We start from the raw sequence: 458005 nt of genomic DNA, 5'->3' as shown, positions 1-458005 counted from the left end.
ATGGGCGGAGGCAGCCCGTGAGCGCTACGAGCACGGAGGCCGGACATGTCAGAGCCGTTGGAGGGCAAGGTCGCGTTGGTCGCGGGCGCGACCCGCGGAGCAGGTCGCGGTATCGCCGTGGAGCTCGGTGCGGCCGGTGCCACCGTCTACGTCACCGGGCGCAGCACACGCGAGCGGCGTTCGGAGTACGACCGCCCGGAGACCGTCGAGGACACGGCGGACCTCGTCACGGCGGCGGGAGGCCGGGGCATCGCGGTCCCCACCGACCACCTCGTCCCGTCCGAGGTCGAGGCCCTGGTCGCACGCATCGCGGACGAACAGGGCCGCCTCGACATCCTCGTCAATGACATCTGGGGCGGCGAAAAACTCTTCGAGTGGGACACTCCGCTCTGGGAGCACGACCTCGACCACGGCCTGCGGCTGCTCCGCCTCGCCGTCGAGACGCACGCGATCACCAGCCACCACGCGCTGCCCCTGCTGCTGCGCCAACCGGGCGGCCTGGTCGTCGAGATGACCGACGGCACCGCCGAGTACAACCGGAACACCTACCGCGTCTCGTTCTTCTACGACCTGGCCAAGTCGTCAGTCCTGCGCATGGCGTTCGCCCTCGGGCAGGAGCTGGGCCCGCGCGGAGCCACCGCGGTGGCGCTCACCCCCGGCTGGCTGCGCTCCGAGATGATGCTCGACAACTTCGGCGTGACCGAGGCGAACTGGCGCGATGCCCTGGAGCGCGTCCCGCACTTCGCCATCTCCGAGACCCCGTACTACGTGGGCCGCGCCGTCGCCGTCCTCGCCGCCGACCCGGACGTCGCGCGCTGGAACGGGGAGTCGCTCTCCAGCGGCCGGCTCGCCCAGGTGTACGGCTTCACCGACCGCGACGGCAGCCGCCCGGACGCCTGGCGCTACCTGGTCGAGGTCCAGGACGCGGGCAAGCCGGCGGACACCATGGGCTACCGCTGAGGTCAGGCGCGTACCTGGGGCGGCGGGACCTCCCAGCGCGCCGAGTGGCCGGGCGGGAGCGCCAGATCACGGCGGACCGCCGCGTAATACTCCTCGCGCCCGGCCCGCTGGCGGTCCAGCAGGACCTGCCATGCCCCCGGATCGTGGACGCGATCGCTCAGGAACCGTTCCATGTCGATGACCGAGAGGACCCAGAGCCGCGCCTTGTCCACCACCTCCTGCGTGCCCAGCAGCAACAGCGCCTCGCCGGCCGGGTCCCGGCCGACGGTGGCCTCCGCCAGGAGAGGGGCGGCCTCCTCGGGGGACAACGGGTGCGGGTGAGGGTCGTTCCCGAGGTGGGCGGCGACGCGGTACGTCAGGGTGATGGCCTTCTTGAGGGACCTCGCGTAGTCGGAGTACACCGCGAGTCTGCGCTCCTCCCAGCGGGTCGCCTGTTCGCGACGGAACCGCACCTGCTCGCCCCGCACGATCGCCAGATACGAGCCGAGGGCACCGATGACCACGCCGATCAGCGCCGGGAGTTGTTGTATGAACGCGGACATGGGCGCACGGTATCTGTCCCCGGGACGATCACGGCAGTACCGTCCCCGCCATGACTGCGATGAGGCGCTTCGAGGGACACGGGGTTCTGATCACGGGCGCGGCCCGCGGTATCGGCGCGGCCACCGCGCGACGACTGGCCGAGGAAGGCGCCCACGTGCTCGTCACCGACGTGGACTTGGCCGAGGCGGAGAAGACGGCCGCCTCGATCCGTGAACTCGGCGGGCGCGCAGAGGCGTTCCGCTGCGATGTGGGGGACCGTACGACGGTCGAGGCGGCCGTCGCGTACGCCGTGGACGCCTTCGGCTCGCTCGACGTCCTGGTCAACAACGCGTACGGCTGCACCCCCGACGCCCCGCTCTTCGAGGACGAGCCCGACGAGGTGTGGGCCCGCGACCTCGACCTCACCCTGACCGGCGCCTACCGCTGCGCCCGCGCGGCGCTCCCGCACCTGGTGGCCTCGGGCCGCGGAGCCATCGTCAGCATCGGCTCCGTCAACGGCATCCAGTCCTTCTCCAACCACGCCTACAGCGCGGCCAAGGCGGGTCTCATGTCGCTGACCCGCACCCTCGCCGGGCACGCCGCCCCGCGCGGTGTGCGCGTCAACCTGGTGGCACCGGGCACGGTCCGCACCACGGCGTGGGAGGGCCGCGAGGCCGACCTCGCACTGGCGTCGGAGGTGTATCCGCTCGGCCGGGTCGGCGAGCCCGAGGACATCGCGGCCGCCGTAGCCTTCCTCGCCTCCCGGGACGCGGCCTGGATCACCGGGACGACGCTGAGCGTGGACGGGGGCCTGCTGGCGGTCAACACCGGTTTCCAGCAGGCCATCAAGCGCCATGGTGATGTTGAGGGGGGTTAGTGGAACCGGCGGATATCAGGGGCGTCGAAGGGCACAGTGGCGCGCGACGGCTTCGTACACCCGGTCCGTATCCGCCTCGGTCGTACGCCAGTTGCTGAACGCCGCCCGCAGCGCATGCGTGCCGCCGTAGAACGTCGGCGTCACGTAGCCCTCACCCGAGGCGGCGATCTCCCGCGCCAGCGCCTGCACCCGCTCCTCGCCCGGATCGTCGGCGAGAGTGAAGCAGACGACGTTGAGCCGGACCGGTGCCAGCAGCCGCAGTTGAGGAACCTCCGCGATCCGCTCGCCGAGACGCCGGGCGAGCGCGACATTCCGCTCGACGATCTCGCGATGCCCGTCGCGTCCGTACGCCGTCAGCGAGAACCAGGCCGGGAGCGCGCGCAGCCGGCGGGAGTTCTCCGGCGTGAGGTGCAGGAAGTCGGGGTCGCCGGTGGGGAGTCCGAGATACGGCGACGCGTTGTGGAAGACCCGGACCTGGAGGTCCTGGCGGCGGGTGAACTGGACGGCCGCGTCGTAGGGGACGTTCAGCCACTTGTGCAGGTCGACACAGACGGAGTCGACCGCGTCGAGGCCCTCGACGAGATGCGCGTACGACGGTGACAGCGCGGCGAAGCCGCCGAACGCGGCGTCCACGTGCAGCCAGAAGTCGTACCGCTCCTTGAGGGCGGCGATGGCTCGCAGATCGTCGAAGTCGACGGTGTTCACGGTCCCGGCGTTCGCCACGACCACGGCCGGGCGCCCGTCGAGCGCGTCCAGGGCGGCGGCGAGCCGCTCGACGTCGACGGCCTCGCGGTTCCCGGACAGCACCGGCACCGGACACAGCCGGTCCCGCCCGATGCCGAGCACGGACAGTGCCTTGGCGACGCTGGAGTGCGGGCTGCCGGACAGCACGTCGACCGGACCGAGCGCCCCGACCCCCTCCCGCGAAACCGACACGCCCCGGCGCTCGCCGAGCCACTCCCGCGCGATCGCCAGGCCGACCGTGTTGGAGACGGTCGCCCCGCTCACGAACGCTCCGCTGTGCGCCTCGCTCAGCCCGAACAGTTCGCGCAGCCAGCCCAGCGTCTCGCGCTCCAGGGCGGCCGCGGACGACCCACCGCTGCCGGACACGTTCTGGTCGTACGTGCTGGTCAGCCAGTCCCCGGTGAGCGAGGCGGGAGTGGCGCCGCCGGTGACGAAGCCGAGGTAGCGCGGGCCGGCCGAGCCGGAGAAACCCGGCGACCAGCGTTCGGCGAACCGGGCCAGAGCGCCCTCGGCGCCCGTTCCGCCGACCGGAAGGGGTTCGGGGCCGGGCGCCTTGCCGAGGTGGGCGACCGGACGCCCGTCGAGACCGCTCACCTCCCGCGCGGCGAAATCGCGGGCGGACTGCAGCAGTTCGGGGAGCCGGTGGAGGTCGTCGGCGAGCGTGGGGTGCATGGCGGCAGCGTAGGCGGGCGGCGGGCGGAAGTCCTGGTCCAGTTGAGGGAAACTGGACCAATGCAGAGGGGATTCGCCGCCGCGCTCGGCACCTGGCGTACGAAAGAGGGCCCGCTCGCGCGGTCGCTGTCGGCGGCCGTGCGCGAGGCGGTGGTCGACGGCCGTCTCCCGGCCGGGACCCGGCTGCCGTCCGAGCGCGAACTCGCCCGCACCCTGGACCTCAGCCGCGGCACCGTCGTCTCGGCCCTCACCCTGCTGCGGGACGACGGCTGGCTGCACACCCGGCACGGCAGCGGCAGCGTCGTACGGCTGCCCGCGCGCCTGACGGAACGCACCACGCCGTGGTCGCTGGACCGGGGCGGCGCGGGCGACGCGGACCTCGACCTGACCCTCGCCGTCACGGCGGCACCCCACGAGGCCTACCTCGCCGCCGTGGGCCGTGCCGTCGAGCGCAGCGCGGCCCTGCTCGTCGACTCGGGAGTGGCGACACCGGGACTGCCCCGACTGCGCGCACTGCTCGCCGAGCGGTACACCCGCTCGGGCCTTGCCACCCGCCCCGAGCAGATCCTGGTCACCTCCGGCGCGCAGGCCGCGCTGACACTCCTGCTCGACCACCTCCACCACGACCGCGGAGCGCCGGTCGTGGTGGAGAGCCCCACCTACCCGGGGGCGCTGGCCATCCTGCGACGGCGCCGGGCCCGCCTGCTGCCGGTGCCCGTGACGGCCGCGTACGGCTGGGACACGGAGCACCTGGCCGGGACCGTACGCGGGAAGGGGCCCCAACTCGCCTATCTCATCCCCGACTTCCACAACCCCACCGGCGCGCACATGACCGCCCCGGCCCGGGCCGCGGTCGCCGCCCTCGCCGAACGCCATGCGCTGACCGTCGTCGTCGACGAGACCATGCGCGACCTGGACCTGCGGACGCCGCCCCGACCGGAGCCCCATCTCTGTGGAACACGAGTGATCCAGATCGGCTCGGCGAGCAAGGTGCTGTGGAGCGGCCTCCGGGTCGGCTGGATCCGGGCGGGCGCGGCCCTCGTACGCGAGCTGGCGCGCAATCCGCTGCAGGCTCAGCTCTCGCCACCGCCACTGGAGCAGCTGATCGCCGCCGAGCTGCTGCACGAAGGAGAAGGCGACGGGCTCGACGAGGTCCTCGTCGACCGCCGGAGCCGGCTGCGCGCCCAGCGCGACCACCTCGCCGGACTCCTCACGGAGACGGACTGGACGTACACCCTCCCGGACGGCGGACTCTCGCTCTGGCTGCACCTCGGCGGGGACACGACGGCCACGGGGCTGGCGGCACGCGCCGCGAAACGGGGGCTCGCGGTGTCGCCGGGTCCGCTGTTCGCCGTGGACCGGGCGACGCTGACACACCACCTGCGGCTGCCGTTCACGGCGACGCCGGACGTGCTCACGCGGGCGGTGGGGCTGCTGCGGTAGCCGCCGGCGCCAGGGACAAGCCCGTCAGGACGGGCCAATGTCACCGTTTCGTCGCAGCGTCGCCAGCCCTACAACTCATACCCCCCGATGCGGGTCTAGCAGGCAGAAAACGGAGAAAGCAAGGAAGGGAAGGCCCGCCATGGGGGACATACGCCGACGAGGAGCCGTCGCGCTCGGGATCACCGGACTGCTCGCACCGCTGACCCTCGCGCTGGGCACGACGCCCGCGCAGGCCGCGAGCTGCACGACACAGACCGGCCCGTACCAGAAGCAGGTGGAGAAGTTCCTCGGCCGTCCGGTCGACGGCCGCCAGTCCACCGCCGACTGCAAGGCGATCCAGGCCTTCCAGACCAAGCACGGCATCACCCCGAACATCGGGTACGCGGGACCCGTCACCTGGGGCGTGATGGACCTCATGAACAAGCAGAAGGCCGTGGGGAACAACCCGAACAAGGACGGCAAGTGCCCGGTCAACAAGGGCCGCATCGCCTGCGTCAACCTGACACTCCAGCTCAGCTGGGTCCAGGACGGCGACAGGCTCGTCTACGGTCCGGTGCCGGTCCGTACCGGACGCGACGGATACGAGACCCGCACCGGCCTGAAGAAGATCTACTGGCGGGACATCGACCACGTCTCGGACATCTACAACGTGCCCATGCCCTACAGCCAGTTCTTCGACGGCGGCGAGGCCTTCCACTCGGTCGGCCTCAGCATGTGGAACCCGCCCGGCTCGCACGGCTGCGTCAACATGACCAAGGACACGGCCAAGAAGTACTGGTCACTGCTCAAGACCGGCGACGACGTCTTCGTGTACGGCCGCAAGCCGGGCACCTGACGGCACCCGGCCGCAGGCGCCGATCCGGAGGTCCAGCCCGCCCAACTCGTCGAGGACACCGTGCTCGTGAGTGATGAGCTTCACGGTCCGTAATGTCAGGGGGCGCACCTTTACTCACATCACCTTCACGCCAGGACCCGTATGATTCACACCATGTCCACCACTCCTGAAAGCGACTCTGAGCGCTCAGCCGCCGAGGTCAACGAGGAGATCCGGGCCCTCTGGTTCCGGACGGGCGGGACGCTGAACATGGAGCAGCGGCGGGAGTACCAGCGGCTCGTCCTGGAGTGGGCGGAAGCCTCCCTGGAGTCGCCCACGCAGGCGGCGTGACCACCCGGATCTCAGCCCCAACTCTGCGAATACTGACGCCGATAGGCTTTGCGGTCCTGTTCCGTGCGGATGTACCGCGTCGCCACCAGAGCGATCAGACTTCCCGCGATGATCAGTAGGCCCGGACCGACGTTCTGGGGGTTCGTGAGCCGGGAGACGAGCGTCTGGGCGTTGCCCGTCGTCCCCACCGGCTCGACGGCGCCCGGCGCGGCCGACCCGGGCGCGACCGCCGCGCCCTGAGACGCCGAGGGTGATGCGGCCGAAAGCGAAGGAGCGGGGGAGGCCTGGGCCGCGCCGCCGGCGGAGGCCTGCGGCTGCCCCGCGAGCTGCACACCCAGCGCCGTCAGCGCCTTGGTGACCGGCTGGAAGAACGTCGTACCGCCGGCGGTGCAGTCCCCGTTGCCTCCCGAGGTCACTCCGAGTGCGATGCCCTCGGAGAACATCGGGCCGCCGCTGTCGCCGGGTTCGGCGCACACCGTGGTCTCGATGAGTCCGGTGACGGTGCCCTCCGGGTAGTTGACCGTGGCGTTGAGCGCGGTCACCTTCCCGTCGTGCAGCCCGCTGGTGCTGCCGCTGCGGAAGACCCGCTGGCCGACCGTCGGATCGGCGGCGCCCGTGATGCGTACGCCGTTTCCGCCGCCGATGGCCACGACATTGCTCCCGGCCGTGGTCTGCTGACCGTTGTCGTACTGCACGAGGGAGAAGTCACTGCCGGGGAACGCCGTGGTGATCGTCCGGCCCACCTGCTGAGTGCCCCGGTTGTCGGCGAACCAGACGGATCCTGCCGGGCCGCAGTGCCCGGCCGTGAGGATGAACTCGCTCTGCCCGTTGGTCACGTTGAAGCCCGCCGAACAGCGCCCGCCGGTCGAGAAGATCGGCTGCGCGCCGTTCAGCCGCGTGGTGAACGCGCCCTGGGTCCGCTGCATGCGTACGGAGTCCCCGATGCCGTCCGCGAGTTGCGTCATACGCGACCAGTCGGAGGCGGAGACCGTGCTGTCGGCCTGCACCACCACCTCGTTCTTCGTGTAGTCCACGGCCCAGGCGGTGCCCGGCACCCGGGGCGCCGAACTCAGGCTCGCAGTCGCGGACTTGAGGTCCCGCATGCTGTGCCGCACGACCTTCGCGCGGGCACCCGCCTCCTTCACCTCGGCCGCCGCGGCCGAGTCGGTCACCGCGACGACCGGGCGCCCGTCGGCGGCGATCCAACTGCCGGCGGTACGCGAGGTGCCGAGGCTCGAGACCAGGGAGGCGCCCGTATCGGCGGCTGCCTGCGCCGAACTCTCGGTGGCACGCGACGTGTCGGACGGTTCGCTCGCCATCGCGTGCGTCACCATCAGCCCTCCGCAGAGCAGCCCGCCGACGGCCGCGAGTCGCGCCCCCCGTCGGACGATCCGTCGTCGTGCGTGCCTCATCCATGGGCTCCCGAAGCCGAACGGCGCGGCGTCACCACCGCCGAGGGCCCCGGTCGAGAGCCCTCCCCTCATACGTGCGCCCAGGCCCCCGCGTTCACCGCGGCGCACGAAGCATTCGCGGGGCTCGGCCCCGGGCCCTCTCGCGTGGTGAACAGCCCTGTCATGATGAGTGGATGCGCGTGCTCATGCCGGTCCCCGACCGAGACTTCGACGTCACCGAAGTAGCCGTACCCTGGCGGATCCTCACGGAGGCGGGGCACGAGGTCGTCTTCGCGACCGAGCGTGCGGGTACCCGGCCCGAGGCGGACCCGAAGCTGCTGACAGGCGTGCTCTTCGGACAGCTCGGCGCCGAGGCGGAACCCCGGCGGTGCTATCAACAGCTCACCGAATCCCCGGAGTTCGACGCCACGGTCTCCTGGGCGGACGTCGATGTCGAGGAGTTCGACGGGCTGCTGCTGCCCGGCGGACACGCGCCCGGCATGCGGCAGTACCTGGGCTCGTCGGCGTTGCAGCAGCGGATCGCCCGCTTCTGGACCCTGGAGCGGCCGGTCGGCGCGATCTGCCACGGCGTCCTCGTGCTCGCCCGGGCCCGCGACACCGCGACCGGGCGCAGCGTGCTGGCCGACCGGCGGACGACCTGTCTGCCCAAGTACATGGAACGCACGGCCTACTTCACCACCGCCTGGCGTCTCGGCCGCTACTACCGCACCTACCCCGCCTACGTCGAGGACGAGGTCAGAGCGGCCCTCGCCGACCCGGCCGCGCAGTTCGAGCGGGGGCCTCGCACGCTCACCAGGCGGGGCACCGCCTCCGACGACACGCATGCGTTCGTCGTGCGGGACGGCCACTACCTCTCGGCCCGCTGGCCGGGAGACGCCTACCTCTTCGGCCGCCGCTACCTCGACCTGCTCACGAGTACCGCCGAGCGTTAGACACGGGTGCGGGCGGCGACCTCCTGCGGAGTCAGACAGACGTCGGTCTTCTCGAAGTCCCGGAGGGTTCCCTTCTTGTCGGCGAGGAACCCGGTGCGGACGAAGTCGTCGCCGGCGACCGCGTTGAGCAGCCAGTTGGCACTCGTACGGAACCGGGCCGCGCCGGTGCGCAGCGCGTACAAGTGGTAGCCGCGGGCCACGACCTGCGCGGGCACGCCCTTGAGACCGATACCGAGCGGCTTGGACACCGCGTCGTGGCCGCCGAGGTCGACGACGAGACCGAGGTCCTTGTGCTTGTACGGCGTCGTCGGCTCCCCGCGCATCAGCGCGGTCAGGGTCTTCGCCGCGTGCCGGCCCTGCCGGGCGGCGTGCTGGGCGGTGGGCGGGCAGTACGAGCCGTCGCCCTTGGCCAGGTCGGGGACGGCGGCCGCGTCGCCGAGCGCGAACACCCCGTCCAGGCCCGGCACCCGGAAGTCGGGTTCGGTGGCGATCCGGCCGCGTACGGTCTCCGCGCCCAGCGAGTCGACCAGCGGGCTCGCCGCGACACCGGCCGTCCACACCAGCGTCCGCGAGGGCAGCACCCGCCCGTCGGTGAGGGAGACCTTGTCCTCGGTCACGGAGGCGACGGACGTCTCCAGCGAGATCTGCACCCCGCGTTCGCTCAGCATGCGCAGTGCGCTCCTGCCCAGCTTGTCGCCGAGCTCCGGCAGGAGTTTGGGGGCGAGGTCGACCAGATGCCAGTTGATGAGGCGGGGGTCGATCCGCGGGTGGTAGCGCTTCGCCGCGGCGGTGGTCAGGCGTTGCAGACAGGCCGCGGTCTCGGTGCCCGCGTAGCCGCCGCCGACCACCACGAACTGCAGTCGCGCGGCCCGCTCGTCCTCGTCCGACGTGGCCGCCGCCAGGTCGAGTTGGGCGATCACGTGGTCGCGCAGATACACGGCCTGGGCGAGGTTCTTCATGCCTCGCGCCTCGTCCAGCAGCCCCGGGATGTCGAAGGTGCGGGTCACGCTGCCCGGGGTGAGGAGCAAGTAGTCGTACGACAGGTCGACGACGTCTCCGGTGATCTTGCGGACGACGCACACCTTGGCCCCTGGATCCACGCCGATCACCCCACCCGGCACCAGCACGGTGCGGTGCAGGATCCGGCGCAGCGAGGGCGCCACGGACTGCGGGGTGACGACACCGGCGGCGACGTGCGGCAGCAGCGGCAGATAGAGCTGGTAGTCGGTGGGGCTGACCAGGGTGATCCGGGCGTCGCCGGGAGCGAGGATCCGTTCGAGGCCCCGCGCGGCCTCGACGCCGGCGAAACCCGCGCCGACGATGACGATCTTCGGAGCGTCCATCCGAGCAGCCTCTCTCCACGAGCCGACACCGCGGCCCGCCGACCGCGAGCCCAGGCTCACACGGGACGCCCGCGTCTGCCACCGCGCGACCGGAGCGGGGGAGGGCGGCGGCGACATTCTCTACCGAGCAGTAACTCTTCCTTCTCCTTTCGTACATCCGTGCACGCGATCATGTCGGGCGCGGCGAGACCGGCTTAGGCAGCTCGCCGCTCCGACGTGTACAGGCGTGAGAAGGGGACGGGCATGACAGGACGCGGTGTGGGGCGCAGGATAGGCGCGGTCTCGGCGGTCGTGGCGCTGGGGATCGGAGGGACGGTCACCGCGGCCGGGTCCGCCGCCGCGGCCCCGGTCCAGGCGGCGGTGAGCACCACCGCGGCCCAGGCCGACGTCGACTACGCCACCTGGCAGGGTGACGTCCAGGCCGTTATCGACCAGGCGCTGCCGTACGTCGAACAGCGCACCGCGAACGCCGGCGGACAGAAGCTCGCCCTCGTCTTCGACATCGACAACACCACGCTGGAGACGGACTTCCACCCCTGGTACGCGCTCCCCACCCCGGCGGTCAAGGCCTCCCTGGAACTGGCTCGCTACGCGCACTCCCGGGGCGTCGACATCTTCTTCGTCACCGCGCGCCCCGGCATCATCGCCAGCGAGACGAAGTGGAACCTGAAGACCGTCGGCTATCCGGTCTCCGGCCTCTACGTGCGTGATCTGCCGGATCTCTTCGACGAGGTCAGCGCCTACAAGACCAGCAAGCGGGCGCAGATCGAGTCCCTGGGTTACACGATCATCGCCAACGTCGGCAACAACACCTCCGACCTCGTCGGAGGCCACGCCGAGCGCACCTTCAAGCTGCCCGACTACGACGGCCAGTTGTCCTGAACCGAGCGGTCCGGGCGCCCTGCGGCGCCCGGACCGGCCGCTTAGACTTCCGCCATGGACGAGGCTTCGCTGGACACGCTCGGTTCGGGCAAGTACCTGCTGATCACGAGCTACCGCAAGAACGGCACGGGAGTCGCCACGCCGGTGTGGGTCGTGCGGGACGGTGCGGCGCTCGGCGCCTGGACCCCCGCGGACAGCTGGAAGGTGAAGCGGATCCGCAACCGCGCCGACGTTCTGGTGGGACCCTGCGACGTGCGGGGCAATCCGACCGGCGAACAGGTCCCGGCCACCGCCGAGGTGGTCGACGCGGCCGCGACCGCCCACTACCGGCAGCTCGTCGCCCGCAAGTACGGTCTCGTCGGTCGCCTCACCCTCTTCGGCAGCCGCCTGCGCCGGGGCGAGCGCGGCACGGTGGGCATCCGCATCACGCTGACGCCCTGACGCCCCGACGTGCCGCGTACCGCTAGGGGTCATGCCGTCGGGGCAATTCACCGGTGCGCGCGGTGTCCGCGTATGCCGTGAAGTAGCCGCCGGCGCTGGTGAGTTGCGCCAGAACGAGAACGGCCCCCGCGAGTAACGCGAGGGCCAGGCGACCCAGAACTGCGGGCGCGCGCGTCTTCCCCAGGGGAACTTCCCCCTTGTGCACGTGGTGCACCTTCACCTGAGTAATGACAGGTGCACGCTAACTTCTCTGGCCCTCGTCGGTGGTGTCTCACCCAACAACCAAGCCCAGGCCATGACTTCACCTACAGCGGTCAGGCCATGGATAAATCTTCAACCAAGGGTCTCCCGGTCGAGTCAAAGGGTCTACCCGCATAGAAGTTCCCGGTGCTGTCATGCCCACGACCGCCCGGAATTCTGCCGGGCACCACATCGGGAGACCCCCACGATGTCCCGCATATCCCGTCCCCTCGTCACCAGTCTGTCCGCGCTGGCCCTCGCCGCCGCCGGGCTCACCGTCACCGCCGGCACCGCGCACGCCGCCAGCTGCAGCCAGGACTACCTTCCGCTGCCCGACCCCAGCTGCCAGCCCGGCGACCTCAACCCGGACGTCACCCAGGACACCATCGACTCCACGATCTGCGTCTCCGGCTGGACCGCGACGGTACGGCCCTCCAGCTCGTACACCACTGCTCTGAAGAAGAAGCAGATCGTCGAGTACGGCTACACCGACACCTCCACCTCCGACTACGAGGAAGACCACTTCGTCCCCCTCGAGCTCGGCGGTTCCCCCAAGAGCGCGCTCAACCTCTGGCCCGAGCCCGAGTACGGCACGAAGACCGCCGCCAACAAGGACACGGTCGAGAACAAGCTCAAGAAGGCCGTCTGCGCCGGCACCGTCAGCCTCACCGACGCCCAGGACGCCATCATCACCGACTGGACGACCGCCCTCTCCGACCTCGGCCTCAGCTGACGCGTCGGCATCGGGCCCGGTCCCCTCCGTGGGCCGGGCCCGATGTCAGGCCTTCTTCAGGAAGGTGGTCTTCAGGACCAGGCCCTTGACCTTCTTCGTGTTGCACTCGATCTCGTCGGGCTTGCCGGTCAGGCGGATGTTCTTCACCAGCGTCCCGCGCTTGAGGGTCTCCGAGGTGCCCTTCACCTTCAGGTCCTTGATCACCGTGACGGAGTCGCCGTCCGCCAGGAGGTTCCCGTTGCTGTCCTTGGTCTCGCTCACCGCTGCTCCTTGATCCATGTCCGGGGTACCAGGATCCTCGACAGATGCGTAATTGCAAAATTTCGCAATTGCTTAGATGCTGTGTCGGCTGCAACCGCAGCGAGTCCCGGTGCCGCGACCGTGTGCCCGGGGCAGGCGCTCGCATGGGGAAGTCGAGGAGTCGTGTCGGTACCGCTGTACCAGGCCAAGGCGGAGTTCTTCCGCATGCTGGGGCATCCCGTGCGCATAAGGGTCCTGGAGCTCCTGCAGGACGGACCGAAGCCGGTGCGCGATCTGCTGGCCGCCATCGAAGTGGAGCCGTCCGCGCTCTCGCAGCAACTGGCGGTGCTGCGCCGTTCGGGCATCGTCACCTCCAAGCGCGACGGCTCCACAGTGGTCTACGAACTGGCCGGCGGGGACGTCGCGGATCTCATGCGGGCGGCCCGGCGGATCCTGACCGAGATGCTCTCCGGGCGCGACGAACTCCTGGCCGAGCTGCGAGAAGCTGAGGTCGGCACACGATGAGCGGGGCGTTCGACCGGGCCCGGACCCGGATCTCCGCGCTGTTGCCTGCCCGCGCCGACCTGGCGGAGATGGCGCGCGCCCCCCGGCGTGATCTGCTCGCCGGGCTCACCGTGGCCGTCGTCGCGCTGCCCCTGGCCCTCGGGTTCGGGGTCTCCTCCGGTCTCGGCGCGGAGGCGGGGCTGGCGACCGCGGTCGTCGCCGGGGCGCTCGCCGCGCTCTTCGGCGGGTCGAATCTTCAGGTGTCCGGACCGACCGGCGCGATGACCGTGGTGCTGGTGCCGATCGTGGCCGAGCACGGGCCGTCGGGCGTGCTGACGGTCGGCCTGATGGCGGGCGTGATGCTGGTCGCCCTGGCAGCCCTCAAGGCCGGCAGGTACATGCAATACGTGCCCGCGCCGGTCGTCGAGGGCTTCACGCTCGGCATCGCCTGCGTGATCGGGCTGCAACAGATGCCGAACGCGTTGGGTGTGGCCAAACCCGACGGCGACCGCGTGCTGGTGGTCACCTGGCGTGCCGTCGAGGAGTTCGTACGGCAGCCGAACTGGACGGCCGTGGCCCTCGCGGCGGCCGTGGCTGTGGTCATGCTGGTCGGGGCGCGATGGCGGCCGGCTCTCCCCTTCTCCCTCATCGCCGTCGTCGCGGCCACGCTCGTGGCCCGGCTCGCCGGGCTCGACTCGGCCAAGGCGATCGGCACCCTCCCGTCCGGGCTGCCCGCTCCCTCCCTCGGGTTCCTCGACCTGAGCGCGTTCGGCACGCTGCTCGCCCCCGCCGTCGCCGTGGCATCGCTCGCCGCCCTGGAGTCGCTGCTCTCGGCCTCGGTCGCGGACGGCATGACGGTCGGGCAGCAGCACGATCCGGACAGGGAATTGTTCGGACAGGGGCTGGCCAACATCGCGGCGCCGCTGTTCGGCGGAGTGCCCGCGACGGGGGCGATCGCACGGACCGCGGTCAACGTCCGTACGGGCGCGGGCTCCCGGCTCGCCGCACTCACGCACGCCGCGATCCTCGCGGTGATCGTCTTCGCGGCCGCGCCCCTCGTCTCGAAGATCCCGCTCGCGGCGCTGGCGGGTGTGCTGCTGGCCACGGCGATCCGCATGGTCGAGGTCGGCTCGCTCCGGGCGATGGCGAGGGCCACCCGCTCCGACGCGCTGATCCTCGTCCTCACCGCCGTCGCCACGCTCGCCCTCGACCTCGTCTACGCCGTGATCATCGGCCTGGTCGTGGCGGGCACCCTGGCCCTGCGCGCGGTCGCCCAGCAGGCCAGCCTCGACCAGGTGCCGCTGGACCGCGGTGACCACAGTGCGGAGGAACACGCGTTGCTGGCCGAACACATCGTGGCCTACCGCATCGACGGTCCGCTGTTCTTCGCCGCCGCCCACCGCTTTCTGCTGGAGCTGACCGATGTCGCCGACGTCCGGGTCGTCATCCTGCGCATGTCCCGGGTGAGCACCATGGACGCCACCGGTGCCCTGGTCCTCAAGGACGCGGTGCAGAAACTGCACCGGCGGGGCATCGCCGTCATGACCTCCGGCATACGCCCGGGCCAGCGCCAGGTACTGGACTCCGTCGGAGCGCTCGACCTGCTGCGCCTGGAGGGCCGCGAGTACGCCACCACCCCCGAGGCGATCCGTGGCGCCCGCGAACACCTGGAACTGGCCGGCCTGCTGCCCGCCGTACCCACCCCGAAGACCCACCCGGATCCCCGGGCCGCGAGCGAGGAACGAGCCCGATGAGCACCACCCCCGCATCACCGCGCATGGTCGAGGTCTCCGGTGCGGAGGCTTTGTGGCTGCTGGAGGGGGCCGCGCTGGGACGACTGGTGTACGTGCGGCGGGAGCTGACCGTCGTCCGTCCGGCGCGGCACGTGTGGGAGTTCGGGAACCTGGTCGTGCGCACCCCGGTCCAGGCGGCCGCGGTCCCGCCGACAGCGACGTACCACGTCGAGGAGATCGACCCCCGGACCGGCACCGGCTGGAGCGTCACCGCCACCGGGCATGCCGAAGTGATCACCGACCGCGACGAAGCCGCGCACTACCACCGGACGCTGAGCGGCTGGGCCCACGGCCCGCACGACGCCGTCATCCGGATCCATCCCCGGTCCCTCGCGGGATTCCGCCTGGGCGACAGCTCGGAGCGCCGATGAGCACGCGGCTGGAGGCCCTGCCCTACCGGCATGTCCTGACGTTGCCCGCCATACCGTCGGCCGTGCGCACGGCCCGCGAGACCGCGGAGGAAGCCCTGATCGAGTGGGGGATCAGCCGCCGCCATCCCGCCGTCGACCCCGCCTTGCTGATCCTCGGCGAACTGGTCACCAACAGCGTCCGGCACGCCGCCGCGCTCTCGCCGCAGATCACCATCGTCTACGCGGCGGGCCGGGACTGTCTGGCGTTCGCCGTCCACGACCGTCACCCGTTCCGGCCGGCCCTGGACGCGAGCGTCGCGGCGTCCGGCACCGGCGGCCTCGCGACGGTCATGGAGGTCACTCTCGGCCTCGGCGGTTCAGCGGTGGTTCGCGGCGACGCCGACGGCAACGGCAAGAGCATCTGGATCACCCTGCCGCTGTGAAGGGGGGTCCCGCGCAAAAAGGGACGCGAATTGGGTCCTGCCTGCCCGGCAGGCGAGGATGGTCCGCATGGGTGTGACGAGTGGGCGGGTGCGAGGCGCCGAGGAGCGGTCGGTACGTCCGTGCCGGCGGGTCGGAGAGGGGACGGCAGCATGAGTACGCCGCTGTACCAACTGAAGGCCGAGTTCTTCAAGACGCTCGGGCATCCGGCACGTATCCGCGTCCTCGAGCTTCTGAGCGAGCGGGAGTACGCGGTGGCGGAGATGCTGCCCGAGGTGGGGATCGAGCCCGCGCACCTGTCCCAGCAGCTGGCCGTGCTGCGGCGGGCGAACCTGGTCGTCACCCGCAAGGAAGGCTCGACCGTCTACTACTCGCTGACCAGCCCGCATGTGGCGGAGCTGCTCAGGGTCGCGCGGACCATCCTCTCCGGAGTGCTGGCGGGGCAGGCCGAACTGCTCGCCGACCTGAAGGCCGCTCAGGGAAAGACGAAGCCGACCGCATAACCGTGTCGCCGCCCTGAGCGCCGCCGCACCGGGCTCCAGGGCTCCGCTCGAGCACCGCGGCACCGGGCTCCAGAGCTCCGCGGGAATCCGCGTGATGCGGGAGTTGGCCGGATGTGTTCTGTGTGAAGCGTTGACTAGAAAGCGCTTGCCCCTTACGTTTCCCGTTCAGCAGCGTGACCCGCGTGTGACATCTCGTATACGAGACACCAGATCTCCGAGCCGCACCACCTGGGCAAGTGAACGCACCAGGGCCCCATGAGTCCCCGTACGAGTATTGCCGCGCGCCACATGCTGTTCCGTATGAAGTACGTCGTTCGCGTACATGACCCACGGATGCTCCCGAAGGGACACACCCGCATGCGTACTCGCCCCCCACGAAGGCGCGCCCGCCAACTGGCCCTGGCGGCGGCCGCGACGGCCTCCCTGGCCGTCACCACGGTTCTCGTTCTGCCGCAGTCCGCCGGCGCCGCCGAGACCTCGCCGGTCGGCTTCGGCGCCGGGACCACCGGCGGAGGCAGTGCGACCGCCGTCACCGTCACCACGCTCGACGCCTTCAAGACGGCGGTCACCGGTGACGCGGCCAAGGTGGTCAAGGTCAACGGCCTGATCTCGCTGACCGGTCAGGTCGACATCGGCTCCAACACCACGGTCCTGGGCGTCGGTTCGTCGTCCGGGTTCACCGGCGGCGGACTGCGCCTGAAGAAGGTCACCAACGTCGTCGTCCGCAATCTGAACATCAGCAAGCCGCTCAAGCCCGCCGACGGCATCACCGTGCAGGCGTCGACGAAGGTGTGGATCGACCACAACTCCTTCTCGTCCGACCTCGATCACGGCAAGGACTACTACGACGGTCTGCTCGACATCAATCATGGCTCCGACTACGTCACCGTCAGCTGGAACACCTTCAAGGATCACTACAAGGGCTCGCTCGTCGGCCACAGCGACAACAACGCGAGCGAGGACACCGGGCATCTGCGGGTGACGTACCACCACAACTGGTTCAACAACGTCAACTCCCGCATCCCGAGCCTGCGTTTCGGCACCGGGCACTTCTACGACAACTACGTCGTCGGGGCCGAGACCGCCGTGCACTCCCGGATGGGCGCCCAGATGCTCGTCGAGAACAACGTGTTCCGCGACACGGAGGTCGCCGTCACCACCAACCGGGACAGCGATGTGGACGGCTACGCCAACCTGACCGGCAACGACCTCGGCGGAGCCGCCACCGAGGTCTCGCAGGTCGGCAGCTTCACCACCCCGCCCTACAGCTACACCGCCGAACCCGCCTCGACCGTCGTCGCGTCGGTCACGTCCGGCGCGGGCGCCGGGCAGCTCTGACCACCCCCCACCTGGAAGAAGGCAACGGGACATGACTTCACCCGTACGTGCGCGCGCCCGCCGGCGCGCTCTGACCGGCACCCTGGCCGCACTCGGCCTCTCGGTTGCCATGATCATGACAGAAGGCGCGCTGACGCCGGCGAGTGCCGCCACCTGGCCCACCGCGAGCGGCAGTCAGGCGGTCTCCTCCACCATCTCGGTCTCCGGAACCAAGGACTACGGGATGCTGCGGCTCTACGGCACCGGTGACCTGGGCAGCGGCAGCCAGGAGGAGGATCAGGGGCCGATCCTGGAACTGGCCGCCGGCACCGTTCTCAAGAACGTCATCATCGGTTCCCCCGCGGCGGACGGCATCCACTGTCTGGGCAGCTGCACGCTGCAGAACGTCTGGTGGGAGGACGTCGGCGAGGACGCGGCGACGTTCCTTGGCTCCTCGTCCTCCAACGTCTACACCGTGTCCGGCGGTGGGGCGAAGGAGGCCAGCGACAAGGTGTTCCAGTTCAACGGCGCCGGAACGCTGAACGTCTCGAACTTCGCGGTGCAGACCTTCGGCACCTTCGTCCGGTCGTGCGGCAACTGCAAGACCCAGTACAAGCGGACGATCAACCTCAACACCATCGAGGCCACCTACAAGGGAGGCCGGATCGTCGGCATCAACACCAACTACGGCGACAGCGCGACCCTGAAGGGCATCAAGATGGTCGGGGACACCAGCAAGAAGATCATCCCCTGCCAGAAGTACATCGGCAACAACACCGGGGCGGAGCCGACCAAGAACGGCACCGACGCCGACGGCACGTACTGCAAGTACGCGGCGTCCGACATCACCTACAGCTGACGGTCCCTTCCCCGGCGGCTGAACGAACCGGTCCCCCGCACGCCGGTTCGTTCAGCCGCATTGCTGTCTTCGGGCGGGGGTGCGCCTCACCGGACCTCGCTCGCCAGCGCGGCCAGGTCCTCGTCGGTGAGCAGGCGGCCGCCGTCGGCCATCAACTCCCGGGAACGGACCAGTACTTCCTCGACCTGGGCCTGGGTGAGCTCGAAGCCGAGCGCCGTCAGCTTGTCGGTCAGGGTGTACGGGCCGCTGTCGGGGGTGAACGGGACCTTGCGGCCGTTGCCGACCAGGGTGGGCTCCAGGCAGTTGTGCAGAAGGGGGTCGACCTCCGTCTCCTGGGTGATGAGGTCCATGCCTCCCCAGCAGAAGGCGTGGGTGCCGGTCACCGGGTGATTCCACGCGGTGTGATAGCCCGTCAGGGACTCGCCGGCCCTGGCCAGTTCGGTCAGCCGCTCGGTCCTGATCCCGGTCCGTACGCCGTACAGCGCCTCGAAGGCCAGAGCCGTCGCGGCCAGGTCGGCGTTGCCGGGCCCGCCGCAGTAGCCGTTCACCGAGAGCTCGACGGCCGCGGCGCCCGCCCGTACGGCGGCGACCGCGCAACCGACCGCCAGGCCGAAGGTGTTGTGCGGGTGCAGCCCGACCTCGACGTCCGGAGCGAGGGTCCGGGTGCGGCGGACCAGGTACGCGTACGCCTCCGGGCTCATGGCGCCGGGTCCGTCGAACAGGGTGAGTTCGGTGGCGCCGGCTCCGGCCAGCACGGTCACCGACTCCTCGTGAGTCTCCTCGGTCAGGTACGAGACCATCAGCAGCGGCACGATCACATCGAGGCCGCGGCCGCGCGCGTGCTGGATCAGCCGGGTCGCGCGGGCCAGTACGGCGGCACGGTCGCGCGGAGTCCCGGAGGTACGCCACTCCTCGCCGCGCCATGCCCGGCCGTAGATCATCGGCTGGTAGATGAGGGACATCTCGCCGAAGCCCTGCACCCAGACCTGTACGGCGTCGTAACCGGCCTCGGCCGCACGGTCGATGTCGTCCGTCGAGCGCATCAGCGGACACACGATCCGGCAGTCGGGGTTCTCGCCCTTGACCAGGCTCACCTCGGACTTGAGCGCGGTGTCGTCACGGCCGCCGATGCCGGCCGTGACGACTTCGGGAACCCCGCTGCCGACGAGCCCGCGCAGAAACGTCTCCTTCGCCTCGGCGGAGGCGACGACGCCCGGCAGTGTCTCCACCGAGCGCAGGGTCGCGTCCCGCAGCCGGACAGCCGGAGGAAGTGAACCCACCACGTCCGGGCGCCGGTTGAGCGGACTGACCGACCAGTGGCCGGGCTCGTGGGCGCCGGGCGCGCGCCGTGCCGCCAACTCCGCGCGGAACCGGGCGATTTCCTCGGCGGTGAACACGGGCGGCTTGTCCATGGCGTCCTCCGGGCGTGGATCGGTCGGGCGTGGATCGGCGGGGCGTGGATCCGTGGTGCGTGGATCGGCGGGGCGTGGATCCGTGGTGCGTTCCCGAGCCCATCCAAGCCACCTGTCGACACTAAAGGCAATAGATGTGCTTCAGATGCCTCGATGTTTACTTTCTGTCGACACCTGGCTAAGACTGTCGACAGGCTCGACGGCTCGCCCCGCGTGCGCGGTCACCGTCCGCCGTAGACGCGTCGACCGGTTTCGCAGCCTGTCCCATCGCTCCGACCGAGGGAGTTCCCGTGACCCAAGACATCCCGCATCAGCGGCCGGGCCGGCTGGCCGGCCGGATCGCGGTCATCGGCGGCGCCGGCAGCGTCGGTCCCGGCTGGGGCAACGGCCGCGCCACCGCCGTGATCTTCGCCCGGGAGGGCGCCACCGTCTTCCTGACCGACCGGGACAAGGAGTCCCTGGAGGTGACCGCGCGGCACGTGCGTGAGGAAGGCGGCACCGCCCACACGGCCGTCCTCGACATGACCGAACCCTCCGCCGTCCAGGGCTTCTTCGCCGAATGCGAGGAGCGGGCGGGGCGGATCGACATCCTCGTCAACAACGTCGGCGGCTCCCGCGCGGGCGGCGCCGTCGACCTGAGCCTGGAGGACTGGGACAGCCAGCTGCGCACCAACCTCACCAGCGCCTTCCTCGCCTGCAAGCACGCCATCCCGGTGATGCGGCGCGGCGGCGGAGGCGCGATCGTCAACACCGCGTCGGCGTCCGGGCTGCGCTGGACCGGCGCCGCCCAGGTCGGCTACGCGTCGGCGAAGGCGGCGGTCATCCAGCTGTCCCGGGTGACCGCCGTCGAGTACGCCCCCGACAACATCCGCGTGAACACCGTCGTCCCCGGGCAGTTGCACACCCCGATGGTGGAGGCCCGCCTCGCCGGCCAGCGCGCGGGCGGTGACGTGGCGAAGCTGCTGGCGCAGCGGCAGGCCAGGATCCCGCTCGGGTTCATGGGCGACGGCCGGGACACGGCGTACGCCGCCCTGTTCCTCGCCTCCGACGAGGCCCGATTCGTCACCGGCACGGAGATCGTCGTCGACGGTGGAATGACGGCGCGCTGTGACTGAGCCGGCGGTGACCCAACCCTCCGCCCAGGCACCGGAGTTGACTCAGCCATCCGTCCAGGCGCCGGAGTCGACCCCCTCGCCCGGCTGCCCGCCCCCGCACCCGGCGCCCCGTACCCCCACGCTGGTGCTCCCGCCGGACAGCTGCGACGCCCACTGCCACATCTTCGGCCCGGCCGAGGTCTTCCCGTACGCGCCGGAGCGCACCTTCACCCCGCTCGACGCACCGAAGGAACAACTTCGCGCCCTGCACGCCCACTTGGGGCTGACCCGGGCCGTCGTCGTGCAGTCCTCCTGTCACGGCCACGACCATCGTGTGCTGCTGGACGCGCTGGCCTCCGGTGCCGGACGGCTGCGCGGAGTGGCCCTGATCGGCAAGGCGACGAGCAGAGCCGAGATCGAGGAACTGCACCGCGCGGGAGTACGGGCCTTCCGGCTGAACTTCCTGCCCCATCTGCGCACCCCGCCCACCCGCGCCGAGATCGACTCGGTGCTCGAACGCGTCGACGGACTCGGCTGGTCGGCCCAACTCCACGTCAGGGACGAGGAGATCGTCGGCCTGGAGCAGCTGGTGCGCGCGCTGCCCGGCAGGGCCGTGATCGACCACATCGGGCGCGTCGACGTCAGCGCCGGACGGGGCGGCCCCGCCCTGCGCAGCCTGCGCGCCCTCCTCGACACCGGGGACGTGTGGGTGAAGGTCAGCGGGGTCGACCGGGTCTCCCGGCAGGGGCCGCCGTACGCCGACGCCGTCGCGGTGGCCGCCTCCCTGGTGGCGTACGCGCCCGAACGGGTGCTGTGGGGGACCGACTACCCGCATGTGAACATCACCGGCCCCGCACCGGACGACGGGCTGCTCGTGGACCTCCTTGAGCAACTGGCTCCGGACGCCACGCACTTGCGGCGGCTGCTCGTGGACAACCCGGCGGAGCTCTTCGATTTCGAAGAAACTCACTAGTGTCGGCAGAGATGGCAACTATTTCGCCGTCACACCCCTTGAAGGCCGAAAGTGTCGACAGTACTGTCGCGTGTCGAACCCCGCGTGAGGAGACGTCCATGCACGACCTGCCTCAGGGCACCCTCATCCGTCGCGGCGACGAGGCCTATGAGCATGCCCGCCTCGACGCCGTCTGGAACGAACGCAAGCCCAGCCGCTTTCCCGAGGTGATCGCCCTCGCCGAGGACGAGCGGGACGTCGTCGCGGCCGTCCGTCTGGCCCGCCGGGAAGGACTGCCGATCGGCATCCGCTCGGGCGGTCACAGCTGGGTGGGCAACGGGGTGCGGGACGGCGGAATGCTGCTCGACCTGTCACGGATGCAGCAGGCTTCCGTGGACCCGGTGGCCCGCACGGCAGCCGTACAACCCGCCGTCAAGGGACCGGCACTCGACCAACTCCTCGCACCGCACGGCCTGTTCTTCCCCACCGGGCACGCACCGACGGTCGGCCTCGGCGGCTTCCTCCTCGGCGGCGGCTACGGCTGGGACTCACGCAGGCTCGACCCCGCCTGTCTCAGCATCGAGGCGATCGACGTGGTCCTCGCCGACGGCAGCCTGGTGCACGCCACCGACGCCTCGCACCCCGACCTGCTGTGGGCGGCGCGGGGGAGCGGCCCCGGCTTCTTCGGCGTGGTCACCCGCTTCCACCTCCGCCTCCACGAACGGCCTCAGCGCATCCTGCGCACCGTGCACAGCTACCCGCTCGAACTCCGCGACGAGGTGCTGAGCTGGGCGTACGACACGCTCGAAAGCCTGTCGCCCGCAGTCGAGTTCTCGGCGAAGGTGGGCTTCACTCCCGGCCTCGACCGTAAGACCGCCTCCCTCACGGCGACCGCCTTCTGCGAGACCGGCGACAACCCGCTCGCCCCGCTGGAGGCCGCCCCCTTCCGCGACCGGGCCGTGCGTGCGGTGATCGCGCAGGAGACGAGCATGGCCGAGCTGTACGACGCCGCCGACCGGCTCACCCCGGCCGGGATGCGCTGGGCCCTCGACGGGATCTGGGCCGACGGCCCCGTCGACAAGATCCTGGCCGCGGCCGGGCCGCTGTTCGACTCCATCCCGGACACCACCAGCCATGTGCTGTGGATGCTCTGGGGCCACTACCCGCCGCGCACCGACGCCTGCTGGTCCAGCCAGGCCAAGGTCTACCTCTCGCCCAACGCGGGCTGGACCGACCCGGCCGAGGACCTCGCCCACGAGCGGTGGGCGCACGGCGAACTCGCCGCGATCCAGCACCTGTCGAAGGGCCTGCAGTTCTCCGACAACAACCTCGCCGACCGCTTCGATCACGGGCTCAGCCCGAGCAACTCCGCACGCCTGGAGGAGATCCGGGCCGCGTACGACCCGGCGGGACTGTTCCGGACGTACATGTCCCCGCTGGAATCCACCACCGCCTACGCCGCCGCGGCACCCGCCCGGACGCACTGAAGCCCGTACTGAAGGAGAGCCGTTCCATGGAGACTTCGAGAAGCCCGCGGCGCCGTACCCTGCTCGCCCTCACCGCGGTGATCGCCACCCTGTCCCTCGCGACCACGGCCTGCGGCGGCGACGCGGCCGGCGAGGCCAGGAGCGCCGACGGCAAGGCCAAGGTCACCGTCCTGCGCTCCAACGGAGCCATCTTCGAGCCGCTCTACATCGCCGAGCAGCAGGGCTACTTCAAGGACGCCGGCCTGGACGTCACCATCAAGGCGGGCGCGCAGGACACCTCGCAGAACGCGCCGTCCGTCCTCAACGGCGAGGCCCAGTTCGCGATGACGGACAGCTCCGGCTTCCTCAAGAGCGCGGCCCAGGACATGCCGCTGCGCATCGTCACCGGTCTGCAGTCCGCGACGACGAAGACCGCCCCCACCGACGGACTGCTGGTCAAGAAGAGCAGCTCCATCGAGTCCTTCTCCGACCTGGAGGGCAAGACCGTCGGGATCTCCGCGCTCGGCGGCACCATCCAGTTCATCTGCGAGTACCTGGTGCAGAAGGACGGCGGCGACCCGAAGAAGGTCAAGTTCGTCGCGCTGCCGACGACTTCGCTGACCGACGCCGCCACCTCCGGCAAGACCGACGCCATCTTCTCCTTCGGCCCGTTCTACGCGGCGGCCAAGGAGAGCGGACTGCGCACCATCGGCAACGGCATGAACGACCTCCCCGGCATGGTCCAGGGCGTCCTCTTCTCCAGCCAGAAGTACCTGGCATCGAACGGCGACACGGCGAAGAAGTTCATCGACGCCGTCGCCAAGGCCATCACCTACGCCAACGCACACCCCACGGCCGTCAAGGCGATCGACAAGAAGTACACCCAGGTCCCCGCCGCGTACATCGACAAGCACGACACCAACTACTACGACAAGAACCTCGACACCACCGTCATGCGCACGGTCGTCACGAAGATGCACGAGTTCGACCTCCTCGACAAGGAGCCCAAGGACTCGGCCATCTACTGGGACCAGGCGCCGACCTCCGGTGGGGAGTAGCGGGCATGGTGAAGGTCCGACTGCTTCAACTCGGGGCGCTGGCCGCCGTCCTGGGGCTCTGGGCGCTGATCGCGGCGATCGGCGTGGTGAGTTCGACCGCGCTTCCGGGCCCCGGCTCCGTCGCCTCCGCCCTGTGGCAGCTCGCCGGCAGCGGCACGTTCTGGCAGGCGGTCGGCGACACCCTGCGCGGAGCGGTCACCGGGCTCGTGGTGGCGATCGCCGTAGGGATTCCTGTGGGCCTGGTGACCGGGGTGTACGCGGCGGCCGAGGAGTCCTCACGGCTGCTCATGGAGATCCTCCGCTCCTTCCCGGTCATCGCCCTGCTCCCGGTCTTCCTCCTGGTCCTCGGCTCGACGCCCGGCATGAAGGCGACCGTCGTCTTCATCGCCTGCGTCTTCCCGGTGCTGCTCCAGGCCCAGTACGGCGCCCGCAGCGTGCCCCCGGCCGTGCACGAGACCGTACGGTCCTACCGCATCCCCAGGCTGCTGCGCTTCCGGCGGGTCGTCCTGCCGGGCGCGGTGCCGTCCATCATGACCGGGCTGCGGCTCGCCGCGACCACCTCCGTCCTGGTGTCCATCGGCGTCGAAGTGCTCACCACGCTCCCCGGCATCGGCCACATGATCATGGAGTCGCAGCAGGCGGGGGCGTCGGCGCGGGCGTACGCCTACATCTTCTCCGCGGGCGCGATCGGCTACTCGATCACTCTGCTGGCACAGTTCGCCGAGCACCGGCTGCTGCGCTGGCGGCCGCCCGTGCACACAGGAGGCGAGTAGACCCATGAACCGCGGCCGTGTGCCCTGGAAACCGATCCTGCGTCAACTCTGGCTGCCCGCCCTGGTGTTCGCGATCCTGCTCGTCGCCACCGCGGGCAACACCAGCTTCTACTTCCCGCCCCTGACCGAAGTCCTGAGCACCCTGTGGTCCGAGCTCGTCCACGGCGGCCTCGTCGGCGACCTGCTCTACAGCCTGCGCAACATAGTGAGCGGACTGGCGCTCGCCACCGTCGTGGGGGTGGGCGCGGGCCTGGTCATCGGCGAGATACGCACCCTGCGCCTGGCGACCGCGCCCCTGCTCGACTTCGCGCGCGCGACACCGACCGTGGGATTCGTGCCCGTCATCATCCTCACCCTGGGCATCGGCTCGGGCCCGAAGATCTTCCTGATCTTTCTCGGCTCGCTGTGGCCCATCCTCCTCAACACCGTCAGCGGAGTGCAGGCCATCAGCCCGGCCGTGCACGAGACCGCGCGCGGCTACCGCATCCCGTGGCGGCTGCGGCTGCGCCGGGTGATCCTGCCGGGCGCGCTGCCGCAGATCCTGGCGGGCATCCGTGTCTCCCTGTCCATCGCCGTCGTCCTCATGGTCGTCAGCGAGATCTACGGTTCGCCCGTCGGCCTCGGCAACTTCATCCTGCAGAGCGGATCGAGCTTCCACGTCGCCGAGACCTGGGCCGGCACCATCCTGATCGGCATCCTCGGATACGGCCTGAGCGTGTTCCTCCTGCTGTGCGAGCACCGCCTTCTCGGCTGGTACCACCAACGCGCCCCGCGCGCCCGTCCGTCGAAGCCCGTGACCATCGAGAAGAGCAACGGAGTCGTCGTATGACACGCGGATCCAGCCTGCACGTCGAGGAACTCCGCATGGCCTTCGGGCACGGTCCCCAGGAGCATCTGGTCCTCGACGGCCTGTCCCTGCGGGTCGACCCCGGAGAGGCCGTCTGCATCGTCGGCCCCTCCGGCGCGGGCAAGACGACCCTGCTGCGCTGCCTCGCCGGACTGACCCGCCCGACCTCGGGAGCGGTCCGCTACGGCGATCAGTCGCTCACCGAGCCGCACGCGGACATCGCCGTCGTCTCCCAGGACTACCGCGGCTCACTGCTGCCCTGGCTGAGGGTGTGGGACAACGTCGCCTTCCCGCTCCAGGGACGAGGCGTACGGCGCGCGGAGCGCAAGCGCCGCGCGCTCGACTGCCTCGCCGCGGTCGGGCTGCCGGACGTCGGCGACAAGTACCCGTGGCAGCTCTCCGGAGGCATGCAGCAGCGCGTGGCCATCGCCCGCGGACTCGCGTACGACGCGCCGGTGCTCCTCATGGACGAACCCTTCGGCTCGGTCGACGCCCAATCCCGGTTCGACCTGGAGGACTTGACGCTGGAACTGCGCAGACGGCTCGGCATCACCGTCGTCGTGGTCACGCACGACATCGACGAGGCCGTCTACCTGGGCGACCGGGTGATCGTCCTCGGCGGCAAGCCGACCGCCGTCCTGGAGACGCTGGCCATTCCCCTGGGGACCGATCGCGATCAGCTGTCGACACGGGCCGACCCGCGCTTCGCCGAACTGCGTACGCGGGTGCTGTCCCTGATCCGCGGGGAGCGCGCCCCGGGCACGGGCACGGACACGGACACGGACACGGATACAGACCGGGACCCGGCCCAGTCCCCGGACAAGACCGTCGGGGCCGACCGTACGGGGGTGGCCTGACCATGCGATTCGATCATGTGGGCTTATCCGTACCGGAGTTGCAGGCCGCGACCACCTGGTACCGCGAGGCCCTGGACCTCGTCGAGGAGCACACGTTCTCCGTCCCCGGCACGGATCTGAGCGGAGTGATGCTCCGTCATGACAGCGGCTGGCGCATCGAGTTGCTCCACCGCCCTGAGGCCCGGCCGGGACTCGCCGCCGACAGCCCGCTGGAGGCGGCGGGCACGCTCGGCCTAGGTCACCTCTGCCTGTGCGTCGGCACACCGTACGAGGTCGACGCCACGTTCGACCGACTCGTCACGGCCGGCGCGGGCGTACGAATGAGCCCGCGCCCGGCACCGCGCCCCGGCGCCCGAATGGCGTTCGTGTCCGACCCGTTCGGCAACCTGATCGAACTCATCGACCGCGCCTGAGAGCCGGCGCACCCACCGCGCCCCCACGACCGGGGCGCGTCCGAAGACCCCGTCCCACTCCCTGGCTCACCCCTGCCCGAAAGGCAGCTCACCCCTGCCCCGAGCAGGTCGACCCTGCCCGAAAACACCTGAAGACAAGGAAGTTCACGGTGGATCACAAGAAGTCTCTTGGCGAGCGCGAGGTCACCTTCAGAGCTCGTCCCCGCGCCCTGCTCGTGGCGGTCGCCGCCGCCTTCGCCCCCACTCTCGCGGCCCCCGCCGTCGCGCACGCCGTCGGCACCAAGGCGACGCTCACCGTCGGCTCCGGGGAGACCGTCGAGGTCACCGCGACCACCAAGCTCAGCTCGCTGACCATCGAGGAGGGCGGCATTCTCGCAGCCCCCGACGGCTACAGCATCAGCCTCACCGTGAACAGCGTGGAGACCGGCAGCGAGCTGGCCCTGCTCACCGACGGCTACGGCGGAGCGGCCACCGCGATCGCCGCCGGCACCTACACGGGCACCGTCGTCATCACCGTCGCCGAGGCCAACGAGGTCGCGTACAGCACCCTCACCTTCCCCTTCCGCCAGGCGATCTACGTCGACTCCGACGGCGTGGACAAGTCCAAGTCGGTACTGGCGAACGTGAAGGGCGGGTCGGCCACCAACACCGCCGCGACCGGCATCCGGCTGACCTCGACCGGCGAGGCGTTCAACGGTGTCTATGTCACCGGCGGCGGCACGTACACGCTCAAGAACGCGAAGATCGCCTTCACCGGCAACGGCCGCTGCGACTTCATCGGCTACGGCGCGTCCGTCGTCGGCACCGGTGACGGCACCACCCTCGTCGTCAACGGCGCCACCATCACCAACCAGGGCGTGGTCCGCACCGCCGTCATCGCCGACGCCACCGCCCATGTGATCGTGAAGAACTCCACGATCCACACGGCGGACGGCACCGTCCCCGACGAGTACCCCGCCTCCGGCACCGGCGACACCAAGTACATGATCACCGTGCCGTGGATGCTGGGTCTGTCCGGCAACGTCCGCGCCACCAACCTCCTCGGCGCCAACACCCGTGCCGCGTACATCAACTCCTCCGTCTCCTCGGAGAACTGGGGAGCACTGTCCGTCGACGGTGGCAGCAACTGCACACTCACCGTCATCAACAGCACCATCGCCAACACCGGCGGGGTCGGCTACGGGTCGTACGCCATCGGCAACGTGACCGAGCACATCCTCGGCAGCACCTACGACGTCGGCGACTACGTCCTGATCACCTGGAGCGGAACCGTTCACTACGGCGACAGCGTCGCGGGCACGGTCTCCGACCTGAACGACTCGCTGGAACTGGGGCTCACCAGCACCGAGCTGTCGGCCCTCAGCGAGAAGTCCTGCGCCCTGAACTCCGGGCGTTTCGGCTTCATGTGGTACGGCGCCTCGACCGTCACCATCGACGGCGGGACCCAGGTCAGCACGGAGAAGACCACGTTCCTCTCGAAGGCCTCGGCGGCGACCGTCGTCGTGGACGGTTCCGAAGGGGCCACCATCGAGGCCGGCAACGGCGTCATCTTCCAGCTGATGGACACCGACCGTCCCAGCAGCGTGTCGGTGTCGGGCGAGCCGTGGAGCAGCGAGACGATCGGCACCTACACCGAGCCCACCGGCAGTGCCACGAAGTCGTCCAGCTGGGTCACCACCAGCGCCCAGACCGGCGACTCGACCGCCACGTTCACCGACATCGCCCTGACCGGCAACTTCTACAACTCCGTATGGGGCGGCGGCAACGCGAGCATCCAGGGCCAGAACCTGGTGCTCACCTTCGACGGCTCCACCGTCGAGGGCGTCATCTCCGCCTCCGCGGCCAAGCACAGCGTCTCCACCATCACCTCGGCGGAGTACCTGCAGATCGGCGAGGTCACCAACACCGCCCAGACGGTCGTGAACAACGGTGTCATCGTGACCCTGAAGAACGGCGCCGACTGGACGGTCACCGGCACGTCCTACCTCAGCGCCCTGACCATCGCCTCCGACGCCTCCGTCAGCGCCCCGAGCGGCAAGACTGTGACCCTGAAGGTCGGCGGCACCACCACCACGATCACCCCGGGCAAGAGCTACACCGGTGCGCTCACACTGACCGTGGCGTAACCCCATGAAAAAACCGGCCCCCGGGAGGGGAGGATGCGAACCGTTTTCCCGGGAGCCGGAGCTTTTCCATTTCTAGAGGGCTTCTTTGTCACTTGGGCGAGCTGGAGCGCCCCGAAAGGGGCGCGGGGAACTGCGCGACCAGCCCCCACGAACCCGCAGCCGAAAACCGCACCCCTCAGCGGAGCGCCTACGCCCCGATCATGTTGTAGCCACCATCAGCAACAAGGAACCCACCGGTGATGTGCTGCGCATCCTCCGTCGCAAGGAACAGCGCGGCCCCCGCAAGCTCCTCAGGCCCGGGTATCCGCCCCATGGGCGTCGCCGCACGCAACTGCTCCCCGCGGCCGTTCTTCCAGTCCTGGCGCCCCAGCGTCGCCGGGGTCTCGATGAACCCGGGCGCGAACACGTTCACCCGAACCGCCGGCGCGAACGCATGGGCGTACGACTTGGTGAGGCCGATGATGCCGTACTTGGCGGCGGCGTACTGCGGGGCCCGGGCGCTGCCCCGTACGACCACGGTGGAGCCGATGTTGACGATGGCCCCGCCCCCCTCCTGCTCCAGCATCCGCGCACCGAACTCATGGGTGCACAGCAGCGTGCCCTTCACGTCCACGGCGAGGACGTGATCGATGGACTCCTCCGTGATGTCACGCCAGGACATCTGCTCGCGGGCCACGTCGCCGACGTTGTTGACGGCCACGTCCAGGCGGCCGAAGCGGGCCCACACCTCGTCGGCCAGACGCCGGATCTGGGCGCGCTCGGCGATGTCGGCCTGCACGATGAAGGCCTTGCGGCCGAGCGCGGTGACCCGCTCTGCGGTGGCCTCGGCGCCCGCGCTCGAACTGCGGTAGTGGATGGCGACGTCGGCGCCCTCCCGGGCGGCCCGCACCGCGATCTCGGCGCCGAATCCGGTGCCCGCTCCGGTGACGAGGACGGTCTTGCCGGTGAAGCGTTCGGGGACGGCAGTCATGTGATCTCCGTTCGAATGAGCAGAAGAGGCAGAAGAGGCAGAAGAGGAGGTGGAGAGGTGCGGACGCAACGCGGTCGTCCGTGGGTGGAGAGAGCGCGCGTCATACGAGGGTCCGGCCACCGTCCGCGTACAGCACCTGACCGGTGACGAACGCGGCCTGGTCGGAGGCGAGGAAGAGCACCGGCCCCGCCAGGTCTTCGGGGCGACCGAGTCGTCCGGCGGGCACGAGCGCCTCCAGGGACGCGCGGATCCCGGGTTCGGACAGGTAGGCGCGGGTCAGGTCCGTCTCGGTGTAGCCGGGCGCGACGGCGTTGACGGTGACGCCGGCCGCGGCCCATTCGCGGGCCATGACCCGCATGAGCTGGTTGACGCCGCCCTTCGTGGCCGCGTACGGCGCATGGTCCTTGTGGGCGAGCAGACCGGACACCGAGGAGAGGAAGACGATCCGTCCGTGGCAGGCCGGCACCATCACCGCGCCGATGGCGCGGCCCAGCCAGAACGCGCTGTCGAGATTGACGGCGCGCAGCCGCTCCCACACCTCGTCGGGTGTCTCCAGCACCGGCCTGCGGTCATTGACGCCGACCGCGTGCACGAACACATCGATTCCGCCCAGGAGCTGCACGGATCTGTCGACGGCCGCACGGCAGGCATCCGCCGAAGTGAGGTCGGCGGTCAGGCCGTTGACGGAGTTCGCACCCTGGCAGACCTTGTCCACCTTCGCCTCGTCCACGTCGAGGACGAGTACGTCGGCGCCCGCCTCCGCGAGCGCGCTGGTCACCGCCGCGCCGATCCCTCCGGCGCCGGCGACCAGTGCGCGCGCCCCGGTGAAGTCCCATGTCGTCCGCATGCTCGGACCGTAAGCCACCGCCGCATTTTGTGTCCACACTTTGCGCGACTCTTGACGCCAAACCCACCTCTGGGCAGGCTGACTGTCGACAGTTAAGGAGTGGTTCGATGAAACTGGTGACGTTCGACGACGGGCTCGTGGGCCGTCTCGACGGTGAGACCGTCGTGGAACTCGATGTCCCGACGACCCGCGCGTTCTTCGAGCGCGACGGCCAAGTGGGGGAGACCGGGCGGACGTTCGCGCTCGCCGATGTGCGGCTGCGCGCTCCGATCGTGCCGAAGAAGTTCTTCCACACGGCCGGCAACTTCCGTGAACACCATGAGGACCTGGTCCGGGTCGACTGGTCCCATCCGGTGAACAAGGGCATCGTCTTCTTCCAGAACGTGGACGCGATCATCGGCCCGGACGAACCCGTCGTGTACCCCGCGAACCTCACCCGAGAGCTGGACTACGAACTCGAACTCGCCGTCGTCATAGGGAAGCCGGGCCGGTTCTTCTCCGCCGAACAGGCCGCCGAGCACATCGCCGGATACCTGGTCTTCAACGACATCACCGCGCGCGACATCCAGCGCAAGGAGATGGAGTCGGGCGTCTTCTCCTTCTCCAAGGCGATCGAGACGTTCTGCCCCATCGGCCCGTACATCGTCACCGCCGACGAGATCGACGACCCGCACGACCTCGACATGGAGCTGCGGGTCAACGGCGACGTCCGCCAGAAGTCCCACACCTCCCGGATGTCGGTGTCGATTCCGCAACTGGTCGCCTATCACTCGCCGCAGATCTACAGCGCGGGCGACCTCATCACCACCGGCACCATCGCGGGCGTCGCGGCGAGCACCGCCGACCCGTTCGCCAACTACCTCCGCCCGGGCGACGTGGTCGAGGCCGAGATCGAGGGCCTCGGCATCCTGCGCAACCCAGTGGTCTCCTGGCAGGACGCGTACGGGACCGCGGAGCCGCCCGCCGAGTGGGGGCACTCCCTCTGGGGGAGGGGCTGAGCCGCCATGACCGCGACCCTCTTCACCGACGTCCGGGTCTTCGACGGCACCGGACGCGATCCCTTCCCCGCGGAGGTCCTCGTCGAGGGCGGCCGCATCACCGCTGTGGCGCCCAACATCCCCGCCGGCCAACGGCGTTCGGCCCGCGTCATCGACGGCGGCGGTGGCACCCTGCTCCCCGGGATCGTCGACGCGCACGCCCACCTCGGCTTCGGCTCCACCGTCGAGCACCGCTCCCGGCGCCGCGACGAACCGGACGAGGAGAAGGCCCTGCTGGTGGCGCACGCAGGCCGCGTCCTGCTCGACCACGGCATCACCAGCGCCTACTCGGGCGGCAACCGGCTGCCCCGCACGGAGATCGCGGCCCGCAAGGCGTTCGCCGAGGGCTGGATGCCGGGGCCGCGTCTCAAGGCCGCGTCCTGGGAGGGCAGCGCGGGCATGGTCGAACCCGGGGTGTACGACTTCCCGGGCATCGACGGCCGTGCCTCGGACCCGGAGTCGGTCGCCCGGTTCGTCGAGGGCATGGCCGAACTGGGCGTCGACATCGTCAAGTTGTCGCTCTCCGGCGAGAGCGCGGTGGTCGCCGGCAGCTCGCGGATCGTGCAGTTCACGGAGGAGGAGGTGGCCGCCGCGGCACGCGCCGCCCAGCGGCGCGGTGTCTGGCTGACCGCGCACGCGCACGCCGCCGAGTCCGTCAAGATGGCCGTACGTCAAGGCATCCGCGCCCTCTACCACTGCACCTTCGCCGACGAGGAGGCCCTCGACCTCCTGGAGGCCGCCCGCGACCGCGTCTTCGTCGCCCCGACCCCCGGCATCATCCACGCCAACCTGTACGAGGCCGACAGCGAACCCGAGCCCGGCATGGAGGTCGAGGCGACCGCCAAGGCCGTACGCCAGGTCGTGCCCGAACTCGTGAGGCGCGGGATACGCGTCGTCCCGGGCGGAGACTACGGCTTCGCCTGGAACCCGGTCGGACGCAACCTGCGGGACCTGGAACTCTTCGTCGAGTGGTTCGGCTTCACTCCCGCCGAAGCACTGCGCGCGGCCACCCAGTACGGGGGCCAGATCATGGACATGGAGGACGAACTCGGCCTCATACGGGAGGGTTTCCTCGCGGACCTCGTCCTCGTCGACGGTGACCCCCTGACCGACATCCGCATCCTCCAGGACCGCGACCGCCTCGTGGCGATCATGAAGGACGGCGTGTTGCACAAGGCGCGGGCGTGATCCGCGCGCGCACCACGGGCGGGCGGCTCGTGGGGGAGTGGGACACCGGCATCGCCGTCTTCCGCGGCATCCCGTACGCCGAGCCACCGGTCGGCGAACTGCGCTGGCGGCCGCCCCGGCCCGCCGCCGGCTGGGACGGCGAGAGACGCGCGTACGACTTCGGCCCTGCCCCCTTGCAGCCACAGCCGCCCCGCGACTCGATCATGTACCACACCAACTTCGCCGACCGGCGGGCCCTGGTGATGAGCGAGGACTGCCTCTACCTCAATGTGTGGACCCCCGACCCGGCCGGGCGCGGGCTCCCGGTGATGGTGTGGATCCACGGCGGCGGCAACCGCTACGGGCACGGCGGGCTGGACCTGCACGACGGTCGCGCCCTGGCCCGCCGGGGTCTGGTCGTCGTCACCCTCAACCACCGCCTCGGCGCCCTCGGCTTCCTCGCCCACCCCGAACTGGCCGCGGAGGACGACCTCGGGGCATCCGGCAACTACGGCCTGCTCGACATGGTCGCCGCCCTTACCTGGGTCCGCGAGAACATCGCGGCCTTCGGCGGCGACCCCGACCGGGTGACCCTCGCGGGCAACTCGGCAGGGGCCGCGCACATCTGCCACCTCATGGCATCGGCGGCGGCCCGGCCCCTCTTCCGCGCGGCCGTCGGGCAGAGCGCCTCGGGCATCGGCCGCGCCGAGGGGCCGCTCCCGGACCAGAGCGCGGCACAGAAGCAAGGGCTGTGCTGGGCGGGGGAGTTCGGGGACCGGGACATCACCGGACTGCGGCGGACGAGCGGCGTGGAGCTGGTCCTCAAGGGCCACTTCGGCCCGGTCGTCGACGGTCGCCTGCTGACCGAGCCCACGGACGACGTCTTCGCCTCGGGCCGCCAGCACGCCGTACCGCTGCTGGTGGGCACCAATCTCGACGAGGGATCGGTGTACACCTCGCTGGACGCCCTGAGAAGGCTGCCGGTGGAACCCGGTTCGGACGAGGTGTACCCGGTCCGTGACGCCGGCCAGGCCCGGCGCACCGTACGGCAGTTCACCGGTGAGAGCCGCTTCACCTACCCCGTGTGGCGCTGGGCCACGGCACACCGGGCGAGCGCCCGGACGTGGATGTACCGCTTCACCCGGACACCTCCGCTGCCCGCCGGACTCGACCTGGCCGCCCCACCCGACGGTCTGCCGGGATACGGCGTGCACCACACCGCCGAACTGCCCTACGTACTCGACAACTTGGACCAGCGCCCCTGGCCCTGGAGCGAGCTGGACCGCGAGCTGGCGCGCACGATGGCCGACGCGTGGGCGCGGTTCGTGCGGACGGGGGACCCGAACGGGGGCGCGCTGCCCGCGTGGCCGGTCTTCACCGGCCCCGAAGTGATGTTCTTCGGCGACACCGTGGAGGCGGGGGTCTTCGACCGCCTGGAGGCGATGAATCTCTTGGCGCGCACAGCTCGCCCTCTGTGAAAGGAGTGCTACGTGGCACGACTGCCGGAGACCGACGGCACCGGCGAGATCGCCGAACGCATCCGCGAGCGGCGGGGCGGGACCCTGCGCCCGCTCGACCGCATGCTGCTGCACAGCCCCCAACTGGCCGACGGGTGGAACAGCCTGCTCGGCGCGGTCCGGCAGCGTATCGCCCTGTCCGCCGACATCCGCGAACTCGTGATCCTGCGGATCGCCGTCCTCAACCGGGCCGCGTACGAGTGGACGGCACACGAGCCCGAGGCCCGCCGCGCCGGCCTCGACGACACCCAACTCGCGGCGGTGCGCGCCGAGAACGCCGCCGAGCACCCGGAACTCGACGCACGCCACCGGCGGGTCATCGCCTACACCGACGCGATGACCCGCGACGTCCATGTCCCGGAGGGGCTCTTCGACGCCCTGCGGGCCGACTTCAGCGACATGGAGCTGGTCGAACTGACCGCCACCGTCGCCGCGTACAACATGGTCTCCCGGTTCCTGGTCGCCCTGGACGTACAGCCGAGCGAGCCCTAGCCGAGGCCGTCCGGTGCGGCGGGGCCGGGACCGGGACCGGTGAGGTGGGCCTGGGCGTACTTGCGGAAGGCCGCCACCAGGCGGCCAGGGTCGCCGGCGCGGGTCGCCAGCACGACGTGGCTCGGCTCGACGCCGTACAGGGGGACCGTGGTGAGATCGGGGCGGAGACTGTCGACGCGCGGATCGGCCGGGACGATGGCCACGGCCTCCCCGGTGGCGATGGCCTCGAGTTTGTCCTCGAAGGCCGCCACGAAGGGGCCGTCGGGTGCCCGGCTCCCGTCGGGTCGTGGATCGACGCGCCAGAAGGCGTCGAAGGCCGCGTCGGACACCCGGGGCAGGGGTTCGTCGGCGATGTCGTCGAGGGTGACGGACCCCTTGCCGGCCAGCCGATGGCCGCGAGGGACGAGGAGCGCCCGCGGCTCGTCGTAGAGGACCGTCACGTGCAGCTGGCCGGTCGGGAACGGCAGCCGGGTCACCGTCGCGTCCACGCGGTGATCGAGCAGAGCCGCGCGCTGTTCGTTCCAGGGCAGATGCAGGGTGTGTACGTCGGCGTCCGGGTGCCGGCGGCGCAGCTCACGCACCGCCGGGGTGACGATGAGGTTCGCGGTGTAGCCGATGGTGATGCGGCTGGGCTGGGCGGCGGCCCGGGTGCGCGCCGAGGCCTGGGCGGCCGACCGCAGCAACGCCTTGGCGTGCGGCAGGAAGACCTCGCCGGCCTCGGTGAGCCGGCTGCCCTGCGGGGTGCGGTCCAGCAGGCGGGCGCCCAGTTGCTGTTCGAGGCGGCGGATCTGCCGGCTCAGGGACGGCTGGGCGATGTGCAGGGCGGCAGCGGCGCGGCCGAAGTGCCGGTGCTCGGCGACGACGGTGAAGTACCTCACCAGGCGCAGATCGAGGTCCACCGGAGGCGGCGGAGAGTCGGACATGCTGCGAGCGTAACCCCTCGTGCGCGCCAGTTGACACCAGACTGACACCTTGACCTGTGGCGATGCCTGAAGCGTATGGACTGATGCGGAACAAGTCTTGGACGTGGAACTCCCTGCGGTCGCACCGTGGAAGCACCGGCCCGGCACCACCTGAGTGGCGCATCGGGCCGGCCTCAACGTTGTGTCATAAGGAGTGCACCATGCGTGTGTTCGTCACCGGGGCGACCGGATTCATCGGCAGCGCCGTCGTCCGCGAGCTGCTGGGCGCGGGGCATCAGGTCGTCGGCCTCGCCCGCTCGGAGAAGGCCGCCGCGTCGCTGGAGGCCGCCGGGGCCGGGGTGCACCGCGGCGCCCTCGACGACCTGGACAGCCTGCGCGCCGGAGCGGCCGCGGCGGACGGTGTGATCCATACCGCGTTCATCCACGACGACTTCACCGATTACGCGGGCGCGGCCCGGACGGATCTGCGCGCGATCGAGACGCTCGGTGAGGCGCTCGCGGCATCCGGCCGGCCCTTCGTCGTCACCTCCGGCACCGCCGGTCTCGTGACGGAGGAGGACGAGCACGAGTCCACGTCGCCCGCGCCGGCCCGCCTCCCCTCCGAGGCGGCGGCGCTGTCGTTGGCCACGCGCGGTGTACGCGTCTCTGTGGTGCGACTGCCGCCGTCGGTGCATGGCGAGGACGACCACGGCTTCGTCCCGCAGATCATCGCCGTCGCCCGCGCGAAGGGCGTCTCGGCCTACCCGGGTGAGGGGTCCAACCGCTGGGCGGCCGTCCACCGGCGCGACGCCGCGCGGCTGTTCCGGCTGGCCCTGGAGACGGCGCCCGCGGGGGCGCGGCTGCATGCGATCGGCGACGAGGGCGTACCGGTCCGCGACATCGCCGACGTCATCGGCCGGCACCTGAAGCTGCCCGTGACCGCCATTGCCCCGGAGGAGGCTCCCGGCCACTTCGGCTGGCCCGGAGCCTTCTTCGCGAGGGACGTCCCGGCCTCCAGCGCCCTGACCCAGAAGCGCATGGGATGGCATCCCGAGGGGCCCGCGCTCATCCCGGACCTCGACGAAGGCCATTACTTCAGTTAGAAGTCACTCGTCCTCGCGCGGGAGTTGCTCGTCCATACCTGGGACTTGCTCTTCCCGCGCGCTACCGGCTGTGCCGCTTCATGAAGCGCACCAGCAGCCGGTTCCACGCGGCGGGCTGCTCCCAGTGCGGATTGTGGCCCGCCTCGCGGACGACGTGTGTCTCGCCGCCGCTCACATGCGCCGCGTTCAGCCGCATCACGGAGGGCGGGCTGTACAGGTCGGCGTCGCCGGTGATGAGTTGGACCGGCAGGGTCAGCGTCTCCAGAGCCGCCCAGGTGATCTCATGGGCCAGTGACTGCGCGAACGCGTCCGCCGTCCTGGCCCGGGCGTTGATGGCGAGCCAGGCCGCGACACCGTCCCGGTCGCCTCCCCGGTACGAGGGCCCCAACTCCTTGAAGTCGACGGGCATGTCGCCGAACGGGTCGGGCTGCAGGGTCGAGGTGAGTTCCTGGTACTCGGTGTCCTGGATGCCCATCACACTGCCCGAGACGGTGAGGCTGCGCAGCCGGTCCGCGTACGAGAGGGCGTAGTCGAGGGCCACCGGGCCACCGGCCGCCGACCCGGAGAGGTGGAAGCGGTCCAGGCCGAGGTGGTCGGCGAGGGTGTTGAGGTCCCCCGAAGCGGTGTCGGCCTCGGCCCGGGTCCCGGCCACCGAGCCGTACGCACCGCGCCGCGAGTACCCGATCACCCGGAAGCCCGCGCGGGCCAGGACCGGCTGCTGGTACGGCCAGCTCTCACCGCTCCCCGAGCCGGGGTGCAGCAGGACGACGGGCTGCCCGCTGCCACCGGTGTCCCAGCACCACAGGCTGCCGCTGCCCGAGACGGGTATCTGATACTCGGTCACCGGCAGCTGCTCCGGAACGGGCACGGGCTGCCAGGGGTCCTCGGTGGATCCGGAAGCCGCGTGGGCCGCGCCCTGTCCGGCGCCCGTCGCCGCGAACGCGGCCAGCGCGGCGCCGCCGACGACCGCGCGTCGGCTCGGCCCCGGACCGGGGGTGGCCGTCGTACGTTCTCTCCGCATGGTTCCTCCTGAACTCTCGTACTCCGCCGGAACTCTTGTGTGTCGACTTCTGTGTCGCTTCTGTGTCGACAGGTAACGCTGGACCGGGATGTGTATCAGCCATACGGTGAGATAGTGTCGACACCGTTGGATTGCCTGTGCGTTTGGACCAGACCTGCCAGCGCGGGCCGGACAGGGAGAATCGCCGCATGACCGATCAGGACACGCACCTCGTGCTCGGGCGCCTCCTGCGGCTGCGGGACCGTCGTGAACCGCTGGTCGCGCAGATCGCCGAGTGGGTGGGGGCGGGCATCATCGAGGGCCGCCTCGAACCGGGCCAGGACCTCAACAGCGTCGACCTGTCACGCCGGTTCGACACCAGCCGCACGCCCGTGCGCGAGGCGCTGATGCTCCTCGAACAGGAGGGCCTGGTCGAGATGAAGGCGCGTCGCCGGCCCCGGGTCGCCGCGCCCTCCCTCCAGGACATCCGCGACATCTACCAGGTGCGGCGCCAGCTCCTTTCGATGCTCGCCGGGCTGCTGGTCGAGCGCGCCACGGACGAGGAGCTGGCCGGGCTGCGCACCCGGGTCGAGCGGATGCGGAAGCTCGCCGACGACGGTGACGTGGACGCGTACTTCTGGAGTCATGTGCAGCTCCAGGAGCGGATGACCGAGATCGTCGGCAATGCCACGCTGAAGCAGATCCTCGACTCGCTGGCCCTGCGCACCCTGATGCTGCGGCACCTGAGCCTGACCCGGGCGGGCCGCCTCGCCTACAGCGTCGACGACCAGGAGCGGCTCCTCCAGGCCTGCGAGGAACGCGACGGCGAGCTGGCCTCGGCGCTGATCGCGGGGGCGACGGTCCGTGCGCTGCGGGCGGTGGAGGAGCAGGTGGAACAGGACACCGCGGGCGCCCGCAAGCCCACGCGCAGACGCCGCACCGCGTCCTGACGTGCGGGCGTACCCGGGGGCGTTCACTTGGCGAGCACTCCGCCGTCCACGGGGAAGTTGCCGCCCGTGACCCACCCGGACTCGTCGGACGCCAGATAGACCGCGCACCAGGCGATGTCCTCGGGCCTGCCCACCCGGCCCAGCGGGATCCGGGCGAGGAGCGCGTCCCGGGCCGCGCCGTCGTGCGCTCCGGCCGACTCGGTGGCGGGGGTACGGACCATGCCGGGCGAGACGGTGTTCGCCCGGATGCCCAACGGGCCGCCTTCCACAGCGAGTTGGCGCGTCAGCCCGAGGACGGCCGACTTCCCCGCGCAGTGCGCGACCATGCCGAAGGTACCGCTGCCCCGAAAGGCGTTCACCGAGGCGAAGTTGATGATCGAGCCGCCGCCGGACGCCTCCATGTGCGGCCAGACCGCTCGTACGGGCAGGAAGACCACATCGATCTCGCCGCGCAGCGTCGGCGTCCACTGGTCGTCGAAATCCATCGTCGCGGCCGGTGCCATGTGCGGGGCGATGGCGCCCGCGGTCACCAGGACGTCGACACGGCCGTGCCGGATGTACGCCTCGTCCGCGAACCGGTCGGCGTCGGCGGGCTCGGTCATGTCCAGGGGCGCGAGCACATCGAGATCCAGGCCCCTGTCGTGCGCGAGTTTCCGGGTGCGTTCCGCCGCGCCCTCGTCGATGTCGCAGCCGACGACCGTCGCGCCCTGCTCGGCGAAGAGCAGGGCACATCCCTGACCGATCCCGGCGCCCGCGCCGGTGACGAGAGCGACTTTGCCGGAGAGCCTGCCGGTCACGTGGACCTCCCATGTCAGGGGCTGCCGATCGAGGCCGGAACGGGCCCCGCACTCCTTCCTAGTGTCGACACAATGGCGCGGTCAAGGGTTGTGACGTCACCAATGGGCCTAACTGTCGACAGTCTGCCGATGATGACCGGAAATCGAGTGGTGCCCGGAGGCACTTATGGAAATGACAGCCGAGTGACACCTGGGCCATAGGAGGCGCCCCTACGTTCCGGCGTCCATGACTGAGAACTCTCCTGCCGAGCAGCAGGACGAAGCGACCCACCAGGCTCCCGGCACAGTGAACCGCCGTCATGTCATCGCCGCGGGCGGAGCGGTCGCGGCCGCCGCCGGCCTCGGCCTCGCGGCGACGGCCTCCGCCACCCCCGCGACCTCGGCCGCGGCCGCGGCGGCGCGGCCGACCAGGCCCACCCGTTCCGCGTCGGCCTCCGCCACGGCGACCGCCACCGCGACCGCGTCCAGCGGCGTCTGCTCGCTGACCGCCGAGGTCACCGAGGGCCCGTACGCCCTGGAAGGCGCCCTGATCCGCACCGACATCACCGAGAGCAAAACCGGCGTACCGGTGAAGTACACCTTCACCGTCGTCGACGAGGACAACAGCTGCGCCCCGCTGGAGGGCGCGCTGGTGGAGATCTGGCACGCCGACACCCTCGGTGAGTACTCCGGGTTCGTCGGCGGCAACGGTCACTCGGAGACGGACGACGGGACCTTCCTGCGCGGCGGGCAGATCACCGACTCCAACGGCCAGGTCTCGATCACCTCCATCTGGCCCGGCCACTACGTCTCCCGCGCCGTCCACGTCCACATGCGGGTCCACACCGACGTCACGCTCACCGACGACTCGTACACCGGCGGCTCGATCATCCACACCGGCCAGCTGTTCTTCGACTCCACCCTCAACACCAAGGTCCAGGCGCTGTCGCCGTACTCCTCCAACACCACCAAGGAGACCGCGCTCGCCGACGACACCGTCTACGACGACGGCGGGGCCTCCTCCGGCCTGCTGACCCTCACCGCGCTGGGCAGCTCCGTGTCCTCCGGCTACGCCGCGACGCTGACCGTCGGCGTCAGCACCAGCTGAGTCCGCCTCCCCCGACGGCCGGTCACGCGGTTCTCCCCCTGTCGCCGCGTGACCGGCCCCACCCTGCTCGTTCCCTCTCCCCAAAGGTCACGCCATGACCGGTACACACACGCGCCAACCCCTGCTCAGCAGACGCAAGTTGTTCGCACTCGGCGGCGCGGGCGCCGCCGGACTGCTCGGCACCACCCTCGCCCTCCAGGCCACGGCGAAGCCGGCCCACGGGCGCCGCCCCCGCCCCGCGGCTTCCCCTTCGGCCTCTTCCTCCACCACGGCGAGTCCGTCGGCCTCCGCCTCCGCGAGTGCCTCGACCGACGCCTCGGCGGCCACGACCGTCGCCGGACAGACGCTCGTCGAGATCCCCGCCAACCTCTCCTTCGTCTTCGCCACCGACCTGTCCAACAACGAGGGCGCGGGCGAGGCCTCCGCCATCGCGTCCGCGTACTCGCTGGGTGCGTACGAGGTCACCAACGCCCAGTACAAGGCGTTCCTGGACGACAGCTCGCGTACGGCCCCCAGCTACTGGGACGGCGACGACTTTCCCTCCGGCAAGGACGAACACCCTGTGCTGTACGTCTCGTTGGAGGACGCCGAGGCCTACTGCGACTGGCTCACCGGCCGGGCGGACGGTTGGACCTTCCGGCTGCCCACCGAGGCCGAGTGGGAGAACGCCGCGCGCGGCCCCGACGCGTACGCGTACCCGTGGGGCGACACCGCCGGCACGACGTACGCATCCGGTGTCCTCACCAGCAAGTACAACTACAACGCCGTCTGCGCGGCGTACTACCTGGCCAACTACGGCTCCACGGAAGCGACCTACAACAACGAGAACTCCACCCGCTACGGCGAGAGCGAACCGATCTCCGACATCATCGCCGTCACCTCGACGGGCGGGGTGAGCGGCTGGATCGACCACACCACCTGGACCGGGTTCGTCTACACGGACGTCTTCGACGAGCTGACCGCGAGCGGCGGCAACACCTCGGCCGTCGGCGCCTATCCGGACGGAGCCGGCTCCTACGGTGCGTACGACATGGCCGGGAACTGCTTCGAGTGGACGTCGAGCATCATCACGGCCACCAATGGCGGCGAGGCCGGACAACAGGTCAACGCCGTGCGCGGCGGCTCCTGGTACGCCACCGGCAGGAGCTGCGCCACGAGCTATCGCGGAGAGGGCCGTGACGGCAGCGGCGGTTATCTGACTGTCGGCATCCGGGTCGCGGCCGATCAGTCGTAGCGCTGATGACGCGGCAGCCGACCGGTCGCCGAGGCCGCCGACCTCGTAGCCGATCGAAGTCCAGGGCGGCGCAGGCCGGTTGAGGCCGCGGATGCCCCATTCACGACGTACGCAAGGCACAAGGAGCCGCATGAAACGCAAGAAGCACCAACGCACCCACCGTGTTGCCCTGGCGGGCGCCGCCGGGTTGGTCCTGGCCTGCACGGGCGCCGCGGGGCCGGCCGTGGCGGCGGGCGGTCCCGGGCACGGTCACGGACAGGGGTCGACCCGTCCCAGCGCGTCGGTCACGACCGGCGACGTGTGCGAGGGCACCCTCTCCTACACCCAGCTCGGCACCTCCGCGACGGCCTCGACCAACACCCGGCACGTGGCCGTCGCGGATCTCGACGGCGACGGTACGCGGGACGTCGTCGCCGCCAACCTCGACGACAACTCGGTGACGGTCCTGCTGGGGCAGGGTGACGGTACGTTCGCCACCGGCACCACCTACGCGGTCGGCACCCGCCCGTACCAGACAGCCGTCGCCGACTTCGACGGCGACGGAAGCCTCGACCTGGCGACGGCCGACTTCGGGGGAGCGCAGGTCAGTGTCCTGCTGAACGACGGGGCCGGCGGCTTCGGGGCGGCGGGCGCCCTGGATGTCGGCGAGGCCCCGCGTGCCCTGGCCGCGGGTGATCTCGACGGTGACGGGAACGCGGACCTGGTCGTGGCCGAGCAGGGACCGAGCGCCGTACGCGTCCTCCTCGGCAACGGCGACGGCACCTTCGACGACCAGGGCGACACCTCGACCGGCGGTCAGCCGCACGGAATCGTGGTCGCCGACTTCGACGGCGACGGGGCCGCGGACGTCGCCACCGCCAGCGTCGGCAGCGACGGGGTGAGCGTCCTGCTCGGCGACGGCACGGGCGCTCTCGGCACCGGCACCGACTACGCCACCGCCTCCCGGCTCTACTCCCTCACCCAGGGCGACTTCGACGGCGACGGCACGACCGACCTGGCCGCCGTCAGCAACGGCTCCAACACCCTGGACGTCCTGCTGGGGGAGGGGGACGGGACCTTCGGGACCGCCGCCGCGTACACGACGCCGGGTCTGCCCGTCGCGGTCGCCGCCGGGGACCTCGACGGCGACGGCGCCTCGGACATCCTGGTCTCGTCCCTCAAGGGCAACTCCGTCACCCTCTTCCAGGGCTCGGACGACGGCACCCTCACCCAGCTCGCCGAGCTGTCCGCCACCGGTGCCTATGACGCGGCGGCGGCCGACCTCGATGGTGACGGGGTGCGGGACATCGCCGTGGCGAACAGCACCGGGGGGCAGGTGGACGTCTTCAAGGGCGCCTGTTCGTAGCGGGAGTCCTGCCCTCCGGCGGCCGCGGCCGCGCCGGGACCGTCAGACCCAGCTCCGGTAGGGCCCGTCGACGAGCTGGAACACGGGCTGTCGGCGCACCGGGTCCTGGGCGGTGGCGAGTTGGACCCGGTCGCCGCTGTGGACGTCGGAGGGCGAGCCCATGACCCGGCCCCGGACGGTGAACCCCTCGGCCATCTCGATGAGGGAGACGTTGCGCGCCGCCGGGGTGTTGCGGTGGATCACGGTGGAGTGGCGCACGATGCCCGTCCCCGCGCTCGCCTCGGTCCGCAGGTCGCTGCCCGCGCAGACCGGGCAGAGGAGGCGCTGGTACATCGCGGTGCCGCACCAGTGGCAACGCTGGAAGAGGAGGGCGTCCGCCTTGTGTTCCGCGGGGGCCGCGTCGAGCATGTCCGGCGCGGCTCCGAGCCCCGGATGAAGGGCGATTCCTGGGTGGTACACGATGTCATCTCCCTGCGCTCGGCCGGAGTCTGAAGGTGCCCGGATCGCCGTGCACGACCACAGAGTATGGCACTCAGTGCCACTCGTAAAGGCACTCGGTACCCTCAATCTGGCCGGAGCGGGGGAGTGGTCAGTCCCGTCCGAGCGTGGTCTCGATCTCCTGGACGACGCGCCACATCGGCACTCCGCGCCGGGAGACGACGACCACCACGTCCTCCCGCTCCTCGTCCGCCGCGTCACCGGGCGGGCTCCCGAAGGTGTCCCGGACATACCCGAGCGCGTGGTCGACCGCCGCCGTCGCGTCGCCCTGCCCGTCCGAGCGCAGCCAGGAGCGCAGGGCGTTGTTGTGCGCGGCGACCACGGCCGCGGCGATGACGTCGGCCTGCAGCGTGCCGTCGCGCCGTCCGGCGAAGCGCCCGCGCAGATACTCGGCGAGGGCGCGCTCGTACCGCCAGACGACCGACAACTCGTACGCGCGCAGGCCGGGGACCTTCTTGGTGAGGCGGTAGCGCTGCACGGAGAACGTCGGGTTCTCGGCGTACATGCGCAGCACGAGCCGGGCGGCGCCGCAGACCCGCTGCACCGGGTCGTCCGCGTCGGCGCCGCCGCTCAGGAACGCCGTCATGTCGGCCAGGCAGCGCTCGTGGTCCGGGAAGACCACGTCCTCCTTGGACGGGAAATAGCGGAAGAACGACCGGCGGCCCACCCCGGCGAGCGTCACGATGTCGTCGACCGTGGTCTGCTCGTAGCCACGCTCTAGGAAGAGCTGGAAGGCCGCCGCGACCAGGGCGTCCCGCATCGGCGGCTTCACGGTCGTCGCGTCGGCGGGCTCGCGGCGCCGGGGTCCCTCGTTCATGAACGGGAAACTAGCATCGAAGCGAGAGCGATGGCACTCAGTGCGCACCCAGGAGGGAACTGAGTTCCTTGTGGTGTTCGCCGGCGTGACCGGCATGGTGCGCGGCCATGACGAGAGCCGGTGCATGCCCGCTCGGAGGTGTGGCCGACCGCTCCGGACCCTCTGATTCCTCATGTGCTCCAAATGTGATCGACCGTGAAGTCATCGTGTATTCAACGAGGTTGACAGCGTCTGCGCGGTGATCGACTATGTGGTCGAGCTGTGACCCATGTGACCAATGGGTTCAGTGTTTCTTCGACCACTTCCCCCGGTGCGGCCCCCGGCTGCCGCGTGCTGCCCTGCTGCCGTCGACCGGGGTTTCGCATCATCAAGATGGGATCTGCATGTCCATAGCGAGACGTGTCACCCTTCGCTGCCTGCTGGGGACGGGCGCGGCGGCGCTCGCCCTCTCAGCGGCCACGACCACCGCCTTCGCCACCGACAAGCCCGGTGGCGACGGATGGGACAAGGCCGCCGGCGGTTACGCCCCCGGACAGGGCGCGGGGACGGCGACCGCGACCGATCGCTGCCAGTTCTCCCTGGACGGGACGAACTTCTACGACTCGGTCCGCGTCGACGACGAGAACCTCAAGCCGACCGACGACGGCAAGGTCCACATCAAGGTCCGCACGGCGAGCGACGCGAGCACCTGCACCGCCTCGCTCGCCGCGTACCGCACCCACGGCGCCACCTTCAAGACCTCGGGTGTCCAGGTCTTCCACGACTTCGACTCCGTCACGGTCAAGCCGGGTGCCACCGACTCGCTCGACATCTCGGTGCCGGACGCCGGCTGCTTCGCGCAGATCGACCTCTACCGTGGCGCCGTCAAGTTCGACGGCAAGTACGACGCCAATGACGGCTTCGAGCACGGTGACCTGCCCGCGGGCCCGGACCACGCGGTCATCAAGGACAAGCTGATCATGGCGTGGAACGGCGGCAAGAACGACTGCACGTCGCAGCCGACCACTCCGGAGACGACGCCGCCCGCCTCGACGACGCCCGCTGAGACGCCCGGCACCCCGACCGAGTCGACGCCCGCGACCACGGCCACGCCCTCGGCGTCCGAGTCGTCCGCGACCCCGTCGGAGTCCGAGTCGAGCGCCTCGTCGGTTCCCTCGCCCAACGGCGGCTCGTCGACCACGCCCGGCGACCTCGCGGAGACCGGCGGCGGCAACACCCTGCCGATCGCGGCCGGCGCCGTGGCGGTCCTCGCGGCCGGTGCCGCGATCACCGTCGCCACCCGCCGTCGGCGCTCGACGGGCACCCGTTCCTGACGATCGTCGTCATCGGCCCTCGATGACCTGTTGACGAGCCCCGGCACTCGCCGCGTACGTGAGTGCCGGGGTCTCGTCTTTCGGCGCGGGCAGCCAGGGCGGCAACCTTCGCCCCGCGTGCGACCACTGACCGGGTGACCAGCAGTCGGGCACCGCAACGGGAGGTCGTATGAGAGCCGCAGGCAGGTTCAAGAGGGCAGCGCTGGGGGCAGCCGCACTGGCAGTGGGGGCGGTGGTGGTGCCGACGCAGGCGTCCGCCGCCGCGGTGCCGACCATCGTGGTGGCAGTGAACGGCGACGACGCGGCCGCCGGCACGCCGGATCACCCGTTACGGACCATCCAGAAGGCAGTGGACAAGGCGAAGCCCGGCGATGTCATCGCCGTACGCGGGGGGACGTACGCGCTCACCGACAACATCACCATCGCCACGTCGGGCACCGCGTCCCAGCCGATCACCCTGGGCGCGTACCCGGGCGAGCGCGTGGTCGTCGACGGAGAGGCGCTGCCGGCCAGCCACACACCCGTCGGCGGCAGCATCCCGCGTGCCGAGCGCGGTGCCCTCCACCAGGAGGCCTCGTACTGGCGGATCTCCGGCCTGGAGATCGTGAACGGCCCGTACGGCGTCTACTGCGACAGCTGCGGCAACAACGTCTTCGCACGGCTCGCCACCCACGACAACTACGAGTCCGGCTTCCAGCTCCAGGGCACGTCCAGCAACAACCAGATCCTGGACCTGGACAGTTACGCCAATCGCGACCCGCGCAAGAACGGCGAGAGCGCGGACGGCCTGGCCATCAAGGAAGGCAGCGGGACCGGCAACGTGGTGCGCGGCGCCCGGCTCTGGAACAACGTCGACGACGGCTTCGACGCCTGGAAGTTCACCTCGCCGATCCTCATCGAGAACACCATCGCGTACGGCAACGGCTTCAACCGCTGGAACTTCCCCGACTTCGCGGGCGACGGCAACGGTTTCAAGCTCGGTGGCGGCAGCCCGGCCCCGGCGGTGGCTCATACCGTGCGCAACTCGATCTCGTTCAAGAACGCGGCGCACGGCTTCACCGACAACGGCAATCCGGGTGCCCTCGCCCTGTCCCGCGACACGGCGTTCGGCAACCAGGGCACGGGCTTCGACGCCGACGTCCCGGCCTCGAAGGCGGTACTCACCGCCAACCTGTCCCTCGCGGACGGCCGCGCGGTCGCCCTCGCCTCCACCGCCACTTCCAGCGGCAACTCCTGGGACCTGGGCGGCACGTGGAACGCCGCCTCCGTCCTGAGTACGGATCCGAGCGCGATCACCGGCGCACGCGGCTCCGACGGCTCCCTCCCGTCCGCACCGGCCTTCCTCGTCCCGCGCGACGGCACCGAGATCGGCGCCCGCTTCTGAGTGCCGATGCCGATGATCGAGGGGCTCACTGGTCGTTGCAGCTCGCCGACGGCGTATCGACGGGAACCGGACTTGTCTGGTGGGCCTGGAGCGCGAGGCTCACCAGGGTCAGCAGAAGGTCGATGTCCGTGTCGACTTCGAGGTGAATCGTCACCCACCGCGAGCCGGGCACCATCCGGACCGCGGTCGCGCCCTTGAGGTGGTCCTCGAAGCGGCGGATGGCCCGGACCGTGAGGTGCAGGTCGACGTCGTGGTCCGTATGGAAGTGGACGATCTCGCTCTGGGCCGAGCAGAGCGCTCGGCCCGTGCCGCAACTCGGCTGGGCCTCCGCGAGGTCCGGCCAGTTCGCCAGCCGCGTCATGGCTCTCAAGGCCAATGTCATGCTGCCATCATGACCAGCTCACCACACGGCCACCAGGGATTGAGGAAGACGTAACCAGGCCGTAGCGCCCGAATGTCCGGATACGGACTCGGAATCAGCGGGCGCTACGGCGTCGGACCCCCTGGCCCACCGGGTCAGGCCGGGGTGACCTCGAACGGCAGCCGCTTGATGCCGTTGACGAGATTCGAGCGGACGCGCGGTACCTCGCCGGCGACGCGGATGCCGGCGAAGGTGACATGGCAACTCCGACCACGACCACCCCCTCCGCCGTCCCGAGGGGCCGTGTCGGGTACAAGGTCTGCGTCGTGAGGGCGGAAAAGTTCTGTGTGCAGACCTTTCGGAGAAGACCGCGAAAGAGACGGCGGTGGAGTTCGCCGCCGCTGACGAAGTGGCCGCGTGGCGCGGTGTCGACGTCTCCTCCAGCGTCGAGGCCCACGCGAAGACTGACGCCGTGGCCTCCCGCTGGGAAGGGGTAGATGCCCTGGTCACAAAGCCGGAGTCAATCTGCCGGGGCTGCCGCACGAAGTCCCCGACGACATCATCGACAAGACGCTCGATGTGAATGTGAAGGGTCGATTGTACGGCTGTCGCGCGGTCGTCCCGCACATGCTTGCCATGGGCGGCGGCTCGATCGTGAACATCTCCAGCGTCAATGGTCTGGTCAGCGAGCCCTTTCTCACTGTTTACTCTGCGTCCAAAGGTGCCAGTGTGATGCTCACCAAAGGGGTGGCGCTGGACTACGTCAAGCAGGGCATCCGCTGCAACGTGATCTGCCCTCTTCCTCGCTTCCGACGAGGCGAGCTTCATGACCGGCAGTGTCGTCGCGGTCGACGGCGGCATGACCTCGCAGTAACCGCCGCACACCGTCCGCGCCGTACACCCTCCCAACCGGCCCAGCAGACAAGGGGATCACCCGTGGCTTCGGACAACACCCTGGACAAGGCCGGATCGCCCGATCCGGTCGACACCGCAGCACCCAAGATGACCGAGGACGAGGCCCGGCTCCACGAGCTCGGCTACGCGCAGGAACTCGAGCGCAGCATGTCGCCGTTCTCGAACTTCGCCGTCTCGTTCACGATCATCTGCATCCTCTCCGGCTGTATGACGCTCTACGGCTTCGGCATGAACACCGGCGGTCCGGCCGTCATGGTGTGGGGCTGGCCGATCGTGGGTCTCCTCACCCTCACCGTCGGCCTGGGCATGGCCGAGGTGTGTTCCAGCTATCCGACCGCGGGTGGCCTCTACTACTGGGCGGCCAAGCTCGCCAAGAGCAATGGCCCGGCCTGGGCCTGGTTCACCGGCTGGTTCAACTTTCTCGGCCAGGTCGCGGTCACCGCGGGCATCGACTTCGGGCTGGCGCAGTTCCTCAACGCCTTCCTGGACCTTCAGTTCGGCTTCACCGCCACCCCCGGCCACACGGTGCTCCTCTTCGGCATCACCCTGCTGGTCCACGCGCTGCTCAACGTGCGCGGCGTCAAGCTCGTCGCCCTGCTCAACAACATCAGCGTGTGGTGGCAGGTCATCGGTGTGGCGGTCGTCGTGCTCGCGCTGGTGTTCCTCCCCGACCACCACCAGTCGGCGGGCTTCGTCTTCGGGCACTTCGTCAACAACACCGGCTGGGGATCCGGCCTGTACGTCTCCCTGCTCGGCCTGCTGCTCGCCCAGTACACCCTGACCGGCTTCGACGCCTCCGCCCACATGACCGAGGAGACCCACGACGCGGCCCGCTCCGGCCCGCGCGGCATCGTCAACTCGATACTCGTCTCGCTGGTCGCCGGCTGGATCCTGCTGATCGGCGTCACCTTCGCCATCCAGAGCTACGACGGCGCGCTCGGCAGCAGCACCGGAGTACCCCCGGTCCAGATCTTCCTCGACGCCCTGGGTGACACCGGCGGCAAGCTGCTGCTCCTCATCGTCATAGGGGCCCAGTTCTTCTGCGGGATGTCCTCCGTGACCGCCAACTCCCGCATGATCTACGCCTTCTCGCGGGACGGCGCACTGCCGGGCTCGAAGATCTGGCACCGGATCAGCGACCGCACCCGCACCCCGTCCAACGCGGTGTGGCTCGCCTCCGGCGGCGCCTTCCTCCTCGGCCTTCCCTATCTGATCAACCCCACCGCGTACGCCGCCGTCACCTCGATCGCCGTCATCGGCCTCTTCATCGCGTACGTCATCCCCATCTACCTGCGGCTGCGTCAGGGCGACGACTTCGCCGCCGGGCCCTGGAACCTGGGCCGGTGGAGCAAGCCCATCGCGGTGATCGCCGTCGGCTGGGTCGCCTGCGTCACCATCCTGTTCATGCTGCCGCAGGCAAGCCCGGTCACGGCCAAGACCTTCAACTACGCGCCGGTCGCGGTCGCCGTGGTGGTGGGCTTCGCCGGCGCCTGGTGGCTGCTCTCCGCCCGCAAGTGGTTCAACGGCCCCAAGGTCCAGGGCAGCGCGGCCGAGCTGGCCTCCATCGAACGCGAGCTCATGGGCGGCTGACACGCGCTCATGAAAGGCGGCCGAAGCTCGCACGCGACGCCGAGCGGCCCCGGACTCAAAAGTCCGGGGCCGCTCGGCGTCGCGGGCCATCCCTACGGGATACGGGATCAGGCCATCCAGAAGAAGACCGCGGTCATCCGCTTGTCCTCCATGGTGCTGCCGCAGTACTCGGTGGCGCTGTGCATCAGGTTGGCGTTGTAGAGCAGCAGCCGGTTGTACCGGTGCGGTACGCGGATGTCCTCGACGAAGGAGTCCGGCGGGACGAAGCGCGTACCCAGCGCCTCGACCAGGTTGTTGTGCGGCGCGGTCACCACGTTCCCGCCCAGTCGGCCGCCGGGCAGGTTCTGCCGGTAGAAGCTGGTCCCGCAGTCCTTGGGAACGTTCGGGTTCAGATAGAGCACCGCGGCGTAACGGCAGAGCGCGCGTGAGTCGGTGTGGGGACGCGGCTCTCCCTCGTCCTTGCCGACCACCTGGATGCAGTTGTGGTTGAGGGTGGCGCCGGACGGCGTTGCCTGCTGCCACAGCTTCTGGGCGCCGGTGGCCTTCTTCACCAGTCGCTCTACGCGCGTCAACTCCTCCGGTTCGAGCCCGGGCATCGTCCGCAGACCGGGCCAGCTCTCCGAGGTGTACGGAAAGCCCTTGACCCAGTCGTCCTTGGCGACGCACCGGGCCCGGACGGCATCCATGTCGGGCAGCACGTTGTCGAAGACCCAGTAGTCGCGATCGCGGGTGGGTTTCCGATAGGGGAGGACCGGGAGTGCCGGTGTTCTCGGAGGTTGTGGGGGCATGCGCCAGACCATATAGACGCGTGCGTCAGTGATCGCCAGCGATTTGGTCAATCTTCCGTCAACTCGGCGTGTTCGCCCCAGCTCGCGCCGGTCACCGTCGACGGCTCCTCCTACCTCGTCCCGCAGCGACTGGCCAAGGCCTACGAGCGCGGGCTGCTGCGCCCGGAGGGCTGACGTGCGCGCCGCCTTCGTCGGTAAGGGCGGCAGCGGAAAGACCCTCTAGCGACAGGACCGCCTTCCTCATGTCACTCGACGTCTCCCCGAAGCTGCTCGCCGAAGCCGAACACGGTCAGGTCCGCGAAGAGGACTTCGTGGAAACCGTTCGTACGTCCCTGCCGTACGCGTACGACCTCATCGCCGGCCTGGTCGGCGAACTCCGTGGCGGAGTGAGGGAGTTCGCCGACAACCACACCCCGCCGCCCTCCGAGAAGGAGCGGGGGCAGCTGTTGCGGGCGCTGGCCAGTGACGCGATCCGCGGCAGTCTGGAACGGCATTTCGGGGTGACCTTGGCCTTCATGAACTGCCACCGGGTCGCGGTCTTCCGTCCCGAGGCCCAGGGCGGAGACACCCATGCCCGCTTCATCTCCCTACGTTCGCAGATCCTCAACCAGTCACCCGAGTTCCGCGACTGCTGACTCCCGCGAGCCACCGGTTCGTCGCCGGAGACGTCAGCCGTCGCCGGATACGTCAGATCGGTGGCTCAGTGAGGGACTGCTCGGCCCAGATGATCTTCCCCTCCGGGGTGTAGCGGGTGCCCCACCGCTGGGTGACCTGGGAGATCAGGAACAGACCCCGGCCGCCCTCGTCGGTCGTCTTCGGATGGCGCAGATGAGGGGCGGTGGCGCCACCGTCGGACACCTCGCAGATCAGGGTCTGTTCGGTGATCAGTCGCAACCGGATCGGGCCGGAGGCGTGCCGGATGGCGTTGGTGACGAGTTCGCTCACGACCAGTTCGGTGGTGAACGCCAGCTCGTCCAGGCCCCAGACGGAGAGCTGCGCGGTCGTCGCCTTCCGGGCATCGGCGACCACGGCCGGGTCGAGCGGCAGGTCCCACGTCGCGACCTGTTCGGTTCCCAGACGCCGGGTGCGGGCCATCAACAGCGCCACGTCGTCGTACGGACGCGTCGGCACGAGATCGTCCACGATGGTGCGGCACAGTCCGTCGAGCGGCTGCGGGTGCGCGGCCAGCGCGCGGCGCAGCCGCTCCCGGCCCGCCTCCGGATCCCGTCCGGTACGAGGAGTGGCGATCAGACCGTCGGTGTGCAGGGCGAGCACACTGCCCTCCGCCAGGGTCAACTCAAGCGATTCGAAGGGCAGTCCGCCCACACCGAGTGCGGGACCGTGGGGGAGGTCGGCGAACGTCACGGTGCCGTCGGGGCTGACGATCGCGGGCGCGGGATGGCCCGCGCCCGCCATGGAGCACTGTCCGCTCACCGGGTCGTACACCACGTACAGACAACTCGCGCCCACCGCCTGCATGCCGCTCGTCAGGGTGTCCGCACCCGAGCCCTCCTCCCGGGCGGCGCGGCTGACCAGATCGTCGAGGTGGGCGAGCACCTCCTCGGGGGGCAGGTCCAGGTCGGCGAGGGTCTGCACGGCGGCCCGCAGCCGTCCCATCGCGGCGGCGCCGTCGATGCCGTGCCCGGCGACCTCGCCGACCACCAGGGCCACCCGCGTGCCGGACAGGGGGATGACGTCGAACCAGTCGCCCGCGAGTCCCGTCAGTTCGTCGGCGGGCCGGTAGCAGGCGGAGACCTCCACCGCGCCCTGCTCGGGGAAACGGTGGGGGAGCAGATTGCGCTGCAGGACAAGGGCGGCGTCGCGCTCGCGGGTGTACCGGCGGGCGTTGTCCACGCACAGGGCCGCCCGGCCGACGAACTCCTCGGCCAGGCCCAGATCGTCCTCGTCGAACGGGTCCTGGCGGCCGCGCCGGAAGAACGTGGTGATGCCCAGGGTGATTCCGCGGGCGCGGAGGGGCACGATCATGACGCTGTGCAGCCCCAGCTCGAGGAAGGAGGCGGCCCGCCCTTCGAGGGCGCCCGTGGCCCACTCCCTGGCCAGCGGGTCCAGCCGCTCCTCGCGCCAGGACTCGCCGTCGGCCAGACACCGGATCGGGGGAGACCCGGCAGGGTAGCGGGCCACGTCGCCGACCTTCACGACGCTCTCGGGAACCCCGCCCCGCACCGACTGATGCCCGGCGCGCCGCAGCGGCACCGCGTCCGTGTCGTCCTGTGGACCGGGCGCGGGTTCGACTCCCCGGAGGACGGAATCCAGCAGGTCCACGGCGACCAGGTCGGCCAGCCCCGGCACCGCCACGTCGGCCAGTTCCTGCGCGGTCTGCAGAACGTCCAGGCTGCGGCCGATGTGCTCACCGGCCCGGTCGAGGAGAGCGAGCCGCCGCCGGGCGCGGTAACGTTCCGTGACGTCGACGACGGTGTAGTAGACGCCGATCGGGTTGCCGCGGTCGTCCTCCAGCCGGATGAACGACAGCGAATGGGCTGTCTCGCGGTGCGGCGCGGACCGTATCCGGCCCACATGCTCGTAGGCGACCACCGGATCACCGGTCTCCAGAGCCCGGCGCATCTGCGCCTCGAGCCGCTCGGCGTCCAGGCCGGGCTGCACATCGGCGAGTCTCCGGCCCAGCCGCTGCTGCGGCGGGCCCCCGCCGAACTGCTCCAGCGCCGCGTTCGACCACACATACCGCAGGTCCGTGTCCACGATCGCGATGCCCACCGGCGAGCGCGTGGCCATCCGCTCCAGCACCGACCGGCTCATGTCCCAGCCGGGACCGCCCGCCAGATCCGCGAGCAGCACCACCCAGTGCGCGGGCCCGTCGCTGCGCTGGACCGGAACGACCCGCACCATCAGCAGGACCGCGTGCCCGTCCCGGTGCCGCGCGGACATCAGTCCGGTCCAGCCGCTGCCTTCGTCGCACCCCTCGGCCAGCTCCGGGATCCGCGCCGCGTCCTCGGGGAGCAGCAGATCGGCAGCGCGCCGTCCCAGCACCTCGGCGGCCGGGTACCCCAGCAGCCGCTCGGCGTCCGCGGTCCAGCTGGTGACCGCCATCCGGGCGTCGAGCAGCAGTGGCGCGGCGTCCGCCATGTCGAAGCGCCGACGGGCCAGCACATCTCGTTCCTCGCTCGCACCCACTGCGACCCTCTCCGCTCCCCGAAGGTGGTCTTACCCCGTGGCGCCCATTCTTCACGTTGTATGACCAACGCGAGGGATGTCCGGGCTTGTCTGATCGTATCGATCGAAATGATCGATACGATTGTGGGCGTACAGTGAGCACACGGGATCACGCTCCGCGATCGCCCGTAGTTCGTCCGTCCGGCCTTGCCTCAGGGGGAGCCCATGCGACTGCACGTCGACCAGCGCCATGAGCGGGTGCTCGAACTCGTCCGGGAACGCGGCAGCCTCCGGGTCGCCGACCTCGCGGCCGAACTCGGCGTCTCCGCCGTGACCTTGAGGCGTGACGTGGAGGCGCTCGCCGCACAGGGCCGGGTGCGGCGGCTGCACGGCGCGGTGGTGTGGCCGGGCGACGCGGCCGCCGAGGCCCAGCCCCGGCAGGAGTCCGCCGAGGGTGCCGTGATCGGAATGATCGTCCCGACCACCACCAACATCTTCGCCGACATCGTCCGCGGGGCCCGCGAGGCCATCGGGGCCCAGGGCGGCCGCCTGGTTCTCGGGATGACCGGATATGTCGACTCCGAGGACGCCGTACAGGCGGAACACCTGATCGCGGGCGGTGCGGAGGGGCTGCTCGTGGCGCCCAGCTGGTTCGGCGGCGTGCCCCTGGGCGGCCAGGAGAAGTGGCTCCTCGAATGCACGGTGCCGACCGTCCTGGTCGAGCGTTCCGCGCCGGCCGGGAACCCCGCGGCGGGCCTCGACCGGGTGCGCACGGACCGGGCGCACGGCGCCGCCGTGGCCGTCGGTCACTTCGCGTCCCTCGGACACCACAGGATCACCGCGGTGCTCCAGGAGGGCCCGCACGCCACGCAGATCTCGGCGGGCTATCTGGCGGCCGTGCAGTCCCTGGGGCTGGACGTCGACTCCGGTGCGCCGTCGGTCCGCGAGCACGGGGACTACGAGGCCAGCATCGACTATCTCGTCGAGGCCGTGGAGAAGCGCGGCGTGACGGCGGCGCTCGTACACAGCGACGAGGACGCGATCGTGCTGGTGCCCAAGCTCCAGGCGCGCGGTATCAGGGTGCCCGAGGACCTCGCGCTGATCGCGTACGACGACGAGGTGGCGGGCCTCTCGGACGTCCCCCTCACGGCGATCGCCCCGCCCAAGCGCTCGGTGGGGGAACTGGCCGCGAAGCTGCTGCTCCAGCGGCTCGCGGAGCGCACGAGTGGGCGGCGCCCGGCGCCCCGTCAACACCTCGAACTTCTTCCCGAGTTGAGAATCCGTTCCTCCTGCGGCGGTGAAGCGCTCGACTCATGAGCGTTGCGCGATCGTTTTGATTGTCTCGGTCGAACGCTCTTGACTCTGATCGTATGCGCACAAAAGATGTCCTGCGTCCACCTCTTCCGCACGAGGTCTCGTAGGAGCCGTGCCATGTCGCGCACTTCTGAGGGAATGCCCTTGCCTTCCTCTGTCGTCCCCCGCGTTCTGGTCGTCGGCATCGACGGCGTCCGCCTCGATACGCTGCGCCGCCTTCCGACCCCGCACCTGGACGCCCTCGCGGCCGACGGCTTCCTCGCGCCGATCGAGGTCGACGACCGCACGCCCACGATGTCGGGCCCCTGCTGGGCGACGATCCTCACCGGAGTGGGCGTCGAGAAGCACGGCGTGTGGAGCAACGACTTCACCGGCCACCGCCTCGACGTCTTCCCCGAATTCGCCACCCGGCTCGCCGCGCAGAGCGGCCGGCGCACCTTCGTCGCGGCGGGCTGGCAGCCGCTCATGCAGGTTCGCGACGGTGGCCCGCTCTTCCGCGCTCCGTCCAGGAGCACCTACGTCTCCCCGGTCGCGGACACCCCCGAAGCATGGGAGACCTGTGACGAGCGGATCACCGAGGAGGCGGTGCGCGTCCTCGGGGGCGACGACATGGACGCGTCGTTCGTCTACCTCGGTTCTCCCGACGAGACCGCGCACTTCGTCGGCTGCGGCGACGCGTACGAGGCGGCGGTGCTGCGCGCCGACGAACGCGTGGGGCGCCTGCTGAACGCCGTGCGCTCGCGGCCCGCGTACGACAGTGAGCGGTGGACGTTCCTTGTCGTCACCGACCACGGCCATGTCGACGCGGGCGGCCACGGCGGCCGCTCCGAGGAGGAACGCACCGCCTGGCTGATCGCCACCGGCCCCGGCCTCCGCGCGGCACCCGAGCGGATACGCCATGTCGACGTCGCCGCCCAGGTGTTCGCGTCCCTGGGCGTCGACGCCGACCGGCACTGGACGCTCGACGGCCGGCCGTTGCAGCAGTACCGCCGAGCCTCACACGAGTTCGGCTCGGCCGATTCCCTTCGGCTCAGCCGAGCTTGACGGTGATCTTCTGGGTGACGCCCGCGGTGGTGCTGAGGTCGCCGAAGGTGAGCGTCAGGGAGGAGCCGGTGGTCGCCGAGGTGACCGTGGACGGCTTCGAAGTCACCGAGGAGACCGCCCTGTTCCAGGTGAGGGTGAGGCTGGTCTGCATGCGCATCGGGTCGCTGACGCAGATCACCGCGGTGCCGTCGCTCTTCTCGTTGATCATCACGCAGCACGGATTGCTCGCCGTGAGATCGCCGACCGTGCCGCCGAACCAGAAGTTGACACCGGTGAAGCCGAGCGAAGGAACGCTCACACCCTGCTGGCTGTCCGTGTTGGCGAGGATCGTCAGCCAGCTCGTCGCGGCGGCGCGGGTCTGGGTCTCGGCGGCGGTGGCGCCCGGCATGACCAGATAGCCGTACGTGGCGGCCGTCGGGTCGGTGCCGTGGTCGACGTACATCGTCAGGTACTTGCGGTTCAGGACGGTCGTCGCGCCGCCCTTGTTGATGGCGCTCCATGTGCCGTCGCGGGCGTCGCGCAGCGCCTTGACGGTGGCCCCGCCGGGGAAGACATAGCCGCCGTGGCCGCCGATGTGCGCCCAGGTCGCGCCGGTGAGCGTCTCCGACCAGGGGTAGGCGGTGGACTTGACGGTGCCGTCCACCGTGAAGGCGCTGCTTCCGGTGGGCCCGAGGTTGCGGTTCTCGACCGTCGACTCCACGGCCGTGCCGTCCGTGCACTTGATCCCCGCGCCGAGACACACGATCGAGTCGTCCAGACAGAACCACGACTTCTTCGCCAGCAGTGTGCTCTGCAGGCCCTTGAGGTACTGGCCGATCGCGGCCCGCTGCCCGTCGGTGGTGCCACCGACCCAGTTGACGTCCGGCAGGGAGGCGCCCCAGTCACCGCCCGCCGCGTCCGCGAGGACCTTGCGGGAGGCCGTGATGCCCGGCAGACGATACGGGTCGACGGTGGGCCAGAACGCGTCACTGTACTGGCCGTTGCAGAAGGTGTCGCCCCACCAGTAGAGCACTCCGGAACCGGTGTGCCAGCCGTGCAGATTCTCGCCGTTGCCCGTCTCGTAGTACGTGATCCGCCGGTCCGCCATGCTGATCGACGCGGCCCAGCCGGGGCGGCGGTGGGTGGCCCGGGACATGTTGGTGAACAGCCGGTGCCCGGTCGGCTCGGCGATCGCGGAGACCGTGGTGTCGTCCTGAACTCCCTTGAGCCGGGCCAGATGTGTGAGGCCCAGCGAGGGGTCACTCATGGGCGGGCTGTAGTAGTCGCGCTGCATCCAGCCCTTCACCAGACCGCGCCAGCGGGCGTTCTCCGTGCTGCTCGCCCCCTGCCCGAGCAGCACGATCGACGCGAGGATCGGATGACCGCGCCGGTGGTCGTCCTGCTGGATCTGCTTGGCGTCGGACGCGGACAGGCCGCGACTGATCGCCCGCCCGGACACGCCGTCCATGACGAGACCGTTGTAGAGGAACGGCGCCCAGGCGTTCTCCACCGCGTCGAACACGATCTGCCGGCCCGAGTCGGTGACTTCCCACGTGGACCCGGCAAGCAGCGCGAAGAGCATCCCGAGCCCGCCCAGCAGCACCGAACCGTACGAACCGGTGTAAGGGACGGTGGTGTGCTGGACGAACGAGCCGTCGGTGTACAGCCCGTCCCCGCTGCTGACGTACGGGAAGACGGGCGAGAGCGCGTCCCGGGCCAGCGCGATCTTCGCGGAGCTCGCGCCGACGACCCCGCGCAGGGCCAGTACCCGGCACAGGTCCACCCGGTTGGCACCCGTGCTCGTGCCGCTGTAGCTGGAGACCGCGGAGTCCGGCACGAAGTGGTCGACCGCGTTGACGTAGTTGGCGAGCTGCGCGGCCGACAGCTGGTCGTACATGAGCACGCACACGTCGAGCAGCGCCTGCGGTGCGCCGATCTGCCAGCTGTACCAGTTGCCGTAGCGGGTCTGGTTCTCGTTGTAGACCTCGGAGTAGAGGTGATCGAGACCGGTCAGGATGTCGTCCCGCAGGCCGCTGTCGCCGGTGAGTCCGGTGCCTGCCTGGGAGTAGGCCTGGGCGAGCGTGCTCAGCCGGTTGTAGCTGGAGTTGAGGTTGCCGGAGTAGCCGTACGACTCCTGGTCGGTGTCGGGCTCCGGATCGGCGTACACCAGATCCGGCCAGAGCGAGCCGGTCGTCGGTGCCATCGTCGACTGCAACTGGCTTGCGGTGGTGCCCAGTTCGGTGAGCCGGGTGGTGAAGGGCTCGGCGGTGGGACTGAATCCCTCGCCCAGGATCAGCGTGCGCCACTTCGCCCGCAGGGTCGCGAACTCGTCCGCGGCCTCAGCGGTCTGGGCGCTCTCGGCGGACGCGAGGGGTAGGGCATCGGCGGTGGTGTGCATCCCGAGCGCGAGCGCGGTACCGCTGCTTGCGGCCAGGAAGCCACGGCGTGACCAACGAGTCGTCATGACGGCGGTTTCTAGCACGCGGACGCTCAAACGCTCAACTACTCTTACCGAATTGAACGTATCGATCATTTGATGAGGTGTGGTCTCCGCTGAACCACTGGGCGCACACCCGCGTATCACTCCACGGGGATGGAGGGAGACCGCGCGCACGGAAGGAACGGAAGGAGAAGACCGTGTCGATACCGACCGAGCCCGGGCAGCCGGTGCGGCGCCCGGCGCTCGAACCCACCCACGTCCAGCGCCGCCGCCGCTCGCAGGCGCTCGCGGAACTGGTGAGGCAGGTGCGCGAGGACGACGGTGGAGCCGACTCGGACGAGGGGTACGAGTCGATCGCGGTCCCCTCGACCGCGACGAGGCTTCTGCCGCCCCCGGAGGAGTACGAGACGCAGGAACTGCCGCCGGTCCTGGCGGGGGAGAACTACGCCGGGGGCACAGCGGGGCAGTTCCCCGCGCCCGGGAGGCGGTACGGCGGCGGTCACGGACCCGGGCGCGGCTTCGGCCTGCGGCGCGCCGCGATCGCGGTCGCCGTCACGGCGGCGGCCCTGGTCGGCTTCGCCCTCGCACTCCTGCTGCCGGGCGGCGCCCAGGACGACGCACCCGCGACCGGGGCCCAGCCATCGACCACGCCCGCGGCCCGAGCCCCGTCCGGGGCAGCCGACCCGGACGGTACAGGCACCCTCCGCGAAGGAGACAGCGGCCCCGAGGTGACGGAGCTCCAGCAACGGCTGCTCCGCATCCCGAACGTCTACGACAACGGCACCACCAGCGGCACCTACGACGCCACCCTCACCGCCGCCGTCGCCCGCTTCCAACTCTGGTACGGCATCCGGGGCGACGAGACGGGCGTCTACGGCAACGACACCCGGGCCGACCTCGAATCCCGGACGGGGCAGTAGCGCCACCACGGTGTGACATGGCCTCTATGGGGGACGTCCTCGTCGTCAGGCGCTCCGGCCCGCGGCGAAGTCCACCTCCGAGGCGGGCAGCACACGGATGCTCCGCCCGGGGTAACCGATATGCCGGAAGAGCTCGTTGTGATGCGCGATCGACCGCTCGGGCGAGGCGAGCTCGCCCGTGTCGGGCCGGACGGACGTGGTGTGTCCGTCGGCGACGAGTACCAGGTCGTACCGGTGGCTCAAGGCCTGTCGTGCCGTGGTGTCGACGCACATCTCGGTGGCGAACCCGGTGACGACGACCTCGGTGACTCCCAGGGCCTTGAGGGTCTTGTCGAGGTCGGTGTCGAGGAAACCGTCCACCGCGGTCTTGTGGATGACCGTCTCGTCGTCGGCGGGGGCGAGAGCGGGCGCGACCCGCCAGCCCTCGGTCCCGGCCTCCAGACCGTCACCCCGGTGCTGGATCGTCACGATCGGCACACCGGCCGCCTTGGCGCGTTCACGCAACCCGGCGATCACGGTGACGGTCTCGGCGGCCCGGTGCGCGATGGCCACCAGCGTGTTCTGCATGTCGATGACGAGGAGGGCGGTGGTGTGAGGCATAGCGCCACGTTGACGTCCTCTCCAGCCCGAGGGCTGGAGATTCCGGTCCGTACCGCTTCGCGGTACCACCTTGGGTTCCTGCTTCACGGGTCCGCGCCGGTCCGTGAGGACCGGTCTTACCAGACCTCCACAGGCCTGACTTCCCGCCCGTCCGGCGGTAGGTCCGACAACTGCGTTGTCGGACAAGGCGATAGTGCCATGGTTCTGCGGCCCTCCGGGCCACCAGGGCGAGGATGCCCTACACCTCCACCCTGAAGGGTGGAGCACTGGGCAAGCGTTCGGTAGCGGCGCTCTACTCAGGGCGAGGTGCTCGGGAGGGGAACGGCCGGATGTCGTGGGCGTGATGGTCAGCCGGTGTGCGGTGCGCGGGTGAACTCCCGGATCAGCCTGGCGAGTTCCGCCGGCTGGTCCAGTGGGACGAGGGTGTAGCTGTCCGCGACCTCGGCCAGCCGGCCCTGCGGCAGGAGTGCGGCGAGGCGTCGGCCGTGCTCGGGCGGCATCACCCGGTCTTCGGCGGCCCAGACCACCAGGGCGGGACGCTTGAAGCCGGGCAGGCGTGCGGCTGTGGACAGCAGGAGGCCCGTGTCGGCCGCCGCGGCACGCAGGACGCGTACGGCGTCGCGGCGGATGTCGGGCTGCCGCAGGACCGGCCCGATCCAACGCGCTGTCGCCGCGTCCCCTCGTCGGGTCAGCCACCCGAAGGCGATCGGGAGCCGTCGGAGCATCCGGAGCCGCATCTGCTGCATGAAGAGCCCGAACAGCCGGGGCGGGAGCCTGCCGGAGAGCACGAGCGTTTTGCCCGTCAGCCCGGGCGGGAAGTTGTCGAACGCGTCGCACGAGACGAGAACGGCCCGGCCCACGCGATCCGCGCCGTCGCACATCAGCAGCTGGACGAGCGCCCCGCCGGTGTCATTGCCGACGAGGACGACATCCCGCAGGCCGAGACGGTCGAGGAACTCGGCGACCAGACGGGCCACCCCGGGCAGTGAAAGATCGGCGTCCGCGCGCATCGCCCGGCGATGGGCGCCGAGGGGGAGCGTCGGGACGACGCAGCGATGGTCGGCGGCGAGGTCCGCGACAGGCCCGTCCCACAGCGAGGCGTCCATCATCAGACCGTGCAGCAGCACCAGCACGGGACCGTCACCGCCGGTGTCCTCGTACTCGATCGTCCCGGCGGACAGCTCGATCGTGGCGCGGACCTTCTCCTGCATACGGGCCTCCTGTGAGTGTCTCCAACCAAGAGGACCCCAAGCGGCCGAAGTGTGACATCACTTCAGGACGGCGAGGCCTCATCGAGTCCGGAGTCCTTGGGGAGCGGCCCGGGCTGGAACAGCCGGGCAGGGACGGTGTCGGCGAGGAGCTGGTAGCCGGCCGGGTTGAGATGCAGATGATCACCGTCGTCGATCGTCGCCAGGAGCCGTACGGGTTGCAGCGGGTCTCGGGCCGCCTTGTCGAAGTCGACCACGGCATCGAAGCGGCCGCTGGTGCGAATCCACTGGTTGACGGCCTGCCGGGACGCCTCGCGGTACCCGTCCGCGTCGTCGTAGAGCGCGTTGCCTCCAAAGGGAGTCAGCGTGGCCCCGTACACCCGGATGCCCTGCGCGTGCGCCCTGACGACGATCTGGTCGTAGGCCGCGATCAGGTCGTCCGTGACCTGCTTCTGGGCGGCTTGCGTGGGCTCGGCGGTCCCGATGTCGTTGACGCCTTCGAAGACGAGCAGCCAGTTGACCCCGCTCTGCGCCAGCACGTCACGGTCGAGGCGCGCGAGCGCGCTCGGGCCCAGACCGTCGTTGAGCATCCGGTTGCCGCCCGCCGCCTGATTGAGGATCGCGGTGCCCGCCGTGTCTGCCTGGGACCGCAGGCGTTTGAGCAGCTGGTCCGGCCAGCGGTTGTTCCCGTTGGTCGTGGAGCCGCGGCCGTCCGTCAGCGAGTCGCCCAGCATGACGGCCGCCGCGGTGCCGGCCCTGGACCACGTCTCGACGCCGCTCAGGAAGTACCAGTGGTTGGCCGGCGTGGCGCCGGCCAAGTCGTCGTCCATGACGTGGTTCCCGGCCTGCAGGTAGGAGGTGGTTCGGGAACCGGGATGGGACGTGATGTCGTTGGACGCCTGCCCTTGGGCCAGGTACGTCGTCACGGTGAGATTGGAGCCCGGCTCCAGGTCGAAGTCCAGTGGATCGGAAACCATCTGCGCTCCGACCGGCACCACCACCGAGGACCGGCCGTGGAACGTCACCGACCGGGAGGTCCCCGGCCGGATCGCACTGACGCCCGCCCGTCCGTCGACCGGTAAGGCCACCGAGACGGCGGTGATCGGCAGCACCGCACCCCCGAACGCGTTCGAGAAGCGCAGTCTCATGTGCCGTCCGCCGACCGACACCTGGACGGTCTGCCGCACCGTGGCATCGGCCAGTACGAGCTTGTCCTGTGTGAACGGGCCGGGTGGCATGTTGCCGGGCTCCGTGAGCTGCGGCATGGACACCCAGGTGTTCACCCAACGCGCGTTCTCGCGTGGGGAGTCGGCCGTCTCGGCCGAGTGAGGAGTGGAGGTCGTGTGAGGAGCGGAGGCCGAGTGAGGAGTGAGGCCGGAGTGAGAAGTCAAGGCGGCGGAGGCCGCGAGAATCCCCGCGACCACGAGGCTCACTAGCGACGGTCTTCGATTCATGGATGGTGCGCCCTCCCTGTTTCCCGGGATTCCGGCGATGACACTGAACCGGTTCAGTGGCGCACCGTAAGGCATCTCGGCGGGGTCGGACGAGCGGAGAGACGAGATCGGCCGAATGTGAGCCCCCGCCTCGGATCAGTGCCCGTCACGGCTGCGCCCTCAACGTTGACCGGATCGGTCCGCTGCCGGACCCGATGCGGCCTGTCGCCGCCCCGTCCGCGCGGCTCAGGCTTGGGGCATGACCCGAGCACTGATCGTCATCGATGTCCAGGAGTCCTTCCGCGCCCGTCCGCTGTGGGAGACCACCTCCGACCTGAAGATCGCCGACCAGGTGAACCGCCTGGTCCGGCTCGCCCGCGAGGCCGGGGAGCTGGTGGTGTGGGTGCTGCACTCCGAGCCCGGCAGCGGCGATGTCTTCGACCCGGCCCTCGGCCATGTCCGGCTGATGGAGGAGCTGGAGCGGGCGGACGGGGAGCCGTTGATCCACAAGACCTCGCACAACGCCTTCACCACCACCAACCTCCAGCAACTCCTCACCGAACACGGCATCCGCGAGCTCACCGTCTGCGGTATCCGCACCGAGCAGTGCGTGGAGACCACCACCCGCGTCGCGAGTGACCTCGGCTACCGGGTCACCTTCGTCGTCGACGCGACCGCGACCAATCCCATCCCGCACCGTGACGCTCCCGCCGGCCAGAGCGTCGCCGAATTGCTGGCCGACCCCCGCACCCTGGCTGCCGACGAGGTCATCAGGCGCACCGAGTACGCCCTCGCGGGACGCTTCGCCACCATCGCGACGGTCGACGAGCTGGAGGCCGCGGCGGAACCTCGGGCATGATGACCGGATCGTGAGCCACATCGTCTTCTTCCTGGTGCCCGGAGTCCATTTGCTGGACCTGGCCGGTCCCGCGCAGGTCTTCTCCACCGCCGCCGACTTCGGGCACCCCTACACGCTCTCCTACGTCGCCGAGCAGCCCCAGGTCTCCACCGCCCAGGGGCTGCCGCTGGTGGCCGGGCTCGACTGGCCGGAGCTCGGGCCGGAGGATCTGATCGTGGTGCCCGGCTGGCGTTCGGTCGCGCTGGCCGACAGTCCCGCCGTCGGCGCCGCCGCCCTCCAGGTCCTCCGGGACCACCACGCCAGGGGCGGGACGGTCGCCAGCGTCTGCGCCGGAGCCGAGGCGCTCGGCCAGGCCGGTCTGCTCGACGGCCGCCACTGCACCACCCATCACGACGTGCAGGACGAGCTGGCCCTGCGCCACCCCAATGCGCTGGTCGTCCGCGACGTCCTGTTCACCGCCGACGACCGGGTGATCACCTCGGCCGGCATCGCCAGCGGCATCGATCTGGCCCTGCACCTGGTCGCGACCCGGCACGGCCCGGCCGTCGCCGCCCAGGTCGCCCGCGACATGGTCGTCTACGCCCGCCGCAACGGCCATGAACCGCAGTCCAGCGCGATGCTCCGGCACCGGTCCCACCTCGACGACACCGTGCACCGCGCCCAGGACCTCATCGACGCCCGCTTCGACCAACCGCTTCCCCTGCCCACCCTCGCCTCGGCCGTCGGCGTGAGCGAACGCACCCTCACCCGCCTCTTCAGCCGCGCCACCGGGCTCACCCCACTGCGCTACCAGCAGACCCTCCGCTTGGAACGCGCCCAGCACCTCATCAGCCACGGCGCGACGATCGACGCCGCCGCCCGCTCGGTCGGTTTCGAGGACCCGCGCATGCTGCGCCGCCTCCGCGCCCGCACGGCCTGACCCCTGGCGCGGCGCCCCAGTGGGGCTGTTCCGGCGGCGCGACGGACGGCGGCGTCCTCAATGACTCGATTGTCATGGGTTCAGGTAGATGATTCCTGCCCGCACATGACAGACGCCGACAGTCGAGGGACGTCCACGATGCACACTCCGCACATCCTCCGCCGCGGCGGTCGCGCCCTGCGCCGCGAGGCCACGCGCCCCAACGTGCTGTTCGGCGGCGTGTACGGTGCCGTGCTGGCCAGCTCGATGGTCGCCGCGCTCACCCAATACGGTCCGACGGCACGTGAGGTTCGGCTGTACGACGCCCAGTGGCTGCTGTTCACCGCGTTCGCCTCGGCGTCGGCACACGGGTACGCGCACATCATCGCCCGGCGCGGCGAGGGGTCCCACCCCGGGCTGACCGGCGCGCTGCGGCTGCTGCTCGACGAATGGCCCCTGGTGATGGCCACCCTGCCCACGGTGGTGATACTGCTCGGCGCGGGCTGGGGCTGGTGGCCGTCCGAGGACATCGAGTACGAGGCCTTCGCGTTCAACATCGTGTTCCTCTTCGGCTGGGGCCTGACCGCGGCACGCGCCGCGCGGCGGCCCTGGCGTACGGCGCTGGTGATGGGCAGCCTCGACGCACTGCTGGGGGTGATCGTCGTCGTCGCCAACGCGCTCATCAAATAGCCCCCGCTCGGCGGAAACACCAGGATCGCGGAGCGTCTGCGCTGAGGCGCCGCGTGCCGATCACGAAGGCACATGCTCCAGATCAAGGAGCTGCCGCTTGCGCTCCAGCCCCGCGGCGTAGCCGGTAAGGGCTCCGTTCGCACCGATCACCCGGTGGCAGGGGCGCACGACCAGCAGCGGGTTCGCGCCGATCGCCGTGCCCACGGCACGCACCGCGGCCCTGGACGCGCCGATCCGCGCGGCGATCTCGCCGTAGCTGAGCGTGGTCCCGTACGGGATGGTCTCCAGGGCCTTCCAGACCCGCTGCTGGAAGTCGCTGCCGCTCGTGACGTACTCGATGTCGAAGTCGGTGAGCGTGCCGTCGAAGTAGGCGCGCAGCTGGGAGGCGATCTCCGCGAACGCGTCCGCGTCCTCGACCCAGCCGTCCTGGACGACGGCCCCGCGCTTCTGGCCGGGCATGGACAGTGAGGCCAGCGCCGTGCCGCCCTTCGCGGAGACCGACGCCTCGCCCACGAGCAGCAGCTCGCCCAAGGGGCTGTCGATGGTCGTGCAGACCGTCATCGGAAGTGTCCTTTCGAGAGTCCTCAAGCGTTGCCGGCATCGCTTCACCAGCCATTTTGCCGCTTCCCCGAGGCTCCGTCCGGCGGGATTCGGACACCGACCTGGCGCAGGAACAGGTGAGGGGCCCACGGCGTCCGCCGTCGGCCCCTCACTCACGCCCCTGTGGGGATCAGCGCTTGATCAGTCGTACGGACAGCCCCTCGCCCGTGTACACGGGCACTGCCCGGTATCCGTCGGCCTGCACGGTGATGCCACCGAACTGGCCCCGCAGCGCGGGCGCCCAGATCACCGGAACCGTGGTTCCCGAGGCCGGCGGACGGTCGGCGTCCAGCCGCAGCGAGAGCACGCTGTCCCGGCCCAGCAGCACCCGTCGGTCCACCACCAGCGCGGGTATGCGGCCCTCGCGGAGCGTCACCTCAAGGGTCGCCCCGGACGCCTGCGCGTAGGCGCCGCGCACCCGGGCCGCCGTGCCCGGAGCCACCCGCAGCGTGCCGCCTTCCACCCGGACGTCACCGTGGCCGAGCGCGCCCGCGGAACCGGCCGTCAGCGTGCCCTGCTCCAGCACCGTGCCGCCCGTGTGACGGTTGGCTCCCGTCAGGGCCAGCGCACCGCTGCCGCGCTTGACCAGGCCACCGCAGCCGGAGATGTCGTTGCGCCAGGTGTCGGCCGCGTCGAAGCCCCCAGCGGCCGCGTCCATGGTGACGGTCACGTCCGAGTCGAAGGCGCCGTACCCGTCGGCGGCGGCGAACAGGTTGAGGCGCCCCCACTGCTCGAAGCCGTCGAGCAGCACGTACCCGGAGGGGAGCGCGGTCGTGCGGAGCACCTCGCGGCGCTGCGCGGCGTCGAGGTAGGGCAGCCGCGTCTCCAGCAGAACCTCGGCGCCCTTGGGCACGGTCAGGTCCTCGGAGCGGCCGTGCCGGGTCAGGACGTACGTCAGCCGGGGCGTGAGCGCGCGGGCGTTGGCGGCCCGGTCGGAGTACGGGTCGGCCTCGACGCCCGCCGAGTGCGCGTAGGCGTACAGGGTGTCCGCCGTCGTGCCGGTCTGCTGCTGGAAGTACGCGGCGGCCTGGGCGCGCGCCGCCGCCTTGAGGGCGGCGTTGGCCGGGTCGGCCAGCGTGGCGGCGGCCAGCGCGGTGGCCATGATGCGGCCGCCGAGGACGTCGACGGTGGAGTGCATGCCCGCCATGATGCGGGTGTGGCCGAGCTCGAAGGCGCGGGTCACCAGCTCCTGGAAACGCTCCGGAACGGCGTACGCGTACGCCAGCGCCGCCAGATGGAAGGCGTTGGTGTGCCCGCTGGGGAAGCCGCCGTCGTCGACCGGGGCCGTGCTGCGCTGCCACAGCAACTGCGGGGCGACGACCACGGCGGAGTCGTACACCGGGTAGCCGAGCGCGTCGACCTTGCCCGTGTCGACGACCTCGCTGTCCTCGTTCATGCGCCATGGACGCGGGTACTGGTAGGCGTACTTGGACGGGTTGCCCGAGGCGTAGTTGCCGCGCACGGTGTCGACCAGCTCGGCCACCTTGCCGAGCGCCGAGTCGTGCGAGCCCGCGCCGAGCGTGGAACCGGCGGGAGCGTCGGACGGCACGGCGTCGTTGATCTTCCCGGAGGGGGTGCCGTCGGGTGCGCTGGTGATCGACGTGACCGCCTGGGAGCCCGACTTGTAGAGGTCGGCCAGCGGTCCCAGGCCCGCGATGATCGCGTAACTCTGGTGCTGCCGGTCGTAGATGAACGCCTCCTTCGCCTGTGCGTCGGTGCGGGCGGCCGTGATCCGGGCGCAGTAGCGCATGTTGGCGCGCAGCACCTCGGGCATGAGCGGCGTGCCCGTGTTCCACGCGCCGCCTGTCTTCCACACCTCGGCCATGCCGCCGAGGATCCGGACCACCGCGTTGGTCTCGGGCGTCAGGTTGGTGAGGACGTTGGTCGTGTAGTCGTCGACGAACGCGGCGGGGCTCGTGGCGGCCTTCGCGTCCGCGGCGGCGAGCCAGGTGACGAGGGTCGGCGCGGCCAGCAGACCGGCCGAGGCGCCCAGCGAGGTTCTGAGGAACCCCCGCCGGTTGACGGTGAGTCGACCGGCCGACGAGGTGGTGTGGTGCCCGGCTGGTGACGGCATGGGTGTGCCTCTCTTGAGTTCTTCGGCCGTGCGGCCGGTAGGAGGTCGTTCGAGCAACCGAACGCCAGGAGGCAGGTGAGACGCGTGAGTCGCAGGTGCCCCGTGGCGAGGATGTGTCGTACGAGCGAAGATCTACGGCCGAGTCATGTCGGGCTGGGTATGGCTCGGCGTCCGAGACGTGTCATACGAGTGAACGGGCCAGCGACACGGCCCCTTCGACCGGCGGCACCCGCAGGGGCCTCGGTCGCGCCCCCGGGACGGCCTCGGCCAGCCATGCCGCGAAGGCGTCGTACAGGGCGGGTTGGGCGAGCACGGTACTGCCGGCCACGACGACGTCGTCGACGGCGACCCCGCGTTGGGCGAGTCGTACGACGAGCGTGGCGAGGGATCGTCCGCCCTCGGCTATGACCTGGCGGGCGAGGGCCGAGCCCGCCCCGGCGGCGGCGAACACGACCGGCGCGTGCCGGCCCCACTCGGCCGAGACGTCCGTGGCGCTCTCCAACGCCGCGCCGAGGGCGGGCACTTCGCTCACCCCGAACGCGGCGATGAGTCCCAGGGCCAGCTCGTCCGGGTCCTCGCCGCGATCGTGCGCGGCCCACGCGGTGCGCGCCGCCTCACGGACGAGACCGGCCGAGCCGCCCTCGTCGCCGAGCACCGCACCCCAGCCACCGACCTGAACGGGGCTGCCGTCGGAGAGCCGGCCCACCGCCACCGAGCCGGTACCGGCGACCAGACCGACGCCCTTGTCCAGGCCCGCGGCGGGGACCAGGAGTTCGGCGTCGCCGACGACGAGCGCGGGCACATCGAGAAGCTCCCGGAGCGCGACACGGATCCCGGCGCACTGGCGGGGTGTCTCGCAGGCGTGCCCGCCCACGGCGACGGCGGACGGACGGGTGCCGGCCGGCAGGGCCTCATGGACCAGCGCGGCCAGCCAGGCGGCGGCGGCCTCGGGGTCGTGCGGCCGCCAGCCGCTGCTCGTACGGAGGTGATCGGTGACCGTGCCGTCCTCGGCCACCGCGCGGAGATGGGTCTTCGTGCCGCCCACGTCGATACCGACCACGATGGGGCACGAGGGGGGTGCGTCCTGCACGGATCCTCTTTCGTCGTTGCAGTGAGCCGCGACGGCGGGCGAACCGTGTCTGGACAGGGGGCAGAAGAACTAGGGAAGCCCCGGGACGGGCCTCTGACGGAGCACGGCAGGCGAGTACCGTGAAGTTCGTTAGGAAACTAACTAACGAAGTATGGTGCGTCAAGAGGCATCGCGCACTCGACCACCGGGACGACCGTCCGGGCCGCCGTGGGGCGGGAAACGCGTGACGTCAGGGCAATCCATCGCCGCATCCCCGGAGCCGATCGACCTGGGAGCGCGGCCCTCGACCCGTGTGGGGGAACTGTGGAACATGGCGTGGCGGAAGCCACCCGCCTGACCGAGAGCGCGAGCACGGTCTTCGCCGTGCTGGCCCAGGCGGGCAGTGCGACCCGGCCGCAGCTCGCGAGCCTGGCGGGCCTGTCCAAGCCGACGGTGTCCTCCGCCGTCTCGGAACTGGAGAGCGCCCGGCTCGCCGCGCATTCCGGCACCGCGTCCAGCGGCACGGGCCGCTCCGCCGCCGTCTACCGTCTCGGAGCGGCCGCCGGGGCCGTGCTCGCCGTCGACCTCGGCCCCGCGCTCACCCGGGTACGCGGCTGCGCCCTGGACGGCACCCTGCTCGCCCAGGCCACCGGCTCCCGCGCGGACGCCGCCGCCGTCGTACGCGAGGCCCTCGTCGCGCTGCCCGCCGACACCCCGCTGCGCACCATCGTCGTCGCCGTCGGCGACGTCACCGGGCAGGAGGAGGGCGCCCGTGTGCGCCCCGCGACCGCCAAGGCCGGCCCCGTCTTCGACGCCATGGCCGTCGCGCTGCCGCCGGGTGTTCCCGTCCACCTAGAGAACAACGTCAACTGCGCGGCGCTCGCGGAGCTGCACGAGGGTGCCGCCCGCGGCCGCCACACCTTCGGCTATCTGCGGATCGGCGTGGGTATCGGCCTCGGCATCGTCGTCGGGGGTCAGGTGCTGCGCGGGGCGAACGGCGCCGCCGGAGAGCTGGCCCGTCTGCCCTACCCCTGGGACGAGGGCCGCGAGCCGCGCCAGGAGGCCCTGGAGGAGTACATCGGCGCACGCTCCCTGCTGCGCCGGGCCGCGGAGGCCTGGCAGAACGCCGACGGGCCGTGCCCCCGCACGGCCGAGCGGCTCTTCGCCCTCGCCGGAGAGGGCCGGGCCACGGCCCGGGCTGTCGTCGGCCGCCATGCCGCGGACATCGGCCGGCTCGCCGCCGCCGTGGTCGCCGTGCTGGACCCGGGACTGATCGTGCTGGGGGGCAGTACCGGCGCGGACCCGCAGCTCCTGCCGGGTGTGCGGGCCGAACTGGAGCGGCTGAGCTGGCCCACCGAGGTGGTCAGCAGCACGGTCGGGGACTTCGGCACCGTCGTGGGCGCCGCCCGGCTCGCGGTCGCCCGGGGAGTCCAAACCGTGACCGAGGCCGCGCAGACGAAGGATTGACGGCCTCCGACTCGGTCTGCCAATGTCCGGACAAGCGCTTTCTAAGTTGGCCGGGACGCCGACTTGGGGTGAGCGTCCCGCCCGTACGAGACGTACGGCAGCCACGCGAGGGCGTGCTCGCGTGACGACGGCCATGGTGGCCGGGGATCCCACCCGTCAGGATGGTGCGGCCGGGCGAGGCCGTGCCCCGGGAGGCGCATTCCGAGAAGGACGCACCCGTGCCCGCAGCGACTGGCCGGGAATTCCATCACGCACATCCAGGGAGGACCCGGTGGGTCACCAGATCTCGCGCAGAACCCTTTTCCGCACCGCGAGCGGACTCGCCGTTGCCGGCGCGCTCGGCGGCTCGCTGAGCGCCTGCGGCGGAGGCACCGGCGCCGGCAGCACCAGCTCCAAGCTGACCATGACGTGGTGGGGCAGCGACGACCGTCACAACGCCTACAAGAAGGCGCTCGCGACGTTCCAGAAGAGCAACTCGAAGATCAAGATCGAAGAGCGCTACTCCGGCTACGACGGCTACTTCGACCGGTTCAACACCAACGTGGCCGGCGGCAGCGCCCCCGACCTGCTCCAGATGGACACCGCGCTGGTGGCGCAGTACGCCCGCAAGGGTGTCCTCGCCCCGATCGACGAGTACGTCGGCAAGTCCCTGGACCTGACCGGCTTCTCCAAGACGCTCCTCGCGGCCGGCACGGTCGACGGCAAGCTGTACGGCGTGCCGTCCGGCATTGGCGTCAACATCCTCACGGTCAACGTCACCGGCCTGAAGAAGCTGGGCCTGGAGCTGCCGGACCGCGAGTGGACCTGGGCCGACCTGAAGAAGGTCGCGGTCGACGTCAACAAGAAGAGCGGCGGCAAGCAGTTCGGCGTCGACGACGGCGGTGGCGGCACCCTCCAGGCGTTCGAGGTGTTCGCCCGGGAGAAGGGCCAGACCTTCTTCGCCACGGACGGCAAGAAGCTCGGCTTCACCGCGGACACCCTCCAGGAGTGGTGGGAGTTCTGGGCCGAGATGCGCAAGGACAAGGCGTCCCCGCCGGCCGCGATCACCTCGGCCGCGCACAACGACCTCACCAAGAACGGCGTGGTCATCGGCAAGACCCTGTTCACCTTCGACTCCGGTGTCTACGGCGCGGGCGGCGCGATCACCGACGCGGTCCTGGACTTCCTGCCCACCCCGAAGGGCGACTGGTCCGGCGCCCGTGAGGGTAACTTCGTCAACGGCGGTGTCCTGCTGAGCGCCACCAAGGCCAGCAAGCACATCGCCGACTCGGTGAAGATCATGAGCTACTTCGCCCAGGACGCGACGGCTATCAAGGACATGCAGCTGCTGCGCGGCATCCCGCCGACCGAGAAGGCCCGCTCCCTCATAGCCGCCGGTCTGTCGGACACGGACAAGAAGTCCATGGACATCGCCGACTACATCTCCAAGCGGGTCGCCAAGGCGACCGACGCGCTGGCCGCCCCCCAGCCGCCGCCGAACGGCGCCGACCAGATCTGGGACCTGCTGTTCCAGTCCAACCTCGCCATCGCCTTCGGCAAGAAGTCCATCAAGGCGCAGCTGACCGCGTTCTTCGACCAGGCGGGATCGATTCTGTCGCAGTAGGCGTCGGCGCGGCTGTGGGCCGCGGTGCACAGAAGGACCGGGAAAGGGCCAGGGAGATGAGCATGACCACCACCGAGACCGACGCGGTCGTCAAGGAGCCGACGGCTCCCGCGACCCCGTCCGACCAGCGCGAGCGTGAACGGATGCGTCGCCGCGCTGCCAGACGGCGCGGTGGAGGCTGGTGGCCGTACCTCTTCCTGGCCCCGTGGTTCGTCGGCCTGTTCGGGCTGACGATCTACCCGATGCTCGACTCCCTCTACCTGTCGTTCACCGACTTCGACCTGCTGTCTCCCGCCAAGTGGGTCGGCACCGAGAACTACACCCGGATGTTCACCGACGACCCGGTGTTCTGGGACTCGGTGCACGCCACGCTCCTGTACGTCGTGGTCTCCGTTCCGCTGAAGCTGGCGCTCGCCCTCGGCGTCGCGATGCTCCTCAACCGCGACCTGAAGGGCATCGGCCTCTACCGGGCCGCCTTCTACCTGCCCTCGCTGCTCGGCGGTGCGGTGGCCATCGCCATCGTGTGGCGGCAGGTCTTCGGCGGCGACGGGCTCTTCAACGACTTCCTCGGCTGGTTCGGCATCAAGGGTCAGGACTGGATCTCCAGCCCCGACACCGCGATCTACACCCTCATCCTGCTGGCCGTCTGGCAGTTCGGCACCCCGATGGTCATCTTCCTCGCCGGTCTGAAGCAGCTGCCGAAGGATGTGTACGAGGCGGCCGAGATCGACGGCGCCAGGCCCGTCACCCGGTTCTTCCGCATCACCCTGCCGCTGCTGACCCCGATCGTCTTCTTCAACGTCGTCCTGCAGATCATCGACGCGTTCAAGACGTTCACCCCGGCGTACGTGGTCAGCAACGGCACCGGCGGGCCGCTCAACTCGACCATGCTGTACTCCCTCTACCTGTACAAGAAGGGCTTCACCGACCTCCAGATGGGATACGCCTCGGCCCTCGCCTGGGTGCTGTTCCTGGTCATCGCAGGCTTCACGGCGGTCAACTTCATCGCCAGCCGCTACTGGGTCCATTACGACGACTAACGCCGCCTGACGTCTGAGCGAGGAGTCCTTCCCACCATGTCCGCCATCACCCCGCCCCGTTCGTCGCTGTCGCCGCTTCAGAAGCTGCGCTCGGCCACCGGCTCCCGGCGCATCCTCATCCACACCCTGCTCATCGGCGTGGCGATCGTCATGCTGTATCCGCTGCTGTGGATGCTGAGCAGTTCGCTCAAGCCCGACACCGACATCTTCACCCACCCGGGAATCATCCCGGCCAAGCTGCGCCCGGAGAACTACTCCGAGGGCTGGAGCGGCTCCGGCAACTCCTTCTCCCTCTACATCACCAACTCGCTGATCGTCACGATCGGCGCGGTGATCGGAAACGTGATCTCCTGCTCGCTGGCCGCCTACGCCTTCGCGCGCTTCGAGTTCCGCGGCAAGAAGATCTGGTTCGGCCTGATGCTCGGCACGCTGATGCTGCCCACGCAGGCCGTCCTGATCCCGCAGTACACGATCTTCTACAACCTGACCTGGATCAACACCTACCTGCCGCTGATCGTCCCGAAGTTCCTCGCGGTGGACGCCTTCTTCATCTTCCTGATGGTCCAGTTCATCCGCTCCATCCCGCGCGAGCTCGACCACGCGGCCATGATGGACGGCGCCAACCCCTTCCAGATCTACTGGAAGATCATCCTGCCGCTGATGAAGCCGGCTCTGATCACCACCACGATCTTCACCTTCATCTGGACGTACGACGACTTCCTCCACCAGCTCGTCTACCTTCAGCAGAACGACAAGTTCACCGTCCCCCTCGGCCTGACCCTGTTCCTGGACCAGACCAGCGGCTCCTCGTACGGCGCGATGTTCGCCATGTCGACACTCGCCCTCCTGCCCACGCTCATCTGCTTCCTCATCTTCCAGAAGAGGCTGGTCGAGGGCCTGGCGACCTCCGGCATGAAGGGCTGACATCCGGTGCATCTTCCCCACCAGCGCGATCCGCTGCACGATCTCCCGGACGACCCGGCCGCGTACGACACCGTCCTCGCCGCCGTCACCGAGGAGGCCCTGGCCCGCCTCACCCCCGAGGGCAACCTCGAACACCCCGCAGCCCTCGACGACATCGGGGACACGTCACTGGGCATCACCTCCCTCCTCGCACTCGCCTGGCAGCGTGCGAAGGACCCGCGCCTGCCGGCGGCCGTGCACCGCAGCCTCGCCTTCCATCTGCGCGAACGGGTCTTCACCGAGGACAACCCCGGCTACCCGAACCTCCGGCGACGCGACACGCGTGAGCCGTACGCCCGATACGTACTCGAAGCGGGCGCGCACCCCATCGGCGACTGGCCGAGCACGGTGTGGGCCCTGCTCCAGGCGGTGAACGTCCTGGACGCGGCGGACGGACTCATCGACGACGAACAGCGCCGTGAACTCGTCGAGCTGGCGGGCGGTTACTGGCACTGGCTGACCGAGTCGACCTTCTTCAACCCGCAGGAGGCCGGAAACCAGGCCATCGGCTGCGTCGTCGGCGGCCTGATGCTGGCCCGCCATCTCCCGCCCGCCGACGGGGAGCTGGTCCACTCACGGGCGATGCGTCTGTACGTCGACGAAATCCGCGCCCGTCGCGTACGGGACCGGGGCGCCCTTCTCCCCCCGGAGCACGGCGGCGCCTACGACAACAACTACGGCCCGATCTCCCTCTCCTTCCTCGCGCAGGCCCACCGGATCAGCGGCGAGGAGATCTTCGCCGAGGACGGCGACGCGCTGGCCCGCTACATCGACGCGCGCCTGACCGCCGGCGGCTACGACAACGGCGGCCCCCGCTACAGCGAGCAGCACTCGGGCTTCGAGTCCGTCCTCGGCCTGCGCTACTTCGGCCACCGCATCGGCGCCGACCTCGGCCGCTACCGGGGAGACACCCGCTGGGGCCGGCACGCGGTCAACCAGGACGGCGGCATCGACGGCCACTTCGCCTTCATGCTGGTCTGGCAGATCCAGGACGCCACGCGCTGGCACCGCACCCCGTCGAAGGACCCCGTACGCCATCAACTGCGCGCGGGCATCGTCTCGGTGGCCTTCGACGACCGGATGACCCCGTCGCTGGTCGAGGCGGCGGGCACCTACTACCTGCCCGCCGCGGTCAACCGCCAGCACGGCTTCGGACCGGTCACCGACGGCTTCCTGCTGTGCCGGCCCATGGGCGAGACCCGGGTCCGTGATCTGCGCACCGACGCCCTGACGGCCAAGCTGGTCACCAAGCCGGTCGTCGGCCGCGATCATGTGCTGCGCCACATTCGGTCCCTGTACGTCACGGACGGCACGAGCCTGTGGGTGACGGTCGTCGTGGAACGCCTCGACGGATCGCCGTATCTGCTCGCCGGGATGCCGTACGCCGAGGACGACGGCGACCGGGTACGCAGGACCGCGGAGGCCGACGTGACCGCCGCCGGTGCCCTCCGGCTGACCCACCCGGCGACGGAGGGCGCGGACCACTTCGACGCCCGCTCGGAGACGACCCAGCAGCAGGCGGCCTTCGCCCTGGCGGCGGACCCGCGCGGCTACGGCAACCCGGACGAGGGCTGGCGGCACCTGGTCGCCTCCACGGCCTTCGAAGCGGACCCGGCTCCCGGCGCCCCGGAGGACCTGCACGTCTTCGCCGTCCGGCATGGCCCCGGCGGCCCGTTCACCCCGGCCTTCGCGCGCACCCCGGCGGGACTGACCGTCCGCACCGAGGAGTTCACCGCACTGATCGGTGATCCCGCGGGCGATGCGCGCGGGGAACCCGAACTGGAGCTCCAGCCTCGCTGACCGCCGCCTCGACGACCAGGTCGGCGCGGTCCCGTGTCGCGGCGACCAGGTCGGCGTTGCGCTGGTCCGTGCCGAGCACCCACGCCACCGCCGTGTCGTGGTCCTTGCCGAACTCCTCGTGCCGGGCGACGAGCCGCCGCAGACGTTCGGCTTCGTCGACCTCGCAGAACCAGACCTCGTCGAGCTGCGACCGCGCGCGAGCCCAGCCGTCGTCGCGGAGCAGCAGATAGTTGCCCTCGGTGACGATCAGACGGGCGGTGCGGGGCACGGGAACGGCACCCGCGATCGGCTGCTCAAGAGTCCGCTCGAAGCCGGGCGCGTAGACGAGGTCGTCCTCGTCCTCGCGCAGCCGGCGCAGCAGCGCGGCGTAACCCGCCGCGTCGAACGTGTCGGGGGCGCCCTTGCGGTCGCGGCGGCCGAGGCGGTCCAACTCGACATCCGCGAGATGGAACCCGTCCATCGGCACATGCGCGACCCAGGCGGGCCCGTCCCCGTTCAGCTCCCGCACCAGGCGCTCGGCGAGCGTCGTCTTGCCCGCACCCGGGCCGCCGGCGATACCGAGCAGGGCGCGCCGCCCCGGACGCACGAGCGACGCCGCGCGCTCCAGGAGATCGTCGAAGCTCATGCCCGCGGCATCCGTACGACGGCGCGCCCGGCCCGCAGCAGCGGCTGATCCGCGAAGGCCACCAGGGTGAGCAGGATGACCAGTCCGGGCAGAGTCATGCAGACGGCGAATTCCATGCGACCAGTATTGGGGCATGCATGGACCATGAGCCAAGACGAGGACCAGATCCGCACCCTGATCGAGCACTGGGCCGCCGCCGTGCACCGCGGCGACCTCGACGGTGTGCTGGCCGACCACACGGACGACATCGTGATGTACGACGTGCCGCCGCCCTACGCGGGGGTCCGCGGTATCGAGGCGTACCGCGAGGCCTGGCCGCCGTTCTTCGAATGGCAGGCGCAGGGCGCGACGGTCGAGATCGAGTCCCTCGACATCACCGCGGGCGACAAGGTGGCGTACGCGCACGCCCTGCTGCGTTGCGGAACGCCGAAGGAATTCGCCGAGAAGCCCGCCCGGCGCCTGCGGCTCACCCTCGGACTGCGCAAGGAACAAGGCCGCTGGACGGTCGCCCACGAGCACCACTCGTTCCCGCACGACTGACCCGGCGTACGACCGGTGGTGTTCCGTCCGGACCCGAGGCTGCGCCCCGCCCCGGACCAGCCGCCACGCACCGGCGGCCGACCCTCAGGAGCGAGGCGCAGCGCGAGAGGTCAGTCGCGGGCGATGCCGGGGGCGATGTCCTCGTTCCGCTCCAGGGGCGCCGCGCTGCGCGTGGCGGCCTTGGTCGCGGACTTGCCGCAGAACGCGGATTCCAGAGTGCCGTACATGGTGTTCAGCACATTGGTGTTGTTGGAGGTGTTCGCCAGCGCGCTGACGCTGCGCTTACCGTCCTTCGAGGTGAACGCGTACGTGTAGAAGCCCTGCACGGTGCCCGTGTGCCCGTAGACGGAGACCCCGCACGACAGGGTGCGGCGGCGCAGACCGAGGCCGTAGCTCGTGGTGCTGTTGACCGTCGTCCACTTCTGCATCTGCGTCAGCTGGGTGCCGGACATGAGCTTTCCGCGGATCAGCGCCGAGAAGAAGGTGTCCAGGTCGTGCGTGGTCGAGATGATCGCGCCGGCGCTCTGCGCCCAGGAGGCCGTCTGCTTGGTGGAGTCCACCAGCGCCGCGCCGGCCTCGTCGGGGGTGAGATATCCCTTGGCGTGGGTGCCCGGGATCGCGGTGCCGGGGTGGACGTAGAAGGTGTTGGTGAGGTTGAGCGGTGTGAAGATGCGCTTCTTGTACTCCGTGCCCACGGAGTGGCCGGTGAGCTTCTCGATGAGCATGCCCGCGACGACGAAATTGGTGTTCGAGTACGCATAGGCCGCGCCCGGCGCGTTGGTGCGCGGCTTCTTCAAGGACAGCTTCACCAGGTCCCGGTAGCTGAACACCTTGTTGCGGACGGCCTCGAAGCCCGGGACCGTGTGCGCGAACATGTCGTTGGTGTAGTCGTACAGGCCGCTGCGGTGGCTCAGCACATGGCGCACGGTGATGCCGTTGTCGGGCAGCAGCCCCGGCAGATAGCTGTTGACCGAGTGGTCCAGCTTCAGCTTGCCCTCGTCGACCAGTTGGAGCAGCACCACGGCGGAGAAGCTCTTGGTGACGCTGCCGACGCGGAACCGGTCGTTCGTGCTGATGGCCCGTCCGCTCGCGCGGTCGGCGACTCCCTCGGTCAGCCGGTGCACCGTGCCGTTGTCGTCGATCCTCGCCATCGCGCCGGGGGCTCCCTGCGTCAGCGCCGCGCGCAGCACCTTGCGCAGTCCCGCGTCGTCGGGCGCCGCCAACGCCGCCGAGGCCGCGACCTGTTCGCCGTCGGCGCCGTCCGTGGCCGCGGGTGCCGCGGCCTGCGCGGGGGCTGCCAGGAGGGACACCAGAACCGCGCCCAGCGCCGTACCCGTGCCCACCGTTCCTGAGACCATCTGATTCTTCTCCCGAGTTCCGTCCGCCGGTGCGGGTGCCCGGCACGAGCCGCGCCGCGGATGCGGGCGTCGGCACCATCTGTACGCGCCGGAGGGGCACGTGGGTTGCATTGCCCGGGGAAGAATCAGAAACGGTGAATTCGAATCGGTGAATTGGCGGAAAGGCAGCAGTCGAGGCGGGTCGGCCGCTGCGGGGTCGGCGGAGGAGGGTCAGCCGCCGAAGAGCTGCGTCCAGTACGTGCCCGCCTTGCCGCCGCCCGCGAGGCCGATGCCTATGTGGGTGAAGTCGGGCTTCAGGATGTTGGCGCGATGGCCGGGGCTGTTCATCCAGCCGAGTACGACCTCGGCCGGGGAGCGCTGCCCGCAGGCGATGTTCTCGCCGATGGTCCGGCGGGTGCAGCCCGCGGCGGCGGCCCGGTCCCAGGGCTGGCTGCCGTCGGGGGAGGTGTGGGAGTAGAAGGCGCGGGCCACCATGTCGGCGCTGTGCGCCTGGGCCGCGATGGTGAGCAGAGGGTCGCCGGACAGGGGCGGCAGACCGGCCGCCCTCCGCTCGGCGTTGGTGAGAGCGATGACCTCACTCGCCGTCCGCGTCAGGCCCGCGGAGCTGAACGGGTGCGCCCACAGCGCCGTCCAGTACAGGTCGCCGGAGCGATCGTCGGCGACGTACGCCAGACCCGCCTGGCTGAAGACGGGATCGCACAGCGTGCGCCGGGACTGCTCGGCGGAGAGGCAGTACTCCACGAACTCGCCGGGTGTGCGGGGGCCGGAGACCAGGTGCTCGCCGACGGTGAGATACGGGTATCCGGCCGAGGTGACGCGCTGGTAGACGGAGGTGCCGTCCGGACTCTCCGAGCTGAGGAGTCCGCGCACGGCCATGGCGGAGGCGTGGGCCCGGGCCGCGGCCGCCAGCCGTGCGTCGAGGGACACCGGTGGGGAACCGGCGGCGGCGCGGGCGGAGTTCACCAGCCCCAGGAACCCGTCCGTGTCGGGCGCGCCACGAGGCATCGCACCGGGGGCCGCACCGCGTGTCGCACCCGGAACGGCACCCGGGACAGCACCGGGCGTGGCGTCGTCCTCGGTGACATCGACCCCGAAGTCCCGCGCGATGCCCGCCAGTCCGTCCGCGTACCCCTGGCCCAGGGCGCGGAGTTTCCACCCGGTGCCGCGCCGGTACAGCTCGGCGAGCAGCAGCAGGGTCTCCCGCTGCGGACGTGGTGGGGTGAACCGGGCGAGGGGACGACCGTCCGGCGCGGTGACGTGCAGGGTGGGTGCGGGCAGGCGGCCCAGGGGCGTCGCGGGGTCGGCGGGGCTGACGACCACGGTGACGCGGCTCGCTCCGGCCCGCAGTCTCGGCGGATCGACGGTGAGGCGCTCGCCCTGGAGACGGGCACCGGGCGCGGTCGGCTGGTTGTAGAACACGAAGTCGCCGTCCCCGCGCACCTTTCCGCTGTCGTCGGTGATGAGCGCGGACACGTCGAAGGGGCCCGGCACCCTGAGGGTCAGGATGCCGCCCGGCAGGGGCATGTTGCCCCCGGGAACCAGCTCGCTCATGGTGCCGCCCGTCGACGTGGTGCTCGTTACAGGCATCAACGTCCCGTCGGAGCGCGCGGGTTCCCGCGCGCTCCGGGCAGCGCTTCCTTCGGTGTGTCACGCAGCGAGCGCAGGGCCAGCAACAGGACGCCGATGTCGTCCAGGTAGATGGGGTCGGGCAGCAGATCGGTGGGGAGCACGAGATAGACGACGGCGCCCCAGAAGATCCAGCGGGGTCCGGACGGAAGTCCGGCGCGCCGCAGATCACGGCGGGCGCGGACCAGCCGGACCAGGAGCGCGAGCGCCACCGCCAGCGCGGCGGCTCCCACGACGGCGACGATGAGGATCACTGTCCACACGGTGGAATCCATGAGTCCGTCCCGGGGCACGTAGGGCTGCTCTTCCCCTTCGTGTTCCCGCCCAGGGGACACCTACCACCCCGGTTCGGCCGTGCGAGGGGAACCGGGGCCCTAATCGCTCCCGTGCGCGTCGAGGCGGCAGATGACGAAGTCGTCGAACACATGCCGTCCGGGCTGCTCGCCGACGGACTCGGCCGCCCTCCGGATGTCCCGCAGCTGATCCGTCGTCATCTGCAGCGGCGGCTCGTCGGGCTGGTACGTCGTGCGGACGGGATAGTCCTGGCCGGGCTTCCGGCTCATCTCGATGTGACAGCCGAGCACATGTGTGACCGGCCGGTCGGCGCAGAAGCCGACCAGCCGGTCGAGGGTGCGTGTGAACGCCCGCCAGTCATCGACGTACAGACGGCCGGGGTAGACCGTGTCGCCGGTGAGCAGGAACCCCGTCCAGGGGTCGAAGAACGTCACCGCCGCCTTGTGGTGCCCAGGGGTGGCGAGGCATTCGAGGACCCGGCCGCCGAGATCGACCTCGGCGACGCCGTCGGGGTCGTCCCGGAACCCGAAGAACTCCCAGGCGCTGTCGAGGGCCGCGTCCACGACCCTCGTGCCGGGGCGGCCGGCGAACTGGCCGTCCCCCGCGATGTGGTCGCCGTGGGGATGGGTGTGCAGCACCAGCAGCTCGTAACCCTCTCGGGGATGCGCCGCCAGCCACCTCTCCATCACCTCGTCGACCACTCGCCGCAGGGGGAAGAACTCGGCCGAAGCCGTGGCGCCGGTGTCGATCAGAACGGCCTGTTCCTCGCCGAACAGCAGGAACAGGAAAGGCGCTTCGTAGTTGATCGCCATGTTCTGCCGCAGGACGACCGTGTGCTCGTCGTACGTGTGGACCTGGATGTCGGGATCCGTGTTGTGCTTGGCCGACGGCGAGCCATGGATCCACCGTACGTCGAGGGTCCCGTCCACCATGTCTCCTTCGGTCACGGTCCGCCGGGACCACGACCTGGGCCCGGGACCTCAGTTTCGCGCGACGTTGCTGTCCACGAGAGCCTGGGTCACCGCGCGGATGCTGCGGGCGATGTGCTGGAGCTGCATGACCTCGGCGGCGTACAGCTTGATGGTGTGCTCGATGACGCCCTCGTGCAGGCCGAGCGCGGGCAGCTCGGCCCGGGCGGTCTGCAGGGCGGTCCGGGCGACCCGTATCTCGTGCTGCACCTGGATGTGCGCGTGACGGGCGAGGAGCACGGGGTGCTTGAGCAGGACGGGGTAGCTCGCGTAGCGGGTCGGGACCAGTTCGCGCAGCCATTTGACCGCCGATCGCTCCCAGTCGTAGCTGCCGGGTGTCTTGACCTGGCACGGCCAGTCCGAGGTGATCGGTGAGTAAGTCAGGGCCATGTTCATCGCTTCCGGGTTACGTCGGCGGGAAGGGGTCGTGGGGGTGTCTGGGGGCGGCCCCGGTCTAGGGGATTGGCCGGGGCCGCCACCACGGACCCCGCGCGAGCGGGGCCCGTCTGAACACCCGGGGCCCGATGCGGGTAGGAGCGGACGGCCCCGGGTGGTCGTGGGACGTGACCAGGAGGCCTCCTGGTCACGATCCGCGAGCAGTATTTATATATACCGCCGGTAGCGCAAGAACATGAAAACATTCATGCGTGAAATGGTGTGAATGATCCCGTGATGCCGTGGTGACAGGCGGTACGGGGGAGGGGGTTCCGCAAGGGCCAGGCGGCCTCGGTCCTTGGGGGAGACGGCCTCCGGCCTTGCGCGGGAAAGCGTCAGTCCTTGAGGAAGAACTGGTGCTGCTCGGCGACCTGCTCGTACTCCTCCAGGCGGGCCTGCGTCCGCTCCGGATCGGCGTCGGTCATGGCCTGCAGCAATGCCGCCGACAGCACGACGGGCGCGGCGTAGGAGTCGAAGACGAGACGCGACCCGGTGCCGGTGGCGAACGAGACGTCGGCCTCGTCCACGAGCGGCCCGAGCCCCAGGTCGGTGATCAGCGCCACCTGCAACCCCGCGCTGTGCGCGACCCGCAGCGCCGTGAGCGTCTCCTGGGCGTGCCGGGGCATTCCGAAGGCCAGCACCCAGGTGCCGCCGGCCTCGCGCGACTGGAGCAGCGAGTCGTAGGCGACGCTGCCGCCCCGGGTCACCAGCCGTACGTCCGGGTGGATGCGCCGCGCGGCGTACGCGAAGTACTCGGCCAGCGACACGGAGATCCGCAGCCCCAGGACCGTCAGCGGCGTCGACTTCGACAGCGCCCGGCCGACGCGGATCACCTCGTCCGGATCGGCGAAGTCCCGCCGCAGGTTCTCCAGGTTCGCGATCTCCGCGTCCACCGCCGCCTGCAACTCGTTGCTCGTGGCCTCCGCCGGCGTGCCCGGCGCGCTGCCGAGGGTGCTGAGCGCGATCGACTGGAGCTTCTCCCGTAGCGCGGGGTAACCACTGAAGCCGACCGCCGCGGCGAAACGGGTCACCGAGGGCTGGCTCACGCCCACGCGCTCGGCGAGATCGGTGATCGACAGGAACGCCGCCTCGGTGATGTGCTCGATCAGGTACTGCGCGATACGCCGCTGTCCCGGGGAGAGCCGGGGGCCGTCGAACAGCTCCCTGAGCTGGGACATGGGTGCCGCACCCGCCTCCGGGGCGGTCTTCCCCGAGGTGATCGCAGATGCCTGCGCGCGTGCCTGCTGCGGCGATGGCACCGGTGCGCCTCCTTCATGCCCCATGAGAACTCAACATAGCTCACGGACCGTGTTGACCTGGGCGTGTATCGCCGCATGCAATGCGTGCGGTCTCGTTTCGCCCGCATCCGCGGGGTATCGGCAGGCCAGCGCGCGGCCGAGCCGGCCTGCCGACAAGTCGGCGACGGGCCATGGACACCGCGTGAGGCGGGAGTTGAGGATGAGAGTCCCCATCCGTAGGAGTTGTTCACATGCATAGACGACACCTGCTCTCCGGCGCGGTCGCGCTCACGGCGTCCGCATCCCTGCTGCCCTCGTTGACGGGCACCGCACAAGCCGCCCCGCGTGCCGCCTCGCCCGGGCTGCCGTCGAGGGCCGAGATCACCGCTGTCCTGCGGCGTGTCGCCGACCAGTGGATCGGCGCCCACACGGATCCCGGCGACAACGGCTGGGCCAACGCCACCTTCTTCAGCGGGCTGCTCGCCCTCCAGCGTCTCACCGGCAGCGCCCGTTACCTCGCCTACGCGCGCGGCTGGGCGGAGAAGCACGCGTACGGCCTCAACGGCGGAGTGACCACACGCCACGCGGACAACCACAACGCCGGGCAGGCCTACCTCGACCTCTACGAACGCGAACCCGACGAGCAGAAGCTCACCGCGATCGAGACGTCCCTGCACCGCATGGTCTACGAAGACCAGCCGGACAAGAACGACGACTGGTGGTGGGACGACGCCCTCCACATGGCCATGCCGCCCTTCGCCCGCTTAGGCGTCCTGCGCCAGGACCCCCAGTACGGGGAGAAGCTGTACGCCCTCTACCACCACACCAAGCGCGTCGAGGGCGGCCCCGGCCTGTACGACGCCGCCACCGGCCTGTGGTACCGGGACAAGCGCTTCCTCCCCGGAGGGATCACCTCCCCCACGGGCAAGCCGGTCCTCTGGTCCCGCGGCAATGGATGGGTGACGGGCGGACACGCCAAGACCCTCAAGGCCCTGCCGCCCGGCGAACCGCACACCGCCGAATACCGCGACACCCTGACGCGCCTGGTGACGGCCGTGGCCGGCGTGCAGCGCGGCGACGGCTTCTGGAACGTCAACCTCGCCGACGCCACGCATCTGCCCGGACCCGAGACCAGCGGCACCTCCTTCTTCCTCTACGGCACGTCGTACGCGATCGGCGCGGGCCTGGTCGACCGGTCCACCTACCTCCCGGTGGCGGCCAGGGCCTGGAACGGCCTGGTCACCACCGCCGTACACCCCGACGGCTTCCTGGGCTACGTCCAGAACGTCGGCGACCGACCGGAGTCCAGCCAGCCCGTGACCTACGACACCACCGCCAACTTCGGCGTCGGCGCCTTCCTGCTCGCCGGCACGGAAGTCGCCCGCCTGTCCCGCACCTGACGGCCACGGACCGGTGCCCCCGTCGCGGGTCGCGGCGGGGGCACCGTGGGGTCGGCCGGTCAGGGCTGCGCGGTGAGCGTGAAGCTCTGTGCCGCGGAGCCGTCACAGGTGCGCTGGGTGAGCTGGACGCTGTTCGTCGAGGCGCTCGCCGCGGTCAGGCACTTGCCGCTGTGGCGGGCCGTGAAGTGGTAGCGCCCGGTGCTCTCCTTCACCGGCAGCCACTGCTGGTTCTGTCCACCCGAGTAACTCCACAACTGGAGTGGCGCGTTGTCGGCCGTCGAGACACCGGTCACGTCGATGACCTGCTGGGGATTGGCGCGGATGGCGGCCTGCCGGTACCCGCTGTCGGTCGGGCGGAGCTGGAACTGCTGGGCCTGAGTGCCGTTGCAGGCGTACTGCTGGATCACGGTCCCGTTCGCCGTGGCGGCCGAACGGGCGTCCACGCAGGTGCCGTTGCCGGCATTCGTCAGCGAGTACCAGGCGGTCTCGGAGGGGGAGTCCGCCGGGGGCGTGCCGGTGTCGGCCCCGCCGAGCCACTTCAGGCCGTCCAGCAGGAACTGATTCTGTGTCGCGCTCGCGAACGTCGACGACAGACGCGTGTTGGTCGAGTAGTCCATCGCGTTGTGGCCGAAGTTCGCGTACAGCATCTTGTACTGCGTGTTGGTCCACAGGATCGGGTAGTAGCCGCTGTACCAGGACTGGTTGGGGTCAGTGCCCACCGGGAAGCTGCTGGCGTCGATCGAGGCCAGGATCTTGATGTTCGGGTTCTGCCGCAGATCGTTGGACCAGCTGTACCACTCGCTGACCGACGAGGTGAACGTGGCCGGCAGATTCTTGGTGGCCGGGTGTGTACGGTCCTCGGCCTTCAGGGTCACCGACGTCGGACCCCAGGTGTTCGACTGGAAGTTCCCGGAGCCGAGGAACTGGTTGTGGTACCAGGACCAGCTGGCCGCGTCGGTCGTGAAGGCGGAGACATGGAATCCCATCCAGGCACCGCCACCCCGCATGTACGCCTCGAAACCGGCCCGTTGGGCGGACGTCTGCGGCAAGTCGTCGAGGAACAGGACGACTTGGTAGGCATTGACGCCGCCGTTGCTGAGCAGGTCCCAGTTGGTACTGGCCGTGTAGGTGAAACCGTTCGCCGCGGCCTGCTGCGGGAACCAGGCGTTCGCCTCCTTGTCGAAGTCGATGTGGGCCGCGTCCCAGGTGCCGCTGTAGAGCGCGAGCACCTTGAACGGTGTCGCCGCGGTGGTCGCCTGCGCGGCGGGCGGTACCGCGAGGCCGAGCAGCGCCGCCAGCAGCAGGAGGACTCGTAGGGTCGCGCGGGCGGATCCGGATCTGATGATGTGCATCTGGTGATCGATCCTTTCCGTGCTGTCTACGGGTAGTTGGTGAGGTAGGCGACGTTGGTGCTGGAGTTGGAGGGTCCGCCGGTGCTGTTGATGATGTGGCTGATGGTGCCGACGCCGCCCAGCGAGACGGTCACCATGTCGTGGAACTTGACCCCTGACACGCTCGGCACCTCGAAGGCGTGATCGGCGACCACGCTCGAGTTGGCGCTGAAGTAGCAGTAGCTGCCCAGACCCCACGCCTCGTGGTTGGTGACGGAGGAGGCGACCTTGTAGGCGGGATAGCCCTTTCCGGTGCCGTTCATCCAGGAGGCCTGGTTCGGCGGGTCGTAGGGCATCTCGTTCTGGAAGAAGTACGTTCTGCCGCCGTTGCCGTTCCAGGTGACCTGGGTCTTCTGGAAGTGCTCGACGAACAGGCCGTACGCGGTCACGTTGGTGCCGTTGACGGTCAGGCCGTTGTCCGCCGTGTTGGTCGTCCAGCCGACCGTGCCGGAGTTGCCGTGGTCGGCCCGCCAGATCCACGTGTGGTCGATGATCGTGTTGGCGCTGTTGATCACCAGCGAACTGGTCGCCTTGCCGACGGTCGCGCCGCCGATCCGGATGAAAACGTCGGACAGCTGCGTCGGGTCGGCCGCGTGGGTGGCGGACGAACCGGCCGGGCCGATCTGCATCAGCGTCGGGGAGTTGGTGGTACCCGCGTCGATCAGCAGGCCCGCCAGCTCGATGCCGTCCACGTCTGCGGTGGTGACGGCGGTGATCCCGCCGTCCGGCACGAAGGTGGCCAGGCCCATGCCCAGCACCACCGTGTCGGGGCGCGTGATGTTGATCGTCTGGTTGAGGTGGTAGACGCCCGGGGTGACCAGCAGGTTCTTGCCGGCCGCGAGGGCCGCGTTCATATCGGCCGCGGTGGCGCCGGGCTTGACGATGTAGAACTGGTCGATCGGCAGGGACTTGCCCGCCGGGGTCTTTCCGCTCCACGTGGTGCCGACGGCGTTGGACTGCAGCCCGGGCACGAACACCTGATAGGCGCCCGCGCTGTCGACGTACAGGAACGGCTTCTCACGGATCGTCGGTGAGCTGGCGACGTTGGTGTACGTCGGGAAGGACTGGGCGGGCGCGCCCTGGTCGCCGACGAAGACCATGTTCCAGTTGGAGCCGGACCAGCTGCCCATCTGCGAGTTCCGGGTGAGGAACTGCTGCTGGGAGCCGGACTGGATCTGCCCGTCGACCTTGGTGTCGGAGATGAAGCCGCCGCTGGACCAGCCGCCGTCGTCGAGCGCGAGGTTGCCGCGCACGTGCATGCGCCGGTACGGGGCGGCCTGGGAGACGGCCCAACGGTCGGTGCCACCAGTCGGGTTGACCGACAGGTTCTCGGCGTCGCGCCAGAAGTTCTGGGTGGCGTTGCCCTGGAACCAGTCGGCCTCCGCGTGCACGGAACCGTTGATGGTCACGTCGTCCGGCGAGAAGCCGAGGCCTGCGACCTGCGTGTAGAAGCCGACGTTGGCGTTGGCGCTGTAGGTGCCGGGCTTGAACAGCAGGGCCTGGCGGGCCGAACCGAACTGGTTGGTCTCCTGCTGGGCGAAGACCGAGTCCAGCTTGGACTGGATGCTGGAGGCCGACATCGAAGGGTCGAACACCGTCACGTTGGGACCGAAGTCCGGGGTGCCCGGCGGGTTCGTCGTGCCGCCGCCCAGAGTGAAGGACTGCGCGCCGGTGCCGTTGCAGGTGTACTGCGCCAGCTGCACGCTGTCCGCGGTGGAGGCGCTGGGGACGTCCAGACACTTCCCGCTGTTGCGGTTGACGAAGTGGTAGGCGCCGTCGGACTCGGCGACGGGCAGCCACTGCTGGTTGTTGCCGCTGGAGTACGTCCACAGCTGGACGAGCGCGGAGTCGGCGGTGGAGACGTCGGTGACGTCCCATGCCTTTGTGGTGTCGAGGTTGCTGTTCACGCGGTAGTAGCCGTCGCTGGTGGCGACCAACTGCCAGTTCTGGGCGGTGCTGCCGTTGCACGTGTACTGCTGGACGGCGGTGCCGTCGGCACTCGCGGCCGAGCGGGCGTCGACGCACTTGCCGCTGCCCTTGTTGACCACGGTGGTGTACCCGGTCGGGATGGCGGCGGCCGCCGCGGTCTGCGCGTTCGCCGAGCCCTGTGAGGCGAACTCGATGCCGGTCACGGTGGTCGCCACGAGCGCGGCCACGGTCAGAACCCTCGGTATCCGGTGGTGGCCGGACAGTCTCTTCCGTCTGAGCACGGATTTCTCCTGTGGTGGTGGGGGGTGAAGGGCGGAGCGCGTCCGTCAGCCGGTGTACTGGGCGAAGATGCTGGTGAACTGCCAGTTGCTCTGGGCCACGCCCGAGCAGGTGTCGTCGTTCGGGTAGGCGCCCGGGCAGGGACGGTCACGGTTGGCCGACCAGAACGTCAGCCGCGCGAGGTGGTGCGTCTGCGCGTAGCCGAGGATGGTCTGGAAGTCGGCGGTGGTGACGGTCTCGTTGTTGTCGGTGATCCCGTTCATGGAGGAGATGCCCATGTCCCGGTACGCCTGGTCGTCGCTGTAGCCGTACGCGTTCTTCAGCGCGGTCTTGAGGCCCTCCGCGGCCCGCTGGGTGAGCGTGCCCATGTTCTGGCCCGCGCCGCCGAAGTCGAACGGCATGATCGTCCAGGCGTCCACGGTCAGCCCGGACGCCGCGGCCCGGTTGATGAGGCCGGTGTCGGGCCCGCTCTGCCCGGTGCCGATGGTGACGTACACCTTGATGCCCGGGTTGTTCGCCTTGATCGTCTTGAGCGCGTCCACGGTGCGCTGCTGCACCGTCGTGTTGCTGTAGGCGTCGGCCTCGATATCGATGTCAATGGCCTTGAGCCCGTAGGCGTTGATGACCTTCTGGTACGCGGCCGCCAGCTCCCCGGCGCTGGAGCAGGAGCTCTCCAGCTTGTTGCCGCTGTAGCCGCCGAACGAGGGGACGATGTCACCGCCGTTCGCCCGCACCGTGTTGACGGTCTGCTGGTCGACGCCGCCGGTCAGCGCGCGGCCGCCGTCCCACTGAGGGTTGCAGTAGCCGTTGCTGAGCACGAAGGCCAGCGTGAACCACTTGACGCCGGTGGCGTTCATGACGGTGGTGGGGCTGGGCGGGTTGCCCCAGCCGTTGTACAGGTACGGGGCGACGGCCATCGGCGCGGAGGGGGTCGTGCCCCCGTCCGCGGCGGGCGCGGTCCACTTCTGGTTGGCGGCGCCGGTGCAGCTCCAGATCTGGATGGGTGTGGCGTTGGCCGAGGTGTTCCCCGTGACGTCGGCGCACTTGTTGGCCTGCGGATTGACGATGTCGCGAGCCGAGGTGACCGTCCACTTCTGGTTGGCGCCGCCCGAACAGTCCCACAGCTGGAGCCTGGCCCCGTCCGCGGTCGAATTGCCGGTGACGTCAAGGCACTTGCCGAGCGCCCGTATCGTCCCGTCGGAGCCGACCGTCCACTGCTGGGCGGCGGTGCCGTTGCAGTCGTAGAGCTGTACGGCCGTGCCGTTCGCGGAGTTCGCCCCGGCCACGTCGAGGCACTTGCCCGCGAGACCGGTGATCGTGCCGGTGGCGGCGGAGGCCGGCGTCATGCTCAGAGCGCTTGCCGAGAGAGCGAGTACGGCGGTGGTGAGAGTGCCGCGCCATGCGGTGGAACGCGCAAGGGAATGTCTGGCCATCAGAGGGATCACAGCCCTTCACAGGTGGCTGGTGGGGGGTCCACGCGAGTTCACGTCCGTGAACAACAAGTGCATTCATGGGACGCTGGTGATCGGTGAACCTAAAGGTCTGAACCAGACACGTCAAGATGTGAAGCAGTAACACCCTTCAAATGCTCCATCGGTACAAGGAGTTGAAGGCATGATCCCGTGGCGCGGCTCTCTCGTCTCAGGCGAACAGCCTCCCGAGCAGGGTGTTGTCGTACACCCGATGCGGATCGAGCCGCTCCAGGACCGCGGCCGTCTCTCCCCAGTCCGGACCCACGCCGTCGTCGAACGTGCCGGGCACCTTGGTGCCCAGGACCTCCGTGTCGGTCCAGGCGGCCTCGTCCGTGTAGCCCCAGCCCTTGGACCACTCGACACGCGTGAGCGCGAACCCGCCGTCGTACGTCGTGAGCAGGAAGCGCTCCAACTCCCGGTAGAACGCCTCCGCGTCGGGAGTGCCCGGCAGGGTGAGCACGTCCAGCCAGACGGCCGTGTCCCACTCGGGGTGGTCGGCGCGGGGCCGCAGCGCTGACAGCAGGGGGGCGCGGGCGCCGGACGACTCGACGTCGGAGGGGTCGTCGAGTCCGGTCACCCGGATCTCGACCTGGCCGTTGACGGGATAGCTCCCACGGAGGGCGTAGGCGGCCAGTTGTTCCTGGAAGTAGGCGGTGAACTCGGAGACGACACGCTGCACTTCGGCCCGCGAGGTCAGCACCGCGTAGCCGTTGGCGGTCACCCGCAGGGTGGTGGGCTTGATGTAGAGCAGCGTGTTCTTGGACGGCCCCCAGATGTCCGCCGACAACGTGGCCGTCAGCCCCAGAGTGGCCGCGGTGAGCTGCGCGGTGCCCAGGGCCGGAGCCAGGTACCAGGCCGCGTCGGACACCATTCGCCCGGCGAGATCGGCCACGGCCGTGGGGATGTTGTCGGAGAAGGGATAGTTGTACGGCGCGGTCACGCGGCGCGAGGTGAGCGGCCGGGTGGGGGCGACGCTCCACACCTTCAGCCAGGGGAATTCGGTGAACGCGAACCAGATCGCCTCGGCCCGCCCGGACTCGTCGAGGAAGCTTGCGAAGGTACGGCCGTCACCGCCCGGCGCGGCGAACAGTTCGGTGGCGGGGATGTCGACGCGGCTGACGCAGCGCAGATTGGTGTTCACGCCCACCCGCAGCACGACCTCGGTGATGAGGGCGCGGCCCAGATGCGTGAGGAGCGCCGCGCCGTCCGCGTCGGCACGGTCGTAGGTGCGCAGCACATAGGCGTCCGAGTCGGCGTCCCAGACCACCGCCGTCAGCGACAGCACGAGATTGCTGAGCGAGCCGTAGGTGTGCCCGGGCAGCCGGCTCTCGCCGTCGGCCGGTACGGCGGTGCCGTGCGCGTCGATGGCCAGCGCGCCGCCGAGCGTCAGGTCGCCCGGCGCGGGTGTCGCCGTGAGACCCAGGCCGTGGTCCTCCAGGAAGCCGAGCAGCGCTTCGAGGGTCACGCCGGCGCCGGCTCGTACGGCGGCGGGCTCCGTCGACTCCAGTGACACACCGGTCAGCCGGGTGGCCGTGTCGACCAGCAGCACGGGGGCGTCCGCCCCGGTCCCGGCGGGGATCGTCAGCGGCGACCAGCCGTGCGAGCAGCCCCGCGCGCGGACCGTCCAGCCCTGCTGCCAGGCCCAGTTGACGACCTGCACGACCTGGTCCGCGTCGCGTGGAGCGCAGGCCCACAGTCCGTCCGCGGTGATCTCTCCGACCCAGTTGCGGTACGCCGACCGGTAGACGTCGACGCCCTCGGGGAACCCGGGCAGATCGGCCGCCGCGGCACTGCCCGCCACCACGATCGGTGGCCCGGCGAGGAGCGCGGCGGCGCTCAGCAGAAACCCACGGCGCGACCAGGCGGGTCGCCCTTCACTTCTTAGAGGGGCGGTCATGTGCTGCACGCTAGGCGGCAGTTGACACGAATCAACCTTTCGTCGAAGCGCTTCACCCATACGAGTGACAAACCCTCACAGGGAGCTCTTTGCAGACGCACAGACAAGACCGGGGGAACGGCGCCCGGCACCGGGCGGCGGGTGGCGTCCTGTGCGACGGCGGGGAAGTGTCAGACTGACGGCATGGACGAGCGCGAATTCGGCAGGTCAGGTCAGCATGCTTCGGTCATCGGTCTCGGCACCTGGCAGTTGGGCGCCGACTGGGGCGATGTGAGCGATCGGGACGCCCTGGCGGTGCTGGAGGCGGCGGCCGAGTCGGGGGTGACCTTCTTCGACACGGCGGACGTGTACGGCGACGGGCGGAGCGAGGAGACGATCGCCACGTTTCTGCGCGGCCGGCCGGACCTGCATGTCCTGGTCGCGACCAAGATGGGCCGCCGCGTCGACCAGATCCCGGAGAACTACGTCCTCGACAACTTCCGTGCCTGGAACGATCGTTCCCGCCGGAACCTGGGCGTCGACCGCATCGACCTGGTGCAGCTGCACTGCCCGCCCACGCCCGTCTACTCCTCCGACGAGGTGTTCGACGCCCTCGACACCCTGGTCGAGGAGGAGCGGATCGCCGCGTACGGCGTGAGCGTCGAGACGTGCGACGAGGCCCTGACCGCGATCGCCCGCCCGAACGTGGCGAGCGTCCAGATCATCCTCAACCCCTTCCGTATGAAGCCCCTGCGCCAGGTGCTCCCGGCGGCCCAGGAGGCGGGCGTCGGCATCATCGCCCGCGTCCCGCTGGCCTCGGGCCTGCTCTCCGGCAAGTACACCAAGGACACGGTCTTCGCGGAGAACGACCACCGCACGTACAACCGCCACGGAGAGTCCTTCGACCAGGGCGAGACCTTCTCCGGGGTCGACTTCGTGACGGGCGTGGAGGCGGCGGCCGAGTTCTCCGCCCTCGCCCCGGAGGACAGCACCCCGGCCCAGCTCGCGCTGTGCTGGATCACCAGGCAGCCCGGCGTGACCACGGTGATCCCGGGCGCCCGCTCACCCGAGCAGGCCCGCGCCAACGCGGCGGCCGCGAAGCTGCCCGAGCTGTCGCAGAAGACGCTGGACGCGATCGACGACCTGTACGAGCGGCGGATCAAGGAGCAGGTGGAGGGCCGCTGGTAGGCGTTCACAGCGCGGCGAGTGCCTGTTCGGCGCGGTCGAGCGCGTCGTGGACCTCGGCGTCCGTCAGGTTCCCCATCGTCCAGGGCAGGTACTGGACGGGGATCTGCAGCGCGGCCCACCGGTAGCCGAGTTCGGCCGAGTGCGCGCCGTACGGCGGGATGGGTGGCGGCACGGCTGATCAGCGTGTCCGCGCGGGTGAAGGTGCCCGCGGGATGGCGGCCGCGATGTCGGCCCACCTGCGGGAGGACCCAGTGGTGGCACAGCCGCTGCCACCACTGGGGAGTCACGCGGGGTATGGCGCCCGGTATGTTCGCCGCGCCGTGGAAGTGGGCGTGCAGCCGGGCCGGCGAACCGAAGAGGTTGGCGGGTACCGGCGTGTCCCGGTCGGGCAGGGGCGTTCCCGGGAAGAACGGGGTGATGAGCCACACTCCCTCCGCGTCCTCGCCGAAGGCGATCAACTCCGGGACGGCGGTCGCGGCCGGCCGGAGTACCTGAGCCGCCCGCAGCCCGGCCGTCTCGTGCGGGAAGGCGCGCTTGCGCACGACCTGGATGTCCTGGGCGCGCCCGCCGCCGGCACCCGGGACATCGACCACGTGCAGGGTGAACCGCTCGACCAGGCCGGAGACCGCGCCGCCGGTCAGCGGATGAGTGGTGAACCGCTCGACGCGCCCTCCTCCTGTCGTCTCGGCCACCCACGCCGACAGTGCGGGCAGCGCGGGCCCGGTCACCGAATGGGCCCCGCCGCACGCGGCGAGCTCTCGGCCACGGGCCCGGGGACGCGTACCGGCCGCTGGACGGGAACACCCACCGGTCCGAGCCGTTCCGTCCCCACGCCGCCGAGCGCCGCAAGCTGCCGGTCGTGCAGGCGGCTGAGAAGAAGGACGGAGACGGTGGCCCCGATCAGGGCGCAGAACATGTCCCACTGGGTGTCCCACACATCGCCCTGGGTGGCGAGGAAGGCGTCCGCGGAGTGGCCGCCGATCACCGCGGCCGCCCACTCGAACATCTCGAAGACCGCGCTGAAGGCGAGACAGGCGCACACGGTCAGCGGCGCCAGCCAGCGGCTGCCGCGCAGCGGTGAGGTCCGGCTGAGCAACTCCCGTACCAGGACGGCGGGTACGAAGCCCTGCATGAGGTGTCCGAACCGGTCGTAGGGATTGCGGTCGAGTCCCAGCCCGTCCCGCACCCAGTCGCCCAACGGCACCTGCGCGTAGGTGTAGTGGCCGCCCACGGCGAGCACCAGCGCGTGCGCCGCGAGCAGACAGCACAGCAGATTGGTGAGCGGGAACCGCCGTCGGCTCAGGACGACCAGCGGCAGGCCCACCAGCACCCACACCGTCTCCAGCAGCCATGTCGTCGGGTCGTGCGGATGCCAGGCGGAGAGCGCCATGCCCGCGATCACGATGACGAGGAGTGCGGTCGGGAGCGTCCGGTGCGGGACGCGATCCCCGGATGCGGGGTGGCGGGCGGGCGGGGCGAGGCCAGGTCCGGGCATGGGAAGGGCTCCTTGGTCCAGGTGGCCCCATCGTGCTGGAGCGCGGGAACGAGGACATGAGTACGGCTACTCACCCGGGGAGCGTGCAGATTTTCACGAACACGTTCGTGGCGTACTTGTTCGTAACGAACATGTTCGTTACCTTGGAGGAGTGACAGCACACCCCACTCCCCGCCCCAGCCGTCGCGAACGCCCGGCGAAACCGGCCCTGACCAGGGACGGCATCATCGAGACCGCCGTCGCGCTCATGCGGGCCGAAGGCCTCCAGCGCGTCACCATGCGCCGCCTGGCGCAGGAGCTCGACACCGGTCCGGCTTCGCTCTACGTCTACGTACGCAACACCGCCGAACTGCACGCGGCGGTGCTCGACGACCTGCTCGGTGCCGTCGACCTGAGCCCGGCCGGGGCGAGCGGCGACTGGCGCGATCGGCTCGTACGGGTGCTCGGCTCCTATACGGACGTTCTCTTCGAGCATCCGGGCCTCGCCCGCTCCGCGCTGGTGGCCCGCCCGTCAGGCGAGCGCTATCTGAACCTGCTCGAAGCGTTGCTGTCCCTGCTGAGCGAGGGCGGTGTCCCCGACGCGCGGGCGGCATGGGCGGTCGACCTGCTGCTGCAGTTCGCCACCGCGACCGCCGCCGAGCACGCGGCGGGGGAGAAGGACCCCACGGACGCCGAGGGCGAGTGGGCGGAGCTCGCCGCCGCGCTGCGCGGGGTTTCCGGGCACCGGCACCCGCACATCGCCGCGCTGGGCACCGAACTGCTCTCCGGCCCCGGCGAGGCCCGCCTGAACTGGGGCTTCCACGTCCTGATCAACGGCGTCCTGCACACGCCCAGGCCGGAGGCACCCGGGCCGGACACACCCGGGACGTCTTGATGGACGCCCCGGCCGCCGCCAACCCTCGACCGTTATCGATCCATATATGGATCCACATATCGATCCGTATGTCGATCCACAAGGAGAATCTGCCATGTCGACACCTCCCCACCACCCCATAGCCGTGATCGGCGCCGGTCTCGGCGGACTCACGCTCGCCCGCGTACTGCGTCTGAACGGCATCGAGGCCGCCGTCTTCGACCTCGACGCCTCACCGACCGCCCGTACCCAGGGCGGCATGCTGGACATGCACGAGGACTCCGGCCAGGCCGCACTGCGGGCCGCCGGGCTCTACGAGGAGTTCCGCGCGGTCATCCACACCGGCGGCGAGGCCATGCGCATCCTCGACAAGGACGCCACCGTCCGGATGGAGGACGACGGCGACGGCGGCACGCGCCCCGAGGTCTCCCGGGGCGCCCTGCGCGACCTCCTGCTGGGCTCCCTGCCCGAGGGCGCCGTCCGCTGGGGCGCCAAGGTCACCGGCACACGGACGCTCGACGCCGGCCGTCACGAGGTGACGCTCGCCGACGGGGAGACGTTCACCGCCGATGTGCTGATCGGTGCCGACGGCGCCTGGTCGAAGGTGCGGCCCCTGGTCTCGGACGCCACCCCGGTCTACTGCGGGATCTCCTTCGTCGAGGTGCACCTCCTCGACGCCGACACCCGCCACCCCGAGAGCGCCGCCGTCGTCGGCGGAGGCATGCTGTTCGCGCTCGGTGAGGAGAGGGGCTTCCTCGCCCACCGCGACCCCGACGGCTCGCTGCACGTCTACGCCGCCCTGAGGACGCCCGCCGACTGGGCCACCGCCGGCGCCATTGACTTCGCCGACACGGAAGCGGCCAAGGAGAGCGTCCTGGACTACTTCGACGGCTGGGACAAGCGTCTGCGGTCGCTCATCGCCGACGCCGACGGCGCGCTCGTCGCCCGGCCGATCCACGCGCTGCCCGTCGGCCACCGATGGGACCGCACCCCCGGCGTCACCCTGCTCGGCGACGCCGCCCACCTGATGTCCCCGTTCGCGGGCGAGGGCGCCAACCTCGCCATGCTCGACGCCGCCGAGCTCGCGACGGCGATCGCCGCCCACCCCGACGACGTGGAAAAGGCCCTGGCCGAGTACGAGGGCGCACTCTTCCCGCGCGCCGAGGAGGCGGCGACCGGTTCCGCGGTCAACCTCGACATCTGCTTCAGTACGGACGCCCCGCAGAGCCTGGTCGACGTGATGGCCGGCTACCGCGCCGAGTCCGCCTGAGGGAGGGCGGCCGTGCGGCGGCACGAGGCGGCGGGTGTGTGTGCACCGCCCACCGCCGAGGAGGGCGCGCCGCCCCTGGTCACTGCTGGGGAGCCGCCCCGCGCAGCGCCGCGATGGCGGAGCCGATCGCCTGCTGGAGGTCCTCCAGACGCTGCACCATGTCGTCCTCGTAGATGTCGTCGGCGTCGTCGAAGGTCAGCTCCTCGAAGACCTTCGTGGCCTTCTGGAGGCTGTTGTAGAACTTCGTCCGCCGTTCCTGGACGCGCAGTTCGGGGTCGGCCTCGACGGTCTCGACGACGAGGTGCTTCATGGTGTCGTACGCCTCCGTCGCCCACTCACCCGAGTCCTCGCCCTCGTCCAGCTCGTCGAGCAGGGACAGATGGCGCTCGGCCTCGGAGCGGAGCCCGGCCGGAGCGTCCAGGGTCTGCCCGGCAGGCGTCCTGATCTGACCCTTCTCCGCGATCTGGCGCACATAGCCGATGCGGTCGGCCGCCCTGCTCTCGGTGGCGACCGCCTTCTTCAGTTCGTCGGTGCGGGCGATGTCCCGGGCCAACTCGGCCTGCAGCGCCGGGTCCTCCTTCACCCGGTCGAGCAGTGCGTGCCGCGCGGCCTGGGCGGTGGAGGGGTCGGCGAGGATCGCGGCGCGCAGTGCGGTCGGGTTCTCGGCGACCTCCAGAGCCTTCGTGGGACGAATGCCCTCGGCCTCCGCGGCCTGAGTGATGGCGGTGCCGCGCTCCGAGGCGGCGCTGGAGCGTGAGACGTAGTAGGTGTGCCACACCTCGGCGTCCGGAAGCTCGATGTCCGCACCGGGGACCAGGAGTTCGAAGTGCGGGACGAGACCGTCGTCGGCGGCCCGGTCCCACGCCTTGTAGTACCGCATCACACGCTCGGGCGAGCATCCGGCCAGCTCGGCGAACTCCTTCGCGGACACCTTCGGCGTCTCGTCGGCGGACTGCCCGCCGGGACGCACACTGCGCGCCACCTTCAGCGCGAAGGCCCAGCCGCCGGTCCGCGCGTAGGCCCCGAAGTCGCGTGCGTCCCTCGCGACGGGGTCCAACACGCCCTGGCGCGCGGTGGATTCTTCGGATGGAGCGATGGCTACGGTCACCGGGAACTCTCCTGGGATGGTGCGGCGTTCATGTCACTGAGGGCGAAGCGTTGGCCGAAGGTCTGGTCGGAATCAGACAGAAAAACGAGTGGACCGGAACCAAGCGGACACCCCAGTAAACCGGAAACGAGCAAGCGGGAAACGACGCGATGTGATGACCTTCACCCCGATGTGGCGGAAAGTGATGAATTCCTTACGGTCATGACACGTACGGGTGGGCGTCGAGCATCGTGAGACCGCGGGAGGATCTTTCGTGCGACCGTTCACTCTCAACTACGCCTTGCCTACGGGGCAGTCGGCCGCAGTACCCCCGTACCACTTCGATGTGTCCCTGCAATTGAACGTGCTGCCCGATGGCCGCCCGGCCGTCAGCGACCGCGCGCTGCTGATGGCCACCGGCACCACGACGTCCACGGCCGGCTCCCAGACGCATTTCGACGACTGACGGCCGCCCGCGCACATGACTGTCCTCATTCTCACGGCCGAGCAGGACGTCACCGCCGACATGGTGGTGGCCAAACTGCATGAGCGGGGCGTGCCGATGGTGCGCCTCGACCCCGCCGATCTGCCGGGCAAGGCGGTGCTGTCCGCCGACTACGCCCATGGTGACTTCGACGGCTATCTGTCGGTCAACGGCCATGTGCTCAGCATGGGCGGCCTGCGATCCGTGTGGGTGCGGCGGCCGGGCGAGCCGGCCGCCCACGCCGCCGAGCCCTCGCCATGGCTCACCGCCGAGACCCGGCAGGCCCTGTTCGGCATGCTCTACTCCGCGTCGACCCGCTGGATGAACCACCCACGCCGGGCCGAGCAGGCCCGGCACAAGCCCTGGCAGCTGCGGGTCGCCCACAGCAGCGGCTTCGCGGTGCCGCCCACCATCATCACGACCGCTCCGCGGGTGGCCCAGCAGTTCGTCGAGGAGTACCGGGACGTCGTGGTCAAATCGGCCTCGGGGCCTCCGCCCGGCGAACCGACGGCCGCCCTGCCCACCACCCTGATCGGACCCGGCGCGGACTTCTCGGGCGTCGCGGCCGGTCCGGCGCTCCTCCAGCAGTACATTCCCAAACGCGCCGACATCCGGCTGACCGGCATCGGCAGCCGCCTGTTCGCCGCCCGGAAGGCCGCCGTGCCCGGACAGATCGACGGACGGTTCGGCGACACCGGACACGGCTGGGAGATCACCGCGGTGCCCGACCGCATCGCCCGCGCGGTCCATGACTACCTCGTCTACACCGGACTCGCGTACGCGGCCTTCGACTTCGCCGAGGACGAGGACGGCGTCTGGTGGTTCCTGGAAGGCAATCAGGGAGGCCAGTTCGGCTTCATCGAGCTGGAGACCGGACAGCCCATCGCCGAGGAGGTCGCCCTGTGGCTGTCGCAGCGAACACCCGAACTCCGCGTCCGCGAGAGGCATTGAGGCCGGCATCCACCGGCGGGCGGCCCGGCATCACCGCGAAGCCGGCTGAAAGGACTGGAAGAAGACGTCCAGCGCCCGCCGGTTGGCGGAGGTGTTCCAGTCGTCGGCCGGGGTCGTCCAGCGCAGGGAGAACCCCCGGTGGTCCCCGATGAGGAAGCCCCGGCCGTACGTGTGCTCGCGGACCCCCTGGGACGCGGACAGCCACTCCATGTCGGCACCCTTGTGGCCGAGATAGTTCACGGCGCGGATGTCACCCACCCGCTCGTAGCCGGTGGACTCGCTGCGCAGGGACGGCTCCAGCGCGCTCCAGACCGCGACGGGGTCCGGTCCCAGTTGCGTGCTGTAGGTGACGGCCAGCGTGCGCGGGTCACCGCTCGCGCCGAAGGTCACTCGGTAGGACCCGTCGGCGGAGCTCGTGGTCCGGACGGGTGTCCAGCCCTTGGGCAGGTCGACGGAGAAGCCTTGGGGAGCCTTGTAGCGGAAGAAGCCGGACGGCACCTTCTCGCCGACGGTGAACGAGGGGGAGGGGGAGGGGGAGGGAGAGGAGGACGGGGAGGCCGTGGGCGACACCGACGGAGTCCGCTGGGGGAGCGTGCCGGGGTCGGTGGGGCCGGCGGACGGGCTGCCGGAAGCGGTCCGTCCCGGAGCCGCGCCGGATGCGGACGTGTCACCGTCGGGCAGTCCGCCCGCCGCGGTGAGCACGGCGAAACAGACGACGGTGACGGCCAGCGCCCCGCCCAGCACGACCGGCCGGCTCACGTGCCGCCCGCCCCAGGTCCGTCCCGCGCGCCGGGCGGCGACATCGATGTCCTGGAAGGGCGGCAGCGGCTCCGTGGGCGTCGCATTGTCGAGGTCGTCCTTGAGGATGCGCGTCAAGGCCTCGCGTACGACCGGCTCGGGCACCCGTTCCAGGGGATCCCAGCGCAGCAGACCCTGAATGGCGGGTCCGAGCGGTCCGGCGTTCAGCGGGGCCCGGATGGGCAGCCGGTCCACGGCGCGGAGCGTGGCGTCGAGCCGTCCCCGGTCCCGGATCGGCGGCCGGCCCTCGACCATCGCGTACATGATCGCGCCCAGCGCCCACAGGTCCGCCGCCGGTCCGGTGCCCTCGCCGCGGGCCTGCTCCGGTGAGGCGTACGACGGCGCGGTGACGCGTGGCGAGGAGGTGGCCCCCATGAGGCCGAATCCGCTCACGAGGACCGCGCCCCGCTCGTCCACGGACACCTGGCCGGGGCTGAGATCGCCGTGCGTCACCCCCGCGAGATGGGCGGCCGCGAGGACATCGAGGAGGCCGAGCCCGATGCGGGCCGCCCGGACGTAGTTCACGGGACCGCGCCCGAGAAGCTCGGTCAGCGGGGCGCCCGGGGGCCGCTCCGTGACCGTCCAGACGGCGTCGTCGTCCTCGATCACGTCGAGGACGGTGGCCACGCGGCCGGGGCAGACCAGCGCCAGACGCTCGGACGCGCGCAGGATCCGGGCCGCGGTACCGCGTTCCGCCTCCTCGCGCCGACGCTCCGGGAGCCGCGACCGGATCAGGGAGACCGGCCGCTCGACGCCGACATCCTGACCGAGCCAGCCGTCGCGGCCCTCTTCCCGATGGACGACTTCGGACAGCCGGTATCTTCCGGCGACCAACTCGCCCGTGGGGTCCTGCACCTTGACCATGGTCATCCCTCGCTGCGCACCGGGCTCTCACCTTTCCCGGAAGTACGGAGGGTGTGACGTTGTGTGTTCAACGTGCGGCGGTTCCAGGGGCCTGTTTTTCCTCGGCTCCGTCGCCGTCGCCCAGGAGTGCGAAAGGTTCAGGCCAGCGGTCCACGGTGGTTCACCTCACGGTGCCCTGCCTATGTAGGAGTCCGCGAAGGTGGCCGCCGCGGCGGGTGAGCCGAGGATCCGCCGCAGCCGCGCGATCGCGGACCCCGCCCGGTAGGGATCGCCCGACGAGGGCCCGTGCAGCAACTCCGCGAACCACTGGGAGAATTCCTGGTACTCCCACACACGCCGCAGACAGGCCGCCGAGTAGTCGCGCAGCCCGCTGCCGTCACCCGTCCCGAAGTAGGCGACGAGGGCGTCCGCCAGGAGCAGCGCGTCGTACAGCGCCAGGTTCATGCCCTTCGCGGCGATCGGCGCCACGAGGTGGGCGGAGTCGCCGGCCAGGAACAGCCGCCCGTACCTCATCGGCTCCACGACATAACTGTGCATGTCGAGCACCCGCTTCTCGATCAGCCGTCCCTCGGTGAGCGGTGGGGCACCCGTCACCGACAGCCGGGCGTGGAGCTCCGACCACACCCGTTCGTACGGCCAGTTCTCCGGGTCCTCGCCCGGCGTCACCTCCAGGTAGTAGCGGGTGACCTGGGGGCTGCGGGCCATGTGCGCGGCGAATCCGCGCGGATGGACACCGAAGACGACACAGTCGGAGGACGGTGGGGCCTCGGCGAGCAGCGCCAGCCAGCCGACGCCGTAGTCGTACCGGGCCGTCGAGCCGCGCTCCGGCGGCACATAGGTGCGGGTCACTCCGCGCGCGCCGTCGCAGCCGGCGATCACCTCGCACTCGATGCGCCGGCGTTCACCCGTCACCGGGTCCGTGTACAGCACCGAGGGCTGGTCGCCGTCGATGGCGTGCAGGGCCACGTCCCGTACGTCGAACCGGATGTCGCCGCCCCGCACGTCGGCGTACTCACGCACCAGATCGGTCACCAGCAGCGGCTGCGGATAGACGAAATGGCGGTCCCCGGTCAGTTCGGCGTACCCGAACCGGTGACGTTCGCCGTCGATCCGGAACTCGCACTCGCTGTGCGGCTGCCCCCGCTCGCCCAGCCCGTCGGCCAGCCCACGCTCCCGCAGCGCGCGTACCGCCCACTCCTCGATGAACCCCGCCCGGGGCCGCTGTTCGATGAACTCCCGGCTCTCGGTCTCCAGGACCACGCAGTCGACGGACGCGGCGCGCAGGATGTTGCCGAGGGTGAGACCGGCCGGTCCCGCGCCGACGATGACGACGGGGACGCGCTGTACGGGTGTGGGGGAGGGGATGATCACCCGAGCATTATGGCGGTGCTCCGTCAACACCTGACATCCGCCCGTGTGCTGACGTCCAGTCGGCGCGCACGCCCGCGTGCACCACCACTTCACTCCCGCCGAGCCCCCATGGACGCGCGGCAGCCCGAACGGGAAGGATGGTGCATGCACATGGTGTCCGTCCGTCGCGTCACGGCCACGGCCCGAGCGCCGCCGGTACCACCGCACGCCACCCCGAGCCGCCCGGAGGCCGCCCGTATGAGCGCACGTTCCCTGCCCGCCAGCTCGCCCGGCGAACAGGGCGTCGACGCGTCGGGCGTTCACGCGTTCCTCGATGCCGTCGAGGCCGCCCCGGACATCGAACCGCACAGCCTGATGATCCTGCGCCATGGCCACGTCGTGGCCTCCGGCTGGTGGGCGCCGTACACCCCCGAGGGCCTCCAGCTGCTCTACTCGCTGAGCAAGAGCTTCACGTCCACCGCCGCGGGATTCGCCGCCGCCGAGGGGCTGTTGCGTCTCGACGACCCCGTGATCTCGTACTTCCCCGAGTTCGAGGCCGACATCACCGACCCGCGCAGCCGCGCCATGCGCGTACGGCATGTCGCGTCGATGGCCAGCGGTCATCTCGCCGAGACCTACGCCGAGGCGTTCCGGCTCGACCGGAAGGAGGCCGTACGCGGATTCCTGCTGATCCCGCCGGACCGCGACCCCGGCACCGTGTTCGCGTACAACAACCCCGCCACGTACACGCTCGCCACGATCGTGCAGCGCGTGACCGGCCAGTCGCTGACGGCGTATCTGCGGCCCCGGCTGTTCGACCCCCTCGGCATCGGCGAGACCGCCTGGCAGCAGCGCCCGGCCGGACGCGACCTCGGCTTCAGCGGCCTGCACGCCGCGACCGACGCGATCGCCCGGCTCGGCCAGCTGTATCTGCGGGACGGCGTCTGGGAGGGCCGGCGGCTGCTCGCGTCCTCGTGGATCGCGGAGGCCACCCGCGCGCACATCTCCAACGCCGACGGTACGGCCGAGGGGGCGCTGTCGGACTGGCAGCAAGGGTACGGATTCCAGTTCTGGAGGTCCCGGCACGGATACCGGGGCGACGGGGCCTATGGGCAGTTCTGTGTCGTCCTGCCCGAGCACGACGCGGTGATCGCGACCACCGCGGCCACCGAGCAGATGCAGGACCTCCTGAACCTGGTGTGGCGTCACCTGCTGCCCGCGTTCACTGCCGCTCCGCTGCCGGGCAGGGAGGACGACGGGCTGCGGCGACGTCTCGCCGGGCTCGCCCTCCCGCCGGTCAAGGCGCATCAGGAGCCCCCGGCGCGCGGCGACGCCTGGGCGGGCGCCGAGTTCCTTCCGGAGGGCGGCGTCTGTGCGGCTCAGCGGACACTGACGGGAGTGACGGTCGCGGCGGGCGACCAGGGCTGGCGGGTGTCGCTGGCCGAGGGGGACGGGCGTCTGGACCTGCGGCTCGGTGAAGCCGACTGGACCGTCGACCCGGGGCCGGTTCCCACGGCGGTGAGCGGGGGCTGGACCGACCCGGAGACCCTGCACGTCGACGTGCTGTTCCTGGAGACCCCGCACCGCCTGACGGTGACCTGCTCGCTCCCGGACCGTACCTTCACGGCGCGGTGGCACACGACCCCGCTGCACGGCGGCCGACTGCGCTCACTCCACGCTCCGCGGCACGTGCCGTAACGGCCGCCGGAAAACGCCAGACCGCGCCACCCCTTCCGCCGCCTAGAAATATCTACCAACATGCATATGCCTAGGGGGTGATGGGCAATCGCAGTCCCCCGCCGGCCGTGTCTTTCTCCGCGCCTGTCGCGGAGTGGAATATCCCAGGGGTGGGCGATGACGAACGCGATGTGGATGCAGAGTGTGGAGTGGCTCGCCGCGGCCGCCACGAACCCCCGGGCGTGCAAACGGGAGTGGGACCGGGGGAGCGGGGGTGTGCTCCTGGAGGCCGGGCGCTTCTGGGACGTGCTCAGCGTTCCCGAACAACTGGGTCTGCTCGCCCTGGACATCCTGTGGTGCGATCCGCTTCAGGTGCCGGGGCCCACGCTGGTGGACTGCGCGGCCCATCGCGTCGGCTTCTTCCTGCCGCCCGATCCGGCCAGCCGCTGGGTGGGGTCAGGACTGCGCCACCTCGGCAGGGGCTCATGGGTCGCCGTGCCGCCGCCGTACCGGTCCGCGGGGTTCCTGGAGTGGATCATCCCTCCGGACGGGACGGGCGCTCTGCATCCCGCCGTCCCGTTGGAGCTGGCGCTGCGTCAGGCCAATGGAACACTGGCCGTCCTGGCGCCGCTCAGCGCGGAGTAGTCCTCACCAGCCGGGGAGGCCACGGGGCACGGGCACCGCCGGCACGGGTTCGTCTTCGTGGGTCTCCGGAGCCGGTGCGGCGAAGGAAGCCCACAGCACCTCACGGACATCACGACGCTCCGGAACCCCACGTCCCTTGGCCCGCCACTCCACGACGAGCTGCGCGTAGATCGGGGGATGGCTCCGGTAGTCGTTGGTCAGTTCGGCGAACGGGCCGCCCGTGATCGCGCGGCCCGGGACGGGTCGCAGTGCTGTGTGAGTGCTGTCCATGCCGGGGCAACGTCTCCGTGCGCGCCGGTGGTACGTGTGGGGGCCGCCGCCCACCAGGTCGAGTGAGCGCGCCCCCCCGATCGGAGTAAAGCGGTCGCCCCGCGGCCGTCCCCGTCGGTGGCCCGCCCGCCTCGCTACTATGCGGCACCGTAGTAGTGGGCCTGCCCCCCGCGCCACTTCACCCATGCCGGATCGTCCAGGAGATCCTCCGCGTCCGGCAGCCCCGCCCGGCCCAGGAACTCGAGCAGATCCTCGTCGGAGAACGCCACGCCGAGGTTCTCGCCCCGTGCGGTCACCTGGCGACCGCCGGTGCCGAGCGATGGATGAACGATCAAAGGAGCCCGTCCGGACATGTCTCCAGCATCGTCCTGAGCGCGGCAACGCGCATCCGGACGGGTAACCGCTCGGCAGGAGCCTCCTTTCCTCCCGGACGAGGAACGCCGGATTCCGCGTCCTTTCCGGCATGTCCTCAAGGCGAGCGGCGCGGAGAAAGGGCGCTGAAGAGCCGCCGCCCGACCGATGGGCAGGCGCCCGGGTCCGGGGGATGCTGGGTGGGTTCACGCAACGGCGGGCCCGGCCCCGCGTTCCTCGCGCCGGGCCCCGAACTCGGCGTGTTCCCTCGGAGAGGCGGGAAGCCCATGAGTTCCTCCGGCACACCGCATTCCCTCCCGGCGGGGGAGCGGGCCCCCGGATCCCGACGCGTACCCCGGCGTGCTGGGCCTCCTCGCCCGTGGCGCCTGGCAGCGGCAGGTGGCCATGGGCGTGGTCACGCTCGCACTGGGCGCACCGACCCTGGCCCGGCCCGGCGCCACTGTGCTGGTGGGCGGCGTGCTGTTCGGGATCTATTCGCTGGTCTGCTTCCGCGGCGCGGCCCAGTCGATCCTGCTGCCGGCCCTGTGGATCGGCTTCGGCCGGCTGATCCACGGATCCATGACGACGGCGGGGGCGATCTCCGCGGAGGACCTGCCGACCCGCGGCCGGCAGGCCGCCCTCGGCGTGCTGGAGATCGCGCACGGCCTCCAGGTGCGCACGCACCTCGTCAACTGACCTGAACCGGGGGAGAGATGGACGAACGCACCGAGAGCGCCGAGCGTCGGCGGCTGGCCGACGCGGACGGCTCCGGGGTGCCCTGGCGCCGCTGGGGCCCCTATCTGAGCGAGCGTCAGTGGGGCACCGTCCGGGAGGACTACAGCCCGGACGGCGACGCCTGGTCGCACTTCACCCACGACCAGGCACGCTCCCGCGCCTACCGCTGGGGCGAGGACGGCATCGCCGGCATCAGCGACGACCAGCAGCGGCTCTGCTTCGCCGTGGCACTGTGGAACGGCCGTGACCCGATCCTCAAGGAGCGCATGTTCGGCCTGACCAACGCCGAGGGAAACCACGGCGAGGACGTCAAGGAGTACTACTTCCACCTGGACAACACGCCCACCCACGCCTACATGAAGTACCTCTACAAGTACCCGCAGGCGGCATACCCGTACGAGGACCTCGTCACCACCAACGGCAAACGCGGCCGCCACGAGGGCGAGTACGAACTCCTCGACACGGGAGTCTTCGACGACGACCGCTACTTCGACGTGTACATCGAGTACGCCAAGGCAGGCCCGGAAGACCTGCTCATCCAGATCACCGCGCACAACCGCGGCCCCGACGAGGCGACCCTGCACGTGCTGCCCACCCTGTGGTTCCGGCACACCTGGTCCTGGGCCGGCGGCACCGCCGTACCGAGCCTGCGGCAGGAACCGGGCGGCCGGATCCGCGCCGAGCACGAAGAAATCGGGCGGCGATGGCTCCACGGCGCCACCGGCACCCCGGCCCTCTTCACCGAGAACGACACCAACGACGAGCGCGTCTTCGGCGGCCCCAACCCCTCCCCGTACGTCAAGGACGGCATCGACCGCTGCGTCGTCCACGGCGAGAGCGCGGCCGTCAACCCCGAACGGACCGGGACCAAGGCGGCCGTCCATCACGTCCTGTCCATTCCCGGCGGGAGCAGTACCACCGTGCGTCTGCGCCTGAGCGACACCGAACTCGCCGACTGGGAAGCCGAGTTCGACGGCATCATGGACCGACGCAGGGCCGAGGCCGACGAGTTCTACGACGAGCTCGGCGCCCCCGGGATGAAGGACGACGAACGCCTCGTCGTACGGCAGGCGTTGGCCGGCATGCTGTGGAGCAAGCAGTACTACGCGTACGACGTCGAACGCTGGCTCGCGGGCCATGGCGTCGACCCGCTCGACGCCGACCCCACGGTCCGCAACAGCGGCTGGTACCACATGGTGGGCGGCGACATCCTGTCGATGCCGGACACCTGGGAGTATCCGTGGTTCGCCGCCTGGGACCTGGCCTTCCACACCATCGCCCTGTCCATGGTCGACATCGCCTTCGCCAAAGGGCAGTTGGACCTGCTGCTGCGCCGCCTGTATCTGCATCCCAACGGGCAGATCCCGGCGTACGAATGGAACTTCGGCGACGTCAATCCACCCGTGCACGCCTGGGCGACCCTCTTCGTCTACGAGCTGGAGAAACAGCGCACAGGCCGCGGTGACCGCGTGTTCCTGGAGAACGCCTTCCAGAAGCTGATGAAGAACTTCACCTGGTGGCTCAACCGCAAGGACCCCGACGGCAACAGCGTCTTCCAGGGCGGTTTCCTCGGCCTCGACAACATCGGTGTCTTCGACCGCAGCGCGCCCCTGCCCACCGGCGGCACCCTCGACCAGGCCGACGGCACCGCCTGGATGGCGCTGTACTGCCAGAACTTGCTGGAGATCGCCATCGAGCTGGCGCTCGACAACCCCGTCTACGTCGAGCAGGCGCAGGCCCTCTTCGAGCACTTCGCGTGGATCGCCGTCGCCATGAACCGGATCGGCGCCGCCAACGACAGCCTCTGGGACGAGGAGGACGGCTTCTTCTACGACCTGCTGCGGCTGCCCGACGGGACCGCGACCTGGCTCAAGGTGCGCTCCCTCGTCGGCCTGATCCCGCTCGCCGCCACCACCGTCATCGGCGACTGGGCCGATCAGCGATTCCCCCAACTGATCGCGGGGGCCCGCGAGTTCATCGAACGCCACCCGGCCGTGGAGGCGGTCGTCGCCTCCCACCGGCCCTTCGACGACAGCGCGGGCGGACGGCACCTGTTCGCACTGTTCGGGGAGGACCGGCTGCGCCGGGTCCTGTCCAGGATGCTGGACGAGGAGGAGTTCCTCGGCCCGTACGGCATCCGCTCGCTCTCACGCCACCACGCCCTGCACCCGTACACGTTCGACCTGCACGGCGAAGTCCACCAGGTCGCCTATCTGCCCGCCGAGTCCGACTCCGGGATGTTCGGCGGGAACTCCAACTGGCGCGGACCGGTCTGGTTCCCCATCAACCTGCTGATCGTCCGTGCCCTGCTGAACCTGTACGCCTACCACGGTGACCGCTTCACCATCGAGTGCCCCACGGGCTCCGGCCACGAGATGAACCTGTACGAGGTCGCCCGCGAGATCTCCACCCGGCTCACGGACACCTTCCTCGCGGACGACACCGGCCGCCGCCCGGTGCACGGAGCACAGCACAGGTTCCAGACGGACCCGCACTGGCAGAACCTGCCGCTGTTCTACGAGTACTTCCACGGCGACAACGGCGCAGGCATCGGCGCGAGCCACCAGACAGGCTGGACGGGTCTCGTCGCGGTCACCGCCACCCTCTTCCACCTGGTCGACCCCGGGCAATGGCCGACACGTAGCCGCGACGGCCTGCGAATGTCGCCGGATCAGGAGGAACCACTGTCCTGAAGTGGTTGGATTACATACCAACCGTGTCACTACTTCCCTACTTGAGGAGATTCCCGATGGGTGCGGTGGACCTTGCAGCGATCGAGGCGGAACGTCAGCGGATCCGGGACGCGTATCTGCACCAGGAGAGGCCGGCGAGCTCCGCCCGCGGAGTGCACCATGTCGCGCTGCTCTCCTCGGACGTCGAGCGGACCGTGCGGTTCTACCAGGGAATCCTGGGGTTCCCCCTCACGGAGATGATCGAGAACCGCGACTACAAGGGCTCGACCCACTTCTTCTTCGACCTCGGCAACAACAATATGCTCGCCTTCTTCGACTTCCCCGGACTCGACCTCGGCCCGTACGCGGAGGTGCTCGGCGGCCTGCACCACCTGGCCATCTCGGTCGACCCCACCACCTGGCGGGGGCTGCGCGACCGGCTCGACGCCGCCGGGGTCGAGTACATGGAGGAGAGCGGCACATCCCTCTACTTCCGGGACCCCGACGGCGCCCGCGTCGAACTGCTCGCCGAACCGCTCGGCGAGATGTACGGCAGGTCGGTGCGCTGACGGCGCGGCTCCTGGCCGACGCCGGCCGGGCGCACACCAGGAGCCGACGCACGCTCAGCGCAGATCGAAACGCTCCGCCCAGTTCATGACGTCCCGGGTGGTCGCGTTGCCCCCGCACAGCACCAGCCCGATCCGGGCCCCGTCACCCACGCGCTCCAGCACCCGCCGGGCCGCGGGCAGCAGACAGCCCGCGGCCGGCTCGGCCCACACCTTGGCGTGGTCGGCGAGATCGAGGGTGCCCCGTACGGCCTCGCGGTCCGGGACCACCAGTACCTCGTCGACCAGGGCGGACACATGGTCGTACGTCAGCCGCGAAACGGCCGGCGCGCTGAGTGTGGTCACGATCGAGGACAGCGCCACCGGCACCGGACCGCCCGCGGCCAGCGCCTCCGACATGGCCTGCGCGCCTTCCGTCTCCACACCCCAGATCCGCACCCCGGGCCGTAGCGCGCGCAGGGCCGCGGCGACACCGGAGATCAGGCCGCCGCCCCCGATGCTGACCAGCACATCGGTGAACTCGCCCGCGTCCTCGGCGAACTCCAGGCCGACGGTGCCCTGCCCGGCGATCACCAGCGGATCGTCGAACGGGTGGACGAGCGTCAGCCCCTCGGCCCGCAACCGCGCCATGAGCGCGAACGCTCCGTCCATGTCATCGGTCAGCCGCAGTGAGGCGCCGGCCGACTCCACGATCTCGGCAGCACGGGCCGACGCCGACCGCGGCATCACCACGGTCGCCTTCACATCCAGGGCCGCGGCCATCACCGCGAGCGCGATCCCGTGGTTGCCGCCGCTCACCGCCACCACACCCGCCGCACGCTCGGCCTCGCTCAGCGCGAGCAGCCTCGCCGTCGCACCCCGCGCCTTGAACGACCCGGTGCGCTGCAGCAGTTCCAGCTTCACGGTGACCGGCACGCCCAGCAGCGAGGACAGCCCCGGACTCGTCACCGTCGGCGTCCGCACGACATGAGCGCCGATCCGCTCGGCCACGGTCCGGATCTCCGGAATGCCGATCAAGGCAGCCGACCCTTGCAAATCTTCCAAATCTTCCAGCCCTTGCGGCCCTTCCAACCCTTTCCCATCCTTTCCGTCCACAACTGCCGTCGCGAGAAGGACAGTTCCCCTCAGCGCAGTGTCTCGGCCCAGTTCGCGGGGACCCGTCCGGCGGGCCCGGGTGTGGGCTGGTCGGCCGGGTGGCTCACCGGGGGAGCGAGGTCGGGCCCGGACTCGTACAGCTCGGAGGTGTCGTAGTTCCAGAACCAGCTCTCGCCCGGTTCGAAGCTGCGGATGACGGGATGCCCGGTGCTCTGCGCATGCGCGGTGGCGTGCTTGGACGGTGAGTCGTCGCAACAGCCGATGTGACCGCACTGGGCGCAGCGCCGCAGGTGGAACCACCAGCCACCGGCGGCGTCGCACTCGGTACAGCCGGTGCCGCTCGGCGGAACGGCGGGGTCGATTCCGGTCGGCGCGGTCATGACGACTCCTCGGAGGTGTCCGTGGCGGTCAGTGGAAGACGTACCTGGAAACGCGTGTCACCCGGCACGGACTGCACCTGGAGGCTCCCGTGGTGCTTGTTGACGACGATCCGCCACGAGATGTCCAGGCCGAGCCCGGTGCCCTCACCCACCGGCTTGGTGGTGAAGAACGGGTCGAAGATGCGGCCCTGGATCTCCGCGGGCACCCCGGGACCGGTGTCGCGGAACTCGACGATCAGGTGGTCGTGGTCGAGCGCGGTGCGCACCGTGAGCACACCCTCCCCGGCCATCGCCGAGACGGCGTTGTCGATGAGATTCGTCCACACCTGGTTCAACTCGCCCGGATAGGCGGGGATGTTGGGCAGCGCCCGGTCGTACTCCTTGACGACCGAGATCCCGGAGCCGATCTTCCCGGCGAGCATCATCAGTGTGCTGTCGAGCAGTTCGTGCACATCGGCGACCTGGTAGGGCGCGCGGTCCAGCTGCGAGTACTGCTTGGCCGCGTTCACCAGGTTCGAGACGCGGGTCGTGGAGTCCTCGATCTCGTTCATGAGGAGCTCGGTCTCCACCGTGTAGTTGAGCCAGCGGATCGCGCCTTCGAGCGTCTCCTCGTCGACGGCCCCCGCGATCTGGTCCAGCCAGTCCGTGTCCAGCCCCGCCTGCACGAACGTCGGCGCGAGCTGCCAGCCGCCAGCGATGCCGTGGTCGTCCAGCCAGTCGGCGAGCGCGTCCTCCCGGTCGGAGGCCTCCAGCGGGCTGAGCGGGGTGGCCTTGGCGACCTGTTCGGCCGTACGTTCCTGGAGCTCGACCAGGGTCTCCATGGCGTCGCGCGCGTACCGGCCCGACGCGATCATGCCGAGCTTGTGGCGCATCCCCGCCACCCGGTCCCGCAGCGCGGACGTGGCCCGCACCGCCGCGGCGGCGGGGTTGTTGAGCTCGTGTGTCAGCCCGGCGGACAGCGAGCCGAGCGCCAGCAGCCGCTCGCGCTGCCCGATCATCCGCTGGGTGTTCTGGCTGCCGAAGAACATCCCCTCCAGCAGATGCACCGCCATCGGGAACCAGTCGCGCAGGATCGAGGCGAACGTCTCGGCGGGCAGAATGAAGAAGCGGGACGGCTCGGTGACCCGCGCGGAACCCTTGTAGCTCGCCTGGCCCGATCCGGGGAGATAGGCCTGCATGGCGCCCGCGTACACCCCGCGCTGCGAGGTGCGGCTGATCTCCACCTCGTCGCCGCCGACCCGGCGCGACATCACGATCGTGCCGTTGAGGAGCACGAAGAAGCAGGTGGCCGGTTCGCCCTCCTGATAGATGTATCCGGGCTCGAACAGCTCCACCCGGCCCTCCCGGCACAGCCGTTCGAGCTGCTCCGTGTTCAGCTTCTCGAACAGGAACAGCGTGCCGAGCTCCGCCATGTCGCAGGGCATCGGCCGCCCGCTCATGACTGCTCCAGATAACGGTGGACGAGCATCACGGCCATGGCTCCCTCTCCGACGGCGGAGGCGACACGCTTGGCGGACTCGGCGCGCGCGTCCCCGGCCACGAACACGCCGGGCACATTGGTCTCCAGGTGATACGGCGGCCGGTCCAGCTCCCAGCCCGCGGGCGGCTGCCCGTCGGGGGTCATGTCCGGGCCGGTCATGATGAATCCGCGCGTGTCTCTGAGCACGGTCCCCTCCAGCCAGTCGGTGAGCGGGGCCGCGCCGATGAACACGAACATCCATTGCGCGTCGACGAGTTCGGTGTGCCCGCTCGCCACATCGCGCAGGGTGAGCTGCTCCAGATGGTCCGTGCCGTGCGCCGCCTCGACGACCGTACCGGTGCGCACGCTGATGTTGGGCGCGTCGCCGATCTGCTGGATCAGATAGTGCGACATCGACGCGGACAGGGACGAACCCCGGACCAGGATGGTGACGGACTTGGCGCCCCGCGCCAGGTACATGGCGGCCTGCCCGGCCGAGTTCGCCCCGCCCACGATGTACACGTCGTGGCCCTGGCAGGCGGCCGCCTCGGTCAGCGCCGACCCGTAGAAGACCCCGCATCCCGTCAGATCGGCCAGACCTGGAGCCTCCAGCTGCCGGTACGACACACCCGTCGCCAGGATCACCGAGTGCGCGGAGATCGCGGAACCGTCGGAGAAGTGGATGGTGCGCGACGCGCCCGTGACCTCGAGACGGGTCACCTCGCGCGCGGTGAGGATCTCGGCGCCGAACTTCGCCGCCTGCCGCCGCGCCCGGTCGGTGAGCTGCGCCCCGGACACACCGTCGGGGAAGCCGAGATAGTTCTCGATGCGTGAGCTCTGCCCCGCCTGTCCACCGGTCGCCTGGCGCTCCACGAGAACGGTCCGCAGCCCCTCGGACGCGCCGTACACGGCCGCTCCGAGCCCCGCCGGACCGCCGCCGATGACGACGAGGTCGTAGAACTCCTCCGTCGGCGTCGTCGCCAGCCCCACCCGCGCCGCGAGATCCGGGTCCTCGGGCTCCACCAGCGGCGTACCGTCCGGGGTGATCACCAGCGGCAGCCGCTCACCGTCCTGCCCGGCGGCGGCCAGCAGCCGCAGCCCCTCCGGTGTGTCGGACGAGTACCAGCGGTAGGGCACCTGGTTGCGGGCCAGGAACTCCCGTACGCCCGAGGAACGCGCCGACCACCGGTGCCCGACCACCTTGCAGGTCGCCACGGGCCGGTAGTCGCTGGCCCGCCACGCGTCCAGCAGATCGTCCACGACCGGATACAGCTTCTCCTCCGGCGGATCCCACGGCTTGAGCAGGTAGTGGTCCAGATCGATCACATTGATCGCGTCGATCGCCGCGTTCGTGTCCGCGTACGCGGTCAGCAGCACCCGCCGCGCGCCCGGATACACGTCGAGGGCCTGCTCCAGGAACTCGATGCCGTTCATCTGGGGCATCCGGTAGTCCGCGAGGATCACCGCCACCTGGTCACCGCGCAGCTTCAGCTCCCGCAGCGCGTCCAGGGCGGTCTCCCCGGACTCGGCGCGCACGATCCGGTGCGCCTCGCCGTAGCGGCGTCGCAGGTCGCGGGCGACGGCGCGCGACACTCCGGGATCGTCATCGACGGTCAGAATGACGGTCCGCGCTGGACTGGCGGCCTGTGCCATACGTCTCCCACCCCGAGCAGGTCAGTTTCGTTCCGGCCGCACGGACGCATTCGGGCTCCGCTCGGCCGGTACAGGCCCAATCGTATGTACGATCGGTCGCTTTTGCTCAGAAACCGGCTTCTCAGGCGGGCGACGCGGGGGCGTCCGCCCGGGGCGGCAGGGTGTCACGGACCTTGGGCAGGATGGTCGTGACGTAGTCCTCGACGGCCGTGTCCAGGCCGATGTCGTGCTGGGCCTGCTCGGACAGGAACCAGCGGTGTTCGAGGAGCTCGTGGTAGACCTCGGCCGGGTCCATGGACCCGCGCAGGTCCAGCGGCACGGCCCGGACGGTCGGCCGGAACACGTCCCGCACCCAGCGGTGGGCGAGGACCTCCGGGCGGGCGGCGAGGGGGTCGCCCGGCGCGTAGTCGTCCTGGGTGGCCATCCAGCTCTCCAGGTCGTTCAGGAGCCGGCGTGCCTGGTTCTCCTCGGTGTCGAGCCCGGTCAGCCGCAGCAGCTGACGCTGATGGTGGCCCGCGTCGACGACCTTGGGGACGAAGGTGACGGTGTCGCCGTTGGCGGAGTGCGCTATCTGCATCTCGGCGACATCGAAACCGAGGTCGTTGAGGCGGCGTATCCGGCGGTCGATGTAGTGGTACTTGCCCGCCGGATACACCGACGTACGGGTCAGCTCCTCCCACAGGCCCCGGTAGCGCGCGCAGATCTCCATGCCGAACTCGATCGGGTCCACCGAGGGGTGCAGGGCTCCGGCCGCCTCCAGGTCCAGCAGTTCCCCGCTGATGTTGACCCGGGCGAGATCGAGATCGTACTCGCGCTGTCCGCTGCTGAGCTGAGGGTGCAGGTCCCCGGTCTCGGCGTCCACCAGATACGCCGCGTACGCCCCGGCGTCACGCCGGAACAGCGTGTTCGACAGCGAGCAGTCGCCCCAGGCGAACCCCGCCAGATGCAGCCGCACGAGCAGCACCGCGAGCGCGTCCATCAGCCGGTGCATGGTGGCGGGCCGCATCGTCGTCTCGAACATCGACCGGTACGGCATCGAGCCGCCCAGATGCCGGGTGATCAGTACGGGCTCCAGCGGCTCGCCCGTGCCGTCGGTGCGCCCGGTCACCACGGCGAGCGGATCGACCGCCGGGATGCCGATCCGGTCCAGGCTGCGCAGCAGCTCGTACTCGCGCACCGCGGGCCGCTCGGCGAGCTCCTTGACGGCCACCACCTCGTCCCCGGCGCGCGCGTAGCGCACTACATGCCGGGAGATGCCGCGCGGCAGCGGCACCAGGTAGTGCTCGGGCCACTCCTCCAGGGGCAGCTGCCAGGGCAGTTCGAGCAGGAGCGCGGGATGCTCCGGGTTGGTGGCGCTGATCTGCAAAGCCATCGCTGGGCTGCCCTCACCTCAGGGTCGAACGGTGTCGGGCTCAAGCATCTACGAATGATCCGGGAGGCGGAAGACGGATCGGGCGTTGCCCGACAGGAACAGCTCCGTCGTCTCGTCGTCGAGGCGCAGGTCGGCGAGGTGTTCCAGCGCCCGAGCGGGCGTGATCATGGGGTAGTTGGTGCCGAAGAGGACCTTGTGCCGTCCCCGGCCGCGCAGATACTCCACCAGCTCGGGCGGATAGCGGCGGGCGGTGTACGCGCTGGTGTCGATGTGGACGTTCGCGTGTTTGTCGGCCACCGCGATCATCTCGGTGGTCCACGGGTAGCCGATGTGCCCGCAGACGATGGTCAGTTCGGGGAAGTCGAGCGCGACCTGGTCGATGTACGGGATGGGCCGGCCGGTCTCGGAGGGGCGCAGCGGTCCGGTGTGCCCGACCTGGGTGCAGAAGGGGACGCCGAGCTCGACGCAGGCGGCGTACAGCGGATAGTAGAGCCGGTCGGTGGGCGGCAGCTGCCACAGCCAGGGCACGATCCGCAGGGCGACGAAGCCCAGCTCCTCGACGGCCCGCCGCAGCTCCCGGACGGCCGCGACGGGCTTCGTGAGATCGGCGCCCGCGACGCCGCGCAGCCGCCCGTCTGACCGGGCGACGAACCCGGCGACCTCGTCGTTGCTGATGAGGGCGCCCTGGGGCCCGTACCAGGCCGCCGAGAGGCCGATCTCCACGTCGGCCTCCGCCATCGCGGCGACGGTGACCTCGACCGGCAGCGGCTCCTTCAGCAGTTCCATGCCCGTCCAGCGGCGCAGCGACTCGAACATCTCGTGGTTGGAGTGACGGAGTGTGGGGTGCTGCATCCACGCGTCGACGACCGGCATGGTCCCGTGCCTCCCCTGGGTCGGACACCCTGACTAAGCGATTGCTTACCCCGACCCTAGGGGTGATCGCGCCGGAGGGCCACCTCCATGTGATACCTCCCAGCGGCTACGTCGACACGGCATCGACGAGCGCGGTCAGCGCCGCGGCCAGGCGCGCGAGCCCCGGACCCGCCGGACCGCCCGGTTCGGTCATGTACGTGTCCCGCCGGATCTCCACCATCAGGGCCGCGACCCGCGGCTCCCGTTCGTAGAACCGCAGGGGCACGTACGCGCCGGAGAACGGGCTGTCGATCCCCACGCCCCCCACGCCCGCGAACGCCTTCTCCGCGAGGGCGACCAGCTCGGGCGGCGTGTGAAAGGAGTCGGTCCCCACACAGACCGGCGGCCGTGGACCGTCGCCGTGCAGCTCGTAGGGCAGCCGGGCCGTCGGATACGAGTGGACGTCGACGACCACGGCCCGCCCGGTGGCGGCCAGCCGGTCGGCCACCGCCGCCGTCATCGCCCGTGCGTAGGGGTGGAAGTAGCGGTCGATCAGCGGCCGCGGATCGACGTCCGCGGGCCGCAGCGGCGCGCGATGCGTGGTCCGGGTGTAGACCGCGCCCATCCCGACGGCCAGCATCTCCTCCCGTTCGTCGGGAAAGCGCTCGGGATCGATCACCAGCCGGGACAGCCGGTTCACGAACCGCCACGGCGTGACGTCGGCCGCCTCGGCGACGGCCGCGGCCAACTGCGCGGTGTGCGCGTCCGTGATGTGGTCCAACTCGCGCTCCAGCCCCGCGTCGTCGAGCACGATGCCGTCGCGCAGAGATACCGGTATGTACCGCGAGGAGTGCGGCACATGCAGGATCACGGGCGAGTCGGCCGCGCCGGGCAGAAGCTGGAAGGAATCACGGGCGTCCGGGGAATCCAGGGTGTCGTCCATACGAGATTCCTATCCCAGCCCGGCCGGCCCGAGGGCCCGCCCTCACCGACTGCCACCGTGGCGCGCGTAGTGCTCGATCAGCGCCGCCCGCGTCGTCTCCAGCCGGTGGGCCAGGATGGCGCCGATCGTCCGGGTCAGGGACAGCTCCAGCGTCGGATCCTGGTCGCAGAGAGTCCGCACCTGCGCCGCGTCGAATTCATAGGCGCGTACGGGACTGAAGGCCTCGGCGCCGAAATCCCAGGTGTGTGGCGGGAACAACCACGACCAGCCGAGCAGATCGCCGGGGCCCAGTTGCGCGACGGAGATACGTCTGTCCGCGACGACCTGCTGGTACAAGGAGACCGTCCCGGAGCGGACCACCCAGAAACGGTCCGCGGTACCCCCTGCCTCGAAGATCCTTCCGTCCGCGGGGAACGAGACCTCGCGGGCCACGCTCATCAGCCGTTCGCGATGCTCGGGAGCGAGGGCGGGCAGAAGCCGGAGAGCAGTGGACATCGCGGACCTCCATCGCACCGCCGCGGAGAAGCGACTCGTTCCGCGGATGTCGTGCCGGTCGTATCCCGTCAGTCTCTATTGGAGCCGGTTCTACGGGATCCGGCGCGTCGGGGCAGGAATCCGTAGGAATGGGCTCAGGAACCGCGCCCACCATGCTGCCGCGGCGATGGGGCCTTCGCGCCCCTGAAGGACGGTGGGCGCCGGCCGGGCCGCTCATCCGGCAGGGGCCCCGCGAACAGCGCCACCACGTCGGGGGGCGCGCCCGAGGACACCGGGCCGTCTTCGAGCGACCGTAGGCAGGCGGCGACCAGCTCCGTCATCGCGGCGCCCACCCGCGCTCGCCCTCGCCCACCGCGGACAGGGTGCCGACCGCGTGACACCCCTCGGTGATCGGTGGCGGACAACGACTGTGGAACTCATGGCAGCCGGCGTGCAACCAGGGAGCGGGCCCGATCGTCATGGGCATGAGGGGTGAGGGGGAGCGGATGGGTGTGGTGCGGATCCTGCTGCCCCTGCCGCGCGCGCTGGCCCGGGTCAGCCCGCGGGTGGGTCGGCCGTTGCTCGGCGCCGCGCTGCTGCGGTGCCTCACACCCGGGTGGGTGTGGATGCGGCCACAGCCGCCGGCACGACGCCTCGCATGGAGCGCGGAGGCCGTCGCCGCGTACCGCGTCCTTCTCGCGGGTGAGCACCCTCGGCGACGTGACCGGGACGGCTTGGCCCGCGCCCTTGCCCTGTACGCCGGCGCGCTGCTCCTGGCCGGCCGTCATCAGGACGCGCTGATGGCGGCCGACGAGTCCCTGACGGTCCCTGGCGCCCGAACGTCCCGGGCCCAGACCGCCTCTGTCCTGCACACCCGAGCTCAGACGCTGACCGAGGCCGGCCCGCTCGAGGAGGCTTTGGAGGCGGCCCGGGAATGCGTGGCGGCGTACCGGCATGCCGTGTCCCGGCGCCGGGACAGGTCACTGGGAACCCTTGCCGGCGCCCTGCGCACCTACGCCTTGGTGCTGGGCGGCCTCGGTCGTGCGGAGGAGTCCGTCGCTGTCTACGAGGAGTGCGCCGGGCTGCTTCGGGACATGTCGTTCGGACAGCAGCAACGCGTGCAGCTGGTGAAGCCCCGCGTGCTGGCCGAGCTGACCGGCGGACTGCGCGCGCTCGGTCGGTACGGCGAGGCCGTCGAGGTCGGAGCCGAGGCCCGGGAAGCGACGGACGAGTTCCCCGCGTGGATCTACCCGGAGATCATGCTGCCCCTGCGTGCCCGGCTCCTGACCGACCTGGCCCGGTGCCAGGACGTGACCGGTGACCATCCCCGGGCGCGCGAGACCGCGGAGCAGGCCGTCGCCGTGAGCCGCACGCTGGCCGAGCGGAATGCGGCCATCGGCGAACCGTGGCTGGTCGAGGCCCTGGAGTGCCTGGCCCACCGCCTGGGCCGGCTGAAGAAGACCGGCGAGGAGCGCTCGGCGCTGCGGGAGTTGGCCGATCTGTGCACCCGGCTCGCCGTAAGCAGCCCCGAAGTCTACGAACCGAGACTCGCCCAGGCCCTGGACGACCTGGCTTTCTGCTGCGAGGCGGAAGGCGCCGACCGTGAGGCCGTCGAGGCGGGCGAACAGAGCGTGGCCGCGTATCGCAGCGCCGCGGAGCGCAGTCCCCAGACCTACGAACCGGAACTGGCCCGGGCGCTGGCCAATCTCAGCATTCGGTACTACGGCACGGGCAGCCCGGACGCAGCCGTGGCCGCCGGCCGCGAGGCCCTGGCCATCACCCGTCGGCTGGCCGAGTCCGACTGGGACACCTATCAGCCGCTGACCCCCCGCCGTCTGCGGGTCCTCGCCCGCGCACTGCGACACGCCGGGGACGACGCGGGGGCACTGGCCTGCTACGAGGAGGCGGAGACGATCCTGCGGGAGCTGATGGAGGGCACCGACCCCGAGCGGTACGAGGCAGGGCTCGCCGTCACCCTCTCCGCCCTCGCCACCACCCTCCGCACCGCCGCCAAGGCCCACCTCACCGGTGACCGCGTCGACGAGGCGGTCACCGCCCTGCGCAGTCTGCTGGCCCTGACCCGGCGCACCGACCAGACCGACGTCCATGCCGCCTGCCTCACCGCCTTCGCCGTGGCCCGCGCGCAGGCTCCGGATGAGGTCAGGTCGGCCTGGCAGCGGGTCACCGCGGACCCGTACCCGTCGTTCGTCTACCGGATTCCCGCGGCGCACAAGGCCTCCGCCACCAACTGAGGCCCGGGGGAGTGGCCTTCGAACCGGCGGTCAGCGCTGCGGGCACGGGCCACGTCAGCACCGCCAGCGCCCCGACGGTCAGCAGCCCGCCGATCAGGAACGTTCCGCGCACCCCCACGGCGGACAGCAGGGCGCCTCCGGTCAGAGCGCCCGCCGCCACCCCCGCGTTGAAAGCGGCCGAGTTCGCCGCCAGGGCCAACTCGGTGCGCCCGGGAGCGACATGGAGCACCTGGCTCTGCGTGGCCATGAACACGGGTCCCACGGAAGCGCCGAGCAGCATCAGCATGGCGACGGTCACCGGCTGGCTGCCACCACCCGCGTACAGGCCGAGCAGGGCCACCGCCTGGGCCGCCACCGGGACGCACAGTGTCCCGCGCGGGAAGCGGTCGAGGAGCGGCCCGGCCGCGGTGACGCCCGCGATCCCCGCCACCCCGAACACCATCAGCAGCGCGCTCACCGAGCCCTCCGAGAACCCGCTCACCTCGTCGAGGAAGGCGACCACATACGTGAATCCCGCGAAGGCTCCGGTCACCGACAGCGCGGTCGTGGCCAGCACCACGGCGAACCGGCGGGCGTCGGGAGCGGCCCCGTACGCGGCATGCCCCTCCTCCGGACGCGAGGTCGGCAGCAGGACGGCGATCGCGACGAGCGATACGAGACCGATCGCGCCCAGGACCAGAAACGGCGTTCGCCAGCCGCTGTGCCCGCCCAGCCAGGTACCGGCCGGAACCCCGAGCACCGTGGCGAGGGAACCCCCGACCGACAACAGCCCGATGACCCGGCCGCGCCGCTCGGGCGGGAACAGCCCCACCGCGACCGGACCCATCACCGCCCAGAACAGCGCCTGGGCCAGCGCGGTCGCCACGCGTGCCCCGAGCAGGAGCCCGTAGGAGAGGGCACCCAGTGCCGAGACCCAGCTGGCCAGCACGAGCAGCGCCAGCAGGCCCGACAGCACATGACGGCGCGGGATCGACCGGGTCAGGTGCGCGAGGGGCAGCGAGACGACGGCCACGGTCAGGCCGTAGCCGGTGACCAGCATTCCGACGGACGCCAGCGACACACGCAGGTCGTCCGAGATGAGGGAGAGCAGCCCGACCGGCAGATTCTCCGTGGTGTTGAAGGTGAAGGCGGCCAGCATGAGCGCCGCGACGACGGCGGCTCTGCGCCAGGCGGTGAGGCGTTCGCTCCCCATCAACGAGCCTTTCTGCGATGGGTTGTTGAGAGTGGCCGATTGCGGCCACGGGCAAGCGTGCGGGGCGCTCGCCCGGCCTTCTACTCTTTCGCCTGGAGCCGAATCACTCGTGGACGGCTCGTCGAAGGCTCATTGAGGCTCACCGGAGGCCGTTTTGCCGCTGACCCTGCGCCTGGGCACCGACGACCTGACCCGGTGCCGGTTCGCGGTGTCCCCGCTCTGCCAGACGCACGAGGCGCTGCGCATGCTGCGGCGACCGGCTCGGCACGCCTTCCACCGGGACTGGCTGCGGTGGGTACGCGATGTCGTGGCGGGCCTGGACCTGTCGGAGCTGTGGCTGTTCATCCCCCGCAAGGGCGGCTACACCCCGGACTTCCTGGGGCCGCCGCCCCGGACGCCGAACGCCCCCTTCGAGGAGGAACTGGCGCGGATGCGGGCCACCGACCCGGCCATGGCCCATGCGGAGCTGGCGCGTTCGCTCGCGTGCACGCCGGGCGCCACCGAATCGCCGTACGGGCGCGCTGCGTTGGATGATCCCGCGGCCACCGTGCGACGGCTCGCCGACCTCACCGAGCGGGCCTGGCAGGCGCTGCTCGCACCGGACTGGCCGCGCCACCAGGCCGTACTGGAGGCCGATATCGCCCACCGCACACGGCAGTTGGCGGACGGCGGCCTCGAAGCGCTCTTCGGCGACCTGCACCCGGGGATCGACTGGGCGGACGACACCCTCACCCTGCGCATGTACGCCGACCACAAGGAGGCGCAGGGCGCCGACGGCCGGGGCATCCTGCTGATGCCCAGCGTCTTCGTGCGGCCGGACGTGGTGAGCGGCTTCGCCCGGCCCTGGCAGCCGACGGTCATCTATCCGGCGCGCGGCCCGGCCGGCCTCCCGTACGCCCCGGCCGCCGAGGCGCCCACGGCTCTGGCCAGGCTGCTGGGCCACCATCGCGCCGCCATCCTCACCGGCCTCCACACGCCCGCTTCGACGACGGCCCTGGCCGACCGCCACGGCCTTGCTCCCTCGTCCGTCTCGGCCCATCTGTCGGTGCTGCGCGAGGCGGGGCTGCTGGTGTCGCACCGGCGGGGCCCGTACGTCCTCTACGGGCGCACGGCACTGGGGGAGGCGCTGGCAGCAGGGGCCTGAGCCCCTACACGTCGGCCTTGGAGGTCACGGTGAAGTGCGCCCCGTCGGGGTCGATGAGGACCGCCTCCGTGGAGCCGACCCCCTGCTGGTGAGCCGTGCCGCCATGGGCCCGCGCGGCCCGGGCACAGGCCTCCACGTCGGAGACCGCGAAGTGGATCTGCCAGTGCGGCCTGATCGTGGGATCGGGCGCCGCCTCCACCGCGCCCGAGTGGATCCGGGCCACGATGTCCCCCTGGCTGCGCAGCACGACCTCGTTCTCCTCGTAGTGGACCTCGCAGCATCCGGAGGCCTTGGACGCCCAGCCCAGGACCTCTCCGTAGAACATGGCGGCGTCGAAGGCGTCGCGGGTGTGCAGCCGGATGAAGGCCGGTGCCGCGCGGCGCCACGCCTCCCAGCCGGCCACCAGCTCGCCCTCCCAGATACCGAAGACCGCTCCGTCCCGGTCGGCCAGCAGAGCCGCCCGCCCCGGCGGCAGCGAGATCGGCCCCACCGCGGTCGTACCCCCGCGTTCCTGGCTCCTGGAGACGGTCTCGTCCGCGCTCGACACCGCGAAGTAGGGAGTCCAGGCGACGGCCGTCTTCGCCACGAAATCCACCTCGGAGACCCCCGCGACCGGGACTCTGTCCACGCGCGCGATCCTGTACTGATCGCCCATTTTGGTGTCCGAGGCCCACTCCCAGCCCAGCACGGCGTGGTAGAAGGCCTCCGCGGCCCGCAGATCGCGTGTGGTCAGACTGACCCAGCACGGCGCGCCGAACACCGAGTGACTGGTGACGACCTCATGGTGGAGTGTTCCGTCGCTCTTCATCGCCGTACCGTCCTGACATTACTGGCCGGCAGCGGTCGCGGGGTGCATGCCAGACCCTCGGCATCAGCCCAGCCATAAGAGGCCTCCCGTGCCGGAAGGCCTCCGACGGCGTCAGTAGCACCTGCGGATCCGCTGTCCCATCAGCTCCAGCATCCCCCGCCTCGGCGCCTCGCGCACTCCGCGCGGGCTATCCGCGCGGCCGCTCCAGCGTCAGCAGCAGCCCCTCGACCGCGCCGGGGCCTATGCGGCCCTTGACGTCGGCGGAGGTGATCGCCTTGAGCTGCCACCCGTCCTCGGCGTGCTTGTTCAGGACCTTCTCCAGCTTGCCGCTGTCCAGCGCGTCGCCGATCAGCGACTCCCGGAAGGTGACGACCTTGTACTCGTACGTGTAGGGGCTGCTCATGGCTGCGAGGCTCTCCTGCGTTTCGTTGGGCGTGGCCGGGCCCACCCAATCACTGTTCTCCGGCGCGGCACAGGGGCGGGTCCCTCCTGACACAAGGCTTTGTTGAAGCTTCAGGGATTGTTGGCACCAACACGCTTCGGCGGAAGGTGACGCGGACGCGGATCGGGGTTCCTCGGCGTTCGTGTCAACGACGGGCATGGCTTCTGGGCCCCGTAGCGTGGCGCACCCCAAGGCGGGATCTTGTGACGGCGGACCCAGGGTGACGCGATGTGCTGGAGTGCGACGGCCGATCTGGCAGCAGGTGCCGGTATCGCCGCTGTCGGAGTGGCCTGTGTGACGCGGGTGCGCAGGACAGGGGATCTCCCGCTGGCCGCGCTGCCGTTGCTGCTCGGGGCCCACCAGATCGTCGAGTCCGTGGTCTGGGACTCCGGTGGAGGAAGCGGTCCCGCCACTGTCGTCTGGGCCGTGATCGCCCTTCCGCTGCTGGCGGTGTGGGTACCGGTGGGCGTGCTCTGCGCGGCGCCGCGGCACGCCCGGCGCCGGTTGACGCTCCCGCTCGCGTCCGGTCTCGCGACCGCGGCGGCACTCGCGTACGCTCTCGCCGCCCGTCCCGTCACGGCCGAGATCCGCGGCCACACCGTCGGCTACGTCGTCGACCTGTCCCACGCGGAACTGCTCATCGCGGGCTATCTCCTCGCCACCGTGGGCGCACTGCTGCTCTCCGGTGATCGCGGCCTGCTGCTGCTCGGTGGCCTGGTCGCCGTGGGGGCGGTGATCTGCTGGGCGCTGTGGCAGCTGGAGTTCGTCTCCACGTGGTGCGCGTTCGCGGCGGTGAGTTCGGTGGCCCTGCTCGGGTGGGTGTGCAGAAGGGGTGCGGTCGCCCGGGTGGCCTGACCTGACGCGTTCCTCATATCTGTTGGTCAGGGTCGACACATGATCGATCCCGTACAGCGTGTTCCGGCGGTGCTTCTGGCCGCCTGGTTCCTGCTCGTCGGCTGCGGAGCCGGCGGCACGGTGGAAACGATGGGACAAGGAGCCGGTGGCCCCTCGGTGAGGGAACGCGTGGCAACCCCCGCTCCCGCGCCCACCGCATCCCTGGAAGTGGCACCTCAGCAGCTGCCCGGTCTCGGGCCCAAGACTTTGGCCGCCGTCCCGTCGACGACCCGTCAGGCCGTCGTGGTGACGGGCCGGGGCAGGAACTCCCCCATATCCACAGTGGTGTTGTACGAGCGCACGGAGGCGGGCCGGCGGGCGGGACCGAGCTGGCCCGCGCACAACGCCCTGAGGGGATGGACCGACCACCACCGCGCCGGTGACCTCCACTCGCCCATCGGCGTCTACACCCTCACGGACGCCGGCGGGCTGCTGTCCGACCCCGGTACCCGGCTCCTTCGACTATGTGATCGCCATCAACTACAACCGCAGGCCCGGCACCACACCCCGGGACTGGACCCGCCAGGGAGCTGCCGCGCGCTGTGGATCCCGACCGCGACCCCGTCGTCGTGATGGGCGACGCCGCCTCCCTCAGACGCTGAACCACCCGGCGCGGCAGGCCGGCGGGGTCCGCACATGAGGGTCTGCCCGCGAGCGTCGCAGGCAGTTGTGAGGAAGGTGTCAGGGTGTGGCAAGCCCCTCTCACCCGCACTTTTCCCGTCCTTGTGCGCTTAGCATCGGCCGTGTGTGCGCATATGTGCTGGTCGCGGAGGACGACGAGAAGCAGGCGGAGCTGATACGCCGCTCACTGCTGAAGGAGGGACACACCGCCACCGTGGTCCATGACGGCGGGGCGGCTCTCGACGAGGTTCGGCGCCACCGTCCGGATCTCGTCGTCCTGGACCTGATGCTCCCGGTGGTCGACGGCTTCGGGGTGTGCCGGGTGCTGCGGCAGAACGACGACATTCCCGTTCTCATGCTGACCGCCCGCTCCACGGAGGACGACGTACTGCTCGGCCTGGAGCTCGGCGCGGACGACTACATGACCAAGCCGTACAGTCCGCGTGAGCTGATGGCCCGCATCCGCACCGTACTGCGGCGCAGCGGACGCCCCGCCGCCGAACAGCGCGACGATCCGGTCGTCCACGCCGCCGGAATCGCGGTGGACCCGGCGCGGCACGAGGTGGTCTGCGACGGCTCGCCCGTCGAATGCACCCCGGCCGAGTACGAGATCCTGCTGGCGATGGTGACCGAACCCCAGCGGGTGTTCTCCCGCCGGCAGTTGCTGCACCGCACCAGGGGCATCGACCGGGCGTCGACCGAGCGGGCCATCGACGTGCACATCATGAACCTGCGCAGGAAGATCGAGGCGGACCCCCGCAGACCGGTCCGCCTGCTGACGGTCTTCGGCGTGGGATACAAGCTCAAGGGAGACCGGGCGTGAGCCGCGGAACGCCTCGGGGCAGGAGCCGCGCCATCCCGCTGCGCAAGAGCCTTCTGGTCCGGCTGCTGATCACCTCCGTGCTCATCGCCGTGTGTTCCGTGGCGGCGACCGCCTGGCTCGCGATGCAGATCACCACCCGCGCCCTCCAGGAGGAGCAGGGCCAGGTCCTCGCCGACGACATGGACATCCTCCGGCAGCTCAGCGGATACGCGGCCACCCATCCCGACTGGTCCGGCGTCGAGAAGACCGTACGGACGCTGTCGGACAGGACCGGGCGGCGTATCGCGCTGACGACCTCGGACCGTACGGCGATCACGGACTCCGCGGTTCAGAAGACCGCCCTGCCGCCCCGTGCCGCCGCCACGGTCGACCCGTTGCACACCGACACCTTCACGGAGCCCGGAGCACAGCTCAGCGGCATTGATGCGCGGGCGGTGGGCCCCTACCGGCTGACGGCCACCGAGCGCCTCCGCGTGGCCAAGCTGGCCCTCGTGCGGCACGACTGCCTCGCGCGCCACGGAATCGACACCGACATCACGCGTACACCCAGCGGCCGTTCCGTCCTCACGACCGCGGACGGGAGCCCCGAGTCCGGATATGTGCCGGATGAGTGCGCGGACGGGAAGCTCTACACCCCCACCCCGACCGAGAAGAAGGCGCTGGCCGCTCTGACGAAGGGCACGGAGGCGTGTCTGAACCGCCACGATATGCACCTCGCCTCGCCCACGGCCATCACCGTCGACTTCACGGGCACGACCATGAGGCCCCTCTTCCTGGCGAAAAAGGCCCGGAGCGAGCAGCACGACACGGCGACCGCGACGACGAACAAGTGCGTCGACAGCGCACGCCGGGAACAGCTCGCTCCCTATGTCGCCCCGGCCGCCGAGCTGTTCCTGGGCACGGGGGACAGCGCCGTCCCGCGCTTCAACCTGTCCACGGCCAACAAGGCCAAGGTCGTGGGTGTCGCCGGTCTCGTCCTCGCCCTCACCGTGGCCGTGACCGCGCTGGTCGCCACCAGGCTCGTACGCCCCCTGCGCGCGCTGACGCAGGCCGCACAGCAGCCGCCGGAGCAGCATGCGCGGGTTCCCGTCACCACGCGGGACGAGACCGGCATCCTGGCTCTGGCGTTCAACGAACTGACCGAGCGCCGCGAACGCATGGAGGCCCAGCGCAAGGCGATGGTCAGCGACATCGCCCATGAACTGCGCACCCCGCTCACCAACATCCGGGGCTGGCTGGAAGTGACCCGCGACGGCATCGTCGACCCCGACCCGGAACTGCTCGCCTCCCTGCACGAGGAGGCCGTGCTCCTCCAGCGCGTCATCGACGACCTGCAGGACCTGGCCGCCGCCGACGCGGGGGCCCTCGGGCTGCACCGCGAGGAGGTCCGCGCCGACGAGCTTCTCGAACAGGTCGCCGCGGCACACCGCGTGGGGACCGAGGCGGCGGGCATCCGCCTGCTCACGCGAGTGGACGGCACGCCGTGGCTCGACGCGGACCCGGTGCGGATGCGGCAGGCGCTGGGCAACCTGGTGTCCAACGCGACACGCCACACTCCCTCCGGCGGCACGATCACCCTGTCCGCCCGCAGCCAGGACGGTCAGGTCGTCCTCGAGGTGGCCGACACCGGCAGCGGTATCGCTCCTGAGGATCTGCCCAGCGTCTTCGACCGGTTCTGGAGGGCCGAGAAGTCCCGCAGCCGGCGCACCGGCGGCAGCGGACTCGGGCTGCCCATCGTCCGCCAACTCGTCGCCGCCCACGGCGGAACCGTCACCGTGACCAGCGACCTCGGCGCGGGCTCGGTCTTCACCCTGCGGCTACCCTGCACGATGGAGCCCGCCTCCTCCGCCGCCGGGCCGACTGACCTGTGACGGGCGCATTCCCGCCGATCGTGGTGGCGTCGCTACCAGGACCAGCAGTCCTGCTCTCCGGAGGGATCTGGTTGCCCCGACCGCCTTCGCGCAAGGTGTCCGTATGAACACCACCACCAAGCAGCCGGAAGTCAGGAGCCGTGTGACGCCTCTGAGGTCCCTCCTGGGAGGCACATACGTCCCGCACCGCGACGGCGCCCGCCCCTTTCACCTTCACCGGAATACGTTGTCCGAGTCCTCCCAGATCGAGGAGTCACTGGACGCGTACTCCCGCGGAACCCGCGACGACGTCTGATACATCGCCTCGATCTCGGCGGCGAACCGCTGAGTAATCGCGTCCCGGCGCAACTTCATCGAGGGCGTCAGCAATCCATTGGCCAGATCGAAGGCCTCCGGGAGGACACGGAACACCCGAATGGATTCCGAGCGGGACACGGTGCTGTTGGCCGCGGCGACCGCGCGTCTGACCTCCTCCCGCAATTCGTTCTCCTCGCGCGCGTCCCGGACCGGTGTTTCCCCCCTGGACCGGGACGCGCGCCAGTGCGCGACGAATTCGGGATCCAGAGTGATGAGGGCCCCCACGCAAGGGCGGTTGTCACCCACCACCACGGCTTGGTGGATGAGCGGGTGGACCCGCAGGCGCTCTTCGAGAGCCGCGGGAGCCACACTCTTTCCACTACTCGTGATGATGATCTCCTTCTTGCGCCCGGTAATGGTCAGATATCCCTCGAAGTCGAGACGCCCGACGTCGCCCGTGGCCAGCCAACCGTCCAGGAACGAGTCCTGAGTGGCCAGGGCGTCGTTGAGGTATCCCTGGAACACCGAGGGCCCCGACACGAAGATCTCCCCGTCGTCGGCCACATGGATGTCCGTGCCCGGCAGCGGGCGCCCGACCGTTCCGAACTTCTCGCGTCCCACGGGCTGCGCGGTAATTCCTCCGGCTGTCTCCGTGAGCCCGTATCCGTCGTGCACGAAGATTCCGATTCCCGCGTAGAAGAGGGTGAGTTCACGGTTCAGGGGCGAGCCGCCCGACACCGCGCCACATACCCGTCCGCCCAGCGCGGCGCGCAACTTCTTGTACACCGTCTTCTCGTAGAGCGAGTGCTGCAGTCGCAGGTCGAAGCCGGGGCCCGAGCCCTTGCCCAGCCGATGACGTTCTTCGGCGAGGGCGAAATCCTGCGCGGTGCGGACGGCACGCTCGAACAGTGAGGCGCGGCCCGATTGCTGGGCCGCCCGCAGGAAGTTCTTGTAGATCTTCTCGAAGACGGACGGAACCGCGTACAGGTAGGTCGGCCGGAAGGACAGCAGCGCCGCGGAGAGTGCCCCCTCGCCCAGATCGGGCTCGTGCCCCATCAGGATGCCGCCACGCAGACAGAGCCCCTGGATCATCAGGCCGTACACGTGGGAGAAGGGCAGGAAGGCGAGGACGGCGGGCTGCTCTCCGGGAGGAGCCGCCGTATGTCTCCAGCCTTCGAGCAGCGTGTCGCAGGGGCTCGCCAGGTTGCGGTGCGTCAAGGCGCAGCCCCTCGGGTGGCCCGTCGTGCCGGAGGTGTAGGCGATGACCGCGGTCGAGTCGGGCAGCACGATCCGGCGCAGCGAGTCGACCGCCGTCGCCGGTATCGCCCGGCCCCGCTCGACCAGCTGCGTCAGCGCCCCGCTGTCCAACTGCCAGACGTGGCGCAGGAATGGGAGCGCGGCGCACGCCGAGCCGACTGTCATGACCCCCTGCTCGTCCTCGACCACCACGGCGACGCAGTGCGCGTCCTTCAGAATCCACGCGACCTGCTCGTGCGACGACGTCGGATAGATCGGCACGATTTCGGCGCCCACCGACCACAGCGCATAGCTGAGCACGGTCCACTCGTAGCGCGTACGCGCCATGATGGCCACGCGGTCGCCCGGGCGTATGCCCGAGCTGACAAGCCCCCGCGCCAGGTCGACCACCTCGCCCCACAGTTCCGCCGCGGTCACGGGCGTCCAGGCCGCGGAGGAGACATCGGGGCGGCGCGCCAGCTGCGGAAGGTCAGGGGTGCGGTGTGCCGCTTCGAAGAGGCTGTCGGCGAGTCCCCCCTGCATCAGTGCTGTGGCCGGTGGAGGAAGTTCGGACTGGTGCATTCGCCGCTCCGGAATTCTCCTCAACGTGGCCTCACCCAGAGACGCCGGTGTCGAGGATTCCCGAATGTAGCCCACACCGGCGACAACCGTGCACGATTCACCGAGCAGTTCGCCCGAGGCCGAGTTCCCGGCCCACGGACCGTCGCTCGCACGGGACGGTTCTTCATTTCCAGCCCCTCCCCAAGGCTCCCCAAGGCGCGCTCCCCGAGGCTCCATCCTGTTCGTCACGGACGGTCAGGACAGAGCGGATCGTCCGCGCGGCGGTGGGAGTGCCCGCAGCAGCTCCCACAGCGGTTGCGATCCCGCCGCCCAGGTGGCGAGCAGCCGGCGGTCGACGAGGTGGAGCCGCTGCTGCTCCGCGAAGTCCCGCGCGGGGCCCGTTATCCGGCCATTGGTCACCATGACCGCCACATCGGCCCGGTGCACGGGTCGCGCCGTGCCATTGAGGACCTGCAGATCCGGTGTGCCCACCGCGGACCCGCGATCCCCGTCGCGGCGGTGCTTGCACTGGATCACCCAGCGCCGCCCGAACGGGTCCGTCGCCTTCACGTCCGCGCCCAGATCCCCACGGCCACCGACCCGCGCGGAATCCGGGCAGCCGTCACGGCGCATCAACTCCCGTACCGCCTGCTCGAACTCCTGGTGGTGCAGCCCGTCCAGCTGCGCCAGCGCGTACCGCAGCCTGCGCGACCGCACTTCCTCCCACCGCGCCCGCTGCCGACTCCGGTACAGCCACCCGGCCCCCGCGAGACCCGCGAACACCACAGCGGTCACGACCACCCACCAGTGGTCCGCGAGCCATCGGACCACCAGGACGGCCGCGCCGGCGACCACCAGGATCACCAACAGTCGTGCGTCCGCCTCCCGTTGCCGCCTGCTGGGCCTCCGCCCGAGCCACCGGACGGGCGGCCGACGGCGCGTCACGGGGCACCGCCCGGCCGACACGCTTTGCCGCTCTTCCCGCACACGTCGATCGAAAGCACCCGTACCCCCCGTAGTCGTGTGATCGCTCACCGTGCCATCACCCATCATGGCAAGGACCACTGACAATGGGTCACGAACGACCGCGGGACGTGATCGACGCAGGCCGAAATCCGGTCAGGCGGCGGCGATTCAACCAGGGGGGCGTCACCCCTAGCTGCTCGTGGCGCGTCCTGGGTCAGCTGCTCCAGTAGTCCCGCTCAGGCAGTTCAACCCATGCGTCGGGCGGCCCGGCGACGGCGCGGGCGTCCGTCGGCCGCAGTCCCGCGTAGGAGCACGAGTAGGCCACCGCGCTGCTTTGGAAGAGGTAGGCGGCCAGGACTTCCCCGGATGTGGCGTCGAGGTCCGGTGCGCCGCCCGGGTGGAGGTCCCACGCCTCGATGACTCCGTCGCGGGCGATGCTGCCCTGGTTACCGCTCTTGGGATTGGCGTACAGGCCTTGACTTGCTCCTCGGGCTGAAGCCCGAGGATTCTGGCCTTCCCTACCGGTTGCTGTGCCGCTACGCGGCACGGGGTTCGGTGGAGAGTCCGTGGCTTCCTGTTTCGTCGCGCTGTGCCGGGACGAGTCCTGGTCTTAACTGCGCTCCGCAGGCTGTAACCGCCAGTCCGGCGGCCGTTTTGACGTTCTTCGCGGCGTTGTGGTCCCGGTCATGGACCGTGCCGCAGGCGGCGCAGGTCCATTCCCGGATGTGGAGGGGTTTGGGGCCGTCCCTGGCCCCGCACGCGGAGCAGGTCTGGCTGGTCGGCTCGAACCTGCCGATCTTCACCAGGGTCCGCCCGTACCTGACCGCTTTGTATTCCAGCATGTGTGCGAACTGTGCCCAGCCCGCATCGTGCACACTCTTCGCCAGTCTTGTGCGTGCGAGTCCTTTGACCGCCAGGTCTTCCACGCCGATCGCTTGGTTGTCGCGGATCAGCTGGGTGGAGAGCTGGTGGTGGAACTCCCGGCGGGCGTCGGCCACTTGTGCGTGGGCGCGGGCGACCGTCAGGCGGGCCTTCTCACGGTTCTTGCTGCCTTTCTGCTTGCGGGACAGCTCCCGCTGGGCCTTCTTGAGTTTCTTCTCCGCGCGGCGCAGGAACCTGGGGGAGTCGATCTTCGTGCCGTCGGAGAGGACGGCGAAGTGGGTGAGTCCCAGGTCGATGCCGATGGTCTGGTCGGTGTCGGGCATCCGGGTGGCGTCGGTGTGCGGGTCGGTGTCGATGACGAAGGAGGCGAAGTACCGCCCGGCCGCGTCCTTGATCACGGTGACCGAGGAGGGCTGGGTGGGCAGGGTCCGTGACCACTTCACCTTCACCGCGCCGACCTTGGGAAGGTTCAGCCGCCCGCTGTCGGTGATCGACCAGCGGGCGTTGGCCGTGAAGCGGATCGACTGCCGGGTGTCCTTGCGGGACTTGAAGCGGGGCGTACCCGCCTTCGGGCCCTTGCGTGCGCCCTTGAGGGAGGCGAAGAAGTTCTGGTAGGCGGCTTCCGCGTCGCGCAGCGCCTGCTGGAGGATCACGGCGGAGACCTCGCCGAGCCAGGACCGTGCCTCGGTCCGTTTCGCCTCGGTGATGAGCTTCTTCGACAGCTCGCCTGCCTTCGGGAAGGCTTCGCCCGCTGTGCGGGCGTGTTCGCGGGCGCGCACGGCGTCGTTGAACACGACGCGGGCGCACCCGAACGCCCTCGCCAGCGCGACACGCTGGCCGGAGTCCGGGTACAACCTGAGGGCGTACCGGAGCTGCATGGCGGCCACGCTAGACACTTGGGTCATGGGCGGGATACAGAAGATCAGAACTGCCCGGCACTGTGTTTTCGTGATGCACGTGCACGCGAACTTCCCGACCAAGTTCCGGCACAAGGTGTTCATCCATGCTCATCTGACACGCATGGAGGAGATCATGCGGTCGGTGTGCGCGGACTTCGAGTGTGAGCTGGTGGAGTTCAACGGTGACGACAACCACGTCCACCTCCTGGTGAACTTCCCGCCCAAGGTCGCCGTGACCAAATTCGTCAATTCCCTCAAGGGCGTCTCCTCCCGCCGTCTGCGTCAGGAGTTCCCCGACCTGGTGCGCTACTACTGGCGGGCCAACAAGCTGTGGTCCGGTTCCTACTTCGCCGGGACCGTGGGCGGCGCCCCGCTCTCCGTGGTCAAGCAGTACATCGAGCAGCAGAACCGGTCGGCGTGAGCAGCACCCGGCTCCGCCGGGCACGCATCCGCGACACTCCGCGTCGCGACCACCAGATTCGCTTCACCACCGTCCTGAAGGCCGGTGCACTGCGAATGAATCCCGGTAGCAGACGGTGCCGAGGGACAGCCGGCTCAGCACGCCCGGCATCTGTGGCGCGTACCCCCACGGCTGGGTGACGACACAGCCGCCCGGCACGGTCGTCACGCCGATGATCTGCAGGGTCTCGTCCATGTCGTACGCGTACGGATCCTCGACCAGTTCGTCCAGTTCCTCGCCTTCCGCCGGTGTCGCCTCCAAGCGGCGTATCGCTTCCTTGGCGTCGATCCCGGCCACGCATGCCAGGCCCGTGCCGTCGTAGTCGATGCCTCCCAGCGCCGTGACCAGCCGTCCGCCCTCCTTGGCCACCGCGCGTTCGGCCTCGGTCAGCGTGCGTTCCCCCTCGGGTACCGCGAACAGGTCCGGCGTCGGCCCGGCCAGGCTGAGCCGGCCCGGCGACCAACCGCCGATCTGGGGGCGCCAGAGATCTGCTCCGGCGGCCGCGAGGGCCCGCGCGTTGTCCGGTCGGCTGGTGAAGAGGGCCTCCCACAACGCGGTCGTCCCGTTCTCCAGCGCGTCCACGTCCGCGACCCGTCCGGCCAGCTCCGCGACGACCTCCGGCGAGCCGAACCCCGCCGCCCGGTGCAGAGGCCGCCCTCCGCTCCAGGCCTCCGGATCGGCGCCCTGATCGAGACGCCGCCGAATGCCGTCGTAGTCCCGCCAGTCTTCCCAACTCACGCCTGCCCAGCCGCCAACCCGACCTGCCACCATGCCCCCTCCGGTCCCCATCAGGGCGACTCCTCATGGCGCCCGTACACACACCCTCGCAGACGGGTGTGACAACGCCCCGTCATGCCGCTTCGCGAGGACCGAGCTGGGACTCCAACCGCCGTCATCTCAGCCGGAAATGAGGGATACCTTCCGGGCCGGACACCCCGGCGGCGCGTCCCGCCCGTGCGCTGCGCGCCCCCGCCTCCCGCGAGGTCACCGACCCCGGTGACCGTCGCCCGAGCGCTCCTCGGATCGACGGCGAATCCCCGCGAGCAGTCGCCGCACGCCCACTCCGTGCCCACCCGTCCCGATGACGAGCCGCCGGTAGAGCCCGCCGGTCAGGCCGGGGAAGGAGGCTCTCGTTTCGGCCCGAAGGCGCGTTCGGTCCGGCCCGAGTTCTTCGAGGCGGAAGGTCAGGGCGTACGTCGAGAATCGATGGCGCCCTTCCAGGACCAGCTCACGTCCCGGTAGCGCCGCCGTCACCCGGAAGCCCGGGAACGTCGAACCCTCGGCAAGGGGGCGTGGTCCGGACGCCGTCCGGTCCGCGCAGTTCACCAGCCTCGCGTAGCCGACCGCGCCGGGACGTGAGGAAGACCGGTCCAGCGTGTTGCCCAGCACCTGCCAGACAACCTCGGTTCCGGCCGCGATCGCCGTCGTGTGTTCATCGACGTACGGCAGGAGATCGCCCATGTTCACCACGCCCTTCCTGGCCGATGTGTGCGCCTGTTGCTCGGTACCGTAGGCGACGGCGGCCGGGCACGGCGGCGGTGCCGCCCCGGGCGTTCACCCCCAACTCCGCCCGGCCCGGCCGTCCCTGGCGGAGGCCCCCGGGACAGGTTCGGCGTCCATGCTTTGCGAATGATCCCCCGTTCACCCTTTCGACGGAGGGCTCGCGACTGACAGACTCCGGAGGGTGCCTGACTTCGACATGCTCGTCATCGGATCCGGCCCGGGCGGCCAGAAGGCTGCCATCGCTGCGGCCAAGCTCGGCCGCCGGGTCGCCGTCGTCGACCGCCCCGACATGGTCGGCGGGGTCTCCATCCACACCGGGACCATCCCCTCAAAGACTCTGCGTGAGGCGGTCCTGTATCTCACCGGCCTCACCCAGCGCGATCTGTACGGCCAGAGCTACCGCTTGAAGGAGGACATCACCGTCGCCGATCTGACCGCGCGCACCGAGCACGTGGTCAGCCGCGAAGTCGACGTCATCCGCAGCCAACTGTCACGCAACCACGTCTCGCTCTTCGCGGGCACCGGCAGCTTCCTGGACGACCACACCATCGCCCTGCGCGAAGTGAACGGCCATGAACGGCAGTTGAGCGCCGAGCACATAGTGATCGCCACCGGCACCCGTCCGGCCAGGCCCGCGACCGTCGAGTTCGACGGGCGGACGATCATGGACTCGGACAACGTGCTGAACCTGGAGCAGGTGCCGCGCTCCATGGTCATCGTCGGGGCCGGTGTGATCGGCATGGAGTACGCCTCCATGTTCGCCGCCCTCGGCAGCAAGATCACAGTCGTCGAGAAGCGGCCCGGGATGCTCGACTTCTGCGACGTCGAGGTGATCGAGTCGCTGAAGTACCACCTGCGGGACCTGGCCGTCACCTTCCGCTTCGGCGAGACCGTCGCCGCGGTCGAGCGCCACCCCCGAGGCACCCTCACCATTCTGGAGAGCGGCAAGAAGATCCCCGCCGACACCGTCATGTACTCGGCGGGCCGGCAGGGTCTGACCGACGAACTCGACCTGGACAAGGCCGGATTGTCCGCCGACCGGCGCGGCCGGATCACGGTCGACGAGCACTACCGCACCGAGGTGCCGCACATCTACGCCGTCGGTGACGTCATCGGCTTCCCCGCCCTGGCGGCCACCTCGATGGAGCAGGGGCGCACGGCGGCGTACCACGCCTGTGGCGAGCCGGTGAACCGGATGCACGACCTCCAGCCGATCGGCATCTACACCATCCCGGAAATCAGCTTCATCGGGCGGACCGAGGACCAACTCACCGAGGAATGCGTGCCTTTCGAGGTGGGCATCTCCCGTTATCGCGAACTGGCCCGGGGTCAGATCATCGGCGACTCGCACGGCATGCTCAAGCTGCTGGTCTCGCCCGACGACCGCAAACTGCTCGGCGTCCACTGCTTCGGCACCGGCGCCACTGAACTCATCCACATCGGCCAGTCCGTCATGGGTTGCGGCGGCACGGTCGACTACCTGGTCGACGCGGTGTTCAACTACCCGACACTCGCCGAGTCCTACAAGATCGCCGCCCTCGACGCCACCAACAAGATCCGGCAGATCGACCGTCTCAAGGACTGAGGGACTGAGGGACTGAGGGTCTGAGGGTCTGGTTGAGCGGCAGCCGGACCCCGAAGACGGCCGTGCGGTACTCGTTCGGGTGACCCCGGGCCGGGGCGCAGATCGTTCGGACCCGGTACGAGGGCCGCGTCCGCCGGCTCTCGCAGCTGATCGAGGCCCTGACTCCCGAGTAACGCCGCGCCATCGGCGTCGCCCTGCCCGCGCCGGCACGGATGGCCGCGCTCATGGACACTGAGCGCTGACCGGCAGCGCGGTGCCTTCTCCCGACCGACCCGGAAGGAATCCTCATGGCAGCCACAGCGCGGTTCCCGCTGGAGCCCGTGCCCATCCATGTGCCCGACGCCGTCCTCGACGACCTCAAGACGCGTCTGCGGCTCACGAGATGGGCCGACGACGCGGGCAATGAGGACGGGTACTACGGCGTCAGCCGTGGCTACCTCCAGGAACTCGCCGACCACTGGCTCCATCACTACGACTGGCGCAAGGCCGAAGCCGCCATCAACGTCTACGAGCACTACAAGGTCGACGTCCAGGGCGTTCCGGTCCACTTCATGCGCAAACCCGGCGTCGGCCCCGACCCCACGCCACTCATCCTCACGCACGGCTGGCCCTGGACGTTCTGGCACTGGTCCAAGGTCGTCGACCCGCTCGCCGACCCCGCCGCGTTCGGTGGTGACCCGGCCGACGCGTTCGACGTCATCGTCCCCTCCCTTCCCGGCTTCGGCTTCTCCACCCCGCTGCCGGACCACCCGGACATGAACTTCTGGAAGGTCGCCGACCTCTGGCACACCCTGATGACCGGCACGCTCGGCCACCAGAAATACGCCGCCGGCGGATGCGACGTCGGCGCCCTCGTCACCGGCCAGCTCGGCCACAAGTACGCCGACGAACTGCACGGCATCCATATCGGCTCCGGACTGAAACTCACCTTCTTCAACGGCGACCGGGCCTGGGACCTCAGCGGCGGGCACCCGATCCCCGAAGGCCTGCCCGAGCCCGTACGCCGGCAACTGGTCGCCTTCGAGCGGCGCTTCGCCGTCCACCTGGCCGCCCACCTCCTCGCCCCCAGCACCCTCGCCCACGGGCTCTCCGACTCACCGGTCGGGCTGCTCGCCTGGATCCTGGAACGCTGGGCGAGCTGGAGTGACGATCACGGCAATGTGGAGAACGTCTTCTCCAAGGACGACCTCCTCACTCACGCCACGATCTTCTGGGCCAACAACGCCATCGGAACCTCGATCCGCTACTACGCCAACGCCAACCGCTACCCCTGGACGCCCTCCCACGACCGTCGGCCGGCCATCGAGGCCCCCACCGGCATCACCTTCGTCGGCTACGAGAACCCGCCGGGCGTCACCACCACCGAGCAGCGCGTCCAGAACTGGCTCTCCAGCGACCGCGCCGACTGGTACCACCACGTCAACCTCACCGCTCACGACAGCGGCGGCCACTTCATCCCCTGGGAGACCCCGGACGCCTGGGTCGACGACCTGCGCCGTACCTTCCGCAACCGACACGGAGCCGCGCCGTCGGCAGGGTGAGGCGACCAGGCCGGCCCGCTCCACCGGTCAGCGGCGTCGGCCTTCAGGCCGACGGTCGCCAGCCGAGCGCCGGGCCGAGCCTGGTGGCGATGTCGGTGAGGATCTGGACGTAGTCGTCGTGGTCGAAGGTGAAGGGCAGTGCGAAGGCGACCTCGTCGATCTCGCGGAACGCGACGTGGGAATAGAGCCGTTCGGCGATCTGATCGGATGTTCCCACGAGATCGGGCGCGAACATCATGCGCGCCGGCCCCTGCGGCGTCGCGGTGCGCGGCATCCGCTTGCGGGCGTACTCCTCGTACTTCGCGCGCTGCTCGGGAGAGGCACTGTCCGTGGGAATCACGACGAGTCCCTGGGAGACACGGGCCCGGTCGCCGTCGGGATGGTGGGCGCGGAAGGCGCGTACGTGGGAGAGCTGGACCTCGGCGAAGTCCTCGGACTCCTCCGCCTTTACGACGCTGCTGGTCAGGAAGTTCATTCCGTGCTCACCGGCCCACTGCGCCGACCGCAGGCTGCCGCCGCCGTACCACATACGGCGGCCCAGACCGGGGGAGTGGGGCTGGACGCGGTCGGAGAACACCTCGAAGCCCTCGACCCCGCTGAAGTCGGTGGCCGACTTGCCGCGTACGAAGTCCAGCAGCCGCTCCACACGCTCGTAGCCGAAGTCCTCGGCGTCCGCGGTGTCGGGATAGAGGGCGTGTTTGACCTGCTCGTAGTGCATCGGCGGGCCGACGCTGACGCCCGGATTGAGGCGGCCCGCGGACAGGATGTCCACGGTTGCCAGGTCTTCGGCCAGCCGCAGCGGGTTCTCCCATCCGACCGGGATGACCGCGGTCCCCAGTTCGATGCGGCGGGTGCGCTGGGAGGCCGCTGCCAGGACCGCGACGGGGGAGGAGATGCCGTACTGGAGATGACGGTGGCGCACCCACGCACTGTCGAAACCGAGCCGTTCACCCAGTTCGATGATGTCGAGTGTCGACTCGTGGCCGCGGCCGGGGTTGTCCTGGTCGAACAGCCCGATGGTCAGGAATCCCAGTTTCCGCAAAGGGTCTGAGGGCAGTGGCACAGGGCTCCTCCATCGTCCGCGGCAAGCTCTGCCGCACACCAATGCTGCCCCAATTCTGGCAGGCGATCACTGTGGGCAGACCGGGAGGGCCCCGTGTCCGGTGGTCTGCGCTCACAATGGCGCTGATCCACCAGGAGCACGGGCGGTCTTCCGTGGTCCATGAACCGCGAGGGACCGGCTTCGGCCGGGCCACAGTTCACCCGAGAGGCCATGATGAGCAGCGCAGCACCGATCGACCTGCGATCCGACACCGTGACCCGCCCCGACGCGGAGATGCGTGCCGCGATGGCCGCGGCCGAGGTCGGGGACGACGTCCTCGACGGCGACCCCACCATGCGCGCTCTGGAGGAGCGAGCGGCTGAACGGCTCGGCGTGGAAGCTTCGTTGTGGGTGCCGAGCGGCTCCATGGGAAACCTCGTGGCTCTCTTCCTCCACCTGCAACGAGGTGACCGCTTCTTCGCATCCCAACAGGCCCATGTGCTGGACAGCGAGATCGGTACGGCGGCATGGCTCGCCGGCGGCATGCCGCAGCCGCTGCCCTGGGCGGCCGGTCCGGGCAGGATCACCGCACAGGCCATCCGCGCCGCGGCGTCCGGCCGCGGCCCGTACTTCGCCCTGCGCAACAGGCTCCTGTGCCTGGAGAACACCCACAACACGGCCGGCGGCACGACGACATCGCCTCGGGAGCACGCCGAACTGGTTTCCGCGGCAAGGGAGACGGGCCTGCTGGTCCATCTGGACGGCGCCCGGATCTGGAACGCGGCTGTGGCACAGAAGACCACCCCGGCCGAGCTCACCCGGGGTGTGGACACCGTCCAGGCATGTCTGAGCAAGGGGCTGGGGGCACCGGTGGGTTCGGTCGTCGGCGGGAGCGCCGACTTCGTGCGCGAGGCCCGGCGGGTGCGCAAGATGCTCGGCGGGGGAGTACGCCAGGGCGGCGTGCTCGCCGCGGCCGGGCTGGTGGCACTGGAACGCGTCGACCGGCTCGCGGAGGACCACGAGAACGCCGAACTGCTCGCCGGCGGTCTGCGTGAACTCGGTTGGGACGTAGCGGTACCCGAGACGAACATCGTCATGGTCCACGTTCCCGATGCGGCAAAGGCGGTCGAGGAATGCGGACGAGCGGGAGTACTCGCCCTGTCACTGGGCGGCCGCCTGCGCCTGATCACCCACTGCGACGTCTCACGCGCCGACGTGCGGCGGGCGCTCGACCGTATCGCCGCCGTGGCTCGTCGGTAGGGATCCGGCTCCGGCTCCGTTCATGAGCCCGACAGGCCCTGGCCGCACGCCGCTTCGTCGACGAAGAGATCCTGGAGACAGCAGCTGTCCTCCAGCCAGAGCGTCGCGTAGAACAGATAGGTGGAACAGATAGTGCGCGATGCCCACGAGCTTCCCGTCCGACCAGGCGCCGATTCCTGACCAGAGCATGTTCCGAGTTCAGATCTTCATTCGCGGCCGCGAGCCCGGACTGGCGCGAGGCCGTCGAAGACGATGGCGAGCATCCGGTCTCGTACCTCCTCCTTGAGGTGGGCGTGTGCGGATGTCTGTGATGTGGCCACGAGCAAGGCGTACACCTCGGGCAGTTCGACGTCGTCTCGGACGGCGCCTGCGCGTTGGGCGTGCTGAAGCAGCGCACCGACGGCTCGACGCAGTCCGTCCGATGCCTGAGCGGCGTCGCCGCCGTGGTCGCCACCGGCTTCGAGCAGGGCCTCGGCTATGGCGATTTTGCCGGCCGCGTCGGTGACGAGGTGGCTGAAGAAGTCGAAGAACGCCGCACCCGGGTCAGTGGCGTGAAACAGCGTTTCGGCCTGTTCGCGCAGGTGATCGAACCGCTGTACGAGAACGGCCTGCAGCAGCGCCGCTTTGGTGGGGAAGTGCCGGAAGACTGTGGCGATGCCGACGTTGGCCCGGCGTGCCACCTCCTCGGTGGACGCGGACTGGCCGCCCATGTCACCGCCGCCCGAGTCCGCGGGCAACTCGACGCACTTGTCGCGGCCGTGCAGGCGAGCGGTGCCGCCTCGGCCTAGAGCGGGGTACGCCTGTCCCGCGGCCACGCGGTAGGACGGGTGCGGGGCCGGCCGGACGGGCCGCGGACCTTGACGCGTTCCAGGCCGGCGGCGCCGAGCCGGTCCGTGTGCCGCCGACGCTCCTCATCCGTGGGTCAGTGGTAGGCGAAGGTGATGCAGTCAGGGTTCGGCACGGGTACGGACGTGCCGGTGTCTGTCAGGCGACCGGAGCGTGGGTCGATACTGAAAAGGTTGACCGTGCTGCTCGCCTCGTTCGCGACGAACAGCCACCGGCCGCCGCGGTGCACTGAGAAGCTCCACGGTGTGGTTCCCGCGCAGGGGATGCGCTGTATCTCCGTGAGGAGGCCGGTCCTCCGGTCGGTCGAGAAGACGACCAGGGCGTTCTCGCCGCGGTTGGAGACGTAGAGGAAGCGGCCGTCGCGGCTGATGGCCAGTTCGGCGGCGCTCGTGGTCCCGGTGTGGCCGGGCGCATTGGTCGGCAGAGTCTGGCGGTGTGTCAGCAGGCCTTCCTCGGCGTTCCAGCACAGGGTCTGGATGTCCGCGGTCAGCTCGTTCAGCAGGTAGACGGTCGTGCCGTCGGGGTGGAAGACCAGGCGTCGCGGACCCGACCCCGGTGCCGTCGCGTAGGAGCGCGGGCCGTCCGGCGCGCCCGCGGACAGGGCGCGCGTGGCACCGTCGAAGCCGTAGACGAAGACCCGGTCGGCGCCGAAGTCCGCGACCAGCGCGAACCGGCCGCTCGGGTCGACGACCACGTGGTGGGGGTGTGGACCCTGCTGCCGTGGGCTGGGTCCGGAGCCGGTGTCCACTACGAGGGACGCCGGCGCTCCGAGCCCGCCGTCCCTGCCCAGGGGAACGGACACCACGGTGCCCGCCGCGAAGTCCGCGACCATGAGGGTGTCCGAGCGGCGGTCCACGCCGATGTACGAGAGGCCGCCGCTGCCGGCCGGTACGGTCTCCGTCTCGATCTCGCCGAGCTGCCCAAGACCGCCCGTGGCCCTGTCGATGTGGAAGAAGCGGATGAACCCTCCCTGCTCACTGCCGGCGACGTACAGGACTGGGCGCGTCGGATGAACGGCCACCCAGTTCGAACTGACCTGCGCCACGGGTCCGATCGGTGTGAGGGTCGCCAGGGCCGGGTCAAACCGGACCGCGTACACCTGGCCCCGGCCCCAAGTGCCGATGTAGAGGAGGTCCGTTGTCCGGCTCCGTGCCGCCGCCTCGGCCGGCGCGGCGGCGAGCAGCGGAACCGACGCCGCGGCCGACGCCGCCACGGCACCCAACACGGTTCTGCGGGACGGCGGTCTGCTCGGCGCGTCGGGCCGGGCAGCGGTGGGGACTCGCGGTGCATCGCTCATCTCGGGGCAAGCCTCTCTCAACGTGGGGATTCCGTGGCCCGGGTGCGACGCGGCGCCTGACGGCGGGCCGCGAGACCGAGGCGCTTGAGGGCGTAGGTGTCGAGTGCCGTCAGGACGCCGTTCAGGGCGAGCGTCATCGCCACGAGGATGATCAGGCCGGCGAACTCGCCGGCCGCGTCGAGGTTCTGCGCCGCGGTGAACAGCTCGTGGCCCACGCCCTCGGAGGAGGCGATGAACTCGCCGCCGATGACGCCGAGGATGGCCAGCGGCCCGCCCGTCTTGAGCGCGGCGAAGAACGGCGCGGCGAGCGTCGGGATCGTCACATAGCCGAGCACGTGGTGTCTGCGCCCGCCCATCACCTGGACGACCTCGACGAGTTCGCGCTCCCTGAGGCGCAGGCCGAGATAGACGTTGTAGAAGACCACGAAGGCGACGCCGGTCATGGCGATCGTGATCTTCGACCAGGCTCCGATTCCGAAGAACAGCAGGAACAGCGGCGCGAGCGCGATCTTCGGGATGCCGTTGAGGGCCGCGACCAGCGGTTCGAGGACCCGGCCCGCGAGCGGGAAGGAGCCCAGCAGCAGGCCCATCACCGTCCCGGCGGCGACGCCCAGGCCGAAGCCGGCCAGCACCTCGACGGCCGTCACCCTGACGTCCGTCCACCCGGACGCCGAGCCGAGCAGACGGGTCAGGGCATGCGCCACGTCGGTCGGATTGCTGACCGCGTACTCGGGGACGACAGGGCCGCTCATCACCTGCCACAGGACGAGGGCGACCACGATCACCGCGATGCGCAGCAGCACCACGACGGCTGCGCCCCGCCACCGGTCGTTCCTGCGCTTGGCCTGCCTGGCCGCGGTATCGGGCTCGGGCTTGATCACGGCGTTTTCGGTTGTGGTCGCCATCGCCTGCTCCTTGCGGTTGGGGTCGGCCGTGTCATGGCAGGTACTTGTTGGTCCAGTCGGTCGTGGCGGCCTTCGCGTCCGGGACGGCTCCGATGCTCTTGACGAACGCGATGGTCTTGTTCATGCCGGCGTCGGTCAGACGGTCGTCCTTGGGCCATTCGACCTGCGCGATGCTCGCCTTGAGGACGTCGTCGGACGCGCCCGTCATCGTCTTGCGCGCCACGCTCAGCACCGTCGTGTCGTCCTTGTGCGCGGCGATGTAGGCCGTCGCCTGCTGGACAGCCGTGGCGAACCCCTGCACGGTGGCCGCGTTCGAGTTCGCGTAGCTCTTCTTCACCACCACGAGCTGGCCGTATCCGGCGTCCTCGTAGGACCACTGGGGGACCTTCAGCGGGTCGGCCACGACCATCCCGTCACCGTCGTGCTGGACCTGCAGCGGGATCGGCTCGGAGGTGACGAACCAGTCGATCTCACCTTTGGTGAGGGCGGCCTTGTCGGCGGCGGGGCTCGGCAGCGAGACCCACTTCAGCTTGGTCGGGTCGACGCCGTTGGCCTTGAGGAACAGCCCCGCCTCGGCCTTGGTGTTGGCGGAACTGGCGCCGGCCGTCGAGTCGGCCAGGGCCTTGGCCACCTCCGCCGCCGGGGTGCCGGCGGTGAGGTTGTGCTTCTTGGCGAACTCGTCACTGGCGACCAGACCGAGCGGGTTACCGCCGCCGTTGGTGCCGATCGCCAGCTCCGGAAGACCCTTGGAGAGGGCGGAAAGGAAGTTCGTCGGGCTGTCGTTGAGGAACTGTACCGAGCTCGACTCCAGGGCCGAAGTGCCCGTCGAGGCGGTCAGCGTCACGTACTTGACCTTGATGTTCTGCTGGGCGAAGTAGCCCTTCTCCTCCGCCACGCGGATGGACAGGTCGAAGATGTTCCCGCTGATGCCCACCGAGACGGTGGTCTTCCCGTCCGAGCCGACCGAGGAGGAATCGCCGCCGCAGCCGGTCAGCAGTGCCGCGCCGAGCACCGCGGCGGACGTCAGCGCGAGGGTCCGGGCGCTGGTGTGGTGTCTCATGGGAACTCCTGTTCACCAAGCCTGTTGGGTACGGAAGAAACGGGTCCAGAAGTCGGTGCGGTCCGGGTCCGCAACCGGGATCGGCCGGCAGCGCGCGCCGATCTCCATGACGGTGCCCGCGTCGGGGGAATAGGCCGGCCAGTGGGGCAGGCCCGCGCCGTTGGGGTCGCCGGTGGCGGCGAAGTTGACCCAGTACGAGGAGACGGTCTCCGCGATCTCCCGGTCCTCGTCGGTCCACCGCGCGGTGCCGGGAGCGGGGTTGCCGAAGAGGAAGTCGATCTCACAGCCGTGGGCGGCGCGGCGCGGGCCGCTCCCCGGTACTGGGGCGCGGTGGGTCCAGAAGTAGGTGTGGACGGGACGGGTGGTGTGCCGGGTCCACTCCGCGCCCCACAGGTGGGTGGAGATACGCGAGTTGTCGCGCACCGCCGCGCTGCTCGCCCGCGCCGCCTCGTCGTCCGTGGCGGCCGGGTACAGCCGCAGGAACTCCTCGGCCAGCGCGCCGAACTTCCGCCGGGCCGCCGCGCGGTGGGCGTCGAGCGTGAGGTGGACGGGTGGGGCACCGGGCCGGGTCGCCCGCCGTGCGGTACGAAGGGCGGTGACCGCGGCCTCGGGGACGGCGCCGCTCTCGTCGAGGTTGTTCCCGGTGAGATAGTCGACGTCGTTCTGCAGGCCCTTGGCGTAGGTCTCGTCGTAACCGGCGGGAATCACCCAGCCGTCCACGACCGGGCGGAACAGTGGTGGTCCGGCCGTGCTGCCGGTCTGGACGGCGCCGTCGACCGGGTGGTGGCCGTCGACCAGCTTCCGCCAGGGCAGCGCCCGGAGTTCCCGCGGGGTGCGGGCGCCGTGCTCCCGGGCGTATGCGGCTCCGGCGGTCTCGGCGTCGTGCGGGAGGCGGTAGGAGGTGGCCAGGTAGCGGAGTTCGGGGTCCCGCGCGTACCGGGCGTGGCTCTGTGCGACGGCGCGGTGGAACAGGCCCTTGGCGAGCGGGGACATGGCGAGGAAGTTGACCGTGCCGGCGCCGGCGGACTGGCCGGCGATCGTGACCCGGTCGGGGTCGCCGCCGAAGTGCGCGATGTTGTCGCGCACCCAGCGCAGCGCGGCGACGCAGTCGAGCAGCCCGTAGTTGCCGCAGGCGTGGTGCCCGGACTCGCCGCTCAGTTCGGGAGTGGCGAGGAAACCGAACGCTCCGAGCCGGTAGTTGAAGGTGATCACGACGAGGCCCCTGCGAGCCAGGTTCGCACCGTCGTAGCGGGGGTGCGCGCCCGTGCCCTCGCGGAAACCGCCGCCGTAGATCCAGACGAGCACCGGGCGGCGCTCCGCCGAAGTGGCCGCGCCCGTCCAGATGTTGAGGTTCAGGCAGTCCTCGCTCATGGGGACGTCGACGCCGGTCGCGGCCGCGTCGGTGGGTGCCTGCGGGCACATCGGGCCGAAGCGGTCGGCCCGCCGCACCCCCTCCCACCGCAGTGGCGGGCGGGGCGGGCGCCAGCGCAACTCCCCGACGGGCGGGGCCGCGTAGGGGATACCGCGGAAGACGGTGACGGAACGGTCCCGGCCCAAAATGCCCTCGACCGGGCCCGATTCGGTGTCCACGGGGTCGCGCATGGGGTCCCTCCCGCCCCGGCGGGCCGTCAGGTGACCTACGGCTCTGGGGGCTTGTCCAGCAGCAGCGCCCTGCGGGCGGAGCCGACGTGGTGGCGCATCGCGGCGACGGCCGCGTCGGGGTTGCGGGTGACGATGGCGAGGAAGATCGCCTGGTGCTCCTCCAGCGACCCGGACCTCGGGTGCTGGGCGGCCAGGTTGCGGTACTGGCGCATCACGAGCGGGTAGAGCAGCGTGTCGTAGGCGCGGGCCAGGGTGGTCTGGTGCGCGGCCTGCTTGACCTGCTGGTGGAAGCGCCGGTTGAGTGGCGAGTAGGCGTCCTGGTCGCCGCGGGACTGCGCGTCCTCCATCTCCGCGAGGGTGCGCCGCAGTTCGGCGATCTCCTCCTCGGTGGCCCGTTCCGCGGCCTTCCCGGCGAGGGCGGACTCCAGCGTCTCGCGGGCCTCCAGGATGTCCACCGCCTCCTCGACGGAGAAACTCCTCGTCCGTACGCCGCGGTTGACCTCGCTGAGGACATAGCCCTCCTGGGCCAGGCGCACCAGCACCGCGCGCATGGTGCTCCGCGACACGTTGAACATCCTGGTCAGATCCGCCTCGGTCAGCCGCGTGCCGGGCGCCATGCTCCCCGACAGCAGCAGCGAGCGAAGCCCCTCGTACGCCTGGCTGTAGCGGGTGGTCGACGTCCTCGCCCCGCCCTCGACCTCGTCGCCGTCGCTCTGCTGCACCTTGACCGCCCCTGTGTCCTGTGAGGATGAGAACCGCGGCGGGAACCCTAGCCGACCGCACGTCAGCCCCCTGATCCGGCGAGCGCCGGATACAGCCGCCGGGCCGTTCCCGCGAAGATCTCCTCCCGCGCCGCCGTCGGCAGCGGCGCAAGGACACTCCGCGCGAGGCCGAGGAGGTCCGGCAGCGACTGCTCGGCGGCCGGGCAGTTCGAGCCCCAGGCGATACGGCCGGCGCCGAACGACTCGACGACGGGCGTGAGGAACTCCACGGCCTCGTCCCCGACATCGCGCAGCGGTTCGAGATTGCGGTGGGTGAGCTTCAGATACAGGCCCGGATGGGCGGCGAGCTCGGCCACCTCCTTGCTGGCGCGCCCCGGGGAGGACGCGATGTCGGGGTATCCGATGTGGTCGAGGAGTACCCGTACGGTGGGGAACCGCTCCAGGACCTCCACGAGCTGCCGCGTCGCCGGGCCGAGCCGCATCTGCAGGCACACGGTGACGCCCAGCTCGCCGGCGGTCCGCCAGAACTCGTACGTCTGGGGTGCGGCGAACCACTCGCCCTGGGTGGGGACGGTGCTGCCGCTGGTGAACAGCCGCACTCCGGCCAGCCCACCGTCGCCGACGGCGGCGGCGAGGCGCGAAGCGGCGTCCGGGGCGAGCGGGTCGAAGGTGCCGACGGCGAGGAAACGGTCCGGTCGCCGGCGCCGGCTGTCGAGGACGTAGGAGTTGTCGTAGCCGTAGGCGGTGGTCGCCTGGACGAGGACGGCCTGCCGGACGCCCGCCTCGTCCATGCGGGCGGCCATGCCCTCGGCGGTGACCGGGCGGGAGGCGGCCCAGGCCGATGGCTTCCCGCCGATCGGCGACCACGGGTACCCGACCCGGTCCTCGGAGATGATGTGGCAGTGCGTGTCGACGATGTCCATGGCTTCGGCTCCTGTCAGGCGTCCGGGTAGTCGCCGTCGGCGAACAGCGCCCGCGGCTCGGCGGGGAAGTCCGCGTCGAGCAGGCCCTGGTCGCGGGAGTAGCGCACGATCGCGGCCAGGCTCCGCTCGTTGGCGGCCACCCCGTAGGGGACGGGATCGCCGCCGATCTGCTCGGCCTGCCGGGCGAACCGCGGCAGTGCCGTCCACTCCGGGTCGACGGCCAATTGCCGCTGCTTGGCCTCGGCGAACGCCGTGTACAGCGCGGTGGGCAGCCCGGGGTCGCGGGCGACGAGCTCCGTGCGCAGGGCGATCAGTGAGTGGAGCGGGTAGGTGCCCGTGCGCAGGTACCAGTCGGCGGCGACCACGTCGCCCAGCGGGAACAGCGGGTAGGGCGCGTCGCCCTCGGCCGCTCCGGCGTCGGCCGTCGCGGTCCAGCCGGCGCGGGGTGTGCCCGCCCGGCCGGTGCCGGCGTTGCCGGTGAACGCGGCGTCGATCTCCCCGGCCCGCAGCAGCTCGCCCAGGGACCGTCCGTCGGTGACCCGTTCGATGTTCGGCCGGAGGTGGCCCTCGACGTGGTCGTCGTCGTCCACCACCCAGGTGATCTTGTCGAGGTCGACGCCGTACTCCTCGGCGAGAATGCCGCGCACCCACACACCGGTGCTCACCGAGTAGGCGCGGACCCCCACCCGACGGCCCTCCAGATCGGTGGGGATCCGGATACCGGAGCCGACGCCGCACTGGATGTCGCCGTGATGGAAGCGGCGGTTGAGGAAGACGGGTACCGCGGTGAGGGGGACGCCGGCCTGCCGGGCCATCAGATAGGACACCGGTGCCAGTTCGCACACGTCGAATTCGAGGTCGCGGATCATCCGGCGGTAGGCGCTGATGACCGGCCTGACCTCGACCTCCTCGACGAGGTGGCCGGCCACGGCGGCGGTCCCGTCGAGCAGAGCCCGCGCGTGAGGGTAGTCGCCGACGACCACCGAGAGCTTGTCCATCTCCTGCCTTTCGCTCGATTTCGATGCGTCCATGGCGTGTGCTCAGCCGCCGAGGCGGGCCGGGGGGACTCCGAGAGCCGCGCAGGACCGCTCCACCAGGTCGTCGAAGTCGACAGGGCGGGGCAGCACTTCCTGGTCCAGCGCGTAGGCGGCGACCTGGGTGACCGGGCCGCGGAGCGCCGCGAAGCCCACCGGGCCGAGGCCGGCGGACCCGGCCGTGGCGCGCATCGCGTCGTAGGCGGCGAGAATCGCGGCGGAGTGCTCGCGGGCGGCCGCCTCGGTGACGCCGACCACGTGGTTGACGGGGGTGAAGCCCTTACGCGCGGACCACTCGGCGGCCACCTCGCGCGCGTCCGTGACGGCGGTACGGATACGGTCGTCCGCCGGCAGCTCATTGCCCATGATCCCGAAGTCGAGGCCGCCGTCGAGGAACTCCGCCTGGAGACGGGCCCCTTGGGGCGCACGAGTCACCCAGGCCGGGTCCTCGGCGCCTACGACGTGCGCGTCCTCGTAGGTCCGCCATGCGACCTTGCGCAGGTCGACCCCGTACTGCTCGGTGAGGAACCCGCGCACCCACACGCCGGTGGTCTGGCTCCAGGAGCGGACGCCGACGCTGCGGCCCTCGACCTCGCCCACCGTCAGATCGCCCAGGGTGACGAGCGTCTGGTGCTGATGGCGCCCGAGCGTGGTGACGGGCAGCAGCACCACGGGCCTGCCGTGCGCGACCGCCTGGAGGAGGGTCACGACCGCGAGTTCGCACACGTCGACGGCCGCGTCGTCGACGAAGCCGCGCGAGGCCTTGTGGACCGGCTGGACATCGAGCCGTTCGATCCGCGCCCCAGTCTCGCGGACGGCCGTTTCGGCCGCGGTCGCGAGGTCGTCGCGGCCCAGGACCCATTTCATGACTGACTCCTCCTGGAGTGGAAGCGCTCGTGGTGCTGCCGCACAGGTCGACGCCGTAGTCGTTGCCGTTCGGTGTGCGGACGACGGTGTGGATGTGGCGCCGCGACGGCACGTCGTTGTCGAACATCACCCCGGCCTGGTGCTCGAACTCGATGAGCAGCACGGGACTGTGGACGCGGTAGTAGAAGACCCCGTCCGGATCGCCGTCACCGATCCACGCGAAGTACGTGTCGGCCTCGTGGGCGAGGACCTCGGCCATCCGGACGCGGGCGTGACCCGCGTTCGCCCGGCCCGTGTACAGCGCGGTCAACTCCCGGGCCAGGGCCCGCTGACCGGTGGTCAGCGCTCCGAACGGCAGGCCCTGGTAGTCCAGTTCGTAGTTGTCGCGGAAGGCACCGACGAACAGATCGTCCGGTAACTCGTCGGCGATCACCGCCCGTGCGCGACGGCGGGCGTCCAGGGCGGCGAACAGCTCCTGTCCCACCGCCTCCTCGCGCCGGAAGACGGTGGTTCCCGCGTACGCGCCCGACTCCGCGACCACCGGTTCGGCGCCCAGGAAGGTCGGGGTGAGCACCATGTGGTCCCCGACGAGCACGCAGTTGACGTTCACGTGGTGGCCGTCGAGCTGCCAGCCGAAGGGGCCGCCCCGCTCGGGCTCCCCGTAGACGCTGAACCAGTACAGCCACTCGTTGAGCAGGTCCGTCTCGCCGCGCAGTTCGCCGATCGTCAGGTTGAGGTGCATCAGATCGACGACCTGCGTGAACCCGGCCTCGCTGAGGCTCGCGCGGATGACGGCGAGGGCGAGCCGCCGCCCGGTGTCGTCCAGGTCCGCCAGGCACAGACCGTGGCGCAGGAAGTAGCGGGCCCCGTTGGCCCAGTGCCGCCAGGACACGTCGTCCATCGGGAAGCGGCCCTCGGCCAGCTCCTTCGGGGACAGCGTGGCCAGGTAGTCCTCGGCCGCCCGGCGGATGCCGGTGGTGTCCACGCCGGTGCCGGTCAGGGGGAACAGTCCTGGCCGCACTCCGCCCGGTGCGGCCACCCCGTGGAAGGGTTCGTCGGCCGCCCGGCGGCGCCACGCGACCTTCGCTTCCAGCTCCGGCGTCCACTCGCGCGGTGTGCGGGTGGGCGCCGCCCCCCGTATCCGAAGTCCCATCTCCTTCTTCCTCCTTCCGGTCTGCCGGGCCCGGTTCAGGCGGCGAGGAACGCCGCGTCCTTCTCGATGCGGGTGAGGTCGACGGGTGTGCGTACGACCCGCTGCTCCAGGGCGTATCCGGCCGCGGTCTCCAGGCACCGGGCCAGGGCGTCGCTCCAGCCGGCGGCGACCGCGCGGCCGGCCGGAGTCGCGTCACGCTCTCCCGCGGTGTCCGCGATGGCCCGCGCGAGGGCTCGGTACAACGCGGTCACCGCGTCCGGCGAGGACTTCAGGACGTCGTCACGCACCACCAGAAGGTGGTTCGCGGGCACCGTGCCGTGCCGTTCGATCCACGCGTGGCCCGCGGCCTCGGCGTCCTCGAGGACTGGGACGAGAGGCGTGCCCCGGCTCCCGATCGCGCGGGGGCCGAGCACGGCCGCCGCCACGTCACCGCCGCGCAGCAGTTCCGGGACGCTCGCGCCCGCCGACCGCTCGACGCAGGAGGGTTCCCGGTACGACGCGACGTGCGGCTCCTCGGTGGTGACCCAGGTGACCTCCGAAGCGTCGACGCCGTAGTCCTCACGCAGGATGCCGCGCACCCACAGACCGGTGGTCTGGCTGTAGGAGCGCACGCCGATCCGCTTGCCGCCCAGCCGCCACGGGTCGAGTGCGGGGCCGTCCGGCAGCCGGGTGAGCGAGTGGTGGTGGGCGGCACCGATCATGACGACCGGGAGGAGCGTGACCGGCACACCGGCCTCCCGCGCCTGGAGGTAGGTCGCCAGAGCCATCTCGCAGACGTCGAACTCCAGGTGCCGGACCATCCGCGGGAAGGCCGAGTACAGCGGGGTGGCGGTCGCGAAGCGGCAGTCGGTCCCCTCGAACGGGATCGTGCCGTCCTTCAGCGGGCGGGTGTGCGGGTAGTCCCCGAGCAGGACCGAGAGCGGCCTCTGCGCCGTCTTCCGTGGGAGCTTGGTCATGGTTCTCCTCACACGTCCTCGCCGTGCCAGAGACGGCGGTACGGGACACTCAGCACGCGGCGGGTGATACGGACGTCGACGACCGTGGGGCCGGGGTCGCGCACGTACCCGGCGAGAGCGGCGCGCAGCTCGTCGGCGGTGCGGACCGTGGCACCGGAGCCGCCGAGCGCCACCGCGACCGGGCCCAGCTCCGGGGTCGGGATCACAGCGAGTTCCGGATCGAGGCCCTTCGCCGCCGACTTGTGGTACTCGGCGCCGAGGCCCTCGTCGTTCATGACGACGACGAGCATCGGTATGCCGTAGCGGCAGGCCGTCTCGAACTCGGGCAGGTGCATCAGGAAGCTGGCGTCGCCCTCGACCACGAACGAGGGCCGCCCGCCGTCCGCGACGATCTTCCCGATGGTCAGCAGGGGCGCCTGTCCGATGGCGCCGAACATGCCGTAGTTGGAGACGACCTCGCGCGAGCGCTGGAAGAGCATGGTGCCGAAGTCGGTCTGGTGACCGCTGCCGAGGACCAGACCGATCTCACCGGGGAGTTCGGCGTCGATGACACGGATCGCCTCGCGCGGGTCGAGACGGCCCGGCTCGTTCACGTACCCGCCGGACTCCTCCGGTGGGGCGGCCAGTCGGCGGCGCACCTCGACGGTGTGGAAGCCGTCCGTCCCGGCGGAGCGTCGGCCGAGCTCCCGCTCCAACTCGGTGAGGGCGGTGACCGCGTCCGCGCGGACGTAGCAGTCGGCCGCGGCCCCGTTGCCCATGACCAGGTGCTCGGTGGTGTCGATCTGCACGTACTTCGCTTCGGGGAACAGATAGCCGTGCTCGGTGGTGTAGTGGTTGAGGCTGGCTCCGACCGCGATCACACAGTCGGCCTCCTGCAACAGCTCCATCGCCGTCCGGTTGCCGAACAGGCCGGAGATGCCGACGTGGTACTCGGTGCGGTCGCACAGCCAGTTCTTCGCCTGGAGGGTGGTGGCCAGCAAGGCGCCGGTGCGCTGCTGGAGACGGAGGATGTGCTCACCGGCGTCGGCCTCGCGCGCCCCACGCCCCACGACGATCACGACCCGTTTGCTCGCCTGCACGATGTCGGCGGCGCGTGCGATTCGGGTCGGGTCGGGCAACGGCCGCTGGTGGTCGATCAGTTGGGTGGACGGGGTGTACGGGCTCAGGTCCGCGTCATCGGCGTACGCGTGCTGCTGGATGTCGATGGGGGCGCTGAGCATCACCGGGCGGGACTCGGTGCGCGCGAGGTGGAAGGCCCGCTGGACGGCATCCTCCGCCTGGTCCGCGCGGGAGAGGTGAACGAACCCGCACTCGATCGCCGCGGCGAAGCGGCCCTGGTCGAGGTACTGGGCGGCGCCGAGGTCGCCCCAGGCGGTCTCGCCGCAGAACGCGACCAGCGGGGTGCGTGCCCGCGCGGCGACGACCATCGAGGTGGCCAGCTGCGTGACACCCGGCCCGCTGGTGGTGGTGAGGACTCCGGGCCGGCCCGCGGCACGCGCCCACCCGTCGGCCATACCGAGGCCGGAGCCCTCGTGGCGCACCTCGTACAGTCGCACCCCGCGCCGGGCCAGGGCGTTCATCCAGTGCATGTTCGCGTCGCCCATCATGCCGAAGACGTCGCTGGTGCCCTCCTGGACGAACGCCTCGGCGAGTGCTTCGTAGACCTTCACTTCCGGACCTCCTCCGCCTGGTCGAGGTCCTCGACGCCCAACACGTCCTTCAGGCGCGGGAACACGCGCAGCGCGTTGCCGGCCTGAATCAGACGGCGGTCCTCGTCGGCGAGGGTGTCGATGGAGTCGAGGAGGTATTTCGTGTCGTCGAAACGGTGGCCGGTCTCCGGGTCGATGCCGCGGACGGCGCCGATCATCTCGGAGGCGAACAGGACGTTGTGCGCGGGGATGACGTCCACCAGCAGTTCCAGGCCGCGTCGGTCGTAGACGCAGGTGTCGAAGAAGACGTTGTCCAGCACGAGTTCTTCCAGCGGGGGGCGGCCCAGGTCCTGCATCACGCCCCGGTAGCGGCCCCAGTGGTAGGGGACGGCGCCGCCGCCGTGCGGGATGATGAACCTCAGGGTCGGGAAGTCGGCGAACAGGTCAGACAGGCACAGCTGCATGAACACGGCGGTGTCACCGGCCAGGTAGTGGGCGCAGGTGCCCTGCAGGGCCGGGTTCCGCGACATCGCCACATGCAGCATCGCGGGGACGTCGAGCTCAGCCATCTTCTCGTAGAGCGGGTAGTAGACCTTGTCGGTGAGCGGCGGGGCCTGCCAGTAGCCGTCGGACGGATCCGGGTTGAGCAGACAGCCGACAAACCCCAACTCGGTGACGCAGCGCTCCAGTTCGGCGACAGAGTTGCGGACGGACGACGCGAGGGCGTCGCCGGGGGACTGGGGCAGCTGGCACACGCCGACGAAGCGGCCGGTGAAGAGCCCGCAGACGCGGGCGATCAGGTCGTTGCTGACGTGGGACCAGACCAGGCTGGTCTGCTCGTCGCCGTAGTGGTGGGCCATCTTCCCCGCGCCGGGCGAGAACAGCGCCACATCGACGCCGCGTTCGTCCTGGAGGGCCAGCTGGCCCTGTTCGACGGCGGTCCTGATCTCGTCGTCGCCGATGCGCAGTTCGTCGGGCGAGATGCGTGCGCCCGACGCCCCCTTTTCGTAGAACGCCTGTATCTGCCGTTCCCGCCATCTGCCGAGGGCGGGAGGGGCCGTGGTGAAGTGGCCGTGGCAGTCGATGAGCATAGGGGTCTCCGGGGTTCGCGTGAGCACGGGTGAGGTCGCGGGGACGGAGGCGTGCGGCCGGTCCGGGCAGGAAAGAGGCGGCCGGTCGGGCACAGAAGGGTCAGGAGCGGCCGGTCAGGGCACGGCCCAGGTCCAGGCCCGGGTGGCTGCGCACGGGGGCGGACATCAGGAAGCGGTAGCCGTCGCCGAGTACTTGCTCGACGTTGTCGGCGGTGACGTGGGGGTGGCCTACGGCGATGTCGCGTGCGTGGCAGGTGTCGAGGACGCGGCGCTTGCTCTCGGTCATGCGGGGGTGGTCGTACTGGCGTGGGACACCGAGCTCCTGGCTCATGTCGCCCTCGCCGACGATGACGAGGCCGATACCCGGGACCTCGTCGAGCATGCGGGGCAGGTTCGCGACGCCGAGCTGGTCCTCGATCATCAGGGCGACGAGGATCTCCCCGTCCGGGTCGAGCGGCCACACGTCGCTCTTCACGTAGTACTCCTGCTGGGAAAGGCCCCAGTAGCGGGCGGCGGCGGCCGGGCTGTCGCCGCGCAGACCGGCGGGTTCGTGGCGGGGCGCGCCGGGCAGCGAGGGGTAGCGGCAGGCGGCGACCGCGTTGCGGGCCTCCTCGACGGTGGAGATGTGCGGCCAGACGACACCGTACGCACCGAGATCGAGGACCTGTTTGGCGTGCCACTGGGCCTTCTCGCCGCCGTTGGCGGGGATGCGGACCAGCGGGGTGAGTGCCGGGGTCAGGCCGTCGGCGGTGAAGATCTGACGCCGGTTCAGCAGGTACTGCAGGCTGTCGCGGAGCGCGGCCGCGTCCCACGGCTTGTGCTCCGTCTCGAAGACCAGGGCGTCGTACGGGGTGGTGGAGAACTCGATCGCGGCGGTCGGCTCGGCCGGGGCGAAGGACGCGAAGACGTGCTGCCCGGCCGCCAGACCGGCGACGACCCGGTTGAGCCGTTGCGCTGTCACAGGCTCTCCTTGCTCGGTGCGGGGTGAGGTGGGCCGGGGCGTGGTGGTGCGGGAGGTGATGGCGCGGAGCCCGGTGAATCGGAGGGTGGTGAAGCGGAGGGTGGTGGCGCGGAGGGTGGTGGCGCGGGGTGCACCGGCGCGGCGTGCGACGGCGTGGTCCGCGCGGCATCGGCCACGCGTCGCCCGCGCAGCAGCCGCGACCACCAGGCTCGGAGTCGGGTCAGTCGGCCGCGCCGGGTCGGTGTGCCATCAACTCGCCCGGTCGGTACGGCAGTTGATGCTTCCCCGGGTTCGATGCACCGCTGGACCAGCTCGGCCGAGAACTCCTTGGCCATCCGTGAGACCATGACGCCGGCGCCCGACTCGATGAGCTGGGCGAGCTTTCCGGAGAGGGTCACCTCGCCCTTGATGGTGACGCGTGAGCAGCCCGTCGCCGGCTCGTCGGCCACCCGGAACACGGCGGTGCTGCCGAAGCGGGTGGCGCCCTGACCGTCCCTGCCGCGGGCCGTGATGCGGCCCTCGTGCTCCGACTCGTCCAGCTCCAGAGTGACCAGGGCCGCGAATCTGACCCGGATTCCCCCGAACCTGACGACCAGGACGCCGTCGAAGGAGCCGTCGTCGTGGGACTCGCCGAGTTCGGCGCCGCGGATGCAGGTCACGACGGCGGAGGGGTCCGAGACGACGTCCCAGACACGTTGTGGCGGGCTCGGTACGGTGATCTCTTCCGCGATCGATATCAACGCTGTGATCCTCGCTTCGCGATCTGCCAGGCGGCTGGGCGGCTAGGCGGCGTCCGACGTGCGGAGGTCCGCCTTGAACAGGCCCCAGAGGTCGTTGTAGAGCTCCGCGAACTCGCGTGACTCGATGAGGGAACCAATGGTGCGGGGGCGCTCGAAGGGGACCGGGAGGGTGCGGCGGATGGTTCCGGGCCCGTCGGACATCACCATGACCTCGTCGGCGAGGTAGATGGCCTCGTTGAGGTCGTGGGTGACGAAGACGAGCGTGCCGCGCTGTTCCTCCCACAGGTTGAGCAGTTCCTGTTGGAGGTTGAGCCGGGTGATGGCGTCCAGTGGTCCGAAGGGTTCGTCCATCAGCACGATGGAGGGGTTGTAGATCAGCGCCCGCGCGATCGCGCAGCGCTTGCGCATACCGCCGGACAGCTCCCGGGGGTAGTGGTTCTCGAACCCGTCGAGGCCGACGAGTCCGACCCACCGGGCGACGCGTTCCTCCCGCTCCTGTTTCGGTACGTTGCGGAACTTCAGCGCCAGTCCGATGTTGGCCCTGACGCTCAGCCAGGGCAGCAGGTTGGCCTGCTGAGTCACGTACGCCGCTTCGGAGTTGACGCCGGCGACCTGCTCGCCGCCGAACGAGACCCGCCCGCCGGTCGGAGTGAGCAGGCCGGCGGCCAGGTTGAGAAGGGTGCTCTTTCCGCAGCCGCTGGGCCCGATCACGGCGACGAACTTGCCGCGGTCGATCTGGAACGAGACGTCCTCGATCGCGGGCCGGTGGCTGCCCGGGAACTCCAGAGTGACGTGCTCGAAGCGGAGGGCTTCCGTCTGAGGGGTGCGCTGATTGGTCGACATCCATGTCTCCTCGACCGCTCCAGGGATGGGGTCGGGCGGTCCTGCGCTGGTGTCTGTGTCCGGCTGTCGGCGTGAGATTGTCCGACAAGAACTGCAGGAAACGTAACGCCGCTGACCCACGCCTGCAAGATGTCTGCAGGAAGAAGAGACACTTCTCAGAAAGCCCAAGTCCCGGGCCAGGCAAGATTGTTGGACAATGTTCGGCCGACCGGAGATTGTCGGAAGTTTCGTCAGGTGTATTGCTCACAATATTGCCGCGCGTTACGTTCTCGTACACATCAGCAGCACACGCAGCAGCACGCCCAGCTGACACACGCCACCCGTGACGCATGCTCCGCAGTGAGCCGCCGGGCCGCGATGGCCTGTTCCGAAGCCACCGACCGCTTCCCACGCCCGCCCACCCTCCGGGGGGTTCCGCCGCCATGTCCCGCCCCGCAACCCGCCCAGGACCAGCCGTACTTCACACCCTCGTGGCCCTGGCCACCGTCCTTCTCCTGGTCGCGGCCGGCAGCACCGCACACGCCGGCAAGCGGCCCGGCAGCGCACCCCGCCTCTCCCCGCGGGTAGTCCACACCGGCACCGGTCCCACCGGCTACCGGGTCACGTTCCGCTACAAGGACCCCAGCGCCACCCGTGTGCAGATCAAGGGCGAGTGGTACTTCGCCAACCCCTACGAGCTGTCGGCGCTCACCACCGACGACGGCACCGCGCTCGAAACCCCCGGAACACCGCCCACCCGCTGGCGGCCCGGCGACATCCCCCTCGCCTACCCCAACTCCCCGGCCGCCAACTGGCCCGTCGTCGACATGAAGAGGGGCCCCGACGGCATGTGGACCTACACCACACCCCTGCCGTCCGGGGTCTTCACCTACTCCTTCTACGTCGACTGCGACGACGACACCCAGACCACCTGCACCGCCGTCTCCGACCCGGGCAACCCGCCGTGGAACGAGAGGAACGGCAAGGTCTCCGGAACCGTTGAGCGCACCAGCCAGGTGTACGTGCCCTCGGACCCGTCGTTCGGGACCGCCGGCTACGCCTGGCAGGGCCCGAGTCCGACCGGCGAGCACGGCACGCTCACCCACGTCACGTATCCGGCCCCGACCTCCGTCACGCCGTCCGGCGAGAACTACCTCTCCGTCTACACCCCGCCGGGCTACGACCCCGGTCGCGCGAAGCCGTATCCCACCCTCTATCTCTTCAGCGGTGACGCCACCGAGATGGACTGGAGCACCCAGGGCGACGCGGGCGACATTCTCGACAACCTCATCGCCACCGGGCAGATCGCCTCGATGGTCGTCGTCATGCCCAACACGGCGGGCTTTCCCGACTCCACCGGCTACGAGTCCTTCGACCGGAACCTCACCGACACGCTCGTCCCGTACGTGGAGTCCCACTACCACGTCTCCCGGGCTGCCTCCGGCCGCGCCGCCGCCGGGCTCGGCTACGGGGCCTCCCTCACCAACTCCCTTCTCTTCGGACACACCGCTCAGTTCGGCTCGTACGGGGTCTTCAGCCCCGGCCGGCGCGGCAACTACACGCTGCCCGACGCGTCGACCCTCACCGGCACCCAGGTCGCCGCGCTCGAAGAGGCGCGGATCTACGTCGGCGGCGGATGGCAGGACCCGAGCCACGACTACCACGCCGGCGAGGTCGCTCTGCTGACCGGCCTCGGCGTCCCGGTGACGCCGGGCTTCGTCAACGGCGGCCACAACTGGTTCGCGTGGCGTCTCAACCTCAAGGCCTTCCTCACGAGCACCGCGTTCTTCCCGCCCGTGACGGACTGAACCGGCGTACCCCGGTCTTCGCAGGGCCGGGCTCCGCGCACCATCCCTCCACCGAGTGATCGGGAGATTCCCATGACCGTGCCAGAGAGCCACCGTCCCTGCCCGGCAGGACCGGCGCTGCGCCGCCGGGATTTCCTCGGCCGCACCGCGGGCGTCGCCGCGGGGGCCGCCCTCGTCGACGCCCTCGGGGCCCACGCCTCGTCGGCGGCGGAGTCGCCCGGAAACCGGCCGGTGCGCACCGAATCCGGCCTCGTGTCCGGTGTGCCCGCCGCGGCGTCCGGCGTCACCGTCTTCAAGGGAATTCCCTACGCGGCCTCCACGGCGGGGAAGAACCGGTGGCGCCCGCCGCAGCCGGCGCCGTCCTGGACGGGCATCCGCAAGGCCGACACCTTCGGCGACGCACCCCCACAGGCGTCGAGCACCCTCACGATGAGCGAGGACTGCCTCAACCTCAACATCTGGACCGGCGCCAGAAGCAGCTCGGAGCCGCGTCCGGTCTACGTGTGGATCTACGGCGGCGGGTTCTCCGCGGGAAGCGGCTCGGACCCGGGTTTCGACGGTTCCGTCCTGGCGAGCAAGGGCGTCGTCGTGGTGACCTTCAACTACCGCCTCGGAGCCCTGGGATTCCTCGCCACGCCCGAACTGAGCGCGGAGTCCGGCCACGGCGTGTCCGGCAACTACGGCCTGCTCGACCAGATCGCGGCCCTGAGGTGGGTCCGGCGGAACATCGCCGCGTTCGGTGGTGACCCGCGCCGCGTCACCGTGGGCGGCCAGTCGGCCGGTGCGGGCTCGACGGACATGCTGTCGATGTCCCCGCTCGCCACGGGACTCTTCCGGCGTGCCCTTGCCGAGAGCCAGGTGCGTTACCCGAGCGATCCGGAGCTGCGCTATCTCGGGGTGTCGCTCCGCACGATGGACACCGCCCTCCAGCAGGGCCCCGCCTACGGGGCGGGGAAGGGCGCGACCACGCTGGAGGAGCTGCGCGCCCTGCCGTGGCAGGACCTCACGGACGGCGCCTCGCTCAAGGACGAGACGGTCGACACCAAGTCCGTCGCCAAGCCGCCGCTGTTCAGGCCGGTCGTCGACGGCTGGGTGCTGCCGGCCGGCTACATGGCGACCTACGAGGCCCGTGCGCAGAACGACGTCTGGTACCTGGCCGGCAACAATCTCGACGAAAGCGGGGCCGTGCCCGAGACCGCCTTCGAGTACTGGCGCGAGGCGGGCTACCCGGACCGCCCCGGCGCCCCGCCCGTCCACGTCACCCTGGACGACTATGTGAGCGCCGCGCGCCAGAAGTTCGGCACGATGGCCGATGAGTTCCTCGCGCTCTACCCGGCCGGCACGGACGACGAGGCGGCCGTCGCCAGCAACGACGCGATCCGCGACAACTCGCGGGTCTCGACGTACCTGTGGGGCACGGAGTGGACCAAAGGCGCCGACAGGCCGGTGTACACCTACTTCTGGACACACCGCCCGCCGGGCTCCGGCCACGACATCCGGGGGGCGTACCACGGATCCGAGATCGTCTACTTCTTCGGCAACCTCTACCCGGACACCCAGGGCTGGACCGACCAGGACCGTGCGATCGCCGACACCCTGTCCTCCTACCTGGCGAACTACATCGCCACCGGCGATCCGAACGGTCACGGTCTGCCCAAGTGGCCCGCCTACAGCCCCGGTTCACCCACCGTGATGGAAATCGGCGAGCACTACGGACCGATGCGCGTGGCATCCCCCGAGAAGCTCGACTTCTGGAAGCGGTACTTCGCGACGCAGGATGCCTGGTAGGTGTGGAACGGTCAGTCCACGGCGCCGCGGTTCGCCGCCGCCACTCGGTGAGTTGAGGTGACCCAGTCGCGGATCGCCTCGGCCGTCGCCGGGGCGTGCTCCTCCAGCACGCCCAGGTGATGGCCGGGGACATCCACCGTGTCGTGGACGACCGGCCACGACGACCGCTCCGGCATGTCCGGCAGCGGCTCGGTGGCGCGCACCAGCAGAGTGGGCACACCCGTGGGCTCCGGTTGCCAGCCGCGGAACATCCGGGTGTACGCGCCCAGCGACAGGAGCGTCAGATCGTCCACCGCGGTGTCGAACCGCTCGCGCAACGCCAGTGGAATCCGGGCGGGCAGCGCCAGCAGCCACGACTCGGCCTCCCGGTCCGGGGTGACGTGGTACGAGTCCACCAGGACGAGCCCCACCGGGGGAGTGCCGTCGGCCGCCAGACGCGCGGTCAGCGCATGCGCGACCGAACCGCCCATGGAGTGGCCCAGGACGACGTACGGGCGCTCACCGAGCCGGCGCCGCACCGTCGTGGCGTGCAGTTCGACCAGCGTCTCCAGGTCCCGCGCCACGGCGTCCCCGTGGTCGACCCCCGGGTGCCGCAGCTCGAAGACGTCCCGCTCGCCGTCGAACCGGGGCGCGAGCCCCGCGTGCCACGGTCGGCCGAGGGTCGTGGCGAAGCCCGGAACGCACACGAGCGCCGGGCCTTCCCCGCCGGTGGCCAGCCGCAGCGGGGACAGCGTGTGCCGGGCGCTGTCATCGCGACCGAAGGAGGGCGCGGCGACCGACGCGGTCACCAGCAGGTGCATCGCCGAGACCACGTCGCCCGTCTCGCAGACCTGCCGGTAGAGGCTCGGCAAGGACTGACCCGCGCGTGTGCCGCGTGTGCCGCCCGGCTCGGGCGAGGCGAACGGTGACGGAGCGGGGTGAGCGGGGTGAGCGGGGCGAGCGAGGTGATCGGCGTGAGCGGTGCGTGGGGGAGTGGAGGGGACAGCCGCGGAGAAGGCCGGAGCCGCGGTCTCCCCGGAAGCGGGCAGCGAGGTCTCAGCGGGCTCGGAAGGAACGGCCTCGGCGGCCTCGGAAGGAACTGCCTCGGCGGCCTCGGAAGGAAGGGCCTCGGTGGGACCGGACAGGGCGGTGTCACCAGGATGATCCCCGTGCACCCTCTCCCGATCACCCGCCCCCGAACCGGCGGTACCCGCCCCCTCGGACAGCACCCCGCGCATCTCCCCGTACACGTGATCCGCCAGCTCCTCCACGCTCGGCCAGTCGTATGCGACGGTGGCCGCCAGCGGGACACCCGCCAGCAGGTTCAGCCGGTTGCGCAGCAGCACGCTCATCAGCGAGTCGAGGCCCAGTTCGGGGAATCCCCGGTCGACGGCGCTCGCATCCGGGTGCCCGAGCAGGCTGGCGACTTCGGCGCGGATCAGCTCCCGCAGGGCGGGGGCCCGTTCGGGCATGGGGAGCGACGCCAGCCGTTCCCGCCAGGCTCCGGCGGTGCCGTCCGGCTCGTCGCCCCCGGCCGCCGCCGCGGGCGAGGCCGACGGCCGAGCCGGACGCAGCAGCCCGCGCAACGGTGGCGGAACCGGTGCCCCGGCGGCCGGCGCCCCCGGCGAGCGGTCCAGCGGCAGCGGCGCGAGAGCTGGTTCGCCGCTGCCCAACGCGGCGTCGAACAGGGCCAATCCCTGCTCCGGGGAGACCGCGCGCACGGGGCCGCCGTGGACCCGGCCGACGCGGGCCGCCATCCCTTCCTCGTCCGCCCACGGCCCCCAGGCCAGCGACAGCGCGGGCAGTCCGAGCGCGGCGCGGTGCAGGGCGAGCGCGTCCAGGAAGGAGTTCGCCGCCGCGTAGTTGGCCTGGCCGGGATTGCCGAGCAGACCCGCGGCCGAGGAGAACAGCACGAAGTGCGACAGCGGCAGATCCTTCGTCAGCTCGTGCAGATGCCAGGCCGCGTCGGCCTTCGGCCGCAGCACCGCCGCCAGCCGCTCGGGCGTCATCGCCTCCAGTACGCCGTCGTCCAGGACCCCGGCCGTATGCACCACGGCGGTGAGGTCGGGCCCGAACTCCTTGACCAGGGAGGCCAGTTGGCGCCGCTCGGCGATGTCGCAGGCCACCAGGTCGATATGAGCTCCCGCTTGTTCGAGCTCGGCGCGCAGTGCCTGCGCCCCCGGTGCCTGTGATCCGCGTCGGCTGACGAGCACGAGATGCCGGGCCCCGTGCCGGTCGACCAGATGACGGGCCAGCATCGCGCCCAGCGAACCCGTTCCGCCCGTGACCAGGACGGTGCCTCGGCCGAGGGAGCCGACGGCCGCCGATCCGGGAGCGGCTGTCAGCCGGGGAACGCGCAACAGGCCTTCCCTGATGGACAGTTGAGGTTCACCTGCGGCGACGGCGGCAGGCAGCAGCCGTACCGATTCGGGACGACCGTCCACGTCCACGAGCGTGAGCCGCCCGGGATACTCCGCCTGCGCGGCCCGCAACAGCCCCCAGAGGGCGGCGGCGGGCAGGTCCGGCATCTCGGCGGAGGCATCGCGCGTCACGACGACCAGCCGCCCGGAACCGGCGAGCCGCGTCCGCAGCAACTCCAAGGCCCGCACGGCCAGCTCGTACGCCGCGACGGCCGGATCGCCGCCCGGGGCGACGGGAGCGGCCAGGGACGCGACAACCGTCTGCGAACCGCTCTCGGACAGTGATGCCCCAACCCCTTGGGAAGTCTCCACGGAGAGAAGGACCGCGCCCACGCCCAGGTCGTCGGTGTCCGCCACCGCCAGGGCGGGCCCCTGTCCAGTCGTCGGAACTCCCGTCCAGCTCAGCCGGTACAACTCTCCCGCCGGTGCCGGCCCTCCCTCAGGGACGGGACGCGTCGTCATCGAGTCCAGCCGGGCCACGGGGGCGCCGGAGGGGGTGGCGAGGTCCACGGCGACCGTGTCCGGGCCGGTCGTCCGGACGCGTACGCGCAGGGCGGTGGCCCCCGTGGCGTACAGCGTCATGCCCTGCCATGCGAACGGCATCCGGGCGGGTCCGGTGGGCGGTTCGGCGAGCAGCCCGCTGTGCAGGGCGGCGTCGAGGAGCGCCGGGTGGAGGGCGTGGCGGCGGGCCTCCGTGCCCGGCACCGGGCCGACCTCGGCGAAGAGTTCCTCGCCGCGCCGCCACAAGGCCGTGACGCCCTGGAACGCGGGCCCGTACGCGTGGCCGGTGGCCGTCAGCCGCTCATACGCGCCGGTGAGATCCACGGCGATCGCGTCCGGTGGCGGCCACGAGGTGAGGGCGGCCGCTCGGTCCCGGTCGCCGGGGACGGCCGGGCCGAGCCGCCCCGTCGCATGCTGGGTCCAGGCGCCGAGTGCCCCGGACGTCTCCGGCCGGGAGTACACGTCCGCGGTGCGGCGCCCGGTGTCGTCCGGTTCCCCCACGACCACCTGGAGCTGCACCCGGTCCCCCTCGGCGGCGGGCAGTGCCAGCGGCGTCAGGAGGGCGAGGTCCTCCAGTACGTCGAGACCGCACGCGTCGCCCGCGTGGAGCACCAGATCGGCGAACGCGGCACCGGGCACGACGACGTGTCCGCCCACGGCGTGGTCGCGCAGCCAGGGCTGGGCGGCGCCGGACAGCCAGCCACCGCACAGCACGCGCTCCGTGCCCGGCACAGTGACCGTCTGGGTCAGCATCGGATGCCCGGAAGCGGCTCCGGTGCCGGCGGTGGCCTCGGACAGCCAGTAGCGCTGCCGCTGGAAGGGGTAGGTCGGCAGGTCGACCCGCCGGGCGCCGCTGTCCGCGTACACCCGCCGCCAGTCCACCGGCAGGCCGTGGACATGGAGTTGGCCCAGCGCGGTGAACAGTGTCCGCGGCTCGGGCCCGGGGGCGCCCCGGCGGGCGACGGCCGTGAACAGCGGGTCCCCGTCCGTCCCGGCCAGACCCGTCATGGCCTGCGCCGTGAGCTGAGCGTCCGGGCCGATCTCCGCGAACGCCGTCACCCGCCCCTCGCCCGCAAGCCACCGCACGGCGTCCCCGAACCGCACGGCCTCGCGGGCGTGCCCCACCCAGTACGCGGCCGACCGCAGCTCGTCCCCGGTGGCCGGACGTCCGGTCAGCCCCGACACCACGGGGATGCGGGGCACGCCGTACGCCAACTTGCCCGCGAGGCGGCCGAATTCGGCGAGCATCGGCTCCATCAGCGGGGAGTGGAAGGCGTGGCTGACCCGCAGCCGGGCGATGCGGCGTCCGCGTACGGCGAATCGCTCCGCGAGCGCGAGGACGGGCTCCCGCGCACCGGAGACGACGACCGCGCGCGGGCCGTTCACGGCCGCGATCGAGACACCGTCGGTGAGCTCGCGGCTCACCTCGGCCTCGGTGGCGTCCAGTGCCACCATGGCGCCGCCCTCCGGCAGCTCCCGCATCAACCGGCCGCGGGCCGCCACCAGTTCGACCGCGTCCTGCTCGGACAGGATGCCCGCGACGTGGGCCGCCGCCAGCTCGCCGACGGAGTGCCCGGTCAGGAAGTCCGGTCGCACGCCCCAGGACTCCAGCAGCCGGAAGGCGGACACCTCGAAGACGAACAGGGCCGCCTGGGCGAAGTCCGTCCGATCCAGCAGCCCTTCCTCGTCCGCTCCCCAGAGAACCGAGCGCAGCGGACGCTCCAGATGGGCGTCGAAACGCTCGCACAAGGCGTCGAAGGCGGCGGAGAAGACCGGGAAGGTCTCGCACAACTCCCGGCCCATCCCGCTTCGTTGGGCGCCCTGGCCGGTGAAGAGCAGGGCCAGCCGACCGGGAGACACCTCAGGCCGCGGCCGAGCGGACGCGGCCAAGGTGTCCAACGCGCCGAGCAGCTCCTCGCGGTCGTCGGCGGACATGACAGCCCGGTGGGAGAGCGCGGCCCGCGCGATGGCCTGGGTGAACGCCACGTCCAGCGGCTCCAGTTCGGGCCGCTCCCGCAGCGCTGCCGCCGTGCGTGCGGCCTGCGCCCGCAGGGCCGCCGGGCTCGCCCCGGAGAGCGGCAGCGGGGGCACCGCCGAGCGGCGGCGTGGTCGTACGACGGTGCTCTCCTCGGCCTCTTCCAGGATCACGTGCGCGTTGGTCCCGCCGATCCCGAACGCCGACACCCCGGCCCGCCGGAGCCGCCCCGCCTCGGGCCGCCACTCCTCCTCCCGGCTCAACAGCCGTACGGCGCCCGACGACCAGTCCACCCGGGGTGACGGCTCCTCGGTGTGCAGAGTGCGCGGGAGGTGCCCGTGTCGCATCGCCAGTACGGTCTTGATGACGCCGGCGACGCCCGCCGCGGCCTGGGTGTGGCCGAGGTTGGACTTCAACGAGCCCAGCCACAGCGGGCGTTCGGCGGAGCGGCCCTGCCCGTACGCGGCCAGCAGTGCCCGCGCCTCGATCGGGTCTCCGAGCGCGGTGCCCGTGCCGTGCGCCTCCACCGTGTCGATGTCGGCCGGCGAGAGTCCGGCGTCGGTGAGGGCCGCGTGGATCACCCGTTGCTGTGCGGGCCCGTGGGGTGCGGTGAGTCCGTTGGACGCTCCGTCGGAGTTGACCGCCGAGCCGCGCAGCACGGCGAGCACCGGATGCCCGTTGCGCCGTGCGTCGGACAGTCGCTCCAGCAGCACCAGGCCGACACCCTCGCCCCAGGCCGTGCCGTCGGCCGCCGCCGAGAACGGTTTGCAGCGGCCGTCGGGGGCCAGCCCGCGCAGCCTGCTGAACGCGATGAACGGCGCGGGCGAGGCCATGACGGTCACCCCGCCCGCGACGGCCAGGGAGCACTCGCCCTCGCGCAGCGACCGCGCGGCCGCGTGCAGGGCCACCAGCGACGACGAACACGCGGTGTCCACCGTCACGGCGGGCCCGCGCAGCCCCAGGGTGTACGCGATCCGGCCCGACGCCACGCTGCCCGCCGAACCGAGCGCGAGATGGGCCTCCAGCTCGTGCCCGGCGCCATGCAGCAGACGGCCCGCGTAGTCGGCGTGCATCACGCCGACGAAGACACCGGTGTCGCTGCCGCGCAGGCCCGAGGGATCGAGGCCCGCGCGCTCCAGCAGTTCCCAGCCGGTCTCCAGCAGCAGCCGCTGCTGTGGATCGGTGGCCAGCGCCTCGCGCGGCGACATCCCGAAGAAGGCGGCGTCGAACTCGGCGGCCCGGTGCAGGAAACCGCCCCTGCGGGTGACGGAGGTACCCGGCCGGTCCGGATCGGGGTCGTGCAGCGCGGCCACGTCCCAGCCCCGGTCGGCGGGGAAGCCGGAGGTCGCGTCGACGCCGTCGGCCAGCAGCCGCCACAAGTCCTCCGGCGACTCCACTCCGCCCGGGTAACGGCAGGCCATGGCCACCACGGCGATCGGCTCCCCGCCGCCGGGCTCCCCGGCCTCCGTGCCGGACGTCCGAGCCGGCCGCGCGCGTACCTCACCCCGCAGCGCGTCGCGCACACATGCCGCCACAGCCCCGGGCGTCGGATGGTCGAACACGAGCGTCGCGGGCAGGTCAAGGCCGGTCGCCGCGCCCAGCCGGTCGCGCAGCAGCACCCCGCCGAGCGAGGTGAGCCCGAGCTCGGTGAAGGCCCGGTCGACATCGATGTCGTGGGGTGGCAGCCCGGCGGTACGCGCCGTCTCTTCGAGCACCAGGTCCAGCACGGCGTCGGACACCGCCGCCAGCCGTTCACGCAGCCTCGCCGAGGCCGCCGTCCGCTCCGCCGAGAGACGCCGCGCCAGCTGCTCGGCGAGCGCCGGCCGGAGCACCTTGCCCGACGGGGTGCGGGGGATGGCGTCGGTCTCGTAGAACTCGTCCGGCACCTTGAACGCGGACAACCGCTCCCGGCAGTCGGCGAGCGCCCGCGCCAAGTCGACCCCGTGCGGTCCCGGCACGACGAAGGCGACCGGCACCTCGCCGAGCACGTCGTGCGGCCGGCCGACGACGGCGGCGTCGGCGACATCGGGGCGGGCGAGCAGCACCCGCTCCACCTCGGACGGGTTGACGTTCTCACCGCCCCGGATGATCAACTCCTTGACGCGGCCGGTGATGTGGAGGTGGCCGTGCGCCAGTCGCCGGCCGAGGTCCCCGGTGCGGTACCAGCCGTCGCTGAACGCCTCGGCGGTGGCCTCCGGGCGCTGGTGGTAGCCGGCCATCAGGCCGGGGCCGCGGACCCAGATCTCCCCCTCGTCCCCGTCGTTGACCTCGGCGCCGGTGGACGTGTCGGTGAACCGCACCGCGAGCCCGGGCAGCGGGGGACCGCTGGAGGCGTTGTGCCGGGGCCCGTCGAGCAGGGTGAGCGCGATCTTCCCGCAGGTCTCGGTGGAGCCGTAACCGTCGAGGAGGGGAGCGGCCAGCGCGTCCTCGACGGCGGCCCGCAGTTCCGGGGGACAGGGCGCGCCCCCGCTGACGCACACCCGCAGTGAAGGGGGCACGGGGGCCGCCGTCTCGTGCAACGAGTCGAGCAGCAGACGGTAGGTGGCGGGAACTCCGGCCAGCACGGTGAACGGCTCCGCGGCGAGCGCGCGGGCGACGTTCGCGCCCCGGTCGAGGAGACGGGCGCTCGCACCGACCGAGAGCACGCCCAGCAGACAGAGCGAGTGCGCGTAGCAGTGGAACATCGGCAGGGGCCACAGCAGGCGGTCCTGCTCCCGCCACCCGAACGCGGGCACGTAGGACGCCTCCACCGACCACAGGGCGGAACGCTGCGTGGAGACCACGCCCTTGCTCTCGCCGGTGGTGCCCGAGGTGTAGAGAATCCAGGCCGGATCGTCGAGGCCCAGGTCGTCACGGGGTGCCTGGCCCGGGTCCGTCCCGGCGAGGTCCTCGAAGGCGACCGTGCCCACCGGCGCAGCGCCCGCCCCTGCCACCACCACCCGAAGCGCGGGCCGCTCGGCCGCCAGCCGGGTGACGCGCGGCAACAGCGGCTCCTCGGTGACGACCAGAACCGCGCCGCTGTCGTCGAGGAAGTACGCCAACTCCTCCTCCGAAGCACCGGGGTTGAGCAGCACACCGACCGCCGCGGCCCGCAGCGCGCCAAGACAGCTCTCCACCAACTCGACCCGATTGCCCAGCAGGATTGCGACCCGGTCCCCGCGCCGCACCCCGAGCCGTGCCAGATGCCCCGCCAGCCGGCCGGTGCGCCGCTCCAACTCCTCGTAGGTGACGGCGCGGTGAGCGTCCGCGTAGGCGGTCTTGCCTTCCAGTCGAGCCGCGTGCTCCTTCAGAGTGACGGGCAGTGCACGCACCAACTCGCCCTGAGAACCCGCCATCCCCACCCCAACGCCGCCCTGTGCCATCCGGCCACCGTACGTCAGCCGAATGCGTGGGCCAGGGGTCCGACATGCGGTGCGGGAGCCCAGGCGCGCGTCCCCTGTTGCCGTCGCACAATTGACCGTACAGTGACAAGTCATAGATTTTCAGGCGTGATTGACGGGGGGAACGTCATGTCCTGGGACCAGCACGGCCCGCGCGACGATGCCGTCGTACCACCGATGCCGTCGGCACCACCGACACCGCAGATGCCCCTCGCGCCGCCACCCACCGCACCTCCACCCGAAACTGGTCCTTCTCCGGCTCCGGCTCCTCCTCCCGCTCCCGCGGACGGATGGAGATCCGCCGCGGTGGGCCTGCTGAATCTCTCCGGTCTCGGGATCGGCTACGCGCTCCTGCGCCGCTGGGGACTGATGGCCGTGTGCTGGACCGCGACGGCGATTCTGCTCGTGGTGGCCCTTCCCGCGGACCCGGACGGTCTCCCCGGCGGAGCCCTCGTCCTCTACCTGGTCCTTCTCGCGCTCGCGGCCGTCCACGGCGCGGCCGTGGGCCTGCGGACCCGGCTGTCGTGGCCGCCGCGTCCGGCGGTCGCGCTCGTGCTCGGCGTCGTCCTCCTGGCCGTACCGGCCGGAGGCGCCGTCCTGTACGACGGTGCACGCGACGAAGCCACCGAGCAGATGCTCATGGACCGGCTGGAGCGGGCGGACGCCGTCGTCCGGGCCGCCGGGAAGCAGCCGTTCGCCACCGCGGAGTCCGACTACCGCCGGGCACTCGCCGCCTACCACGCCCTGCGCGCGGACCACCCGGGATCGCGGGCGGCCGCCCACGTCCCCGACCGGCTCAAGACCTACTACGCGACGGTCGGCGCCCCCTATGAGCAGGAGCGGTACTGCGACGCCGTGGCACCCCTGAAGTACCTTCGCACCGTCCCGGGGACCATGGGCAAGAAGGACCTCGGAACGCTGTCCACCTGGCCCGACGACCGCCTGGCCACCTCGCTCTACGCCTGTGCGTCGCAGTCCCTGAGCGGCGGTGAGGCGGACTGGACCGTGCAGTTCAGCGACCTGTTGTCGACCTTCCCGCGGTCCGCGCAGGCCGCGAAGGTGGAACCTGCCGTCTCCTCCGCTGTCGACGCGGCCGTGAAGCAGGTCGGCGGCGACGACCCCTGTGCTGCGGTGCAGCGCCTGGAGAGCCTGAGTTCCCAGGCCGGCGGGTTGCCGGGGGAGCAGGCGGGAGTGGCGGAAGCCCTCGACAAGGATGCCTCCCGCGCCGACCGGAGCGCTTCCTCGGGCACCTACGCCTGCGGCGTGGACCAGTACAAGGACGGGAGCTTCGACGAGGCCGTCACCACCATGGACGACTTCGTCAAGAACAACCCGCACCACAAGAACCGGGCCCGCGCCCAGAAGATCGCCATCGCCGCGGAGGTCGCGCAGACGGTGCCCGCGGCGGGCAAACGCCTCCCGACGACGGCATCCGGCGGCAGTATCAGCGTCACCGTCAAGAACGACAGTCCCGACGACATCAGGGTGCTCTACACCGGGCCGGTGACCGGCAGCTTCACCCTCAAGGGCTGCGGAAGCTGCACGTCCTACTCCCTCACCAGCACCCTGGTGCGGGGCTTCACACCGTGCGACGACAGCGGCAAGAACTACCCGCAACGGACCATCCGGCTGCCGGTCGGCACCACGTACTTCGTGCACAAGTCGCAGGACAGCAGCGGAAAGTCGCCGGCATCGGACACGGTCAAGCTGTCACCCGGCTACATCTACACCGAGTGCGCCTATACGACGGGCTTCAGTTACTGACAGCCGCGGCCGGCGCCCCAGGGCGCCGGCCGCGGTGAACCGATCCCGGGTCAGCCCTCGATGCGGTGGGTCGTCCAGAACGACGTCAGGTCCGTGGTCGTGGCGGCCTGGGCGGCCGCCTTGAACTCGGCCGTGGTGGAGACGCCGTACCAGTGCGAAGTGGCGTAGTCCTTCAGGAGTTTGGCCACGACGGTGTCGCCGAGTACGCGCCGCAGATCGTGCAGCGCGCACTTGCCGTAGCCGTAGACGACGGTGGAGTAGCGGGACGAGTGGGCGTCCCAGTACGCCATCGAGTTGGTGATCTTCTCCGCCGTCGAGGCCCACGAGACGCTGTTCCAGCAGCTCGTGCCGGTCTTGTTCAGCGCCAGATCGGTGGCGTAGTCGGTGAACGCCTCATCGAGCCAGGGGCTGTTGTACTCGTCGTCGCCGACGATCCCGTAGAACCACTGGTGGCCGATCTCGTGGGTGAGCGCCGTGGTGCTGACCAGGTCGAGGACGAACCCGGGGTACTCCATGCCGCCGAACCAGTAGTTGTTGTCGATCACCGCGTCCAGCTCGCCGTACGGGTAGGCGCCGAAGCGTCCCGCGTGGGCGTCCACGGCGGTCTTCGCGGTGGTGAGCATCGACTGGGCGTCGGAGGCGCTGATGCCCGAGACGGAGTAGATGTTGATCGGGGTGCCCGCCGTCGACGTACCCGAGATCTTGGTGAACGGGCCCGCCGCCCAGGCGAAGTCACGCACCTTGGAGGCGGTGGCCGTGGTGACCGTGCGTCCGCTGGAGCCGGGGGTGTCCACCGAGGCGCCGGTGGCGGGCACCAGCAGGGTGGTCGGGTGGTCGAGGGTCACCTTGAAGTCGGCGGCCAGGGAGTAGAACGACTCGCCGTTGTTCGTGTACGGGTCCAGATGCCAGCCGGACCCGTCCTTGACCGCGAGCACGGGCAGGGCGTTGCCGATCATGCTGAACGCCCCGTCGTAGCCGAACCGGTCGGCGCCGCTCGGGACGGTGATGCCCAGGTCGAAGCCGATGGTGGCGCTCTGGCCCTGTGCCAGCGGGGTCGGCAGGGCGATCTGCTGGGCCGTGCAGCCGACCGACAGAGCGCCCGCGGTGCCGCCGGTGACGTTGCTGACCGCGATCGGCATCGCGGAGCAGGTGCCGTGGTAGTTGTCCCACAGCCTCAGGTACACCTCGCTGAGCGCGGTGGAGGAGGCGTTGGTGAAGGTCACGCTCTCGTGGCCGGTCCAGACGGTGCCGCTGGTGTTGCTGCTCAGACTGACGGTGTACGACGGCGCAGCCGGCGTGCGCGTCGAGTCCGCGGGCGGGGTCGTGTCACCCGAGGTGTTGAGCGCGATGTCGTCGAGGACGAAGCTCGTCTGGAGGCTGGAGTCCTCCGTGCCGGTGAAGGCGACGCTCACGGTCTGGCCCGCGAACGACGACACGTCGAACGACTTCTGTACGTAGCCGGTGGCCTTGTTGAGGTTCGAGTACGTCGCCAGCGTCGTACTGCCGATCTTCGCCGTCAGTTTGTCGTACGCGGTGGACGAGGTCGTCTCGGTGGTGTCGATGTGCAGCCAGAAGGTGAGCGTGGCGCTGCTGCACCCGGAGGGGATCGTGACGCTCTGCGAAAGGGTGTCGGTGTGTGTGCTGCCGACACCGTCCAGCCAGGCGAAGCTGCTGCCGCCATGGGCGGTCTGGCCGGTGCGGTTGGTGATCACACTGGTCGACGACTGGGTCCAGGGCGAAGTGCCGCTCTCGAAACCGCCGTTGGTGACCACCTGGGCCGGGGTGCAGGCGGCGGCCAGTGGCGCCGCGGTCGGTGCTGCCGCCGCCGGGGTGACGGGGAGCAGGACTCCGGCCGACGCGACGAGGGCGAGTGCGCCCGCCGCGAGGGCCCTGTGGGGGGTTGGTCTCACGCGAATCTCCTTTGAGGCGGCCGGGGTTCCGGCCTGCTCGGTGGCCGCCGGGAGGCTGGGGTGCGCCGGAGGGCGGCCGGTGAGATGTCCGTTGCGCCTCCCTGGGATCAGGGAGACGGCTGCCGGAAGCGTGGCAGATTTGATGGAGACATGCCATCGAAGTGAGTGAAAGTGGTCCTACTGATCCGTTTCGCCCAGCGCGGGCGTCAACCACGCCCAGGGGTTGGGGAGTTCGCCCGTCACCGGCCCGGCAGCTCGGTCGTGACGACGATCTCCTCGCGAGGGACGCCGCTGCGGGCGATGCCGTGCCCGGTGCCGGTCTCGTTACGGTCGTTGGTGGCGTGGCGCGCTCGCCGTCACTCCCGCGCCATCTCGGACTCCGCCGAACTCGCCGCCGACTCGGCGTCGTTCACCAGCTTCCGCAGCTGAGCGAGGTCTGTGGAGGAGGAAGAGGAAGGAGAGGAGGAAGACGCCGGGCTGTGCCTGTTCTCGGCGTGGCCGCCGCATGCCGTCAGCGACAGCAGCAGTACGGCGGCGCAGGCGGCCAGGCCGGCGTGGGGGGCGCGCATCAGTTGTCGGCTCCGTTGTCGTGGGTCTTGCACCACTTCTGCACGTCCGCCAGATCCTTCTGACGGGCTTCCAGGGTGGGAACGAGGGAACGCCGGAAGGTGAGCCTGTCGTTCAGGTAGGTCTCGATCTCCGTGTGTCCCGCCGACTTGGCGGCGGCCACGCGCTGTTCCAGGCGGGCGATGGAGCCACGCCGTGACGCGTCCGCGTGCAGCCGGTCGAGGATCCGGTCGATCCGGTGGTCGATCTTCGGTGCGCGCTTGCAGAGCCCCGGCGCGCCGTCACCCGTGGGGGTGCCCGACGGCCCGGGGTGCGGGTCGTCGGCCGTGGCGACGCCCGCGGCGCCGAGCAGCGTGCCGACGGCGATCAGCGAGATGACGGTTGTCCTGGTCCTTGGCATGGCGAACTCCTCCGTGTCGCGCGGCGGTTGCCCTCTCGGGCCCGCAGAAGCCCTCACAGGCCCTCACGCCCCGGCAAGTTAGGAGTCTTCTTTGTGGAATTCTTGTGGCCTGCCCGCGGTCGAGATCATCCAGTTGCGCTGGAGGGGAAGCGTCGTTTCCGTGCCGGCCGCGCCGTCGAGGAGCGGCAGGGTGACCTCGATCCTGGTGCCCGGCCCTGTCGGCGGGTCAACGACACGGATGCGGCCCCGGTGCAGGTCGATCTGCTGGGCGACGAGGGTGAGTCCGAGGCCGGAACCCGGGCTGTCCGCGCGGCGCTTGAAGCGTTCGAAGACCTCGGCGCGACGATCGGGCGGGATGCCCGGACCTTGGTCGTCGACGACGAGGATCGCGTGGCCGCCGCTCGCGCGCAGCGTGACGTCGACCCGCGCGGGCCGACCGTCCTCACAGCCGTGCACGAGCGCGTTGGCGAGGAGGTTGTCCACGACCGTGCGCAGCCCGGGCTCCCAGCCGTGGACACGCAGACCGGGCGGGCAGTCTCTGGAGATCCGTGCGAGCGGATGGCGTCGCACTTGGTCCCCCGCGCTCGCCTCGACGACGTCCGTCAGGTCCACCGGGCCAAAGGCGTCCGCCTCGACCAGATCGCCGCGACCGAGCTCGCGCAGCATCACCAACAGCCCCAGCAGTCGGGCGTGTTCGCGGCGAAGGTCGCCCAGGGTTTCGTCGCGGTCGGGCCCGGGAAGCTCCGGATGTTCGGTGAGGATCTCCAGGTTGGTCTGCATGCTCATCAACGGAGTGCGCAGTTCGTGCGAGGCGGCCGAGGCGAAGGAACGGGCCGTGGCGAGTGCTTCGGCGGTTCTGGCGGCCTGCTCGTCATAGCGGGTCAGGACCGTCTGGAGGGTGTGCGCGAGATCGTCGACCTCGGCGATCCTGGTCGGCGCGTGGTCCAGCCGGGCGGTGCTGCTGCGCGGGTCCAGGCCGCTCGCGCTGTCGCGCAGGCGGCGCAGCGGACGGCTCGCACGCGAGGCGACGGCCCCGGCGAGCAGCCCGGACAGCGGCGCGGCGAGCAGCGCGACGGTCACCACGCGTCTGCGGACCAGACGCAGCTGCGCCTCACCCGCCGTGTCCGGCGCGAACAGCCAGAGCGTGCCGCGGACGCCGGGCCGAGCGCCGGTGACCCGCGTCGACAGCACCCGCCAGCTCCGGCCGCCGGCCCGCAGCGTGACCGGGACCGGCGCGCTCTGGGGCAGCGACACCTCCTGGTCCGGTTGCGGGCCGCCGGTGAAGGTCTCCTCGGGACCGATCAGCCGTACGCCGACGTCCAGGGCGGAGGTGAACAGCCGCCGCTCGCGGGCCTGTTCCACCGCCGCCGACCGGTCGGCGGCGCTCGCCCGCAGCAGCCCACGGGCGTCCTTGGCCACGGCCGTGGCGCGCTCGCGCAGGTGAGCGTCCTGCTGGTCGTGCAGATCCGCCGCCACCAGCCGCAGCAGCAGCCAGCCGGTGGCCAGAACCAGTACGGGCACGCTGGCCCCGACGGCCAGGGCGATCCGCGTGGACAGCCTCATCGCCCGGAACCCGCACTGTCGTCCCGCAGAACGAAGCCCACTCCCCGTACCGTCTGGATGATCCGGGAGCGGCCCGATGTCTCCAGTTTGCGCCGCAGGTAGCTCACGAAGGTGTCCACCGCGTCGGTGCGCACATCGAAGTCGTACCCCCAGACGCGGTCGAGGAGCTGGTCGCGGCTCAGCACGAGACCGGCATTGCGCGCGAGGACATGGAGAAGCTCGAACTCGCGCCGCGTCAGGTCCACGGGGTTCCCGTCGAGCATCACCCGGCGGGCCGCGGGATCCAGCAGCAGCCCGCCGACCCGTACGGTGTCGGTGTCCCGCGGAGGCCGGCGCCGCAACAGCGCCTGCAGGCGCAGGACCAGCTCCTGCAGGGCGAAGGGCTTGACCAGGTAGTCGTCACCGCCGGCTTGCAGTCCCGCGATCCGGTCGGCGGTCTCGTCGAGCGCGGAGAGCATCAGGACGGGTACGTCGTTGTTCTCGCCGCGCAGCGTCCGGCACACGTCTATGCCGCTGAGGTCCGGCATGGAGATGTCCAGCACGATCGCGTCCGGTGGCGTCCGCCGGGCCACGGCCAGTGCCGGGCGGCCGCCGTCGGCGAGGTCCACGGTGAACCCGCCGAGCCGCAGACCGCGTTCCAGCGAACGGCGTATCGCCGCGTCGTCGTCGACGACCAGGACACGGCCCAGGTCTCCGCTCATTGCCACACCCCCAGCTCGGTCGAACAGGCTGTCGCGCTCCTGTTCGCCGCCCATGGTGCATCAGCTCGCCGTCCGCAGGCACGAAACGGTAACGAAGGATTTGTGCGGCGTAATGGATCGACCGCGAAGCGTAACGTCCCCTGTCCTGAGGGCTCGTGGGGGAGCCATCAGGTGTGGGGGAGGGGATGTCATGTCCGTCATGACAGGTGGGGGAGTGCTGCCCGGATTCACCCGGGCCCGCCTGATCGCAGCGGTCTGCCTGGGGCTCATGTCCGCCACGTTGACCGGCTGCGGGGACGACGGCTCGCCGCAAGCCGGAGCGTCGACACGTTGGTTCACCGGGCAGCGCACGGAACACACCGACGTCGGCACGACCACGACCTGGATGGAGGCCCGCCTCGTCGTCGGCACGGACCGGTCGCCCCGACTGGACCTCATCAGGGCGGCGACACTGGCCATGCGGGCCGTGGTCAACTGCCAGGAGTTCACGTCGACATCGAGCACGGCGCAGCGCATTTCCCTGACGCTGAGCGGTGAGTGACTGCCGAAGCGTGGCGCCGGGGGAGTCACATCGCGATGCGCGTGCCCACGTCGCCGGCTTCGGCGACGGTGTGGGCGACATGTGCGGCGGCGACGTCCAGCGCGGCATGGCCGGTGGATTTGAAGAGGGTGAGTTCGGTGTCGGTCCGGCGGCCGGGGTGGTGGCCGGAAAGGACGGAGCCGAGGAGTGTGACGGGCCGTTGGGCAGGGAGGCCCTGCAACTCGTGTGCGCCGGACGGGGGTTGGGTTGTGGCGGCGCCGGGCCACTCGGCGAAGAGTGTGGCGTCGTGGACGGTGCCGGCGTCCAGTTCGGGCCCGTGGGATCCCCCCACCGAGCTGATGTGTGCGCCGGGGGCGAGCCAGGCGCGGAGGATCACGGGCTGGACCGCTCCGGTGCAGCAGAAGACCGTGTCGGCCTCGCGCACCGCCGCCTCGATACCGGGTGCGGCCCGGCCCGCGGGATGGAGTGCGGCGGCGCTCTCGGCGCGTTGCGGGTCGCGGCCGCCGACGCTGACCGGGGTCGTGGGATCGATGGCCGCGAGCAGCCGGATCTGGGCACGCGCTTGGGCGCCGGTCCCGATGACGGCGACGCGGGTGGGGTGGGGCCGGGCCAGGACGCGGGCGCTGAGGGTGGCGGCGGCCGCGGTGCGGATCTCGGTGAGGGGCTCGGCGTCCATCAGGGCCAGCGGGCGGCCGTTCTCGGCGTCGAAGAGCGCGACGATGCCGCGGTGACTGCTGCGTCCGGGCCGTGCGGGGTCGGCGAACACGGAGACGAGTTTGGCCGCGAGCCCGAGTCCGGGAACGTAACCGGGCATGGCGCCCAGCAGTCCACCCGGGGCGCGGGCCGCGATCCGCGGTGGCGCGGAGGCCTCACCCCGGCTGATGGCGATGAGGGCCGTCGCCACGGCGTCGATGACGCGGTGCGGGTCGAGCGCGGCACGCGTCTGCGCGCCGTCGAGGAAGCGGATCTCGTTCATGACGGACCGTCCGAGGGTGTGGTGGGTGCGCCGGGGCCGGAGAGGATCCGCCGCAGTTCGTCGGTCGCCTCCCGCAGGTCCTGTCGCAGCCGGGGAAGCCGGGAAGCGTCGAACTCCGCGTTCAGTCCCACGACGGTCAGGGCACAGACGGGTGCGCCCGGCTGGGGGACGACGGCGCGGCTGAGGGAGGCGACGGGCTGCTCGTTGCGGCCGTACTCGACGGCGAATCCGGACCGCTCGGTGCGCTCGATGTCGGCCAGCAGCCCGTCCGGCCCGGTCAGCTCGTATCCGGCCTCTTCCGCGGGGCGGAGATAGGGGGCGCGAGCGGACGGGTCGAGCGCGGCGACCAGGGCGAGGGGGCCGGCGAACCGGTGGACGGGCAGGGCCTCGCCCATCAGGTGACTGATCATGGCGAGGCGATCGGGCCGCACGACGTCGATCACCCGGGACCTGTCGGCCTCCGGTACCTGCAGGTTGACCATCAGGCCGGTGCGTTCGGACAGGGTGGTGAGCACCGGACGGGCGAGCGCGGTGAGGGAGTTCCTGGCCGCGGACGACGACAACCGCAGCACCGCGGTGCCGGGCAGATAGCGGTCGCCGGCCCGCAGCACCCAGCCGCGGCGTACGAGGTCGAGGAGCACGCGGTAGGCGGTGGCACGGTGCAGGCCGACCTCCTCGGCCAGGTCGGTGAGGCGCGGCGGCTGGGACGCACGGGCCACTGCCTCGACCAGGTCAAGGGCCTTGTCCACCGCGGTGCGAGGCGCTTCGGGCAATTCCGACCACTCCTTGTGGCGTCGGGAGGTGCGAGCGTACGGTAACGCATGTTTCTACAGGCGATACATCTGTTACGTAGAGCGTAACAAGTGCTCTGGCGAGCACCGCAACAAGCACTGCAGCAAGCACCGCAACGAGCAGAGACTGAGGTGAAGATGACGAACGAGGTATCGGGCGCACCCACCCCGCACGCGCCCCCGCCGAAGGGGGCGGTCGCGGTGTACCGCGGTGCCACGCTGTTCGACGGCACCGGCCGGCCGCCCCGGCCCTCGACGTCGATCCTGATCGACGGCCCGACGATCCGCGCGGTCGCCGACGACGCCGTGATCGCCGAGGATCTGCCCGCGGACGCGCAGGTCTTCGATCTCGACGGACGTTTCGTCATGCCCGGCCTGATCGACTCACATCAGCACATCGCGACCCCTCCGGACCGGCCGTCGGCTGAGGCGGTGCTGCGCCGGCTCGTCTACAGCGGTGTCACGGCGATCCGCGACATGGCCGACGACCTGCGGCAGGTGGGCGACCTCGCGCGGGCCACGCTGGTCGGCGAGATCCCCGGCCCGGACATCCGCTACGCCGCGCTGATGGCGGGACCGGGCTTCTTCGACGACCCACGCACCCACCAGGTGTCCCAGGGGGAGACGCCGGGCGCCGTGCCGTGGATGCAGGCCATCACGGACGACACGGACCTGCGACTGGCCGTGGCCCTGGCGCGCGGAACGCACGCCTGCGCGATCAAGGTCTACGCGGATCTCGACCACACCGCCGTCGCCGCGATCGCCGCGGAGGCACACCAGCAGGGCATCCCGGTCTGGGCCCACGCCACCGTCTTCCCCGCCACACCCCGACAGGTCGTCATGGCCGGCGCCGACAGCGTTTCCCACGTCACCCTGCTCGCCTTCGAGGGCGCCGAAGGACAGCTGACGAGCTACGAGGACAAACCGCAGGTCGACCATCAGCGGTTCGCCACCGGCGACGATCCCCGTCTTGAGGAACTCTTCGCCCTGATGCGACAGCGCGGGACCGTCCTCGACGCGACCGCCGGCATGTGGGCGAGCGACGCCCTGGCCGGCGACGGTCCACAGGACGCGGCCCGCGCGGCCGCCAACACCGAACTCGCCGCACGGATCACCGCCCAGGCGTACCGCGCCGGCGTCGACATCTCCACGGGCACGGACTACGAGACCGATCCCAAGGACCCCTTCCCCGCGTTGTACGAGGAGTTGGCCTTCCTCGTACGCCGCTGTGGGATCCCGCCCGAGCGGGTGCTGCGCTCGGCCACGCTGATCGGCGCCCGGAGCGCCGGTGCCGAGGACGTCATGGGAAGCGTCGAAGCGGGCAAGCTCGCCAACTTCGTCGTTCTGGACGACGATCCGCTGCGGGACATCGGCCATCTGCGCAGTGTCACGCTGACCGTCAAGCGTGGCCGTCGCTTCGAACGCGGCGAGTTCGTGCCCGGAGACAGCCACGCCGAAGAGACCGGCCGCGACGAGGAGACCCGATGACCACCACCCCCATGATCATCAACGCGCTCGGGCAGCTCGACAATCCCAACGCACCGCGGTCGTCCGAGGCCGCCGCACAGCTCAACCCCTCCAGCGAGCAACTCACCGTCGACGCCCGGACCCTGGCCGACGCCCACGCCTCCGGCCTCACCGCCGTCAACATCACGCTCGGCTACACCATGGGCGATCTGCCGCCGTACGAGCACACGCTGCACGAGATCGCCGTATGGGACGCGATCATCCGTGACAACCCGGCGGATCTCACGAAGGTCCGCACGGTCGCCGATGTCCACCGGGCCAGGAAGGAGGGCCGGATCGGTGTCATCTACGGCTTCCAGAACGCCGTGGCCGTCGGCGAGGACACAGGTCGTATCGCCACGTTCGCCGACCTGGGTGTCCGTGTCGTCCAGCTCACCTACAACCAGGCCAACCACATCGGCGACGGTTCGATGGCGGCCGCCAACCGGGGGCTGAGCGACTTCGGCCGGCGCGTCGTCGAGGCTCTGGGCGACCACCACCTCATGGTCGACCTCTCCCACAGCGGGGAACGCACCTGCCTGGAGGCCGCGAAGATCTCGCGCAGTCCCGTGTCGATCAACCACACGGGGTGCCGGGCACTGGCCGACCTGCCGCGCAACAAGACCGACGAGGAACTCCGGCTGGTGGCCTCGCGCGGCGGCTTCGTGGGCATCTACTTCATGCCCTTCCTCAACCTCTCCGGTCACGCCCGTGCCGCGGACGTCGTCGAGCACATCGACCACGCGGTGAACGTGTGCGGAGAGGACCACGTCGGCATCGGCACCGACGGAACCATCACGTCCATCGACGACCTCGACGCCTACCGGGCGCATCTAGCCGAGCACGTGGCCCTGCGTCGCGAGGCCGGCGTCGGCGCGGCGGGGGAGCGCGGCGACACGCTCCCCTTCGTGCTCGACCTGCGCGGAGTGGACCAGTTCCGGGAGCTGATCCGCCTCCTGGAACGGCGGGGTTACCGCTCCGAGCGCATCGAGAAGATCCTCGGCAGGAACTTCCTGGACTACGCGGACCGGGTGTGGGCGCCGGAGGGTTCCTCCTAGCCCGGCGACCATCACGGCCCCTCCTCGCCGACGATTCAATCGTCGATGCAGCTGAATCGATCGCTGGGCCTTGCTTCAGCGACGCTTTCATTCGTAGCATCGCTGCATTCGGTTACCTGATGAAGGGCACCTCACATGGACCGCACCCGCCTCCAGCAACTCCTGGCCCGCGAGAGTGCCGAGGCCGAGCGCCGCAACCCGCGCTCCCAGGCCGCCTACCAGCGGGCCGACCACCTCTTCGGCCGGGTACCGATGACGTGGATGAACAAGACCGCGGGAGCGTTCCCCCGCTACCTGGACACCGCGCGCGGCGCCCGCGTCACCGACATCGACGGCCACGAGTACATCGACTTCTGCCTCGGCGACACCGGAGCGATGGCAGGTCATTCGCCCGCCGTGGTGGCCGACGCGGTGCAGAGCCGGTTCGCGGAGCTCGGCGGCGCGACCGCGATGCTGCCCACCGAGGACGCCGAATGGGTCGGTGCCGAGCTCACCCGCCGCTTCGGCCTCGCGCGCTGGAGCTTCTCGCTGACGGCGACCGACGCCAACCGCTGGTCCATCCGGCTGGCCCGGGCGGTCACCGGACGTCCGAAGATCCTGGTGAACAGCTACAGCTACCACGGCAGCGTCGACGAGTCGCTGATCGTGGTCGGCCCGGACGGGCACGGCACCGCCCGCCCCGGCAACGTCGGCGCCCCCTGCGACGTCACGCTCACCAGCCGGGTCGCCGAATTCAACGACCTGGCGCAGTTGGAGCGCGAACTCGCCCACGGCGACGTGGCCGCCGTACTCATGGAGCCCGCGCTCACCAACATCGGCATCGTGCTGCCCGAGCCCGGCTACCTGGAGGGCGTGCGCGCACTGACGCGCCAGTACGGCACCCTCCTCATCAACGACGAGACGCACACCTTCTCCGCGGGACCCGGTGGCTGCACCGCCGCCTGGGGCCTGGAGCCGGACCTGCTCACCATCGGCAAGGCGATCGGCGGAGGCATCCCGGCCGGCGCGTACGGGCTCTCGGCCGAACTCGCCGAGCAGCTGCTGGACCGTGACGACCTGGACCTGGTCGACATGGGCGGCGTGGGCGGCACCCTCGCCGGCAACGCCCTCTCCGTCGCCGCGATGCGGGCGACCCTGGAACACGTCCTCACCGACGAGGCCTTCGACTCGATGGCGAAGCTGTCGGAACGGTTCGAGGCAGGGGTGCGCGCCGGCATCGACACCTGGGCCCTCCCGTGGTCGGTGAGCCGGCTCGGCGCCCGCACCGAGTACCGCTTCACCGACCCCGCGCCGCGCAACGGAACCGAGTCCGCCGGGGCCGCCGACACGGAGCTGGAGGACTTCCTCCACCTCTATCTCGCCAACCGGGGCATTCTGCTGACCCCGTTCCACAACATGGCGCTCATGTGCCCCGCCACCACGGAGCAGGACGTGGACACGCACACTGGTGTCTTCGCCGCGGCCCTGGCCGAACTGGTCGGCTGAACAGCGCCGTTGGTCCTGGAGCCGACGAGCGGGAGAGGAACAGCGTGGACGAGATCGACCGGGCCATTCTGCGCGAACTGCAGATCGACGGCCGTATCGCGTATGCCGAACTCGGCCCCAAAGTAGGCCTGTCCGCGTCGGCGGCCCGCCAGCGACTGCAACGACTGCTCGACTCCCAGGCCGTGCAGGTGGTGGGAGTCACCGACCCGATGGGCATGGGCGGACAGTCGATGGCCCTGCTCGGCATCGCCGTCGACGGCGACCCACGAACGGTCGCCGACGCCCTGGCCGAACGGGCCGAGGTGGTCTACTCGGTACTGACCTCCGGCGGCTTCGACCTGTTCGCCGAGGTGGTCTGCCCGGGGCCGCGGGATCTGCTGGACTTCGTCAACGACGTCGTCCGTCCGATCGAAGGGGTCCGCCAGGTGCAGTCGTTCCCGTACTTCGGGATCCACACGCACCGGTTCCTGTGGAACGTGGGCTGACGGGTGCTCCCGTAGCGTGCTCGCGGCGGCCGGCTAGCTCGCTCTGCCGGCTGTCGAGACCGGCACCCCCAGCGGGCGGGCCAGGCCGATCACGCCCTCGTCCAGGCGCTGCAGATGCCGCAGCACCCGGTGCGTGACGCGGTCGTGCCGAGGGGCACCCCCTCCGTCCGTCTCCAGCATGGACGCGAGGCTCGCGCCGGTCTCGGCCACCCCGCCCGTGTCGTCGTCCTCGACCCGGGCGACCAGGACGTCGATGTTGTGGGCGATGCGCTGTCCCGCGACCTTGAGACGCGGGTCCGCGGCGACGGTCTTGCTGTAGGGGAGGAGTTCGGCCGTCGCCGCCAGTGAACGCGCGTGGTAGGCGCACGTCTCCAGCAGGGCCACGACGTAGCGAGCGGTCTGCCGGCGGGCCCGCAGCGGGGTGATCGGATGGGTCAACGGCTGCGTGGAGGACCGTAGATCGTCGAGTGCCTTGTCGAGATCCCGGGCCATGTCCAGCAGATCGAGCGCGGGCCCGCCGCTCAGCTGTTCCACCGCGGCACCGGTGACGTCACCGAGCCGGGTCAGCACCGTGCCGAGGAGTTCATCGGTGCGGCGATCGGTATTGACCGGCAGGATCAGGACGGCCGCGATCACACCGCAGGCGGCGCCGAGCGCGGTCTCCTCGATCCGCAGGACGAGCACCGCGGGACTGTAGGTGTTGAGCAGCGTGTACAGCAGCCCCAGCATCGCGGTGACGAAGAAGGACATCAGGGCGTACGACAGCGGCGCGGTGAAGAACATGGCGAAGATGAACAGCAGCACGAGGGCGAAGGCCGTCCAGGTGTGCTTGCCGACCACGCCGGCCAGGACGACACCGGCGACGACGCCGAGAACGGTGCCCAGCAGCCGGCGGTAGCCCTTGACGAGGATCTCCCCGGTGGACGCCGTGTTCAGGAAGACGACCCAGCAGGTCAGCACGGCCCAGTACCAGCGCTGGCTGGAGAGGAGTTCCCCGCCGACGATGGCCAGGGCCGAACCCACCGATACCTGGACAGCGGCACGGGTCGTGGGACGCTCCAGGCCCTTGGGGCGGTCCTCGTCCGGCTCGCTCTCCTCGGACCCGGCGATGGCGACGTCCTCGGCCTCCAGTTCCTCGCGCGAACGGGTCGTCGACGGTGTGTCGTCGGATTCGTCCTGGGGGCCGTCGAGGGCCAGCCGCAGGCCCAGGACGGAGCGTGCCGCCTCTCCGATGCCGCGGAAGACGTCCTGGACGGCGGCCGAGGCGCGCGGCAGATTCTCCTCGTCGCGGTAGCCGAGCAGCCGGTTGCGCAGATGGGCCAGCGCGGTGCCGCGGTCGAACGCCACCGGGCGGACGACCAGCAGGCGCAGTGCGTCGAGGTCGCGGCGCAGTGTCGCGGTGGTGTCGTCGTGTGCCCGCAGCCGGTTGCTCGGCGCCGGCACGGGAGCGTCCGGGAGGTGCAGGGTGAGCGTGGGGGCGCGTTCGGCGCTGCGCGCGCTGAGGAGGAGGACGTCGAGCCGCTCGGCGGCGATCTCGGCGTCGGCCACGCGGCGCTGGACGAGCGAGGCGGTGGCGCTGTCGCTGGTGCCCACTTCCAGCCGCCCCTGGATCATCAGCGCGCTCTCGTGGAGGCGCGCGGTGTGCCGGCGTACGTCCTCCAGGGCCTTCTCGACATCGTCGGGCCCGGCGTCGAGCAGGTCGATCTGGGCGGACACCAATTGGGCCAGACGAGCCCGGAAGGCCTCGCGCAGTCGCAGCAGGACGCGTTCGGGCGTCTCGACGACCAGGCCGAACCGCACCACCGCACTGCAGGCGAACGCGATGGCCAGTGTTCCGCAGAGCCCGGGCAGAGCGGAGAAACTGGCTCCGACGAACAGGGAGAGGAAGTAGATCTGAAACCCGATGAGCCCCAGCGCCGTACCGCGATCACCGAAGCGGCGGCTGTACACAGCGGCGAAGATCAGGGCGATGAAGAACAGGTCGCCCGCGACGACCCTGCTGTTCAAGAGCGCTCCCAGCGACATGGCCACAAGTGCCACGGGCAGACCGAGCGCGAGCGTGAGGGCCTGTTTGCGCCGCTGCTTCTCCTTGATGGCGAAGGTCGCGACCATGGCCGCCATGGCGCCGGCCACCATGTGGCTCACATCGGCCTTGAGCAGCGCGAGGACCGCGAGCGTGAGCGCGATGGCGCCGACGGTCCGCAGCCCCGCCATGAGCCGCAACAGCCCGGGGTCGGAGGCCGCGAACCGGTCCCAGATCCGGTGCCGGATCCGGCCCCAGATCCTCGTCCGGCTCGGCCGTGTCGCTGTCCTCACGCTGCCGCTTTTCCCCGTTCTCCGTCATGATCCGGAGTTCCAGCATGGCACGCGTCGGGGCTCGCCCCGCGTTGCGTCACCCGCCTGACGCCGGGCCGACCGCGCGGCGACGTATCGTTTCGTTGCCGATGACTCCGAGGGGAGCCGTTCATGACCACGGCCAAGGACCTGTTCATCATCGCCGTCGACGCGGAGCCGAGCTGTCCCGTGGGGCAGGGCGACCTGTCGCTCGCGCTCGCCGGAGCCGAGGTGATCGACCTCCTCCGCGCCGAGGCCCTCATGCTGGCCGGCGACCGCATGGTGCCGACCCGGCAGCCGACGACGGATGATCCCCTCTTGACCGAGGCAGCGTCGTCGCTTGCCCGGCAGGTGCCGTACGAGCGCGTCGAAGACTGGCTGTGGCGCCGAGGCCGTGACCTGTCCGCGACCTATCTGGCCGCCTTCGAGGAGGCCGGACTGCTCACCCGGCAACGGCGCGGCCGGTTGTCCCTCGGCGCCGCCCGAATGGCGCTGGCCGACTCGCCCGCTCGCCGCCGGGCCATGAACCGCTGGGCAGCGGACGAGCCCGTCCTCGCCGCCCTCGCGGCGGTCGTCGGGATCCACGACGTGCACGGCACGGACTCCCCGGGCGCCGTCGACGACACGGTGACGACCGTGCTGGCCGCCGTCGACGAGGCGGTACTGGAACTGGAGACCGTACGCCAGAGGCGGACCTTCGAAAACGCGGCGTTCGCCAATATCTGGCGAGGCGCGTGACGAGCACCCGCACGAGTGACGGCCACCTGCGGTTCGCGCGGCAAGGCCGGGAACGGGCGCGTCGTCAGTGGTCCGGGCGGCTCGACCCGTCGTCGCTCGGTGTGCGCCGGGCCCTCATGGTGTCCGTGACGCGCTGAATCGTCTTCGCCAGCGGGTGCGGCGAGCGCCCGTCCTGTCGGCGTGATGTCCCGAGCGCTGAGGACGCCGTCCCCCGGAGCTCCTCGACCTCGGCCAGTGCCGCATGGGCGCGTTCGGTCGCCTCGCGGTACAGGTCGCGCGACTTGGTCATGGCGTCGAGCGCTTCGGCATAGGCGTCCACCAGCGACCGCGCGTGCGCCAGTTCCTCTTCGAGGGTCAGCAGATGCCAGTCCTGCCGGAGAGCGTTGAGCGCTTCCGCCGCTTCGTCCGGCAGTGGCCAGGGCAGCGCGGCATACCGTACGACCTTGTCCAGGAGCTCGGTCGGCTCCGAGCCGTCGAGGAACACGCTGCGTACGCTGAAGTCCTGCTCGTCGTACCCGAGCCGGGCAGGCGTGCCGGGCAGAATGACGGCGCCACCGCGCGGCACCCGCGTCCCCACGTCGTACAGCGCCCAGTTGACGGCCTGGAACTGCTCGGGCGCGGCCCGGTGTTCCACGACGCGATGCCGCAGTCCGGGCGGAAGCAGCCGGGCCAGGGGGAGGCGGCCGCGGTCGTCGGTGGTCATCGCCTCGTGGACGACGACGTTGATGCTCCAGCTGTGGCGCGCGGCATCCCTCAGCAGGCGACGCAGCGCCGCGTCGTCCTTCGGCAGCGGGTTGATGTCCCGCAGACGGAGCCCTTCCACCCTGTCGTGGTCCCAGGAGAAGTCGCTGTCCTCGGGCCAGAACATGGTTGCGGGGGAGGGCCAGGCGGCATCCCAGGGCCCCTCCGCCTCGGCCGCCAGCGTCCAGCGCCGCTCTTCGTCCGCGTGCTCGCGCGGGTCGGTGGTGAGCCGCGCCCGTACGGTGACGGCGTCGGCGACCAGCCAGCGGGCCTCGAAGACATGCTCGTCGGAGGCCGCGGAGTTCTCCGCCTCCAGGAAGTCCTGGATGGTCCCGGCGGCCTTCAGTTTGCGGAGGTTGTCCCGAAGGACGTTCTGCGGGGCGGGTCCGGTGTGGCGCCCGCTTGCCAGCCAGACTGATTCCGGGGCCGTGGCACGGTCGGTGGAGGACTTGGGCATCGGTCACTTTGCGGCTGGGGAGCGGTGTGCCCTCCCAGTATGGTCTGCGCGGGTCACCGGCCGAGAGGCGAGGTCCGCATGGATCACATACGTCCAGTCTTGGGTAACTATTATCGATTTCTTCCCATTTGCGCCGATTGTGTTGATTGCATGGGACGTGTCCTCACGGCTGTCCGAAGGTGCGTAGTGCCAGGCGGGTGCGCAGACGGGTCAGGCGGTCGATCTCGGCGTCGAGGGCTGCGAGTCTGCGGTCGACCACCCCGGAGCCGGGGACATCGGAGTCGGGGCGCCCGCATTGCCGTTGCGGATTCTCGACCAGCAGGTCGATCCGGTCGGCGACGCCGCGCAGATCCTCGACGGTGAGCCCGAGTGCCAGCAGCTCACGGATGACGCGGACTCTGGCCACCTCACCCGGCCCGTACTCACGTTGCCCGGTGGCGGTGCGCAGCGGTGGTGGCAGCAGGCCGCGCTCCTCGTAGAACCGCAGTGCCCGCGGGGTGGTCCCCGCCGCTGCCGCCGCATCTCCGATCCGCATGTCCGACCTCACGCCTCAGTCTCCGTCGCCGCGACCGAGCGCGACGACGCGTCACACAGGCGGCAACTCCACGACGACGGTCCCGAAGTGCCGCCCCTCGAACAGTTCCTGCAACGCCCGAGCCGCGTGATCCATGCCCGGTATCCGTACATGCGGGAAGGTGATCTCGCCGGAGCGCAGCCAGTCCCCGAAGCGCTTGGTCCATTCCTCCGTCACTTCCGGATGGTCCTGGCCGCTGTAGCCGTGCAGCGAGACGCCCTGGGTGACGAGCCGGAAGGTGTCGATCTCCGCGGGTGCGCTGCCACCGTCCCGGCTCGGCGACAACTGTCCTGACAGCGTGCCGACCAGTGCGAAGCGGGCACCCCGGCGCGCGGCGCGAACAGCCGCGGCCAGCTGGTCACCGCCGACGGTGTCCAGCAGCACGTCGATGCCGTCCGGCGCCGCCGCGACCAGTTGCTCGTCGATCGGCCGGGGTCCCGGCACCACGACCGCGTCGTAGCCCAGTTCGGCCCGCAGCCGCTCGGCCTTGTCCGGCGAACGGGTGCTCCCGATGACCCTCGTGGCGCCCAGCAGACGCGCGACGGGGCCCGCCAGCGTCCCCACGGCTCCCGCCGCGCCCGTGACGAACACGGTGTCGCCGGGGCGGACTTCGGCGAGCCGGGTCAGTGCTCCGTAGGCGGCCGACCCGGACGACAGGTGGGCCACCGGGTCGGGCAGGACATCGCCCAGCGGAGTGCAGTCGGCCGCCGCCACCAGCGCGTGCTCGCGCCACCCGAACAGATGCGTGACCGTGTCCCCCGGGCGCAACGGACCGCCGGGCGCGGCCGCGACGACCTCACCGACAGCGGGACCGAACAGCGCGTCGCCGGCGTGGATGCGGGGCAGCGGCACGCCGTCGACCTGGCCGCCGATCAGGGTGCGCAGCCCGGGGAACACGAGGAAGTACTGGTTCCGGACGACGACTTGTCCCGGACCGGGGACGGGGACCGGCTTCCGCGTGACCGTGAAGTGCTCGGGCCCGGGCAGCCCGCCGGGGACGTCGGCCAGCAGGATCTCGCGGGTCGTGGAGGGCAGGACAGCGGCCATGTCGGGGCTCCTGAACGGGTTCGAGGGGTGAGCGCGGACTGTGACAGCCGGACCGGTCCGGCTGCCGGCGCGCAGACGCTAACCCCTGACGTGCGCGTCAAAGGCAAGGCAGCCGCGAAGGCCCGAGCGGAGAACCGAGGAGTTCACATCGACGGAGCTGAACGGCCGCCGCTAATTGACGAGTTCGCGTACGAGCGCGGCGACCTGCTCCACTTCGATGAGGAAGCCGTCGTGACCGTAGGGGGATTCGATCACTCGGAGGTGATCCGCTGTGCGGATGCCGGCGGCCGGCTCCGCCTGCTGGGCGAGGGGATACAGGCGGTCCGAGCTCACTCCGGCGACAACCGTCCTGGCGGTCACGCGGCGCAGGGCGGCGCGCGTACCGCCGCGACCGCGACCGATGTCGTGCGTGTTCATGGCGTCTGCCGGCACGACGTAGCTGCCCGCGTCGAAGCGGCGGACCAGCTTGGCGGCGTGGTGGTCGAGATAGGACTCGACCTGGTACCGGCCGCCGTTTCAGGGGTCCTCCGTACCCTGGGCACGTCGAGGTAGTGCCGATCACGGTGCGGCACGTGGTTGTCCCGTCCCGGCAGGCTGAAGACCGCGCAGACGTCAGCGGGTTGGGTGATGAGGCTTGACTGCCGGCCGAAGGTGAGGGTGCTGTTGACCGCGTGCCGGCAGCCTGCGGTGTCCAGGGCGGCGATCAGCTCCTCGCGGTGGACGGTGGCCTCGACTGACTCGGAATCGGGCAGGACGAGCGGCGGAAGCTTGGCGGTCGAACCGGGCCAGAGGCTGACCCAGATGCCGCTGACGGCCCGCTGAGTGACCACCAGCCGCAGCCCGTCCCAGGAGTACAAGGTCACGACAGCGACTGTGACACTCTCCCGATCCAGTGCGCGCTCCGATAGCAGCGCGGCGCCGAGCCTGCGAGTGCCGGAGTGTCGGCCAACGCGTGAGTGGTCTGCGAGGACCTCGGTGACTGACCGGTCACCACTCGGCCTCAAGGACCTTGATCAATCGGGAGGCCGCGGCCAGGTCCGGCATGTTCCGCAGGGAGGCGACGACTTGGCCGCTCGCGAACTCCCGCTGCGCGGCGGTCACGGTCGGATCGATCGCGCACTCGGCCTGCACATAAAGATAGTTCAAGGCCGTTGCGAAGAGCATCGAGAACGAGTCCAGGCCTTTCACGGTCGCACGACCTCCTGCGTCCACATACGCGTGTGCCGAGCGCCGAGCGGAATCCGCGTTGAACTGGTTCCCGCCCGACCATACGTAAATGGCTCGTGCGAGCTCGCGTTCCGCCGATGTGGATCCTGCGTTGTCCCAGTCGAGGAGAACCGGCCCGGCCGGACCGACCAGAACATTCTGGGGCTGTAGGTCGAGATGTGACGTCACCAAATCACCAGGGTCCGACGTGGTCACATGGTGCGTCAGCTCTGCCGCCGAGGTGGAGAGGAATTGGCCCAGCGCGTCCGACCACGGCAGGCCGGCCTGGCGAATCCTCTTGTGCAGTTCTGTCCAGTCGGCGTCCAGGTGGCACGCCTCGTACCAGGAGTCCGGTGTCGCGGTCGCGTCCTTTCCGGCCATGTGGAGGAGTGCCAGGGTTCGGCCGAACCAGCTCAGGACTTCCGGGTCGGAGGCGTCTGCCTCAGTACCGTTGACCCAGTCGTACAGCTTTACATAGGAGCCGCCCAACGCGGGCGGGAGTTGTGAGACGTATTCGCCATCACGATTCGGGATGAATCGTGGCGACATGATCCCCAGTTTCTCTGTGGCGTTCCGTAACGTGGCTTCCTGGTGGACCTGCTGCTTGTCGCAGCCGAAAAGGAGTTCCTTCACTGCCCATGACGAGCCGTTTCCGGTTAGCTTCCAGATCTGGCCCAGTGCGCCACGGGTGACGGGCGTCATCGTCCACGGCCCGGTGCCGAGCGCATAGATGTCCGCCATGAAGTCGGCTGCGTCATGCATGCAGGTGCCTCTCTAGGTGCCTCTCCAGGTGCTGAAGGTCACCGATGACTTTAGGGTCCCTTGGGTATTTCGTTCTCACGAATTTGTGCCTGATCCCCGGGACCCCGCGCACTCATCGGGGATTGCCGGCAGATGGCTCTCGCGTGAGACTCTCGTCAGAGACAGGATGGGCGGGTGCCTGACTGCTTCCGCGCCGGCCTGCGCGCCTGGGCCGGCCGAGGACGACTCCGGCCAGGACCAGGACCAGTCCGCACAGTTGCTGAATGGTCAGTACCTCGGCGGCGACCGCAGTGCCGAGCAGTACGCCCGTGACGGGGTTGAGCAGTCCGATCAGGCCGACGGTCCCTGCGGGCAGGTGCCGCAGTCCGGTGAACCAGGCGGCGAAGGCCAGTGCGGTGGCGACCAAGGTGACGTAGCCGAACGCGAGGAGCGCCGGCGTGGAGAGCGCGGGGGGAGGGCCTTCCACGGTTGCGGCGACGGGGAGCAGGAACAGGCCTCCGGCGGTGAGCTGCCAGGCGGTCGAGGCGAGTACGTCGGCGTCGGCGCTCCACCGTTTGGCCAGGATGTGGCCGAAGGACGACACCAGCATGGCGGCGGCGGAGGCGAGGACTCCCGGCACGCTCACCCTTTCCACCCCCGTGAGCAGCATGAGACACACCCCGGCGAGCCCGATCGCGGCCCCGGCCAGGTGGGCGGTCCGGGGCCGCTCGGACACCAGGGGCCAGGCTATGAGCATCATCGTCAGCGGAGACACCGCCATGACCGTCGAGGCGATGCTCGTCGGCAGCAGCTGGGAAGCGACGTAGACGAGGACGAAGAACACGCTCACGTTGAGCAGCCCGAGCACCGCGGATCGCCGCCACCATGCGCCACGCGGCCGCTGCCTGCACAGGGCCAGCAGGATGAGGCCGGCGGGCAGCGCACGCAGAGCAGCCCCGTAGAGCGGGCGGTCGGCGGGGAGGAACTCGTGTGTGACGAAATAGTTGGTCCCCCATGCCACCGGTGCGACCGCGGTCAGTGCCACCCCACGTGCATTAGCTTCCATGGAAGATAATATAGCTTCCTGGGAAGCTATCATGGTGTCCATGGAAGACCGGCAACCGTTGGACCGTGTAGCCCGCATCCAGGCCGACTGGCGCCGCGAACGGCCCGACCTCGACGTCACCCCGCAAGGGGTGATCGGCCGGCTGCACCGCCTGGCGGACCAGCTCACCGAAGAACTCTGCCTCGTATACGGCCGCTACGGTCTCAGTGAGGGGGAGTTCGACGTCCTGTGCGCCCTCCGCCGCGCCGGTCAGCCCTTCGAACGGGCACCGGGCGAGCTCGCCGCGCACACCATGGTCACCACCGGCGCGATGTCGAAGAGAATCGACCGCCTGGAGCGGGCCGGACTCGTCACCCGCCGCCGCTCCGACGACGACCAGCGCGGCCGGATCGTCGCCCTCACCGAGCCCGGGCGCGAGCTGATCGACCGCGCGTTCACCGACCACATGCACAACGAACGCCACCTGCTGGACCTGCTGGCCCCCGCCGAGGCCAAGACGCTCGAAACACTGCTCACGACCTGGCTCTCCCGCATGGAACATCCGCGCCCTCCCGGCGGCGAATGACCCGCACCCGTTCCGGGCGGTGACCAGTGCAGGGAGGTTCGTGCGCGGCTTCTCAGCCTGTTCCTCAACCTCGGGCTACGGCGCAACGGGCCGATCTCCGAGACGAGTTCAGCAGTCACATCCGGCGACAGGCGTTGGCCCCGGACCGGCTGTGCTGTCAGTGGCCGCGTCGGAGCGCTCCTGGACAGCCCTGTTCACCGGGCTGAGTCCACGGCACTCCCAGAAGTGGCGTACGCGCGCCCACTATTGACCACCAATGCGGACAAACGAAGCGATCGAGACAGCGACGTTGCCCCCCGCATGTACACGATCAACGAGCGGGCATAGTAGGGGGCTCCCCCAAGACCGAACTGCCTTCATCGAAAGGACTCCCGCGCGTGAGCTTCGGCCCGCCTCCTTCTCCGTACACCCAATCCGCATTGGCGGCGGACACCGACCGAAGACGGCGCCGTACGAGACTGATCGGCGCCGTGGCCGCCGTACTCGTCGTGGTGCTGTGCGCGGGCGGATGGCTCCTGATGTACAAGACCGGCGACAAGACCCCGGCAAGCGGCAAGGCGACGGCGGCTCCGCAAGCCCCCGACGAGATCAGGGAGACGGTCGAGAAGCTCCCGAGCACGCCCGAGGGCGAACTGGCCGCCGGCTGGATGGTGGAGCACCTCGAAAAGACCACGGACGTCAACCCCCGCTATACGCCGGGCACCTGGGCAACCGGCAAGATCTTCGCGAAGGGCATCGCCGACGAGGTCTTGGGCTTCAAGGTCGACCGGTACGGCGGCGACAAGGCATGGACCCTCAAGCTCGGCGGCCATATCTGCGCGACGACCAAGCATGTGACCGCGGACGGTCGCACGGCCGTCGTCGTCCAGCCCCCCAAGCCCAAGGGGTCCCCGACCGAGGGCGTCTGCGACGAGGTGGTGTTCTTCGACATCGACACCGGCAAGAAGCTCTGGCAGTCGAAGATGCCCGAGGCCGCCTCCGCGTTCGTGACGAACACGAACCTGACCATGACGCGGGGCACCGTCGCCGTGGCATGGGATCAGGGCTCGGTGGCGTACGACATGAAGGACGGCAAGCAGCTCTGGAAGAGCACGGGCGTCTCCCAGTGCGAGGACCACGGGTTCGCCGGAGGGCGCGCGCTTCTCGCCCTGGTCCGATGCGGATCCATGCCCGACGTCACGTACGAGGTGCAGAAGCTCGATCCCCGTACGGGCAAGGCCAAGTGGACGTACAAGGTCGGCAAGGGCATCACGACCGTCTATCTCCCCTCGTCCGATCCGCCGGTGCTCGCCGTCGGGGCCGGGGACACCACGGTGACCGACTTGATCACCCTCGACGCGGACGGCAAGCACAGCGCCACCATCTCCTTGCACGGCGAGAGCTACGACCCGATGTGCGGCGTCCGGTACTCCAGCACGTCGCGCTTCGGCGTGGTGGAGAACTGTGACGCGATGGTCGTGGGGCGCACCGAGATCTTCGTCGCCAGCAAGGTGGGGTCCGAGAGCGGACAGGAGGCGAACTGGATCGTGGGGTTCGATGTCGCGACGGGCAAGACGCTGCGCAAGTTCGACGGGCGCGAGGATCAGCCGATCTATCCGCTGAGGACCAGCGGCGACCAGCTCCTGGTCTACCGGGCGACTCGCGACGACATCGGCCCCTCGGCGGTGATCAGCCTGGATCCGCGTACGGGCAAGGAGACCCCGTTCCTGCTGTTCCGTCTGCCGGACGACGACAGCAGTGACCGCCAGTTCGGTGATCCGGACAAGTCGGACGTCATCGTCGAGCAGGGCCGCGTGTACTTCGCGAAGCGGGAGCTCGTCGCGGACTTCAAGTATCCGGAGGATCCGGTACGGGCCTTCCTCGGTATCGCGAGCAGCACCACGATGCGGAGCGCCAAGTAGAAGATCGATGAACCGAAGAGTCGAAAAGGGGAGGCGGTCGGGGCGGTATGCCCGCCCCGACCGCCTCCCCTTTGGTGAATCGCCGTTCCGCTACTCCGCCATGAGCCCGACACCGCAGACCGTGTCCGTGGTGGTGAGTCTGGGGTATCAGGGCGTCCTGCGGGATGCGTTGAGGCCGCCGACGAGGCGCAGCCTGCGACCAGCCGGGTGACGACTTCCCGCCGGGCGCGCTGAGTCCTTCAGCGCTGTCACGAGGCCGCCACGAGCTTGTCATGCACGAGCAGGAATGCCCGTCAGGCGGGTGCCGGTTGCCAGGTGTATGACCATAGGCGTCACGCTCGCTCTCCAGAACCGGATCGACAGTACGGTGCACCTCGCGCGAGAGGCCCGCGAGGCCGGACTGCGCTCCGCATGGTTCGGGCAGACCTTCGCGTACGACTCTCCCTCGCTTGCCGCGATAGTCGGCCGCGAGGTGCCCGGGCTGCATGTCGGGACCGCTGCGATCCCCGTCTTCGGCCGCCATCCGCTGGTCGTCCACAGCCAGGCCCAGACGGCCCAGGCCGCCACCAGTGGCCGCTATCACCTCGGGCTCGCGCTCGGCACCAAGCATCTGACCGAGGCAGGCTTCGGCATTCCGTACGAGCGCCCCATCGCCCGGCTCCGGGAGTTCCTCACCGTCCTGCGCCAACTCGTGGAGACGGGCAGCGCCGACTTCCACGGAGAACTGCTGACCGCCACCACACCGCTGCCGGCGTCGGTGCCGGGCGCCGAACCACCGGTGCCGCTGCTGGTCGCCGCCATGGCGCCGCAGGCACTGCGCGCTTCCGGTGAACTCGCGGACGGCATCCTTCCGCTCCTGGCCGGCCCGCGCGCCCTCGCCGAGCACATCGTCCCGGCCGTCACCGCGGCGGCCGAGGCGGCGGGCCGGCCGGCGCCCCGGATCGTTGCCTTCGTGCCCGGCGTGGTCACCGCGGACGTCGAGGCGGTACGGGAGACCGCGACCGGGACCCTCGCGTTCTACGAGCAGTTTCCGTCCTACCAGCGGGTCATCGGGCTTTCCGGCGGCACCCGGGCCGCGGACCTGGCCGTCATCGGCGACGAGGAGACCGTCGCGGCCGAGGTGCGCCGGTACCGCGAGGCCGGGGCGACGGAGGTGGTGTTCACCGCGACGGACCTGGGTGGTGAGGCGGACCGACGCCGTACCTGGAAGCTGCTCGGAGAGCTGGCGAACGGCTGAGGCGCCCTGGACCGGGGCGGGTTGAGGTCTCTTCCGGTCGGCATCAGGGCGCGAAGGCGGGACGAGACCTATGGAGAACGCCGAGCTGGGCAAAGCGACCACACGACGTTCGGTAACGCGGTCCTCCTGCCTCTGCCGGCCGGGGCTGTCGTGCAGCCATCGGGTCCGCGCCACCTGTCCGGGTGACGGGCGCATGGCGGTGATGCGAAGACGTCGTTGCAATGCGGAGTGACCAACAGCCGCCCGTTGACCGGGAATTGGGCCGTGGATAGCGTCACCGGCATGCGGTTCTCTCGGTGGTTCACTCGGCGGCGCGCCGTCGATCTGATGCGTGTGGCCACCGCGCTGTGTAGCTGACTCCTCACCACACCGCCGCCGCTCCTACGCCGCCCCGCCGCTCGCATCGGTTCCCTTGGTGTGCGTGCGCGCCTGTGCGTGCCCGGAAACAGCAGTCACCCGCACGTCCACGAAGGAGTACTCGTGAACCCGCTCAGAACCCGCCGTTCCGCTCTTGTGACGCTGGGCTCGGCCGCCCTGCTGGCAGCCTCCGTGCCCGTCCCGACCCCCACGCCCGCCGTGGCGGACGAACGGCGGCCGCGCCCGTCCGTCGCGCTCGACTGGTACGACACGACGGCCGCGACCGTCGCGGCCGGCGGTGCCACGACCCAGATCACCAACAACCGGACCTGGGCCATCAGTTGGCTCGCGGCGGCCCGCGCCGTCCGTGAGCTGCCGCCCGGCGTCGACCGGAGCGACTTCCAGGACGCGGCCCTGGCGTCCGCCGTGCACGACTCCCTGGTGGCCCTGGTCCCGTCCCGCGCCCAGGAACTGGATGCCGCGCTGCTTGCGACGCTGGCCGGTGTTCCCGACGGACCGGCCAAGTCGCGGGGCGTGGCGGCCGGGGCCCGCCAGGCACGGCTGGTCCGGGCCTCGCGCGAGGGTGACGGCCTTGACCCGGCGTCGGTGAACGCGGCGTTCACCGTGCCGCCGGCGGCGCCCGGCGTGTGGCAGCCGACCCCGCCCGCCTACGCCCCGGCCGCGCAGTACGGGAACAGGATCGCCAGGCCCTTCCTGCTGAACGGCCCCGACCAGTACCGGCTGCCCGCGCCGCCCGCCCTGGACTCCGCGCGCTACCGTGCCGACCTGGCCGAGGTCCGCGCGTACGGGGCCGTGGACAGCACCATACGTACGCAGCGGCAGACCGAGACCGCCGTCTTCTGGTTCGGCTCGTCGCTGACGCTCTACACCGAGCCGCTGCGGGTCGCCCTCGCCCGGTCATCGCGGTCCACCGCGGGTCAGGCCGGCCTGGTGGCACTGTTCCACGTCGCCCTGGTGGACACGCAGATCGCCACCTCCGACAGCAAGTACGCCTACCTGCGCTGGCGCCCGGTCACCGCGATCCGCACCGGCACGATCGACCCCGACTCCGAGTGGACGCCACTGCACGTCACGCCGGCGCACCCGGACTACCCCAGCGGCCACAACACGTACGCGGGGTCGGCGGAGACGGTCCTCACGGCGCTCACCGGGCCTCGTACGGCCCCCTTCGATCTCACCAGCCCCACCGCTCCCGGAGTGACCCGCACCTACACGGCCTGGAGCCAGCTGTCCCAGGACAACCTGGATGCCCGTGTGTACTCCGGTATCCACACCCGCTCGGCCGACGAGGCCGGCCTCGTCCTCGGGAAGCGGGTCGCGGCGCACACCCTGCACCATGCGGCACGCCTGTTCGACACGCTGTGAGCGAGGCCGCTGCCGACGGGGGTGGCGGGCCCGCCGTGGCGGCTGCTGTATGCGCGTACATCTAATGGTCTTGACATCTTCCAGGGCCGGCGGCGTAGGTTGAAGCGATAAGTCCCGGACGGGTGGAGGCCCCGATGCGCGTACGTGGCGCCGCACCGCACGGTGCCGGCACGGGTACGTGGCTGATCATCCGGCGGCACGTCGACTACTGCCGCACCGCCTCCGCCGTCTGTCCTTCCGCACATCTCTGACCCCTGTCGGCCCGTCGGGCCGGCCGTCTCGTTGTGCCCTCGGAAGGAACCCCATGTCCGGCCCCGCCCTGCGGCTCGCCGTCGAACTCGACGGTGACGGCGCCCACCCCGCGGCCTGGCGCCGCGCCGCCCACTCGCCCGACCACCTGCTGACCCCGCGCCGAGTGGCCCGCGTCGCCGCCGCCGCGGAGAATGCCGGGTTCACCCTGCTCACCCTGGAGGACGGCGCACTCCCGCCCGGCGCCACGCCCGACGTGGTCGGCCGCATCGGCGCGGTGGAGCGGGCCGCTTTCCTCGCCTCGTCGACGAGCGTCATCGGCATCGCGCCGGTCGTCCCGGTCACCTATGCCGAACCGTTCCACATCTCCAGCCAGTTGGCGTCCCTGGACCACATCTCGATCGGGCGTGCCGGATGGGCGGTGAGTGAGGAGGCACGTCCCGAGGCGGCCCGGGCCTGGGACCGCCCCCGCGTCGACGGCGCCGCCGCCCGCGTACGCGAGTCCCGCGACGGCGTGGAGGTCGTCCGCGCCCTGTGGGACTCCTGGGAGGACGACGCGGTCATCCGCTCCGTGGCCACCAGCCGCTACCTCGACCGCGACCGGCTCCACTACGTCGACTTCACCGGCGACACCTACGCCGTGAAGGGCCCGGCGATCGTGCCGCGTTCGCCCCAGGGCCAACTCGTCGTGCTCGGCCGCCCCGACCTCGTGCCCGCCGAGCAACTGGACGTCGCCCTCGTCGAGGGCCGCGACGTCGCCGCGGTCACTGCGGCCGCGGCCGCCGCCGGAACTCCGCGTACCTTCGCCGAGGTCGAGGTCGCCCTCGACACCGTGGCCGCCACGGCCGACGAACGCGTCGCCGACCTCGAACGGCACACACCCTGGACCGACCGCGGACGGCTGCGCCACATCGGCTCCGCCGCCGGACTCGCCGCGCTCCTTGGGGAGTTGAGAGGCGTTGTGGATGGAGTGCGCCTGCACCCGCTGGTGCTCGACGAGGACCTGCCCGAGCTGTCCCGGCTCGTCCTGCCCCACCTCTTCGAGCGGCGCCACGCAGTCCGCCCGCTGCCCGGCGCGTCCCTGCGCACCCACCTGGGCCTTGAGCGGCCCGCCAACCGCTACGCCGCCGGTGCGGCGTTCGAGGCGCTTGAGGAGACCCGATGACCCGCACCGACCCCCTCGACGTCCCCCGCCCGGACGCCCAGCTCCACTTCGGCGTCTTCTTCCAGGGCGTCAACCACTGGACCATCTGGTCCGACCCGGCCAGCGGCTCCCAGATCGACCCCGCCAACTTCCGGCGCGTCGCCCAGACCGCCGAACGGGGCCTGTTCGACGCGTTCTTCCTGGGGGAGGGGCTGCGGCTGCGCGAGGTCGACGGACAGATCCACGACCTCGACGTCGCCGGACGGCCGGACGCCATCACCCAGCTCGCCGCACTGGCCGCCGTCACCGACCGGATCGGCCTGGTCAGCACCTCCAACACCACCTTCAACGAACCCGCCGACCTCGCCCGCCGTCTGTCCGGTCTCGACCTGCTCTCCGAGGGCCGCGCCGGGTGGAACGTGGTGACGACCGACAACGCCTGGACCGGCGCCAACTTCCGCCGCGGCGGTTACCTCGACCACGCCGACCGCTACCGGCGTGCCGAGGAGTTCCTCACCGTAGCCCGCGCGATCTGGGACGGCTGGGAGAACGGGGCCGTCTCCGGCTCCCCGGGCGCCCCAGCCTGGGCGGCACCCGGCGCCGTACGCCAAGTCCGCCACAAGGGGCCGCAGTTCGACGTCGATCTCGCGCCCACGCTGCCGCGCAGCGTCCAAGGCCACCCGGTGATCTTCCAGGCCGGGGACTCCGGCGACGGCCGGGACTTCGCCGCCCGCAACGCCGACGTCATCTTCTCCGCGCACGGCAGCGACTTCGACGACGCGCTCGCCTTCGCCGACGACCTCCGGTACCGCCTGCGGGCCGTCGGCCGGCCCGACGACGACCTGCGGATCCTCCCGGGTACGGAGATCATCATCGGGGCCACGGAGGAGGAGGCCCTGGAGAAGAAGCACTGGATCCGCCTCCAACAGGTCACCCCGGCAACCGCGTTGGGCATCGCCGGACTCCTGTGGGGCCTGGACCTCTCCGATCGCGACGCCGACGGGCCGCTGCCCAAGGAGGATCCGGTCGTCGCCGAGAACGACGGTTCCTTCGGCGCACGGCGTATCACCGACCCGCGCAAGGTGGTCGCCGAGTGGCGGGAGAAGGCCGAGACGCACCGGTGGTCGCTGCGCGAGACCGTCATCGCGCTCGGTCCCCAGCGCGGCCACGTCGGCACTCCGGCGGGACTGGCGGACAAGTTCGCCCACTTCGTCCGGCACGGCGCCGTCGACGGCTTCAACGTCACGCCGTATCTGATCCCCGACGGCCTCGACGACATCGTCGACCTGCTCGTCCCCGCACTGCAGGAACGCGGTGTCTACCGCACCGAGTACACGGGTACGACGCTGCGCGAGCACCTGGGCCTGCGGGAACCCCTCACCCACCGATCCACGACCGACCGGCGACAGGCCGGCTGACCGCGCCTCCTCCGCGACGTTGGCCCACCCCCTCGGGGTGGGCCGGTTCCACTCGCTGTTCACCAACCCCGGCCACGCCTACATCCGCGAGCCGCTCGCGGCGATCCCAGCCAGCAGCTATCAGGACGTACGCCGGCCCACGACAAGGAGCACACGTGACCGTTCAAGATGCCCAGGCGGACCTTCAGGCCTTCACTCACGACTGGCAGGAGTGGCATCGCGGGCAGGAAGCACGCATAGGCGACCCGCACGGGTTCCTGGCGATCACCCACCTGCACTGGCTCAGCGACCAGCCGCAACGCTTCCCGGACGCTCCGGGCGTCTGGTCGGCCGACGCCGACGGGATCACCGTAGTCCTCGACGACGGCGAGGAACTGGTCGTCGACGGAACCCCCGTTCAGGGTGAGCACCGCTTCGGGGTGCTCCCGGAGCGCGGCAGTGTCAGCGCGGTCTGGGGCGACGCCGTGATCGAGGTGGCCAAGCGCGGCGGGCACGACATCGTCCGCCCCCGGCACCCGAACGCACCGCTGCGCACCGCCTTCACCGGAACGCCCGCCTACGCACCCCACCCTCGCTGGGCCGTGACCGGCCGCTACGTGGCCTTCGCCGAGCCGCGCCCCACGACCGTGGGCGCCGCAGTCGAGGGACTGGAGCACGTGTACGACGCGCCGGGCCGGGTCGAGTTCGAGCTGGCGGGGCAGGCGCTGGCACTCACCGCGTTCCCCGGGCACGCTCCGGGCAGTCTGAACGTGCTGTTCACCGACGCGACCTCCGGGGTCACCACCTACGCGGCCAACCGGGTCCTCGTGCTGGCTCCACCGGCCGCGGACGGCACCGTCGAACTGGACTTCAACCGCGCGGCGAACCTGCCATGCGCCTACACCGATCTGGCCACCTGCCCACTGCCGCCGGCGGAGAACCGGCTGCCCGTGTCGATCGAGGCCGGGGAGAAGATCCCCCACGAGCGGAGCGCGCGGAGCGAGTCATGAGCATCCCCACACACAGCAGCACCCCCACGATCAGCTCATTGGCCTTCCTCACCCCGGGCAACTTCGCCGACGACGACCCGTACACCGGTCTGGAAGAGACGCTGCAGCTGTTCGAGTACGGCGAACGGCTCGGCTTCGACGGCGCCTGGATACGGCAGCGCCATCTCGAACACGGTGTCGGCTCGGCCGCGGTGTTCCTTGCCGCGGCCGGCCAGCGCACCGAGCGGGTCGAGCTGGGGACCGCGGTCATCCCGATCGGCTACGAGAGCCCGTTCCGGCTGGCCGAGGACCTGGCGTTGGCCGACGTGCTGTCCCGAGGCAGACTGCAGGTCGGGTTCAGCACCGGCATGCCGCACGCCGAGCTGCTCGGCGATCTCGTGTACGACGGTGACTGGCGCAGCTTCGACCTCTCCTACGGCAGGGTCGCCCGCGTCATCGACAACCTGCGCGGCGACTATCTCGGGGAACCGGACACGGTGATCCAGTCGCCGGGCAACACCCAGCGGCCGCGGCTGCAACCGCACAACCCCGGACTGGTGGACCGCACTTGGTACGGGGGAAGCCGCCTGCGCTCGACCCGGTGGGCCGCCGAGCACGGCCTCAACCTGCTGAGCGGCAACATCGTCACCGGCGAAGGCACCGACGACTTCACCACGGCCCAGCTCACCCTGATCTCCGAGTACCGGCGCGCCATCTCCGACGGCCGGCCGGCGCGGGTGGCGCTCGGACGGGTGATCGTGCCGTTCGACAGTGCCGACGCGACCACCCGGGCCCGCTACCGGGACTACGCGGCCGGCCGGCACCGGCGCACCCTGGCACCGCAGGGCGACAAGCGGATCCTGTTCGCCCCGGACGTGGTGGGGACCGCGGAGCAGATCCTGGAGCAACTGGCCGCGGATCCCGTGGTCTCGGCCGTGTCGGAGCTGCGCCTGGAGTTGCCGTACGAGTTCCATCGGGCCGACTACGAGCAGATCCTGCACGATGTCCGGCACTTGATCGCGCCCGAGCTCGGCTGGCGACCGGCCGCGGAGACCGCCTCCGCGGACAGTCCGGACGGCCGGTCCGAAGCCACTGGTTCGGCGCGGGGCACGGGACCGGCAGCCGTCCCGGCATGACCGGAGAGGTGGGGGGCAAGACCACGCCCGTCCGGTTGCTGTTGCGGATGACGGGTGCCCAGGCAGAGGTGAGGGCTGCCCTTGCCGAAGGTGACGTCATGGTTGTTCTGGGATCAGGGAGGGGTTTCCGGCGGATCCGCAGGGGCGAAGAAGCTCCACGTGTCCGCAATGCAAGACCTGTTCCGGAACTTCTTGACCGAAGTGGTGGACGTCTGCTGAACTCCCGTTCCATGACCCCGCGCGTTGATTTGACTCGACGGCGCCACATCGACCTGGCGCACGTCTCCAGCGCGTTCTGTTGTCGCTGACCCGGAAAGCGGCCCGCACGGCGGTGCCTGCCCGGAACGTCGTACCCGCCGCCTGACCGCCTCCCTTCTTCCGGCTTCTCACTCCGTCTTCCCTCTCTGTTCAGGGGAGAAGTGCGCAGGCCGGCGAAGCGATGTGCCGTCAGCCAATGGCCTGTTGTGGTAGCGGTGCGGACTCGGCGAATTTTCCGTCGTACGACCTCCGCCCCGCGGCTCGCCCTGTATCCGGCTCTTCTCGCGTAGTCGTCGGTCCCTCGCATCGTGACGGGACCGACCACTGACTTCGTCGCGCCCAAATCCTCGAGAGGGATCCCCTCATGTCTCCATCCATCCGCAAACTCACGGGCCGCATCGGCGCGGTCGTCGAGGGCGTCGACTTCACGGCGCCGCCCGACGCCTCGACGATCACGACGCTCCGCGATGCCCTCAACGAGCACAAGGCGATCGTGTTCGACCGCGTGCGCCTCGACAACGCCGGCCAGGAGCGCGTGGCCGGCTGGTTCGGCGAGCTCACGACCGCCCACCCGAACGTGCCGGCCGCCGACGGTACGACGAACGTACTCGCCGTCGACAGTGAGTCGTCCAAGTCGAACGTGTGGCACACGGATGTCACCTTCGTGGTCAACCCGCCGCAGCTCACGACGCTCCGGTCCCTCGTGACCACGCCGTACGGCGGCGAGACGCTCATCGCGAACGCGGCCGCGGCCTACCGCGACCTGCCCGAGCCGCTCCGCGCTCTCGCGGACTCGCTGCGCGTCGTCCACACCAACCAGTACGACTACGCGCGCACTTCGGCCACGACGGCGCTGCGCGAGGAGTACGACCGGGCCTTCGTGTCGACGCCGTACGAGGCGGAGCACCCGGTGGTGCGGGTGCATCCGCTGACGGGTGAACGCGGGCTGTTCATCGGTGGGTTCGCCAAGCGGATCGTGGGGCTGTCGAGCAGCGAGTCGGCTGATCTGCTGCGCATCTTCCAGTCGTACGTGACGCGTCCGGAGAACATCCTGCGCTGGACCTGGTCCCCCGGCCAGCTGCTGGTCTTCGACAACCGGATCACCCAGCACTACGCGGTCGACAACTACGACGATCACCCGCGTCGCCTCAACCGGGTGACGGTCGCGGGAGACGTTCCGGTCGGGGTGGACGGGCGTCGCAGCGAGCAACTCGTCGGTGACGCCTCGCACTACAGCAGTGTGCTGGAGGTGGCGGCATGACCGAGATCAGCTTCAAGGTGCGAGCCGTCGGGGCGGCGGCCGAGACGGCGAGCGTGCGGGGGCGCGAGGTCTTCCTGCCGCGCGACGCCCGCCGACGGACGCTGTTCAGCACGCTCCGCGAGCGCCTGCGCTGGCCGCTGGGGATCTACACGACTCCCGTCGTGATCCTCATCGCCTGGGAGCTCCTCGCCAGGGCCGGAGTGCTGGCGAAGACCTACGCTCCGGCACCGACCTCCATCGTGAAGTCCGCCGTCGACCTGTGGCAACAAGGCGTACTCGGACCGGACTTGGCCATCTCGCTGCAACGAGCCGGCATCGGTCTCTCGCTCGGTCTGACGGTGGGCATCCTCACCGGGGTGCTCGGCGGGCTGCTGCGCAGCGGTGAGTATCTGTTCAACGGCGTCGTGCAGATCTTCAACACGATCCCGCTGCTGGCCGTGCTGCCACTGATGATCGTGTGGTTCGGCATCGACGAGCTCACGAAGGTGCTGCTGATCTCGTTCGGTGCCGGCGTCCCGATGTATCTCAACCTGTTCGCCGCGATCCGCGGAGTCGACCAGCGGCTGATCGAGATGGCGCGCACGACAGGCGCGGGCACCTGGCGCCTGGTCACGCGGGTGCTGGTGCCCGGCGCCCTGCCGGGGTTCCTGGTCGGCCTCCGGTTCTCCCTCGCGTACAGCGTCCTGGGCCTCGTCGCCGCCGAGACGGTCAACGCCGACAAGGGACTTGGCTTTCTCATCACTCAAGGGCAGACCTACCTCCAGACCAACCAGGTCTTCGTGGGGCTGGTGATCTACTCGCTGCTCGGTCTGCTCGCCGACCAGCTCGTCCGGGTTCTCGAGCGGGTGCTGCTGCGGTGGCGTCCCAGTTATGAGGCGGCATGAGTACGACGGTTGAGACGCGGCCCCGCCGGCAGGCCGGGGCGGTCGTGGAGAAGGTGGTCCGTCAGTTCGGTGACCGGGTCGTCCTCGACCACCTGGAACTGACCATCGCCGACGAGGAGTTGGTGGTCCTGCTGGGCCCCTCCGGCTGCGGCAAGAGCACACTCCTGCGACTGCTCGCCGGTCTTGACCGTCCCGACGGAGGGCGGGTGGAGGTCCCGGCGAAGCGCGCCATCGTGTTCCAGGCGGACCGTCTGCTGCCGTGGCAGCGGGTTCTGCGCAACGTCACCCTCGGCCTGCACGGAGCCGACGCTGAGCAGCGAGCCCTCGACGTGCTCGCCGAGGTCGGCCTCGCGGGCCGCGAGAAGGCATGGCCCAAGGAACTCTCCGGCGGCGAGGCCCAGCGGGTGTCGTTGGCGCGGGCGCTCGTCTCGGAGCCCGAACTCGTGCTGCTCGACGAGCCGTTCGCCGCGCTGGACGCGATCACACGGCTGCGCATGCACGACCTCGTGCGGGCTCTGCGGAGCAAACACCACGCGGCCATGCTGCTCGTCACCCACGACGTCGACGAGGCGATCGCGCTGGCGGATCGCATCGTCGTCATGAGCAACGGACGCATCGGCACGTCGCACCTCGTCGGGCTCTCGCCCGCCGGCCGCGAGGCGAGCCTCGCCCGTGAGGAGCTCCGCTCCGCCCTCCTGGGAGACCTCGGTCTCGCCAACCAGCACTGATCTCTCCCACCCACAGCACAGAAGGCACGTGAGAACTCATGTCCATGTCCCTGCCCGGAAGAACGTCCCGACTCGCCGCCGCCGTCGGCCTGCTCGCACTGGGAAGCACCCTCGTCGCCTGCGCGTCGACGTCGGAGGCCGCCGCGCCGCTGAGCAGTGCCGGTGGATCGAGCGCCGACAGTCACCCCGAGTGGAAGAAGTACACCTTCACCATCGGTGACAACGGCGGTGACGGCAGCCAGGAGCTGGCGAAGATCACCGGCGTGTTCGACAACGCGCCCTACAAGGTGAAGTTCGCCCGGTTCACCTACGGCCCCCCGCTGGTGCAGGCGGCCGCGTCGGGTGACATCGACCTGGGCAGCGTCGGCGACGTACCACCGATCACCGGCGCCGCGAAGGAGTACGGCTTCAAGGTCGTCGCCGTCAACCGTTCACTCAGGCCCACCCAGGCGAACGAGAACATCATCGTGCCGAAGGGCTCGACGCTGAAGACGCTCGCGGACCTCAAGGGCAAGAAGCTCGCTGTCCCGCAGGGCAGTTCGGCCCATGGTCTGGCCCTGAACGCGCTCAAGAGCGTCGGCCTCACCCCCAAGGACGTGAAGCTGGTCTTCCTCGACCCGGCGGCCGGCGCCACCGCGTTCAACACCGGCAAGGTGGACGCCTGGTCGATCTGGAACCCCCAGTCGGCGATCGCGGTCAAGAACGGTGCGCGGATCCTGGCGAAGGGCCTCCCGCCCATCGACCAGACGAGCAGCTACTACGTCGCGACCGACAAGTCGCTGAACGACAAGACGAAGCGGGCCGCCCTCACGGACGTCCTGAAGCGGCTGGCCCACGAGTTCGCCTGGGCCATCAAGCACGAGGACAAGTACGCGCAGGCGATCTCCAAGGAGGAAGGCATCCCCCTGGCCGACGCCAAGGCCTCCCTCAAGACCTTCGAGACCCGGGTGACCCAGGTGGAGAAGTCGGACATCGCGGCCGAGCAGAAGCTCGCCGACGCCTTCCTGGAGGCGGGCCAGATCACCAAGAAGGTCGACGTCTCGTCGATCACCGACAACCTCCTCCCGGCCGGCTACGACAGCTCGAAGCTCAAGGTCGGCTGAGCCGTGTCGTCCACCTCACCACGGACTCAGCGACTCAGCACGGAAAGGAGAGCACTCGTGAGCGAGAGAAGACGCCGGCTCCACCTCAACGCCTTCCTCATGGAGGCGGGCCACCACGAAGCAGCGTGGCGGCTCCCGGACAGCAATCCACGGGCCGACTTCGACCTGCGGCACTGGATCGGGCTGGCCCAGCTGGCGGAGAGCGCCAAGTTCGACTCGCTGTTCCTCGCCGACGGACCGGCGATCATCGGCACCGGCGAGTTCCGGCCGCCGGGCCAACTCGAACCACTGACGCTGCTGACCGCCCTGTCCCAGGCGACCAGCAGGATCGGCCTCATCGCGACCGTGTCGTCGACGTACAACGAGCCGTACAACCTCGCTCGTCGGCTCGCCTCGGTCGACCACGTCAGCGGCGGCCGCGCCGGCTGGAACATCGTCACCTCGGCAGGGGCCGACGAGGCGGCCAACTTCGGCCTCGTCAACCGCCCCGACCACGCCGAACGCTACGCCCGGGCCGACGAGTTCCTGCACATCGCCAAGGCACTGTGGGACAGCTGGGAGTCCGAGGCCATCGTCGCGGACAAGACCACGGGCCGCTATGCCGACCCCGCACGCATCCACCAGCCGGCCCACCGGGGCCGGTACTTCTCGGTGGCAGGCCCGCTCAACGTCGAGCGCCCGCCGCAGGGTCATCCGCTGCTCGTCCAGGCGGGATCCTCCGAGGACGGCAAGGACTTCGCGGCACGGCACGCCGAGGCGATCTTCACCGCTCACCGGACGTACGAGCGCGCGGCCGACTTCTACGGCGACATCAAGGCGCGGACCCGGGCCGCGGGGCGTGACCCGGACGGTGTGATCGTCCTGCCGGGAATCGTCCCGTACATCGGGTCGACCGAGGAGGAGGCCCGCGCGCTGGCGAAGCAGTTCGACGACCTGCGCGTCCCGGAGTACGGGCTGCGCCAGCTGGCCGCCGTATTCGAGACCGAGCCGTCGGTATTCGAACTCGACGAACCGTTGCCGGACTTCATCCTCGCGCGGCCGAAGCTCGAAGGCTCGCAGAGCCGCTCCGACCTGATCATCGAGCTCGCGGTACGCGAGAAGCTGACAGTCCGACAGATCATCTCCCGACTCGGAGGCGGACGCGGTCACTTCGAGTTCATCGGGACGCCCGACCAGGTGGCGGACACGATCACCGCGTGGTTCGAGGGCGGCGCCGCGGACGGGTTCAACATCATGGCACCCGCACTGCCGTCGGGCCTGGAGACCTTCATCGAGCAGGTGCTGCCGATCCTGCGCGGCAAAGGCCTGTTCCGCGAGGAGTACGAAGGCACGACGCTTCGCGAGCACTACGGGCTGCCGGTGCCCACCAATCAGTTCCATGTCTGACGCGCTTGCGGCTCCCGCCCTTTCCCGGACCGGCGGGACACCGCCGGCGCTGCTCGTCCACGGGCTCAGCAAGACGTACAAGGACGGCCATACCGCGGTCGCCGGGCTGGACCTGGAGATCCCCGACGGTGCCTTCTTCGGGCTGCTCGGCCCGAACGGTGCCGGCAAGACCACGCTGATCGGCTCGGTGTGCAACATCGTCCGTCCCACGACGGGCACGCTCGCCGTCTTCGGCCACGACCACCGAAGCCGCGAGGCCCGACGGTTGCTGGGCCTTGCCGAACAGGAGATCAACGTCGACCGGTTCCTGTCGATCCGGCAGATCCTGATCTACCACGCCGGATACCACGGCATCGGCCGCAAGACGGCCGTCCGGCGGGCGGACGAACTGCTGGAGGTGTTGCGCCTCGACGAGAAGGCGAACGCGCGCGCCTATGAGCTGTCGGGTGGTATGCAGCGGCGCCTGGTCATCGCGCGGGCGCTCATGCACCGTCCTCGTCTGCTCATCCTCGACGAGCCGACGGCCGGCGTCGACGTCGAGCTGCGCTCGGAGATCTGGCGCCTCGTCAAGGGCCTACTGCCCCAAGTGGCCCCACGACGCCGGCACTTCCGACGCGGAGAAGGATGAGGAGAAACTCCTTCTCCTGGAGCACGCCGACAGTTCCGCCATCGCCGTGCTCCACCAGGAGGGCGAGTACGCCAGCCTGCAGGGCCAGCGTCCCGACGGCACCTGGATCCCCGTGCCGATCCGGCCGGGCGCCCTGCAGGTGTTCCCGGCACCCTGCTGACCAACTGGACGGAGGGCCGGCTGCGGCCCGGGCGGCACCGGGTGGTGGCCGGCGGGTCGGTGACGCGCCGTTCCTCCGCGGTGTTCGTCCACCCGAGCCTGGACACGGTCGTCGAACCGCTGCCGGCGTTCGCCGACCCGGACGACTCCGACTTCGAACCCGTGTCAGTGTGGGAACGGGCCGGCAGCAACGCCGACGAGTACCTGCGGGTGTTCGGTCGCCCCGAACAGGTCGCGGCTTGGCGCGAGAACCGTGCCTACGTCGCCGAAGTCACCGCGTGAGCAAGCCGAAGGAGAGCCGGTCATGACCACATTCCCCACCGCGCGCGCCGTCAGGACCACCCCTGAAGGCCTCCTGTGGGAGCCCGGCGAACGCTGGGTACGCGGCCGCAAGGGTGACGTCACCGTCGTCGACAGCCGGCATCCCGTCCTCGTGTGGGAACCCGGAGTGCCCGTCCCGCTGTACGCCTTCCCGCGCGAGGAGGTCCGCGAGGACCTGCTCCGCCCGGCCAAGAACCCCCCGTCGGGCACACACACCGGATCGCAGATCTTCTACGACCTCGAAGTCGACGGCGAGCTGCTGGAGAACGCGGCCTGGACGTTCCCCGCCGCCGACCTGGCCGGGCACATCGCCTTCGAGTGGTTCCGGCGCAGCGGCAGGGGGCTCGACCACTGGTACGAGGAGGAGGAAGAGATCTTCATCCACCCCCGTGACCCGCACAAGCGGGTGGACGCCATCCCCAGCAGCCGCCACGTCCGGGTCGAGATCGACGGCACGCTCGTCGCCGACACCCACCGCCCGGTCCTGCTCTTCGAGACCGGCCTGCCGACGCGGTACTACATCCCGCGCGAGGACGTCCGCCTGGAGCTGCTCGAACCCACCGACCACAGCACCGGGTGCCCCTACAAGGGCACCGCCGAGTACTGGTCGTGGCGGGGTGAGGCCGGCGTCCCGCCGAACGTCGTCTGGAGCTACCCGGAGCCACTGCCCGCGGTGGGCGCCGTCAAAGACCTCCTGGCGTTCTACAACGAGGCCGTCGACATCACGGTGGATGGCGAACGCCTGGAGCGCCCTGTCACCCCGTTCACCAAGACGCTCGCGGCGCCATCGCCGACGTGACGTCCCCGGAGGTGGTGATCGCGCTCGGTCGCCGACGGACGGATCGCCTCCCCGCTGGGCATCGAGGGCGGCCACAGCCTCGCCGAGTCCCCGGGCGTCCTGCGGTCGTACGCCCGACTCGGCGTCCGCTATGTGACCCTCACCCACAACGACAACACGTCCTGGGCGGACTCGGCCATCGACGAGTCAGCGGGTCGCTGCTCGACCGCGGCCGCCGCTTCCCGCAGTGCCTGCGACTCCGCCTGGGTGAGTCGGGGCCCGGGGCGCCCGGGGGAGGGTGATCGAACGGAGGGCGCCGGTGTAGCGGAAGACGCCGCGGCGCTCGTCCATGTGCGACGGATTCGGGGCGCGTTCGGGACGCAGGACAGGAACAGACGCGCAGCGCGGGCCGGGAGTGATCCCGGCCCGCGCCTTATTGCTTGGCCTTCAGTCGCTGAGGGTCAGCCGAGCAGCTTGCTCGCCAGGGTCGCGGCGTTGTACGAGCCCCATCCGGTGGTGAAGTCCCAGCCGGTGGCGGCGGAGTAATCACCGTTGCTGCCGCTGGTGATGTCGTGGAAGCCGGTGCCGCTCGCCGTGTAGAGGGCGGGGTTGGCGAAGCCGAGGTTGGCGTCGCCGGCCGCCGCGGCCTGCTGGTTGTAGAGGGCGGCGAAGGCGGCCCATTCGGGTGCTGCCGCGCTGGTGCCGCCTACCGAGGACCAGGAGCCCTGCGAGTAGATCGAGACGCCGGGGCTGGGGTTGGCGTGGGCCGAGACGTCCGGCACCTGGCGGTAGCCGCCGCCGGCGCTCTTCTGCACCGCGGTCTGCCAGCTGGGGATCTTGAAGACGGAGGACTTGCCGCCACCGCCGCCCGACCAGGCCACCTCCTTGCTCCAGGCGTTGGCCGAGGTGACGGTCAGCTTTGCCGCCGACGCCGGTGACGTACGGGTCGCTGGCCGGGTAGTCGACGGAGGTGCCGCCGTCGCCCGCGTCGTCGGAGCCGCTGTCCCCGGACGCCGCGTAGAAACCGAGACCCTGGGCGGCGCCCGCCTTGAAGACGGCGTCCACGGCGTTGATGTTGGAGGTGGTGCGCGCGCTCTCGGCGGCGCCCCAGCTGATCGAGGTGGTCGGGATGCCGCTGTCGACGATGGCCTGGTAGGTATCGACCTCACCCGCGTCGGAGTTGGGGCCCTCGAAGACGGTGACGTTCGCCTTGGGGGCGATCGCGTGCAGGACCTCGATGTCCAGCTCGACCTCGACCTGGCCGTCGCCGAGCGCGCCCGAACCGCCGTCGACCTTCTGCACGGTCGGAGTGGGCGAGCCCAGGCTGTAGTTGGTGTCGTACTTGGTGATGTTGGACTGCTGGAAGCCGTCGAACTCGATCAGCGCGATCTTCTGGCCGCTGCCGGTGTACGTACCGGAGACGTTGTAGCCGCCCTTGAGCTGGGCCGGGGTGTAGCCGCCGCCCGGGCCGTTGCGGGGGGCGACGGTGGAGGCCGACTGGTGGTGCAGCTGGGCGCGGTTGTTGAGGCCGGCCACGTCGCTGACGAGGGAGGCGATGGCGGTCGGCAGGGTCGGCGCGGTGTCGTTGGCGTAGAACGAGCGCCCCGACGCGGCGTCCTTCCAGGTCGACAGCTTGGTGCCGAAGGCCTTCTCCAGCTGGGCGGCGGTGCCGCTGGCGTCGACCAGCAGGTTCCCCGTGTGGACGGCGGTGACGGTGAGTCCCTGCGCGCGCAGATAGTCCTTGAGCTGCTTGATCTCGGCATCGGTCCGGCCGAAGCGGGCCGCGAACTGCCGCTTCGTCAGGTAATGGCCGTAGGAACTCGACCGCGGGTTGCTGACCTTGGCGACGAAGGTGTCGAGTGCCTTGTCGTTTCTGGCGGTCAGGCTGATCGCCACCGATATCCGCTTCCCGGTGGCGACGTTGCCGGTGCGGGTCGCGTCCTGCTTCAGACCCTTCAGGACATCTCCGGTGATGGCCGCGCGGGTTGAGTGCGGCTGAGGGGTGCCGACGGCGTAGGCGGCGGGCACGGCGGCGGCGAGCAGGGCCGGCACGGCGACCAGACCAACCAGTTTCAGGCGTGAACTCACTGAGGTCCTCCGGAGAGTGGGGGGTGGTGTCCCGGAAGCGGAACGGCTTCAACGTAGGAACATCAGCCCCACCCGCATAAGCGGGGGAACCCTTGCTTTACGTGTTAACTACAGATGTCATGTCAACGGCGGATGTCGAGCGCACGGGGAGTCCGGACACGGCTGCCGGACTGACTCACCGTCACTATCTGCGTCTGGGACTTCACTTGGTCCTCATCGCCGGAATCCACGGCCGCCCCGGATGCGATGACGGCGACCGCCATCGCATGGGCGAGCGCGGTGCGCGAGCGGACCCCGAGCTTGCGGTAGACCCGCGACAGGGCACCTTCCACCGTCTTGACGCTGATGAACAGCTCAGCGGCGACTTCCCGGTTGGTGGCCCCGCCGCCGACCAGTCCGGCGATCCTGGCCTCCGTGGGGGTGAGTTCGGGTCCGCCCGCGCCTGCCTCGACGCTCCGGTCTCCGGCCTCCAGTCGCCTCAGCTCGTCCCCGGCCCGCGCCGCCAGCGGAGCGGCGCCGATCCGCGCCGCGGTCTCCAGCGCCTCACCGAGAACCACGCGCGCCGCGCTCCTGCGGCGCGAGCGGCGCTCGACCGTGCCGAGCGCGATCAGGGTGCGCACCAGCTCCACGGGCAACGGAAGATGACGCAGGCGGTCCACGGCGGCACGCAGCCGTACCGCCCCCTCCTTCGCCCGGCCGAGCCCCGCCTCACGCAGCCCCTCCGCCCGCTCCAGAGCTGCCAGTACGCTCCCGGGCGCATCGCCGGACACCCGCGTGCGGGCCTCGCGGATCACGGCCCCGGCCGCCTCCGTCTCGCCCAGGACGACCAGCGCTTCGGCCAAGTCGCTGTACCAGTGCAGCAAGGGCGGGTCGGCGGCGGACATGGCCTCGCCGAGTTCCCTGACGCGTTGCAGCGCCTCGACCGCGGCCGCTGCCCCCCGTGGGTCGCCGACGAGCAGCTCGGCCTGCCCGAGCACCGCCAGCGCTCGCAGCAGGAACAGCCGGTCGCCGTCAGCCTCCGAGGCCCGTACCGCCTGCTCGGCGAGGTGCCGGGCCTCGTCTGCTGTACCGCCCGCCGTCGCCGCGAGCGCCGCCGCATACAGCGCCGGAGCAGCCTGTACGCCGGTCTCGGCCAGGGCACGTGAGCAGCGGGCGGCGGTGCGCAGCGCCTCCCGGCAATGCCCGGAGCGCACCTGAATACGGGTCAGCGCCACCAAGGTCGCCATCACCTCCTCGACCCCGGCGAACTCGCCGATCTGCGCAAGGAGTTGGGTGACCTGGTCCCGGGCCTCGGTCACCTTGTCGGAGTCCAGGGCGAGGATCGCCCGCATCCGGATCAGTCCCCAGCTTTCCGGGCCGGCGTCGGCGCCGCCGACCAGGGCGAGCGCCTCTTCGAGCGCGACGTCGGCGGCGACCGGTTCCCCGGCCAGGGACCGCACCCGGGCGAGGGTGGCCAGTGCCCCGATCCGGGTGTCCGTGTCGCCTGCCACGGCCGCCTGCCGGGCAGCGCGCCGGGCATGCCGGGACGCCTCCTCCAACTCCCCGCACAGCAGGCCGCGTACCGCTGCCCAGTGGTGCAGCCACGCCTCGGCCTCCGGGTCGCCGTCGGCGTCCCGGAGGCCTTCCCCGATCAGGTCATGGGTACCCTCCAGTGCCTGTCCGGCGTTGCGCAGCAGGACAAGCCGCGCCCGCACCCGCTGCCGTGCGGAGCCCGACTCGGCGAGGACGGTCTCGGCCGCCTGCCCCGCCTCTTCCAGTTGTCCGGCGTCGCACGCGTACTCGGCCGCGGCCAGCAGCCGGTCGGCGCGCTCCGCGGGGCGGTCGCCGGGAGTGCGTCGGGCGGCGAGCCCGGCCAGTTCACAGGCGGCATCGGGTGCACCGCGGCGGCGTGCGGACTCGGCCGCGGACATCAGCGTGCGGGCGGTGGCCTCGTCCTCGTGCGGGTGGGCGAGAGCGAGGTGGCGGGCCTGCTCCACGGGCTCGGTGACCGCGCGAGCCAGCAGGGCGTGGGCCTGCCGGCGGCTGTACTCCGGGGCGTCGGCATAGACGGCCGCCCGGAGCAGCGGATGCCGGAAACGTATGGTTCCGTCGGCGTCGGCCGTCGCGACGCCGAGTCGTTCGGCCTCCGCGAGATCCGCGGCGGGGTCATGGAGCCCGGCGGCACGCAGCAGAGTGAGGCTGGGGCGGGCGGCGGCGCTCGTGACGAGCAGGGTGCGCCGCGCTGTCTCCGGCAGCGTACGCACCTGGTCCAGCAGCAGGTTACGCAGCCTTCGGGGTACGGCCAGCGTCCGGCCGAAGCCGACGGGCGCTCCGTCGCGCTGAGCCGCCCGCCCCAACTCCAGTGCGTACCAAGGGTTTCCGGCGACGGCGTCCTGGATCGCGCGCAGCACCGCCGGTGGCAGATCGGCACCGATGTCGGTGCGTACGAGGTACGCCACCTCGCCGTCCGTCAGCGGCGGCACGGGAAGTTCGACGGTGCCCGGCGGGCAGCAGCGCAGCCGTTCCGGCTGCTCGCCGTCGGCCACCCGCTCGGCGGCCACCACCCGTATGCCGAGGCCCCCGACACGACGTACGGCGAAGGCGAGCACCTCGGCGCTCGGCTCGTCGAGCCACTGGAGACCGTCGATGACCAGCAGAACGGGGCCGGTGGCGGCGAGAGTTCGCAGCACTTCGAGGACGGCGACGCGCACCGCGAGACGGCTCCGGTCGGCGTCCGGTTCACGGCCACGCAGCAGGGCTGCCCTCAGCGCCGCCCGGGGCGCGGGCGCCAGGGCCTCCAGGCAGCTCTCCGGCACCCGCGCGAACAGGTCGATGAGGCCGGCGAACGGGAGCCGGGCGTCCTCCTGAGCGGGCGAGCAGTGCAGCACCGTGCCGGCCGACCGGTCATGCGCGGCCAAGGACGCCGTGAGGGCGGCCACGAGCGTGGACTTGCCGATCCCCGCGGGACCGTGGAAGAGCACTCCGGAACGGGCCGTCAACTCGGCCCGGGCGGTGTCGAGCAGCTCGCGGCGCCCGGTCAATGACCGTACTTCCACGGCAGCCGCCCGCCCTTTGCCCTGGCGGTGGCACCCGCGGTCTTCGTGCACGCTGCGTCCAGTGACGGGCTACAACCGGCGTCGAGGGCACAGCCGTCGGCTCGACGAGTGCAGCAGGTCCCAAGGCGTCGCAGCATGTGCTCATGACAACCTTGGCGGATTCCGCTTGTCAAATAACGTCTGTCACACGCCTGTTCGTGAGGCGGGGTTGGGGTTGCTGCCTCGTCCGAGCATGCTATGTCCCCAACGGCTTCTGGTGACTTGGCCGGCTACCTCCGCAGGAGTTTCGCGGCCAGTGCGCGGATCTGGGTGTGTTCGGTGGTGGTCAGTGGCGCGGTCAGGGCGGCGATCTGCTCGTCCATTTCGGCGGTGCACTGGTCGGTGAGTTGTCGGCCGAGTGGGGTGAGGTCGACGAGGACGGCGCGGCCGTCGTGGGGTGAGGGCGTGCGCTGGACCAGACCGCGTTTCTCGGCGCGGGTGACGAGGCCGGTCATGGAGGACTTGTCCAGGCCCAGGTGGCGGGCGAGTTCGAGCATGCCGGGGCGGCGGTCGCGCAGGATGCCGAGGAGGCGGACCTGGATGAGGGAGAGGTCGTGCTCGGACGCGATGCGCGTCAGGGCGCCCTGGATCAGGAACGAGAGCTGGACCAGGGCGTCGACGGTGTCCTGCGGTTCGTCGACCTGCCGGTCGTGAGGTTCGTCGGCCTGCGGGCGGTCCGCCGGGTCCGGCTGGTGACTGGGGGGCAAGGTGGCTTCCTCCGTACGGCCTGGGCCGCTTTCTCCGCTCGTCCTGGTACGTGACACAAACTACCTTGACCTAGTACGCGGCACAAACTACTGTCGAAGTAGTACGCGGCACAAACCATCTGTGTGCCGCGTCCGTTCCCGTCCGATGCCAGGAGGCCAGCCATGTACGCCGCCGTCGTCCGTTCCTTCGACGCCCCGCCCCGCTTCGACACCATCGACACCCCCCGGCCCCGCGACGGGCACGAAGTCCTGGTGGACGTCCTGGCCGCCGGACTCCACCCGAGGGTGCGCTCCAGCGCCAACGGCAGCCACTACACCTCCGAGGGCGTCCTGCCCCTGGTCCCGGGCATCGACGCGGTCGGCCGCAGCGAACAAGGGGAACTGCTCTACTTCGTCGCCCCCGACACCGCCCTGGGCACCATGGCCGAGCAGGCCGTCGTCGACCGCCGCCGCGCCATCACCCTGCCGACGGACACCGACCCGGTCACGGTGGCCGCCGCGATGAACCCCGGCATGTCCTCCTGGGTCGCCCTCCGCCGCCGCGTGACCCTCCCGCCCGGCGCGAGTGTCCTGGTCCTGGGTGCGACCGGCAACGCCGGACAGCTCGCCGTCCAGATCGCCAAGCACCTCGGCGCCGCCCACGTCGTGGCCGCCGGCCGTGACGCCGAGCGCCTGGACCTTCTGCCGGGCCTGGGTGCGGACGAGACGGTCTCCCTGCTGGGCGAGCCCAAGGAGGTCGCCGACCGCCTCGGCCGGAGCGCCGGCGACGCGGACGTCGTCATCGACTACCTCTGGGGCCCGGCTGCCGAACACGCCATGCCCGCCCTGCTCACCGCCCGTCCCGAGCGCGCCAAACCGCTGGCCTGGATCCAGATCGGCTCCATGGCCGGAGCGGAGATCGCCCTGCCCTCGTCCCTGCTGCGCGCGGCGAACCTGCAGATCATGGGCAGCGGTCAGGGCTCGGTCACCACCGCCGGAATCCTCGCCGAACTTCCCTCCCTCGCCACGGAGATCACCTCCGGCACCCTGGCCGTGAACCCTCTCGTCCTCCCCCTCTCCCAGGTCGAGCAGGCGTGGAACACCCCCACCGCCCCCGGCCAGCGCATCGTGCTGACCCCCCGATGACGCTCGTCAACGCTCAGGAGTATGAGGAGCATTGGGAGTACTAGGAGTAGACGATGGGGCAGCCGCGTCGTATGGAGTGCTGCGCGGCGCGCAGGTACAGGGCGACATAGAAGGCGGTGTCCAGGTCGTCGCTCCACGCCCCCGGCCGGACCGCGGCCAGCTCCTTCGCCGCCCCGTTCATGAACCACATGGTCAGATCGAGGTTGTCGCACATCATCGGGACCTCGGCCGGCAGGTCTGTGGCAGCCGCCAACTTCTCCGCGATGGCCAGCACTTGAGGCGCGCCAGCGACCATGGTCGACTCCGTATAGGAAGACTCGACCGGCAACCAGATCTCCTCGTCCAGGGACGGCGGCACCATGACCGTCCAGCCACACACCAGCTCCGTCTCCTCCTGGGAAAGGCGGGCACGGCACAGCGCGGCGAACCCGTCCATGGAGGGGATCAGCTTCTCCTCGAAGGCCTGTCCGGAACCTCGGACGAACTCTGTCTCTTCAGGTACGGAGTCATACGGCGGCAGACCACGCCGTCCCAACTCGACGTTCAGCGCCGAGGCGACATCTCCCCATCCGTCCTCGCCTTCACCGAACCAGTCCTCAGCGTCGACACTGACTACGTAAATGCCCATGCCAGCAACGTACAGCGCACCACTGACACGCCGGTTCCGTGTGAGGACAAGGCGGTTCAGTGCCCGGGAACCACCAAGTGCGCGCGCTCCCGGGGGCGGGTCGTGGCCAGGTAGTGCTCTTCGGCCAGGCGCCAGCGGGACTCCCAGTCGATCGGGCCGTGGTCGTGGCCGCGTTCGCGGAGCCGTCGCATGGATTCCTCGGGTGGCGTGTCGACGTAGACCACCAGGCCGTAGTAGTCGGTGAGTTCGGGCCGGGCGGTGTACACGCCCTCGACGACGACTATGCCGGAACGGGAGACGGCGTGGATCTCGTCCGGCGCCAGTGCTCCGGTCTCCCAGTCGTAGCGCCGGTAAGCGGCATCGTGACCGTCGGTGAGAGGGACCAGCACCTCCTCGCGCAGCCGCTGCCAGTCGAAGTAGCGGTCGTAGCCCTGGGCAGGGCTCAGCCGGGCGCGCTCCTCCGCGTCCATGGGACGGTAGAAGTCGTCGCCGTGCACGACCACGGCACCGCGCAACTCGGCAAGGGCAGCCGCCAGGGTCGATTTGCCGGAGCCTCCCATACCGTCAAGGGCCACCAGGGTGGACCTCTCACGGCCGAGGGCGTCGATTGCGGCCGCGAGTTGCTCGGCGCCGGCCGAGATCATCGTCATGACGGCATTCTGGCAGAGGAGGCGGCTCCGCTATCCCGTCGTGGCGGCGGGGTTCCTTCGCCAGACGAAGACCTCGGTGCTCGGCTGGCGTTCGGAGAACCGGCCCGACGGGGAGGCCTCCCGCAGCAGTCGACGCAGGTCTGCCTCGAAGTCGGCACGGCGCGCGCCGAACAGGTGCGGAGCCGAGGAGGACATCGAGAACGCCCAGGCGACGGTGTCGTCCCAGGTGCGTTCGAGCGCCTGCCCGCCAGGAACGACATGGCGCTGAGGGCCGGAGAATCCCGCTCGGGTGAACACCGCGGCCTCACCGCCGGGTGTTCCCTGCGGTAGCACCCCGCGACCGGCTCGACGGACCGGTCCCAGGTATCGCCTGACCAACTCGTCGATCGCCGCATAGGGCACCGCCGGATGCGGGAGATCGTCGACGGTCCGGTTCTCCGTCTTCAGATCCGAGATGTGCACCAGCGCCCCGCCGGGCCGGAGCATGTCCCTGACGCTTCCCGCCACCAGGTCGCGATCCATCCAGTGAACGGACTGAGCGAAAACCGCCACGTCGAACGTCCCCAGGGCCGCGGGCAGTTCCTCGGCCCGGACCCGTACCCACCGCGCCTTTCCGGACACGCCCGCCTCGGCGGCCCCACGCCTGGCTTCATCGATCATCCCGCTGTCCGGATCCACACCGACGATCTCACCGAACAGGTGCGCCAGACTCAGCCCAAGGATGCCCGGTCCGCATCCCACATCGAGAAGCCGCCCCTGACCGTCGAGCCGCAGCACCTCGGCGAGTACGTCCGCCAGCCCGGGGGCGTACGGAAGCCTCCCGCGCCGGTAGTAGGAGGCCGCTCCCTTGAACAGAGTGTCGTCCCACTCCCAGCCGGCCATCACACCCACCCATCCACCATCCTTCGGAGAAACGCAAACCTGCCCGGCGGCGACATCATTCCATCGCTTGATCCAGACCGAAGGCACTCGGTCGAGTTCGAGGGTTGAAGTCGATGTCGAGGTCGAGCCGATCGAGCGGCTCGCGTTTCACCCGTCGGGGCTCAGATGTCCGTCCGCGGCCGGGGAGCGAATCCGGCGGCGCCGTAACACGCGTCGATGAGACGCATGGTCGTCAGTGCGTCCTCGGCGTCGAGCGGCAGTGGCGCGCCGTGGCGCAGGTGGGCGGCGAAAGCGTCGAGTTGATACGTGTACGAGGAGCGACGGCCCAGCTCCTCGACGCGTTCGCCCGCGGCGGTGCGGACCAGGACACGGTCGTCCAGGTGCGGCTGCACGAAGTTGACCGCCGTGGCCTCACCCCGGGTGCCGACCACCCGGCAGCTCATCCGCCATGTGTCGTACGCCATGTGGCAGCGCGCGGAACCGGTGGCGCCGCCAGGGAACTCCAGGTCGGCGTCCAGCCACTCGTCGATGCCCGGCGCGCCCTTCCGCTCGCCGCCGCGTGCCGCGACCAGTCGAGGCGCACCGCCGGCCCAGGGGGCGAGGGTGCGCTGGGCATGCAGGCTGTAGCAGCCCAGATCCATCAACGCCCCGCCCGCCAGCGGAAGCTGCCAGCGCACGTCGTCGTCCTGCGGGGCGGGCATGGCGACCACCGTTTCCACGTGCCGCAGTTCACCGAGTTCCCCGGAGTCCAGGAGCTCGTGCAGACGCAGGGTGACCGGGTGGAAGAGGTAGTGGAAGCCCTCCATGAAGACCGTGCCCGACTCGGCGGCGGCGCGTACTTCGGCCGCCTCCCGCGCATTGCTCGCGGACGGTTTCTCGGTCAGTACGTGCTTGCCCGCCGCGAGGGCGGCCAGGTTCCACGGCCCGTGCAGGCCGTTGGCGAGCGGGTTGTAGACGACCTCCACTTCGGGGTCGACGATCAGTTCGGCGTAGGAGCCGGCCACCCGCTCGACGCCGTGCGTGGCGGCGAACGCCTCCGCGCGGGCCCGGTCGCGGGCGGCCACCGCGACGAGACGGTGGCCGCCCGCACGGGCGGGGCCCACGATCGACAGTTCGGCGATGCGGGCCGCGCCCAGGACGCCGATACGCAAGGGGGTCATATCGTGCGTACCTCTTCCAGTCGTACGGGACGGTGCTCGGCCAGGGACAGCGTGCAGGCCTCGGCGATCCAGCTCGCTTCGACGGCGTCGGCGACCGTGCACGGCGAGGTGGCGCGGCCCGCGACGACCTCGGTGAAGGCGGTGAGTTCGGCGCGGTAGGCGTCCGCGAAGCGGTCCATGAAGAAGTGGTGGGGCCTGCCGGCGGGGAAGACGGCGCCGGGTTCGACGGAGCGCAGCGGCAGCCGGTCCTCCAGGCCGACGGCGATGCTGTCCTTCATGCCGTGCAGCTCCAGGCGTACGTCGTGACCGCGGGCGTTGTGCCGGGAGTTGGACACCACGGCGAGGGTTCCGTCGTCGAGGGTGAGGATCGTGGACGCGGTGTCGACGTCGCCCGCGGCCGCGATGTACTCGGCACCCCGGTTGCCCCCGGTCGCGTACACCTCGGTGACCTCGCGGCCGGTGACCCAGCGGACGATGTCGAAGTCGTGCACGGCGCAGTCGCGGAAGATGCCGCCGGAGACGGCCACATAGGCGGCGGGCGGCGGCGCCGGGTCGAGTGTGGTGGACCGTACGGTGTGCAGCTTGCCGAGCTCGCCGCTCACTACCGCCTCGCGGGCGGCCACGCAGCCCGCGTCGAAGCGCCGGTTGTACCCGATGTGCACCTCGACGCCGCTGCCCTCGACCGCGCGCAGAACGTCGAGGCTCTCCTCGACGGTCCGGGCCACCGGCTTCTCGCAGAACACCGGGATGCCCGCCCTCACCGCGGCGAGGATCAGCGCGGGGTGCGCGTCGGTGGCGGCGGCGACCACGACGCCGTCGACGCCGGCGGCGAGCACCGCCTCGGGGGAGTCGACCGCGGTGGCCCCGAAGCGTTCCACGGCGGACGCGGTCGCCGCGGACACGGGATCCGTGACCACCAGGGAGTCCACGGCCTCCAGCCCGGCGAGAGTCGCGGCATGGAAGGCGCCGATGCGGCCGAGTCCCAAGATGCCTATACGCATGAGAAGTCGCTCCTTAAAGCCCGGTCGGGGGCATCAGTCGAGTCCGCCGAAGACGTTCTGGTCCCAGTCGATGACCGAGCCGGTGACCACACCACTGCGGTCGGAGAGCAGGAAGACCACGAAGTCGGCGATCTCGTCGACCTGGCCGAGCTTGCCCATCGGGACACTCCGCGCGGCCTTCTCCCGCCAGTCGTCGCCCGCGCCGTGGAACTCGCGCTGAGTCGCTTCCTCGCCCTCGGTGTCCGTCCAGCCGATGTTGAGGCCGTTGATCCGGATCCGGTCCCAGCGGTGCGCGTGCGCGGCGTTGCGGGTCAGCCCCACAAGTCCGGCCTTGGCGGCGACGTACGGGGCGAGGAACGGCTGCCCGCCGTGCGCGGAGGAGGTGATGATGTTGACGACGGTGCCCGGCGCCTCACGGTCCAGCAGATGCCGCACGGCCGCCTGCATCGCGAAGAACGGGGCCCTCAGGTTGATGGCGATGTGCGCGTCGAACAGCTCCGGCGTGGTGTCCAGGAGCGAGCCGCGCGAGGTCAGCCCGGCCGCGTTGACCAGGCAGTCGACCCGCCCAAGGGCGGCCACGGTTTGCTCCACGCTGCCCCGCGCCTGCGCCGGATCGCTGAGATCGGCTCGTACGAACAGCGCGCCGGTGTCCGCCGCGAGCCGCTCGCCCACGTCGGTTCGGCGCCCGGTGAAGGCGACGCGCGCTCCTTCTCGTACGGCTGCCCGTACGATGCCCGCGCCGACGCCCTGGCTGCCGCCGTTGACGAGGACGACCCTGTCCTCAAGCAGTGGTCTCATGATGGGGATGCCCTCCCTGTCAGCGCCGGCGGCGCTGGGCGCCGTCCCGCAGTTCCTGGCGCAGCCGCTCCGGGCTCCACTCCTCTGCCACCGCCCGCCACACCGTGTCGGCCTGGGAGGGCGGGGCCAGACCGTCGACGGGCGGATCGAGGTCCAGGTCGGTCGGGAAGGGGTAGCCCTCGGCGCTCGCGGCGATCACCCGGCGCAGCCATTCCTCGCCGACGCCGTCGGCCTTGCGGCGCAGCAGCACCGGGAAGAGCGCGTTGACCATCGCGTCCCGGTCGACCGTCTCCATGGCGCGGCCGAAGGCGGAGGAGATCTGCAGCAGGTTCGCCATGCGCTTGATGCCGGCCGAGCGGTTGTGGCCGGCCGCGTGGAAGAGCGCGGGGTTGAAGAAGACCGCGTCGCCCTTGTCCAGGGGGAGCTGGATGTGGTGCCTCTCGAAGTAGTCGACGAATTCCGGGCGCCGCCAGGCGAGATAGCCCGGCTCGTACTTCTGGGAGTGCGGCAGATACAGCGTGGGGCCGGACTCGACGGGCATGTCGCAGTGCGCCACCGCACCCTGCAGAGTGAGTACGGGCGAGAGCCGGTGCACATGCGCCGGATACGCGGCCGCCTGTTCCTGGCTCAGGAACCCGAGGTGGTAGTCCCGGTGCACGCTCTGCGCCGCACCCCCGGGGTTGACCACGTTGATCTGTGAGGTGACCTGGTAGCCGGGGCCCAGCCAGGCCTCTGAGACGAGAGCCAGCATGTCGTTGGCGTAGTAGTCGGCGAAGACCTCCGGGGCGCGGCGGGCCGTCTTGTCCAGCGCGCTCCACACCCGGTCGTTGGCTCCCGGCTTGGCGAAGTGGTCGCCCCGGGCGGCTCCGGAGACCCGTTCCTCCTCGATGAGCGCGTTGAAGGCGGCGGTGGCCCGGTCCACGACGTCGAGGTCCGGGAAAGCGCGCTTGAGGACCACGATGCCCGGCCCGTCCAGCAGGGCGTGCACCAACTCGGCCCGCACCGCCCGGCGGTCGGCCACCGCCCGGAGCCGATCGCTGTCGTAGACGAGGACGCCCTGTTCGACCGCCTCGGCGAACGGGTATGCGCGGGACTCGGTGTCCTGCTCGACCAGGGAGCGGAGCTCGACGAGACGGCAGTCCTCCTCCGTCAGCCAAGTCCGCGGTCCGCGGGCTGTGAGGGCCATGGTGGGTCCTTTCGAAGTGCCTGTCCTTCTGTCAGTCTTATGAACCCAGCCCCGTCATTCAATCCGCAGCGATCCATCAAAAAGCCATCATTGATCTTCATCGGTCTTCGGGAACAGTCACCGGAAAGTCATCGGAACAGCCATGGGACACCCCTATACGATCCGGGAGATCGCCCGTCAGGCCGGCTTGAGCGAGGCGACGGTCGACCGGGTCCTCAACAGCCGCGGCGGTGTGCGCGAGAGCACCGTCCTGGAAGTGCGCCAGGCGATCAAGGACCTGGACCGGCAGCGCGCCCAGGTGCGCATCGGCGGCCGTACCTTCATGATCGACATCGTCATGCAGACACCGCGACGGTTCTCGTCCGCGGTGCGCGACGCGCTGGAGGCCGAACTGCCGTCCCTGCACCCGGCGGTCGTGCGCTCGCGGTTCCATTTCCGCGAGACGGCCCCCGTGCCGGAGCTGGTGAAGGACCTGGACAAGATCGCCAAACGGGGATCGCAGGGAGTGATCCTCAAGGCCCCCGACGTCCCCGAGGTCACCGCCGCGGTCGGACGGCTGACGGCGGCCGGCATCCCGGTCGTCACCCTCGTCACCGACCTGCCCAGCAGCCCGCGTGCGGCGTACGTCGGCATCGACAACCGCGCCGCCGGGGCCACGGCGGCGTACCTGATCCGGCAGTGGCTCGGCGAGCGGCCCGGTCATGTGCTCGTCACCATCAGCCGGGGCTCCTTCCGCGGAGAGGAGGAACGCGAAATGGGTTTCCGCGGTGCCATGCGCACTGCTCGGCCCGCGCGCCCTCTCGTCGAGGTCACCGACAGCGACGGACTCGACGCCACCCAGCGCGACCTCGTCCTGGAAGCCCTCGAGCGCGATCCCGAGATCAACGCCGTCTACTCCATCGGCGGGGGTAACACCGCGACCATCGACGCCTTCGACGCGCTGGGCCGGAAGGTCTTCGCCTTCGTCGCACACGACCTGGACCACGACAACACCCGGTTGCTGGGGGAGGGGCGGCTGTCCGCGGTGCTCCACCACGACCTGCGGCAGGACATGCGCCGCGCCTGCCAGACCATCATGCGCGCCCACAAGGCCCTGCCGGACGAAGGGCCGTTCCTCCCGTCGGCGATCCAGGTGGTGACGCCGTACAACATGCCACCAGGGCTGGGGGCCGCCCCGCCTGGCTCCGCGGGCGAGAAGTAGGTCCGGTCGGCGCCCGGCCCCGGTGGCCGCTCAGGTACGCGTGCGCACCAGCAGGAGGGCGACGTCGTCGTCGGGCTCGGGGCGCAGCGCGCTGAGCAGCATGTCGCTGGTCCTCTCCAGGGAGTAGTGCGTGCTCTGCAGCAGCCGCATCATGGTCTCCAGCCCCGTGTCGATGGGCTCGGTACGGCTCTCGACCAGCCCGTCCGTGTACAGGGCGAGCAGGGAACCCGCGGGGAGCTCCTGCTCCATGGTCCCGAAGTCCACGCCGCCGACACCGAGGGGCACACCGCCGGGGATGTCGAGGAGCTCCGCACGGCCGTCGGGGCGGATCATGACGGGCGGGAGGTGACCGGCGCTGGACAGCTCGCAGCTGCCGCGCCGAGGGTCGCACACGGCGTAGACGCACGTGGCGATCGCGTCACCGAGCGACCTCGCGATGTCGTCGAGGTGGCCCAACAGCTCGGCAGGAGGCGGATCGAGACGCGCCAGAGCACGGGTGGCGGTGCTCAACTGCCCCATGATCGCGGCGGCTTGGACACCCTTGCCCATCACGTCGCCCACGATCAGACCGGTGCGTCCCCGGCTCAGGGGCAGCACGTCGTACCAGTCCCCGCCGACCTCGCTCAGGGCCGGAAGGTATCGGGCGGCGAGATCGAGGCCCTCGTGCTCCACGGGGGCAGGGGGCAACAGGCTGCGCTGGAGGGTCAGGGCCGCGGTGCGCTCGCGTCCGTACAGGCGGGCGTTGTCGACGCAGATCGCCGCGCGTGCGGCGAGTTCCGAGGCGAGGATGCGGTCCTGCTCGTCGAACGAGCGGGAGTTGATGGTGCGGTAGAGACTGAGCGTGCCGAGCACCTCGCCCCGGGCCATCAGCGGGACGGCCAGGTAGGAGTGGACGCCTGCCAGCCGCAGGGTCTGCGCCGCATGGGAGTCCCGGGCGATGCGCCGCATCATGGCCGAGTCCACCTGTTCGACCAGGATCGGCCTCGCTTCCCGGACACACTGGGTGATGATCCGCGTCGAGCTGTAGGTGGCCAGTTCGCCGACCGGGTCCGCGGCGTGAATGGCGTCTGTCAGATAACCGGCCGCCACGGCCAGCGCCCTGAACTCGGCATGAGCCTCACCGGTGATCGAGGCGGTGGTGCCGTGGGCGACCACCGCCTCCAGTACGTCGACGGCCGCCAGGTCGGCCAGGTGCGGTACCGCCACGTCGGCCAGTTCCCGCGCGGTCTGCTGAAGATCCAGCGTGGTGCCGATCCGCACACCGGCGTCCGCGATCACGGACAGGCGCTCACGCGCCTCGGAGACCTCGGCCGCCTCGTGCTGCCGCTCGGAGACGTCGATGACGGCCATCGCCAGCCCGAGCACCCGGCCGTCGGCGTCCTCGATGCGGTGGTACGACTCCGAGAACGCATGCTCCTCGGTGTCGGTCGCCGTCCGGCCGACGGTCTGCTGGTCCAGCAGGGGTTTGCCGCTGGCCAGGACGAGGCGCATGCGCGACTCGATGGCCTCCACGTCCAGATGCGGCAGCACCTCCCCGACACGGCGCCCCAGCACCGCCTCCTCGGGCAGACCGTTGATCCGCTCCAGCGCCGGATTGACGCTCACCCACCGCAGATCGTTGTCGAAGACCGCGATGCCCAGCGGGGTCTGGCGGAACAGGCTGTGGGACAGGGCCAGATCCCGCTCCACCCGGCGTACGGTCGTGGCGTCTGCCGCCAGGCCCAGCAGATGGGCCCGCCCGTCCCGGGCCCGCAGCCGCATGGTGCGGAACTCCACCGGGCGTTCCGTGCCGTCCTTGTGCTGGAGGGGAAAGACTCCCGCCCAGCGGGCTCCCGAGCGCACCTGCGCGAACAGGTCGTGGGCCTGCTGACGGTGGTCGGGCGACACGAGCAGGTCGTCGGCCCTGTGGTCCAGAGCCTCCTCCGCTCGAAATCCGAGCAGCTGTTCGGCCTCCGGACTCCACAACACGATGTGTCCGTCGCTGTCGAGCACCACGGCCGCGACCTTCAACAGGTCGAGCAGCCCTCCCGGCGCTGCCGCGACCCCTTCGTCGTCCCCGGTCGTATACCCGTCCATACCGGCCGCTCCTTCTGGCGCGGCACCTGCACCGCCAAGTTCCACCCTGCGGGTCCTCCGATTACGTCACAGCGCGCGCCGGAGGGCAACACGGACGGAGCGGTTCGGCTGACACGGAGCCGTTCCGGGCTCGCCACGGGTGTCGACCGAGACCTCCCTGAGGCTCGTGCCCGGACGGAGGCCGGCGGGCGCCGGTCTGGGATGCTGACGCGGTGTCGACCCCACCGCGGATACCCGAGCCTGTCACCCCGGACGCGCCCACGGTGCTGAGGCGGCCCTTGCTGACCCAGCAGTGGCTCGATCTCACCTTCGTCCACTGGGCTGTCGACCCGGACAGCGTCGCGGGGCTCCTGCCGGGCGGAACGGTCCCGGACGTGCTCGACGGGGTCACCTATATCGGCCTGGTCGCCTTCCGGATGCACCGGGTCGGCTGGCTCCGCTCGCCGGGAGTGCCGTATCTGGGGACCTTCCCGGAGACGAACGTACGCCTGTACTCGGTGGACGCGCACGGTCGGCGCGGCGTGGTGTTCCGGTCGATGGACGCGGCCCGGCTCGTGCCCGTACTGATGGGACGGGCCGTCTTCGGGCTTCCGTACCTGTGGTCCCGTATGGCCGTCCGTGCCGACGACGACGTCGTCACCTACACCAGCTCACGGCGCTGGCCCGGGCCGCGCGGCGCGTACAGCCGGATCGTCGTGCGGCGGGGCGAACCGGTGGTGGAGCCCACCGAGCTGGAGCACTTCCTGACCGCCCGGTGGGGCATGCACAACACCTTCTTCGGCGACACCGGGTATCTGCCGAACGAGCATCCGCGCTGGCCGCTGCACCGTGCGCGGCTGGTCGCGTGCGAGGAGAACGTCCTCGCGGCGGCCGGAGTGCCCGTGCCCCTCGGCGAGCCGGTGAGCGTCCTGTACTCGCCGGGTGTCCCAGTGCGGCTCGGCCGTCCGGCCCGGCCGGGTGGCATCCCGACCCCCTGAGCGCCGGTCAGTGTTCCACGGGTGAGGACGATCCGCTGGGGCGCAGCCGGTGGTGGCCGTCGACGGGGTGGGTGAAGTGCGGTCGGTGGAGGTGGTGGGAGGTGGTGCGTTCGATGACCAGGATCGCGGCGTCGTCGGCGGGTTGGCCGCCGACGTGGGCGAGCAGGTCGTCGTAGACGTGACGGAGCAGGGTGTCGGGATGGGAGGAGGGGAAGGAGGCGACGCGCTCGGCCAGTGGGTAGAAGGCGCCCGTGGGTGAGCGGGCCTCGATGACGCCATCGGTGTAGAGCAGCAGGATGTCGCCGGTTTCGAAGGTGAACGGGTCGGGGTGGTGGCTGGAGGCGGGCAGCTCGCACATGCCCAGCGGGGGTACGGGGCGGCGCGCGTGCAGGACCGTGACCTCGTGATCGTGCAGCAGCAGGGGTGGGGGATGACCGCAGTTGATCATCTCGGCCTGCGGGCCCTGGTCGGGGAGGTCGAGTACGAGCGCGGTGATGAAGTGTTCGCCGGGATCGTGCTCGGTGTCGGCCACCTCGTCCAGGTCCCGGCACACGCTCACCTCGAGGGCAGCCGTGAGCGCCGGCAGGGTGGCGTACCGATGGGAGCCCTCACGGAACGCGCCCAGCACCACCGACGCCTCGCCGATGGAGGCCAGGCCCTTGCCCCGGACATCGCCGATGATCACCCGGGTCGAGGAGTGGGCGGCGCGGGCGACCGCGAACAGGTCGCCCCCGATGTGGGTCTCGTCCTCGGCGGCCAGATACAGCCAGGCCACGCGCAGCGGACCGATCCGGCGGGGTGGAGGCCGCAGCAGAACCCGCTGCGCCGTCTCGGCCACCGACCGGGCCCGGCTCAGCTCCCGAGCGCGCCGCTCCCGTACATGGCAGACGAACACCACCAGTGCGGAGAGCACGGTCAGGGCGATGATCTGCGCGATGTGGTTGGCCGTGGTCAGTCCGCCGTGGAGCACCGCGATAACCACCTGGGCGGTCACGGCCAGTACCCCGACCAGAGCGGTCAGCGACGCCCCGGCGAGAGAAGCGGTGAGCGCGGGCGCGATGACCAGCAACGGGCCCAGATGGATGTCGCTGGGGGAGCGGATGTCCACCACAGTGATCACGACGATCAGCGCGAGCGGGATCGCCACCAGACCACGGCCCGACGGCTCCTCCACGAGGCGGTCCACTGACACGCGCCGGATATCCACATACCCCATTTTGCGCCTGTTCTCCGGGCGACTGTTCCTGCTGGACACGGGCACAAGGCGCCGCGACGGCCCTCGGCGGAGTCAGTTCCACAGGGGATAGCTGACCACTTGCTCGTATCCCTCAGGCCTGGCGTCGGTGTAGACCAGGGTCATCCGGGTGTAGTGCTGCAGTTCCGGGTGCTTCTTCCAGGGCTGCGGGTGGTCGAGCCGCACGGTGACCGGGTACGGGTGGAATCTGCCCGCCGCGCAGTAGGGCTCGCAGTCGTTCACGACGTTGACGCCCTCGGCGGTCGCCGCGTCCGGCAGCCACTGCGACCAGTGCATCGAGACGAGGCGGCTGTTGCCGTCACCGCAGGCGAGGATGAAGTCGGTGGGGCGTACGTCCGGATGCCAGAAGCAGTCGACGAGCACGGAGGCGGCGGGCTGCTGTTTCACGGCCTGCGCGCCGGGAGGGGCGGCGGAGGCCGTTCCCATGACCGCGGCGAGCGACGCGGCCGCGCAGAGTCCCACCGTCGTTCTTACCGTGTGTCTGCGCATGTCCGCTCCGTGCCGTTGCGACGCCGCCCGATCGGCCCGATCGTTCGCCCGATCGTCACTGTATTGACGCTACGGCCGTGTCGGGGGATGCACCACTCGTACGGAGTAACGTCGAGTGGTGGAACAGGGGGCGGCTCGGGCGACAGCCCAAGGAGGTCGACGTGGCTGACATGACTCCTGAGGCCGGAGCGAGGGACGGGGTGCGCCGCAGACCTGGCGAGCCCTGGGGCGCCGACACACTCCGCTACCTGCCCATCGCCGAGCACGGCCTGATCGGCGATCTGCGCAGCGCGGCCCTGGTCGGTACGAACGGCACCATCGACTGGTACTGCTGCCCACGCTTCGACGCACCCAGCGTCTTCGCCTCGATCCTCGACGCCGACCGGGGCGGATCCTTCGAACTCGCCGCCGACGTCCCGGCACGCACGAAGCAGTTCTACTTCCCCGACACCAATGTGCTGATCACCCGCTTCTTCGCGGACGACGGAGTCGGCGAGATCCAGGACTTCATGCCAGTCGTCGACGACTCACGCGAGGCCGACCGGCACCGCCTGATCCGCCGCGTGGTGTGCGTCCGCGGAACGCTGCCCTTCCGCGCGCGCGTCGCCCCCCGCTTCGAGTACGGGGCCGCCCCGCACACCGTGCACGCACAAGCCGGCCAGGCGGTCTTCACGTCGTCCTCGCTCCGGCTCGCGCTGACGTCCACCGTGCCCATCGAGGTCTCGGGCCAGGACGTGTGGTCGCTGTTCAAGCTGCACGAGGGCGAGTCCGCCGTCTTCACCATCGACCGGGTCGGCGGCGATGTGGGCCCCCGCTTCTGCGCAGTGGCCGAGGCCGAAAGGGAGTTCAACGCGACCGTCCGCTACTGGCGGCGGTGGCTGTCCCAGTCGCGCTACCGCGGCCGCTGGCGGGAGATGGTGCACCGCTCCGCCCTCACCCTGAAGCTGCTCACCTACGCCCCGACCGGCGCCATCATCGCCGCACCCACCACCAGCCTGCCCGAACAGATCGGCGGCGAGCGCAACTGGGACTACCGCTACGTCTGGATCCGCGACGCCGCGTTCTGCGTGTACGCGATGCTCAGACTCGGGTTCACCGACGAGGCGGAAGCCTTCATGGGCTTCCTGTCCGAGCACGTCCGGCTCACAGCGACCGGGACGCCCCAACCCGGCGGCCCCCTGCAGATCATGTACGGCATCGACGGAAGTCGTGACCTGCCCGAACGCGAACTGCCCCACCTGGAGGGCTATCGGTGCTCGGCACCCGTACGCGTCGGCAACGCCGCCGTCGGCCAGCTGCAACTGGACATCTACGGGGCGCTCGTCGACTCCCTCTACCTGTACGACAAGTGGGGCAAACCCATCTCCAGCGCGCACTGGGACAGCATCAGCGAGCTCGTCGACTGGGTCTGCGACCACTGGGACCAGCCCGACGAGGGAGTGTGGGAGACCCGCGGAGGACGAAAGCCGTTCCTCTACTCACGGCTGATGTGCTGGGTGGCGATCGAACGCGCGATGCGACTGGCCCAACACCGCGGCCTCCCCGCCGACATGGTGCACTGGGGGAAAACCCGGGACACCATCTACCGCCGGATCATGCGGCACGGCTGGTCCGACGAGCGGCACACCTTCGTCCAGTACGAGGACAGCAACATCCTCGACGCAGCACTGCTGATGATGCCGCTGGCGAAGTTCATCTCCCCGACCGACCCGAAATGGCTCGCCACGCTGGACGCGCTGGGCGAGGACCTGGTGTCCGACTCGCTGGTCTACCGCTATGACCCGCAAGCCAGCCCCGACGGCCTCCAAGGCGAAGAAGGCACCTTCTCGATCTGCTCCTTCTGGTACGTCGAGGCACTGACCCGCGCGGGCCGACTCGACGAAGCCCGCCTCGCGTTCGAGAAGATGCTCACCTACGCCAACCACCTCGGCCTGTACGCGGAAGAGATCGGCCACACCGGCGAACAGCACGGAAACTTCCCCCAGGCATTCACCCATCTCGCCCTGATCAGCGCGGCCTTCAACCTCGACCGCATGCTCGGCTAGCAAGGGCGCTCAGGGCGCTCAGGGCGCCGTGAAGAGAGCCGGGAAGCGGGGAGCGAGCCAGGGCTTGCGCCCCCAGACGAGGATCCGGCCCTGGGCGATGGCGCTCCACTGGTCGCGGCGGCCGAGGGCCATCAGGAGGAAGGTGACCGGCTCGATGAGGATGGTGCAGTCCGGGCGGGCCGGCGGCCGTGAGTCGACGGACACCGCGCCATCGCTGACCGTCACACCGAATTGGCCACCGCCCCACAGGCGGACCGAGTAGCAGGCGGTCAGCCCGGCGGTGCGGGCGCTGTTCGTCACCCGCGGCATGACCGTGATCAGGAACGGCAGGGTCAGCCTCACCCGGGCACGGTCGATCATGTGGGTACGCCCCAGGGCGCGGGCGAGATCGTAACCGTGGCCCAGCATGTGCGTGAGCAGGTACGAGCCCAGCACCTCCAGGCTCATCGGGCCCAGCGGAGAGACAACACCTTCCTCCGCGGCACCTTCCTCCAACGCCTTCAGGCAAGCATCGGCCTGCGCCACGATCATCGCCGCCAACGGCTGAGCCCCACGCTCGGCGAACTCGGCGAGCGCCTGTTCATTGGCGGCGGCGAGGCTCTGCGGCGTGCCGTCCCCGTAGCTGCGTGCGTGTCCCGCGGCGATGTCGGCCATCAGCTCGTTGGCCAGCGCCAGATGCGCCGCCGCCTCCCCGACGCTCCACTCCGCCCCGGGTACCCGACGTTCCATGTCGGCGCCGCCGCGCAACAGCGCGGCAATGTCCTCAGCGGTCTCGCGTATCGCCACCCGCCCAGCCACAGGTTCCACGCCGCTCCCATCCTCTTTTCGGATCATCCGGCGTACAGAAGAGCAGGTAACGAGGGCAGCGACAAGACCCTGCACGGCGACACCCTCAGCCGCGCGTCAGTGGATGTCCGGCGAGCGGAGGCAGGATATTTAGTACAATTATCGATGAAATTTACTGTGTATCCCTACGCGGGAGTACGGACATGGTTGAGCGGGGCAGCCCGGAGAAACGGGGGCGCCTGAGCCGCCCGCTGGTGCTCGCCGCGGCCGTCGCCCTGGTCGACAGGGACGGGCTCGCGGCGCTGACCATGCGGCGACTGGCCACCGACCTCGGCGTGGAGCCGATGGCCATCTACCGGTACACCGCCGGCAAGGAGGCACTGGTCGACGGCCTGGTCGAGGCCTTCTTCGCCGAGGTCAACGAACGGCTGCGCACCTCGGCCGGGGAGATCCACTCCGACCGGGATGCCGAATCCGCCGGTCTGCTCTGGCGCGCCGAACTGCGCCGGATCGCACGTGCCTTCGCCTTCGTGGTGCACGCCCACCCCGAGATCCTGCCCGTGGTGGCCACCCGCCCGCTCAGCCTGCCGGTGGCCCGGCGCCCGGCACCGTTGCTCCAGCTCACGGAACACATCCTCGCCGTGCTGGGCCGGGCCGGCTTCGACGACGCCACCGTGCTGTCGATCTACCGCGCCTTCGTGGCGTGGAACCTCGGCTGTCTCCTGGTGGACAAGCGTCAGGTGGTCGACAACCCCGATGAGCCGGACCTCCTGCTGCGCCTGGGCCTGCACCGGCTGCCCGCCGCCGAGTACCCGCGCCTGCGCGCACTCGTCCCGCGACTGGCCGAGTACGACGACGAGCAAGAACTGATGGCAGGCCTCGACAGCCTGCTGAGCCGGATGCCCGAGGCGCCCCTTGACTCGTTCTACGGCGGAAGCGCACCCTGAGGATACGAGGTACACATCGGACATATCTCTACGTCAGTAGGGGCGTCGTCGGCGTCGCTGATGTGAGCCCTCGGCGCCCGGAAGAAGGCCGCCATGTCCACCACTCGTTACGAGATTCTCCGTGTCCGCGTCACAGCCAAGGACGCCGAAACCCTGCGCACTCTCCTGCGCGAGGCCCGTCCCGACGTCGGGGGCCGCGCCCATGAGGGCGACGACGGCAGCTTCAGCATCGAGGCCTATGTCTCCCCCAAGCAGGCCGCCGCCCTTGAACGCGAGGGCGTGTCGGTCACGACGATCGAGGACGCCGCAGCCACCGGGCGTGCCCGCCAGGCCGAGGTCGGCGAGGGAGACCGGTTCGCCCCCGAGGACGCGGTTCCGCGCGGGCTCGCCCTCAAGGTGAAAGACGCCTAGGAGGGACACCATGACGTACTTGAACACCATTGAGGTCGAGTCCGCCGTGACCAGCCTGGCCACCGCGTTCCCGTCCGCATGCGACATCATCGACCTGCCCAACGCCTCGTTCGAAGGCCGCAGCGGCCATGCCCTGCGGATCGGCACGGGCCCCGCCGGCACCAACGACTGCGTCGTACTGATAGGAGGCGTGCACGCCCGCGAATGGGGCAGCTGCGAGGTCCTCATCCACCTCGCCGCCGACCTGCTGGAGGCCTACAGCGGCGGTACGGGCCTCGTCTATGGCGGTACGAGCTTCACCTCCGACGAGGTGCGGAGCCTCCTGGACGACCTGGATCTCGTCGTCTTCCCGCTCGTCAACCCCGACGGCCGGAACTACAGCCAGAACGTCGACCCGATGTGGCGAAAGAACCGCAACCCGGCCAACTCCGGCGGGGATCCCGCCCGCATCGGCGTCGACATCAACCGCAACTTCGACTTCCTCTTCGACTTCGCCACCGCCTTCGACCCGACCGCCGGGCCCCGGGTCTCGGCGGACCCGGGAGATCTCGAGGTGTACCAGGGCCCCAGCCCCTTCTCGGAGCCCGAGACCCGTAACGTCCGCTGGCTGCTGGACGAATTCCCGCGGACCCGCTGGTTCGTCGACGTGCACAGCTACTCCGAGGACATGCTCTTCGTCTGGGGCGACGACGAGAACCAGTCCCTCGACCAGGCCATGAACTTCCTCAACCGCGCCTTCGACGGTACGCGCGGAGTGGCCGGCGACCCGGCCTACGCGGAGTTCATCCCGACGGGCGACGCCGACGACGCCGCCGTGCTCGCCGAGCAGTTCTGCGCGGGACTGCGGGGCGTACGCGGCCGTGCCTACACCCCGATGTCCGCCTTCCACCTGTACCCGACCAGTGGAACCAGCGACGACTACGCGTACTCCCGTCACCTCGTCGACCCCCGGAAGGGCAAGATCCTCGCCTTCACCATCGAGTGGGGCAAGAGCTTCCACCCGCCGTGGCCGGAGATGGAGCGCATCATCCTGGACACCGACGCCGGGCTCGCGCAGTTCTGCCTTACGGCTCTCCAGCAGCGGCGACGGATGGCGGCCACGGGTGTCGGTGCCGGCGCGAGCGCCGATCGCTGACATCGGCGTACACCTACGAGGCACACGTACTCCGTACACGACCATCGCATGTCCGCGCTCAGAACCTGTCCGAGTCGGCTGCTCACACCCGTGATCGACGCACTCGCTCAACCATCCTGTTCCTGCCAAGTGACTGAAATGGCAGTTGAGAGAGCGGCAGATCACTACTATTCGTTCAGTTTCGACTCCTGCCCTGTTTTCGGGCGGACAACTCTTCTCTACGGGGACATATGTTCATACGTTCTGCCGTCGCCACCCTGTCGGGCGCGCTGGCCCTGTCCGCCCTCGCTGTGACCACCGCCGACGCCGACGCCGGCCAAGGGGACACCCAGGTCGTCCAGGTCCTCGTCAACAACGGCAAGTCGGTTGTGGTCGGCGCCACCACGAAGAAGACGATCACGCTCAGCATTACCGCCAGGGACAACTCGGGGATCAAAGAAGCCTACGGGTGGCTCTACCACGGCTCGTTCGACAATCCTGACGGCTTCGCGGGGCCCGGCTCCGACACTCCGCTGACCTGCACCCCTGTCCCCGGAAGCGTCACCGACTCCACCTGCACGGCCAGCATCACCATCGACCCCAACGCGGCCCTCATCAACGCCAACGCCGGTACGTGGCACGTCTGGACCTCGGTGGACGCCAACGACTTCGACTTCATCAACAAGGACAGCGCGGGCACCTTCCTGATGAAGCGTGCCGCCAAGCTGACCGCCGATGCCTCCCCCGAGCCGGTGACCGCGGGCAAGGTCATCACCGTCAAGGGCACCCTGAGCCGCGCCAACTGGGACAACCTCACCTACGGAGGCTACGTGGGACAGTCGGCGAAGCTGCAGTTCCGGAAGGCCGGCACCACTACGTACAACACGGTGAAGACGGTCACCAGCGGTGCCGGAGGCGCTCTCAAGACCACCGCGACCGCCTCCGTGGACGGCTACTGGCGCTGGAGCTTCGCCGGGACCGGCACGACCGGAGCGACCAGCGCCGCCGGTGACTACGTCGACGTAACAGCGGGCTGACCTGGCAGCCGCCGCGAACCGGCGCCGCTTGCGGTACGAAGGGGCGTGGCGGCAGGGTTCGGGGTGTGCCCACTTTGCTGATCGTGCATCACACGCCCTCGCCCAACTGCCAGGCGATGTTCGAAGCCGTCGTCTCCGGTGCGACGGCGCCGGAGATCGAGAACGTCCGGGTCGTGCGGAGGGCGGCCCTGTCGGCCACCGCCTCGGACGTACTCGGTGCCGATGGCTATCTGCTCGGCACACCGGCGAACCTCGGCTATATGTCAGGCGCCCTCAAGCACTTCTTCGACCAGGTCTACTACCCCTGCCTGGACGAGACGCGCGGTCGGCCCTTCGGCTACTACGTACACGGCGGGAACGACGTCACGGGGGCGGTGCGCGGCATCGAGTCGATCACGACAGGCCTCGGCTGGCGGCGCGATGCCGAGGCGGTGACGGTGACGGGTGAGCCCGGCAAGACCGATGTCGAGGCGTGCTGGGAACTGGGAGCGACGCTCGCCGCCCAGCTGATGGGCTGATCCGAGCGGCAGTTCACCGACCTGGGTGGGACGCACCGGCGATGGACGGGGCGTCCTGCACCTCGGCGGCCGCGGCGAAGCTGAGCGCGAGGTGAGTGGCCAGGTGAGACGCGGTCGGCGGGGAGAGGCGGGCGCCGATATATCCGTCGGGACGGATCAGGAACGCCGTGGGCTGATCCGCCACATCGTAGAGACGGGCGAACTCACCGCGAGCGTCGCGGTACACCGGCGCGGTGGACGCCAGGGCGGGTGCGTCGGGGCGACATATGATGTAGGTGTCGACGTGGCCCTGCGAGAACTTCCGGGCGGTCCGCGGGAGTTCGCCGAAACCGTCGCCGTACAGGAGCAGCAGGAGCACCCCGGGGTCCTGCACCTGTACATCCACCTCGTGACTCCTCCCCGTCCTGAAGGACGGGGCTTCTCGCTATGCCGGGTTGGCGTCGCGACGGACCAGCCCGGCCCGTAGAACGTTGAGAGCGCCCACCGTGTCAGCGTGCGCGTTGTGGCCGCAGGCAACGCAGTGGAACTTCTCTTGTGTGGGCCGGTTCTCCTTCGCGGTGTGCCCGCATTCGGGGCAGGTGCGGGAGGTGTTGCGGGGGTCCACGGCGATGACTTCCCGTCCGGCGCTTTCAGCCTTGGCGTGCAGGATCGTCAGGAACACCCCCCATCCGGCATCGTTGATCGACGTGTTGAGCCCGGCTTTGGCAGCCGCCCCGTTGGGCAGGAAGCTGCCCGGCTGGTCGGGGTCGGGCTTCGGCGCAGGGACCTTGCTCATGTTGCGGATCTTGAGGTCCTCGTGCGCGATGAAGTCGTGTGCGCGGACCAGGTCGAGCGCGGTCTTGTGCGCGTGGTCAAGCCGCTGGCGATGCACCTTGCCGTGGAGCTGGGCGACCTTCTCCACCGCGCGCTGGTGGTTGGCGGTTCGGTCCTTCGCCTTGCGGCGCGGGAACCGGGACAGGGCCTGCTGCGCTGCGTCGAGCTTCGCGGCTGCACGGCGGCCGTGGCGCGGGTTGGGCACGAACTCGCCGTTCGAGTCGGCGAGGAAGTTGGCGATGCCCAGGTCGATGCCGGCCACGGAGCCGGTCGCGGGCAGCGGTTCGGGCTGGTCCTGCTCGGCGCTCAGCACGACGAACCACTTACGGCCCTCACGCTTGACCGACACGGTCTTGACCCTGCCGGCCACGGCGCGGTGCTGGTGGACCCTGACGTGGCCGACGCCCTGGAAGCGGACGCGGGTAACAGGATCGTGCGGGGTGGAGTCCCACCGGCAGCCGTCCCCGTCCTTGGGGAAGTCCACCGTGTCGAACCAGGTCACCCCACGGAAACGCGGATAGCCGGGCGTGTCACCGGACTTGACCCGGCGGAAAAACGCCTGCATCGCCTTGTCCAGTCGGCGCAAGGTGGCCTGCTGCGAGGAGAACGACCAGCGGCCCTGACGCTCCGGGTCGAATGCCCGGATGTCCTTGAGCTGCGCGGACTGCATGCCGTACGTGACGCTGGTCTTCGACGGGTGCCGCCAGGCGTCGCGCCGTTCCTGCAAGGCCCCGTTGTAGAGGAAGCAGTGATCCCGCAGCATCTCGACGAGCGCCTGCTCCTGGCGGACGGTGGGCCGCAGGAGGAACTTGTACGCACGGATCATCCAGCCCACCCCCTCCGGTCGGGATCGCTTGATCCTACTACACTTGGCATATGTCACCACGATGGGAACCAGATCCCGATATCAGACGCGGAAACCACGTCATCTACAACCTCCACGCACACTTGGTGTTCGTCACGAAGTACCGGCGTGAAGTCTTCAACGGCGAGATGCTGACACGCTGCGAGGAGATCATGCGCGATGTGTGCGAGAGCTTCGGCGCGGAGCTGCGGGAGTTCAACGGCGAAGGCGATCACGTCCACCTGCTCGTGCACTACCCGCCGAAAATCGCCCTGTCCAAGCTCGTCAACTCCCTCAAAGGTGTCAGCTCCCGATACCTGCGGGCGGAGTACACCGGCCGGATCAACCGGACCGGGACGGGCTCGGTGTTCTGGTCCCCGTCCTACTTCGTGGGGTCCTGCGGCGGCGCACCACTGAGCATCGTCAAGGAGTACATCGAGAGCCAGAAGCGCCCAGCCTGACCGTCACCACACAGGCGCAGAGATCTCCGGCGCTTCGCGCCTCCGGGCCGAGGATCGCATTCCCGCCCGGCTTAAAGGCCGGGATTCCCTGCGAAGAACAAGGGATGGAGATGTCGCCCACCCCCGAGACCGCCCTGCCCGTCGCGGACCGGCTGCGCGGCCTGGTGCCCGACGCCGGCCATCTGCAGCACATGCCCACGCATCTGGACGTGCTGTGCGGCGACTACCGGCGCGTGGTGGCGGACAACAGCCGCGCGATCGTCGCCGACGAGAAGTTCCACGCGCGCGCCGGTGCGATGAACTTCTACACGCTCTACCGGTCGCACGACTATCACTTCAAGATCTACGGGGCGATGTTCCTCGGCCAGTCGACGACCGCCCTGGATACTGCCGCGCAACTCGAGGCGTCCATCCCGGAAGAACTGCTGCGGGTGCAGAGTCCGCCCATGGCGGACTGGCTGGAGGGCTTCCTCGCGATGCGGGTCCATGTCCTGATCCGCTTCGGCCGCTGGTCCGACATCCTGCGGCTGCCGATGCCCGCGGAACCGCGGCTGTACTGCGTGACGACGGCGATGCTTCATTACGCCCGCGGCGTCGCTCTCTCGGCCACCGGCAGGATCGCCGAGGCCGAGGACGAGCGCGACAGGTTCCGTGCGGCGACTTCCCGTGTCCCGCAGACACGCATGCTGTTCAACAACACCTGCGCCGACATCCTCGCGATCGCGTCGGCGATGCTCGACGGAGAGCTGGAGTACCGCAAGGGCAACCACGACATCGCCTTCGCCATGCTGGAGCGGTCGATCGCGCTGGACGACAGCCTTCCCTACGACGAGCCGTGGGGCTGGATGCAGCCCACTCGACACGCGTACGGAGCGCTGCTCCTCGAACAGGGGCGCGTAGCGGAGGCGGAAGCCGTCTACCGGGCCGACCTGGGACTCGACGGCACCCTGCCCCGGGCCTCGCAACACCCCGCCAACGTCTGGGCCCTGCACGGCTTCCATGAGTGCCTCGTCCGTCTGGGCAAGGTGGGGGAGGCGCAGATCGTGGCCCAACAGCTGAAGATCGCGCTCGCCCTCGCGGACGTACCGATCGAGGCCTCCTGCTTCTGCCGCCTCGAAGCCGTCACCGGCGCAGGCACCGCCTCGGGCACTGCCTCGGGCACCGCCGAGACCGGCTGTTGCTGAGCCCCGTCTTCTGGAAGTGGTTCACGCGGTCCGTGTGTCGCCATCCGTCAACGACGCGACAGTACGTTCAACGACGCGACAGTACGTTGTCGACGGCCTCGGCGGGCGTCGAGACCTCGACCAGCAGTCCGGCCTGCCCAGAAGCAGCGGCCTCAGCCGGCGGAGTCCAACTGCGCAGCGCGGCAACCGGCTTGCCTGCGTGCAGTGCCAGCGCCACCTCACTGAGCGTTCCCCAACTGCCTCCCACCGCGATGAGGGCATCGCAGGTATTCACCAGGACGCCGTTGCGCAGTTCGCCCAGACCGGTCGCCAGGGCGACGGTCAGGTACGGGTTGGCGGCGGTTCGGTCTCCGCCGGGCAGTACGCCGACCACGGTGCCGCCCGCCGCGCCGGCGCCCTCGGCACAGGCCTCCATGACACCGCCGAGCCCCCCGCACACGACGACCGCACCACGCTGCGCCAGCAGTCCGCCGACCTGCCGGGCCAGCTCTGTCTCCCGGGCGGTCGCCTCGCCCGGCCCGGCCACCGCGATGTACGGACGGTGTCGACGGCTGGAGTCGATCAAGGCAACCCCCAAGGAATCGGCCTGTGCACCACAGGAGCACATCCATGCCCACGGCGACCCACGTACCGAGCTTATGCACCAACCGTGTGCTTGTGCATCACGTCGAGGTAGTGCCGATCACGGTGCGGCACGTGGTTGTCCCGTCCCGGCAGGCTGAAGACCGCGCAGACGTCGGCGGGTTGGGTGATCAGGCTGGACTGCTCGCCGAAGGTGAGGGTGCTGTTGACCGCATGCCGGCAGCCTGCGGCGTCCAGGGCGGCGATCAGCTCCTCGCGGAGGACGGTGGCGTCGCATGACTCGGAATCGGGCAGGACGAGCGGCGGAAGGCTGGCGGTCGAACCGGGCCAGAGGCTGATCCAGATTCCGCTGACGGCCCGCTGAGTGACCGATAGCCGCAGCCCGTTCCAGGAGTACGGGTAGCCGTCGATGTCGGGCCCTTTGAGGATGTGGGCGGGGTGCGGGCGGCCCGGGCCGAGGAGGTCTTCAGCCTCAGCCAGGGACATTCCGCAGTTCAGGGGCCCGATCCGGCCAGTGCGGGCGAAGTCGACGAGCACGTCCATCAAGGTCACGACAGTGACTGTGACACTCTCCCGGGCCCCTTCGCATCCCGATATCAGCGCGGCGCCGCAGCGCGTACGAGGTGAAGAAAATCGCGTCAGAGGGCTTGCCCCCTTGATGGCTCATTACTTAAATCAAACCGTGAACTAAGCGCCACGGGAAGCCGGTTCACCCCCAGGCGTCAAGGGGAACGGAGCTGACCCCTCTGTTCCGAACGCGTTGTGTTCGCTCTGCTCTTCACCCCACCCGCATGGAGCCACGACATGAGACTCAGATCCTTGGGTGTCGCGCTCGCCGCCATGGCCGCGCTCATCACCCTGCCCCTGCAAAGACCGGCCGCCGCCGCCGACCTACCGCTGTCCCAGGGCAAGACGGCCACGTCCTCGTCCGACGAGAACGCGGGCACCACCGCCCCCTACGCCGTCGACGGCAACACCGCGACCCGGTGGTCGTCGGCCGCGACCGACACCCAGTGGTTGCAGGTCGACCTCGGCGCCACGGCCTCGGTCACCAAGGTCGTCCTCAACTGGGAAGCGGCGTACGGCAGTGACTACCGCGTCCAGATCTCCCCGGACGGGAGCACCTGGACCGACATCAAGACCGTGACCGGCGGCGACGGGGGAGTGGACACCCTCGACGTCTCCGGCCAGGGCCGCTACGTACGGATGTACGGCGTCCACCGCGCCACCCAGTACGGCTACTCCCTGTGGGAGTTCCAGGTCTACGGCGACACCGGCACGACACCGCCCACCACCTGCGACTCGGCCAACGCGGCGCAGGGCCGGCCGGCCACCGCCTCCTCCACCGAGAACGCCGGAACCCCGGCGTCCGCGGCCTTCGACGGCAACACCGGCACACGCTGGTCCAGCCAGGCCTCCGACCCGCAGTGGGTCCAGGCCGACCTGGGAACAACCCAGGACCTCTGCGGAATCGACCTCAACTGGGAGACGGCGTACGGCAAGGCGTTCCAGATCCAGGCCTCCACGGACGGCCAGAACTGGACCACCCTCAAGACCGTCACCGACGGCACCGGGGGCACAGCTTCCTACAACGTCACCGGGCAGGGCCGCTACGTACGGATCTACGGGACGGCCCGGGCCACCGGTTACGGGTACTCGCTGTGGGAGGTCGCCGTCCACACCGGTTCAGGAGGCACTCCGCCCGTGCAAGGCGGCGGCGACCTCGGCCCCAATGTCATCGTCGTGGACCCGTCGACGCCCAATCTGCAACAGCAGTTCGACCAGGTCTTCGCCCAGCAGGAATCGAGCCAGTTCGGCTCGGGCCGCTACCAGTTCCTGCTGAAGCCCGGCACTTACAACGGCATCAACGCCCAACTCGGCTTCTACACCTCGATCTCCGGGCTCGGCCTCAACCCCGACGACACCCACATCAACGGTGACATCACCGTGGACGCGGGCTGGTTCAACGGCAACGCCACCCAGAACTTCTGGCGTTCGGCGGAGAACCTCTCGCTCACTCCCTCCAACGGCACCGACCGCTGGGCGGTGGCCCAGGCCGCGCCCTTCCGCCGTATCCACGTGCAGGGCGGGCTCAACCTCGCCCCGGCCGGCTACGGATGGGCGTCGGGCGGCTACATCGCCGACTCCAAGATCGACGGTACGGTCGGCCCGTACTCCCAGCAGCAGTGGTACACGCGTGACAGCTCGGTCGGAGGCTGGACCAACGGCGTGTGGAACATGACGTTCACCGGTGTGCAGGGAGCCCCGGCGACCAACTTCGACAGCGGCCCGTACACGACCCTGGACACCACCCCGGTCTCCCGCGAGAAGCCCTTCCTCTACCTGGACGGCAGCGCGTACAAGGTGTTCGTACCGGCCAAGCGCACGAGCGCCCGCGGCGTCTCCTGGCCCAACACCGCCGGTACGTCCATACCGCTGGACCAGTTCTACGTCGTCAAGCCCGGCGCGACCGCGGCGACCATCAACACGGCCCTCGCCCAGGGCCTCAACCTCCTCTTCACCCCGGGCGTCTACCACCTCGACCAGACGATCAACGTGACCCGCGCCGACACCGTCGTGCTCGGCCTCGGCCTGGCCACGATCGTGCCGGACAACGGCATCGACGCCCTGCACGTGGCGGACGTGGACGGCGTCAAGCTCGCCGGATTCCTCATCGACGCCGGACGCGCCAACTCGGACACCCTGCTGCAGATCGGCCCGTCCGACGCCTCCGCCGACCACTCCGCCAACCCCACCACCGTGCAGGACGTGTTCGTACGCATCGGCGGCGCGGGCCCCGGCCTCGCCACCAACTCCGTTGTCGTCAACAGCGACGACGTCGTCATCGACCACACCTGGCTCTGGCGCGCCGACCACGGCGACGGGGTCGGCTGGGACACCAACCGGGCGGACTACGGCCTGCGCGTCAACGGCGACGACGTCCTCGCGACCGGCCTGTTCGTCGAACACTTCAACAAGTACGACGTGCTGTGGAACGGCGAACGCGGACGGACGATCTTCTTCCAGAACGAGAAGGCGTACGACGCGCCCAACGCGGCCGCCATCACCCACGACGGCATCGTCGGCTACGCGGCCTACAAGGTCGCCGATTCCGTCGCCGTACACGAGGCATGGGGCCTGGGAAGCTACTGCAACTACACGTCGGACCCGACGATCGTGCAGGCCCACGGCTTCCAGGTGCCCGTCAAAACGGGGATCAAGATGCACGACATCCTCGTGATCTCCCTGGGCGGCAAGGGCCAGTACGCCCACGTCATCAATGACACCGGCGCCCCCACATCAGGGACGGACACCGTTCCGTCGAAGGTCACTCAGTTCCCGTGACCGCAGGCGCCGTCGACTGACAGGCACGAGGGTGCCGGTGCTCTGCCCTACAAGAAGCCCGGCACCCTCCCGCCGTTCGCTCACGACCCGAGCGCCGCTCGCTGTGGGCTCCTGAGCGAGTGAGGTGGCTTCACACCGATGCCCCGTCCGAGTGGCGGGGTGCCACAGTCTCGTGCACGCAGCCGTCGCTGATCGGCCACTGGAAGAAGTGCGGCTGGCGAGTTCGCCCCGCAGCCCCGACAGCGCGGACGAGGCGATCCGCTCGGCGGCGGAGTCACGCCCCGTCGAGGACGTCACCCGGGTGATGCCGCTGCTGCACCAGCCTTCGGTCGCATCGCACTGCGCGGAGGAGGCCGTCCGGACGGTCGCCGCACGCCGGCCCGTCGAGGAACTCGTGCGGCTCATCGGCCAGTTGTCCGAGCGGCACGCCGCCACAGGCACTCCGGGGCGGGAACTCCCGATCGGGCCCCGCACACCAGGGCGCCGCTGCCCGGGGAGGCCGTCGGTCCGACGCCGCGGCCGGCAGCAGGGCGGGACCGCAGCACGCCTCACGACCGTGCCGCACGGCAGGCCCGGGAACGGGATGAGCGCGACCCGGCGAGGACCACCACGCTCCCGGACTGGCCGCGGTGGCTCACGGCCGCCGCGCTCGTCGTGTGCGGCCTCAGGCGTCTGCCTTTGCACCGGGACGGCGCGCCGCTCGGCGTCTACGGCTTCGCCGTCGGAGTCTGCGCGCTGTGTCTCGTGCTCGCCGTGGCCGTCCTCCCGCGCGGCGCGGCGCGGTGCCGTTGCTCGTCGCGGCCGTGCTGGTGCCGCGGCACTGGCCACCCTTCAGCTGCTGGAGGGGCGACTCCACTCGCGGGCCCTGTCCCGGGCGCTGGAAATCGGGGTCGCACCGTCCTGGGCGGCAGGTCTCGCCGCCAAGCGAACGGGACGCCACCCGGCACCGCGCCCGCCGGCCGACGCCGACCGCGTCATCGGCTGAGCGACGCGGCACCGGGAACTCGGCCCGCCCGACGCGTGGATCCACACTCCGCTCGCCGGGCGGGCCTTCCCGGGTCTGCCCCGCGTCTCACCGGCGCCCGGCAGACCGACGCGACCCACTACATCGCCCACGCACCACCGCGAAGGCAACTTCGCCTGTCAGTCAGATGTTTGACGCAGGATCAGGCTGACGAAGCCCCAGGTGTCGCGGTAGACGCGTAGCCATTCCGAGCGCCGGGTGGTCGCTGCCTCAAGTACCTGAGAGCTGTCCGGGTCGGCAGGGTGATCCAGGGCCCATGAGGCGAGCGAGCCCCAGCAGGCCCACTCGTAGGCGTCCAGCTCGCCGCGGGTGCTGACATGGCCGTGGACAGGAGTCCATCCGTCGGCGACGACACGGTCCACCGTGGTCGCCAGGTCGGAGTAGTCCCCGAGCATCTCGATGGCTTCGGGGGAGGGCTCGCGGTCCCAGAAGCCGTCACCGATCAGTACGCGTCCCCCGGGTGCCAGATGAGTGCGTGCCGCCGCGAGAGTGGGCAGCAGGCCGCCGAAGGCGTGCGTGGCCCCGACGCTGAGCACCAGGTCGAACGGGTGCGGGGAGGTGAAGCCTTCGGCTTCCTGGTGGTGGAGTACGAGGCGCTCCTCGACGCCGAGGCGGATCGCGGCCTGGCGTGCGTCCGCCAGGGAGCCCTCGGAGACGTCGACGCCCTCGGCGTACAGCTGAGGGTCTGTGGCGAGCGCGCGCAGAAGCCATTCCCCGCTGCCGCAACCAAGGTCGAGTACACGCTTGCTGCCGGGCGGCAGGCCGCGTTCCAGAAGCCGGCGTACGGAGTCGTCGTCGACGGGCGACTTGATCGGGTGGTCGGCGTGAGCGAGCTTGGACATCTGTTCATGATTCACCGGCGCAGCCTGGCAGCGCCGGTCGGTGCGCGCATCTCATTTTCGGCGGGGAGGAGCCTGGTGACTTGAGGCCGCCTTGCGGGCCAGGATCTGCAGCCCCGCCGATTCATGGCCGTTCATGGTGTTCACGGTGGTCCGTCGGGTGTCGACCGTCTCGAATGCGGCGAGCAGGGAGGTGAACCAGTCGGTCGCGTGGTGGCGGCAGACCGCGCCGTCGCTGGTCTCGAACACCCCGTAGGTGCCGTACTGTTCGGCGAATCGCGCGTAGCGCTCGCGGTTGCGCCGGTCGTCTTGAAGCGGCAGGTCGCTGAGGTACAGCAGTGCGCCGGGCTTGAGTACGCGGTGCAGCTCGCCGATCAGGCGCCGCTGGGCTTCGTCGCTGGGGATGCAGGTCAGCACCGCGAAGAGCACGACCATGTCGGCGCTCGCGTCCGCCCAGGCCAGTGTCGGCGGGGTGTCCAGCACCGCGAAGCGCATCGCGGGGTGCAGGCCGCGGGCCCGGGTGATCATCCCTGACGATGTATCGACGCCGGAGAGATTGCCGAAGCCCTGCCGTTCCAGCTCTTCGAGGGTTCGTCCGTACCCGCAGCCGTAGTCGAGGATCGCGGCGCTTGGGCCCACGCCGTCCAGCCACGGTGTGTGCAGCGGGTGCGTGAACCGCTTCGTCGCCGCGGCGGCGTCCCAGTAGGCGGTCTGGCTGTCGAGCTCGGACACGGCGGATCCCTCCATCGGCGTTTCGGGGAGAGGCTCACGCTGCCATGAACTCGGGGTGTTCCACCAGGTAGTCGCCCCCGGGCACGACACCCCCGCCCGCCGGCCCGTTCGCGCAGCCTGTTACGCGGTGGCCCGTCGCGCGTACACCTCGATCTCGATCTTCATACGGGGATCGAAAAGTTCGCACATCAGCATCGTCGCGGCCGGCCGGACCTCGCCGAAACACCGGCGCAGGACCGGCCAGCAGGGCTCGAAGTCCTCGCGGTCGGGCAGCAGATACCGCACCCGCACGACATCGGCGAAGCCGCACTTCGCCTCGGCCAGCGCGGCCTCGATATTGCGCAGGCACTGCGCGGTCTGCTCCACCACGTCGTCGGAGATGGTCATGGTGGCGTAGTCGAAACCGGTCGTCCCGGACACGTGAACCCAGTCGCCGTCGACCACGGCACGGGCATAGCCGATCTGCTCCTCGAACGTCGAGCCGCTGAGGATCGCACGTCGCTCCGTCATGCGCGGAACGCTAAGCAACCAGCGCGGATACGTCTAATACCGCAACAGGCATGACCTGATATCTCTAGGCGTATGGAGCGCCCCGAACTTCCCCTGCAGCAGCTGCACGCCTTCATCGTGCTCGCCGAGGAACTCCACTTCGGCCACGCGGCCGCCCTTCTGGGCATCGCACAACCGCCCCTGAGCCAGCAGATCCGCCGCCTGGAGGACAAGGTCGGCCACCCGCTGTTCCATCGCGAACCGGGACGCGTCACCCTCACCCCGGCGGGCCGGGAACTGCTGCCCGCGGCCCGGCGAGCCCTCGCCGACCTCGCGGACGGCCTCGCCGCGGCCCGGGACATGGGCAGCGGCCGGGCCGGCCGTTTGCGGATCGGCTTCGCCGCCTCCCTCGCCCTGACCGTCCTGCCCGGCGTGTTGCGCACCTTCCGGGAGCGGTTCCCCGCCGTGCACCTGGACATCCACGAGATGACCACCGCACCGCAACTCGCGGCCCTGCACGACAAGACCATCGACATCGGCCTGCTGCGCGAGCCGCCCGCCGACGAAACACAGCTCGGCTTCAAGACCGTACTCACTGAGCCCTTCGTGGCCGTGCTGCCCTCCGCGCATCCGCTCGCGGCCCAGCGGACCATCCGGGTAGGGCAGTTGGCGGACTCGCCCTTTGTGCTGCTGCCCCGTCATGTCGGCCCGCGGCTGCACGACCAGATCGTCGGCTTGTGCACCGCGTCGGGCTTCACGCCCCGGGTGGCCCAGCATGCCGTGGAGTGGCAGACCGTCTGCGCCCTGGTGGAAACCGGCCTGGGCGTCTCCCTCGCCCCGGCGAGCATCCGGCGCATCCGCCTCAAGGGCATCGCCTTCCGCGGGATCGAGCCCAGCACCGCCCGCACCCGAGTCGCCGTCGCCTGGCGCGAGAACGACCCAAGCCCCCTGGCCGCAAGCCTTCTGGCGACGGTCAGCCAAGATCCGCCGAAGAGGCCCTAGGAGCGTGTCTCAGTAACGGGCAACTGACCGGGTGGTCGTGATCGCTGGGATCGCTCGCGGTCGCCCGGCCGGTGTCCCGCGGCGGCGGTGGCTGGTCCTTCCGGTTCGGGAATCGACTGGACAGGGGCTGACGGCCGGGCCGGTCAGGCGATTGCCGCGGTGAGACCGGCCGATCCGGCGTGTCGGAAGATCTTGCGGAAATTGTGGCAGGCGGCCAGCAGCTGCCACTCGCTGCGGGCACTGTCCTCGCCGCGCAGGAGTAGCTGGCGGCCGTTCTGGCAGGTCACGATCTGGCCGAAGACGGGTTCGACGATGGCCTTGCGGCGGCGGTAGGCGGCCCGGCCGGGCTTGGTCCGCAGCTTGCGGGCCATGCGCTCCTTCAAGGTTGCGTCTTTGGGGATGCGTCCGCGGGGTGCGGGCGGGACCTGTTCGTCGTGGCCGAGGCGGCCGGTGGCCATGAACGTGTCGGTTCCGCAGGCCAGTTGGCGTTCCTTCGCGGCTTCGAGGTTCGCCTCGGAGCAGTAGCCGGCGTCGACCAGGGCTTGCTTGGGGTGGGCGCCGGTGTTGACGGCGGACTGGTCGAGCATGCTGGTGTAGTTCAGCGCGTCGGAGGCGTTGGTCGTCACGTCGGCGGCGGTGATGACCTGGTGGGCCTCGTCGACGACGGCCTGGGCGTTGTAGGCCTGGATGTAGGCGCCGTCGCTGTTCTTCATGATCCGCGAGCCTGGGTCGGTGAAGTTGGCCTGGGCCTTGGGCTTGGGCCGGGCCTTGGCGGCAGCCTTGTCGCCCGCGTCGGTGACAGCCTGATCGTCGCTGGTGCCGGTGCGGTCCTGGCGGCGGCGTTCCTTCTCCTGCGCGTGGCGGCGTGCCTTCGCAGCGGCCTCGGCCTCGATCTGCGCGCGGGCGGCCTGCAGCCTGGCGAGGCGCTTCTCGCGTCGGCCCAGCTCGGCGGGCAGGTCGGTCTCTTTGCCGCCGACGCCGAAGGCCTGGTCCTCGGCGGCGTCGGTGGCCTCAGCGTCGGCCAGCAGAGCGGCGGCCTTGGCCTCCAGTTCGGCAATCTCGGCCTCGATCCGCTCCTCCTTGTCGACCAGGCGGCCGTAGCTCATCGCCTTGTGTTTGGAGGCGTTGGCCTCCAGTTTCGTGCCGTCCAGGGCGACGCGGCCCATCTTGACCATGCCGAGCTTCTGCGCGAGGTGCAGCGACTGGAGGAACAGGCTGCCGAGGGTGTCCAGGTGGCGGCGGCGGAATCGGGCGATCGACCGGAAGTCCGGAGCCTGGTCGGCGGCCAGGAAGCGGAACGCGACATCGTCCACGCAACGACGCTCGATCGCCCGGGAGGAGCGGACCCCGGTGGTGTAGCCGTAGATCAGCAGCCGCAGCATCAGCCGCGGGTCGTAGGGCGGGAAGCCGCGCTTTTCGGTGTACTCCGCGAGGATCGGTGAGAGGTCGAGCACCTCGTCGACCAGGTCGGCGACGAACCGGGCCAGATGATCCTCGGGCAGCCAGGCATCCAGCGACGGCGGCAGCAGCAGGATCTGGTGCGGGTCGAACGCCCGGAACGTTTTATCCACCGCCGCCGCACAACGTGGCGGCTGTTTGCCCTCGGCCGGCTCGACCTCGAACAGCCCCTCCTGATCACGCATACCGGGATCATCCCGCACAAGTGATCACCAGACACGCGCGGGTTGCCGGTTACTGTGACTGAGCACGCTGGTTGGCCACTCTGAGCATTGCAGCTGGCCGGCCCACGGCGACGCGTGCGCCAGCTGTCAGGCGTCGAAGCGGCGGCGGGCGGCCTCGATGTGACCGAAGTACTGGTGGGTCCAGCCGCACATTCCGTCGACCGTTGCGCGCAGGGCTTGACCCGGCTCGGTGAGGGTGTATTCGACCCGCGGTGGGACGGTGGGGTGCACGGTGCGCTCGACCAGGCCGTTGCGCTCCAGCATGCGCAGGTTCTGGGTGAGCATCTTGTGGCTGATGCCCTCGATCTCGTTCCGCAGCTCGCTGAAGCGCAGGGTGCGATCACCGAGACCCTCGACGATGAGGAACGCCCACTTGTTGGCGACGTCGGAGAAGATCTCCCGCGCCAAGGAGCCCGCACGCGCCAGGTCTGCATCCTCGGGCGAGCCTGTGAACTGCTTGGTCACCATAAGGTTCTCCAGTCACTGAAAAGTGCGTTCTTCCACGTCAGCGTCCACTCTCTTACAGTTTCTGAGTAACCACAAGAGAGTAAGCGTCTCGGTCGGCGCGGACGCGAGCCCACAGGCGCTCAGGACGAGGAGACAGGCAGCATGGCCATCACCTTTGTGAACCCCAGCGGATTGCCCAAGATCGACGTCTACCGGCAGGTGTCGATCGCATCCGGGTCGAGGCTGGTCTTTATCGCCGGGCAGGTCGCCTGGGACGCCGAGGGAGTCACGATCGGCGAAGGCGACCTCGCCGCCCAGGTCGAGCAGAGCTATCTCAACGTCGGCACCGCCCTGGCCGAGGTCGGTGGCTCCTTCGACGACGTGGCGAAGCTGACCTTCTACGTCGTCGACTGGACCCCCGACAAGATGCCCCCGCTCCTGGAAGGGATCTCCCGGGCAGCCGCGAAGCTGGGGGTCACCCCGGCCCCGCCGACCACGCTGATAGGCGTTGCGGCACTGGACGTCCCCGACCATCTGGTCGAGATCGAAGCCACCGCGGTCCTCGACTGAACAGGTGCTGTGACGGGACGCGGTAGTTGGAACCATGAGGGTGTGGTGACCTTGCGATTCGGACCCCGCAGGTCACGCTTGTTGGAACCACATAGTCACACTGCTTGCAACCTGCGGTGAATTGCCATTCATGTTGGAACCCGCGTCGATATACCGGTTCGAGACGCGCGGGCGAAGCTGCCTCACCCGGCGGCTGATGACCGCCGTGCACATCACCAGGGGACTACGCCAGCGTCTTGGAAGAACCTGCCGGTCGGGCCGTCGTCCGGCAGGGTCGCCAGTTTGATGGCGATCGCTGCGCCCTGTTCGGGGGTACGCACGCCGCGGAAGCCGTTGAGGTCGGTCGCGACATAGCCGGGGCAGCCGGCATTGATCAGGATGTTCGTGCCGCGCAGCTCCCGGGCGTACTGGAGGGTGACGGCGTTCAGGAACGTCTTCGACGGCGCGTACGCCACGGCCACCGGACCCGTCATCTGCTCAGCAGCGGTTCCTGACTGCCGGGTGAGGGAGCCGACACTGCTGGACATGTTCACGATCCGCGGTGAGGCAGAGCGGCGCAGCAGCGGCATCATCGCGTTGGTGACGCGGATGACGCCGATCACGTTGGTCTCCACGACCGTCCGGATGGTGGCGGGATCGACCCGGGTGGGCTCCTGTGGCATGCCGCCGGTGATGGCGGCGTTGTTGACGAGCACGTCGAGGCGCCCCGCCTGTTCCTCGATCAGCTGTGCGGCGGCGGTGGCGCTCGCGTCGTCGGTCACGTCCAGCGGTACGCCGAACGCGTCGACGCCGGCCGCGCGCAGTTGCTCCACCGCTGCCTCACGGCGCTGATCGTCTCGGGCGCCGACGCCGACGCTCCAGCCGAGGGCGCCCAGGCCCATGGCGATCTCGTAGCCGATTCCCTTGTTCGCGCCGGTGACCAGCGCAATCGTTCGTTCGCTCATGGGGACCATGCTGCTCTCGGACCCCGGCGGGGGTCCAAGACCGATCGGGTAGGCAGCGATACCGTCAGGGTATTGATCCGGAGTACCGTGGCGGCATGGAGACCCGGGAACTGCGATATTTCGTCGCTGTCGCTGAGGAGCTGCACTTCGGGCGGGCCGCGCAGCGGCTCGGGATCGCGCAGCCGCCTCTGTCACGGGCGATCCAGCAGCTCGAACGCCGGCTCGGGGCAGCACTGCTGGATCGGACCAGCCGCGCCGTCACGCTGACCGCGGCCGGCTCGGTGCTGTTGGCCGAGGGCCGGGCGGCCCTCGACGCGGTCGACGCCGCCGAGCGCCGGACCCGCCGCGCAGGCCTTTCCGCGACCGGCCGTCCCGGCCTGGCCCTGGTCACGAAGGCCAGCGCGTCCAGAGAACTGCTGGCCAAACTGCTCGACGCGTACGCCGCCGAACCCGGCGCGGTCCCCGTCGACGTCATCCTGTGCGGCCCTGCCGAGCAGCAACGACTCCTGCGCGAGGGCCGGGCCGACGTGGCGCTGCTGCACCGGCCGTTCGACTCGACAGCCGGGTTCCACACCGAAGAACTCAGCACGGAGGGCCAGGTTGTGGTCCTGCCGGCCGGGCACCCGCTCACCGTCCGCGCCCATGTGCACATGGCCGACATCACCGCCCTGCCTGGCCTGCCCCTGCCACTCTGGCCCGACTCCGACGGCACCTACCCGCCCGGCCCCGGCCCACAAGTCCGCGACCAAGCACAGTTGCTGCAGCTCGTCGCGCTCGGCCGCGCGTGCGCGGTCGCACCGGAGTCGTGCCGAGCCCAGCTGCACGATGACCTCGCCGCCGTGCCCGTGCTGGACGCGCCAGCAGTTACCACCGTCATTGCCTGGCCCCCACACAGCCGGTCCAGAGCAGTCGCCGACCTTGTCCGGACTGCGACACGTCTCTAGTAGTTCCAACATGCCTGGCCAGGTTCCACCTATCGTGTCCCGGCTCAGGTGCTCTTTGCCACTGAGCGCCGGAATGGCCAACTACGGCGCTCAGTGGCCAACCAGCGTGCTCAGTCACAGTTACTGACCCACGCTCCTAGCCGGCAAGGTGCCGGCGTTCTCCGCTGTGCACGGCTGACAAGCGGGGGCCGCGGCGAGGAGGACAGCCGGGCGGGCGCTCTCGGTCACTGCCTCCCGGCTCGGGTCAGGGCGTCCTCGGCCTGCGCGGCCAGGGCGGCGACGAGGTCCGCCGCATGGGGGAGGTCGGTGATGAGGTCGACCGCCTCGCCGGCCCATACGGGCAGCGGGGGAACCTCGCCCCGTGCCACGTCGACCTGGTAGGCCCGTTGCGCCTGGGGATCCGCGGCGAGTTCCGCTTCCCGGCCCCGCCATTGGTCAAGGTAGCGATGGCCCAGGGTGCGAGCGGTGTACCGCGAGGGCCACTGGGAGCCGCGGGCGATGTCGAGGACACGGTTTCGCTCCGTGTCCTGCCCGCGTCCCTCGACGATCGCGGTGGTGATCGACGGGTGGACGACGGCTTCGGCCGTGGCCTGGAAGCGGGTGCCGATGACCGCCCCCGCCGCACCCAGGGCCAGGGCCGCGGCCACACCGCGGCCGTCGGCGATCCCGCCGGCCGCCAGCACCGGCACAGGTGCCGCCAGGTCCACCACCAACGGCACGAACGGCAAGGTGGACCGTCCGTGCCGGGAGCCGTGCCCACCGCTCTCCGTGCCCTGCGCCACGATGAAGTCGGCGCCCAGGTCCACCGCCTGCCTGGCCTCCTCCAGGTCGGTGACCTGAAGGATCAGTGCCGCGCCCGCCCGGCGGATGCGCTCGGCGAAAGGGCTCGGGTCCCCGAAGGACAACATCACCGCCCTGGGGCCGTGCTCCAGTACCCGTTCGACCGCGCCGACGTCGATCGCCCAGGTCCACAAGCCGACACCCCAGGGGCCCGTGGTGCCCTTCGCCACGATGGGCACCTCTCGGGCCAGCCAGTCCGCGTCCCCGTTCCCGGAGCCCAGCAACCCGAGCCCCCCGCCGCGTGACACGGCCGCCGCCAGTTCACCACCGGCCGAACCCCCCATCGGCGCCAGCGCGATCGGATGCCGCACACCGAACAGCTTCGTCAACGCCGTCGACAACGTCATGACCCTCATCCTGTCCCAGGCCACCACTGAAGGTCAGCCCCCGGTACGCCCGCCGCACAGATCACTCTCCGTGACCTTCGCGGCCGGATGACTCTCCGCCGAATGAGGTACTGGTGAGCCTTTGCCTGCCCCCGGTTATCCTGCCTCGTCCCGAACAGGCCAGGGAGGTCCCCCACCATGAGCAGCACCACATCGTCCTTTCCCGAGCGGATCGAGCTCTCGGGGGAGGGTCTCGTCCTCCGCGACTGGACGGAGGCGGACCTGGCCGCGATGCCGGAGCTGTTCGACCATCCCGACATCGCGTACTGGACGCCGATCGTCTCCCCCTTCGACGACGCGGCCGCCCGCGCACGGCTGGACCGGGACCGGCAGCTGCGGGCGGAGGGCACGACCATCCTGCTCGCCATCACCGTCGACGGCGGCGCACCGCTCGGCGAGGTGATGCTGCGGCGTGCCCCCGAGGGCACGGAGCTCGGCTACGCGGTCGGCCCGGCGCACCGCGGCCAGGGGCTGGCGGCGCGGGCGGTGCGGGTGATGGCCGCGTACGCCTTCGAGCAACTGGGCGCACGGCAGGTGATCCTGGAACTGGAAGCCGAGAACGCCGCCAGCGTCGCCGTGGCCACCAAGGCGGGCTTCCACCTGCTCGACGTGCCGCTGATCACGGGTGAGGAGAAGGGGCGGCCCTACGCCCTGCAGACGTGGGGCCGGAACCGCCCCTGACCCTCAGCCTCCACCACGAGCACCCGATCGCACGCTCACCCCAGGCCCGTGACCGCCGGCTTCGGGAGGAACAGACCGGCCCCGCGTCCGCCCGGCTTGTGTCCTACGGGGCTATGCCGACGCCCTCGATGCGGCTCCAGGCCTTCTCCTGTGCCGTGGTCAAGGCCGGCCAGTCGAGTCCGCCCGGGCGGGCGGCGACACGGGAGGCGTACGGCGAGGGGTGGAAGCCCGGATCGTAGAAGCATCCTGTGCCGTAGGCGCGGTCGAACGTGGCGCAGGACGCCGCGATCGACCGCGGGTTCCGCTTCCTTCCGCTGCGGACCCATGTGTCCAGGGCGGAGAGGGAGTTGGCGTACTCGGAGTCGCTCAGTTGGCTGTGGTCGTGTTCCTCGGTGAATGTCTGCACCAGGTACTTGTCCCGGTGGGCGCCCTGAAGGGTGGCACGGTAGGCCGCCTCGTGCTCGACGAACGCCGTCGGGTCGTCGATCGCGTGGAGGGTGAGCACGGGGAGGGCGACTTTGCCCGTGAGGTCGCTGTCGTAGGACAGGTCCCGGACCGCGGTCGGATCGGCGGAGAACCGTTCGACTCCGGCGTTGAGCGCCTCGTCGTCGTGCGATCCGGCGTACGACACCTTCTGATTGCCGAACGGGTTACGGCCGCCGAGGCGGTTGTGGACCATGTCGCGGAACGTGAAGGTGGCGAAGCGCAGATGGGACTCCAGGGTGCGCTCGGGGATTCTCGTCTCGCCGTTGACGCCGATCACGTGCCGGGAATCACCCGCCGTCGGATTCGAGGGTGCCGGTGGTGCGGAGCGCGTCGCTGGTGTCGAGGCCGAGGCGGGCCGACCACGCCAGGGCCTCGTCGAGCGGGGCGTCGTCGTCGGCCAGGCGGGCGGCAGCGAGGGTGGGCGGTGCCTTGCCCTCGTCCAGCAGGACGGTCCACTGCCGTGCGGTGAGGGACAGGTAGCGCAGGTCGGGCAGGTCGGCGAGGACGGTCAAGTCGCGGACATCGGCCCGGGAGAGATCCAGGCCGCGCAGGTTCGGGACGGCGCGCAGCGGGGCGATGTCGACAGGGCCGGTGGTCCCCAGGCCCAGAGAGGTGAGATCGCGGTGGCCTTCGAGCGGGGTGAGGTCACCGCCGTCCAGGGTCACGCGCAGCGACTCGACGGGCAGTGTGCGAAGCGGCGCCAGGTCGGCGGTGGAGCAGCGGTTGAGGTGCAGCAGGCGCAGGTTCGGTCCGGCGATGAGTGGGGTGAGATCGACCGGGCCGACGGCGTCGTTGATGTGGATGGCCTGAAGGGTGGGCGGAATCTCGTCGGGGATCTCGCCGATGATCCTGCTGGGGCCAGAGCCGCGGGCGGGCTCCAGCAGGGAGATGTGGTCGTCGTGCTCCTCGTAGGCTCCCTGCTTCAGCAACTCCAAGTAGTGGCCGAGCAGCGAGGTCACCGAGTCGGCGACGAGGGCCGGACCGTCGTCGTAGTCGCGGCCGATGCAGATGACCTGCCCGGGGCGGCCGTTCCGGGCAGGGGACACGTCCACCGCCAGATAGTTGCCGTCCTCGCCGGTGCCGAAGGGCAGCCAGGCAGGGTGCCCGCCGCAGCGACGGACGGTGCCGGGCGGGGCGGGGTCGAAGACGACCGAGTTCCAGGCCAACTCCCAGCCGTACCAGACCGGTTCGCGCTGGCCGGCGTGGACGGCGACCATGTCCTCCAGCGCCAGCCAGGCGTGACGCCCGAACAGGTAGCGCTGTTCGTAGCCGATGCCGTCGCCGTCCGCGATCATGTACAGCGCGCGCAGGTCGGCGGGCAGCGGCCGGCCGATGCGGCGTTCGGCCTCGTCGAGTGCCGCTGCCGACGCGGGCGGCGGCAGTTGCTCGGGCCGCCCCAGGATTGCGGCTCGCCGCCGCAAGTACTCCCGGAACCGCGCCACCGCCAGCTCGGGATCGCCCTCCGGGGCGGCCGTACCCCCCTCATGCTCACCACCGGGCTGGGGGAGCCGGTAGCCGGTGTCCAGAACGGCCTGGAAACCGCCGTCCCGTCCGCGCAGGCTGGTGATCGCGTCCGTGGTCGCGACCAGTCCGTACTCGCCGGACGGCCGGCACTCGATCTCCAGGCTGGTCCGCTCCCAGCCCCGGACCTTCCTCAACGCCTCCGCCAGGTTGCCCAGTTCCGCGAAGGGGCTGGGCACCGGGCTGCGCCACAGGGGTCTGCCGGGGACGGAGTAGCCACCGGACACCGAGACTCCGCCCCGGCCCGCCGTGCTGGTCAGTATCGCCCGCGTCCAGCCTGCCGGCGCGCTCGCGACGATCTCCTCGGCGATCCGCCGCGCGGCCCGCTCAACCATGTGATGCCCCCGTCTTGTCGATGCTGCCGGTCATCATGGCAGTGGGCACTGACAGGGCTGACCGGCCACCGTTCCTGGACCGGCGCGCGCTCCAGGATCAGCCGTTTGACGGGGTACGCGGATCCGGGTTCTTGGTGCGGACTGGAGCGCAGGGATCCGAGCTCAGGGCACGGAGGGGAGTGTGCGGGAGCGCAGCCGAGAGGCCGCCGCCGATGTCCTCAGGAATCCGTGTACTCGCCGATCTGCACCGACGATTCCCTGAAATCCGGCGAAGCCTCGTGGAACGCCCTCCCAGGCCACATGAACACACAAGCGCACCCCACGAACGGGGCCCCGGATCGTGGCGTGGCCGGCACCGTGCGGCGCCGGCCACGCGGGAACCTACGGACGGTCAGCCATCGCTACCGCTCGCTCGGCTGCGCTGGCGCAGCGAGATCTGGTTGCCGTCCGGGTCCACTGCCTCGATGCGGACGCCGAACGCGTAGTCCTCCGGTTCGGGCCGGTCGAATGTCACACCGCGGTCGCGAAGCACCGTGAAGTCCTTCCTCAGATCGTCCGATTCGAGGAAGACCGCACCAAGCCCGGTGCCCGGCTCCACCTCGGCCGGCTGCCCCGAGGCAGCAGCGCGAGGCCAAAGGATGATCTCGAGTGAACTGCCGGGGACGCCGACGGTCAGGAAGCGTCCTTCAGGACCCGGATGGTCGACGCGCTTCTCCAGGCCGAGCTGATCCGTATAGAACGTCAGCGCGCGGTCTTGATCGGTGACATGCAGCGTCACATACATGATGTTTGTCAGCATCGTGTTGTCCTGTCCATCTAGGGGGTCGTGTTGCTTCGTCACTTCACTGACGGACCTCGACGGGAGAATGTGACGGATGGACGGGAAGACCCCGCCGGCCGAGTTCGTCGATCTTGTCCACAGGGCGGTTTGCCGAAAATCGCTTCGAGCGCCGTGGCGGTTGCCTCTAGCGTGACCTGATGACAACTCAGGTGATCGTGTTGAACGGCGGGTCCAGCTCGGGCAAGTCCGGGATCGTCCGGTGTCTGCAGGCGGTACTGCGGAATCCGTGGCTTGCCGCCGCGGTCGACTCGCTGATTGAGGCGATGCCGGCTTCCCTGCAGACATCGGACGCAGGGATCGAATTCGCCGCGGATGGCGGTGTGAATGTCGGATCGGAGTTCCGGGCGCTGGAAGCAGCATGGATGGAGGGGGTTGCCGCGATGGCCCGTGCAGGTGCCCGGGTCATCGTCGATGACGTCTTCCTCGGCGGAGCCACGTCCCAGGAGCGGTGGCAGAAGGCTTTGGGCGGACTGGACGTGCTGTGGGTTGGCGTCAGGTGCGAGAGTACGGTCGCCGCGGGCCGCGAGATCGCCCGCGGGGATCGGGGCCAGGGAATGGCCGCATCGCAGGCGGAGATGGTTCACCGGGGCGTGGTCTACGACCTGGAGGTGGACACCACGCACACGGAGTCCCTGGACTGCGCGCAGGCTATCGCCGCCCAAGTCAAGTGATCGAAAGCCCGACTGTCGGCCGTGAGGGTTCACAGGGCTGGTCGCCTGCGCCCGGCCCCCACGCACCCTGGACATCGGCGAGGACGTCTCACCGCCTGCCCTTCGTGTCACGCAGCCAGCCCTCGAATTCAGCGGCGACGATGCGCTCGTCATGCACGCCGACCGCGTCGTCGGACGCCAGCCAGACGATGGGCGGGCCCATCACCGTGGGCTCCAGGAACTCCCGGCCCTCGGGCATGGTGTCGAGGGGGAGCATCCCCGTTACGGTCGGGCCCCCGGGCAGGAGCAGGTTGACAGTGATGCCCGTGTCGCGCAGGTCGGCGGCCATGATCCGGGACAGCGACTCGCTGCCGGCACGCGACGGCCCGTAGGGGACGAACCCGGCCCGGTGCATGGTCGAATCGCTCACCGAGATATTGACGATGCGGCCGCCGCCGGCGGCCAGCATGCGCGGCGTGACCTCGCGGGCCACCAGGAAGTAGCCGGTCAGATTGGTCTCGATCACCGCACGGAAGCCGTCGACCGGCACCTCCCAGAAGCCCTGCGGGTGCGTCATGAAGCGCGGGTTGACGGTGCGCATGCCGATCCCGGCGTTGTTCACCAGCATGTCGATGCCGCCGAGCCGCGACCACGCCTGGTCGACCGCCTTGGCCACCGATGACTCGTCTCGCACGTCCATCTCGATGCCGACCGCCCCCGGCAGTTCGGCGGCGGCCGAGCTCGCGCGCCGGCCGGATCGGCCGGTCAGCGCGACCGTCGCTCCCGCCGTGGCCAGGGCGGAGGCCATCGCGAGTCCCAGTCCGCTCGTCCCACCGGTCACCAGAATCTTCATCGGATACCCCAGTCCCACGAACGGCCCCCTCGTGCTCGCCGGCCGTGGTCGTCGGCCGCGTTGAAGCACTCATGACCGCGACGCTAGGACTTGGAGAACGCTCGAAGTCAAGCCGCGGCGGGCATTCGGGCCGACTCGCTCCACCTCCCAGCCGGGGCACCGGCATCGCCGAGATCGCTTGCTGCCAGAAGTGACCGTGCGCGGCATGGCTGGTTTCGTCGACGCCCCCTTTCTCACCTGCGGGTCGAGCACTACTGCTTGACGATGTGCAGGGCGCGGTCCGGATCGATCGAGAGGGAACACATGCGATGACTCATACGGGGAGCACCGGCGAGAGCGAATTGAGGATGGCCAAACCCGAGGTGCGGGCCGCCTCCAGCCAGGAGGAAATGACGTCGTTCGACGAGATCTACGACCAGCCGGACCCCAGAGACTTCTTTCGCGTCCTGGGCCGCTGGGACTATCAGACGCCTCAGCACGCCCAGGGGGTGTTCCGCCGCATGGCCGCAGCCCGCGCGCGAACCGCCCGCGCCACCGACCCGGTGACAGTGCTGGACATCTGCTCCTCGTACGGCATCAACGCGGCCCTCCTCAACCACGATCTGACGCTGGAAGACCTGTATGCCCACTACACGTCCCCGCAGGCAGCAGCGCTCACCACGGCTGAGCTGATCGAGTGGGACCGGGCCTACTACGCAGCACATCGACGTCCCGACGCGGTCCGAGTGATCGGACTCGACACAGCTGCGAACGCCATCGACTACGCGCTCGCCGTCGGTCTGCTGGACGAGGGCTTCGCCGAGAACCTGGAAGTGGCTCCTCCCACCGCTGCCTTCCGGCGCGCCGCGCAGCCCACACGGCTGATCACCGTCACGGGCGGAGCCAGCTTCCTGTCCCCCCGCACCTTCCAGCCGCTCGTTGCCGCCGCCCACCGACAGGTGTGGGTCGCGGCGTTCGTTCTGCGTACGGGCTCCTACCAGCCCATCGCCGACGGGCTGACGCCGTACGGTCTGATCACCGAGAAGGCGGCTGCCCCGACGTACCCGCAACGCCGCTTCACGAGCGCGCACGAGCAGCGGCACGCCGTTAACGCGGTGACCGCCGCCGGCGAGGATCCTCGCGGGAAGGAGACCGCCGGTTACTTCCACACATCGGTACACCTGTCACGGTCCACGAACGACGCGACAGCCCACCCGCTCGCCACCTTTCTGCGAGATGTCTGAGACCGGTGCGCGTCAGCGTGGACGAGCGGCGCTCGGCCAGTGTGAGCATCGAAGTCGGGTCGCGCGCCGCCCGTGTCGTTATCATCTGATTGATGGGCAATCCATACTTTTGCCTTGATAGTGCAGCTTTCCTCCCGGGGTGGTCGATGTCCCGCAAGCGCCCGTCGGGCGACGGTGACGAGCTGCTGGCCAGACTCGGGTGGCTGACCGCTCAGGCGCGTGAACGCGCGGAGTTCCAGCGCTCGCAGGTCGAGCTGGCCATCGAGCTGCAGCGCGGCATGCTCCCGGGAGACATGCCGACCGCACCCGGGTTCGACGTGGCCGTCCAGTACGCACCGGCCTGCTACGGCCTCAATGTGGGCGGAGACTGGTACGACGCCTTCAAGCTGCCCGATGAACGCATCGGTCTGTCCATCGGCGACGTTCAGGGGCACAACATCGAGGCGGCCGCGTTCATGGGGCAGGTCCGGGTCGGCCTGCGCGCACTCGCCTCCGTCACGAGCGAGCCGGGAGAGCTCCTCGCCCGGACGAACGACCTTCTGCTGTCGATCGGCGCAGGCCTCTTCGCCACCTGCACGTTCATGCGGCTCGACCCGTCCACCGGAGTGCTGGAGAGCGCACGGGCCGGACACATCCCCTTCGTCTGGGCGACGGCGGACGGAAAGTCCGGCATCGCCGAGGACGAAGGGGGGCCGCCGCTCGGCATCCAGGTGGGCATGGAGTACCCGGTGACCCGGTACCGGCTCACCACGGGGGGAGTGTTCGTCCTGCTGACCGACGGTGTGGTGGAGGGACCTTCGATGAGTGTCGACGAGGGGCTCGACCAGGTGGTGCGGCTCGCGGGCATCGCTGCCGTGGCGGGTATGTCGGCAGGCTCGCTCGCCGCCGCGGTGATCAAGGGTGCCGAGCGTGTGGGACACGAGGACGACGCGGCCGTACTGGTGGTCGGCCACGACGCCGCCGGCCTTCAAACGTAGGGCCGGGCGCCACTCTCGCCTCGCCGACGAGCTGCCGTCGGTGTCTGATGGCTGCTGTGGTGGCTACACCTGAGCTGCGCCGACCGGTCGTCGTCGCTCTCCAGACGCTGGCGGTCGCGGCCTGCTATTACGCGGCAGGGCGGCTGGGACTCCTGCGGCAGCTCGTTGTCGAGGGCGCGGTGTTCACGCCCATCTGGCCGCCCACGGGCGTGGCGGTGGCCAGTCTGTTGATCTTCGGGATCCGCTGCTGGCCCGGGATCGCACTCGGTGCCCTCCTCGTCGTCCTGTCCCTCACCTCGTTCGATCCCTCCGCGATCGGCATCGCTGCGGGCAATACCGTCGCCCCGGTCTGCGCCTATCTCATGCTGCGCGCGGTGGGCTTCCGTATGGAACTCGACCATTTGCGCGATGGACTCGCACTGGTGTTCCTGGGGGCCCTGGTCAGCATGCTGATCAGCGCGACCGTTGGCGTCGGCCTTCTGGTCCTCACGGGCAAGCTCGCCGCGGACAGCTTCTGGACGGTCTGGTTGGGATGGTGGGTGGGCGACGCGATGGGTGTCCTGATCGTCGCTCCCGTGCTCCTCATGCTGTACATGGCACGCCGGCCGCTGAACCTGTCGCGATGGAAGGAGGCGACGGCGATGACTCTGGTGGCCTGCGTCCTCGTGCCGCTGGCCACGCACAGTCCGATCAGTCTGCTGTTCCTCGTCTATCCGCTGCTGATCTGGGCGGCACTGCGTTTCCCGCATACGGGCAGCGTGCTGTGCGCCCTCTTCGCCTCCGTCATGGCCACCATCGCGGCCACGGACGGGGTCGGCCCGTTCGCCCGGTTGAGTGAGGTCGAGGTGATGATGAAGCTTCAGGCCTTCAACGGATCCATGGCCCTGACCGCGCTGCTCCTGTCCGCCGTGATCACTGAGCAGCGCAATACAAGACGCTCCGTGGAACTGGCCTGCCAAGAGCTGGTGGAAGTCCTGGAACACCTCGGGAATCCATCGGCCACGCCGCCGCCTGCGGCCGGCGACGGCCGACGGCGACAGCACGGAGCCCAGTGAGTCGCTCCCGTCGTCACACAGCAGACTCCCCGGCTTTCCCGCGAAGGGCGGCCCGGTTGTGCCGAGAGCGCCTCCCGGCGCGGCCGGAGTCATCCTCCCCGCACACGGCCGCGGCGTTCGCTGAGGAAAGATGAGACCACAAACGAAGAAGAACCGATGTGGAGGTGCGGGCACATGCAGCACGAGCGAGCGGGCAGTCCGGCAGGCCCCGAGGATCTCGTCGACGTCGCCCGGTTGGTCACCGCGTACTACGCGCTCCACCCCGACCCGGCAGAGCCAGGCCAGCGCGTCGCCTTCGGCACGTCCGGACACCGCGGCTCGTCACTGGCGACCGCGTTCAACGAGGACCACATCGCCGCGACGAGCCAGGCCATCTGCGAGTACCGCGACAGCCAGGGCATCGACGGCCCCCTCTTCCTGGGCGCCGACACCCATGCGCTGTCGGAGCCCGCGAAAGTCACTGCCCTGGAGGTGTTCGCGGCCAACGAGGTGTCGGTGCTGCTCGACAGCGCGGACGGCTACACGCCCACTCCGGCGGTCTCGCACGCCATTCTCGCCCACAACCGCGGACGGTCCTCGGGCCTCGCGGACGGGGTCGTGGTCACCCCGTCCCACAACCCGCCCGCCGACGGTGGCTTCAAGTACAACCCGCCGAACGGCGGCCCGGCAGGCTCCGAGGCGACCTCCTGGATCCAGGACCGGGCCAACGAACTCATCGCGGCCGGCCTCAAGGACGTACGGCGCATCCCCTACGCCAGGGCGCTGACCGCCCCCGGCACCGGCCGCTACGACTTCCTCGGCACCTACGTGGCCGACCTGCCGCACGTGCTGGACCTGGACGCGATCCGCGCGGCCGGGGTACGCATCGGCGCGGACCCCCTCGGCGGGGCCTCGGTCGCCTACTGGGGACGCATCGCCGAACAGCACGCGCTCGACCTGACCGTGGTCAACCCGCTCACCGACCCCACCTGGCGATTCATGACGCTGGACTGGGACGGCAAGATCCGTATGGACTGTTCGTCGCCCTATGCCATGGCCTCGCTCATCGGGCAGCGCGACCGCTTCCGGATCGCCACGGGCAACGACGCCGACGCCGACCGCCACGGGATCGTCACACCGGACGCCGGGCTCATGAACCCCAACCACTACCTCGCCGCCGCCATCTCCTATCTGTACTCCCACCGGGAGCAGTGGCCCGCGGACACGGGGATCGGCAAGACGCTCGTGTCGTCCGGGATGATCGACCGGGTCGCCGCCGACCTGGGCCGTCGACTCGTCGAAGTGCCCGTGGGATTCAAGTGGTTCGTGGACGGGCTGGTCAGCGGCTCACTCGGGTTCGGTGGCGAGGAGTCGGCCGGCGCGTCGTTCCTGCGGCGCGACGGTTCGGTGTGGACCACCGACAAGGACGGCATCATCCTGGCCCTGCTCGCCTCCGAGATCACCGCGGTGACCGGGAAGACGCCGTCGGAGCACTACGCCACACTGACCGCGCGTTTCGGCGAGCCCGCGTACGAGCGCATCGACGCCCCGGCCTCCCGCGAGGAGAAGGCCCTCCTCGCGAAGCTCTCGCCCGCACAGGTCACCACGGACACGCTGGCCGGAGAAGCGGTCACCGCGGTCCTCACCGAGGCTCCGGGCAACGGCGCGCCCATCGGCGGCATCAAGGTGACCACCGCCAATGCCTGGTTCGCGGCCCGTCCGTCGGGCACTGAGGACGTCTACAAGATCTACGCCGAGTCCTTCCTCGGAACCGATCACCTCCGCCAGGTACAGGAGGAGGCGAAAGCCGTGGTCTCGGCCGCATTGGGCGGCTGACACAGGCGCGTGATCGGCGACGAGGCGTACAGCGCGCTCGGTGCGCGGCGCCAGAGCCATTCCTGAGTGGGCCGGCGAGGGCTGGTGCCGGTAGCAGCCCTCGCCCGCCACAGGAATGGATTCGCGCCTTCGTGGGTGAGGTCGATGGGTGGCACGGGTGCGGGTTCCGCCCACACCACCGATGAGTTCAGCCTCGCCGCGTCGTCTGCATGTTGGCAACGTCCCCTTCCGCGCCCGCGGGAGGCCCGAGATGAGAGGCATGGAGCGTGCACACCGTGGACCAGGAGAACGTGAGCGCCACCCTGACTGTCGCCGTGCCCGCCGAGAGGGTCTTCGCGGTGCTCGCGGACCCGACGACCCATTCTGCGATCGATGGCACCGGCTGGGTTCAGGAATCTGTCGACCGGGCGCCGCTGACCGAGGTGGGGCAGATTTTCCGGATGGACATGTATCACGCCAACCATCCCAACGGTGACTACCAGGTGGTCAACAAAGTCCAAGTGCTCGACCCGCCGCACGCCATCGGCTGGCTGACGGGGCACGAGAAGGGCGACGGTCACCTGGAGTTCGGCGGCTGGATCTGGCGTTACGACCTTGCGCCGCTCGGTCCGTCCGAGACTGAGGTCACGCTCACCTACGACTGGTCGGCGGTGCCGCAGTTCATCCGCGATCGCGGCATCCAGTTCCCGCCGTTCGGCCCTGAGCATCTCACCAACTCACTGCACCACTTGGCCGAGCTTGTCTCCGGTAGGTGATGTCGTCGACCAGGATGACCATCAGTGCCGGAGCCTGGCGGGACGTGCCCGAACGCGACGGCCTCTGGCAAAGCGTGTACACGTTCTTCCGGCGGTGGCAGCCGGCCGCAGTGTGGGCGAGCCGGTCACCGCGCTGCAGGCACGGGCGGATGCCCGCGGGCTGATCACATGGGACGTCTCGTCCGACCCCACGATCACGCGGTCGGGCGCTCGCGCGGCGGATGGACCACGAAGCCGCACCTTGCCGGCGAGCAGGGCCGCAAGCAACGCTGACGCCCGAAGCACAGGAAGCCCAGCCAGACGTCCTGGGCGGGCCACTCACTGATCGGCGATCGCCGGGCCTCCAGCCCTCCACGCAGAAGGCCAAGGGCCTCAGTCGTGTGAGGCCTGTCGGGCATGTGCTCAAATCCCGCGGCGCCCCTGAAGCCGTACGGAGGAGCGCCGCCCCAACGGTCTTCGTGCTGCTGCCGGGCTGTCTGTGTCCTCTCAGGGGCGCAGCGCAGCGGCGGTGGCGCGCAGGAGCGCGGAAACAGGTGGTCGCACCCATCGGGTGAGGTCGCGTGGCCAGGCGGGATCGAGTTCGATGGTCACTCGGACGTATCGGGTGTGCAGCTGAGTGACCTTGGTGTGGCGGGGTGCGGCGACGTCCGGTTCGCGCTGCAACGCGGCTCGGTAGGTGTCCTTGCGCTGATTCACATCGTGTCCTGACGCTTGATGAGCTCGTCTGCGAGGTCCATGTACGCCGAGCCTTTGACCTCGACCGGGCTGCCGAACGACTGGGAGTACAAGTCGAGCCGTGGGATATGGGTGGACAACACGTCGAAGCCCCGCTCGGCGAGAGCTTCGCGGGCGTCGGCATCGGGACCGGTGCGCGTGGCCTCGGGGCGATTTGTGCGGTTCAGCAGGACAGTGGCGCGGGCCGGCTGGGCGCGCAGGGACTGTACGTCGCCCATCTCGCGCCCGATGGGTGCCATGCGGTCCAGCTCGATGGGGGCCGGGGTCACCGGCACGATCCACTCGCTCGCGTACCGCATGATGCTCCGGGCGATGTGGGCGTGGTCCTCCAGCTGCGGGGCGTCGAACACGACGGCCTGCCTGTTGCCGAGGAAGTCGTTGACGCGCCGGTGCACGTCGCCCACCGGAAGGGCGATCACAGGAAACGGGAAGCCACCTGCCAGTTCGCTCCAACGCAGCGCGGAGGAGGCGGGGTCGCTGTCCACGAGTAGCGGTGAGAAGCCCGATTCGTGAAATGCGTGAGCCAGCCAGACCGCGCTGGTCGTCTTCCCCACTCCGGGTTTCAGGTTCACAAAGGCATGGCTCATCGACACAAGAGGGGACGCTAACGGTCGCGAGCGGCCGACTGCCGTCGGCGCGGGGCACACAGTCTCATCGTTCACCCGGCGGCGCCGGTGAATCATTCGTATGGGTCAATGTGGAAGTCGCCAGGCCGCTCACGTGGCGATTCCGCAGCACGGCCACCCCCGCCCCCCAGCCTCAGGTGTCGCGGGCTCGCCCTGCGACGCTCGTTCGGCAGGAGACGTTCCAAACTCCCAAGCCTGGCTGGAGGTGCTCGATTCGGTCGAGTCACCCGCGGTGAACAGACGTCGTCCTGCCGCATGTTGGCAGCGTTGTGCAGAACGTGGCGGTTCCACGCGCGGCAGGGGAGGGGGACCTAGAGGGCCCGGGCCACGAGGAGGGCGACGTCGTCGTGGTCGTCGGGGTGGCGCAGGCCGTAGAGCAGGAGGTCGCAGGTCTCTTCGAGCGGTCGTTGGGGTTCGTCGAGGAAGGTGAGAAGCACGTTCAGGCGGTCGTCGATGGGGTGTTGCCGGGTCTCGACAAGGCCGTCGGTGTAGAGGACCAGCAGGTCGCCGGGGCCGAGGTCCACCGTCGTGGTCTCGAAGGTGATGCCGCCGACGCCGAGTGGGGCTCCGGAGGGCAGGTCGAGCAGTACGGGGGCCTGGCCGGGGCGGGCCAGGGCGGGCGGCATGTGTCCTGCGTTGGCGATGCGGCACTGCCTGGTGTGGGGGTCGTACACGGCGTAGAGGCAGGTGACGATGTAGTGCTCCAGGTCGCAGGTGATTTTGTCGAGGTGCTGGAGCACTGCGTCCGGGGCGAGATCGAGGTCTGCGTAGGCGCACGTGGCGGTGCGCAGCCGGCCCATGGTGGCGGCGGCGTCGATGCCGTTGCCCATGACGTCGCCCACGACCAGCGCGGTCTTTTCGTCGATCAGCGGGATGACGTCGTACCAGTCGCCGCCGACCTCGCTCGTGGCCTGGGCGGGCTGGTAGCGGGAGGCGAGTTCCAGACCTGTCTGGTGCGGAGGGTGGTCGGGCAGCAGGCTGCGCTGGAGGGTGAGGGCGGTGTTGCGCACGCTCTGGAACCAGCGGGCGTTGTCGATGGCCACGGCGGCTCGGCTGGCCAGCTCAGTGGCCAGGACGACGTCGTCGTCGTCGAACGGGACCGGGTTGCGGGTGCGCTTGAGGTCGAGGGCGCCGAGCACCTCGCCGTGGGCGATGAGCGGCACGGCGAGATAGGAGTGGACGCCGGCGCGGGCCAGGAGCGTAGTGGCCTCGTCATCGCGGGCGATGCGCCGCAGATCATGGTCGCCGACGTGGCGTACCAGGACGGGTCGGCCGGTGTGGACGCACAGGGTGACCAGGCGGTCGCCGTCGTAGGCGGCGAGGTCACCGGGAGCGTCGGCGGCGTGCAGGGCCACGGTGGGATGGGCCGCTTTGAGGGCGACCGCACGGAAGAGCTCCGGGCCGTTGTCCGGTTTGCGTGCGCGGCGGCAAGCGAGGGCGGAGTCGAGAATGTCCACGGCGACCACGTCGGCGAGTTCGGGGGTGGCGATCTCGGCCAGTTCGTGGGCGGTCTGCTCCACCTCCAATGTGGTGCCGACACGGGTGGAGGCGTCGGCGATGAGGGCCAGGCGGCGCCGGGCCCGGTCGGCCTCGATGGCCGCGCGGTGCCGCTCGGTGACGTCGACGACCGAGGTGGCGGCGCCCAGGACTCGTCCGCCCGGGTCCTCCAGCCGGTAGAAGGAGAGGGACCAGGCGTGGTCATGGTCGGGGTCGGTCGGGGGGCGGCCCACGTGGTACTGGTCGAGCAGCGGGGTGCCGGTGGTGAGTACCTGGCGCAGGGCGGACTCGATGGTCTCGACGTCGGTGAAGGGCAGGGTCTCCCTCAGGTGGCGGCCGATGTGGTCTTCGGCGGGTATGCCGTCGATGCGCTCCAGTGCGGGATTGACCAGGAGATAGCGCAGGTCGGGGTCCATGAGGGCGAGGCCGATCGGGGACTGGTTGATCAGCCGCTCGGAGAGGGCCAGGTCGGTCTCGACGCGCTGGAGCAGGTTGTGGTCGGCCGCGATGCCGAGGGCGTAGACATCCCCGAGATCGTCCAGCAGCCGCATGTTGCGGAACTCCATCAGGCGGGTGCTGCCGTCCTTGTGCCGGATGGGGAAGGCGCCGGCCCAGCTCCGGCCGGTCGCCATCACCTCCGCGAACAGACTCTGGACGGCCTGCAGGTGCTCCGGGTGTATGAACAGTCGCGCTGCGTACTCACCCAGGGCCTCTTCCGAGGTGTAGCCGAAGAGATCCTCGGCCTGCGGAGTCCAGAACACGATGCGCCCGCTGGTGTCCAGGACCACCGCGGCAACGCTCAGCACATCCAGCAGACCGATCCGCCGGGACGGCTCGGTGCCCGACTCGTCAGTGCTGGACGGGAAGGATTCGGCTGTCATCCCAGATCCTCCTCCACCAGCCGGCAGGACCTGCCGGCCTCCGCCGGCAAGGCCGCACGCTCGGGTTCTGAATACCCGTGCTTCCATGCTGCCCCTTGCCTTGCGTAACGGCAGCACGCTGGCATGTCCAAGCCGAGGCAAGTGGGCGCGACGCCGCCCGGCGACTCCCGCTTGGCCGAAGCGCCGCCGCTCGCCGGTGAGGGCGCTTCGCCTGTGATCCGCTACGGCTCGGGCCTTGCCTGCTCCTGGGGCGGGGCGGGCCGGGCACCGTTGACCCTGCGGGTATTCGGCCGCTCTCCGGGATCTCCTGGCGCCGCCGCCTGCCGTCGTGACGGCAGCACGACGACGTGGATTGCCTCGGGCCGGTCGCGGGCCCCCTGAGTGTGTGCGGATACGTGTGTGCGGACGTGTGCGGGCATCGGCCAGGGCCGGCGGGCCACCCGCGGCCCGCCGGGGCCGTGCACATCGGCCGGACAAGCAGGAACATAGTCGTGTAGAGGATGGGATCAATGGATTCTGTGCGAAAAGGCTCCGATGCGCCCACGCCCGCAGGACCGGGCGACTTCCTCGACGCGTCCACCGACGCGGCGGCGGTGGTGTCCGCGGGCGGCGTCGTGGTCGGCTGGACACGGGGCGCCGAAGCACTTCTCGGCTACCTTGCGCCCGAGGTGGTGGGCAGCTCCGCCGCCCGTCTGCTGGCGATGCCCGGGGATCCGGCCCGCGTGGCCGGCGTCGCGGAACGCTGCCGCGCCGGAATGGGGTGGAACGGTCTCATCCCCGTACGGCACCGCGACGGCGACCGTATCGAAGTCGACCTGCGGGTGTCCGCGTCCTTCCGCATCGGCGGAGACGAGTGTTTCCTGATCTCGGCACGGGAGCTGAGGCCGCAATGGACCGTGGGCCAGTCCGTCCTCGACGGCTTCCTGACTCGCTCGCCGGTCGGCATGGCGGTCATGGACCTGCAGCTGCGCTACGTATGGCTGAACGACACCCTGGAACGCTTCGGCGGAGTGCCCCGCGAGCAGCGGCTGGGGCGTCGTCTGAGCGAGCTGTTGCCAGGGCTGCAGGCGGACACCATCGAGGGACTGATGCGCAAGGTCCTGGAGACCGGAGTCCCGGTGACCGACTACGAATACGTGGGATGGAGTTGGGCCGATCCGCACCGCCAACACGCCTACTCCACTTCCTTCTTCCCCCTGGTGGACGCCGCCAACTCCATCACCGGGGTCTGCTACATGGTCCAGGACGTCACCGAGCGGTGGAACGCCCGCCAGCTCCTGACACTGGTCAACGAAGCCGGGGCCAGCATCGGCAGGTCGCTCGATGTGATGCGGACCGCTCAGGAGCTCGCCGACTTCGCTGTTCCCCGCTTCGCGGACTTCGTCATCGTTGACCTCCTGGAGGCTGTCCTAAGCACCGAGGGACACGGAACGTGGCTGACCGACGCGGGACCGGCGCCCGCCAGGCCGGTGATGCGCCGCGCCGGATTGAGCTCAGTGCGAGAGGGCTGCCCAGAGGCAGTGGCGCGGATCGGGGACAGGGTGTACTTCCTTCCTCCGCCGCACGGCGTGGACCTGCTCATCAATGGCGAACCGATCATCATCCCGGTCCTCGACCCGGACGACATCCTGTGGGTTGCGGAACAGCCCGCCAGGGTGGCAAGCATCCGCGAGTTCGGACTGCACTCCCTCATCTCCGTGCCGATGCGGGCGCGCAACACCGCCCTCGGCCTCACCACGTTCGCACGGTCGCTCAATCCCGTCTCGTTTCAGACGGACGACGTCCTGTTGGCCCGAGAGCTGGTGGCGCGAGCAGCACTGTGCGTCGACAACGCTCGCCGCTACACCCGGGAACACACGGCAGCGGTGACCCTTCAGCGCAGTCTGCTGCCGCACGCCCTGACAGGCGGAACAGCGCTGGAGGTGGCTTCCTCCTATCTGCCGGCGGACGCGACAGGCGGGGTCGGTGGCGACTGGTTCGACGTGATCCCGCTGTCCGGCGCCCGGGTGGGCCTCGTCGTCGGCGATGTGGTCGGCCACGGCATCACCGCGGCAGCGACCATGGGCCGACTGCGCACGGCGGTCCAGACCCTCGCCGACATGGAGATGCCTCCCGACGAATTGCTGGCTCACCTCGACGACCTCGTGCTGCGGCTGAGCGAGGAGGAGACCAGTGGCGAGGCGGCCGTCAAGAGTACGGCCACCTTCCTCGGAGCAACCTGCCTGTACGCCGTCTACGATCCGGTCACAAGGCGTTGCACTATGGCCCGGGCCGGACATCCGCCCCCTGTCGTCGTCGACCCCGACGGGCACGTCCACTTCCCTGAGCCCCCCGCCGGACCTCCGCTCGGGCTGGGCGGGATGGCGTTCGAAGCCACCGAGATCGAGCTCGCCGAGAACAGTCTGTTCGGTCTCTACACCGACGGTCTCATCCAGGGAGCCGGCGACGACATGGAGCTGGGCATGTCCCGGCTGGGCGACGTGCTGTCCCAGTCCGAATCCGACCTCGGAACACTGTGTACGTCAGCGGTGCAGCAGCTGGTGCCCACGCCTCAACCCGACGACATCGCCCTGCTCCTGACCCGCACGCACGCCCTGGGCGCCGACCACGTCGTCTCGTGGGACGTGCCTTCGCTCCCGGCCGCCGTCGGTGAGGTCCGAGCCCAGGCGACCCGCCAGGTGGAAGCCTGGGGCCTTGGGGAACTGGCCATGACGACCGAGCTCATCGTGAGCGAGCTGGTCACGAACGCGATTCGCTACGCCGCACCGCCCATACGGCTACGACTGCTTCGCGACGCCCGCTTGACCTGCGAGGTCGCCGACGCCAGCAGCACCGCCCCTCGGCTGCGGCATGCCCGGAGCATGGACGAAGGCGGCCGCGGCCTCTTCCTGGTAGCCCAGCTCTCCCACCGCTGGGGTGCTCGGTACACGGCTGGAGGAAAGGTCATCTGGGCCGAGCAGGAGATCCCGTAACCAGGACGTTGTGAACAGGCATTGAGGTTGACGGCCGCTCGGGTGTTGTCGGCGTTCTGGCCCGCCACCCCGAGGATGTAGCTGGTGGGCACGTCCAGCCCGGACGGGTAAACAAGCACGTGAAGTCTCTGGCACTTCCGCCCTCCGCTGGTCGCGGCCGAGATCGCCGGGACCGGAGGCCCGGCCGTCGGGGTGCGCTGCGACGTGGGCGAGGACACCGCGTTCGAGGAGCTGAAGGCCTTCGCCCTGGACCGCTTCGGCCGAGTCGACGTGGTGATGAACCCCGCGCACCCCGGCAGACGCCCATGCTGCGGGTCTTCGAACGCATCGGACGCCAGCTCCAGGCGCTCCGAGTGCCCGAAGCCGCCCAGTTCACCTCAGCGTCCGCGCTGGCGATAGATCCGCATCTGCGCCAGGCCAACTGGCAAGCTGCCGGTGCCGGTTGGAAACGCTCACCGGCTACCGGTCTGTCGCATGCGAACCCCGACCCGCACGAGTCAGCTGGTTGTCCTCACAGGGGCACTGCTGTGTCCGTGGTCTCGACCACTGAGCTCGGCGTCGAGTGTCTCCTGAGCCACGCGCATGGCGTCGGCGTAGACGGGGTCCTGCAGCCGCTTCCACATCTCGCCTTCAGAGACGTCCTCAATACGACTGACCACCCACCAGATGTTGCCGAAGGGGTCCTTGATACGCCCTCCGCGCTGTCCGAAGGCGTCGTCGGCCAGGGGAGTCACGACATGGCCGCCGGCTGCGACGGCCTGTGAGAACGCCTCGTCCGCGTCGGCGACGAACACGCGCAGCAAACTCGGCATGGTGGGCCAGTCTGCATGTCGGTCGAAGGCCAACACGACTGTGTCGCCGACTTGGATCTCACCGTGACCGATCAAGCCATCCTCGGTCGACACCCGCCCGAGCTCCTCACCCCCGAACGCCTGGGCGACGAACTCGAGGAAAGCCCCCGTGTCGTCGGTGACGACCCAGGGTGCGACGGTGGTGTAGCCCTTCGGCGTGGCGTTGGAGTGCACGGGCATCACGGTCCTTTCGCTGACGTTGGTTGCCGACAGCGACGATAGGGATGAATTAGGTCAGTTCCTGTCCGATATGGAGGCGAGCTGGGTCGCAGCCGGTGCTACCTCGCGCTGCTCGCGCTGCTCGTGCCAGGTGTAGTGCTGGCTGCCCTCGCCCCTGGTGCGGTTGAGGGTGGAACATGGGAGATGAGCGACCAAGGGAGGCCCACAATGAAGACCGGAGCCTCGGATTTCGACGACGGGCTGTATTCGCACACACCCTCCCAGGCAGAGGGAGAGCGCGACGAACCGGCCGAGCGCTCGGCGATGGAGCAGCACCCGGACGTCCCCAGGACCGAGCCGTCCCAGGCTGAGGGTGAGCGGGTGGATGACGCAAGGACCGCATGACTGTGGTGAGCCGGACCGGGCGGCCATGGGTTCGGCTCACTGCCGCCCGGACGACGAACCGGTACGCAGCATCGGGCTCCATGCGGGGCAGGAAACGTGTGGCTCGCTCACGACGAGTGCGCCCGCATCGGGCTCGCCGTCCTCGACGCGCTCACAGCCGGGCAGGAGCGGGGCCTGACGCACCGGGACGTGAAGCCGGCGAACATCCTGCTGGCGCCGGACCGCACCGGGACGCCGTACGCGCGCGTGCTGCTCACGGACTACGGCATCTCCACAGAGACGGACGGGGGCGAGACCCGGTACACCCGGGATTCCGCTCCGGTCGGCACGCCGGAGCTGGTGCTGGCCGCCCTGCTGGCCAAGCCGCGGGTCGCCCTGGCCTGCGCCGAACTTCCAGTCAATGATCTAGCGGCCCCGCTCGGAGACGACGCCTACGGCGTGCCGGGAAGCCGGACCGTGACGAGGAGACCGCCGGCGGGGCGGGGGACGAGGTCGAGGGTTCCGTCGTGGGCGCGGACGATGCTGTGCACGATGGCCAGGCCGACGCCGGCGTGCTCGTCGGTGCGTACGCGTTCCGTTCCGCGCTGGAAGGGTTCGGTGAGGGTCGGTACCAGTTCCGGTGGGAGCCGACGGCCCGTGTTCTCGACCCGCAGCACGCTCGTGTCGCCGTGCGCCTCGGTGTGGACCGTTACGGTGCCGCCGGCGGGGAGGTTGTGGACGATGGCGTTCTGGACGAGGTTCGTCATCATCCGCAGGATGAGTTCGGCGGAGCCGCTGGTCACTGTTGTCTCGCCGGTGACGTCGAGCGTGATCCGGCGCTGTTCGGCGAGGGGAAGCAGCGTTTCGGCGGCTTCTTCGGCGATGAGGGAGAGGTCGACGTTCTCGCGGGTGAAGGTTCCGCGGTCGCCGCGGCTGAGCAGCAGGAGGGCCTCGGTGAGGTCGATCGCCCGCGTATTGACAGCGTGCAGGCGTTCGATGAGTTCGCCCCGGTCCCGCGTGGGGTCCTTGCGGGCGACGTCTAGGAGCGTCCGCGAGATCGCCAGCGGGGTGCGCAGTTCGTGGGAGGCGTTCGCGGCGAACCTCTGCTGCTCGGCGACGTGGGACTCGAGTTGTTCGAGCATCGAGTCGAACGCGTCGGAGAGTTCACGGAATTCGTCCTGGCGGCCCTTCATGCGGATCCGGTGGGACAGCGACCCGTTCCCGGCCATCCGTGCCGCATCCGTGATCTGTGTGAGCGGTGCGAGCATCCGGCCGGCGAGGATCCATCCCCCCAGGAGGCCGAACACGAGCAGGAAGACCATCGCCACGGCCGCGGCGGGGGCGACGCCGCGCAGGAGGTCGGAGCGGCTGGGCCCGACGATGATCACGGCGCCGAACTTGTTCTGGAGGGATCTGGGGTCGCTGGTCGGTAGCCAGCGCAGCGCGAATACCCACACGACGGCCAGCAGAAGAGTGCCCGCGACGAAGAGGAATCCGGCATAGCTGAGGGTGAGCTTCAGCCGGGCACTGCGCCCTGGGCGTCTATTCATGAGTTCCGCCGGGGTCGGTGGCGTCCGTACCGGTGTCGATCCGGTAGCCGACGCCCGGCACCGTGGCGATGATCCATGGCTCGCCGAGCCGTTTGCGCAGGGCGGAGACGGTGATGCGCACGGCGTTGGTGAGGGGGTCGGCGTTCTCGTCCCAGGCCCGTTCCAGCAGCTCTTCGGCGCTGACGACCCCGCCCTCGGCGGCGACGAGGACTTCCAGCACGGCGAACTGTTTGCGGGTGAGCGCGACGTAGCGTCCGTCGCGGAAGACCTCCCTGCGGAAGGGGTCCAGCCGCAGGCCCGCGATCTCGCGGACCGGGGGCCGGGCGTACGCGCGTCTGCGGTCGAGTGCCCTCAGCCTCATGACGAGCTCTCGAAGCTCGAACGGCTTGGTGAGGTAGTCGTCGGCGCCGAGCCCGAATCCGGAAGCCTTGTCGTCGATCCGGTCGGCAGCGGTGAGCATGAGGATCGGGATGCCGCTGCCGGAGGCGACGATGCGCCGGGCCACCTCGTCGCCGGAGGGGCCGGGTATGTCGCGGTCGAGGACCGCGAGGTCGTAGGAGTTGACGTTGAGCAGTTCCAGGGCGGAGTCGCCGTCGCCGGCGATGTCGGCGGCGATCGCCTCCAGCCGCAGACCGTCACGGACGGCCTCGGCCAGGTAGGGCTCGTCCTCCACGATCAGTACGCGCATGTCAGAAGCCTAAGTGGCGCAACTTATCGCCGACGTATGCAAAGACGTGTGCACACCGGACACGCGACTCAGGCTGCAGGTGCCGGCGCGGGGCGAGGCTGGTCCGACGCCGCTTGTGCCGTAGTGCGCCACCAGCGGCGCGACGCCAGCGCGGCCAGCACGGCACCGGCGGCGTTGACCAGTACGTCGTCCACGGAGGACACCCGGTCCAGCCGCAGGACGTACTGTGCGGTTTCGATCAGGACCGAGCAGCCCGTCCCGAGGGCCAGGATCCGCGGCACGGACGCCAGCGCCGTGAACCGCATCGGGGCGAAGAACCCCAGCGACGCCAGGACCAGCAGGTTGCCGACGATCCCGAGCGGCCCCATCGTGACCAGGTCCCGCAGCGGTACCAGACTCACCCGGGCGGGGACGGTGCCGGCCCCGGCGCCCGGCATCATGGTCAGCCATAGGAACGGCACCGTCCCGTGGACCATGCCCACCTCGGCCAGCGACATCCGCCACGCCGATGTGACGCCGGCGGCACACCGACGGCGCGCCAGAACCCACACCACCAGCACGGCCAACGGCAGCGCGACCAACGTCATGAGCACCACACCGTTGAACGTGTCGAAGCAGCCGTGCCACCGCCCGGCCATGCACCTCGGAGCGGACATCATGAGCGGCCCCCGCACGACGAACGCGGCGCTTGCCATGCCGAGGATCGCCAGGCTGAGAAGCACGATCCTGTGCGCGCGGCGGGGCGGTGCCGGCAGGGATGCGTTGTGGTTCATGCCCCGATTGGATACGGAGGGCCGTTGCGGTGGCGTATGCGATTTTCGATACGCCCGCGATACACGGAATCCCCGGCATCAAGGAACTGGCGCAAGCCGGCAGTGAGTTGGCCCCGCCGCTGGTGATCGCGACAGCCCAGCTACCGCGGGTGCTGGACGACTCGTCCGTGAACATCGCACTGCCGAGCATCCAGGACGAGCTCGCCGCATGGCCTGGTGGACGCCGTTGCCCTTGAGCCGGCAGCCCCGCAGGATCCTCCCGTTCTTCAGTCGGGACAGGGCGTGCTCGACGCGGGCGCACTCAGGTGCTGTTGGCCTCGCCGTCTGCGGTGCGGGACGAGCGCACCGGCGCCCAGTAGCCGCCGTCGGCGATGTCTCCACTGCGCGCGGCCACCACCAGAGCAACTACCAGAGACACGGACCAGATGAGGAGGTGAACCGAAGGAGGGTAGCTCGCAAGGGAGTAGCCGTCTCCGACCAGAAAAGCGACGGACAGCACCGCGAGCGGCAGGCCCGCGGTGAGCGCCGCGAGGAGCCCCCGCAACAGCGGGCGCGTGAGCAGCCAACGGGGCGCGATCGCCAATACGAACCCGGTGGCGGTGCCCAGCGCGAGGCCTACCGCCATGCTGCCGAGTACGGCGAGGGCGCCCACAGAGACCAGCGCCCGCACGGTTCCCCATTGGCCCCCGACCAAGAAGACGAACGCACCCACAAGACACCCGGAACCGATGATTCCCGCGGGCCATGCCCCGATCCACGCACCCAAGCGCATACCCCGCCGGACCATGGTTCGGGCCGTCATCTGTGACCTCCCCTACGGGTGGATGTTCGACCTTACTGGCCTTGCCCGCCCTCATGTCCCGCCGTCTGGCCCGGCCCCACCACCGGGCGCGAGGGCAGATGCCCTCTCGCGGCAGCCCTGAAGCTGGGATGGATGCGTGGCCAGTCGGCGGAACTGAGGCAGGTGTCACGCGTGCTGTGTGTGTTCCTGGAGGCGAGGGAAGAGCGGGTGGGCGGTCGGCAGACACCCGTCGACCGGCGTGACCTGCTGCGCGATCCGTGTGGCGGCATCGGGGATGAAGGGCCGTAGTTCGTCGGCGAGCACGCGGCACGCGGTGACCAGCGTGGCGAGCACCGCGTCGAGTTGACTGGTTGCCACGTCCTCGCCCTGCCGCTCCGCTCGGGCCAACTCCCAGGGCCGCGCGGTGTCGATACAGCGGTTGGCCTCCTCCACAATGCCCCAAGCCGCACTGATGGCGCGGCGGAAGTCGAAGTCGGCGAGAGCGGTATCGATCAGGCCGGGAGCTTTCTGGCACACGTCCACCAGCGCCGCCACAGCGGGCTGACCGGCATCGGGAGAGGGAACCGCACCGCTGCGGTAGCGGTGGACCATCGTCACGATGCGGTGGACCAGGTTGCCGAGCCCTCCGGCGAAGTCCGCGTCGGCACGCGCGGTCAGCCGGTCGGGGGTGAAGTCGGCGTCCCCGACCCGAGGAACGTCGCGCAGCAGCCACCAGCGCACCGCGTCGGTGCCATAGACCGCGGCCAGGGAGACCGGGTCGACGGTGGTCCCGCCGGACTTGCTGATCTTGCGGCCGCCGACGGTGAGGTAGTCGTGTACCAGGATGTCGGTGGGCAGCGGCAGTCCGGCCGACAGCAGCATGGCCGGCCAGTACACGGCGTGGAAGCGCACCACTCCCTTACCGACCAGGTGGATGCGGCGCTCGCCGCCCACCCACCACTGTTCGTACGCGACGTCGCCACTGCCGTAGCCGAGGCTGGTCACGTAGTTGCCCAGCGCGTCCCACCACACATAGACGACCTGGCTGGGGTCGTCGGGCACGGGGATGCCCCAGCCGCGGGCGCGGCTGTGGGAGCGGGAGACGGAGAAGTCGTGCAGGCCGCCGGCGATCAGGGCGAGGACCTCGTTGCGGCGGGCCGCAGGCTCGATGCGCAGGCTGCCGCCCGAGATCAGCTCGTGAAGCCGGTCGGCGTAGCGGGACAGCCGGAAGAACCAGTTCTCCTCCGCCACGTGCTGAGGCTCGGTGCCGTGCTCTGTGCACCGCCCGTCGACCAGTTCGTCCGGGGTGTAGAACTGCTCGCAGCCGACGCAGTACAGGCCCTCGTACTCCTTGCGGTACAGGTCGCCCGCCGCGGCGCACTGGCGCCACAGCCGTTCCACCCCGACGCGGTGGCGGGGGTCGCTGCTGGTGCGGATGAAGTCGTCGAGCGACAGAGCCAGCGGGCCGCGCAGGGCGGCGAACGCATTCGCGTTGCGGTCGACCAGCGACCGCACGTCCACACCCTCGGCTTCGGCGGCCAGGACGTTCTTCAGGGAGTTGTCGTCGGTTCCGCTGAGCAGCCGGACGTGATCGCCCCGGTGGCGCCGGTGGCGGGCCAGCGTGTCTGCCTGAACGAGCTCAAGGGCGAAGCCCAGGTGTGGGCGCGCGTTGACGTACGGGATGGTCGTGGTGATGTAGTGACGTGGTGTGCTCATCGGTCCTCCAACCGGGTACCGAGGCCCGGTCCGCACAACACGTCGAGGCCCCGTCCCGGGGCCTCGGATTCGGTACGCGTCCGTGCTCAGCAGCCCCGTTGGCGGGGCATCATCTGTTGCTGAGGCGAAAGCGTGATCATGAGGCCGATGCTAGCAACAGGGGCCGGCGCCGAGCATGCGGTTTTCTGCCCTCTCGCAGCAGTCGCCTGAAGACGGTTCTGGTCGCCTCGATGGTTGCGGTGCGGTCTTTGGGGTGCCCATGCTTGACCTGGGGATGGTGTTCGTCCTGGTCGTCGGTGGGGGAGGCGCCGTGCAAGGACATGGACGTCATGTCCCAGGGCATGGTCGACACATCGATACCGAACTCGCCGATCGCGCGGGCGCCGATACTGCCGTCAGACACCGGCCAGCACACGAATCGACCTGAATCAACGACCCGCGAAGTGCGGAACCAGCGGCGGACGACCGCCGGAACATCGGGCTCCGGTCCTAGAGCCACGTCAACGCGGGTCGCCCGTGGGTCTGGCAGATGCAGGACACCATCGGCGGCCAGGTGTTCACCGTCGACGACTGGATCCACGGCTCCGCGGGGATGGTGCCGGAGTGCGCAACCCACATCGTCAGCTACTTCAGCTCCGGAAACCCCGACGGCAACAGCGGCCCGGGCGTACAGCCGGAGAGCTCGGACGACGATATCGCCACCGCCGTGGCGGCGACCGTCACCGCGGACAGCACGTCCGCCACCAGCAACCGCCTGACCTGGCCCGAGCCCCGCTCGAAGCACTAGTCCGCCACCGATGACCGAGGCGTCCGTACCAGGGCCTGTCGTTTGGATCATCCCGGCGGCGCGGGGTCTGCCAAGAGGTACCGCACCTCACAGCCGGGCTGATCCAAACGACGGCCCTTGTGCTGCGTCGCGGAAGTTCCGCCGATGAGTTTCCGGCGGTTGTGCCGTCTACCCATCGACGAAGGGAGCGCACCATGCGCAAGATCATCATTTGCACGTTCCTGACGCTGGACGGCGTCATGCAGGCGCCGGGCGGTCCGGACGAGGATGCTGAGAGCGGCTTCGAGCACGGCGGCTGGCAGAAACCGGTGGCCGACGACGAGGTCGGCACGGCCATCGCCGGTTGGTACGAACACTCCGACGCGATGCTGCTCGGCCGCAAGACGTACGAGATCTTCGCGTCGTACTGGCCGACCGCCGATCCCGACAACCCGTTCACCGATCGGATGAACAGCATGCACAAGTACGTGGCGTCTCGGACCCTGACGTCCGTCGAGTGGCAGAACTCCACGCTGCTGGAGGGCGACACCGTCGATGCCGTACGCAAGCTGAAGGCGTCCGACGGCGGCAACATCAACGTCGTCGGCAGCGGCGACCTCGCCCAGACCCTCATGCAGCACGGCCTCGTCGACGAGTACCGGCTGACCATCCATCCGGTGATCATCGGCACCGGCAAGCGGCTGTTCGCCGACGGAGCGATCCCCACTGCGCTGGAGCCGGTCAGCGTCTCGACGACGAAGGGCGGCACCATCGTCGGCGTCTACCGGCCGAACGGTAAGCCCAGCTACGACAGCTACTAGGCGGTTTCGTCTGGATCACCGAGCGGACCAGAGAAAGATGCCCGCGACGTGGAGTCCGGCCAGGCAGATGGTCGCGGTCTTCTTGCAACGGGTGGCGATGCCGCGCCATTGCTTCAGGCGGTTGATGCACCGCTCGACGGTGTTGCGCTGCTTGTAGGTCTCGCGGTCGAAGGCCGGTGGCCTGCCGCCCCGGCTTCCCCGCCGCAGTCGGTGACGTCGCTGGTCGGCCGGGACGGGGATCACCGTCCGGATACCGCGCTTGCGCAAGTGGCTGCGGATCGCGAGGGAGGAACACGTCCTGTCGGCCAGGACCCTGTCCGGCCTGGTGTGGGGCCGTCCACGGCGGCGGGGCGCGCGCAGGCGTGCCATCACTTCCATGAAGGCGGCCGCGTCGCCTGCCTGTCCGGCGGTGAGGCAGCTGCGCCAGGCGGTCGCGGACCTGACGGCGCGGAGCCTGGCTGACAGGCTGCAGACCTTCTCCGACGGCATCGTGTAGGGGCTCGGTTACGAGCTGGCATGCGTGCATCTCGTACGGACTGACGGTGACCTCGTCGCCGCGGCCGAGGCACTCATCATGGGCCGCGTCGCCTGCCGGGCTGTTGGCCGGGCTGAGGCTATGGCCGGTTGCTCAGCAGGTCCCTTGCGGCTTGGAGTGCGTCGTTCTTGAGGGCCTCGAAGGACACGGTCCAGTTGTCGTCCCAGTCGTCGAGTGAGATCGCGCAGTGGAGGATCGGCTGGAGTATGTCTGGGTAGTTGAGGTCCGAGACGACCTCGGTCCAGATCAGCTGGGCGCCGGTGGCCGGATCGAGGCTGCCGTCGGTGATCTGCTCAGCCAGCCAGTAGGCGAGGGCCCACTTCGCGGCCGTAGGGTCTGCTGGAGCCTCGAAGAGTAGCCCCAGCTCGTCGAGCACTTGATCAAAGAGCTCGGGTGCTTCGGGCTCCTCGCTTCGTACGAGGCCGGCCAGCAGTGGGATGGACGGGCTGTCGACATCTGCGAGGAGTGCGTCCAGGCCCGCCTGAATGAGCTGGTCGGATCCCACGTGGCGGCCGAACGCGCGAGCCTGGGCGAGTCTCCGCAGCTGCCTCATGGCTTCTTCCTTGGTCACGGCCCTCGGCTTCCTTTCAGCTGGCGGAAAGCTGATCGTGCCACGACCGGGTCGCCGTTCCACCACCGAGTTTCCTGGACGCCCGCACGGGCGCCGCGCTGATCACGTCGCCAGAAGGACGCGAGACGCGGGCAACTCGTGCGCGGGGTGTAGCGGCAGAGGTAGAGGACCGTTCGGAGTTTCCGGCTCGCGTGACGCGGCGGCGCGGCTTTACGAGCCCGTTTCGGGCGCACGGAGACGTACCCGACCGGTCGGGGTACTGGTGGCGCTTGCCCGGGCTGTCACGGGGGGAACCGCTCCGGGCGGAAGTCCGCAAGCAGCTCGTCTCTCTTCCCGCTGAGGATCTCCGAAGCAAGCAGCCGGCCGATTACCGGCCCGAGCGTGATGCCGCTGTGGGAGACGGCCTCGTAGTAGCCCGGCACAGACGGCACCGCTCCCACCGAGGGGAATCCGTCGGCTGGGATGGGCCGGTTGGCCACCCGTGTCTGTGTGATGCGGGAGTTGCCGAGTTCGGGAACGACGTGCCGCGCCGATTCGTGGAGCAGCCGTGCGAGTTCCGCTGGTTCTTCGCCTGTGTCGATGAGTGCGTCGATCTCGCGGCTGTGGAGGACCACCGAAGCGTCTCCGTCAGGACGGATCTCGATGTGAGGCGCGTGCATGGCCCGGTGAACCGGGACCTGAGCACAGCCGACCCGGGTGACGGCGCCGGGTTCCCGGCGCATCGGCAAGTGCCGTGCGATGAGCCCGGCGACGTGGGAGGCGCCGGGGCCTGCTGCGTTCACGACGATATCGACGTCGAGACAGCTCCCATCGGACAGAGCAACTGTCCGGATGCTCCCGTCGGCACCGGTGCCGATGTCACAGACCGCGGTGCCGGCCCGCTGCTCGGCGCCGGATGCAACGGCCTGCCCGACCAGGCGGCCGACGAGATGACGTCCGTGCACCCAGGCTTCGTCGGGGTAGAACAGGACTGTAACCTCGCCGGGCATCGTGAGAGCGGGTTCGAGGCGGCGGCGCACCTCGGCCCCCGTGCACACCTCGACCCGGTAGTCCCAGCTTTCCAGCAGTCCCGCTGTTTTCAGGAGCTTCGCCTCCGCCGCGGGATCGTCTGCCCAGCGCAGGTGGCCGTTGGGATACCACCATGAGTCCGGCCCGATGGTCCTGGCGAGCTCACGGTACGTTGCCATGCCCGCGACGTTCAGGTCGAAGTAGGACCTGCGCGCGGTCTTGTTGCTGGCGTTGACCCACGAGAAAGACCAGTTGGTGACGCCTTCACCCGGCTGGCCCGCGTCGATGAAGACCACCTTGGCGCCGTGCCGGGACAGGTGCCAGCCCACGCTGGCTCCCAGGATGCCCACTCCGATGACAGCAACACGTTCAGGCCGCTTCACGGACCCCATCCTCACGAACGCCCCCTTCCCAGTTCACGGGCGAACTCCCGTTTCCAGCATGCAGGTATGCGAGACGGTGAGCACCATGAACGGGACAGGCAAAGGCTCCGGAATCGGGTGCCGAAGCGGCGGGCGCGGTGCCGGCCTGGTGTCGTTGAAGCGCACTCCACCTTTCTTCGCGATGACGGGAGCCGGGGCGTGCCCTGCCTACCGGTCGCGGAAGGCGGAGAGGATGGGCCAGTCGGCGGTGACGTTCCCGAGTTGCCACATCAAGGCATCGAGTTCTCCGCGCATCTCCTCCAGGCGAGCCCTGTTGGGGAAGTCGCGGGCGTTGAGGAGCACGGCCCAGCAGCGGTTGTCGGCGGTGCTGACCAGGAGGGCCATCGTGCCCGGGAGGTCGCCGTCGTGCCAGCGGTTTCCCTCGTCGTTGATGTGCCAGCCCTTGGCGTATCGGACTTGAGTGCCATCGGGGGCGTGCGCGGTGGTGCGGGTGAACATGGTGGCCAGGGAGTCGGGCGAGAGGATGTTCCCTACCTCCGGGAACCCGTCGACGTGCACCAGGAAACGGACCAGATCCTCCGCGGTGGCCAGCCAGCCGCCATGTGCGTCCATCCGGGAGATGCGGAAAGCGTAGGGGGTGATGTTGGTGCTGGGGTGCTCGGTGTAGACGACCTCGTCGGGGCGCCGGTCGCCGAGGGTGTCGCCGGCCAGCTGCATGTCCGTGATGCCGCAGGGTTGGAGTGCCAGCTCGCGTACGGCCTGCTCGTAGGACTGGCCGGTCCGGGCCTCGATGACACGACCGAGCACGCAGTAGCCGAAGTTGAGGTAATCGTGGACCTCACCCGGAGGGCGGGTGAGCGGGGCGTTGAGGGTGCCGTCGGCCTGGCGTCCCAGCATCCAGTCGATCAGTTCGTGCTGACCCAGCTCAAGATGACCGAACATCGGATCCTGGCCCGCCGCCCAGCCACTCGTGTGCTCCAGCAGGTTCTGAACCGTGATCTGCAACACGTCGCTCTCGTAGGGCTGGGTGCCGAACGTGGTGCCCAGCAGCGCGCCCGGCCCGAACACCGGGTCCGTCAGAGCCAGTTGGCCCCGCTCGATGAGCCGAAAGACGGCGACGGCGGTCAACGGCTTGGACACGCTCGCGATCCGGAACAGCGACGTGGGGCGGACGGGAACGGCCGTGCTGGGCTCGACCACGCCGAACCCGCGAGAGAGGACCAGGCGGCCGCGCTCGGCACGCGCCACGGCCGCACCGGGTACCTGGTACTTGGTCATGAACGGCTTCATCAGGTCGTCCAGCAACGCCTCCTCCGAGTCGGTGAGGTACGTCTTGCGCCAGATCCCGGCGTACTGCGTCAGCGGACTCCCCAGCACGTTGAAGGCGCGCATCCGGGCCGGCCGGAAGCCACGGGCCAACAGAGCGTCGTGCTCGACACTGAACGCGTCCTGCCACAGCCCTGCCCGCACCTGGCTGTTGGCATCGCCGCGCTGCCAGATCCCCGTGTACCGCGCCTCGCCGAAAATGTCGTATCCGGTCAGCGCAGTCAGCATGTAGCCAGCCGGTTCCCAGTCATGACGCCGCAGCTCCAGCAAGCCCTCCGACATCAGGTGCTCGACGAGTCGCTCGGAGGGCGCCGCCGGCTTCCACAGCGCCGCGAAGGCGAGCCGGCCGTCCGGCGCCATGTAGGCCGACACGTCGTACGGCAGAAAGCCGCGCGAGGACAATTCGTTGTTCACCGCCTGGAACTCGTCGACGCTCAGGCCGTGCCGAGCGATGAGTGGCGGTACCGAAGCGGCTGTCGCCCACAAGGAGGTGAAACGGGGACCGTCGCCGGTCCCGTAGGCACTGACGGTGAGCGGAATGTATCCCTGCGGAACAAGCTCGTCGAAGAGCGCACTGTAGGCATCGCCCGTCAGGCCGGGCAGCACCTGACACGCGTACGGAACCGGGGACTGCTCCCAGATGGACGCGTGCCGGTCCATGTCGTTCACGGTGTACCCGGTCACATCCAGCGGATAGAACCCCTGGGCTCGCAGCGTCGCGCTCTCCGCCTCGTGCTCGACCAGCGACAAACCGCGCAGGACCCTCAACGCCGGATTCCGCTCCGCCATACCCGCAGGCTATGGCCCCCGATCCGTTCGTGCCTCACCAGATGTGTATCCGAGTGAATGGCTCGCGAGCGGCGCCTGGGTCCCGCAGCGTTGTCGGGCAATTGCGGCCGTTGGGCGCCGGGCGCGCTGGTGGTGTCCGCCAGGGCGGCGTGCTGGCAGTGCTCTCCACGCTAGTGGGGCTCATCCTGCTAGCGCTCGTCCCCAAGCCGGCGTTCACCCACGTCTTCCTCACCGTCGGATGGATCTCCGGCGTGATCACGGGAGCCGCGATCCTGCTTGCCTTCGGCGCACTGCTGCTCACCGCACTGCGCAACGGGGCCTCACTCGTTTCCGGCCCCTTGACGAGGACGACATGGGCGCGGAGATGGCCCGGGCCAGAGAAGCCTGGAGTGTGGCATCCTGCCGTTCCTGCAGGAAGCGCTCGCCGACCCGGGCCAGGGGGCTGCGCTGAGTACGACACCGCCGGTGCCGGTCAGCCGCATGCCGCACCTCGGCTACGACCGTCCGGGCGTTACCAGTTCCGAGGATGGTCCCGCGCCACCCCCCCAACGACCGAGTCCGAGAGGTGCGATTGCTTTGGATGGGAACAGAGAGGCTGTACGCCTTCGGGGCCTGACCGACCTTCGGGAATGGCTGGCGCGGCAAGGGATTCCCCATGAGTCATGGGGTGTTGGCGGCAGCAAGTCGGTGCGGCACCTGTGGAACGAGATCTCGTCGGGTGAGTCGACGTTGTCGGAGAACCCGCCGCTGCGTCAGGTCGCGGTCGTCAGCCTGAACATCCAGGTAGGCGGCAAGCAGCTCACCGAAGCCAGGCAACTCATGGCCGACGGCGCCGTGCGAGAGCGGAACTCGCCACCCACCGAGAAGATGAAGCCGGGCGAGACCGTCACCGCCGCCGCGCTGCGGTGCGTGGTCGAGGAACTCAGGATTGATGAATCGGCTGTCGCCATCGCCCCGGAGCCCGCGTCAGTGGTCGTCGAGGAGCTTGAATCGCCCTCTTATCCCGGCCTGCCGACCAGCTACCGTCTCTACACCATCGCCGCACAGGTACGCGGCCTTCCACTGACGAGCTTCACGACGGAAGAGGCCCCCAGCGGCAGCGACGCAACTGTGACCACCCACTACTGGGAGTGGCGCTAGGGTCCCTCGTCAAACGGATCTCGCCCAGAGTGTGAACGAGGCCGGGCAGACCGCTGCCGCGTACGAGTTGGCGGTCTTGTCGTGCCTGGTTGCCAGACCGCGGAACCCCTTCAGCTGGCGGAACCCCTTCAGCTGGTTGAGGCCCGGCCTGGTCGCCCAGCACGCCGGCGTCACCGTGACCGTGGCAGCGTTCAGCCTCACTGGCCGGGTGCATGGCCGTTATGTGCGACGGCCGGCTGACGCGCCGAGGGATCGCGGAGCCGGCTCGGCCGACAGAGTGCCCGCGCCGGTCCTTTCGAAGGAGAGTAAGGAGAGTCATGTCCTTTCCCGAGCTTCCCCAGCCTGCGCCTGGTGAAGTGCTGTTGGTCTGCACGTGCTACGAGGACGGCAAGGCTCTGTGGGGCGGGCTGCTCGACGAGATCGGGGGCAGTGGGGTGCGGCTCCAACTGGTCGAAGGCCCCGAATGGGACTACCTGCACGGCGGTAACGTACCGGCGCTTGTCCCGGGCGGAGGCCTCGTGCCGCCGGTCGCCGTCTTGGCGGACATCCCTGTGGTGTACGGCGGGGACGGGCCGTTGCTGGTGGACCTGGCGGCGATGCCCGGGCGCGGCGTCCGGGTCCCGTCAGCCCGGCTCGGCGAGATCCTGGACGCTCTGCTGGGCGGCGCGCTCGCGTTCGACGACCTGGTGCGCGACATGGACAGATGCGGCATGTACCAGGGGGACGGTGGCCGACCGGCCGTCCCCGCGCCGACGGCGCCGTCGCGCCGGTCCTTCCCCGCACTGCCCTCCACCGGCGCGGCCCTGCTGGTCCGAACCTCCTTCGACGACGAGGGGGGCTGGCGCGCTCTGCTCGACGAGTTGGGCGGGGCCGACGACGACGGCTGGGTCGGCTCGGACCTGGACCCGGATGACATCGACGTGGAGCACTACCCGTTGGGGGCGCTCGTCGTCGACGACCGGGCCTTCGAGGGCCTCCGGCCGGGCCAGGTCCCCGCGCTGGTCCCGCCCGAGGAACACACCACGCTGGTCGCGCTCGCCGATGCCAGGACCTTCGCCGAGCCCAGCCGACCGCTGACCGTCGTCGACCTCTACGACACCCCGGGGCAGTCCGCCGTCCTTGCGTGCCGCGAGGCCGGATCGATGGCGTGCAACTTGGAGATCGGCAACATGGATTTCCACGAATTCGTCGTCGTGGAGGGCATGGAGCCGTGGTAGCAGGGGCGATCAGCGGATCTCCTGCCGGACTAGGGTCGTCCGTGGTCACCAGGGGCGTGTCGGCTCCAGATTCCGTGCGCTTCCGTGACGGCCACCGACCGTGTCAATCCCGTGGTCCCAAATGAACTCGTCCTCCGGAAGCGCCTCACCTCGCCTGACCTTCACCAACCATCGGTGAACTGAGGCCAGTTGGAGTCGCCCGGGTGGAGCCGCGGAACGCCGCGCAAGCCAAAACTGAAGCTCCGACTGAAGAGCCCAGTTGGCAGTGCTCGCCCACTCGGATGCTCAGCTCCGTGTGTCCTTCGCGGTATTCGTATGACGTGCCGGTCGTCAGTCGAAAGGGTTGGGCTCGGTATGGCGTCGGGCTCGGGCCTCCTGCTCGCGTTGAGCGGATATGGAGGGGAGGGCCGCGATGGCCGGGGCAGGCCGGCCCTGCCTGATCAGGAGCTCCGCCAGCGCTCGGGGCGCCTGGGACTCGGCGGACGATCGGAGCAAGGCGATGGCCTCGTCCACGCGTCCGACCTCCTCCCAAAGCCACGCGATCGTCGTGTCCCTGTCCCAGTACTCCTCCGCCGGTAGAGCCATGGCCTCCGCGATGGCCTCTTGGTGGCGTCCGGCCTCCGCCAGCAGCCCCAGCCGCCTGGACTGGACCGAGTGCGTGTGCTCCTTGACATACTCCGCGCTGCGCTCGTCAAGGAGTTCCAGAGCCCGCTCAGGTCGCCCGTCCTCGACCAGCAGGTGTATGGCCCATTCGAGGTGGTTGCCGCAGTCGTAGTACTCGAACGTGGGCCGCCCGGCCTCGACAGCCTCGTCGATTCGGCCCTGCTGGCTCAGGAGGCCTATGAGGGTGCTGCGATGGTTGGAGTGGTCGGTGGCGTCGATGATCTCGCGCAGGACGGCCTCGGCCTCCTGTCCCCGGCCCAGGTCTTCCAGCGCCTTCGTGTAGTGCTCCAGGGCGGCGGTCGCGTGGTCGCCGGTCCCCAGCTCGCTCAGCTCCTCGATCCGACCGTGGCGCGCGAGCAGCGCCGCGTAGAACTCGACGGTGTTCTGGGCGAAGTACCGGCGCGCGGCCACATCCGCCCCGAGAATCCGGATCGCCTCGTCGGCGCGACCGGCACGCTCAAGAACCTGGGCCTGGAGGTCCAGGGCCTGCTCGCCCGGATGGCGCCACTTGCCTTCCGCCCTGGCCCGCCTGGCTCCCTCCGCCAACGGGGCGATCAGCTCCAAGACACGCTCGTCCTGATCCTGCCCCTCGGTCATCTTCACCAGAGTCGACTGCAGCCACCAGTCCTCAAGATGGGGGACAAGGATCTCGATCGCATCGTCCACTCGTCCAGCTTTGGTCAACATCAGGGCGTAGTCCCGCCACTCGCGGCCCTCCGTCACCGGCTCGTCCGGACGGACCAGTGCCAGAGCGTCCTCGGTCCGCCCCATCCGGAACCTGACGTCGGCGGCCTGCGTCATCGCGGACTTCCAGCCGGTCGCGGCGAATGGCTCGATGACCGACCACGCCCGCTCGTAGTCCCCCGCCGTACACAGCTCGCGCACTGCCGCCAGCGCGCAGAACCACTCGCCACGCTGGGCCGCCGCCTGCACCACGAGGTCCAGATGCCCGAGTTCGCAGAGGAGGTCCGCCATCCGCGGCGGGATCCCCCCGTACATCCGGGCTTGCCACTCAAGATCGTCAACGTTCATGGCTGGGAGCATAAGGACGCCCACTGACACTCCCACCGCCAAATGATCGCCGTGAACGGCGCATGGCTCACGTTCGGCAGAAAAGTGCGGCGGTGAAGCATACGGACGCGGCGTTCCGGGAGGGCGGGCGACGCACCGAAATCAGGGCCCCCGGGGCCGCCTGCAATGGGCTCGTACGCGGCCTCGGCAGGCCCCCGGCCGCACTCTCGTCACGGTTCGCAACCGCTGGGCCGACCGTCTTCGGGAAGGCGCCGACCCGCCTGTCCACGCCCTCGGCGAATCGGCTCTGACCTGGTGTTTTCCGGGGATCCGCCTAGGGTGGGGGACCTCTGCTGGACACCATCGGAGGGGGACTTCGTGCGTGAGGAAGCCATCAGGTACGACGCCAGCCACATCCAGGTGCTGGAGGGGTGGGAAGCCATTCGGAAGCGGCCGGGGATGTACGTCGGCTCGACCGGCGAACGCGGCCTGCATCAGCTGCTGTTCGAGGTCGCCGGCCGGGCGGTGAACGAGGTCCTGGCCGGCCGCGCCGGCTCCGTTGAGGTCGCCCTCACGCCCCACGGCGGTGTGCGTGTCGCCGACGACGGGCCGGGTGTCCCCGTCGAGGCCACCGCCGGGGACACCGACGGACCCGGCCTCGAAGCCCTGCTGACCCGCATGCACGCCGGGGCCGGGCCTGGCGGCCGCCACACCGCGGCCATGAGCCTCTTCGGCACGGGCCCCTGCGTCACCAACGCCCTGTCGAGTCGCCTGACGGCCGAGGTGCGGCGCGAAGGGGTGCGCTGGGTCCAGGAGTACGCGCGCGGCGTCGCGCTCACCCCGCCCACCGCCGTAGGGCCGGCGACCGGAAGCGGGACCACCATCGCCTTCTGGCCCGACACCGACATCTTCGGGACGGCGGAGTGCTCGTACGCCGTGCTGGAGGAGCACTTCAGGCAACTGGCCTTCCTGAACCAGGGCCTGAGCATCTCTCTGACCGACGAACGTCCCCCGGGCGGGTCACGGCCGGTGCGGTTCCAGTTCCCGGGCGGGGTACGGGACTTCGTCGCCTTCCTCGACACGCGGGCCGGGGCCCCCGTACACCCGGACGTCATCGGCTTCGAGCGGGAGGACCCGCGGATGGCGGGGACCGTGGAGGTGGCCCTGCGGTGGTGCGGCTCCCGTGAGGAGCGGGTCCGCAGCTTCGCCAACAGCGTGCTCACCCCCGACGGCGGCACGCACGCGATGGGCTTCCGCGACGGGGTGGCGGCCGCGGTCACCTCGCACGCGCGGCAGCGGCGGCTGCTGGCGGCCGCCGACCCCGACCTCGGCGCCGACCGGATCGGCGAGGGCCTGACGGCGGTCGTGTCGGTGAAGCTGGACAGTCCCGTGTTCCTCGGCGCCACGCACGGCACGCTGGGCGGCGCCGCGGTGCGTGCCTGCGTCGCGGAGGCCGTCCGGGACCACCTCGGCACGTGGCTGGAGGGGCACCCGGAGCAGGCCGCGGCCGTCGTCGGCCGGATCGTCCGCGGCACTCGCCGGAACTGAGCGGCAGCAGACGGTTCGCGCCGGTCCCAGGAAACGGGACTGGCGGAAGCGACGAAGGCTGCTTCGGGCCTGGTCCCCCCCCCGTGCGGCGATGACTTGAGCGATGGAGCGCGAGCTGACTGCATTGGCCCAGACGTGCTCCCTGCGCAGGCCGCCCGTCATCATCAGCGAGAGCGCCCCCATGGCCGACATCAGCTCCAGCTCGTAGGTGGAGCACCTCACCAGCGTGGGGGTGCCCGTCGTGCCGGCACCCTGTGTCCTTCCGTCCCGTTGACGTGCCCCCGGGGGTGTGCCCCCGGGGGCCTTCCGCCGACCAGGTGGTGGCCGGCGTAGGTGTCACATGATCTGGGTGAAAACGGCGGTGGACAGGGCGCTGATGGGGAACTTGGCGGAGAGACGCACGGTCTTGACCATCGGGTTCTCCTTCGGTCTTGGAGGGCGCTGGGCCGCGCCCACTGGGACAGACGATGGGATCGGCCCCTGCAGAGTCCCTACAGACGCGTTACAGACCCCCATGTAGGGGCGTTCACGAGTGGCGCTGACCTGGAGTGGGATGCCATCCACGGAGATCAATCGGATGTACGGTCAACCACCCCTGCTTGTACCGCCCTTGGCATCGAGCGTCCCCTGAACTGCGGCGCCCCCCGCCCTCGTGGATCGGGGTCAGTCGAGGTAGTCGGCGATGAGGCTGGCGAATGCGTCGGGGGTGGCCAGGCGGATGCCGAGGGTTTCGGCCTTGGCGCGCTTGGAGCCCGCGCCTTCGCCGGCGACGACCAGGGTGGTCTTCTTGGAGACGCTGGAGGAGGAGCGGCCGCCGGCGCGCTCGATGAGTTCATTCATCTGGTTGCGGCTGAGCTTCTCCAGCGCCCCGGTCATCGCGCCGGTGACGACGACCGTCATCCCGGCCAGCGGCCCTCTCGCCGACTCCACGCTCTCCGAACGGCTGTCGGCGTCACCGGCGTCACCGGTGGCAGGGGAGGGCGGGGTGGCGCCGGGCTCGGTCATGTTGACCCCGGCCGCGGCGAGTTTGTCGATGAGCGGGGCGAGGTCCGCGAGTTCGGCGACGATGGACGGCGCCTTCTCGGTGCCGATGCCCTCGACCTGCTGCATCGTTTCTGCGTCGGCGGCGCGGATGTGGTCCATGGTGGCGAAGTACCGGGCGATGCGGCGGGACATGGAGCGGCCGGTGCCGCGCACACCGAGCGCGCAGAGCACCCGCGACAGCGGCTGCCCCTTGGCCGCGGCGATCGCGGCGAGGAGGTTGTCGGTGCTGGTCTCGCCCATCCGTTCCAGACTCAGGAGCTGGTCGCGGGTGAGGGTGAACAGGTCGGCCAGGTCGGCGACCAGGCCTGCTTCGACGAGCTGGACGACGCGCGTGTGGCCGAGGCCTTCGATGTCGAGCTGGTCGCGGCCGCAGGCGTAGGAGAGGGCGGCGACCAGGTGGCAGTTGCGACCGTTCTCGCAGCGCCAGCGCTGCTCGCTGGTGTCGATGCCGGAGCCGCACCGAGGGCACACCTCGGGGAAGACGATGGGCTGCTCGTCGCCGGTGCGCAGGTGGGCGACGGGGGCTTCGATGCGGGGGATGACGTCCCCGGCCCGGTGGACCATGACGTGGTCGCCCAGGCGCAGGTCGCGGCGGGTGATGTCGGCCGGATTGTGCAGGGTGGCGTAGGTGATGGTGGAGCCGTCGATCTCGACGGGTTCCAGCACGCCCCGTGGGGCGATGATGCCGGTGCGGCCCACGTTCCACTCCACCTCCAGCAGCCGGGTGATCTTCTCCACCGCGGGCAGCTTGTAGGCGATCGCCCAGCGCGGGGCACGCGAACCGGATCCGGCGGTCTGCTGGTCGGCGGCCAGGTCGGCCTTGATGACGATCCCGTCGATCCCGAAGGGCAACTCCGCACGCAGGGCGGCAATCTCCTTCACCCGGGCCAGTACCCGCTCCGCGGTGTCGGCGGTGATGCCGGGCACGGCGGTGGTCGCGGTGGTGTTCACCCCGTACGCGGCGGCCTGGAGCATGAGGTCGCTGTGCGCGGCCTCTGCCAGCCGCCCGGCCGGCCCCGCCTCGGTGTCGGCCAGCGGGAGCAGGCCGTAGCCGAAGAACGTCATGGGCACGGTGTAGGCGCGGTCCTTGGCGCGCAGTGTGCCCGCCGCGGCGTTGCGCGGGTTCGCGAACGGCTGCCCGCCGTGCGCGGTACGTACCTCGTTGGCGTGCTCGAACTGGGCTGTGGTCATGAGGACTTCACCGCGTACCTCCACCGTGACCGGCTCGGCCAGCTCATTCGGCAGACCCTCGATGGTGCCGATCGCGTGTGAGACGTCCTCTCCGGCCGTCCCGTCGCCACGGGTGATCAGTCTGGTGAGGCGGCCGTGGGTGTAGCGGGCGGCGATCGCGAGGCCGTCCAGCTTCGGCTCGACACTGAACCGCTCCACGTCGTGACCGATCCGCCGGGCCAGCGACGCACTCCACGCGGTGAACTCCTCGGGCGAGAACACGTTGTCCAGGCTCAGCATCGCCACCGTGTGCGGGACATCTCCCTCCACGGCACCGCCGGCGACCTTTCCGGTCGGCGAATCGGGCAGCACCTGCCCGGGATGCTGGGCCTCCCACGCCGCGATGCCGCGCACCAGCCGGTCGTAGGCGTCGTCGTCCAACGCCGACGTGCCGCCCGCGTAGTAGGCGGCGGACGCCTTCACCGCGTCCTCGACCGCCCGCGCGTAGGCGGCGGCATCCACGATCACAGCAGCATGTGTTGTCATGCCCGCCATCCTGCACGCCACCACTGACAACGCCTCGGTCCGAGGATCATGCCGAGTCCGCAGTTGACGGGGGAGGGGGGCAATTGTCTTCGGCCATGGCCACGGCGCCGGTCGGCCGTCGCTGTGCCCTGGACTGCCGATGAGGCGGTTCGATCAGCCAAGTAGTCCCGGCCGGCCGTCCCCGACAGTCATGATGGGGCCGTGAACGGGGATGCGTCGGGTGACGAGGCCGTGGAAGCAGGCTGGCCGGCTGGCAGGCCGTACGGGACGACGGACGGGTACGCGCCGAACTCCTGGTAGCGGCCTACGCGGAGCCGAGCTTGCGACAATTGTTTCCCTGGACGGGGATGGGCGAGCTGCACTTCAGACATCTCCTGGCATGATCATGGCGTGACCAATGAGCATGTGCAGCCCGGCCCCAGACAGTACGTCCTCTTCGATGTCGACGGCACGTTGATCGACGCCGTGGACAACCAGCGCCGGGTCTGGGCAACATGGGCGGGGCGATACGGACTGGACGCCGATGACGTCTATCGGGTGGCGCTGCGGACGCGGCCGATGGAGACCTTCGCGAAGGTGGCTCCGGACCAGGACCCAAAGGAGTGCCTGGCAGCGCTGCACGAACTGGAGGACGACGACGTCCGGTCCGGCGTCTATGCGGCCTTCGACGGTGCGTCGGAGCTGCTGGGCACCCTGCCGTCGGGGGCGTGGGCGCTGGTGACCTCGAACTACGAGCACCGGGTGCGTGGCCGATTTGATCGGACGGGTCTGCCGGTTCCGCGCGTCCTTGTGGACGCCGCCGCAGTGGCGGAAGGCAAGCCGTCGCCCGTGCCCTACCTGTTGGCCGCCGAGCAGCTTGGTGCCCAGCCTGAGAACTGCCTGGTCATTGAGGATGCCCCGTCCGGAGTCGAGGCAGGGCTGCGGGCCGGCATGACGGTGTGGGGCGTCAACGCCGCGGTTGCGGTGGCCGGCGTGCACCGTCACTTCGGGAGCCTGCGCGAAGCCGTCCCCGACATTCTCGCCTTCGCCCGGCAGTCTCCGTTGGCTCGATGACCAAGCCGGTGATGTGTGGTGCTGTCAGGGGGCGGCCTGACAACTCCCGCACGGGATCGGGCTGGTGAAGGCGTTCTGTTCGCTGATCGCCGAGATGCCGGAGTCCGGCGCCCATCGCGAGCCCGAGTGCGGGGGTGCCGTTCTCTGCCGCGCCGGACTGGCAGCACGCGGATGTATGCCCGAGGATTCGGACTCCCCTGGGGAGCGTCTCCGTCCTCACCTGACGGGCGGGCGGCGATCGGTCCCGCCCCCGAATACCTCTCGAAGGCTTGATACGGCGGTCTGTACCGGCCGGGGTGAGGGCGGTGGCGCTGGTCACGGGGGAACATTTCTCCAAGACGCCCGGCAGTTGAGCTTGTGACGCTGCGGGTATGTCCAAGAATCGGGATGACTCCCCACTGCCGCGCTTGCACGCCTTTTGAAGGTGGCGGGGGAGCGGGTGGACACACTGCTCCGGGTCCGAGCTCGGCGGGGTGCCGTCCGGGAACGGCAGCGTCCAGCCGTAACCACCGGTTCTCCGCGACCGTGCAGGTCACCGCGGACGTGGACCTCCGACGGATGATCGCGGCCGCATGATTTTCGTCGCAACCGAGCCCTACTCGTCTGAACTGCCGTCCGCCGAGCCGCAGCGGCTTCAGCCGGACGCGAGTGTGGCCCACACCCCTTCAGGGTGCTCGGTCGGCTTCAGCCACAACTGGGGCTGGGACTGCAGATAGTGCTCGTCGGCCCCTGGCTGCCAGAGGAAGCGGCCCTTTGCATCGGGCCACACCACCTGCAGGACCGGGAACGGAGGGCGTCGGTAGAAGGAGATCGCGCGCCCGAAGAACTCCCGGTACCAGCGGAGATCGGCCGCCTTCAAGACCACCGGCCGACCCTCAATGACGTCGTGACATGTACGCCCGTTCTCCAGTACAGCCCCGGCTGCCGCCTGATGGCCAAGGGTGTTGAGCAGGATGTGCATCGTCTGGATGTCCAGCCCGAACATCGCCAGCTCGGGCACCCCGTGTGTATGCCAAAGCCCGATCGTGTAAGCGAAGCCGGGCCCCTCGTCATCCGCCGGCACCATCACGACGCTCCAGCCGTGCTCATGGACCTGGTCGACTGTCCGCAGGTCCATGCGGTCGGCCTCGTCTCGATCGCCATAGTCATGGCAGATCACACATCGGCAGGCAGGGTGATCATCGGGCATGTCCGTGACAGTACCCCGCGCTTCGATCGCGCGGTCTGGGCCTACTCGTTCACGTCACCAACCGCATTCCAACTGCCGGTTTCGTGGCACTTGGTGAAGTCCCACAAAAGGGCCTGTCCGGCGGATCATGCTGATGTCAGAGTGTGTCCGTGAGTTACAGCATCTTCCTGTTCCGGTTCGTGGACGGCGAGGTCGTCGCCCTGGACGTCGAGCGGTTCCGGCAGGTGACGGAGCCGTACGTGGTGGCGGGCGGCCCGGAGGAGGGCTTCTCCCAGTTCCGCGCGGAGGACGGGGGCGAGGCGGATATCTACCACGCGTCCCAGGGCGAGGACGGGATGTCGTGCGTGACGGCGACGCACTTCGCCCGTGGCGCGATGAGCGGCGTGCTCGTCCGGCTGGCGGCAGCGCTGGGGGCCTCGATCGTGCCCCAGGACGGTGGCGCGCTGATCTTCCATGAGGACGACCGCCGTCATCTTCCTGCGGACCTCCAGGGGGAGGCCATTGTCATAGCCCCCACGGCGGACGCGTTCCAGGCAGCATTCGACGCGCGGTGAGCGTCATCGCCCCGACAAGTGCGCCAGGTTCTCCCGTTCGACGGATCACGGGACCGCCCGAGACCCTCGTCGGGGCGGTGGTGCCGGGGCGTCGTTACTTTTTTCGGGACCCGGGGCCTGGTCTTGCGGGCGGTGGCCGTGTGCTGATGGGCCTGGTAGGACGTCGAGTCGACACCGACGATGCCCCAGTCGATCCGGCCCGCGAGATCGGCCTCGGCCTGGACCGCCTGCAGCATCTGGTCCCACGTTCCGTCCGCCGACCAGCGGCGATGCCCTTCATAGACGGTCTTCCAGGAGCCGTAGCGTTTCGGCAGATCACGCCACGGAACGCCGGTCCGGACCCGGAACAGGATCCCGTCCATCACCGTGCGGTGGTCGCTCCTCCGGCCGCCCTGACCGCCCGACAGCGGCAGATGCGGCTCCAGAAGCGACCACTCGCGATTCGTCAGATCCCCCCGGCCCATGCCCGAACCGACGAGCAACCGGCATGACGGTCACATGATTTGCCGGACGGGACCTAGTCGGCTTGCAGGACGAAGAACAGGAAGCACAGGAAGCGTGGCTTGGCCGCGATGGTTTCGGGGAACAGCTCGCGGGCGGCTGGATCAGGCTCCGGCTCGCTGATATCCGTTATCCGGAAGCCTGCCGCGGTGAAGGCCTCGATCATCGCGTGCAGCGGCCTGTGCCAGAGGCTCATCAGGGCGGTCTGGCCGCCCATGGTCCACTCTTCGGTCCAGTTGGTGGTGTCGAAGTAGTTGTACTCGGCCTCGCGGCCGGCCTGGCGGTGCATGAGGTTGATGGCAAAGGGATGGTCGACGGACGCGATCAGCCGACCGCCGGGCTTGAGTATGCGTCGTAGCTCGGCCAGCGCCGGCCCCCAGTCCTCCAAGTAGTGCAGCACCAGGGCCGCGACGACATCGTCGAACGTGTCGTCAGGGTAGGGAAGGGGGCTGCCCAGGTCGGCCACCTGTAGGTCCGCACCGTCGCCGAGCCGCCGCCGGGCCAGCTCCAGCATCCCGGCACTCGCGTCGAAGCCGCTCACGATGGCGCCACGGTCGCGCAGCGCCGCGAACAGGGGCCCGGAGCCGCAGCCGGCGTCGAGGATCCGCCGGCCGGCCACGTCTCCGGCGAGGGCCAGCATCGCGGGCCGCTGGTAGTAGCCATTGATGAGGTTGGTTTCACTTTCGGCCGTGTACGCCTCGGCGAAGCTGTTGTAGTCGTTGACCTTCGGCGGATCCACAGTCACAGCGGACGGCGAGGTGAGCGCGGTGGAGCTCGCGTGCTCTTGCTGCTCGTCAGAAGTCATGGTGCGAGAGACATGTGCTGCATCAGTCCGGTTCCCGGCCTAACGATCAATACGTCCGCCCCACGTCCGCCCCTGGATGGCCCATGAAGATGTTGGGTTCTGGCTCTGCCGCATGGCAAAGGACGCGCCGCGCCGACGGCACCTGGCGGTTGACCGCAAGAGCCCGTTTGCGGTGGTACTCGGTGTTCTGGGCCGGGCCGGGGATGTCGGGGTCCGGTTTGGCGGGCTGCGTCAGCTCGGGCCGTGCCGCATGGCTGCGGCCGGATGGTGTGGTGGTCAGGGGCGGTCGTGCCAGGAGAGCGCTGTGATGCGCCAGCCTTCTGAGGTGCGGACGAATTGGATGGTTTTGGTTCCGCTTCCTTCGAAGGGTTTGCCGTCCAGGGTTCCCGATTTTTCGTAGCCGCTGAATCGTGAGGCGATGTCACCCGCGATTTCGGTGCGTTCGGTGGTCTCCCATTCGGAGAACTCGATCAGCCGGCCGTCGGTCAGGAGCTGTTGGCGGGGTTCGATGAACTCGTCCAGGGTGTACACGGTGAATTCCGGGCCGGTTTTGACGATGATGCCGGAGGGAAGGACGAGCCGACGGATTCGTGTCACGTCGGGTGTTTTGCCGCCCCGGTTGTCAAAGGCGCCGAAGAAGTCGGCGGTCACCAAGTCAATGTCGGTCTTGGACATCGCGCGACAGTAACACGCCCCCGAATGCCCTGGTCGTGCAGCGGGAGTTGCGGCGGCCTGTGGCTGCGGTGGTTGTCGTGGCGGGCTGCGGAGTTGCGTGCCGGCCGGTTCTGCCGTTTCGCGCGCCATCCCTGACCAGGCTGGTCCCGGTCGGTCGGGAGAGTGGTGGCTGCTGCTGGCCTGTGTGTGAAGGATGCGAGGGCTGCTGTGTGACGGGTGCGGCCGTGTGACTGCGGGGCGGGGGTGGGGGAGGGGCGGCTGGTTGCGGTGGGGGCGCGGTCGGTTCCGGTAGTGGGTGTCCGGGGCGCGGTGTGACGTCCTGTGCGTACGGGTGTTCACCCGAGTGGGTCATTATCTTGCGGCATATGACGCATTTGTGCGTTTCGCTGGGTGTGGAGTGGTGGTCATCCGGGTGGCTGCCGCGCCTGTTGTCGCTGGGGGGTCGCTGGGGGGCGGTGCGTGTGGTTTGTGCCGTCCCCCTTTCCTCTCCGTGAAGGGACACCCTCGTAGATGGTCACGAACACCCGTAAGAAGGCGGCGTCGTCATCCGGGAAGTCGGCTCTGGCACAGGACAAGCTGATTGCTTCGCTCCGGCAGTACATCCGTTCGCGGGGGCCGGACCTCTTGAAGGATCCGAATGTGTCGTCGGTAGGCATCGGGCACAAGGTGAGGAACGGCACGCGGGGCAAGCAGGTGGTGCTGCAGTTCACGGTGAAGAGCAAGGCCGAGCCGGAGGCGCTGGAGGCGCTGGGTACCGCCCGGATACCCGAGACCGTCATGGTGGACGGTATTGAGGTGCCCACCGATGTCATCGAGCGCAGTTACAAGGCGCATTTCCGCAGGGTGGCCGAGGTCGAGAAGCCTGAGCGCAAGACCCGGCTGAACCCGGTGTTTCCCGGGGCGAGCGTGGGCGGGGTGACGGTCACGGCCGGGACGATCGGCTGCGTTGTCTTCGACAGGGCCGACGGCACTCCGTATGTGCTGAGCAACTGGCATGTGCTGCAGGGCCCGGACGGCAGGCTGGGCGAGGAGATCGTGCAGCCCGGCCGTTTCGACGACAACCGGATCGACCGCAACCACCTCGGCGCCCTGAAGAGGTCCCACCTGGGCCCCGCCGGCGACTGCGCGGTGGCGAGCATCGACGAGGGGCGGACCTTCGAGCAGAAGATCTGCGAACTCGGTGTGGCACCGCAAGAGCTGGGCGATCCGGATCTCGGCGACAAGGTGATCAAGAGCGGACGGACCACCGGGGTCACCCATGGTGTGGTCCGCCGTATCGACACCATGGTCAAGATCGACTACGAGGGCGATGTCGGCGAGAAGACCATCGGCTGTTTCGAGATAGGCCCCGACGACGACCATCCGCCGACGGACGGCGAGATCAGCAGCGGCGGCGACTCGGGCGCGGTGTGGCTGTTCAAGCAGAACGGCAAGCCGAGCAAGGTCATCGCGGGGGTTCACTTCGGCGGGGAGAGCACGGGCGACCCCGACGAGCACGCGCTGGCCTGCCTGGCCAGCTCGGTCTTCGAGAAACTCGAGATCAGCCTGCAGCCGCCCTCCGCCGAGGAGGTGCAGCCGCTGCAGGGCTACGACGCGGAGTTCCTCGGCGCGCAGATAGATGTCCCGCAGCTCACCGCGGACATCAGCAATGACGCGGTGCGGCTGGACGGCAAGGAGGTCATCCCCTACACGCATTTCTCGCTGACTCTCAGCAAGAAGCGGCGCTTCCCGTTCTGGGTGGCCTGGAACATCGACGGCGGCAGCCTCAAGAAGCTCAGCCGGTCCGGTATCCCCTTCACCAAGGACCCGCGGCTCGCCGCGGACACGCAGGTGGGCAACGAACTGTATGAGGGCAACCGGCTCGACCGCGGCCACATCGCACGCCGCGCCGATCTGCTGTGGGGCAGCCTGCCGGAAGCCAAGAAGGCCAACACAGACTCGTTCTTCTACCCCAACATCACCCCGCAGATGGACGACTTCAACCAGAGCGCCAAGAACGGACTGTGGGGCCAGTTGGAGGACGCCATCTTCGCCGACGTCGAGGTCGACGATCTCAAGGTCAGTGTCTTCGGCGGGCCCGTCTTCCGGGACGACGATCACACCTACCGGGGGGTGATGATTCCCCGCGAGTTCTGGAAGGTCATCACCTTCGTCGCGCAGAGCGAGCTGAAGACCAAAGGGTTCCTGCTCACGCAGAACCTGGACCAGCTCGAAGCCCTGGACCTCGACGAGTTCCGCGTCTTCCAGGTCGGCCTCGACGAAATCGAGGAACGCGCCCACATCCGCTTCCCGGCCGCTCTCCACAAGGGCGACCAGCTGATCGTCCCCGAAGCCGCAGCCGACCGGGCACCCCTGGCGGACCTGAGCGACATCGACTGGGACTGACTCCCGCCACCCCAGCCCGGCCATGGCCGGGCTGGGCCCCGGCACGCTCTGTCCGATGGCACCGGCAGCGCATGCCGGGACGGCTCTTTGAGGACGCGTCACGTCCCCGGACCGCCGGTACGGGCCCGTGCTGCCCGGCACCCCGGCCTGGTGCCTGCGCTCTGCGGCCCATGCCCATGCCCGTGCCTGTGCCTGGGATCGTGCTGCCTGCCCGGGGGCGGCTGCGCTATGATTGATCTTGAGCTTCCCGCCGGAACGTGCGGTGGTGAGCCCGGCGTTGGTGGTCCAAGGAAAGACGTCCCGCTTCCTGCGGGGAGATGCAGGTGCAAGGCCTGCCCGGCGCTCCACACAGCCCCGCCCCCGGTGTACCGGGGGCGGGGCTGGCTTTTTCTCACGTGTGCCGTGCCTGTGGTGTGTTCCTGCCGTCGGCCGGCTCCCGCCCTACAAGAGACCGCTCAGGTGCGGTAGGCGTAGTACGCCGCGTTCGGATACGACGCGACGATGCTCGCCACCGACCTGTTGTAGGTGTTGGTGGAGTGGTACGTCACGTACGGCACGCCCTGCGGGCTGCGGTAGGTGACGATCATGGTGTGGTCCTTGGACCCGTCCTTGTTGAAGTCCATTTGCAGCACGTCACCCACGTCCAGCTGGTAGACGTTGGCGAGGCTGGCGACCCGCTTGGAGGACAGGGCGAACCACGAGAACTCGTTGACGCCGACGAACGAGTCCGACTGGATGTCAGAGTTGCCGAACCACTTGTGGAAGTCGTACGTGTAGCCGGGCACATGCTTCCAGCCGCCCGCCTTCAGGGACTGGCTGACGAAGTTCGTGCAGTCGCCGCCGGCACCCTGCCCGTTGAAATCCGGGTAGGCCGGGTTGTAGTTCTTCCAGTACTTGGCCGCGTACGCCGCCATGGCCTTGTAGTCGTAGCCGGTGGCGGAGAAGCTCTTCGGCTTGGCCGCCGCGGGCCATGTAGTGGCCGAGCGAGCCGCCGCGGGCGGGTTGCCGTCGTCAGCGGTGTTCGGCGCGGCGACGAACGTGGTGGTGGCGACCTGATTGACCGCGACGCCGTCGTCGGTGTCGCGGATCCCGGTCAACTGCCAGTCGCCGTTGCGGTCGGCCTTGAACGTCAACTTGTGGTGCGCCTGGAAGCCGGTGGTCTTCGGCTCGTTGCCCTGGACCTTCTGGTACGTCAGCGTCGTCGTCTCGGTGACGTCGACTGTGGCGTGACGGCCCTTCACCCGCGTACGGTCCAGCGCGACGCTCGTGTTGGCCGAGCTGTACTTCTCGCCGAGCGACGCCAGGCGGGACTTGCGGCCCTGTAGCTGCGACAACGCGGAGTTCTCCTCGCGCGACAGCGCGGAGGACAGCCGCACATCGCCCGAGAACCGCGACGCCAGTGACGTGTTCTGCCTGGTCTTGCCGCTGTCCACCAACATGTCCGTACGGTCGGTGAAGACCGCGTCCGCCAGCTTCTGGAAGGTGGCCCTGGTCGACGGATCCACCCTGACGTCGCCGGCGACACTCGCCGCCCCCGCACTCCAGTTGGGCAGCAGCGCCGCGCCGGCGACAACCGAGGCTGCCGCCGCCGTGACTATGGTCGCCCGTCGCCGCTTACGGCTCAGTTTCCTTGTTCTCAATGATGTTCCCCTCTACGCCGGTACTCGATACCGGGAGCCGCATCCTCGCATGACATGTGAGCTTCCTGTGAAGGGGGTTGCTGAAGGGACACGACCACAATGCGCAAGAGGGCGTCGGCTCCACCCTCGCGACGGGCCGCCCTACGGACACCTGGGCAACCCCGAGCACGGCCAAAGTCCCCGCCCGCTGTGATACCACCGTGCGATTCCGCATCCTCGGACCGTTGATCCTGGGAAGAAAGCTCTGTTCCTGAGCCGTTGACTGCGACGGCACGTTCGATGTGTGGCCCTCCTGGGCCTGGCCGTCCAAGGCTTGTCCGAACGAGGAAGAGCGGTGATCACGCGATGAAGGCGGTGCGGTTCCACGAGTACGGCGGGATCGATGTGCTGCGGGTGGAGGAGGTGGAACGGCCGGCGCCCGCCCCCGGGCAGGTGCTGGTCGAGGTCCGCGCGGCCGGGATCCAGCCCGGCGAGGCGATGATCCGCAAGGGCGCACGGCACGGACGCTGGCCGGCGACGTTCCCCTCCGGGCAGGGCAGCGATCTGGCCGGCGTCGTGGTGGAGCTCGGTCCGGAGGTGCGCGGCTTCGCGGTGGGTGACGAGGTCCTGGGCTTCACCCATAACAGGGCGAGCCATGCGGAGTTCGTCGTGGTCGACGACGTGCAGCTGACCTCGCGTCCGGAGGAGCTGTCCTGGGACGTGGCCGGGTCGTTGTACGTGGCCGGCACGACCGCATACGCCACCGTGTTCGCGGTGGACCCCGGACCGGCCGACACGGTCGTCGTGTCGGGTGCGGCGGGCGGCGTAGGGTCCCTTGCCGTGCAACTCGCGCGGCGGCGCGGCGCCACGGTGATCGGGCTGGCGAGCGAGCGGAACCACGCCTGGTTGAAGGATCGCGGTGTCGTCCCGGTCGAGTACGGGAAGGGCGTGGCCGAACGGATCCGGCAGGCGTCCGGCGGGAACGTCGACGCGTTCATCGACACGTTCGGCGACGGCTACGTGGAGCTGGCAGTGGAGTTGGGCGTGCGGCCCGAGCGGATCAACACGATCCGCGACTGGCAGGCCGCGGCCAGGGTTGGTGCGCGAACCTACGGAGAGGGCGCGGCGGCGTGCGCGGTCGTGCTCGGCGAGCTGGCCCGGCTTGCCGCGCGAGGGGAGTTGGAGGTGCCGATCGCCCGTACCTACCCGCTGGAGCGGGTGCGGGACGCGTTCCGCGAGCTGGAAGGGGGGCACGCACACGGCAAGATCGTGCTCCGGCCCTAGCGACTGTCCGCCGGACAGCCCCTAGCGGCGAGATCAACCGCTCACTGCCAACAGCGGTTCCATGGTTCCTACCGCCTCAACACCGGTTCCAGCGCCCGGCTCAGGCGCTGAAGCCACTCCTCGGCCGTACCCCGTACCTGTGGGTGGCTCCGCGCGGAAATCCTCCCAGTCCACGGACCACAGTGCCACCGCGTCCAGGCGCAGGGCGCCTGCGGCCGCCGTGTTGCCCGGCTCGTGGCGGAACACCTTGCGCAGCAGCCGTGGGGACAGCTTCGTGGCCTCCGCCTCCGCGAGGAGTACGGCGTCGTAGAGGTCCTTGGCCTGTGCCCGGCCCTCCGTGGCGCAATCGACGTGCAGCCACAGCAGCTTCCAGGCGAGCGACAGTTCTCGGCCCGCGGTGCGCACGACGGTCGGCCCGGCGCCGTCAGCACGGGGTATCGCCGTCAGGACGGGGGGCTCCGGAAGCCACTCGTCGCGGGCGAAGTCCAGCCGCACCTCGCCGGGCGGGAGGCCTTCCGCTTCCCACGGGACGATCAGGCGTATGCCCGGGGTGTCGAACTCCTCGAACTTCCAGATCTCGTACCGGTCGGCGCCGTCGGCCGCCTCCGGCCACTGCTGTACGACCTCCACTTCCTCCACGTACGGATACGGGTGCTCGGGATCGACCGGGACCAGTAGGGGCCGGGAGACGATCCAGTCGAGGTCCGCCGGCTCCCTCGCGTCTGCTCCCACCCACGCCGGCATCACCATGCTTCCCCGCAGCACCAGGGCGTCACCCAACGGGGACCCGACGACGAGGCCGAGCAGGTGATCGAGCACAGCCCGGTGCGCGATGCGCCGTCGTTCGCCGTCCACGGACCAGGTCACCGGACATCCGTCTTCTCGTCGATCCACCCGCTGTCCAGTGCCGGGTGGTCGTCGTGCACGACGAACTCTTCCTCGACCTCGACGGCCTTGAATCCCGCCGTCGCGAGGGCATCGAGGAGGGCGTCGAGACGGCGGCGGGCCTCGGTGCGGCCGACGCCACGGCAGCGCTGGGTGACGAAGCGTTCGTGACCGCGATCGCCCAGATCGCGGCGGGCGTTGCGCGACACATGGGCGGTGTGCCGCTCGGCGAGTGCGCGCACCGCCGCCATCTCGGTCTCGTCGGGGAGGGCGAGCTTGACGTGGTGCTCGAAGTAGCAGCCGGGAGGGAGCCCCTGGGCCTCGGCGGCCGTCCGCGGCACGTCCTCGTTCCACGGTGCTGCCTCGATCTTCACACGGGCGACGCCGAACCCCTCGGCACCCAGCCGCTCGATCCATGTCAGCGCGGCCTCCCGCTGTGCCGACAGAACACTGTGGCCCCGCACCGTCAGCATCGGCTGGTCAGGGGCCGCGCCCCGGTCGAGCACGATCCGCGTGTACTTCACACGGTGGCGCTCCGCCCAGCGGCGTATGCGGCCCTCATCACCGGCCATGGAAGTGCACACCACTGTGAGATGAGTTTCGAACTCCCCCGCGAAATCCTTCACTACCGCCCCACCCTTGCCCGTCTGCTCACCAGCGGCCAACGGTACTGACAGCCACTGACAGCGACGGCGAGGCGACGGCGTCCCTGCCTGGCACCGACCTGCGCTTGTTCTTGACCTGGGGCGTCGAACGGCGTCTCGAACCCGGTCGCCCCGGTGCTCGTGCTTCGCGCAGGTACTCACGCTCGGTCCGCTGAGCCTCGCTTGTCCTCCACGTGGACGACGTGAAGTTCGGTGCCATCGCGATGGCGCTTGGAACGTCCGAACAGCCCGACAGCGATCTCCGACTGCTCGTGAGGCTTATCTCGGTGTCCACGGCGGTCATCATGCCGCGGAGCACCGACACAGGGTGACGATCGACCAGCACCTCCGGCTCATGGTTCGCGCTGGAGCCGATGCTCCACGCCGTGGCGGCGCTCCGGCCCCGCAGCGGACGAAAAACACGTTGGCCGGCCGCCGCCGAGCTGCGACGATGCCCCTGTTTCCCAAGTGGAGGATATTTGTTCGTTTTTGTGTGTGCGGGGTGCGGTGCCAGGCTGACCACCCCGCTGTCCCAGGTCGCCCTGCCGGTCCACGCCCATCAGAAGTACGGGAACGGGATTCAGCTCCCGGTGCTCATGGAGTCGGGCACGTTCGCCGTGGACCCGGAGCCCTGGGGGCCGCCGTGGCGGAGGTGGGAGGAGATCGACCCGGACGAGGCGGCAGCCCGCGGCATCTATGCGCCGGTCTACGCCCTGTCCGACGCCGCGCCGGGCGCGATCGTCATCGCACCCGGAGACACACGCGGCACCCTCCTGATCCCGGAGAAGAGCGGCGGTTACTGCTGCGGCCTCGGCGGGGCCGACGGCCCCAACATGGCCTGCGAGGCGTGCGGCCTGCCCGTGGCGAGCAGGGTCGACGACTGCTCGCTCTGGCAGGCGGTCTGGCTTGCCCCAAGCGCCGTGCGTCGCCGCCCCGTCGACGACGCCGATTCCGCACCGCTTTCCTGGGCGGAGTTGATGACAGAGGGCAAGGGCACGCCCCCGTTCGAACCGATGGCCAGGTGGGGATCGCGGATAGGGATGGACCACTGGTGGTCGTGGAGCCCGCAATGGGACGCGGCAGCCGGCCGGGCGCTCGCCCACCTGCTGGCGGCTTCGGAAGGCCGACCGGTGACAGTCCCGGACGGCCTGATCGAGGAAGTGTTCCAACGCGCCCTCGACGCCCTGCTGCCCGCGGGGCCGCCGGCGCGGCGCGCCGTTCTGGCCGGACCGGGACTGCCCGCCCCCGACGCGGACGCCGACATCCTCCTCGTGCCGGACCATCCGCAGACGGGGGAGACCTGGGCCCCGGCCAACCCGGCCGCTTCGGCATACTCGGTGCCACTGCCGTTCGGGGTGTGGCTGTGGTTGGCCTTCCCCGAGCCGTACCTGCCCGTCCCCGCGTCGGGCGGCATGCCCGGCGGCGTCCTCCGCGACGACCCGCCCGCGCAGCGCCCAGGTCACCTGTTCCGGGCTGACCCGGAAGCGTTCCGGCACACCCTGGTCCGGCTGCCGGCCGTCCGCAGCCCGTGGCTGCGCGAGATCCTCGAGAACCTCATGCAGCACATGCGCGCCGGCCTCTTCTAGCCAGCCGGCAGAAGGCGGCGACACTCAATCTCCTACGGTCCCGTCATGGTCAGCCGCCCGTCCTGCCGCAGCTCGGCAAGACGCGACCGGATCATCGAGCGTGAAGGGGCCTTGGGCCGATCAGTGCCACAACGCACCGAGGCCGTCGTCGGCCATGCGGGCCTGGGGTAGGGGATAGGAGGCTCTGGAGCAGGCGCGGGGCAGTTGCGTGACCGCGGACGTCTTCTGTGCGGCAGCCGGCGCCGCAGGGATGCTGACCAGAGGCGCAGTAACCCACCTAAAGACCCGGCGGGCCCGGGGATTGGAGCGCGGAATGGCAGACGCCACGAAGAGAGCGGCCCCCGATGTCGCCGAAGCCGACCGGACGGATCCTCTCGTTCAACTGTCCCTGGAACAGTTGCGACAGCGCACCAGCATGAAGTGGCGCGCCCACCCCGAGGACGTACTTCCGCTCTGGGTGGCGGAGATGGATGTGCCGATGGCTCCGCCCATTGCCGAGGCGTTGCGCACCGCGATCGACCTCGGCGACACCGGATACGCGTACGGGAGCGGCTACGCCGAGGCCCTCGCCGCGTTCGCTGTGGAGCGTTGGAAGTGGGACGGGCTGCGCGTCGAGCACACGGCGATCGTGCCCGACGTGATGATGGGCATCGTCGAAGTGCTCCGGCTGATCACCGGTCCCGGTGACGCGGTGGTCGTGTGCTCCCCGGTGTACCCGCCCTTCTACGCGTTCGTCGCCCACGACGCCCGTGAGGTCATCGAGGCACGCCTCGGTCCGGACCTGCGCGTCGACCTGGACGCTCTGGAGGACGCCTTCGTACGGGCACGAAGTCAGGGCCGCCGCGCCGCGTTCTTGATGAGCAACCCGCACAACCCGACCGGTGTCGTCCACACCCGCCAGGAACTGGAGGCCATCGCGGCCCTCGCCCGCAAGCACGGCGTACGGGTGGTGTCCGACGAGATCCACGCTCCGCTGGTGCTGCCGGGGGCCACCTTCACCCCCTTCCTCAGCGTTCCCGGGGCCGAGAACGCGTTCGCGCTGACCTCCGCCTCCAAGGCGTGGAACCTCGCCGGCCTGAAGGCCGCCCTGGCCATCGCGGGCCGCGAAGCCGCCGACGAACTCCGGCTCCTGCCGGAAGAAGTCAGCCACGGCCCCAGCCACCTCGGGGTCATCGCTCACACCGCGGCGTTCCGCGAGGGCGGGGACTGGCTCGACGAACTACTGCTCGGGCTCGACGCCAACCGGCGCCTGCTGGGGCAGTTGCTCGAAGAACACCTCCCTGACGTGCGGTATCACCGGCCGCAGGGCACCTACCTGGCCTGGCTGGACTGCACCTGGCTGGGACTGCACAGCGACTACGGCGCCGGTGGCCCCGGCGTGGTGAGCGAACTGTCCGGACCCGCGAAGCTGTTCCTCGACGAAGCCAGGGTCGCCCTCAGCTCCGGGCATGTCTTCGGCTCCGGCGGCGAGGGATGCGTACGCCTCAACTTCGCGACGACACCGGCCGTCCTGCGCGAAGCACTGATGAGGATGGGACGCGCGGTACGCGACCTTTGAGAGGTCCTCTCGGAAGGCTGCCGCCCGCGGCCTCGGCGCCGACCCTGGGGCGGGGGAGCATGCCGCCGCAGTGCTGTTGCTCATGGCTCAGGCGCGTGGACGGGGTTGCCCGCTGTCGTTCAGACCGGGCGGGTCCGCAAGCGGAAGGTGCGGCGGTAGGTGTCCGGAGGCACGCCGACTGTGCGGTTGAAGTGCCGGCGCAGCGTCGTGGCGGTGCCCATGCCGGTGGCCGCCGCGATGGTGTCAACGCTGTCGTCGGTGGTCTCCAGCAACTCCTGGGCGTGGCGGATCCGCTGGGTCAGCAGCCATTGCAGTGGGGTGGTGCCGGTCACCGATCTGAAGTGGCGGCCCAGGTGACGCGAGCTCATCCGCGCCTGGCGGGCCAGGTCCTCCACGGTCAGCGGATGGTCCAGCCGTTCGATCACCCAGGGGAACAGTTCGGCGAGCGGGTGGTTGTCCGGGGCGGGCACCGGGGTGGTGACGAACTGGGCTTGGCCGCCGTCCCGGTGCGGCGGCACGACCAGGTGGCGGGCGAGGGTGTTGGCGATCGACGAGCCGTGGTCGAGGCGGACCAGGTGCAGGCACAGGTCCATGGCGGCGGCTTTGCCTGCGGAGGTGAGCACGCTGCCGTTGTCCACGTAGAGGACGTCCGGATCCACCGTCACCTGGGGGTAGCGGGCGGCGAGGGCTTGGGTGTGCGCCCAGTGCGTGGTCGCGCGCTTCCCGTCCAGCAGGCCGGCGGCGGCCAGGACGAACGCGCCGGTGCAGAGGGACGCCACGCGTGCGCCGGCATCGTGGGCCGCGCGCACCGCGTCGACCAGGTCGGCGGGTGGGTCCTGGTCGACGTCGGCCCAGCCCGGGACGATCACGGTGTCGGCGCGCGGGAGCTGGTCGAGGCCGCGGTCGGGCTCCAGTCGGAAGCGGCCGACCTGTACGGCGTCCGGCCCGCAGAGGGCGATGTCGTACCAGGGGCCCGTCACGGCGGCCGGGGCGGGGCCGAAGACCTCGTAGGCCAGGGCCAGTTCAAAGTGCAGCATTCCGTCGGTGACGGCCAGCGCGACTGTGTCCATGTCCGGAATTGTATGGGGCGTGTCGTTCCGGACACTAGTGTGGGATGCCCGCCCTTGCCAGGATGTCCGTGACGGATCGCGGCGGACATTTGAGCACGGAGGAGAACCCATGGGGTCGGGGCAGGCAGTGGCGGTGTTCGGCGCGTACGGGCACACCGGACGTTTCGTGGTGGCGCAGCTGCGGGAGCGCGGGTTCGTTCCGGTTCTTTCCGGCCGAGACGCCGACAAGCTCAAGGAACTGGCGGCATCCGAGCCCGGTTTGGACATCCGCCCGGCGTCGGTCGACGATCCGGCTTCGCTCGACGACGCATTGGCCGGTGCGGCGGCTGTGATCAACTGTGCCGGGCCTTTCGCCACGACCGCTGCTCCCGTGATCGAGGCGGCACTGCGCGCCGGGATCCCGTATGTGGATGTGGCAGCCGAGATCGAGGCCAACGTCGACACATTCGCGCTCTTTGCGGACCGCGCCCGCGCCGCGGGAGCGGTGGTCGTCCCCGCGATGGCCTTCTACGGCGGCCTCGGTGACCTGTTGGCCACCGCGGCGATGGGCGCCTGGACGGCGGCCGACGAGGCGCACATCGCGTACGGGCTCAGCGGTTGGCACCCGACCGCCGGGACGCGCGAAGCAGGCGCGGTCTCCCGGGAGCGGCGGGGCGGCCGGCGCATCCGTTATACGAAGGGGCAGTTGGAGTACCACCAGGACGCCCCGCCGGCCCTCACGTGGCCGTTCCCCGACCCGATGGGCCCGCGGGCCGTCATCGGGGAGTTCTCGATGGCTGACGTGGTCACCGTGCCCAGCCACCTCGCCGTCCCCGAGGTGCGCAGCTACATGACCGTCGAGGCGGCCACGGACCTGTCGGCCCCGGACACCCCGGCGCCGAGTGCGGTCGACGAGCGGGGGCGGTCCGAGCAGACCTTCCTCGTCGACGTCGTTGTGCGCTCCGGCGGCACCGAACGGCGCGCTGTGGCGAGGGGCCGGGACATCTACGCCGTCACCGCACCGCTCGCGGTGGAAGCGGTTGAGCGCATCCTCACGGGGCGGACCAGGACGGTCGGTGTCGCCTCCGCCGGTGAGATCTTCGACGCGCCGGACTTCCTCCGCGCGCTGGCCCCGCACATTTCAGTTGAACTGAGCCATTGACTTGCTCCTCGGGCTGAAGCCCGAGGATTCTGCCTTCCCTACCGGCTGCTGTGCCGCTACGCGGCACAGGGTTCGGTGGAGAGTCCGTGGCTTCCTGTTTCGTCGCGCTGTGCCGGGACGAGTCCTGGTCTTACCGGCGCTCCGCAGGCTGTAACCGCCAGTCCGGCGGCCGTTTTGACGTTCTTCGCGGCGTTGTGGTCCCGGTCATCGACCGTGCCGCAGGCGGCGCAGGTCCATTCCCGGATGTGGAGGGGTTTGGGGCCGTCCCTGGCCCCGCACGCGGAGCAGGTCTGGCTGGTCGGCTCGAACCTGCCGATCTTCACCAGGGTCCGCCCGTACCTGACCGCTTTGTAATCCAGCATGGCCACGAACTGCGCCCAGCCCGCATCATGCACACTCTTGGCCAGCCTGGTGCGCGCGAGTCCTTTGACCGCCAGGTCTTCCACACCGATCGCTTGGTTGTCGCGGATCAGCTGGGTGGAGAGCTGGTGGTGGAATTCTTTGCGCGCGTCGGTCACCTTCGCGTGGGCGCGGGCAACCTTCAGGCGGGCCTTCTCACGGTTCCTGCTGCCTTTCTGCTTGCGGGACAGCTCCCGCTGGGCCCTCTTGAGTTTCTTCTCCGCGCGGCGCAGGAACCTGGGGGAGTCGATCTTCGTGCCGTCGGAGAGGACGGCGAAGTGGGTGAGTCCCAGGTCGATGCCGATGGTCTGGTCGGTGTCGGGCATCCGGGTGGCGTCGGTGTGCGGGTCGGTGTCGATGACGAAGGAGGCGAAGTACCGCCCGGCCGCGTCCTTGATCACGGTGACCGAGGAGGGCTGGGTGGGCAGGGTCCGTGACCACTTCACCTTCACCGCGCCGACCTTGGGAAGGTTCAGCCGCCCGCTGTCGGTGATCGACCAGCGGGCGTTGGCCGTGAAGCGGATCGACTGCCGGGTGTCCTTGCGGGACTTGAAGCGGGGCGTACCCGCCTTCGGGCCCTTGCGTGCGCCCTTGAGGGAGGCGAAGAAGTTCTGGTAGGCGGCTTCCGCGTCGCGCAGCGCCTGCTGGAGCACGACGGCGGAGACCTCGCCGAGCCAGGACCGTGCCTCGGTCCGTTTCGCCTCGGTGATGAGCTTCTTCGACAGCTCGCCTGCCTTCGGGAAGGCTTCGCCCGCTGTGCGGGCGTGTTCGCGGGCGCGCACGGCGTCGTTGAACACGACGCGGGCGCACCCGAACGCCCTCGCCAGCGCGACACGCTGGCCGGAGTCCGGGTACAACCTGAAGGCGTACCGGAGCTGCATGACAGCCACGCTAGACACTTGGATCAATGGGCGGGATACAGAAGATCAGAACTGCCCGGCACTGTGTTCTCGTGATGCATGTGCACGTGGTCTTTGTGACCAAGTTCCGGCACAAGGTGTTCACGGATGCTCATCTGACACGCATGGAGGAGATCATGCGGTCGGTGTGTGCGGACTTCGAGGGCGAGCTGGTGGAGTTCAACGGCGAGGACAACCACGTCCACCTCCTGGTCGACTTCCCGCCCAAGATCGCTGCCACAAGGCTCGTCAACTCCCTCAAGTGCTGGTCCGGGCCCTACTTCGCCGGCACCGTCGGCGGCGCCCCGCTCTCCGTGGTCAAGCGATACATCGAACAGCAGAACCGGCCCGTTTGAGCACCGTCCGGCTCCGCCGGAACCAGTCATCGCGACGCTCCGCGCCACGGTGGTGAAGATGCACCATCCGGCTCCGCCGGACCAGAATCCGCGACGCGCCGCGTCGCCACCATCAGATTCGCTTCACCCCCGGCCTGAAGGCCGGAGCACTGCGAATGAATCCTGGTAGCGGGCCGGCCGCCCACGCTTGCACTCCGGGTTGCCGGCCACCCTGGAAGCCGCCCGACCGGCCGTCCCCTCTCATCCCGACGTCGTCTCACTGCGGAGAAGCCAGTGGCCGGCCGGCTCACCGGTCGACGTCACCGGTCACCAGGGCCTGGCGACCTGACGTTCGCCAGGCCTGCCACGCGCTCCCATGAGTTTCCGGAGGTCGGCGGCGGCTGCTGGGAGTGTCGACTTGGCCCGGTGATCGCTGGCACGATGTCCCGATGCCCTCCTCCCTTGCAGAACTGTGGTTGCGGGGCGTCGCGGCCAACCCAGCCGCGCCGTCCGAGGTCCTGCTACGCCTGTTGGATCCGGCTGCGTGCGCAGCCTGGAAGGTCCTTTGCGAGGAGCGCGATCTTCCCGCGGACGTCGTCGACGCGGTGATCACACATCCGGAGCGGGCCGTCCGCCGAGGACTCGCCCGCAATCACCATGTTGGTCCCGTGCAGCGCGGTCGGCTGGTCAACGACCCCGACCCTCGCGTGCGCGGTGCTCTCGCCTCAGGCCCCTACCCGCGGCTGGGCAGGGTTGAAGCACTTCCCGAAGATGTCCTGGAAACCTTGCTGACCGCGCAGGGCGACATCGAGCAGGACCGGATCCTCACAGCGGACGAGATCAGACAGGAACTGGAGTTCTCAGGGCAGATACCGCCTTCCTACCAGCACAAGATGGCGGATCACACGAACCCCGAACTCCGAGTCCGCGCGGCCAGATTGTGGCTCTGGCTCACCCCCGGCCATCGCGATGCCCTGCTGGCCGACCCCGACCCCGGAGTGCGCGACGCCGCGCGAGTGGAAAGCCGGGTCCTGGATGCCGCGAGCATGGAGGCCGAACTGCCCGAACCTGACTGCCACCACCGGGGTCTCCTGCTCGGCGAATACGCCGTCTCCCGCGCTGTGGTCGAGGCGTGCCTCGCCGCCGGACGCGACCTGCTGAGTCTGGCGCGCAACCGTCACACACCCGCCGACGCCGTCGCGCGTCTTGCGCGCCATCCCGATCCCAGCGTGCGCGCACGCGTGGCCGGCAGGGCCGACCTCAATCCTTCACTGCTGGCGGAACTGGCCGATGATCCCCACGGCGCGGTGCGCACGCGGGCACTGCTGCAGCCGCTGCCGCGCACCTGGGCGCAACGCGGTGCCATCGACGGGATAGTCGGCCGCACTGCCGAGGAGATCGGGCCGGTCGCCGAGATGCTCGCAGAGCCGGACGCGAGCTGGTACGAAGCGTGCGCCGTCTCCGTGCATCCCCTGCTCCGCCGAGTCGCCGCAACCTGGCCCAGCCTCCCGGAGGAACTGGTGAAGCGTCTGGCCGGCGACCCCGACCCGCATGTGCGGCACCTGCTCGCCTACAACCACCCGCTCGCGCCGCCCGACATCGTCCTCGACGCCTTCCTCGCCGCTCCCCGTCGGCGCCCGTATCTGCTGACGCTGCCTCATCTGCCCCGCACCGGACTGCAACGCTTCCTCGACCACGAGGATCCCGACGTGCGCGCACTGGCCGCCGCCGACACCACACTGGACCAGCCGCCCATCCGCCTGCTCACCGACCCCGAGGCCCGTGTACGTCGAGCCGCCGCCGCCAACCCCCTCCTGCCTCCCGATCTGACCTGGACACTTTTGGAGAACTCCGAGACGGCAGAAGGGGCGGCAGCCAACCCGAGCGTGTCCACCGAGCGCCTTCACGGACTGCTCGACCTCAGTGGGCTGGCCCGCGCGGCTCTGCAGTGAGCCCACCGCCGGTGTCGGCCAGGTTCAGTGCTCTCCTTTCTGTGGAAGCTTTCGTCGGCGAGTGAAGGGGGAGGAGGGCAGCCGGTCATGACCCTGTGTGTGACAGGTGCGCGGTTGGCCCAGTCGCCCCGCGATGCCTGATGTTGACGGCCGAAGCCTTGGCCAGCGCCACGGGGTTCAAGAACCGCAGCGGACCGATCAGGCGGGATGCAAACAGATGCACGTGCCGCGCCATCGACTCATCGCGCGCTGCCGCCGAAAACATCAGCCGCTCCAAGGGATTGAACGGACGGGCCTTGGCGAAGTCGGCGGCCAGGTACTGGTGACCGCGCAGTCGGCGCCGGTGTCTGCGCGCATACATCACGAGCGCCCTGTCGAGGTCGCCCCGACCGGTCGCGGCCGAGGCCACCGCCTCTGCCAACCATTGCGCGGACCGCAGAGCCCACCCGCATCCCACTCCCCACAGGGGATCGCCGGTCAGGGCGGCGTTGCCGATGAACGCGACGCCCGGTGCGGTCGGACTGCGGCTGTGAAGCGGGTAGTTGACGGCACCGGTGATCTTCGTGATGCGCTCGGCGGAGTCGATGGGCGGTGCCTCGGGCAGGGCGCGGACGAACTCGAAGAAGCTGCCCTCCAGGTCTTCCCGGAAGGCCGGCAGCCGCTTCTTGTCCGGGAGCACCGCGATGACCGTCACTCCGTCGTCGTTCGGAAACGCGTACGCCATGTCGGGCTCGAGGAACCAGGCGTGACCGATCCCGCCGTGCAGCGGAAGATTCCGGAAGTGCGCGAGATAGCCGAACCGCCCGTTCTCGTACAGCCGGGCGGGCACCTCGGCGAACTTCGCCACGGCCGAGTCCTTGCCATCGGCGCCGACCACCAGGCGGGCCCGGATCTCGCGCTCGCCCTGTGGTGTCGCCGCGCGCACCCCCAAGGTTCGCCCGGCTTCCCGGACCAGCCCGGTCACATGATGACCGAGAAGTAGATCGACGCCAGGGGTCTCCGCCGCATGCGACCTGATCAGCGGGTCGAGGGTGCTGCGCCGAATGTTGTACGCGTACGGCAGCTCGGGGCCCTCCGGCGCGGCCCTCGGCTCGATCCATCCCCAGCGCGTGTACCAGCGAGCCTCGTTGCGGACGGCTCCCGCCTTCTCAAGAGCGGGGATGAGGCCGAGTTCGTCCAGCACCGGGTAGGCGTCGGCCTGGATGGAGTGGGTGCAAAGGACCTTGTACGCCTTGGGGTCCGAGCGGCGTTCCAGCAGTGCGACGCGGACACCGCGTCGAGCGAGCAAGAGCGCCGCGGCGCTGCCGGCGAGGCTGGCTCCGCTGATGACGACGTCGTAGTCGTATCCCGCGCTCTCAGGCTTGGTCATGAGCTGATCGCCCCCCCTCGGGGTGTGGTGCCGTTCATGGAAGTGGTGCGGTGCCACTGCTGTCAGGTGCATGAACCGTTGTCAAGGGTGGTGGATCGGGTGCTGTGTGATCAGGCTGAGGTGGCCCCCTCGGTGCGTTCGACCAAGGCGCCGTTCTCGAATCTCGCGCCGGAGCGGACCAGCGCGGCCAGCTGGGCCTCGGGGACGTTCACCCGGGGCGCGGCGGCCTCGACCGGACCGGCCGCGGTGACGACCGTGCGGGGCCGGTGGCGGCCGTCGCGGACCACCAGGCGGTGCCCGCGCTCATCGCGTTCGGCGGCCAACTCGGCTATGTACTGGCTGACTTCCGCCTCCAGCGCGGCGGCCGGCGTTCGGCGGGCGCCTTCGCGGACGTTCTTTGTCGATCAGGGAGCCGGACTTGTGGTGCCGGCAGCGTTCACTCCGCTCAGCACGGGCGTGCCTTCCCGGCCCGCGCTGCAACGCCGAGTTTGACGTCGCCCAGCGGTCAGAGGCTGGTGAGCAAGCCGTCGAGTGGGGCGGGAACGCGGTCGGGGTGGAGGGCTTCGACGAGGACGCGGCCGTAGCGGATCTTGCGCCCCTTCTTCGTGCCGAGGAAGCGCCGCAACTGTTGCTGCGAGGTGCGGCCCTGCTGTGCGGGCTGGCGCAGGAAGGTCTGCAGGGCGCGCAGGTCGCCCTCCGCCCGGACGAGTTCCTCCACCCGTGTCACGCCCAGTGCGCGAATGAGCTCGTCCTCCAGATCCGCCGCGCAGACGAAGAACCCTTGCTGTGCCGCACTGGCCTGCTCCAAGGCGCGGGCGTAGTAGCGATACTCCGCCTCGTCGCACAGTCCCGTGAGGCGGAGGCCCAGGCCGGGTGGCCCGAGGAGGCGGGCGAAGCGCCCAACGCTCATCGCACCGCCCATCGGCAGGACGCAGACTCCTTCGTCCGCCAGGTTCCGGCCGCGGCTCGCGGCCAGCGCGCTGACCGCTGCGACGTCGCTCGGCCCTTCGAGCAGGACGGCTGCCCGGACGGGCAGCTGCGCGGCCAGCTCGCGCGCGGGATCACCGGGGCCACCGGCCGCCCACGCGATGACCGCCTCCCGGAACGACCCCATGTCAGCCACGAGACGAGTCTGCGCCCTTCCCGGCCACCACGGTAGAGAATTTCCACCGGCGTGCCGATCGGCGGTGAGCAGTGGAGCCCGACGGTCCGATCGAAGGAGGAAGCCGCCGCCACGTGCAGCCCGAGGCCACCGCAAAGATGATCGCCGCCAGCACCTCCCGCCGGGGTCGGCCGCGAGCAGGTCGTTCGTGCTGCTCACCACGTGCGCTGGGTTCGGCCGCGCTTGCCGGCAGCAGCTTCACGCCCGGCGCACGGTTCACCTGAGCGCCACCGCCAGGGTGGCCGGCTCCTCATGGCGCAGCCCCGGCGTGGGGCGCAGCCACGAGTCGACCGCGAGACCGGCCACGGCGGGGGCACCCGGGCCCCGCGGGCGCACGCCGGCGATCCGTGAACGCACCCCACCTCGTCGCTCTCGTCCGCGCCGGAGCCCGCTTCGAACGCAGCCACCTCCTCGAACGCCCCGAGGCTCACGCGGCCTGATCAACCTCAACCGACCCGCAGGAATTGACAATTACTCGATGGAACAGCGCCGGCGGCACTACGCTGCCGTGTCGTGCAGGAGACGCGCCTCGACACCGCTCGGATCCGGGCGGCTCGCCGGGTCATCGACCCGATGTTTCTCGACACTCCGCTGTACCGCTGCGAGGCGCTGGAGCCCGACCTCGGGTGCACGGTGAGCATCAAGCTCGAAACGGCGAATCCGGTCCGCAGCTTCAAGGCCCGCGGCACCGAGGTCGTCGCGAGTCTGCTCGCCGACCATGGCTCGCGAGCCGTGGTGTGCGCCAGCGCGGGCAATCTTGGCCAGGCCCTCGCCTGGTCCGGTCGCGGCCGGGGGCTCGACGTGACCGTGGTGGCGTCCCGCTTTGCGACAGTGGCCAAGCTTGATCGCATCCGCGCGCTGGACGCCAGGTTGGAGCTGGTGGACGGCGACCACGAGATGGCTCGCGAGCGGGCGGCGGCCATAGCGCGGTACGACGGCATCCGGCTGGTCGAAGACAGCCTGGACATCGAGACCTGTGAGGGCGCGGCGACCATCGGCCTGGAGCTGGTGGACACCGTGTCGTCGTTCGACGCCGTCCTGATCGCTCTCGGCGGCGGGGCGCTGGCCACCGGTGTGGGTCATGTGGTGAAGGCCTTGGCGCCCGAAGCCGAGGTGATCTGCGTCCAGCCGCTGGGCGCACCGGCGATGACGCACTCGTGGCGCAGGCGGCGCGTCGTCACCACCGACTCGACCGACACCATCGCTGACGGCGTCGCCGGCCGGTGTCCCCTTCCGGCGGTCCTGGACGACCTCCTCCTGGTCGCTGACGACGCCGTCCTGGTCCAGGAGGCGTCGATCATCGCCGGTATGCGGATGCTCCTCGACCACGCCGGCCTCGTCGTCGAACCGTCGGCCGCGCTCGGCATCGCGGCGATCCTCGAAGACCGTGACCGCTTCGCCGGCCGGCACGTAGTCACCATCGTGTGCGGCAGCAACGTCGACGTAGCCGCCTATCACCGCTGGGTCGGTGCGGCTCCCCTCCACGGGTCTTGACCATTGCTCCGCGCGGCGCACGGAGAACCGCTGTCCTGAGCGGTCCGTAAAGATGCTGCACCGTCCGCGCTCTGTTTGGCTGACCTTGGATGCGCGGCCACGGCACATCACGCAGGGTTGTCTGAGGAAGCAGATATTTCGTTTGCTGCGGCCGCGTCTCCGTATCGGGCTACACCCCTGAGCGGCCGTCCCCGAAGGAGCCCTGACATGCAGATCACCCTCATCGGTCCCGGCAACATGGCCGGCGGTATCGCGACCCGCGCGCTCACCGGCGGGCATCGTGTCCGCCTCGTCGGCAAGGACGCGACCAAAACCGAGGCGCTCGTCGACGTGCTGCGCGAACGGGTCCCGGGCGCCGACGTGGAGGCCGCGGACGGCGTCGACGGTGCCGACATCGTCGTCCTCGCGCTGCCGTATCCGGCGGGCAGGGATGTGGTCGCCGCCCGTGGTGACGAGCTCGTCGGCAAGGTCGTCGTCGACATCTCCAACCCCGTCGACTTCGCCACGTTCGACTCGCTGGTGACCCCGCCCGGCACCTCGGCGGCCGAGGAGGTCGCTGCCGCCGCCGCTGACGGCGTCACCGTCGTCAAGGCGTTCAACACCACCTTCGCCGGCTTGCTCGTCGCGGGTGAGGTCGACGGCACACCGTTGGACGTGTTCATCGCCGGCGACGACGAGATGGCGAAGAAGAAGGTGTCCGACCTGGTCACCTCCGGTGGCCTGCGGCCGCTCGACGCCGGCCCGCTCCGGCGCGCCCGCGAGTTGGAGGCACTCCAGTTCCTGCACATGGCCATGCAGCAGGCGCTCGGCACCAACTGGGGCAGCGCGATCAAGATCCTGCCCTGACCGCGGCCTCCTGCGGCGACGGTCTGATCGGGCCGCCGCTGCCGCGCGTTGCCGAACAAGGCCACCTCAGGGCCTTCTGGCGGAATGCGGCTCTTCCTTTCGCCCTCCACCTCGTGCCCCGACCAGCAATATTGGTCTATTCATCGATGTCCGTCACGGAAATGACACGCTTTCTGGGGTTGAGGCGGCTCGCGCCCGCTCCGGGCCTACGCTGTGGCGGTGACCAGTGTCGATGTCGCAGCGGGAGCCACCGCCGAGAGCGGTCCCGAGCCGCGCACCCAGTCCCTGATGCTGACCTTCTTCGGCGCTCACGTGCTGGGGCGGCCCATCGCCGTGTCGTCGGGCAGCGTGATCGCTGCTCTCGGGCGGGTGGGCAGCACTGAGGACGCGGTGCGGACCACGCTGAACCGGATGGTCAAACGAGGTCTGCTGGAGCGTCACCGCCAGGGCCGGAAGACCTACTTCGGGCTGACGTCACACGCCGTGCAGGTGCTGACGGACGGCAGGGACCGCATCTGGCGCACCGGCGCGGTCAACCGGGACTGGGACGGCCGGTGGACGATGGTGGGCTTCTCGCTGCCCGAGGCGTGGAGCCGTGAACGGCACGATCTGCGTTCCCGCCTGATCTGGGCGGGCTTCGGTCCGCTGCAGAACGGCCTGTGGGTGGCCCCGGCGCGCGTCGACGTTCGCGAGATGGTGGCGGGTCTCGGCCTGGAGGCGTATCTGAGGGTGTTCCGGGCCGAGGTGGAGTCGCCGACCGACGTCCGCGAGGTGCTGGAGCAGGCGTTCGACGTGCCGGCCATCGGTGCACGGTACCGGGTGTTCCTGGAGCGCTGGGACCGCACCGACCCGCTGCCCGCCGCGGCCTCCGGCGACGAGCTTGCAGGCCAGCTCCTGCTGCACACCGACTGGCTGGACCTGGTGCGACGGGACCCGCATCTGCCCGCAGAGCACCTGCCGGCGGACTGGCCCGCCGCCCAGGCGGAGACCGTCTTCCGCGGTCTGGCCAGCCGCTGGGAGCGCCCGGCGGCGCGCGAGGCCGCACGCCTGTTGGACACCCTGACGCTGGACTGACCCCCGCTCCCGGGCCCCGCGCGTCCGCACGCGGACCCGTCTGGCTCATTATTGGTCAGTCTATTGACGGCGATGAAAAAAGAGCCCTACATTCGCAGCGCTCTTCCAGCTAGTGCCACTAGCTCCTCCACTCGGTCCCCACTCGACCCGCGGAGCCGCCGCCATGCCCCGACCCCGTCTTTCGACCCTCGCCGCCGCCTGCGCGACTGCCCTCGCGACTGCCCTGCTCGGGCCCGCGACCGGCGCCCACGCCACCACCGCCGAGCACTACTCCGGCGCTCTGTCCGACGGCGCCACCTGGATCGCGGACAAACCCGAGCAGTGGAACGGCACCCTGCTGCTGTTCAGCCACGGCTTCGGACCGACCATCGCCGCCGACGCCCCGTCGACCGCGGCGCACCAGGCCCTGCTGGACGCCGGCTACGCCCTCGTCGGCTCCTCCTACGACCCCAACGGCTCGATGTGGGCGCTCGACTCGGCCGAGCGGGACCAGTTCGCCGCACTCACCGCCTTCCGCCGGCAGGTCGGCACCCCGACCCGGGTCATCTCGGTGGGCCAGTCCATGGGCGGCCTGATCAACGCCCAGACAGCCCGGGACGGCGCGGGACGCATCGACGGTGCGCTCGGCCTGTGCGGCCTGGTCGCGGGCGGCGTCGACCTGGACAACTACCAACTGGACGCCGAGTACACCCTGGCCACGTTCTTCGACCCGGCCGACGCCGACGCCCTGGTGAACCCGGACAGCCAGGCCGACGCCACCGCGCTCGCCGACCGCCTCACGAAGGCCGTCGAGGCGGCGCAGCAGACCCCGGCGGGGCGCGCCCGGATCGCCCTGGCCGCCGCCTACCTCAACCTGGCGGACTGGGCTCCCGGCCAGCAGCCGCCCGCGCGCGACGACTTCGCGGGCCAGGAGCAGCAGCAGTACGCCTGGCTCGCCCAGGGCCTGCTCGGCTTCATCGTCCCGGCGCGCTGGTCGGTGGAGCAGTCCGCCGGCGGCAACACGTCCTGGAACAAGGGCGTCGACTACGCCAGGCTCCTGCACAAGTCCGCCCACGCCAAGCAGGTCGAAGCCCTCTACCGCGACGCCGGGCTCAACCTGCGCACCGACCTGAACCAGCTCACCCGCGGTGCGGACATCACGGCCGACCCGGCCGCCGTGGCTCATCTGAAGCGGACCTCCACCGCCGGACAGGGCCTGGCCGTGCCGTTGCTGGACATCCACACCACCGCCGACCAACTGGTGCCCGTCGAGCAGGAGTCGGCCCTCGCCCAGCGGGTGCGCAGGGCCGGTGACTCCGCGCTGCTGCGCCAGGCCTACGTCGCCCGCCAAGGCCACTGCAACTTCACCACCGCCGAAGTGGTCGCCGCCTTGCACGCCGTGGAGCACCGGCTCGACACCGGGCACTGGGACGACGCCGCGACCGCGCGCGAACTCCAGCACAGCGCCGACGAGTTGGGTCTCGACGGCGCCGCCTTCACCGACTACCGGCCCAGTCGCCTGACGGGCATCCGCTGATCGCGAAGCGTCCCCTCCGTACCCCGAGCTTCCCGCCCCTCAGGAGCCCTCCGTGTCAATGACGACCGAACCCTCCGCCAAAACCGCCACCGCCACCGGCCCCGGCCTGACCACCGGCACCCTGGTCGCCGGTCTCCTCGCCGTCTGCCTCGCCCAGATCGGCCTGGCCATACCGGCCACTCTCAACGGCCTGTTCCAGTCCGACCTGCACCCGGTCGGCTCGCAGCTCACCTGGATCTCCGACGCCTTCCTGCTCCCGGTCGCCGTACTGGAGCTGACCTTCGGCCTGCTAGGCGACCTCTTCGGCCGCAAGCGGCTGTTGGTCGGCGGCGCATCGCTGCTGGCCGTGGGCGAGCTGGTCAGCGCCACCGCCTCCGGCGTCCACCAGCTGTGGGCCGGACAGGCCCTGGCCGGCCTGGGCGCTGCTGCCCTGTTCCCGACCTCGCTGGCCATCCTGGCCGCCGGCACCACCTCGCCCGCACAGCGGGCCCGGGTCATCGCGATGTGGGCGGCCCTGCTGTCCACCGGCGGGTTCCTCGCCCCGCTGCTCGGCGGCGTCACCGCCACCTACGGCTCGTGGCGCTGGTCCTTCGTCGTCGTCACCGCCGTCGCCGCGGCGAGCGCCGCCGTCAGTGCCCGGTTCGCCGTCAACTCCAGTGCCCCCGAGGGCCGTTCACTCGACATCGCAGGCCAACTGACCATCGGCCTGGGCCTCTTCTCCCTGCTCTACGCCATCATCCAGGGCCCGACGGACGGCTGGGCCTCGCCCTCGATCGTCATCGCCTTCGTGCTGGCCGCGCTCTTCCTCGCCGCGTTCGTCCTGGCCGAGAAGCGCGCCAAGTCCCCACTGCTGCGCCTGGACCTGTTCCGCAACCGTGCCTTCGCGGTCGCCTCGATCGTGGCCGTGGTGGGGATGTTCGCCTTCCTGGGCACCGCCTACTCCGTCAGCATCCGCCTGGGCCCGGTGCAGGACCAGGCGCCGATGCGGACGGGCCTGGCATTCGTGCTGCTCAACGGCATCACGCTCGCGATGCTGCCGCTGACGGAGCGGCTGCTGCGGACGGTGGCACCGGGACTGTTGCTGGGCGGCGGACTGCTGCTGATCGCGGCGGGCGACTACCTGGCGGCCACACTGCCGATCACCGACACCGCCTTCACCTCGCTGATCCTGCCGCTCGGCCTGGTGGGCTTGGGCTTCGCCATCACCGTCTCCTCGATCACGGCAACGGCCGTCAACACCGTGCCGGTGCACCTGGCCGGCATGGCGAGCGCCACCACCAACCTGCTGCGCGACTTCGGCTTCACCCTCGGCCCGGCCGTCATCGGTGCGGTGGCCCTGAGCCGCGCGGCAAGCAACTTCTCCGACTCCCTGCACGACTCCGCCCTCCCAGAAGCACTGAAGGGCGCGGGCACGGCCGTACTGGAAGAGGGCGGCCCCCTCGCGGTGAACGGCGCCTCGGAGGCGTCACCGAAGCTGGCCGACCTGCACCCACTTGCCATGGACGCCCTCGGCCACGGCTACTCGATCGGCTTCGTGGTCTGCGGATCGGCCGCACTGGTCTCCGCCCTGCTGGCCCTGGCCACACTCCGCGGCCGAGCCGTCTCACGTGAAGATTCCTCAGCGCAGTAGTACGGCGAGGGGCGAACCCGCTCTCCGAACTAAGCCAAACTGCAGGTCAGTTGGCCCTCTTCATGCGAGTCTGTTGTCGGATCCCTGGCAGGTCTAAGGTCGGCGGATGACCTTGGAATGGGAACAGGTAATTGTTCACTCGGTGGATCCGGTGGCCTTGGGGCAGTGGTGGGCCGATGCTCTTGGTTGGGTTGTGGTCCACTCCTCTGATGAGGAGTTCGAGATCCGCCCGGAGCCGGATCGCCTGCCGGGGTTGGACTTCGTCCGGCTTGAAGAGAGCAAGAAGGCCAAGAGCCGACTGCATCTCGACTTCAGGCCTGATGACCAGGCTGCCGAGGTGGCTCGTCTGGTGGCTCACGGCGCACGGCGTGTTGATATCGGCCAGGGTGATCAGTCGTGGGTTGTCTTGGCAGACCCCGAGGGCAACGAGTTCTGTGTCCTTGGCCAGCGGCGTCAGTGACTGAGCGTTTGGGCTAGCTTTTCCTTGGCGCCCTCAAGGGTGGTCTCAAAGCCCTTCCCGTCGCCGAGCCAGCCTTTCCCGTTGGGCCTCGGCGATGTGGTCGATGAGCGCGTACACCAAAACCTGCCCGGGCGGGACCCGGGCGGCCGCCCGGGGTGAAGTACCGACACCCAGCGTTGAAACACGACGTCGGACGTATGCCTCGCCACCGGCGAGGCATACGTCCGCCCCGCTCACCACAAGACAGGCACCAAACCGTGCCGCGGCAGCTGAGCCTCCACGCGAACTCATCGCCGCGAACCCGACGATGTTGGATAGCGGCATGGTGAGGCGCAAGAAGGAGAAGGAGAAGCGGCCTCCCTTCGGCATTCCGAAGGGGATCGTCCTGTTGGCGACGCCGGACGGCTGGCGCCACAGCGTCCTCACCGTGGAAGGCGGAGTGCTCTGCGGGCGCCTGGACGTGCCGATCAACGCCGACCCACAAGACGCGCGGGCCGCGGCGGCCGCGATGGTGACGGGACTCGCACGCGACTTCCACGGCACCGACGTTGAGGTGAACTGGGATCTACCCCAGGAGCCTCGGTCGTGGACCGCCCAAGTCACCCTCGCGGCCGGAAACGAGACCGCCTCGCCGGGCGCTGGAGGTTAAACGGCAAGCTCAGTGCGTGTTCTCGACCCGCGCTGGCCACAAGAACGTCAACGGGCACCACTCGCTATCCCCTGGCGTGGTCCTTCTGGCGACAGCGGGTGCGGGGTCAGTCGGCGAGGGCGGCCCCAGGCCCTCATGGCTCTTGACCTTGCCCAAAGGTGAAGGCCGACACTGTCTGTGGCGATCAAGCCGGCGACCTGAGCCCTTGTCTCTGACCGAACCCGGATGAGAGGGAGCCTGCGTGGACGACGATGCTCTCCTGGCAGAACAGATGGCCTACTACAGGGCCGGCGCGGCCGAATACGACCGGCCCTATGCAGAGTACGAAGACCTGCAGAGGTTGCTGGCTGTCGTCGATGACCTCCCGATTGCCGGGGATGTGCTGGAGTTGGCCTGCGGAACGGGCCAGTGGACCCCCCTGCTCGCCGCGCGGGCGCATTCGGTGACAGCTGTCGACGCGGCAACCGAAGTGTTGGCCCTCGCTCGGGCGCGTACCGCATCCCCCTCCGTCCAGTTCCTTCAGGCCGACCTGTTCCAGTGGCAGCCGCCACGACGCTACGACACCGTGTTCTTCGCCTTCTGGCTCTCCCATGTCCCGCCGACGCGGTTGCCCGACTTCTGGAACACCGTCGCCGGCGCACTCGCGCCAGGCGGCAAAGCGATCTTCATCGACGACGGCCCCGCCGCAGCCGCGTACGAGGAAGTCCTCGCGAACCAGCCGGCCCCGGCGGCGCTGCGCCGACTCGATGACGGCAGCCAGTACCGCATCGTGAAGGTATTCCATGATGCTCAGACCCTCACGGACGACCTCACAGCGCTGGGGTGGTCGATCGGCATCCGGCCCATGGGCGGGAACTTCATCGGCATTGCAGAACCGCCGACCACCCCGGGCTAAGAACCCGCAACCGCGCCAGCATCTGAGCGAGGCTGCTGGTGGTGTGCTTGTCGGTCATCTCACGCATCGAGGAGAGCTCGCCTTCGGCGGCGACCAGGGTCGGCGACGCGCGTCCCGATGGCGGCGACCTCGCCGAGCCACCCCTGCTCCATTGCTCCCTTCAGGCGGTCGAGAACGCTGTCCTCGAACTCCTCTGGCCGGGGCATCTGGCCGGGATCGGACCGGAGTTGAGGGCATCTGACACACGCTTCTCTGAACTGGCGGGATCGTGATTCTGTCGGCCCGTCTCAGCGCCAGGAACTACTGTCGCGAGCATGGTCGAACACGATGCCTTCAGTGCCACCCGCGAGGCCTATGACGTTGCTGCCCCCACCTATGCGCAGCTGTTCCGCGACGAGCTGCGTAACAGGCCTTTGGACCGCGCGATCCTGGGTGCCTTCGCCGAGGTCGTAAGTGCGGATGGGGACGGTCGTGTCGCCGACTTGGGGTGTGGTCCTGGCCATATCACCGCTTATCTGGGTGAGTTGGGGTTGGCGGTGTTTGGTGTTGATGCTTCTCCTGCGATGGTCGAGTTGGCTCGACAGGCTTATCCGGGCCTGCGGTTCGACGTGGGCTCGATGGCCGCGTTGAAGATCGCTGACGGCGTGCTGGGTGGCGCACTCTCACGTTGGTCCATCATCCACACTCCGCCGCAAGAACTCCCCGCCATCTTGGCGGAGTTCCACCGCGTTCTGGCACCTGGCGGCCACATTCTGGTCGGCTTTTCGGCAAGCGATGATCCGTCTCACCCGACGCAGGTCTTCGATCACGCTGTCGTGCCGGCCTATCGATGGTGGCCTGATCACCTCGCCGCGATGCTGCGCGAGTCCGGGTTGGCCGAAGTGGCCCGGATGGTTCGCGAGCCTCAGCCCACCGACCGACGGCAGTTCCAGGAGATTCAACTGCTCGCCCGCAAAGCCTGAGGGCTGTCCTGGCAATGATCGAAGTGATGCGTGGGGACCAGTCGTCACGCCTCCTGGTAGAGGTTGACGATGTTGCCGTCTGGGTCACGCAGCCACACCGATCGGCGTCCCCACGGCTGGGTTGTCGGCGGCTTGAGAATCTCAACACCCCGGGCCAGCAGACGCTCGTGGCGTGCGTCCACGTCAGCGACCTGGAACTCCGTCGCCGCCCGCTGGACATCTCTTCAGCCCAGGTGTGGCGATTGAGCAGGCGTGTAGCTGCGGACCGCTTTCGCGACGCAGGCAGTCGGAGGTGTCGCATTCCGATACCGTCGATGTGATGTGGATCACTCTCCGGGGGCTTCGCGTCAGGCATGCGCGATCATGACCGGAATGGACGCTAGTTTCCTTGGCATCGCTGAGCTGGTCGAAGCCCCGTCCGTGGCGGTCGTAGTCGACGTCATGCGTGCTTTCACGGTGGCTGCCTGGGCCTTTGCCCAGGGGGCGGAAAAGATCGTTCTTGCTGAGTCGCTGGACCAAGCCCTGGCGCTCAAGGCCCGCCACCCGGATTGGGTGGCGCTCAAAGACGGTCCTCCCGCGCCCGGGTTCGACATGGTCAACTCACCAGGCCTGCTGCGGTCTGTTGACCTTGGCGGACGGACTGTTGTCCAGAAGACCACGGCAGGCACGGTCGGCGCCCTCGCCGTCAAGGAGGCGCCGCTGGTGCTCTGCGCCAGCTTCGTGGTGGCGGAGGCAACGGCTCAGCTCTTGCGGACGCGCGAGAGTGTCAGTGTCACGTTCGTGGTCACTGGCGACGATGGGCAGGCCGATGAAGATCTGGCGTGCGCTCAATACATCGCTCGGAGGGCCACCGAGGCTGGAACGGATGCTGCTGAGTTCCTCCGCCGCGCTGCCGAGTCGCGCGCCGCCGCCGAACTGGCGGAGGGGGTGCGCCAAGGAGTCCATCCTGATGACGTTGCGCTCTGTCTTGAGGTCGACCGGTTCCCCTTTGCCATGGTGGCGACCTTGGAAGGCTCGCTCATGGTCCTGCGTCCACACGCGACGCCTTCGCCGGCTGACGAGGACCCGGCCTGATCGCTGGTGAGGTCTACTTCCAGCATGCGAGAGCGAGCACCCTGTCGGGCTTGCGGTATCAACTGCATGTCCCGATGGCGGTGGTTCGGGGCGGCGGCAGGCGGCTGACCCAAATTGTTGTTGCGGCGGCGGCTTCGCGGAGCCGGATGATCTCCTCGTACTGTGCGGCGAGCCGGGCCGGGGCCTGGGTGCGGAAGTCCGTGAGCTGATCGACCTCTTGCGCTGCCTGAGGCAGCCGTTCCTGAGCTTGGTGTTCTCTGCCTTGAGCCCTTGAGCCCTTGAGCCCTTGAGCCCTTGAGCCGGGCGATCTGGGCCTCGCGAGGATCGGGGATCTCACCGGCCTCACACATGGCGTGGGCGAGTTGGAGCCACCGGGTGAAGTCCCGTGCCTCGGCTCGGGTCGCCGATGGCGTCCCGCCGCGTGGTGTAGCCGGGCAAGGTTCGTGAACGCGCGTGTTGATCTCGGCAGCCCCACGGTGGTTGACTCCTGGCTCTGGTCCCACAACACGGACACGAGGCGCCCATGTCGGCAGCACAAGACGGCGATGGAGTCGACGCAAGCGCCGACTGGGCCGATGAGCACCGCTTCGAGGTGATCATCAGCATCCCCGTGGTCCGCAACGCAGTCAGCAGTTGCGCAGCACACGCACGCGTTCCCATGAGCGCTGAGGAATTTCTCGCGACGGCAGCCGTGGTATTCCCGGCCCTCGGCAAGGCCATACACCGTGGGGCCGTAGCCCGTGGGCGCGGGCGGGCACTGAAGCGGGGCTGGCGAACCGGCAAATCGCAGGCGGCTGAGATACGTGCACCCATAGGCCGAGTCATCGCCTCCGTTCTGTGCTCCATGGCTTTCCACGGCCAAGTAGTTCAGTCCGTGGAGCAGCGGGAGGACGGATGCACCCTGATCGCCGAGATCCCCTCCGACCGCAAGACCTTCGGCGGCGTACTACAGGTACGCATCGACCGCAGTGCCAACCGCAGCACCACCCTGGACGCGCAAGCGGAGATCCCTGGGCAGCTCTACGACTGGGGAAAGAGCAAGCAGACCCTCGCCGACTTATTCGCCGACGTCCTGGCCCTCCCCGGCTCCAAGACACTTGGACCTGGGATCGCGGCCGCGCCTCCCGCTCCCTGAGCAGGGGGCGCCTTGTCCCACAGGATCTCCAGCATCCACAGGAAACCTGTACCAGCGCAGCAGATCCATGCCGTACGACCGGATCGTGGTCGCCGGCTTGGAGCACGCGTGCAGTCCGGCGAACCATTCCGCCGCCGGCTCGATGACGACGTCTGCGGGGTCGAGCAGCCTGTAGGGCTCCTCCGCCTTCCCCGTCGCGCGCAGCAGATCTGGACCCGCTGCGGCGAGGTTGTCTTCCGCGGGGGCACGCAGGGGCACACCGTGACGCCGGGACGAATACCCGGATCAGTTGGCTGGCCCGCTATCAGGCGCTGGCCCGTCGGATCGACCGCCTCCAACGGTCAATGCGAGTTGATGGAGTTGGCGCTCAGGTGGCGAATGTAGCTGTCGATGCAGGCGAAGGTGGCTTCCGGTTGTTCTATCTGGGGCAGGTGGCCTGCTTCAGGGATGACCTGGAGTCGACCGTTGCCGAAGGCGTTGGCGTATGCCGCGCCGTAGGCGGGGGTGACGATGCGGTCGCTCTCTCCCCAGAGCAGGAGAGTGGGGAGGTCGATACGCCGCAGCCGGCGGAGCAGTTTGGGGTCATGCATGGAGGGGTCGCCCGCGAGGACGCGCATGGTGGCCATGTTGCCCTGCTGAACGGCGAGTTGTTCGGCGGGTATGCCGGCGGGGTCACGGTAGAAGCGGGCCGAGTCGTGCCAGGCGTACTCGGCTACGCCGTGGGCGTCGAGGGCGAAGAAGTCGGTGATCGGTTCGGCCTCGACGTGCACTCCGACAGCGTCGATCAGGACGAGTCCCGTGATGATTCCCGCGGTGTCGCGCACGGCCATCTCGGCGGCGGTCCAGCCGCCGAGCGAGGAGCCGACGACGAGCACATCGCGTAGCCCGAGGTCTTGGAGGTAGTGCAGGTAGGCGAGCGCGAGATCGTCGATGCCGGTCAGCCATGCAGGGCGGGGGGTGCCGTCCCAGCCGGGGTGTATGGGTGTGATGGTGTGCATGGTCTCGGCGAGATGGCCCGCGAGCCCGGCGACGGTGGCCGGCCCCCCGCCGCCGTGCAGGATCAGGGCGGGCCTGCCGGTGCCGGCCTCGGACAGGGTGAGGGACAGGTCTGGGTACTGCGCAACCGCGTGGTCTGTGAACATGCCCCCACCCTAACTAAAGATGTTTATATAAGCTAGCTTAGTCATCGCCTAGACTGGTTCCATGCCCGATGAACTGCAAGCCCTTGGAAGAGCCGTCAAGTACGCCCAGTACCAGCAGCACCGGGCGCTCGACAGCCGGCTCGCGACTGCCGGCACGACGCTGGCCCAGTGGGATGCCCTCCGCGCGATCAGCCGCTCACCCGGGGCATCGGCCCGCGCACTTGCTGCGGCGACGTTCCAGAGCGAGCAGGCATTCGGAACGCTCGCCGGCCGCTGTGCGGCCCAGGGCCTCATCGAGCGCCGGCCGGGCAACGGTCGACGGATCGAGCACTATCTCACTCCCGCCGGTGAACGGGTCCTCAAAGCAGGGCATCAGATCGCCGACGAGGTCCTCGCCGCGTGCTACTCCGCGCTCTCCCCGGCTGACCGCGCGACCCTGCTCGACCTGCTTCAACGCATCGACGAACGCGGGGGCGCGTAGTCCGGATGGCTGGACGTCGAGGGCAACCGGTACTGCGATCAGCCCTCACGTTCGCCACTGAACGTGACATCGAAGTTGGCCATCCCTGCGGAAATTCGAGTGGCCGCTGACAGCCGAGCCAGCCGCAAACGTGATCCAGAACCACGGGTTCACCCGTCGCCGACAAGTACCTGCGTACGCAGACCAAACTCGCCGACGGGAATGGGCCGGCATGGTACGAGTGAACGTGCCCGGCTTGGCGACGGGTTGAATGGTCGGCCGAAGGCTCGGACTTCTTGTGGCCCCTGCCCGAGGATTGGATGATCGGGTTCATGGTCATGGCTGGTGGTCCCTGGGATGCTGTCCCGCTGCCCGCGCTTTTCCCACAGCTCTCGGCCAGTGAGACAGAGGTCCTGCGGCGCGCGGCCCGCACGATTGATGAGGCACGCATAGGAGAGCCTGAGCCGGAATGGCTGTGGGCATCACATCACGCCGCGTTCCCCGGCCCGGGGCCAGGTGCTGCGGTGATCTTGCTCGCGGACATCGCCGGGCCTGCTGGTCCGGGCGATCAACTTGAGTTCCTGCTCGATGTCTCCTGGACGGACCAGGGAGAGCTGTCGGTCAGCGCGGTGGTGAACGTGGCCTGTTGGTGTGACGTCGACCATGCGACTCATGACGCCGATGGCCTGCATGTGGTCATCGGCGGTGAGACATCGCTGAGTCAGGCGTTTCAGGCAGGCGCCGACCGGCTGTTGGGCTGGCTGGCAGACCCCCGCGATCCGGACTACTGGCGGGACCGGGCCGGGCTACCCGCCCGTTGAGTACTCGGCCGCGTTTCTCGTTCAGGCGACGTTGGAGTCGCGTTCGATAGCCTTGAGGCGATTCTTGGGCCGGTAGCCGGTCAGTCAGGACATCGTCCTCTCGACCACCACCGGCGCCGTCCGAGCCGTTGCGACGACTCGACGCCCTTGCGGGCGATGCGGACACCGATCCGTCTGCCGCGTCACCATTTCCGCAGGTGGGGGATGTCGTATGCCTTGTCGCCGTGGAGGCGTTGTGAGTTCGCCCCCCCCCTTTTAGCGCGGACGTGGGCGGAGTCGAGGACGGCACGTGAGAGATAAAGGAGGCCGGCGTCGTCGAGCCGGTGCAGGATCTCCTCGTGGAGCCGGCCCCGGACTCCGGCCCTCGACCAGATCAGGAAGCGCCGATGGGCCGTCGACTTCGATACCCCGAAGCAGGGTGGTAGAGCCCGCCAAGCGCACCCGCTGAACAGGACGTAGATGATGGCCGCGAACAGCGTCTCATCAGGAGTGTCCTGCGTCCCGCCGCCCTGTGGCCGCTCCCTCGACGGTGGGATGAGCGGTTCTGCGATCTCCCACAACCCGTCCGGAACAATCCAGCTCCACGTCCCCCGCCCCATACCGAGACCAACGACGCCGCCCACATAGGACACGGTCTCAGGACGTGTCGCAAAGTCGGCTTCCCGACTGCACGGCCAACGGCCTTGCCCGGCTGCCCGGACAGGGGCAGCCCTCCCTGAAATCACTTCGCCCGTGCTCGCCTCGTCCGGTACGGTCGCGGGATTGTTTTCGCTGCTGGGCGCCGCGAGGTTCGCGTGTGGCCTCCCCTGCAGTTCCCACGCTGAGAGTAGGTTTCGTCGATGGCATGTCGTATCAGTGAGCTCGTGCTCGGTTGCCGCGACCCTGAGGCGCTGGCGCGGTTCTGGTGCGAGGTCCTGGACTTCGTCGTGCTCGGTCGCGAGGACGACGGCTCGATGGAGATCGGGCCGCGCGAAGGGTTCGGCGGTCTGCAGCCGACGATCTTCCTCAGTCGCAGGGATGAGCCGGAGAAGGGGAAATCCCGGCTGCACATCGACGTCAACGCCACCGACCGCGATCAGGACGCCGAGCTCGAACGCCTTCTCAAGCTCGGTGCTCGCCCGGCCGACATCGGCCAGACAGGGGAGGAGCCGTGGCACGTCCTGGCCGACCCCGAGGGCAATGAGTTCTGTCTGCTCAAGGCCCGCCTCGCCGCACTCTGATGCTCATCGGTCACGTCTCGGCAGCAGGGACTTGGGGTCTGCCGCGAAGTCCGGCGCGACGGGCGTGTCGTGATCGTGAAGCAAGTGAGGTCTCCGGTAGAGGGTTCATCGGCCAAGAAGAACCTGAACACCGGAGACCTCGTGGCCACCCTGGCGGTGACGAGGCGGCTTGGCTTGACCGATGAGCAGTGGGCGCGGCTGGAATCGCTGTTGCCTGTGCCCAGGTGTTCGGGTCGGCCGTCAGCGTGGACGAGACGGCAGCTCATCGACGGGATCAGGCGGCGGGTCCGTCTGATAGCCGCCAGATTCGAGGGGCGTCGCGGACTGTCAGGGGTCGCTATAGGCCATCGCGGGGCGACGCTCGAAGAGTGTCTTGACCGGCCGTGGCGCTCCCGCACCCTCCGGAAGCCGGGCGGACCCGCTTCGGTGACTGAGCGCTCTGGTTGGCCCGACTGGTCAACCAGAGCGCCCAAAGGAAGTGCTGGCCGGCGCGGTTGCCGGAGGCGGGGCACCACCCCGGCGTCCGGTCAGCGGGTGGCGAGGAACTCGAGCGTGTCGATCACGCGGTTCGAGAAGCCCCACTCGTTGTCGTACCACGCGACCACCTTGACGTGGCGGCCGTCGACGCGGGTGAGGGCCGAGTCAAAGATCGACGAGGCGGGATTGCCCGTGATGTCGGACGACACGAGCGGGTCGTCCGAGTACTCGAGGATGCCGGCGAGCGGCCCCTCCGCTGCGGCGCGGTACGCCGCCAGCACGTCGTCGCGCGTCACGTCGCGGGCGACGGTCGTGTTCAGTTCGACGATCGAGCCCACCGGCACCGGTACGCGGATCGAGTCGCCCGACAGCTTGCCGTTGAGGTTCGGCAGCACCAGCCCGATCGCCTTGGCGGCGCCGGTCGTGGTCGGCACGATGTTGACGCTGGCGGCTCGGGCGCGACGGGCGTCGCGGTGCGGACCGTCCTGCAGGTTCTGCTCCTGCGTGTAGGCGTGCACCGTCGTCATGAACCCGTGCTCGATACCGGCGAGTTCGTCGAGGACCGCGGCCAGCGGCGCGAGCGCGTTGGTGGTACAGGAGGCGTTCGAGACGATCGTGTGCACGGCCGGGTCGTAGGCGTCGGTGTTGACCCCGAACGCGAGCGTGACGTCGGCGCCGTCCGACGGCGCGCTGACGAGAACCTTCCTCGCGCCCGCGTCGAGGTGGGAACGGGCGGCCTTGGCCGAGGTGAAGCGGCCGGTGGCTTCCAGGACGATGTCCACGCCGAGTTCGGCCCACGGCAGCTGCGCCGGTTCGCGCTCGGCCAGCACCGTGATCCGACGGCCGTCGACGACGAGGGCGTCCCCGTCGACGGTCACCGGGCGCCCGAGCCGGCCGGCCGTGCTGTCGTAGGCGAGCAGCCGGGCGAGAGTGGCGGGCTCCGTCAGGTCGTTGACGGCGACGACCTCGAGGGCGCTGTCGCGCTCCAGCAGCGCGCGCAGCACATTGCGTCCGATGCGGCCGAATCCGTTGATGGCGATGCGAGTCATGAGTGATGTCCCTTCCCTTCGCCACCAGGGTCGCCCGCGGCTCGCGCCGCTGACAGTGGCGAGATCGCCATGGTTCAAAAGGATCCCGCCACGCGGTGCCGGGCGGATCACTCGCCCCGGGTGAAGGTGCGCCGGTACTCGCTCGGTGTGGTGCCGAGGATGCGCTGGAAGTGCAGGCGCAGGTTCGCGCCGGTGCCGAGCCCCACGTCGGCGGCGATCTGTTCGACGCTGCGCTGCGAGCGCTCGAGCAGTTCGCGGGCCAGGTCGATGCGGGCGCGCATCACCCACTGCATCGGCGTGTAGCCGGTCTCCTCGACGAAGCGCCGGGAGAACGTGCGCGGCGAGACCTCGGCCTGCCGCGCCAGTGTGTCGAGGGTGAGGGGCTCGCCGAGCCGGTGCAGCGCCCACTCGCGGGTGGCGGCGAACCGCTCGCCGAGTGGCTCGGGGACGCTGTGCGGTACGTACTGGGCCTGGCCGCCGCTGCGGTAGGGGGCGGCAACCAGACGCCGGGCCGCGTGGTTGGACGCGGCCACTCCGAGGTCGCCGCGCACGATGTGCAGGCACAGGTCGATGCCGGAGGCGGCGCCGGCCGAGGTGAGCACGCTGCCCTCGTCGACGAACAGCACGTTCTCGTCGACCTGGATGAGCGGATGCCTGGCCGCGAGTGCCCGCGTGTAGTGCCAGTGCGTCGTGGCGCGCCTGCCGTCGAGCAGGCCCGTGGCGGCGAGCGCGAAGGCGCCCGTCGAGATGGCGGCGAGCCGCGCGCCCCGGTCGTGGGCCGCGATCAGTGCCTCGACGACGGCCTGCGGCGGGTCGTCGCGGTCCGGGAACCGGTAGCCGGGGATGAAGACGATGTCGGCCCACGCAAGCGCGTCGAGGCCGTGGGCGACGTAGTACGCGAGGCCATCGCCGCCGGTCACGAGACCGGGTGTCGCCCCGCACACCCGCACCTCGTACGGCATGCTCGCGCGGGTCGTGAAAACCTGCGCGGGAATTCCGACATCGAGCGGCTTCGCACCCTCGAGCACAAGGACGGCGACGCGATGCAGGCGGGGTGCAGGCACAGGAAGAGGTTACGTGGGGCGTGACCTCGATACGCCCACGGCGCGGACCGGGCACACGACACACCGGCCGGGCTGACTTCCACGTTGCAGTCCACCGCCCGTCCCACCCGGCCAACGATCAGTTGGCCCAGAGGAAATCCCTGGACGCCGTACGAACTGATCACGAACTCAGCCGTCGTGTCAGAACAAGCAGGCGATGAGCTCCTCCCTGCTGGTCACGCCGGTCTTGCGGTAGACCGCCTTGAAGTGGTCGTTCACCGTGTGCGGTGACAGGTCGAGCCGGCGGGCGATCTGCTTGGCGGCCTGCCCCTGCAGAGCCTCCTCGATGACCGTCCGCTCCCTGGCGGAGATGCCGTACCACTGGGCGAGCGCGGGCAACAGCTCAGTGGCCGGGGCGGGCTGGAGGGTGACCACGACATCGCCCGCCATCGCGCCGTCGAGCAGCTGCGCCTGCAGCGAGAACCATCCCAGCGGAGTGGGGGCGCGCGTGATCGCAGGCATGCCCGTGCGCCGAACGGTGTAGGTGATGTGCCAGATGAAGCTGAACAGCTCCTGGTCACTGGCGGGGTAGACGCCGGGCAGGATCCCGCGCAGCGCAGCGCGTCGCGTCCCGCCGATGTCGCCCCCGCGATCTCGTCGTTCTTACCGACGACAACGACGGCAGACGGGAACCGCACCTGCCGGGGGCGCAGCGGCTTGTCCGTCACGTACCGCGTCACGGCCGAGGCGAGCGGCTGTGCCAGCTCGGCGCCACGCACGGTCTCCGCCGGTGAGAACGGCCTGGAGCCCCGCTCACGCAGCAGCACCAGCACGCCCCAGGTGACGCCGTGTTGGGTCAGGGCGATGCACAGCTCGCTGCCGTAGTTGCCGGCGGCCATGATGCGGTGCAGGCGGCGCGTCTCGCGGCACGGGTCCTGCGAGCCCGCGCCGAGCACGATGGCCGGGCAGGGGCCGTGGATGAGATCGGCGACGGGCCTGCGGGTCCTCCCGAGGGTGTTTGCCTGATCCATCCGGCGCCGTGCGTCGCTGCTGCAGCTGTTCTCACACGCCAGGAAGCACCGCGCGCCGGTGACCGGGTCGAACCCGGAGAGTAAATACCCGTCGTGCGACAGGACCCGGCTGAGATGGCGCGAGAGCACGCCGCCCAGCTCCGCCACGGTCCCCGCTCGCGCCGCAGCTTCCGGCACCGTGCGACCCACCGAGTCCACCGCATTCGTCCCCATAACCATGTATTGAGATTGGCAGCCGCCCTTCCGCAACTCCAACCAAATCGCGGCTGACATTGCCCTCTGGGGTCTCGACGATCACGTACCCGTTCTTGTTCGGCACCGACCCGGGTGACCGTGTTGTAGCCCTGCGGGCCCGCCGCATGGCTCAGCCGCCACCGCTTCACCAGCTCCGCACTCAACTCGTCGAGCTCTCGCGGCACAGGGTCCTGCTGGGCGTCGAACGTCGCGAACTGCTCCGGGAATTGCTAGGTCACCTTGGACGAGAGATGGCTCGACCACAGTCCCGCTCCGACCGTCATCATCACGGGCATCTACGTGGGGGCGCAGTGGCAGAGCCGGTGAAGGTCCGCGGACTCACCTGACGAGAGTTGTGCGGGGTCGGCGGGCGCGCGGTCAGAACCAGTGCAGGCAGTGCGGGGAGCGCTCGGCGCGGAAGAGGGCATCAGCGAGGGTGGCCGCGCCCGGGCGGTGGGCCCGGATGTGTCCGGCGCGCACGAGTGTGCTCGGGGCGGTGCCGCCGAGGTACACCGAGCCCAGGTCGCTCACGTCCAGGGACAGGTCGGGCTCCCGGTCCGTCAGGACACAGTCGGCCTTGCCGTCCCGGACGGTCAGCAGGTAGCGGCCGTGCTCGCCGAGGAACGGGTCGTCGACGTCGAGGACGAGCTCGCCGTCCATGAACCAGCCGCGAGCGGTCAGCGCACGCGGGATGTCCAGCAGCCGCACCCAGAGCCAGTCGGTGTCGTTGCTCACCTCGCCGGCGCGGAAGTCCGCAAGCTGCCAGCGCAGCGGGTGCTCGGGCGGGAAGTGCTTGAACACGACCTGAGTGACCAGGTCGTGTCCGAGCAGGAACCGGGCCAGGGCCGTGGAGACGGCGTCGTCGATGGCGATGGTCTCGTCGACCGTCAAGGTCTCGGACTCGCCGATCGAGTAGCTGGCGTACCCGTCCGGGACGCCGTCGGCGTCACGGTGGACGGCGACGTAGCGCGGCGCGGGAGAGATCGGGGGCTGCCCCGCGCCCAAGGCCCACCAGCGGTGCGGTCGGGACAGCGCGCCGGGCTGTGCGCGGCGGTACCGGTCGTAGACCTCTTCCAGGATCTCGCCGCACTCGGCACGCCGCAGCAGCTCGACCGAGCCGGTGACCGAGCCGGTCGCTGGGGCGTCGGCCGTTCCGCGCGCACGGGGGAGGGCGAGGGCGGCCTTGTGGCGCGGCACCGTCAGCCGCGCCGTGTAGGTCGCCGGTCCGTAGCCGAACCTGCCGTAGATCGGGGCTTCAGAGGCCAGCAGTACGGAGAGGAACTCCCCTCGGGCCCGCAGATCGGTGAGCTGATGCCGCATCATCGCGCTGAGCACGCCCTGGCGTCGGTGCGAGGGCAGGACGCCGACGGCGGTCACCCCGGCGGCCGGGGCCAGGATCTCACCGGGCAGGGTGAGCTCGAAGGAGTAGACGGCGGCGGTGCCGACGGGCCGCCCGTCCGCCGTCATGGCGAGCAGGCTGCGGTCCATTTCGTACGCCGCCCAAAAGACCCCGCCGCCATCGGTCGGGGTTTCCGGGAAGCGCCCGAACGCGGCATGGACGGTGTCGACGAAGACGTCGAGATCCTGCTCGGTCGTGGGACGGATCTCCATTGCTGCCGCTGCCTCCTTGGGATATCGGCACCACAACTCGTGGTGTCCCGCCACAGTGCAGCGTTGACCAGTGGCCAGGTCAATCGAATTACGGCCGGGCCGCGGCACAGCCTGGTCCAGCCCGGCCCCGGGGGTGAGTTGCGGTGATCGGGCTCGGTGGCGGTGGTCCCCGCCACCGCCCGGGCTCACCCCGGCGGCTACCCCATGATCCAGGGCGGCGACGTACTGCTCGGGGATGCCACAAGCGACCGGGCCGGCCTGAAGAGGCTGATGTCGGCGATGGCGTCGGCGACGTTGCGCGGCGTCAGACGGGACAAGAGGTCTTGCTGGCCGGGTGACTCAAGTGGGAAAACCCGGGGTTGGTGCGACCTGGAAGAGCTTGAAGGCGAAGTGGTCATCCAGCGGGACCTGTTGGGGGTCGTCGAGGTCGATGTGCTGGCCGGTGGCGCGTTCAATCGCCACGGCGCCACCCCCGCCTACCCGCACCCCGACCTCGAACCCGTCCTCGCCGACACGTACGGCGTCGTCATCCGGCACGAACAGATCATCGAGATCTTTCAAGGGCAGCTTTCGGTGTCTGTGGCGTCTGATGGTTGCATTTGGATGCAACAGGATGCCCAGAGAGCCTTGTTGTGGTGAGTGACGTGATGGCATGCTCAGGGACATGATCAAGAGAATCGAGTCCTCCGTCCGCCGGTGACCGAGATGCCCGGGACTGAGCCTTCCGGAACCAGGACCCCGCTGTTCGAGCACGCCCTCCGGCTTCATGAGCTGAATCCCGACGTCCCACTGCCACGTGACGGCGAGCCGTACCCCGACGAGGAACGCCGCCGCCGTAGTCCGCAACCAGGCTGTCCACGTGATCGTGACCAGGTCGGGGCCGAGGTCGCGGCGATCCTTGATGAGCACTTCACCGACCCACGGTCCGTGCCCAGTCAACTGGTCGGCCGTTTCCAAGACGTCCACGTGCCCATTCATCCCAACGCACGCATCACAGAAGCTGCCTTGCGAGCAGGAGCACGGGCCAGGGAAGCCGGCCGCTGGCTCGTCAGGTACGGAACCGACACGTACGACGTCGTCGTAGGTTTGGCCCTGCTCGCCGCGGTGGGCACTGTTCACGATATTCCCTACGTCCAGACCATTGGGCTCCTCTCCTGTACCTTCGGCCCACTCGCGGCACACGCAATCGAGCGGCTGCCAGATGGAGCGGGGCCACTCCTATGGCTGGCGGATCGAGTGGCCGGCTGGGGGCGCGTGTATGTGGTCGAGGCGCTCTGCCGGCTGGGCGACGGTGATCCGGACGTTCAGCGCTGGCTGCTGCGGAGAGCCGTTGACGGGGACTTCCTCAACGGATACTTCGCCGGCAAAGTAGCCGAGGCGGCGGGCCTCCATGAGGCCCTCACCGGATCGGCTGCGGATGCCGAGACCGTGGACCACGCAGGCAGACTCGTCCATGTGCTCACCTACTGCCAGGGCATGGGCATGACGCTCGCGCGCTATCCGCACGCCGAGGAAGTACTGGCTGCACACCTGCGTCACCTTGAGCAACTGGGGCCTTCCCCCAGCCGGTATTACATCGCTGCCCTGCTCGCGAGGAATCTCGGCGAGAGTGGGGACGAGGGCTCAGTCGCACCCATCCGTCGGTGGCAGACCTATCGGGATGGCTACCTGGCACTCCTTGATCAGGAGGACTGGTGCGAGACGGCAAGAAGCGCCCTGGTGGCCGAGGACCGTGAAATTGTCTGGCTTGCCGAGACGGCGTCCGACTTGGGGCTGCGGGCCTTCGGTGGTGACCCTGCACCATCCAGCGAGGAATAGCGCACGTCGGGGATAGCCGCCCGTCCGGGCGAGCGGCTCGCTCCGTCAGCGCGCCGACGGCTCGGACGCGGTGAAGCGCTCGAAGCCCGCGTGGAAGGCCGTGCCCTGCGGGTCGGTCGCGCTGTAGTGGAAGGCGGCCACACCGCAGCCCCGCTCGTCGAAGGCCGTGCCGGTGTACGAGGCGACCCGGGTGCCGTCGACGGCGAGCTCCACCTTGATCCGGCCCTCGCCCGCCGAGGAACAGGTCATCGACATGTCGACCTGCTGCTGACTCTCCACCTTCAATCCCACGTCCGCGAGGTCGACCTCGACGACCCGGTCATGCTGGAAAGTTCCCTTGAACCGGAACTCGCGCACGATCAGAGCCTCCTGACCCGTAGTCAGGTAGGTCGCCCAGCGGGATCCCTTCTGGTAGTCCCCCGAGCCGTTGCACCACAGCCCGACCCCGCCCTCGCCCCCGTACCAGGCCGTCTGGGTGCTCAGCCGTACCGCGAACGAGGACGGCTCGAAGGGCGCCTGCGGCCACACCTCCAGTTCGGTCCTGGGATCCACCAGCATGGTCCCGCCCTCGTGCGTGATCTTCCCCAGGGCCGGGTCCTTGTGCGACCAGTCGCCCGAGTCGGTCAAATCATCGGTGTACGAGCGGGGTTGGGAGCCGGCGGATCTCCCGGACGACGCGGACGAGGAGGCGGAGGACGAGCCATGGGCCTGCGCGCCGCCCTCCGTCGCTGATCCCCCCGAGGTGGTGCTGAGCACGATGGCAAGCAGCACTGCCGCCGCGGCACTACCGGCCGCCAACCCCCACAGCCGCAGCTGCTTGGCACTCGTGCCGGGGCCGGGGCCGGCGCCGCTCCCGCGTTCGGGCGGTGGCGGTTGCGGTGGCGTGCCCGACTCTGTCTGCGCGCTTTCCGTCGCCTCCGCCGCCCCCGCGAGCCGAGTGACGAGCTGGGCAGCGGTGGGGCGCTCCGCTGGGTCCTTGCGCAGACAGTCGGCGATGAGCGAACGGACCGGCTCCGGCACCGCCGTGAGATCCGCGTCGCGCTCGCACACGGCGACGAGGACTTCGTAGTCGCTCTCCCCGTCGAAGGGATGCCGCCCCGTGGCGGCGAAGTACAGCGTGCCACCGAGCGAGAACACATCGGAGGCGCTGGTGACCCGGAGCGACTTGACCTGCTCGGGCGACATGTACGCGGGCGAGCCGAGCACACTGCCCGGTGTGGTGAGCGCCGACTCGAGCAACCGGTCGTCGCGGGCGATACCGAAGTCGATGATCCGCGGTCCGTCCGGGGAGAGCAGGATGTTGGACGGTTTGATGTCCCGGTGCACGACACTCACCCGGTGCACCTGCGCCAACGCGTGCGCGACGGCCAGCGCCAGGGACTGGAGCCGCCCGGAGGGCAGCGGGCCGTTGGCGGCAACATGCTGGTGGATCGTGGGACCCGGGACGAACTCGCTGACGATGTACGGGTGTCGCCCGGACAGGTCGGCGTCGAGGACCCGTGCCGTGGCCAGCTCACCGACTCGGCTCGCCGCGCCGAACTCCCGGCGTACGCGGGCGAGCGCGACCTCGTCGTACTCCTTGCCCGGCAGCAGGAATTTCACCACGACCTGCCGCCCCGTCCGGTCCCGGGCGAGCCACACCACACCTTGCCCGCCCCGGCCGAGCTCGCGCTCGCAGACGTACCCGCCCACCGACAACTGCATCCGCGGATCCATGCCCCCGCCCCCAGCCCCGCCCCCGGTTCATGGCTGCCCTCCAGCGTATCGGCTCCCCGGGCCGCGACAGGCCTCTTGGCCGGGTCTCCTGCAAGCAGGAGTCTCAAGTCGATGCGCTGGGGTCAGCGGCTCACAAAGGCCACAGCCTGATCACCGGACCCGGTGAACGTTCCTGGTCATTGCCGAGGCGGAACTGCGTGTCAGGGGCGGGCGTGAACGCCGATGCCTCCGGAGACGGTGAGGTTGTCGCCGGTGATGCAGCCGGCGGCGTCAGAGGCGAGGAAGGCCACGGCTTCGGCGATGTCGGCGGGAGAGCCGAGCAGGCCCTGGAGCGGTTCCGTCTCCTGCACAACACCGCCTCGCTGCGTGCCGGTTGGCTCGAAAAGCGGCTGCGGTTCCAGGAGGACCTGCTGCCGCTCATCAAGGCGTGTATGGACGCTGCTGCGGCAGGACGGATCCGGGGGCCCGCGCGGTGATCGCGACGGCGTTCGCGTGCCTGGATGCCGCGTCGATGACGTGGGTCGACAACGACGGCAAGGGCGACATCATGGACCTGTACGACGAGTGCCTGGCCGCAGTGTGTGGCTGACCCGCAGCGACCAGTCGGCCCGGAGGCTGTGAACCGACAGTGCCAATGCCCATGGTTCCGCCGGATCGCGACTGCGGTCGAAGTCCCGCCCTTGCCTTGCGGGTATCGGGTTCTGGGGCGCGGAGATCAGGTTCCGGACCGATGTACTGCACCGCCGGTCTTCGAGTGACGCCGGCCCGTGGTCTGCCGTGAGGGCTGCTGCGGCATCGCGTAGGTCACGCCGCTCCGCCGCCGGGTGGCGCGGCGGTCGAGTTGCGCACCACGAGTTCGGTGCCGACCTCCATGTGCTCCATGAGTAGCTGCTGTCCTTCGATGACGGACAGCAGCGCGCGGGCCGCCTTCTGGCCCATGTCGTGCAGCGGCTGGCGCACAGTGGTCAGGCCGGGAAAACTCTGCGCCGCCTGCGGAAGGTCGTCGAAGCCGACGACCGAGAAGTCGGTGGGTACGTTGAGGCCGCACGCCCGAGCGGCGTCGACGGCGCCGAGTGCCATCAGATCGGCTCCGGCGACGATGGCCGTAGGGCCGTGTTCGGTGATCAGCCGAGTGGCGGTGCGGAAACCGCTGGCGTAGGAGAAGTCGCACGTGGCGACCAGTTGCTCGTCGACCTCCAGTCCGGCGAGCCGCATCGCGTCCTCGAAGCCCTGAAAGCGGATCGACGTGCTTTCGAGGTCCTCCTCGCCGCGGAGGTAGGCGATCCGGGTGTGTCCCAGGTCGATCAGGTGCTGCGTGCCCTGACGCATCCCGTGGTAGTTGTCCACGCTCAGCCGGGGCAGCGGTACGTCCAGGCGCCGGGGATCGATGATGACGCAGGGGAGTTTCTGGCGGCGCAGCAGCTCGACCGTCTCGTCCTCCAGGACGGGTGCGATCAGGAGTACGCCGTCGACGAGGCCGCGTGCCAGGAACTCGATCCGGTCCTTCTCCCGCACCGCGTCGTGGTACGAGGCGTTGACGAGCAGCTCCTGTTCGGCACTGGCCAGCTCGTCGGCGACTCCGCGGAGGATCTCCAGGCCGTACTGACTGGTCAGATCCAGGGCGATGAGGCCGATGAGGCCGCTGCGGCCGGCTTTGAGATTGCGGGCCGAGACGTTCGGCCGGTAGCCGAGTTTCCCGGCCACTTCCATGACACGGCGTCGGGTCTCCTCGGAGGCTCCCGGCTTGCCGTTGATGACGTTGGACACGGTCATCGCGGAGACGCCGGCCTCCTCGGCCACCTGTGCGATGGTCACCCGCCGCGTCACCCGAACTCCTTCTGCCTGTCGGCCTCGGTCCAGCTTAAGGCCGCTCGTCGAATCACCCGGCGAGGGGCCGTTCCACTCGCTTGCATACCTAGGGAAACTTTAACGATAACGTCAAGGGGCGTCAATGAAGCCCTCCGCCGGAAGCGAGGCCCTGGCCCTACCAGTAGCTGAGGTGTGCGGGTGGGGACGCGGCAATCTCAACGGGCGAGTCGGCCACACAAAGTTACGTATAGATGTCGCCTAAGTTTTGCGTTACAGTCCCGGCCATCGGCACGTAACGTTCGCCGCAACTCGGGTCGACCGGCCCTTTTCCACACGTATCAGTGCTGTACCCACACGGCGCAGGCTGATCGATCCACAACCCCTTGAGACATGACAAGTCGGTCCGTACCGACGAGTGAGGTGTGCAATGAAGCGTTCTGGGAGACGTCTCGCGGTCGCCACCACGGTCATCGCCATGGCGATGTCGCTGGCCGCGTGTGGCGGCGGGTCGTCCGGTGCCTCCAGCGACGGCACGGTGACCATCCATGTGCAGGCGTGGAAGGGCGGCGGTGCGGAGCCCGCCAACGTCGCGGAGATCAACAAGGCGTTCGAGAAGGCCCACCCGAAGATCAAGGTCGACTTCGAGTACACCACCGCGGACCCCACCTACACACAGAAGCTTCAGCCGGAGCTGCTGGGCGGCAAGGCCGGCGACGTCCTCATGGTCGACGCGGACAAGATGAAGAAGTGGGGCGCCTCCGGCTACCTCGCCGACCTGTCCGGGGAGTCGTGGGCGAGCAAAATAGCCTCGGACGCGAAGCCCTTCGCGCAGTCCGACGGCAAGACCCTCGCGATGCCGATGGAACTGATCGGCATCGGCCTGTACGCCAACATGGACCTGCTGAAGAAGGCGGGCATCACCGAAGTCCCCGCCGACTGGCCGACGTTCCTCGCCGACCTCGCCAAGGTCAAGAAGGCCGGCATCACCCCCATCGCGCTGCCCGACAAGAGCGCCTGGACCGGCAGCTCGGTGTTCCAGGCCGCCGGATCGACCCTCGTCTACCAGAAGAACAAGACGTGGGACGCCGACTTCCTGGACAGCAAGACGTCCTTCGACCCGGACTGGAAGGGCTCGCTGGAGCAGTTGAAGACCCTGGAGGACAAGGGGTACGTCAACTGGAAGAACCAACTCGGCGTCGACGAGTGGGCGCAGGGCCCGCAGGACTTCAGCGCGGGCAAGAGCGCCTTCTGGTACCAGGGCGCGTGGCAGGTCTCCAACGTCAAGAAGGCCGGCTTCCCTGTCTCCTTCGCGCCCTGGCCGGGCGGTGCCGCGGGAACCAAGCCCAACGGGATGCTCTTCTCCGGCACCATGTGGGCCGTCAACTCCCAGTCCCAGCAGGGTGACGCGGCGCGCGAGTACGTCAAGTTCTGGTCGCAGAGCGCGAACCTCGCCAAGTACCTCGAAGCCGAGCACGCGGAGTCACCGTTCACGGGCGGCACGACGCCGGAGAGCACCGAGACGGCGGCCTTCACCACGGCCTTCAACGACGGCCGTTACCGGATCCTCCCGTCCAACTCCTGGTACGGCACGGCCGCCGAGACCACGACCGGCTCCAAGATCCAGGCCTATCTGCTGGGCAACGCGTCCGCCGCGCAGACCCTCAAGGACATCCAGACCGCGGCGAAGGCCAAGTAACCCGGCCACCCCCGGTCAGCCGTGGTGCGGGCGCGGTCGACGGCTCACGCCCCGCCCCACCACGGCCCCTCCGGGCAAGAGGAGGTTCCCGTGTTCCACCGACGGCGCGCCACCATGGCCGCCTTCCTGCTTCCGGCGATCGTCGTGTACGGCGTGTTCATGCTGTATCCGCTGGCCCGAGGCGTCTATCTGAGCATGACCGACAGCCTCGGCGGCCCGATCGCGAACTTCGTCGGCACCCAGCAGTACCGTTCCATGGCCGACGACCCGGCCGTCACCGACGCCCTGTGGCACACCGTGCTCTACGCGGCGGTCGTCGTGGTCGTACAGAACGGCCTCGGGCTGCTCTTCGCGAGCATGCTGTTCCGCCGCCCCGGGGTCCGCAAGGTGCTCAGCGTCGTGCTGCTCACGCCGACGCTGATCTCACCGGTGATGGCGGCCTTCATCTGGTCGTACCTGTTCGCCCCGACCGGCGGCATCAACGCGCTGCTCGACCTGGTCGGCCTGCACAGCCTCAACCATGTCTGGCTCGGCGACACCTCGACCGCCCTGTACTCGGTGGCCGCCGTCAACATCTGGATGTTCACCGGTTACTCCTGCGCGATCTTCCTCGCCAGCTACATGAGCATGCCGACCGAACTGCTGGAGGCGGCCGCGCTGGACGGCGCGAGCGGCTGGCGGCGCTTCGTCAGCATCGAATGGCCGCTGCTGGCCCCGGCGCTCACGGTCAACGTGACGCTCAGCCTCATCGGTTCGCTGAAGGTCTTCGAGTTCCCCCTCGTCCTGACCAACGGAGGCCCCGCCGGAGCCACGGACACGCTGACCCTGCTGGTGTACCGGAACGTCTTCGGCGGCGGGAAGTTCGCCTACGGCGTCGCACTGTCGGTCGTCCTTCTCGTGACCGTGGTCGTCCTGTCCAGCGCCACCTCCTCCCTGCTCCGGCTCCGCGAGCGACGCATCTGAAATCCGACGGAAGCTGACGGATCGCCACCATGACTTCAGACACCACCGCGCCGGACGTCCCGTCGGTCTCCGGGACCCGGTCCGCCACCCGCCTCCCCGGCAGTCGTACGACATCCGGGACGTCCCGCACCCCGCTGCGCCGGCTGACCACCGGCCTCGGCACCGTCCTGCTGTGCCTGGGCACGCTGCTGTTCGTCCTGCCGTTCGTGTTCACGGTCGTCACCTCGCTGCGCACGGCGGCGGACGTGGCCCGCTCCCCGCTGGGCGTCCCGCACTCGCTGACCCTGAAGAACTTCTCCGACGCCTTCAGCCAGATCCACTACGGGTCCAGCACTCTCAACACCCTGCTCATCACCAGCCTTTCGTGCGTGGCCGTCACCGTGATCGGCTCCCTCGCCGCCTATCCGCTGGCCCGGATCACCCAGCACTGGTCCACCGCGGTGTACCGGCTGTTCATCCTGGGCACGTCCGTCCCCGTGTTCGTCGTGGTCGCGCCGCTGTACCTGCTGATGCGCGACCTCAACCTGCTGGACAGCTATGCGGGAGTCGTCCTCATCTACACGGCCCTGAACCTCCCGGTCGCCGTGTTCTTCTACACCAGCTTCATCCGCTCGATCCCGGCGGACCTGGAGGAGGCGGCGGCACTCGACGGCTGCGGCGCCTTCCGCACGTTCTTCACCATCATCCTGCCGCTGCTGCGACCGGTCACCAGCACGCTCCTGACGTTCATCTCCCTGCAGATCTGGAACGACCTGCTGGTTCCCCTGGTCTTCCTGCAAGACCCGGGCAAGCGGACCGTCATGGTGAACGCCTACTCCTTCATCGACCCGCACACCGTGCAGCCGACCACGCTGTTCCCGGCCGCCCTGCTCGGTGTCGTACCGCTGCTGATCATCTTCGTCTTCTTCCAGCGCCAGGTGGTCGCCGGCATGTCCGCCGGGGCGGTCAAGTGAGGAACCCGGGCACGGCCGGGTCCCTCGCCCCTAGGCCGGGACGCTCCTGCGCCGCACGTCGATGCCCTGGTGTCGGCTCCGGAGCCGGATGAACGGCCGACACGCTCCGAGTCCAGGCAACGTCGGCCCGGAACCGGGCTGTGCCGGGATCGGACCCAGCACCGTGGGTGCCTCCGCCCCGCGCCCTGCGCACGGACGACCGGACCGGCGGCCCGCCCCGTCGGTCCGCGGCACTCGATGGAGACACAACGCGCCTGCCAGGGCGGCCACCCGGCCGAACCACTCGCGGGCGATCCACAGGACCAGCCCCTGAGCAGAGCGGTCCCGCTCACCCTCCGGCGTCCCCGTACCTCGCTCCTCAACCGGCCTGCCGACCGCACCCGTTCCCTCGGCCGTCCAGACCTGCCTGTCGATCCGCGGGCTCCAAGCCACACGACGACCTCACCGTCCAGGGGTGCCCCCTGCCCCGATGTTCCGGAAGGACCCCACCACCGATGTACGTGGTCTCATACTTCACCGACGCCGACGAAGCGCTCCACCTGGCCTACAGCCACGACGGCGAGGAGTTCGCGACGGTGAACGGCGGCCGTCCCGTGCTGCGAGGCACGGTCGGCACCGGCAGACTGCGGGATCCGTTCATCGGGGTGGGCCCCGACGGCCTGTTCCATCTGCTGGCCACCGACGGCTGGACGAGCCCCCGCATCGTCCATGCCACCTCGGCCGACCTTGTCACGTGGTCGGCTCAGGAACTCCTCCCGGCCATGGCCGACGTGGAGGGCGCCCTCAACGCCTGGGCGCCGGAGTTCTTCCTCGACCGCAAGACCGGGCTGTACCACCTCATCTGGTCCTCGGTCGTCGAGGCGGGGGGCACGGCCGAGGGCCGCGACTTCGAGCACGTCGGCCAGAACCACCGCATCTGGCACTGCACCACCGGGGATTTCAGCACGTTCTCGGCCCCCGGTCTCTTCTTCGACCCCGGTCACTCGGTCATCGACGCCACTGTGCGGGAGCTGGACGGCGGCGGCTTCCTCATGGCCTACAAGGACGAACGCGGCACCAATGACCTCGCCACCGCTCACAAGGACATCCACCTGACCACCTTCGAGACCCCCGGCGGTCCGTACACCGACTCCACCGGACCGGTCACGCCCTCGGTGGTGGAAGGACCGTCGATCTTCCACCGCGGAGACGAGATGGTCATGATCTTCGACCACTACCTCGAAGGACGGTACGGAGCCGCCCGCAGCAAGAACGGCGTGGACTGGGAGCCCGACTCCCTGGCGCTGCCGCAGGGCATGCGACACGCCTCCGTCCTCGAAACGCCCCTCCCGACAGCACTTCCCCCGCGGTAGGGCGGCCGCTCGTCGGACCACCGCGACGGCCCCGCCACAGACCCCGGGCAGGGCAGCTTCGGCCGGCCCGCCCGGTGCTGGAAGACCCGCGTCGCGCCCCGCAGCGCGGAGGACACCTCACCCACCAAGGAGCGCCGCGATGAAGCGTCGCAGAACGGACCGCCCGGGCCGCCGGGCATCCCGGATCCTCACCCTGCTCGCCACCCTGGCGGGCGTCCTCCTTCTCCCGGCCCCAGCCGCCCTGGCCGCCGGTACCTCCTACTACGTGAACTGCTCCGCCACGGCCAACGGCACCGGCACCCAGTCCAGCCCCTGGAACTCGGTCAGCAGTGTCAACAGCACCACCTTCGCCGCCGGCGACAGCATCCTCTTCGCCACCGGCACCACCTGCACCGGCCAGCTCTCCCCGGGCGGCTCGGGAGCCTCGGGCAGCAACATCTCGATGAGCTCCTATGGCTCCGGCGCCAAGCCGGTCATCGACGCGGCCGGCGCCACCGGCGCGGTCATCCACCTGCTCAACCAGCAGTACTGGGACATCGGTGGCCTGGAACTGATCGACAACGCCTCCTCACCCGCCTACCGCTCGGGCGTCCTGGCCGAGAACAGCTCCGGCGGCGTCCTGCACCACATCCGGGTGCACGACATGTACATCCACAACATCACCGGCTACGGCGGCGGTTGGTACTCCACCAACGCGGGCGTGGGCGTCCAGACCGACCACACCACCCCGGTCTCCACCTGGGACGACGTCGTGGTCGAGAACAACACCTTCGACCACGTCGACCGCATCGCGGTGGCCGTGACCCCCGACGCCGACGGCCAGGGCACCGGCCTGACCACGGGCACCGTCATCCGGGGCAACACGATGACCTACGACGGCGCGGACGACATCCTCGTGGTGAAGAACGACGGCGCCCTGATCGACGGCAACAAGGCGGGCTACGGCGGCGCGAAGGCGACCTGCCCGCCGTCCGGCCAGTACTGCAACGGCGCCTCCGCCGGCATCTGGATGTCCGGCAGCAGCAACACCGTCGTCCAGAACAACGACGTCTACTGCCACATCAACGGCGCCGACGGCACCGGCTTCGACGTGGACTGGGGCAACCACAACACCACGTTCCAGTACAACTACAGCCACCAGAACCTCGGCGGCTTCCTGCTGGTGATGCCGCCCTTCACCATCGCCAACGAGCCCACCTCGACCGTGCCCAGCGACGGCACAGTGGTCCGCTACAACATCAGCGAGAACGACGGCAGCAACTCCGGCTGCCCCACCTCCGGCACCCAGACCCACGGCGGCGGAGTCCTGCACTTCGTGGGCGGAGTCCCGAACCAGAGCGGCAGTTCATCCGCCATCCCGCAGTTCTACAACAACACCTTCTCCGTCCGGGACGGCCTGAGCACCCCGATCCTGTACTCCCGTTCCGGCACGTCCATCAGCGGCGCCCTGTCCTTCCGGAACAACGCGGTCTTCAACTACGGCTCCGGCAACTACTTCACCACCACCGGTACTTCGACCTACTCCAACAACCTCTTCTACGGCAACCACCCGTCCCGCGAGCCCACCGACGCCGCGAAGGTGACCGCGGACCCCGAATTCCGCAACGCGGGCAACGCCAGCACCTCGTCCTCGTACACCGGCAAGAACGCCTACCAGGTGCACGCGTCCTCCCCGGTGCTCCGGGCCGGGGCCGTGATCAGCTCCAACGGGGGCTACGACGCCTTCGGCAACACCGTCTCCGCGACGGCCGCCCCCAACATCGGCGCCTACAACGGCACCGGCGGGAACCTGCTCACCAACGCGGGCTTCGAGACGGGGGCGTTGTCCCCCTGGACCCAGGCGAGCGGCAGCGCGTCGTCCGTGACCGCAGCCAACGCGCACACCGGCAGCGACGCCCTGACCACCGCGGCGAGCGGCAGCGGTTCCAACCAGGCGCTGACCGGCCTGAGCCCGTCGACCACCTACCTGCTGACCGGATGGGGCAAGGTGGCCACCGCCGGTGAGACCCTCGCCATCGGCGTCAAGGGCTTCGGCGGCACGGAGACGTACACCAACATCGCCACGACGTCGTACTCCCAGGCCGCGGTCCTCTTCACCACCGGCTCCTCCAGCACCACCGCCACCGTCTACTGCTGGAAGAACGCCGGCGGCAGCGGCGCGGGCTACTGCGACGACCTCGCGGTCGAGCCCCTGTCCTCCGCCACCAACGCGGTCACCAACCCCGGCTTCGAGACCGGCACCCTGACCCCGTGGGCCCAGAGCACCGGCACGGCGTCGAGTGTGGTCGCGTCGAACGCCCGCACCGGCACGTACGCCCTGCAGACCGGAGCCAGCGCCAGCGGCGGCATCCAGACGGTCAGTGGCCTCACCTCCGGCGGCAGTTACCTGCTGGCGGCCTGGGCCAAGGTGGGCACCGCCGGTGAGGAGGTCGCGGTCGGCGTGAAGAGCTTCGGCGGCACCGAGACCTATCTGCGGGCCTCGACGACCTCCTACGCCCAGCAGCCCCTCTTCTTCACCACGGGCGCCTCCACCACCTCGGCCGCCGTGTACTGCTACAAGAACTCCGGCTCGGCGGCCGGCTACTGCGACGACTACACCCTGATCAAGCTCCCCTGACCACGGACGACTCGGAAGGAAGGCGAGCTCGAGTGCGCGGGCCGGTGCATCCGGCCCGCCCACGGGCGCTCCGACGGCTGACACGCGGCCGTTCTCCACACCCGCCGCCGACCGTCGATGTCGACGGTGCCGGTGCGCCGGGTGCCGTGCAGGAACGTGAAGCGAGTCTTTGTGCACCGGCCGACCGGGCCGTGGCCCCGTGCCCGGCCGGCGGGAACGGGGCCACGTACGCGGGTGGGTCAGAGGGCTGCCGCGGCGCTGTGCAGGTTCTTGGCGGCCAGGGCGAGTCCTTCGGTCTGGGAGTAGGCGGCGTCCTCGTGCTCGATGTTGACGGCCATGTCCGGGTCGATGTCCGCAAGGGCGCGCAGGAACTCGGTCCAGAAGGGCACGTCGTTGCCGAGGCCGACGGCGACGAACTTCCACGCCGGGTTCTCGGGCCAGGCGTTGCACCAGAAGCCGTAGCCGGTCGGGACCTTGCCGGGTGCGTCGGCGGGCACGCGGGTGAACGACGTGTCCAGCACGCCACGGATGTCGGCGCCGGGGCAGAGCATCGCGTCCTTCGCGGCGGCGTGGAACACCAGCGGGCCCAGCCACTTGATCGAGGCGACGATGTCCATGCCCTGCCACATCAGGTGCGAAGGGTCCATCTCCGCGCCGACGTTGGTCGCGCCCGTCTCGTCGACCAGCCGCTTCAGGGTGACGGGGGAGAACACCAGGTTGTGCGGGTGCATCTCGATGGCGATCCGGACGTCGTTCTCCCGGGCCAGCGCGTCGATCTCCTTCCAGAACTCGACGGCCACGCCCCACTGGTAGTCCAGGACGTCCATGTAGACGCCGTCCCACGGATTCACCACCCAGGACGGGTACTTGGCGTCGGGGTCGGAGCCCGGAGTGCCGGACATGGTCACCACGTGCCGCACCCCGAGCAGGCCCGCCAGCCGGATGGTGCGGCGCAGGTCGTCGGCGTGCTTCGGGCCGACCCCCGGGAGCGGGTTGAGCGGGTTGCCGTTGCAGTTGAGCCCGGTCAGCTCCATCCCCCGGTCGGCGAAGGCCGCCAGGTACTCCGCACGCGCGGTGGCCGAGGACAGCAGCAGGTCGACCGGGCAGTGCGGGGAGGGGATGAAGCCACCGGTGTTGACCTCCACGGAGGTCAGACCGTTCTCCTTGAGGACGTCGAGGGCCTCGGGAAGGGTGAGGTCGTGCAGACAGGCGGTGTAGGCGCCGAGCTTGAGAGCCATGTGTCTCTTCTTTCTGAACAGGATGTACGAGCTGTACGGGAGGTCAGGCGACGGGCGGAACCGCGGTGACCGCGCCGCCGCCCAGGGAGGAGTCGACGACCGCCTGGATGATCTGCATGGTCCGCAGCGCGTCGGCGAAGGTGGCACAGGCCGGCAGCGGATCGGCGACCCCCGCCACCTGGTCGAGGAACGCCCGGGCCTGGTAGGTGAAGTTGTCGGCGTTGCTGGCGCCCACGCCCGGCGCCTCCATCGGGACCCCGCCCGCGAAGTACGGCAGCTGCGGGCCGGCGATGATCTGACGGGCGCCGCGCGTACGGGCCTCGGGCTGGGCGTCGTCGAAGAGGTACTCGGCGGGCCGGTGCTGGTCGAACGCGGCCCGGCCGCCCAGGCCCAGGACGTCGAAGGAGAGCCCGTTGGGCAGACCGAAGCCGGTGCGCGTCACCGAGAAGGTGCCCACGAGCCCTGACTCGAAGCGGGCGGTGAAGGACGCGGTGTCCTCGTTCTCGACCTCGCCGAACTCGTCGGAGACGGGAGCGGAGTTGTGCCCGACGACCGTGCCGAGCGGCAGCGGCCGCTTGGGGATCTGCGTCGACAGCGAGGCACCGGAGACCGAGGCGATCGGCCCGGCGACGTACTCGGCGGCGTCGATGATGTGCGAGCCGACGTCCCCGAGCGCGCCGGAACCGGGCCCGCCCTTGAACCGCCAGCTCAGCGGCCCGCTCGGGTCGGTCGCGTAGTCGCACCAGTACCGGCCGCTGAACAGCGAGAGATCGCCCAGCTCGCCGCGCTGGACATGCTCGCGGATCGCCGCGATGCCGGGGGACCGGCGGAAGGTGTAGCCGACGGCGGTCACGACCTCGGCGGTGCGCTCCAGCTCGGCCATCGCACGGGCGTCTTCGAGCGAACCGGCCAGTGGCTTCTCGCACAGTACGTGCTTGCCCGCGGCGACCAGCGCCTGAGCGATCGGGCGGTGCAGCGCGTTGCCCACGACAATGCTGACGGCGTCGATCGTCGGGTCCTCGGCGACGGCCTCCCAGCTCGGGAGCGCCTTGTCGAACCCGTAACGACGGGCGGCGTCGACGCCGAGCTCGATGTTGGCGTCGGCTATCGCGGCCAGCCGGACCGGCGGCAGACCGGCGCCGAAGACCGTGTTGACGTTGCGGTACCCGGCGGCGTGGCTGCGGCCGGCCATGCCGGCTCCGATCACCGCGACGGAGATGGGCTTGCTGGACGTGGTCATGGCGTGTCCTTGGGGGAGGGATCGGGAGATCTCAGCTGGAGGTGGGGAAGTTGAACCCTGCATTCACCTGCTGGGCGGGCTGCGGCCAGCGTGTGGTGACGACCTTGGGGCGGGTGTAGAAGCGGATTCCCTCGGGGCCGTGGACGGGGGAGTCGCCGATGAGGGAGTCCTTCCAGCCGCCGAAGGAGTAGTACGACATCGGCACCGGCACGGGGACGTTGATGCCGATCATGCCGACCTTGATCCGGCGCTGGAACCGGCGTGCCGCCTCACCGCTGCCGGTGAACAGGGCAGTCCCGTTCCCGTACGGATTGGCGTTGATGAGGTCGATCGCCTCGTCGAGCGAGTCGACCCGGACGACGGCGAGCACCGGCCCGAACAGCTCCTCCTTGTACGCGTCCATCTCGGCGGTGACGTGGTCGAGCAGGGACGGCCCGGTGAAGAAGCCCTCCTCGTGACCGTCGACCTTCAGCCCGCGCCCGTCCACGACGACCGTCGCGCCCTGCGTGGCGGCGACCCCGACGGCGTGCTCGACGCGCTCCTGCGACGCCTTGGTGACGAGCGGCCCCATCTCGACGTCCGGCATGTCACCGGGACCGACCTTGACCTCGCGCGCCTTGAGCTCCAGGGCCTCGACCAGTGCATCGGCCGCCGTACCCACCGCGACGGCGACGGACACGGCCATGCACCTCTCGCCGGCCGAGCCGTAGGCGCCCGCCGTGATGTGGTTGGCGGCGAACTCGATGTCGGCGTCGGGCAGCACGACGGCGTGGTTCTTGGCGCCGCCGAGCGCCTGGACCCGCTTGCCGTGCGAAGTGGCCTGCTCGTGTACGTACTTGGCGATCGGCGTCGAGCCGACGAAGGAGACGGCCTCGATGCCGGGGTGGGTGAGGATCGCGTCGACCGCGTCCTTGCCGCCGTGCACGACGTTGAAGACGCCGTCCGGGAGACCGGCGCGCCGGTAGAGCTCGGCGACGAAGTTCGCGGCGGACGGATCGCGCTCACTGGGCTTCAGGACGAAGGTGTTGCCGGTGGCGATGGCCATCGGGTGCATCCAAAGAGGCACCATGGCGGGGAAGTTGAAGGGCGTGATCCCCGCGACGACACCGAGCGGCTGCCGGAAGTCGTGCACGTCGACACCGCGCGACACCTGGTCCGAGAAGCTGCCCTTCAGTACGTCACCGAGCCCGCACGCGAACTCCACGACCTCCCGGCCGCGCGTGATCTCGCCGCGCGCGTCGTCGACCGTCTTGCCGTGCTCGGCCGAGATGATCCGGCCCAGCTCCTCCTCGTGCTCCACGAGCAACTGCCGGAAGGCGAACATCACTTGGGTGCGCTGCGCGAGCGACGACTCCGACCAGGTCTCGAACGCGGCAGTGGCGGCGGCGACGGCGGCATCGACCTCGGCGCCGCCGCCGAGCAGGACCCGCGCCTGCTCCTGGCCGGTGGCCGGGTTGAAGACCGGCGCGGTGTGCGGGGCGGAGCCCTCGGCGGGCGTGCCGTTGATCCAGTGCGGGATGGTTGTCACGTGAGGGTGTCCTTACAGGTAGTGGCGCTGGTCGAGCTTGTGGGAGGCATACGTCTCGTACGCGGCACGGGTGGAGTCCAGGGCGGATGTCTGGGAGACCGGTACGTCCCACCAGCCGTGGCCGGGCGGGTTCGGCCCGTACAGATCGGTCTCGATATGCACGACCGTGGTGCGGGTGGCCGCCTTCGCCTTCTCCATCGCCGCACGGAACTCGTCGACGGAGGTGGCGTGCAGAACGTCCGCACCGAGCGAGGAGGCGTTGGCGGCGAGGTCGACGGGGAGTACGTCGCCGTCGAGCTGGCCCGAATCGCCGTTGCGGAAGCGGTACTTGGTGCCGAACCGCTGTGAGCCGAGTGATTCCGACAGCGAGCCGATCGACGCGAAACCGTGGTTCTGGACGAGGACGACGATGACCTTCAGCCCCTCGGAGACCATGGTCACGATCTCCTGAGCCATCATCAGATACGAGCCGTCGCCCACGAGTACGACGACCTCGCGCGACGGATCGGCCATCTTGGCGCCGACGCCGGCCGCGACCTCGTACCCCATGCAGGAATAGGCGTATTCGACGTGGTACGCCTTCGGATCCCGGGCCCGCCACAGCTGTTGCAGGTCACCCGGCAGGGAACCCGCGGCGTTGATGACGACGGCGCGGTCGTCGAGGACGTCGTTGAGTGCGCCGAGGATCTCGGTCTGGGCGGGCAGCGGGCCGTGCGCCCGGTTGAAGCACTCGTTCTCGATCTCCCGTGTACGCGCGACGAGTTGACGTATGCGGTCCCGGTAGGCGGGGTCGACCTCCCAGTCGGCGAGCACACCCGCCAGCGCCTGGATGCCGAACCGGGCATCCGCCACCAGCGGCTCCGCCGAGTGCTTCACGGCGTCCAGCCGGGCCACGTTGAGGTTGACGAACGTGACGTCCGGGTTGCCGAAGACCGTGTGACTGGCGGTGGTGAAGTCGGAGTAACGGGTGCCGATGCCCAGTACGACATCGGCGTCCTTCGCCAGGTCGTTGGCCGCGTACGAACCCGTGGAGCCGATGCCGCCCACCGCGTACGGGTGGTCCCACGGCACCGCGCCCTTGCCCGCGTGCGTGTCCGCGACCGGGATGCCGGTGGCCTCCGCGAAGGCACGCAGCTCGGTCTCGGCACCCGAGTAGACGATCCCGCCACCGGCCACGATCAGCGGCCTGCGTGCGCCGCGCAGCAGCCGCGCGGCCCGCTCGACGGCGGCCGGCTCCGGCACCGGGCGGCCCACATGCCAGACCCGGCGCCGGAAGAACTCGGCCGGCCAGTCGAAGCCTTCCGCCTGCACGTCCTGCGGCAGCGCGAGCGTGACGGCGCCGGTCTCCACCGGGTCGCTCAGCACCCGCATCGCGGCCAGCGCGGCCGGGATCAGCTGTTCGGGACGCGAGATGCGGTCGAAGTACTTCGATACGGCTCGGAAGGCGTCGTTGACCGTGACGTCCCCGCCCCGGGTGTCCTCCAACTGCTGAAGCACCGGGTCGGCGGCCCGGGTGGCGAACATGTCGCTGGGCAGCAGCAGGACCGGAAGCCTGTTGGTCGTGGCCAGCGCCGCGCCGGTGATCATGTTGGTGGAGCCGGGGCCGGTCGACGCCGTACAGGCGAAGGTGGCCAGCCGGTCGCGCATCTTGGCGTACGCCACGGACGCGTGCACCATGCCCTGTTCGTTGCGGGCCAGGTAGTAGGGGAGGTCGGCTTCCCGGGTGACGGCGGCCTGGAGCAGGGCCTGCCCGATCCCGGCCACGTTGCCGTGCCCGAAGATGCCCCACACACCGGGGATCAGCCGCTGCTCCTGGCCGTCGCGCTCGCTGTACTGGTTGGCCAGGAAGCGGACCAGGGCCTGGGCGGTGGTGAGGCGGATCGTGGTCATCGTGGGGCCTCCTCGCCGGCGAAGGGGAGACGGGAGTCGACGGTCTGGGACTCCCAGGTTTCGCGGACCCACCCGTGCGCGGGGTCGTCGCAGATCAGCCAGGCGCGGTCCTGGCCTGGGCCCGCCATGACGTTGAGGTAGTAGAGGTCGTAGCCGGGCGCGGCGATCGACGGCCCGTGCCAGCCGTGCGGGATCAGGACGGTGTCACCGGAGCGGACCTCGGCGAGCACGTCGATCGGCCGGTCCGCGGTGCCGTACACGCGCTGGTAGCCGAAGGCCCGCTCGCCGCCGCCGACCTCGAAGTAGTAGATCTCCTCCAGCTCGGACTCGGCTCCGGGGTGCGCTTCGTCGTGCTTGTGCGGCGGGTACGACGACCAGTTGCCGCCGGGTGTGAGGACCTCGCACACCAGCAGCTGCTCGGCGTCGAAGGTGCCGGGCAGGCAGTAGTTGTTGACCTGGCGGGAACAGTTTCCGGCGCCGCGCAGCTCGACGGGCACCGTGTCCCTCGGGCCGTAGCGGGCGCGGAGGCCGCCTTGCCCTGTACGGGCCGAGGGCAGTGCGAAGGTTCCGCCGGCGGCGCTGCCCAGGACGGCCACGGACCCTTGGGGTATGTATGCGAAGTCGGTGACCGAGGCGAAGACGCCCGTACGGCCGTCGAGGTCGAAGCTCTGCCCGCCGACCGTGACGGTGCAGCCGCCGCGCAGGGGGAGCACCAGGAACTCGGAGTCACCGGTGGTGAGCGTGTGCGTCCCGCCCGGCCCCAGGGTCAGGATTCTGAGGCCGGAGTATCCCCAGCCCGCCGACTCGGGCGTGACCAGGAGGTCGTACGGACCGTCGGACGAAGTCCCTTTCGGCAGGTGGTACTTGCTCGTGTCCGTCACAGCAGGCTCACCGCCTTGTCCACCGCCCCGGCGACATCGCCGTTCGAGGGGTAGAGGAGCGAGCGGCCCACGACCAGGCCCTGCGCGGTGGGTTGCTTGAGAGCCTTGCCCCAGGATGCGAACGCCGCTGCGGGATCTGTGACCTCGCCGCCCAGCAGCAGTGCGGGCAGCGTCGAGGCGGACAGCACACGCTCCATGTCGTTCACGACCGGCAGTTTCAGCCAGGTGTAGGCGGTGCGGCGGCCCAGCCCTGAGGCGATGGTGATCGATTTGACGACGGCGTCGGGGGAGAGGTCGTTGCGGACTCTCCCGTCCTGCCAGCCGCTGAGGAACGGCTCGACCATGGCGATGAGATGACGGTCATTCAGCTCGTCCACGGCCCGGGCGGTGTTCTCCAGCACGGACGGGGTCGCCGGGTCGTCGAGCGCGATACGGGTGAGCATCTTGCCGCCGTCGAAGCCCATCTCGGCGATCGTCTCGGCGTCGTAGCCGGTGAACCGGTCGTCGATCTCGAACGCCGAGCCGGCGAGCCCGGCGCGGTTCATGGAGCCGAAGACGCTCTTGCCGTCGAGGACGCCGAGGAGCAGCAGGTCCTCCAGGATGTCGGCGGTGGCCAGCACACCGGTCACACCGGGCCGCTCCAGGGCGACACACAGGCGGTCGAGCAGCTCGAAGCGGTCGGCCATGGCGTTCGGGTCGCCGCCCACGCCGTTGGCGCCGCGCGCCGGATGGTCCGCCGCGATGATCATCGCCTTGCCGTGCCCGCCGAGCGGGGAGGTGGCCTTCACGCGTCGCGCGGCCGCTGCCGCGATGGAACCGGGGGCGTTGACCCGGGCCTCCACGATCCGGTTCACATGGTCAGAGAGCACGTCGTCACACCTCTCGCTGGGGATCGTCGAGGGAATCGGGGGCCGTCGGAGCGGGGGTCGCCGGGTGGAGCCTCGCTTCCACCTCGGCCTCCGTCGGCATGGCGTCGGAGCAGGCCAGGCGGCCCGCGACGATGGCGCCGGCGGCGTTGGCGAAGGTGACCGTGCGGCGGATGTCCCAGCCGGACAGCAGGCCGTGGCAGAGCGCGCCGCCGAAGGCGTCACCGGCACCGAGGCCGTTGACGACGTCCACCGGGACCGGCGGTATCGCGACGGCCGAACCGTCGCGGTCGACAGCCAGTACGCCCTTGGGCCCCTGCTTCACCACCGCCAGCTTCACTCCGGCGGCGAGCAGGGCCTTCGCGGCGGCGTACGGATCACGTTCGCCGGTGGCAACCTCGCACTCGTCGAGGTTGCCGACGGCCACCGTGGTGTGGGACAGGGCCTCGGCGTAGTACGTACGCGCCTGGTCGGGGTTCTGCGAGGCTGCGTCCTTCCAGAACGCCGGCCGCCAGTCGAGGTCGAAGACCGTCGTGCCGGACTTCGCCCGGTGCGCCAGGGCCGCGAGGGTGGCCGAGCGGCTCGGCTCCTCGCTCAGACCGGTGCCGGTGACCCAGAAGACACGGGCGTCGCGCACGGCGTCCAGGTCCAGCTCGCCGGGGTGAATGTCCAGGTCGGGGGCGCTCGGCAGACGGTAGAAGTAGAGCGGGAAGTTGTCCGGCGGGAAGATCTCGCAGAAGGTCACCGGCGTCGGCGCGATGTCCGACGTACCGACGAAACGGCTGTCGACGCCGTAGCCCTCCAGGGCCGCGCGGACGTAGTCCCCGAACGGGTCACGGCCTGTCTTGGTGATGACGGCGGAGGAGTGCCCGTAGCGGGCGGCGGCCACGGCGACGTTGGTGGGACTGCCGCCGAGGTACTTGCCGAACGAGGTGACCTCCGCCAGCCCCACGCCGGTCTGGAGCGGATACACATCCACTCCCACACGGCCCATGGTCAGGACTTCCAACGGCATGACGCGGTTTCCCTTCGCTCCGGAGACTCCGGGGGCTAACTGGATTTAAAGCGCTTTAAAGGAACTTTCAGCGGAGTACGATGCCTGCGCTGATATGTCATGTCAATAGGTTGTTATTGCGAGATTTCGCGATTCTGGTGACCGCACTCTGGCCGACGCGGATCGGCGGTGCGACGAAGGGGCCGGCGGCCCGTGTGAGGCGTCCACACGGGCCGCTCACGGCATGGCGGCACCGTCAGGGCCGGCCACCGGCCAGGTATGCGTCGATCGTCTTCCGCATGAAGACGGAGGACTCCTTGGCCCGTTCTTCCCAGGCGAAGACGCAGGCCGTCAGGGTGCCGTCGAAGTTGTTGGTGCGCAGTTCGCGGAAGAGTCCGTCGAAGTCGACCTCGCCCTGGCCGATGTCGAGGTGCTGGTGGATGCGGGCGGGAGTGCCCGGTGGATTGAGGATGTAGCGGTTGCCGGATGATGCCGTGTGGTCGAAGGCATCAGCCAGATGGACGTGGGTGAGCAGGTCGCCCGCGTGCGCGATGATGCCGGGGGCGTCGTTGCCGATGTGGAACGTGTGTGGGGCGCAGTAGAGGAAGCTGACGGCCGGGTTGTTGATGCCGCGGATCAGGTTGATCGCGTCGTGGCCGTTCTCGATGAAGTCGTCGGGGTGCGGCTCCAGGGTGAGGCGGATGCCTTCGCGTTCGAAGAGCGGGAGCAGTTCGTCGAGGGAGTTCCAGAACTGGGCCTCCGAGCGGTCGGCCGCCTCGGGGCGGCCGTTGAACTCGGAGATCATGCTGTCGACCCCGAGGTCCGCCGCGATCTGGATGGACCGTTTCCAGTAGCGCACCGCGGCCTGCCGGTCGGCCTCGTCCGGACCCGACCAGCGGAACAGCGGCAGCAGGGAGGAGATGCCGACGCCCGCCGCGTTGAGAGCCTTGCGGAATTTCCGTACGGTCGCGTCGTCGACGCGTGGGTGCCGGAAGAAGGGGATGAAGTCCTCCCGTGGGGAGAGTTCGATCCATTCGTAGCCCAACTCGGCGACCACGGCGGGCAGTTCGAGCAGCGGGACGTTGCGGATCATGTACGGGTCGAGGGCGATCTTCACGTGACTGTGCCTTCCGGGAGTTCCTCGACGTCGACGCCGCGTACCTGCGCCAACTCGTGCTTGAGTGCTGCGAGTTCGGCGCCGCCGGCCATGTGGTTGGTGAGCTCTTCGAGGCTGACCTCGTTGCGGTCGGCGCTGAGCTCCATGGTGCCGAGGCGGAGCACGCTGAAGTGGTCGCCGACCATGTAGGCGTGGTGCGGGTTGTGGGTGATGAAGATGACGCCGAGACCGCGGTCGCGGGCGGCGGCGATGTATTTGAGGACGACTCCGGACTGCTTGACGCCGAGGGCGGCGGTCGGCTCGTCGAGGATGAGGACGCGGGCGCCGAAGTACACGGCGCGGGCGATGGCCACGGACTGGCGCTGGCCGCCGGAGAGGGTGCCGATGGGCTGGTCGAGGTCGTCGAGGACGATGCCCATGTTGCGCAGTTCCTCGTCGGCGGTCTGCTTCATGCGGGCGATGTCGAGGCGGCGCACGGGCCAGGGGCCCTTGGTCATCTCGGAGCCGAGGAAGAAGTTCCGCCACACCGGCATCAACGGCACGGTGGCCAGGTCCTGGTAGACGGTGGCGATGCCCTTGTCGAGGGCCTCGCGCGGGGTGCTGAAGCGCACCGGGACGCCGTCGACGAGGAACTCGCCCTCGGTGTGCTGATGCAGACCCGAGATGATCTTGATGAGGGTCGACTTGCCGGCGCCGTTGTCGCCGAGCACGCACGTGACCTGACTGCGGTGGACCTTCAGATCGACGCCGTGCAGGGCGCGGATGTTGCCGTACGACTTGCCCGCGTTGCGGAGTTCGACGACGGGACTGTCCTCCCGGGACGGGGCGTCGGCGAGGACGGCTCCGTGCGGAGCAGCTCCGTTGGTGGTTGTCATGTGGGTCACCTCCGGGTCGCCGTGCGGCGGACCCACAGATTGATGAGCGTGGCGCCGAGCAGCATCACGCCGAGGAAGGCCTTGAACCAGTCGGGGTTCCAGCCGGCGTAGACGATGCCCTGCTGCACCATGCCGAACATGAAGGCACCGAAGACCGGGCCGATCGCGGAGCCGTAGCCGCCGGTCAGCAGGCAGCCGCCGATCACTGCCGCGGCGATGTAGATCAGCTCCTGGCCGACACCCTCGCCCGACTGCACGGTGTTGAAGGAGAACAGCTGGTGCATGCCGATGAACCAGGCGCCGAAACCGACGGTCATGAACAGCGTGATCTTGGTGAAGGTCACCGGCACACCGACCGCGCGGGCGCTGTCCTGGTTGCCGCCGACCGCGAAGATCCAGTTGCCGTACTTGGTGCGCAGCAGCACCCAGGTCGCGATGGCCGCGAAAACCAGCCACCACACGATGGTGATCTTCACCTGGACACCGCCGACGTCGAAGGACGAGGCGAAGACCTTCTTCGCCTGGTCGAAGCCGTCCATGGTGCTGATGTCGTCGGTCGCCACGTTATTGGTGATCAGCTTGGTGACCGCGAGGTTCACGCCTTGCAGGATCAGGAAGGTGCCGAGGGTGACCAGGAAGCTCGGCAGCCCGGTGCGGACCATCATCCAGCCGTTGAACGCGCCGATCGCGAGGGACACGACGAGCGCGACGATCACGCCCATCCAGACGTTCATGGTCAGCTGGTAGCTGAGCATGCTCGCGGTCAGCGCCGAGGTGATCACGACGACGCCGGACGACAGGTCGAACTCGCCGCCGATCATCAGCAGGGCCACGGGCAGCGCCATGATGCCGATCGTCGACGACTGGTAGAGCACCGTCGCCATCGAGCTGCCGGAGCGCACCGCCGGCGCCGCGATGAGGAAGAAGACGAACACGGCGACCGCGCCGAGGAACACGCCGACCTCGGGCCGGGCGAGCAGCCGCAGCGCCAGGGAGCGCTGCGCGGTCCGCCCGTCGGTCTCCTTGGGGCCGGAGGCCGGCGGTATGGTCACCGCCGGCTCAGCCTGCTGGGTCATCTTCGTCACCGGGTGCCCTTCGCGGCGAACTTGGCGACAGCGTCGACGTTGGACTTGTCGACGAAGGCCGGTCCGGTCAGGATCGGCTGCTCGCCACCGCCGCTGTAGTTGCCGTTGGTCTTGTAGAGCCACAGGGAGTCGACCGCCAGGTAACCCTGGAGGTAGGGCTGCTGGTCGACCGCGAACTGGATGCTGCCCTTCTCGATGCCGGAGATGAGGTCCTTGTTGAGGTCGAAGGTGGCGACCTTCGCTTTGCTGCCGGCCTCGGACGCCGACTGCGCGGCCGTCAGGGCGAACGGGGCGCCGAGTGTGACGACCTCGTCGATGGACTTGTCCTGCGTGAGCTTGGCGGTGATCGTCGACTTCACCGACGGCATGTCGGTGCCGTTGACGTAGAGGATGTCGGTCTTGCCGCTGAAGGTCTTCTTCACACCGGCGCAGCGCTCTTCGAGGTTGACGTCGCCCTGGGCCTGGATGACGCACAGGGTGTGCTTGGCGCCGGTGGTGTTGAGCTTGGTGCCGAGTGCCTGGCCCGAGACGGACTCGTCCTGGCCGAAGAACGACAGCAGGCCCTGCTTCTTCCAGTCGGACAGGCCGGCGTTGAAGCCGACGACCGGAATGCCGGCCTTCTCCGCCTTGGCGACCACGGCCTTCATGGCGTCCGGCTTGGCGAGGGTGACGGCGATGCCGTCGACCTTCTGATCGATCGCGTTCTGCACGAGGTTGGCCTGGTCGCCCGCGGTCTCGTCGTTGGAGTAGATGAGCTTGACGTTGTCCTTGGCGGCGGCTGCCTCGGCCCCCTTCCGGATGGTGTCCCAGAACGTGTCGCCGGAGGGGGCGTGGGTGACCATCGCGATCGTCATGCGGGGGGTGTTGGCCTTGCCGGCGGAGGCGGCGGCCCCGCTCTCTTCGGCCTTCTTGCCGCCGGAGCCGCTGGAACAGCCGGCGAGGGTGAGCGCGGCCGCGGCGGCCACGGCCACGGCGGGGGCGATTCTGCGGGAACGGGGGAGGGGAGTGCGCTTCATGGTTCATGCACCTCGCTGTGCGAACGGGGATGGGGTGGTGGACAGTGATCCGCGGCTGCCGACTGCCGGCAGCCGGCTGGGGAGATGGCGGCGGCCGCGGTGGGTACGGGCGCGGGAGCAGGGGCGGGAGGCTGAATCCGGTTCGGCGGGTCCGGCGGCGGATGGGCGCCTTGTGGGCGTCGTCGACGGTGACCCGGCACGTATCAGGAAGCCCGGCGCCCAGGACGGCGGCGTCGTTCGGCCTCCGACCTCCCGAGCCGGCCTGGCTGACTTGGTCGGTACAACAGGACAATTTAAAGCGCTTTAAGTTCTGGTACTATCGGCTTGTTTCGCGAACGTGTCAAGGGAGTTGCGCGAGGAGATGTACCGGGAGGTGCAAGTGGACGACGTCGGTTCCGAGCGGCGTCGGGACGGTGCGAACAAACGCCCCCGGCTGGAGGACGTGGCCGCCCGCGTAGGCGTGTCCACCGCGTCCGTCTCCCTGGTACTGCGCGGCGTATCCGGTCCCAGCGAACGCACCCGGCAACGCGTCCTGAAAGCCGCCGCCGAGCTCGGCTACCAGGTCGACCGCACCGCCAGCCTGCTGGCCAGCAGGCGCACCCGGCTGCTCGGCGTCATGGTCGACATCCACAGCCCCTTCCACGCCGAACTGGTCGAGCATCTGCACACGGCCGCCGAGGACGTCGGCTACGACCTCGTCCTCAGCACCCAGACCCGCACCCGCGGCGAGCACACCGCCGTCGAGACACTGCTCGCCTTCCGCAGCGAGGCCCTGATCCTGCTCGGACCGACCGCCCCCGCCGACACGCTCGCCGCCCTCGACCGAAAGGCACCGGTCATCGCCGTCGGCCGCCGGATCGCCGACGCCGACCTGGACGTCGTCCGCACCGCGGACGACGACGGGGTCGGCCAGATCGTCGAGCATCTGGTGACACTCGGGCACCGTGCGATCACCTACGTCGACGGCGGCAAGGGCGTCATCGCCACCGATCGCCGCCGTGGCTACCGCACCGCCATGCGCCGCCACGGCCTCGACGCAAACATCAGTGTCCTGCGCGGAGACCACACCGAAGCCGCGGGCGAACGTGCCGCCCGCCACCTCCTCGACGGCGGCGAACTGCCCACCGCCGTCGTCGCGTTCAACGACCAGGCCGCCATCGGAGTCCTGGCCGCCCTCTCCCGTGCGGGTGTCGCCGTCCCGGAGGAGGTGTCCGTGGTCGGTTACGACGACGACGCCCTCTCCCGTCTGAGCTGCTTCAATCTGACCACCGTCAGCCAGAGCGCCGATGAACAGGCCCGCCACGCGGTGACCGCCGCCGTCGAACGCCTCGACCAGGGCCGCACCGAGCCCCGCGAGGTCGTCCTCGCCCCGCACCTCGTCGTACGCGGCACCACAGCCGAGCCCATATGACCCGCTCTGCCCGCTCTGAACCGGCGGCAGGTGAAGTGTCCGATGCCCAGCACCTGTGGTCCGCGGACGGCAAGGCGGGGCGCGTGCCACAGCAGCCGCCGTCACCGTGAAGGCCGCGGTCGAGGGCTCGCTCAAGCGACTCGGCACCGACTGCATCGACCTGTACCACCAGCACCGGGTCGACCCAGCTACGCCCGTCGAGGAGACTGTCGGAGCCATGGCCGAGCTGGTGCGCACTCTGCTTCATGCCACCCTGTGCGGTGGTCACGGCATGCTGTCGTCGAGGAGGCGCGCAGGACACGCACGCCGCCGCGCGGGTCGGGTTCTGCCCGGCCCGCGCCGTTCCGAGGACGCCGCGCGTGGCGAGTTCCGCGTCATGAGGCACGGACGAGTGGTGCGATCTGCTCACCGAGGATGCTTGAGGGCGGTGGCGAGTTCGTTGAGGTGCTTTGCCACTGGGCCCAGGGTGAGCAGGCCACTGCCTGCCCCGGCCAGTTCCGCCGCTGCGGGGGTGAGTTCGGTGTAGGCGCGCTCCATCGTCTTCCGGTCGCCGACGGCGATCGCCGCCCGTGCGGCGAGGCACCACAGGGCTTCGAACAGCAGGTCGCGGGGCGGTTCCGGGAGCTGGCGCAGGACCGCCGTGACGTCACCGGGGCGGTGTTGGGCCAGCAGCACCAGGGGGCGGGCCCAGGGCTCGTAGGGTCCCCAGTCGGTGCGCTCGTGGGCCTGGGCGGGCTGTGCGTGCTGCAGGCGCAGGGACAGCAGGGCGAGCGGCAGCAGTCCGCGTTCCAGCCCGGGCATACCGGCTCCGCTCAGTCGCGCCGCGGCGTCCTGGTAGGCCGCCTCCACCTCGGCCGTCGATGCCGTGCCGGTCGTGGCGAGTTGCAGTGCCCGGTACCACTGGGTGAACACGCCCACCAGCGGCAGCTCATGACGCTCGGCCAGGCGGTCCGCCGCCGCCGCGTGCCCGTCGGCTGTGGGGAAATCACCGAGCGCGCTGCGGGCCTGGAGGCGGATGAGGTGTCCAAGCACCTCCCAGGTGGCCAGGCCGTTCCTGGCAGACAGGTCGACCAGCTCGGCGCCGATCGCGTCCCGGCGCGGGGCCAGACCCGCGCGGTGGAACGTCTGCATGAACACGCCGTTGAGGGCGAACGCCAGCAGCGTGGGGTCGTCCAAGCGGCGGGCGATCTGCTCCGCTTGCCGGGCGGCTTGGGGCCCGCGCGCCGAGCCGGTGCCGCGTGACTCCACGGCGATTGTAGACAGGAGGCGGGCCCGCGCCGCGGGGTGCGCACCCGGCCGGAGGACAGCCAGGGTGCGCTCGGCCGCCGCCACGACACGCGCGGCCTGCTGCGGGTCGTCGACGCGGGTCCAGATCGCCGGGACGTCGTAGGCACCGATCACACGGGCGATCAGTTCCGCGTCGCCCAGCTCCTCCGCCGCTGTGATGGCTGCCAAACGGTGCCGGCGGGCGGCCTGAAGGCCCTCGCCTCCGGTCACCGCGAGACTGCGCAGCAACCCCACCGTCGACTCCAGTCGCGCCCGAGCGCCAGATGCGACGGTTCGGTCGTAGTCGGCGGCCGCCTGCGCCCACACCCGCCCCGCCGGACCGCTGGGCCCGGAAGCGGGGTAGAGGTGGTCTGCGTGGTCGAGGATGTCCCCCTCCAGGCGGCGCAGACCCGGGCCCGGATCCACCCCCAGTTGCTTGACCAGGAGCGTTCGTGCCCGGCGCAGCACCGCGAGCGCGTCGCCCTGGCGGCCGGTGCGGTACAGCGCGAGGGCCAGTAGCCCCCACGCGTCCTCGCGCCAAGGGTGCTCGGTCACATGCGCGTCCAGATCCGGCACCGCCTCGCCCGCGAGCCCCAAGGCCAGGCGGGCCTCGGCCTGCCGCTCGACGGCGTGCAGCCGCAGCTCGCCCAGGCGGGATCGCTCCGCGCGGGCCCAGCTCTCCTCGGTGAAGTCGGCGTAGGCGGGCCCGCGCCACCATCCCAGCGCCTCTTCGAGCCGGGCGAGCCCATCCTGGGGCGGCAGCGTCGCGGCAGCGGCCACCGCCTGCTCGAAACGCCAGGCGTCAACCCCGCCCGGCTCGGCATGCAGCGCGTACCCCGAGCCCTCGGTGACCAGCAGCCGGGCCCGAGCACGGGGCGGGCGCTGCGGCTCCAGCGCACGGCGCAACGCGGCCACGAAGGTGCGCACCGCACCTGCCCCATCAGCGGGCGGGTCCTCCCACAGGTCCTCGACCAGACGCGTCACAGGGACGACGCGGCGGCGAGCGACGATCAGCCGGGCCAGCACCGCGCGGTGCCTCGGCCCCTTCAACGCGATCGCACCGCTGGCACCGTCCCAAGCCACCACCGGCCCCAGCACCCCGAACGCCACCCGCACCCTTGACCACCCTTTCCGGGGGCATCGCCCCTGGTCACGGTAGCGCGCTCACTCGATGCTCATCCGCGTCCAGCAGGCTTTGAGGCGCCTGGTCACCTACGAAAGGGCGAAATCATGACGCCTGCCATCGCCGGCTTCGAGTATCGGTGCGTTCCCGTCGCCGACGGCGTCTCGCTGAACGCGGCCGTCTCCGGCTCGGGCTCCCCGATCGTGTTGCTGCACGGCTTCCCGCAGACCCACCTGATGTGGCGGCATGTCGCCGCCGACCTCGCGGCCGACCACACCGTGATCTGCCCCGACCTGCGCGGCTACGGCGCCAGCGACAAGCCCGCCGAGACCGACGCCACCACCTACGCCAAGCGAACCATGGCTGCGGACATCGTCGCCCTGACCCGCGCGCTGGGGCACGACCACTTCGCGCTGGCCGGGCACGACCGCGGGGCCCTGGTCGCCTTCCGCGCCGGGCTCGACCACCCCGAGACGATCACTCACCTGGCCTGCCTCGACGTGCTCCCCACGCTGGACATGTGGCAGGCGATGCGCGGTGTCACTGCCGCCGTCGGCTTCCACCTCTACCTGATGGCCCAACCCCCTGGTCTGCCCGAGCAGATGATCGCCGCCAGCCCGGACGCCTTCTTCGGCCACTTCCTCGACATCTGGACCTACAACCCGCAGGCGATCCCCGCCGACGTCCGCTCCTCCTACCTGGACGCCTGCCGCGACGCGGTGCCCTCGATCGTGGCCGACTACCGCGCCTCCGCCGGCATCGACGTCGACCACGACCAGGCCGACCGGGACGCCGCCAACTGTCTACGGATGCCGGTCACCGTGCTCCAGCAGGACTGGGGCGCTGCCCTCGGCTTCGACGCGGCAGCCCTGTGGAGCGCCTGGGCACCGGATCTGCGGCACACCACCGTCACCTGCGGCCACTTCATGGCAGAAGAAGCCCCTGCCGACATTGCCAAGGCACTTCGAGACCTCCTCGCCCGCTGAGGACCGAGGCCGGGAGCGGCGCCAGGGCAGCGCCGGCGCATGGTCCGGCGCATGGTCCGGCGCCAACGCCCGCTTGCCCGCCTGCCCGGGAAGATCCCCGACAGAGTCGAGCTAAGTGATGATCGCCCCCGCGTGCCAGCCCGCACCGTCCCTCCAGTAGTGCTGGCAGCGGCCGTCCGTGCGTTCTGCGATCAGCTCCAGGTTGGTGGCGTACGTGCTCTGCAGGAGGCCGAGGACGCGGCGGACGTCGCTGCCGAAGACTGCCGAGCGGTTCCATGGGCCGGGGGAGGCGTTGTAGCGCCACCAGTGCTCGATGTGCCCGCCCGCGACGGGCACGCACAGTTCGAAGTTGCCGACGCCCATCTCGTTGCCGGCGCCGTAGGTGCCCTCGACGAGGCAGGGCGCCTCCGTCGTGTCCTGGCCGAACGTGCCCAGCTGGGTCCAGCCGTCCGCGGCGGAGGCGCGGCGGAAGTGCGCCATCCCGCCGCCGGACAGCGTGCAGACGTAGTGGAGTTCACCCTGCCCGTTCTCGGGCGACGCGGTGACACCGAGCTTGCTCTGGACGAGCGAGGGGCCGCTGAAGGCTATGCCGGAGCCGAACGTTTGCTGCTCGTACCATTCGCCCGGTGTGCGGGTCCACGGTGTGCTGTTGTGCTTGGTCAGGTGGTGGGCGCGGCCATCGCCGGTGACCGCGACGACCTCGAAGTCGCCGGGAGCGCCGCGATTGCTCTGCACGAACCCCGGAATGCCGATGGGGTCCTGCGGCCCGAGAAGCGTCGCGTCGTTCCACAGGCCCCCGGCCTGGTCGTAGTACACGTGGCGCAGCTTCCGGTAGTTGGAGCGGTAGACGAGCTCGAAGTCCCGGTTGAAGGAGCTCTGCACCGCGGCCGGGAAGTCGAGGGCGTCGTCGTGGAACGTGTCCCGCCACACGTCGGTCGACCGTACGGTGCCGACGCGCGCCCAGGGTGTCTTGGAGTCGGCGTTTTCCCGGTACCAGTGGTCGATGTTCGCGCCTGCCTTGACGAAAAGCTCGAAGTTGTTGCGCAGCGCGCCGTTGCCGCCCTGGACGAGGACCCCGTTGCGCAGCCGCCGCTTCGCCCACGGGTCGGGATTGGTGCCGCGCAGCCCGGTGAACCCCACGTTCTCCAGCAGTCCGGCGTCGTACGAGATCTTGCCGAATCCATCCACGCCCCAGGAGGCGGTGCCCCAGGAGTTCTTCACAATCCAGTACCGTTCGTCGTCGTTGAAGCCCACGACGAGCAGGGCGTGTGCGCCGCCGAGGGCGCTGGTGGTGGGCATGTAGATGCCGTCGCGCAGGCTGCCGAAGTCCGCGGGCGGTACCAAGATGACGGCCATCGGTCCGACCAGGTCGATCCACTGGCGTTTCTGCGCGGGATCGGTGAGCGTGACGGTCGCGCCGGCGGCGATGCGCATGGTGCGGCCCGAGCGGTCCGGTGTGGTGGACAGCGGGGTCGCCTGCAGGTTGGCGCCGTGCGGCTTGGACGTGTACAGCGACGCCGCCTCGCCCCACGGGAAGCAGTCGGGGTCGGCCAGTCCGTACCGTTCGACGAAGATCGTGCCCTCGCCGATGTTGCCGAGGTCCCACGCTTGTTTGCCGGTGCCCCGTGCCAGATCCCCTTCGGAGCGGCGGGTCCACAGCAGATGCTCGATGCGGATCATCGCCTCGTACAGGGCCGTCGTGGCGAACGCCCAGCAGTTCTGCGAGCCGCCCTGGTTGCGTACGCTCGTGATCCAGCCGCGCCCGAAACGCGAGCGCCAGTCGACGTTGGTCATGACGCGTCCCCCTCCTCCGGTGGCAGGAGCCCGACTTCCCGCCAGCGGGCGCGAAGCTCCGGGTTGGCGGGCGGTTGCGAGCTGATCAGGTCGCCGAGGTCCACGTCCTCGGGCAGCGCCGCGAGCCGCACTTCCGCGGGTACCTCGTCCTCCTTCAAGGCGCCTCGCGGTGGGTCGGGCAGCGGATCGTCGTCGGCAAGCCCCGGATCGACCGTCCAGGGATTGCCCAACTCGTCCAGCAGACGGCGCAGTTCACCGACCGTCTGTGGTGCGTGCGCGGGCGTGCTCACGGGAACTCCCCCTCCACGGCGGCGGACGGCCCGTCGCCCCTACGGGGCAGTGGAGGATCGTTCCAACTCCCCGTCAAGCAAGGCAGTTTGATGACGTAGCAGCAGGGCTGCGAAGTCCAACCTCCGCACCGGGGCGGTACGGTGCACCCGGCGTACGGCCGGTACGCCCCGGCCGGGAGGACGGCGTTCACTCCAGAATGATCGCTGTATAAGGCCATGCCGGTGAGGTCGTCTGTGGCATGGATCCTGCAGGGATGAGCGTTTGGAGCGCGATGAACCGGATCTGGGCCGGCATCGACAGCGGCACGACCCACCACCACTGTCCGGTACTCGACGAGAGCGGCGACACGCTGCTGTCCCGCCGCGTCGCCAAGGACGAGCCGGAACTCCTGAAGCTCGTTGACTGGAGAGGTGGGCGGAGCAGACCTGACAGATGCTCACCTAGAGGAAGCATGGCTGCCTCGGCCGTCAGCGGCGCATCAGCGCGTCACTCGCAGGAGGGATAGGGCTGCGCCGCCCCTACAGGCGTCCGGCCTCGGCGAGGGCCAGCAGGTCGTTCGCTGCCTCCTGGGAACGGATTCGGATGGCCGCCGAGTCGGGGACCGGTCCGCCGAGCAGGGCGGTGTCCACGATCTCTGCCTGGAGGAGGGCGGAGAAGACGTGCGCGGCCCGTGTGGGGTCGCTGACCTTGGAGCGCAGTCCCGCCGGCCAGTGGGACAGGTGGCGCTTGAACAGGGCTATGCGGTCTCCGAGGATCTCCTGTTGGTAGCGGTGGCCGAGCTCGGGGAAGCGCTGTGCGTCCCTCGCCACCACCCTGAACAGCGCCAACTGCTGCTCGGACAGGATGTGCTGGAGAAGATCGCAGCCTGCTTCCGTCAGGCCTTCCAAGGGCGGCAGGTTCAGCCAATCCGGGTCCGCGGTCTGCGCGGAAGTGTCGCAGGCCTCCTGGATGACGGCGACGAAGAGATCGTCCTTGCTGTCGAAGTGCCGGTACAGGGTGGTGATGGACACGCCTGCGCTCGCGGCGATGCGGTTGACCGAGCTTCCGCCGTACCCCTCTTCCAGGAAGGCCGTGAGGGCGGCGTTGATGATCGCCTCGCGCTTGCGTGCCATCAGGCGCGCTTTGGGGTCGTTCTCCGCCCAGGTACGCACGATTCTTCCTCCGGTCTCGCGTCGACTTGACAGAGCATACGACAGCAACCACTATCGAGTCATGCGAAAGTGATTGCTGTCGTATGAGGCAGGGAGAGACGGATGCGGAACGCAGACACCCCGCGAGTGCTGGTCCTGGGCGCCACCGGCCGCACCGGATCGGCGGTCGTGAAGGCGCTGGAGACGACACCCGGCCAAGCGGTCCCGGTGCGCGCTTCACGCAGCGAGACGACCGTCGAGCAGTGGATCAAGGAGGGGAAGGAAGCGGTCCGCATTGATCTCGATGACCCCGACACCTTCCCCAGCGCGCTGGAGGGCATCGACCGGGTATTCCTGATGACCGGCTACACCTCGGCGATGAACCACCAGACCAAGACCCTGGTGGACGCCGCCGAGGACGCGGGCGTCAGCTTCGTGGTGCACCTGGGCGTGTTCAGCGACAAACGCTCCACCGACCCGCACTTCGCGTGGCACGAACTGGTGGAGCGCTACATCGCCGGCTCCAAGCTGGCCTGGGCGAATGTGCATCCGCACGTGTTCATGGAGAACCTGCTGGGCATCAACCGGCTGCGCGACGGCCAGATGGTGTGGCCGATGGGCGACAAGCAGGTCGGCTGGATCGCCGGTGACGACATCGCATCGGTCGTGGCCAAGGTCCTGGCCGAAGGCCCCGAGACGCACGCGGGCAAGGACTACTACCTGTCGGCCGATCTCCTCAACGGCACCGAGGTGGCCGAGGCCCTCTCCGCCGCCCTCGGACGGGAGATCCCCGCGCTGGTCCTGACCCCGGACGATCTGCAACGCATGATCGATGCCGGGCTGGACACCGCGCCCGCCAACATGGACGCCGCATACGCGGCCAGCACACTGACCTGGGCGCGACAGACCTACGAGGGCCGCTTCGACTACTCCGCGGTCACCACCAGTACGGTCCAGGAGCTGCTCGGCCGAGAGCCCATCCATCTAGAGTCCTGGGCCACCGCACACCGTCAGGAACTGCTCGACCAGATCTCCTGAAGATCATTACTGACGGCTTCGGAAGCAGGTACTCAAGAGGTGGCGATGGGCGCTCTGTTAGGCCGCGCTGGTGGGCCCAGGTCAGGAAGCAGCGGATGTCATGCCGACGTCGAGGGCCGGAGGCAAGCCAGTGGTTGAGCTCCGCCTGGCCAACGGCGTCCAGGGTGAGATGCTCTTCGTCGAGCCAGTCCATCTTTGCGATAGTGCCTGCGGCGGACTCAACTTCCTGGCGGACAAGGGCTGGCAGGACGCGGTCAGCCGCGTAATCGCACGCGATAAACCCGGCGACGTCGGCGATCGTCCCCGGGATACTGGTCGCCCATGGATGAGGTCAAAGTCGTTGTCGCCCATTCCGAGCGCGCGACCCTGCGCGTCGGCGGCGTGTTCTTGAAGGTGGACGCCGATCAGGCGCGCATCGACGTCGAGGTCGAGGCGATGTCCCTCGCGCCGGTCCCGACCCCGGAGGTCCTGTGGCGCAAGCCGCACGTGCTCGCGATCGCCGCACTCCCGGGGACGACGCTTGGGCGCCTCGGCGGGCCGTCGACCGGGTCGCCGGCGGCGTGGGCCGCGGCGGGCGCCGCCATCCGGAAGCTGCACGACGCGCCGCTGCCGCCTCGGCCCGGCCAGGCCGGCCGGAGCATCGTCGCGCTGGCGGCGGAACTCGACGACGAGTGCGAGTCGCTCGTGACGAACGGCCTCCTGCCCGCCGACCTGGTCACCCGCAACCGGCAGGTCGCCGAGGCCGCGCTCCGGCCGTGGACCCCGGCGTTCACGCACGGCGACCTGCAGATCGCGCACGTCTTCGTCGACGGCGACGAGGTCACGGGCATCATCGACTGGTCCGAGGCCGGCCAGGGTGATGCCCTGTATGACCTCGCCACCTTCACGCTCGGACACGAGGAGCACCTCGACGACGTCGTCGCCGGCTACGGCACCGACATTGACCTCGACGTGATCAACGCGTGGTGGTCGTTCCGAAGCCTGCTGGTGGTTCGCTGGCTGACCGAGCACGGCTTCGACCCGTTCGCGCCGGGCTGTGAGGTCGACGTGCTGAGATCCCGGATGTGAGGCTGCGCGGGCCCGGGTCTGTCCCGTAGTCGGTGGTGACGCTGAGTGTCCCTCAGGGCAGGAGGATGCGGTGCTGGAGGAGGTCGAACCCTGCGCGTCCGTGCATCTGTCTCATGATCCTCTTGGTGCGGGTGTTGACGCCTTCGGTGCGGCCGTTGTGGTAGGGCAAGGTGAGGCCGGCGTTCACGGCGAGCCGGTCGATTTCGAGGCCGTTGGCGAAACCGTGCAGGTGGGGCAGGGCGACGGCGTGGGCGGACGTGATCCACTTGGTGAGTTTCACGTCGTTGCCCTCGGCAGGCTTCAGCAGGGCAGCGAAGCCGCGTACGAGATCGGCGAGTTGGGTCATCTCCGGGCAGGCCGCGGTGATCTTCTCCAACAGGGCCGTTTCCTTCGGCCGCAGATTTTCAGGATCGGTGAGCAGCAGGCGGCCGGCGCGGGGTCGTGACGGGGCGGTCGCCTTCGGCGCGGCCCTGGTTGAGATTGCGGACCAGCAGGTTGGCGCTGCCGGGATAGCCCAATTCCCGGATCTCCCGCAGTAGTTGGGTGACGGGGACGGCGGGATCGGCGGCACGGCGAACACGTAGATGCTCGCGGTAGGGGTCGACGAGGGTGGGCCGGTAGGCGGGGGCTATGCGCAGGGCGGTGGGTTCGGGCATGCGGGCGTAGCGTTTGACGGTGTTCAGGGCCACGCCCAGGCGGCGGGAGCAGTCGAGCCGGCCGACGCCCTGGTCGAGCAGGGCGTGGACCTTGTTCCAGCGTTCGCGGGTGGTCTGCCCGCGGACCCCGCCGGGACGGGGCGGGTTGATGGTGGCCCAGCAGCCGGCGTGCGCGCGGACCTCGAGCAGGGCCTTGTCGCACAGGTTGCGCCACAGATGCCATCGGTCGCTGACCTGCACCGCGTCGGGCAGAACGCGGCGGACGGCCTCGGCGTAGGCGGCTGATCCGTCGCGGCAGACGACCTCGACACCGGGGTGTTCGCGCAGCCAGGACTCCAACGTCGCGGCCTCGCGGTCGGGCAGCACCGCGACGCGCCTGCCGGTCTCGGCATCGATGATGATCGTGGCGTAGCGGTGGCGGCGACGCAGAGCGAAGTCGTCGACGCCGATCACCCGCGGAACCGTCTGCCGCGGCAGGGGCAGACGCAGCAGCAGACACAGGGCCGTGCTGCGGGACACCGGCGCAGCCAGGACGCGGGCGAGACGGGAGGCCGCACGGCCGCATAACTCCCGCGCCACCTCGGATATCTGGCCGACCAGACGCACCGTCCGACGCTGATGACGTTCCAACAGCCCCGGGACCTGCTCACGGAATGTCTGCCGCCCGCAGTCCAGGACCGGACAAGCCAGACGCCGAACACGCAGGTAGACGACGACTGGGCGGCCGTCCACCGGCACGTCCGCCACCGTCCGACCGTGGTACCCATGCACCTTCGCCGTTGGCGTTCCGCACATCGGACACGGAACCGCCACATCCCGGGTCTGGGCCGTGACCACAACCGCGTGACCGCCATCCGTCACGTCCTGGATGACCAGCACCGACAGCCCGGAAAACACCGTCGCAACAAGGGAGTTGAGATCCATCACAAGATCATGACCACGGACAGCACCCAGCGTCACCACCGACTACGGGCCAGACTCAACTTAACAGTGTGACTGGGGTAGTTGGTCTCATACGCGGGTTGCTGAGAGGCGCCCGTCGAAGGCGATGTCGAATGCCTGCAGGGCTCGCTTCCAGCGGCTGGTCCGTCGCTTGCGACCGGTGTCTGTCGGGTCGAGGCTCATTACCGCGAGGTAGACGCACTTCAACGCGGCCGCCTCCGACGGGAAGGGCCCGCGGACCCGGACGGCCCGGCGGATGCGGGCGTTCACGCTCTCGATGGCGTTCGTCGTGCAGACGGTGCGGCGGATCTCCATCGACCGCGGCCGCAATGGCCGGCTACCGCGTCCGCTACACCACCGCCGCAGCACTGGTGAACGAGCTCGTCGAGGCCGCCGATGACAAGCAGCTCGGCAAGACCATCACCCGCCAAGGCCCCCGTGTGGCGGCCAGAGTGCGGGCCGGTCCCCGGTGGACCGCGGGAAGCAGGGCCTGAAACGCTCGGTCTCCACTGATGCCCGCGGCGTCCCGCTCGGCCTGGTCGCGGCGGGAGCCAACCGCCATGACTCGCCCCTGCTCGGACCGACGCTCCACGCAGCAATGGCCCAGGTCGGGCCACTGCCGGACGACGTGAACGTCAACCTCGACCGGGGCTATGGCAGCAACACGTCCCGCGCTCTGCTCCGGGAGTTGGGCTCACCAGCGAGATCGCCCGCAAGGGCGTGGCCGCCCCGATCCAGGCCGGCAAGCGGTGGGTCGTGGAAAGAACGCACTCGTGGATGAACAGCTACGGCAAGCTGCGACGCTGCACCGAGAAGAGCAGCACCGTCGTCGAGTTCTACCTCCACCTGGCCGCAGCACTGGTCACTCTCCGCATGCTGATCCGCCACGCCACCATTCACTACCGCTGGGATCAGCGTCCCACCACACGCCGCCTCAAGTGATCCATTTGCCGGTCGGTCTAAGCAGCCGTGATGGCGGCGAGCAGTCCCTCGGTCGCGTCGAAGGCGATCGCCCCGTCGAGCGGATTGGAATAGGTGCGTGACCAGGTGATCAGGCCGTCCCTGACGCGGACGAACTGCACCATGTCGAAGGTGAACTGCTTCCCGGTGGCCAGGATTCGGCCATGGAGGCGGTAGTCGGCGATGACAAGTTCGGGATCGGCCGTCTCGTGGACGTGGACGTGGTCCACGGCGGTGAACTTCTGCAGCTTTGCCCCTTCTTGCAGGTGCGCCCGGAAGGCGTCCCGCCCCGGCTCCTGCGCGGGTGCGCCCGGGGGCAAGTAGGGCATCTCGAGGACGGCGTCCGTGGTGAACAGGTCGGCCATCGCCTCGTTGGGCCCGTCGGCGGTGAGGCGGAGGAAAAGCTGGAGGACTTCGCGCGGTGCGCCAGTGGTCATGGGACACTCCTCTCGACGTAACCGGGGCGATCGCCCCGGTTACGTGATTGAATATACGGGGCGTAGGCCCCGTATATCAACGCCTCAAGTCACAAGTCCCTGTCCCTGGAGGACACTTGACCACCGAGCCGCAGCGCCCCCTGCGCGCCGACGCACGCCGCAACCGGGAGCGCATCCTGCAAACGGCCCGCACGGCCTTCGCCGCCGAGGGCATCTCGGTCTCCCTTGACGAGATCGCCCGCCGGGCTGGGGTTGGGCCCGGCACGGTCCATCGCCACTTCGCCACCAAGGAAGCGCTGTTCGAAGCAGTCGTGCGCGAGCACCTCGAGCAGCTGACACTCGACGTCCGCGCCGCCCTGGCCGAAGCGGAGGCCGGGCCGGCGTTCTTCGCCTTCCTCGCTCGGATGACCGCCGAGGCCGATGCGAAGCAGGACCTGACCGAAGCCATCACGGCAGCGGGCGCCCCCATGGGCGCCGCAACCGAGGAAGTGGCGGCACAGCTACGCGAGTTGTTCGGCGCACTCCTCGCCCGCGCCCAGCAGGCCGGGGTGGTGCGCAACGACGTGGACGCAGCCGATGTGCAGGCCATCGTCGTGGCCGCACTGACGGCCAGCCGCCGACGAGGCACGAATGACCGGCCCGGGAGGCTGGCGGAGATCGTCTTCGACTGCCTGCACCCTCGCCACACCAACACCGACGGGAACAGGGCGTGAGGTGTTTGGCCCGAGGCTTCGGCGATCACCGCACGCACTGAGTCCCGTTCAGCCGCTCCCCTCGCCCCGTCCCCGTCAGAGGTGGTCCCAGATCGAGCCGCCCTCCGGGGCCACCGCACGACGTCTGAACGTCACGAATCATCCGCGAACTGGGCCCAGTTGAACTCGCCTTTGGCGGGGCCGATGGCTGACCCCCTAGCCACCACAGGACCAGCCTGCGCGCCCAGGACACCGGCCGCCTGCCGGAAATGATGCCGGCGCCGGCGCGGTGCATCACCGCGAACTGCTGCAACCACACGCCGATCCGTGTCGCATGGTGACGTCCAGCGATAGGTGGCCAAAGACGTCAGGAAGTCCGCTGCCACAACGGCACCGACAACGAGCCCGGCCATATGCCGACCGCGCTCGGTGGCCGCCACGCGGCGGGCAACGTGTAGACCCGGGCCGCCTCCGGCGGCAGCACCGGAGGGCCGGGGCGGTCGAGCCGCAGGTCGAAGGCGACGAACGCACCGACGTCGTCGAAACCGTTCTGCCTCAGGTAGACCACCGCCTGCGCCGGGTCGCGGCCGAGCAGCGAGCGGTGGTCGGCCACAACCAGATAGTCGTAGACAGCGTCAGTACCCGGTGACGGTTGCTGCCCGCCCCGATCCCTTTCTCCGCCACGGATTGGATTGCCCGCTGCCGGAAGTGGAGCTGTCCGGCCAGCCCCCGGTGTGCGTCTGGCATCAGTGGACAGGGTGGATGCCGCGCACCTGGCGCTGAAGGATGTCGACCTGAGTGCCTGTCGATTCGCCGGCGCCATCCCGGGTGCGTGCGCGACCGGCGGTCCGGCGCAGCTCCCAGACGCGGGTGCCCGGATGATTCTTTGGGTGCACGGCCCCTTCAGCAGCCTTCAGCTGAGCTGCTCGGCCAGTCCGACGAGGATGCCCTCGGGGCCGCGGACGTAACAGAGCAGATAGCTGTCCTCGAACTGCTCCACCTCGCCGACGAGTTCGGCTCCATGGGTTTGCAGGCGGGCAAGGACGTCCTTGATGTCGTCGACGGCGAACATGATGCGACGAATGCCCAGCGTGTTCGGCGGTGCGATTGCCGGCTCGGCGCTGATCGCCTTCGGCGTGTGGAACTTCGTCAGCTCAAGCCTGCCGTGGCCGTCCGGGGTCCTCAGCATGGCGATGTCCTGTCGGGCGCCATCAAGCCCGATGACACGGTCCACCCAACGTCCCTCGATGGGCATCTTGCCCTCCAGCTCCATGCCAAGTTCGAGGAAGAACGCAATAGCAGCGTCAAGGTCGTCGACAACGATGAGGACGTTGTCCATGCGCTGGATCGTCATGCTGGGTCCTCCTTGGTGTGGTGCGGCCACGGTGGCCGCATCTGCCCTGAGATGGAGCAGCCAGGCCGTTCTCGACATCCTCTGCCACATCCTCTTCGAGAACCTCTCGACGCAGCAGTGCACGTCACACGCCAGCCGTACCGCCTCGGACGAAAACACCGCAGGCCAGAGACCCTCTCACTGTCCTGCCGGGCCAACACCGACGCTCAGCCGGGCCGGGCAGGCATCCGCCATCGGCGGGTCGAACCCCGAAGGCCTGCGTGAGAAGCAGGACGTCGCCCATCAGCTGCTCGGCTGGTGGCAGTTCACCAACCGGGCCGCGGATCTGCTGATGCGCTCGCACTCCGCGTGACTCTCCGTGGAAGCCGCCGGGCTGATGAGGAGCCTGATTGAGCACGTGCACTGCATGGACTGGCAGGCCGGGCACCAGATAGCCGGCCTGTGGGCGATGGAGTGGGTGAGACTGTGCACTTCAGTTGGCAGCTGACCAGCTCAGTTGGCACCTGGAGCACCTCAGCTGGCACAGCGGGCGGGGTCCTGCACGGCCTTGACCGGGTGCTATCAGCACCTTGAGTGGAGCCGCCCAGGCCGCTGGCGCGCCATCCGCCTGCCCTGGGAATCGGCGACTCGGGCACAATCAGGAGCCGTGCCTACCCCTCCCGATCCCTCCGTCCTGTACCCCGACGTCGCGGCCTGCGGCAGCCTCGCCGCAGCGCTCCGGGCCGAGGCGGACGGCTGCCTTGGTGCCGTCCCCATTACGTCCCCGGACTTCGCTCCGCTGCGCCACGCGGCCGTCGCAAGTACCCTGCCGCACCGCGAGCCGCTGGCGATCAGCGCCTGGTCGCACGAACGGCGGTGGTCGATCCGCGGTCAGGAACCGTTCCAGAGCATGCCCCTCATCGATGGCACGACGGACGACCTGGCGGAGGTCGCCAGGGCCGCCCGAGCGTGGCACGACGGGGCGACCCTGGACGACATCCGACAGGCGGCACCCTTCGTGCACCTGACCGGCCGGTTCGAGGTACCCGACAACGATCCCGCGCGCTTGACGGAATCCGAATGGCAGGGCAAGCGCCAGGAGGCGGCCGAACTGGAATACGCCTGGCGGGAGACGTACCTCAACCTGATCGAGGCGGCGCACGCCGAGCACGCGCTGCGCGCCCTCTACCCATTCACGAGCCACTGGGCACTGCGCTTCTCGACCACCACCCGCCCGGACCTGACTGTCGTCGAACCATGCCTGAGCGCCAACAGCGACGGCACGTACGGAGTGGGCAAAGGCTTCATCAGCCAGGACCTTGGCCAATTCGCCACAGCGCAGGAGGCCGTGGCAGTGGCAGTGCGCCAGCTGCCGTCCGGCCTCGGCCCAACCACGCTCGGCGGATGATCCCGCCCGGCAAACGGCTCGGTCGACAGCGCAGCAGCGGACTGCGCACCGGACTTGGCAAACGGTGCCACCTGAGCTGCTCAGTCGCAGTGGGCCGAGTGGGACCGGCGGCGAAAGCTGATCGAGAACCTCAAGCGCGTCGACTGGGAAGTAGCCGTCGGAAGAGACCGGGCGGCCGGTGTTCAGGTCTGCGGTGCCGCTGGTGGCGACCGACTGCCCTTCCATCAGACGCGATCACGCGGGCCTGCACGCCGCTGACACCGAGGGCGTGGATCGCCTCGGTGTCCTGGCGTAACTGCTCCAGGGGAGAGGGACTGGCGGGCTGGGCGACGGCGGTGGCCGCCTCTGCGGCGAGCAACTTGACTTGCTCCTCGGGCTGAAGCCCGAGGATTCTGGCCTTCTCGTCCGTTGCTGTGCCGCTACGCGGCACGGGGTTCGGGAGAGAATCCGTGGCTTCCTGTTTCGTCGCGCTGTGCCAGGACGAGTCCTGGTCTGACCTGCGCTCCACAGGCTGCAACCGCCAGTCCGGCGGCCGTTTTCACGTTGATCGCGGCGTTGTGGTCCCGGTCATGGAGGGTCCCGCAGGCGGTGCAGGTCCATTCCCGGACGTTCAGGGGCTTGGGCCCGTCCTTGGCCCCGCAGGCCGAGCAGACCTGGGAGGTCGGTGTGAACCGGCCGATCTTGACCAGGGTCCGGCCGTACCGGGCCGCCTTGTACTCCAGCATGGCCACGAACGCCGACCATCCGGCGTCGTGGACACTCTTGGCCAGTCTGGTGCGCGCGAGTCCTTTGACCGCCAGGTCTTCCACACCGATCGCTTGGTTGTCGCGGATCAGCTGAGTGGAGAGCTGGTGGTGGAACTCCCGGCGGGCATCGGTCACTTGTGCGTGGGCGCGGGCGACCTTCAGGCGGGCCTTCTCGCGGTTCTTGCTGCCTTTCTGTTTGCGGGACAACTCCCGCTGGGCCTTCTTGAGTTTCTTCCCCGCGCGGCGCAGGAACCTGGGGGAGTCGATCTTCGTGCCGTCGGACAGGACCGCGAAATGGGTCAGGCCGAGGTCGATGCCGACCATCTGGTCGGACTCGGGCATCCGGGTGGCGTCGGCGTGCGGATCGGTGTCGACGACGAAGGAGGCGAAGTACCGCCCGGCCGCGTCCTTGATCACGGTGACCGAAGAGGGCTGTGTGGGCAGAGTCCGTGACCACTTCACCCGCACCGCCCCGATCTTCGGCAGGTTCAGCCGCCCGGAATCGGTGATCGACCAGCGGGCGTTGGCCGTGAAGCGGATCGACTGCCGCCTGTCCTTGCGGGACTTGAACCGGGGCGCACCCACCTTCGCGCCCTGCCGCTCACCCTTGAGGGAGGCGAAGAAGTTCTTGTAAGCGGCCTCCACATCGCGCAGCGCCTGCTGGAGCACGACGGCGGAGACCTCACCCAGCCAGGACCGGGCCTCGGTCCGTTTCGCCTCAGTGATCAACTTCTTGGACAACTCACCGGCCGCCGGGAAGGCCTCGCCCGCTCTGCGGGCGTCCTCCCGGGCGCGCACCGCGTCGTTGAACACGACGCGGGCGCACCCGAACGCCCGCGCCAGCGCGGCGCGTTGACCGGCATCCGGGTACAGGCGGAAGCCGTACCGAAGCTGCATGACCGCCACGCTAGGCACTTGAGTTACCGGCGGCATGCAGAAGATCAGAAGTGGTCGGCACTGTGTTTTCGTGATGCATGTGCACTTGGTCTTCGTGACAAAGTTCCGGCACAACGTATTCACGGACGATCACCTGACGCGGATGGAGGAGATCATGCGGTCGGTGTGCGCGGACTTCGAAGGCGAGCTGGTGGAGTTCGACGGCGAGGACCACTACGTCCACCTCCTGGTGAACTTCCCGCCCAAGGTCGCCGTCACCAAACTCGTCAACTCCCTCAAGGGCGTCTCCCCCAGCCGCCTGCGCCAGGAATTCCCCGACCTGGTACGCCACTACTGGCGGGCCAACAAGCTCTGGTCCGGTTCCTACTTCGCCGGCACCGTCGGCGGCGCCCCGCTCTCGGTGGTCAAGCAGTACATCGAACAGCAGCACCGGCCGGTGTGAGCATCGCCCGGCTCCGCCGGACCAGCCATCGCGGCGCTCCGCGCCACGGTGGTGAATACGCGGCATCCGGCTCCGCCGGACCGGAATCCGCGACGCTCCGCGTCGCCACCATCAGATTCGCTTCACCCCCGGCCTGAAGGCCGGAGCACTGCGAATGAATCCCGGTAGCGACACCGAGTGCCACGGCAAGGTACTTGCGCAGGGTCGAAGTCATGGCCGAACGCTAGTTTCGCCCCCAACGGGACGCGATCCGATGCACCCCACGATCGGAACGGGGGATAACCCCCCAGCGGACCGTTGCCAGTGTGGTGGGACCTGCCGGCCGCGGTGTGACGGTTCTCGGTCCTGCCGGCACCGCCAGGGCGTGCTGGGGTGCTGGGGCTTCGGGATCACCTCATGGCCTCTTGTGGACTCACCTCGGCGATACTCCTGAATCGGTCTTGCGATCGGCAGGAGACGCTCTGAGCACACTGGGGACGCGTCTCTGGAAAGCTGGCTCGGAGGAGAGACGGTCGATCTGCGGGGACAAAGTGCCGATGTGGGAGCCCTCTCAGGTGGTTCTTCAGCGCCTCCAGGCGATGTTCGTGCGGTCTGCGGACGCGTTCGGTTGCCAGGCCGTGGATGGGGTGCAGGCTGAGGGCTGGAGGGGCCGGACTCTGGGTGGCCAGGTGTCCGCGAACGGGCTCGCCCGGTGGCTTCGGGTGGTTGTCGCGCCGGTAGACAAGGTCAGCGAGAAGCTCTGGACGGGCAACGAGTCCGCGCAGGTCATCGTGGGGGCGTCCCGGCCGGAGTTGCTGGGGGTCCGTGATTGGGCCGAGGAGGGTCTTCGTTTCCGTGCCGAGCTTTCGACGTTCGTCGAGGACGGTCCGGTCTCCGTGACCCCCGCGTTGCAGGGGCCTGTGTGGTCGTCGGAGAGCTGGTGGTAGGGGCTTGAGATGTCCCTCTGATCGTGGCCTTCCACCCTAACCCCCCGTCCGAACGGCCCGTACTGATCGAAGCGTTGGCTGTGTGGGGGTGGGCCGTCGCGCACGGCGGCATCCCCCTGGACTACGCCGCTCAGGCCCTGGCCGACCACCCGTCCTACGTGAAGCACACCGGAGCGCCCGATCCCACCGAGTTCGAGCGCCGCACGTGGGCTGCCGAGGACCTCACCAACTGGGAGGACGTCGTCGCCCGGATGGCCTGGCCTGGAAACAAGGTGATCCCGCGACGCTGGGGCGTCGAGCGGACCTTCGGCCGGCTCATGCACCGCCGCCGCCTCGCCCGCGACTACGAGACCCACCCGCACCGCTCCGAAGCCATAATCCGCCTCGCGATGATCGACCTCATAAGCAGACGACTGACCCGCGAATCCACCCCGAACTGGTGCGACACCTGACTCCGAACCAAACGCCATCGCCAGGACGAAACGCTCTTTTAACGGCGGGTAAATTCGCGGCGTACCCCGGCACAACCAACTGTCTCTCTGGCGAGTCGTACTGGGCGGCGTGAGGACGTGTACGCCGGTGCCGTATGGGTGTTCCGCTCTGGGTCCGCCGGTGTCATGGCCAAGGGCTCCATCTCCTTCGGCGCCCGCACTCTCGGCACGGTCGCGAGTGGCGCCTGGCTCGGCGACGCGTTCCCGCGCTGATCCCCCGCCCACGCGCCTTATTCTCCGCCTACGTCAGGACAACCATGGCTTCCCGTTCCCTTCCCCGGCGCCGCAGACGGCTCGTCCTCGCCACCGGTATCGCCCTGGTCGGCGGTGCCGTGCTGGTTCCCGTCGTCAACGCCGCCACCCCGGCCGCGACGACCACCGCGACGACCGCCACCACGCCCAGCACCAAGCGCCTGCACGACGACTTCAACGGCGACGGCTACCCCGACCTGGCGATCGGCGCGCCGGGCACCACGTTGAACGGGCAGGCGAAGGCGGGTGCCGTCAGCGTGCTGTACGGCTCGTCCAGCGGGCTGTCGACCTCGCGCAAGCAGGTGCTGACCTGGTCGAGCCGGTCGACGGCGCAGCCACAGACGCGCTACGGCAGCGACCTGCAGAGCGGCGACCTCGACCGGGACGGCTATGCCGACCTGCTGTCGCTCGTGGACATGTCGCCGATCAGCGGCTACGACGGACGTTTCCTGGCCGTCAACTGGGGCGGCCCCAAGGGGCTGTCCGTCACGCCGATCCTGCTGAGGAACGTGCCGGCGAACTCCCGCGGCTCTTTCGTGGTCGCCGACGTCGACGGGGACAAGAACCCGGACGTGGCGGCGTCGGGCGACGACTACGGCGACGAGAACACGCCGGGCGACGGCTCGGTGCTGCACGGCCCATTCAAGCGGGACGGCGGCAGCGCGAGGACGACCCGGTTCACGCTCTTCCCCGGCGAGGAGTGGTACGCCATCGCGATGGCCGCCGGTGACGTGACCGGCGACGGCATTGCCGATCTGGCCGTCAGCGCCAGGCAGCTGGACGGCGAGATCGGTACCGGTGGGGTCGCCCTGCTGGTGGGCGGTCCTTCCGGGTTCACGAACAAGGGCCTTCTCAAGGACGCCCAGGGCCGTCTCATCCGCGGCGACGACGTCGAGATCGGCGACCTCGACAAGGACGGTCACGCCGAGATCGTCGTCGGCCACTCCGTCGACGGCACCGACTACGACGTCGGCTACCCGGTCAAGGGCGGTGCGATCGCCGTCGTCCACGGCGGCCCGAACGGCGTGTCCACCACCCGCAAGCCGGTGTGGATCAACCAGGACACCGCGGGCGTACCGGGCGTGGGGGAGTGGCATGACGGCATGGGCTCGGCCCTGTCGATCGGCGACACCAACGGCGACGGCTACCCCGACGTGGCGACCGGCCTGCCCGGCGAGGACTTCGACGGCCTCACCGACGCCGGCACCGTGCTCGTGCTGCGCGGCAGCGTGAACGGTCTGACCACCACCGGCATCAAGTCGTTCAGTCAGAACACCGCCGGGGTGCCCGGCACCGCCGAGAAGCTGGACCGTTTCGGCAGCGAGACCGCCCTCGTCGACGCCAACGGCGACAAGAAGGACGGCCTGGTCGTCGGCGACTGGGCGGAGAACGCGAACAACGGTGCCGCGTGGGTCTTCTCGGCCACCTCCAGCGGCATCACCGCGAGCGGTTCCTTCTCGTTCGGCCCGTCCACCATGGGCCTGCCCGCGACCGGGGCCCTGTTCGGAGCCTCGGTGGCCGACTGACGGCGACCACATCCAGTGGGCCTCTCGTTTTGGCGGTTTCGGCGGGTGAGGCCGCGGGTCGTGAGGGTGATGCCCGTCCTGGCCTCCCTCGCGGCAGCCGCCTGACGATCTCTCATTTGCCGTTCGGTTCGGCGTCCATCCGACGCCGGACCGAACGGGAAAAACGATCACCTTCACTTCTATCCCCTCGGCGACACCAGTGTCTTGCCGGCCTTCGGGCTGCCAGGCTGCGTCGCGTCCTGATCAACGGGGCCGGGCAGGCCGAGCTGACGTAGTGACGCTCAGGGCGGGAGTCCTTGCCACTGGGCAGCCATCTCCTTGAATGCGTGTCTCCGCATCGAGCGGCCACTACGAAGCGGTAACAGGGAGCAACCGTAAGGGAGTTGTCTTGGTCTAAGCCGCCATGAAGATCTCTTTCCTGCTCCACAACGCCTACGGGATCGGAGGCACGATCACCACCACCTTCAACCTGGCCCACGCCCTGGCCGAGAGCCACGAGGTGGAGATCGTCTCTGTGCTGCGGCACCGGGAGCACCCGAACTTAACCCTGGACCCGAGGGTGTCGCTGCGGCCGCTGGTGGACCTCAGGCAGGAGAAGGAGCATCCGCTGCATCTGAGACCGGCGAGGGTGTTCCCCCGCGCCGAGTACCGGTACCTGCAGTACAGCGAGTTGACCGACCAGCGGATCGGCGGGTGTCTGGCCACGATCGACGCCGACGTGGTGATCGGTACCCGGCCGGGGCTCAATGTGCATCTCGCGCTTCAGTCTCCGCGACACGTCGTACGCATCGGGCAGGAGCACCTCACCCTGGACAACCACCCGCCACGGCTGCGCAACACGCTGCGCCGGGCCTACCGCCGGCTCGACGCGCTCACCACGGTGACCGAGGCGGACGCCGCCTCCTACCGGCGCAAGATGAGGCTGCCTGGTGTACGGGTGGAGGCACTCCCCAACAGCGTGCCGGATCCGGCGCTGCCGGCTGCGGATGGTGCCGCGAAGGTGGTCGTCGCAGCCGGCCGGCTGGTCCCGGTGAAACGTTACGACCTGCTCATCGAGGCCTTCGCGGTGGTGGCTGCGGAACACCCGGACTGGCATCTGCGCATCTACGGCAAGGGTGAGGAGCACGCTCGGCTGCGGCAGCTCATCGCCGATCTCGGCCTGTGGAACAACGTTTTCCTGATGGGGGCGGCGACCCCCATGGAGGCAGAGTGGGTCAAGGGCTCCATCGGTGCGGCTGCCTCCAACTTCGAGCCGTTCGGCATGACGATCGTCGAGGCGATGCGTTGCGGCCTGCCGGTGGTGAGCACCGACTGCCCCTATGGACCCGGTGAGATCATCGAAGACGGCGTCGACGGCCGACTGGTGCCGGTCGGGGACCGTGACGCGCTGGGCGCCGCCCTGCTGGAACTGGTCCGGGATGACGAGCGGCGCCGTCGTTCGGGCCGTTCGGCCTTGGAGAACGCGCGGCGGTTCGCTCCCGGTCCTGTGGTCGAGCAGGCCGAGCGACTGCTCGCCGAGGCGGTCTCGGCGAGAAGGGCAGGGCGACCGATCGCGCAAGAACGCGCCCGCGTTCACCGCGTCCTGGCCGGCCAGGGCTTCGCCGCCCGCGACGCGGCATTCACCGCGGCCGGCCACGCACTGCGCCTGGTTCGGAGGGGACGGCGGTGAGCGCGGAACACGATGGGCAACCACGCGTTGGCTGCGCGGTCGATGCGAACGGCCGGATCACCTTCGACCTGCCGCCGGGGCCGGCCGACGGACAGCAGTTGCTGCTGCGCTGGCGCCCGAAGAAGGGACAGTCCGAAAAGGCCTTCCGTACCCTCGGCCTGGAGCCCGCCGCCGACGGTCGCCGACGCGCCGTCCTGGGCCCGCAACCCGTTCTCCCGGAGGGCCGGTGGGACGTGTATCTGCTCCGGGACCCGAGTTCCGAGCGGCAGCGTGTGCGCCCAGGCCTTCGCGACCTGCGGGCACTCGTTGTGGGACACCTCCGTGATTGGCCGTCACCGCTGGCCGTCCGGATCCCGTACGTCACCAAGGACGGATACCTCGCCGTGCGATCCTGGCTGCGCCCCGCCCACGCGGAGGTCGACGGCATCAACGTCACGGACCGGTCGATGACGGTCCGCGCACGCCTGCACGGCACCTCGCTCCTGGAGGGAGCCGTTGTACGCCTGCGCCTGCGGGCCGGCGGCACGGTACGCACACTGCAGCCACAGGCCGGAAACGACGACCGAAGCTTCTCCTTCACAGTCGACTACGAGGAGTTGGCCGCCGAGGTGAGCGCCGGGAGCGGCGTCTGGGACGTCTTCATCCAGCCGGCGTCGGAAGCACCTCTCATCCGGGTCGCCCGCCTCCTCGACGACGTGGCGGACCGCAAGGAGGTGTTCGTCTACCCACCGGTCACCGTCGGCGGTGCCATCCTGCGCCCCTACTACACAGTTGACAACGACCTGGCCGTAGAGGTGGGGAGGGCTGGTTGAGGCTGCGGAGGAGAAATAGTCAAGACCTGTGGATCTGATCTACCCGGTCGGGGACTTCGCGAGGTAGAGCAGGGCGTGAGACCGTCCCGGCCAGGTGCCGTCGGGTTGGCCGACGTGGACTTGGCTGGCGATCTGTGAGTGTTGCTCAGGCCCGCCCCCGAGGAACGCCTCTAGTTCGAAGACGATGTCGTCGATGTCTTCTTCGAGCTCGCTGGTGCGAGTGGCGATGGAGAAGTGGATGACGACGACGTCTGACCGGGCCTCGACGGCCATGCCGAGCATGCCTGGTCCGATGAGGCCCAGCGCGGCTTGCCCGGTTTGGAGCAGGAGGTAGTTGCGCCGCAGTAGTGTACGTTCTTCGACTGCTGTGAGATGCGGGTTGTAGTACTGCTGGGCGGGGTGGTCCATCCCGGGATGGTAGCGACTCACCTTGAACAGGAGTTTGGTCATTACGCGGCCCGTGACTCGTCACGCTCGACCAGTTGGCCGCCGAACAGCGTCTGGCCCCAAAAGCCGACACGCCGCGCTCACCCTCGCTCTGCCGCCGACACGGGCGGAGCGCATCATGGGCGTGGGCGGCGTCGCCGGGTGCCTCTCGAACTCGCCGGCACTTGTTGTCATGCGGTCACTCGGCCGCCGGCGCCGCCCTTGAGCGGCTGGTCCTCAGCGGCGCCGCTTGCCGCCCCGTCTGCCGTTCTTTCGGTGGCCGCGCTGCTGGACGAGGCCGAGGTGGGCCTTGCGCTCCGGGGGCACACGCTCGGCGAGGGCCTGAAGGGCCGCGAGGCCCTCCCGGTCCGGGTGACCGGAGGCCAGAGCGGCCCGGAGGGCCTCTTCGGCCTCGCGACCCTGTTGGCGTAGTACCTCGCTCACCCCGTCGGCGCCGGTCGCCTCACAGAGCTGCAACAGGCTTTCAGCGACCATGAGCAGACTTTCCGGCTCCGTGAGGTCCTCGGGGGTGAGAATCTCACGGCGGGCCAGGAGGCTCAGCGCGGTGGGAGCCAGCGAGGGGTCCGAACGCAGGCTTCGCAGCAGGAGCTCCCCGTCGTCGAGCGTTGAAACGAGGACGTCCAGCATGGCCTCGGCCCGGGTACGGAACGGCATGGTCCGCACCGCGCAGACGAGCTGCTCCAGTGCCGCGGACCGGTCGCCGTGGACGGCGATCCACGCGGCGAGCTCCACCCGGGCGGACTCAGGATCGTAGTGATCGGCGAGGACGCCCAGCAAGCCGGCCGGCGAGGCCGGGGCAAGCTCGCCGATCAGGGGTGCATCCCGGCCTTCGGCCAGCAGCCGACGGCGCACGGAGTCCGTTCCGAGGTCAGTGAGACGGATCAACTCGACCGGGCCCGAGCTCAGTTCGGATTTCAGTTTCCGGGCCCGCTGAGTGGCCTCGTTATCCAGCTGAGCGTCACTCAAAAGGGCGTCATCGGGCGGGGCGCCGTCCAACAGGGCGTCACCCGACAGGGCATCGTCCAGCAGCCCGGCAAGTCCGGTCGGCATCCCTGGCAGTAGGCCGGAGGGCGTTTCAAAGTCGTCATCGTCCTCGGTCGGTACTCCGGCCCACCCCTCGAGGTCGTTCTCGCGCATCGCCAGATCCGCAAAGACAGGGTCGGCCATCCCCTGATGGCACTCGATCGCCCCGAGCTCCTCCAAAACACCCAGCACGGCGCGCAGATCGTCATCGGCCTGTTCGAATCCGATGGAGCCCGTGGCGAAGACCTCGAGCAGGAAACTCGAGCGGTAGGCGAGGTGGACGGAGTCCCGCAGCCCGGGCCAGGGCATGGGGTACAGGAGGCTGTAGAGGGTTGCCAGTACGTCGGGCAGGACGACGTCGTACACGTCGTTCGCGTCGAACAGCACGGATCCTCCGTACCTGCCGCCGTGCCCGCCCCTCACTGGGCTGGGCAGCTCACGGAACGCGTCGAACGCGCGCCGCCACAGTGCAAGCGGGTCGTTCAGTACAGGCTCGGCCTTGGCCACCGCGCACAGCCTCCCCTTGGCGACTCGTATAAGCCTGGCTTTCTTCGCCCACTCCACGAGGAGGTTGAGTCGTGGCAGGTCCGCGGACGAGCGGACCGAGTCCGTGTCGTCTCCGGTATCCAGCCGCTCTACGAGTTCCTTGGCATCTGACAGACGCAGCCTGCCGGAACCGGTGAGCGTTCTGCGGTCGCGCCCCGCCCACTCGGCCAGCTCGCGCAGCTGCCGCAGGACCGGTGACCGGCCAGCCTGCTCCCGCAAGACGTCGTCGCCCGGGAGCGCGACCGGAAGCTGCGGCTCGGACCGTACGGGCCCGGAACTCCGCACGTGCCGCTCGACGATGGTCTGAAGCACCTCCGGGTCGTAGGGCACCTCGCCACCCTGTGCCCGCCCCACGAAGTCCTGCAACGCCTGCTCGTCGTGGACGTCGACGCCGTGCTCCGCGGCGGTAGTGATCCAGAACTTCGCCAGGCCCCAGAGGCTGCGGTCGGCCATCGCCGCCGCGTAGCGGGGCGCCGCCGCGTCGACGGCCTCCAGAACCTCGGGCAGGGACGCCCCTCGGGGATCGGCAAGATGGACGGCGTCCAGATAACGCAGCAGGCACCGCAGAGTGCCCGGCGCATCGGCGGGCTCCTCGTCGGGAAGTACGGTCACCGTCCGCGGAACCCAGTCGAGCAGGAACTCCTCGATGTTCCGCTGGTCCCACAGCCCCAGCCTGCCGTCCGGCGTACCGAGATGGCGGTAGTCCAGCGCGGTTTCGACGACGAACGGATCGGCGTCGATCCCGTTCTTCCAGGCCCACTGTTCGAACCGGTGGACAAGAAGACCACGAACCGCTTCGTACTCGTTCTCCTCCGCGGGATTGAAGATCATCCGCATGGTTTCCCGCTCTTGTCTTTCGCAGGGCTCTGTCTCGTTGCCCACGCTACCGGCTGTGACGAACAAGCCGGTCCCAGAACCGACAGGACGCCGAGAACAGGTGCGGCAGTGCTGCCGCGGGTGCTCATCACACAGGCGCCCCGGTTCGCCCTGCCGTCCCCCCCGTCAGGCGCACCGCACCTGATGCGTCGCGGTGCGAGCGGAACAACCGTCGAGGTCAAGGTGGGATGCACCATGGAGGAAGAGACGGTGCGAAGGCGGGAGAGGAGGGGTGATGCGGACTAGCGACGAGATCTATCACCGGGTCCGCTGGGACCCGCGGTTCGACCCGGCCCGGTTCGTGCTGGGGATCAGCCAGCGCGGGGATGCCCTCAAACGCATCCCGCTGCCTTCCTTCGTGCCCGGGGGCGACATCCCGTGGCACCGGGTGGTGTTCATCGAGGCGGACGGTGAGGTGGTCTGGGACCGGGCCACGGGTGTGGACTGCATCGACGCGTCGGGCGCCGGCCGGGTGCGGGACACTCAAGCGGACCTGAGCTTCGACACGAGCTCCGGCAGGGGCGAGCCCGTCGGCGTCCTCGACATGTCCCCGACGGCCCGCACGGCGGTGGCCTGGATCCCGCCTGCGGAGCTGTGGCCGCCGATTCAGGACATCCGCCGGGACTACGATCCGCAGATCCACCGCTGGCCGCCGCACGTCAATGTGCTCTTCGGCTTCGTGCCGGAGTCCGACTTCGAGCGGGCGGCCCCGCTGCTCGCCGCGGCGACAGCCGAGACGCCGGTCTTCACCGCCCGGCTGGACGGGGTGCGCACCTTCCGGCACCGGGCGTGCTTCACTGTGTGGCTCGACCCGACGGCGGCCGGCAAGGCACCGTGGGCGGACCTGCACCGCGTACTGCAGCAGCGGTTCCCGCGCTGTCGTGGGCCTGCCAAGAACTTCGCCCCACATCTGTCCCTGGGCCGGACCCGGGATCCGCGGCGAGTCACCGCCGACTGCGTCACCCGGCTCGACGTCATGACGGCGACAGTCTGGGAACTCGTCCTGCTCTCACGCAGGGGCGACGGGCCGATGCGGCCACGGGCCACGGTCGCCCTGCGCACGGGCGAAGTCCGTCGGCTGCCCGCGCCTGACCCCGAAGCGCCGGGCCCGGAGGACACGGCCTGGCTCTCCGAGATCACCGACAGGTGACTGTGAGCTTGATCCTTAACGTCTGGCTTGGTCTCGTTCGTAGAGGGTGCTCGGGCGTTTGACGGTTTTACCCACGTCGTGACGAGCAGCGGGGTGCCGGTTCTTGGAGCCTGGCGGGCGTCCGGGGCCAGCGCGGCTGGGTTTGGGCACGCGGGCCGGGCAGGCCAGGTGAGGCGGAGGTGTCGGAACCCGCGCCGGACGCGAGTCGGGGCGAGAGCGACGCCGGGGCGGGTGGTCTTCTCCCAGGGCTTGCGCTGGTCGGTGGCGAGCGGGGCGGCGAGGCGGAGCTGGGTCCAAAAGCCCCCGGGCCGGCCTCACCCTCTATCAGGTCCTCGACACCCTCCAGAACACCCTGAGGTGCTGGACCGGCATCTGCACCACCTGCCATCAACCCCTGCCCAGCAGGACCCCAAGATCGAGACAGACCTAACGGAGTCCTACTAGAGTCTTCGCCGATCACCGGTATGGCGAGGGGCGGGCGAGAGTGGCGACGACGGGTTCTGGCAAGGTGAGTGGCCTGCCGGTGCCGACCCGGAGCCGCATAATCATCGGGTGGCTCCTGGTCTTGCTGCTGGCCGTCCTGACCACGTCGCTGCTGGGCGCCTTCGACGCCGGCCTGGGCGGGGTCCTCGGAGTCATCGCCCTCATCCTGAGCTACCACCTGGTCGTCCGGCGCCTGATCCTGCGCCGGAACGCGGTGCCCAAGCGGGTCAAGGTCTGCTACACGCTGGCGTCGATCGCGCTCGCCGTAAGCGCCGTCTACGCATCACCCGCCAGACTGGTCGCCTTCGGCAAGGAGGGCGTCGGCTCCATCGACTACCAGGACCGTCAGCAGGGCAGCCACGGCACGTACCTGCAGTGCTACGTCCAGGACCCCGACGGCAATGTCGATCAACTGCCGTCTGGCGGCGCCTGCCCGCACCCAGATGGAACGCCCGTCACCATGGTCTACACCGCCGATGGGATCGGTGGGCCGTTGCTGGGCACGAAGTCCTCCTACACGTATGCGGTCGTCATCTGCGCCGTGGGCGAGCTGACCGGCTATTCCCTGATGGTCGCCGCCGCCGTCATCACGGGCCGCCGGTTCGCAACCTGACGGTGCGCGGCAAGCTGACGTACCAGCTCCGGTCGCCCACGCCGCAAGACTCGCTGTTCCGGTCGCGTTCAGCGCGCGAGCCTGACCGGACACTCCCCGCCGAGGACTGGCCGCCTCCTCTCGCCTCAAGGGCCACGACCAGATCGTCATCGCCAGGCAGGGTGGATGGTCCCCGCGCTCCAAGGTGCTCGCCGGGTACCTCGAAGTCGTCGACCAGTGGGAGGACAACGCCCTGATCGGCGTGCTCTAAAGCCTGCTCCAGAAGTCCGTGAGCAGGCATTTCCCTTGTATGAGTGGGGTGTTGAGGGCCGAGCCGGTATGGATCGAGGTGTTCACCGGGCTTCGGGCGGACCGGTTCGCCCGGCTGGTGCGGGCGGTGCGGAGTGTGGTGGTGAGCATCCGCGGATGGGGCGGCCGTGGCGGCTGCCGCTGGCCGAGCGGGTGCTGCTGGTGGCCGTGTACTACCAGACCAACCTGACCGTGCGGCAGCTGGCGGTGCTGTTCGGCGTCTGCCCGGCGACCCTGTGCCGGACCATCCAGCAGGTGGGCCCGCTCCTCTCGCTCGAGCCGGCGCCCCGCCCCGATGGTGCGGTGGAACGGCTGTGGATCGTGGACGGCACGCTGATCCCGGTGTGCGACCGCACCGTTGCCGCCTTCAGCCGTAACTACCGCTTCTCCGCGAACGTGCAGGTCGTCATCGATACCGACACCCGCCTTGTGGTCGCCACCGGAACCCCGGTGGCGGGCAATATCGCCGACGCCCATGTCTTTCGGGACACTGGCCTGGCCGAGGTCTGCTCCGCAACCACGGTGCTCGCCGACGGCGCCTACTGGGGCACCGGTCTCTCAATCCCGCATCGCCGCCGCGGCAAACGGCCGCTGCTGCCCATCCAGGAAGCCGACAACACCGAGCACCGCAAGGTCCGCGCTCGTGTAGAGCACACTTTCGCCCGGATGAAGAACTACAAGATCCTCCGCGACTGCCGACAGCGCGGCGACGGCCTCCACCACGCCGTCCGGGCCGTCGCCCGCATGCACAACCTCGCCCTCGCCGCATGAGCGACGAGCACGCGCCAGCGCACCGCAACGCCCGCTCACGGACTTCTGGAACAGGCTTTAGCCGATACCGGCTGCCGAGCGACGGAACTCAGTGGGCGGGAACCGGCTCGGACGACGGCTGCCACTCCCGCCTGATCAGCCCGTAGACCCACGAGTCAGAGACCTCGCCGTTGACGACGCAGTCTTCCCGCAACGTCCCTTCACGCACGAAGCCGAGCTTCTCCAGCACGCGGGCAGAAGCCACGTTGCGCGTATCGGTCTCAGCTTGGACGCGATTTAGGTCCAGCGTGTCGAATGCCCACCGCAGCAGAGCGCGCGCGGCCTCGGTCGCGTAGCCGTGGCCCCACGCTGCATCGTCGAAGCAGTAGCCAAGCGACGCGCTGCGGTAGTCCGGATTCCACCTGTTCAGGCTGCACCAGCCGATGAACGCCCCGTCGGAGACACGATCTACGGCCAGCCGCGACCCGGTGCCCTCCTGTGCCATCTGCCGGCAAGCCGTGATGAACTTCTCGGCGCGCACGTGTTCGCTCCACGGTGGCGCGTCCCAGTAACGCAGCACGTAGGCGCTGCTCTGTAGTGCGAAGAGGTCGTTCGCATCCGCGTCTTCGAAGGCACGCAGTCGAAGGCGAGCAGTGTGCAACGAGGGGGTGGGCAGCGACGTCCTCACGTTCTCTCCCCTGATCGGTGGGCGATCAGTCAGACATCCGTTGCGGGTCACCCGCAACGGGTTTTCTCGGCGGGCTGGCAGAACGACGTGTCCGCTCATCGGCGCGACCGAGCGCCCCCAGAGGGCGGCATCTGAGGTGATGCCCGGTTTAGCCTTTCGGTTGGGCTGAGCAGGCTGGTTGCGGCCCGCCGGAGGGGCTACGGCCGTGGCAGGGTGAACAGCCCCTGCTCGGTCTCGGCCAGGATCCCCCGCTCGGCGAGCCGCTTGAGCTTCAGACGGACGTTGTTGATGTTGCTGGGAGCGACCTCCAAGTCCATCGCCTCACACCCCGCCCGCGCCCGCAGCGGGGCATCGGCCGCGGCGAACACCGCCATGATCTGCTGGTAGGCCGGATGGTCCGGCAGCTTCGCGGCCAGCGGCACGGGCAGTGGCGGATCGGGCAGCTCCAGCAGCGTCTTGCGAGTGATCCGGATCTCTTCGGCAGTGGTGTCGAACCCGACCAGCAGTGCGGTCAGCTCCGCGATCCTCAACGTCAAAACGCTCCGCTGGACTGGCGGTTGCAGCCTGCGGAGCGCAGGTCAGACCAGGACTCGTCCCGGCACAGCGCGAAGAAACAGGAAGCCACGGATCCCCGCCCGAACCCCGTGCCGCGTAGCGGCACAGCAACGGACGAGAAGGCCAGAATCCTCGGGCTTCAGCCCGAGGAGCAAGTCAAGGTGCCGAGGTACTCCAGCCGTCGCGCTCCATGACGCAGACGTGTACCGCTGCGCTCACACGAAAGCGCAGGCCGAAGCCGGCTGAACGGTGCCGCATGTCCGACCCCGGATCCGGTTGGGTCGACAGCAGCACGGCGAGATCAACCGTTGGCGACTTCCCGCGCCACGCGTTCGAGTCGGCGCCGGTGGTTCTCCCACCATGCCTGATCTCCTGGTGGCATGTTGTCGTTGCCCTCCAAGCACCCGACGGCTCCGTCGATGAGCTCTCGCACGATGTCGGCGTGGCCGGCATGCCGCTGCGTATCGGAGATCACCCGCACAAGGATGTGGTGCAGCGTCACCTCTTGCCGTTCCTCCGGCCACCACGGGACGTGACCGATCGCGTCAAGCGCCAGCGTCGCGATGGTGCCGTTGGAGTGCTCCCACGCCTGGTGATACAGCCCAACGATCTCTTCGCGTGACTCGTCGGCTGTGGCCCACATGTCCGCGTTGAGTTCTGCGTTCTCCGTATACCACCAGGGCGGCGGCTCCTCGTCGAAGAACGGCCGTCCGAACGTGTCGCCGAAGTACCCCAACTCCACGCCGGCGACGTGTTTGACCAGCCCCAGTAGGTTCGTGCCCGTAGGGGTCAGCGGGCGGCGGATGTCGTAATCCGAGAGCCCATTGAGCTTCCACAGCAGGGCGTCACGCCCGTCTTGTAGGTAACGGAGAAGGTCCGCTTTCGGATTCGGCTCGATCATGCCGGGCAGTCTTCCACCCGGCACTGACATCAGTCGGGCTCTGTCGGACAACGCGCGACGCTGCTTCTAGGCCCAGACGCGGACACCGGACGAGGGTGACCAAGTTGGTTTATTTCAGCTCCTGTTGTTGGCTGACCGACAGCATCAAATGAGAGATCCCCGGAGGTGTGCTCCAGCTGTGGGATATGCAGCAGGTTCCTCCGCGGGGGCAGGTAGCGGCCGTCGGGCGATGGTCCGGTGGATCCGCGCTGTCGAGCACGAGCTCAAGCGAGCGGCGCGACCGAAGACCACACGCCGAACCACTGCTCGGCGCCGTACGCCTCGAATCGCTCCAGCTCGGTGAACCCGAGCTTCGCCGCGAGGCGCATCGAGCGGACGTTGGCGGTCTGGGTGTACAGCACTACCGGCTCACCGGGAAGCGCGCCGGCAAACCAGTCGAGTGCCGCTGCGCACGCCTCGGTGGCGTACCCGCGTCCCCACGCCTCCGGCAGGAACAAGTAGCCGAGCTCGGTCTCCCCGGGCTCCAGGCGGTTACCCGGACGCTCGGGGTCTTGCGGGTCGAGGTGGATTATGCCGATCGTCGCTCCGTCGAGCTCGACCACGAAGAAGCCAGGGCGCCGCCCGGGCACCTCGGGCACCGTGCGTTCGAGCTCGGCACGCGGTCGAGGGCCACCGAGGTAAGTGCCCACCTCTGGCGAGGCGTTCAGCTCGATGACCACCTCGCGGTCCCGGGCCTCGGACTCGCGGAGTACGAGCCGCTCCGTCTTGATCGGCGCAGGTGGCCAGGCGAGGGCTCTGTGGTCGGTCATGCCGGCCAACCTAACCAGCAGACTCAGAAGCGATCAAGACTCGCCGACCGATCAACCCACCGGCCCGGGGCCTCACCGTCACTAACATGGCCGGGCCACCCGTACCCGGGACATGTCGTCACGGTGGACCTGGTGGAAGAGGATCCGAGCAGTACCACCAGGTCCTGGTCCGCGTACTCGCGCAGCACCGGCCAGGACACGGCCGGCACTGAGCCGTCGGCCTGGGCGTGCGCGGCGGACACCAGACGGCACAGCCGCGCCCATCCGGCCGGGCTCTGAGCGAGCAGCGTGATGCGCAGTGGCTCCGCCACGTACGCCCCGCCGCGGACCGACGACCACGGGCTCGGACGCTCCCGGGGCGGGCTGACCACCAAGCTCCACCTGGCAGTCGAGCAGGCCCAGAAGCCGATGTCACTGGTGATCACGGCCGGACAGCGCGGTGACTCCCCGCAGTTCCAGGTGTCCTGGGGTGTATCCGGGTGCCCAGGCTCGGGCCCGGCCGCCCGCGCACCCGGCCGGACAAGGTTCGTGCCGACAAGGCGTACGGCTCCCGCGCGAACCGCGCCTACCTGCGCAAGCGCGACATCCGCTGCACGATCCCGGAGAAGCGCGACCAGATCGCCAACCGCAAGAAGCGCGGTTCCCAGGGTGGTCGGCCGCCGAAGTTCGACGCCGCGGATTACAAAGAGCGCCATGCGGTGGAGTGCGGCATCAATCGCCTCAAGCGCCACCGAGCAGTGGCAACGAGGTACGACAAGCTCGCCGTCCGCTACGAGGCGACCGTGCTGGTCGCGGCCATCAATGAATGGCTGTGACCGGCACGGTGGCGGGGACCTCGCGAGGCTGGGACGAGCTCAGGGCTGGTGACACATCACTCGATTCCGAGGGGTCCGATGCCCAGGTCCTCACGCATGAGGCGACGCATCTGCGCCATAGCCTTGCGTCGCCGCTCTATCAGGGGCGCGTCGTCGGCGGAGCCGACAGTCACTCCACGGGCATAGGCGTCGCGGATCGCGCGCAGGCGGTGGAACGCCTCGTTCCCCGCCTCCACGACCTGCGGGGGGCCCACGAGCCAGAGGCGCTCGCTCGCCGTGTAGATGCCGGTGCCGCGCACGGCTTCCCGCACCGCCGCGTCGCGTGCCGACTCGGACATGTGGTCGCCCAGGGCGACGGCCCGTATCTCCTCACCCGCGGCTTTGAGGGCGGAAACATACTCCGTGTAGACCTCGCGCCGTACTTCCAGAGCGTGCCTTGCTTCCTCCCGCCGCCACCGGTTGCGGTCGGCGATCAGAGTGGCTGCGATGCCGATGACGGCACCGGTCAGTGTGGAGAGCAGGGGCGTCCAGTCCATGTGTCGCAGCTTGTCGAAACCGGTGCGCTGGCACCAGTGCTTTCGCTACGCATGGCTGTGACCAGCACTTTCGGTCGAGTGTTCGTCCTCGTAGTGGCCGCGGGTCGCGGTCGTCGGTGTGGGGGCGTTGGTCACGTTGTCCGTGACGGTGAAGCGGCGGACGCCCGGTACGGCTGCGGTTCCCGCGCAGGCCAGGCTGACCGCGATCGCCGCGGCCCAGAGCGGCGCCTGCGGGCCCCACGCGCTCGCTGCGAGCGGGGCGAGGACGTAACCGAGGGGCATGGCGGCCAGGGACAGCAGCCAGTCGTACGAGGTGACGCGAGCCAGCACGCCGGGCGGGATGGCGGCCTGGACGGAGGTCTCCCATACGGGGTTGAGGAAGCCGAGGCCCGCCAGGGCGAGGCCGTAAGCGGCGATGATGGTGACAGCCGGGGCGCCGGCCGCGAACAGGGCGAGCGGCAGCGCGTAGGTCGCCAGGCCGAGGTTGGCCACGAGGATGGGGCGGCGGGGGCGGGCGCGTCCGGCGAGCAGGGAGCCGAGCAGCAGTCCCACGGCTCCCGCCTGGAGGATCGCCACCCAGGTCCCTTCGCCGCCCAACTGCCGTACGGCCAGGGCGGGGCCGATCGTCATCAGCACGGCTGCGGCTCCGTTCCACATGGCGTGCGCGATGAGGCTCGTCCAGTACCAGTCCCGGTTGCGGACCTCCCGCCAGCCCTCCACGAGATCGACACGCAGCGAGCGGCGCTCTGCCGGGACATGGCCGATGCGGATCGCGGCGAGCAGCCCCGCGCTGACGGCGAAGGACGCGGCGTCCAGGACGAACGCCCAACCGGGTCCCGCGGTGAGAATCAGCGCGCCGGCCAAGGCCGGTCCGCCGAGGCCGGTGGCACTCTTGACGGCGCCGAGCGCCGAGTTGGCGGCCTGCCGGTCGTCGCCGGGCACTGAGCCGGTGATCAGCCGCGGCAGCGTCGGCATGGCGAAGGCGGAGGCGGCCCCGCCGATCGCCTCCGCGAGGGCGATCTGCCACAACCCGGTTGCTCCGCCGAGGAGTTGGAGACCGACGTAGAGCTGCGCGGCACAGCGTACGAGATCGGTGGTGAGCGCCACGATCCGAGCGTTGAACCGATCTCCGACGACACCGCCGAGAGGCAGCAACAGGAGTCTCGGCACCATCGCGCAGCCGAGGACGATCGCGAGGGCGGACGTGGAGCCCGTGGCCCGCAGGACGGCGAGGGACAGCGCGGCGGGCACGACGGCGTCGCCGACAAGGGACAGTGACCGCCCCAGGAAGAGCAGCCGGAAGGCGCGGTTGCGCAGCAGTCGGTGTGACATGCCGCCGAATGTATTTCGGTATCAAACTTTCGTCAACGAAATATAAAGCTCCGAAATGTATGGTGCCGAAGCGTCGCGGCGTAGGCTGGGAGCCATGGAGCACAGGGAGCCCGGGGCGCGCGACTGGACGGACGATCACGTCACCCGCTGGATGACAGTGCTGCCCGACCTCGACCCGGACATCGAGGGCGCGGTGACCCGCATGCAGAAGGTCACCTGGTATCTGGGCAAGGTCCGCGAGCGATCGCTGGCCAACTACGACCTGGAGCGCCACGAGTTCGACACGCTGCACAAACTCGCCGCCCGCGCGGGCCGGGCGACACCGTCCGAGCTCGCCACCGATCTCGACCTCGCACCAGCCTCGATCACAGGCCGCCTCGACGCTCTGGAGCGCCGCGGTTTCGTACGCCGTAAGCCGTCGGAAACCGACCGGCGCCGCGTCGACGTAGAGCTGACCGACTCCGGCCGCACGACCTGGCTGAGAGCGATGGACGTGGTCGGCCACGAGGAATACCGGCTTCTCGGCGTCCTCTCGCGGGACGAGCGTCATGCTCTGTCCGACATGCTGCGCCGCGTCGCGCTGGCCGCAGAGGCACACGATGACGCTTCCTGACCTCGACCACAACGCCCGGATGGCCGACGCGCCGCTCGCGGTTGGCCCGGCCGACCGGGCAGCGGCCCACCCTGAAGCCGGAGATCGAAGCCCGTTGCATCAACTGACCCGGCCCCGGCGACAGACGCGGCGGCTTCTGAACGAGGCACTGCACGCATGCAGCCGCGGCCTCACCTCGCACATCGCCGCTCAGCGCGATTGCGGCCGACTGATTCCGCATGTCGTCAACTGGAGTGGCGACGGGTTCCTCGCAAGTCCCATCGGGAGCGTTCGGGCAGTTCGTGCTGTACAAGGGGGTACGACCACGCTCTACTCGAATGAGTGAAGATATGCCAGTAACTCGCAGATTCCAGGAGTCAGTTCCCTAAATTGCGAGTCTGTGGGGGATTCCGAAACCCGTCGCTTCACGCTGCTCTCCGGTGGCAGTACGCCAGACCTTCCCGCGGGCCCGGACGAGGGGCTCGCGGACGTGCTCACCCTGCAGCGACCGAGTGTGCCTTCGTCGTCGCGGGAGGCGGAGCGCGGCCTGTATCAGGACTCGCTGGCGGAGTACTGCTGGGCCCGGGACGTGGCGGGACTGGCGGCGACCACGCTGAAACAGTTGGTGCAGCCCGTGATCGAGGTCTGCACCTTCTACGACGTGCTCCCTTGGGAGCTGACGTTGCGCATGCTCGGCCAGTACTTCGCCGGTCCGGGCAAGCGCGGTCGTCAGACCGTCCGTAAGAAGATCACGAACATTCACCACTACTTCGCGTTCCTCGAGCAGCGCCATGCCGGAGAGATCCGGCGCCGGTTCGCGGCGATTGTGGAGTCGCGGGTCGATGCCTTCAACCAGCCTCGGCACCGTGGTGACTTCGGGCTGCGTATCCCGCCGTCGCGGCCGCAGATGGAGGCGTTCTTCGCCGCCTGGCGGCAGAGTCTCGCTGCGGCACGCAAGTACCCGGTGGCCGTGCGGAACTACGTGATGGCCAAGATCACCTACATCTCCGGGGTGCGGGCGTGCGAGCTGTGCCGGGTGCGGATGGGCGATCTGCACTGGGACAACGGCCAGTGGGGCCGGTTCTTGGTACGGGGCAAGGGCGCGAGAGGGTCAGGCCCGAGGGAGCGCGAGGCGTTCATGTTCGCCGAGGGCCGGGAGCTGTTGTGGTGGTACGTCGAAGAGGTGCGCGGCCTGTTCTGCGACGATCCGCTGGACCCGTACGCTCCATTGTTTTCCTCCGAGCGGTTGCCGGCCGCGCTGGGGGCGGTACCCGCGGTGGCGCCGGAGATGCACCCCGATACGTTCCGCCGGGCGCTGCGCGCGGCGTCGCAGGAGCATCTGACCGGCACGGTGACGGTGCTGTTCCCGCATCTGCTGCGCCACGCGTGCGCGACGCACAACTATGAGGCGGGGATGCCTCTTTGGGATGTTCAGGTGCTGCTCGGGCACCAGTGGCCGACCACGACGATCGGCTATCTGGCCTCCGCGAAGGCGGATCCGGAGCGGACCTGCTCGGAATCGTCCCGGCGCGCGGTTCGCCGACTGACAGAGGAGACCTGACGTGAAGTGGAATCTGCGCTGGGTGGCGGCCAAGCGCGACGTCTGGCGGCCCAGTGACCTGAAGACCGCCTTCGAGGAGGTGGGCTTCACTCCGTCGCTGAGCAAGGTGTGCGTGCTGTGGTCGGCCAAGCCGCTCACCGTGCGGCTCGACGACCTCGACATGATCTGTGCGGCGCTGCAGTGCACGGTCGCCGACCTGCTGGAAGCCGAGCCCTTGGCGGCCGGCGGCGATCTGGGCGAGAGGCCGCAGGCGGTGGGAGAGCGGCCCCGTGCGGGCAGCGGGCAGCGCCCGGTGCCCAAGCAGACCGGTGAGGTCGGCGCGCGTTGCCTGCCTCCGAACTGACCCGTGAGCGCGACCCGGCGGCCCGCGGCGGGGAGCTGTGAGCTGTGCTGTACGTGGGGCGTGGTGGAGTTGAGCGGCCTGTGCCCGCAGTGCGCGACCGCGCGCCGCCGCTACCGCAAGGGCGGCACGCACGGCGTGCGGTACCGGAAGGCGTCGTGCCGCCGGTGCGGGTGGCCGGCGATCGTGTCCAGCGACGGCACGTGCCGCTGCTGTCGTCTTCTGGTTCGCCTGGGCGGCGACGATGCCTGGCTCACCGCCGAGCTCGCGCGCCAGAGCCTGCCACCGGGACGTCCTCAGCAACTCGCGCTGCGCCTTCACCCGGTGCGCCTGCCACGGGCCGACCCCCTGCGCCAGACCGACACCCCGCTGGTGCGCCAGCAGCCGCCCGCCTGGGCCCTGCGCGCGGCCGCGGCGCCCGCGCCGGCCGATGACCCCGCCGTGTGTGTCGAGGAAGTCCCCGGCCAGCTGGGTCTGTTCCGGCCCTGGCCGCGCACCTTCACCCGCGCCCACGCCTCGCGGATCCGCGACCGGCCCCTGGCGGGGCTCTGCGAAGTGGACGCAGTGCTGCAGGAGATGGCCCGAGAGCGCCGCGTCGGCGAGACCTGGAGGTTCCACACCAGAAAGGGCGCACGCCTTGCCCTTGCCTCCCGGCCACCGGATGAGCAGCGGGTACGGCCCGAAGCGCTTGCAGACCTGCCGCAGATGGCGCCGACCTTGAAGGAGGCCTTCGACCGTGCCGGTCTGCTCGCCTGGCCGCGGGCCCGCATCGTCCCGACGTGGTACGGGCCCAGGCAGGGGAGTTGCCGCGACTGCCTGGCCTGGACGAACGAGCAGCCCAACGGTGCGCTGGGTGCCTGAGAAGGCCCTGGCCGGCCTCGGCCTTCTCGATGACGCCCTCGCCATGGACCTGCGCAAACCCCAGGACTACTTCCACCGCATGTGGTCCACCGCCTTCCGCGCCACCGACCTCGCCGCTGGACACGACGAGGGTAAGTACAGCGACGAGTACACAGCGGCCGACGACGAGGAAGCACGCAGATGAATCCCGCCACCGTCCCGGAACCTCGCACAGCCGCCGCCCTGGCGGCCCGCCGTCGCAGAGCAGAGGCCGCACTTCAGCGGGTCCACGAGGCCATCACCCGGCTCCGGCGGGAGAAGGCTCAGGTCAGCGTCGCCTCCGTCGCCCGCCGCGCGGACGTCTCGCGCACCTTCCTCTACGACAATCCCGAGGCCAGGACCGCGGTCGCCACCGGCGTGGCCGAGACCGGCGAACGCCGGTCCCAGATGCTCGCCGACCAGGACAATGAGCACGAGGCGACCTGGCGTGAACGCGCACTGAACGCCGAGGACGCCCTCAAGGCCGCCCACGCTGAGATCCTCACCCAGCGCACCCGAATCGGCGAACTCCTCGGCCAGATCCGCGACTTGCAAGCCGAGTGGACCGAGGAGGCCATCCAGCGGATCACCACCGAGAACACCACGCTCAAGCAACGGGTCCGCCAGCTCACCACCGACAACCGCACTCTCGACGAACGGCTCAAAGCCGCGTGCTCAAATCTCCGCTTCCAGGACCGACGCGTCGCCGACCTCGAAGCCCAGATCACCGACTCAACGGTGCGTTGAATCAGCTCGGTCGAGTCCAGATGGCGGCTCACCGACCAAGGCTGGCGAGCCGCCGTCGCGGGCAGTGCAGACAAAGCCGTCAGGGCCCTCGACGGGATGGTTGTTTTTCTTCACACCAAACTCAACTGCCGCCGGGGGACTGCGAGTTACGCCCCGTCGGCGCCCGCCTCCCTACGCCTGCGCGCGTGCGGTGAACCTGCCGTCGGGACGCTTGTGCAGCCAGCCACGGTCGGCGAGCTTGGTCATCTTCGCCCGCAGCGGCTCCAGCTTGCCGCGCACCGAGGCGTCCAGGCCCAGCCGCTCGCCGACCGCCCTAACCTGCACCGGGCCGTCGGGCTCCCGCACGATCGCCAGGATCTTGCGGTAGTCGCCGGGCAGCGCGCCCTCATCGCGCGTCGCTACGGTGCGGAATGAGCAGGACTGCTCGCCCGTCACTCGCACCCCGCTCGGCGAGCTCTCCACGCTCCCCGCACCGCAGACGACCGCCGCAGGCACACGTCGACCGGACCGGCGTCAGTAAGTGCCACCGGCCCCGCCGCGAGCGCGGGTCGGGCACCGAGCCGAACCAGAGGCTCAGGTGAGCGGTCTGGTCGGGGTCCGTAATGATCACCAAGCCCGCGCCCGCACCGCTACCTGCCCCTCACGCCAAAGACCCGTACAACCACGGGACTTGTAGCCGCCTGGTTTCAGCCTGCGAACGTTTCTGCCCGCGAATTGTGTGAGAAGTGTTGACGTCATTCATGGGATGTCTAGCATTCTCCTGATCGATACTTCGACCCCTGTTCGGTATATCGGACAGACGCATCACACCGGCAGCCGGACAGCCCCTGACGGGCCACACCGGAGTCGCTTGCTCAAGGATGACGAGGTCCTTATGCGCAGACGTAGTTTCAGGCTCAGACGCCCGTCCGCGGTGCTCGCCGCCGCGGTTGCGGCCCTGGCCGCGCTGGCGGCGCTGCTCGTCGCCAGCCCGGCTCAGGCGGCCACCACCAGCGACTTGCGCAGTGTTGATTCCGGCCGCTGTCTCGATGTGTCGGGCTTCAGCCAGACCGACGGCGCGAACGTGCAGATCTGGGACTGCCACGGTGGAATCAACCAGCGGTGGACGTTGACGGACAGCAACCAGCTGACTGTGTACGGCAACAAGTGCCTGGATGTCCGGGGCGGTGCCACCGCGGCCGGGACCCCGGTGCAGATCTGGACGTGTACCGGCAGTGACAACCAGCAGTGGCGGGTGAACCCCGACGGCACGATCGTCGGCGTGAGGTCCGGGCTGTGCCTGGACGTCTCGGGCTGGGGTAAGGCCAACGGCACGGCGGTGCAGATCTGGTCGTGCCACGGCGGCGCCAACCAGAAGTGGACCGGCCTGTCCGGGGCGAGCAACGCATGTGCTCTTCCGTCGACGTACCGCTGGACATCGACCGGCCCGCTGGCGGAGCCGGCGAACGGGCAGGTCGCGCTGAAGGACTTCACCACCACCACGTACAACGGCAAGCACCTGGTCTACGCGACCACCTCCGACGGAACGTCGTGGGGCTCGACGGGGTTCAGTCCCTTCACGAACTGGTCGGACATGGCGACGGCCGGCCAGACCAAGATGAACGAGTCCGCGGTGGCGCCCCAACTGTTCTACTTCGCGCCCAAGAACGTCTGGGTGCTGGTGGACCAGTGGGGTCAGTGGCCGCTCTACTACCGCACGTCCAGCGACCCCACCAACCCCAACGGCTGGTCCGCCCGGCAGCCGCTGTTCACCGGCAGCCTCCCCGACGGCCCCGGGCCGAACCAGAAGAACGCCCCGATCGACCCGACCATGATCGCCGACGACCAGAACATGTACCTGTTCTTCGCCGCTGACAACGGCAACATCTACCGGGCGAGCATGCCGATCGGGAACTTCCCGGGCAACTTCGGCTCCTCGTATACGACGGTCATGAGCGACACAAGGGACCTTCTGTTCGAGGCGCCGCAGGTCTACAAGGTCCAGGGCCAGAACCAGTACCTCATGATCGTTGAGGCGCAGGGGACGAACCGCTACTTCCGCTCGTTCACCGCCTCCAGCCTGAACGGTCCGTGGACCGTCCAGGCCGGCAGCGAGAGCAGCCCCTTCGCGGGCCAGGCCAACAGCGGTTCCACCTGGGCCCAGGGCGTCAGCCACGGTGACCTGGTCCGCAACAACCCCGACCAGACCATGACCATCGATCCCTGCAACCTGCAGTTCCTCTACCAGGGCCTCCCCAACAACACACAGGAACCCAACTACATGAAACTGCCGTACCGGCCGGGCCTGCTCACCCTGCAGCGCTGACCCGCCTGATCCACGGTGATCGCGATGTGGTGCGGTCCGCCGACGCGTAGGCGAGCGGTTTACGGCGTGGGCAACTCCACCTGCTGACCGATACTCACCACCGTGAGGAACCCCAGCCGCGCGTCGGTCGGGGTTCCTCCCTTTCGTGGTTTTCCCCCGCGGGCGCATGGCGGCGTAACGGGCAAGCGTGCACTGATCCGTACCTGACATCCGTGCGCAGTCCGGCAGGATTCGATGACGATCCCGCATTCGAGGAAGTCGTGGCCGAACGCCGCTGGTGCCCGGCTGGTCGGCCTGGTGGATCAAGTCGATGACGTCGCGGTGGCGGCGGCCGCCGTCTGTCTTTTCCTGTGCTTCCTGTGCGGCTTCAGCCGCTCGGCCACCGCGGGGCGGTGTGCGGTCGGACATGTGATGGTTCGCGCCGTCGAGGTCGAAAGGGAGCCGGGGCGTGTCACCGGGGCACCAGGTCACAGGGGCACCGGGTCCGGTGAGACGGTGCGACCGCGTCTCGGCGAAAAATGATTGAGATGGCAACCTTTCCGCTCTGAGTGGCCACTTAGGGGTGTACCGACGAGGGCGAGCCGTGGTCAGCGGCGCTACGCCCTCTGTGTCAACACCCGATCGGAGCCCCACGTGTCACCAGACAACCCGAGATCCGCCGAGCAGCCGATGCCTCGGGGTCGCACGCCCCGCCGTAGCCGGATGCGCCGCCGCTTTGTCGCGGGGGCGGTGGCGGTGCTCGCCGCCTCGGTCGGCGTCGGCGCCCTGGCGCCCAGCGCGGGCGCCGCGCCGACCGTCCGCATCCGTGTGGATGCCGGTACCTCCTTGGGCACGGTGCCCAGCAGTGGTGTCGGCCTCAACACGGGCTTCGGCGACGAGCACATGGGGGACGCCAAGGTGACATCGCTGATGAAGGCCGCGGGAGTTCGGCAGCTGCGCTATCCCGGCGGCTCCGGCGCGGACGACTACCACTGGAAGACCCACACCTCCGGCGACGGCACCGGCTGGATCCCCTCCAACACCGACTTCGACCACTTCATGGCCACCGCGAAGAAGGTCGGCGCCCAGCCGATCCTGACCGCGAACTACGGTTCCGGCACCCCCCAGGAGGCCGCCGACTGGGTCAAGTACGCCAACGTCGACAAGGGCTACGGCGTGAAGTACTGGGAAATCGGCAACGAGGTCTACGGCAACGGGCACTACGGCGACGGCAAGGGCTGGGAAACTGACAACCACGCCGACAAGAGCCCGACGGCGTACGCGAAGAACCTGATCGCCTACTCGAAGGCGATGAAGGCCGTGGACCCGAAGGTGAAGATCGGAGCGGTGCTCACCACCCCCGGCGGCTGGCCGGATACGGAGAAGGCCCCCGGTGACAGCGCCGACTGGAACCACACGGTGCTCTCCATCGCGGCGAAGTCGATCGACTTCGTCATCGTCCACTGGTATCCGGGCGGCACCACCACGGCCGACCTGCTGAACACCCCCTCCCGGATCGCCGGTGTCAGGTCCACGCTGCGCTCGCTGATCGCCACCTACGCGGGCTCGCGCGCCGCTTCGGTGGAGATCGCGGTCACCGAGACCGACGGCGTCGGCTCGCCCTCCTTGACCAGCCAGGCCGCAGCCCTGTTTGCGCCGGACACCTACATGACCTGGTTCGAGCAAGGCGCCACCCACGTGGACTGGTGGAACCTGCACAACGGCACGGACCAGGCACCCACCACCGTCAACGGCCAGACCGACTACCAGGACGGGGGCATTCTCTCCGCCGGCACCTGCGCCGGGGGGAAGTGCCAACCGCCGCGCGACACAACCTTCCCCACCTACTGGGGCATCCGCTCGCTGACCGCACTGGCGAAGCCTGGCGACACCATGGTCAAGTCGTCCTCGGGCAACTCGTCGGTCACTGTGCACGCGGTGCGGAACAGCACCGGCGGTCTGAACGTCATGCTGATCAACAAGAGCCCGCGGAACGCGGCGCCGGTGTCGCTCTCGTACGCCGGATACACCCCGGCCGCAGGGGCGGTCACGACCGTTTCGTACGCCAAGGGAGACACTGCCCTGACGACGGCGAAGCGGGGCACGGCGGTCGCACAGACGCTGCCGCCGTACTCGATCACGACTCTTCAGCTGAAGCCCGCGTCGGGGACCGCCGGCACTGACAAGCCGACGCCCGCCGCCACGCCGACCGCCGCCGTGCCGGTTGTCACCGCCTCCGGCACGATCGGCACCCGTGCGCAGGGGGGGATCGGCGCACCCGTCGGCCAGGCGACCCCGAGCAGCGCGTCCGGCGACCTGGCTTCCACCGGGGCGAGCAACGCTGTCACGTACAGCGCCTTCGGTGGCCTGCTGGTCATCGCTGCCGGCGGCTTGCTGGTGCTCCGCGGACGTCGCCGCAGGGGCTTGCACGGGAAGTGAGACCGCGTGAGTGACTGACGGCCCGGCAGCAACGCCACCCACCCGTGGCGTGCGCGCCGGACCGTCGGCCTCCGCGCCGGCGTCGGCGGTCAGGAAACAAACAAGGCCCGGGTCGTTGACCTGGACCTGGCCTACCTCGGCACCGGTCCCGACCCGTGGGGCGGCCCACGGGCCGCGTTCCGGGCCACCGTGGAACTGCCGCGCGAGGACTTCGCGATGAACTACAACCAGGTCGTCCAGGTCGTCCAGGCCGGCATGGCCGCCATCGGCACCACGCGCCGCGTCGGGATCGACCTCCAGGCCGTCCAGGGCGCAGCTTCCGCCGCTCGCCTGACGGCGGAGACGGCTCGGCCCCCTGCCTCACTCGGGAAGCAGGGGGCGGATCCTCACCAAAATCCGCATGAACGCCCGCCACGCGACCACGCTCCTGCGGGCTCTCCTCGTGCTGACGAACGCCGAGGTCCAGCGTTGACGGACGATCACCTACTACCGATCACGCCCACGACCGGCACGAGCGCCCCAGCCCCGAGAGGCTCAACGGGTACCGCAGGCCTACCAGTTGGCCGGCAAACTCGCGACGTAGCTGCTCAGGCTGGGTTGATCGGTGCGTTGGCGCTGGCGATGAGCTCCTCCGCGTCGGGCAGGAAGGCTTTGAGGTCGGTCTGGTCCTGGCCTTCGATCCCGATGGCGAACAGATGGCTTCTGCTTCCGTACTTGACGTCGGACAGGTACAGCCGCAGCACCGCCGGCTCGGCGATGCCGTAGATGTTGTCGCCGGAATTCGGCCAGGTCAGGAAGTCCGCGCAGGCCCGCGCCGGGCAGTCGGAGGCTTCGTTCACCGCCTTGCCGGAGATCGCGATGTCGACCACCTTCGCCGGGAGCGCGCCGGTGCCGATCGTGCCGCTGCGAGGTTCGGAGACCTGTAGGTTGGGGCGGCTCCTGAGCCAGGCCAGAAGCCCTGTTGCGGTGCTGGGCACTCCGGCGGCACGTTTCCGGTCCTTGCCCACCGGGATGATGTCGGACCAGAACAGGACCCGGTGGGTATCCCAGTTGCCCTCCGGTGCCACGGAGAACTCGACGGGCTGGTCCTCATGGCTCTCCCACTGGCCTGTGAATGTCACCGTCAGCTGCCCGTTGAAGAAGTGTGCCGTCCGGTACGGGCCCGCCGACAGGCTTCCGGGATCCGAACCCCCTGAGAGGCACGCCGGTGCGCAGCCCGGGATCCGTGCCGATGCCGTGGTCGTCGGAGTCCCGGATGACCTACCCGAGCCGCTTGCTTCGCCCGGGCCGCTGGTGCTGCTGCACCCGCTGACGAGTACTGCGGACAGCAGGACCGGAATGAGCCCGAGACCGGATTTCATGACGGACTCCCCTTGTCCGGCGGCCAGGTCGGCCCAAATGCTTCCAGAGGTGCTGAAGGAAGTGAAGGAGGGCGAAGGCGTACATCCATGGGGCATTGGCCCGCACGGCACGTGCCCCCCGGCCCACGAACTCCCCGGGCCCAGCGGACAGTCGGCGGCGAGCAACAGCCACCACAGCTGGTTCCGGCTGGTGACCCACGAGCACGGCCTCGCCTTCTCCGAAGTCTGGCTTCTTCTGCCGGACATGTGACCAGACGTCGTGGCCGACTGCCCGCACAGCGACGCTCGGTCACAGCCGGCAGGTTGGAGAGGGCGCAGTGGCGGCAACGGGTCCGATGACGGAGATCGGTGCGCCGGCGCCGAGGGCGTCTTCGAGGCGCTCGCGCGACTCGGTGCCCTCGCTGACCCGCGGGACCGGGGGAGTGCCGCGCATGGTCACCGTTCCGCCGTGGGGGTTGCGGCTTGCTTCCGGTGCGGCACCGTCGAAGGGGCTGCTGGGCCGGATTGCGCGGGCTGAGCGGGCGGTTGTGTCGTTTCCCCGGAGGTGTGGCATCGGTTGCCGTGGCCGGTGAGGTTCTGCTGCTTCCTCGCCCTCTCGGAGTTAGGGTTGCTGTTCTTGTGGTATCCCGAATTCCGGTAGTCTTGATTTGTTCTGTGGTATGCGAGTTTGAAGGCCCGTCAATGACGTGACGTGCAGGCTGAGGAGGCAGAGTGCCGGAGAGGAACGTCGAGTTCGGGAAATACGGGGCTCATGGCCTTAAAGGGCATGAGGCGGTGGCCCGTCGGCTCGACGCACTCGCCGGCTTTGTCGCCACTCCGGTCACGGTGCGGCGTGGTCTGCTGGCCCGGTTGCACTACCTCACGCGCAGCGATCACGCCCGCGCTGCTGCCCGGGATGCGGGTCTGACCGTCACGGATCGCACGGTCAGGGCGTGGCTGGATGGCAGGCGGAGTCCGTCGGGGGAGAACCTCGACAGGATCGAGGCCGCGTACCGTACTGTGCGGCGCCACAATGTGGCCCGGTACTTGCTTGCGCGTCTCAATCGTGAGGGCCGTGGCACACGTGTGGAGTTCCATCCGCTGAACCAGTCCCGGGTTCCGAGGCCGCGTCAGCGGGTGATCGAGTACCGCACGCTCAATGTCCGTCACTGGGACCGCATTGTGCAGGCCTGGGTCGAGGACGACGACGAAGCGCTCGATGATGCCTGGGTCAATGATGTGGTGGTCGACTTGGGCTCTCAGTGGGGCGAGTACGAGTATGTGACCAACGTCGGGTTCGCGGCCTGATCCCCTTGTAGACCGTATGAAGCGGCCGTTCTGAGGTGTGTCTGAGGACGGTTGCCGCGCCGAAGGCCGATGCCCCGAGGGGAAGTTGACACGGGTTGCCCACCGGTGAACACGGTGGCGGGTAGTGCCGCAATTACCGGGAGGCACCGGATGTTCTCCGAGCGTACTTCGGTCGGTCTGGATGTCCACGCCCGCACCGACGAGCCCATACGCTCCTGCCCACTTGACAAAAACGCCTACATATCACGGCCTCGGGTGTCCTCCCGTCGGCGTGTCGGAGGGAGCAGCGTGCTGTTGAGGGCAGGACTGTTCTGTCGCTTTGAAGCTGTCGGATTGTCGTCGCGTCATGTGCTGGGCGGCTGGCCGGTGTCGTCGAAAGTCGGTTGATCGTGGCGTCTTGGCCTGGGGTGATTTAGAGGCCTCTAAGTGTATGAGGCCATGACGTTGGTGACGGTCTGCCTGAGTGTTGCTGCGGGTGGTTGTCCGCCGAGGGCGGTGTGGGGTCGGTGGTAGTTGTAGTGGATGTTCCACACCGCCAGCGCTTGGACGCGCTGGGTTTCGGAGGTCCAGGTGCGTGCGTACAGGAACTCTTCTGCCAGGATCCGGTTGTACCGTTCCACTTTCCCGTTGTGCCGGGGCGTGTACGGCCGGATCCGTTGGTGCCGTGAGCCAAGTAGGGCGCGGGTGAACGCGTCGGCGCGGTAGCAGGCACCATTGTCGGTGACGAGCCGTTCGATGCGGGTGATGCCGTGTGCAGCAAACCACGCCCTGGCTCGGTGCAGGAATGCTATCGCCGTCGAGGCTTTCTCATCCGGCAAAGGTTCCGTGTAGGCGAGGCGGGTGTGCCCGTCGACCGCGGAGTGTAGGTACACGTACTCTCCACGGCCGGTCTTCTTCTTGTTCCGGCTGACTGCCCGGGAGCGGTCGCTGTTTCGGCCGTGGGCTCGCCATCCGCCGCCGTCAGGTATCCGTCCGACCTTCTTCACGTCGATGTGGACCATGTGTCCCGGCCGGCGAGCGGTGATTGTGCGTGGTTTCCGAGTGGTGTGATGGTGCGACGGCTCACGGCGTGAACGGTTTGGCTGAGTTCGAAGGCGATTCGTCCTGCGGACCACTTGTGGTTTCGGCGCATCTGCTCGATCCGCTCCACTACCTCGCCCGGTGTGGCGGTGCGGTGTGGAGGACCGGTCGTGCAGGCCGAGCTCGCCATGACGGCGGTACCGGTTGACCCACTTGGAGGCGCATGCCCTGGAGATGCCCATCTCCGCAGCAACGTGGGCGATCGGACGTGACTGGCATCGCTCGACCAGTCGCCTGCGGCCCTCAACGGAGAGCGGTGCGTTGGCGTGGGTGCCCATCAGATGGCGGCGAGGTTGTTGAGCAGGTGGCCCAGCTCTGCCGGCGCCTGAATGTGGGCCAGGTGGCCCTGGCCAGGGAGTTCGTGGACTTCGGCGTGCGCGACGTGCTGCCGCACGTGATCGAACGACGTTCCGTAGGGGGCCGTTCCGCGATTGCGCTGGCCGATGATCAGGTCTGCTTGCTCTGCCTGCTGCGCCATCAGATCCGGAGGTGGCTCCGCGTTGAGGGCGCCGAGTTCGGCGTACAGCGGTCCGCTCAATCGACGCAGTGTCGCCCAACTGTGGGGATCGGCCCGAAGGTCGTCGATATGTGCTGCGGAGAAGCCGGAGATCTGCCGATTGACGATCTCGACGCAGCGATCCCAGTCCGCCGTCCCCTCTGCGGCCTTTAGGTCCGGCAGTGCATGACGTCCGAATGGTCGCATCACCGGCTCGTAGGCGATCACCTGGGGAATCGGGCGCTCGTTGGCGGCCAGCAAGGTGATCAAGCCGCCGTAGCTCCAGCCGAAGAGCGTCCGCGCGCTGTCGAACTCGTCAAGGACCACGCCGAGGTCCTCGATCTCTGTCCGCAGCGAGTACGAGTTGGTCAGCGCCCCCGAGGGGGCGCGGCCCCGGCGGTTTACGACTACCACCGAGGGCCAGGCGTCGACGGAGCCCGCAACGTGGCGCCACGTGTGCGCGTCGCTCATCACGCCGGGGACGACGACGAGGCCCGGAGCGTCCGGCTCCCCGTACACATCGACCGTCACCCAACTGTCCCCGCCGACCGGCAGCCTCTTCTGGATCGTTTGCTCCATAAATTTATTATGGAGCAAACGATCTATAATGCAAGCGTGACTGGACGAAACCGTGGGCGACCACGAGCCTTTGACCGTGACCGCGTGGTCCTTGATGCAGCTCGCCTCTTCTGGCGACGCGGCTACTCCGGCACTTCGACCCGCGCCCTGACCGCGGCCCTCGGTCTGTCCACCTCTAGCCTCTACGCCGCCTTCGGCAGCAAGGCTGGACTGTTCGAGGAAGCGGTTCGGACCTACGCCGAGCGGTACCGCGAGATCTATCAGCAGGCGGTCGCCGAGAACGACATCCTGACCGTGATCAAACGCATCCTCGCCGACTCGGTGCACGAGTTCACCCAGCCAAGCGACACACACCCCGGCTGTCTCATCAGCAGTGCCGTGATGAGCGACAGCACGAGCACGCTCGACACCAGCGCCTACGTCGCCGAACTGCACAGCTCGAACGAGCAGGCCCTCCTCGCACGCATCGAACGAGCGATCCAAGAAGGGGAACTAGCCGCCGGCACCAACGCAGCGGTCCTGACCGGGCTCGTCCAATGCGTCTGGCACGGATTGTCAGTGCGATCCAACGGCGACACATCTCGCGAGGACCTGCTCGCGACGGCGCAACTTGCTCACCATCTGATCTGCCAACAACTCACGTCACCAACGTCCTGACCCGCAACATCTAAGCCTTGATTGGTGCGGCCGACCTGGCGGCCTGCTCGATCTTCGCGCAGTAGGCTGCACGGGCTTCCTCGTCGATCTGCTTCTCGTATTCGGGGCGCACCCCGGTCCGGCCGTCGAGGCCCTCGCGCAGGATATCGGCGTGCCCGGCATGCCGGTTGGACTCGCCGAGGACATGGACCATGACGGCGAACAGGTTCGTGTTGGGATAAGGCTCCGGCCACCACGGCACGTGGCCGGGGGCGTCGAGGGGAAGCTCGTTGATCGTCGTGTCCGAGTGTTCCCACGTGCGCCGGTAGAACCCGGTGATCTGATCGCGGGTCTCGTCCTCGGTCGCCCACAGATCGCTGCCGTCGTAGTCCTGCCACCGGGGCAGCGGTTCCGGGGAAGGGCGGTCGAAGACCTCACCGAAGTACCTGGCCTCGACGGTGGCCACGTGTTTGACCAGGCCGAGGAGGTTGGTCCCGGTTACTGTCAAAGGTCGGCGGGCGTCGTATTCGGACAAGCCGTCGAGTTTCCAGAGCAGCGCCTTGCGGCCCCGCCGCAGTCTCCCGTGCAGGTTGTCTTTCGCGAATTCATCGATCATGCGGCATGAGCCTGCCATGGGCTGCTCGTGGTCTCAAGATCCCGTACGTGGTCCGCAACGACTGGCAGAGCCTAGGCCTGGCCATGGCCGCCGCCTGTAGGGTCTCGCCGCCGATGACATGTCGATCTTCTGTGACCTGCTGGTTCTCTGTTGTCTCACCGCGATGTCACCCAAGATCAGTCTCAGGTCGATGCCATTTCCTCGGCGGAACAATGAGTCTGCGGCTGAGCCACCGAGCACGAGGACTACATGCGAGCTCAGATCGCGCACCGATGAGTTTCCCGCGCCGCGCCGGTCTGCACGCGTGAGACCGACTCACGGAAGGCTGGCGCCATGCGGAAACTGATCTACGGCATGAACCTGACCCTGGACGGCTACATCGCCGCGCCCGGCGACGACATCGGCTGGAGCGTGCCGAGCGACGAGCTGTTCCAGTTTTGGTCCGACCAGTTGCAGGCGACCGACCTGTCGCTGTACGGGCGCAAGCTGTGGCAGACGATGAGCTCCCACTGGCCGACCGGCGACCAGCAGCCCAACGCCACCCCGGCGGAGATCGAGTTCGCGCGCCGCTGGCGGGACATGTCGAAGGTGGTGTTCTCCTCGACGATCGACAAGGTCGACTGGAACACCCGCCTGGTCACCGGCGACGCGGTCGCCGAGATCACCCGGCTCAAGGCCGAGGACGGCGGCCCGATGGACATCGGCGGCGCGACGCTCGCCGGGGCGGCCATGCGGGCCGGGCTGATTGACGAGTACGTGCTGGCCACCGCGCCGGTCCTGGTGGGCGGCGGCACGCCGTTCTTCACCGCGCTGGACAACTGGGTGAACCTGAACCTGGTGGAGACGCGGACACTTCCCTGCGGCGTGATCCTGACCAGGTACGAGACGAGGCGCTGAGCGCCCGTCCGGGAGTCACGGGCCATATGCTCCGCGGGTGACACCGGAGGAGCTGGCTCGCCTTCGTCGCCGCCGAACTCAACAGCCACCCCCGCAGGACCCTCGGCTGGCAGACCCCCGCAGACCTCTTCGCCAAGCTCGTCGCAACACTGGAATGATCACTGTGTTGCGATGATCGCTGGAACCCGCCCGAGTCTGATGGCCCCAGTTGGGGATCTTCGATGAGAAGCGTGACCGAGTCGGTTGGCCCCACCTCGAAGGTGTGGCCGTGGCAGAATGCCGACATGGTTCCCATCCGAAAGGGCGATGCCGCGTAGGCGCCCGAAGGCCGTCCGAGCGGAGCGGTGGCGGCCCCCCACACATGTGCCGGTCCCTCGGATTCCGGGGGTATCTGCTCGGACACGGGCCGCTGTTCGCCGTGTTGAGGCCGAGTACCTGTGGCCGAACGCCGTTGCTGACGCGCTCAACCGATTTGAGTGGGCCTTCAGGCAGCCGGGACGTTATCTGACTGGCCCCGGTGAGAGTCCTGGTATCGAGGTCGAAGACGGCCGCGATGCGCTGGAGGTGGCTCTGAGGCACCTTCCGAGGGGAGCCCGAGCCGACCTGGGCCGCCTGGTGGAGCAGATCGATGTTGAGTTCGAGCGTCGTACTCTTCCGAACCCGGATTGGGCGAGCGAGTGGACGGCAGGGCGCTGGTGGTGGTGGCGCATTCGGGAACGGTGACAGCGGTGGCACCGCAGGCCATCGTGGTCAGGAGTCTGCGGTGGCGCGCTGCCTGGCTTTGGTGTGGGCGAGGCGGTAGGAGTCGCTGCCGGTCTCGATGATGTTGCCGCCGAAGGTGAGACGGTCGACGACGGCCGCGCAGAGCCTGGGGTCGGTGAACGTCTTGGTCCACGAGGAGAACGATTCGTTGGAGGCGATGGCCATACTGTTCTTCTCCTCGCGCTCGGTCAGCACCTGGAACAGCAGTTCGGCGCCCCGCCTGTCCAGCTCCGTATAGCCGAGTTCATCAATACAGAGAAGGTCGACGCGGCCGTAGCGGGCGATGGTCTTGGTCAGCAGCTTCTCGTCGGCTGCCTCGACAAGCTCGTTGACGAGCTTGGTGGCCAGGACGTACTTGACCCGGAAGCCGGCCATCGCGGCCTCGGTGCCCAGGGCGATCAGCAGGTGGGACTTGCCGGTCCCCGAGTCGCCGATCAGACACAGCGGCAGCCCCTTGCGGACCCATTCGCAGGAAGCCAGGGTGTGGATCGCCGCCGGGTCGATGGCGGAGTTTGCGTCGAAGTCGAACGTGCGCAGCGCCTTCTTGCGCGGGAAGCCGGCCGCCTTGATCCGCCGCTCGGAGCGGCGGCGGTTGCGGTCGTCGCACTCGGCCATCAGCAGCTCGGCCAGGAACCCGCGGTAAGTCATCTGGTCGCGCGCCGCGGCGTCCGCCAACTCGGAGAACTGGCTTCGCATCGTGGGCAGGCGCAGGTTCCGGCAAGCCGCGTCGATGGCGGCATCGGCGGCGGGTTCGGTCAGGCCGCGCGGACGGGTGGCACTCATGGCGGGACTCCCTTAGCTGGTGGGACGCCCGGCCGACGACCGGGTATGACGAAGGAGCTGGTCGTAGGCGGCCACCGAGGGCAGCGGGCGCGGATCGGGCGGCAGAGCGGCCACCGTCACACGGGCATCCACAAGACGCTGAAGTGCGCGTTCCACCTCACCGAGGGCGGCCTGCACCTGCTCAGGCCTCCTCCCGCAACCGCGCGACCTCTTCCCGGACCTTCTTCTCCCGGGCCTCCAGCAGACCGAGCACTGACGGCACCAGCCACCTCCACAAGCGAGACGAACGGACGGGCCACGCCCATCTCTCCCGCCGTCAGCCGGAGTTCATGCCCACCCAGCCCGAACCAAACGACCACGTTCGGAAAGCGGATGGCGTCTGAAGCCCCTGCGCGTTTGGGGAACCAGGACCCCTTCCACTCGCCGGATCAGAGGTGGCTGGTTGACAGCGCGAGCAGAGCGGTGACGAGGGTGAGGGTTCCGCCGAAGGCGACTCCGGCCCGGAGCAGCGCGGCAGGGAGAGAAACACCGTCCCAGCGGGCGAGGAGCGCGGCGACTACGGCGGTCAGGAGGGCGAGAAGTACGGCGGCAAGCAGGACGAGCGCCAGCAGAGCCAAATGTGTGGACGAGGCAGGCATGGGCGTTTTCCGTTTCCATGGAGGGGAGCCGACGGGCTGGGTCCCGTGGGTGACGGAAAGGAAGATGGTTCAAGTCGCGTACAACGGAGTTCAGTTGGACAAAGATGAACAGGCCTGAACAAGCAGGTCGTTGTTGTCCACGGAGGGCCGGTGGAGACGAGTAAGCGCCAGCAGGAGGCATTGGCGGAACTGAAGGAGCGGCTGCGGAGCCTTCGGGTCCAACAGCGGTTGTCGATGACCTCGCTACCCATCCGGGCCGGTCTGAGCCGCACCACGGTCAGCCAGGCGCTGAACGGAACGAGTGTGCCCAGCGAGGTGACAGTGGTGGCGCTCGCCGCAGCGGTGGGAACCGACCCCGCTCCGCTGCTACGCCTGCGCGCCCGTGCCCTGCCCCCTACGGCACCTGCCTTGACGGTGGGAGGCACAGCGGACGCCGGGCCAGCCACGCACCAGGTGTTCGAGAGCTGGTACCGGCAGTATGTGGAGCGTCAATACGGGACGTTGTCGGTGATCGGGCTTGATCTGTCCCGGCCGGACCGTGCGTCCTGGCCCATGGATGCCGCCTATCTCAGTCTTGAGTTCACCACACCCATGTGGGGCTTAGTACCGGCAGGGCACCAAGGGGAGATGGGCGCTGATGTGCTTGTCGGCTCGATGAGAGCGGACGTACGCATGAGCTCGGACAGCGGCGCGGAGATTCGAGTGGAGCGTGCCGAGCAAGCCCTGGCTGGACGTCAGCGGATCCTCGTACGAGGACTGGCCGGCAGCGGCAAGACCACTTTGTTGCAGTGGCTCGCGGTCGCCACCGCCCGCCGAAGGCTGCCGCCCGAACTGTCGCATCTGGCGGACTGTCTACCATTCGTCCTGCCGTTGCGGAGTTTGGTACGGCGCCGCGAACTTCCCGTCCCTGATCAGTATTTGGCCTCCGTCGGCTGCCCCCGCGCGGGCTCCCAGCCGCCGGGCTGGGTCGACCGTGTCCTCCTCGACGGCCGGGGCCTGATACTCGTGGACGGCCTGGACGAGGTCCCGCAGGCGCAACGCGAGCAAACCCGACAGTGGTTGCACGATCTACTCGCGGCCTACCCGCGGGCCGCCTACCTGGTCACGACCCGGCCATCCGCGGTACCTGAGGGATGGTTGACCGATAGTGGCTTCACCGAACTGACGGTACGGTCGATGAGCAACCGGGATGCAACGGTGTTCGTCACCCGCTGGTACAAGGCGGCTGCTGCGGGGACCCCCGCCGTTGAGGAACGCGCGGGCCTGGCTGCGCTGGAAGAGGCACTGAAGGACACGGTGCGTTCCCAGCCCGACCTGTCCCGCCTGACCACGACCCCGCTGCTGTGCGCCCTGGTCTGCGCCCTACATCGTGACCGGCGTGGCCAACTGCCGCACGGACGCATGGAGTTGTACGAGGCTGCCCTGTCGATGTTGCTGCACCGCCGAGACCGTGAACGTGGCATCGGCGCCACCGAAGGCCTCGTCCTGACCGAACGCCAGAGCGTCCAAGTCCTCCAGCGTCTGGCCTACTGGCTGATCCGAAACGGCCAGACCGAACTCGACCACGACACAGCCCGGGCCCTCATCGACGAGGCCCTCCCCGCCATGCCCGACATTGCCCATCAGGCCGACGCCGCCCAGGTTCTCGCCCATCTCATCGCCCGCAGCGGCCTGCTGCGCACTCCTACGGTGGACACCATCGATTTCGTCCACCGGACCTTCCAGGACTACCTGGGAGCCAAGGCTGCCATCGAAGCCCGCGACATTCCCCTCCTGGTCCGCAACGCCCATGACGACCAGTGGGAAGACGTGCTGCGCATGGCCGTGGCACACGCCCGCCCTGCCGAACGAGCCACGCTTCTGCGTCGACTCGTCAACCGTGGCGACCGAACGCTCAAACACCGCAGCCGTCTTCACCTGCTCGCCACGGCCTGTCTCGAATACGCCACGGAGATCGATCCGCAGGTACGCCAGGAGGTTCGGAACCGTACTGCCGAACTTCTGCCACCGCGCAGTGCCGAGGAGGCCCAGGCATTGGCAGCCGTGGGCCCGATCATCCTCGATCTACTGCCCGGTCCTGACGGACTCGAAGACGACGAGGCCTTGGCCGTCGTCCAAACGGCTAGGAATGTTGGCGGCGACGCCGCCCTGTCCGTCATGAAGAGATTCCGCAACTGCACTCTTGACAGTGTTCGATGGACAATAGAGAACTCGTGGAGCCGCTTCGACACGGACGACTATGCCCGTGAAATCCTTTCCCAAACACCTAACCTCTCAAATGTGCTAATAGAAAATCCCGAGCAGTTGGCCACATTCCACCGCATGAAAATTCCAGGTCGAGCAAAATGCCGGGAAACCTTTCATGGGAATATCATGACCACTTCCTTCGCCCCGCAGGAAATATCCTCGCTGACCATCTCGAACAATAAAAGTCTGGAGAACCTGGACTTTCTTCGGTCTTTTACTTCCCTCACGGAGCTCAACCTGTACGACTGTCCAAGAGTTGCAGACCTGGCAGGCATCACCGAGCTACCCATTCAGACACTCTTCGTTTTCGACGGTTCCCCCAGGTGTGTCGAGCACCTAGCCAAACTGGCTGGAGTCGGCTATTTAGGATTGGGTATGGAACTGCCGATCCGTGATTTAGGGCAGCTCGAAATAAACTCAACTCTGAAGACCCTGATGCTCACATTCGAGGCGTGCAAAAATCTCACTCTGCGCGGCATAGGACGCTGGGATCAGCTTGCGGTGTTGAACTTGACCGGCCTCGTTGACGGTTTCTCCGAAGTGGCGACCCTGCCGGCGCTGAAAACTCTCATGCTCCAGAAAGAGGCCAACCTCTCCATGCTCTTGCGTATGCCCCCCGCCCCACAAATAAAGTCATTCTTCATGGCCAACAAGAGTGACTGGACGGGAGAAGACGGTGACCTGAGCATCGTCCGCTCCGCGCTGCCCGGCCTTCAAAGCCTGACACTGGGCCCACCGGACAAGAACACACGCATCGACCTCACCCCTCTGCACGGAATGCCGAACCTCACGATCCGCCTGTGCGGGGTAAGTACCGTTGTCGGTGCCGAGTGCTTTCCGGAAGGGTCCATCACCTTCGAGCCACGTCCTCGGAGCCAGTCCTCACCAGCAAAGACAAAAGCACCGGCACTGCCACCCGCCGGTACCTGATGGCTCCAACCCCTTGGTCGAACAGGTCGCAGATCAGGCATCCGATGCGGTTGCGGCGTCAAGCGGCGACGGCGAGAGCAAGTGCGGGGTGCATATCGGTGGCCATCGAGACGTCGCGGCGATGCTGTCAGTGAGGAGAACGCAGGTCGGTGTCGCCGTCAACGGCTGTTCGTGGATGCCTCGTTCGAGGTGGTGACCGCATCTGGATCGGTGGAACGTTGCGGCGCCGCGGAGCCTTCCGCGGGCTTGGACCTCGCCAGCCACAGGCCGGTGAACACGGCGGTGGCCAAAGTGACGGTGCCGGCAGCGAGGAAGGCGCTGTTGAGGCCGGTCTCGAAGGAGGCGCCGCCGGATTGCCGGGTGCGGACGATGGCTCCGAGTACCGCCACGCCGAGCACCGCGCCGATCTGCCGGGTGCTGCTGCTGATGCCTGATGCGAGGCCGCCTTCCTGCGGGCTGACCGCTTGGATGGCGGCTCCCGTCAGTGGGGACATGGCCAGGGCGAAGCCGATGCCGACCACTCCCAGCCGCCACCACACGTTCCCGTAGCCGGTGTCGGCATGCACCATGCCGAGCGCCAGCAGTCCCAGGCCGGCCAGGGCCAGGCCGCTGGTCACCACGATTCGGAAGCCGTACCGGGCGGCGAGCCGGCCCGCGTACGGGCTGACGATCACCATGGCGAGGGATACCGGCAGGGTCTGCAGGCCGGCGCGCAGGATCGAGCTGCCCTGGACGTACACGAAGAACTGGGAGAAGAAGAACGACGAACCCATGAGCGCGAACCCCACCACGACCATGGCGGTGTTGGACACGGTGAACAGCCGCTGCCGGAACAACCGCAGCGGCAGCATCGGAGCGGAACGACGCGCTTCGACGGCGACGAAGGCGGCGAGGAGGATCACCGCGGCGGTGAAGCTGCCCAGGATCACCGACGACGTCCAGCCGCGGGCACCACCCTCGATCAGCCCATAGGTCAGCGCCCCCACCCCCAGAACGGACAGCACCGTCCCCGGGACATCGATCGCGGGGGCGCTCGGATTGCGGGTCTCTTCAAGGCTGCGCAGACCGACCAGCAGAAGGACCACGCCGATGGGCAGATTGACCAGGAAGATGGCGGGCCAGCCGAAGGCATCTGTCAGCACGCCGCCGGCCACGGGGCCTGCGGCCAGACCGATTCCGCTGAGTCCGGCCCACAGCCCGATCGCCTTGATTCGTTCTTGCGGCACGGGATAGGCGGCGGCGAGCAGGGCGAGAGAGGCAGGGGCCAGCGCCGCGGCCCCGATGCCCTGCAGCACCCGGCCGGCGACCAGCCAGCCGACCGACGGCGCGAGGCTGCACAGCAGCGACGCGACGGTGAACACCGCCACGCCGGTCAGGTACACCCGCTTGCGGCCGAACCGGTCGGCGAAGATACCGCCGGACAGCAGCAGCATGGCGACCAGCAGTACGTACGCGTCGACGATCCATTGCAGACCGGTCAGCTGAGTGTGCAGCCGGTGCTGCATATCGGGCAGCGCTGCTCCAACAATCGTGTTGTCGAGCAGGACCATGAATTGGCCCAGGCAGGTCACCGTGAGCAGCACGGCCCGGTTCGGCCGACTGCCTACGGCCGCAGGCGATGCAGCCATGGGGATTCCTCTCAGTCGTCAGATACGCCTCTCCACGGCCGACGCGGTCAGCCTCCGGGCGCCCTAAAGCAGCCGGTGGCTGCGTTAGGAGACTGTAAGGAGGGTTGCCTCGTAAACGCAAGCCCCAACTGCGTTAAGGTGGGGGCATGAACGAGCGACAGCGAGCCCGGCGGCCCGGCGGGCGCAGCGCCCGCGTGGGCGCGGAGGTGCACCGGGCCGTCACCGAGCTGATCAACGAGCGCGGCTACGGCAACTTCACCGTCGGCGAGGTCGCAGCCCGCGCGGGCGTTGCCGACAGCAGCATCTACCGCCGGTGGGGCGGCCTGGAAACCCTGCTCGCCGACGTGACACTCACCCGCCTCAACGCGCAGTCGCCGATGCCCGACACCGGGAGTCTGGACGGCGATCTGCGCACTTACGCGGCCCAAGTGGCCCGCGAGATCACCGGACCCGACGGCCTGTTGTTGGTGCGCCTGGCTGTCGCCCTGTCGAGCAACGGTCAGCAGGGCCTGCAGGCGCGTGACGACCTCCGCGCCGAACGCACCCGGCAACTGCAGTCCATGCTCGATCGCGCCAGCGAACGCGGCGAGCACGCACCTGACGCGTTCGGCGTGCTGGACCACATCCTGGCCCCGATGTATATCCGCGTCTTGTTCGGCATGGAGCTCACACCGGACTACGTCGACGGGCTGGTCGACCGATTGCTGTGAGCTCAACCCGGTCCCCGGGATCAGCCCTCGGACGCGGTGGCCAGGGCTCCGTGAGGTGCTCTACTACGACGTCATTTCATTTGGTGAGTCTGCGGTAGCAGATGAGAGTGCGGGCGAAGCTGGTGAAGGCCAGGAAGTGATCGGCTTTGCGCTCGTAGCGGCGGTGCAGTCTGCGTCATTGGCGAGCCAGGACATCGTGCGTTCTATGGTCCAGCGGTGTCGGCCCAGCCGGGTCGAGGATTCGATGCCCCTGCGGGCGATGCGGTGCCTGATGCCGCGCCCGCGTAACCATCGCCGCAGGTGGTCGTAGTCGTACCCCTTGTCGGCGTGGAGCTTTCCCGGTCTGCGCCGCCGGCGTCCGCGCCGGGAGCGGATGGGGGGTATGCCCTGCACCAGCGGGATCAGCGCCTGGCTGTCGTGCAGGTTCGCTCCAGAGATTTTGCTGTTCGTCAGCTCCACGCCGACCTCTTCGCAGATGCTTCGCACGCGTAGCGGTCCGTCCGCGCGGGTGAGTACGGCCAGGATCTGCTCATAGGCCGGGGCATCCGGCGGGATGGGAGCCGGGGTGGTCGCCGGCGCCGGTTCGGGATCGGGCAGGGCGAGGAGTGTCTGACGGGTCGTCGTGACGCTCGCGGCCTCCTGCTCGAATTCGGTGAGTTGCGCGGACAGCTCCGCGATCTGCGCGCGGACAGTTTCCTGTTCGGCAGTGATCTGCTGTTCGCGGGTCTCAAGCAGGACCAGGACGGCACCGAGGGTGAGGTCGGGGTTGGTCATGCGCCGCGCCAGGCCGGTGCGGCCGTGCCGGTCAGCCGACGCGCCATCACGTCGCTTATGGCCCAGTAGATTCACGACTCGGCCGAGGACGTGAGGTGTTCGTAGTCCCGCACCAGCCTGCGCAAGAACATCAGGATCCCGTTTGTCTGCTCCACCACCCACCGCTTGGCCTGCGGAACAAACCCCACGTCACCAGGGTTGCGCGTGACGACCTCGACCTCGATGCCCAGTTTCTGACCGTGATCCACGACGGCCTTCTTGAACCCCTGACCCACCAGCGCCTTGACGACACTCGCATTGTCGGCGGCGACCTTGTCCAGCACGGCGATACCCGCGGCGTTGTCGTACGTGCAGGCCGGCACCACCACCGCCGCGATCACCAGGCCCAACACGTCTACAGCCAGGGCCCGTTTGCGGCCCGGCACCCTCTAATTCGCATCCCGGCCCGTCGTGGATGCAGGAACACCGGAAGCCGCATGGAGGCTCTGGGCGTCCAGCACCACCAACGACGGGTCCTCCAATCGCCCCCGGCGCTCCCGCACCCTCCACCGCAGCAGGTCATAGATGACCTTGTCCGTGCCGTCGTCGCGCCAGGTGCAGAAGTAGTACTTCACCGCGCCCGGCGGCGGGAGGTCGTGCGGCAGGCAGACCCACTGGCAGCCGGTCCGTGACTGATAGAGCAGAGCGTTGACGATCTCCCGCATCTCGTACCGGCCCAAATGCCCGCTCACCGAGGGGTGTTGGGCCTTCCAGGCCGAGATCACGGGCTCGACCAGAGACCAGCGCTCCTCGAATAAGTCGCTCATGTATAGCTGCCGCTCACTCACGCCAGGAATCCAGCAGAACCCCCGCCCCACAACCAGCCCGATTCCCCCAGAGCCACACGTTCAGGCGACAGCATCACGGACACCAGATCGCATACCACCCTCTCAAAGTACGGTGTGTGACATGGCGTCCGAACACGCGCCAGGGCCCACTGGGGAACTACGTCCATGCAACGGCCACGATGGCTGCGGCCGCCGTGAACGTCCCCACGGCATAGAACGCCCACTGCTGCTTGTTGCGCATGCCCACGAGCGCTGTTACCGCCACCAGGACGTCCAGGGCCAGCTTCACCCCCATCTTCGCGTTGTCCACCGGCAGGTCCAGGGACGTCCGGGTCCATATGAGTCCCGCACCGGTGACCAGCTGAACGACCGCGCTGATCGGCATGTAACTGCCGGTCACCGGGTCCTTCCCTCTCAACTGGAAGAAGACGCCACCCATGATCGCGGCGAACCCGAAGAGGTGGAAGACAAGGAACACGTACCGAAGGATCTCCATGCCGGTGATCGTTCCATAGGCGCAGCACCAATTGACGATCTTCTACACAAGAGCACGACCACGTCCGCATCACCCTCGCGACCACCACCACCGAGGATCTCGACGGCGACGACTCCCCGGACAAATCCGAACCGGCCCCGCCCGGACACCCCTCTACCCCAAGTACCTGGCAGTCACCGCAGACAGGAAAACCGTCCCCGCCAACCCGCGGCCTATGCAGAGCCCTTGTTGCTCGGGCTACCGGGATTCATTCGCAGTGCTCCGGCCTTCAGGCCGGGGGTGAAGCGAATCTGACGGTGGCGACGCGGAGCGTCGCGGATTCCGGTCCGGCGGAGCCGGACGCCGCGTATTCACCACCATGGCGCGGAGCGCCACGATGGCTGGTCGCGGCGGAGCCGGGCGATACTCACACCGGCCGGTGCTGCTGCTCGATGTACTGCTTGACCACCGAGAGCGGGGCGCCGCCGACGGTGCCGGCGAAGTAGGAACCGGACCAGAGCTTGTTGGCGCGCCAGTAGTGGCGTGCCAGGTCGGGGAACTCCTGGCGCAGTCGGCGGGAGGAGACGCCCTTGAGGGAGTTGACGAGTTTGGTGACGGCGACCTTGGGCGGGAAGTTCACCAGGAGGTGAACGTGGTTGTCCCCACCGTTGAACTCCACCAGCTCGCACTCGAAGTCCGCGCACACCGACCGCATGATCTCCTCCATCCGCGTCAGGTGATCGTCCGTGAATACGTTGTGCCGGAACTTTGTCACGAAGACCAAGTGCACATACATCACGAAAACACAGTGCCGACCAGTTCTGATCTTCTGCATGCCGCCGGTAACTCAAGTGTCTAGCGTGACGGTCATGCAGCTTCGGTACAGCTTCCGCCTGTACCCGGACTCCGGCCAACGCGCCGCGCTGGCGCGGGCGTTCGGGTGCGCCCGCGTCGTGTTCAACGACGCCGTGCGCGCCCGGGAACACGCCCGCACAGCGGGCGAGGCCTTCCCGACGGCCGGCAAGTTGTCCAAGAAGTTGATCAACGCTGCGAAGCAGACCGCTTCACGGGCCTGGCTGGGTGAGGTCTCCTCGGTAGTGCTCCAGCAGGCGCTGCGCGACGCGGAGGCTGCCTACAAGAACTTCTTCGCCTCCCTCAAGGGGCAGCGGCAGGGCGCGAAGACGGATGCACCCCGGTTCAAGTCCCGCAAGGACAACCGGCAGTTGATCCGCTTCACGGCCAACGCCCGCTGGTCGATCACCGATTCCGGGCGGCTGCACCTGCCGAAGATCGGGGCGGTGCGGGTGAAGTGGTCACGGACTCTGCCCGTCCAGCCCTCTTCGGTCACCGTGATCAAGGATGCGGCCGGGCGGTACTTCGCCTCCTTCGTCATCGACACCGACCCGGCCGCCGACGCCACCCGGATGCCCGAGTCCGACCAGACCATCGGCATCGACCTCGGCCTGGCCCACTTCGCGGTCCTGTCCGACGGCTCGAAGATCGACTCCCCCAGGTTCCTGCGCCGCGCGGAGAAGAAACTCAAAAGAGCCCAGCGGGAGTTGTTCCGCAAGCAGAAAGGCAGCAGGAACCGCGAGAAGGCCCGCCTGAAGGTTGCCCGCGCCCACGCGAAGGTGGCCGACGCGCGCAAAGAATTCCACCACCAGCTCTCCACGAAGCTGATCCGCGACAACCAAGCGATCGGCGTGGAGGACCTGGCGGTCAAAGGACTCGCGCGCACCAGACTGGCCAAGAGCGTGCACGATGCGGGCTGGGCACAGTTCGTACACATGCTGGAATACAAAGCGGTCAGGTACGGCCGGACCCTGGTCAAGATCGACCGGTTCGAGCCCACCAGCCAGGTCTGCTCGGCCTGCGGGGCCAAGGACGGTCCCAAGCCGCTGCACATCCGGACCTGGACCTGTGCCGCCTGCGGTGCGGTCCATGACCGGGACCACAACGCCGCGAAGAACGTGAAAACGGCCGCCGGACTGGCGGTCGCAGCCTGCGGAGCGCAGGTAAGACCAGGACGCGTCCCGGCACAGCGCGACGAAACAGGAAGCCACGGATTCTCCCCCGAACCCCGTGCCGCGTAGCGGCACAGCAACGGATGAGAAGGCCAGAATCCTCGGGCTTCAGCCCGAGGAGCAAGTCAATGCCGAAGAGCGTCGGAGGCGTCTGCACCGAAACCGAGCCCGGCTTGTTCACCTGTGGCCAGCCATTGGCACGCCATGCTTCCATTGCCGAGCGGCGGCGTGCATCGCTCGCGAGTCGAAGGCGCGCAGAAGGCCGGCAGGAAATGTTGCGGTCGGAGCCGGAGCCCGGGCCGGTCGATTGAGCACAGGAGGCTCGCCCTGAGGGCCGACGTCGCCCAGGGCATCCGGCTCAGCGACCGACCAGTGCCCGAGAGGTCTGGGACGTCCGAGGAACCGGTCTCCTCGGATCTGCGTCCGCGATGCGGACGGGGCTCTCGTGGGCCGGTGCGGGCCGTCAGCCGCCGACGGGGCCGGTGTAGGTGCCCGGGTGCGTGGCGCCGTCCTGGAGCAGGAGACTGCCACCGGGCCAGGTCAGGGTGGTCGAGGTGGTCTCGTTCGGCGGGGTGATGACGACCGAGGTGGCCTTGAACTCGGTGCCGCTGCCCTGGGTCCACGGCAGGAAGGTGATGGTGAACGTCGTGCTGCTGCCGGCGGCCAGGGTGACCTTCTTGGGCGTCGCGCTGCTGCGGGTCAGTGACCAGCTGCCGCTGGAGGACTTCAGGTCGACCCCGGGGAAGCCCTGGATGGTGCACGCGGCGGACGTCTTGTTCTTGAGCACCACGGCCAGCTGCTGCTGGTCGTCCGAGCTGCTGATCTTGCCGTCGCCGGAGCCGAAGGAGAAGCCCAGCCCGGCGGTGTGGCAGCGGCTCGCGCCGGTGCCGCCACTGTTGCCGGTGCCGCCGATGCTGGTGCCCGTATCGCCGCCGCCCGTGCTGCTGCCTGCGTCCTTGGTGGCACCCGTGTTCTCGGCCGTATCGCCGCCGGCCGCAGTGGCCGAGGACGAGGAAGCCGGTGCGGACGACTGGTCGCCCGAGGCGTCGTTGCCGCTGCCGTTCCCGCAGGCGGTGAGCGTCAGGGCCAGCGCGGACGTGGCGGCGAGTGCGGTGGCGGCGTGGAACAGGCGCATGATGCGTTTTCTCCGTTGCATGAGGGGCGCTGGCGGGCGCCGTGTTGATCACCACAGTACGAGGGGGTTCTCAACAGCCCAGTAACAGAGGCGTCCTGATCTAGCGTCAGCCATTCAGAAGGCTTTCAGTGCTGCGGTTCACGGCGCCTTCTGTGCCGCCGGAGCTCCGCTCCTCCATCGCAGCTGCGTCCCTGATTCACAGCACGTTCCCGGTCAGGGAAGCGCTCACCTGCGCCGTGACGGTCCAGGCACTTGAGCTACGGGTTTCACCCACGTGAGGGGGCGGAATCATAGGCTGCCCGATGCACAGAAGGAGGTCTGCATCCTCAACTGGTTTCTCAGGCCACGGTGTTGGGAGGGCTCCCTGCGCGGCGTTTCAGCACGCCTGCAACGTGAGGAACTCCGCGTGGAGGAGAGTAACGCGAAACGCTGGGCGAAACACCTGACCCGCGTGGAATGGTGGCCTAGGAGCGCCATCTGTCACCTGCGGAAATGGACTGACCAGCATGGACAAGATGTCCAGCGGCAGTTTCTGCAGGGCGCGGCGTCCAAGCTCGGCAGCGGCGCAGTGACGCTGATCATCCTGTGGTGGGAGACCCGCCGCTGAGCCCGACGGAGCCCACCTAGTCAGACCGGCGCCTCAGCCGTGAGAGCATCCCTCGGCCTGGACCGTGGTCTATCGCCCGGTGCGCAGAAAGTCGCGCCGGGCGGTGACAAGGTCGCGCCACCGCTCCCGGGTGGCCTGTTCTCCGTCGAGCCATTGTGGTGCGGTGTGTTCGGCGGGGAGCGGAAGGCCGGCCATGAAGTGCGCGATGTCGATGTAGTAGGTGTAGTCCCCGTTCTGGGTCCGTTCGCGCAGTCCGGCGCCGGGTCCTCAAAGCCGGCTGGCACAGGCCCGCCCTGAGCAATCACCCGGAAGCCGTCGTGGCGCTGGAGGTTGCCGTCGGCCGTGAACCGGAGCTGTTGCCGTAGGGAGCGCTCACCGAGGTAACCCGGACTGCCACCCGGCGACTCGCGCTGCCTCGGACTGGAGAAGTCTCCGGAAACCTGCCGAAAAGGATCACCGGAGTTCACGCGGTGGATCGAGGGTGACTGCTCAGGTGCTTGATTACGTGTGAGCGGGCGGCAGCCAGACGTTTCCAGCGACGCGGTCGCGCAGGACGGTTATGGGGTTGAGGCCGTGCTTGCGGGCTGTGAAGATGGCCGCGGTGCTGGCAACGGTTCCCGGATGGCCGGCCCAATATCCTGCGCGAAGTATGGACTGGAGGTTCCGGTCGGCGGCGGAGTCCCAACACTAATGATCACCAGAGTCACCAGGGAGCCCGCAGCATGACCAGCACCACGGAGGCCCTTGGCGGGTCGGCTGCAGTCGACGATGCAGCACGACGTGTCACGCGCCCGTTCTACGTATACGCCGTGCTCTCCAACACGCTGTTCCAGCGCGGCGTATTCGTCATCTTCCTTTATCAGCGCGGCTTCTCCGCCGGGCAAGTGGCCCTACTGCAGACACTGCTCTACCTGGTCAGCGGACTTGCGGAGTTGCCGACGGGAGTCATCGCCGACCGAATCGGCAGGCGTGCCAGCATCGTGATCGGCCAGGTGCTGATAGCTGGATGTCTGCTCGGTCAGGTGGCGTTCTCCAACTACTGGGTGTTCCTGGCGCTGTTCATCGGGCAGGGTGTGGGCATGGCATGTGTGTCCGGTTCGGACACCGCCCTGCTGTACGACCTGCTCGTGCGTCGTGGTGCAACGGCCAGCTACGTCAAGATCAAGTCCCGGTTCACCATGCTCGGGACGGTCACCTCGGGAGCCGCCATCGTCCTCGGCGGCCAACTGCAGCAGATTTCCTGGGGAGTCGTCTACGTCGGTTCGGCGGCGTGCCTCGTCCTGGCCGTGGTGGTGCTGATGTCACGGGTGCCCGAGATCCGCGGCGCGGACGCGGTGGACGAGCAGGACGGAGCCGAGGAGGAGCACGGCGACGTCACAGCATGGCGGGCGATGCTTCGGGTCGCCACGCCGGCGCTCGTGACGCTTGTCGTGGTGTCCGGATTGATGCATGCGACTTTGACGCCGTACATCATTTTTACGCAGAAGACCCTCTCCGATCAGGGAGCGGGCACCGCATTGGTCAGCGTGGTCATATCGGCGGGATTCTTCACTGGCGGGCTCACTCCGCTGCTGTCGGACCGCGCGAACCGGCGCATCGGGTATCGGGTCATCGTCCCGGTGTCCCTCCTGACGCTCTCCGCGGCACTCGGCCTGAGCGGCCTCGGCCTTGTCTGGGTCACCATCGCCGCGTTCCTGGCCCTGGTCGGGGTTCCCGAGATCACCGCCGTGATCGTGGACAACGTGTTCAACGAGGCCGTGCCGTCGCGCCACCGGGCGAGCCTGCTGTCGATGATCGCATTCGTGGAGTCGGCGCTCATCGGCATCGGCTATCTCGTCCTCGGCGCGCTCATGGACGGGCTGGGCTCCAGTGTGGGTATGGCCACCTACGCCGCGGTCCCCCTGCTGGCATGTCTCCTGTGGCTCCCGGTGCTCTTCCGAGGGGTACGGGTGACCACCGAGATCGAGAAACCCGCCGACCAAAAGGCATCCTGAAACAGACCATCTCGAGCAACCCCCTCCCTGATGGCAGGGCGTTGCTCGTTGACATGTCGCTCCCAGTCGGCGACGGAGCAGATGCACGTGGAGCCCCTGGTAGGACGGTTCTCACCGCAAGATCGTCCGCTGAACCAGAGGCTTCACGTTGGTCATCTATGCTGCCGCGCTCGATGTCCCGCGCCACATCGTGGTGCACCTCTCCCGGTTGCACTACCTCACGCGCAGCGATCACGCCCGCGCTGCTGCCCGGGATGCGGGTCTGACCGTCACGGATCGCACGGTCAGGGCGTGGCTGGATGGCAGGCGGAGTCCGTCGGGGAAGAACCTCGACAGGATCGAGGCCGCGTACCGTACTGTGCGGCGCCACAATGTGGCCCGGTACTTGCTTGCGCGTCTCAATCGTGAGGGCCGTGGCTCTGTCGGTGAGTCGTAGTGTCGTTTGTCGTTGAGCGCGGATGTCACCGTTGTTCCGGCAAGAGCGATGTCGCCGTGTTTTAGGGGCAGTTGGGGCCTTGTGGTGGGACGATGGCTGTGCTTCTCCCGCTGGGGGCACCGATGCGCCTGTCGAAAACCAAGGCCGATCTGTACGCGGCGATCCGCCGGGACCACCGCGCCGGGATGTCGATGCGCGCTCTGCAGCGCAAGTATGGGGTGACCTGGCAGACGGTCCGCAGGGCACTGGACCTGGTCTGGCCTGAGCCGCGCAAGAAGCTGCCCCCGCGTCCGACCAGGTTGGATCCCTACAAGCCGGTGATCGACGAGATGCTCCGCAGGGATCTGGACGCTCCGCCGAAGCAGCGGCACACCGCCAAGCGGGTTTTCGACCGGCTGCTGGACGAGTACGCCGCGATGGGGATCTCGTATCAGATGGTCCGCGGCTACATCGCCACGCGTCGTGGGGAGATCCGTCAGGAGGCGGGGCGGGGGCCGGCGGAGGTGTTCGTGCCGCAGACCCATCTGCCGGGCACCGAGGCAGAGGTGGACTTCGGTGACGTGCACATAGTGCTCGCTGGCGTGGTGACCCGGTGCCATCTGTTCTCCTTCCGGCTGTCGTATTCGGGCAAGGCGGTCCACCGGGTGTTCGCGTCCTGCGGCCAGGAGGCGTTCTTCGAGGGCCACGTTCACGCGCTGTCCGTGCTGGGCGGCGCCCCTCGCGGCAAAGTCCGCTAGGACAACCTGAAAGCCGCGGTCGCCCAGGTGCTCGGGTTCGCCCGGCACCGCCAGGAGAGCGAGCGGTGGACCGCGTTTCGCACGCACTGGGGCATCGAGAGCTTCTACTGCAGGCCAGGACTCGAAGGCGCCCACGAGAAGGGCGGCGTCGAGGGGCAGATCGGGTACTTCCGGCGCAACCACTTCGTCCCCGTTCCCGAGGTTGCCTCGCTGGCCGAGCTCAACGAGATGGTCGACCTGTGGGACCTTCAGGACGAGGGCCGAAGAATCCGCTCGCGGGCGAGGACGGTGGGTGAGTACTTCGCCGTCGAGGCGCCGATGCTGAAGCCGTTGCTGACCGAGCTGTTCGAGACCGGCCGGCTCTTCACGCCGCGGGTCGACCGCTACAGCCAGATCGCCGTGCAGACGAACCGCTACTCGGTGCCGGTCCGGCTGATCGGCAGGACGGTCCGGGTGATGCTGCACGCCAACCACCTCATCGTCTATGACCGGGGCCAGGAGGTCGCCCGCCACGAGCGGCTGAGCACGAAGGCCGGCTCACGCCTGGAGCTGGACCACTACCTGGAGGCGCTGATCCGCAAGCCCGGCGCCTTCCCCGGTGCCACAGCTGTCGAACAGGCCAAGTCCGCGGGCAAGTTCACGCCGGTCCACGACGACTGGTGGACGGCCGCCCGGGCGGCCCACGGCGACAAGGACGGCACCAAGGCCCTGATCGAGGTCCTCCTGCTGGGGCGTCACATGAGCCACGAACACATCGTCGCCGGGATGGCGACGGCCCTGCGGGCGGGCGCGTTGACCGCGGACGCGGTCGCTCTGGAGGCCCGCAAGGCCGCTGAGGCCGACGAACTGGCGGCCTCCGTCCCCGCTCATGCTGCTTTGCCCGAGCCGCCTGAGCGACAGCGGGCGACGGTCGCCTTCCTGTCCGACTGGCGGATGTCCCATCTGCCGGCCGACACCCGGCCGCTGCCCTCGGTGGCCCCCTACGACCAGCTGTTACGACACCGCCGACAAGGCGGTGCCCCTGCCACCGAGGGAGAAGTGACGTGAGTGCCCAACGCCATCACGGCCTGACCGAACAAGCCGCCGACACTGCCATCGACCAGGCATGCCGGATGCTGCGGCTGCCCACCATCCGGGGCCAGTTCCCCGACCTCGCCGAGGCCGCGAAGCGCGATCAGATGTCCTACAAGGGCTTCCTCGCCGAACTGCTGCTGGCCGAGTGCGACGACCGGGCCCGCCGCCGCTCGGAACGGCGGATCAAGGCCGCCGCGTTCCCGCGCGAGAAGTCACTGCGGGCGTTCGACTTCGACGCCAACCCCAACGTCGACGCCGCCAGGATCAACACCCTCGCGACCTGCGAGTGGGTCAGGAAGGGACAGCCCCTCTGCCTGATCGGCGACTCGGGCACCGGCAAATCGCACCTGCTGATCGCGCTGGGCACGGAGGCCGCGATGAAGGGCTACCGCGTCCGTTACACCCTCGCCACGAAACTGGTGAACGAACTCGTCGAGGCCGCCGACGAGCGGCTCCTGAGCAAGACGATCGCACGCTACGGACGCGTCGATCTCCTCTGTATTGACGAATTAGGGTATATGGAGCTTGATCGCAGGGGTGCCGAGCTGCTGTTCCAGGTCCTGACCGAACGCGAAGAGAAGAACAGCGTCGCCATCGCCTCCAACGAGAGCTTCGGCGGATGGACCAAGACATTCACCGATCCGCGGCTCTGCACGGCCATCGTCGACCGCCTCACCTTCGATGCGGCCATCCTCGAAACCGGCACGGACTCCTACCGCCTCGCCCAGACCAAAGCCCGAGCCGAACAAGCCGCCACAGTCTGACCCCGCCCCGGCGCTTCGCGCCGAGGAATGCTCTCGAACGACCGGCCGATGAAAATGGGCTGCCCTCCGATCCGTGCGCTTGGGGCGAGGCGAGCACGAAGGAAGATCGCTACGCTGCATGGGTGCTCTCATACGACGAGTTGACTTCACCGGAGCGTGAGCTGTGGGACGCGTTCCCCGAGGGACGCCGCGTGGACCTGCGCACGGGTGTGCCCGAGGATGACCGTGTCGACGGAGGCGGGCAGTGGGGCCCCGGGCGGACGGTGCGGGCAACCGTGATCGTGGCACTCCTCCTGGGCACAAATACCGCGCGACCGGGCGCCGTGGCGTGTCTGAGGCTTGCCGGGGCGCGGATATCCGGACACTTCAACCTGGCCGGCGCGCAGGTCGCTCACGCCCTCTGGCTCGAGGACTGCTGGGTCGAGGAGGGCGTGGACCTCTCCGGTGCGTCGACCCAGTCGATTGCGATTGTGGGCAGCCGAGTGCCGGGCGTGGAAGCCGGCATGATCCGTATCGACGGGCGCCTCGACCTGCGGCGCTCTCGCCTGGAAAGCGGCTCTGCCTCACCCTTCCACCGCAGGGTCACCGCCTTGTCGCTCATCAACGCCACCGTGAGCGGCGCCGTAAACCTCAACGGCGCCGAGATCACCGCACCCGAGGAATGGGCGGTGTCCGCTGGCGGACTGGTAGCGGAGGGCGGCGTCTACTGCGCGGACGGATTCATCGCGCACGGTGAAGTCCGCCTTATGGGGGCGCAGTTGCCAGGCGGACTGCACATGCGGGGCGCACTACTGGAACGCCCCGGTCGGCGCGGGGTCGCGCTCGCCCTGGACAACGCCGTGGCCTCGACGCTCGACTTCTCCGACGGGTTCACCGCGAACGGGACCGTGCGGCTGCGAGGTGCTCGGATCTCGGACAACCTGACCTTTGAAGGAGCGGTCCTGAACGGGCCGCCTGACGGCCACGGCCCGTCATTGACAGCCCTGCTGATGCAGGCTGTCGACTTCGACTTCACCCTCGCCCGGCAACCGTCCGGCACCGTGGACCTGCGTGGCGCACAGGTGTCCTACGTCCACGACAGCGAGCAGAGCTGGCCGGACGTCGTGGAGTTGGAGGGCTTTGTCTATGGCTCTATCAAGAAGGTGGAGTCCGGCGAGCGGCGGGAGGCGGTGGGCCGGTGGGACTCCGTGGCCCGCCGCGTGGCGTGGATACGGCGCAGCTCGGGCTACAGCCCGCAGCCGTATGAGCAGTTGGCGAGCTGGTACCGGACGATCGGCCACGACGACGACGCACGCCGGGTGCTCCTGGCCAAGCAGCGCCACCGGCGCTGCACCCTGTCCCTGCCCACGCGTACTTGGGGGCACTTGCTCGACGTGACCGTTGGCTATGGCTACCGCCCCTGGCTGGCCGGCGTCTGGCTCTTGGCACTGACCCTGCTGGGCACTCTGGTCTTCGGCGCGCACTCTCCGACCCCGGTGAAGCAGGGCGAAGGCGCTCCGTTCCAGCCTCTCGTCTACACGCTCGACCTTTTGATCCCCATCGGCGGTTTGGGCCAGCGCACGGCCTGGTACTGGACGGACGGCAGCCTCCAATGGCTGGCTTATCTCCTGATCGCCTTGGGATGGGTGCTGACGACCGCTGTCATCGCGGGTGTCACCCGCACGGTGCAGAGGAACTAGCGCTCGCCAGGCTGAACATGAATTGCCTGAGGCAGACATGCCCGCGCGCCCGAGCGACATCGAAACTCGCCGACATTCAGAGGCTCACAGGCCCTCGGATGACATCCGAACTCATCGACAAACGACACTCGTTAAGAGCTACGCAGCCAGGGCCGTGGCACCTGTGTGGAGTTCCATCCGCTGAACCAGTCCCGGGTTCCGAGGCCGCGTCAGCGGGTGATCGAGTACCGCACGCTCAATGTCCGTCACTGGGACCGCATTGTGCAGGCCTGGGTCGAGGACGACGACGAAGCGCTCGATGATGCCTGGGTCAATGATGTGGTGGTCGACTTGGGCTCTCAGTGGGGCGAGTACGAGTATGTGACCAACGTCGGGTTTGCGGCCTGATCCCCTTGTAGACCGTATGAAGCGGCCGTTCTGAGGTGTGTCTGAGGACGGTTGTCGCGCCGAAGGCCGATGCCCCGAAGGGAAGTTGACATGGGTTGCCCACCGGTGAGCACGGTGGCGGGTACTGAAATTGAATGCGTGATGTCGGGCCCGTGCGGTTGAGTGCTTGGGTCGGGGAGTGCCGCTCTCAGATCCGCTTGGAAGACGGGCGAGAGTGGTAGTCCGCGAGGCGATCGTCGGTCCACGCGGCATGGCGCCTGCGGAGCTCAGCCGCAGTCAGGTCGGTGCGACCGAGATCGTGGTAGTTCGGGAGCCAAGTCTCCACAGAGTGGTGCGAGTTGGTGAGGGCGAACAAGTCCCACAGCGCCATAGCGGGCACTGCCTGGCCGGCAGTCTCCTCGTACGCGGCCAGGAATGTCTCAGCTGTGACCGGGCCGTGCAGCAGGGCGAGGTCGAGTCGACACCAGCTCACGTCGAAGCCGCGCGGTGCCAACGATGCCCCTGACCAGTCGACGATGCCGGTGAGTTCGTCCTCCTGCCACAGGACGTTGCCCGACCAGTAGTCGTAATGAGTCAGGACCGGCGCTTCTTCGGCGAGACGATGACCATGGGACGCCAGGATCGTTGAGGCGGGAGCGGCGGCACTGGCACAGGCGGACGAGACCGTTGCGGCTTCCATTCCGTCGCGCAATCCGGTGAGCTCAGCGAGCGGGACATCGTGGAGACGGGCCAGGGTGCGCCCCAGTTGGACCGCTGCCACGTCGGGGGATGCTGATGTGATGTCCGAGCGGCCGGAGAGACGGGTGATCAAGGTTGCAGGTTCGCTGAAGCGCTCTCCGTCGGGGTCGGCGCCCAGAAGCCGAGGAGCCCAGCCACCCAGTCCGTCAAGCGCCGCCAATACGCGTGCTTCCCGAGCGGCAGCGCGGTCACCAGGCGGAAAGCGACGCAGGACCATCTCCCCCGCCGGGTCCACGGTTTCCAACAGATGAGTGGCGGCGTGAGTGCCGCCGACCAGTCGCTGTACGGTGCGCACGGAGGCATTGGGGCCAGCGATTTCGGCCGCCCAGGTGAGGGCAGCGGCAGGCGGTTGCGACTTGATCACCAAGCCAGTGTGCACGGCCGCCGTCGTGCGGGGCCACCGGTTTCTGCTCGCGCTCAGGACGCGATGCGGGCGCGACGGAGTACTACTGAATCTTGAATTCGTGATGTCGGTCAGGCGTTGATGGTCAGGCCGGTGCCGGCGAGGCAGCCGTCGACCAGGTCGGGGTGGTACTGGATCTGCTTGAGCTTGCGTTTGACGGCTCGGGTGATCTGGGAGAGGTCGGCGGCCGCGATGTTGCCGAGCTCGCGCTTGACCAGTGACCAGATGCCCTCCTGGGGTTTGAGGTCGGGTGCGTAGGTGGGCAGCTGGAAGACGGTCAGCCAGTCGGCGTTCTTCTCGATGAACTCTCGCACGCCGTAGGTGAGGTGCAGGCGGACGTTGTCCCAGACCAGGACGATCGGCCCGCCCAGCTGGATCCGGGCCAGGACGAGCAGGCGGCAGAAGTCCTTCCATCCGAAGCCCTTCGGCTCGTCCTTGCGGCCCGGTACTCCCGCAGCCCATAGATCAGCCGCGACCTGGAGCCGGGCTCGAAGCAGCACATGCCCACCATGGACAGACGGCCGGATCCCCGGCCGCGGACCCTGACCACCGGCGTGCGGCCGACCCGGCCCCAGGTCCTGGCCCTCGGCGGCGTCATCGACTGCCCGGCCTCATCCTCGAAGGCGATCCACGTACCCCGGGCCGCGGCCTCTCTTTTACCCGGGGTTAGACCTCCTTCTTCCACAGCTCGACCGCCTCGTCGTCTCGCTCGATCGCCCGCCGGCACGGCTGCTGCCAGGACCAGCCGTGCCGCTTCAGCAGCAGCCACGTGTCCTCGACCGTGTACGAGACGCGAAACAGCCTGCCGATCAGCGTCCCGATCCTCGCAGCGTCCACCGCTGATCCGGCCAGCCAAGCGCGAGCGGGCCACGCTCCAGCTCCCGCTCCAGACGCTCCAACTGGGCCAGCCCCAGCCTCGGGGGTCGGCCCGGTGACCCCTTCGACAGGATCCCGCCCGCGCCCCGCTCCCGCCAGGACTTCCGCCAGCGCTCCACTGACCGCTCCGACACCCGTAACGCGGCGGCGACTCCTTGTTCCTCTCCCCGCGCTCGAAGCGGTCCACGGCCTGAAGCCGAATGCGCTCCCGCGCGGCCCTCCCGGCGTCGGTCAGCCCGCCGCCCTGCGCGTACCTCACCCACACAGACCTACCGAACCCGACCCTCAACTGTCAGGCCGATGACCCGACATCACCAATCAAGTTCAGTAGTGCCGCAATTACCGGGAGGCACCGGATGTTTTCCGAGCGTACTTCGGTCGGTCTGGATGTCCACGCACGCACCGACGAGTCCATACGCTGCTGCCCACTTGACAAAAACGCCTACATATCAGGGCCTCGGATTTCGTGTCGGAATCTCATTGTCGGTGTCGGTGTCGGTGTCGGTGTCGGTGTCGGTGTCGGAGTCGGATCCGACGCGGGGCTGAGATCCGCAGGTCGCTGCCGTATCTCGTCTGAGTGAAGCCTTTGCGGGTGTGCTCCCGTCGGCGTGTCGGCGTGTCGGAGGGAGCACCGTGCTGTTGAGGGCAGGCCTGTCCTGTCGCTTTGAAGCTGTCGGATTGTCGTCGCGTTACGTGCTGGGCGGCTGGCCGGTGTCGTCGAAAGTCGGTCGATCGCGGCGTCTTGACCTGCGGTGATTAAGTTCGATGACATAGCGTCCGAGTGTCGCGCGATGGGGCCGGACTGTTCCGAACTGCTGCGAACACGATTCCCGTGCGGACGGCCTGCCTGTTGTGGCGGCGCCGCCGAAAAGGGCTCCGCGGTCACCCTGGGATTCGTCAGGGCTGGGCTGAGTGCTGTGGGGTCACAGGCTGTGGGCGATGGGGTGCAGGGGTTCGTACAGCGGGAGTTCGGCGCCGCTGGGGAGCCGGATCGCAGTCAGTTTGCCCCAGCGCTGTTCGCTGATCGGGCGGGTGATCTCGACGCCCCGCGCGTGGAACTCGCCGAGCTGGGAATCAAGGTCGTCGCACATCAGGAAGAACTCGTGCTGGGGCGGGCCGTCGGTCGGGTGCACGGCGATCTCGGCTGGGGGCAGCTTGAAGATGAGCCAGCCGCCGCCCGCGTCGACGCCGGGAAAGCCGAGGACGTCACGGATGAAGGCGCGGTCGGCCTCGGCGTCCTGGCTGTAGAGGATGACATGTGCACCGCTGATCATGGCTGGCTCCTGCCCGTCGACGTGCCGGCGGTCGTGTCCCTGGCATCCTGGCACGCTCGGATCCAAGAAGACCTTCGGCTGCATTCGACGACACGACGACTGAGTGGGGGTGTCCTTTTCTTGGAAGACTCTTTTCTTGGGTCTTCCACGATTTTCGTAGGCGTTGATCGACCTGGGTCCGGCAGTCGGTTGAACAGGATGCGCTGGCGGAGGAGTGCGTGTCGGGCGCGTCCGTAGGTCTGGCGTTTGAGCAGTTTGATCTTGTTGTTGGCGCTTTCGGTCCGGTCGTTGTGGTGGAGCGTGCTCGGGGCGGCATCGAGGGCGGCGCGGTCCCGTTCGAGGCTGTTCGTGAAGGAGTGGAGGAAGGGCAGGCCGGCCGAGCGGACGTGAACGATCCAGCTGGTGGGGGCTTCATCATTGCCGTCGGCCGGGGCCGGCGGGTCGGCGGAGGCAGGGATCTGGGTTGCGAGGGCTGTCATTTCCGGGCAGGCGCTGGCGACTTGGCCGAGCAGGGCGTGCTGGTCGGTTTTTTTGTGTGTGGCGAAGCCGTGGGTGCTGCCGTGTCTTCGTCTGCGGGGTGCGGTGTCGCGCCGTTTCCGGGGTGCCGGCCGCCGTGGTGTGGGCGTCGCTGCGGGCGGGGGAGTTGTGTGGCGTGCCGGGTTGCGGTGGGGCCGGGGTGACGACTCCGGGGGTTGGTTGCCAGCTTGGTGGGGTTGGGTGAGGGTGGTCGTCCGTGTTCGGGCTGGCTTCAGGGACGTGGCGGACAGTTTGAGGCGTACTGCCACCGGGCGATGCTGGACGCGGTGCGCTACCTGGTCGACAACGGAACCAAGTGGCGGGCCGTCCCTGCGGACTTCCCGCGGACCGGGTCTACGCCCTCTTCCACCGCTGGCGCGACTCACGAGTTCCGGGGCGATCGTCTTCACCGCGGCGCGGGCGGTGGGAGCCGGCGAGGGCCGGTTCATTCAGGTCTGGCGAGAGCCGGCCGGAGCGGCCGCGGGCTCTGGGCCGGGCTGCTCCGCACGGTGGTGTCGGTGGGGATGATGATCGCAGGCCCGGCGGTCTCAGCCTGCTCGCCGTACCCTGCGCAGTGCTGGAGGACCGGGACGGCTCCGCGGGATCGAGGTTCCTTCGTCTCATTCGCCTGGCGTGTTGTGTCGCAGGACCTCTCGGGCCAGCTTCTCCGCTCGCTCGGCGTTGGACATGACGTGAGACTGCTTCCTGGGCCACCATGTCAGTTCCACGAGTAGGAACGCGACGACCAGCCACGACACCAGTGCGTCCCGGGTCGATCCCGTGAACGTGTCGCTCAGCGCGAGGGCTACAGCCAGTCCGGCGAAGAGCAGGAGTACCCATCGGAAAACTCGGTCTTTTTCTCGGGCTGTGCGCAGCGCGCTGCTGTAGTCGATTACGGCGGGCGCCAGTCTGGCGTCACCGATGTCCTCACCGCGTCGGGTGGCACGGACTACCGCCGTCCGGTCGGCGGAGTCCAGGTCTCTGGCTCCGGGCCAGGCCCGGTTCATCCGACGGGCCACCCTGATTCCGTAGAAGGGGCTGAGGAACAGGGCCGCCAGAGCCGCGCCTACCCACGATCCCGACTCGGCGACCACGAATGCACCGAAGAAGACACCGGCCGCAAGGCCGATGCTCACGGCGCGGCGTACCGTTCCGCCGCGCCATGCCCAGCCCGGGATCATCACCACAGGATCATGCTGGCAGGCATCGGTATGGGGAGCAATCGGCCAGACCGGCGTCGCCGGGCACACGGAGGTTCACGCGGGAATCTCCCCGCAGCTGAGCGGGATTTCCACACAGCGGGAGCCATGCCTCGGTAAATCAATATTTTCCATTGGTTCATCCTTTTTGGTGTGTGCCTGCTTTTTCTGGGGTGAGGGCTGACTTCGAGCGGTCCTGGCATCGGATGTGTGCGACATCCCGCGAGTTCCTCTGAGCCTTACTGAGCCCTTGTCCTCGTGGCCAGGGCGTTCTGTCTCCTTGAGGTGTTCTTCGAGCTGGTGACGTAACTTCAGGATTCTGAAGCGTTCTCACTTCATCCGATCGATCTGTGATCAGGGTGAAGGCGAGGAGGCTCGGGTTGGCGCTGGCAGCCGTACGCGACCGGCGCGAGTTCCGCGATCCGGTCTCGGCGGAGGAACTGGAACAGTTCGAGACCGATGTGCTCGCCGGGTTCGTCCTCGCGCGGGCTTCGGTGGGGCTTGCTGACGGCACCATCCGCGGGGACGTCGGGCACCTGGACCAGATGCGGGCCTGGTTCGGCTGGCCGACCGCTGTGGGATGTGGAGTTGACTGACGCCGACGGGTACTTCGGGAAGGTGCTGCGGGGTTCGCCGAGCGGCACCCGGCTGGCCCGCGCGCAGAGCCCAGTGTGCGGCGCGGGCCCGTGCTCGGCTGCCCGGTTGCTGGGAGAGGACTGCGGCATCCAGCAGCTGTGCCTCCGCATGCGGGTGCTTGCCCACTGCGCGGCGCAGCCAGCCGGCGTGTTCCAGTTCCTGCCACAGCTCGCTGCGGCCGCGCAGCCGCATGCCGCGCAACAGGCCGTCAAGTCCTGCGGATGGCGTCTCAGGGAATTGAGGCCGCGCTCGCGGCGCGGCTCCCTTGATCTCATTGGGCGTAGTGCAGCCAGCGCTGGAGGGTGTTGTTGACGTCTGCCGGCAGGGCGCTGAGCTGGTCGATGACGGCGCGGTCTTCGGGCATCGGGGGGATGCCGGCGGCGGTGAGTGCCGCGTGCAGGGCGAGGCGTTGCTGGTCGTGTGGGGTGAGGGTGTAGCTGAGGCGGTGGGCGGGGTTGGGCGGCGGCAGGAAGTAGTCGATGTCATCGCGGGGCTGGGCGGGAGTCGGCCAGGCATTGTCGCTGGGATGTGCGGCGTATGGGTCGACGACGGCGAACGAACTGAGGCTCTCGTTGCTCCAGGGGGTCATCTCTGTCTCCTCACCGGCGAATTGCGGATTACAGGTCCAGAGCGCCGCAAGGGCCGCTTCGGTTGCGGCCGCGACCGTACGTCACGCTGATGGCGTCATCGGCGGCTGATCACCTGGTGTGACCAATAGATGGCGGCCGACACCGCCCAGCCCGCATCGGCCGCCGGCCAGCCCGGCCGGGGCCTGCCCTACCCGCGTTGCAGCCCAGCTCCTCGACTACGGGCCCGAGTGGCTGCGCCTGGTCGCCGCTGCTGGCGAGCAACTGCTGCTCGACCAGGCACCCCACCTGCCCCCTAAAGCGCGTTGCGGAAGGCCCTGACCTGCCAGATCACGGCCTTCTGCAACGCGCTTCAGGCCGCCTCGGCGAACCCGGGGACATCGCCGGCATTGTCGCCTTCCTCGCCTCGGACCGCAGCCGCTGGATCACCGGCCAGACGCTCCACGCCGGCGGCGGTCGCTTCTGACCCCAGCCGCAGTCAACGGAGTACACGCCGCCAATATCTGGGTGAGCGCGAGGGGCCGAGGCGGTTGCACATACAGCAAGGTGTGTCGTGGCACGATGGCGGCGGCCATGCCGGACGGCACACAGCTGACTGTCAGTGGGGCCACCGCGGAGGACGACTGGGTTCGCGGTCGAGAAGCGCCCCTTGCTGGATCGCCCTACGGCGCTGCCTGCCGGCCGTAGTTCAGTGAGCCTTTTCAGCGCTGCCGCTCCAGGGTGAGGACGGCAGCGGCGATTGACGACATTCGATTCGGACTACAGCGCGCGTGGTGGAAGATCCGCCAGGACTTCAGGCGGGCCACGCCCCGCTCGACCGGTGCCCGTACTGCCGCGAGCGCGCGGTTGACGGTGCGCTGGGTTGGTGACAGGTCGCGACCGGGTGGGCGTCTGACCGGTGTGGTGACTCACGGTCCGGCGCCGATGGAGGCGCGGTCGGCAGGGAGCGGGACGCTTTGGCGTTCGCAGAACCGGATGATCCGGTGGGTGGGGGCCGCGGTCAGGTCATGGGTCCGGCCCGGCAGGGCGGGCGAGATCCACAGCAGGCGTCCGGCCAGATCGGTGACCACCTGGACGTTCACGCCGTGGCGGCGGTGCTTGGCGGAGTAGTCCGCGCGGCCGTCGCCGAGGCGGTTGCATGCGGTGAGGGTGCCGTCGAGCAGGACGAAGTCCGGGTCGGCTTCACGCAGGACTTTGAGCTGGCCAGGTGCCCGCACCGTGAGCAGGTCGACCAGGGTGCGGGTGTAGGCGTGGGCGGTGCCCACCGAGATGCCGAAGCCGGCGGCGATCTGCGCGAGGGTGTCCTGCTTGCGCAGGTACATCAGGGCGACCAGCGCGGTGGTGCGGTGGGAGCTTGCAGCGGCGGTCACCCTCACGGGTGACGGTGAGCATGGTGACCCATTCAACCAGCGTGTGCGGCAGGTCGAGTGCGGCAGGATGGGGAACCAATGAGGCTCCTGTGCCGACGGGTTGAGACTTCGAACACGTCCCCCAACGGCACAGGAGTCTCGTGCGTTGCGGGTCCCGCCGCCGTTGTGCCGAGGTTCGGTAGTTGTCACCGGCGTAGCCGGATGACGTGGTGATGGGGACTGGTCGAAGCAGTCCGGCTGGCATCAGTGAGGCGAACGGCTTGTCACACACCCTGACGCGGCGGCACTTCTGCCACCGACTGCGGAGCGTGTGTGACAGGCCCGACAGCTCATTGGATCAGGTCGGTGTGCGGATGCTCGGGAGAGGTCGGGCAGACGTAGAGCTGCATGTTGTCGGTGCTGCCTACTTCTACCTTAGTCGGCTGCGCGGGGTCCTGGCCGGCGTAGTGACTGTCGGCGTAGGCGGCGGCTCGGTCTTCGTACGGCGCCCAGCCGCGTAGGTCACCACCGTCCCATTCGAAGGAGGCGATGGTCAGCAGCGGGACCATCTGCACGTCGCACACACCGCAGTACCGGGGGTTGGGGTCGGTGCGGCCCCACGGAGGCCAGCCACCGACCTTCCAGCCGGGAGAGTCAGCCAGATTGCCGTTGTAGAACTCCGCCGGATACTCCGCGTACGAGCTGTCCACGCCGGCGCCGGCTGCCTGCCATCTGCTCCAGTCTTCCACCGTCAGCCGCATCTCCGGGCTCAGATCGAGGCTGTTGGGATACTCGGTGATCGCTTCTGGTGCCAGCAGACACGGCTCCGGCACATATCCCCACCAGTTCACCTCACACGGTTCCGGCGGTGCGACGAGGACGTCGCCGACCTCCGCGGCGGACCGCCAGAACAGTGCGGTCGACGGCTTGTGACCCGGATTGTGGTCGTAGGGGCACCAGAGGACCTGGAGCAGATCGGCCTGTCCGGGCGGCCGCAACAGGGGTATGTCGCGCAGATACAGCTGTGCCACGGGCAGCATGGGGACCGGGCACTCCGCGGGCCACGGAGGGCCTGCGTCGAGTCGCTCCGCGAGCATCGCGGCGTTCCGTTCCTTGATCGCCTCCTCCTCGGGTGTGAACGCGGGACCATGGGGATCACGGAGCTGCCGGGCCACCCTGCGTCTGGTCAGCCGCACTTCTGCCGGCGACTCGCGGAATCCGCTGTCCACGTGCGTGCCTTCGCAGTGCGGCCACGGCTCCTCAGCCGGCCACAGCAACGGCCCCCCGACCGAGCTCTCCCTTGTCGAAGGCGACCCGGGACGAGGATGCAGCCGGATCGCAGGACGCGCTAACGGAGCCAGCTCAGGAAAGACCGCGGTCACGTCCACGGGCCGCGGGGGAGTAGTACGTACGAAAACCATACCGGTGATCCTGCCACCAGCCACTGACAACCCCTGGCCGCCTCAACCGGCGTCGGTGTCATCGGTGTTCAGCTGGTCAAGTCCAGCGCATGCAGCTCGGCCACAGCGACAGCAAGCCTGCCTATGTGACAACTGGCGTGCATCGGCTCAGCCGTCACTCGATCAGTGGCCACTCTGAAAAAGCCCAGTGAATACGGCAAGAATCCGAAGGTCGTGGTCTGCCTCATCGGGAAGACGGGCTTCCAAGAGCGCGTGCTTCGTACATGGACGGCGCAGGACGAGAGGACGCCGTAGAAATCGTCTTCAAAGGCCAGGTCCAGAGCAGGATTGAGGCGATGGTGACGGCGGCTTGGCAAGACTCTCGGGCCTTGTCATAGCGGGTGGCCAGCCCGCGCCACTGCTTGAGACGGTTGAAGCAGCGCTCGGCGACGTTGCGACGGCGGTAGGCCGCTGATGAGATCACGGAAGCCGTGGCCAAGCTGTTCTGGCCCAGAGAAGGGGAAAGTATGACCAGGTCCGTCGCCCAGGCCATATGGACATTCACCTTGGACGAGGACGAGGACTGGGTCCCCGTCAGGGAGCCCGCTGGAGACGAGAACCTCCGGCGGGCAGTGGAGACTCTGCTCATGGGCATCGCCTCGGCCGGGGCTGCGGAGACGTACCTGGCAGCCTGGCGCGCCGACTCGCAGCGCTGGGGGTCGGGGTTCAGTCTGGGGACCGCCTCTGCAGCGGCCCATCGCGTTAGCTCCGAACTCGTCAGGCTCCTCGATCTGTACGGGCAGTTCGAGGACTGCGACATCGCGGCCGACGAGTTCGAAGCGATGCTCCAGGACTACGTGGCGGCGGCGCGAACCGCCGAGTCCTAGAGATCGCCTTCAAGGGTCAGATCCAGAGCAGGATTGAGGCAACGGTGACGGCAGCTTGGTAAGGAGCCGTGTCGTATCTCTTTCCGCAGGCCAGCATGGTTGTGGGAGGGGCCTGTTGAGGCTTGGCGTTCGGTTCGGCGTCCGTGGGACGTCGACTCCGCGAAAGTGTCACAACAAGTCGGGTGCACTCGCCTGGGCGGGATCAGGGGATTCCGGGTGGCCTGGACCGCCGGTCGGGGCGGCGGCGCGCAGTGCTGCTTCGACCCGGCGGTTGCTGGTCATGGTCGCCGTGACGGCGGTCATGGTGAGGAGGAGGCCGGCGGCGGTGTAGAGCGGGGTGCGGATGTCGTAGGTGGTGGCCAGCCAGCCGCCGAGGAAGGCCCCGATGGGGGCGGCGCACATGGCGAGCATGCGGGAGGTGGAGGCGACCCGGCCCATGAGGTGGGCGGGGACGATCGCCTGGCGGAGGGAGGGCCCGAGCACCATCGTGGCGCCCATGCCGGCCCCGCAGACGGCGAGCGCCAGCCCGGCCACGTACGGGTTCGGGGCAACGGCAAGCCCCAGGATGGCAAGCCCTTCGACAGCGGCCGTGCAGGTCAGTGCGGTGCCGGTGCCGAGTCGTCGGCCAAGGTAGGAGGCGATGCCCGCGCCGAGCAGGCCGCCGGTGGCCTCCGCCGTGAGGAGCAGGCCGAAGCCGTAGGTGTCGATGCCGAGGCGGTCGTGCGCGAAGAGGGCGAGGACGGTCTCCACGGCGAGGAAGGCGATGTTCCCGACCGCCGGGCGGAGCGCGAGCCCGAGCAGCACCCGGTCCCGGAAGACGTACGAGGCGCCGGCCCGCGCCTGCCGCAGCAGCGACTCGCGGGTCTCCGGTACGGGCCGGGGTGCGGCGGGCAGCGACCGTACGAGCAGTGCGGAGAGCGCGAACGACACCGCGTCGGCGAGCAGCGGAACCGCCCGCCCGAGCGCGAGCAGGGCACTGCCCGCGGGCGGCCCCGCGAAGCCGGACGCGGCGGTCTGGGTGCCGCGCAGGCGGGAGTTGGCGCGCTCCAGGAGCGCGGGGTCGCGGCCGAGCAGATCCGGCAGATAGGCCGTGGCGGCCGTGTCGAAGAAGAGTCCGCCGAGGCCGAGCAGGAAGGCGACGGCCGCGAGCAGTGGAATGCTCAGCACGTCGAGCGCGGCCGCCGCCGCGGGTATCGCGAGCAGCACCGCACGCGCCGCGTCCATGACCCACATCGTGCGCCGGCGGTCCCAGCGGTCCACCAGCGCACCGCCGAGCACCCCGAAGAGCAGCCACGGCAGCGTTCCGGTAGCCGTGACGACGGCGAGCGCCATCGGATCCCGCGTCAACGTCAACGCGAGCAGCGGCAGCGCGGCATGCGACACTCCGTCCCCGAGCGAGGAGATCGTCTGCGCAGTCCACAGCCTCCCGAACCCGGTCGGCAACTTCCGGACGTCTGAGGTCACTTGGCGTCCCCTTCGGCCTGCTCGCGCGGTGTCGGGTGGAACAGTGCGAAGAGCAGTGACGCGTCCGGCAGCGACGGATCGGACAGCTCCCGGTACTCGTCGGCCAGTGCCTGCAGCCGCGCCCCCAGCTGCGTGAACTGCTCCTCGGTGAGCCGCAGATGCGCCATCCGTACGTGCCGTTCGCTATCCACCGGCGCCGCCTCCAGGTCTGCCACCGCATGCCGCATCAGCACATCCGGCTGCCCCGCTCCGGGATCCGGCAGCACGATCGCCCGCGCGGCCATGGCGTAGTACCGCTCGGTGACCCCCCGCACTTTCCGCGTTCGTACCACCTTCACCAGGCCGGCCTGCTCGAGGAGCCGCACGTGATAGCTGGAACTGCCCTTCGCGAGGCCCACCTGGGCGGCGATCTGCGTAATCGTCGCCGGCTCGAAGCGGAGCACGGCCATGATCCGGTGGCGCGTGAGGTTGGAGACGGCGCGCAGCTGCGCGTCAGTGGTGACGTGGAACGTCTCGGGAAGATCATCGGTAGGCATACGAGCAATGGTCAACGATCCTTGACCATTGGGCAAGGGGATTTCGCGCGGGCCGTCGTCGCCGGCCCGCCCTCGACATGGAGCTCGGGCGAGGTCGAGCAACACAGCACCGGAGCGAAGCTGATCAAACGGACGGGCTACGGCCGCGCCGGCTTCGGTCTCCTCCGCAGACGCATCCTGACCAGGGCCCGACCGGTTCCCTCACGTGATGAGCGACAGAGCCGACGAACGTGCTCAGTCATAGATGTGCTGAGGCGGCACGCGGCGTGGCAGTGGCAGACGCCATTCGCCCAGCCGGGCGACGAGGATCCGGCGGGCCACAGTTCGTACCTCACTCCAGGCCGTATAGGCAGTCAGTGCATCGGCCCACCGGTCGGCCGGGCCGCGGACGTCCATCTCGCCGAAGGACCGGTCGATGGTCTTGAGGCCCTGGAGGGCTTGGGGTTCGAGAGTGCCCCGCTCAGCCATTCCTTCGGCCAGATGCAGGATGAAAGCGGCGTCGTCGGCGACGGCGGCAGTCCTCACGTGGTGCTCGCCGGCCCAGGCCAGCTGATCAGAAGGATCAGCAGCAAGGACGGCCAGCAACCTCGCTATCCAGCGCTGCCAGTAGTCGTTGTCGTCGAGGCTCATGCGAGCAGGGTCGCACCGGACCCGTTCGGCCCACCAGCCTGGACCAGTTCAGCCCACCAGGCTGGGCACGTTCATCGGATCCGTTACAAGATCAGCGACAGAGCCGCCGAACGTGCCCAACATGCCTGCCGCTTTGGGCTGGTGCGGTCGCCGGGGCCACCCGCTTCGTCAGGATGCGGTACAGGCGTCGCCGTCAGTGTCCGTGAACAGACCCCCGGCCTTCGCGCCGCCCTGTGCCGCCGGTGACCGCACGGGGCGACATCTGCCGCTCATCGTGGAGCCGGGCAATGGGAGCGGGCTGCTTCCGGGCCACCCCGCTCTTCGCTCTTTGATTTCAGCATGATCTAGTGCGGAACCCCGGGCGTTCACGCCCGGGAGGAAGCGCTTCTTAACGCTGCTCTGACCCGCGCGGGTGCACGGTTCTGCGCTATTGGCCTCAGCCGGGACGTTTCTGGTTCTCGATGTACTCCTTGATGACGGTGAGCGGGGCGCCGCCCCCGCAGGACCCTCGGCTGGCAGACCCCCGCAGACCCCTTCGCTGAGCTCGCCGCAACACGATGATCGCTGGAATCCGCCCTTCCGACGCGGCCTGGTCATCGCAACAACCCCGAGGGTCAGGTGTTGCAACCACCTCTAGAACCCAAGCGTTCAGCCGGGGCCAGAGGAACTGTTCACAGCCACTCGGGCGCTTGGCGGGAAGAGGAGCGGGCTGCCACTCTGGGGGCGCCGGCTCAATTTGCGGGGTGCGACAGGGGGGGAAGCGTGCTGCAGCGGATCGGGCTCTACTACCCGTACGTCAATTTCAGGGACGAGCAGTGGCTGAAGACGGCCGCGCTCTACTGGCCTCAGCTGGCCCGGATCGTTCCCGACCGCTTCCCGGTGACCGATTCGGACACCGCCCGCGCGCTCACGGCAGAACTCGACTTCGTCGTTCCCGTCGAGCCCTCCTCGTCCGCGCTGGGAGTCTCGTCCGTCTTCCTCGACGTCATCGCGGCTCACGCGGACGATCTGAGACAACGCTACGGATGGGCGGTCGCGGAACCGCAACCACCTGGACGGGCTTACCTTCACTGGGGCGAGGTCGCCCCGGACGTGCGGGAGGCCCTGTTCGGCACCGGCTTGGCCGTGCCTTCCCGGGGAACACGTTTCTCGGAGCCGGGCGTAGACGACTGGGTGGGCATGGATCCGGCGCTCGTGTGGGTCTACAAGTGCGCGCTGTCCGAGGAGGTCGCCCGCCGGGGCGACTTCGTCCCCACCACCGACCAGGCCGCAGCCCACGCGGCATCCCACGGCTGGGACGCCGAGCGCGTCACAGATGCGCTGCTGGACAGACCGAGCGTGCTGAGGGAACCGAGGGAAGCACCTTCCAGCGATCTCACGGACGCTATGGGAATGCTGGCGGTGCGCATTGTCGTGCCCGAGGACCTCGATGCGGTCCCGGTAGGGAAGATCGTCGAACTGCGCCGCCGCCACAAGGACGAGTTCGACACCTTCAACAGGGAAGTCACCGCCGCTGCCGCCGATCTCCGCGAGCATCTGGCCGATGTGACTCTGCCGACCTCCATCGACCGCTATGTCTCCATGGAGGTCGGGCGCAGATTCGAACGTCCCCTGGAGGAGCTGCGGCGAGCCATGCGAGGGCTCGGCATCGACACCGCGTTCAGCGCCGCGAATCTGAAGTTCGCGGTCCCGGCCACGCTGGCGGGCATGGCGGGCGGCGTGTACGCCGGCCCACTGGTCAGCACTGCCACCGGCGTCACCTTCGCCCTGGCCGGCCTGGCTCGGACGGTGACCGGCGAACGCCAGGCACTCCGCGCCTCCTCGCCCTCCGCGTACCTGCTATCAGTGGAGAAGGGGCTGGAGACCCGGTCCCTCGTCCGCCGAGTCTGCCGCCGGATCCCCGGTGCGGGCGGCGACATCGCCTGAGGACACTCCGCCTCCCACCCTGCCCTGTTCTACTCGCCTCCGTGCCCTCGGCGCCGCACGCCACAGGGCTCCGTCACGTAGTGCGCACCGCCAGTGGGTGTGAGCGCCGAGCGTTAGGTTCTGCTCCGAGGGTCGCCATCGCGGCGGACCACCTTGCAGGGAGGGCGGCTTGATGAACCGGAGACGTACGGAGAACGGGCTGCGCTGGATAGCCGATGACTACAACATCGGCTTCACGCTCACACTCAGCGAGGGTCTCTCGCCGTACGAGCTGCTGCGCAGCGTTGGCGCCGAGGAGTGTCACATTGTCCCGCTGACCCGCTCCGCGGCATACGAGCTGCTGCTCAGGGATGAGGAGGACCACATCAGTGACCTCGACTTCCTGGACTGGGAAGACGATGCGGCGGTTGCCCGGCTGACGAACGGGGGTTTTCTGCCCGCCCCGCCGGACACCATCGTCCGAGCGGGCTCGGTGGCGGGCTGGGCGTATGCGCTGGAGGAATTCCACTGTCATACGGGGACCTACCTCGCGGCGCTGTCCCAGCGGGGGCGGGCGTTTTGCGTGCATCGCAACGCGAAGGGCTTCAGCCGCGTCGATTACGCCCTCCACGGGGAGCCGGTGACGTCCTTCGAGCCCGGCCAGCCGCACCTTACGAACGGCGCCCCAGCCGAAGTGGCGCTTGGCTTCGTTCACAGCGGTAACGAGGTGGGCGAGGTCGCGTTCCTGCGGTTCCTGGAGGGCGAGTTCGGCATCTACCTCCCCTGGGAGGAGACGGAGGCAGAGCTGCCGGCAGCCGCGTTCACGTGACGGCTCCTTCACGTAGCCACGTCCACCCGAGCAGAGTCATATCCCGCTACACCACTTGGCGGGACGCCATCGCAACCGCACCAACGCGAACTCGCTTGCTACCGCTGCTACTCGCCCCGGCTCGCGCCCCTGGCGGCCCTGGTGCGGGTCGCGGGATCAAGGTGGCGGGTCGAGGAGGCGTTCCAGTCCACGAAGGGCCTGGCCGGACTGGATGAGTACCAGGTCAGCCGTTATGTGTCCTGGTCCCGCTGGGTCACCCTCGCCAAGCTCGCCCACGCGTTCCTCGCAGTCGTCCGCGCCGGCGAACACGCCCGCCACCGCTGCCCGGACAACCTGATCCCGCTCACCTGCAACGAGATCCAGCGCCTGTTCATCACGCTGGTTGTCGGGCCCGTCCACGACACGGCACACCGGCTGCGCTGGTCCCACTGGCGACCCGCCACCAGACCCGATCCCGAGCAAGCCACTGCCACCGCCAGGCCGCAGCCTCAGCGTGATCACCGAGGATTGCCGGCCACCGGCAGTGCGGAAAGACCTACCGCGCATGCATGCTGGTGCATGCCGGCAGAAATGGGGGGGCGCCAATGGAAGCAAGCACAACCCGCAGCGTGGCGCGTGCACGGATGGGATCGGGTCTGGCGGTGGTGGTCCTTCTGCTGCCCTTCGGCGGCTACGGACTGGCCCGGGCTGGGGCAGTCCCCGAAAGCACACCGATCGTGCTCGGCCTGCTGTCCGCGGTCGTCGGCTTCGTCCTCCTGCCTGCGCTGTGCGAGGAACGAGCCCCGTTTCGACACTCGTCGTCGCGTCTGACTGCGCACAGCCTGACCGGCGAACGGTCCATCGATCTGAACCGGATCGCCACCGTTCAGCTGCTGACGACCTTTTCGTACGGCGGTGCGTGCCGAACCGTGGTGGTGCGCGACACCCATGGTGTGCGCCTGGGCGTTACGACCAGGAGAGGCCGTGGGAAGCTTCGGCGAGCGATCGAGAGGGCGGACGCGAACGCCGCGCAAGGTGTCCCCGGGCCCCGGGTGAGCCGTGCGGCACAGACATATCTGGGTCTTGTCCCGGGGCGAGGACTTGTCGTCCACACGATTCTCGCCTTTCTGCTGATGACGGCGTCCGTGTGCCTGTACGTGATTGTTGCGCTCCGACTCGGCGGGCAGTGAGTCTTCCCCCCCCGAACGAAGCATGAGCCCGCCACAGCCGCTACCAGCAACGACCCAACTCGTGATCACGAAGTGCGGCTGGAGTACGAGACGGGTCTGCCGGTGGGGGCGTGTCGCTCGCGCAGGGTGCGCAGCAGGCCGGTCGCGCGGCCGGCGGGCGGGTGGGTCACCGTGGTGGTGGAGGCGTGGGCGGTTCCCGCCGGGGTGCCGGAGCCGGCGGCCGTCCGGGGCGGGGGTGTCGTGCCCGGCGCGGGTACATCTGTCGGCGTTCTCATGTAAGTGGCTCCGGCTTCCGCCGCACCCAGATGATCTCTGCCTACGAAGATCTTGCCAGAGCCACGTTCATGTGTACCCCGGCAACACCGGGGCGGCCGGGGCACGTTGGTGCGGCGGGAGTGTGCGGCGGCGGTCACCCTCGCCGAGGACTTTGAGCGTGGTGACCCGCTCGGCCGGGGTGTGCGGGAGGCCGGGTGCGGCAGGACGGGGAGCCGGCGGGGCTGCTGTGCCGGTGGGTTGGGGTGTCGGACGCCTCTCTCGACGGTGCGGGAGCCTTGTGCGTTTTGTGCCGTGGCGCCGTCACCCGGTTGTGGGCGGCCGGCTCCGATTCCCTGTTCGCGGCCAGTTGGCGGGGGAGCCATCTGGCCGCGAATGTCACAGCGGGTCACGTGAGTTGGCGGGTGGTGCTGTGCTGGACGGCCGGGAAATGGCGGACTTCCGCGAGATTGGGCACCATGGCGATGCGATGCTGCTGCCGCACCGGCGGGCAGGAGAAGCCGGTGCGTGGGACAGCCGGGACGGGAGGATGCCGTATGGGGGAGCGCGCTTTCGTCGGGGACGAGCTCGAACGCGAGGTTCCCTTCCGGCATTTGGTCGCTGACGTGTGGTCGCAGGTGGCGGAGGCGACCGCGCTCACCGTCCGGACCCGCTCCGCCTGGGCAGGCCTGTGGTGGCGTGCGACTGCCGGCAGACGGCCGCCGGCCGATGTACCCCAGGTCGACTGGTCCATGGACTGGGTGCTGTTCGTCGCCACCGGAACCCGCCCCACCACCGGGTACCGTGTGGAGATCCGCCGTCTCGTCCGCCGTGGCCACACGATCCATGTGTACGCAGTGGAAACCCTCCCGACGCAGGGGGCTGCAACCGGATCCGCGCTCACTCACCCCATTCACGCGGTGACGACACCCCGGGAGCCGGACGGAGTGAGCTTCCAGTTCCATTTCCAGCGCGAAGTCCCCGAGCAGTGAACGCACGGGTGCAATGCCGACGCCTGCTGCGCTGAAGAGCCGCACACGACCCGACGGCACAGGAGCGGATGCGATCTGGCGGATACGGATGGTCACCTTGCCATCTGGCCGTACCGGATTTTCCGCTGGCCGCTGTCACCCGGTCAGTGAGGTTTTCTCAGCGAAATGATCTCTGGAAGGCCGGGGCGAGCGGCGATGCCCCCGGCGGTGGAGCGGATCAGCGATCCCAACGCCACGCCGAACACGGCGACCAGGCCGAGGTAGACGCCGGCGCCGGCCAGGCTGCGCAGTACGCCGTCGTCGCCCAGGGACAGGGCGATCTTCTCACCGTCCAGGCCCGGGGTGCCCAGTTGGAACGCGGCCAGCGCGCCGATCGTGGTGACGATCAGTACGAGGGGGCCGATCACGGCACTCTTGGACCACAGGACCGGCAGGCGCCGTGGCACCGCGGCGAACGTGGAGCGGACCATGCCGGTGCCGTACTCGCCCGCGGACATCAGCACGCCGAGCACGCCCACGATCAGGGCCGTGAAGGTCGAACCGGTCAGGGCGAGGCTGATCGCGTCGGTGGAACCGCCGGTGTCCGTGCCGGGCGGCCCGCTCATCGCGGAGCCGGAGGGGCTGTAGGTGAAGGCGGCGATCGCCCCGAAGACGATCAGCACCGCCACAGAGGTCACGAGGGTGAGCCAACTGGAGCGCAGCGACCAGAACTTGGTCCACTTCGAGCGCAGTACCCCGGTGCTGGTCACCTTGAATGCCTTGTGTGCCCTCTTCTCGGGGGCGGGCACCACGGAAAGGTTGGCGGTAGTCATCAGGCGGCCTTTCGGTCAGTGTCTGCGTTCTCGGCGGGCCAGTCGAAGTCCCAGCCGGGCCGGTAGCCGCGGACTCCCCAGCCGTCCGGCCGCTTGCCGGGGGATCTCGAGTCCGGCCTGCTGCGCGGCGCGTGCCGCGTCGTAGACCTCGTGTGCGATCCGTACGGCGGCGCTGCGGCTGTCGGCGTGACCGGTGAAGACGTGCACACCTGTGACTGAGCGGTTCAGTTGGCCACTCTGAGCGTCACAGTTGGCCGCAGGGTAGCGACCATGTCGTGTTACTGATGCCGATCCGAGCCTCCCCTGGGCACGACCTGGGGGGTGGCCGGACCACCAGCATCAGGCGTATCTGGATCACTGTCTCCGGATTCCCGAGGCTGATGGGGCAAACGCAACACAGACCTACGGAATCGGAGACGCACGCGATGCGCGTTGTGATCATGGGTGGGACGTCCGGGATCGGCCTCGCGGCAGCCGAGAGGCTGACGGCTGCCGGCGCCGAGGTGATCGTGACCGGACGGGACCTCGAGAAGCTGGCGGCAGCCAAGGACCGGGTGGCCGGTGCCGAACAGATCGACGGCGCCTCGGAAACGGACGTGGCGGAGTTCTTCGAGCGGATCGGCGCCATCGACCATCTCGTGCTGGCATTCAGTCCGGGCGCGCTCGGGTTCGGGCCGCTCTCGGACGTGAGCCTGGCCAGCATCAGGGGTGCCTTCGACGGCAAGCTCTTCCCATACCTGTACGCGATCCAGAAGGCCGACGTCACCGGCTCAGTCACGATGATCTCCGCAGCCACCGCGAGGGCCGCCCTGCCCGGCAGCGTGGCGCTCGCCGCGGTCAACGGGGCGATCGAACGCATCGTGTCCCCGCTCGCCGCCGAACTGGCTCCGGTGCGGGTCAACGCCGTGGCCCCCGGGGCCGTCGACACTCCCTGGTGGTCGTTCCTGCCGGAGGAACAGCGTGCGGCCCAGTTCACCGCCGTGGCGGCGGACCTTCCGGCCAAGCGGATCGGACGGCCCGGCGATGTCGCGAACGCGATCGCCTACCTCATCGGCGCCGACTATGTGACGGGCACGGTCCTCCCGGTCGACGGCGGGTTCACCGTCGCCTGACGTTCACGCACCCGGATTCCTGACGAGTTTCAGGAATTGGCTCTCCACTTCTGAGCCCGGTGGCAGCAGATACGACACCAGCGTCTTGTCGTCGTTCGCCACGTGCAGCTTCACGTAGTCGAGGGTGACCTCGCCGAGCAGCGGATGGTCGATCGTACGGGCCTTGGGCACGAACGGCGCCAGCTCCTTGCGTCGCCACAGGCGGGCGAAGTCGGGGCTGGCGTCGGCCAGTTCCGCGATGAGTCCGGTGATCTCGGGCGCCAGGATGCCTTCGTTCGCCTGCGTGCGGAACAGCGCGACGGTGAGCGCGGCCTCCGTCTCCCAGTCTCGGGTCATCTCCCGCACCTCGGGCGCGGTGAACGTGAGCCACAGGACGTTGCGCCGCGATGCGGGCAAGGCGCCCAGGTCGCCATAGAGGAGTTCGCAGCCGCGGTTCCAGGCCAGGATGTCGAACCGCTGGTTCACGATGAAGGCCGGGTTCGGGTCGAGGTGGGTGAGCAACAGCTCGTACTGGGCTGGCAGTTCGGCGCGCGAAGGCGCCCCGTCCGGAGGCGGTTCATCGGCCAGCCGAAACAGATGGGCACGCTCGACCTCATCAAGTCCGAGTGCCGTGGCCAGGCTCCCGAGAATCTGGCGCGAGACGCGGATATTGCGGGCCTGCTCCAGCCACGTGTACCAGGTGATGCTCACCCCAGCGAGCGTCGCGACTTCCTCGCGCCGCAGCCCGGGAGTGCGCCGCCGCCCGAAGGTTGGCAGCCCCGCGTCGGCAGGCGTGCGCCGCGCCCGCCGGCTGCGGAGGAACTCGGCAAGCTCACGCCGCCGGCCCTGCGCTGTCATCTGTCCACCACGGCTTCCGCTTCGACGGGTTCCCGGAAGTCCTCGACGCGCTGAGACCCGATGAACAGCCCGTCCTCACAGGTGCCGCCAGAAAACTCTGCGTCAGACTTCGGATGGGGTCCAAGGCCGGAGGCCGGCTGGTAAATCGCCGCCAAAACCTGTTCTTCAGTGCATGCGAGCGTTCTTGCGCATGCCTTCATCTGCAGGAACATGGCACCTCCAGCCGTTCGGTCACCACAGACTCTAGGCCAACCGACCTTCCCGGCCCTGGCCCAGCCAGCCCACAGCTGTCTACACCCGCACGACCAACGAGGCGGCCAACTACGGCGCTCAGTGGGGCCAACTATCGCGCTCAGTGGCTTCCCAATGGGGAAGTCAACTGTCGTGAGGCAGATTCGCTAGTCGAGCTTTCCCTGACGGATGGTCTTCACAGCGAGCACAGGGTTCATGGGTTCGATGAGGTGTTCAACAGCAACAGCCAACAGGTGGGCTGGGGCATCGGCGTGCAGCAACGCACTCACGTACTCGAGGGCCTGCGATGGAGACAGCATCGGCAGTCTCTGGCGCAGGATGCGTACCGCTTGCATGCGTCCGCGTACGGCGGCAGCTTCGCGCATCTCTTCGTGTAGATCGTCCACAGGGGTGCGGATGGCCAGCCCACGGATGCGAACGCGGTAGTCAGCCTCCCAGGCTCCCTCTATCTCGGATACGGCTCCAATTTGGTGCAGCCCGCCGTCGATGCGGTCGACCAGGTAGGGGCCGTGGCCGATCAACATGGCGGCGGGGTTCCGGGTGCGCGCGTATTCCTCGGACTGCCAGTAGACCTTCCAGACCAGCTCGTGTTCCTCTAAATGCAGCACTGTTGTGGGCACCGGCTCCACGCCCAGAGCCGCCCACTTCTGGTTCTCGCGGTCCAGCTCTTCCTCGACGATACGAACCGCGGTCTCTCTCTCGATCACGCGTGCAGCATCCACTATGGATCCAGGTCTGACCAGCAGGTTTCTGGGCCCGGAGTCACAACTCCTGTCCTTGCGGCGACGGCTAGTGCTGTGACCGCATAGGTTCGCCGGGTCGGCGGTCGTGGCGGTTGCATGTGCGGTGACATCCGATCCGACCGCTGGAGGCGCGGTGGCCGAGCCCGTCCGTGTGCGCAGACTGACCGACCACGAGGGGCAGAAGCTGCAGCAGATCGTGCGCCGGGGCAGCACGAGTTCGGTGCGCTACCGGCGGGCGATGATGCTGCTGGCCTCCGCTGGAGGGGGCACCGGCAGCGGATGATCAGGCGGATCCCGGCCGGCCCGCGGAGCGGGTATGTGCGGCGCTGATGTGTCCTCAGACGCCCGCTTCCACCAGGTCGTCGGTATGGAAGGTGCGGCGGTAGGAGGCGGGTGAGACACCGAAGGCGGTGCGCATGTGGGCGCGCAGGGAGTTGGCGGAGCCGAAGCCACAGCGGTGGGCGACCAGGTCGATGGACAGGTCGGTGGTCTCCAGCAACTGCTTGGCCAGTTCCAGGCGTTGCGCGGTGAGCCACTGCACGGGGGTCATGCCGACCTCGTCGCGGAAGCGGCGGGTGAAGGAGCGCAGGCTCATTTGGGCGTGTTCGGCCAGGCGGTTCAGGGAGAGGGGTTCGCCGAGGTGTTCCAGGGCCCAGGCGCGGGTGGCGGTGGTGGTGGCGACGGTGGGTTCGGGCACCGGGCGGTCGATGTACTGGGCCTGGCCGCCGTCCCGCCAGGGCGGGACGACGCACATGCGGGCGGCGCGGTTGGCGGCGGCGGCGCCGTGGTCGCGGCGGATCATGTGCAGGCACAGGTCGACGCCGGCGGCGACGCCCGCGGAGGTCAGGACGTCGCCGTCGTCGACGAAGAGGACCTCCTCGTCGACCTTGACGCGGGGGTAGGCGCGGCGGAACTCGGGGGCGAGGTGCCAGTGGGTGGTGGCGGGCCGGCCGTCGAGGAGGCCCGCGGCGGCCAGGACGTAGGAGCCGGTGCAGATGGACACCAGGCGGGTGCCGGGCCGGATGCCGGCGATGGCCGCGGTGACCTCGGGCGGCAGCGGGCCGCCGCGGCCCAGCTCGGGCATGGCGTGCGTGGGCGGGACGATCACGGTGTCCGCGGCGGCCAGGGCCTCGGGACCGGCCGCGGGCTGCACGGTGAACCCGGCGTCGCTGAGGACCGGGGCGCCGTCGGCGGTGCAGACGGTGACCTCGTACAGCGGGCGTGAGCCGGCGTCCAGGACGCTGCCGAAGACGCGGGAGGGGATGCCGAGTTCGAAGGGCGGGACGCCGGGCAGGGCGAGGACGGCGATGCGGTGCCGCCCGGCCGCGTCGGCGCTCGGGTCGGGGCGGGGGTCGGTGCACGGCCACGGCATCTCGCTCATGGCCAGATCCTGTCACATAGTGGCCAGACGGCCAACACCATGGTGGGGGCGGGTGCCGGATCGTGGACTGCGTCGCGCCGGGAAGGGCCCGGGCGGCCGGTATCCGATCAAGACGGAAAGAGTGAGGCGGACAGCATGCGTGCGGTGGTCGTGGAGCAGTGGGGCGGACCGGAGGTGCTCGTGGAGCGTGAGGTCGCCCGGCCCGAGCCGGGACTGAACGAGGTCCTGGTGCGGGTCCACGCGGCCGGTGTGAACCCGGTGGACTTCAAGACCCGGGCCAGCGGGGCCCTGATCGAGTGGGGCGAGGTCCCGGCGGTCGGCTGGGACGTCTCCGGCACCGTGGAGGCCGTCGGACCGGGCGTGGGGATGTTCCGCCCCGGGGACGAGGTGTACGGCATGCCGCTGTTCCCGCGGCAGGCCGGCGCCTACGCCGAGTACGTCGTCGCCCCGGCCCGCCACCTCGCGCCCAAGCCGGCGAACCTCACCCACGTGCAGGCGGCGGCGCTGCCGCTGGCCGCACTGACCGCCTGGCAGGCCCTGGTGGACACCGCCGGGGTGCGCGCCGGTGAGCGGGTGCTGGTGCACGCGGCGGCCGGCGGGGTCGGCCACCTGGCCGTGCAGATCGCCAAGGCCCGCGGCGCGTACGTCATCGGCACGGCCAGCGCCGGCAAGCACGACCTGCTGCGGCAGCTGGGCGCGGACGAGGTGATCGACTACCGCACGGTCCGCTTCGAGGACGCCGTCGGGGACGTGGACGTGGTGCTGGACGGGCTCGGCGGCCAGAACGCCGAGCGGTCCCTGACGGTGCTGCGCCCGGGCGGCCGGCTGATCACCCTGCCCGGCCCCGACGACGTCCCCGCCGACGTCCCCGACCACGTGCGGGCGGTGTGGATGCTGGTCGAGCCCGACCACCTGGGTCTGCGCGAGATCGCCGCCCTGGCCGAGCGGGGCGCGCTCACGCCCGTGGTCGAGACCGTCGTCCCGCTGGCCGAGGCCGCGAAGGCGCACGAGATCGGCGAGCAGGGCCGCACCACCGGGAAGATCGTCCTGAGCGTCGCCTGACGCCGGCCGCCCCGGCCGGGTCGGCTGCGGGCAGGTGGAGCGGGACCGGAGCCCCGGGACCGACCGGTCCCGGGGCTCCGGGCGCGGCCGAACGGGACGGGACGGACCTGCGGGCACGGCCGGCTGCTGTGCCGTGACCCCGCTGACGCCATGTGCGGCGAACAGTTCGCGGGCTGCGGTCATGATGCGCTCACGCTTGGCCTGCTTGGCCCGCTCGCGGCGCCCGATCGGCATGTGGGCCGCGTCCCACGGGACCTCCCTTGAGTAATACTGAGTAGACTCATAATTGAGTGCAATCGGATTAATGGAGTGAGGCTGGGCCCCATGTCACGCCGAATTGGCTGATCTGGCCTCACACCTGGATAAATAGGATGAAGACAAGGAAAGGTGTCCCATGCGAGCGTTCGTCGTCACCAAGTACAAGGAGCCGCTGCAGGAGGCGGACGTCCCCGAGCCCACCGTCGGGGAGCACGACGTGCTCGTCCGGGTGGAGGCCGCCGGACTGAATCAGCTGGATGAGAAGATCCGCGCCGGTGAGTTGAAGCAGATCCTGCCCTACAAGCTGCCGCTGATCCTGGGCAACGACGTCGCGGGCACCGTCATCAGCGTCGGGACGGCGGTTCGCGGCTTCAAGCCCGGAGACGAGGTCTACGGTCGGCCCGACCAGGACCGCATCG

Annotated in this window: 399 protein-coding genes and 44 pseudogenes (1 of these 443 running past the window's edge); 222 read left to right on the top strand and 221 right to left on the bottom strand. The window is 69.6% G+C overall.

Going from position 1 to position 458005, the window contains the following annotated elements:
• Positions 1-45 precede the first annotated feature (45 nt).
• The gene (locus OIC96_RS02990; RefSeq protein ID WP_330309450.1) at positions 46-960 is read left to right on the top strand and encodes an SDR family oxidoreductase; all 915 of its coding nucleotides are present in this window, start codon (positions 46-48) and stop codon (positions 958-960) included.
• A 2-nt stretch (positions 961-962) separates the two neighbouring features.
• Here the strand turns inward: OIC96_RS02990 and OIC96_RS02985 are convergent, their stop codons facing one another.
• Positions 963-1502 carry a hypothetical protein gene (locus OIC96_RS02985; RefSeq protein WP_327434148.1) on the bottom strand — a complete coding sequence of 180 codons (540 nt, stop codon included), beginning with the start codon at positions 1500-1502 and terminating at the stop codon, positions 963-965.
• Positions 1503-1552: 50 nt separating this feature from the next.
• Between OIC96_RS02985 and OIC96_RS02980 the strand changes: the two genes are divergently transcribed.
• Positions 1553-2359 (top strand): SDR family NAD(P)-dependent oxidoreductase, encoded by an 807-nt coding sequence (locus OIC96_RS02980; RefSeq protein ID WP_330309451.1) that lies wholly within the window; start codon positions 1553-1555, stop codon positions 2357-2359.
• A 15-nt stretch (positions 2360-2374) separates the two neighbouring features.
• Here the strand turns inward: OIC96_RS02980 and OIC96_RS02975 are convergent, their stop codons facing one another.
• Positions 2375-3775: a pyridoxal phosphate-dependent decarboxylase family protein gene (locus tag OIC96_RS02975; RefSeq protein ID WP_330309452.1), complete on the bottom strand. Its 1401-nt coding sequence runs from the start codon at positions 3773-3775 to the stop codon at positions 2375-2377.
• Between the two features lie 60 nt (positions 3776-3835).
• Between OIC96_RS02975 and yczR the strand changes: the two genes are divergently transcribed.
• The 3 genes from yczR (at position 3836) to OIC96_RS02960 (ending at position 6383) form a co-directional block, all read left to right on the top strand.
• A complete protein-coding gene (gene yczR / locus OIC96_RS02970) occupies positions 3836-5218 on the top strand; it encodes an aminotransferase-like domain-containing protein (RefSeq protein ID WP_330309453.1) in 1383 nt (460 codons plus the stop codon).
• A 139-nt stretch (positions 5219-5357) separates the two neighbouring features.
• Positions 5358-6053 carry a L,D-transpeptidase family protein gene (locus OIC96_RS02965; protein ID WP_330309454.1) on the top strand — a complete coding sequence of 232 codons (696 nt, stop codon included), beginning with the start codon at positions 5358-5360 and terminating at the stop codon, positions 6051-6053.
• Positions 6054-6194: 141 nt separating this feature from the next.
• On the top strand, positions 6195-6383 hold the full coding sequence (locus tag OIC96_RS02960) for a hypothetical protein (protein ID WP_330309455.1): 189 nt from the start codon (positions 6195-6197) through the stop codon (positions 6381-6383).
• An 11-nt stretch (positions 6384-6394) separates the two neighbouring features.
• Here the strand turns inward: OIC96_RS02960 and OIC96_RS02955 are convergent, their stop codons facing one another.
• The gene (locus tag OIC96_RS02955; RefSeq protein ID WP_330309456.1) at positions 6395-7795 is read right to left on the bottom strand and encodes a S1 family peptidase; all 1401 of its coding nucleotides are present in this window, start codon (positions 7793-7795) and stop codon (positions 6395-6397) included.
• 173 nt (positions 7796-7968) lie between these two features.
• Between OIC96_RS02955 and OIC96_RS02950 the strand changes: the two genes are divergently transcribed.
• Complete coding sequence (locus OIC96_RS02950) at positions 7969-8727, top strand: type 1 glutamine amidotransferase domain-containing protein (protein ID WP_330309457.1); 759 nt, start codon at positions 7969-7971, stop codon at positions 8725-8727.
• Here the strand turns inward: OIC96_RS02950 and OIC96_RS02945 are convergent.
• Entirely contained in the window at positions 8724-10070 is a 1347-nt protein-coding gene (locus OIC96_RS02945) for an NAD(P)/FAD-dependent oxidoreductase (RefSeq protein WP_330309458.1), read from the bottom strand. The two genes, OIC96_RS02950 and OIC96_RS02945, sit on opposite strands and share 4 nt — an antisense overlap.
• 243 nt (positions 10071-10313) lie before the next feature.
• Between OIC96_RS02945 and OIC96_RS02940 the strand changes: the two genes are divergently transcribed.
• From OIC96_RS02940 to OIC96_RS02930, 3 genes are all read left to right on the top strand, one after another.
• On the top strand, positions 10314-10952 hold the full coding sequence (locus OIC96_RS02940) for an HAD family acid phosphatase (RefSeq protein WP_330309459.1): 639 nt from the start codon (positions 10314-10316) through the stop codon (positions 10950-10952).
• A gap of 54 nt (positions 10953-11006) precedes the next feature.
• Entirely contained in the window at positions 11007-11393 is a 387-nt protein-coding gene (locus OIC96_RS02935) for a PPOX class F420-dependent oxidoreductase (protein ID WP_330309460.1), read from the top strand.
• A gap of 448 nt (positions 11394-11841) precedes the next feature.
• On the top strand, positions 11842-12366 hold the full coding sequence (locus OIC96_RS02930; RefSeq protein WP_330309461.1) for a hypothetical protein: 525 nt from the start codon (positions 11842-11844) through the stop codon (positions 12364-12366).
• A 45-nt stretch (positions 12367-12411) separates the two neighbouring features.
• Here the strand turns inward: OIC96_RS02930 and OIC96_RS02925 are convergent, their stop codons facing one another.
• Positions 12412-12627 (bottom strand): alkylphosphonate utilization protein, encoded by a 216-nt coding sequence (locus OIC96_RS02925; protein WP_327434161.1) that lies wholly within the window; start codon positions 12625-12627, stop codon positions 12412-12414.
• A gap of 162 nt (positions 12628-12789) precedes the next feature.
• On the opposite strand from OIC96_RS02925, the gene OIC96_RS02920 reads away from it, so the two are divergent.
• The 7 genes from OIC96_RS02920 (at position 12790) to OIC96_RS02890 (ending at position 18373) form a co-directional block, all read left to right on the top strand.
• Entirely contained in the window at positions 12790-13131 is a 342-nt protein-coding gene (locus tag OIC96_RS02920; protein ID WP_327434162.1) for an ArsR/SmtB family transcription factor, read from the top strand.
• The gene (locus OIC96_RS02915; protein ID WP_330309462.1) at positions 13128-14864 is read left to right on the top strand and encodes a SulP family inorganic anion transporter; all 1737 of its coding nucleotides are present in this window, start codon (positions 13128-13130) and stop codon (positions 14862-14864) included. The genes OIC96_RS02920 and OIC96_RS02915 overlap by 4 nt, the downstream gene beginning before the upstream one ends.
• Positions 14861-15274 (top strand): pyridoxamine 5'-phosphate oxidase family protein, encoded by a 414-nt coding sequence (locus OIC96_RS02910; RefSeq protein ID WP_330309463.1) that lies wholly within the window; start codon positions 14861-14863, stop codon positions 15272-15274. Before OIC96_RS02915 ends, OIC96_RS02910 begins: the two co-directional genes overlap by 4 nt.
• Entirely contained in the window at positions 15271-15696 is a 426-nt protein-coding gene (locus OIC96_RS02905; RefSeq protein ID WP_330309464.1) for an ATP-binding protein, read from the top strand. The genes OIC96_RS02910 and OIC96_RS02905 overlap by 4 nt, the downstream gene beginning before the upstream one ends.
• 150 nt (positions 15697-15846) lie before the next feature.
• Complete coding sequence (locus OIC96_RS02900) at positions 15847-16197, top strand: ArsR/SmtB family transcription factor (RefSeq protein ID WP_330309465.1); 351 nt, start codon at positions 15847-15849, stop codon at positions 16195-16197.
• 357 nt (positions 16198-16554) lie between these two features.
• The gene (locus tag OIC96_RS02895) at positions 16555-17535 is read left to right on the top strand and encodes a pectate lyase family protein (RefSeq protein WP_330309466.1); all 981 of its coding nucleotides are present in this window, start codon (positions 16555-16557) and stop codon (positions 17533-17535) included.
• A 31-nt stretch (positions 17536-17566) separates the two neighbouring features.
• Positions 17567-18373, top strand: coding sequence for a pectate lyase (locus OIC96_RS02890; RefSeq protein WP_330309467.1), 807 nt, complete (start codon positions 17567-17569; stop codon positions 18371-18373).
• A gap of 86 nt (positions 18374-18459) precedes the next feature.
• Here OIC96_RS02890 and OIC96_RS02885 read toward each other — a convergent pair whose 3' ends face one another.
• A complete protein-coding gene (locus tag OIC96_RS02885) occupies positions 18460-19785 on the bottom strand; it encodes a hypothetical protein (protein ID WP_330309468.1) in 1326 nt (441 codons plus the stop codon).
• Between the two features lie 290 nt (positions 19786-20075).
• Between OIC96_RS02885 and OIC96_RS02880 the strand changes: the two genes are divergently transcribed.
• The 9 genes from OIC96_RS02880 (at position 20076) to OIC96_RS02840 (ending at position 29371) form a co-directional block, all read left to right on the top strand.
• Entirely contained in the window at positions 20076-20900 is an 825-nt protein-coding gene (locus tag OIC96_RS02880; protein ID WP_330309469.1) for an SDR family NAD(P)-dependent oxidoreductase, read from the top strand.
• Between the two features lie 7 nt (positions 20901-20907).
• Positions 20908-21852, top strand: coding sequence for an amidohydrolase family protein (locus OIC96_RS02875; RefSeq protein WP_330309470.1), 945 nt, complete (start codon positions 20908-20910; stop codon positions 21850-21852).
• A 98-nt stretch (positions 21853-21950) separates the two neighbouring features.
• Positions 21951-23318 (top strand): FAD-binding oxidoreductase, encoded by a 1368-nt coding sequence (locus tag OIC96_RS02870; protein WP_330309471.1) that lies wholly within the window; start codon positions 21951-21953, stop codon positions 23316-23318.
• 26 nt (positions 23319-23344) lie between these two features.
• Positions 23345-24355, top strand: coding sequence for an ABC transporter substrate-binding protein (locus OIC96_RS02865; RefSeq protein WP_330309472.1), 1011 nt, complete (start codon positions 23345-23347; stop codon positions 24353-24355).
• A 5-nt stretch (positions 24356-24360) separates the two neighbouring features.
• Positions 24361-25128 carry an ABC transporter permease gene (locus tag OIC96_RS02860; protein WP_330309473.1) on the top strand — a complete coding sequence of 256 codons (768 nt, stop codon included), beginning with the start codon at positions 24361-24363 and terminating at the stop codon, positions 25126-25128.
• Between the two features lie 4 nt (positions 25129-25132).
• Positions 25133-25957 carry an ABC transporter permease gene (locus OIC96_RS02855; RefSeq protein ID WP_330309474.1) on the top strand — a complete coding sequence of 275 codons (825 nt, stop codon included), beginning with the start codon at positions 25133-25135 and terminating at the stop codon, positions 25955-25957.
• The gene (locus OIC96_RS02850; RefSeq protein WP_330309475.1) at positions 25954-26832 is read left to right on the top strand and encodes an ABC transporter ATP-binding protein; all 879 of its coding nucleotides are present in this window, start codon (positions 25954-25956) and stop codon (positions 26830-26832) included. The genes OIC96_RS02855 and OIC96_RS02850 overlap by 4 nt, the downstream gene beginning before the upstream one ends.
• Before the next feature lie 2 nt (positions 26833-26834).
• Positions 26835-27245, top strand: coding sequence for a VOC family protein (locus OIC96_RS02845; RefSeq protein WP_330309476.1), 411 nt, complete (start codon positions 26835-26837; stop codon positions 27243-27245).
• Between the two features lie 149 nt (positions 27246-27394).
• Positions 27395-29371, top strand: a complete 1977-nt coding sequence (locus tag OIC96_RS02840; protein WP_330309477.1) for a hypothetical protein — start codon at positions 27395-27397, stop codon at positions 29369-29371.
• 187 nt (positions 29372-29558) lie between these two features.
• Here OIC96_RS02840 and OIC96_RS02835 read toward each other — a convergent pair whose 3' ends face one another.
• Entirely contained in the window at positions 29559-30341 is a 783-nt protein-coding gene (locus tag OIC96_RS02835) for an SDR family NAD(P)-dependent oxidoreductase (RefSeq protein WP_327434179.1), read from the bottom strand.
• A 100-nt stretch (positions 30342-30441) separates the two neighbouring features.
• Positions 30442-31188, bottom strand: coding sequence for an SDR family NAD(P)-dependent oxidoreductase (locus OIC96_RS02830; protein ID WP_330309478.1), 747 nt, complete (start codon positions 31186-31188; stop codon positions 30442-30444).
• Between the two features lie 107 nt (positions 31189-31295).
• On the opposite strand from OIC96_RS02830, the gene OIC96_RS02825 reads away from it, so the two are divergent.
• Genes OIC96_RS02825 through OIC96_RS02810 form a run of 4 tightly spaced genes read left to right on the top strand, consistent with a single transcriptional unit; the run spans position 31296 to position 35401 of the window.
• Positions 31296-32186, top strand: coding sequence for a fumarylacetoacetate hydrolase family protein (locus OIC96_RS02825; protein WP_330309479.1), 891 nt, complete (start codon positions 31296-31298; stop codon positions 32184-32186).
• Between the two features lie 6 nt (positions 32187-32192).
• Positions 32193-33413, top strand: coding sequence for an amidohydrolase family protein (locus OIC96_RS02820; protein WP_330309480.1), 1221 nt, complete (start codon positions 32193-32195; stop codon positions 33411-33413).
• On the top strand, positions 33410-34870 hold the full coding sequence (locus OIC96_RS02815) for a carboxylesterase/lipase family protein (RefSeq protein WP_330309481.1): 1461 nt from the start codon (positions 33410-33412) through the stop codon (positions 34868-34870). The genes OIC96_RS02820 and OIC96_RS02815 overlap by 4 nt, the downstream gene beginning before the upstream one ends.
• A gap of 12 nt (positions 34871-34882) precedes the next feature.
• Positions 34883-35401 carry a carboxymuconolactone decarboxylase family protein gene (locus tag OIC96_RS02810; RefSeq protein WP_330309482.1) on the top strand — a complete coding sequence of 173 codons (519 nt, stop codon included), beginning with the start codon at positions 34883-34885 and terminating at the stop codon, positions 35399-35401.
• Here the strand turns inward: OIC96_RS02810 and OIC96_RS02805 are convergent.
• Positions 35398-36324, bottom strand: a complete 927-nt coding sequence (locus OIC96_RS02805) for a LysR family transcriptional regulator (protein WP_330309483.1) — start codon at positions 36322-36324, stop codon at positions 35398-35400. The two genes, OIC96_RS02810 and OIC96_RS02805, sit on opposite strands and share 4 nt — an antisense overlap.
• A gap of 200 nt (positions 36325-36524) precedes the next feature.
• Between OIC96_RS02805 and OIC96_RS02800 the strand changes: the two genes are divergently transcribed.
• Positions 36525-37406 (top strand): SDR family oxidoreductase, encoded by an 882-nt coding sequence (locus OIC96_RS02800; RefSeq protein ID WP_330309484.1) that lies wholly within the window; start codon positions 36525-36527, stop codon positions 37404-37406.
• Positions 37407-37467: 61 nt separating this feature from the next.
• Here OIC96_RS02800 and OIC96_RS02795 read toward each other — a convergent pair whose 3' ends face one another.
• On the bottom strand, positions 37468-38427 hold the full coding sequence (locus OIC96_RS02795; protein WP_330309485.1) for an alpha/beta fold hydrolase: 960 nt from the start codon (positions 38425-38427) through the stop codon (positions 37468-37470).
• Positions 38428-38615: 188 nt separating this feature from the next.
• On the opposite strand from OIC96_RS02795, the gene OIC96_RS02790 reads away from it, so the two are divergent.
• The gene (locus OIC96_RS02790) at positions 38616-39356 is read left to right on the top strand and encodes a GntR family transcriptional regulator (RefSeq protein ID WP_330309486.1); all 741 of its coding nucleotides are present in this window, start codon (positions 38616-38618) and stop codon (positions 39354-39356) included.
• Between the two features lie 23 nt (positions 39357-39379).
• Here OIC96_RS02790 and OIC96_RS02785 read toward each other — a convergent pair whose 3' ends face one another.
• The gene (locus OIC96_RS02785; protein ID WP_330309487.1) at positions 39380-40153 is read right to left on the bottom strand and encodes an SDR family NAD(P)-dependent oxidoreductase; all 774 of its coding nucleotides are present in this window, start codon (positions 40151-40153) and stop codon (positions 39380-39382) included.
• Positions 40154-40379: 226 nt separating this feature from the next.
• Between OIC96_RS02785 and OIC96_RS02780 the strand changes: the two genes are divergently transcribed.
• The 3 genes from OIC96_RS02780 (at position 40380) to OIC96_RS02770 (ending at position 43819) form a co-directional block, all read left to right on the top strand.
• On the top strand, positions 40380-41240 hold the full coding sequence (locus tag OIC96_RS02780; protein ID WP_330309488.1) for an intradiol ring-cleavage dioxygenase: 861 nt from the start codon (positions 40380-40382) through the stop codon (positions 41238-41240).
• A gap of 94 nt (positions 41241-41334) precedes the next feature.
• On the top strand, positions 41335-42474 hold the full coding sequence (locus tag OIC96_RS02775) for a formylglycine-generating enzyme family protein (RefSeq protein WP_330309489.1): 1140 nt from the start codon (positions 41335-41337) through the stop codon (positions 42472-42474).
• A gap of 130 nt (positions 42475-42604) precedes the next feature.
• Positions 42605-43819 carry an FG-GAP repeat domain-containing protein gene (locus tag OIC96_RS02770; RefSeq protein ID WP_330309490.1) on the top strand — a complete coding sequence of 405 codons (1215 nt, stop codon included), beginning with the start codon at positions 42605-42607 and terminating at the stop codon, positions 43817-43819.
• A 42-nt stretch (positions 43820-43861) separates the two neighbouring features.
• Here OIC96_RS02770 and OIC96_RS02765 read toward each other — a convergent pair whose 3' ends face one another.
• Together OIC96_RS02765 and OIC96_RS02760 are read right to left on the bottom strand one after the other, a co-directional pair.
• Positions 43862-44227 (bottom strand): Zn-ribbon domain-containing OB-fold protein, encoded by a 366-nt coding sequence (locus OIC96_RS02765; protein ID WP_330310402.1) that lies wholly within the window; start codon positions 44225-44227, stop codon positions 43862-43864.
• A gap of 181 nt (positions 44228-44408) precedes the next feature.
• On the bottom strand, positions 44409-45077 hold the full coding sequence (locus OIC96_RS02760; RefSeq protein ID WP_330310403.1) for a TetR family transcriptional regulator: 669 nt from the start codon (positions 45075-45077) through the stop codon (positions 44409-44411).
• Positions 45078-45517: 440 nt separating this feature from the next.
• Here OIC96_RS02760 and OIC96_RS02755 point away from each other — a divergent pair, with 440 nt between their 5' ends.
• Positions 45518-46447 carry an LAETG motif-containing sortase-dependent surface protein gene (locus tag OIC96_RS02755; RefSeq protein ID WP_330309491.1) on the top strand — a complete coding sequence of 310 codons (930 nt, stop codon included), beginning with the start codon at positions 45518-45520 and terminating at the stop codon, positions 46445-46447.
• Between the two features lie 169 nt (positions 46448-46616).
• Complete coding sequence (locus OIC96_RS02750; RefSeq protein WP_330309492.1) at positions 46617-47831, top strand: right-handed parallel beta-helix repeat-containing protein; 1215 nt, start codon at positions 46617-46619, stop codon at positions 47829-47831.
• Positions 47832-47856: 25 nt separating this feature from the next.
• Here the strand turns inward: OIC96_RS02750 and OIC96_RS02745 are convergent, their stop codons facing one another.
• Positions 47857-48213: a luciferase domain-containing protein gene (locus OIC96_RS02745; RefSeq protein ID WP_330309493.1), complete on the bottom strand. Its 357-nt coding sequence runs from the start codon at positions 48211-48213 to the stop codon at positions 47857-47859.
• Between the two features lie 462 nt (positions 48214-48675).
• Here OIC96_RS02745 and OIC96_RS49795 point away from each other — a divergent pair.
• The 3 genes and pseudogenes from OIC96_RS49795 to OIC96_RS02740 all read left to right on the top strand — a co-directional run.
• A pseudogene (locus OIC96_RS49795) lies at positions 48676-48984 on the top strand (SDR family NAD(P)-dependent oxidoreductase); the annotation flags it as partial.
• A gap of 15 nt (positions 48985-48999) precedes the next feature.
• Positions 49000-49066: pseudogene (locus tag OIC96_RS49790) on the top strand (hypothetical protein); the annotation flags it as partial.
• Between the two features lie 128 nt (positions 49067-49194).
• Positions 49195-50697 (top strand): amino acid permease, encoded by a 1503-nt coding sequence (locus OIC96_RS02740; protein ID WP_330310404.1) that lies wholly within the window; start codon positions 49195-49197, stop codon positions 50695-50697.
• Between the two features lie 107 nt (positions 50698-50804).
• Here OIC96_RS02740 and OIC96_RS02735 read toward each other — a convergent pair whose 3' ends face one another.
• Entirely contained in the window at positions 50805-51485 is a 681-nt protein-coding gene (locus OIC96_RS02735) for a DUF6445 family protein (RefSeq protein WP_330309494.1), read from the bottom strand.
• 66 nt (positions 51486-51551) lie between these two features.
• Between OIC96_RS02735 and OIC96_RS02730 the strand changes: the two are divergent.
• Together OIC96_RS02730 and OIC96_RS02725 are read left to right on the top strand one after the other, a co-directional pair.
• Positions 51552-51659, top strand: a pseudogene (locus OIC96_RS02730) (50S ribosomal protein L32); the annotation flags it as partial.
• 68 nt (positions 51660-51727) lie between these two features.
• On the top strand, positions 51728-52120 hold the full coding sequence (locus OIC96_RS02725) for an SCO5389 family protein (protein ID WP_330309495.1): 393 nt from the start codon (positions 51728-51730) through the stop codon (positions 52118-52120).
• 52 nt (positions 52121-52172) lie between these two features.
• Here the strand turns inward: OIC96_RS02725 and OIC96_RS02720 are convergent, their stop codons facing one another.
• Positions 52173-54635 (bottom strand): SpoIIE family protein phosphatase, encoded by a 2463-nt coding sequence (locus OIC96_RS02720; RefSeq protein ID WP_330309496.1) that lies wholly within the window; start codon positions 54633-54635, stop codon positions 52173-52175.
• A 204-nt stretch (positions 54636-54839) separates the two neighbouring features.
• Here OIC96_RS02720 and OIC96_RS02715 point away from each other — a divergent pair, with 204 nt between their 5' ends.
• Together OIC96_RS02715 and OIC96_RS02710 are read left to right on the top strand one after the other, a co-directional pair.
• Entirely contained in the window at positions 54840-55931 is a 1092-nt protein-coding gene (locus OIC96_RS02715) for a substrate-binding domain-containing protein (RefSeq protein WP_330309497.1), read from the top strand.
• Between the two features lie 114 nt (positions 55932-56045).
• Positions 56046-56972, top strand: coding sequence for an alkaline phosphatase family protein (locus OIC96_RS02710; protein ID WP_330309498.1), 927 nt, complete (start codon positions 56046-56048; stop codon positions 56970-56972).
• Here OIC96_RS02710 and OIC96_RS02705 read toward each other — a convergent pair.
• Entirely contained in the window at positions 56959-59415 is a 2457-nt protein-coding gene (locus tag OIC96_RS02705) for a polysaccharide lyase 8 family protein (RefSeq protein WP_330309499.1), read from the bottom strand. The genes OIC96_RS02710 and OIC96_RS02705 overlap by 14 nt on opposite strands.
• 173 nt (positions 59416-59588) lie before the next feature.
• Between OIC96_RS02705 and OIC96_RS02700 the strand changes: the two genes are divergently transcribed.
• Positions 59589-60311 carry a peptidoglycan-binding domain-containing protein gene (locus OIC96_RS02700; RefSeq protein WP_330309500.1) on the top strand — a complete coding sequence of 241 codons (723 nt, stop codon included), beginning with the start codon at positions 59589-59591 and terminating at the stop codon, positions 60309-60311.
• A 45-nt stretch (positions 60312-60356) separates the two neighbouring features.
• Here OIC96_RS02700 and OIC96_RS02695 read toward each other — a convergent pair whose 3' ends face one another.
• From OIC96_RS02695 to OIC96_RS02685, 3 genes are all read right to left on the bottom strand, one after another.
• A complete protein-coding gene (locus tag OIC96_RS02695; RefSeq protein ID WP_330309501.1) occupies positions 60357-60911 on the bottom strand; it encodes an isochorismatase family protein in 555 nt (184 codons plus the stop codon).
• Positions 60912-61258: 347 nt separating this feature from the next.
• Complete coding sequence (locus OIC96_RS02690) at positions 61259-62122, bottom strand: alpha/beta fold hydrolase (RefSeq protein ID WP_330309502.1); 864 nt, start codon at positions 62120-62122, stop codon at positions 61259-61261.
• A 62-nt stretch (positions 62123-62184) separates the two neighbouring features.
• The gene (locus OIC96_RS02685) at positions 62185-63573 is read right to left on the bottom strand and encodes an SGNH/GDSL hydrolase family protein (protein WP_330309503.1); all 1389 of its coding nucleotides are present in this window, start codon (positions 63571-63573) and stop codon (positions 62185-62187) included.
• 238 nt (positions 63574-63811) lie between these two features.
• Between OIC96_RS02685 and OIC96_RS02680 the strand changes: the two genes are divergently transcribed.
• From OIC96_RS02680 to OIC96_RS02670, 3 genes are all read left to right on the top strand, one after another.
• Positions 63812-64411, top strand: coding sequence for a cysteine hydrolase family protein (locus OIC96_RS02680; RefSeq protein ID WP_330309504.1), 600 nt, complete (start codon positions 63812-63814; stop codon positions 64409-64411).
• Positions 64412-64421: 10 nt separating this feature from the next.
• A complete protein-coding gene (locus OIC96_RS02675) occupies positions 64422-65330 on the top strand; it encodes a GlxA family transcriptional regulator (protein ID WP_330309505.1) in 909 nt (302 codons plus the stop codon).
• Between the two features lie 138 nt (positions 65331-65468).
• Complete coding sequence (locus OIC96_RS02670) at positions 65469-65999, top strand: hypothetical protein (RefSeq protein WP_330309506.1); 531 nt, start codon at positions 65469-65471, stop codon at positions 65997-65999.
• Positions 66000-66059: 60 nt separating this feature from the next.
• Here OIC96_RS02670 and OIC96_RS02665 read toward each other — a convergent pair whose 3' ends face one another.
• From OIC96_RS02665 to OIC96_RS02655, 3 genes are all read right to left on the bottom strand, one after another.
• Positions 66060-66560: a methylated-DNA--[protein]-cysteine S-methyltransferase gene (locus OIC96_RS02665; protein ID WP_330309507.1), complete on the bottom strand. Its 501-nt coding sequence runs from the start codon at positions 66558-66560 to the stop codon at positions 66060-66062.
• A gap of 169 nt (positions 66561-66729) precedes the next feature.
• Complete coding sequence (locus tag OIC96_RS02660; protein ID WP_330309508.1) at positions 66730-68673, bottom strand: phosphatase PAP2 family protein; 1944 nt, start codon at positions 68671-68673, stop codon at positions 66730-66732.
• A gap of 181 nt (positions 68674-68854) precedes the next feature.
• Positions 68855-69763, bottom strand: coding sequence for an N-acetylglucosamine kinase (locus OIC96_RS02655; protein ID WP_330309509.1), 909 nt, complete (start codon positions 69761-69763; stop codon positions 68855-68857).
• Between the two features lie 315 nt (positions 69764-70078).
• Here OIC96_RS02655 and OIC96_RS02650 point away from each other — a divergent pair, with 315 nt between their 5' ends.
• The 5 genes from OIC96_RS02650 (at position 70079) to OIC96_RS02630 (ending at position 76615) form a co-directional block, all read left to right on the top strand.
• Positions 70079-71209: an ROK family transcriptional regulator gene (locus OIC96_RS02650; RefSeq protein WP_330309510.1), complete on the top strand. Its 1131-nt coding sequence runs from the start codon at positions 70079-70081 to the stop codon at positions 71207-71209.
• A 271-nt stretch (positions 71210-71480) separates the two neighbouring features.
• The gene (locus tag OIC96_RS02645) at positions 71481-72812 is read left to right on the top strand and encodes an ABC transporter substrate-binding protein (protein WP_330309511.1); all 1332 of its coding nucleotides are present in this window, start codon (positions 71481-71483) and stop codon (positions 72810-72812) included.
• A 62-nt stretch (positions 72813-72874) separates the two neighbouring features.
• Complete coding sequence (locus OIC96_RS02640; RefSeq protein ID WP_327434215.1) at positions 72875-73852, top strand: carbohydrate ABC transporter permease; 978 nt, start codon at positions 72875-72877, stop codon at positions 73850-73852.
• A gap of 36 nt (positions 73853-73888) precedes the next feature.
• Positions 73889-74776 carry a carbohydrate ABC transporter permease gene (locus OIC96_RS02635; protein ID WP_330309512.1) on the top strand — a complete coding sequence of 296 codons (888 nt, stop codon included), beginning with the start codon at positions 73889-73891 and terminating at the stop codon, positions 74774-74776.
• A 6-nt stretch (positions 74777-74782) separates the two neighbouring features.
• Complete coding sequence (locus tag OIC96_RS02630; protein ID WP_330309513.1) at positions 74783-76615, top strand: hypothetical protein; 1833 nt, start codon at positions 74783-74785, stop codon at positions 76613-76615.
• Here the strand turns inward: OIC96_RS02630 and OIC96_RS02625 are convergent.
• Positions 76545-77240 carry a nucleoside/nucleotide kinase family protein gene (locus OIC96_RS02625; RefSeq protein WP_330309514.1) on the bottom strand — a complete coding sequence of 232 codons (696 nt, stop codon included), beginning with the start codon at positions 77238-77240 and terminating at the stop codon, positions 76545-76547. The genes OIC96_RS02630 and OIC96_RS02625 overlap by 71 nt on opposite strands.
• 144 nt (positions 77241-77384) lie before the next feature.
• On the opposite strand from OIC96_RS02625, the gene OIC96_RS02620 reads away from it, so the two are divergent.
• Positions 77385-77780 carry a YybH family protein gene (locus OIC96_RS02620; protein ID WP_330309515.1) on the top strand — a complete coding sequence of 132 codons (396 nt, stop codon included), beginning with the start codon at positions 77385-77387 and terminating at the stop codon, positions 77778-77780.
• Between the two features lie 110 nt (positions 77781-77890).
• Here OIC96_RS02620 and OIC96_RS02615 read toward each other — a convergent pair whose 3' ends face one another.
• The 6 genes from OIC96_RS02615 to OIC96_RS02590 form a co-directional block, all read right to left on the bottom strand.
• Positions 77891-79138, bottom strand: a complete 1248-nt coding sequence (locus tag OIC96_RS02615; protein ID WP_330309516.1) for a serine hydrolase domain-containing protein — start codon at positions 79136-79138, stop codon at positions 77891-77893.
• A 210-nt stretch (positions 79139-79348) separates the two neighbouring features.
• Complete coding sequence (locus OIC96_RS02610; protein ID WP_330309517.1) at positions 79349-80689, bottom strand: CAP domain-containing protein; 1341 nt, start codon at positions 80687-80689, stop codon at positions 79349-79351.
• Between the two features lie 35 nt (positions 80690-80724).
• Positions 80725-81039 (bottom strand): YkvA family protein, encoded by a 315-nt coding sequence (locus OIC96_RS02605; protein WP_330309518.1) that lies wholly within the window; start codon positions 81037-81039, stop codon positions 80725-80727.
• Between the two features lie 99 nt (positions 81040-81138).
• Positions 81139-81990: an MBL fold metallo-hydrolase gene (locus OIC96_RS02600; RefSeq protein ID WP_330309519.1), complete on the bottom strand. Its 852-nt coding sequence runs from the start codon at positions 81988-81990 to the stop codon at positions 81139-81141.
• A gap of 48 nt (positions 81991-82038) precedes the next feature.
• Positions 82039-82422, bottom strand: coding sequence for a hypothetical protein (locus OIC96_RS02595; protein ID WP_330309520.1), 384 nt, complete (start codon positions 82420-82422; stop codon positions 82039-82041).
• 374 nt (positions 82423-82796) lie between these two features.
• A complete protein-coding gene (locus OIC96_RS02590) occupies positions 82797-83720 on the bottom strand; it encodes a MurR/RpiR family transcriptional regulator (protein ID WP_330309521.1) in 924 nt (307 codons plus the stop codon).
• A gap of 230 nt (positions 83721-83950) precedes the next feature.
• Here OIC96_RS02590 and OIC96_RS02585 point away from each other — a divergent pair, with 230 nt between their 5' ends.
• Positions 83951-85099: a glycoside hydrolase family 88 protein gene (locus OIC96_RS02585; RefSeq protein ID WP_330309522.1), complete on the top strand. Its 1149-nt coding sequence runs from the start codon at positions 83951-83953 to the stop codon at positions 85097-85099.
• Between the two features lie 59 nt (positions 85100-85158).
• On the opposite strand, the gene OIC96_RS02580 is transcribed toward OIC96_RS02585, so the two are convergent.
• The 4 genes from OIC96_RS02580 to OIC96_RS02565 form a co-directional block, all read right to left on the bottom strand.
• On the bottom strand, positions 85159-86451 hold the full coding sequence (locus tag OIC96_RS02580; protein ID WP_330309523.1) for a ThuA domain-containing protein: 1293 nt from the start codon (positions 86449-86451) through the stop codon (positions 85159-85161).
• 26 nt (positions 86452-86477) lie between these two features.
• Positions 86478-88700 carry an RICIN domain-containing protein gene (locus tag OIC96_RS02575; RefSeq protein ID WP_406502211.1) on the bottom strand — a complete coding sequence of 741 codons (2223 nt, stop codon included), beginning with the start codon at positions 88698-88700 and terminating at the stop codon, positions 86478-86480.
• Positions 88701-88745: 45 nt separating this feature from the next.
• Positions 88746-90044 (bottom strand): lectin, encoded by a 1299-nt coding sequence (locus OIC96_RS02570; RefSeq protein WP_330310406.1) that lies wholly within the window; start codon positions 90042-90044, stop codon positions 88746-88748.
• 295 nt (positions 90045-90339) lie between these two features.
• Positions 90340-92067, bottom strand: coding sequence for a cholesterol oxidase substrate-binding domain-containing protein (locus OIC96_RS02565; RefSeq protein WP_330309524.1), 1728 nt, complete (start codon positions 92065-92067; stop codon positions 90340-90342).
• A gap of 183 nt (positions 92068-92250) precedes the next feature.
• Here OIC96_RS02565 and OIC96_RS02560 point away from each other — a divergent pair, with 183 nt between their 5' ends.
• Entirely contained in the window at positions 92251-93234 is a 984-nt protein-coding gene (locus tag OIC96_RS02560) for an aldo/keto reductase (RefSeq protein WP_330309525.1), read from the top strand.
• Positions 93235-93238: 4 nt separating this feature from the next.
• Here OIC96_RS02560 and OIC96_RS02555 read toward each other — a convergent pair whose 3' ends face one another.
• Both OIC96_RS02555 and OIC96_RS02550 read right to left on the bottom strand, forming a co-directional pair.
• Positions 93239-93406, bottom strand: a complete 168-nt coding sequence (locus OIC96_RS02555) for a hypothetical protein (protein WP_330309526.1) — start codon at positions 93404-93406, stop codon at positions 93239-93241.
• A gap of 552 nt (positions 93407-93958) precedes the next feature.
• Positions 93959-94729 carry a DUF2238 domain-containing protein gene (locus OIC96_RS02550; RefSeq protein ID WP_406502212.1) on the bottom strand — a complete coding sequence of 257 codons (771 nt, stop codon included), beginning with the start codon at positions 94727-94729 and terminating at the stop codon, positions 93959-93961.
• Positions 94730-94880: 151 nt separating this feature from the next.
• Between OIC96_RS02550 and OIC96_RS02545 the strand changes: the two genes are divergently transcribed.
• Positions 94881-95603, top strand: coding sequence for a TetR/AcrR family transcriptional regulator (locus OIC96_RS02545; protein WP_330309527.1), 723 nt, complete (start codon positions 94881-94883; stop codon positions 95601-95603).
• 94 nt (positions 95604-95697) lie between these two features.
• Positions 95698-96852 (top strand): FAD-dependent oxidoreductase, encoded by a 1155-nt coding sequence (locus OIC96_RS02540; RefSeq protein ID WP_330309528.1) that lies wholly within the window; start codon positions 95698-95700, stop codon positions 96850-96852.
• Positions 96853-96931: 79 nt separating this feature from the next.
• Here the strand turns inward: OIC96_RS02540 and OIC96_RS02535 are convergent, their stop codons facing one another.
• Complete coding sequence (locus OIC96_RS02535; RefSeq protein ID WP_330309529.1) at positions 96932-97960, bottom strand: hypothetical protein; 1029 nt, start codon at positions 97958-97960, stop codon at positions 96932-96934.
• Between the two features lie 253 nt (positions 97961-98213).
• Between OIC96_RS02535 and tgmA the strand changes: the two genes are divergently transcribed.
• Entirely contained in the window at positions 98214-98405 is a 192-nt protein-coding gene (gene tgmA, locus OIC96_RS02530) for a putative ATP-grasp-modified RiPP (protein WP_028804150.1), read from the top strand.
• A gap of 15 nt (positions 98406-98420) precedes the next feature.
• On the top strand, positions 98421-99374 hold the full coding sequence (tgmB, locus tag OIC96_RS02525) for an ATP-grasp ribosomal peptide maturase (protein ID WP_330309530.1): 954 nt from the start codon (positions 98421-98423) through the stop codon (positions 99372-99374).
• A 30-nt stretch (positions 99375-99404) separates the two neighbouring features.
• Here tgmB and OIC96_RS02520 read toward each other — a convergent pair whose 3' ends face one another.
• Entirely contained in the window at positions 99405-101036 is a 1632-nt protein-coding gene (locus tag OIC96_RS02520) for a serine/threonine-protein kinase (protein ID WP_330309531.1), read from the bottom strand.
• A 165-nt stretch (positions 101037-101201) separates the two neighbouring features.
• Complete coding sequence (locus OIC96_RS02515) at positions 101202-102407, bottom strand: 4-hydroxybenzoate 3-monooxygenase (RefSeq protein WP_330309532.1); 1206 nt, start codon at positions 102405-102407, stop codon at positions 101202-101204.
• Positions 102408-102644: 237 nt separating this feature from the next.
• Between OIC96_RS02515 and OIC96_RS02510 the strand changes: the two genes are divergently transcribed.
• A complete protein-coding gene (locus OIC96_RS02510; protein ID WP_330309533.1) occupies positions 102645-104084 on the top strand; it encodes a serine hydrolase domain-containing protein in 1440 nt (479 codons plus the stop codon).
• 156 nt (positions 104085-104240) lie between these two features.
• The gene (locus OIC96_RS02505; RefSeq protein WP_330309534.1) at positions 104241-104708 is read left to right on the top strand and encodes a hypothetical protein; all 468 of its coding nucleotides are present in this window, start codon (positions 104241-104243) and stop codon (positions 104706-104708) included.
• A gap of 3 nt (positions 104709-104711) precedes the next feature.
• Here the strand turns inward: OIC96_RS02505 and OIC96_RS02500 are convergent, their stop codons facing one another.
• Both OIC96_RS02500 and OIC96_RS02495 read right to left on the bottom strand, forming a co-directional pair.
• Positions 104712-104978 carry a hypothetical protein gene (locus tag OIC96_RS02500; protein WP_330309535.1) on the bottom strand — a complete coding sequence of 89 codons (267 nt, stop codon included), beginning with the start codon at positions 104976-104978 and terminating at the stop codon, positions 104712-104714.
• A gap of 137 nt (positions 104979-105115) precedes the next feature.
• Positions 105116-105331 carry a hypothetical protein gene (locus OIC96_RS02495; RefSeq protein WP_330309536.1) on the bottom strand — a complete coding sequence of 72 codons (216 nt, stop codon included), beginning with the start codon at positions 105329-105331 and terminating at the stop codon, positions 105116-105118.
• Between the two features lie 358 nt (positions 105332-105689).
• Here OIC96_RS02495 and OIC96_RS02490 point away from each other — a divergent pair, with 358 nt between their 5' ends.
• Genes OIC96_RS02490 through OIC96_RS02480 form a run of 3 tightly spaced genes read left to right on the top strand, consistent with a single transcriptional unit; the run spans position 105690 to position 109305 of the window.
• Complete coding sequence (locus tag OIC96_RS02490; RefSeq protein WP_330309537.1) at positions 105690-106025, top strand: hypothetical protein; 336 nt, start codon at positions 105690-105692, stop codon at positions 106023-106025.
• 17 nt (positions 106026-106042) lie between these two features.
• Positions 106043-108757: an MGH1-like glycoside hydrolase domain-containing protein gene (locus tag OIC96_RS02485; RefSeq protein ID WP_330309538.1), complete on the top strand. Its 2715-nt coding sequence runs from the start codon at positions 106043-106045 to the stop codon at positions 108755-108757.
• Positions 108758-108813: 56 nt separating this feature from the next.
• Positions 108814-109305: a VOC family protein gene (locus OIC96_RS02480; RefSeq protein ID WP_330309539.1), complete on the top strand. Its 492-nt coding sequence runs from the start codon at positions 108814-108816 to the stop codon at positions 109303-109305.
• Positions 109306-109359: 54 nt separating this feature from the next.
• On the opposite strand, the gene OIC96_RS02475 is transcribed toward OIC96_RS02480, so the two are convergent.
• The 8 genes from OIC96_RS02475 to OIC96_RS02440 form a co-directional block, all read right to left on the bottom strand.
• Complete coding sequence (locus tag OIC96_RS02475) at positions 109360-110319, bottom strand: threonine/serine dehydratase (RefSeq protein ID WP_330309540.1); 960 nt, start codon at positions 110317-110319, stop codon at positions 109360-109362.
• A gap of 107 nt (positions 110320-110426) precedes the next feature.
• Complete coding sequence (locus tag OIC96_RS02470) at positions 110427-110777, bottom strand: UBP-type zinc finger domain-containing protein (protein WP_330309541.1); 351 nt, start codon at positions 110775-110777, stop codon at positions 110427-110429.
• The gene (locus OIC96_RS02465; protein WP_330309542.1) at positions 110774-112216 is read right to left on the bottom strand and encodes an ATP-binding protein; all 1443 of its coding nucleotides are present in this window, start codon (positions 112214-112216) and stop codon (positions 110774-110776) included. Before OIC96_RS02465 ends, OIC96_RS02470 begins: the two co-directional genes overlap by 4 nt.
• Complete coding sequence (locus OIC96_RS02460; protein WP_330309543.1) at positions 112213-113889, bottom strand: FAD-dependent oxidoreductase; 1677 nt, start codon at positions 113887-113889, stop codon at positions 112213-112215. The genes OIC96_RS02465 and OIC96_RS02460 overlap by 4 nt, the downstream gene beginning before the upstream one ends.
• Before the next feature lie 121 nt (positions 113890-114010).
• Positions 114011-115261, bottom strand: coding sequence for a DUF4032 domain-containing protein (locus OIC96_RS02455; protein ID WP_330309544.1), 1251 nt, complete (start codon positions 115259-115261; stop codon positions 114011-114013).
• Between the two features lie 48 nt (positions 115262-115309).
• The gene (locus OIC96_RS02450; protein WP_330309545.1) at positions 115310-116134 is read right to left on the bottom strand and encodes an amidohydrolase family protein; all 825 of its coding nucleotides are present in this window, start codon (positions 116132-116134) and stop codon (positions 115310-115312) included.
• Between the two features lie 106 nt (positions 116135-116240).
• On the bottom strand, positions 116241-117056 hold the full coding sequence (locus tag OIC96_RS02445; protein WP_330309546.1) for an N-formylglutamate amidohydrolase: 816 nt from the start codon (positions 117054-117056) through the stop codon (positions 116241-116243).
• Between the two features lie 42 nt (positions 117057-117098).
• Positions 117099-117551, bottom strand: coding sequence for a cyclic nucleotide-binding domain-containing protein (locus OIC96_RS02440; RefSeq protein WP_330309547.1), 453 nt, complete (start codon positions 117549-117551; stop codon positions 117099-117101).
• A gap of 464 nt (positions 117552-118015) precedes the next feature.
• Between OIC96_RS02440 and OIC96_RS02435 the strand changes: the two genes are divergently transcribed.
• Positions 118016-119782, top strand: a complete 1767-nt coding sequence (locus OIC96_RS02435) for a tetratricopeptide repeat protein (protein WP_330309548.1) — start codon at positions 118016-118018, stop codon at positions 119780-119782.
• Here the strand turns inward: OIC96_RS02435 and OIC96_RS02430 are convergent.
• Positions 119712-120974 carry an MFS transporter gene (locus OIC96_RS02430; RefSeq protein WP_330309549.1) on the bottom strand — a complete coding sequence of 421 codons (1263 nt, stop codon included), beginning with the start codon at positions 120972-120974 and terminating at the stop codon, positions 119712-119714. The two genes, OIC96_RS02435 and OIC96_RS02430, sit on opposite strands and share 71 nt — an antisense overlap.
• Before the next feature lie 154 nt (positions 120975-121128).
• On the opposite strand from OIC96_RS02430, the gene OIC96_RS02425 reads away from it, so the two are divergent.
• A complete protein-coding gene (locus tag OIC96_RS02425) occupies positions 121129-122118 on the top strand; it encodes an ArsR/SmtB family transcription factor (RefSeq protein WP_330309550.1) in 990 nt (329 codons plus the stop codon).
• A 4-nt stretch (positions 122119-122122) separates the two neighbouring features.
• Here the strand turns inward: OIC96_RS02425 and OIC96_RS02420 are convergent, their stop codons facing one another.
• Together OIC96_RS02420 and OIC96_RS02415 are read right to left on the bottom strand one after the other, a co-directional pair.
• Complete coding sequence (locus OIC96_RS02420) at positions 122123-122926, bottom strand: VOC family protein (protein ID WP_330309551.1); 804 nt, start codon at positions 122924-122926, stop codon at positions 122123-122125.
• A gap of 187 nt (positions 122927-123113) precedes the next feature.
• The gene (locus tag OIC96_RS02415) at positions 123114-123329 is read right to left on the bottom strand and encodes a DUF4177 domain-containing protein (protein ID WP_327434257.1); all 216 of its coding nucleotides are present in this window, start codon (positions 123327-123329) and stop codon (positions 123114-123116) included.
• Between the two features lie 267 nt (positions 123330-123596).
• On the opposite strand from OIC96_RS02415, the gene OIC96_RS02410 reads away from it, so the two are divergent.
• From OIC96_RS02410 to OIC96_RS02395, 4 genes and pseudogenes are all read left to right on the top strand, one after another.
• Positions 123597-124223 carry a DUF6629 family protein gene (locus OIC96_RS02410; RefSeq protein ID WP_330309552.1) on the top strand — a complete coding sequence of 209 codons (627 nt, stop codon included), beginning with the start codon at positions 123597-123599 and terminating at the stop codon, positions 124221-124223.
• A 39-nt stretch (positions 124224-124262) separates the two neighbouring features.
• Positions 124263-124864: pseudogene (locus OIC96_RS02405) on the top strand (hypothetical protein).
• Positions 124865-125007: 143 nt separating this feature from the next.
• Positions 125008-125706: a response regulator transcription factor gene (locus tag OIC96_RS02400; RefSeq protein ID WP_330309553.1), complete on the top strand. Its 699-nt coding sequence runs from the start codon at positions 125008-125010 to the stop codon at positions 125704-125706.
• Positions 125703-127577: a sensor histidine kinase gene (locus OIC96_RS02395; protein ID WP_330309554.1), complete on the top strand. Its 1875-nt coding sequence runs from the start codon at positions 125703-125705 to the stop codon at positions 127575-127577. Before OIC96_RS02400 ends, OIC96_RS02395 begins: the two co-directional genes overlap by 4 nt.
• A gap of 213 nt (positions 127578-127790) precedes the next feature.
• Here OIC96_RS02395 and OIC96_RS02390 read toward each other — a convergent pair whose 3' ends face one another.
• The 3 genes from OIC96_RS02390 to OIC96_RS02380 all read right to left on the bottom strand — a co-directional run bounded on the left by OIC96_RS02390 (position 127791) and on the right by OIC96_RS02380 (position 132397).
• Positions 127791-129692 carry an AMP-dependent synthetase/ligase gene (locus tag OIC96_RS02390; protein WP_330309555.1) on the bottom strand — a complete coding sequence of 634 codons (1902 nt, stop codon included), beginning with the start codon at positions 129690-129692 and terminating at the stop codon, positions 127791-127793.
• Positions 129693-129926: 234 nt separating this feature from the next.
• On the bottom strand, positions 129927-130616 hold the full coding sequence (locus OIC96_RS02385) for a restriction endonuclease (RefSeq protein ID WP_406502213.1): 690 nt from the start codon (positions 130614-130616) through the stop codon (positions 129927-129929).
• A 557-nt stretch (positions 130617-131173) separates the two neighbouring features.
• The gene (locus OIC96_RS02380) at positions 131174-132397 is read right to left on the bottom strand and encodes an RNA-guided endonuclease InsQ/TnpB family protein (protein ID WP_330309556.1); all 1224 of its coding nucleotides are present in this window, start codon (positions 132395-132397) and stop codon (positions 131174-131176) included.
• A gap of 25 nt (positions 132398-132422) precedes the next feature.
• On the opposite strand from OIC96_RS02380, the gene tnpA (OIC96_RS02375) reads away from it, so the two are divergent.
• Positions 132423-132839: an IS200/IS605 family transposase gene (gene tnpA / locus OIC96_RS02375; protein ID WP_330309557.1), complete on the top strand. Its 417-nt coding sequence runs from the start codon at positions 132423-132425 to the stop codon at positions 132837-132839.
• A gap of 63 nt (positions 132840-132902) precedes the next feature.
• Here tnpA (OIC96_RS02375) and OIC96_RS02370 read toward each other — a convergent pair whose 3' ends face one another.
• On the bottom strand, positions 132903-133667 hold the full coding sequence (locus OIC96_RS02370) for an ankyrin repeat domain-containing protein (protein WP_330309558.1): 765 nt from the start codon (positions 133665-133667) through the stop codon (positions 132903-132905).
• 195 nt (positions 133668-133862) lie between these two features.
• Positions 133863-134339, bottom strand: coding sequence for a hypothetical protein (locus tag OIC96_RS02365; protein WP_330309559.1), 477 nt, complete (start codon positions 134337-134339; stop codon positions 133863-133865).
• Positions 134340-134562: 223 nt separating this feature from the next.
• On the opposite strand from OIC96_RS02365, the gene sthA reads away from it, so the two are divergent.
• Both sthA and OIC96_RS02355 read left to right on the top strand, forming a co-directional pair.
• Positions 134563-135966 (top strand): Si-specific NAD(P)(+) transhydrogenase, encoded by a 1404-nt coding sequence (gene sthA, locus OIC96_RS02360; RefSeq protein WP_330309560.1) that lies wholly within the window; start codon positions 134563-134565, stop codon positions 135964-135966.
• Positions 135967-136253: 287 nt separating this feature from the next.
• Positions 136254-137507, top strand: a complete 1254-nt coding sequence (locus OIC96_RS02355; protein WP_330309561.1) for an epoxide hydrolase family protein — start codon at positions 136254-136256, stop codon at positions 137505-137507.
• A 43-nt stretch (positions 137508-137550) separates the two neighbouring features.
• Here OIC96_RS02355 and OIC96_RS02350 read toward each other — a convergent pair whose 3' ends face one another.
• Positions 137551-138570 carry an LLM class flavin-dependent oxidoreductase gene (locus OIC96_RS02350; protein WP_330309562.1) on the bottom strand — a complete coding sequence of 340 codons (1020 nt, stop codon included), beginning with the start codon at positions 138568-138570 and terminating at the stop codon, positions 137551-137553.
• Between the two features lie 213 nt (positions 138571-138783).
• Between OIC96_RS02350 and OIC96_RS02345 the strand changes: the two genes are divergently transcribed.
• Complete coding sequence (locus OIC96_RS02345) at positions 138784-139809, top strand: threonine aldolase family protein (protein WP_330309563.1); 1026 nt, start codon at positions 138784-138786, stop codon at positions 139807-139809.
• A 206-nt stretch (positions 139810-140015) separates the two neighbouring features.
• Here OIC96_RS02345 and OIC96_RS02340 read toward each other — a convergent pair whose 3' ends face one another.
• The 16 genes and pseudogenes from OIC96_RS02340 to OIC96_RS02265 all read right to left on the bottom strand — a co-directional run bounded on the left by OIC96_RS02340 (position 140016) and on the right by OIC96_RS02265 (position 156458).
• Positions 140016-140624, bottom strand: a complete 609-nt coding sequence (locus OIC96_RS02340; RefSeq protein ID WP_330309564.1) for a TetR/AcrR family transcriptional regulator — start codon at positions 140622-140624, stop codon at positions 140016-140018.
• A 107-nt stretch (positions 140625-140731) separates the two neighbouring features.
• Entirely contained in the window at positions 140732-141952 is a 1221-nt protein-coding gene (locus tag OIC96_RS02335; protein ID WP_330309565.1) for a lactonase family protein, read from the bottom strand.
• Between the two features lie 17 nt (positions 141953-141969).
• Positions 141970-142857: an ABC transporter permease gene (locus OIC96_RS02330; RefSeq protein ID WP_330309566.1), complete on the bottom strand. Its 888-nt coding sequence runs from the start codon at positions 142855-142857 to the stop codon at positions 141970-141972.
• Positions 142858-142888: 31 nt separating this feature from the next.
• On the bottom strand, positions 142889-143917 hold the full coding sequence (locus OIC96_RS02325; RefSeq protein ID WP_330309567.1) for an ABC transporter substrate-binding protein: 1029 nt from the start codon (positions 143915-143917) through the stop codon (positions 142889-142891).
• A 12-nt stretch (positions 143918-143929) separates the two neighbouring features.
• A complete protein-coding gene (locus OIC96_RS02320) occupies positions 143930-145519 on the bottom strand; it encodes a carboxylesterase/lipase family protein (protein WP_330309568.1) in 1590 nt (529 codons plus the stop codon).
• A gap of 35 nt (positions 145520-145554) precedes the next feature.
• A complete protein-coding gene (locus OIC96_RS02315) occupies positions 145555-146241 on the bottom strand; it encodes a GntR family transcriptional regulator (protein ID WP_330309569.1) in 687 nt (228 codons plus the stop codon).
• Between the two features lie 62 nt (positions 146242-146303).
• The gene (locus OIC96_RS02310; protein ID WP_330309570.1) at positions 146304-147164 is read right to left on the bottom strand and encodes an amidohydrolase family protein; all 861 of its coding nucleotides are present in this window, start codon (positions 147162-147164) and stop codon (positions 146304-146306) included.
• Between the two features lie 14 nt (positions 147165-147178).
• Positions 147179-148162, bottom strand: a complete 984-nt coding sequence (locus OIC96_RS02305; RefSeq protein WP_330309571.1) for a 4,5-dihydroxyphthalate decarboxylase — start codon at positions 148160-148162, stop codon at positions 147179-147181.
• A gap of 42 nt (positions 148163-148204) precedes the next feature.
• Entirely contained in the window at positions 148205-149065 is an 861-nt protein-coding gene (locus tag OIC96_RS02300; protein WP_330309572.1) for a hypothetical protein, read from the bottom strand.
• A 112-nt stretch (positions 149066-149177) separates the two neighbouring features.
• Positions 149178-150218: pseudogene (locus tag OIC96_RS49785) on the bottom strand (DUF3500 domain-containing protein); the annotation flags it as partial.
• 35 nt (positions 150219-150253) lie between these two features.
• Complete coding sequence (locus OIC96_RS02290) at positions 150254-151174, bottom strand: hypothetical protein (protein ID WP_330309574.1); 921 nt, start codon at positions 151172-151174, stop codon at positions 150254-150256.
• 8 nt (positions 151175-151182) lie between these two features.
• Positions 151183-152844 (bottom strand): thiamine pyrophosphate-binding protein, encoded by a 1662-nt coding sequence (locus OIC96_RS02285; RefSeq protein ID WP_330309575.1) that lies wholly within the window; start codon positions 152842-152844, stop codon positions 151183-151185.
• On the bottom strand, positions 152841-153914 hold the full coding sequence (locus OIC96_RS02280; protein WP_330309576.1) for an amidohydrolase family protein: 1074 nt from the start codon (positions 153912-153914) through the stop codon (positions 152841-152843). The genes OIC96_RS02285 and OIC96_RS02280 overlap by 4 nt, the downstream gene beginning before the upstream one ends.
• Before the next feature lie 100 nt (positions 153915-154014).
• Positions 154015-154875 carry an HpcH/HpaI aldolase family protein gene (locus tag OIC96_RS02275; RefSeq protein ID WP_330309577.1) on the bottom strand — a complete coding sequence of 287 codons (861 nt, stop codon included), beginning with the start codon at positions 154873-154875 and terminating at the stop codon, positions 154015-154017.
• The gene (locus OIC96_RS02270; RefSeq protein WP_330309578.1) at positions 154872-155615 is read right to left on the bottom strand and encodes an SRPBCC family protein; all 744 of its coding nucleotides are present in this window, start codon (positions 155613-155615) and stop codon (positions 154872-154874) included. Before OIC96_RS02270 ends, OIC96_RS02275 begins: the two co-directional genes overlap by 4 nt.
• A gap of 42 nt (positions 155616-155657) precedes the next feature.
• A complete protein-coding gene (locus OIC96_RS02265) occupies positions 155658-156458 on the bottom strand; it encodes an ABC transporter ATP-binding protein (protein WP_330309579.1) in 801 nt (266 codons plus the stop codon).
• Between the two features lie 422 nt (positions 156459-156880).
• On the opposite strand from OIC96_RS02265, the gene OIC96_RS02260 reads away from it, so the two are divergent.
• Positions 156881-158245, top strand: a complete 1365-nt coding sequence (locus OIC96_RS02260) for an alpha/beta hydrolase-fold protein (RefSeq protein WP_330309580.1) — start codon at positions 156881-156883, stop codon at positions 158243-158245.
• Positions 158246-158317: 72 nt separating this feature from the next.
• Complete coding sequence (locus OIC96_RS02255) at positions 158318-160033, top strand: carboxylesterase/lipase family protein (RefSeq protein ID WP_330309581.1); 1716 nt, start codon at positions 158318-158320, stop codon at positions 160031-160033.
• A gap of 11 nt (positions 160034-160044) precedes the next feature.
• On the opposite strand, the gene OIC96_RS02250 is transcribed toward OIC96_RS02255, so the two are convergent.
• Positions 160045-168243 (bottom strand): SDR family NAD(P)-dependent oxidoreductase, encoded by an 8199-nt coding sequence (locus OIC96_RS02250; protein WP_330309582.1) that lies wholly within the window; start codon positions 168241-168243, stop codon positions 160045-160047.
• Between the two features lie 174 nt (positions 168244-168417).
• Between OIC96_RS02250 and OIC96_RS02245 the strand changes: the two genes are divergently transcribed.
• Positions 168418-170052 carry a hypothetical protein gene (locus tag OIC96_RS02245; RefSeq protein ID WP_406502303.1) on the top strand — a complete coding sequence of 545 codons (1635 nt, stop codon included), beginning with the start codon at positions 168418-168420 and terminating at the stop codon, positions 170050-170052.
• A 50-nt stretch (positions 170053-170102) separates the two neighbouring features.
• Here OIC96_RS02245 and OIC96_RS02240 read toward each other — a convergent pair whose 3' ends face one another.
• From OIC96_RS02240 to OIC96_RS02215, 6 genes and pseudogenes are all read right to left on the bottom strand, one after another.
• Positions 170103-171962 carry a M1 family aminopeptidase gene (locus OIC96_RS02240; RefSeq protein ID WP_330309583.1) on the bottom strand — a complete coding sequence of 620 codons (1860 nt, stop codon included), beginning with the start codon at positions 171960-171962 and terminating at the stop codon, positions 170103-170105.
• Positions 171963-172204: 242 nt separating this feature from the next.
• Positions 172205-172303: pseudogene (locus OIC96_RS02235) on the bottom strand (aldo/keto reductase); the annotation flags it as partial.
• Between the two features lie 15 nt (positions 172304-172318).
• Positions 172319-172531 (bottom strand): hypothetical protein, encoded by a 213-nt coding sequence (locus OIC96_RS02230; protein ID WP_330309584.1) that lies wholly within the window; start codon positions 172529-172531, stop codon positions 172319-172321.
• Positions 172531-172929, bottom strand: a complete 399-nt coding sequence (locus OIC96_RS02225) for a hypothetical protein (RefSeq protein ID WP_330309585.1) — start codon at positions 172927-172929, stop codon at positions 172531-172533. Before OIC96_RS02225 ends, OIC96_RS02230 begins: the two co-directional genes overlap by 1 nt.
• A gap of 78 nt (positions 172930-173007) precedes the next feature.
• Entirely contained in the window at positions 173008-174492 is a 1485-nt protein-coding gene (locus OIC96_RS02220; protein ID WP_330309586.1) for a sensor histidine kinase, read from the bottom strand.
• A complete protein-coding gene (locus OIC96_RS02215) occupies positions 174489-175193 on the bottom strand; it encodes a response regulator transcription factor (RefSeq protein WP_330309587.1) in 705 nt (234 codons plus the stop codon). Before OIC96_RS02215 ends, OIC96_RS02220 begins: the two co-directional genes overlap by 4 nt.
• 190 nt (positions 175194-175383) lie before the next feature.
• Between OIC96_RS02215 and OIC96_RS02210 the strand changes: the two genes are divergently transcribed.
• Positions 175384-175734, top strand: a complete 351-nt coding sequence (locus OIC96_RS02210; RefSeq protein WP_330309588.1) for a hypothetical protein — start codon at positions 175384-175386, stop codon at positions 175732-175734.
• A 25-nt stretch (positions 175735-175759) separates the two neighbouring features.
• Here OIC96_RS02210 and OIC96_RS02205 read toward each other — a convergent pair whose 3' ends face one another.
• Positions 175760-176710, bottom strand: coding sequence for an ornithine cyclodeaminase family protein (locus tag OIC96_RS02205; RefSeq protein ID WP_330309589.1), 951 nt, complete (start codon positions 176708-176710; stop codon positions 175760-175762).
• Positions 176707-177483: an IclR family transcriptional regulator gene (locus OIC96_RS02200; protein WP_330309590.1), complete on the bottom strand. Its 777-nt coding sequence runs from the start codon at positions 177481-177483 to the stop codon at positions 176707-176709. Before OIC96_RS02200 ends, OIC96_RS02205 begins: the two co-directional genes overlap by 4 nt.
• Positions 177484-177639: 156 nt before the next feature.
• On the opposite strand from OIC96_RS02200, the gene OIC96_RS02195 reads away from it, so the two are divergent.
• The 4 genes from OIC96_RS02195 to OIC96_RS02180 all read left to right on the top strand — a co-directional run bounded on the left by OIC96_RS02195 (position 177640) and on the right by OIC96_RS02180 (position 182035).
• Positions 177640-178989, top strand: a complete 1350-nt coding sequence (locus OIC96_RS02195) for an amidohydrolase family protein (protein WP_330309591.1) — start codon at positions 177640-177642, stop codon at positions 178987-178989.
• On the top strand, positions 178986-180065 hold the full coding sequence (locus OIC96_RS02190; protein WP_330309592.1) for a dipeptidase: 1080 nt from the start codon (positions 178986-178988) through the stop codon (positions 180063-180065). Before OIC96_RS02195 ends, OIC96_RS02190 begins: the two co-directional genes overlap by 4 nt.
• Positions 180066-180200: 135 nt before the next feature.
• Entirely contained in the window at positions 180201-181550 is a 1350-nt protein-coding gene (locus tag OIC96_RS02185; protein ID WP_330309593.1) for a transaminase, read from the top strand.
• A 44-nt stretch (positions 181551-181594) separates the two neighbouring features.
• Positions 181595-182035, top strand: coding sequence for an Lrp/AsnC family transcriptional regulator (locus OIC96_RS02180; RefSeq protein WP_330309594.1), 441 nt, complete (start codon positions 181595-181597; stop codon positions 182033-182035).
• A gap of 33 nt (positions 182036-182068) precedes the next feature.
• Here the strand turns inward: OIC96_RS02180 and OIC96_RS02175 are convergent, their stop codons facing one another.
• A complete protein-coding gene (locus OIC96_RS02175) occupies positions 182069-184351 on the bottom strand; it encodes an FUSC family protein (RefSeq protein ID WP_406502214.1) in 2283 nt (760 codons plus the stop codon).
• 150 nt (positions 184352-184501) lie between these two features.
• Here OIC96_RS02175 and OIC96_RS02170 point away from each other — a divergent pair, with 150 nt between their 5' ends.
• A complete protein-coding gene (locus OIC96_RS02170) occupies positions 184502-185107 on the top strand; it encodes a GOLPH3/VPS74 family protein (protein WP_330309595.1) in 606 nt (201 codons plus the stop codon).
• 64 nt (positions 185108-185171) lie between these two features.
• Here OIC96_RS02170 and OIC96_RS02165 read toward each other — a convergent pair whose 3' ends face one another.
• The 7 genes and pseudogenes from OIC96_RS02165 to OIC96_RS02140 form a co-directional block, all read right to left on the bottom strand.
• Entirely contained in the window at positions 185172-186305 is a 1134-nt protein-coding gene (locus tag OIC96_RS02165) for a hypothetical protein (RefSeq protein ID WP_330309596.1), read from the bottom strand.
• 163 nt (positions 186306-186468) lie between these two features.
• Positions 186469-186840, bottom strand: coding sequence for a MerR family transcriptional regulator (locus tag OIC96_RS02160; protein WP_327434291.1), 372 nt, complete (start codon positions 186838-186840; stop codon positions 186469-186471).
• Between the two features lie 51 nt (positions 186841-186891).
• Positions 186892-187926 carry an MDR family NADP-dependent oxidoreductase gene (locus OIC96_RS02155; RefSeq protein ID WP_330309597.1) on the bottom strand — a complete coding sequence of 345 codons (1035 nt, stop codon included), beginning with the start codon at positions 187924-187926 and terminating at the stop codon, positions 186892-186894.
• 171 nt (positions 187927-188097) lie between these two features.
• Positions 188098-188439, bottom strand: a pseudogene (locus OIC96_RS02150) (homoserine O-acetyltransferase); the annotation flags it as partial.
• Entirely contained in the window at positions 188340-188789 is a 450-nt protein-coding gene (locus OIC96_RS49780; protein WP_406502215.1) for a hypothetical protein, read from the bottom strand. The pseudogene OIC96_RS02150 and the gene OIC96_RS49780, both read right to left, overlap by 100 nt.
• A gap of 124 nt (positions 188790-188913) precedes the next feature.
• Positions 188914-189894, bottom strand: a complete 981-nt coding sequence (locus tag OIC96_RS02145; RefSeq protein WP_330309598.1) for a phosphotransferase enzyme family protein — start codon at positions 189892-189894, stop codon at positions 188914-188916.
• Between the two features lie 112 nt (positions 189895-190006).
• The gene (locus tag OIC96_RS02140; RefSeq protein ID WP_330309599.1) at positions 190007-190939 is read right to left on the bottom strand and encodes an EamA family transporter; all 933 of its coding nucleotides are present in this window, start codon (positions 190937-190939) and stop codon (positions 190007-190009) included.
• A gap of 40 nt (positions 190940-190979) precedes the next feature.
• Between OIC96_RS02140 and OIC96_RS02135 the strand changes: the two genes are divergently transcribed.
• The 18 genes and pseudogenes from OIC96_RS02135 to OIC96_RS02055 all read left to right on the top strand — a co-directional run.
• Positions 190980-191504, top strand: coding sequence for a MarR family winged helix-turn-helix transcriptional regulator (locus OIC96_RS02135; protein ID WP_330309600.1), 525 nt, complete (start codon positions 190980-190982; stop codon positions 191502-191504).
• Positions 191505-191881: 377 nt separating this feature from the next.
• Positions 191882-193405 (top strand): outer membrane protein assembly factor BamB family protein, encoded by a 1524-nt coding sequence (locus tag OIC96_RS02130; RefSeq protein ID WP_330309601.1) that lies wholly within the window; start codon positions 191882-191884, stop codon positions 193403-193405.
• 319 nt (positions 193406-193724) lie between these two features.
• Positions 193725-194642: an LLM class F420-dependent oxidoreductase gene (locus tag OIC96_RS02125; RefSeq protein ID WP_330309602.1), complete on the top strand. Its 918-nt coding sequence runs from the start codon at positions 193725-193727 to the stop codon at positions 194640-194642.
• A 282-nt stretch (positions 194643-194924) separates the two neighbouring features.
• Positions 194925-194999 (top strand): putative leader peptide, encoded by a 75-nt coding sequence (locus tag OIC96_RS49775; protein ID WP_406336743.1) that lies wholly within the window; start codon positions 194925-194927, stop codon positions 194997-194999.
• A 123-nt stretch (positions 195000-195122) separates the two neighbouring features.
• Complete coding sequence (locus OIC96_RS02120) at positions 195123-196385, top strand: vanadium-dependent haloperoxidase (RefSeq protein WP_330309603.1); 1263 nt, start codon at positions 195123-195125, stop codon at positions 196383-196385.
• Positions 196386-196689: 304 nt separating this feature from the next.
• On the top strand, positions 196690-197799 hold the full coding sequence (locus OIC96_RS02115) for an LLM class flavin-dependent oxidoreductase (RefSeq protein ID WP_330309604.1): 1110 nt from the start codon (positions 196690-196692) through the stop codon (positions 197797-197799).
• Positions 197796-199196: an NtaA/DmoA family FMN-dependent monooxygenase gene (locus OIC96_RS02110; protein ID WP_330309605.1), complete on the top strand. Its 1401-nt coding sequence runs from the start codon at positions 197796-197798 to the stop codon at positions 199194-199196. Before OIC96_RS02115 ends, OIC96_RS02110 begins: the two co-directional genes overlap by 4 nt.
• 155 nt (positions 199197-199351) lie before the next feature.
• Positions 199352-200185, top strand: a complete 834-nt coding sequence (locus tag OIC96_RS02105; protein ID WP_330309606.1) for a DUF1684 domain-containing protein — start codon at positions 199352-199354, stop codon at positions 200183-200185.
• Positions 200182-201300 carry an LLM class flavin-dependent oxidoreductase gene (locus OIC96_RS02100; RefSeq protein WP_330309607.1) on the top strand — a complete coding sequence of 373 codons (1119 nt, stop codon included), beginning with the start codon at positions 200182-200184 and terminating at the stop codon, positions 201298-201300. The genes OIC96_RS02105 and OIC96_RS02100 overlap by 4 nt, the downstream gene beginning before the upstream one ends.
• 622 nt (positions 201301-201922) lie before the next feature.
• Entirely contained in the window at positions 201923-202819 is an 897-nt protein-coding gene (locus tag OIC96_RS02095) for a TauD/TfdA dioxygenase family protein (RefSeq protein ID WP_330309608.1), read from the top strand.
• Positions 202816-203703, top strand: coding sequence for an ABC transporter permease (locus tag OIC96_RS02090; RefSeq protein ID WP_330309609.1), 888 nt, complete (start codon positions 202816-202818; stop codon positions 203701-203703). Before OIC96_RS02095 ends, OIC96_RS02090 begins: the two co-directional genes overlap by 4 nt.
• On the top strand, positions 203700-204431 hold the full coding sequence (locus OIC96_RS02085) for an ABC transporter ATP-binding protein (protein WP_330309610.1): 732 nt from the start codon (positions 203700-203702) through the stop codon (positions 204429-204431). The genes OIC96_RS02090 and OIC96_RS02085 overlap by 4 nt, the downstream gene beginning before the upstream one ends.
• Positions 204432-204475: 44 nt before the next feature.
• Complete coding sequence (locus OIC96_RS02080; protein WP_330309611.1) at positions 204476-205534, top strand: aliphatic sulfonate ABC transporter substrate-binding protein; 1059 nt, start codon at positions 204476-204478, stop codon at positions 205532-205534.
• A 57-nt stretch (positions 205535-205591) separates the two neighbouring features.
• Positions 205592-206920, top strand: a complete 1329-nt coding sequence (locus OIC96_RS02075) for an LLM class flavin-dependent oxidoreductase (protein ID WP_330309612.1) — start codon at positions 205592-205594, stop codon at positions 206918-206920.
• Complete coding sequence (locus tag OIC96_RS02070; RefSeq protein ID WP_330309613.1) at positions 206913-207548, top strand: ABC transporter ATP-binding protein; 636 nt, start codon at positions 206913-206915, stop codon at positions 207546-207548. Before OIC96_RS02075 ends, OIC96_RS02070 begins: the two co-directional genes overlap by 8 nt.
• Positions 207549-207767: 219 nt before the next feature.
• The gene (locus OIC96_RS02065; protein WP_330309614.1) at positions 207768-207989 is read left to right on the top strand and encodes a hypothetical protein; all 222 of its coding nucleotides are present in this window, start codon (positions 207768-207770) and stop codon (positions 207987-207989) included.
• Between the two features lie 22 nt (positions 207990-208011).
• Positions 208012-208827, top strand: coding sequence for a DUF427 domain-containing protein (locus OIC96_RS02060; RefSeq protein ID WP_330309615.1), 816 nt, complete (start codon positions 208012-208014; stop codon positions 208825-208827).
• Between the two features lie 30 nt (positions 208828-208857).
• Positions 208858-209013 (top strand): annotated as a pseudogene (locus OIC96_RS02055) (membrane dipeptidase); the annotation flags it as partial.
• Positions 209014-209352: 339 nt separating this feature from the next.
• Here the strand turns inward: OIC96_RS02055 and OIC96_RS02050 are convergent.
• The 3 genes from OIC96_RS02050 to OIC96_RS02040 form a co-directional block, all read right to left on the bottom strand.
• Positions 209353-210894, bottom strand: a complete 1542-nt coding sequence (locus OIC96_RS02050) for a S53 family peptidase (protein WP_330309616.1) — start codon at positions 210892-210894, stop codon at positions 209353-209355.
• A gap of 122 nt (positions 210895-211016) precedes the next feature.
• Positions 211017-213914 carry a helix-turn-helix transcriptional regulator gene (locus OIC96_RS02045; RefSeq protein ID WP_330309617.1) on the bottom strand — a complete coding sequence of 966 codons (2898 nt, stop codon included), beginning with the start codon at positions 213912-213914 and terminating at the stop codon, positions 211017-211019.
• A 284-nt stretch (positions 213915-214198) separates the two neighbouring features.
• Positions 214199-214675 carry a MarR family winged helix-turn-helix transcriptional regulator gene (locus tag OIC96_RS02040; RefSeq protein ID WP_330309618.1) on the bottom strand — a complete coding sequence of 159 codons (477 nt, stop codon included), beginning with the start codon at positions 214673-214675 and terminating at the stop codon, positions 214199-214201.
• Between the two features lie 162 nt (positions 214676-214837).
• Here OIC96_RS02040 and OIC96_RS02035 point away from each other — a divergent pair, with 162 nt between their 5' ends.
• Complete coding sequence (locus OIC96_RS02035; protein ID WP_330309619.1) at positions 214838-215800, top strand: quinone oxidoreductase family protein; 963 nt, start codon at positions 214838-214840, stop codon at positions 215798-215800.
• Positions 215801-215840: 40 nt separating this feature from the next.
• On the opposite strand, the gene OIC96_RS02030 is transcribed toward OIC96_RS02035, so the two are convergent.
• The 7 genes from OIC96_RS02030 to OIC96_RS02000 all read right to left on the bottom strand — a co-directional run bounded on the left by OIC96_RS02030 (position 215841) and on the right by OIC96_RS02000 (position 222105).
• Complete coding sequence (locus tag OIC96_RS02030) at positions 215841-216428, bottom strand: hypothetical protein (protein WP_330309620.1); 588 nt, start codon at positions 216426-216428, stop codon at positions 215841-215843.
• A gap of 56 nt (positions 216429-216484) precedes the next feature.
• On the bottom strand, positions 216485-217078 hold the full coding sequence (locus tag OIC96_RS02025; RefSeq protein WP_330309621.1) for a uridine kinase family protein: 594 nt from the start codon (positions 217076-217078) through the stop codon (positions 216485-216487).
• Between the two features lie 30 nt (positions 217079-217108).
• Positions 217109-217960 (bottom strand): class I SAM-dependent methyltransferase, encoded by an 852-nt coding sequence (locus OIC96_RS02020; RefSeq protein ID WP_330310411.1) that lies wholly within the window; start codon positions 217958-217960, stop codon positions 217109-217111.
• Between the two features lie 161 nt (positions 217961-218121).
• Positions 218122-219120, bottom strand: coding sequence for a Gfo/Idh/MocA family protein (locus tag OIC96_RS02015; RefSeq protein ID WP_330309622.1), 999 nt, complete (start codon positions 219118-219120; stop codon positions 218122-218124).
• The gene (locus tag OIC96_RS02010) at positions 219117-220121 is read right to left on the bottom strand and encodes a Gfo/Idh/MocA family protein (protein ID WP_330309623.1); all 1005 of its coding nucleotides are present in this window, start codon (positions 220119-220121) and stop codon (positions 219117-219119) included. Before OIC96_RS02010 ends, OIC96_RS02015 begins: the two co-directional genes overlap by 4 nt.
• Before the next feature lie 33 nt (positions 220122-220154).
• The gene (locus tag OIC96_RS02005) at positions 220155-220919 is read right to left on the bottom strand and encodes an SDR family oxidoreductase (protein WP_330309624.1); all 765 of its coding nucleotides are present in this window, start codon (positions 220917-220919) and stop codon (positions 220155-220157) included.
• 19 nt (positions 220920-220938) lie between these two features.
• Positions 220939-222105 (bottom strand): phytanoyl-CoA dioxygenase family protein, encoded by a 1167-nt coding sequence (locus OIC96_RS02000; RefSeq protein ID WP_330309625.1) that lies wholly within the window; start codon positions 222103-222105, stop codon positions 220939-220941.
• Between the two features lie 142 nt (positions 222106-222247).
• Here OIC96_RS02000 and OIC96_RS01995 point away from each other — a divergent pair, with 142 nt between their 5' ends.
• Complete coding sequence (locus OIC96_RS01995) at positions 222248-223306, top strand: LacI family DNA-binding transcriptional regulator (RefSeq protein ID WP_330309626.1); 1059 nt, start codon at positions 222248-222250, stop codon at positions 223304-223306.
• A 30-nt stretch (positions 223307-223336) separates the two neighbouring features.
• Here the strand turns inward: OIC96_RS01995 and OIC96_RS01990 are convergent, their stop codons facing one another.
• Positions 223337-225382 (bottom strand): SpoIIE family protein phosphatase, encoded by a 2046-nt coding sequence (locus OIC96_RS01990; RefSeq protein WP_330309627.1) that lies wholly within the window; start codon positions 225380-225382, stop codon positions 223337-223339.
• Between the two features lie 212 nt (positions 225383-225594).
• Here OIC96_RS01990 and OIC96_RS01985 point away from each other — a divergent pair, with 212 nt between their 5' ends.
• Positions 225595-226359, top strand: a complete 765-nt coding sequence (locus tag OIC96_RS01985) for a YqjF family protein (RefSeq protein WP_330309628.1) — start codon at positions 225595-225597, stop codon at positions 226357-226359.
• 7 nt (positions 226360-226366) lie between these two features.
• Here OIC96_RS01985 and OIC96_RS01980 read toward each other — a convergent pair whose 3' ends face one another.
• Entirely contained in the window at positions 226367-227551 is a 1185-nt protein-coding gene (locus tag OIC96_RS01980) for a PP2C family protein-serine/threonine phosphatase (protein WP_330309629.1), read from the bottom strand.
• 96 nt (positions 227552-227647) lie between these two features.
• Positions 227648-228103 (bottom strand): hypothetical protein, encoded by a 456-nt coding sequence (locus OIC96_RS01975; RefSeq protein ID WP_330309630.1) that lies wholly within the window; start codon positions 228101-228103, stop codon positions 227648-227650.
• Positions 228104-228273: 170 nt separating this feature from the next.
• Here OIC96_RS01975 and OIC96_RS01970 point away from each other — a divergent pair, with 170 nt between their 5' ends.
• Positions 228274-230148: a glycoside hydrolase family 15 protein gene (locus OIC96_RS01970; RefSeq protein WP_330310412.1), complete on the top strand. Its 1875-nt coding sequence runs from the start codon at positions 228274-228276 to the stop codon at positions 230146-230148.
• An 18-nt stretch (positions 230149-230166) separates the two neighbouring features.
• On the opposite strand, the gene OIC96_RS01965 is transcribed toward OIC96_RS01970, so the two are convergent.
• Positions 230167-230982: a maleylpyruvate isomerase family mycothiol-dependent enzyme gene (locus OIC96_RS01965; RefSeq protein WP_406502216.1), complete on the bottom strand. Its 816-nt coding sequence runs from the start codon at positions 230980-230982 to the stop codon at positions 230167-230169.
• A 155-nt stretch (positions 230983-231137) separates the two neighbouring features.
• Between OIC96_RS01965 and OIC96_RS01960 the strand changes: the two genes are divergently transcribed.
• The 5 genes from OIC96_RS01960 to OIC96_RS01940 all read left to right on the top strand — a co-directional run bounded on the left by OIC96_RS01960 (position 231138) and on the right by OIC96_RS01940 (position 234961).
• Positions 231138-231881, top strand: coding sequence for a TetR/AcrR family transcriptional regulator (locus tag OIC96_RS01960; protein WP_330309631.1), 744 nt, complete (start codon positions 231138-231140; stop codon positions 231879-231881).
• A 93-nt stretch (positions 231882-231974) separates the two neighbouring features.
• The gene (locus tag OIC96_RS01955) at positions 231975-232292 is read left to right on the top strand and encodes a hypothetical protein (protein WP_330309632.1); all 318 of its coding nucleotides are present in this window, start codon (positions 231975-231977) and stop codon (positions 232290-232292) included.
• A 10-nt stretch (positions 232293-232302) separates the two neighbouring features.
• Positions 232303-233427 carry a M14 family metallopeptidase gene (locus OIC96_RS01950; RefSeq protein WP_330309633.1) on the top strand — a complete coding sequence of 375 codons (1125 nt, stop codon included), beginning with the start codon at positions 232303-232305 and terminating at the stop codon, positions 233425-233427.
• Positions 233428-233657: 230 nt separating this feature from the next.
• The gene (locus OIC96_RS01945; protein WP_330309634.1) at positions 233658-234443 is read left to right on the top strand and encodes a calcium-binding protein; all 786 of its coding nucleotides are present in this window, start codon (positions 233658-233660) and stop codon (positions 234441-234443) included.
• Positions 234444-234508: 65 nt separating this feature from the next.
• Complete coding sequence (locus OIC96_RS01940; RefSeq protein ID WP_330309635.1) at positions 234509-234961, top strand: flavodoxin family protein; 453 nt, start codon at positions 234509-234511, stop codon at positions 234959-234961.
• Between the two features lie 13 nt (positions 234962-234974).
• Here the strand turns inward: OIC96_RS01940 and OIC96_RS01935 are convergent, their stop codons facing one another.
• Together OIC96_RS01935 and OIC96_RS01930 are read right to left on the bottom strand one after the other, a co-directional pair.
• Positions 234975-235346, bottom strand: coding sequence for a hypothetical protein (locus tag OIC96_RS01935; RefSeq protein WP_330309636.1), 372 nt, complete (start codon positions 235344-235346; stop codon positions 234975-234977).
• 39 nt (positions 235347-235385) lie between these two features.
• A complete protein-coding gene (locus OIC96_RS01930) occupies positions 235386-236600 on the bottom strand; it encodes an RNA-guided endonuclease InsQ/TnpB family protein (protein ID WP_330309637.1) in 1215 nt (404 codons plus the stop codon).
• 50 nt (positions 236601-236650) lie between these two features.
• On the opposite strand from OIC96_RS01930, the gene tnpA (OIC96_RS01925) reads away from it, so the two are divergent.
• Both tnpA (OIC96_RS01925) and OIC96_RS01920 read left to right on the top strand, forming a co-directional pair.
• On the top strand, positions 236651-237079 hold the full coding sequence (tnpA, locus tag OIC96_RS01925) for an IS200/IS605 family transposase (protein WP_330309638.1): 429 nt from the start codon (positions 236651-236653) through the stop codon (positions 237077-237079).
• 104 nt (positions 237080-237183) lie between these two features.
• Positions 237184-238263, top strand: a pseudogene (locus OIC96_RS01920) (tetratricopeptide repeat protein); the annotation flags it as partial.
• A 67-nt stretch (positions 238264-238330) separates the two neighbouring features.
• Here OIC96_RS01920 and OIC96_RS01915 read toward each other — a convergent pair.
• Positions 238331-238828, bottom strand: coding sequence for a TIGR00725 family protein (locus tag OIC96_RS01915; protein WP_330309639.1), 498 nt, complete (start codon positions 238826-238828; stop codon positions 238331-238333).
• Positions 238829-238899: 71 nt separating this feature from the next.
• Complete coding sequence (locus tag OIC96_RS01910) at positions 238900-239397, bottom strand: hypothetical protein (RefSeq protein WP_330309640.1); 498 nt, start codon at positions 239395-239397, stop codon at positions 238900-238902.
• A gap of 252 nt (positions 239398-239649) precedes the next feature.
• Here OIC96_RS01910 and OIC96_RS01905 point away from each other — a divergent pair, with 252 nt between their 5' ends.
• Positions 239650-242190, top strand: a complete 2541-nt coding sequence (locus tag OIC96_RS01905; RefSeq protein WP_330309641.1) for a discoidin domain-containing protein — start codon at positions 239650-239652, stop codon at positions 242188-242190.
• A gap of 1143 nt (positions 242191-243333) precedes the next feature.
• Here the strand turns inward: OIC96_RS01905 and OIC96_RS01900 are convergent.
• From OIC96_RS01900 to OIC96_RS01890, 3 genes are all read right to left on the bottom strand, one after another.
• A complete protein-coding gene (locus OIC96_RS01900; protein WP_330309642.1) occupies positions 243334-244071 on the bottom strand; it encodes an SAM-dependent methyltransferase in 738 nt (245 codons plus the stop codon).
• Positions 244072-244107: 36 nt separating this feature from the next.
• Positions 244108-244785 carry a class I SAM-dependent methyltransferase gene (locus OIC96_RS01895; protein ID WP_330309643.1) on the bottom strand — a complete coding sequence of 226 codons (678 nt, stop codon included), beginning with the start codon at positions 244783-244785 and terminating at the stop codon, positions 244108-244110.
• Between the two features lie 120 nt (positions 244786-244905).
• Entirely contained in the window at positions 244906-245295 is a 390-nt protein-coding gene (locus tag OIC96_RS01890; RefSeq protein ID WP_330309644.1) for a RidA family protein, read from the bottom strand.
• 72 nt (positions 245296-245367) lie between these two features.
• Between OIC96_RS01890 and OIC96_RS01885 the strand changes: the two genes are divergently transcribed.
• Positions 245368-246276: a LysR family transcriptional regulator gene (locus tag OIC96_RS01885; RefSeq protein ID WP_330309645.1), complete on the top strand. Its 909-nt coding sequence runs from the start codon at positions 245368-245370 to the stop codon at positions 246274-246276.
• Positions 246277-246419: 143 nt separating this feature from the next.
• Here the strand turns inward: OIC96_RS01885 and OIC96_RS01880 are convergent, their stop codons facing one another.
• Positions 246420-247847: an IS1182 family transposase gene (locus tag OIC96_RS01880; RefSeq protein ID WP_443058528.1), complete on the bottom strand. Its 1428-nt coding sequence runs from the start codon at positions 247845-247847 to the stop codon at positions 246420-246422.
• Positions 247848-248045: 198 nt separating this feature from the next.
• Entirely contained in the window at positions 248046-248426 is a 381-nt protein-coding gene (locus OIC96_RS01875) for a winged helix-turn-helix transcriptional regulator (RefSeq protein ID WP_019074009.1), read from the bottom strand.
• 141 nt (positions 248427-248567) lie between these two features.
• Here OIC96_RS01875 and OIC96_RS01870 point away from each other — a divergent pair, with 141 nt between their 5' ends.
• Complete coding sequence (locus OIC96_RS01870) at positions 248568-248975, top strand: RidA family protein (RefSeq protein ID WP_330309646.1); 408 nt, start codon at positions 248568-248570, stop codon at positions 248973-248975.
• 212 nt (positions 248976-249187) lie between these two features.
• Here the strand turns inward: OIC96_RS01870 and OIC96_RS01865 are convergent, their stop codons facing one another.
• Entirely contained in the window at positions 249188-249919 is a 732-nt protein-coding gene (locus tag OIC96_RS01865; RefSeq protein WP_330309647.1) for an SDR family NAD(P)-dependent oxidoreductase, read from the bottom strand.
• A 95-nt stretch (positions 249920-250014) separates the two neighbouring features.
• Here OIC96_RS01865 and OIC96_RS01860 point away from each other — a divergent pair, with 95 nt between their 5' ends.
• Entirely contained in the window at positions 250015-250863 is an 849-nt protein-coding gene (locus tag OIC96_RS01860) for a LysR family transcriptional regulator (protein WP_330309648.1), read from the top strand.
• A 224-nt stretch (positions 250864-251087) separates the two neighbouring features.
• On the opposite strand, the gene OIC96_RS01855 is transcribed toward OIC96_RS01860, so the two are convergent.
• Positions 251088-252050 (bottom strand): nitronate monooxygenase, encoded by a 963-nt coding sequence (locus OIC96_RS01855; protein ID WP_330309649.1) that lies wholly within the window; start codon positions 252048-252050, stop codon positions 251088-251090.
• A 177-nt stretch (positions 252051-252227) separates the two neighbouring features.
• Here OIC96_RS01855 and OIC96_RS01850 point away from each other — a divergent pair, with 177 nt between their 5' ends.
• Positions 252228-252770 (top strand): GNAT family N-acetyltransferase, encoded by a 543-nt coding sequence (locus tag OIC96_RS01850; protein WP_330309650.1) that lies wholly within the window; start codon positions 252228-252230, stop codon positions 252768-252770.
• A gap of 103 nt (positions 252771-252873) precedes the next feature.
• On the opposite strand, the pseudogene OIC96_RS01845 reads toward OIC96_RS01850, so the two are convergent.
• From OIC96_RS01845 to OIC96_RS01835, 3 genes and pseudogenes are all read right to left on the bottom strand, one after another.
• Positions 252874-253515: pseudogene (locus tag OIC96_RS01845) on the bottom strand (hypothetical protein); the annotation flags it as partial.
• A 28-nt stretch (positions 253516-253543) separates the two neighbouring features.
• Positions 253544-255112, bottom strand: a complete 1569-nt coding sequence (locus tag OIC96_RS01840; RefSeq protein WP_330309651.1) for an SMI1/KNR4 family protein — start codon at positions 255110-255112, stop codon at positions 253544-253546.
• A gap of 391 nt (positions 255113-255503) precedes the next feature.
• The gene (locus OIC96_RS01835; protein WP_330309652.1) at positions 255504-255911 is read right to left on the bottom strand and encodes a VOC family protein; all 408 of its coding nucleotides are present in this window, start codon (positions 255909-255911) and stop codon (positions 255504-255506) included.
• Between the two features lie 179 nt (positions 255912-256090).
• On the opposite strand from OIC96_RS01835, the gene cpt reads away from it, so the two are divergent.
• Positions 256091-256624, top strand: a complete 534-nt coding sequence (gene cpt, locus OIC96_RS01830) for a chloramphenicol phosphotransferase CPT (RefSeq protein WP_330309653.1) — start codon at positions 256091-256093, stop codon at positions 256622-256624.
• A gap of 88 nt (positions 256625-256712) precedes the next feature.
• Here the strand turns inward: cpt and OIC96_RS01825 are convergent, their stop codons facing one another.
• Positions 256713-257456: an SDR family NAD(P)-dependent oxidoreductase gene (locus OIC96_RS01825; RefSeq protein ID WP_330309654.1), complete on the bottom strand. Its 744-nt coding sequence runs from the start codon at positions 257454-257456 to the stop codon at positions 256713-256715.
• A gap of 308 nt (positions 257457-257764) precedes the next feature.
• On the opposite strand from OIC96_RS01825, the gene OIC96_RS01820 reads away from it, so the two are divergent.
• The 5 genes from OIC96_RS01820 (at position 257765) to OIC96_RS01800 (ending at position 263281) form a co-directional block, all read left to right on the top strand.
• Complete coding sequence (locus OIC96_RS01820) at positions 257765-258679, top strand: hypothetical protein (protein WP_330309655.1); 915 nt, start codon at positions 257765-257767, stop codon at positions 258677-258679.
• A gap of 146 nt (positions 258680-258825) precedes the next feature.
• Positions 258826-259656: a PP2C family protein-serine/threonine phosphatase gene (locus tag OIC96_RS01815; protein ID WP_330309656.1), complete on the top strand. Its 831-nt coding sequence runs from the start codon at positions 258826-258828 to the stop codon at positions 259654-259656.
• A gap of 47 nt (positions 259657-259703) precedes the next feature.
• On the top strand, positions 259704-260711 hold the full coding sequence (locus tag OIC96_RS01810; RefSeq protein ID WP_330309657.1) for an MASE1 domain-containing protein: 1008 nt from the start codon (positions 259704-259706) through the stop codon (positions 260709-260711).
• 174 nt (positions 260712-260885) lie between these two features.
• The gene (gene pgm, locus OIC96_RS01805) at positions 260886-262526 is read left to right on the top strand and encodes a phosphoglucomutase (alpha-D-glucose-1,6-bisphosphate-dependent) (RefSeq protein WP_330309658.1); all 1641 of its coding nucleotides are present in this window, start codon (positions 260886-260888) and stop codon (positions 262524-262526) included.
• Between the two features lie 275 nt (positions 262527-262801).
• Positions 262802-263281 (top strand): SRPBCC family protein, encoded by a 480-nt coding sequence (locus OIC96_RS01800; protein ID WP_330309659.1) that lies wholly within the window; start codon positions 262802-262804, stop codon positions 263279-263281.
• A 486-nt stretch (positions 263282-263767) separates the two neighbouring features.
• Here OIC96_RS01800 and OIC96_RS01795 read toward each other — a convergent pair whose 3' ends face one another.
• The 3 genes from OIC96_RS01795 to OIC96_RS01785 all read right to left on the bottom strand — a co-directional run bounded on the left by OIC96_RS01795 (position 263768) and on the right by OIC96_RS01785 (position 267020).
• A complete protein-coding gene (locus OIC96_RS01795) occupies positions 263768-263977 on the bottom strand; it encodes a hypothetical protein (RefSeq protein WP_330309660.1) in 210 nt (69 codons plus the stop codon).
• On the bottom strand, positions 263974-264603 hold the full coding sequence (locus OIC96_RS01790; RefSeq protein ID WP_330309661.1) for a ParA family protein: 630 nt from the start codon (positions 264601-264603) through the stop codon (positions 263974-263976). The genes OIC96_RS01795 and OIC96_RS01790 overlap by 4 nt, the downstream gene beginning before the upstream one ends.
• A 350-nt stretch (positions 264604-264953) precedes the next feature.
• Positions 264954-267020: a SpoIIE family protein phosphatase gene (locus OIC96_RS01785; protein ID WP_330309662.1), complete on the bottom strand. Its 2067-nt coding sequence runs from the start codon at positions 267018-267020 to the stop codon at positions 264954-264956.
• A gap of 500 nt (positions 267021-267520) precedes the next feature.
• On the opposite strand from OIC96_RS01785, the gene OIC96_RS01780 reads away from it, so the two are divergent.
• Positions 267521-269992, top strand: coding sequence for a SpoIIE family protein phosphatase (locus OIC96_RS01780; RefSeq protein WP_406502218.1), 2472 nt, complete (start codon positions 267521-267523; stop codon positions 269990-269992).
• Positions 269993-270489: 497 nt separating this feature from the next.
• Here OIC96_RS01780 and OIC96_RS01775 read toward each other — a convergent pair whose 3' ends face one another.
• Entirely contained in the window at positions 270490-271023 is a 534-nt protein-coding gene (locus OIC96_RS01775; RefSeq protein WP_330309664.1) for a VOC family protein, read from the bottom strand.
• A 486-nt stretch (positions 271024-271509) separates the two neighbouring features.
• Here OIC96_RS01775 and OIC96_RS01770 point away from each other — a divergent pair.
• Positions 271510-271737: pseudogene (locus OIC96_RS01770) on the top strand (protein kinase domain-containing protein); the annotation flags it as partial.
• Between the two features lie 101 nt (positions 271738-271838).
• Here OIC96_RS01770 and OIC96_RS01765 read toward each other — a convergent pair.
• The 3 genes from OIC96_RS01765 to OIC96_RS01755 all read right to left on the bottom strand — a co-directional run bounded on the left by OIC96_RS01765 (position 271839) and on the right by OIC96_RS01755 (position 274397).
• Entirely contained in the window at positions 271839-272936 is a 1098-nt protein-coding gene (locus tag OIC96_RS01765; protein ID WP_330309665.1) for a sensor histidine kinase, read from the bottom strand.
• Positions 272929-273624 carry a response regulator transcription factor gene (locus tag OIC96_RS01760; protein WP_330309666.1) on the bottom strand — a complete coding sequence of 232 codons (696 nt, stop codon included), beginning with the start codon at positions 273622-273624 and terminating at the stop codon, positions 272929-272931. Before OIC96_RS01760 ends, OIC96_RS01765 begins: the two co-directional genes overlap by 8 nt.
• Before the next feature lie 68 nt (positions 273625-273692).
• Positions 273693-274397: a VanZ family protein gene (locus OIC96_RS01755; protein ID WP_330309667.1), complete on the bottom strand. Its 705-nt coding sequence runs from the start codon at positions 274395-274397 to the stop codon at positions 273693-273695.
• 29 nt (positions 274398-274426) lie between these two features.
• On the opposite strand from OIC96_RS01755, the gene OIC96_RS49770 reads away from it, so the two are divergent.
• Positions 274427-274633 carry a hypothetical protein gene (locus OIC96_RS49770; protein ID WP_406502308.1) on the top strand — a complete coding sequence of 69 codons (207 nt, stop codon included), beginning with the start codon at positions 274427-274429 and terminating at the stop codon, positions 274631-274633.
• Here OIC96_RS49770 and OIC96_RS49765 read toward each other — a convergent pair.
• Positions 274605-274770: pseudogene (locus OIC96_RS49765) on the bottom strand (IS5/IS1182 family transposase); the annotation flags it as partial. The gene OIC96_RS49770 and the pseudogene OIC96_RS49765 overlap by 29 nt on opposite strands.
• A 594-nt stretch (positions 274771-275364) precedes the next feature.
• On the bottom strand, positions 275365-276894 hold the full coding sequence (locus tag OIC96_RS01745; protein ID WP_330309668.1) for a methionine--tRNA ligase: 1530 nt from the start codon (positions 276892-276894) through the stop codon (positions 275365-275367).
• Positions 276895-277423: 529 nt separating this feature from the next.
• Here OIC96_RS01745 and OIC96_RS01740 point away from each other — a divergent pair.
• Together OIC96_RS01740 and OIC96_RS01735 are read left to right on the top strand one after the other, a co-directional pair.
• Entirely contained in the window at positions 277424-277681 is a 258-nt protein-coding gene (locus tag OIC96_RS01740; RefSeq protein WP_330309669.1) for a hypothetical protein, read from the top strand.
• A 194-nt stretch (positions 277682-277875) separates the two neighbouring features.
• Positions 277876-278481, top strand: coding sequence for a dihydrofolate reductase family protein (locus tag OIC96_RS01735; RefSeq protein ID WP_330309670.1), 606 nt, complete (start codon positions 277876-277878; stop codon positions 278479-278481).
• A 15-nt stretch (positions 278482-278496) separates the two neighbouring features.
• On the opposite strand, the pseudogene OIC96_RS01730 reads toward OIC96_RS01735, so the two are convergent.
• Positions 278497-278895, bottom strand: a pseudogene (locus OIC96_RS01730) (transposase); the annotation flags it as partial.
• On the opposite strand from OIC96_RS01730, the pseudogene OIC96_RS01725 reads away from it, so the two are divergent.
• Positions 278858-279079: pseudogene (locus OIC96_RS01725) on the top strand (diguanylate cyclase CdgB); the annotation flags it as partial. The pseudogenes OIC96_RS01730 and OIC96_RS01725 overlap by 38 nt on opposite strands.
• A 16-nt stretch (positions 279080-279095) precedes the next feature.
• Here the strand turns inward: OIC96_RS01725 and OIC96_RS01720 are convergent.
• The 3 genes from OIC96_RS01720 to OIC96_RS01710 all read right to left on the bottom strand — a co-directional run bounded on the left by OIC96_RS01720 (position 279096) and on the right by OIC96_RS01710 (position 283093).
• Positions 279096-279569, bottom strand: coding sequence for a hypothetical protein (locus OIC96_RS01720; RefSeq protein ID WP_330309671.1), 474 nt, complete (start codon positions 279567-279569; stop codon positions 279096-279098).
• A gap of 299 nt (positions 279570-279868) precedes the next feature.
• Entirely contained in the window at positions 279869-280987 is a 1119-nt protein-coding gene (locus OIC96_RS01715) for an NAD(P)/FAD-dependent oxidoreductase (RefSeq protein ID WP_330310415.1), read from the bottom strand.
• Positions 280988-281185: 198 nt separating this feature from the next.
• Positions 281186-283093, bottom strand: a complete 1908-nt coding sequence (locus OIC96_RS01710; RefSeq protein ID WP_330309672.1) for a serine hydrolase — start codon at positions 283091-283093, stop codon at positions 281186-281188.
• Between the two features lie 687 nt (positions 283094-283780).
• Here OIC96_RS01710 and OIC96_RS01705 point away from each other — a divergent pair.
• Together OIC96_RS01705 and OIC96_RS01700 are read left to right on the top strand one after the other, a co-directional pair.
• On the top strand, positions 283781-284233 hold the full coding sequence (locus tag OIC96_RS01705) for a hypothetical protein (protein WP_330309673.1): 453 nt from the start codon (positions 283781-283783) through the stop codon (positions 284231-284233).
• A 317-nt stretch (positions 284234-284550) separates the two neighbouring features.
• On the top strand, positions 284551-285450 hold the full coding sequence (locus tag OIC96_RS01700) for a DUF6924 domain-containing protein (protein WP_330309674.1): 900 nt from the start codon (positions 284551-284553) through the stop codon (positions 285448-285450).
• A gap of 330 nt (positions 285451-285780) precedes the next feature.
• Here the strand turns inward: OIC96_RS01700 and OIC96_RS01695 are convergent, their stop codons facing one another.
• The gene (locus tag OIC96_RS01695; protein WP_330309675.1) at positions 285781-287145 is read right to left on the bottom strand and encodes a tetratricopeptide repeat protein; all 1365 of its coding nucleotides are present in this window, start codon (positions 287143-287145) and stop codon (positions 285781-285783) included.
• A gap of 357 nt (positions 287146-287502) precedes the next feature.
• On the opposite strand from OIC96_RS01695, the gene OIC96_RS01690 reads away from it, so the two are divergent.
• Positions 287503-288672, top strand: a complete 1170-nt coding sequence (locus OIC96_RS01690; RefSeq protein WP_330309676.1) for a DNA gyrase subunit B — start codon at positions 287503-287505, stop codon at positions 288670-288672.
• A 663-nt stretch (positions 288673-289335) separates the two neighbouring features.
• On the opposite strand, the gene ligA is transcribed toward OIC96_RS01690, so the two are convergent.
• Positions 289336-291432, bottom strand: a complete 2097-nt coding sequence (gene ligA, locus OIC96_RS01685) for an NAD-dependent DNA ligase LigA (protein WP_330309677.1) — start codon at positions 291430-291432, stop codon at positions 289336-289338.
• 242 nt (positions 291433-291674) lie between these two features.
• On the opposite strand from ligA, the gene OIC96_RS01680 reads away from it, so the two are divergent.
• Both OIC96_RS01680 and OIC96_RS01675 read left to right on the top strand, forming a co-directional pair.
• Positions 291675-291815 carry a DUF6193 family natural product biosynthesis protein gene (locus OIC96_RS01680; RefSeq protein WP_330462165.1) on the top strand — a complete coding sequence of 47 codons (141 nt, stop codon included), beginning with the start codon at positions 291675-291677 and terminating at the stop codon, positions 291813-291815.
• A 7-nt stretch (positions 291816-291822) separates the two neighbouring features.
• Positions 291823-292485, top strand: coding sequence for an HAD-IA family hydrolase (locus OIC96_RS01675; protein ID WP_330309678.1), 663 nt, complete (start codon positions 291823-291825; stop codon positions 292483-292485).
• A gap of 634 nt (positions 292486-293119) precedes the next feature.
• Here OIC96_RS01675 and OIC96_RS01670 read toward each other — a convergent pair.
• Positions 293120-293674 (bottom strand): DUF4262 domain-containing protein, encoded by a 555-nt coding sequence (locus OIC96_RS01670; RefSeq protein ID WP_330309679.1) that lies wholly within the window; start codon positions 293672-293674, stop codon positions 293120-293122.
• 149 nt (positions 293675-293823) lie between these two features.
• Between OIC96_RS01670 and OIC96_RS01665 the strand changes: the two genes are divergently transcribed.
• Positions 293824-294228: a hypothetical protein gene (locus tag OIC96_RS01665; RefSeq protein WP_330309680.1), complete on the top strand. Its 405-nt coding sequence runs from the start codon at positions 293824-293826 to the stop codon at positions 294226-294228.
• Between the two features lie 47 nt (positions 294229-294275).
• On the opposite strand, the pseudogene OIC96_RS01660 reads toward OIC96_RS01665, so the two are convergent.
• The 3 genes and pseudogenes from OIC96_RS01660 to OIC96_RS01650 form a co-directional block, all read right to left on the bottom strand.
• A pseudogene (locus OIC96_RS01660) lies at positions 294276-294692 on the bottom strand (IS5 family transposase); the annotation flags it as partial.
• A 53-nt stretch (positions 294693-294745) separates the two neighbouring features.
• On the bottom strand, positions 294746-295534 hold the full coding sequence (locus OIC96_RS01655; protein WP_330309681.1) for a class I SAM-dependent methyltransferase: 789 nt from the start codon (positions 295532-295534) through the stop codon (positions 294746-294748).
• Between the two features lie 276 nt (positions 295535-295810).
• Positions 295811-296209 (bottom strand): DUF4440 domain-containing protein, encoded by a 399-nt coding sequence (locus OIC96_RS01650; RefSeq protein WP_330309682.1) that lies wholly within the window; start codon positions 296207-296209, stop codon positions 295811-295813.
• Between the two features lie 639 nt (positions 296210-296848).
• Between OIC96_RS01650 and OIC96_RS01645 the strand changes: the two genes are divergently transcribed.
• Positions 296849-298594, top strand: a complete 1746-nt coding sequence (locus OIC96_RS01645) for a DNA/RNA non-specific endonuclease (protein ID WP_330309683.1) — start codon at positions 296849-296851, stop codon at positions 298592-298594.
• Positions 298595-299049: 455 nt separating this feature from the next.
• On the opposite strand, the gene OIC96_RS01640 is transcribed toward OIC96_RS01645, so the two are convergent.
• Complete coding sequence (locus tag OIC96_RS01640) at positions 299050-300234, bottom strand: amidase domain-containing protein (protein WP_330309684.1); 1185 nt, start codon at positions 300232-300234, stop codon at positions 299050-299052.
• Between the two features lie 345 nt (positions 300235-300579).
• On the opposite strand from OIC96_RS01640, the gene OIC96_RS01635 reads away from it, so the two are divergent.
• Positions 300580-301497, top strand: coding sequence for an NADP-dependent oxidoreductase (locus OIC96_RS01635; RefSeq protein ID WP_330309685.1), 918 nt, complete (start codon positions 300580-300582; stop codon positions 301495-301497).
• Positions 301498-301530: 33 nt separating this feature from the next.
• On the opposite strand, the gene OIC96_RS01630 is transcribed toward OIC96_RS01635, so the two are convergent.
• Both OIC96_RS01630 and OIC96_RS01625 read right to left on the bottom strand, forming a co-directional pair.
• The gene (locus OIC96_RS01630; RefSeq protein WP_330309686.1) at positions 301531-302364 is read right to left on the bottom strand and encodes a nucleotidyl transferase AbiEii/AbiGii toxin family protein; all 834 of its coding nucleotides are present in this window, start codon (positions 302362-302364) and stop codon (positions 301531-301533) included.
• The gene (locus tag OIC96_RS01625) at positions 302361-302954 is read right to left on the bottom strand and encodes a hypothetical protein (protein ID WP_330309687.1); all 594 of its coding nucleotides are present in this window, start codon (positions 302952-302954) and stop codon (positions 302361-302363) included. The genes OIC96_RS01630 and OIC96_RS01625 overlap by 4 nt, the downstream gene beginning before the upstream one ends.
• A gap of 551 nt (positions 302955-303505) precedes the next feature.
• Here OIC96_RS01625 and OIC96_RS01620 point away from each other — a divergent pair.
• Positions 303506-304612: a hypothetical protein gene (locus tag OIC96_RS01620; RefSeq protein ID WP_330309689.1), complete on the top strand. Its 1107-nt coding sequence runs from the start codon at positions 303506-303508 to the stop codon at positions 304610-304612.
• A gap of 313 nt (positions 304613-304925) precedes the next feature.
• Positions 304926-306170, top strand: a complete 1245-nt coding sequence (locus OIC96_RS01615; protein WP_330309690.1) for a MalY/PatB family protein — start codon at positions 304926-304928, stop codon at positions 306168-306170.
• A gap of 119 nt (positions 306171-306289) precedes the next feature.
• Here the strand turns inward: OIC96_RS01615 and OIC96_RS01610 are convergent, their stop codons facing one another.
• Positions 306290-307240 carry a helix-turn-helix domain-containing protein gene (locus OIC96_RS01610; protein WP_330309691.1) on the bottom strand — a complete coding sequence of 317 codons (951 nt, stop codon included), beginning with the start codon at positions 307238-307240 and terminating at the stop codon, positions 306290-306292.
• A 109-nt stretch (positions 307241-307349) separates the two neighbouring features.
• Here OIC96_RS01610 and OIC96_RS01605 point away from each other — a divergent pair, with 109 nt between their 5' ends.
• Entirely contained in the window at positions 307350-308381 is a 1032-nt protein-coding gene (locus OIC96_RS01605) for a saccharopine dehydrogenase family protein (protein ID WP_330309692.1), read from the top strand.
• Positions 308382-308437: 56 nt separating this feature from the next.
• Here OIC96_RS01605 and OIC96_RS01600 read toward each other — a convergent pair whose 3' ends face one another.
• Positions 308438-309661, bottom strand: coding sequence for an RNA-guided endonuclease InsQ/TnpB family protein (locus tag OIC96_RS01600; protein ID WP_330309693.1), 1224 nt, complete (start codon positions 309659-309661; stop codon positions 308438-308440).
• Between the two features lie 26 nt (positions 309662-309687).
• On the opposite strand from OIC96_RS01600, the gene tnpA (OIC96_RS01595) reads away from it, so the two are divergent.
• Together tnpA (OIC96_RS01595) and OIC96_RS01590 are read left to right on the top strand one after the other, a co-directional pair.
• Complete coding sequence (gene tnpA / locus OIC96_RS01595; RefSeq protein WP_330309694.1) at positions 309688-310035, top strand: IS200/IS605 family transposase; 348 nt, start codon at positions 309688-309690, stop codon at positions 310033-310035.
• Between the two features lie 455 nt (positions 310036-310490).
• Positions 310491-311966, top strand: a complete 1476-nt coding sequence (locus tag OIC96_RS01590) for a hypothetical protein (RefSeq protein ID WP_330309695.1) — start codon at positions 310491-310493, stop codon at positions 311964-311966.
• Between the two features lie 85 nt (positions 311967-312051).
• On the opposite strand, the gene OIC96_RS01585 is transcribed toward OIC96_RS01590, so the two are convergent.
• The 4 genes and pseudogenes from OIC96_RS01585 to OIC96_RS01570 form a co-directional block, all read right to left on the bottom strand.
• Positions 312052-313335, bottom strand: coding sequence for an NAD(P)/FAD-dependent oxidoreductase (locus tag OIC96_RS01585; RefSeq protein WP_330309696.1), 1284 nt, complete (start codon positions 313333-313335; stop codon positions 312052-312054).
• Positions 313336-313541: 206 nt separating this feature from the next.
• Positions 313542-313787 (bottom strand): annotated as a pseudogene (locus OIC96_RS01580) (IS256 family transposase); the annotation flags it as partial.
• A gap of 53 nt (positions 313788-313840) precedes the next feature.
• Positions 313841-314458 carry a TOPRIM nucleotidyl transferase/hydrolase domain-containing protein gene (locus tag OIC96_RS01575; RefSeq protein ID WP_330309697.1) on the bottom strand — a complete coding sequence of 206 codons (618 nt, stop codon included), beginning with the start codon at positions 314456-314458 and terminating at the stop codon, positions 313841-313843.
• Positions 314451-314699, bottom strand: a complete 249-nt coding sequence (locus OIC96_RS01570; protein ID WP_330462117.1) for a transposase — start codon at positions 314697-314699, stop codon at positions 314451-314453. The genes OIC96_RS01575 and OIC96_RS01570 overlap by 8 nt, the downstream gene beginning before the upstream one ends.
• 311 nt (positions 314700-315010) lie before the next feature.
• Between OIC96_RS01570 and OIC96_RS01565 the strand changes: the two genes are divergently transcribed.
• The 10 genes from OIC96_RS01565 (at position 315011) to OIC96_RS01520 (ending at position 324023) form a co-directional block, all read left to right on the top strand.
• The gene (locus OIC96_RS01565) at positions 315011-315991 is read left to right on the top strand and encodes a threonine ammonia-lyase (protein ID WP_330309699.1); all 981 of its coding nucleotides are present in this window, start codon (positions 315011-315013) and stop codon (positions 315989-315991) included.
• Between the two features lie 207 nt (positions 315992-316198).
• Complete coding sequence (locus OIC96_RS01560) at positions 316199-316837, top strand: NADPH-dependent F420 reductase (RefSeq protein ID WP_330309700.1); 639 nt, start codon at positions 316199-316201, stop codon at positions 316835-316837.
• Between the two features lie 213 nt (positions 316838-317050).
• Positions 317051-317911 (top strand): PaaX family transcriptional regulator, encoded by an 861-nt coding sequence (locus tag OIC96_RS01555; RefSeq protein ID WP_330309701.1) that lies wholly within the window; start codon positions 317051-317053, stop codon positions 317909-317911.
• A gap of 163 nt (positions 317912-318074) precedes the next feature.
• Positions 318075-319427, top strand: coding sequence for an alpha/beta hydrolase (locus OIC96_RS01550; RefSeq protein WP_330309702.1), 1353 nt, complete (start codon positions 318075-318077; stop codon positions 319425-319427).
• 58 nt (positions 319428-319485) lie between these two features.
• Entirely contained in the window at positions 319486-321057 is a 1572-nt protein-coding gene (locus tag OIC96_RS01545; RefSeq protein ID WP_330309703.1) for an MFS transporter, read from the top strand.
• Between the two features lie 106 nt (positions 321058-321163).
• Positions 321164-321517: a VOC family protein gene (locus OIC96_RS01540; protein WP_330309704.1), complete on the top strand. Its 354-nt coding sequence runs from the start codon at positions 321164-321166 to the stop codon at positions 321515-321517.
• A gap of 322 nt (positions 321518-321839) precedes the next feature.
• Complete coding sequence (locus OIC96_RS01535; protein ID WP_330309705.1) at positions 321840-322166, top strand: hypothetical protein; 327 nt, start codon at positions 321840-321842, stop codon at positions 322164-322166.
• A gap of 241 nt (positions 322167-322407) precedes the next feature.
• Positions 322408-323061 (top strand): class I SAM-dependent methyltransferase, encoded by a 654-nt coding sequence (locus tag OIC96_RS01530; RefSeq protein ID WP_330309706.1) that lies wholly within the window; start codon positions 322408-322410, stop codon positions 323059-323061.
• Positions 323062-323108: 47 nt separating this feature from the next.
• Positions 323109-323333, top strand: coding sequence for a hypothetical protein (locus OIC96_RS01525; RefSeq protein WP_330309707.1), 225 nt, complete (start codon positions 323109-323111; stop codon positions 323331-323333).
• Between the two features lie 42 nt (positions 323334-323375).
• Positions 323376-324023 carry a class I SAM-dependent methyltransferase gene (locus tag OIC96_RS01520; RefSeq protein WP_330309708.1) on the top strand — a complete coding sequence of 216 codons (648 nt, stop codon included), beginning with the start codon at positions 323376-323378 and terminating at the stop codon, positions 324021-324023.
• Between the two features lie 44 nt (positions 324024-324067).
• Here OIC96_RS01520 and OIC96_RS01515 read toward each other — a convergent pair.
• A pseudogene (locus OIC96_RS01515) lies at positions 324068-324217 on the bottom strand (VOC family protein); the annotation flags it as partial.
• Between the two features lie 178 nt (positions 324218-324395).
• Here OIC96_RS01515 and OIC96_RS01510 point away from each other — a divergent pair.
• Together OIC96_RS01510 and OIC96_RS01505 are read left to right on the top strand one after the other, a co-directional pair.
• Positions 324396-325097: a 2-phosphosulfolactate phosphatase gene (locus OIC96_RS01510; protein ID WP_330309709.1), complete on the top strand. Its 702-nt coding sequence runs from the start codon at positions 324396-324398 to the stop codon at positions 325095-325097.
• 874 nt (positions 325098-325971) lie between these two features.
• Positions 325972-326232, top strand: a complete 261-nt coding sequence (locus OIC96_RS01505) for a hypothetical protein (protein ID WP_330309710.1) — start codon at positions 325972-325974, stop codon at positions 326230-326232.
• A gap of 341 nt (positions 326233-326573) precedes the next feature.
• Here the strand turns inward: OIC96_RS01505 and OIC96_RS01500 are convergent, their stop codons facing one another.
• Positions 326574-327374, bottom strand: coding sequence for an alpha/beta fold hydrolase (locus OIC96_RS01500; RefSeq protein ID WP_330309711.1), 801 nt, complete (start codon positions 327372-327374; stop codon positions 326574-326576).
• A gap of 61 nt (positions 327375-327435) precedes the next feature.
• Between OIC96_RS01500 and OIC96_RS01495 the strand changes: the two genes are divergently transcribed.
• Both OIC96_RS01495 and OIC96_RS01490 read left to right on the top strand, forming a co-directional pair.
• The gene (locus OIC96_RS01495; RefSeq protein WP_330309712.1) at positions 327436-327855 is read left to right on the top strand and encodes a MarR family winged helix-turn-helix transcriptional regulator; all 420 of its coding nucleotides are present in this window, start codon (positions 327436-327438) and stop codon (positions 327853-327855) included.
• A gap of 299 nt (positions 327856-328154) precedes the next feature.
• Complete coding sequence (locus OIC96_RS01490) at positions 328155-328655, top strand: hypothetical protein (RefSeq protein ID WP_330309713.1); 501 nt, start codon at positions 328155-328157, stop codon at positions 328653-328655.
• Positions 328656-328742: 87 nt separating this feature from the next.
• Here OIC96_RS01490 and OIC96_RS01485 read toward each other — a convergent pair.
• Positions 328743-329254, bottom strand: a pseudogene (locus OIC96_RS01485) (transposase); the annotation flags it as partial.
• Positions 329255-329494: 240 nt separating this feature from the next.
• Between OIC96_RS01485 and OIC96_RS01480 the strand changes: the two are divergent.
• The gene (locus OIC96_RS01480) at positions 329495-329875 is read left to right on the top strand and encodes a VOC family protein (RefSeq protein WP_330309714.1); all 381 of its coding nucleotides are present in this window, start codon (positions 329495-329497) and stop codon (positions 329873-329875) included.
• A 527-nt stretch (positions 329876-330402) separates the two neighbouring features.
• Here OIC96_RS01480 and gap read toward each other — a convergent pair.
• The 5 genes and pseudogenes from gap to OIC96_RS01455 form a co-directional block, all read right to left on the bottom strand.
• Positions 330403-331401, bottom strand: a complete 999-nt coding sequence (gene gap / locus OIC96_RS01475; protein WP_330309715.1) for a type I glyceraldehyde-3-phosphate dehydrogenase — start codon at positions 331399-331401, stop codon at positions 330403-330405.
• Between the two features lie 107 nt (positions 331402-331508).
• Entirely contained in the window at positions 331509-332465 is a 957-nt protein-coding gene (locus tag OIC96_RS01470) for a GlxA family transcriptional regulator (protein WP_330309716.1), read from the bottom strand.
• 180 nt (positions 332466-332645) lie between these two features.
• Positions 332646-332966, bottom strand: a complete 321-nt coding sequence (locus OIC96_RS01465) for a helix-turn-helix domain-containing protein (RefSeq protein WP_330309717.1) — start codon at positions 332964-332966, stop codon at positions 332646-332648.
• A gap of 1121 nt (positions 332967-334087) precedes the next feature.
• Positions 334088-335320 carry a GNAT family N-acetyltransferase gene (locus tag OIC96_RS01460; RefSeq protein ID WP_330310417.1) on the bottom strand — a complete coding sequence of 411 codons (1233 nt, stop codon included), beginning with the start codon at positions 335318-335320 and terminating at the stop codon, positions 334088-334090.
• 201 nt (positions 335321-335521) lie between these two features.
• Positions 335522-335788 (bottom strand): annotated as a pseudogene (locus OIC96_RS01455) (hypothetical protein); the annotation flags it as partial.
• Here OIC96_RS01455 and OIC96_RS49760 point away from each other — a divergent pair.
• A pseudogene (locus tag OIC96_RS49760) lies at positions 335777-335875 on the top strand (hypothetical protein); the annotation flags it as partial. The pseudogenes OIC96_RS01455 and OIC96_RS49760 overlap by 12 nt on opposite strands.
• Positions 335876-336025: 150 nt before the next feature.
• Positions 336026-337138 (top strand): hypothetical protein, encoded by a 1113-nt coding sequence (locus tag OIC96_RS01445; RefSeq protein WP_330462164.1) that lies wholly within the window; start codon positions 336026-336028, stop codon positions 337136-337138.
• Between the two features lie 45 nt (positions 337139-337183).
• Here OIC96_RS01445 and OIC96_RS01440 read toward each other — a convergent pair whose 3' ends face one another.
• From OIC96_RS01440 to OIC96_RS01430, 3 genes are all read right to left on the bottom strand, one after another.
• Positions 337184-338842 (bottom strand): serine/threonine-protein kinase, encoded by a 1659-nt coding sequence (locus OIC96_RS01440; RefSeq protein WP_330309719.1) that lies wholly within the window; start codon positions 338840-338842, stop codon positions 337184-337186.
• 212 nt (positions 338843-339054) lie between these two features.
• A complete protein-coding gene (locus OIC96_RS01435) occupies positions 339055-339204 on the bottom strand; it encodes an SDR family oxidoreductase (RefSeq protein WP_406502220.1) in 150 nt (49 codons plus the stop codon).
• A 454-nt stretch (positions 339205-339658) separates the two neighbouring features.
• On the bottom strand, positions 339659-340681 hold the full coding sequence (locus OIC96_RS01430; protein ID WP_330309720.1) for a LacI family DNA-binding transcriptional regulator: 1023 nt from the start codon (positions 340679-340681) through the stop codon (positions 339659-339661).
• A gap of 409 nt (positions 340682-341090) precedes the next feature.
• Here OIC96_RS01430 and OIC96_RS01425 point away from each other — a divergent pair, with 409 nt between their 5' ends.
• The 5 genes from OIC96_RS01425 to OIC96_RS01405 all read left to right on the top strand — a co-directional run bounded on the left by OIC96_RS01425 (position 341091) and on the right by OIC96_RS01405 (position 348244).
• Entirely contained in the window at positions 341091-342359 is a 1269-nt protein-coding gene (locus tag OIC96_RS01425) for an ABC transporter substrate-binding protein (protein WP_330309721.1), read from the top strand.
• A 90-nt stretch (positions 342360-342449) separates the two neighbouring features.
• On the top strand, positions 342450-343322 hold the full coding sequence (locus tag OIC96_RS01420; RefSeq protein ID WP_330309722.1) for a carbohydrate ABC transporter permease: 873 nt from the start codon (positions 342450-342452) through the stop codon (positions 343320-343322).
• A 29-nt stretch (positions 343323-343351) separates the two neighbouring features.
• Entirely contained in the window at positions 343352-344275 is a 924-nt protein-coding gene (locus OIC96_RS01415; RefSeq protein ID WP_330309723.1) for a carbohydrate ABC transporter permease, read from the top strand.
• A gap of 494 nt (positions 344276-344769) precedes the next feature.
• Entirely contained in the window at positions 344770-345627 is an 858-nt protein-coding gene (locus OIC96_RS01410; RefSeq protein ID WP_330309724.1) for a glycoside hydrolase family 43 protein, read from the top strand.
• Between the two features lie 139 nt (positions 345628-345766).
• Positions 345767-348244 (top strand): carbohydrate binding domain-containing protein, encoded by a 2478-nt coding sequence (locus tag OIC96_RS01405; protein WP_330309725.1) that lies wholly within the window; start codon positions 345767-345769, stop codon positions 348242-348244.
• A 239-nt stretch (positions 348245-348483) separates the two neighbouring features.
• Here OIC96_RS01405 and OIC96_RS01400 read toward each other — a convergent pair whose 3' ends face one another.
• The 11 genes from OIC96_RS01400 to OIC96_RS01350 form a co-directional block, all read right to left on the bottom strand.
• A complete protein-coding gene (locus OIC96_RS01400; protein ID WP_330309726.1) occupies positions 348484-349482 on the bottom strand; it encodes a sugar phosphate isomerase/epimerase family protein in 999 nt (332 codons plus the stop codon).
• Positions 349483-349525: 43 nt separating this feature from the next.
• Positions 349526-350722 (bottom strand): Gfo/Idh/MocA family protein, encoded by a 1197-nt coding sequence (locus tag OIC96_RS01395; RefSeq protein WP_330309727.1) that lies wholly within the window; start codon positions 350720-350722, stop codon positions 349526-349528.
• A gap of 31 nt (positions 350723-350753) precedes the next feature.
• Positions 350754-352250: a CoA-acylating methylmalonate-semialdehyde dehydrogenase gene (locus tag OIC96_RS01390; RefSeq protein WP_330309728.1), complete on the bottom strand. Its 1497-nt coding sequence runs from the start codon at positions 352248-352250 to the stop codon at positions 350754-350756.
• A gap of 12 nt (positions 352251-352262) precedes the next feature.
• A complete protein-coding gene (gene iolD, locus OIC96_RS01385; protein ID WP_330309729.1) occupies positions 352263-354140 on the bottom strand; it encodes a 3D-(3,5/4)-trihydroxycyclohexane-1,2-dione acylhydrolase (decyclizing) in 1878 nt (625 codons plus the stop codon).
• Positions 354137-355021, bottom strand: coding sequence for a 5-deoxy-glucuronate isomerase (iolB, locus tag OIC96_RS01380; protein ID WP_330309730.1), 885 nt, complete (start codon positions 355019-355021; stop codon positions 354137-354139). Before iolB ends, iolD begins: the two co-directional genes overlap by 4 nt.
• Positions 355018-355890: a Cgl0159 family (beta/alpha)8-fold protein gene (locus tag OIC96_RS01375; RefSeq protein WP_330309731.1), complete on the bottom strand. Its 873-nt coding sequence runs from the start codon at positions 355888-355890 to the stop codon at positions 355018-355020. Before OIC96_RS01375 ends, iolB begins: the two co-directional genes overlap by 4 nt.
• 4 nt (positions 355891-355894) lie before the next feature.
• Positions 355895-356902 (bottom strand): 5-dehydro-2-deoxygluconokinase, encoded by a 1008-nt coding sequence (gene iolC, locus OIC96_RS01370; protein WP_330309732.1) that lies wholly within the window; start codon positions 356900-356902, stop codon positions 355895-355897.
• Positions 356903-357137: 235 nt separating this feature from the next.
• Positions 357138-357998 carry a sugar phosphate isomerase/epimerase family protein gene (locus OIC96_RS01365; RefSeq protein WP_330309733.1) on the bottom strand — a complete coding sequence of 287 codons (861 nt, stop codon included), beginning with the start codon at positions 357996-357998 and terminating at the stop codon, positions 357138-357140.
• The gene (locus OIC96_RS01360) at positions 357995-358873 is read right to left on the bottom strand and encodes an ATP-binding cassette domain-containing protein (RefSeq protein ID WP_330309734.1); all 879 of its coding nucleotides are present in this window, start codon (positions 358871-358873) and stop codon (positions 357995-357997) included. The genes OIC96_RS01365 and OIC96_RS01360 overlap by 4 nt, the downstream gene beginning before the upstream one ends.
• 5 nt (positions 358874-358878) lie before the next feature.
• Positions 358879-359949, bottom strand: coding sequence for an ABC transporter permease (locus OIC96_RS01355; protein WP_330309735.1), 1071 nt, complete (start codon positions 359947-359949; stop codon positions 358879-358881).
• Positions 359950-359954: 5 nt separating this feature from the next.
• Positions 359955-360974: a sugar ABC transporter substrate-binding protein gene (locus tag OIC96_RS01350; RefSeq protein ID WP_330309736.1), complete on the bottom strand. Its 1020-nt coding sequence runs from the start codon at positions 360972-360974 to the stop codon at positions 359955-359957.
• Between the two features lie 379 nt (positions 360975-361353).
• Between OIC96_RS01350 and OIC96_RS01345 the strand changes: the two genes are divergently transcribed.
• Together OIC96_RS01345 and OIC96_RS01340 are read left to right on the top strand one after the other, a co-directional pair.
• Positions 361354-362385, top strand: a complete 1032-nt coding sequence (locus OIC96_RS01345; RefSeq protein WP_330309737.1) for a LacI family DNA-binding transcriptional regulator — start codon at positions 361354-361356, stop codon at positions 362383-362385.
• 112 nt (positions 362386-362497) lie between these two features.
• Positions 362498-362617 (top strand): annotated as a pseudogene (locus tag OIC96_RS01340) (aldo/keto reductase); the annotation flags it as partial.
• A gap of 173 nt (positions 362618-362790) precedes the next feature.
• On the opposite strand, the gene OIC96_RS01335 reads toward OIC96_RS01340, so the two are convergent.
• The gene (locus OIC96_RS01335) at positions 362791-364767 is read right to left on the bottom strand and encodes an AfsR/SARP family transcriptional regulator (RefSeq protein WP_330309738.1); all 1977 of its coding nucleotides are present in this window, start codon (positions 364765-364767) and stop codon (positions 362791-362793) included.
• Positions 364768-364881: 114 nt separating this feature from the next.
• Here OIC96_RS01335 and OIC96_RS01330 point away from each other — a divergent pair, with 114 nt between their 5' ends.
• Complete coding sequence (locus tag OIC96_RS01330) at positions 364882-365760, top strand: alpha/beta fold hydrolase (RefSeq protein ID WP_330309739.1); 879 nt, start codon at positions 364882-364884, stop codon at positions 365758-365760.
• A gap of 111 nt (positions 365761-365871) precedes the next feature.
• Here OIC96_RS01330 and OIC96_RS01325 read toward each other — a convergent pair whose 3' ends face one another.
• Together OIC96_RS01325 and OIC96_RS01320 are read right to left on the bottom strand one after the other, a co-directional pair.
• Positions 365872-367554 (bottom strand): C1 family peptidase, encoded by a 1683-nt coding sequence (locus OIC96_RS01325; RefSeq protein ID WP_330309740.1) that lies wholly within the window; start codon positions 367552-367554, stop codon positions 365872-365874.
• The gene (locus OIC96_RS01320; RefSeq protein ID WP_330309741.1) at positions 367551-367844 is read right to left on the bottom strand and encodes a hypothetical protein; all 294 of its coding nucleotides are present in this window, start codon (positions 367842-367844) and stop codon (positions 367551-367553) included. Before OIC96_RS01320 ends, OIC96_RS01325 begins: the two co-directional genes overlap by 4 nt.
• Before the next feature lie 272 nt (positions 367845-368116).
• On the opposite strand from OIC96_RS01320, the pseudogene OIC96_RS01315 reads away from it, so the two are divergent.
• Positions 368117-368245: pseudogene (locus tag OIC96_RS01315) on the top strand (IS110 family transposase); the annotation flags it as partial.
• Between the two features lie 118 nt (positions 368246-368363).
• Here OIC96_RS01315 and OIC96_RS01310 read toward each other — a convergent pair.
• A complete protein-coding gene (locus OIC96_RS01310; RefSeq protein WP_330309742.1) occupies positions 368364-368996 on the bottom strand; it encodes a TetR/AcrR family transcriptional regulator in 633 nt (210 codons plus the stop codon).
• Positions 368997-369098: 102 nt separating this feature from the next.
• On the opposite strand from OIC96_RS01310, the gene OIC96_RS01305 reads away from it, so the two are divergent.
• A complete protein-coding gene (locus OIC96_RS01305) occupies positions 369099-370013 on the top strand; it encodes an NmrA family NAD(P)-binding protein (RefSeq protein WP_330309743.1) in 915 nt (304 codons plus the stop codon).
• Between the two features lie 321 nt (positions 370014-370334).
• On the top strand, positions 370335-371081 hold the full coding sequence (locus OIC96_RS01300) for a phosphotransferase family protein (RefSeq protein WP_330309744.1): 747 nt from the start codon (positions 370335-370337) through the stop codon (positions 371079-371081).
• A 52-nt stretch (positions 371082-371133) separates the two neighbouring features.
• Here the strand turns inward: OIC96_RS01300 and OIC96_RS01295 are convergent.
• Both OIC96_RS01295 and OIC96_RS01290 read right to left on the bottom strand, forming a co-directional pair.
• Positions 371134-372661, bottom strand: a pseudogene (locus OIC96_RS01295) (ISL3 family transposase).
• 87 nt (positions 372662-372748) lie between these two features.
• Positions 372749-372991: pseudogene (locus OIC96_RS01290) on the bottom strand (transposase); the annotation flags it as partial.
• Positions 372992-372996: 5 nt separating this feature from the next.
• Between OIC96_RS01290 and OIC96_RS01285 the strand changes: the two are divergent.
• Positions 372997-373113, top strand: a pseudogene (locus tag OIC96_RS01285) (IS21-like element helper ATPase IstB); the annotation flags it as partial.
• Positions 373110-373621, top strand: a pseudogene (locus tag OIC96_RS01280) (transposase); the annotation flags it as partial. The pseudogenes OIC96_RS01285 and OIC96_RS01280, both read left to right, overlap by 4 nt.
• A gap of 17 nt (positions 373622-373638) precedes the next feature.
• On the opposite strand, the gene OIC96_RS01275 reads toward OIC96_RS01280, so the two are convergent.
• Positions 373639-374076 carry a nuclear transport factor 2 family protein gene (locus OIC96_RS01275; RefSeq protein WP_330309745.1) on the bottom strand — a complete coding sequence of 146 codons (438 nt, stop codon included), beginning with the start codon at positions 374074-374076 and terminating at the stop codon, positions 373639-373641.
• A gap of 116 nt (positions 374077-374192) precedes the next feature.
• On the opposite strand from OIC96_RS01275, the gene OIC96_RS01270 reads away from it, so the two are divergent.
• Positions 374193-374789 (top strand): TetR/AcrR family transcriptional regulator, encoded by a 597-nt coding sequence (locus OIC96_RS01270; protein ID WP_330309746.1) that lies wholly within the window; start codon positions 374193-374195, stop codon positions 374787-374789.
• A gap of 346 nt (positions 374790-375135) precedes the next feature.
• Here the strand turns inward: OIC96_RS01270 and OIC96_RS01265 are convergent, their stop codons facing one another.
• Positions 375136-375381, bottom strand: coding sequence for a hypothetical protein (locus tag OIC96_RS01265; RefSeq protein ID WP_330309747.1), 246 nt, complete (start codon positions 375379-375381; stop codon positions 375136-375138).
• A gap of 300 nt (positions 375382-375681) precedes the next feature.
• On the bottom strand, positions 375682-376122 hold the full coding sequence (locus OIC96_RS01260; protein WP_330309748.1) for a VOC family protein: 441 nt from the start codon (positions 376120-376122) through the stop codon (positions 375682-375684).
• A gap of 31 nt (positions 376123-376153) precedes the next feature.
• On the opposite strand from OIC96_RS01260, the gene OIC96_RS01255 reads away from it, so the two are divergent.
• Complete coding sequence (locus tag OIC96_RS01255; RefSeq protein WP_330309749.1) at positions 376154-376474, top strand: hypothetical protein; 321 nt, start codon at positions 376154-376156, stop codon at positions 376472-376474.
• 294 nt (positions 376475-376768) lie between these two features.
• Positions 376769-377509, top strand: a complete 741-nt coding sequence (locus OIC96_RS01250) for a DUF6193 family natural product biosynthesis protein (RefSeq protein ID WP_330309750.1) — start codon at positions 376769-376771, stop codon at positions 377507-377509.
• A 419-nt stretch (positions 377510-377928) separates the two neighbouring features.
• Here OIC96_RS01250 and OIC96_RS01245 read toward each other — a convergent pair whose 3' ends face one another.
• Positions 377929-379152, bottom strand: coding sequence for an RNA-guided endonuclease InsQ/TnpB family protein (locus OIC96_RS01245; RefSeq protein WP_330309751.1), 1224 nt, complete (start codon positions 379150-379152; stop codon positions 377929-377931).
• A gap of 34 nt (positions 379153-379186) precedes the next feature.
• Between OIC96_RS01245 and tnpA (OIC96_RS01240) the strand changes: the two genes are divergently transcribed.
• From tnpA (OIC96_RS01240) to OIC96_RS01215, 6 genes and pseudogenes are all read left to right on the top strand, one after another.
• Entirely contained in the window at positions 379187-379594 is a 408-nt protein-coding gene (tnpA, locus tag OIC96_RS01240) for an IS200/IS605 family transposase (protein ID WP_330309752.1), read from the top strand.
• 668 nt (positions 379595-380262) lie between these two features.
• Positions 380263-380520, top strand: a complete 258-nt coding sequence (locus tag OIC96_RS01235; RefSeq protein WP_330309753.1) for a hypothetical protein — start codon at positions 380263-380265, stop codon at positions 380518-380520.
• A gap of 263 nt (positions 380521-380783) precedes the next feature.
• A pseudogene (locus OIC96_RS01230) lies at positions 380784-380972 on the top strand (IS5 family transposase); the annotation flags it as partial.
• Positions 380973-381268: 296 nt separating this feature from the next.
• Positions 381269-382789, top strand: coding sequence for an FG-GAP-like repeat-containing protein (locus OIC96_RS01225; protein ID WP_330309754.1), 1521 nt, complete (start codon positions 381269-381271; stop codon positions 382787-382789).
• 403 nt (positions 382790-383192) lie between these two features.
• Positions 383193-384458, top strand: coding sequence for a glycosyltransferase family 4 protein (locus OIC96_RS01220; protein WP_330309755.1), 1266 nt, complete (start codon positions 383193-383195; stop codon positions 384456-384458).
• On the top strand, positions 384455-385270 hold the full coding sequence (locus OIC96_RS01215; protein ID WP_330309756.1) for a hypothetical protein: 816 nt from the start codon (positions 384455-384457) through the stop codon (positions 385268-385270). The genes OIC96_RS01220 and OIC96_RS01215 overlap by 4 nt, the downstream gene beginning before the upstream one ends.
• A gap of 39 nt (positions 385271-385309) precedes the next feature.
• Here the strand turns inward: OIC96_RS01215 and OIC96_RS01210 are convergent, their stop codons facing one another.
• On the bottom strand, positions 385310-385678 hold the full coding sequence (locus tag OIC96_RS01210; protein WP_330309757.1) for a hypothetical protein: 369 nt from the start codon (positions 385676-385678) through the stop codon (positions 385310-385312).
• A 255-nt stretch (positions 385679-385933) separates the two neighbouring features.
• On the bottom strand, positions 385934-388117 hold the full coding sequence (locus OIC96_RS01205; RefSeq protein ID WP_330309758.1) for a hypothetical protein: 2184 nt from the start codon (positions 388115-388117) through the stop codon (positions 385934-385936).
• Positions 388118-388397: 280 nt separating this feature from the next.
• Here OIC96_RS01205 and OIC96_RS01200 point away from each other — a divergent pair.
• Positions 388398-389237: pseudogene (locus tag OIC96_RS01200) on the top strand (RNA repair domain-containing protein); the annotation flags it as partial.
• A 90-nt stretch (positions 389238-389327) separates the two neighbouring features.
• Here the strand turns inward: OIC96_RS01200 and OIC96_RS01195 are convergent.
• Positions 389328-389605: pseudogene (locus tag OIC96_RS01195) on the bottom strand (NF041680 family putative transposase); the annotation flags it as partial.
• A gap of 272 nt (positions 389606-389877) precedes the next feature.
• Between OIC96_RS01195 and OIC96_RS01190 the strand changes: the two are divergent.
• Entirely contained in the window at positions 389878-390408 is a 531-nt protein-coding gene (locus tag OIC96_RS01190) for a hypothetical protein (protein WP_330309760.1), read from the top strand.
• A 289-nt stretch (positions 390409-390697) separates the two neighbouring features.
• Positions 390698-391467: pseudogene (locus OIC96_RS01185) on the top strand (transposase).
• An 88-nt stretch (positions 391468-391555) separates the two neighbouring features.
• On the opposite strand, the gene OIC96_RS01180 reads toward OIC96_RS01185, so the two are convergent.
• The 4 genes from OIC96_RS01180 to OIC96_RS01165 form a co-directional block, all read right to left on the bottom strand.
• Positions 391556-392185: a GNAT family N-acetyltransferase gene (locus OIC96_RS01180; RefSeq protein WP_406502304.1), complete on the bottom strand. Its 630-nt coding sequence runs from the start codon at positions 392183-392185 to the stop codon at positions 391556-391558.
• A gap of 146 nt (positions 392186-392331) precedes the next feature.
• The gene (locus OIC96_RS01175; protein ID WP_330309761.1) at positions 392332-392664 is read right to left on the bottom strand and encodes a hypothetical protein; all 333 of its coding nucleotides are present in this window, start codon (positions 392662-392664) and stop codon (positions 392332-392334) included.
• Between the two features lie 326 nt (positions 392665-392990).
• Positions 392991-393590: a DinB family protein gene (locus OIC96_RS01170; RefSeq protein ID WP_330309762.1), complete on the bottom strand. Its 600-nt coding sequence runs from the start codon at positions 393588-393590 to the stop codon at positions 392991-392993.
• 263 nt (positions 393591-393853) lie between these two features.
• Entirely contained in the window at positions 393854-394399 is a 546-nt protein-coding gene (locus tag OIC96_RS01165; RefSeq protein WP_330309763.1) for a GNAT family N-acetyltransferase, read from the bottom strand.
• 132 nt (positions 394400-394531) lie between these two features.
• Between OIC96_RS01165 and OIC96_RS49755 the strand changes: the two genes are divergently transcribed.
• Entirely contained in the window at positions 394532-394678 is a 147-nt protein-coding gene (locus OIC96_RS49755) for a hypothetical protein (RefSeq protein ID WP_406502222.1), read from the top strand.
• 54 nt (positions 394679-394732) lie between these two features.
• Positions 394733-395214: pseudogene (locus OIC96_RS01155) on the top strand (IS5 family transposase); the annotation flags it as partial.
• Between the two features lie 56 nt (positions 395215-395270).
• On the opposite strand, the gene OIC96_RS01150 reads toward OIC96_RS01155, so the two are convergent.
• Complete coding sequence (locus OIC96_RS01150; RefSeq protein ID WP_330309764.1) at positions 395271-395750, bottom strand: hypothetical protein; 480 nt, start codon at positions 395748-395750, stop codon at positions 395271-395273.
• Between the two features lie 45 nt (positions 395751-395795).
• Entirely contained in the window at positions 395796-397082 is a 1287-nt protein-coding gene (locus tag OIC96_RS01145; protein WP_330309765.1) for an MFS transporter, read from the bottom strand.
• A gap of 94 nt (positions 397083-397176) precedes the next feature.
• On the opposite strand from OIC96_RS01145, the gene OIC96_RS01140 reads away from it, so the two are divergent.
• The 6 genes from OIC96_RS01140 to OIC96_RS01115 all read left to right on the top strand — a co-directional run bounded on the left by OIC96_RS01140 (position 397177) and on the right by OIC96_RS01115 (position 401201).
• Entirely contained in the window at positions 397177-397695 is a 519-nt protein-coding gene (locus OIC96_RS01140) for a MarR family winged helix-turn-helix transcriptional regulator (protein WP_330309766.1), read from the top strand.
• A 379-nt stretch (positions 397696-398074) separates the two neighbouring features.
• Positions 398075-399235, top strand: coding sequence for a tyrosine-type recombinase/integrase (locus OIC96_RS01135; protein ID WP_330309767.1), 1161 nt, complete (start codon positions 398075-398077; stop codon positions 399233-399235).
• A gap of 1 nt (position 399236) precedes the next feature.
• Positions 399237-399578, top strand: coding sequence for a helix-turn-helix domain-containing protein (locus OIC96_RS01130; RefSeq protein ID WP_330309768.1), 342 nt, complete (start codon positions 399237-399239; stop codon positions 399576-399578).
• A gap of 3 nt (positions 399579-399581) precedes the next feature.
• Positions 399582-400436, top strand: a complete 855-nt coding sequence (locus tag OIC96_RS01125; RefSeq protein WP_330309769.1) for a hypothetical protein — start codon at positions 399582-399584, stop codon at positions 400434-400436.
• Positions 400429-400620 carry a hypothetical protein gene (locus tag OIC96_RS01120; RefSeq protein WP_330309770.1) on the top strand — a complete coding sequence of 64 codons (192 nt, stop codon included), beginning with the start codon at positions 400429-400431 and terminating at the stop codon, positions 400618-400620. The genes OIC96_RS01125 and OIC96_RS01120 overlap by 8 nt, the downstream gene beginning before the upstream one ends.
• Entirely contained in the window at positions 400617-401201 is a 585-nt protein-coding gene (locus OIC96_RS01115; RefSeq protein WP_330309771.1) for a DUF6262 family protein, read from the top strand. The genes OIC96_RS01120 and OIC96_RS01115 overlap by 4 nt, the downstream gene beginning before the upstream one ends.
• A gap of 171 nt (positions 401202-401372) precedes the next feature.
• Here the strand turns inward: OIC96_RS01115 and OIC96_RS01110 are convergent, their stop codons facing one another.
• The gene (locus OIC96_RS01110; protein ID WP_443058303.1) at positions 401373-401696 is read right to left on the bottom strand and encodes a hypothetical protein; all 324 of its coding nucleotides are present in this window, start codon (positions 401694-401696) and stop codon (positions 401373-401375) included.
• A gap of 379 nt (positions 401697-402075) precedes the next feature.
• On the opposite strand from OIC96_RS01110, the gene OIC96_RS01105 reads away from it, so the two are divergent.
• The 3 genes and pseudogenes from OIC96_RS01105 to OIC96_RS01095 form a co-directional block, all read left to right on the top strand.
• The gene (locus tag OIC96_RS01105; RefSeq protein WP_330309772.1) at positions 402076-403506 is read left to right on the top strand and encodes a non-reducing end alpha-L-arabinofuranosidase family hydrolase; all 1431 of its coding nucleotides are present in this window, start codon (positions 402076-402078) and stop codon (positions 403504-403506) included.
• 702 nt (positions 403507-404208) lie between these two features.
• Positions 404209-405924, top strand: a complete 1716-nt coding sequence (locus tag OIC96_RS01100; RefSeq protein ID WP_330309773.1) for an LPXTG cell wall anchor domain-containing protein — start codon at positions 404209-404211, stop codon at positions 405922-405924.
• 108 nt (positions 405925-406032) lie between these two features.
• Positions 406033-406236 (top strand): annotated as a pseudogene (locus OIC96_RS01095) (YceI family protein); the annotation flags it as partial.
• A gap of 275 nt (positions 406237-406511) precedes the next feature.
• On the opposite strand, the gene OIC96_RS01090 reads toward OIC96_RS01095, so the two are convergent.
• Positions 406512-407045 (bottom strand): hypothetical protein, encoded by a 534-nt coding sequence (locus OIC96_RS01090; protein WP_330309774.1) that lies wholly within the window; start codon positions 407043-407045, stop codon positions 406512-406514.
• Positions 407046-407334: 289 nt separating this feature from the next.
• Here OIC96_RS01090 and OIC96_RS01085 point away from each other — a divergent pair, with 289 nt between their 5' ends.
• Positions 407335-407535: a hypothetical protein gene (locus OIC96_RS01085; protein WP_330309775.1), complete on the top strand. Its 201-nt coding sequence runs from the start codon at positions 407335-407337 to the stop codon at positions 407533-407535.
• 461 nt (positions 407536-407996) lie between these two features.
• Positions 407997-408572 (top strand): transcriptional regulator, encoded by a 576-nt coding sequence (locus OIC96_RS01080; RefSeq protein ID WP_330309776.1) that lies wholly within the window; start codon positions 407997-407999, stop codon positions 408570-408572.
• Positions 408573-408994: 422 nt separating this feature from the next.
• Here the strand turns inward: OIC96_RS01080 and OIC96_RS01075 are convergent.
• Together OIC96_RS01075 and OIC96_RS01065 are read right to left on the bottom strand one after the other, a co-directional pair.
• A pseudogene (locus tag OIC96_RS01075) lies at positions 408995-409930 on the bottom strand (IS481 family transposase).
• Entirely contained in the window at positions 409930-410727 is a 798-nt protein-coding gene (locus OIC96_RS01065) for an alpha/beta fold hydrolase (protein ID WP_330309777.1), read from the bottom strand. The pseudogene OIC96_RS01075 and the gene OIC96_RS01065 overlap by 1 nt, the downstream one beginning before the upstream one ends.
• Before the next feature lie 36 nt (positions 410728-410763).
• On the opposite strand from OIC96_RS01065, the gene OIC96_RS01060 reads away from it, so the two are divergent.
• Positions 410764-411384, top strand: a complete 621-nt coding sequence (locus OIC96_RS01060; RefSeq protein ID WP_328457737.1) for a TetR/AcrR family transcriptional regulator — start codon at positions 410764-410766, stop codon at positions 411382-411384.
• A 10-nt stretch (positions 411385-411394) separates the two neighbouring features.
• Here the strand turns inward: OIC96_RS01060 and OIC96_RS01055 are convergent, their stop codons facing one another.
• Positions 411395-411979, bottom strand: coding sequence for a DinB family protein (locus tag OIC96_RS01055; RefSeq protein ID WP_330309778.1), 585 nt, complete (start codon positions 411977-411979; stop codon positions 411395-411397).
• Between the two features lie 333 nt (positions 411980-412312).
• On the opposite strand from OIC96_RS01055, the gene OIC96_RS01050 reads away from it, so the two are divergent.
• Complete coding sequence (locus tag OIC96_RS01050) at positions 412313-412876, top strand: dihydrofolate reductase family protein (RefSeq protein ID WP_330309779.1); 564 nt, start codon at positions 412313-412315, stop codon at positions 412874-412876.
• Positions 412877-413626: 750 nt separating this feature from the next.
• Here OIC96_RS01050 and istB (OIC96_RS01045) read toward each other — a convergent pair.
• Both istB (OIC96_RS01045) and OIC96_RS01040 read right to left on the bottom strand, forming a co-directional pair.
• A complete protein-coding gene (gene istB / locus OIC96_RS01045) occupies positions 413627-414421 on the bottom strand; it encodes an IS21-like element helper ATPase IstB (RefSeq protein ID WP_330309780.1) in 795 nt (264 codons plus the stop codon).
• 428 nt (positions 414422-414849) lie between these two features.
• On the bottom strand, positions 414850-415059 hold the full coding sequence (locus tag OIC96_RS01040; RefSeq protein ID WP_330309781.1) for a hypothetical protein: 210 nt from the start codon (positions 415057-415059) through the stop codon (positions 414850-414852).
• A 150-nt stretch (positions 415060-415209) separates the two neighbouring features.
• Here OIC96_RS01040 and OIC96_RS01035 point away from each other — a divergent pair, with 150 nt between their 5' ends.
• Positions 415210-418236: an NACHT domain-containing protein gene (locus tag OIC96_RS01035; protein WP_330309782.1), complete on the top strand. Its 3027-nt coding sequence runs from the start codon at positions 415210-415212 to the stop codon at positions 418234-418236.
• Between the two features lie 158 nt (positions 418237-418394).
• Here the strand turns inward: OIC96_RS01035 and OIC96_RS01030 are convergent, their stop codons facing one another.
• Entirely contained in the window at positions 418395-419864 is a 1470-nt protein-coding gene (locus OIC96_RS01030) for an MFS transporter (protein WP_330309783.1), read from the bottom strand.
• 146 nt (positions 419865-420010) lie between these two features.
• Between OIC96_RS01030 and OIC96_RS01025 the strand changes: the two genes are divergently transcribed.
• Positions 420011-420574 (top strand): TetR/AcrR family transcriptional regulator, encoded by a 564-nt coding sequence (locus OIC96_RS01025; protein ID WP_330309784.1) that lies wholly within the window; start codon positions 420011-420013, stop codon positions 420572-420574.
• A 76-nt stretch (positions 420575-420650) separates the two neighbouring features.
• Here the strand turns inward: OIC96_RS01025 and OIC96_RS01020 are convergent.
• The 4 genes and pseudogenes from OIC96_RS01020 to tnpA (OIC96_RS01005) form a co-directional block, all read right to left on the bottom strand.
• Positions 420651-421015 (bottom strand): annotated as a pseudogene (locus OIC96_RS01020) (transposase); the annotation flags it as partial.
• Between the two features lie 329 nt (positions 421016-421344).
• Positions 421345-422175, bottom strand: a pseudogene (locus OIC96_RS01015) (IS5 family transposase).
• A 157-nt stretch (positions 422176-422332) separates the two neighbouring features.
• Positions 422333-422671 (bottom strand): hypothetical protein, encoded by a 339-nt coding sequence (locus OIC96_RS01010; RefSeq protein ID WP_330309785.1) that lies wholly within the window; start codon positions 422669-422671, stop codon positions 422333-422335.
• Between the two features lie 406 nt (positions 422672-423077).
• Positions 423078-423485: an IS200/IS605 family transposase gene (gene tnpA, locus OIC96_RS01005; RefSeq protein WP_330309786.1), complete on the bottom strand. Its 408-nt coding sequence runs from the start codon at positions 423483-423485 to the stop codon at positions 423078-423080.
• A 34-nt stretch (positions 423486-423519) separates the two neighbouring features.
• Here tnpA (OIC96_RS01005) and OIC96_RS01000 point away from each other — a divergent pair, with 34 nt between their 5' ends.
• Positions 423520-424743 carry an RNA-guided endonuclease InsQ/TnpB family protein gene (locus OIC96_RS01000; protein WP_330309787.1) on the top strand — a complete coding sequence of 408 codons (1224 nt, stop codon included), beginning with the start codon at positions 423520-423522 and terminating at the stop codon, positions 424741-424743.
• Between the two features lie 394 nt (positions 424744-425137).
• Here OIC96_RS01000 and OIC96_RS00995 read toward each other — a convergent pair whose 3' ends face one another.
• The gene (locus OIC96_RS00995) at positions 425138-425809 is read right to left on the bottom strand and encodes a DUF4232 domain-containing protein (protein WP_330309788.1); all 672 of its coding nucleotides are present in this window, start codon (positions 425807-425809) and stop codon (positions 425138-425140) included.
• 406 nt (positions 425810-426215) lie between these two features.
• Here OIC96_RS00995 and OIC96_RS00990 point away from each other — a divergent pair, with 406 nt between their 5' ends.
• The 7 genes and pseudogenes from OIC96_RS00990 to OIC96_RS00960 form a co-directional block, all read left to right on the top strand.
• Positions 426216-426416, top strand: coding sequence for a hypothetical protein (locus OIC96_RS00990; RefSeq protein WP_330309789.1), 201 nt, complete (start codon positions 426216-426218; stop codon positions 426414-426416).
• 722 nt (positions 426417-427138) lie between these two features.
• Positions 427139-428410 (top strand): MFS transporter, encoded by a 1272-nt coding sequence (locus OIC96_RS00985; protein WP_330309790.1) that lies wholly within the window; start codon positions 427139-427141, stop codon positions 428408-428410.
• 199 nt (positions 428411-428609) lie between these two features.
• Positions 428610-428831, top strand: a pseudogene (locus tag OIC96_RS00980) (transcriptional regulator); the annotation flags it as partial.
• Positions 428832-428968: 137 nt separating this feature from the next.
• Positions 428969-430630: pseudogene (gene istA / locus OIC96_RS00975) on the top strand (IS21 family transposase).
• Positions 430627-431421 (top strand): IS21-like element helper ATPase IstB, encoded by a 795-nt coding sequence (gene istB, locus OIC96_RS00970; protein WP_330309791.1) that lies wholly within the window; start codon positions 430627-430629, stop codon positions 431419-431421. Before istA ends, istB (OIC96_RS00970) begins: the two are co-directional and overlap by 4 nt.
• Positions 431422-431543: 122 nt before the next feature.
• Positions 431544-433100: an oxidoreductase gene (locus tag OIC96_RS00965; RefSeq protein WP_330309792.1), complete on the top strand. Its 1557-nt coding sequence runs from the start codon at positions 431544-431546 to the stop codon at positions 433098-433100.
• Positions 433101-433238: 138 nt separating this feature from the next.
• Positions 433239-433487 (top strand): annotated as a pseudogene (locus OIC96_RS00960) (transcriptional regulator); the annotation flags it as partial.
• A gap of 187 nt (positions 433488-433674) precedes the next feature.
• On the opposite strand, the gene OIC96_RS00955 reads toward OIC96_RS00960, so the two are convergent.
• The 4 genes and pseudogenes from OIC96_RS00955 to OIC96_RS49745 all read right to left on the bottom strand — a co-directional run bounded on the left by OIC96_RS00955 (position 433675) and on the right by OIC96_RS49745 (position 437257).
• On the bottom strand, positions 433675-434589 hold the full coding sequence (locus OIC96_RS00955; RefSeq protein WP_330309793.1) for a phosphotransferase family protein: 915 nt from the start codon (positions 434587-434589) through the stop codon (positions 433675-433677).
• Positions 434590-434699: 110 nt separating this feature from the next.
• Positions 434700-435763: pseudogene (locus OIC96_RS49750) on the bottom strand (IS630 family transposase).
• A 664-nt stretch (positions 435764-436427) separates the two neighbouring features.
• Positions 436428-436778, bottom strand: a complete 351-nt coding sequence (locus OIC96_RS00935) for a VOC family protein (RefSeq protein ID WP_330309797.1) — start codon at positions 436776-436778, stop codon at positions 436428-436430.
• The gene (locus tag OIC96_RS49745) at positions 436775-437257 is read right to left on the bottom strand and encodes a transposase (RefSeq protein WP_406501212.1); all 483 of its coding nucleotides are present in this window, start codon (positions 437255-437257) and stop codon (positions 436775-436777) included. Before OIC96_RS49745 ends, OIC96_RS00935 begins: the two co-directional genes overlap by 4 nt.
• Before the next feature lie 276 nt (positions 437258-437533).
• Here OIC96_RS49745 and OIC96_RS00930 point away from each other — a divergent pair.
• Positions 437534-437638: pseudogene (locus OIC96_RS00930) on the top strand (IS5 family transposase); the annotation flags it as partial.
• A 276-nt stretch (positions 437639-437914) separates the two neighbouring features.
• Here the strand turns inward: OIC96_RS00930 and OIC96_RS00925 are convergent.
• On the bottom strand, positions 437915-438430 hold the full coding sequence (locus OIC96_RS00925; protein WP_330310441.1) for a hypothetical protein: 516 nt from the start codon (positions 438428-438430) through the stop codon (positions 437915-437917).
• Positions 438431-438873: 443 nt separating this feature from the next.
• Here OIC96_RS00925 and OIC96_RS00920 point away from each other — a divergent pair, with 443 nt between their 5' ends.
• The gene (locus tag OIC96_RS00920) at positions 438874-439089 is read left to right on the top strand and encodes a hypothetical protein (RefSeq protein WP_330309798.1); all 216 of its coding nucleotides are present in this window, start codon (positions 438874-438876) and stop codon (positions 439087-439089) included.
• A gap of 311 nt (positions 439090-439400) precedes the next feature.
• Here the strand turns inward: OIC96_RS00920 and OIC96_RS00915 are convergent, their stop codons facing one another.
• A complete protein-coding gene (locus OIC96_RS00915; protein ID WP_330309799.1) occupies positions 439401-439718 on the bottom strand; it encodes a hypothetical protein in 318 nt (105 codons plus the stop codon).
• 197 nt (positions 439719-439915) lie between these two features.
• Between OIC96_RS00915 and OIC96_RS49740 the strand changes: the two genes are divergently transcribed.
• Positions 439916-440182: an SDR family oxidoreductase gene (locus OIC96_RS49740; RefSeq protein ID WP_406501211.1), complete on the top strand. Its 267-nt coding sequence runs from the start codon at positions 439916-439918 to the stop codon at positions 440180-440182.
• Between the two features lie 235 nt (positions 440183-440417).
• Here the strand turns inward: OIC96_RS49740 and OIC96_RS00905 are convergent.
• From OIC96_RS00905 to OIC96_RS49735, 3 genes and pseudogenes are all read right to left on the bottom strand, one after another.
• Positions 440418-441165 (bottom strand): annotated as a pseudogene (locus tag OIC96_RS00905) (transposase family protein).
• A 250-nt stretch (positions 441166-441415) separates the two neighbouring features.
• Positions 441416-442486, bottom strand: coding sequence for a hypothetical protein (locus OIC96_RS00900; protein ID WP_330309800.1), 1071 nt, complete (start codon positions 442484-442486; stop codon positions 441416-441418).
• Between the two features lie 316 nt (positions 442487-442802).
• A pseudogene (locus OIC96_RS49735) lies at positions 442803-442946 on the bottom strand (IS5/IS1182 family transposase); the annotation flags it as partial.
• 46 nt (positions 442947-442992) lie between these two features.
• Here OIC96_RS49735 and OIC96_RS00890 point away from each other — a divergent pair.
• Positions 442993-443352 carry a hypothetical protein gene (locus OIC96_RS00890; protein WP_330309801.1) on the top strand — a complete coding sequence of 120 codons (360 nt, stop codon included), beginning with the start codon at positions 442993-442995 and terminating at the stop codon, positions 443350-443352.
• Positions 443353-443520: 168 nt separating this feature from the next.
• Here the strand turns inward: OIC96_RS00890 and OIC96_RS00885 are convergent, their stop codons facing one another.
• The 3 genes from OIC96_RS00885 to OIC96_RS00875 form a co-directional block, all read right to left on the bottom strand.
• Complete coding sequence (locus tag OIC96_RS00885) at positions 443521-444816, bottom strand: MFS transporter (protein WP_330309802.1); 1296 nt, start codon at positions 444814-444816, stop codon at positions 443521-443523.
• Positions 444813-445352 (bottom strand): ArsR/SmtB family transcription factor, encoded by a 540-nt coding sequence (locus OIC96_RS00880; RefSeq protein ID WP_330309803.1) that lies wholly within the window; start codon positions 445350-445352, stop codon positions 444813-444815. Before OIC96_RS00880 ends, OIC96_RS00885 begins: the two co-directional genes overlap by 4 nt.
• Positions 445353-445586: 234 nt before the next feature.
• Positions 445587-445982 carry a hypothetical protein gene (locus OIC96_RS00875; protein ID WP_330309804.1) on the bottom strand — a complete coding sequence of 132 codons (396 nt, stop codon included), beginning with the start codon at positions 445980-445982 and terminating at the stop codon, positions 445587-445589.
• A 762-nt stretch (positions 445983-446744) separates the two neighbouring features.
• Here OIC96_RS00875 and OIC96_RS00870 point away from each other — a divergent pair.
• The 4 genes and pseudogenes from OIC96_RS00870 (at position 446745) to OIC96_RS00855 (ending at position 449885) form a co-directional block, all read left to right on the top strand.
• Complete coding sequence (locus tag OIC96_RS00870; RefSeq protein ID WP_330309805.1) at positions 446745-447908, top strand: DUF6236 family protein; 1164 nt, start codon at positions 446745-446747, stop codon at positions 447906-447908.
• 172 nt (positions 447909-448080) lie between these two features.
• The gene (locus tag OIC96_RS00865) at positions 448081-448716 is read left to right on the top strand and encodes a DUF6461 domain-containing protein (protein ID WP_330309806.1); all 636 of its coding nucleotides are present in this window, start codon (positions 448081-448083) and stop codon (positions 448714-448716) included.
• A gap of 135 nt (positions 448717-448851) precedes the next feature.
• Positions 448852-449213, top strand: a pseudogene (locus OIC96_RS00860) (IS701 family transposase); the annotation flags it as partial.
• An 87-nt stretch (positions 449214-449300) separates the two neighbouring features.
• The gene (locus tag OIC96_RS00855; protein WP_330309807.1) at positions 449301-449885 is read left to right on the top strand and encodes a hypothetical protein; all 585 of its coding nucleotides are present in this window, start codon (positions 449301-449303) and stop codon (positions 449883-449885) included.
• Between the two features lie 65 nt (positions 449886-449950).
• Here OIC96_RS00855 and OIC96_RS00850 read toward each other — a convergent pair whose 3' ends face one another.
• Complete coding sequence (locus OIC96_RS00850; RefSeq protein WP_330309808.1) at positions 449951-450160, bottom strand: hypothetical protein; 210 nt, start codon at positions 450158-450160, stop codon at positions 449951-449953.
• A gap of 534 nt (positions 450161-450694) precedes the next feature.
• Between OIC96_RS00850 and OIC96_RS00840 the strand changes: the two genes are divergently transcribed.
• Complete coding sequence (locus OIC96_RS00840) at positions 450695-451129, top strand: protease complex subunit PrcB family protein (protein ID WP_330309809.1); 435 nt, start codon at positions 450695-450697, stop codon at positions 451127-451129.
• 143 nt (positions 451130-451272) lie between these two features.
• Here OIC96_RS00840 and OIC96_RS00835 read toward each other — a convergent pair whose 3' ends face one another.
• A complete protein-coding gene (locus OIC96_RS00835) occupies positions 451273-451941 on the bottom strand; it encodes an ABC transporter permease (RefSeq protein ID WP_330309810.1) in 669 nt (222 codons plus the stop codon).
• 15 nt (positions 451942-451956) lie between these two features.
• Positions 451957-452148: a hypothetical protein gene (locus OIC96_RS00830; protein ID WP_406501208.1), complete on the bottom strand. Its 192-nt coding sequence runs from the start codon at positions 452146-452148 to the stop codon at positions 451957-451959.
• A 218-nt stretch (positions 452149-452366) separates the two neighbouring features.
• Here OIC96_RS00830 and OIC96_RS00825 point away from each other — a divergent pair, with 218 nt between their 5' ends.
• Complete coding sequence (locus OIC96_RS00825; RefSeq protein ID WP_330309811.1) at positions 452367-453053, top strand: SDR family oxidoreductase; 687 nt, start codon at positions 452367-452369, stop codon at positions 453051-453053.
• A gap of 3 nt (positions 453054-453056) precedes the next feature.
• Here the strand turns inward: OIC96_RS00825 and OIC96_RS00820 are convergent, their stop codons facing one another.
• The 3 genes from OIC96_RS00820 to OIC96_RS00810 form a co-directional block, all read right to left on the bottom strand.
• A complete protein-coding gene (locus tag OIC96_RS00820) occupies positions 453057-453890 on the bottom strand; it encodes a helix-turn-helix transcriptional regulator (RefSeq protein WP_330309812.1) in 834 nt (277 codons plus the stop codon).
• A complete protein-coding gene (locus OIC96_RS00815) occupies positions 453887-454102 on the bottom strand; it encodes a hypothetical protein (protein ID WP_330309813.1) in 216 nt (71 codons plus the stop codon). The genes OIC96_RS00820 and OIC96_RS00815 overlap by 4 nt, the downstream gene beginning before the upstream one ends.
• 186 nt (positions 454103-454288) lie before the next feature.
• Positions 454289-454849: a YrhB domain-containing protein gene (locus OIC96_RS00810; RefSeq protein ID WP_330309814.1), complete on the bottom strand. Its 561-nt coding sequence runs from the start codon at positions 454847-454849 to the stop codon at positions 454289-454291.
• Positions 454850-455018: 169 nt separating this feature from the next.
• On the opposite strand from OIC96_RS00810, the pseudogene OIC96_RS00805 reads away from it, so the two are divergent.
• Positions 455019-455150, top strand: a pseudogene (locus tag OIC96_RS00805) (IS630 family transposase); the annotation flags it as partial.
• Positions 455151-455222: 72 nt separating this feature from the next.
• Here the strand turns inward: OIC96_RS00805 and OIC96_RS00800 are convergent.
• The gene (locus OIC96_RS00800; protein ID WP_406501207.1) at positions 455223-456266 is read right to left on the bottom strand and encodes a GlxA family transcriptional regulator; all 1044 of its coding nucleotides are present in this window, start codon (positions 456264-456266) and stop codon (positions 455223-455225) included.
• 135 nt (positions 456267-456401) lie between these two features.
• Between OIC96_RS00800 and OIC96_RS00795 the strand changes: the two genes are divergently transcribed.
• Both OIC96_RS00795 and OIC96_RS00790 read left to right on the top strand, forming a co-directional pair.
• Positions 456402-457328: an NADP-dependent oxidoreductase gene (locus tag OIC96_RS00795; RefSeq protein WP_330309815.1), complete on the top strand. Its 927-nt coding sequence runs from the start codon at positions 456402-456404 to the stop codon at positions 457326-457328.
• 394 nt (positions 457329-457722) lie between these two features.
• Positions 457723-458005: the 5' portion of an NADP-dependent oxidoreductase gene (locus tag OIC96_RS00790; RefSeq protein WP_330309816.1), read on the top strand. The gene runs 713 nt beyond the window's last position; the window shows 283 of its 996 coding nt (coding positions 1-283); the start codon lies at positions 457723-457725; its stop codon lies off the right edge, out of view.

The organism is Streptomyces sp. NBC_00775 (assembly GCF_036347135.1).
GTDB classification, from domain to species: domain Bacteria; phylum Actinomycetota; class Actinomycetes; order Streptomycetales; family Streptomycetaceae; genus Streptomyces; species Streptomyces lutosisoli.
Note: the sequence above shows the minus strand (reverse complement) of the source record. Positions and strands in the feature narration are given on the sequence as shown.

Bases quoted from the DNA above. Each gene is read 5' to 3' on its own strand.
- OIC96_RS02550 (WP_406502212.1), bottom strand. From the start codon at position 94,729: ATGCCCGGACCTGGCCTCGCCCCGCCCGCCCGCCACCCCGCATCCGGG.
- OIC96_RS02145 (WP_330309598.1), bottom strand. From the start codon at position 189,894: ATGCATGACGCAGCCGACTTCATGGCGGACATCTATGCGCTCGGCACC.
- OIC96_RS01955 (WP_330309632.1), top strand. From the start codon at position 231,975: ATGTCCACCACTCGTTACGAGATTCTCCGTGTCCGCGTCACAGCCAAG.
- OIC96_RS02560 (WP_330309525.1), top strand. From the start codon at position 92,251: ATGGACGAGCGCGAATTCGGCAGGTCAGGTCAGCATGCTTCGGTCATC.
- OIC96_RS01610 (WP_330309691.1), bottom strand. From the start codon at position 307,240: ATGGACACAGTCGCGCTGGCCGTCACCGACGGAATGCTGCACTTTGAA.
- OIC96_RS02325 (WP_330309567.1), bottom strand. From the start codon at position 143,917: ATGAGACACCACACCAGCGCCCGGACCCTCGCGCTGACGTCCGCCGCG.
- OIC96_RS01815 (WP_330309656.1), top strand. From the start codon at position 258,826: ATGTCCCGCAAGCGCCCGTCGGGCGACGGTGACGAGCTGCTGGCCAGA.
- OIC96_RS00835 (WP_330309810.1), bottom strand. From the start codon at position 451,941: ATGACTACCGCCAACCTTTCCGTGGTGCCCGCCCCCGAGAAGAGGGCA.
- OIC96_RS02800 (WP_330309484.1), top strand. From the start codon at position 36,525: ATGCGTGTGTTCGTCACCGGGGCGACCGGATTCATCGGCAGCGCCGTC.
- cpt (WP_330309653.1), top strand. From the start codon at position 256,091: ATGACAACTCAGGTGATCGTGTTGAACGGCGGGTCCAGCTCGGGCAAG.
- OIC96_RS00825 (WP_330309811.1), top strand. From the start codon at position 452,367: ATGCGCGTTGTGATCATGGGTGGGACGTCCGGGATCGGCCTCGCGGCA.
- OIC96_RS02830 (WP_330309478.1), bottom strand. From the start codon at position 31,188: ATGCGGACGACATGGGACTTCACCGGGGCGCGCGCACTGGTCGCCGGC.
- OIC96_RS02860 (WP_330309473.1), top strand. From the start codon at position 24,361: ATGGTGAAGGTCCGACTGCTTCAACTCGGGGCGCTGGCCGCCGTCCTG.
- OIC96_RS02690 (WP_330309502.1), bottom strand. From the start codon at position 62,122: ATGCAGGAGAAGGTCCGCGCCACGATCGAGCTGTCCGCCGGGACGATC.
- OIC96_RS01835 (WP_330309652.1), bottom strand. From the start codon at position 255,911: ATGCTGACAAACATCATGTATGTGACGCTGCATGTCACCGATCAAGAC.
- OIC96_RS02795 (WP_330309485.1), bottom strand. From the start codon at position 38,427: ATGCGGAGAGAACGTACGACGGCCACCCCCGGTCCGGGGCCGAGCCGA.
- OIC96_RS01875 (WP_019074009.1), bottom strand. From the start codon at position 248,426: ATGGTGACCAAGCAGTTCACAGGCTCGCCCGAGGATGCAGACCTGGCG.
- OIC96_RS02495 (WP_330309536.1), bottom strand. From the start codon at position 105,331: ATGTCCGGACGGGCTCCTTTGATCGTTCATCCATCGCTCGGCACCGGC.
- OIC96_RS01460 (WP_330310417.1), bottom strand. From the start codon at position 335,320: ATGGAGATCCGTCCCACGACCGAGCAGGATCTCGACGTCTTCGTCGAC.
- OIC96_RS01050 (WP_330309779.1), top strand. From the start codon at position 412,313: ATGCGGAAACTGATCTACGGCATGAACCTGACCCTGGACGGCTACATC.
- OIC96_RS02905 (WP_330309464.1), top strand. From the start codon at position 15,271: ATGAGCACGCGGCTGGAGGCCCTGCCCTACCGGCATGTCCTGACGTTG.
- OIC96_RS01960 (WP_330309631.1), top strand. From the start codon at position 231,138: ATGGTTGAGCGGGGCAGCCCGGAGAAACGGGGGCGCCTGAGCCGCCCG.
- OIC96_RS01745 (WP_330309668.1), bottom strand. From the start codon at position 276,894: ATGAGCACACCACGTCACTACATCACCACGACCATCCCGTACGTCAAC.
- OIC96_RS02390 (WP_330309555.1), bottom strand. From the start codon at position 129,692: ATGCACCAGTCCGAACTTCCTCCACCGGCCACAGCACTGATGCAGGGG.
- OIC96_RS02520 (WP_330309531.1), bottom strand. From the start codon at position 101,036: ATGGTCAAGGTGCAGGACCCCACGGGCGAGTTGGTCGCCGGAAGATAC.
- OIC96_RS02365 (WP_330309559.1), bottom strand. From the start codon at position 134,339: ATGGGCGATCTCCTGCCGTACGTCGATGAACACACGACGGCGATCGCG.
- OIC96_RS01165 (WP_330309763.1), bottom strand. From the start codon at position 394,399: ATGACCGACCACAGAGCCCTCGCCTGGCCACCTGCGCCGATCAAGACG.
- OIC96_RS00935 (WP_330309797.1), bottom strand. From the start codon at position 436,778: ATGATCAGCGGTGCACATGTCATCCTCTACAGCCAGGACGCCGAGGCC.
- OIC96_RS02165 (WP_330309596.1), bottom strand. From the start codon at position 186,305: ATGCCCAAGTCCTCCACCGACCGTGCCACGGCCCCGGAATCAGTCTGG.
- OIC96_RS01790 (WP_330309661.1), bottom strand. From the start codon at position 264,603: ATGAGCCATGCCTTTGTGAACCTGAAACCCGGAGTGGGGAAGACGACC.
- OIC96_RS02160 (WP_327434291.1), bottom strand. From the start codon at position 186,840: ATGCGGATCGGAGATGCGGCGGCAGCGGCGGGGACCACCCCGCGGGCA.
- OIC96_RS02060 (WP_330309615.1), top strand. From the start codon at position 208,012: ATGACCACATTCCCCACCGCGCGCGCCGTCAGGACCACCCCTGAAGGC.
- OIC96_RS01825 (WP_330309654.1), bottom strand. From the start codon at position 257,456: ATGAAGATTCTGGTGACCGGTGGGACGAGCGGACTGGGACTCGCGATG.
- OIC96_RS02090 (WP_330309609.1), top strand. From the start codon at position 202,816: ATGACCGAGATCAGCTTCAAGGTGCGAGCCGTCGGGGCGGCGGCCGAG.
- OIC96_RS01355 (WP_330309735.1), bottom strand. From the start codon at position 359,949: ATGACCCAGCAGGCTGAGCCGGCGGTGACCATACCGCCGGCCTCCGGC.
- OIC96_RS01890 (WP_330309644.1), bottom strand. From the start codon at position 245,295: ATGACGGAGCGACGTGCGATCCTCAGCGGCTCGACGTTCGAGGAGCAG.
- OIC96_RS02680 (WP_330309504.1), top strand. From the start codon at position 63,812: ATGACCCGAGCACTGATCGTCATCGATGTCCAGGAGTCCTTCCGCGCC.
- OIC96_RS02225 (WP_330309585.1), bottom strand. From the start codon at position 172,929: ATGCCAAGGACCAGGACAACCGTCATCTCGCTGATCGCCGTCGGCACG.
- OIC96_RS02485 (WP_330309538.1), top strand. From the start codon at position 106,043: ATGGACGAACGCACCGAGAGCGCCGAGCGTCGGCGGCTGGCCGACGCG.
- OIC96_RS02020 (WP_330310411.1), bottom strand. From the start codon at position 217,960: ATGGCCGGCTGGGAGTGGGACGACACTCTGTTCAAGGGAGCGGCCTCC.
- OIC96_RS01670 (WP_330309679.1), bottom strand. From the start codon at position 293,674: ATGCCCGATGATCACCCTGCCTGCCGATGTGTGATCTGCCATGACTAT.
- OIC96_RS01030 (WP_330309783.1), bottom strand. From the start codon at position 419,864: ATGGCTGCATCGCCTGCGGCCGTAGGCAGTCGGCCGAACCGGGCCGTG.
- OIC96_RS02510 (WP_330309533.1), top strand. From the start codon at position 102,645: ATGAGCGCACGTTCCCTGCCCGCCAGCTCGCCCGGCGAACAGGGCGTC.
- OIC96_RS01775 (WP_330309664.1), bottom strand. From the start codon at position 271,023: ATGCCCGTGCACTCCAACGCCACGCCGAAGGGCTACACCACCGTCGCA.
- OIC96_RS01560 (WP_330309700.1), top strand. From the start codon at position 316,199: ATGCAGATCACCCTCATCGGTCCCGGCAACATGGCCGGCGGTATCGCG.
- OIC96_RS02450 (WP_330309545.1), bottom strand. From the start codon at position 116,134: ATGCCGGTCGTCGACGCGTGGATGCAGCACCCCACACTCCGTCACTCC.
- OIC96_RS02565 (WP_330309524.1), bottom strand. From the start codon at position 92,067: ATGACCGCCCCTCTAAGAAGTGAAGGGCGACCCGCCTGGTCGCGCCGT.
- OIC96_RS02930 (WP_330309461.1), top strand. From the start codon at position 11,842: ATGTCCCGCATATCCCGTCCCCTCGTCACCAGTCTGTCCGCGCTGGCC.
- OIC96_RS02945 (WP_330309458.1), bottom strand. From the start codon at position 10,070: ATGGACGCTCCGAAGATCGTCATCGTCGGCGCGGGTTTCGCCGGCGTC.
- OIC96_RS01995 (WP_330309626.1), top strand. From the start codon at position 222,248: ATGGGACACCCCTATACGATCCGGGAGATCGCCCGTCAGGCCGGCTTG.
- OIC96_RS02370 (WP_330309558.1), bottom strand. From the start codon at position 133,667: ATGGGGACCGGAGGGGGCATGGTGGCAGGTCGGGTTGGCGGCTGGGCA.
- OIC96_RS02540 (WP_330309528.1), top strand. From the start codon at position 95,698: ATGTCGACACCTCCCCACCACCCCATAGCCGTGATCGGCGCCGGTCTC.
- OIC96_RS02380 (WP_330309556.1), bottom strand. From the start codon at position 132,397: ATGCAGCTCCGGTACGCCCTCAGGTTGTACCCGGACTCCGGCCAGCGT.
- istB (WP_330309780.1), bottom strand. From the start codon at position 414,421: ATGAGTGCCACCCGTCCGCGCGGCCTGACCGAACCCGCCGCCGATGCC.
- OIC96_RS01480 (WP_330309714.1), top strand. From the start codon at position 329,495: ATGGCATGTCGTATCAGTGAGCTCGTGCTCGGTTGCCGCGACCCTGAG.
- OIC96_RS02290 (WP_330309574.1), bottom strand. From the start codon at position 151,174: ATGACCAAGCTCCCACGGAAGACGGCGCAGAGGCCGCTCTCGGTCCTG.
- OIC96_RS01540 (WP_330309704.1), top strand. From the start codon at position 321,164: ATGACCTTGGAATGGGAACAGGTAATTGTTCACTCGGTGGATCCGGTG.
- OIC96_RS00855 (WP_330309807.1), top strand. From the start codon at position 449,301: ATGGAAGCAAGCACAACCCGCAGCGTGGCGCGTGCACGGATGGGATCG.
- OIC96_RS02140 (WP_330309599.1), bottom strand. From the start codon at position 190,939: ATGGAAGCTAATGCACGTGGGGTGGCACTGACCGCGGTCGCACCGGTG.
- OIC96_RS01870 (WP_330309646.1), top strand. From the start codon at position 248,568: ATGGCCATCACCTTTGTGAACCCCAGCGGATTGCCCAAGATCGACGTC.
- OIC96_RS01635 (WP_330309685.1), top strand. From the start codon at position 300,580: ATGAAGGCGGTGCGGTTCCACGAGTACGGCGGGATCGATGTGCTGCGG.
- OIC96_RS01305 (WP_330309743.1), top strand. From the start codon at position 369,099: ATGCGGAACGCAGACACCCCGCGAGTGCTGGTCCTGGGCGCCACCGGC.
- OIC96_RS01025 (WP_330309784.1), top strand. From the start codon at position 420,011: ATGAACGAGCGACAGCGAGCCCGGCGGCCCGGCGGGCGCAGCGCCCGC.
- OIC96_RS01360 (WP_330309734.1), bottom strand. From the start codon at position 358,873: ATGACAACCACCAACGGAGCTGCTCCGCACGGAGCCGTCCTCGCCGAC.
- OIC96_RS02775 (WP_330309489.1), top strand. From the start codon at position 41,335: ATGACCGGTACACACACGCGCCAACCCCTGCTCAGCAGACGCAAGTTG.
- OIC96_RS02605 (WP_330309518.1), bottom strand. From the start codon at position 81,039: ATGGATTCCACCGTGTGGACAGTGATCCTCATCGTCGCCGTCGTGGGA.
- OIC96_RS02900 (WP_330309465.1), top strand. From the start codon at position 15,847: ATGAGTACGCCGCTGTACCAACTGAAGGCCGAGTTCTTCAAGACGCTC.
- OIC96_RS01945 (WP_330309634.1), top strand. From the start codon at position 233,658: ATGTTCATACGTTCTGCCGTCGCCACCCTGTCGGGCGCGCTGGCCCTG.
- OIC96_RS02990 (WP_330309450.1), top strand. From the start codon at position 46: ATGTCAGAGCCGTTGGAGGGCAAGGTCGCGTTGGTCGCGGGCGCGACC.
- OIC96_RS02850 (WP_330309475.1), top strand. From the start codon at position 25,954: ATGACACGCGGATCCAGCCTGCACGTCGAGGAACTCCGCATGGCCTTC.
- OIC96_RS02320 (WP_330309568.1), bottom strand. From the start codon at position 145,519: ATGCGCGACCCCGTGGACACCGAATCGGGCCCGGTCGAGGGCATTTTG.
- OIC96_RS02440 (WP_330309547.1), bottom strand. From the start codon at position 117,551: ATGTCCACTGCTCTCCGGCTTCTGCCCGCCCTCGCTCCCGAGCATCGC.
- OIC96_RS02310 (WP_330309570.1), bottom strand. From the start codon at position 147,164: ATGGACATCGTCGACACGCACTGCCACATCATCTCCGAGGACCGGGTC.
- OIC96_RS02770 (WP_330309490.1), top strand. From the start codon at position 42,605: ATGAAACGCAAGAAGCACCAACGCACCCACCGTGTTGCCCTGGCGGGC.
- OIC96_RS00800 (WP_406501207.1), bottom strand. From the start codon at position 456,266: ATGAGCGAGATGCCGTGGCCGTGCACCGACCCCCGCCCCGACCCGAGC.
- OIC96_RS01885 (WP_330309645.1), top strand. From the start codon at position 245,368: ATGGAGCGCCCCGAACTTCCCCTGCAGCAGCTGCACGCCTTCATCGTG.
- OIC96_RS02250 (WP_330309582.1), bottom strand. From the start codon at position 168,243: ATGGCGGGTTCTCAGGGCGAGTTGGTGCGTGCACTGCCCGTCACTCTG.
- OIC96_RS01490 (WP_330309713.1), top strand. From the start codon at position 328,155: ATGATCGGGTTCATGGTCATGGCTGGTGGTCCCTGGGATGCTGTCCCG.
- OIC96_RS02470 (WP_330309541.1), bottom strand. From the start codon at position 110,777: ATGACCGCGCCGACCGGAATCGACCCCGCCGTTCCGCCGAGCGGCACC.
- OIC96_RS02975 (WP_330309452.1), bottom strand. From the start codon at position 3,775: ATGCACCCCACGCTCGCCGACGACCTCCACCGGCTCCCCGAACTGCTG.
- OIC96_RS02745 (WP_330309493.1), bottom strand. From the start codon at position 48,213: ATGACATTGGCCTTGAGAGCCATGACGCGGCTGGCGAACTGGCCGGAC.
- OIC96_RS02185 (WP_330309593.1), top strand. From the start codon at position 180,201: ATGGACCGCACCCGCCTCCAGCAACTCCTGGCCCGCGAGAGTGCCGAG.
- OIC96_RS01010 (WP_330309785.1), bottom strand. From the start codon at position 422,671: ATGGAGATCCTTCGGTACGTGTTCCTTGTCTTCCACCTCTTCGGGTTC.
- OIC96_RS02135 (WP_330309600.1), top strand. From the start codon at position 190,980: ATGGAAGACCGGCAACCGTTGGACCGTGTAGCCCGCATCCAGGCCGAC.
- OIC96_RS01760 (WP_330309666.1), bottom strand. From the start codon at position 273,624: ATGCGCGTACTGATCGTGGAGGACGAGCCCTACCTGGCCGAGGCCGTC.
- OIC96_RS02410 (WP_330309552.1), top strand. From the start codon at position 123,597: ATGTGCTGGAGTGCGACGGCCGATCTGGCAGCAGGTGCCGGTATCGCC.
- OIC96_RS02895 (WP_330309466.1), top strand. From the start codon at position 16,555: ATGCGTACTCGCCCCCCACGAAGGCGCGCCCGCCAACTGGCCCTGGCG.
- OIC96_RS01615 (WP_330309690.1), top strand. From the start codon at position 304,926: ATGGCAGACGCCACGAAGAGAGCGGCCCCCGATGTCGCCGAAGCCGAC.
- OIC96_RS01625 (WP_330309687.1), bottom strand. From the start codon at position 302,954: ATGGCCGGTGATGAGGGCCGCATACGCCGCTGGGCGGAGCGCCACCGT.
- OIC96_RS02215 (WP_330309587.1), bottom strand. From the start codon at position 175,193: ATGAGCGGAGACCTGGGCCGTGTCCTGGTCGTCGACGACGACGCGGCG.
- OIC96_RS01780 (WP_406502218.1), top strand. From the start codon at position 267,521: ATGGGATCAATGGATTCTGTGCGAAAAGGCTCCGATGCGCCCACGCCC.
- OIC96_RS02100 (WP_330309607.1), top strand. From the start codon at position 200,182: ATGAGCATCCCCACACACAGCAGCACCCCCACGATCAGCTCATTGGCC.
- OIC96_RS02980 (WP_330309451.1), top strand. From the start codon at position 1,553: ATGACTGCGATGAGGCGCTTCGAGGGACACGGGGTTCTGATCACGGGC.
- OIC96_RS02985 (WP_327434148.1), bottom strand. From the start codon at position 1,502: ATGTCCGCGTTCATACAACAACTCCCGGCGCTGATCGGCGTGGTCATC.
- OIC96_RS01785 (WP_330309662.1), bottom strand. From the start codon at position 267,020: ATGACAGCCGAATCCTTCCCGTCCAGCACTGACGAGTCGGGCACCGAG.
- OIC96_RS02195 (WP_330309591.1), top strand. From the start codon at position 177,640: ATGACGAACGAGGTATCGGGCGCACCCACCCCGCACGCGCCCCCGCCG.
- OIC96_RS02355 (WP_330309561.1), top strand. From the start codon at position 136,254: ATGGCAGCCACAGCGCGGTTCCCGCTGGAGCCCGTGCCCATCCATGTG.
- OIC96_RS01225 (WP_330309754.1), top strand. From the start codon at position 381,269: ATGGCTTCCCGTTCCCTTCCCCGGCGCCGCAGACGGCTCGTCCTCGCC.
- OIC96_RS02710 (WP_330309498.1), top strand. From the start codon at position 56,046: ATGTCGCGCACTTCTGAGGGAATGCCCTTGCCTTCCTCTGTCGTCCCC.
- OIC96_RS01260 (WP_330309748.1), bottom strand. From the start codon at position 376,122: ATGACGATCCAGCGCATGGACAACGTCCTCATCGTTGTCGACGACCTT.
- OIC96_RS01860 (WP_330309648.1), top strand. From the start codon at position 250,015: ATGGAGACCCGGGAACTGCGATATTTCGTCGCTGTCGCTGAGGAGCTG.
- OIC96_RS01065 (WP_330309777.1), bottom strand. From the start codon at position 410,727: ATGGAGCAAACGATCCAGAAGAGGCTGCCGGTCGGCGGGGACAGTTGG.
- OIC96_RS02070 (WP_330309613.1), top strand. From the start codon at position 206,913: ATGTCTGACGCGCTTGCGGCTCCCGCCCTTTCCCGGACCGGCGGGACA.
- OIC96_RS01445 (WP_330462164.1), top strand. From the start codon at position 336,026: ATGCCCGGGACTGAGCCTTCCGGAACCAGGACCCCGCTGTTCGAGCAC.
- OIC96_RS01510 (WP_330309709.1), top strand. From the start codon at position 324,396: ATGGACGCTAGTTTCCTTGGCATCGCTGAGCTGGTCGAAGCCCCGTCC.
- OIC96_RS01145 (WP_330309765.1), bottom strand. From the start codon at position 397,082: ATGTCACACCGACTGCTGCGCAACCGCGCCTTCCGGCTGCTCTTCCTG.
- OIC96_RS01275 (WP_330309745.1), bottom strand. From the start codon at position 374,076: ATGACCACTGGCGCACCGCGCGAAGTCCTCCAGCTTTTCCTCCGCCTC.
- OIC96_RS02955 (WP_330309456.1), bottom strand. From the start codon at position 7,795: ATGAGGCACGCACGACGACGGATCGTCCGACGGGGGGCGCGACTCGCG.
- OIC96_RS02705 (WP_330309499.1), bottom strand. From the start codon at position 59,415: ATGACGACTCGTTGGTCACGCCGTGGCTTCCTGGCCGCAAGCAGCGGT.
- OIC96_RS02245 (WP_406502303.1), top strand. From the start codon at position 168,418: ATGTCCTGGGACCAGCACGGCCCGCGCGACGATGCCGTCGTACCACCG.
- OIC96_RS02855 (WP_330309474.1), top strand. From the start codon at position 25,133: ATGAACCGCGGCCGTGTGCCCTGGAAACCGATCCTGCGTCAACTCTGG.
- OIC96_RS02865 (WP_330309472.1), top strand. From the start codon at position 23,345: ATGGAGACTTCGAGAAGCCCGCGGCGCCGTACCCTGCTCGCCCTCACC.
- OIC96_RS02455 (WP_330309544.1), bottom strand. From the start codon at position 115,261: ATGGCTTTGCAGATCAGCGCCACCAACCCGGAGCATCCCGCGCTCCTG.
- OIC96_RS02765 (WP_330310402.1), bottom strand. From the start codon at position 44,227: ATGCTCGACGCGGCCCCCGCGGAACACAAGGCGGACGCCCTCCTCTTC.
- OIC96_RS02635 (WP_330309512.1), top strand. From the start codon at position 73,889: ATGTCCGCCATCACCCCGCCCCGTTCGTCGCTGTCGCCGCTTCAGAAG.
- OIC96_RS01710 (WP_330309672.1), bottom strand. From the start codon at position 283,093: ATGGCGGAGCGGAATCCGGCGTTGAGGGTCCTGCGCGGTTTGTCGCTG.
- OIC96_RS02760 (WP_330310403.1), bottom strand. From the start codon at position 45,077: ATGCGGGACGCCCTGGTCGCGGCGGCCTTCCAGCTCTTCCTAGAGCGT.
- OIC96_RS02835 (WP_327434179.1), bottom strand. From the start codon at position 30,341: ATGACTGCCGTCCCCGAACGCTTCACCGGCAAGACCGTCCTCGTCACC.
- OIC96_RS02480 (WP_330309539.1), top strand. From the start codon at position 108,814: ATGGGTGCGGTGGACCTTGCAGCGATCGAGGCGGAACGTCAGCGGATC.
- OIC96_RS02965 (WP_330309454.1), top strand. From the start codon at position 5,358: ATGGGGGACATACGCCGACGAGGAGCCGTCGCGCTCGGGATCACCGGA.
- OIC96_RS00900 (WP_330309800.1), bottom strand. From the start codon at position 442,486: ATGGTTTTCGTACGTACTACTCCCCCGCGGCCCGTGGACGTGACCGCG.
- OIC96_RS02025 (WP_330309621.1), bottom strand. From the start codon at position 217,078: ATGACGATGATCTCGGCCGGCGCCGAGCAACTCGCGGCCGCAATCGAC.
- OIC96_RS02570 (WP_330310406.1), bottom strand. From the start codon at position 90,044: ATGACGCCGGCCTCCGCCGCCACCGGCACGATCACCGGTCTCGCGGGC.
- OIC96_RS01600 (WP_330309693.1), bottom strand. From the start codon at position 309,661: ATGCAGCTCCGGTACGCCTTCAGGTTGTACCCGGACTCCGGCCAGCGT.
- OIC96_RS02280 (WP_330309576.1), bottom strand. From the start codon at position 153,914: ATGCTCATCGACTGCCACGGCCACTTCACCACGGCCCCTCCCGCCCTC.
- OIC96_RS01865 (WP_330309647.1), bottom strand. From the start codon at position 249,919: ATGAGCGAACGAACGATTGCGCTGGTCACCGGCGCGAACAAGGGAATC.
- OIC96_RS02640 (WP_327434215.1), top strand. From the start codon at position 72,875: ATGACCACCACCGAGACCGACGCGGTCGTCAAGGAGCCGACGGCTCCC.
- OIC96_RS02030 (WP_330309620.1), bottom strand. From the start codon at position 216,428: ATGGGCATTTACGTAGTCAGTGTCGACGCTGAGGACTGGTTCGGTGAA.
- OIC96_RS01855 (WP_330309649.1), bottom strand. From the start codon at position 252,050: ATGACGTTGTCGACGGCGTTGACGAAGCTGTTCGGTGTGCGGCATCCG.
- OIC96_RS01220 (WP_330309755.1), top strand. From the start codon at position 383,193: ATGAAGATCTCTTTCCTGCTCCACAACGCCTACGGGATCGGAGGCACG.
- OIC96_RS01410 (WP_330309724.1), top strand. From the start codon at position 344,770: ATGTACGTGGTCTCATACTTCACCGACGCCGACGAAGCGCTCCACCTG.
- OIC96_RS02220 (WP_330309586.1), bottom strand. From the start codon at position 174,492: ATGAGGCTGTCCACGCGGATCGCCCTGGCCGTCGGGGCCAGCGTGCCC.
- OIC96_RS01720 (WP_330309671.1), bottom strand. From the start codon at position 279,569: ATGAGGCAGCTGCGGAGACTCGCCCAGGCTCGCGCGTTCGGCCGCCAC.
- OIC96_RS02210 (WP_330309588.1), top strand. From the start codon at position 175,384: ATGTCCGTCATGACAGGTGGGGGAGTGCTGCCCGGATTCACCCGGGCC.
- OIC96_RS02790 (WP_330309486.1), top strand. From the start codon at position 38,616: ATGACCGATCAGGACACGCACCTCGTGCTCGGGCGCCTCCTGCGGCTG.
- OIC96_RS01550 (WP_330309702.1), top strand. From the start codon at position 318,075: ATGCCCCGACCCCGTCTTTCGACCCTCGCCGCCGCCTGCGCGACTGCC.
- OIC96_RS01300 (WP_330309744.1), top strand. From the start codon at position 370,335: ATGGATGAGGTCAAAGTCGTTGTCGCCCATTCCGAGCGCGCGACCCTG.
- OIC96_RS02845 (WP_330309476.1), top strand. From the start codon at position 26,835: ATGCGATTCGATCATGTGGGCTTATCCGTACCGGAGTTGCAGGCCGCG.
- OIC96_RS00995 (WP_330309788.1), bottom strand. From the start codon at position 425,809: ATGCGCCTGTTCCACGCCGCCACCGCACTCGCCGCCACGTCCGCGCTG.
- OIC96_RS02260 (WP_330309580.1), top strand. From the start codon at position 156,881: ATGTCCCGCCCCGCAACCCGCCCAGGACCAGCCGTACTTCACACCCTC.
- OIC96_RS00890 (WP_330309801.1), top strand. From the start codon at position 442,993: ATGACCAGGTCCGTCGCCCAGGCCATATGGACATTCACCTTGGACGAG.
- OIC96_RS02265 (WP_330309579.1), bottom strand. From the start codon at position 156,458: ATGTCGACCAATCAGCGCACCCCTCAGACGGAAGCCCTCCGCTTCGAG.
- OIC96_RS01140 (WP_330309766.1), top strand. From the start codon at position 397,177: ATGGAGCACAGGGAGCCCGGGGCGCGCGACTGGACGGACGATCACGTC.
- OIC96_RS01605 (WP_330309692.1), top strand. From the start codon at position 307,350: ATGGGGTCGGGGCAGGCAGTGGCGGTGTTCGGCGCGTACGGGCACACC.
- OIC96_RS02255 (WP_330309581.1), top strand. From the start codon at position 158,318: ATGACCGTGCCAGAGAGCCACCGTCCCTGCCCGGCAGGACCGGCGCTG.
- OIC96_RS01440 (WP_330309719.1), bottom strand. From the start codon at position 338,842: ATGCAGTTGTCGGTGGGCGGGTACGTCTGCGAGCGCGAGCTCGGCCGG.
- OIC96_RS01535 (WP_330309705.1), top strand. From the start codon at position 321,840: ATGGTGAGGCGCAAGAAGGAGAAGGAGAAGCGGCCTCCCTTCGGCATT.
- OIC96_RS01245 (WP_330309751.1), bottom strand. From the start codon at position 379,152: ATGCAGCTTCGGTACGGCTTCCGCCTGTACCCGGATGCCGGTCAACGC.
- OIC96_RS02820 (WP_330309480.1), top strand. From the start codon at position 32,193: ATGACCGCGACCCTCTTCACCGACGTCCGGGTCTTCGACGGCACCGGA.
- OIC96_RS01650 (WP_330309682.1), bottom strand. From the start codon at position 296,209: ATGTCCAAGACCGACATTGACTTGGTGACCGCCGACTTCTTCGGCGCC.
- OIC96_RS01405 (WP_330309725.1), top strand. From the start codon at position 345,767: ATGAAGCGTCGCAGAACGGACCGCCCGGGCCGCCGGGCATCCCGGATC.
- OIC96_RS02230 (WP_330309584.1), bottom strand. From the start codon at position 172,531: ATGCGCGCCCCCCACGCCGGCCTGGCCGCCTGCGCCGCCGTACTGCTG.
- OIC96_RS02155 (WP_330309597.1), bottom strand. From the start codon at position 187,926: ATGGCCGCTGTCCTGCCCTCCACGACCCGCGAGATCCTGCTGGCCGAC.
- OIC96_RS00865 (WP_330309806.1), top strand. From the start codon at position 448,081: ATGAACCGGAGACGTACGGAGAACGGGCTGCGCTGGATAGCCGATGAC.
- OIC96_RS01100 (WP_330309773.1), top strand. From the start codon at position 404,209: ATGCGCCGCCGCTTTGTCGCGGGGGCGGTGGCGGTGCTCGCCGCCTCG.
- OIC96_RS01465 (WP_330309717.1), bottom strand. From the start codon at position 332,966: ATGCCTGCGATCACGCGCGCCCCCACTCCGCTGGGATGGTTCTCGCTG.
- tnpA (WP_330309638.1), top strand. From the start codon at position 236,651: ATGTCACCACGATGGGAACCAGATCCCGATATCAGACGCGGAAACCAC.
- OIC96_RS01425 (WP_330309721.1), top strand. From the start codon at position 341,091: ATGAAGCGTTCTGGGAGACGTCTCGCGGTCGCCACCACGGTCATCGCC.
- OIC96_RS02205 (WP_330309589.1), bottom strand. From the start codon at position 176,710: ATGAACGAGATCCGCTTCCTCGACGGCGCGCAGACGCGTGCCGCGCTC.
- OIC96_RS02940 (WP_330309459.1), top strand. From the start codon at position 10,314: ATGACAGGACGCGGTGTGGGGCGCAGGATAGGCGCGGTCTCGGCGGTC.
- OIC96_RS01950 (WP_330309633.1), top strand. From the start codon at position 232,303: ATGACGTACTTGAACACCATTGAGGTCGAGTCCGCCGTGACCAGCCTG.
- OIC96_RS02750 (WP_330309492.1), top strand. From the start codon at position 46,617: ATGAGAGCCGCAGGCAGGTTCAAGAGGGCAGCGCTGGGGGCAGCCGCA.
- OIC96_RS01105 (WP_330309772.1), top strand. From the start codon at position 402,076: ATGCGCAGACGTAGTTTCAGGCTCAGACGCCCGTCCGCGGTGCTCGCC.
- OIC96_RS01905 (WP_330309641.1), top strand. From the start codon at position 239,650: ATGAGACTCAGATCCTTGGGTGTCGCGCTCGCCGCCATGGCCGCGCTC.
- OIC96_RS01395 (WP_330309727.1), bottom strand. From the start codon at position 350,722: ATGACCACGTCCAGCAAGCCCATCTCCGTCGCGGTGATCGGAGCCGGC.
- OIC96_RS01820 (WP_330309655.1), top strand. From the start codon at position 257,765: ATGACTCATACGGGGAGCACCGGCGAGAGCGAATTGAGGATGGCCAAA.
- OIC96_RS02695 (WP_330309501.1), bottom strand. From the start codon at position 60,911: ATGCCTCACACCACCGCCCTCCTCGTCATCGACATGCAGAACACGCTG.
- OIC96_RS02010 (WP_330309623.1), bottom strand. From the start codon at position 220,121: ATGCGTATAGGCATCTTGGGACTCGGCCGCATCGGCGCCTTCCATGCC.
- OIC96_RS02910 (WP_330309463.1), top strand. From the start codon at position 14,861: ATGAGCACCACCCCCGCATCACCGCGCATGGTCGAGGTCTCCGGTGCG.
- OIC96_RS01170 (WP_330309762.1), bottom strand. From the start codon at position 393,590: ATGATCGAGCCGAATCCGAAAGCGGACCTTCTCCGTTACCTACAAGAC.
- iolC (WP_330309732.1), bottom strand. From the start codon at position 356,902: ATGCCGTTGGAAGTCCTGACCATGGGCCGTGTGGGAGTGGATGTGTAT.
- OIC96_RS02915 (WP_330309462.1), top strand. From the start codon at position 13,128: ATGAGCGGGGCGTTCGACCGGGCCCGGACCCGGATCTCCGCGCTGTTG.
- OIC96_RS01350 (WP_330309736.1), bottom strand. From the start codon at position 360,974: ATGAAGCGCACTCCCCTCCCCCGTTCCCGCAGAATCGCCCCCGCCGTG.
- OIC96_RS02505 (WP_330309534.1), top strand. From the start codon at position 104,241: ATGACGAACGCGATGTGGATGCAGAGTGTGGAGTGGCTCGCCGCGGCC.
- OIC96_RS01735 (WP_330309670.1), top strand. From the start codon at position 277,876: ATGCGCAAGATCATCATTTGCACGTTCCTGACGCTGGACGGCGTCATG.
- OIC96_RS49745 (WP_406501212.1), bottom strand. From the start codon at position 437,257: ATGACAGCCCTCGCAACCCAGATCCCTGCCTCCGCCGACCCGCCGGCC.
- OIC96_RS02035 (WP_330309619.1), top strand. From the start codon at position 214,838: ATGTACGCCGCCGTCGTCCGTTCCTTCGACGCCCCGCCCCGCTTCGAC.
- OIC96_RS02335 (WP_330309565.1), bottom strand. From the start codon at position 141,952: ATGAGCGATGCACCGCGAGTCCCCACCGCTGCCCGGCCCGACGCGCCG.
- OIC96_RS00850 (WP_330309808.1), bottom strand. From the start codon at position 450,160: ATGAGAACGCCGACAGATGTACCCGCGCCGGGCACGACACCCCCGCCC.
- iolD (WP_330309729.1), bottom strand. From the start codon at position 354,140: ATGACCACGATCCGCCTCACCACCGCCCAGGCCCTGGTCCGCTTCCTG.
- OIC96_RS01715 (WP_330310415.1), bottom strand. From the start codon at position 280,987: ATGGGGTCCGTGAAGCGGCCTGAACGTGTTGCTGTCATCGGAGTGGGC.
- OIC96_RS02780 (WP_330309488.1), top strand. From the start codon at position 40,380: ATGACTGAGAACTCTCCTGCCGAGCAGCAGGACGAAGCGACCCACCAG.
- OIC96_RS02015 (WP_330309622.1), bottom strand. From the start codon at position 219,120: ATGACCCCCTTGCGTATCGGCGTCCTGGGCGCGGCCCGCATCGCCGAA.
- OIC96_RS01545 (WP_330309703.1), top strand. From the start codon at position 319,486: ATGACGACCGAACCCTCCGCCAAAACCGCCACCGCCACCGGCCCCGGC.
- OIC96_RS02755 (WP_330309491.1), top strand. From the start codon at position 45,518: ATGTCCATAGCGAGACGTGTCACCCTTCGCTGCCTGCTGGGGACGGGC.
- OIC96_RS01330 (WP_330309739.1), top strand. From the start codon at position 364,882: ATGACGCCTGCCATCGCCGGCTTCGAGTATCGGTGCGTTCCCGTCGCC.
- OIC96_RS02805 (WP_330309483.1), bottom strand. From the start codon at position 36,324: ATGTCCGACTCTCCGCCGCCTCCGGTGGACCTCGATCTGCGCCTGGTG.
- OIC96_RS02715 (WP_330309497.1), top strand. From the start codon at position 54,840: ATGCGACTGCACGTCGACCAGCGCCATGAGCGGGTGCTCGAACTCGTC.
- OIC96_RS01765 (WP_330309665.1), bottom strand. From the start codon at position 272,936: ATGAATAGACGCCCAGGGCGCAGTGCCCGGCTGAAGCTCACCCTCAGC.
- pgm (WP_330309658.1), top strand. From the start codon at position 260,886: ATGCAGCACGAGCGAGCGGGCAGTCCGGCAGGCCCCGAGGATCTCGTC.
- OIC96_RS01755 (WP_330309667.1), bottom strand. From the start codon at position 274,397: ATGAACCACAACGCATCCCTGCCGGCACCGCCCCGCCGCGCGCACAGG.
- OIC96_RS02740 (WP_330310404.1), top strand. From the start codon at position 49,195: ATGACCGAGGACGAGGCCCGGCTCCACGAGCTCGGCTACGCGCAGGAA.
- OIC96_RS02950 (WP_330309457.1), top strand. From the start codon at position 7,969: ATGCGCGTGCTCATGCCGGTCCCCGACCGAGACTTCGACGTCACCGAA.
- OIC96_RS01930 (WP_330309637.1), bottom strand. From the start codon at position 236,600: ATGATCCGTGCGTACAAGTTCCTCCTGCGGCCCACCGTCCGCCAGGAG.
- OIC96_RS02005 (WP_330309624.1), bottom strand. From the start codon at position 220,919: ATGAGACCACTGCTTGAGGACAGGGTCGTCCTCGTCAACGGCGGCAGC.
- tnpA (WP_330309752.1), top strand. From the start codon at position 379,187: ATGCAGAAGATCAGAAGTGGTCGGCACTGTGTTTTCGTGATGCATGTG.
- gap (WP_330309715.1), bottom strand. From the start codon at position 331,401: ATGACTCGCATCGCCATCAACGGATTCGGCCGCATCGGACGCAATGTG.
- OIC96_RS02625 (WP_330309514.1), bottom strand. From the start codon at position 77,240: ATGAGCTTCGACGATCTCCTGGAGCGCGCGGCGTCGCTCGTGCGTCCG.
- OIC96_RS02825 (WP_330309479.1), top strand. From the start codon at position 31,296: ATGAAACTGGTGACGTTCGACGACGGGCTCGTGGGCCGTCTCGACGGT.
- OIC96_RS02935 (WP_330309460.1), top strand. From the start codon at position 11,007: ATGGACGAGGCTTCGCTGGACACGCTCGGTTCGGGCAAGTACCTGCTG.
- OIC96_RS02670 (WP_330309506.1), top strand. From the start codon at position 65,469: ATGCACACTCCGCACATCCTCCGCCGCGGCGGTCGCGCCCTGCGCCGC.
- OIC96_RS01520 (WP_330309708.1), top strand. From the start codon at position 323,376: ATGGTCGAACACGATGCCTTCAGTGCCACCCGCGAGGCCTATGACGTT.
- OIC96_RS02600 (WP_330309519.1), bottom strand. From the start codon at position 81,990: ATGGTGGACGGGACCCTCGACGTACGGTGGATCCATGGCTCGCCGTCG.
- OIC96_RS02725 (WP_330309495.1), top strand. From the start codon at position 51,728: ATGTCACTCGACGTCTCCCCGAAGCTGCTCGCCGAAGCCGAACACGGT.
- OIC96_RS02500 (WP_330309535.1), bottom strand. From the start codon at position 104,978: ATGGACAGCACTCACACAGCACTGCGACCCGTCCCGGGCCGCGCGATC.
- OIC96_RS01810 (WP_330309657.1), top strand. From the start codon at position 259,704: ATGGCTGCTGTGGTGGCTACACCTGAGCTGCGCCGACCGGTCGTCGTC.
- OIC96_RS00795 (WP_330309815.1), top strand. From the start codon at position 456,402: ATGCGTGCGGTGGTCGTGGAGCAGTGGGGCGGACCGGAGGTGCTCGTG.
- OIC96_RS01990 (WP_330309627.1), bottom strand. From the start codon at position 225,382: ATGGACGGGTATACGACCGGGGACGACGAAGGGGTCGCGGCAGCGCCG.
- OIC96_RS02665 (WP_330309507.1), bottom strand. From the start codon at position 66,560: ATGACGGTCTGCACGACCATCGACAGCCCCTTGGGCGAGCTGCTGCTC.
- OIC96_RS01585 (WP_330309696.1), bottom strand. From the start codon at position 313,335: ATGACCAAGCCTGAGAGCGCGGGATACGACTACGACGTCGTCATCAGC.
- OIC96_RS00875 (WP_330309804.1), bottom strand. From the start codon at position 445,982: ATGAGCCTCGACGACAACGACTACTGGCAGCGCTGGATAGCGAGGTTG.
- tnpA (WP_330309786.1), bottom strand. From the start codon at position 423,485: ATGCAGAAGATCAGAACTGGTCGGCACTGTGTTTTCGTGATGTATGTG.
- OIC96_RS02085 (WP_330309610.1), top strand. From the start codon at position 203,700: ATGAGTACGACGGTTGAGACGCGGCCCCGCCGGCAGGCCGGGGCGGTC.
- OIC96_RS01210 (WP_330309757.1), bottom strand. From the start codon at position 385,678: ATGGACCACCCCGCCCAGCAGTACTACAACCCGCATCTCACAGCAGTC.
- OIC96_RS01740 (WP_330309669.1), top strand. From the start codon at position 277,424: ATGCAGGACACCATCGGCGGCCAGGTGTTCACCGTCGACGACTGGATC.
- OIC96_RS01695 (WP_330309675.1), bottom strand. From the start codon at position 287,145: ATGAACGTTGACGATCTTGAGTGGCAAGCCCGGATGTACGGGGGGATC.
- OIC96_RS02430 (WP_330309549.1), bottom strand. From the start codon at position 120,974: ATGGGGAGCGAACGCCTCACCGCCTGGCGCAGAGCCGCCGTCGTCGCG.
- OIC96_RS02735 (WP_330309494.1), bottom strand. From the start codon at position 51,485: ATGCCCCCACAACCTCCGAGAACACCGGCACTCCCGGTCCTCCCCTAT.
- OIC96_RS02420 (WP_330309551.1), bottom strand. From the start codon at position 122,926: ATGAAGAGCGACGGAACACTCCACCATGAGGTCGTCACCAGTCACTCG.
- OIC96_RS01415 (WP_330309723.1), top strand. From the start codon at position 343,352: ATGACTTCAGACACCACCGCGCCGGACGTCCCGTCGGTCTCCGGGACC.
- OIC96_RS01325 (WP_330309740.1), bottom strand. From the start codon at position 367,554: ATGACCAACGTCGACTGGCGCTCGCGTTTCGGGCGCGGCTGGATCACG.
- OIC96_RS02445 (WP_330309546.1), bottom strand. From the start codon at position 117,056: ATGGACGACACCCTGGATTCCCCGGACGCCCGTGATTCCTTCCAGCTT.
- OIC96_RS01150 (WP_330309764.1), bottom strand. From the start codon at position 395,750: ATGGACTGGACGCCCCTGCTCTCCACACTGACCGGTGCCGTCATCGGC.
- OIC96_RS01205 (WP_330309758.1), bottom strand. From the start codon at position 388,117: ATGATCTTCAATCCCGCGGAGGAGAACGAGTACGAAGCGGTTCGTGGT.
- OIC96_RS02610 (WP_330309517.1), bottom strand. From the start codon at position 80,689: ATGAGCGAGCTGGTTCCCGGGGGCAACATGCCCCTGCCGGGCGGCATC.
- OIC96_RS01975 (WP_330309630.1), bottom strand. From the start codon at position 228,103: ATGCGCAGACACACGGTAAGAACGACGGTGGGACTCTGCGCGGCCGCG.
- OIC96_RS02345 (WP_330309563.1), top strand. From the start codon at position 138,784: ATGAGCAGCGCAGCACCGATCGACCTGCGATCCGACACCGTGACCCGC.
- OIC96_RS00840 (WP_330309809.1), top strand. From the start codon at position 450,695: ATGGGGGAGCGCGCTTTCGTCGGGGACGAGCTCGAACGCGAGGTTCCC.
- OIC96_RS02890 (WP_330309467.1), top strand. From the start codon at position 17,567: ATGACTTCACCCGTACGTGCGCGCGCCCGCCGGCGCGCTCTGACCGGC.
- OIC96_RS02580 (WP_330309523.1), bottom strand. From the start codon at position 86,451: ATGCACATCATCAGATCCGGATCCGCCCGCGCGACCCTACGAGTCCTC.
- OIC96_RS02615 (WP_330309516.1), bottom strand. From the start codon at position 79,138: ATGGTCTCAGGAACGGTGGGCACGGGTACGGCGCTGGGCGCGGTTCTG.
- OIC96_RS00815 (WP_330309813.1), bottom strand. From the start codon at position 454,102: ATGTTCCTGCAGATGAAGGCATGCGCAAGAACGCTCGCATGCACTGAA.
- OIC96_RS00985 (WP_330309790.1), top strand. From the start codon at position 427,139: ATGACCAGCACCACGGAGGCCCTTGGCGGGTCGGCTGCAGTCGACGAT.
- OIC96_RS00880 (WP_330309803.1), bottom strand. From the start codon at position 445,352: ATGCCTACCGATGATCTTCCCGAGACGTTCCACGTCACCACTGACGCG.
- OIC96_RS02095 (WP_330309608.1), top strand. From the start codon at position 201,923: ATGTCTCCATCCATCCGCAAACTCACGGGCCGCATCGGCGCGGTCGTC.
- OIC96_RS02115 (WP_330309604.1), top strand. From the start codon at position 196,690: ATGTCCGGCCCCGCCCTGCGGCTCGCCGTCGAACTCGACGGTGACGGC.
- OIC96_RS02660 (WP_330309508.1), bottom strand. From the start codon at position 68,673: ATGCCGTCACCAGCCGGGCACCACACCACCTCGTCGGCCGGTCGACTC.
- OIC96_RS02685 (WP_330309503.1), bottom strand. From the start codon at position 63,573: ATGAATCGAAGACCGTCGCTAGTGAGCCTCGTGGTCGCGGGGATTCTC.
- OIC96_RS00915 (WP_330309799.1), bottom strand. From the start codon at position 439,718: ATGACCCCCTGGAGCAACGAGAGCCTCAGTTCGTTCGCCGTCGTCGAC.
- OIC96_RS02170 (WP_330309595.1), top strand. From the start codon at position 184,502: ATGACCACGGCCAAGGACCTGTTCATCATCGCCGTCGACGCGGAGCCG.
- OIC96_RS02415 (WP_327434257.1), bottom strand. From the start codon at position 123,329: ATGAGCAGCCCCTACACGTACGAGTACAAGGTCGTCACCTTCCGGGAG.
- OIC96_RS01115 (WP_330309771.1), top strand. From the start codon at position 400,617: ATGAATCCCGCCACCGTCCCGGAACCTCGCACAGCCGCCGCCCTGGCG.
- OIC96_RS02620 (WP_330309515.1), top strand. From the start codon at position 77,385: ATGAGCCAAGACGAGGACCAGATCCGCACCCTGATCGAGCACTGGGCC.
- OIC96_RS02300 (WP_330309572.1), bottom strand. From the start codon at position 149,065: ATGAAATGGGTCCTGGGCCGCGACGACCTCGCGACCGCGGCCGAAACG.
- OIC96_RS01970 (WP_330310412.1), top strand. From the start codon at position 228,274: ATGACTCCTGAGGCCGGAGCGAGGGACGGGGTGCGCCGCAGACCTGGC.
- OIC96_RS02080 (WP_330309611.1), top strand. From the start codon at position 204,476: ATGTCCCTGCCCGGAAGAACGTCCCGACTCGCCGCCGCCGTCGGCCTG.
- OIC96_RS02460 (WP_330309543.1), bottom strand. From the start codon at position 113,889: ATGGCACAGGCCGCCAGTCCAGCGCGGACCGTCATTCTGACCGTCGAT.
- OIC96_RS01655 (WP_330309681.1), bottom strand. From the start codon at position 295,534: ATGACTTCTGACGAGCAGCAAGAGCACGCGAGCTCCACCGCGCTCACC.
- OIC96_RS01850 (WP_330309650.1), top strand. From the start codon at position 252,228: ATGAGCAGCACCACATCGTCCTTTCCCGAGCGGATCGAGCTCTCGGGG.
- OIC96_RS02000 (WP_330309625.1), bottom strand. From the start codon at position 222,105: ATGGCCCTCACAGCCCGCGGACCGCGGACTTGGCTGACGGAGGAGGAC.
- OIC96_RS01965 (WP_406502216.1), bottom strand. From the start codon at position 230,982: ATGATCCGAAAAGAGGATGGGAGCGGCGTGGAACCTGTGGCTGGGCGG.
- OIC96_RS01840 (WP_330309651.1), bottom strand. From the start codon at position 255,112: ATGGTTGAGCGGGCCGCGCGGCGGATCGCCGAGGAGATCGTCGCGAGC.
- OIC96_RS02125 (WP_330309602.1), top strand. From the start codon at position 193,725: ATGACCATAGGCGTCACGCTCGCTCTCCAGAACCGGATCGACAGTACG.
- OIC96_RS01500 (WP_330309711.1), bottom strand. From the start codon at position 327,374: ATGTTCACAGACCACGCGGTTGCGCAGTACCCAGACCTGTCCCTCACC.
- tnpA (WP_330309557.1), top strand. From the start codon at position 132,423: ATGGGCGGGATACAGAAGATCAGAACTGCCCGGCACTGTGTTTTCGTG.
- OIC96_RS01495 (WP_330309712.1), top strand. From the start codon at position 327,436: ATGCCCGATGAACTGCAAGCCCTTGGAAGAGCCGTCAAGTACGCCCAG.
- OIC96_RS02960 (WP_330309455.1), top strand. From the start codon at position 6,195: ATGATTCACACCATGTCCACCACTCCTGAAAGCGACTCTGAGCGCTCA.
- OIC96_RS02885 (WP_330309468.1), bottom strand. From the start codon at position 19,785: ATGGACAAGCCGCCCGTGTTCACCGCCGAGGAAATCGCCCGGTTCCGC.
- yczR (WP_330309453.1), top strand. From the start codon at position 3,836: ATGCAGAGGGGATTCGCCGCCGCGCTCGGCACCTGGCGTACGAAAGAG.
- OIC96_RS01040 (WP_330309781.1), bottom strand. From the start codon at position 415,059: ATGCCTGCCTCGTCCACACATTTGGCTCTGCTGGCGCTCGTCCTGCTT.
- OIC96_RS01700 (WP_330309674.1), top strand. From the start codon at position 284,551: ATGTCCTTTCCCGAGCTTCCCCAGCCTGCGCCTGGTGAAGTGCTGTTG.
- OIC96_RS02305 (WP_330309571.1), bottom strand. From the start codon at position 148,162: ATGGACAAGCTCTCGGTGGTCGTCGGCGACTACCCTCACGCGCGGGCT.
- OIC96_RS02585 (WP_330309522.1), top strand. From the start codon at position 83,951: ATGCATAGACGACACCTGCTCTCCGGCGCGGTCGCGCTCACGGCGTCC.
- OIC96_RS01400 (WP_330309726.1), bottom strand. From the start codon at position 349,482: ATGGCTCTCAAGCTCGGCGCCTACACCGCCTGTCTGCACGACCTCACC.
- OIC96_RS02435 (WP_330309548.1), top strand. From the start codon at position 118,016: ATGAGGGGTGAGGGGGAGCGGATGGGTGTGGTGCGGATCCTGCTGCCC.
- OIC96_RS02870 (WP_330309471.1), top strand. From the start codon at position 21,951: ATGCACGACCTGCCTCAGGGCACCCTCATCCGTCGCGGCGACGAGGCC.
- ligA (WP_330309677.1), bottom strand. From the start codon at position 291,432: ATGACAACACATGCTGCTGTGATCGTGGATGCCGCCGCCTACGCGCGG.
- OIC96_RS02330 (WP_330309566.1), bottom strand. From the start codon at position 142,857: ATGGCGACCACAACCGAAAACGCCGTGATCAAGCCCGAGCCCGATACC.
- OIC96_RS01000 (WP_330309787.1), top strand. From the start codon at position 423,520: ATGCAGCTTCGGTACAGCTTCCGCCTGTACCCGGACTCCGGCCAACGC.
- tgmB (WP_330309530.1), top strand. From the start codon at position 98,421: ATGACTGTCCTCATTCTCACGGCCGAGCAGGACGTCACCGCCGACATG.
- OIC96_RS02465 (WP_330309542.1), bottom strand. From the start codon at position 112,216: ATGAGCGGGCGGCCGATGCCCTGCGACATGGCGGAGCTCGGCACGCTG.
- OIC96_RS01055 (WP_330309778.1), bottom strand. From the start codon at position 411,979: ATGATCGATGAATTCGCGAAAGACAACCTGCACGGGAGACTGCGGCGG.
- OIC96_RS02110 (WP_330309605.1), top strand. From the start codon at position 197,796: ATGACCCGCACCGACCCCCTCGACGTCCCCCGCCCGGACGCCCAGCTC.
- OIC96_RS02190 (WP_330309592.1), top strand. From the start codon at position 178,986: ATGACCACCACCCCCATGATCATCAACGCGCTCGGGCAGCTCGACAAT.
- OIC96_RS00820 (WP_330309812.1), bottom strand. From the start codon at position 453,890: ATGACAGCGCAGGGCCGGCGGCGTGAGCTTGCCGAGTTCCTCCGCAGC.
- OIC96_RS02595 (WP_330309520.1), bottom strand. From the start codon at position 82,422: ATGAACATGGCCCTGACTTACTCACCGATCACCTCGGACTGGCCGTGC.
- tnpA (WP_330309694.1), top strand. From the start codon at position 309,688: ATGGGCGGGATACAGAAGATCAGAACTGCCCGGCACTGTGTTCTCGTG.